Below are 375,249 nucleotides of genomic sequence, written 5' to 3' on the forward strand. Positions count from 1 at the left end.
TGATGGAACGGGAGCTGAAAAAGGTTCTGAAAAGAAAACTTGTGACAAATGTCATGGAACCGGTCAAATAAGAGTTGAGAGCAATTCAGCTTTTGGAAGATTTGTTAGAGTTGTAGAATGTGATAAGTGTCATGGAACTGGAGAAGTAATAGAAAAGCCTTGTAAACACTGTCATGGAACTGGAAAAGAAGTAATAACTAAGAAAGTAAAAGTTAAAATTCCTGCAGGAGTTGACAACAATACTGTAGTTTCAATGAAAGGGCAAGGACATGTCGGAGAAAACGGCGGACCAAATGGGGATTTATTTGTATATATCACAGTTAGGGAAGACTCTGTTTTCAAAAGAAATGGATTTGATTTACATTTAAACATTCCAATAACATACATGGACGCAGTGTTAGGTGCTGAAATAAAGGTTCCTACATTAACTGAATTAGCAGATTATAAAATACCATCAGGGACTGCAGGAGGAACGACTTTTAAGTTAAAGGGCAGAGGAGTTCCTTATGTAAGACGTGAGGGTAGAGGGGATTTATATTTTACAGTAAATATAATTGTTCCTAAAAAAGTTACAGGAGAACAAAAAGAATTACTTGAACAATTGAGAGAGAAGAGTAAGGATACAGTTCAAGAAAACAAGTCATTGTTTGATAAACTTAAAGAGTTTTTTGAATAGGCAAGATCTTAGATTTTGTCTATTTTTTTACAGGAGGTAATTATGAAATATATAGAATTAATCCTAAAAGCAAAAGATGAAAATCGCGACAACATTTTAAACACATTATATGATAACGAAATTTATATTTTTGAAGAAGAAGGAAAAGAAATAATAGAAGAACTTGATAAAATTGAAAAAGACTGGGATTTTGTTGATGAGAGAATTCTAAATTTAGAGCCTGGAATGAGAACTTTTAAAGTTTATTTTCAAGAATCTGAATCAGAGGTTGTTGAAAAATTAAAAACTGACTTGGGAACTTTTGGAGAACTTGAAATAAATGAAATAGATGATGAAGATTGGGCTAATAATTGGAAAAAATATTATGAACCTGTAGAAGTTGGTGATAGTTTGGTAATAATACCATCTTGGCTTGAATACAACGGTTCTCACACTAATAAGATATATATAGAACCAGGAATGGCATTTGGAACTGGAACTCATGAAACAACATATATGTGTTTAGAGGCACTTGAAGATTATGTTATTGAAGATGATGTTGTGTTTGACATAGGATGCGGCTCTGGAATTTTAGGAGTTGCAGCTACAAATTTGGGAGCTAAAAAAATTGTTGCAGTTGATATCGATTCAAAATGTACACAAGTAAGTAAAGAAAATGCAATACTAAATAATGTAGAAGATAAAATAGAAATTCATACAGCAAATTTACTTGATGTAGTAAGTGGCAAGGCTGACATTATAGTTTCCAATATAATTGCAGAAATTATAGCTGAAATGGTACCTGATTTGAAAGCACATTTAGAAGATGATGGGCTGTTTATTTCCTCAGGCATAATTGTAGAGAAAATCTATATGGTTGAAAATGCATTGATTGAAAATGGATTTGAAATAATAGAAAAAAGAGAAAAGAACGGATGGGCTTTATTAGTAGGTAGGATATGTACAGATTCTTCGGAAAATTGATAGAAAGTGATAAGAAAATAATTTTAGATAAGCAAAATTCACATCATTTTATGAGAGTGCTTAGGATATCAGGAAATGAAGAAGTTGAAGCTGTAACTGAAAGTGGAATTTTTAAAGCGATTTTTGAGAACTTTGATTCAGAAAATGTAGTTTTACAAATTTTAAATAAAGTAGAAAGTGAGCATGAAAGTGAAGTACAGTTGACTTTGGTGCAAGCTATTTTAAAAAGTGACAAAATGGAAGCTGCAATAAAAGGTGCTGTTGAAGTTGGAGTAGCATTTATAAATCCACTTATAGCAAAGAGAAATGTAAGTGATATAGATAGAAAGACAGATAAAAAAATAGATAGATGGCAAAAAATTTCAGAAGTGGCAGCAAAACAATCTAAACGAGATTATATACCACAGGTTTCATATCCGATAAAAATTGAGGATTTGGAAAAATTTGATGGAGAATTGATAGTATGCTACGAAAATGAAGAAGACTTAAGATTTTTAGATTTAGATATTAAATCTAAAAATATAGCGCTAGTAATAGGACCTGAAGGTGGATTTGAAGAGTCTGAAATAGATAAGTTGAAGAGTTATGGAGCTCATATAATATCTCTTGGCAAGAGAATATTAAGAGCTGAAACAGCGGCAATCACTGCCAGCTATCATATCATCAATTGTTTGGAAGGAGAAAAATGAAAAGAACATTTTCTATAACTACTCTTGGTTGTAAGGTAAATCAATATGAATCTGAGGCGATGAGCGAGTTATTTGAAGAAAAAGGTTATATGAAAGTTGATCAAGAAACTGAAGTTGCAGATATATATATAATAAATACTTGTACCGTTACAAACTTATCTGATAGAAAATCCAGACAAGTAATAAGAAAAGCAAAAAGAGAAAATCCTGAATCTATTGTTGCGGTTGTTGGGTGTTATTCTCAAGTATCTCCAGAAGAAGTTGCTTCAATTGAAGGTGTGGATATAGTTCTTGGAACTACTGAAAGATCAGATATTGTAAATATGGTTGAAAATTTCCAAAATAATGGAGAATTTATTAACGCAGTTAGAAGTTTGGACGGAGATTATGAATTTCAACCAATAAATATATCAAAAGAATCAGATATGACCAGGGCATATATGAAGGTTCAAGATGGATGTAATAGATTTTGTACCTATTGCATAATACCTTATGCAAGGGGAAGAATAAGGTCGAGAAGCATTTCTGATTCTGTGAAAGAGGCGAAAAGATTAGCTGAAGCAGGATATAAAGAAGTTGTATTGACAGGAATACACATAGGATCTTATGGAAAAGAGTCAGGCAAAAGTTTAATAGAACTAATTGAAAGCATAGCTGACGTTGAAGGCATAGAAAGAATTAGAATGTCTTCTGTAGAACCTATGACAATTACAGAGGAATTTTTACAAAGAGCAATAGCAACGGGAAAATTTTGTGACCATTTCCACTTATCTTTACAAAGCGGGTGTGATAAGGTCTTAAAAGAAATGAACAGAAGATATACTACTAAGGAATACAAAGAAGTAGTTGATTTAATTAGAAAATATATGCCGAAGGCAGGTATAACTACAGATATAATAGTAGGTTTTCCTGGAGAAACTGATGAAGAATTTGAAATAACACGTAGATTTGTTGAAGAAATTGAGTTTTCAAGAATACACGTATTTAAATATTCTATTAGAGATGGAACTCCAGCTGCTGAAAGAACAGATCAAATTCATGGGGAAGTAAAACATAGTAGGTCTCAAAAACTTATTGAATTAAATGAAAAATTAATGAAGAAATTTGCTTCGGAGCAAGAAGAATTAGAAGTGTTATTTGAAGAAAAAATAGAAGATAAATATGTAGGATATTCAACCAATTATTTAAGATGTGCTATCAAAAGTGCAGATGACTTAAAAAATATAACCAAAAGTGTTAGAATAGTATCAGAAGAAAACGAACCTTTCGAAGTAGTTTTAAGTTAGGGGGATATAGTGGATTGTTTATTTTGTAAAATAATTACAGGGGAAATTCCATCTGATAAAATTTATGAAGATGAGTTAATATATGCTTTTAATGACATTGAGCCACAAGCGCCTCAACATTTTTTGGTTGTTCCAAAAGAACATATAACTTCTCTTTATGAAATCGAAGAAAAAGATAAAGCTTTACTAGGACATATAATGTTAAAGATAAGTGAAATTGCAAAAGAAAAAAATTTAAAAGATGGATATCGTGTTGTTATCAATACTAGAGAAGATGGAGGGCAGACTGTTGGGCACCTACACTTCCACGTATTAGGTGGGAGAAGTATGAAATGGCCACCAGGTTGAAAAAGATATTGAAATTTAAAGCTTTAGAGTGTATAATTAATAAGAATTAGCTAAGAAAAGCTACCTTTCTATGAGGGGAGGGGAAACAATGTCAGAAATTAGAGTTGGAGAAAATGAATCTCTTGACAATGCTCTTAAGAGATTTAAGAGACAATGTGCCACTAGTGGAGTTCTAAAAGAAGCTAGAAAAAGAGAACATTATGAAAAACCAAGCGTAAAAAGAAAGAAAAAATCTGAAGAAGCGCGTAGAAAGAAGCGTTCAAGACACTAAGAGGTGTAGTATGTCATTAAAAGACAAGCTCATGGAAGATTTAAAATCTGCAATGAGAGACAAAGATAAGTTGGCTAAAGATACTATCACACTTGTACGTGCCAGCATCAAACAAAAAGAAGTAGATGAGAGAATAGAACTCAATGATTCCGATATACTAAACATAATTTCTAAGCAAGTTAAAGAAAGAAGATCGGCAATTGATGAATTCAAGCGTGGTAATAGAGACGATTTAGTTGAAAAAACCAATGCTGAAATTGAAATACTACTTAAATATTTGCCAAAGCAATTAGATGAAGAAGAACTAACTGAAATCATCAAACAAGTTATGAGCGAACATGAAATCAACTCACCTGCTGATATGGGTAAACTTATGAAGAATGTTATGCCTAAAGTCAGTGGAAGAGCAGATGGTAAGCTTGTAAGCGCAGTTGCTGGAAAATTACTAAAAGCCTAGGGAAATCCTTAGGCTTTTTTTGTAAAGAGGTGTAATATGAAAAAAATTATTTTGGGTATTTTTTTGGCTTTAGTACTATTTACAAAGGTTGATGCTAAAGTTTTGGTTGTACCTATTCAAGGGGAAATCAATTCGGCAAAGACAAATTTTATAGATAGTTCCATAAAAAATTTAAGAAATGAAGATACTGTTATTTTTAAAATTGACACATATGGTGGTTCAATAGCTTCTGCTGAAGAAATAAAAAATTCTATAATGAGGTCTAAAGCTAAGACTATTTCTGTAGTAGATAATAAGGCTGAATCAGCAGGAGTGTTGTTGACTATTGCAAGTGATGAAGTTTATATGGTTGAGGGTTCAACAATTGGGTCTGCAGAGCCGATTCCTAATACAGAGAAGACTTTATCTTATTGGAGATCTATACTTTCAGATACTGCGAGTAGACGTGGGAGAAATATAGACGTTATAGTGGCGATGACAGATTCTGATGTAGTTATAGAAAATGTAGTTGAAAAGGGAAAACTTTTAAATTTAAATGCGGAGAAAAGTAAAGATTTAGGAATATCTGATTATACGTATAAAGATTTTGATGAATTTTTGTCAGAAAGGAATATAAAAGATTATGAGTTAGCAAATATGAATGCTGGCATGAAATTTTTAGATTTTATTTCATCTCAATCTGTTTCATCTCTACTACTTATAATAGGTATGGCAGCTCTTGTTGTTGAATTATTTATGCCTGGTTTTGGAGTAGGTGGAGTTTTAAGCATAATAGCTTTTGGGCTTTTCTTTATAGGCAATATATTTGCGGGAAATGCAAGTTGGTATGCTATAGCAATATTTGTTCTGGGGTTAATATTGATATTTATTGAAATAATGATGCCAGGATTTGGAATTGCTGGAATAGGTGGAATAATATCGTTAGTATTAGGTGTAGTGTTTGCAATGGGTAGTTTAGAAGTTGCTATTAAATCACTATCTTTAGCTATAATTGTTACATTTGCTATAGGAATGTTTATGGTGAAAAAAGGAATGAAAACTAATTTATTTAATAGTCTAAAGCTAAATAATTCCCTTTCTTCTGAAGAAGGGTTTTTAAGTGTAGATACAGCAAATTTAAATGTTGGGGATATTTGCTTAACCAAAACTGTCATGAAACCTACAGGTTTTATTGAATATATGGATGTAAAATATGAAGCGATTTCTGTAGATGGATACATAGATAAAAATGTTGAAGTTGAAGTTTCAAAGGTTGAAAAATCTAAAATTTATGTAAGGAGGATAATTTGATGATGTTTAACAGTGGTGCGATTTTAGGTAGCGGTGTAATAATTTTATTTATACTTGTTTTGATATTTTTCTTTTCTTTTGTTCCAGTAGGACTATGGATAACAGCTTTCTTCTCAGGGGTTAAAGTGAAAATTTCAACTCTTATTGGTATGAAACTTAGAAGAGTTAGGCCAGGGAGAATTGTAAATCCAATGATAAAAGCCACAAAAGCTGGATTAAATTTGAGGATTGAAGATTTAGAAGGACATTATCTTGCTGGAGGAAATGTAAATACATTGGTAGATGCGTTGATAGCTGCAGAGAGGGCTAATATACCACTGCCTTTTGAAAGAGGAGCTGCAATAGACCTTGCTGGCAGAAATGTATTAGAAGCTGTTCAAGTATCTGTAAACCCAAAAGTAATAGAAACTCCAAATATTTCAGCCGTTGCCCAAGATGGTATTGAAGTAATGGTAAAAGCTAAAGTAACTGTTCGTGCTAACATAGATAGGTTAGTCGGAGGGGCTGGAGAAGAGACAATAATTGCAAGAGTTGGAGAAGGTATTGTAACTACTGTTGGTTCTTCTATGACATACAAAGCCGTTTTAGAAAATCCGGATTCGATTTCTAAGATGGTTCTTGAAAAGGGATTGGATTCAGGGACTGCATTTGAAATACTTTCTATAGATATAGCTGATGTTGATGTTGCTAGAAATATTGGGGCAAGACTTCAAACAGACCAAGCTGAAGCAGATAAGAGAATTGCTGAAGCAAAAGCATCTGAAAGAAGAGCTATGGCACTTGCTCGTGAACAAGAAATGAAAGCAGAAGTAGAAGCTATGAGAGCTAAAGTTGTAGAAGCTCAATCTCAAGTTCCACTTGCAATGGCAGAAGCTCTTAAAAAAGGCAACATAGGGGCTATGGATTATTATAAAATTCAAAATATAAATTCTGACACAGATATGAGAAAATCTATATCTAACGCTACAGATGGCAAGGTAGATGATAAATAATGGGAAAAATATTAATTCCAATTGTATTTATTTTAATCAATATTCTTATAGACAAGAAAAAGGTCGATTCTAAAAAAAAATCTGATGAAAAATTAAAATCAGATAGTTTATCGGATAATGCGATGGGCGATAAACACAAAAAGAATATTAAGCCAAAAAAGAAAGAAAGGCAAAGTTCAGTAGAAAATCTAATAGGAAATTTGATTGAGTCTATAAAACCTCATCTTTCTCCAGAAGACCAGAAAAAATATTCTAAGAAGATTGAGAATAAAAAAGAAACTCAAGAGCTTCTTGAGAAGATAAAAGCTGAAAGAGAAAGTATCAAAAATGATAAGTATGAGTTTGTAGAGCCTGAAGTTCAAGATGAAAAAGTAGAGATAAATATGAAAAAAGAATTTACTAGAGATGAACTTGTAAAAGCTATAGTAATGAAAGAAATTTTGGATAAACCAGTATCACTTAGGGAGAGTTAATCTCCCTTTTTCTGTGTCTGTGTAGAATACAGGATTTATTTATGATATAATTTTAGGTTACAGGAGGTATTAATGGCAGAATTAAAAGTTGATATTTCAAAATTAAATAGTGATTTAAAACCAGTCTTATTTGGAAAATTAGATGAATATTTAATAACAATAGAGAAAAATTTTGATGTAAATATAAAAGCTTCAGATCATTTTTTGAATATAAAGGGAGAAAGAGCTGAGTTCGCTAAAATTCTATTAGAAAATTTAATAGAGTTGATACTAAGACAAAAGTCATTAGAAAAAAGTGAATTTGATTATGCACTGAGCTTAGTTAAAGATGGGCATACGGAATCAATTGCTGAATTATTAAATGAAACGATAGTTTATACAGCTATGGGAAAGCCAATAAGGGCTAAGACATTAGGTCAAAAGAAGTATTTAGATGCAATTAAAAAGAATGATGTATGTTTTGGTATTGGCCCCGCTGGTACTGGTAAAACATATTTGGCAATGGCGTATGCTGTAAAAGCTTTTAAAAACCAAGAAGTTTCAAGAATAATTTTAACTAGACCTGCTGTTGAGGCTGGAGAAAGTTTGGGATTTTTACCCGGAGACTTACAAATGAAAGTAGACCCATATTTAAGGCCTTTATATGATGCACTTTTTGAAATGTTGGGCGTAGATAATTACAACAAGTATGTCGAAAAAGGCATGATAGAAGTTGCTCCTCTTGCTTATATGAGAGGGAGAACGTTGGATTCTGCATTTGTAATCTTAGACGAAGCTCAAAACACAACTAATGAGCAAATGAAGATGTTTTTAACAAGACTTGGATATGGTTCTAAGGCAATAATAACTGGAGATATAACTCAAACAGACTTACCAAAATCAAAAACTTCAGGACTAAAGTTGGTATTAAATATCTTAAAGAATGTAAAGGGAGTTGGAATTACTTATTTAACTTCAAAAGATATTGTAAGACATCCATTAGTGCAAAGAATTATAGAGGCTTATGACAAATTTGAAAAGAGAAAATAATGGAAATACTTTTTGATGATAGGCAAGATGATGTATATCTTGATGAAGAAGGAATAGAACTAATAAAAAAAGCTGTTGGAGAAACTTTGAACCATCTTAATATGGATAAAGATGTTATAGTAAGTATTTCATTGGTCAATGAAGACGAAATACAAACTTTGAACAGAGATTTTAGGGGGGTTGATAAAGTTACAGACGTATTGTCTTTTCCTCTTGATGACGAGTTTCAAATACATCCTACAATGCTAGGTGATGTGGTAATTAATACTAAAAGGGTTCTTGAACAAGCTGAAGAATTTGGACATTCTAATGAAAGAGAAATAGCATATTTAACAGTGCATTCAACTTTACATTTATTGGGATATGACCATATGGAAGATGATGAGAAAAAAGAAATGAGAGAAATAGAAGAAGCTGTTATGGAGCGAATGGGAACTTTGAGGTGATAGATTGAAAAAAGGTGGATTTATTGCTTCGTTTAACAACGCAGTTCAGGGGATTATATCTGCATTAAAAACTGAAAGAAATTTAAAGTTTCATTATATAGCAGCATTGGGCACTATTTTTATATCTCTATTTATGGATTTTACAAAAACAGAATTTTTAATACTACTATTATCTATAATATTTGTAGTTGTTGCAGAGATGATAAATACAGCTATAGAGAGAACTGTAGATTTGATTGTGCAAGAATATAATCCAATTGCAAAGTATGTAAAAGACGTTTCAGCAGGAGCGGTTATGTTAAGTGCTATAAATGCATTTATAGTTGGATATTTGTTGTTTTACAATAAATTTGCAATGTATACTGAATTTGGTTTGAGAAAAATTGCAAATTCAAATGAGCATTTAGCCTTTGTAACTATTTTATTAGTTTTAATTTTGACTGTTGGAGGAAAATATTTAAGGGCTAAAATAAATGGTGGAACTTATTTTCAAGGGGGAGCAGTTTCAGGACATTCAGCTTTGGCTTTTTGTGCTGCAACAATTATTTCTCTCTTAACTATTAATGCATTAATTACATTTTCAGTATTCGGAATAGCATTGCTAGTTGCAGAAAGTAGAGTAGAAGGTAAAATTCACACTATAAGCGAAGTGATTTCAGGAGCTATATTGGGAATATGTGTTGCTATTATAATATTTAAGGTAGTGGGATAATGGAAAATAAAAAGTTAATAGAGATGGCTATTGAAGCAAGAGACAACTCTTCTTATACGCCATATTCAAATTTTAAAGTTGGAGCTGCAGTGGAAATGGAAGATGGTTCCGTTTATTCTGGAGGGAATATAGAAATATCTTCATATTCACCAACTAATTGTGCAGAAAGAACTGCAATATTTAAAGCTGTCAGTGAAGGACATAGAGAGATAAAAAAAATAGCAATTGTATCTAGTGGAGGAGAAACATTTCCGTGTGGAGTATGTAGGCAAGTTATTAGAGAATTTGGGAAAGATGTTCAAATAATAATAGCGACTACACCTGAGGATTATAAAGTTTTTACACTAGAAGAATTGTTGCCACATAGTTTTGGTCCGGAAGATCTAGGGGTGAAAAATGTTTAAATCAGGTTTTATAACCATAATAGGAAGACCAAATGTTGGAAAGAGTACATTACTTAACCAAGTAGTTGGTCAAAAAATTTCGGCTATTTCAAATAAGCCACAAACTACGAGAAATAAGATTACTTTTATATATACAGAAGAAGATTTTCAAGCTGTGTTTTTAGATACACCGGGAATACAATCTCCAAAAAATAAATTGGGTGATTATATGTTAAAAACTTCAGAATCTACACTTAATGAAGTTGATGTAATAACATATATAGTAGATTGTTCTACGACAATTGGTAAGTTGGATTCATATATCATAAAGACTTTAAAGGAAATCAATATAAAAACTCCTATAGTATTGTTGATAAACAAAATAGATGAAATTCAAAAGGGAAATTTGTTTGAGTTAATAGAAATGTATTCAAACTTAAATCTTTTCAAGGAAATAATTCCAATTTCTGCACTAAAGAATGATGGAGTTAAGGATTATATTGAAGTTTTGAGAAAGTATTTACCAGAAGGACCTCAATATTATCCGGAAGACTTGGTAACAGACCAACCTGAAAAATTTATTGTGGCCGAATTAATTAGGGAAAAAGCGCTTAGAAATTTATCTGAAGAAGTTCCACACGGGATAGCAGTTTCTATAGAAAAGATGAAGTATAGAGAAAATAAAGAAATCTGTGATATAGAGGCAAATATATATATTGAGCGTGAGTCACATAAAAAGATAGTCATTGGTAAAAATGGGGATATGATAAAGAAAATAGGGACTCAAGCTAGAATAGAGATTGAAAATTTACTAGATTATAGAGTAAATCTAAAGCTTTGGGTTAAAGTTGAAAAAAATTGGAGAGAAAAAGAAATTAAGTTAAAGAATTTCGGATATCAATGAAAAATTCAATAACAACTGAGGCTATTATACTATCTGAAACTAGATACAGTGAGTCTAGTAAAATTCTTAGGGCATATACTAAAGAAATAGGTAAAGTGAGTATTATGGCAAAAGGAGCGCTTAGACCTAAGTCTAAACTTGTAACTTTTAGTCAACCACATTGTCATTTTCTATGTAATTTATCGCAAGGAAAAAACTTTTATTATATAGAGCCTATAAAAATAATAGATTCAAATTTCTTTTTGAGAAGAGACTATACTACAATTGTATTGGCTGGATATATTTCAGAAATGGTAGAAAAGAGTTTTTTAGAAGGGGAAACTAATGAAACTGTATTTGATTTGATAGTTAAGACACTTAGACTTATGAACGGAAATAAAAATGTTGAAGCATTAGTTTTGGCATTTAGTTTAAAATATATAAGTTATATGGGATATAGACCAAATTTAAAAGAAGTAGAGAATCCATTTTTTTCAAACTATGATGGTGGAGTTACCAATAAAGGTGGAACCATTTTGAGAATAGAAGATATTTACTACCTAAAAAAATTGTTGTATACTTCATTAGATGAATTAGTATTTGATTACGATTTAAGTAGAACGATATTTCTTTTAAATTTAATAGCAGATTATATTAAATATAATTTAGAAATTCACGAATTCAATTCTTTAAAAATTTTATAAGAATTGTAAAAGGAGGAGCAAATGTACTTTCAGGAATTGATACAAACATTACAAAATTATTGGCAAGAAAAGGGATGTATACTAATGCAACCTTACGACATAGAAAAAGGTGCTGGGACTATGAATCCACAAACTTTTCTAAAGGCATTAGGACCAGAAGAATGGAAGGTGTGCTATGTAGAACCTTCAAGAAGACCAGCTGATGGAAGATACGGAGAAAATCCAAACAGATTATATCAACATCACCAATTGCAAGTAATTTTAAAACCATCACCAGAAGATGTTCAAGACTTATATTTAAATTCTTTAAAGGAAATAGGTATTGATCCATTAAAACACGATATAAGATTTATAGAAGATAACTGGGAATCTCCAACTCTTGGAGCTTGGGGGTTAGGTTGGGAAGTATGGTTAGACGGTATGGAAGTAACTCAATTTACATATTTTCAGCAAGTAGGTGGAATAAATTGTGAATTGGAATCTGCAGAATTGACTTACGGTCTTGAAAGAATAGCAATGTATCTACAAGACGTATCCAATGTATATGATATTCAATGGAATGAAAATATTAAATACGGAGATGTATTCAAAGTAGCTGAATATGAACAGTCAAAATATGCTTTTGAAGTTTCAAATACTGAAATGTTAGTTGAACTATTCAACACTTATGAAAATGAATGTGAAAGAATTATAAAAGAAAAATTAGCTCTTCCTGCATATGATTACTGCTTGAAATGTTCTCATACATTTAACTTACTAGATGCAAGAGGTGCTCTTTCTGTGTCTGAAAGAACCGGGTATATACACAGAGTTAGAAATTTAGCTAGACAAGTTGCTAGTTTATATTTAGAGCAAAGAGAAGAAATGGGTTATCCATTAAAGAGAGGTGCTGAAGTTGAATAAATATTTATTAGAGATAGGGGTTGAGGAGTTACCTTCAAGATTCTGTCAAATGGCGATTGACCAATTAGAAGCGAAAGCAAATAAATTGATGAAGGAATATTCTCTAGGATATGAATCAATAAAGGTAAATGCTACTCCTCGTAGACTTACACTTTTTATAAATGGATTAGATGAAAGACAACCTGATGTAGATTTAGAAGTTAAAGGGCCAGCTGCAAAAATAGCCTTTGATGAAGCTGGAAATCCAACTAAGCCACTACAAGGGTTTATGAAATCACAAGGTATTACTGAAAATGAAATATTTAAAAAAGATTTAAAAGGCACAGAATATATTTATGCCAATATTCATAAAAAAGGGGCAAGTTTCCAAGAAATAATATCTCAAAATATGTCAGATTTAATAAAGTCTATAAACTTCCCTAAAAATATGAAATGGGGAGGTAAAGCTATAAAATTTGCTAGGCCTATTAGATGGATTGTTTCTATTTTAAATGACGAAGTAGCTTCATTTGAATTTGAAGGAATTAAAGTATCTAATGTGACATATGGACATAGATTCTTGGGAAAGGGAGAAATAGTTGTAGATAAAGTAGATAATTACGAAACTCTTTTAGAAGAAAACTATGTAATTTTGGATCAAGATAGAAGAAGAGATATTATAAAATATGGTTCAATGAAATTAGCTAAGTCAGTAAATGGAGAAATAGTTCCTGATGAAGATTTAACAGAAGAATTGACATTTATAGTTGAATATCCAACTCCTATTATGGGCGAAATTCAAGAAAGATATTTAGAGTTACCAAAAGAAGTTATAACAACTCCAATGAGAGATCATTTGAGATTTATACCAATTTATAACTCAAATGGAGGATTGCTACCATACTTTATAACTATTAGAAACGGCAATGAAGATTATAAAGATATAGTAATCAGTGGCAATCAAAAAGTTTTAGAAGCACGTTTAGAAGATGCTGTTTTTTTCTATAAAGATGATATTTCTAAACCATTAGAAGAATATAAAGCTAATTTAAAAGGACTAATGTTCCACGAAAAATTAGGAAATATGTTAGATAAAACTTACAGAGATACTAAATTGGCAATCAAAATTGGAGAAGACTTGCAATTAGGAGAAACAACTAAAGAAGATTTAGAAAGAGCAGCAGAACTTTCTAAAGCTGACTTGACTACTAAATTAGTACAAGAATTTACAGAATTACAAGGTGTTATGGGTTCTATATATGCTGAAAATTCAGGAGAAGCTGAAATTGTAGCAAAGGCTATAAATGAACAATATATGCCAAGATTTTCTGGAGATAAATTACCTGAATCAACAGTAGGTTCTGTACTAGCAATTGCTGATAAGTTAGATAGCATTTGTGGTATGTTTGCAGTGGGACTTATACCAACAGGCTCACAAGATCCATTTGCGCTTAGAAGACAAGCTATAGGTATTATAAATATTATTTTAAATAAGAAATGGGATGTGTCACTTAGTGATTTAATTGACTCTTCATTATTCTTATATACAGATGGCTTACAAATAACATTTGATTACGATGTAGTTAAAAAAGAAATTATTGAGTTCTTTAAGGGAAGAGCACAGACAATACTACAAGCTCAAGAAATTAGATATGATGTAATAGATTCTGTTCTAGGAAGCAATGACAATATATTGACCATATTCACAAAATCAGAAGATTTAAACAACTTCTTTAAGGAAGATAGAAAAGATATATTTGATAGTTTTGTAAGACTTGAAAATATGTTGGATAAAGCTGAAAAAATAGAAAGAATCAATGAATCATTATTAACTGAAAAAGAGGAAATTGAACTTTATAAAAATTCAAAAGAAGTATTACCTGAAGTAGAAAGATTAATTGCTGTAGGAGAATATCAAGAAGCAATTTTAAAAATGTCTGAACTTTCACCTTCAATCCAAAACTTCTTTGAAAATATATTTGTATTAAGCGATAATGAAAATTTAAAAAATAATAGAATGAGTTTACTACATTCAATAGATGTTGTGATCAAGGAGATATTGGATATTAAGAAACTTGTCATAAATTGAGGTGAGTTTTGGAACTAACAAGTAGGCAAAACGAAATAGTTGCCATTGTCAAAGAAAGAGGTCCTATAACCGGTGATGAAATAGCTAGAGAATTGAATATATCAAGGTCTACTATACGAAGTGATTTAACTATACTGACAATGATAGAAATTCTTGGAGCAAGACCAAAAGTTGGATATTACTATTCAATGGAAAATAAAGATAATGGGCTTAAAAAGAAAATAGATACTATTCTTGTCAAAGACACTATGAGCGTACCTGTGGTTATGGATGAGAACACTAGTGTATATGACGTTATAGTTGGGTTATTTTTAGAAAATGTGAGTTCGATATTTATATCGCAAAATGGAGTTTTATCAGGAGTTGTTTCAAGAAAAGATTTGTTGAGAACAACTCTTGGTAAAATGGATTTAAGTGTAACTCCTGTAGGTCTTATCATGACGAGAATGCCTAATATAATCTATGTAAAAGAAGATGATAATATATTAGATGCGGCAATAAAAATTTTTGAACATAAGATAGATTCTCTACCTGTAGTAAGAAAAAGTAAGTCGGGATTAAAATGTGTTGGCAGGTTTACCAAGACCAACATCACTAGGATTTTTGTTGATTTGGTTAGAGAGGATTTTTAGGAGGACTAATGACAGATAATACACTTGTAATCTATGTAATTTCAGATTCTGTTGGAGAAACTGGAGAGCTAATTGCCAAAGCCAGTGTAAGACAGTTTGAGACAAACAATTATGAAGTTAAGAGATATCCATATCATAATAGCATAGAACAAATTGAACCAATTCTTTATGAAGCAGCTAAAGAACAAAAATCTCTTATAATTTATACAAATGTAGTTCAAGAAACTAGAGATTTTATAAATGAAAAAGCTGAAGAATTAAATTTAAAAGTTGTTGATGTAATGGGTGAGCCATTAAATAAACTTGAAGATGTATTAGGGTATAAACCTTTAAGAGAACCTGGGCTTATTAGAAGACTTGATGAGAATTACTTTAAAAAAGTTGAAGCTGTTGAATTTGCAGTTAAATATGATGATGGGAAGGACCCAAGAGGCGCTAAAAAAGCAGATATTTGTCTTGTCGGCATATCACGTACATCAAAAACACCATTATCAATGTATTTGGCTAACAAACATTATAAGGTTGCAAATATACCTTTAGTTCCGGAAGTTCCAGTGCCTAAAGAAGTATATGATAAGGATATTAGAAGAGTTATAGGACTTACTTGTAATCCGGAAAAATTAATATCAATAAGAACTGAACGTTTAAAAGCGTTAGGTTTGTCATCATCTGCTAAGTATGCAAATATTGAAAGAGTAAAAGAAGAACTTGATTATTCGAAAAAGATAATGGAAGAATTAGGATGTGTAGTTTTTGATGTTACAAACAGCGCCATAGAAGAAACTGCAGAGCTCATAATTGAACACATGAAGAAAGTCTTTTAAATTTATTTTTAAAATTTTCGACAGTATTCTATATTTAGAATTTCAAAGGGTGGTGGTAATATGAATCCAAGAGAAAATAGAGAAAAACTTGAGCACATGATTTTATACAAGACAGCAACTTTTTCTGATATGTCAAAAGGAAGAGTGAGGATTGAAGAAGATTGTGATATGAGAACGTGTTTTCAGAGAGATAGAGATAGAATTCTACATTCTAAGGCATTTAGAAGATTAAAGCATAAAACTCAAGTTTTTATATCCCCAGAAGGAGACCATTTCAGAACAAGATTAACTCATACCCTCGAAGTTTCCCAAATAGCGAGGACAATAGGTAGGTTGCTTGAATTAAATGAAGATTTGATAGAAGCTATGTCTTTGGGGCATGATTTAGGACACACACCATTTGGACACAGTGGAGAAACTATTTTAAATAAATTGCATCCAAAAGGATTTAAACACAATGAGCAATCTATAAGAGTTGTAGAATTTCTATCAAAAACAGAAAATAGAGTCGGTTTAAATTTGACATATGAAGTTAAAGACGGTATTTTAAATCATTCTGGAAAAGGTAAGGCTGAATCTTTGGAAGGAAAGATAATAAAATATGCTGATAGAATAGCTTATATAAATCATGATATTGATGATGCAATGAGAGCTGGAATAATCAAAGAAACGGATTTACCAGATGATTTAATAAAAATTCTAGGCAATAGTCATTCAAAGAGAATTAATACTATGATAACTTCTATTTACAAGAACTCTTACCACAAAGAATTTGTTAAGATGGAACCAGATATAGAAACTGCAACTTTAGCTTTAAGACAGTATATGTTTAAGAATGTATACTATGATAAAACAGTAAAGTCAGAAAATGAAAAGATATATCACATGATAGAGTCTTTATTTAATTATTACATGAAAGATTTAAATAGAATACCAAGAGAACACTTGAATTTATATGAAAATATAGAACACACAGATGAAGATATTGTAAGTGATTATATAGCTGGAATGACTGATATATATGTAGTCGAGATATATAAAAAATTGTTTATTCCGAAAGGGTGGGCAAATGAGTTATATAGTAGATGATGAAGTATTAGAAAAAATAAGGTCTCAAGTAGATATAGTTGATTTGATATCCGATTATATACCTCTTAAAAAAAGTGGATCTAATTATATGGGACTGTGTCCATTTCATAATGAAAAGACACCGTCTTTTTCCGTTTCTCCAACTAAAGGAATTTTTAAATGCTTTGGTTGTGGGGCAGGTGGTGATCATATAAGTTTTATAATGAAAAAAGAAAATCTTTCTTTTAGAGAAGCAGTAAAATTTTTAGCAGATAAATATAATATAGAGTTGAAGGAATATGACATGCATGAATCTCAACATAGTAAAAAGTTGAGGGAAAAATTATATGAAGCAAACAGAGATGCTGCTATATTTTATATGAATTGTTTGACTAAAAGTTATATGGCTTTAAATTATTTAAAAAGTAGAGAAATTGATAGAGATACAATATTAAAGTTTGGCATAGGATATTCTCCTGATGGTTGGACTAATTTATATAGTTATTTAAAATCAAAGGGATATGATGATGAAACATTAGATAAAGCTAATTTGATAAGTAAATCTAAAAGGGGGACATACATAGATAGATTTAGAAATAGAATTATGTTTCCCATTTTAGACGTATCTAAAAGAGTAATTGCTTTTGGTGGGAGAAGCTTAGATACTTCAATTCCAAAGTATTTAAACTCTAGTGATACACTGATTTTCAATAAAGGAGATAACCTGTATAACGTAAATAAGATAAGAGAAGAAAATAAAAGTGGAAAAATTATCTTAGTTGAAGGGTATATGGATGTTATTTCACTATATAAAAGTGGTATAAATTATACCGTAGCAAGCCTTGGAACAGCATTTACTGAGAATCAGGCAAAACTTATTAAGAAATATTCTGATGAAGTGTATATTTGTTATGATTCAGACCAAGCTGGTATTAGGGCAACAGATAAGGCGATAGATATATTGCTGTCACAAAACATTAAACCTAAGATAATAAGATTGACAGAAGGTATGGACCCAGATGATTTTGTAAAAAAATACGGCAAGTTAGATTTTGAATTAGAAGTTTCTAAGGCAATAAGTTATTTGGATTACAAAATTTCAAAGGTGAAATCTAGATGGAATCTTGAATCTTCTGAGGGTGTTGTAGGATTTACAACTGAAGTTTCTGAAATATTAATTAGACTTAAAAATCCGATAGAAAGAGATGTTTATATTGATAAAATATCAAAACAGTTTGGGATTAAAGTTGAGTCTATAATATCTTATATTCAGTTGAAAAATAGAGATTTTAAAAGCAAAATAAAAAAAGAACAATTTATTAAAAAAAAGAATCTAGAAAAAAAAGAGCAAAGCTCGTTAAGTGTTAAAAAATCACGTGAACAAATTGAGAAGCAACTTATTGCACTTATGCTACATGATAGAAATCTGTTTAATTTAATTGACTCTAGTATAGAATCATATGAATTTACTGGAATAAAAGAACGGGATGCTTTTGAAATAATAAGAAATTTTTATATTGATACAGATTTAGAAAATATAGAGAAGCAAATTTTAGATAGTTGCTTAATAAGTAGAGATTACTTATCTGAACTAATGAGTGTGAATATAGATTTGAAAAATTCCATAGATATTATAAAAGAATTAATAAAGACAATTAGACATTATAATTTAGAAGATAGAAGAGATAAATTATTAGAAAAGATTAAATCTCTAGATAATCAAAATAGAAAATTTGATATGCAAGAATTAAATAGTTTGATAGATGAATTAAATGAGATAAATCTTAAACTAAATCTTCCTAGCTAGGGGGCTAAAAAATGGCAGAAAAACTTAATGGTATAAATAAACCTCATTCAAAAGAGAGTATTGTTGGGGGGTTGAGAAATATAGGCAAGGCTAAAGGTAATTTAACTTATGAAGAGATAGTTTCAGCTCTTGAAGAAATACCTTTAGAAAGTGAAGAAATAGATAAAATCTATCAAGATTTTGAAAGTGAAGGTATAGAACTTTTAGATGATGAAAAAATAGATTTGGAAATTTCGAGTCAACCAGATGACGATGAAGATATAAAGAAAGAAGATTTATCAGTTCCTAAGGGAGTTAGCGTAGATGATCCTGTTAGAATGTATCTTAAAGAAATAGGAAAGATACCTTTGCTTACTGGTGAAGAAGAAGTACTAATAGCTAAACGTATGGAAATAGGGGAAAATTTAGCTAAAAAAGAACTTGCAGAAGCTAATTTGAGATTGGTAGTTTCAATTGCTAAAAGATATGTAGGTAGAGGCATGAGTTTCTTAGATTTAATTCAAGAAGGAAACCTTGGGCTTATGAAAGCTGTTGAAAAATTTGATTACACAAAAGGATTTAAATTTTCGACATATGCAACTTGGTGGATAAGACAAGCGATAACTCGAGCTATAGCTGACCAAGCCAGGACTATAAGAATACCAGTTCACATGGTAGAAACTATAAACAAGTTGGTAAGAGTTCAGAGACAATTAGTTCAAGAACTTGGTAGAGATCCATCACCTGAGGAAATTGCTCAAGAAATGAGCTTAGATGTTGAAAAAGTAAGAGAAATTCAAAAGATTGCTCAAGAACCAGTTTCATTGGAAACACCAATAGGTGAAGAAGAAGATTCGCATTTAGGAGATTTTATACCTGATGAAGAAATCTTATCTCCTTCTGATGCCGCAACATTTACTCTTTTAAAAGAACAGTTAGAAACTGTTTTAGAGACTCTTACAGAACGAGAAAAGAAAGTTTTAACTTTAAGATTTGGTTTAGAAGATGGAAGAGCAAGAACTTTGGAAGAAGTTGGAAAAGAATTTGATGTAACTAGAGAGAGAATAAGACAAATAGAGGCCAAGGCACTTAGGAAGTTACGTCATCCAAGCAGAAGTAAAAAATTAAAGGATTTTTTGGAATGAGATTATCTGATAGATTAAAAACAATTGCAATGATGGTTACAAAAAATTCAAAAATAGCTGATATAGGCACGGATCATGGTCAAGTGCCTATTTTTCTATCTGAAAATAAAATATCTGATTATATAGTTTGCTCAGATATAAGTGAACCATCATTATTAAAGAGTAAGGAAATAGTAAAAAATTTTACTAACATATACCCAAGATTAGGTGACGGATTAAATGTCTTATTTGAAAATGAAGTGGATGAAATAATAATAGCTGGAATGGGTGGGCATTTAATCGTAAAGATTTTGGAAGAAAATTTAAATATAGTGAAAAATTTAAAGTCTATTATATTACAACCTATGCAGGCATCTGAATATTTGAGGGAGTATTTATATAGTAAGTATAAATTTTTAGATGAAAAAGTTGTTTATGAAGATTCAAAGTATTTTGAAATAATACAAGTTGTATATAGTGGAGAAGAAACAGTGGTAGATGAAATATTTTACGAAATTCCAAAATTATCTTATGAGAGAAAAGATATAGCTTGTTTAGATTTTATAGAACATAAGATTCAAAAAAATAAAGAAATAATAAGGAATGTAAAAAAATCAAATAGTGATAGCAACAAAGTAGAGACTTTAGAGTCTAAAAATTTCAATTTAGAGAGGCTTTTATGAGTTACAGAGCTGTAGATATAGTAGAATATATAGAGAAACTTGCAGACCCAAAATATCAAGAATCATGGGATAATAGTGGTTGGCAGATAAAAAGTGATGTTGATGTAAATAAGGTATTAATATGTATGGATCTTACCTTAGAAAGAATTGAATATGCATTGAAAAATGAATTTCAATTGATAATAACACACCATCCAATGTTCTTTTCAGGTATAAAATCAATACAAGATGATTATAAATCTAAGATGATTAAGAAACTTGTTATGAATAATATTTGCGTTTATTCTGCGCATACATCTTTTGATGTTTCAAATAGTGGGGTTAATAAAGTACTATTTGATTTTCTAATGTTAGAAGAGCCAAAAGATTTGATAATTACAGATAGTGGGAAAGGTCTTGGATTAATAGGTGTAAATAAAAACTTTAAGAGTATAAATGAGTTATTAAAATTTCTAGAGAGCAACTTATTAGTTGATAGTTATAAAGTATATGGTAGAAGTATCAAAGATATAAATAAAATAGCTTTGATAGGTGGCTCAGGAGCTAGTGAAATACAATCGGCAATAGACAATGGTGCTGATGTATATTTGACTTCTGATGTAAAGCACCACGATGCTCAAATCGCTTATGAAAATGATTTGATTTTAATAGATATAAGCCATAACGATAGTGAAAAATTAGCCTTGAAATGGATGAGTGAATATATAAAAGAAAAATTTGATATAGAAATTGAGACTATGTTAGATAATGCTTTTACACTAAAACTTGATTAAGGTATTTAATTTTGCTAAAATTGTTAAAGAGTAAGTTATCCAATCGCATCAATCATTTGATGAGGAAAGTCTGCGCTCCATAGAGCAGGATGCCAGTTAACGACTGGTAGGGGCGACCCTAAGGCTAGTGCAACAGAGATATACCGCCTTAAAAAGGTAAGGGTGGAAAGGCGAGGTAAGAGCTCACCAGGTTTTCAGTGATGAAAATGCTATGTAAACCCCATTCGGAGCAAGACCAAAATAGGACAAAACAGATGTTGCTCGCATCTGCCGGTAGGTAGGTCGCTTGAGTTATTTGGTGACAAATAATCTAGATAGATGATTGGACTAGACAGAACGCAGCTTATAAACTTACTCTTTTTTTATTTTAGATAAAAGATTACAAAACATTAAACCTTTTTTAACTTTTTTGTAATCTTTTATTGCTTTTTTGTTACCACTTTGTTATACTTTAAAAAAGATAAGAAGTCTATAAAGTATAAGGAGTGTTTTTATTGTTTAATATAAGTAAGAGGGTGCCTCTAGGAGTTGCAGCTCTAGCAGTTGTTTCCCTATTAGGGCTAAAGGATACCGGAATTTTTATAAGCGACCATGTACAAACTACTTATAGCGGAAATCAAGTTTATTTTGAAGCTGGTGAGAAAGCCGAAATTATAGAAACTTCTGTAAGAGGTTATGTAGTTACAAAAGGCGCAGCTAAAGTAACAATACCGATGTCAAAAATTGCTGTAACAGAAGTTACAACATCAACATATAAAGTCATACAATCAGTAGCAATTAAAAATGATGAAAATCAAATTTTGAGAAATTTATTTTTAGGAGAAATTGTTACTTTAAATTCTAAAAAAGATGGAATATTTAATGTTACTACAGCAGATGGTATAACAGGAAATGTAGCTGTGGAAGCACTCGAATTTAATTCTTCTATTGTTAAATCGATGAATAAGGAAGAAGCAATTGTTAAGGCTAAAACTTTTGGTGAAAATGAAATAAAGATGACTGTAAATAAGAGCAGGGCTAGTGTAGCTAATGTATCAGCAGTTGTGTCATATTCAGCCGAAGCTGTTAGTTCAACAGCTCAAGCAGTTGTATATTCAGCTTCAAATAAACTAGGCGCTCCATATATCTATGGTTCAACTGGATCAACTGGATATGATTGTTCAGGGTTAGTTTATGCAGTATATAAAAATGAATTGGGAGTAAATCTTCCAAGAACATCTATGGAACAATCTAAATATGGAAAGCAAGTATCTAGAAATGAATTACAACCTGGAGATTTAGTATTTTTTAACACTAGAGGAAGCGGTGTTTCTCATGTCGGTATATATAAGGGAAATGGATATTTCATTCATGCTTCAACTAGTCAAGGGAAGGTAATAACTTCGAATTTAAGTGAAGATTATTATAATGAAAGATACGTAAATGCAACAAGGGTATTATAATTTAATATTTATTTAATCCAAGGGTAACCTTGGATTTTTTAATTCTTGGATAAAACGGTTGTTAATGTGATAAAAACTTATGTTATAATAAGAAGTAATATGGAGGTATGGAATTGAAAAAGATCAAATTTACGGCTATAGTATTGGGAGCTGTTACACTATTTAGCAGTTCAGTTTATGCTAAGTCTTTTAGAGATGTAAAACAAAATGGTCAATTTAAATGGATTTATTCTGAATTAAATACACTTTCTGATAGAGGTATATTTGGAGGGTATCCAGAAGGAGATTTTAGACCTAATAATCCAGTTTCTTTTTTAGAAATCATACAAGTTATAAAAAATATTAAACAGCCCTCTATTTCAGAATTAGAAGAAGCAAGGGCTAATTATTTAGAAACAATTAAAAAATATAATATACCTCATTGGGCTTATGATTCAGTAGCATATGCTTTAAATAATAATACAATAACTGAAAAGACTATAGAAGTGGCTGAAAAGAGAGGATTTTTTAGAGATAAGAATCCAACTTATCCTAATAGAAATTCTGTTACAGTTTATTTTGGAAGAGCATTTGGATTTTCAGGAATAGGTAATACTCAAATTTTAAAGCATTCTGATTTGCAAAATGTTCCGCAAGTTACGTTGGGATATTTATCAGAATTAGTTAAAAATGGAATATTTTCTGAAACGGGTAGTGAAGGAAAATTTAATGGCTCAAATTATATAAGAAGAGCGGAAGTTGTATCTATTGCAGCTAAGTCTTTAAAATTCTTAGAAAAAAATAATATTAAAACAGACAATTTAATTGATTATACGTTGATAAATAAAAAAGAAGAGACTGACAATGTTAATTCAAGTACATTGGAAGAGGTTTCTGGAGTTATAGAATCTGTAGACGTTAGTAAGAATATAATCAAAATATCATCTAAAGACTATATTGTTTTTTCGTCAACAAATGTAAGTGGTGTAGAAGGATATAATTTTGAAAATATAAATAAATTAAATGGTGCGAGAGTTACTTTAAAACATATTAATGGTGTTGTGAAAGAAATTAAAGTACATTCACATTTAGAAACTGAAAAATATAATGCTAAATTTGTTGGAAGAGTTACTGGAAAAACAATAGAAAATGATACAAATAAATTAAGTGTTAATATTTTAGTGTCAAATAATACTGAAATAGTTTCTGGAAGTAATGTTGAAATTAAAACAGTAAATAATTTTAGTATAGGAGATATCATAACTTTTGATGCAAGAATTGAAAATGGATATATTGTAGAGGTGAATATAAAGAGGTGAAGGTTTGGCCTTCACCTTTATAGGTTATGAGTTTTTTACAACGTTCAGAGATGATAATCGGAAAAGAAAATATAGGGAAATTAAAGAATTCAAAGGTTTTAGTTTTCGGAGTAGGAGGAGTAGGCGGAAGCTTAGTTGAAAGTCTTACAAGAGCTGGGATAGGACAAATTGATATAGTTGATAGAGATGTATTTGACATAACCAACTTAAATAGACAAGTTATGGCTACTTTAGATTCTGTTGGGAATTCAAAGGTTGAAGAGACTAAGAAGAGACTTTTAAGTATTAATTCTGATTTGATATGTAATTCTTTTTTTAAAGAGCTAAATGAAAATACTATAGATGAATTTGATTTAGAAAGTTATACATATATTGCAGATGCTATAGACTCTGTTAGTTCAAAAGTTCTTCTTGCAAAAACTTGTGAAGATAGAAAAATAAAGCTTATTTCTTCAATGGGGGCAGGAAATAGGTTAGATCCAACAAAATTTATGATATCTGATATATCAAAAACTCACAGTGACCCTTTGGCAAAGGTTATGAGAAAAAAGTTGAAGGAAGCTGGTGTAAAAAAACTTAAATGTGTTTTCTCTACAGAGCTGCCAACAAAACCTATATATAATGTGGAAAAGAGTTCAACACCAGGTTCAATGTCCTTTGTACCACCGGTGTGTGGTATGGTTATGGCGTCGCAAATTGTTAGAGAAATTATAGGGGAATAAAATGAATTATAAAGATTTAAACGATAGACAAAGTGAAGCGCTTTATCAAACGGATGGAGCTGTTTTAATATTAGCTGGAGCCGGTTCAGGAAAGACAAAAGTAGTTACAAATAAGATAGCTTACTTGATAGAAGAAAAAAATATATTTCCAAGTTCTATTTTGGCAATAACATTTACAAATAAAGCGGCTAAGGAAATGTTAGAAAGAGTGGATAAACTCATTGATGAAGAGGCAAGTTCAATGTGGATAGGAACTTTCCACTCAATTTGTATGAGAATTTTGAGAAAGAATATTGAAAGAATAGGATATACATCTAATTTTACAATATACGATTCGGGTGACCAAAATACTCTTGTATCAGACTGTATAAAAGAGCTGAATTTAAGTAAGTATGTTTATAAGAGCAGGGGAATACTAGCTACTATTTCTCATTTGAAAAATGAAGATATAGATCCTGATTCATATATAAAAGAACATTATGTAGATTTTTATGCAAGAAATGTTGGAGAAATATATTCGTTATATCAGTCCAAACTTAAGAGTAATAATGCTCTTGATTTTGATGATTTAATAATAAAGACAGTTGAATTGTTAGAAGAGAATGAAGATATTAGAAAATTCTATAATTTAAAGTTTAAGTATATATTTGTAGATGAGTATCAAGACACTAATAATATGCAGTATAGATTTATCAGACTTATAAGTGGAGAAAATCCAAACCTGACAGTTGTTGGGGACAATGACCAATCTATTTATGCGTGGAGAGGTGCTGATATATCTAATATTTTAAATTTTGAAAGAGATTTTAAAGATGCAAAAGTAATTTTACTTGAGCAAAATTATAGGTCTACAACAAATATATTAAACATTGCAAATAATGTCATAAGTTACAATCCAAATAGAAGGGATAAAAATTTATGGAGTTCTAAAGGCGCTGGAGAGAAAGTAAAATATAGACAATTTAGACATTCTTCAGAAGAAGAACATGGTGTAGTTCAAAGAATACAACAGTTAAATTATAAGGGCTATAATTATTCTGATATGGCCATTTTATATAGAACTAATGCTCAATCAAGAGGGTTTGAAGAAGCTTTAGTAAGAGAAACAATACCTTATAGAATGATAGGTGGCCTTAAGTTTTATGACAGAAAAGAAGTCAAAGATATAATGGCTTATTTAAAACTTATACAAAATACAAGTGATGATGTAGCTCTATTGAGAATAATAAATGTTCCAAAGAGAGGAATAGGAGATAGTACAACGGCTAAAATTGCCGAGTATGCTGCACCAAGAGGGATGAGTTTGTACGATGTTATATCAAGTAACGAATGTATGGATGAATTACAACTAAGAGCTCAAAAGAAACTTAAAGAATTTAGAGATTTAATAGAGTTACTTAGAAATCATATTGATGATTTAGGACTATCTGAATTTATAGAGAGAGTTATCTATGAATCAGGTTATGTGAGAGAATTGGAGGCGGAAAATACTGTAGAAGCTAGAACAAGAATAGAAAATATAAGAGAGCTTTTATCAACAGCTGTTGAAAGCGAAAGAAGAGATGAAACAGTAACATTAGAAGATTTCTTGGCAGGAGTTTCACTGTTATCAGATGTGGATAAATCAAGTGATGACAAGGGTGTAAATCTTATGACCATACATGCGTCAAAAGGTTTGGAATTTAAAGTTGTATTTTTAGTGGGACTTGAAGAAAAGTTATTCCCATCAGCTAGGTCTATCGAAGAAGATGAGGATGTTGAAGAAGAGAGAAGACTTTGCTATGTTGCTGTGACAAGAGCGGAAGAGGAGCTTTATATAAGTTCAGCTGAAACGAGAACTATGTATGGTAGAACAACACCAAGTTTAGAGTCTAGATTTATCAACGAAATGGGAGAAGATTTAGAGAAGACAAAACCAGAAGTTGAATATAAGTCCAGAACCCATTTAGTAGAAGTAAAAGATTTCACACAGTATAAACCTAAAAAGGAAGAGAAAAAACAAGTTGATAAAGCTGTATTGGAGCTTTCAGTAGGTGATAAAGTATTCCATAAAAAGTGGAAAACGGGTATGATAGTATCTAAGACAGAAAAGGGCGACGATTATGAAATAGTGGTTTCTTTTGATGGTAAAGGACTTAAAAAACTTATGCTTTCAATGGCACCACTAACATTGGTGGAATAATGGATAGAATAAAGGAATTAGTTAAGTTATTAAACGAACATAATTATAGATATTATACTTTGGATAATCCATCTATATCTGACAAAGAGTATGATAGATTATACGACGAATTAAAAGAATTGGAAAGTTCTACAGGTATAATTTTAGCTGATTCTCCAACAAACAGAATTGGTGGAGAAGTATTAGATAAGTTTGAAAAGCATGAACACATTAGACAGCTTTATTCAATGGATAAGGCTCAGAGTATAGAGCAATTAGTTTCGTGGCATGAGAGAAATTTTAGAACTGCTCAGTTACTCGGGTTTGAATTAGATTATGTTGTGGAATTAAAATTTGATGGGTTAACTATAAACTTAACATATAAAGATGGTAATCTTTTTACTGCCTCTACAAGAGGAAATGGAAGTGTTGGAGAAAAGATTTTAGAACAGATAAAGACAATATACTCTATTCCTTTGACAATTGATTTTAAAGGAATTATGGAAGTTCAGGGAGAGGGTTTGATGCCACTTCATGAACTTGAAAGATATAATAAGACTCATGAAGAAAAATTAAAAAATGCTAGAAATGCAGCAGCCGGTGCACTTAGAAATTTAGACCCAAAAGTTACAGCACAGAGAAATTTAACTGCTAATTTTTATAACATAGGATATATAGAGGGAAAAGATTTTGAATCTGACCTTGATATGAAAGAGTTTTTGAGAGAAAATAGATTTAAAGTTGACTCTCACTACTACCATTGCAAGAAGATAGATGAAGTTATAGAAATCATAAATAAAATATCTGAAATTAGAAGTACCTTAGACATATTAATTGACGGTGTTACTGTAAAAGTAAATAATTTCAAATTAAGAAATGAGTTAGGGTATACAAACAAATTTCCAAGATGGGCAATAGCTTATAAATTTGAAGCAGAGGAAGTAGTTACAAAACTATTAGATGTGATTTGGAATGTTGGTAGAACGGCAAAGGTAACTCCTTCAGCGGTTCTTGAACCTGTAGATATAGGCGGGGTTACAATTCAAAGAGCAACACTTAACAATTATGATGATATTTTAAGAAAGAACGTGGAAATAGGCGGTAATGTAATTATAAGACGTTCAAATGATGTTATACCTGAAATACTTGGTTCTGTACCTACGGATGAGCCAACTAAAAAAATTGAAAAACCTGTAAATTGTCCTTATTGTGGAAGTGAGCTCTATCAAGATGGAGTTCACATATTTTGCCCAAATACAATGAGTTGTGTACCACAATTGGTCTCAAGACTAACTCATTTTGCATCAAGAGATGCTATGAATATAGAAGGCTTGAGTGAAAAAACAATAATGCAGTTATTGAGTGAGCTAAACATAAGAGAAATTCCTGACTTATATAGATTGAAAAAAGAGGATTTATTAGAGTTAAGGGGATTTAAAGACAAGAAAGTAAATAATTTATTGCAAGCTATAGAATTATCTAAACATGTGAACTTGAATAATTTTATATACGCACTTGGAATAAGAAATGTTGGCATTAAAAGTGCTACAGACTTGGCTAAAAATTATAAAAGTTTTGAAAATTTTAGAACTGCAAAGTATGATGAGTTAGTGCAAATGGAAGATGTAGGACCGATTACAGCTAAGGATATAGTTGAATTTTTAAATGATGATAAAATTTCAAACTCAATAGATGAATTATTAGAGCTTGGAGTAGAGCCTATTTATGAAGAAATTGTTCAAGAAGATTCAAAATTTACGGATAAAAAAGTTGTAATAACAGGTAAATTATCAATGCCTAGAAAAGATTTAGAGTCCATCTTAGAGTCTAAAGGTGCTAAGATAGTATCAGCAGTTAGTAAAAATACAGACTATGTAATAGCAGGAGAAGATGCTGGCTCAAAATATCAAAAAGCGATAGATTTAAATATAAAAGTTATAGATGAACAAGAATTAAATGAAATGTTAGGAGGAAGCTATGAATCTTGAGGAAATTAAACATATAGCGGATATAGCTATGATAGAGTTTAGTGAAGAGGAGTTAAAAGGATTCCAAGATAATTTCAATGAAACTTTTGCATTAGTAGATGAGATTAAAAATTTAAACTTAGATGATTTAGAGATGACTTTTCATGTAAATGACACAACTAATAATCTGAGACCAGATGAAATTAAAAATAGTTTGAAAGTTGAAGAAGCTACCAAGAATACAGCTGAAGAAAAATACGGATATTTTAAGATAATTAAGTTTGTAGAGTAGGAGGCAAAATGGATTTAACCAAATTAAAAGGTCATGAGCTTATAAAAGGATATGAAAATAGAGATTTCAGTTGTAGAGAAGTCACTGAAGCCTATTTAAAAAATATAAAAGAAAAAGATGAAGAAATTAATGCTTATATAACTATAACAGAAGAATTAGCACTTGAGAATGCAAGTAAGGTAGATCAAAAATATGAAAATAGAGAGCACTTAGGTATACTTGCGGGAATTCCAACGGCAATAAAGGACAATGTTGCCGTAAAAGATGTGAGAATGACTTGTGCTTCTAAGATGTTAGAGAATTTTATATCTCCTTATAATTCAAATGTATCTGAAAAGATATTAGAATGTGATGGCGTTATTCTTGGAAAAGTAAATATGGATGAATTTGCAATGGGAGCGACTACAAGAACATCATATTTTGGAAATACAAAGAACCCATTAGACACAAATCTTGTTCCGGGAGGGTCAAGCGGAGGCTCTGCAGCAGCTGTAGCAAGTCATGAGGCAGCTATAGCAATAGGAACTGATACTGGAGGGTCAACAAGACAACCTGCAGGTTTCTGCGGGATTGTAGGGTTTAAACCTACGTATGGAACTGTGTCAAGATATGGCGTGTCAAGCATGGCAAATACATTTGATACTGTTGGTACAATGGGAAGAGATGTAGAAGATGCTCATTTGTTGATGAAATCTATTGCAGGAAGAGACTTAAGAGATGCCACTTCTGTAAAAAATGATTCTATTTTTGATGAAATAAACTATGAAAATTCAAATTATTTAAAGGAAATGAAAATAGCAGTGCCTAAAGAATATTTAGCTATGGATTTAAATTCTACTGTTATGAATAATTATAGAGAAACTATAGAAATTTTAAAAAGAGAAGGAGCTAAAGTTGAAGAAGTTTCATTAAAATCTCTTGAGTACACTATACAAACTTATCATATATTGGTAAATGGAGAAATAGCTTCTAATTTAGCAAGATTTGATTCTCTAAGATATGGACATAGAACTAACAGTGAATATTATTCTTACGAGGAAATGTTTAAGAAAAGTAGAGCTGAAGGTTTTGGAGAGGAAGTTAAAAAAAGAATTATGGTGGGAACTCATATATTGAGTTTAGACTTAGCAAATGAATATTATTATAAAGCATTGAAAGTAAGAACAATGATAAAGAATGAATATGAAGATATATTTAAAAATTTTGATTTGATATTAAGTCCAACTGCACCAGTGTTACCTTTTGAATTGAATTCAGATATGAAACCAGTTGAAATATATCAAGCTGATTTATTTACTATTCCTGCTAATATGTCAGGCTGTCCTTCTATATGTGTACCATTTAAGAATTCAGATTTTCCAACAGGAATAATGTTTACAGCAAGTAGATTTAAAGACAGTAAATGTATTAAAGCTGGAGTTGGATTTGAAAGGAGTGTGAAATAATGAGCTATAAAACAATTGTTGGGCTTGAAATTCATGTTGAACTTTCTACCAAGACAAAAGCTTTTTGTAGTTGTGAAAATACTTTTGGGGGTGAACCTAATTCAAGAGTTTGTCCTGTTTGCTTAGCTCTTCCAGGGGCAACTCCTGTTCTAAATGAACAAGTTGTCAAATATACTGTAATGTCAGGTTTGGCATTAAATTGTACAATCAACCACAATTCTAAGTTCGACAGAAAAAATTATTTCTATCCTGATTTGACTAAAGGATTCCAAATAACTCAAAATTATATGCCTCTTTGTACAGAAGGGTATCTAGAAATAGATGGTGACGAAGGACTGAAAAAAGTAGGAATTTTCCAAATTCAAATGGAAGAAGATACTGGTAAGTCTTTACATTCAGATGATGAAACATTACTTGACTATAATAGATGTGGCGTTCCTCTTATTGAGATAGTTTCAAAACCTGATATGAATTCAGGAAGAGAAGGAAGAGAATTTTTAGAAAAGCTAAAAAACACTCTAAAATATATAGGTGTGTCTGATGTAAAAATGGAAGAGGGTTCTTTGAGATGTGATGTAAATGTCAACATCAAAGATGAAGAAACTGGCAAGAAAACGGCTATTACAGAGGTTAAGAACTTAAATTCATTTAGAGCTGTTGAAAAAGCTATAGATTATGAAGTGCAAAGACATATTAAAATACTTGAAAGTGGAGAAGATGAACCAAAGACAACTAGACGTTGGGATGATGTAAACAATGAAACAGTATTGATGAGAGTTAAATATACTGCGGCGGATTACAGATTTGCTCCAGAAGGTGACTTGGTTTCTGTAGTTATAGATGATGAATATATAGAACAAGTTAGAAAAGAACTTCCTGAACTACCAGAGGCTAAGAAGGAAAGATTTATGAATGAATATGGTCTTTCAGAATATGATGCCAAAATTCTAACTTCAACTAAGCAACTTTCAAATTATTTTGATGATGTAGCTAAGAATTTTAATGACTATAATATGGTTAGTAACTGGATAATGACAGAAGTTCTAAGACGTGTAGATGATTTAGAAAATGGATTTAGTTTGCCGTTTGAAGAAGAAGATTTTATTGAGCTATTAACTTTAATAAAATCAGGTAAAATTAACAATAATGCTGGTAAAAAAGTTCTTAGAGAGATGTTTGAAACTTCAAAAAAGCCTATGGAAATAATCGAAGAAAAAGGACTTATACAAGTTTCTGATGACTCACAAATAGAAATATGGGTTGATGAAGTGTTGGGTGAAAATCCTCAATCTATAGAAGATATTAAAAATGGTAAGGATAGAGCTTTCGGTTTCTTGGTTGGACAAGTTATGAAGAAGTCTAAAGGTAAAGCTAATCCTGGAGTAGTTAATGAAATTTTAAAGAGTAGAGTACAATGAAAGAAAATAAATATACAGTTTTTTTAGTTTATTTTATTGGACTAGCTGCTATTTTAATATTGAATTTATTGCTTGGTTGGATAACTATGAATTATAAGAATGAAAATGGTTTTGTTACGTTTTTGATATTTTTAATACCACTTATTGAAGGTATAATAATTGGTGGTTTATCAATTTTAGTGTATAAGTTACAAATTATTTTCAACAATAGATATTTTATATTTTTGACAGTTGTATTTTTTGGTTTAGTAGTAACTTTACCAACACCTATATCAGGTTTTATAAAGTTATATTTAGGCGTAATGGCTTTGGCAACTTTGATTGGAAATAGTAAAAGAGATAAGTTGATAAGTGATATGCAAAATAAAAAATCAAAAAAGAGAAAAAAGAAATAATATTCCTAAATAAAAAGATGATGTTGCAGAATAGATGACTCTACTCTGCGACATCATTTGAGACTGTAAAATAGTTTGTGTATGACGAATCCTCCTGATAAGATAATACTAATCAGGAGGATTTTAATATGTCAAGGAAAAGACCGGAAACCAGACTAAATAAAATATCAAAGATGCTAATCGAAGAATACCAACCGGAAACTGTACAAGATCTGCAAGATGCATTAAAAGACATTTTAGGGGACACTACGGAGCAAATGTTAAAAGCAGAACTAGATGAGCATTTAGAATATGAATATGTTGAAAAATCATTATCACTAAACACTAGGAATGGTTCAAGTAAGAAAACCGTCAAACCATCTTATGGGAGATATAGATCTAGCTATACCAAGAGATAGAGAAGGCTCCTTTGAACCACAAGTTCTTAAAAAATATGAAAAAGACATATCAAACATAGAAAATCAAATAATATCTATGTATGCCAAAGGAATGACAACAAGAGACATATCAAGTAATGTCAAAGAAGTATATGGATTTGGAGTATCAGAAGGTATGGTAAGTAAAATAACCAATAAAATACTTCCAACAATAGAAGAGTGGCAAAATAGACCTTTAGAAAAAATCTACCCTATGCTGTTTTTAGACACAATCCATTACTATGTAAGAGAAAATGGTATAATAGTAAAAAAAGCAGTATATATAGCCTTAAGATACAATTTAGAGGGCTTTAAAGAGATATTAGGTATGTGGGTTGGAGAAAATGAATCAAGCATACTGGCTCTTAGTATTAAATCAGCTAAAAGAAAGAGGATTAGAAGATGTATTCATAGTTTCAACAGATAACTTAACAGGATTTAGTGAAGCTATAGAATCAGTATATCCAAAGGCAGAAATACAAAAATGTATAATCCATCAAATAAGAAAATCAACAAAATTTGTATCATATAAAGATATAAAAGAACTAATGAAAGACTTAAAATCAGTATATAAAGCACCTACAGAAGAACTTGCCTCAATAAATTTAGATATTTTCGAAGATAAGTGGGGTAAAAAGTATCCAATGTGTGTTAACTCTTGGAGAAATAATTGGGCTGAACTATCCACCTATTTCAAATATCCGGAAGGAATAAGAAAACTAATATATACAACAAATGCCATGGAAAGCTTTAACAGGCAACTCAGAAAAGTAACGAAAAACAAGACAATATTTCCTAACGACTATTCCCTACAAAAGAGCTTGTACCTTTCAATGGTAGATGCATCTAGCAAGTGGGCCACTAGAATAAGGGGCTGGGATAAGATATTGTCGCAATTAACAATATTTTTTGAAGGCAGAATATAATTTTTTGCCTTCAACATAATAAAAAAACAATTAGGCAAAAAAAGGTGGATTTTTAGTATAAATCTTGACCTTTTAATTTAGTTGTGCCAAAATTAGTTTACAAAGATTCTAAAATTGAATTTTTGAATATATTAAATTTTAAGATATTTTTTAGAAAAATATTATCCACATCCTATCAGGAGGGACTGATACACAAAACTTTTCACAGACCCGATTTACGGGATTTTCTATCATATGATGAATAGACTTTTTTAGTTTTGATAAGTTCATTCTCTCAATTATATTTTTTACAAGTTTTAATTTTACATCATCTTTTATATATATTTCTGTATTAAAGTTTATTTTTAATTGTATTGTATCATTAACTGTGTAAAATTAGTTAATAACAGTGTGTCTTTTTGTTTTTTCATGATTACATTGTATCAAAAAAGACGAGGGGTTTTTAGTTTCCTCGTCTTTTTTATTTAGGACTTTTGCAATAGCTCCAAATTTTTGTTATTTTCTATCTAGTAGAGTAAATAGTAATCCAAGTACTACTGCTGGGATAATCCAATAAAAAGATTGTAATGATGCTGGTAAAGTTACAACTAAGTTATCTACTAAACCATGTCCTACTACAGCAGAGAATATTGAATTTATAGCTGGGATACAAGCTCCTAAAACAGCTCCTATATAAGTGCTTGATTTTTTGAATACACTGGGGAACAAGTTTAAGAATATAAGTACCATTGATACAGGGTAAAGTCCAATCAAAATTGGAGCAGCTACGCTTACAATTTGGTCAACTCCCATTATAGAGAAGTATCCGCTTACAAGTGTACTTAATATTGCCCATACTGAGAATTTTATTTTATGATTACTTGATCTTTCAAAGAAATTAGCAACAGTTGAAGTAAGACCAATAGAAGTAGTTAGACAAGCTAAAGACATAGCTAAAGATATAAATATCTTACCAGCGTTTCCAAGTAAGCTTTCAGCAATATACAAAAGTAAGTCTACACGAGAATAATCTTGTAAGTTTAATCCTGAAACAGTTGCACCAGCTCTAGCCAGTCCAAAGTAAACAAGTGCAAGAGCAAAAGTAGCTATGACACCAGATTTTAAAGTTAGAGAAGCTATCTCATCTTTATCAGATATATTGTGTTTTTTGAAGCCATCTATTAGCAATACTGTAAATGCTAAAGCGGCAATCATATCCATCGTTTGGTATCCTTCTTGGAAACCATAGCTGAAAGAATTTTCAAATCCAGTAGGTACAATTTTTCCAATCGGAGTTAATATACTTTTAATTATAATAATTGCAAGTGTGATGAGTAAGGCTGGAGTTAAAAATTTTCCTATGGAGTCAATTATTCCGTTTGGACTAAATGTAAAAAATAAAGTTAAACCAAAAAATATAGCTGATACAAGAACAGGATTTAAATTAGGTAGCAGAGAACCTCTGATAACTTCAAATGTTGTAGCAGCAGTTCTTGGAATTGCAATTCCAGGTCCTATTGACAATAATATTAAAGTTCCAAATAGTTTAGCAGCTGGAGTCCCAAGTTTTTTTGCAACTGAGTCAATTGTTCCACCAGCTTTAATAGTAGATACAATACCGAGTAATACTAAACCAACACCAGTTATTACGAACCCTAAAAATGCAGTTATGAACTGATCTCCAACTAGCATACCAAGTGTTGGAGGAAAAATTAGATTTCCAGCACCAAATAGCATGGAAAAAAGTGCCATCGCGGAAATTAAAATAATATTACGTTTCATATTTTCTCCTTTTTAAATTAATTTCACTATATCATATCAATTATTTTGTATTGGGTAAAGAGATTTTTTATTTGTTAGGGAATAATAGTGTTAGATAATAATAAATATGTGACAAAAAATAAAAGAATAGTAAGCCATCTGATAATATAAATTTAAGCAAAAACAAAACATTAGAAAGAAGGCTTCCTATGAAAACCAGTATAACAGAAGAAATAAGATTTCGTCAAAAAGTAGTAGAATATGCAATAAAACATAAAAATAACGCAAAAGCAGCTAGAAGATACAACACTAGCAGACAACAAGTGCAAAGATGGCTAAAAAATATGATGGGAGCGTAGAATTATTAGCAAATAAATCAAGACGTCCAGATAGTCATCCTAACGAGCATACGAAAGAAGAATTAGAACTACTTAGAAAAAATACCAATGCCATAAACACAAAGGAATGGGTCAAGTATATAGAAAATGCCTTTATGCAGGATATAAACGAAGCTACAACTCAATGTGTAAACAAATAAAAAAGCTTAAAAACTATGAAAAACCAAGGGAAATAAGCTATCCAAAAAGCAAATATAAACCATTAAAAGGAATTTATCCGGGAGAATTTGCAGAAATAGATGTAAAATACGTACCGCTAGAATGCATAGGATTTAAAAGTAACTACGAAAGATACTATCAAATAACAGCAATATACTTATACAGCAGAAAAAGGATTAACCTTTTAGGGACAGAGAAAATAATAAAAACTTAGAAAGGAGGTAATTCTCATGTCAAATACGAAAAGAACAGGACAAACAGCCCTTTATGAGCGTTTAAGCCGTGATGACGAAATGCAAGGAGAAAGCAATTCAATCACCAATCAGAAGCAGCTGCTTGAAAGCTATGCCAAAAGAAATGGCTTTGTAAATATCTATCACTATACCGATGACGGAGTAAGCGGAACAACCTTTGATAGAGAGGGATTTCAAAAGATGATAAAAGCAGTAGAAGAAAACAAAGTATCTACTGTGATAGTAAAAGATATGAGTAGGTTTGGCAGAGATTATCTCAAAGTAGGCTTTTACACCGAAATACTTTTCAAAGAAAAGGGAGTAAGGTTTATCGCCATCAATAACGGAATAGATAGTGAGAAACAAGCAGAAAGCGACTTTACCCCATTTCTAAACATTATGAACGAATGGTATGCAAGAGATACATCAAGAAAAATACAATCTATCTTCAGAGCAAGAATGGAAGAAGGTAAAAGAGTATCACCAAGCGTTCCATACGGCTATTTTAGAAACCCAAAGAACAAACAGGAGTTACTTGTCGATAAAGAGAGTGCAAAGGTCGTAAAACGCATTTACCATCTTGTTATAGAGGGATATGGAGTAACACAGATAGCGGATATATTAACCAAAGATAAAGTCCTTATCCCATCAGCCTATGCCCAAATACATTATCCTGAAAATAACCACAGTTCCAAGAAAAGAGGAATAGAAGACCCGTATTTTTGGACACCAACCACAGTAAGCTATATCTTAGAAAAGCAAGAATATATGGGACATACTGTACTTGGTAAAACAATATGCCTTGATTACAAAACCAAGAAGCGAAGAAAGGCAAAAGAAGATGAACTCATTATCTTCAAAAACACCCATGAAGCAATCATTGATGAAGAAACATGGAATAATGCTCAAAGGCTAAGAAAAACAGTGAGAAGAAGTCCAAAGTATGGTACAACCTCACACCCATTTACAGGACTTTTAATCTGTGCAGATTGTGGAGGAAAGTTAAGTTACAGAGAGCCGGCAGAACATAAAGCAAAGAAATACGATTGTGATTATTGTTTTGTATGTCAACATTACAGACACAGAAAAGGCTCTTGCAGTATGCACTACATCAAAGTAAAAACAGTGAATGAAATTCTCTTAAAATCAATCAAAGAAATCACAGACTTTGCAAAAGAAGAAAAACAAGAATTTCTAAAAGTGATGAACAAATTATCCGATGAAAAAAGAGAAGAAAAATATCAAGGATATAAAGAGAAATTAGAAAAACTGTCCTCAAGGAATGAAGAACTGACAACCCTCATTACAAAGCTGTATGAAGACCACGCACTTGGGAAAATTCCTGTAAAACACTTTGACAGATTATTTAATACCTATGATACAGAGCAACAAGACTTAGAAAAACAAATACAGTATTTTGAAAATGAAATAGAAAGCTACCATCAGAGAAAAGTTGACACCGATAAATTCCTAAAAATGATAGAGAAGTATACCGATATTGAAGAACTGACAGTACCAATGATAAATGAGTATATAGAAAAAGTAGTAGTCCATGAAGCAACAGGAGGAAGAAAAGGAAAAGATAGAAAACAACAAGTTGATGTTTACTTTAACTTTATAGGCAATTGTCAAGTACCACTAAAGAAAGAGATAAAAGAAGCGAGAGTATAATTATAGGTATATGAAAAAGTTGAAAGAGAAAATGAACCAATCTATGATTAATTTCCTTAAAATTTGACTGCTATAAAATATAGTGATATAACTTATAGTAGTTTTTATTTTGGAGGGATAATATGTCAACAATAGATTTAATAGTTTTGGGAATGATTAAAGAAAAAGAACAAAGTGCTTATGACTTACAAAAGAATGTTGAGTATAGAAATATTTCTAAATGGGTTAAAGTTAGCACTCCATCAATTTATAAAAAAGTAATTCAGTTAGAAGAAAAAGGATATATAACAGGCAATTTGTCAAGAGAAGGGAATATGCCGGAAAAGTCTATTTATCGTATTACAGAAGATGGAGAAAAGTATTTTCTCGAACTGATGAAGAAAATATCCGTTCAAATGGTTAATGTATTTTTAGATTTTAATGCAGTTGTTATCAATATGGGAATGCTTTCTAATTCTGAGGAAAAAGAAATTGTAGATAATATTGAAACAGAAATTGAGAAGTATAAAAATGCAGTAAGCAAGTTAGAAATGGAAAGGAAAGAAATTCCTGTATGTGCAAAATCTATTTTAAAGCAACAAGTATTGTTATCTGAGGCATTAAATGATTGGATAAATGACTTTAAAAAAGTATATTTTGAGAGGTAATGCGAAATGAAAAACATAGAAGATGATAAGGAGATACTAAAAGAATTAAGAAAGATAACAAAGAACAAAGAAAATTGGGACATAGTTATTGATCAAGTTGCAACAAAATTAAATGGAAAGTATTCTGTTGATGTAAAGGCAAAGGTGTTATGGTTCATTGGTGAAATGGGACTAAATCATCCTGTGAAAATTAAAAAATATGTTGAAGATATTGCAGCTTACTTAAAGAATGATTCACCTAAATTAAGAGAGCGTTCCGTAAATGCATTAGGAAGAATAGGTAGAGCTGATAAAAATCTGATTATTCCTTTTTTAGATAAAATAATGGAAATGAAAGAAGACGAGGTAGAAAAAGTTAGACTTTCTTTTGTATGGGCTTGCGAAAATATTGCGACTAATGCTCCTGAACTATTTTACGACAAATTGGATACATTTTATAAAATGATATCAGATCAGGGTGAACGAGTTCGTATAGAAGCACCTGAAATATTTAGAGTAATAGGGAAAAGGAAACCATATTATGTCAAACCGTACTTAGAAAAATTACAATGGTATGCAGATAATGATTCACACCCTGTTGTTCGTATTCATAGCTTAGGTGCAATTAGGATTACTAAAAAAGCCTTAGAGGAGTGTGAGATAAATGCCACAAATGACTAAAGGTGGGAAATATATTTTTGGTTGGTCGAAGATAAAAAAAGATGGGAAGTTAAGTTTGCCGACTATGGTAATAAAGGAGTACAAATTAGAAAAAGAAAAGTATATCTATATTGTTTCAGGAAGCAAGCAAACAGGAGGATTCTGTGTTATGCCAGAATCATTACTTTCCGATTCAAAATTAAATAGCATATTAGTTAGAAATAAATGTTTGGCAGAGAGAAGTTTAAAAGAAGGAGAACTTATTTTATATAAGGGAAGAATGTACGGATGGCTATCTTTGAATGGAACAAATGTAAATATTCCTCAGTCTTTAATGGATTCTTTGGGTGTTAACATAGGAGATAAACTTTTGGCAATTAGAAGTAGTAACATTGCTTTTACAATGGGATTCAGAGGTTCGTTGATAGATAAAGCGAACAATTTTACGGGAAAAATCGAAACTTTCTGATGTGAGTATGCTGTTTTGACGATTTTTGAAAAAGATGATAAAATACTACTATATAGCTGAAAGGGGATTGTTATGAGAATTTACTTAAGAAATCATCCTAAGAACAAACTTAACTCTGTACAAATGAAACCGATGAAACATTGTACAGAGTATAGCAAATAGATTGCATTTAAGATTTCATCGGGAAATACAAGAAATCAGGTCATTTAGTTGGCTTTGTTTTTGTACACATTTCTCGATATGTAATTAAAATGTAAAGGGCTATAGGCAATGTTTTGTCTGTAGCCTTTTGTTTTATAAATTATTAAGCAAAAGGCAGATACTATTTTGTATTTATGCCTTTTTTTGTTGCATAAATACTGGAAGTTATAAATTGAGAAAAGGATGATGATTAAATGAATGAAAATAGAATAAAAATTTTAAAGGAAGAAAATATTGATAAAGCACTTTTTAAATTAGGTATTCCTATGGTTATCAGTTTATTGGTAGCCGCTTTATACAATGTCGTTGATACCTATTTTGTGTCCGGTCTTGGGAAAGAGGCAGTAGCTGCCGTTTCAGTTGCATTTCCGATTCAACTTATCTTTTTAGGAATAGGATTAACATTTGGTGCGGGAGCAGGCTCTTATATATCAAGGCTACTTGGAGGAAATAATAAAAAAGAAGCAAGTATTGTAGCAACAATTGCTCTTATATCAAGTGCAATTTTAGGGATAATTACAGCTATTGTATTGTTTTGCTATTTAGAGGGCGTTTTGAAATTTATGGGAGCCATTCCATCTATTATGGAAATTTCTAAGTCTTATACAGGAATATTCATAGTAGGCGGTATTTTGGGATCAATCAATGTAACACTTGGTAACTTAGTCGTTGCACAAGGAGCTGCCAAAATTTCATTAAAAGCTATGCTTTTAGGTTCTATATCAAATATGGTTTTGGATCCGATATTCATATTTGGACTTAATTTAGGAGTGAGAGGTGCAGCTATTGCGACACTTATAGCCAGAGTGATAACGAGTCTAATGTATCTCATTTACTTTATAGGAGATAAAAATTTAATTGAGATAAAAATACCTCACTTCAAACCTACATTTGCAATTTATAAAGAGGTATTGAAGATAGGAATTTCTATGTTAATACTTCAGATTCTACAAACTATATCTATAAGCAAAATATCCTATGCAGCATCCTTTTATGGAGAAGAAGCAATAGCTGCAATGGGTATTGTTCTTAGGATTATAACATTAGGAACAAATGTTGTGTTTGGATATATGAAAGGATTACAACCATTAGCCGGATTTAATTACGGAGCTAAGAATTATGAAAGAGTCAGAGGTTCTATAAAGGCAAGTATTAAATGGACAAATGTATTTTGCATAGTGTGGACTCTGATAATTTATATATTTTCACCAAGTATATTATCTTTATTTGGGACCGATGAAAATGTATTAAATATAGCAGTGCCGGCATTACGAGCAGGTGTCATTATGTTTATAACATTTGGATTTCAGTTTACCTACTCTACCTTATATTTGTCTATGGGAAAGGCATTAGGGGGAGTATTTTTAAACTCATTGCGACAAGGAATTGTATTTATCCCTATCATTTTATTGTTGCCTAAATTTATGGGATTAAATGGTGTTATATATGCTCAAACAATTTCAGATTTGATAACAACGATCATCGCAATTCCTTTTGCTATTAACATTCATAAAAAATTGGGATTAGAAATAAAAAACAGTTAAATAATCTAATAACAGCAAGACTTAATTTTATTGTTATTTTCGGAGGACTTTTTACGCCAAAGTGTAGAAGTCCTCCTTTTTTATTCTCAAAAAAACAAAACAGAAAAATAAAAAGGGAGGAACGCACAATGGAAAAGAAAGAATATTACTTTTATGTAAAAGGCAAAGCTGTACCAGTAAACAAAGAAGTCTATAAAGCCTACTGGAAAATAACGGAGCATGAAAAGTATCTTTATAAGAAAGATAGAGAACACAGCGTATTACCTTTTTCGTCTTTTGATTATGACGGACACTTTGTAGATAACATCATAGATGAAAGAATAGACTTAGAAAAAATTGTAGAAGTAAAAATGAAAATTGAAGAAATAAACAAGGCATTAGCTACACTGACAAAAGAAGAAAGAGAGTTAATGGAAGCCATCTTCTACAAAAGTGTAAATGTCAAGAATGCGATTATATGAAGCAAATAGAGGAGATTTAGAACAATACTATCTAGAAAAAAGAAGAGAAAAACACAAAGAAGAAACAATAATAGAATTAGATGAAAAAGTAAACAAAATAAAGCCATCAACATATAACAACAATTTAGGTGGAATAGAATTAGAAATAATACAGAGAAGTAAAGGAAACTGGTTGAAACAATGGTTAAACGTAGCTATATAAAAAACTGATAAAATATGGGAATTTGTTTTCCAAGAAAAATTTGACACTCTCGCAGATAATTAAAAAATTGAATACATAGTGTATATTTGATATAATTAAGTTTACTAAAGCATGGAGGTGCGAAATGTCTGAAAAGTATTTAGCAAATACAGATATATCTGGAGATGTAAAAATATCAGAAGATGTTATTGCTACAATTTCAGTTCTTGCTGCTGAATCTGTTGATGGGGTAGTAAAGATGCAAGCTAGTTTAAAATCTTCTGTTACTGATATATTGGGCGTTAAAAATATTGGTCGTGGAGTTAAAGTGTCCGTTGGAGAACAAGAAGCGGTTATAGATACTTATGTAACTGTTGAATATGGCAGAAATATAGTTGAAATTGCAAAAGTAGTACAAGAAAAAGTTAAAGAAGCCGTTGAAAATATGACAGGTTTAGAGGTTGTAGAAATCAATGTTCATGTAAGTGGAATTGCGATATCGGAAAAAGAGAAAGTAAGAAGTTAATGAGTAGGAAAAAAGCAAGAATAGGTCAAATGCAGTTGTTATATCAAATGGATTTAACTAATAAATTTGATATAAAAGAAGTTGAATTATTTTTAGATAACTTTTCTTTTAGTGACGATGAAATTGAATATATAAATGTAGCTATTCCGCAACTTATAGATAATATAGAAGAAATAGATTCTGTTATAGAGAAAAATCTTGAAAAATGGTCTTTTAAAAGATTAGCTAAGGTCGATAGAGCTATTTTGAGAATTGCGGTTTTTGAAATGCTCTATAGAGAAGATATCCCAGAAGAAGTATCTATAAACGAAGCTATAGAAATAGCTAAAGTTTATGGAAGTTTAGAATCTCAGAAGTTTATTAATGGAATTTTAGGTAGTATTTATAGAAGTATAAATTAACCGAGGGGTATCTCTCGGTTTTTGTTGTACAAAATAATATAAATAAAATTAGTTTTTCTTTTTAATTTGTGGTGAGTATGAAAGCTATAAAGGTCAGAGAATTAAATAAATATATAAAAAAATATGTGGCTATGGACTATCTCCTCTCTAATATAGATGTAGAAGGTGAAGTGTCTAATCTAACTAAGCACTCAAATGGCAACTACTATTTAACTTTAAAAGATGAAACTTCATCTATTAGAGCTGTTGTATATTATACAGATGTTGAAAACTTGGAGTATGAGCCTTTTGAAGGTGATTCTGTTATAGCTGGTGGTGCAGTTGCAATATTTGAGAAGGATGCCTCTGTAACTTTTTTTATAAGAAAACTTCGCTCAAAAGGTAGTGGAAATATAAAAGAGGCTTATGAAAGGCTTAAAGAAAAGCTAGAAGCGGAAGGATTATTTGTAAAATCGGACAAAAGGTTAAAGGCTTTTCCTCAAAAGGTGGGGGTTGTAACTTCCAAGACAGGAGCTGCAATACAAGATATAATAAATGTAATTAAAAGAAGAAACTCAGCGATTGATATTATATTATTTCCAACATTGGTACAAGGTGATGGAGCTGTTCAAAACATCATGGAAGGATTAAAATATTTTGAACATTCTGATGTAGATGTGGTAATAGTTGGTAGAGGCGGAGGTTCTTATGAGGATTTAGTTGCTTTTAATGATGAGGGAATAGCTAGGTATATACATTCAATGAGTAAAATTGTAATATCAGCAGTAGGACATGAAATAGACTATGTAATAAGTGATTTTGTAGCTGATTTTAGAGCTCCAACACCATCTTCAGCAGCTGAAATAATATCTTTGTCTAAGGATGAATTGAAGCAACATTTAGATTTAAGTTTTAATATTATAAAAAATAATATTTTAGAAAAGATAGAACAGAATAAATCTAATTTATTGCAAGAAAAAATTTATTTATTTGGGAAATGTAATGAAAGATGCAATTTTGAAAGAAGAGAAGTAAACTTCATCAAAAGAATATTAAATTCTAACATTCCAAATATTAATAAAACTAAAGATGAATTGAATGAAAGTTTAATTTCTTTAAATAAAAAATTAGATAAAGTTTATTTTGATAAAAAAAGAGAGTGGCTATCTTTAAGTAGTATTTTAAAATTAGATATATTTAAAGCTAGAAAAAATGAATTAAAATTAATAAATAGATATTTTTCAAATCATAGAATAAAAACTTGTATCTATGATGAACAATATAAGTTAAATTATTTAAAATCTAGAATAGATAGTATAATTTATTCGAAACTTAGATATGAGAGAAAAAATATACTTAATTTAGATTTAATAAATAAGAAAAAATTTTTGTTAAGTAGTATTGAATATAACAAGAAATTTTTAGATAAGTCTAAAGATCAAGTAAATTTGAGAATTGAAGCTAAATTAAATAAGATTAAAAATGAAGTTTTAAAAAATGGAGAAAATTTAAGAAGTACTAAATTTTCGAATATTTATGTATTAGACAACAAAGGTAAGATAATAACTAGTATAAAACAGGTTAAAAATAATCAGATTATGAGTATAAACTTTAAAGATGGAACGGTTAAATCTAAGATATTTAACATAGAGGAGAAATAGTATGAATGAAAGTTATGAAAGTGCATTTCAAAAGCTACAAACTATAATATCAGAGTTGGAATCCAGAGATATCACATTGGAAGATTCTATAAATAAATATGAGGAAGGATTAAAGCTTTATAAATTCTGTTTGAGCAAATTAGATGAATATGAAGGCAGAGTAAAAGTTTTAATGCAAGAAGGAAATGATATAGTGGAGAAGGATTTTGAGAGGCAATAATGACAGCAAGAGATTACAGTGAAGATATAAAAATAATAGAAAATCATATATTTAAGTATTTTACTTCTATTGACGAATATCAAAAAAAGGTTTATGAGTCAATGCTATATTCACTTTCATCAGGCGGTAAAAGGATAAGGCCTTTAATGTCTGTGATGGTTTATAGGGCTATAGTTGGCGAAGATTATACAAAAATTTTACCATTTGCAACTGCAATTGAAATGATTCACACATATTCTTTAATACATGATGATTTACCTTCAATGGATGATGATGATATTAGAAGGGGAAAGCCTACTAACCACAAAGTATTTACAGAAGCAATAGCTATTTTGGCTGGAGATGGTTTACTAAATATGGCTATTGAAGTTCTAACAAGAGAATTAGAGAGTATTGAAGATTTAAGTGAATTAAAACGTGCTTTAAGAGCAATGAGGTATATGTTTACGGCTTCTGGCGTTCATGGAATGGTGGGTGGACAGGTAATAGATTTAGGATTTTCTGAGGTCTGTAATCTAGAAGTATGTGAAACTATGTATAAGTTAAAGACGGCTGCTCTTATAAGAGCAGCGGTAGTTTCTAGCGCAATACTTGCAGGAGCTAGTGATGATGAAATAGCAGAATTTGAAGAATTTGCAAATTGCTTAGGTATGGCGTATCAGATGAGAGATGACTTATTAGATGCAAAAGATGATATTGAAAAAGAAAATAGTACTATATTAAATTACATTAGTGATAAAGATCTTGAAGAAAGAGTAGATGAGTATAGTAAAAAGGCAATGTTAGCTCTTGAAAAGTTAAAATATAACACTGAAGAATTAGAAGAACTAACTAAAAGTTTAATAAAAAGGAATTACTAATGGCTAAAGTAAGAGCTGATATTCTACTTTACGAAACTGGTGGGGCAGAATCGAGAGAAAAAGCTAAAAGATTAATAATGAGCGGAGAGGTTTTTATAAAGACTCAGAGAGTTGAAAAACCTGGTCAATTAGTTGATGAAGACTCTGAAATATATGTCAAGTCCAAAGGAATAAAATATGTTAGCAGAGGTGGGTTTAAATTAGAAAAGGCTATAGAGCTATATGATATTGACCTTAAAGACTCCATTTGTGCAGATATAGGTGCTTCTACTGGCGGATTTACTCATTGTATGCTTTTAAATGGAGCAAAAAAAGTCTATGCGATAGATGTTGGCACTAACCAACTGGACTACAAATTAAGAGTAGATGAACGAGTTGTCAGTATGGAAAAAACTAACTTTAGAACTTTTGATGTCAATTCTATTGAAAAAGTTGATTTTGTAAGTATTGACGTCAGTTTTATTTCACTAGATTTAATACTACCAAATGTCTATAAAGTTTTGAAAGATGTTGGAGAAGTAGTTGCACTTATAAAGCCTCAATTTGAAGCTGGAAAAGATAAGGTTGGGAAAAAAGGTATAGTAAAAGATATCAAAGTACATAAAGAAGTAATTGAGAAAGTCATAGAAATTACTAAAACTTTAAATTTTAGAATAAAGGGTATAACTGCTTCGCCAATTAGGGGTACTACTGGGAATAAAGAGTTTCTAATTTATTTAGAAAAATCATCCGAGCAAAGTATTTCGTTTAGTGTTGACGATGTTGTTAAAGAGGTTGAATGATATGTTACTTGAGCTGAGTATTAAAAATTTTGCAATAATAGAAGATATTAGAATAGAGTTTGGAAAAGGCTTGAATGTACTTACAGGCGAAACTGGTTCAGGTAAGTCAATTATAATAGATGCTCTATCCATGGTGCTTGGTCAGAGAACAAATAAGGAGGTAATAAAAAAGGGTAAAGATTATGCTTATGTTGAAGCGATCTTTACCTGTTATGAGCCATTAGATGAAATAGAAGAACTTGATTTTGAATCAGGAGAACTCATAATTATTTCTAAAGAAATAAAATTAGACAGACCTGCGATTTCAAAAATAAATGGAAGAACTGTAAATAACAATACCGTTATAAAATTGACATCAAAGTTAATAGATATATTTGCACAACATGAAAGTATGTCTTTAATGGTGAATGAAAACCAAAGAGAGCTCTTAGATATCTTTGGAGGGAAAAAACAAGAAAAACTGATAGAAGAATTCGGCGTAGAATTTGAAAATTTGAAACGTCTACAAAAAGAATTAAAAGAAAAGTTATCATTAGAAAACAACAGAGAAAGAGAAATTGATCTTTTAAATTATCAATTTCAAGAGATAGAAGATGCAAATTTAACAGAATATGATGATGAAGAATTAGAAGAAGAATTTAAAAAATTAGACAATTCAACTGATATAATAAATGAACTTTCTAAAGCTAGTTTAATTTTAAAAAACTATGATGAAGTATCTATACAAAAATTAATTGATGAAGTAGTATCTTCTTTATCTCATGTGTACAAATTTGATAATTCTATTGAAAGTGATTACAGAGAGAGTGAAGATTTAAGATATAGAATTAGAGATTTGGCTGACAGATTAGATATTTATGTGCAAAGAATTGATTTAGACCCTGAGAAATTTGCCTATTTAGAAAATAGATTAGACTTAGTGAATAGTTTAAAAAAGAAATATGGCAGAACTGTAGCTGAAATAAAAAAATTCCACAATGATGTAAAAGATAGAATGGAATTTTTAGAAAATTTTGAAGCAAACTTAAGAAGAATAGAATCTGAAATAATGGAAACAGAAAAAAAAGCTACCGAGTTAGCTGTTTTAATTTCTGAAAACAGAAAAAAATCTGCAAAAATTTTAGAATCTCGAGTTAAAGATGAATTGATAGAATTATCGATAAATAATGCTGAATTCAGAGTTGATTTTACTACAAGAGAGTTGTCCAAAGATGGAATAGATAGACTTGAATTTATGATAAAGACAAACATTGGAGAGGATTTTAAACCTTTGTCAAAAACTGCATCAGGTGGAGAAATGAGCAGAATTATGTTAGGTTTTAAATCAATACTTGCTCAAAGAGATAATATACGAACTTTGATATTTGATGAAATAGATACGGGTATAAGTGGTAAGACGGCTATGTTAGTGGGTAAGAAAATAAAAAAATTATCTAAAGATAGACAAATTATAGCTATATCACATTTACAACAGATAGTGGCTTTAGCTGACAATCATTATTTGATAGAGAAGACATCAAACAAAACAAATACAATTTCAACTGTAAGAATACTAAATGATGAAGAGAGAATTTATGAGTTAGCACGTCTTATAGGTGGAATGGAAATAACAGATATAGCACTCAAGGCTGCTCGTGAACTTATTTCAAAAGGAGAAATAGATGGATAATACTGAGATTACGATAAAGACGGATAAAATTTACGATGGTAAAATATTGAGTTTAAAGGTTGATACAGTTGAATTACCAAATAAAAAATATTCTAAAAGGGAAATTGTTGAACATTCAGCAGCTGTTAGCATAGTTGCGATAACAGAAGATGACGAAGTTTTGATAATTAAACAATATAGAAAGGCGATAGAAAAGGAAATATACGAGGTTCCTGCAGGCCTTATAGAAATAGGAGAATTGCCAAAAGATGCAGCTATGCGTGAACTTACAGAAGAAACAGGATACACTGCATCAGATATTCAATATTTAAGTGAATTTTATACAAGTCCAGGATTTTGTACAGAAAAAATACATGTATTTTTAGCTACAGGTTTAAAATTAGGTGAGCAAAATTTAGATTTGTATGAATTTATAGATGTTGAAAAAATAAAATTTGAAGATGTTTTAAAAATGTTAGACAGATGTGAAATAAATGATGCAAAAACAATAGCATCTATATTATATTATAAAGAATTTAGGAGAAAGGATAATGAATAAATCAATAGAGTACATTAAAAGTGTAACTAATATTGAACCTGAAATAGGAGTTATATTAGGTTCAGGACTTGGAGATTTTGGTGAGACAATTGAAGAAAAAATGGTTATTCCATATAAGGATATACCTGAGTTCCCTAAGTCAACAGTAGTAGGTCATGAAGGCAGTTTGATATTTGGAAAAGTAAAGGGTAAAAATGTTGTAGCTATGCAAGGTAGAATTCATTTTTATGAAGGCCAGGGTATGGATAATGTTGTATACCCTATAAAGGTTATGAGTGAATTAGGTATAAAAACTCTAATAGTTACAAACGCTTGTGGTGGTATAAATACAAATTTTAAACCTGGAGATTTAATGCTTATAAGAGACCATATTAATTTCTCAGGTCAAAATCCACTTATAGGACCAAATGACGATAAAGGGCCAAGATTTTTAGATATGACATATACTTATTCAAAAAGGCTTATGGAATTATCTAAAAAAGTAGCTAAAGAAATGAATATAAAACTACAAGAAGGTGTTTATATGTACTTTACTGGGCCAACTTATGAGACACCAGCTGAAATTATATTTGCCAGAACAATAGGAGCTGATACAGCTGGTATGAGTACTGTACCTGAAGTTATCGTTGCAAGACATAGGGGTATAGAAGTTTTAGGTATATCTTGTATTACTAATATGGCTGCTGGAATTTTAGACCGACCATTAGACCACAAAGAGGTTATAGAAGTTTCAAATACAATTAAGGAAGATTTTAAAAAATTAGTTCAAGAAATTATAAGGGTGATGTAATGAATACTTATGAAATTATAGAAAAGAAAAAAAATGGATTAAAACTTACTCCTGAAGAAATTAAATATATTGTAGATGGATACACTAATGGAAGTATTCCGGACTATCAAGTTTCAGCTCTTTTGATGGCAATTTGCTTGAAGGGAATGGACGTTGATGAAACGTTTAATTTGACTAAATCAATGATAGAATCAGGCGACACTATAGATTTGACTAAAATAGAAGGTAAGAAAGTTGATAAACACTCAACAGGAGGTGTTGGAGATACAACTACTTTAGTGTTAGGACCTCTAGTTGCAAGTTGTGGAATTCCATTTGCAAAGATGAGTGGAAGAGGACTTGGTCATACAGGTGGAACTTTAGATAAATTAGAGTCTATTCCAGGATTAAGCATAGATTTGGGAATAGAAGAGTTCATAGACAACACAAATAAAATAAAATTAGCAATATGTGGGCAGACAACAGATGTAACTCCAGCTGATAAGAAAATTTATGCTCTTAGAGATACTACTGCTACAGTAAATAATGTGAGTCTAATTTCAAGTTCCATAATGAGTAAAAAAATAGCTGTTGGAGCTGACTGCCTAGTTTTAGATGTAAAAGTTGGGTCAGGAGCTTTTATGAAAACTGTAGAAGACGCAGTGGAATTATCTGAAATGATGGTAAGCTTAGGAGAAAAAGCTGGTAAAAATACACAAGCTGTAATTACTAATATGAATCAACCTTTGGGTAGAGCTGTTGGAAATAGCTTGGAAGTAATAGAAGCTATAAATACATTAAAAGGACAAGGCCCAGAAGATCTTTATGAATTATCTATGGAACTTGCAGAAAAGCTTTTATTAGTTTCGGGTCATTCACAAACTGAAGAAGAGGCAAGAAAAGTTTTAGAAGAAAAAATATCATCAGGAAAAGCTTATGAAAAATTTAAAGAATTTGTAGCACTTCAAGGTGGAGACGTTAGTTACGTTGAAAATGTAGATAAATTTGACCTATCTCCAATGTTTGAATTATTCTCTGAAGTAGATGGTTATGTTCAAGGTATAGATGCTCTTGGAATAGGTGAAGCTTCTAAAAATTTAGGGGCTGGAAGAGAGACAAAAGAAAGTGAATTAGATTTAGGAGCTGGAATTTTATTAAATAAAAAAATAGGAGATAAAGTTTCTAAAGGAGAATTAATAGCTACTCTATACACTAAGAAAGATAATGTTGAAGAAATTAAAGAACAAATTTTAAAAGCATTTAAATTTAGTGATAATAAAGTTGAAAAAGATCAACTAATTTTGAAAGTGATAAAACATGAACAATAATATTGTATTTGTGTATTTAGTAAGAATTGTTGCATTACTTGTTGCAATAATTCCACATGAATTTGCACATGGTCTTGCAGCCCTTGCTTTTGGAGATGATACAGCCAAAAGAAACGGAAGACTATCTTTTAATCCCATAAATCATATCGATCCTATGGGATTATTATTTATGGTATTGTTTAGAGTCGGTTGGGCTAAAGCAGTTCCGATAAATGTAAGAGAATTTAGAAACAGAAGATTGGGTCTATTTGTTGTTTCGATAGCCGGAGTTGTAACAAATTTTATAATAGGTTTAATTGCAGCTGTTGTATTCGTTAAATTTGCATATACAAATGAAACGGTAGCAATATTTTTTAGGGAGATAATGTGGTACAACGTCATGTTGGGAGTATTTAATTTAGTTCCGCTACCACCGCTTGACGGTTCTAAAATAATTATGTCTTTTTTTCCTGATGATATTCAAGATTTTATATTAGCTAATGAACGATACATTTATATTTTATTAATTATAGGAATTTTCTCGGGATTTATAAATTCAATTATATTTCCTGTTATACAGCTGATATTAGATAAATTTATTACTTTTGGGTTGATGATATGAACTATAATATAGAGCTTGAAGTATATAATGGACCGTATGATTTAATTTTAGACTTGGTAAAAAAGAATGAGTTAGATATATACGATATAGAAATAAACCTTATTACGTCTCAATTTTTAGAGTATATAAAAGCTGTTGAAGAATTGAACTTAGAATTAACGAGTGATTTCATTGTAATGGCGAGTACTTTATTGGAAATAAAATCAAAGATGCTTCTTCCTAAACAAACACAAAAAGAGGATGAAGAAAATGAAGAGGACCCAAGAGATGAATTGGTTCAAAAACTTTTAGAATATGAGCGTTTTAAAAAAGTTACTGAGATATTAATGGAGCAAGAAAAATATGAAATGAAATCTTTTTTTAAACTTAAAGAGGATTTTTCATATTTAGATGACCTAAGTTTTTTAAAAGAAGTTGATGCAAATAAGTTGGCAATAACATTTAACAATATATTAAAAAGATATGGTAAAGATGAGGATATTCGTATAATACCAATGGAAAGATTTTCAGTAAAAAAATGTATGGATGTTATAAATAAAAAATTAAAGTTAAATTTAGAATTTTATTTTTCTGAATTGCTCACTGAATTTGCTATGAGAGAAGAGATAGTTTCATATTTTTTAGCTCTGCTTGAAATGTGTAAGTTGCAAATTTTAACGTTGAGTCAAAATGAAGATTTAACAGATATAAAAGTATTACTTAAGTCTGAAGAAAGTGAACTGAATTATGGAAATTGAAAGTTTAAGTGGGATTATAGAAAGTATTTTATTTGCTTGGGCAGAGCCAGTGTCTATTAAAGAACTAGCTCAAGCTGTTAAAACATCAGACACTAATATATTAGCTGCAATAAATTTTTTAAAAGATAAGTATACAGATAAGAATAGTGGTTTGAGATTAACGGATATCAACGGAGCATATACATTGTCTACAAAACCTGAAAACTATGATTATGTTAATGAATTTGTAACTAAAAAGAACATAAAAAGCTTATCGGGAGCGTCGTTAGAAGTACTTTCAATAGTTGCATACAAACAGCCTATTACAAAAATTGAAATAGAAGAAATCCGTGGAGTAAAATGTGATACAAGTTTAAAGAATTTGGTAGATTTGAATTTGATCGCAATAACTGGTCAGCTTCAAAAAATAGGCAAACCTAATATATATGAAACAACAGATGATTTTTTATTGAAATTTGGATTAAAGAGTTTGGAAGATTTACCAATTATTGATAATGAATCATATGAGACTAATTTTTTGGAGGAACGAGATTGAGATTACAAAAATTTATGGCGCATAGTGGTGTGGCATCTAGAAGAAAATGCGAAGAATTAATTGCTCAAGGAAGAGTAAAAGTGAATGATGAAGTAGTAACTGAAATGGGCAAAATAGTGACTGCTAAAGATAGAGTATATCTTGACTCAAAAAGACTAAAAATTATAAAAGAGCATTCTTATTATATTTTAAATAAACCTATGGGGGTAGTTTCAACTGTTTCAGATGAAAAAAAACGTATTACAGTTGTAGATTTAATTGAATCTAGCGAGAGATTATATCCGGTAGGTAGGCTTGATATTGATACAACGGGGTTACTTATATTGACTGACGATGGAGAATTGACTAATAAACTAATGCACCCATCAAATGTAGTCGAAAAAACATATATTGCTACTGTAGAAGGAACTCCAAACAAAACTGAATTAGATATGTTAAGAGTTGGAATAAAAGTTGGAAAAGAAAAATTTTCTCCAGCAAAAGTAAAAGTTTTAAAGCGATTTGAAAGTGATAGTATATTAGAAATTAAAATACATGAAGGCAAAAATCACGAAGTAAAAATAATGTGTGAAAAAATAGGACATCCAGTTAAAAAGTTAAAGAGAATAAAAATAGGCAATTTGGAATTGGGTGATTTGAGAATAGGAAATTACAGAAGATTAGAAGAAGATGAAGTTAAGTGTCTAAAAGAGTTGATGAAATGTTAGTAAATTCAAAATTTTCAGACGTAGTTGATGATATCTTAAAAGAAATAAATTTAGATGGAAAATTTGCACTTGATGCTACTTGCGGAAGAGGGAATGACTCATTAAAATTAATCCAAAATTTAGGCAGTAATGGATTTTTATATGCTTGTGATATTCAAGAAGAAGCTATAAATTCAACGGAAAATTTATTGTGTTCTAAAGGATATCAAAATTATAGATTATATAAAATTTCTCATGAATATGTTTTTGAGAGAATAGAAGAAAAGTTAGACTTTATAATATATAATTTGGGATATTTACCTAAATCAGATAAGTCAATTTTCACAAAAGCTGAAAGTACAATTATTTCTTTGAGAGAAGCAATTAATAAGATTTCTAAAGAGGGAATTATTGTTGTAGTTTCATATCTAGGGCATCAAGGCTCAACTGAAGAGAGAGAAAAGTTAAGTAAATTTTTAAAAAATCTAGACCAAAAAAAGTATAAAGTGGAAAAAATAGAATTCTTTAATCAAGTAAATAATCCACCTATAGTTTATAAAATAGGAGTTATTTAATGAGAGTTGCAGTGATAGGAGCTGGAGCTGCGGGTATGATGGCAGCTTCTGTTTGTGAATGTGAAGTTGTTTTGTTTGAAAAAAATGAAAAACTTGGCAAAAAATTATTTATAACTGGAAAGGGAAGATGTAATTTAACAAATGCAAAAGATATCTCTGAATTTTTTGATAGCATAAACAGAAATCCTAAATTTTTATACTCTGCTCTTTATACTTTTAGTAATGAAAGTGTAATTAAAAAATTTGAATCATATGGGCTTAAACTCAAGGTTGAAAGAGGAGATAGAGTTTTTCCAGAATCAGATAAATCTTCTGATGTTATTAAAACATACGAAAAGATGTTAAAAGATAATAATGTGGAAATACGACTTAATACAGAAGTACACAAGATAAATAAAATAGATGAGAAATTTGAAGTTGATGGGGAAACATTTGATAAAGTTATAGTAGCTTGTGGAGGTGTTTCATATAGGACAACTGGTTCGACTGGAGATGGATATAAATTTGCTAAAAGCTTTGGGCATAAAATAGTGGACTTGAAACCAGCGCTAGCTCCTATATTATTAAATATAGATTGTAGTGATTTATCTGGTCTAGGCTTAAAAAATGTAGAGTTGAATGCCTTTTCAGGTAATAAAAAAATAAGTTCTGAATTTGGAGAAATGTTGTTTACGCACAACGGAATTTCAGGGCCTATTGTTCTGAGAATGTCGAGCTTAATAAATCGAAAAAATAATATTAAATTATTTTTGGACTTAAAACCTGCACTAGACACGCAAACTTTAGATAAAAGAATTTTAAAAGATTTTGAGGAATTTAAAAATAAAGACATTGCCAATGCTTTAAAAAATTTATTGCCTAAAAAGTTGATAGACTTAATTTTAAAATATGCAAACATACCTTATTACAAAAAGGTGAATGAGATATCAAAACAAGATAGACATAATCTTGTGAAAACAATTAAAAATCTAAATTTAGAATATAAATCAATTATGGATATAAATGCTTCCATAGTGACAAGTGGAGGAGTTGATACTAGAGAAATCGATTCATCCACAATGGAGTCAAAGTTAGTAAAAAGCTTGTACTTTGCGGGAGAAACTATAGATATAGATGCTATGACTGGTGGATATAATTTGCAACTTGCAAATTCAACAGGTTATCTTGCAGGAATTAATGCTTCTAAAATATAGACAACTCATGATAAAATGTATTGTTTAATTTAAACTTTTAAGTTATAATGAAATAATACGAAGTGTATCTTGAGAGCTATAACTGTGTTGAAAAGAATAAGTTTTTAGATCGCTGCGTAAGCAGTGATTTTTTTATGGAGGAAATATGTATTCAGTTGCAATTGATGGACCTAGTGGAAGTGGTAAAAGTACAATAGCAAAATTATTGGCTGATAAACTCGATATAACTTATGTTGACACAGGCGCTATGTATAGAGCTATAGCATTATATTCAAAAAAAACTGGTTGTGAACCAGATGGATTTTTATATGATATAGAGATAGATTATCGTGATAATAAAGTATTTTTAAATGGAGAAGATGTATCTGATAAAATTCGTTCGGAGGAAATTTCTAAGCTTGCATCGAATATATCTAAGGATTTAAAAGTTAGAGAATTTTTAGTACAAAAACAAAGAGAAATATCTCAAAAACGTTCTGTAGTGATGGAAGGAAGAGATATAGGTACAGTTGTGTTACCTAATGCAAATTACAAATTCTACTTAGATGCAGGAGTTGATATAAGAGCTAAAAGAAGATATAAGCAACTCTTGGAAAAGGGTGAAGATGTTGAGTTTGATAAAGTTTTAAGTGATTTAAGAGATAGAGATTTTAACGATATGAATAGAGAAAATTCACCTTTAGTTATGGCTGAAGGAGCAATATTTATAGATAGTGCAGATTTAACTTTGGAAGAAACTCTTGAAAAAATGTTTAACATTGTAAGAGGTTAAAATGCTATACAGAATTGTCAGAAGAATATTATGGCTATATTTTAAATTAGTTTATAGATTTGAAATTCTAAATATAGAGAATTTACCTAGTAAAGGGCCTTATATGATATGTTCTAATCACAGATCAAATTGGGACCCAATATTTATATCGGGAGTTATAAAAGAACCTATACATTGGATGGCCAAAAAAGAATTGTTTAAAAACCGTATTGTTGGTAATGTTATTTCAAAGTTTTATGCTTTTCCTGTAGACAGAGGTGCATCTGATATAGCTGCTGTAAAAACAGCTTTAAGAGTTTTAAAGAACAAAGAAGTTCTTGGAGTTTTCCCTGAGGGCACTAGAGTTAAAGAAGTGGATTTGAACATGGGTAAATCAGGTGTTACTGTAATAGCACATAAATCTAAGTCATTGATAGTTCCGGTCTATGTAGAAGGCTCTTATATTCCTTTTACTAAAATGAAGCTACACATTAGAAAACCTATTGATCTTTCTTATTTATCTAAGCCGACACAATTGGAGTACAAAGAATATACAGTAGATTTACTAAAATCTATTTATTATGGAGTTGATATTTATAGAGATAATAGTGGCGAATAATGCCGGATTTTGTGGAGGAGTAAAGAGAGCTGTAGATTTAGCCTTTAAAAATGCAGAAAATGGCGTTTATAGTTACGGTGAACTTGTCCATAATCAAGTTGTGACTAAAGAACTTTCAGATAAGGGTGTTGTAAATATAAATTGTACCAATGTAAGAGATTCTAAAGTAATTATAAGAAGCCATGGAGTAAAGAAAAGAATTTTAGATGAGTTGAGGGAAAATGGAAATGAAATTATAGATTGTGTTTGCCCGAAAGTCACTAACATATATTCTATAGTAAGAGAGCATTATGAATCAGGATATCAAATTGTTATATTTGGAGATGAAACGCATCCAGAGGTCATAGGTATAAATTCCTATACGAATGATAGTGCAATAATAATAGGTCGAGATTTATCTTTAGATAAAGTGAAAGATAAAAAAACTATTTTAGTTTCTCAAACAACAAATATTCCTGAAAAATTTGAAATATTATCAAATTCTTTAAAAAATATTTTAAATCATGAGATTATAGTTTATAATACTATATGTAATGCTACGCGCTTAAGGCAGAATAGCACAGAAGAGTTGGCAAAAAAGGTAGATGCCATGATTGTATTGGGTGGAAAGAATAGCTCAAATACTAAAAAACTGTATGAAGTTGCGAAGAAGCATTGTAAAAACGTATATTTATTAGAGTCGATCAAGGACCTAAAATATAATATAAAAAATTTTGTAAAAATAGGTATTACCGCGGGTGCATCCACACCTCGTTCGGTAATCGAGGAGGCTGTTAGTAGTATGGAAAATTTTGACAACAATGAAATGATGGAGGCTATTGAAAACTCTTTTAAGAAAATAAAAAGAGGAGAAGTTGTAGAAGGGGAAGTTCTATTCGTTAATGACACTGAGGTAATGGTAAACATTGGTTACAGATCAGACGGAATTATTTCAAGAGATGAACTTTCAAATAACCCTGATGTAAAACCATCAGATTTATTTAAACCTGGTGACATGATTAATGTATTCATCATGAAAATGGATGATGGAGATGGCAATGTAGTACTTTCTTATAAGAGAGTAGAAAGCCTAAAAGTGTGGGATGAAGTTGAAGAATTATTCAATTCACACGAAAGAGTTACAGTAACAGTTAAATCTGTAGTTAAAGGTGGACTAACAGCTGACCTTAATGGATTAAATGCTTTTATTCCAGCTTCACATGCATCAGTTAGATTCCAAAGAGATCTTTCTAAATATGTTGGAAAAGAAATGACTTGTGAAATTATAGACTTTGACAAGTTTAAGAGAAAAATAGTTCTTTCTAGAAAAAATGTAGAATCTGAGGAACTTGAAAAAAATAAACAAGAAGTTTATTCAGCTCTTAAAGTAGGAGATGTTGTAGAAGGTACAGTTCAAAGACTTACTAACTTCGGAGCTTTTGTAGATGTTGGAGGAGTAGATGGACTTATCCATATTTCCGAACTTTCTTGGAACAGAGTTAAACATCCATCAGATGTAGTTGAACCAGGACAAAAAGTTGAAGTTGAAGTATTAAACTTAGATGAAGATAAAAATAGAATTGCTCTTGGATTAAAACAAACAACTAAAAAACCTTGGGATGTATTCACTGAATCTGTAAAAGTGGGAGATGTAGTAGAAGGTAAAGTAGTAAATATTCTTGAATTCGGAGCTTTTGTAAGATTAGAATCAGGAGTAGATGGACTTCTTCACGTTTCTCAAATTTCTAAAGAACACATTGAAAAACCATCTGATAAACTTTCTATTGGTGAATCAGTAACTGCAAAAGTTACTGATATAGATGAAGAAAACAAAAAAATATCTTTATCTATGAAAGCTTTAATTGAAGATGAAGAGCCAGAAGTTGTTGAAGAAGTGAAAGAAGAAGTAGAAGTTGAGCCTAAGGAAGAAGTTGTTAAAGAAAAACCTAAGGCTAAAGCTCCAAAACAACCTAAGGCATCAAAAGAAGTAAAAGAATATGAAGAACAATCAAATGATTCAAATATAAATACAGCACTAGGAGATCTTCTTGGTGGTCTTAAATTTGAAGACTAATAAAAGATAATTCCTTACAAATAAAAGGGGCTGTTGCAAAAGTCCTAAAATAAAGGCTCTAAAATATCTGTTGGGGAGTAAATCTCTAACAGATATTTTTGTAGTATGACGGGCATGCCGTCAGTCTGTGGTGAAAGTCCACAAGAGGCGTAGTTGCCGACGAACTCCATAGTGATTCCCAAGGTTTGCATCGAGAGATGTAGGCGAGAAGAAGAGATAGCAAAATCGTAGCCTGACGAACAGAAACCTAATAATAAGGCTTGCATAGCGGGTAAGCGAGCCACGAGTCGTGAAGCCCTAAAGGCGAACGTAACCTATGCAAGTAGATGTAAATGTCAATATAAGAATGTACATTTTTGCTCAAATAATAATGTACATTTTCTTATTCCTCCTTTTCAAAAATATGGTCTTTTAATCTATATGATGCTCCTGTTATTGAGATGACTGTTGAATGATGTAATAGTCTATCTACTATTGCTTGGGCTATTTTTTCATCATAAAATAGTTCTCCCCATTCTGAAAAGTTTAAGTTACTTGTTATAATTGTACTTTTTGTTTCATACCTTTTATCTATTAGTTGAAATAGCATTCTTTCGTCTCCGTGGTTTAGGGGAAGGTACCCTAGTTCGTCTATTATCAGTAGCTTATATTTTGTGTAATGTTTGATTCTATTGTCTAATCTATTTTCTAGTTTGGCTCTTTTTAGATTGTCTATTAAGTCGTTACATTTGATGAAGTAGGTGCTTATTCTTTTTCTTGCGGCTTCTATTCCTATGGATGTTGCTAAATGAGTTTTACCTACTCCGCTATTTCCTAATATTATTATGTTTTCATTTTTTTCTATGAAACTTAATCCACATAGCATTTTTATTTGATTTTCGTTTATGTTTTCATTGAAGCTAAAATCAAAGTTTTTTAGGGTTTTTATGCTTGGAAAGTTTGCTACTTTTACCATTTGATTTGCTGCTACTATTTTCTTGTTATCTACTTCATAATCTGTTAATCTTAAAAGTCCATCTATTAGTGATATATTTGGATCTTTAAGTTCATTTTCTAAATGTATTATTACCTGCTTTAAATTTAGATATTTTAGGTTGGTTATTAGTCTTTCATAGTTTGTGCTATATTCCATATATTTCTCCAATCTTTTTTAAATTTTCTTTTGCAATTTCTTTTATTGCTACTGAATCTTTGTTTTTTAATGTATTGGATAATATTTCTTCGTAGTCTTCTAAATGATAATTTAATTTTTTATGGCTTATTTTATGAATTGTTACTAATTTTGTGTTATCATAGACGTACAATTTATTATCTAATACTTGTAAGTTTAATGGCTTATTTTCATATTCAGTTGGGACTGAGTATTGATTCTTCTTGTATGTTATCATAGAGGATTTGTTTACTCTTACTTGTGTTAGCTTTATTTTGTAGAGATTTCTTATTTGCTTACTTGGTAGTGGCTTTAAGAAGTCTTTTTCTTTTTCTAAAAGTTTAATTGGTATTTGACCTGTTCCTTGATGAATATCTAAGTTTACTCGGTTATTAATTTTTGGGCTCGATAATATCTGTTGGGGAGTAAATCTCTAACAGATATTTTTGTAAAAAAAATTGCACTTATATGCATTTAGTCCTAAACTTTAATTAGCAAAACCAAAGATTGGAGGTACATATAAGTGCAAAATAATATCATGAATTTGTTTGGTTTTAAAGATGTAGTTTTTGATAGTTTTAATGAGGATAATGAATTTGTCCATGTTCATCTTTTTGTTTCTAAGATGTCTGTCTGTCCTCATTGTGGTTCTAAAAGGATTTGGGTTCATGGTCATAGGACTCAAAGGATTAAAAGATACTCATATTCGTGGTAAGAAGTCTTTAATTCATTTAAGGAAAACTAGGTATGATTGTAAGTCTTGTGGGTGTCGTTTTGAAAGGAATCTTGATTTTTTGCTAATGGTCATACTATGACTAAGAGGCTTGTTTTTGCTATTGTTCATGAGTTTGATGTGGTTTATTCTATTTCTTCTATTGCTAATAGGTATAATGTTTCTTCGAATACTGTTCTTCGTATTTTAAATTGTTTAAGTGTTCCTAGGGGTAAGTTTTCTGAGGTTTTGTGTATTGATTAGTTTAAGGGTGATAGTGGCAATAACAAGTATCAGACTTCTCTTCTTAATGGTGATATTCATAGTGTTATTGATATTTTACTTTCTAGGAGTAAGGATTGTTTGTTTGAGTATTTTAAAAGGATTTCTAATATAGAGAGGATGAGTGTTAAGTTTTTGGTAAGTGATATGTCTAATTTTTTTAAGTCTGTTAGGGATAGGTTCTTTAGAAGTTCGATTCATATTATTGATAGGTATTATTTCATAAGACAGGTTTCTTGGGCTTTGGAGAATGTTAGAAAGAGGATTCAAAGGGATGTTTCTTCTAAGCTTAGGGTGTTTTTAAGAGAAGCAAGGGTTTAGTTACAAAGCCTTCTTCTATGCTTAGTTCTATGCAGGCTAGTGAGGTTTCTTTAATGCTTGGGTTAAGTGAGGATTTAAGGTTAGCTTATCAATTAAAGGAGTTGTTCTACCAATATGTTCTTACTCAGCCTAATAAAAAGATGGCTAGTATATGTTTGAGTGAGTGGATAAGAAGGGCTAAGGAGTCCGGTTTAAAGGAATTTAGTTCTTGTATTACTGCTTTTAATGATTGGTTTGATGAGATATGTAATTCTTTTGATTATCCTTGGTCTAATGGTCCTCTTGAGGGTACGCATACTAAGATAAAGACTTTAAAGAGAAATTGTTTTGGTATGAGGAATTTTGATTTATTTAGAAAACGAATTATGTTTTCGTGTAAGTAGTTGGCAAAAGAGTATTAAATTTTCTGAAAACTCCTAGGAGTTTTGTTTGCTATGCCTATTTTTAGTGGTTTTTGTTTTATTTTAGTTTTGGACTTATTTTAGCTGCTATGTGTTGATTTTTATATAAAATGAGAGGCTCGATTTTATGAGCCTCCCAATGTTTGACATAAAGTCTAAAAAATGATGTCGCAGAGTAGAATCATTTATTCTACAACATCACCTTCTTTGTTGATAAAAAGAAATTATTTTAAAAATTGAAGAAGACACTACAACTCCAGCAGCAAGTGAACCTGCTAAAAATAAGGTTTCTATTGCCTTATTTTGAAAAGAATCATATTGTTGTTGTATTAAATAATACATTGTATAATACATTCCCGCTCCAGGAACAAGAGGAACCAATCCAGGAATTAAAAATATTGTAGCTGGCATTTTTAATTTTCTAGCAAAAAATTCACTAAATATACCAATTATAAATGCCGATATAACTCCTGAAAGAATATAAGATATTTGTAAATTGCGCATAATACTATAGACAACCCAAGAAGTTCCACCTAATAAGGAAGTATAAAAAAGAGACTTCTTAGGGCAATTAAAGTAGTATGCAAATGCCAAAGTGGCAAAAAAAGACATTAAAAATTCAAAAATATAATTCATTACAACCTCAAAAAGCTAAGTGTTAATCCTACTCCTATTGCAATTCCTAAAGCTATAAAAATAGCCTTGGTTAACCCTATGAGACCACTTAGAAAATCACTGTTCATTATATCTCTAACTGCATTTGTAGCTACTAACCCAGGAACTAGAATCATTATGGAACCTATAATAACTTCGTCTACTGATTGTGGTAAATTTAAAAGATACAGTAAAAATGTAAATATAGAAATTAAAAATGCACCTATAAAGTTAGTTACTACAAAATTTAATTTAAAAGGTTCTATTTTTCTTAAGATTAGAGAGGTAGTAAATGTGACTATGTATGCACATATAAACTCTCTAAGTTGTCCGCCAAATAGTACTGAAAAAAATGCTCCACAAAATCCTGCGTAAATATCAAACTTAAAATGTTCTGTGTCATTTTCATCTTCTATATTATTTAAAATTTTAAATGCTGTTTCCATTGACATTGTACTTATAACAAAGTTTCTTGAAAAAGTATTTATTTTATCTATTTTTGACATATTTGTAGTAGATGCACCAACACTTTTAAATACAGTTATTATCTCATCTTCAAATTCTAAAGAGACGAATATGCCGGAAGGGAGAACATGAGCATCAATTTTGCTTACATTTTGGGCAGACTTGCATATTCTAAGAACTGTGTCTTCTGCTCTATAGATTTCTGCTCCATTTTTTATTTGTAGTCTACCTGCGTGAATGGCAAGTTTTATTAGTTGTTTTGCATCAGCTAAGTCATTTAAATTTCTCATAATGTCTCCATAAAATTTTGGGTCTATATATTAATTAAATTATACACTTTTAAATGATTATCATCAATTACCTAAAAATAGCATAATTGAAACAAATACACCACAATGGTATAATGTTAGGGATATTAAAGAAGAGGTGAGAGTATGGAAAAGCCGATTGTTTCCATCATTGGAACTCCCAATGTTGGCAAGTCCACACTTTTTAATAAAATAGTAGGTCGTAAGATTTCAATTACTGAAGATACACCAGGTGTAACTAGAGATAGAATATATTCTGATGCCGAATGGTTAGGGGCAAAATTTCTATTAGTAGATACTGGTGGACTGGATTTAAAAGATGAAGATATTTTTATGTCTAGTATTAAAGCTCAAGTAGATTTAGCTTTAGATATGAGTGAAGTAATTATTTTATTAACAGATGGTGTAAGAGGAGTTACTTCAAGCGATAGAGAAATTTCTAATTATTTGAGGAAGTCTAATAAAAAGGTTATACTAGCAGTAAATAAATTTGACTCAAAAATAGCTAAAAGTAATTTATATGATTTTTATGAATTAGGTTTAGGTGAACCAGTTACTGTAAGTTCCGAACAGGGAATGGGAGTTGGAGATCTGCTAGACCAAGTTATAGAAGGTTTTGATAAAAATTTAGAAGATAGTTTTGAAGATGAAATTCGTGTAACTTTTATAGGTAAGCCAAATGTTGGAAAATCTTCTTTGCTAAATCATATAACTGGAGAAGAAAGGTCAATTGTAACAAATATTCCAGGTACTACAAGAGATTCTATAGACTCTAAATTTAAGTATAAAGATGAAGAGTTTATTTTAGTAGATACAGCAGGTTTACGTAAAAAGAAAAAAATATATGAAAATATTGAAAGATATTCTGTTATTAGAACTTTAACTGCTATTGAAAGGTCATCAGTTTGTGTTCTTTTGATTGATGCAGTTGAAGGAGTCAGCGAACAAGATGCTAAAATAGTAGGTTATGCACATGACAACAACAAAGCTATAATTGTTGCTGTAAATAAATGGGATGCTGTTAAAAAAGACAATGGTTCTGTTAAAGAATATGAAGCTACTATTAGAAAGAGATTACCTTTCATTAATTATGCTCCAATAGTTTTTATTTCAGCCCTGACGGGACAAAGAGTTGAAAAATTATTGGACATGATTTTAATTGTAAACAATAACTATAATCACAGAATAAAGACAGGAGTATTAAATGATATACTTAATAGAGCTGTCTTGATTAATCAACCACCTTCTGATAAAGGTAAGAGAGGTAAGCTGTATTACGGTTCACAAGTTGCTGTAAGACCTCCTAAATTTCAATTATCTGTAAATGATAAAGATCTGTTCCATTTTTCTTATATCAGATATATAGAAAATCAAATAAGAGAAGCATATTCATTTGATGGAGTGCCTATAATTATAAGTTTGAAAAACAGAGGAGAAAAATAATGACTTGGTTGCTGCTATCATATTTAGCAGGGTCTATTTCAGGTTCATATATTTTAGGAAAACTTTTATTGAAAAAAGACGTTAGAAAATATGGATCTGGAAATGCAGGAACTACTAATGCAATAAGGGCTTTTGGAAAGAAAATAGGTATTTTAACTTTTTTAATTGATTTTTTAAAAGGGCTGATACTTATGTATTTTTTAAAAAATAAATTAAATGTAAGTGTTAATCTATTATATGGATGTGCACTTTCATTGATTATCGGCCACGACTACCCTTTTTATATGAATTTTAAAGGAGGTAAAGGTGTAGCAACAACTATAGGTATATACGCAATTCTGGGGTTTAATTTAGATTTAATCTCCGTAATTGCATGGATATTATTTGTTGAAATAACAAAAATGATTTCTTTAGCATCTATACTATATTTTTGTTTAGTCTCAGTTTTATTTATATTTTTTAATGATTTGTCGCAAGTTCAAACTATGATAGTAGTATTTATAGGTGCATTAGGTATATATAGACATAAGGACAATATTAAAAGAATTATAAATGGTTCTGAAAATAAAATTGGAAAGAATAGATTGAGAGGTTGAAGTTATGAAGATATCTGTAATTGGTGGCGGAAGTTGGGGAACTGCAATAGCTCGTCTTTTACACAAAAAGGGACATATAGTGAATTTTTATGTTCGGAATAAAGATGATAGAGATAATATAAATTTTTTAGGTATAAATGAAAAATATCTATCGCAAATTGACCTTTTAGGGTTAAAGGCACAAGATGATATTGGTAAATGTGTAAACTCTTGTGAGATGATAGTTATGGCTGTTCCAACACAAAAATTTAGAAAAGTGGCTCAAAGTATAAAAGATATAGCTGATGGTAAATTAATTGTCAATCTATCTAAAGGATTAGAGCTTAATACTCTTTATAGAGTAAGTGAAATAAGTAAAGAAGTATTGCCAAATTCAAACTTTGTTTCGTTATCGGGTCCATCGCATGCAGAAGAAGTTGGAAGAGAAATACCTACTGCTATAGTTGCTGCTTCAAATGATTATGATTCAAGTAAAGTAGTTCAAGAAGCATTTGCAACAGATACATTTAGAATTTATACGAATAATGATTTAGTGGGTGTTGAAATCGGTGGAGCTCTAAAGAATATAATTGCTCTAGCCGCTGGAATGAGTGATGGGTTAGGTTATGGGGATAATACTACTGCTGCTTTAGCGACTAGAGGAATTTATGAAATGAGTAAACTCGGTATGAAATTAGGTGCCAACCCTCAAACATTTAATGGCCTTTCAGGGATAGGAGATTTAATTGTAACATGTACTTCAATGCATTCTCGTAATAGGAGAGCTGGTATTCTCATAGGGCAAGGTCTATCGTCTGAAGAAGCATCTCAAAAAGTTGGACAAGTAGTTGAAGGTATTAAAACTACAAAATCAGCTTATGACTTAGCTAGCAAGTATGGTGTTAATATGCCTATTACGGAAAAGCTTTATGAAGTCATATATAATAATAAAAACCCTAGAGAAGCAGTAGTAGAGTTAATGACTAGAGGCTATAAACAAGAAATAGAGGAAATATTTTTTGAATAGCGAGAAGGGGTATTTTGAAAGTTAAGTTTTTAAAAAAGAAAAAATATTTTATTAGAAGATTAATAGGCAGCATATTCATTTTGATTTTCTTTATTCTAACATTTCGAGCTATAAATGGGAGAGTGTATAAAGATTATAAAACAGATTTTGCTACTTTAAAAACATATGAAAAGAAAGTTCATGCTATAGGATTTAATATTTTAAATGAGAAAGTATATACAGCCAAAAACAGTGGCATATGTGTATACAATACAAGTGAAGGGGAAAAAGTACCTGTAGGTCATGAAATAGCAAGTTTAAATATGATGGATGATACTTCAGATTTAAATGATGAACTTATAAAAGTAAATTCTGCACTAAGCTATAAGTCTAAAAATCATGTAGAATATAGTTCTGAAAAATCAATTCCTTCTATAGAAAAAATACAAAACTTTTTAAAAGATGAAAATTTTATTGAGGCGATACATTCAGTAGATGGATTGGACTTATATTCAAATAATAATCTGAATATAAGTGAGCTTTCAGAGCTTATAAACTTATCAGTTGATGAGTTGAAAGATAAAAAAGAAAAACTTCAAAATAAAATTTCTGAAAGTAATTATACTTACTCAGCGGATTTTTCTGCTATAGTGTCTTTTAAAATTGATGGTTTGGAAAAGTATTATACTATCGAAGATTTAAGCGATTATACTTATGGATATTTGAATTCACACAAAAATACTGGTAGATTTAAAACTAAAGTTGAAGTGAATAAAGGCGATAATTTATACAAGCTTATAAATAATTTGAACTATAAAATAGCTTTACAAATAGATGATATAAAAAAACTTGATTCTAAAGAAATTGGAGATAATTTGAAATTTAGAAATGAGGATGTTTTATTAGAAGGTAAAATATCTAAGATAAACAAATCTAAAAATGGAGCAGTTGTAATAGTTGATATGACTCAAAATTTTTACAATGTTTATCAAGATAGAATAAAACCATATGATATTATTCTTCAAAATGAAGATTGTTTGGAAATACCAAAGTCGGCGATAATTAAAAGAAAAGGTGAGTTTGGTGTATTTGTACAAGAGATTCATGGTTTAGTTAAGTTTGTTCCTATAAAAGTTGTAGTTCCATTTGAAGATTATTCTTATATTTCTACGGGTGATAAAAATTCAGTTATAAAACTTAAAGATAAATCAGTTAAAACTGTCACTTTAAATGATAAAATAGTATTAAATCCAAAACAGGTTGAAGAATCTAAGATTTTAAATTAAGGAAGTGTTGAGATGTCTATAAAATCAAACATGGAAAGTTTAATTGAAGAAATTAAAATTTTAGAAAAGAATTCTATAAGTGGCGAAAAAGTAAATTTAATAGCCGTTTCTAAAACACGCAATTTAGATGAGATTTTAGAAGCTATTAGTGGAGGCGCTATAGAGTTTGGTGAAAATAAAGTACAAGAATTAAGAGAAAAAATTGAAGTTTTACCTGAACAAAATTTCCATATGATTGGCAATTTACAAACAAATAAGGTAAAATATATCTATGATAAAGTTAGGTTGATACAGTCTCTTGATAGAGTAAACTTGTTGGAAGAAATTGATAAGAGAGCAAAGACTTCAGATATTATTGTAAACTGCCTTATAGAAGTTAATATAGCTGGAGAAACACAAAAAGGTGGGGTAGCTTATGATGAAGTTAGAAGTTTTTTGGAGACGTGCTTAGACTATAAAAATGTTAGCATTCAAGGTTTAATGACGGTTGCTCCAGATACTGATGATGAAGAATTACTTAGAAATTGTTTTAAGAGAATGTTTAAGCTAAGAGAAGAAATAAAAAATAGTTATTCCGAAGTTAGAATGGATATTTTATCTATGGGAATGAGCCAAGATTATAGATTAGCCATAGAAGAAGGTTCGAATATGGTTAGAGTTGGCAGTAAAATTTTTGGAAAAAGAATTTGGAGGTAATGTATGTCAGAAATTATGGATAAAATGAAAAAAGTTTTTGGATTTTCAGAAGAATATGATTATGAAGATTATGAGGAAAATTTTCCCGAAGAAAGAAATATAGAAGATGTTCCTATTAGAACTACTAAAAGGAAATCAGACAGTGGAGTGTTGAGTTTAAATGCTTCTAATATGATAATTTCAGTACATGAACCTCTATCTTACGACGAGTCTCCTAATATTGTTGATGATTTAAGAGCCGATAAATCAGTAGTTCTTAATTTTGAGCAATTGGATTTAGAAGTTAAGAGAAAAATATTTGATTTTGTAAGTGGAGCTCTGTATGCAATGGACGGGAAAATACAAAAAGTAAATAAAGATATTTTTGTATTAGCTCCAAAAAATGTTGAGATTGATGGCTTAAAAGAAGAACTTAAAAATAGTGGAATGTTTCCTTGGTAAAAATAAATAAAGATAAATTATTTTTACACATTCCTGATGATAAATTAATAGTAGTAAAGAAAGTAGTAGATAAGATTGAGATTGTTTTAAATAAGCACGAAATTTTATCTACTGATTTTTTGAGCCCTTATGAAGTTGAATTATCAAAATCTATTTTACACAGATATGATGTAAGTTATCTAATAGATGGTGGATACACTCAAGCTGAGAGAAATATTATATATATTTTTCCAAAGTATTTATATGAAATAGATAAAGATAAAATTTTGTATATTTCGCTAAACAAAGTAGAAGATATACAACACAAAGATGTATTGGGTTCGATTTTAGGTTTAGGAATTGATAGAAGTAAAGTTGGAGATATTATTATTGCTAGTAATAATATCTTTATATTTGTTAAAGCTGAACAATACAACTTTTTAAGATTTAATCTAAAAAAAATAGGCAAACATACCATATTTTTTAGTGATGATGAATTTGAATATCAAGAAACAACTTATGTAGAAAATAAGTTTATAGTTTCTTCTCTTAGATTAGATACTATATTGAGTTCAGTTTTAAAAATTTCAAGATCTAAGGTTGAAATGTTAATAAAGTCAGGTAGAGTTCAAGTTAACTTTAAAACTGAGATAAAAACTTCTATTCAATTAAAAGAAGGGGATATTTTATCGGTTCGTGGACGTGGAAGAATAGTTTTTGAAAAAATAGAAAATACTACTAAAAAGAATAATTTTATAATACGTATTAAGTTTCCTAAGTGAGGTAAAAATGGCAGTTATTTTATTTTCAATGCTACTTATAGTAATTGATCAGTTAAGTAAATATTTGGTTGTTTTAAATTTAAAAGATAAACCCCCTATGATAATAATAGATAAATATTTAAACTTTTATTATCTGGAAAATAGAGGTGCAGCTTTTGGGATGCTACAAAACAAAAGTTGGCTATTTACTATAGTTACTGTAGTTGTGCTTATTGTTCTTTTAAATGTTTTGTTTAAAGATTATAAGAAAAACACTAATATGTTGAATTTATCAATAGGCCTTATATTAGGTGGTAGTATAGGTAATTTTATAGATAGAATTCGTTTAGGATACGTCGTAGATTTTATTTCCACTAACATTTTTGGATACGAGTTTGCAGTATTTAATTTGGCTGATTCATTTATTGTTGTTGGAACTATAATTCTTCTAATTATGGTCATATTGTTTGATAACCCAGGGAAAAAGAGAAATGTATAAGAATAAATTTATTTCAAATTCAGAAAATAAAAGATTAGATTTATTTTTAAATGAAAATCTTGAATTATCTAGAAGCCAAATAAAAAAACTGATAGATGATGGAAGTATATTGGTTAATTCTAAACGAGAAAAAGCAGGCTATAAATTAAGAATAAATGATGTAATAGATGTAGAGTACAATAATGAAATCGAATTAGTTCCGCAAGATATTGACTTTAAAGTTTTATACGAAGATAAAGATATAGCTATTATATGCAAACCACAAGGATTGGTTGTGCATCCAGGGGCTGGAAATTATGACAATACGTTAGTTAACGGATTGTTGTATAAATTTGATTGTTTAGCTGATACAGGAGATTCTTTAAGGCCAGGAATTGTACACAGATTAGATAAAGATACCAGTGGCCTTATGATAATAGCCAAAAGTCAATTGTCTTATTCTAATTTAATTACTATGTTTCAAAATAGAAAAATAAATAAAATGTATTGGGCTATTGTAGAGGGGAAAATACTTGAAGATGGCATTATAGATGAACCACTAGGAAGAGATGTAAAAAATAGAATTAAGTTTTCTGTTACTGAACACAATTCAAAAGATGCATTAACTTACTATAAGCCAATTAAAATTTTTGAAAATCATACATTTTTAAATGTTAAGATAGCAACAGGAAGAACGCATCAAATTAGGGTACATATGAATTATATAAATCATCCTGTTTTAGGCGACCCTCTATATGGTCGAAAAAATAAATATAAAATTGAAAAACAAATGTTACATGCTTATAAATTAGAATTTATGCATCCTGTTTCAAATAAAAGTATGTTATTTGAAGATAGTATTCCAATAAGATTTGAAAAGTTTATGAAGAGGGCTGGTATATGAAAAATATTATTCTAGACGAGATTGCAATAAAACGTGCTATTTCAAGAATTTCAAATGAAATATTAGAGAGAAGTGAAGAACCTTATAATTTAATATTGTTGGGCATAGTCAGCAGAGGAGAAGATATAGCCAAAAGGATATCTTTAAAAATTAAAGAAATTGAAGATATAAATGTTCCCGTTTATGCTATAAATCCAATTAATTTTAGAGACGATAGAGAAAATTCTAGAGAATTGGATTTAAGTATTGAAATTGGCGGAAAGACAGTTATTTTAATAGACGATGTAATTTACACAGGAAGAACTGTAAGAGCTGCTTTAGATGCAATTTTATCAATAGGAAGGCCTAAAGCTATAAAATTGGTTGTATTAGTTGATAGAGGGCATAGAGAATTGCCTATAAGACCTGACTTCGTAGGGAAAAATCTACCTACTGCTAGAAGAGAGAAGGTAATTGTTGAAATATCAGAGGTTGATGGTCAGGATAGAGTTTATATTGAATCTTAACTTGGAAATATTTATTATATGAAATTTTAGTCTGCATATAATAAATTTATTATATAAAATAATACTTTTGGAGGTATGAATGAGAGAAGTTGATGTTGTAATAGTAGGTTCAGGTGCAAGTGGAGTGTTTGCAGCATATGAGTTTACAAAGGTAGACACTGATTTAAAAGTTATCATGATAGATAAAGGTAACCCTATACAAAGAAGAAACTGTCCTATAAAGACTGGAAAAGTTGAAAATTGTATTGGCTGTGAACCATGTAATATAATGAATGGATATGGCGGAGCAGGAACTCTATCTGATGGAAAATATAACATTACCACAAATTTTGGTGGAGATATGCACAAGTTTGTCGGTAGGGAAAAAGCTATAGAACTCATGGAATATGTTGACAGTGTACTTTGCGAATTTGATGGAGCAGATTCTAAACTATATTCAACAGCATCTTCTGACTTAAAAACAACGGCATTAAGACATGATCTACATTTATTAGATGCTAGAGTTAGGCATTTTGGAACAGATAGAAATGTTAAAATTCTAGAGAAAATGTATAACTATTCTAAAGATAAAGTAGAAATGCTATTCAATACCACTGCTTTAGATGTTGAGTACATTGAAACTGAGAAAAAGTATATAGTTACAACAAATAAAAATGAAAGTTTTAAATGTAAAAATTTAGTTTTAGCATCTGGAAGATCTGGCTCTAAATGGGTTTCTCAAATTTGTGGTAAATTTGGTATAACTTGCGAATCTAACCAAGTAGATATAGGAGTTAGAGTTGAACTTCCAGCAGAAGTTTTCAAACATATAACAGATGATGTATATGAGAGTAAGATTGTGTATCAAGCAAAGGCATACAATGAGTTAGTTAGAACTTTTTGTATGAATCCATATGGTCAGGTTGTAGCCGAAAACACAAGTGGTATCATAACTGTTAATGGTCATGCTTATGCAGATCCTAAACTACAAAGCCAAAATACTAACTTTGCATTATTAGTTGCAAATAAATTTACAGAACCTTTCAAAGAATCCAATGAATATGGTGAATCAATTGCAAAACTGTCTAATATGCTAGGTGGTGGTGTATTATTGCAAAGATTTGGAGATTTAGTTAAAGGAAGAAGATCGAATAAAGAAAGAATGGAAAAGTGTTTTACTGTACCGACTTTAAAAGCTACTCCAGGAGATTTATCTTTAGTTATTCCTAAAAGACAACTTGATTCTATAATAGAAATGATATATGCATTAGATAAAATTGCACCAGGTACAGCAAATGATGATACATTACTTTATGGGGTTGAAGTTAAATTTTATAATTCAAAAATAAATGTAGATTCAAATTTCCAAACTATAAAAGAAGGATTGTATGTAGTTGGGGATGGGGGCGGAGCTACACATTCTCTATCTCAAGCATCTGCTTGTGGTGTTTATGTAGCAAGACACTTAAACAATATAATTTAATAGCTATTCAAAAGAATAGCTTAATTTAAATGACATCGATTTCAAATAAGAGGTGAAATATTTTGAAAAAAGATAAAATCCTAAATAGTGAACTATCTTATGCTATCGCTATGTTAGGGCATACACAAACTATTGTAATCGGAGACTGTGGTCTACCAATTCCAGAAAATGTTAAGCGAATAGATTTAGCTGTAGTTGCTAAAATCCCAAGCTTTGAACAGGTACTTGATGCAATATTAAGCGAAATGTGTGTAGAAAAATTCATACTTGCTGAAGAAATAAAAGAAAATAATACAGAAATAAATGATTATGTCTTTTCAAAACTTGGAGATTTAGAAATGGACTATGTAAGTCATGAAAAATTTAAAGAACTTACAAAAGATGCTATATGCATAGTTAGAACAGGAGATATACGACCATATTCTAACATAATATTGCAGAGTGGAGTGTTTTTCTAATGAATAAGATAATATTAAAACTAGAAAATATATCTAAAAGCTTTCCAGGCGTTAAAGCGCTAGATAAAGTTAATTTAAATATTTATGAAAATGAAGCAATGGCACTTTTAGGAGAAAATGGTGCTGGAAAATCTACTTTAATAAAAATCCTATCCGGAATATATAAAAAAGATGAGGGAAATATTTATCTAGACGATGAGATAGTTGATATAAATAGTGTAAATGATTCACAAAAATATAATATAGCAGTAATACATCAGGAATTAAATTTAATACCTAATTTAACAGTTGCAGAAAATATCTTTTTGGGTAGAGAACCTAAAAATGGAATTTTTATTGATAAGAAAAAAATGTACTCTGAAGCTAAAGAAATTTTAAACAAGTTAGGAGTTAATATTTCAGAAAGAGAATATATCTCAAATCTATCAATTGCTTCCCAACAAATGGTTGAAATAGCTAAAGCTCTTTCTGTTAATGCTAGAATTATAATTATGGATGAACCTACTGATGCATTAACGGATAAAGAAGTTGATGTTTTATTCAATGTAATATCAGAATTAAAAAAACAAAATAAATCTATCATATACATTTCTCATCGTTTGCCAGAAATTTTTGAAGTTTGTGAAAAGATAACTGTTTTAAGAGATGGAAAATTTATTTCAGAAGAAAATATAGATAATTTGAATGAAAATAAAATTATAAATCTCATGGTAGGTAGAGAGATTAAAGAACAATTTCCTTATATTCCAATTCAAGGTGAAAAGGAAGTGTTAAAAGTAGAAAACTTGACCAATGAATATATTAAAGATATTTCTTTCAATCTAAAAGGTGGAGAAGTTTTAGGGATAGCAGGTTTAGTTGGTGCTGGGAGAAGTGAATTGGCAAAAACTCTATATGGTTTTTATGGTATAGAAAAAGGAAATGTATCAGTAGAGAATAAAATTTTACATTTGAAAAATACAAGTGATGCTATAAAACAAGGTATTACTTATGTATCTGAAGATAGAAAAAAAGATGGACTTATTCTTCCTATGAATATTTCTGAAAACATCACTATAAGTTCTTTAGAAAAAATTAGTTCTCTGTTTAAAATTTCTAAGAAAAAAGAAATTGATGTTTCAAATGAATTTGTCAAAAAAATGAATATAAAAACTCCATCATTAAATCAAAAAATTAAAAATTTATCTGGTGGAAATCAGCAAAAAGTTTCTATTGCGAAAGGTCTTATGAATAAGACAAAAGTTCTAATCTTAGATGAACCTACTAGAGGAGTAGACGTTGGAGCTAAAACAGAAATTTATGAAATAATAAATTCATTAAAAAAAGAAAAAGTTGGAATCATAATGATATCTTCAGAAATGCCGGAGTTGTTAGGTATGAGTGATAGAATTATGGTAATGCATGATGGCATTAAAAAGGGTGAGTTAAAAAGAGAAGATGCAAACCAAGAAGCTATCATGAGTATGATTTTATCATAGGGGGTAAAGATGAATAAGACAAAAGATTTTTTAAGTAAATTTAGACCTATTATACTTTTAATTTTATTTTCGGTAATTATTACTACATTAAGGCCTAATTTTATATCTCCAAATAATTTACTGAATGTATTAAGACAAACTTCTATAAATGCAATAATTGCAGCGGGTATGACTTTTGTAATTTTAACTGGTGGAATTGACTTGTCTGTTGGTTCGATTCTAGCTTTTAGTTCAGCTATTGGAGCATACATTTTAGTCAGTGGTTATGGTGTAGTGGCGGCAGTTTTGGTTTGTTTATTTATAGGTATTTTAGCTGGTGGGCTAAATGGTGTAATTATAACTAAAGGAAAAGCCCAACCATTTATAGCTACTTTGGCAACTATGACGTTATTAAAAGGAGCTACTCTTGTATTTACTCAAGGAAAGCCAATATCTGTTTTAAAAGTGGAAAATTTAAATGGTTTCAGAATGATAGGTGCTGGCTCAATATTTGGTATCCCAACACCAGTTTATATAATGGGAATAGTGTTTATTGTATGTTATTTTATATTGAACAATACAAAGACAGGTAGATATATTTATGCAATTGGTGGAAATGAAGAAGCTTCAAAGTTATCAGGATTAAATACAGATATTGTTAAAATCAAATCATATATAATCAATGGACTATTCGCCGCTATGGCGGGATTAATTTTAACTTCAAGACTTGTTTCAGCTCAACCTAATGCAGGTGATGGATATGAATTAGATGCTATCGCTGCAGTTGTACTTGGAGGTACTTCACTTGCTGGTGGACAAGGTAGTATACTCGGAACTATATTTGGTGCACTAATCATAGGTATACTAAATAATTCGCTTAATCTGATGAATGTATCATCTTATTATCAGATGGTTGTACGTGCTATTGTAATACTCTTAGCAGTATTATTAGATAGAAAAAACAAATAAGTAGGAGGTAATGTATGAACAAAAAAATCATTGCAATGCTAATGAGCGCTTTAATAGTTGCAACATTATTAGCAGGATGTAATGGAGGCAAAAATGCTTCTGACAAAAAAGATGAAGCAGCAAAAGACAGCAAGACTATAGGTGTAGTTGTATCTACACTACAAAACCCATTCTTCGTAGATTTAAAAACTGGTGCTGAAGAAAAAGCTAAAGAATTAGGTGTAGAAATAATAGCTTTAGACTCTCAAGATGACCCGGCAAAAGAACTTTCAAATGTAGAAGATTTAATTACTAAGAACGTAGATGTACTTTTGATTAACCCTACAGATTCTGATGCTGTTGCAGCAGCTGTTATGAAAGCTAATGAAGCTGGTATTCCAGTTATAACATTAGATAGAGCTTCTAATGGTGGAGAAGTTGTAAGTCACATAGCTTCTGACAATATAGCTGGTGGTAAAATGGCAGGAGAGCACATAATTAAACTTCTTGAAGGAAAAGGTAATGTTGTAGAATTAGAAGGTATTCCAGGGTCTAGTTCAGCTAGAGAAAGAGGCCAAGGATTTAACGAAGCCATTGAAGGTTCAGAATTGACAGTAGTCGCAAAGCAAACTGCAAACTATGATAGAACTGAAGGGCTTTCTGTAATGGAAAATATTCTACAAGCTAACTCTGATATACAAGCGGTATTTGCTCACAATGATGAAATGGCTTTAGGAGCTCTTGAAGCAATTAAAACAAGTGGAAAAGATATCAAAGTAGTTGGTTTTGATGCTACTGATGATGCTGTTAAATCTGTTGAAGCTGGAGAATTAGCAGCTACAATTGCTCAACAACCTAAAGAAATAGGTTCTCTTGGAATAGAAACAGCTGTTAAAGTTGTCAACGGAGAAACTGTTGAAAAATCTATCCCTGTAGAATTAAAATTAGTAGTAAAATAATAAAAAAATAAGAGGAGTGGCTTAACCATTCCTCTTTTTAAGTAGGTGATAATTTGAAAGAAAAAGTAATGGTATTTGGTAGTTTTGTTGTTGATTTAATGTCAAGAGCAACTCATCTTCCAAAACCTGGTGAAACCGTAAGAGGCAATGAATTTAATATTGGACCTGGCGGAAAGGGATTTAACCAAGCTGTGGCATCACATAAATCAGGAGCTGACATTATAACTGTCACAAAAATTGGTAATGATACATTTGGCAAAATAGCACTTCATATTGCAAATGACATCGGAATGAATTCTAAAGGCTTTATAATTTCTGAAAAAGATTCAACTGGTTCAGCATTAATATGCGTAGATGAAATAACAGCCGAAAACCAAATATTAATAGTGCCTGGAGCTTGTAATACTATTCAAAAAGAAGAAATAGATTCTTTAGACGAATTATTAGATGACGTATCATATTTATTGATTCAATACGAAGTTAACCAAGACGCAAATGAATACATCATAAAGAAAGCTATTGAAAAGGGAGCAAAAATTATTTTAAATCCAGCTCCTTATCAAAAAGTAAATGATGAATTTTTAGCCAATGTAAATACAATAACTCCTAACGAAACTGAAGTTAAAGGATTAACTGGTGTTGAAGTAATAGATTTAGAAACTGCAAGACAGGCAAAAGATGTTCTACTCTCAAAAGGCATTAAAAATGTAGTTATAACTCTTGGAGTAAATGGCTCTTATATATATTCTGATGGTAAAGATTTAATTATACCTTCTTATAAAGTTACGGCAGTCGATACAACAGGAGCAGGAGATGCATTTAATGGAGGCCTTTTAACATCCTTATCTGAAGGAAATAATTTATTTGATGCGGCTAAATTTGCAACAGCTGTTTCAGCCTTATCAGTACAGAAAAAAGGAACGGCAATTTCTATGCCTACAAGAGAAGAAATTGATTTGTTCATAGAAAAAAATAATTAATTTTTAAAAATGGTTTAATGAAAAATATTTCATCAAGCCATTTTTTATTTGCGTTCTATTGAATATATATAAAATTAATTTAAATTCTAAGAAATATTAATTATACCTTGCCATAAGTATAGATATTATGTATTATAAAATTAAGTAAATAATAGTTATATAAACATAGGTAGGTGTCTATATTGTTTAGGGGAATGGAATATATATACGAGGTATACAGAGAAAAAAGTTTTTCCAGAGCTGCAAAAAATCTTTTTATATCTCAGCCATCATTAAGTGCAGCAGTAAAAAAAGTAGAAGTTAGTTTAGGATATGAAATTTTTGATAGAAGTACAAAACCAATAGGTTTAACTGAATTTGGATTAGAATATATAAAGTCTGTTGAAAAAATATTAGAAATAGAAGATAATTTTGAGAACTATCTAAATGACTTAGGTGATTTAAAAGCTGGTAAGGTTTCAATTGGTGGAACATCTCTATTCATATCGCATGTTTTACCATTTATTATTTCCGAATTTTCAAAAAAATATCCAAAAGTTGAACTTAATATAGTAGAAGATAATACAGTTGAATTAGAAAATTCTTTAGCTTCAGGGGAGTTAGATATAGTTATAGATAATTATCAATTTGACCCTGAAATTTATGATAGACAAATTCTGATGAAAGACCACATAATTTTAGTCGTGCCTTCATCTTATAAATCAAATAAAAATTTATCTGAATACAAACTAAATTATGATAGCATAATTTCTAAGGAATATCTTAATGATAAATTTAAGTCTGTAAAATTAGATAATTTCAAAGATGAGCCTTTTATATTTTTAAAGGAAGGCAATGATACTAGAATAAAAGCTGACAGTATCTGTCAAAGTGAAAATTTTAACCCCAACATTATATTTGAGTTAGACCAACAAATTACTAGTTATAATTTAAGTATAAATGGAGTTGGAATTTCTTTTATATCTGATATTTTAATAAAGAGTATTGGTAAAACTGCTGAAGTTTGTTACTATAAGCTTCCAAAAGAATTTACATCAAGAGAAATTTACTTTTTCTATAAACACAATAGATATTTGAAGCAAGCTACTCGTGAATTCTTAAAAATGGCGAGAGCTGATATTCAAAACTAATAAACTTAAGTATGGTATAATTATAGCTTGAAAAGAGGTAAAGATGAACGAAAATTACTCATTAGTACATGATTTAAATTATAATATTGACTCATATATAAATAGAGTTAGAAGTGAGATAAGCCCTAATAAAAAAGCTTGTGTCATAACTCATGGTTGTCAAATGAATGAACATGATTCAGAAAAAATAAATTGGATTTTAGAAAAAATGGGATTTCAACTTTGTGACAATTTTGAAGATAGCGATTTAGTTTTAGTTAATACATGTTCTGTAAGACATTCAGCAGAAGATAAGGTATACGGACAACTTGGAGTTCTAAAACATCTTAAGGAAGCAAAACCCGATTTAAAGTGTGGCGTTTGTGGATGTATGATGCAAAGAAAAGAATCAAGAGAATATGTAAAAGAAAAATTTGAAAATGTAGATTTGATTTTTGGAACTAATAATATTTGGAAGTTGCCTGAACTATTATTAGATTCATATGACACTGGCAAACTTCAAATAGATATTAGAGAAAAAACAAAGCAACTCAATGATGATTTAGGTGCTAATAGATTGTATTCATATAAATCATATGTGAATATAATGTACGGTTGCAATAATTTTTGCACTTATTGTATAGTTCCTTATACAAGAGGTCGAGAAACTAGCAGAAAGCCTGAAGATATAATTTCAGAAATAAAAAATTTAGCTAAAAATGGAACACTTGAGGTAACTCTTTTAGGTCAAAATGTAAATAGCTACGGCAAAACATTAGAGGATAAGATTAGATTTTCTGATTTACTATATAAAATATCTGATATTAAGGGAATTGAAAGAATAAGATTTATGACATCACACCCTAAAGATATATCTGATGATTTAATTTATGCATTTAGAGACTTAAAAAATCTTTCTAATTTCTTGCATTTACCAGTACAAGCTGGTTCTTCAAGAGTTTTAAAATTAATGAATAGAAATTATACAAAAGAAGATTATCTACGCAAAATTGATAAAATTAAAAGCATCAATCCTGATATAGCTTTGTGCACTGATTTAATGGTAGGATTTCCGGGAGAAACAGAAGAAGATTTCCTTGAAACATTAGACCTTGTTAAAAAAGTTGAATTTGATACATCATTTACTTTTATATATTCAAGAAGAGAAGGGACTAAAGCTTATAATGCGGTTGATCAAGTTCCTGATAAAGTAAAACATGATAGATTTCAAAGACTTATAGACATTTTATATCCTATACAAAATAAAAAGAATAAAGCTTTTATCGGTAGAGATGTAGATGTTTTAGTTGAAGATGTAAGTAAAAAAGATGCAAATAAATTAAGTGGTAGAACTGAAGAGTTTAAATTAATAAATTTTGAAGGTAATAAAGATTTAATAGGCAAAATAGTAAAGGTACACGTAACAGATGCAAATTCATTTAATTTAAAAGGTGAGTTATGTCAAATTCGTTAACACCAATGATGGAACAATATGTCAAAATTAAAAATCAGTATCCTAATGAAATTTTATTTTACAGGCTAGGTGATTTTTATGAGATGTTTTTTGACGACGCTTTAAAAGCTTCAAAAGCATTAGGCCTTACTTTGACTAGAAGAAGTAATAAAACTCAAGATATACCTATGTGTGGTGTACCGTATCATGTAAGTGAAACATATATATCAAAGCTTATTGAACAAGGTTTTAAAGTAGCTATTTGCGACCAAGTAGAAGACCCCAAATTAGCTAAAAATTTAGTTAAAAGAGAAGTTACAAGAATAGTTACTCCTGGAACATTTACAGACTTAAATTATTTAAATTCTAATGAAAACAATTATTTAATGTCTATTATATACAGTGGCTATAATGTCAGTATATCGTATTCAGATTATAGTACTGGAGAGTTGTTTACAACTAAAAAAACTTTCTTATCAAAAGAAGATTTATTATCTTTTATAATCGATGAAATAGATAAAGTCAATCCTTCAGAAATATTGTTATTATCTAAAAACAGTAAAGAATTGAAAAAATCAATTAGAAATAAAGATATATTTATCTCTGAAGTTGAAGAGAGTTATTTAAAAATTAATAGTGATATTTTAATAACTTTATCTGACGATATGAATGTACAACTTAAAAAATATACTGATGATTATTCATCTCTTAATCTTTTGCTAAACTATCTTGGAATAACTCAAAAATCTAGTCTTGTCCATCTAAAAGATATAATAGTTTATACGGTTGAAGAGTATATGGGCCTTGATGAACATACAAAGAGAAATCTAGAATTAACTCATGGTATAACAACTGGGACTAAAAAAGGTTCTTTATTCCAAGTTTTGGATAGTACTAAAACGTCTATGGGTTCTAGAGAACTAAAAAAATGGATAGAAAAACCTCTACTTGATAAGGGAAAAATTGCAGATAGACTAAATTTAGTTGAAGAATTAAAAGAGAATTTAATATTAATAGATAAAATTAATGGTCAATTAAACCAAATCAATGACATTGAAAGACTGAGTTTTAAAATTTCGAATTCTCAAATTTCGCCTAAAGAAATTAAAGCATTGGCGAACTCTTTCTCAAAAATTAAGGGAATTCAAAAAGAAATTTTAAATTCAAACTGTATTCATTTAAAAGATTATGTAAAAAATATTTGTACTATTGATTCCCTAATAGATGAAATTAATACTACATTAGTATCAGACCCGCCACATATAATTGATGATAAAAGATTTATTCGAATAGGATTTGATACAGAACTTGATGAGTTATTTAATGCTAGTGAAAATGGACAAAGACTTATCTTGGATTTAGAGAATAGAGAAAAAGCAAGAACATCAATAAAAAATTTAAAGATTAAGTACAATAAAATCTTAGGATATTTCATTGATGTAACTAAATCTTTTGTAGACAAAGTTCCTGACGATTATATTAGAAAACAGACTTTGGTAGGCTCAGAAAGATATTACACAGTTGAATTAAAAGAATTAGAGTTAAAAATAAGTGGCTCCAAGGAGTTAGCTTTAAAAAAACAACAAGAAATTTTAAAAACTTTGCGAGATAAAATATTTTTTAATTTAAGAACTATACAATCAACTGCTCAAAAGATAGCTAAGGTAGATGTGCTTACTTCATTAGCTAATGTTGCCAATGAAAATAACTACGTTAGGCCAAAGTTAATAGATGGTTCAAGTCTTGAAATAAAATCAGGTAGACATCCAATAGTTGAAGCGCTTAATAAAGAGGTCATGTTTGTGCCAAATGACACTACTTTAAACGAAGAGAAATTCTTTAATTTGATAACTGGCCCAAATATGGCAGGTAAGTCAACTTATATGCGTCAAGTTGCAATTATTGTAATAATGGCCCACATAGGTTCTTTTGTTCCCGCAGATGAAGCTAAAATATCTATAATGGATAGAGTTTTTACTAGAATAGGAGCTTCTGATAACTTAGCTGGTGGAGATTCTACTTTTATGGTTGAGATGAAAGAAGTTTCTAATATCCTAAAGCACGCAAAACCTAATTCATTAGTAATTTTAGATGAGGTAGGAAGAGGAACTAGCACTTTTGATGGTCTTTCAATCGCTTGGGCAATAAGTGAGTATATAATTAAAAAGATTAAATCTAGGACATTATTCGCTACTCACTATCATGAATTAACAGATCTTTCTAATATATATGATGAAGTTGAAAATCTTACAATAGCAGTTGATAAACAAGGGGAAGATATTGTCTTTTTAAGAAAGATTATAAATGGATTTAGTTCTAAAAGTTATGGTATTGAAGTGGCAAAGCTAGCAGGAATAAACGAACCTATAGTTGAAAGAGCTAAAGAAATATTAGAACTACATGAATCAAAAGAAAATGTGCAAATTAAAATGGAGTCGTTTAATGAAGCTGTAAATCCTAATTACGACGGCTTTGTTAAAGAAATTAGTAAAATTGATATAAATACAATTTCACCTTTAGAGGCTTTGAATTTGTTGGGTAAAATTGTAGAAAAGGCAAGTGATATAAATGACAATTAATATATTAGATGATTTAACCATATCTAAAATTGCAGCAGGGGAGATAATTGAAAACCCTGCTTCAATAGTTAAAGAGCTTGTAGAAAATTCAATAGATGCTGAAGCAAAAAATATAGTTGTTGAGGTCAAAGGAGCGCCTTGGGAATATATTAAAGTTTCTGATGATGGAATGGGCATTTTATCAGATGAAATAGAAAAAGCATTTTACAGACACGCCACTTCTAAATTAAGTAATTTTAAAGATTTGACAGAAATTACTTCACTTGGTTTTAGGGGAGAGGCATTGGCAAGTATCGCAAGTGTTTCCAAAATAGAAGTCCTAACTAAAACTAAAAATGATTTAGCAGGTACAAGAGCCAAATTAGAAGATGGTAAGATTTGGGATAAAAAAAATATAGGAGTTCCAGTTGGCACAACATTTTATATAACTGATGTATTTCACAATACTCCTGTAAGAAAAAAATTTTTAAAAAAAGAGAGCTCAGAATTTAATCTAATTCAAGATGTGGTTAAAAAAATATCTCTTGGAACACCCGAAGTTTCTTTTAAATTGATAAGGGACTCAAGAGTTATTTTAAGTAAATCTGCCACTACAAATATGAATGACCATATATTTAGTATATTAGGCAGGGATATAAGTAATAATCTAATCAACAAAAAATTTGAAAATGAAAGATATAAAATAAATGCTTTCTTTTCAAACAATGCATTATATAGAACGTCTAGGTCAGAACAATATATCTATATTAATGGAAGATTTATCAGAAACTTAGAGATTTCTAAAAGTATAGAAAGAGCTTACTATTCTCAAATACCTCTTGGCAGATATCCAGTTTTTATAATTTATTTAGAAATAGACCCTTCTATCGTAGATGTAAATGTTCATCCTAAAAAACATGAAGTTAAATTTTCAAATGATGAAGTTATTGTTCAATTGTTAAAAGATTTAGCTGAAGAAACATTAAAACCTAATAGAGATTTTATTAAACCAATTGAAGATGAACCTAAAACAGAAAATGTAAATATATTTGAATTGTTTACAACAGAGTCATCGGACAATGATCAAGTAGTCGAATTAGACTATACTAGTAATTTTATAAATTCTAAAAAAGAGTCTATAGAAGAACCTTACAAAGAATTCTTATCTGATAATAACCATGATATGGATAAAAAAGAACCTACTATCGTTTCTTATGGCGAATATAATCAGAATTTAGAAATTGAAACTATAGATGATTCAATAGCTATGGAAAATATAGAACCATTTAAAAAAGAAGTGAATTTAATAGACTCAAGATACGTTGGTTCACTTTTTAATACTTATCTAATATTAGAATCAAGAGATAATAGATGGTTCCTAATCGACCAACATGCAGCACATGAAAGGGTTAAATATGAAGAATTTTTAAATCAATTTAATTACAGACAAGTTGATTCTCAAATGCTATTAAAACCAGAGATATTTGATGTATCAAATGTTGAATTGGATAAGTTTGACGAATTCACAGAAACATTAAATAAAATTGGATTTGAAATTGAAAAATTTTCAGATAATTCTTTGATTGTTAGAGCTATTCCTTCTATAGTTGGATGTAATTTCGAAGACTTTTTAAGACAATCACTTCAGGAAGTGAATGAAAACTTAACTTCTGCATATCAAGTTAACCCATACGCTCTTATGAAAAAAGCTTGTAAAGCTGCTGTTAAAGCCAATGAAAAACTAAGTTCTATTGAAGTTAAACAACTTGTAAAAGATTTAGTAAATTGTGAGGACCCTTATACATGTCCTCATGGTCGTCCAACTGTTTTAGAGCTTACTAAAAGAGATCTAGAAAAAATGTTTTTGAGAGGATAAATGAATTTAATTATTTTAACAGGACCTACAGGTGTAGGCAAGACAGAATTATCTTTAAAAATTGCAAAAGAATATAATGGTGAGATTATTTCCGCAGATTCAATGCAAATATATAAAGAATTTAATATTGGAACAGCAAAAATAGATACTAGTCAAACTGATATCGTGCATCACATGATTGATATAGTTGATGCCAATACGGAATTTTCAGTTTATGATTTTCAACAACAAGTAAAAAAATTAATAGAAGAAATAAATCTTCGAGGTAAGATGCCTATTTTAGTTGGAGGCACAGGACTTTATATAAATTCAATAGTTTATAATTTAACTTTTCAAGAACAGTCAAAAGATATAGCTTACAGAGAGTACCTAAACTTAGTATTGCAAGAAAAGGGATTGGGATACCTATATGAATTATTGCTTGAAGTCGATCCGGAATCTGCAAATCAAATAGATAGAAATAACTCTCATAGAATTATTAGGGCTTTGGAGATATCTAAAAGTGGTAAAAAAGATAATTCAAATTTTAATTCTAAAAATAATGAATACAATTTACTTTACTTAGGGTTAAATATGGAGAGAAGTAAGCTGTATGAAAATATAAATATCAGAGTAGAACAAATGATAAATCAAGGTTTAATCAAAGAAGTTTCTGAGCTTGTAGAAAAATATTCTGAAAATTCTCAAGCTTTTAAAGCAATAGGTTACAAAGAAGTTATATCATATTTTAAAAATGATATTTCATTGGAAGAAATGGTAGAATTAATTAAAAAAAATTCACGACACTATGCTAAACGTCAAATTACTTGGTTTAAACGTGATGATAGAATCATTTGGTTAGATAAAGAAGACAAAAATATTTTTAAAACATTAAAAAAATTAGTAGGAGATAAATTTGGAAAATAATTTTTTTGATTCGTTCAAGATTAATAAAGAAATATTTGATTTTGTATGTAATTGTGAAAATGAACTTAAAGAGTCCTTTTTAGAATTTGAACCAATTTCATTTTATAATCAAATGAAAATATTGAAAGCAATGCAAGATAATAATTTAAAATCAACAGATTTTAATTGGACCACTGGTTATGGTTATGGAGATGAGGGGAGAGATAAGGTTGAAAAAATATATGCCAATATCTTTAACACAGAAGATGCCCTTGTAAGGCCTAATATTGTAAGTGGAACACATGCTATAAGCCTAGCATTAAAGTCTATATTAGCTAAAGGAGACGAATTAATATATATAAGTGGAGCTCCTTATGACACACTTAGAAAAGTTATAGGTATAGATGGAAATGAACCAGGTAACTTTATTGAAAGTGGCATTCACTACTCTCAAGTTGATTTAATTGATGGGAAAATAGATATAGAAAAAATCATTGAAATGATTTCAGAGAATACAAAAGTTATCGCAATTCAAAGGTCTACAGGTTATTCAAATAGAAAAGCGTTCACAACTGATGAATTAAAAATTGTAATTAAATCTATAAAGGAAAAATATCCTAAAGTTATAATTTTTGTAGATAATTGTTATGGTGAATTTACAGATTATGAAGAACCTACAGATTTTGGAGCTGACTATATGGCAGGCTCCTTAATAAAAAATCCAGGAGGTGGATTAGCTTACTCAGGTGGTTATATAGTAGGAAAGCAAGACTTAATAGATAGAATATCTAATAATCTTACAGCCCCAGGAATAGGTAAGGAATGTGGCCTTAGCTTTGGGATGACAAGGCAAATTTTACAAGGACTATTTATGGCTCCCAAAGTTGTAGAAGATGCAATAAAGGTAGCTAGATTATTTAGTCTCGCATTTGAAAAATTAGGATATGAAACCCTACCTAAAAGTTCTGATAAGAGGTCAGATATAATAACAAGCATTGAATTAAACGATCCTAAACTATTAGAAGTATTCTGTGAAGCAATACAAAGTGCATCTCCTGTAGACCATCAATTTACTCCTCAAGCATGGGATATGCCAGGATATGAAAATAAAGTTATAATGGCAGCAGGAGGCTTTATAGAAGGCTCTTCAATAGAATTGTCTGCTGATGGTCCTATGAGAGCGCCATATTATGCTTATTTCCAAGGTGGCTTATCTTATTATCATGGTAAATACGCCTTAATAAATGTATTAAATAATTTTAAAGAACAAATTTATAACTTAAAAAATAAGATGTAAGGGATATCCCTTACATCTTTCTATATAAACCAACAACTACACCCAAAATTTTAAGGTCTTTTACATAAATGGGATCCATAAAATCATTTTCAGGTTGTAACCTAAATCCATCTTTTTCTTTATAAAAAGTCTTAACTGTAGAATCTTCTCCAATTAAAGCTAAAACTTTATCTCCATTTTTAGCAAAATCACGTTTTTCTATTATTACAAAATCTCCGTCCAATATCCCTGCATTTATCATGCTTTCTCCAACAATTTTTAAAATAAATAAATTTCTGTCTTGAGCAAATTCAATTGGAAGAGGATATGTATCTTCTATATTTTCAAAAGCTAGTATAGGCGCTCCAGCCGAAACTTGACCAACAATTGGTATATCAACAGTTTTTTTCTTATTTAAAAATACATCTTCATTATTGCTAAGTATCTCTATAGCTCTAGGTTTTGTAGGGTCTTTTCTTATATATCCCTTTATTTCAAGTTTTTCTAAACTTCCATGAACAGTTGATGTACTTTTTATATTTAGTTGTTGGCAAATTTCTCTAACTGTAGGGGGATATCCTTTTAATTGTAACTGTTGTATTAAATAAAATAATATATCTTTTTCTCTTTGACTCAAATCTTCGTACATACTTATACCTCCTATATACAAAGTATAACAGATGAGAACGTATATTTCAAACAAACGTTTAAAAATACTTGACAAAAAACAAATGTTCAAATACAATTAATTTAGAACAAACATTCAGAACATATATTTGATGAGGTGGATTATGAAAAGTAATTTAAAATTAAAAAAGAATAGGGTATTTATATTTATTATTATGATGTTTTTATTCACAACTGGATTAAAAATAGAAAACTTAGATGGTTTTGAAACTAGACAACCTGAACCTAAATTGATTTATCATTATGTCAATTCAAATGAAACTATTTGGAATATAGCTGATAAATATAACTACAATATGGATAAACGAGATTATGTAGATAAAATTATCAAATTAAATAATAATTCATCCAAAATAACACAAGGTGAAATTATTTCCATACCAATTTATAGATGAAAACTTCCCAAATAATAAGTGTAGGGTAGAGTGTGTAAATATTTAAATTTTTAATTATGAGCATAAAAATAGTCACAAAATAATAATTTTGTGACTATTTTTATGCTCATTTAAAATATTTATCATTATTTTCAGCACTATCATCAACTTCAGTGTAATTTATATTTGACAAAGGATTACTTTCAATAGTGTCTTTTAAAGCTTTATTATTTACATGAGTGTAGATTTGCGTAGTACTAACTGATTCATGACCAAGTATTTCTTGTAGACTTCTTATATCAGCTGAACCATATTGATACATAAGAGTTGCTGCTGTGTGTCTTAATTTGTGTACAGTATATTTATTTGTATCTAATCCTGAATTCTTTATATATTTTTCTACCATATGTTGAATGGATCTATTATTCATTCTATTATTACGCATACTTAAAAATAATGCATCTTCATTATCGATGTCAGGTCTAACTTTTAAATAATCATCTAGAGCTTTTCTACAGGCATTATTAAGGAATATTTCACGTTGTTTACGACCTTTTCCAGTAACACGCAGTATATTAGTCTTAATATCATTTAAATTTAAACTGGAGAGCTCTGATAGCCTCATTCCACAATTTAAAAATAAAGTTACTATAGCATAGTCCCTAAATTTAAATTTAGGTTGTTTTTCTGAATTAGATATCTCTTTCAATATTAACATAGCTTCATCTAAATCTAAATAAATGGGTAATGAACGCTCAATTTTAGGACTATCTATGTCTTCAGCAGGATTATACTCAATCAAATCAACTTTAGTACTTAAATATTTAAAAAATGTTCTAATAGAAGATAATTTTCTATTTTTAGTTCTATTAGAATTTTTTAATTTTCTATCTAAAAAAGAAGTAAACGCGTATATATCTTCTTTTCTTATACTTTTTATAATATCTAGTGTAATTAAATCTATATCAATATTCTTGAATTCTATATCTTTTACAATTTCTCTTCTAATGAGAATGAATCTAATAAAAGTTCTTAAATCATAATAATATTCTTTAACTGTATTCTCTGAAGCTCCTTTAGAGCTAGATAAAAAACCAAGAAAGTCATCTATTAAATTATTAATCATTTTATTCTCCTAAAAATTTTATATTATATATAATAACAAAAAAACCCGCCTTATGGCAGGTTTTATTAACTTATTTAGAATTTATTTAGCATATTCAATGGCTTTAGTTTCTCGTATGACATTTACTTTAATTTGTCCTGGGAAGTCTAATTGTGATTCAATTTCTTTAACAATTTTTCTTGCTAATAAAGTAACTTCAGATTCACTTACAGCTTCTGGCTTAACTATTATTCTAACTTCTCTTCCTGCTTGAATTGCATAAGATTTCTCTATACCTTCAAATGAAGTTGCTATTTCTTCAAGTTTTTCAAGACGTTTTATATATGACTCTACAGTTTCGCGTCTTGCTCCAGGTCTAGCAGCTGAAATAGCATCAGCAGCAGTTACTAAAATTGCTTCAACATATTTGAATTCAACATCTCCATGATGAGATTGTATACAGTTTATAACTATATCATTTTCTTTGTACTTACGAGCAATTTCAATACCTAAATCAACATGAGGAGCTTCAACATCGTGGTCTATACTCTTTCCGATATCATGAAGTAATCCACCTCTTTTAGCAAGCTTTACATCAGCTCCAATTTCTTGTGCCAATATACCAGCTAAGTTTGAAACTTCAACAGCATGCTTTAACATATTTTGGCCATAACTTGTTCTAAATTTAAGCCTTCCAAGATACTTTATGATTTCGGGATGTAATCCATGAACTCCTGCATCATAAGCAGCTTGTTCTCCGGACTCTTTAATCATAATATCAACTTCATTTTTAGCTTTTTCTACACTCTCTTCAATTTTAGTAGGATGAATTCTTCCATCTTGCACTAACTTTTCAAGAGCTATTCTAGCTATTTCACGTCTTACAGGATCAAAACATGATAGAACCACCGCTTCAGGAGTATCATCGATAATTAAATCAACGCCAGTCAAAGACTCTATACTTCTTATATTACGTCCTTCACGTCCGATAATTCTACCTTTCATTTCATCATTGGGTAACTGAACTACAGAAACGGTTGCCTCTGCAACTTGATCTGCAGCTATTCTTTGAATTGCTTGGGCTATTACATTTTGTGCGTATTTATTGCTTTCCTCTTTAATTCTTAGTTCATTTTCCTTAATTATAAGTGCAGATTCTTGGGTTATTTCTCGTTCTAACTGATTTAATAATATGGATTTACCTTCTTCAGCTGTCAAACCAGCAACTTTCTGTAATTCTTCTTCTCTTTTTAGAACTAATTCTTCAGCTTTTTCAACTTTCATTTTAGCATCTTCAAGTCTAGAGTTAAGCTTATCTTCTTTTTTCTCTAAAGACTGAGCTCTTTTCTCGACAGCTTCTTCTCTATTCAAAATTCTATTTTCTAAAGTTTGAAGCTCATTTCTACGAGTTTTATATTCATGCTCATTATCAGATCTAAGCTTGTGTATCTCATCTTTTGCTTCTAGAAGAAGTTCACGTTTTTTGGCTTCAGCATTATGTTCGGCTTCTGTGACTATTTTTATAGCAAGTTCTTCAGCTGTTTTAGTTTTTCCTTCAGCAATATATTTTCGAATACCGTAGCCTATTCCACAACCAAAAATTAGAGATATTATAATAAAAATAATATTTTCTAGCATTACACACCTCCTTATTAAATTTTCAAGTTCCAAATTTTAAATTCATTTCTAAATAAATACTTGCGTACTATACAATTTTATCTCTAAATTGAGCAATAGTCAAGATAAGCTATTTTTCAATTTCTAAATTAGTTACCTTAGATACTGAATTTCTTTGCTCTACTAGGAAAGATTTATCACAAATTTCTGATAAATATTTATTGTGTGTAACCATAATAATCTGTCTATGAAACATAGTTGAAGATTTTCTTAAAAATTCTCCTAAATTAAATATATATTCCTCACTTACGTGTTTACCAGGTTCATCTAAAATCAAAGGGCCTTCGATTTTAGGGTTATAAATTTCTATCATAGCAATTCTAAGTGCCAATGATATAATATCTACAATTCCACCCCCTCTGGAATTCTCAGGTTGAGTTTTAACGGTGTAGCCATCATAATTTGACACTACATAAAAATCTGCTCCAGTAATTTTACCATCTGTAAGCTCTATTACAAATTCAATATCTGTTTCCAAAATAAAGCTCAAGCAACTACTTACCAAACTCTCAACTTGTGTTTTTGCTTGTTCTCTGCCGTACTCACTTGCCATATTTAATAGTATCTCAACTTGTGATAATACAGAGTAATCATTTTTTAAAGTATTAATTTTATCTAATTTAGAATTTAAATTTTTCTCTACTATATCTCGTCTACCCTTTTGAATGTTTAAATTAGTTTCTAATTTTTCTATTTTTTCATTTATAGTATTTATATCCATCATCAAATCTCCGGCATATTGTCGGCAATTTCAGAAAATAGGCTGTCTATTTTAGTTTGTAGTTCATTTATAGTATTATCTAAATCTTCAGGGTTTATATTTAATGCTTCCAACTCCTTATTTAATGCTTCTTGTTGAATTTTTAAAGTCTCCAAACGGCCTTCTGCTTTATTCTTTAATTCTTTTCTGCGGTCTATTTCTTTCTTTAGATAAGAAAGTTTGTCTTCATAATTCATATTTCACCTCTTAAATGCTCTTTTATACTTGAACTATCTATTTTACTGTGACACAAAGGACAATAGCCCAGCTCTATAAAAATCCTTTCATATTCTTCACTTAAATTTAAAATATTTTTATAAATATCATCTATTTCTGCGTTTAAAGAAGTAATCTTTGAATTGATATTATTTAGATTTTCTTTTACGATTAAGAGTTGTGAATATAAATTCAAATTATTTTCTAATTCTAATGTCAAAGAAATATTAAATTCGATATTTTTAAATATCTTTAAATATTCAATTCCTCTACCAATACGAACTTCATTATCTTTTAGAGATTGATTCAATGAACTCAAATTGTTAAAATTAGCAACAATATTTGTTAAATTGAGTAGTTTATCATATATACCATCTATATGTTTTAGTTTTAAAACTTGTTCTTCAGTTGTAAGTATATCATTTCTATTACTCTTTAGATTGTTTGATAACTTAGAATAATACTTTAGCATTTCAATATTACGAGACAATCTTTCAAATTTTTGTTCTAATTCAGATATATTTTCATATTCTTTAAGGTTTTTCTCTAAATATATAATTTCTTCTTTTATATTTAGCTTTGAAGAAGATAACTGTTTCAACTTATCTAGTTGAACAGTATAATTTAAAATCGCATCTCTACATTTTTTTATAAAGTTTAATTTTTTTTCTTCATCTTTTAAATAATCAAAGCTTTCTAAATCTTTTTCTAATATTTCCTTCTCTAATTCAGCTTCTTTTATTTTCTTCGAATTATTTTTATTATCCTTTATAACATCTCTTAAAGCATCATCTATAAAATTTACGCCTATTAGTCTGCCTATTGCACTAGCTCTAGTTGATGAAGACTCCGTGAGAAGAAAAGGTCCATCCAATTGTTCTGCAATGTTGATTCCATTCTTAACAGTTGAGCCTAATTCTACTTTTTGAATATTGATTTCTTGAATTATTTCAAAAGGTACAGCTCTATTAAATTTTTCAAGAACAATTTTTTCTCCATTAGATTTTACAAGAATATACTTATTTTCTTTACTATTCCACAACCTTGTTACAATAGCTCCCGTGTTAAATTCAATTCTAACACTCATTTCCTTAGCGCCATTTCGTATTAGGTTTCCTGGAGGTGGGTCATTATAAAAAACCCATTTTATCGCTCTTAAAATAGCTGTCTTACCACTATCAGATCTGCCAACTATAACATTTAATCCTCTATGCAAATCTAATTTTGTATTCTCATGAGACTGAAAATTTTTAATTTCTATAGAAGTTATATAAATCAATTGTAATCAGCTCCTTCAATTTGCTTTAACTCAACTCTTTTAATTGCCTCATCTCTTACTTCCTTAGAAATATTATTGTTTTTGGCAATCTCAACTAATATATCAAATACATCGAAACTTTTTAAATTAGATGATGACTCGATTGTAGATTTAAAATCATTAAATTGTTGTGTTTTAAATTTATGATGCTCAATTTCGCTTCTGTCTAATACTTCTTCGGCTGGAAGAGCAGTTTTCAAATTTATTTCTCTTATATCTATTTTATTTGTGAGTTCAAGTATAACTACTTTAGGCTTTCTTTTAAATTCACTAAGTGCATTAGATATCCTTACAATTGAACCTGGATTTATAAAATATTTGCCATCTATTTCAATTGTTTTAAAACCATAGTGAATATGTCCTCCAAATGTTACATCTGCAACTGTATCCGATATATCAGAAATTAGAGTATGAGGTATAGTATCAGGAGGTTTTTTATCTGTTAAGAATCCATGAGTGAGGTGTATTGCATAATCAACATCATCCTTTTCTCGTACAATATATCCTTCTCTACTCTTAGGGCTATCCATATCTATACTATAAGGGAAAGACGTCAGTTGAACAGTGACGTCTTTCTTTAAAATTACCTTATTATTTACCATTCTTATAATCCCAAAACTATCTAAAAGACCAAACATAGTTCTATGAACAGTTATTGGATTATGCCCGAATATATCATGATTTCCACTAACTATATATATTGGTGCTTTAAATTTCTGAAAAATTTCTGAAAAATCTGATACTAATGAAATTGGAGTATCGGGTCTATCAAATAAGTCACCTCCATGTAAAATATAATCTACATTTTCATTTAAACTTATTTGAAGAATTTCATTCATTTTATTTTTTAATGTTTCATAAAAATTATCGATTCTATTTTTAGGATTTGTTACCCTTAAATGAGAATCTGTAAAATATAAAAATTTCATCTTATTCTGAATCCATTTCAGTCGAATTATTTTGGATAGATGGTTCTAAATCATCTGCCGGCAAATTTAATGCCTTACGAATTTTTTGGTCTATTTCAAATGTTAACTCAGGATTTTGCTCTAAAAACTCTTTTGAATTTTCTCTTCCTTGCCCCAATTTTTGGTCTTCATAGCTATACCATGCACCACTCCTTATAATTACATCAGAAAGTACCCCCATATCTATAGTAGTACCAGATTTTGAAATTCCCTTTCCATACATAATATCAAACTCAGCTACCTTATGTGGTGGAGCAACTTTATTTTTAACAACTTTTACTTTTACACGATTACCTATCATTTCATCGCCTTTTTTCAAAGTATCAGTTCTTCTTATATCCATTCTTATAGAAGCATAAAATTTAAGGGCTCTCCCTCCTGTAGTAGTTTCAGGATTACCAAACATAACTCCTATTTTTTCTCTAAGTTGATTTATGAATACAACCGATGATTTTGACTTATTTATTGCTCCAGTTAACTTTCTAAGAGCTTGAGACATAAGTCTTGCCTGCAATCCCATGTGGGAATCTCCCATTTCACCTTCAATTTCAGCCTTTGGAACAAGGGCTGCTACTGAGTCTACAACAATTAAATCAACAGCATTTGAACGAACTAGAGCTTCAGTAATTTCTAAAGCTTGTTCTCCTGTGTCAGGTTGTGAAATTATTAAATTTTCAATATCTACACCTAAATTTTTTGCATATACAGGGTCTAGTGCATGTTCTGCATCTATAAAAGCAGCTATCCCATCCATTTTTTGTGCTTCAGCTAACATATGCAGTGCTAATGTAGTTTTACCTGATGATTCGGGTCCATAAATTTCTATAATTCTTCCTCTTGGAATTCCACCTACTCCTAATGCATAATCTAAAGTTAGTGATCCTGTTGGTATAGCTTCTATTTCTAGCTTATTATCAGCACCTAATTTCATTATAGAGCCCTTTCCATAAGCCTTTTCTATTCTAGAGATTGTATTTTCTAGAGATAGTTTTCTTTGATCGTCCATAATTACCCCCTTAACATTAAAATAAGATCTAATATTGCTGTATCACAAACTCTTTTTTGTATTTCATTTCTAGTACCTTTAAATTTATGCTCTACAACTTTATATTTATTTTCATCAAAATAATAACATATATAATTTAAGCCTACTTCTTTTTCACTAGGGTTTGGCCCAGCTTCGCCAGTTGTAGATATGCATATATCTGATTTAGTTAAAGCCCTTAACCCTTTAGCCATTTCATAAGCAACTTCTTTACTAACAACACCATAATTATTTAATGTATTTTCTTTTACTCCAAGAATCTTAATTTTAACATCGTTTGAATACGTGATGTAAGATTCGCTTAATACACTACTCGCTCCAGATATACTAGTTATTTGGCTAGCTAAAAGCCCCCCTGTAATAGACTCTGCAAAACTTATCTTAAGTTCTTTTTCTTTAAGTAATTTTACAAGAGATTCATTTAAAGTTATTTTTCCTTCCGAATATATATTTGTTCCAAAAGTATCATATAGTTTAGAGACTATTAAATCAACTTTTTCAATTAATGAATTTCTATCTCTTCCTTCAGCTATTATTTTAATTTCAGTATCATAAAATTTTGCAAATGTATTTATACTTATATTTTTAGTTTCTAAGTTTAATTTTCTAATTTTATCTTCAACTACAGATTCTCCAAGTCCCGCAACATTTAAAGATCTAATTACTACTTCATTGTTATCTGTTATGTAGTATTTTAGATACTCATCTACCATAGGTCTCAATTCTTTCGGTGGTCCAGGCAATAAAAATATCTTTTTGTCACCATATTCAATAATTTCTCCTGGTGCTATTCCCCACTTATTGTCTAATATAGTTGAATTTTCGATAATCATTGCTTGTTTTAAATTATTTTCAGTCATTTTAAATTTAGATTCTCTAAATCTTTTTAATAATTTTTTATGTTGTATTTCATCTAATATAATACTACGTCCAATAACATTTGAAACAGCTTCTTTTGTCATATCATCAGCAGTTGGTCCTAATCCTCCACACAAAAATATGAGGTCTACTTTTTCTAGTTGTCCCTTAAGAATATTTTCTATTTGTTCTAAATTATCTCTAACAGATATATGATAATCCACATGAACTCCTAAATCATTTAATATGTTGGAAATATATTCAGCATGTGTATTTAAAATTGAACCCACTAATATTTCTGTTCCTACAGTTATTATTGATGCTCTCATTCTTACCTCTTATATATTTTTTAAGTCTAATACTTTCTTGTTTTTGATAAAATAATCTACTCCTGAAATTATAGTAAATAATATAGCTATATAAAAAGATACGATGCCTATTTTGTATATCATAGTTATATTAGTTAGTAAAATAATTAAAGATACTAGTTGACTTACTGTTTTTATCTTTCCTAAAGGACTTGCAGCTATAGTGATATTTTCAGAAGCTGCTATAATTCTAAACCCTGTTACTGCAAATTCTCTAGCAATTATTATTATAACTCCCCAAGCTGGAACATCTCCTAACTCAGTAAGACATATTAAAGCAGCAGCTACTAATATCTTATCAGCTAGAGGGTCTGCAAACTTTCCAAAATTTGTAACTAAATTATTTTTTCTGGCTATATATCCATCTAAAAAGTCTGTAAATGAAGCTATTACAAAAATTATAGTAGCTATAATTCTAGAATTTTCGATATTAAGATACATAAACAACACAAAAATGGGGACCATTAAAATTCTTAACATTGTCAATTTATTTGCGGTATTCATATTACTTCACCTTCTAAATCAAACTCCAATGAGTTTAAAATTTTAACTTTGTAAAAAGAACCCAATTCAAGGTTGTTTTCACTTGCAACGTAAATATTTCCATCAATTTCAGGAGCATCTAAATATGAACGTCCTGAATACATTTCACCACTTATTTTTTCTTCAATTAATACTTCTAATACTGAACCTATTTTTTTGCTCATTATCTCAGAAGAAATCTCTTGTTGAATATCCATCACAGCGGATAATCTTTCATTCTTTAAATCTTCATCGATTTGATTATCCATTGAATACGCAACTGTATCCTCTTCCCTAGAGTATGCAAAAGCACCAACTCTATCTAATTTATATTCTTCTAAAAATGAACTCAGTTCTTCAAAATCTTCTTCAGTTTCTCCAGGGAATCCAACTATAAATGTTGTACGTATTGCAATTTCAGGGATATTGCTTCTAAGTTGATTAATCAACTTTTCAATTTGGTTTTTAGATGTTCTTCTGTTCATTCTCTTTAAGACATTATCTGAAATATGTTGCATCGGAATATCAACATACTTCAAGAGTTTAGAATTTGTTTTAAATTCATTTATAAGTCCATCAGTAAAATTATCAGGATATAAATAAAGTATTCTAATCCATTTTAACAAATGAATCTTAGAAAGCTCTTTTATTAAATCTTGTAGTTTGTACTCTTTATATAAATCTATCCCATAATCTGTTGAATTTTGCGCAATTAAAATTATTTCACGAGTACCATTGCCAGTAAGATATTCAACTTCTTTAACTATATCTTCAATAGGTCGTGATTTATTTCTTCCCCTTAATTTAGGAATAATACAATAGCTGCAATTATTATTACAACCTTCAGCTATTCTAACATATTCTGTAACTTGTACATCTGACTTATAGTTTATATCTTGAGTATATTCATTAAAATCTTCAAGTAAAACTTTCCTATCCCCATCGAAAGCTGAGTTAATTACTGAATTAATATCTTTAAAGCTACCTGTACCAATAATTCCATCAACTTCAGGTATTTCTTCCATTAATTCTTTTGAATAACGTTGGGCTAAACAACCAGCTAATACCAACTTCTTTAAATTACCATTTTCTTTTAGCTTTGCAGCCTCAAGTATGGTATTTATAGACTCTTCTTTTGCAGCTTCTATAAATCCACATGTATTTACAACTATGACATTGGCGTCGTTTGGATTAGGCGTAATTTCATAGCTTTCACTGTTTAAATTAGACTTCATTGTTGTTGTATCTATATCATTCTTAGAACAACCTAATGTTATAAAATGTACTTTATTCAAATTCTTCTCCCAGCATTTCTTTAATTTCTTCTTCTGTTAATAATACTTTCCTAGGTTTTGAGCCTTCATGAGGACCAATTATGCCAGATTCTTCAAGTTGGTCTACAATTCTAGCAGCTCTTGAATATCCTATCTTCAATTTTCTCTGTAAATAAGAAATTGATGCCTGTTCATCAGTCAATATATACTTAACCGCTTCATTAAATAACTCATCTCTATCTCTAGTAATTTCTTTTTTTTCTTGAATTTCTTTAACGATTTTTTCTTCAAGTGCTTTATTCGAAGAACTATTAGCTTTAATAAATTCGACAACTCTCTCAACTTCATCATCATGTATAAATGCACCTTGAACTCTAACTGGTTTAGAATAGAACCCTGGATAGAATAACATATCTCCTTTTCCAAGCAATCTTTCTGCTCCGGGCATATCCAATATAGTTCTAGAATCAATCTGAGATGAAACTGAAAATGCTATTCTAGATGGAATATTAGCCTTTATCGTTCCGGTAATTACATCAACAGATGGTCTTTGTGTAGCCAGTATTAAATATATACCCGCAGCACGTGCTTTTTGAGCAAGTCTTGCTATATATTCTTCAACTTCTTTTTGAGCCACCATCATTAAGTCTGCTAATTCATCTACGATTATTACAATTTTTGGTAAAATAGGTTCTTTTAAAATAGCTGCTTTACTATTAAAAGAATTTAAATCCCTAACTCCTAATTCAGCGAATAAAGAATATCTTCTCTCCATTTCTCCTACCGCCCAGTTTAAGGCAAAAGAAGCTTTTTTAGGTTCAGTAACTACCGGAATCAAAAGATGTGGAATATCATTATATATACTAAGTTCAACTATTTTAGGGTCTATAAGTAAAAGCTTAACATCTTCAGGAGAGCTTTTGTATAAAATACTAGTTATAATAGTATTTATACATACTGATTTTCCAGAGCCTGTTGCACCAGCTATTAATAAATGTGGCATTTTTTCAATAGATGATACTATAATTTCCCCAGCTACATTTTTCCCTAAAGTCAATGGTATATCAGATTTTAAATTTTTAAATTCTAAACTTCCTATCATATCTCGTATGGATACAGAGTCTTTGAACTTATTTGGGACTTCTATTCCAACCACAGCTTTACCTGGGATTGGCGCTTCTATTCTTATATCTGAACTAGCTAAAGCCATTGCCAAATTATCACTCAATGCAACTATCTTATTTAACTTTACTCCTGGAGCAGGCTCTAATTCATAAAGAGTTATAACAGGGCCTTTATTAATTGCCACAATTTTACAATCAATTCCAAAGGTATGCATAGTTTCTTCTATTATTTTAGCGTTCTTTTTAACTAGTTCTCTTGAATCTCCAATATTATTTTGATTTAGTTCTAGTAATTCTTCAGGAGGTTTAATATACTCATTAACTTCTAAATCAGTATTTAAATCTAAATTTAATTTTTCATTTTCTATTTGAATGGTATCATTTATTGAAATTATCTCTCCATTTTCAATTGAATTTTCTTTTTGTTCAGCAACATTAACTATATTTTCTGTTTTTTCATCAGATAATACCCCTCTAATAACTACATCTTCTTCAATAGAATTTTCATTTACTTTATTGTCAATATTAGATCTATCTTGCTTTTTATTTTGTTTTTCTTTATTTTTTAAAATTTTTTCTAACTTCTTTTTTTCTAGTCCATCTGATACATTTTCTTTAATTGCCGACAACTTGACTCCTAATGAACTACCATAATCTGAAAAATTAGAGCTTATATTTTTTAATGTTTCAAAGTTTATTTTAAAAATTAAAAATACACAAACCAATACAATTGTTGCTAATATCATATAAGTTCCAATAGCACCAAAAAATTTATACATAAAAAATCCAAAAATAGAACCTATAACACCACCAGAAGTTGCAATGTCCAAATATTCTATTGACATTGATATTCTATCTACTAATGTCAAATCTATATTCTTTGTACCGTCTAAATATACTAAAATACAAAGACAAATAAGTGAAAATAATGTTATATATTTGAAAATATCTTCTTTATACTTAGGTAATATTATTAAAATCCCACATATTATCATAATACATGGAATTAAGAAGTTACCACTTCCTGACAAAAGAGTAAAAATTTTATATATAAATACGCCAAACAATCCTATTTTATCGCTATACAAGCTTATAAAACTTATAAGACCGAATAAAATTAAAGCTACTCCAAGTAAGGTTTTTTGTTCTGTATTACGTTGTTTTTTCTTAACTTTTTTATTCTTTTTCACCCTTACACCTCTAGTTTATTATAACATAAGGTATTTTTATCTACCACTTAAGAAAGGCCTGTATGCCCAAATCCACCTGTGCTTCTAACAGTTTCTGATAAATCATTCACTTCTACAAAATCAACTTTTTCATATTTTGCAATTACTAATTGAGCTATTCTATCTCCATTATTAATTTCAAAATTTTCTGTGCCTAAATTTATTAAAAGAACTTTTAATTCTCCTCTATAATCAGAATCTATTGTTCCTATTCCATTTGTCAATGATATTCCGTACTTAAATGCCAACCCACTGCGAGCTCTTACTTGAGCTTCATATCCTTCCGGTATTTCAATAAATAATCCAGTTGGTATTGCAGCCCTACACATTGGCTTTAAAATAAACTTTTCATCTAAATTTGCTCTTATATCCATACCTGCAGAACCATTGGTTTCATACTCAGGTGTTGGGTTATTGCTTTTATTAATTAATTTTATATTCATAGTTCTCCTTAAAAAAACAGGATACCAAAGTACCCTGATTTAAAATTTTATTTAGATTCTTCCCTTGAGTTTATATTCTCTGTAGTTTCTTTTTCAGGTTTAGGTAATAATACTTTTCTTGATAGAGAAAGTTTTTTAGTTTCCTCATCAATACCTATAACTTTTACATCAATCTTGTCTCCAACTTTAAAAAGATCTTCAACTTTATTCGTTCTCTCATGTGCAATTTCAGAAATGTGTAAAAGACCTTCTACACCCTTTTTCAATTCAACAAATGCGCCAAATTTCATTATTTTCTTAATCTTACCACTAAATATATCTCCAACTTCAATTTCTTTAACTATTGATTGAATTATTTCTATAGCTTTTTTAGCCTTTGTTGAATCATCTGATAAAATTGAAACCTTACCATCATCGTCAATTTCTATTTTAACTCCTGTTTTTTCTATAATCTTGTTAATAGTCTTTCCACCACTGCCTATTACATCTCCTATTTTTTCAGGATTTATTTCAATCATATGAATTATAGGCGCAAACTTAGAAAGTTCTTCTCTTGGTTTTTGAATAGTTGTGTATAAATGGTCTAATATATATAATCTAGCAACTTTTGCTCTCTCAAGAGCCTCTTCTAAAATTTCTCTGCTGATACCTTCGACTTTAATATCCATTTGTATTGCAGTAATACCTTCTCTTGTACCGGCAACTTTAAAGTCCATATCTCCAAAATGATCTTCTAACCCTTGGATGTCAGTTAAAATTTTAGTTTGTCCATTTCCTTCTATAAGTCCCATAGCAATACCTGCAACCGGAGCTTTTATAGGTACACCTGCATCCATTAATGAAAGAGTTGAACCACATATAGAAGCTTGAGATGATGAACCATTAGATGATAGTACCTCAGATACCACTCTTATAGCATAAGGAAACTCTTCTTCTGAAGGTAGAACTGGTATTAATGCTCTTTCAGCAAGTGCACCATGACCTATTTCACGTCTACCTGGCCCTCTCATAGGTTTTGTATCACCTACAGAGAAAGGAGGGAAATTATAGTGATGTATATAACGCTTAGGCTTATCATCACCTAATCCATCTATTACTTGCACTTCAGATAGTCCCGCTAAAGTAGTAATTGATAAAACTTGAGTTTGACCTCTTGTAAATAAACCTGAACCATGAGTTCTTGGAAGTAAGCCTACTTCTGATGATAGTTTTCTAATTTCTTCAAGAGCTCTGCCATCCGGTCTTAAATTATCTTCTAAAATTTGTCTTCTTACTTCATTTACTTCTATTTCTTCAAGTATAGATTCTATATCTCTAGAGAATTCTTCCATTTCTAATTCGAAATGTTTACGAACTTCTTCTTTTGCTTTTTCTACTTTTTCAATTCTTAAAAGTTTATCTGCTTCATTAACGGAATTTACTATTATTTCTTTACCAAATTCTACAACTCTTTGTTTTAATTCTTCATTTGGTACGAAAACTTCATAATCCATTTTTTCTTTTCCAATTTCATTTTTGATTTCATCAACAAAAGAACATATCTTTTTGATTTCATCATGTGCTGTAAGAATAGCACCTAACATTTCATCTTCTGTAACAATATTAGCTCCAGCTTCAACCATCATTATGGCAGTTTTAGTGCCTGAAACTACCAAAAAAATATCTGAATTATTACGTTCTTCTTCGTTAGGATTTATTATATATTTGCCATCAATCATTCCAACCATTACAGATCCTGTTGGACCATCAAATGGTATATCAGAAGTGTGTAATGCTATTGAGGAACCAATCATCGCTAATATATCAGGTTGGTGGTCTTGGTCCACAGAAAGCACTGTAGCGACAACTTGTACATCATTTCTAAATCCTTCAGGAAATAAAGGTCTTATAGGTCTATCTATTAGTCTTGCTGAAAGAATTGCTTTTTCAGTAGGACGACCTTCTCTTTTAACAAATCCTCCAGGCATTTTACCCACAGAATACATTTTTTCTTCAAAATCTACAGATAATGGGAAAAAATCTATACCTTCTCTAGCTTTACTCGATGCAGTTACAGTAACTAAGACTACAGTATCGCCATATCTAAGCAAGCACTCTCCATTAGCTTGTTCTGCAACTTTACCTATAGTAACTTCTAATGGTTCACCTGCAAGGTCAAAAGTAAAAACTTTTTGCATATAATCCTCCTCTTAAAAAATAAAGAGCGGTTCCCCGCTCTATTAACCTCTTATACCTAATTTTTCAATAAGTTCACGATATCTGTCAATATCTTTATTTTTTAGGTATCTAAGAAGATTTCTTCTCTTACCTACCATTTTTAAAAGACCTCTTCTTGAGTGATGATCTTTTTTATGTTCTTTAAGGTGAACATTAAGCTCATTTATTCTATTAGTAAGAATCGCGATTTGCACTTCTGCAGAACCAGTATCCTTATCATGTAATTTGTAATCTTCAATAATTTGTGTTTTTGCTTCTTTGTTTAACATTTTATTTCCTCCTAAATTTATATTAGCCTAGACAAAAGTAAGCGTCGAGGAACGACAAACCTGTGTCTGGTAGTACTAAATAATGATAACATAACTAAATATTTTTGGCAATAGAATTATTTCTTATTAGCTCAACATCTTTGCTCATTTGTGAAAAAAGGTCTTCTACTGTATCAAATTTTAATTCATCCCTGACAAATTTATGAAGTACTAACTCAATTTTTTTATCGTAAATATCTTCATTAAAGTCTATTATATGAGACTCTATCCTAAGTCCAGAATTTTCAACAGACGGATTTTTCCCAACGTTTGTTGCAGCTTTATGTTCTACACCATCAATAATTATAGTTGTATCATACACTCCAAATTTTGGAATTACATAGTTTGTATCTATAGCAATATTTGCCGTAGGAATTCCCATTTTAGTTCCTAATTTTTTCCCGTGAATTATTTTTCCACTTATTTTGAAATCAGAACCTAAATAGTCTTTAACATCTTCTACATTACCGTCTTCAATTAATTTCCTAATTAATGTTGAAGATACTATATTTTCATTTATTATTACTTCATCTATTATAACCAAAGAAATCCCTAACTCATCACATATTTCTCTTAAAAGATGTATATCTCCGCTAGCCTTGTGCCCAAATCTATAGTCAAAACCTACTACTATTCCTCGAACATTAAGATTTTTATATAGTAACTCTTCTATAAAATCTCTTGCTGACATCTTCATTAAATCTTCATTAAAAATTATTTCATAGCAAATATTTATACCAATTTCTTCTAATTTAGAATATTTTTGATCATTAGAAGTCAAAAGTCTTTGAGGACTTTTATTGATAATATTCTTAGTATGATTTTTAAATGCAAGTATAGCACTTTTAGAATTACTTTTTTTAGAAGATTTTACTAAATTATTTAAAAGCTTTCTATGTGCCAAATGTACACCATCAAAATTCCCCAGAGCTATAAAACATTCAGCATCTGATTTATAATTTGTTGTTATTTCAATTATTTTCAATAATATTCCACCTAACTAGTTATTTATTAACTTTTTTATTATCTTGATACCCCATACATTGTTATAATACATATATTTTCCAATACCAATGTAATTATTTTTACAATATATATTGTATTCTGAATTAACATCATAAACGTGGTTTACTTTACAGATTACGCCGTTTGTAATCTTAGTGTACATTTCAACTGGGAGTTCTATCTTTTCAAGTTCTAGTGCTTTATCTATTGGTATTAGTTTATTTTCTAAAATATCTAAACTACAATTTTCTAATTGTTCTTTATTTACAGATATATCCAAATTAAATTTACCAGTAGATACTCTTCGAAGCTCCGTCATAGTAGCAAAAGATTTCAATTTTAATCCTATGTCTCTAATTAATGACCTTACATAAGTTCCTGATGAACAGTTAATATATATTATAAATCTATTTTCACTGCTATCTAATAGTTTCATACTATATATAGTACACTGTCTTTTTGGTATTTCAATCTCTTCACCAGCTCTAGCATACTCATATAACTTTTTTCCTTTTATTTTTATAGCGGAATATATGGGTGGTTCTTGAAGAATATCTCCTGTAAAATTTTCTAATTCTTTTCTTAGTGAATCCTCAGAAGGAATCATAGCACTTGCGTGAGTCACATTCCCAGTTATATCTAATGAATCTGTTTGAATTCCAAATTTAAATTCTGCAATATATTCTTTATTAGAAGCTGTAAGTCTATCAGATAATTTTGTTGCTTTGCCTATTAATATAGGCAATACACCTGTAGCTATAGGGTCTAAAGTACCTGTATGTCCTACTTTTTTTATACCTAGTTTTCTTCTAACCATATATACTACGTCATGGCTAGTAACTCCTTTTGGCTTATCAATTACTAGAACTCCATCCATTTAGCTCACCCTCAACAATTTTTACAATATCATTAATTCTATCACTTAATGGTAGTGGTAAAGTTGCTCCTGCTGCTCTAATATGTCCGCCACCACCAAAAGAAGATACTATATTTATTGCATTAATATATTCTTTTGTACGTACAGAAAGTCTAATGTCTTCTTTTTTCTCTTTTAATAAAATAGCTACTTCTACCCCACTAATATCTCTTATAAATTCAACAATACCTTCTGAATCACTTTTGTTAGCTCCACATGATTCTATCATATTATCATCAACATAAGCTATAGCTAACTTTGAATCAAAATAGTATTTAATTGAATTCATAGCCATAATGAGTAGAGAAGTTTTTTCTTTAGAGCGATTTTGATATAAATTAACTCCTATTTTATTTATATCTATCTTTTTATTAATTAATATCCCTGCTGCATTAAATGTAGATTTTTTTACACTGTCATATTTAAAACTTCCTGTATCTGTAGAGATTCCGGTATATAGACAAGTTGCAGCATCAGTATTTATTTCATAACCTAAATCATTAAACAAATAAAATACCAGTTCGCAAGTTGCAGGAGAATTTGAATCTACTAAATTTATATCTCCAAAGTTAGTATTTGTACTGTGATGATCTATGTTTATCTTCTTCTTTGCAGAAAGGTATAAATTTTTTAAATTTCCTATTCTATCTAAATCCGCACAATCCACTGTAATAAATAAATCTGGAGCGTCTAATCCTTCATCGGTAACTATTTCTGAAAGTCTAGGTAAAAATTTTAAATTTTCAGGTATTTCATCTATCACAACAGCTTTAACATCTTTCCCTAATTCTTTTAAAATTATATAAGTTCCCATTAGAGATCCCACATTGTCTCCATCTGGATTCATGTGGGATGCTACATAAATGGTATTAGCAGAACTAATGGCTTTAGCTATCTCTTCTATTACCATGGTTTACCTCATTTATTAATCTATTCATTTCCAAGCCTCTTTCAATAGAATCATCATGAATAAATATAAGTTCAGGCATAGCTCTTAACTTAATCATTCTAGAAAGTTCTTTTTTTATAAAACCTTTAGATGAGTTAATTCCTTGCATAGCCTCTTCTACTTCATTCGTAAAAAATGATATATACACTTTTGCAAATGATAAGTCATTAGTCACATCTACTCTTGATACGCTAACTATATCAGGAACTCTTGGATCTTTTAATTTATTTTGTATTACATCAGATATAGCTCTTCTAACTTCTTCTGATATTTGTTGTGTACGTTTTGAATTCATATTAATCTCTCTTAACTTCTTTCATAATATAACATTCTATAAGGTCTCCATCTTTAACATCGTTAAATCCTTCTATTCCAAGACCACCTTCAAAGCTAGTATTTAATTCTTTTACATCATCTTTAAATCTCTTAAGAGATGCTACTTCACCTTCATGAATAACTACATCTTCTCTTAAAACCCTTATTTTAGCATTACGAACTATCTTACCTGATAGTACATAAATACCAGCTACTATTATATTCCCAGGGAGCTTAAATGTTTGTCTAACTTCACATCTTCCCATGACCTCTTCAACGATATCAGGATCAAGCATACCTTTTACAGCTTTTTCTACATCATCTATAATGTCATATATAACTCTATATGTTCTTACGTCTACTTCTTCATTCTTAGAAAGTTCAATAGCATTAATATTAGGTCTTACATTAAATCCTACGACAATAGCATTTGAAGCAGAAGCTAAAGTTACATCACTTTCATTAATTCCACCAACGCCTGAGTGGATTACATTTATCTTAACTTCTTCATTAGATAGTTTAAGAAGTGATTGAATTAATGCTTCAACAGAGCCCTTAACATCGGCTTTAACAACGATATTTAGGTCTTTCATTTCCCCTTCTTTTATTCTGTCAAATAAATTATCTAACGAAACTTTGCTTCCTGAATTTATTCTATTTTCTCTTAATTCTTCTCTATTAGAGTCGGCTATAGTTCTTGCTGTCTTTTCATCTTCTACAGCATAGATAAGTTCCCCGGCATTTGGCACATCAGATAAACCTAAAATTACTGCTGGCATAGATGGACCTGCTTTTTTAATATTTCTATTCTTATCATCTGTCATAGCTCTAATTCTTCCGCTTGCTACCCCAGATACCACAGTATCACCAAAGTTAAGTGTACCTTTTTGAACTAAAACAGTAGCCATAGGGCCCTTACCCTTATCTAATTTTGCTTCTATAACAGTACCAACTGCCATTCTATTAGGATTTGCTTTTAATTCTTGCATTTCTGCAACTAGATTTATCATTTCTAATAAATCGTCAATACCTTCTTTAGTTTTCGCAGAGACAGGAACCATTATAGTATCTCCACCCCAGTCTTCACTCATTAATCCGTTTTCAAGAAGTTCTTGTTTTACACGGTCAATATTAGAACTAGGTTTATCAATTTTGTTAATAGCTACTATGATAGGTACATTTGCAGACTTTGCATGAGATATTGCTTCTATTGTTTGAGGCATTACACCATCGTCTGCTGCAACTACTAATATAGCTATATCTGTTATTAAAGCTCCTCTTAATCTCATAGATGTAAATGCTTCATGACCTGGAGTATCCAAGAAAGTTATCTTCTTTTTGTTTACTGTTACAGTGTAAGCCCCTATATGTTGAGTTATACCACCTGCTTCAGATTCTTGAACGTGAGATTTTTTAATAACGTCTAGAATAGAAGTCTTGCCGTGGTCTACATGGCCCATAACAGTTACAACCGGAGGACGGGTTTTTAAGTCTTTTTCGCTATCTTCGTAATCAAGTCCTAACTTTTCTTCTATGGAAATTTCTTGTTCTGGTTCTTCTATAACTATTTCTACGCCTAGTTCATCCGCTACTAATATACAAGTGTCTTCATCTATTTCCTGATTTTGACTTGCCATTATCCCTAAAACAATCAATTTAGAAATTATTTGTGTCACTGGCAAAAATAATTTTTCTGCAAATTCCTTTACAGTTATAGGCGCTTTTATTTTTATAGGAGAATCATCACTTTTTATAGCATCAATTTTATCTTGTTTTTTTTGAGCCTTAGATCTTTTTTTAACAGGAGTTTTTTTAGTTAAATCTCTTTGTTTTCTCCTGTTTCCAGATTCATTTAACTCTCCCATATCAATTTTATTGTGTTGATGTTTCTTCTTTTTATTTTTACCTATGCTTATTTCCTCAGATTTAAAATTTTCTTTTGTATTATGTTTTTTACTAAAATTTTTATCTGATTTAAATTCTTTATTCTTTTCAGTGTCTTTGTTTTTTTTATTATCGAAATTTTTATTCAATTGTTGTTGACCACTCTTACCTTTACTATCTTTATTATTTTTTATATGTTTATTCTTCGTATCTGAATTATTAACTTCATCATTTACAACAGAATTTTTATTTTGTGTGTTTTTTTGCTCTTCAGATTTAGTATGATAAGCATTTCTTATCTTTTTTTCATCTTCAGGCTCTAATGTTGACATATGATTTTTTACATCAATATTTAATTCTGCCATTTTTTGTAGCAAATCCTTACTACTTAGGTTTAATTCTTTCGCCAATGCATGTACTCTAATTTTTGACATACGGCCACCTCCTAATTAAGGCATATCTTTAATGGATCTTTTTAATTCTTCAATAGTTTCATCATCTATCTCCATTTCAAATGCTCTGTTTAAAGCTTTAGACTTTATTGCTTTGTCCAAACAATTTTCATCATAGCACAGATATGCACCTCTGCCATTTTTTCTACCACTAACGTCTAGGAAAACTTCGCCTTCTTTATTTTTTACAACTCTTATAAGTTCTGATTTAGGTTTATTTTCTCCACAACCCAAACATTTTCTCATAGGTACTTTTTTTGGTTTTGTCATAAATTCTCCAACGCCTTTAAATATATAATCTAATTTTCATCTTTTTCAATTTCATCTGAAGCATCTACTGAATCTTCAGAATTTTCTATTGCTTCTTCTGAAAAATCAGATTTACAACCATATCTTTCGTATAAATCTTCTTCAGTTATGTTTTCAGTTTCTAAATACTCTTCATACTGAGTTGTACTCTTTATATCAATTTTCCAACCAGTAAGTTTAGCCGCTAATCTAGCGTTTTGCCCTTCTTTTCCTATTGCCAAAGACAATTGATAGTCTGGAACTACTACTAGAGCTGACTTTTCTTTTTCATTTGCAAAAACTTTTTCTACTTTAGATGGGCTTAATGCATTTGCTATAAAAGTATCTATATCTTTGCTATAAATTACAATATCAACTTTTTCATCATGCAACTCATCTACTATAGCTTTAACTCTTGCCCCTTTATATCCAACGCAAGCTCCCAATGGATCTACTTCTTCGTCTTTTGAAAATACAGCTATCTTAGTTCTAGAACCAGCTTCTCTTGCTATTGAATAAACTTCAACTATTCCCTCAGCTATTTCTGGAACTTCTAATTCAAATAGTCTTTTCACTAAGTTAGGATGGGACCTTGATAATATTATTTGAGGTCCTTTAGTTGTTTTCTTTACTTCAACTAACAGTAACTTAAATCTATCACCTTGTTTATACGTCTCACCTTTTATTTGCTCTGAAGGTAACAATATAGCCTCTGTTTTTCCAAGGTCAAAGAATACATTCCCATATGAGACTCTTTGAACTTGACCTGTTATTATCTCATTTTCTCTATCTGTAAAATCGTCGAATATTATATCTCTTTCAGCATCCTTTATTCTTTGAATTACTACTTGTTTAGCTGTTTGAGCTGCTATTCTTCCAAATTTTGCAGGATCTACCATTTTAGAGAAGACATCTCCTACTTCGTATTTAGGGTCTAGTTTCTTTGCTTGACTTATTGAAAGTTGGGTTTTATCGTCTATTAAATCTTCATCTGCAACTATATCTTGTAATGCATAAATGTCAATTTTACCTGTTTCTCTATCTATATTTACTTCTACATTTTGGCTTGTCCCAAAATTCTTTTTATAACTTGAAACCATAGCTGCTTCAAGTGCGGAAAATACAACTTCTTTTGAAATTCCCTTTTCTTTTTCTAGCTCATCTAAGGCCTCTATGAATTCTTGATTCATACTTCCTCCTAAAATTTAATGGTTTGCACCATGTTTGCAATTGCTTTGATTGGAATACTGATGGTATCAGATTCAGATTCGATTTCAACATTTTCTTTATCATAATTAAGTAATGAACCTTCTATCTGTTTTTTACCATCAATTGGTGCATATAGCTTGATTGTTACATCTTTACCAATGTTTCTTCTATAATCATCTTGTGTCTTTAATGGTCTGTCTAATCCTGGAGAAGATACTTCTAGATAATAAGGATTTTCTATTATATCTAAGTTTTCAATATCTTCATCTATAGCCCTACTCATTTTAGAACAATCATCTAAATCTATCCCGTCTTCTCTGTAGATAAAAATAGATAATGAATCATGTTTATTGCCAATCTTATATTCAATATCTACCAATTCATATCCAAGTATTTCAGCATGCTTTAGTGCAACTTCTTTAATTTTGGCAACTATCTCTTTCTTGCTCATTATACACCCCCATTTACAAAAACAAGAGTGGGAAAACCCACTCTTTAGTAACTTTCTATTTATTAATTCAATTATATCACATATAAAAATTATTTCAAGCAACTAAAAATTAAACAAGCTTATTTGGTTAGTTTCTTGAAAATCATCTAATAAATGATTTTGTTTTAATATTTCAGTTGTACTTTTTCCAGTACCTGTTCTCTTTTTAAAGTCTTCAACTGAAATAAAAGGTCCGTTTTCTCTTTCCAAAACTATTTGCTTAGCGACAGAGTCTCCAACTCCTATAAAAGCCCTTAGCGGTAGTAAAACTTTATTATTTTTTATAGAAAATCTACTTGCCTTAGATTCGTATATATCAGCATTTTCAAACTCGTATCCTCTAGCAAACATCTCAAGAACCACCTCTAATATAGTAATTTGTCCTTTTTCCTTAGTTGTTAGAGTATCCGCTTTTTTTAATTCCTCAACTCTATTTTTAACAGCTTCATATCCTTGAAGCACAAGTTCCCCATCAAAATCATTAAGCTTTATAGTAAAAAAGGTGGCATAGAAAGCCAAAGGATAATTTAATTTAAAATAAGCTATTCTAAAAGACTGCGTTACATATGCAACAGCATGTGCTTTTGGAAACATATATTTGATTTTTTCACAAGACTCAATGTACCATTCAGGAAGAGCTAGATTTTTCATTATACTTTTTTGTTCTTCTGTAAGACCTTTCCCCTTACGTACTTTTTCCATAGTATCAAATGCCATTTTATTTTCGGCACCCGCACGAATTAAATATGTCATAATATCTTCTCTAGTACATATAACATCTGATAATTCTGCTCTCCCATCATTTACTAAACTTTGAGCATTATTTGTCCACACATCAGTTCCATGAGATAACCCAGATATTCTGACTAAATCAGCAAAATTTCTAGGCTCAGTTTCTATTAACATTTGTTTTACAAATCCTGTACCAAATTCTGGAATTCCTAGTGTTCCAGTCTTTGTTTCAAAAATGTCTTCATTTAAACATAGAGCTTCTGCATTTCTAAAAAGACTTAAAGTTTCAGGGTCATTTAAAGGTATTTTGCTTGAATTTATACCTGTAAAATCTTCTAACATCTTTATTATTGTAGGACCGTCATGCCCTAGTATATCAAGCTTAAGAATTTTACCATGAATGAAGTTGTAATCAAAATGTGTAGTTATTACAGTTGAATTTATGTCATCAGCTGGATGTTGGATTGGAGTAAAATCGAAAACTTCTTTACTTTTTGGTACAATCATTACTCCTCCAGGATGTTGTCCAGAAGTTCTTTTAATACCTACTAAATTATTAACTAGCCTATCTATTTCAGCTGAATGAACCGATTGGTTTTCAAAATATTTTCGGACATATCCATAGGCTGTTTTATCTGCTACTGTACCTATTGTACCCGCACGAAATACATAGCCTTCACCAAATAACTCTTCTGTATATTTATGTGCATTTGGTTGATATTCTCCAGCAAAATTCAAATCGATATCAGGTTCTTTGTCTCCATTAAATCCTAAGAATACTTCAAAAGGTATATCATGCCCATCTTTTTTCATCTTTGTTCCACATACAGGACAATTTTTATCTTCAAGGTCTACACCCGAGCCAACTTCTCCATTAGTGAAAAATTCTGAATGTTTACAATTAGGGCATACATAGTGTGGCACAAGAGGGTTTACTTCAGTTATAGATGCCATAGTAGCTGCAAATGATGAGCCTACAGAACCTCTAGATCCTACCAAATATCCATCCCCATTTGATTTAGCAACAAGCTTCTGTGCAATTATATACAACACAGCATAACCATTGTCTATAATACTTTTTAATTCTATTTCAAGTCTATCTTCAACTATCTTAGGTAAAGTTTCACCATATATTTCATGTGCTTTGCTATAGCAGATATTGCGTAAATCATCTTCAGCTCCATCAATAGATGGTGGATAAGTGCCATCTGGTATTGGATTTAATTTTTCAATAGAATCTGCTATTTTATTTGTGTTTTCAACAACTACTTCATAGGATTCTCTTTCTCCTAAATAGCTAAAACTTATAAGCATTTCATCTGTAGTTCTAAAAAAGAAAGTTCTCGGAATATTTGCCCCTCTTACTGGCGGTGTTTGGCTCGATAGTATAATCCTTCTAGTTAAATCATCTTCAGGCTCTAAGTAAAATACATCTCCAGTAGCAACTACCGGAATATTTAAATCCCTTCCCAAATTATAAAGATAAGTATTTATTTCCTCTAAATCTTTCTTATCTTTTACCATTCCATTTTGTATAAGCTCTATATTATCTTCAATAGGTTGCAACTCTATATAGTCAAAAAACTTTGCTATTTCTCTTATCTTACTTTCATCTTCCATATTTAGAACAGCTTCAAACAAAGGTGATTTAGAAGTTCCACTTCCAATTAACAAACCTTCGCGATATTTTTCTATTAAAGATTTAGGAACTTTTGCAACTCGATTAACATATTTTAAATGAGATGCTGAAACTAATTTATATAAATTTTTAAGCCCTATATTATTTTTAACTAAAATAGAAACTGGCGACTCAAAGAGTATTGCCGGATTTATATTGCTAGATAAAATATTTAAATTTGAAATTGCATCTTTATCCTTTGCTAATTCAAGTAATTTTATAAAAACTAAAGCCGTAGCTTGTGCGTCATTTACCGCTCTATGGGCATTGACAAGTGATACTCCAAACTTTTTAGAAAGAGCTCCTAAATTAAATCTTTTCATATCAGGTACTAAAGCCCTAGCTAGATATAAAGTATCAACTACATCGAAATTAAATTTCAAATTATATTTAGTCATATCTCTGCGTATAAATCTTGTATCAAATGCCGCATTATGTGCAACTAGTACAGTATCTTTACAGAAATCATAGAAGTCAAATATAACTTTATCAATCATCGGTTCTTCACTAATTAGAGCCGGTGTAATTCCCGTTAATTTTTGGACCTCTTCTGGTATTGGTCTATTAGGGTTTATTAGTTGAGAAAAATGGTCTATTATAACTCCATCTTTTACTTTTACTGCACCTATTTCTGTAATTTCATCAGTTCTTGGAGAAAAACCTGTGGTTTCAATATCAAAAACTACAAACGTTCTGTTTTCTAAAGATGAGTCATTTGTACACATAAGTATTTTAGGGTCATCATCTATATAATTAGCATCCAATCCGTATAAAACCTTCAAGTCATAATTTTTACTCGCCTCCATCGCCTCAGGAAACCCTTGAACATCAGCGACATCTGTAATAGCAATTGAATTCATGCCAAGAACTTTGGCTCTTTTAGCAAAATCTTTAAATGGATTAATTCCATTCATAGTGCTCATTCTTGTGTGCAATCTCAATTCAACACGCTTGATTTCTTGTTGGTCCACCGGGACTTCTTCCGGAACAATTTCTAAATACCTTATAAATAAAGCTTGGTCTCTTAGGAAATTATCATATTGAGGATTACCAGTAACTAGAATTGTAGTACCTACACTTAAATTAGCATCAAATTCTGCTTTTTTATCTTCCGATAAAAATACTTTCGCATAATAAGAACCTGAATGGTCATTTAATGAAATTGTATATATAAATTTTGAATCCTTTATTTCCTTGATGTCAATTTTGAATATCTTGCCTATTATAGTTACCTTAGGTTGATTTAAATTTACATTAGCTATTTGAGAAATCTCACAAATGTCTTTTTTGCCGTACTTAAATTCTTGTTCTACCACAACCTCTTGTTTAGCCACTTCCCTATAGATTTCTGTATTTTGAATTAAATTCTTTTCAAATTCTTGAATTTCATCTAATTTCTTTTCAAGTTCTTCTTCACTACATATAAAATTTTCTTTTGGCTTTATAAATTCTATTTTATATTCCTTAAATGAAAGTAATTTTTCTCTTAACTTTTCACTTAACCCATTTGATGTCAAAGAGTAATATAACTCCTCTTTAGGAGGAGCTATACTTATACTGCTTTCATTTGTTACGATTTCAATGTCTTGTATACAACTTCTAATAGATGGGCTATATTCTATTAATGTATTAATTACTACGTCTTCAACGGATATAAAGTTAGAAATTTCAAAACTGCAATTAACGTTTAAACCAGATAAATACTTTTGTAACTCAGACTCTAGTAAAGATTTATTTTCGCCAGTTAATTCATCATTACAAAGAAATTCAAATTTAACGCTTAAATTATTTTTATCTAATATACACTTTTTGAATTGAACTTCAGTTTTAGGAAAATTATTTTCTAAATTTAATTCTTTTAATAATTTTTTAAATTCCATAATATACCTACATATTTTCGATTTCTTTTACTAACTCATCTAACAAATTTTCTTCAGAAATTTTTTTGAGTATTACACCTTTTTTAAATAAGATAGCCTCTCCTATACCTCCAGCAATTCCTATATCTGCTTCTCTTGCTTCTCCAGGACCGTTAACGGCACATCCCATAAGTGCTATTTTCAAATTTTTCTTTATAGGAGAAAGTTTCTTTTCAGCTTTTCCCACTAAACTTAACAAATCAATATTTGTTCTTGCACAAGTAGGACATGAAATTATCTCAATACCATCTGTCAAAAGATTTAAAGACTTCAAAATTTCTCTTCCCACCTTTATTTCTTCAACAGGGTCAGATGTTAAAGAAACTCTTATAGTATCTCCTATTCCCTCTCTTAGAAGATATCCTATTCCAACAGCAGACTTAACAGCACCTTGAAATGCTGGACCCGCTTCAGTTATTCCTAAATGTAATGGATAATCGCATATTTTTGAAAACTCACTATAAGAATCTATTGATAAATTAACATTTGAAGCTTTCAGAGAAACTTTAATATCAAAAAAGTTTAAATCTTCTAAAACTTCTATTTCTCTCATAGCTGATTGTACAATAGAATTTGCATTTACCCCTCCCATTTCAGAGAGCAAATCTTTGTGAATTGAACCTGAATTAACACCAATTCTAATAGGGAGTCCATAGTGTTTACAAACTTCAACCACTTCTTTAACTTTATTTTTTTCTCCGATATTTCCGGGGTTTATTCTAATACAATCCGCACCCATCTCAGCACTCATAATTGCTAATCTATGGTCAAACTGTATATCTACTACTACAGGAATATGAATAGATTTTTTTATTTTTTGTATAGCTTCTGCGTCATCCCTATCATTTACAGCAAATCTAATAATGTCGCACCCTGCATTTTCTAATTGTAAAATTTGAGCTACTGTAGACTGTACATCTTTAGTTTTGGTATTTGTCATAGATTGAACTGTAATAGGTGCGTCTCCACCAACAGGAATATTTCCAATCATAATCTGTTTTGTTTGCCTTCTATTAATCATAAAATCACCCATTTATTATTCTGTTTAGATCCCCAAAAATCGTTACATATATCATAATTCCAAATAAAAATGATAAACCTATTAAACTAAGAGAATTTTCAACTTTTTCACTTAATTTTTTACCTGTTATAGACTCAATAAGTAAAAATAAAAATTTTCCGCCATCAAGAGCTGGTATTGGCAATAAATTGATTATAGCTAAATTGGCACTTATTATTCCTAAAATATTTAAAAGATTTAAATATCCTTTAGCTGTTTCTTTACCTATTAAATTTATTACTCCTACTGGCCCTGCTAACATAGATACTTTTGCATCTCCATTAAAAAGCATTTTTATTGTTTTAAATACATCTTTTATAACGGATAGAGTATGCTTAAAAGCAGCTGTAAAAGAACTTAAAAATTTTTTTTGAACTTTAGGAGTAATTCCTATTACATATCTTCCGTCTTTTAACTCTGGTTTAACATTAAATGAAATTTCCTTACCGTCTCTATTAACAACTATTGAAACTTTATCTGTTTTACTTGAAATATTGCTTACTAAATTATCCCAATCTATAATCTCGACATTTTCTATTCTTACAACCCTATCCCCTGTTATCATACCTGCCATTTTTGCTGGTGAATTGTCAATTACATCTTCAACTACATTAGTTCTAACGCCTAAAATTGAAAAAACAATCAAGAATGCTACAACGGCTAATATAAAATTCATAACTACGCCTGCTATAACAACAGCCATTCTTTTAAAAACACTGACATTATTAAAAGCTCTTGGGTCATTGGAATTTTCTTCTTCACCTTCCATAGCAACATATCCACCTACTGGCAACAGTCTTAAACTATATGAAGTTTCTCCTTTTGTAGCACTTACTAGTTTTGGTCCCATACCAATTGAAAATTCATTAACTTTTATATTGCAAAGTTTAGCAACTGTAAAATGACCTAACTCATGTAAGGTTATTACTAACATAAATACTATTATCGATCCAATTAATGTGCTCATATTCCCTCCCAAACTATAAATTATTGACTATATTTAATAGAGAATATATAAGTGGAATTATAAATATAATAGAATCTATCCTATCCATAATTCCTCCATGTCCTGGCAATAAATTGCTATAGTCTTTAATCCCCGTAAGTCTTTTTATCTTTGATGCAAATAAGTCACCGATCTGACACATAACAGATGCCAAGACAATAAATATTACACTCAATATACTCAAATTTAGATTAAAATAGATTAAATAAAATATTGAACAAATAAGACATCCGAGAATTCCACCAATAAAACCTTCTACAGACTTTTTAGGGCTCACACTTTCTAATAATTTTATCCTTCCAAATTTAGAACCTGTAAGATATGCAAATGTATCAGTAGAAAAAGCTATGATAAATACCAAGTATAAAAATGGAGTCTTATCTAAGCTTATTAATAGACTTAAATTTAATGGAATATAATAAAATATTAGTATCGTCATTCCACTATCTACTAAGGATATCTTATTCGAGAAAAGATAAGTAATAGCTAAAACAAAAAAAACTACAATTAAACTACTAAAAATATTTAAATTTAAATTCTGCAAGCCTATTATACCAATTAAACCTACCATAATAGCTATAATATTTAGTTTTATATTTATTAAATTAAGAGCTCTGCTCATTTCATAAATAGCTAAAATAATGACTAATAGAATAGCACCTTTAAGTATAACTCCTCCTATAAATAAAACTATAGAAATAAAAATTAATCCTATTAATGCTGTTATAGCTCTAGTACGTATATCACTCATCAATTCCCCCATAACGCCTACTTCTTTTTTGAAAATCACTTATAGCACTTAGCAAAACTTCTTCTGTAAAATCAGGCCATAATACATCTGAAAACCAAAATTCACTATATGCCAATTGATACAACATAAAATTACTTACTCTTAATTCTCCGGAAGGCCTTATCAAAAGGTCTAATTCATCTTGACCGGAAGTATATAAATAATTCTCAAATATATCTGAAGTAATATCTTCAAGTTTCATATTTCCATTTGAAACTTCTTCTGCAACTAACTTGGTAGCTCTTAAAATTTCATCCCTTCCACCATAATTTAGTCCGATATTTAATATCATTTTATCATTATGCTTTGTTTCATTCAATGCACGCTCAACAGATAATTTTACTTTGGTTGGTAATTGAGAAATATCACCTAAGACATTAATTTTAATATTGTTTTTCTTTATTTTTTCAAGTTGATTTTCTATATAATAAATCAATAAATCCATTAGCTTAGATATTTCTGATTCAGGCCTTTTCCAATTTTCTGTAGAAAAAGCATACAGAGAAAGAGATTTTATTTCTAATTTATAACAAGCTTCTACTATTTCAATAACTCTCTTTGTACCTTCTCTGTGGCCAAAAGTTCTATGAAGCCCTCTTTTTTTTGCCCATCTTCCATTTCCATCCATTATTATACCAATGTGTTTTGGAAGATTACTCATATCAATGCTCATTATTCCTCCATATAAAATTAGGACCCTTTTGGGCCCTAATCTCAAATTTCTAACAATTCACTTTCTTTATCTTTAGTAATCTTGTCAACTTCTTCAATATATTTATCTGTTATTTTTTGAATTTCATCTTCAGCTCTTTTTCTATCGTCTTCAGTTATTTCATTAGATTTTTCTAATTTTTTAATCTCTTCCATAGAATCACGTCTGATGTTTCTAAGAGCGACTTTAGCATTTTCGCTGTTCTTTTTTACAACTTTAATAAGATCTTTACGTCTTTCTTCAGTTAATTGAGGAATTACAAGTCTTACTATTTTCCCATCATTAGATGGTGTTATTCCTAAATCCGATTTTAAAATAGCCTTTTCAATTTCAGGAATAGTATTTGCATCCCAAGGTTGGATTGCAAGTAATCTTGGTTCAGGAGCTGAAATTCCGGCAATTTGGTTAAGCGGTGTTGTTTGTCCATAATAATCAATTGCAATTTTATCTAACAACGTTGGATTTGCCCTACCAGCACGAATACTTTGAAGATCTTCTTTGTAAACTGAAATAGACTTAGACATTTTCTGTTCAGAATCTTTTTTTATATCAGATATCATAATTCTCTCCTTAACGCACTTTTGTGCCCATATTTTTACCTTCAACAACATTTAATATGGAATTTTCTTCATCAATTCCAAAAACTACTAGTGGAATTTGATTATCCATACATAATGAGGTTGCGGTGGTATCCATAATTTTTAACTCTCTATTTAAAATTTCAAGGTATGATAATTCTTTAAACTTTTTAGCATTTGAATTTAATTTAGGGTCACTGTCATAAATTCCATCAACACCTTTTTTAGCTATAAGTATAACTTCAGCATCAATTTCTGCAGCTCTTAAAGCTGCAGTAGTATCAGTAGAAAAATACGGACTACCTGTTCCTGCTGCAAAAATTACTACTCTCCCTTTTTCAAGGTGTCTTATAGCTCTTCTTCTTATATATGGCTCAGCCACATCTTTCATTTCTATAGCAGTTTGAACCCTTGTCATTACCCCCAAATTTTCAAGAGAATCTTGAAAAGCAAGAGCATTCATAACAGTTCCTAACATACCCATATAGTCAGAAGTAGCTCTATCCATATCAGCTGAATCTCTGCCTCTCCAGAAATTTCCGCCGCCTACTACAACACTAGTTTCAACACCCAAGGCATGAATTGCTTTAATTTGCTCAGAAATTTTTTTAACGGTCGGAATATCAATTCCAACTCCTCTATCGCCTGCCAAAGCTTCTCCTGATAACTTTAAAACAACTCTTTTATATTTAGGCTCCATGTCGGCTCCTTATTGTCCTATTTGCTTTGCAACTTCTTCTGCAAAATCTTCTTCTCTCTTTTCAAGTCCTTCGCCAACTTCATATCTAACAAATCTTCTTACACTAATTTTTTCTCCAATTTTAGCAGAGATATTGTTTAATAAATCTTGAACTTTAACATCAGGGTCTTTTATGAATTTTTGGTCTAAAAGTACGATCTCTTCATAAAATTTTTCAAGTCTTCCAGCAACCATCTTTTCAACTATCTTTTCAGGTTTTCCTTCATTTAAAGCTTGTTCTGTAAGAACTTTCTTTTCATGTTCAAGAGCATCTTGAGGAACTTCTTCACGAGTTACATATTTAGGGTTTACAGCTGCAATTTGCATAGCTATATCTTTTACAAAACTCTTAAATTCATCATTTTTAGCTACGAAATCAGTCTCAGTGTTTACTTCTACTAAAACTCCAATTCTTCCACCGTGAATGTAAGATTCTACAATACCTTCACTTGCAATTCTTCCTGATTTTTTAGCAACAGAAGACAACCCTTTTTCTCTTAAAAGGTCTACGGCTTTGTTTATATCGCCATTTGCCTCTTGTAATGCTTTCTTACAATCCATCATACCTGCTGATGTCTTGTCTCTTAATTCTTTGATTAATGCTGCTGTTATTTCCATAATTTACCTCCTAAAAAAGAGAGTTCAAAGACAAGCTTTAGAACTCTCAAAATTAATTACGCTTCTATATTTTCTACAGTATCCTCTGCTTGAGATTCTTCATTTTTAACTTCTTCAGATTCTTCTTTAACTGCATCTTCAGAAAAATCTACATTTTGAGTACCTTGTTTACCTTCTAATACTGCGTTTGCCATTGTTTCAGTTATTAGCTTTACAGCCCTAATAGCATCGTCATTTCCTGGAATTGGAAAATCAATTTCATCAGGATCACAGTTAGTATCAATAATTCCTATTACAGGAATTCCTAAAATATGAGCTTCTTTTACAGCTATTCTCTCTTTACGTGGGTCAACTACAAATATAGCGTCTGGAATTCTACCCATATCTTTAATTCCACCAAGGAACTTTTCTAATTTTTCTCCTTCGTGTCTTATTTGTATAACTTCTTTTTTAGGAAGAGCTTCAAAAGTTCCATCCTCTTCCATTTCTTCTATTCTATGAAGTCTATCTATTCTTTTTCTTATTGTTTGATAGTTAGTTAAAAGACCCCCTAACCATCTTTGATTGATAAATGGCATTTCACATCTCTTAGCTTCTTTTTCTATAGCATCTTGAGCTTGTTTTTTAGTACCTACAAAAAGAATAGTACCGCCATCAGCTGAAATCTCTCTAATAAATTCATAAGCTTCATTTATTTTCTTTACTGTTTTTTGAAGGTCTATTATATAAATACCGTTTCTTTGAGTAAATATAAATCTAGCCATCTTAGGATTCCATCTTCTTGTTTGATGCCCAAAGTGAACACCTGCTTCTAATAAGTTTTTCATTGCTACTACTGACAAAAAAAATTCCCCCTTTGTTTATATCCTCCACCTTAATCATCTGTAATTGAGGACATTTCTGCAACTCTCAATACATCAAAAGGTGTGTGTAGTAAATCATCGGTTACAAGTATAGCATATAAGTTAGTATTCATCAAGAAAAAAATCCTGTTAAAAACAGGATTAATAATCTAATTCTTTTGAATTGTAAATAATATACGAAAGTAATACAAATATAATTAAAATCACTAAATTTATTCCTATTCCTGCAATATCAAACTCTTCTTTTACAAAAAATACTGGGTTAAAAATTTCCAAAGTGAATTTTTCCACAACCACTTTAAAAGTAGCGCCGTATACTTTTCCAAAAACTGTTATTAATAATGTAAGTAATACAAATAAAATTGATGTGCCTTCAGTGAAATTAGTGGATTTAGACATAGAACTGAAAAATAATCCTACGCTCATAAACACTAACCCTCCAATAAACATTCCACCAAATATTTTTGCTATTGCAAATATTGCCATTTGCATGTTCACTTCTACTTCCATGTGTATGACATATACTATTCCAAAAGTTACAAGAGCTAATGAGAACAACATAATAAAATATGTTAACATATTTGCTAAAAACTTTTGAGTTACTATTTCACTTCTGGAAATAGGATTTGAGTATATATAACCTATTGAGCCTTGTGCTTGTTCTTTAGCTAGAGAATTTGCACCTAGTTGCATTGCAAACATTACAATAAATACAAATACATATTGAAATATAAATCCTAAATAGTCTGAAATATCTGTATAGTCTATACCCTTTTTAAATCCTAATATATTTTTTAAATTCTCAGAAAGAGATGAAAGAAAGCTATCAAAAATACTTTTCATATTTACATCTAACATCAGTATATAAATAGACATTAACAACCCCGTCAGAATTGAAATAACTAATAACCAAGCAAAAAGTTTTGAAAGATTAGATTTTACTTCTCTAGAAAAAATCATTTTTGCACCCCTTCCTCAGATACATCCTCGGGTTCCTTAATAACCTCTCCATCCTTTAAAATTGTTCCTTTAGGAGCTATTTGGATAGCATCATCATTGATATTTTCTGAAACAATATTAACATCATTTTCTCGATTTTCAGGAACATTTATATTTACTTCAACTTCTGTTTCTGTTTCAATTGCACTTTCTATATTTTCATTTTTGGTCGAAAGGTTTCTATGATAATTAACTTCTATTTCATATGCATTTTCAGTATCATAATAAGCTGCAATTTTATCTCTAAGAGATGAATTTTCAATTGTATAATCATCTATCATATGTCTGTTAATTACATTTGATAATAAATTCATATCTTTATCATAATAAAATATTTTTTCATACGGAGAATTTTTTAATAGAATAGCTCCTATTTCAGTAAATGGAGTTAAATCCGAAATGTTTGTATGAATTCTTATTAATTTATCATTTGAAATCTTATCCTTTAAATATTCTATATCTCTTACCTTTCCATCATACAAATAAGCTGCTCTATCACAATATCTTTGAGCTTCCATTAAACTATCTGTAATCATAAAGACAGTTAGTCCTTCACTTTCTTTTAAATAATTCAAATGATCAAAAAGAATAGAAACCTGGTCACTGGATAATCCTTTAGATGGTTCATCCATTACTATTAACCTTGGTTTTATAATAAGAGAATTTATAACAGCAAAAAGTTTTTTTTCTGATTCTGTCATTTCAGAAAATCTTAATCTTTGGTTAAAATTAAAAAGTTCCAATAATTTATCCAACTCTTCTGTATTTTGTAAATTATGAGCAGATAAAGTTTTCTTAAATAAATATGATGCTCTAACATTTTCATTAAATACAACTTCTTCTGGAATATATGAAACACTTTCCTTTATATATTTAGAATCTTTAGTACAATCCATATCATAAACCATCGCTTGTCCTTTTGCAGGTTTAAGATAATTAAATATTATTCTAGCTATTGTAGTCTTTCCAGCCCCTTCGAGTCCTAAAAGTGCAAAAAATTCACCCTCCAAAACTTCTAAGTCGAGGTTTTGAAATACCTTTTTTTTGCCCATTCTCTTCGTCAAATCACTTATGACTATAGCACTCATTACATTCACCTCTTTTAAATTTATTAATTTTATTATAATATATTTCTTAGATAAAACCAATTAAATTGTAAATTTAAATAAACTAATGAAAGAGGATAAAAATGAAACTAGGAATTGTAGGATTACCTAATGTTGGTAAATCAACACTTTTTAATGCTTTAACAAAAGCTGGAGCTGAAGCTGCAAATTATCCATTTGCCACTATTGAACCAAACGTTGGAGTTGTAAGTGTTCCAGATGAAAGACTTAATGTTCTTTCTAAAATGAGCAACTCAGCTAAAATCATACCTGCACATATAGAATTTTTTGATATAGCTGGACTTGTTAAAGGTGCGAGCAAAGGCGAAGGATTGGGCAATCAATTTTTAGCAAATATTAGAGAAGTTGATGCTATAGTACATGTAGTAAGATGTTTTGACAATGACAATGTTATTCACGTTGATGGTTCAGTTGACCCATTAAGAGATATAGAAAATATAAATTTAGAACTTATTTTTTCTGACTTAGAGCAAATTGAAAAAAGACTACAAAAAACAGAAAAACAATTAAAAGGAGATAGAACTTTAGCCCCTGAAGTTGAATTACTAAAAAAACTAAAAGATATTTTAGAATCTGGTTCACCCGCTAGAAACTTAGATATATCTGATGAGGAGAAAAAAATTCTTAAAAATTATCAATTACTTAGTGATAAAAGTGTTATATATGTTGCAAACATATCCGAAGATGAAGTTAGCAGTGACGAAGAAAATGAATTAGTAAAAAAAGTTAGAGAGTTTGCTAAAAAACAAAACGATGAAGTTGTTGCTATCAGTTGTGAAATAGAATCTCAAATCCAATCTTTAGATGATGATGAAAAAGAAATGTTTATGGAAGAACTAGGCCTTGAAAGTGCAGGTTTAGATAAATTAATTAAATCAAGTTATAAACTTTTAGGTCTTATCTCTTACCTAACTACTGGAGAAATGGAAACACGTGCTTGGACTATAGTAGATGGCACTAAAGCTCCTGGTGCTGCTGGTAAAATTCATACTGATTTTGAAAGAGGTTTTATAAAAGCAGACATAATATCATATGAAGACCTTGTAAAATCTGGTTCTATGACTGAAGCAAGAGAAAAAGGGCTTATCAGAAGTGAAGGAAAAGAATATGTAATGAAAGATGGAGATGTGGTAAATTTTAAATTTAATGTTTAACTTTTTTGAAACACTGTAATTTACTAGGATTGTGATGTCTACTTGATTTGACATCACTTTTCTTTTTCGAAATTTATCGAAATTTGTCGAAATTTTGCGAAATTTTCGAACCCGTTGCACAACGGTTGCACAACATTCTGAAAATAAAAAATAGCCAAAGGATTATTCCTCGGTTTAAATAATTATATTTAATATTCTTAATATTATTAACATATTAATCACCTTAATCTTAATTTAAATTTTCTTTATATCATATATTTATACTTTCTTTTAAAAAACCATCCAAAATAGTTGCACTAATTTTAATTATACTCTCTACTTTGGATGGGTTATATCACTTTGTATTATTTTGCATATTTATATAATTTTACTGAACGTTCTAGAATCCCTGGTGTTTTATTAAAATCTATTGTCTCTATTCCATCATAAAAATTTACAACTTTATAAACTTTTCCCGAAGTATCATAATAATAATTCATAATTTGATTTGATTTTAATTCAGATATTAAGTGTATCCTTCCTCTAAAATCCTGCATAATTTTTATGTTTCCATTATCTATCTTTTTTTCTTTAATATTTACATATTCTGAGTAAGAGTTCACAATGCAGTGAACATCTGTTCCGAACAATAGTTTGCTGTAGTATGCCTCTGTAAATTTTTGAGGAATTGAATAACTAAATAAATTTGAATTATTAATTTGTTTTCTTATGTTTTGTAAATCTATTTCCTTTTGGTCCAATATATTAACAAAAGCCAAATGATCCAACATTTCAAGACCTAGATTTTTTAAAACTATCATATTTTGATACAAGCTCATAAGTCTATCTTTTGATTCTATTTGTACTTTACTTTTCAAAAAATAATTTGTTGTAGTGTTGTAGTATTTTAAAATCCCATTATATTTATATGCTTCAAAATTACTTCTAAGAAGATTATAATTCACTTCTCTTATAAGATAGTCATTTTGTAATATACTAGAAATTAGTAAGTCTGACTTTGCACTTTCTAAATCTCTAACTTTATCATTAAAATAAAAAGAATTTATTATATTATCTTTATCCTGAGCTCCCAGTTTTTTTATGTTTAATACATTAAAATCTAAAGCCATAGGATAGGATATATAATCATCATATTTATTAGCTTCATAGTCATACTCTGGAACTAAATTTTCCATAGTCTTTCTTCTATTGCTAATTTTATTCAATTTTTCCTCCAAGTTAGATAAATTGTCTTTAAATTTATTATTTTCTTTTTTTACCTTTAAAATGTCAGTTTTGTACTTAGCATTTTCTACTGATATATTTGTGTTTACAAATTTAAAATTTTCTTTTGCAAAAAATAATAATACACATCCCGACAATATAAATAAAATACTAAATATTTTTTTAGAAGTACTACTCAGACTTTTCATAAGTTTCACCCGTCAATTTTTCAATTACTGCTTGATTTTCGTAATATTTTTTAACTAATTCTTCTGTTTTATATACAAGCTCATTCAAATTTGTACTAGTCAAAGTTCCTGTATTAAAACTAAAGTCTTCTAAAGTCTTGTATAATTGATATGTTGTTAAAACATTGTTATATAAAGAGTTTAAATTATCTGGCATATCAGTTAAGTCATGAGAAATTTCATACAAATTATCTGAATACATTGTCGTCAAAAAAAGTAGTATGTTATTAAATTTAGATTCATTATTTAAAGAATTTAAATATGATATTGTTCCACTCTTCTTTGCCTCTTTTATAAAATTGTCAATATCTAAACTAGAATATAAATCAGGTTTTAATTGTTCGCTAATTTCTCTACTATCTAATGACAACACTTGAGCAACTAAACCTGTGTAATCTTCTGCCTCATAATATGACCCATCAAAATAATGGATATATTTTTTAAGTTCCTCTCTTAAGTCATTTTTTATCTTGTTATTTTCATCAACTAATCTTTTTACTTCTTCTTGGACTAATTCATCATCTTCTTTTAGATAATCAAAACCATAAATAGTTAAGAATTCTATTGATTTATCATTTAATTCTTTTTCCTTTTCTTTTTTTAATTCTGAATTTAGCTTTACTTCGTCTTCTATACTTTGTAGTTCTTTTTTTAAAGACTCCAAATTATTTAATTCTGACAAATAACTACTGTATTTCATTTTAGAATAAGCAAAAATAACACTAGTAGTTATTAAAAATATTATGGAGAAATTCAATAGAGTCTGAAATGATTTTTTTTTACTCATAACTAATCTTCCTTATTTTTATCTCAGAATTAGTGTTTTTTAAATTTCCATCTATTTTTCTTATTACAGAATAACTAATAGCTATAGATATTAAACCTATTAAAAAACACCAAATTTGCTTTGATTCCCCCAGAATTACAAAGGATGTAATCACACTAATTATAAATGTAATGAGAGGAACTCCATATACTAAACTAATATATCCTAAAACTTTAGACGAATTGATTTCTAATTCTACTCTATCTCCAATTTCAGCTTCAATTGTATTTAATAATCTTAGAGTTTCAGCCTTTGATCCACAATGTGCGCCACAGCTTTCACAACTTCCACCACAAGCACTTTCTCTAATGCTTACTATATCTAAGTAATCTCCATCAACATTTATAACAATGCCTGAATTTTTCAATTCCAACACCTCCTAAAATGTCAGTCTATTACCTTTACATGAACCTCTTTAAGTTGTTTTTCAGATACAGTTGCCGGTGCTCCTGTCAATAAATCTGTAGCTGATTGAGTCTTTGGAAAAGCTATTACATCTCTGATATTTGATGAATCTGTGAATAACATAATTAATCTGTCAAGCCCATAAGCTATTCCTCCATGAGGTGGAGCGCCATACTTAAACGCATCAATTAAGAATCCAAATTTTTCTTCAGCCTCTTCACTTGTAAAACCTAAAGCATTAAACATTTTTTCTTGGATTTGTGGGTCATTTATTCTAATACTCCCACCACCCATTTCATCTCCATTTATTACGATATCATATGCTTTAGCTCTGCAATTTTTAGGGTCTGATTCTAATTTTTCTATATCTTCGTCCATTGGTGCAGTGAAAGGATGGTGTTTAGCTACATATCTCTCTTCTTCTTTATCATATTCGAAAAGAGGGAATTCAGTAATCCATAGTAGTTCGTATGAATCAGGTTTTATTAAATCCATATCTCTTGCAACCTTGTTACGAAGATTACCCAAACTATCGAATACAACTTCTTCTTCATCGGCTACAAAAACTAATAAATCTCCATCTTCTCCTTTAAGTTTTTCTATTAAAGAATTTAATGTATCTTCACTTATAAATTTTACAATGGGAGAAGATACTTCCCCATTTTCAAGTTTTATCCACGCTAATCCTTTAGCTCCATAAGTTTTAACGAACTCTTCAAGCTTCGAAATTTGTTTTCTTGAATACTGATCAGCTCCACCTTTAATGTTAATACCTCTGATAGAACCAGTTTCAACTTGAGAATCAAACACTTTAAATCCTGAATTTCTAACTTGTTCTTTAACATCCACAAGTTCTAGACCAAATCTTAAATCGGGTTTATCTACTCCAAATCGATCCATTGATTCTCTATAACTTATTCTTTTAAGCGGTAAAGTTATATCTACTCCAACCATTTCCTTAAAAGCATACTTTAAAAATCTTTCATTAATTTCCATTACGTCTTCTATGTCAACAAAACTCATTTCAGTATCTATTTGAGTAAACTCAGGTTGTCTATTAGCTCTTAAGTCTTCATCTCTAAAACACTTAGTTATTTGAAAATATCTATCAAATCCAGAGCACATCAAAAGTTGTTTCATCAACTGTGGTGATTGTGGAAGAGCATAAAATTGTCCTTCGTTAATTCTTGAAGGCACTAAATAATCTCTAGCTCCCTCAGGTGTTGGTTTAGTAAGCATAGGAGTTTCAACTTCAATAAATCCTTCTGCTGAATAGAAATCTCTTGTTACCTTATAGAATTTAGACCTTGCAAACAATTTTTTTTGCATTGAAGGTTTTCTCAAATCTAATGACCTATATTTTAGTCTCATATTTTCTGAAACATTGTCATCATCTTTTATATATATAGGTGGAACTTCAGATTTATTTAAAATTCTTAATTCATTTGCTAAAATTTCAACTTTTCCAGTAGGAATTTTAGCATTTATTGAAGATCTTTCTCTTACCGTTCCTTTAACAGCTACTACAAATTCAGATCTCAATCCTGTAGCTTTTGCAAACAATTCTTTATCTACTGTATCATCAAAAACTACTTGAACTATTCCCTCTCTATCTCTTACATCTGTAAATACTATTGAACCTAAATTTCTCTCTTTTGAAATCCAGCCCATTATAACTACTTCATTTCCGATTAGATTCTCTCTAACTTCGCCACAATAATGGGACCTCTTTAAACCAGTTAACTTATCAGCCATTTATTCCTCCATATTAAAAACTCGTCCCTTGGGACGAGTGGTCTTTTATTTCTTAGTAAGCCCTCTTGACCCCTGACGTAGTCAGGTAGGTACTAAACAATTCAATTATATTATTTTATATTCTGCATGTCAATTTTAGCATATTCTATTTTCTACTTTATCTTTAAGTACTTCCAAATCAGTTTTATTCATTTTTGAAAGTTCATCAAATAAAAATCCAGCTCCCTTATCCATTCCTTGACAACCTGCAAGTAATAAAACATCACCATCATTTACATCATCTAAAGTTACTCTTATAGCTTCTGATAAAGTATCTATTATTTCAAAATTCATATCATGTTCAGACATAGTATTTTTAAATACTTCTAATTCTTCATCTAATACAATATCTTTTTTACCCACAACATCTTTACTCAAAGTTGCAATTACTTTATCAAGCCCTAAATCTTTAAACCATTGGACCATTCTCTCTGATGTTTCTCTGTTTAATTCGACCCCTCTACTACCTCTTATTGCATATAAAACATGTAAATTTTTATATTTCATTTGTTTTAAAGTATCTAAGGTTACATCTATATTTCTAACATTGGCAAAATGGTCATCTAGAACTTTAAAAGAACCGTCATAAATCATTTCACATCTTCTCTCAACACCAGAGAATAACTTTAGAGCTTTTATTATAATTTCCTTATCTATTCCCTCTAACAATGCCACTATTATAGCAGCAACAGCATTCATAACTGATGAGTATCCAGAAGCTGACAATTCAATATCGAATTTTTCAGGCTTAATTTTTATTCCGTTAAATTCTATTTCTTTTAAAACTTCAAACGTAAACTTCCCAAATCCGGTACTTAAATCTAAATCTTTTATAGTACAATCATAAGCCGAATTTTTTAGAGAATACGCTACAACTTGTCCCTTAGTTTCATCTTTTAATTTTGCAATTTCATCAAAATCCATATTTAAAACACAAGCTGTCTTATCTTTAGCCTCTCTTATCAATTTAGATTTAAATTTATAGTAATTTTCAAAACTTCCATGTTGGTCAATATGTTCTCTTGAAAAATTGTTAAAAGTAACAATGTTAAAATCTATATTTTTATTTCTATATAACTCTTGAGCTGAAGAAGAAACTTCCATAGTAACTTTTTTTATCTTATTCTCAACCATATCTGATAGATATCTTTGTAAATCATAAGATTCAGGTGTAGTTAATATTGATGGGACCATTACGTCAGCATATTTTGTATAAACAGTTCCTATTATTCCTGTTTTATAACCAGCTAACCTGTATATAGTATCCAACATAAAAGATGTAGTAGTCTTTCCATTAGTAGCAGTTATCCCAACCATATTTAACTTTTCTGACGGACTATTAAAATATCTATTAGATAAATCTGCTAATGCAATTCTTGAATTTTCAACTTTAATTTGTGGAATATCAACGTCTACATAATCTTCCACAACAGCAACTACTGCACCTTTTTCATATGCATTCTTAACATATTTATGTCCATCAGTTACATATCCCTTAGTAGCAACAAATAAATCTCCAGATTCTACATCATTAGAATTATATCTAATGTTTTTTATATCTAAATTTTCAATTCCTAGTTTACTAAAATCATCTATTAATTGATTTAATCTCATTTCCCACTCCTATATCTATCAAATAGAACTTTTAATTTTTTAGCAGAAACTTCTTTGTTTCTCAATAAATATTCTCGCATACTTCTAAAATTTGATATCTGTTCAAATTTTTTACTATTTATATGAAGTTTAGAAGTTGCTCCCATTCCAAACCCCCATATATCATGTAATTCCTGTATCATCATAATATTATAAACACATTCATGCCTTTTTATAGAATAACCTATATTTTCATTACCACCAATAATACGTTTTTGTCTGTATAAATAATATGGATTATACCTATTTTCTTTTAACCTATTTATAATTTTATTATTAAAGTTTAAATCAAAACTTGATACATTTTGATTATTTAAATAATCTGTTCCATTTTTTAATGCTAACGAATGAACAGTTATATTGGTTGGATTTAATTTTATCACACTCTCTAGTGAATTTATGAAGTCCTCTTCTGTTTCATCTTCTAACCCGATAATCAAATCCATATTTATATCTTTAAATTTTGGCTTGGCTTTATTATAACACTCTATAAGCTCTTCTATGGAGTTTATTCTATTTATCGACTTAACTGTCTTTAAATTCATAGATTGAGGATTTATACTTATTCTATTAACTTCATTATTTGATAGCATTTCAATCATTTCATCAGTGAGTGTTTCAACCCTTCCAGCCTCTACTGTAAATTCTTTTGTATCTCCAAAGCTATCCTTTAGAATTTCTATAATATTATTTAAGTTGTTAACACCTATTGAAGTAGGTGTTCCTCCACCTATATAAATACTACTTGGATTTTTATTCAAATATTTAGATTCGAATTCTATTTCTTCGATAAGTTTATTTACATAATCTTCAACCATACTAGATTTACTATTTAATGTATGATATGAACAATAAGTGCATTTACTAGGACAAAATGGTATGTGAACATACACACTATAATTATCTATATTTTCACTTATTATATCCTTTTGAATATTTAAAATTTCATAAGCTAAATTAATTTTTTCATCTGCTACAGAATATTCTTTCTTCAAATAATTTCTAACACCTTCTTCATCTCTATCCTTAAGAAGATTATAGATTAATTTTAAAGGACGTATTCCATGAAGAACTCCCCATTTCGGAACTTCTAATTGATTTTCTTTCAGTTGATTAATTAACTCCAACTTTAAATATCTTTGTAAATTTGTTGATTTTTTTATAGGAATTATAAAGTTATACTCATCACTATTTATCTTTAATAACTCATCTTCTATTTTTACACACATAAAATTTCCCCTCTCATATGAGGGAAATATTATTCTTAAAAATTCATAAATTTCATGTGCTAAACCTTGGTTTTCTATTTCTATTTTTATCATAGTCTTTGCAAAAATGGATTGTAGATTTTTTCAAAACCTATTTGAGTTTCTTGTCCATGACCTGGTAAAACTAAAATATTGTCATTTAAATTAGTTAGTTTTTTCAATGAGCTCATTAACGTATCGTAATCTCCTCCAGGTAAATCAGTTCTACCTATTGAACCATAGAACAATGTATCCCCTGAAATTAATATATCATCTATTAATAGACAAACTCCACCAGGAGTATGCCCAGGAGTTTCCAAAACTCTTATATCTCCTCCAGAAAAATTGATAATATCTCCTTCAGAATAATAATGTTCAGCTTTTAAATAAGAATTTATTCCTAGCATTCTATTTAATTCCTTAGATCTTCTTTCTAACATTTCTTCATCATTTTTAGAAATGTAAGCCTCTAGTCCAAAATGGTTTCTAACTTCGTCTAAAGCTCCAAAATGGTCTGGATGTGCATGAGTTAAAAGTATTTTTATTGGCTTTAAATTATTGTCTTCTATAGCTTTAATTATCTTTTCAGCCTCTGCTGCTGGGTCAATTATTATAGCTTCTTTGTTTGAAAAAAGAATATAACAATTCGTTGCATATGACCCAAGCGTAAGTCTTAGTATTTTAAACTTTCTCTCCATATATTAAAATTCCTTTCTACTATCTAACAAAATAGTAACTGGGCCATGGTTTAGAAATTCAACATCCATATCTGCACCATATTTTCCACTCTCTACCTTTATAGAATCTTCCTTAAGCTTTTCTATGAATTTATTGTAGAAATTTATTCCTGAGTCAAATTTTGCCGCTCTTACATATGATGGTCTATTCCCTTTTCTTACATCACCATATAAAGTAAATTGACTAACTACTAAAATTTCACCATTAATATCTTTTATACTTAAATTCATTACTCCATTTTCATCATCAAATATTCTCAAATTGGTAGTTTTTTTATAAATATATTCAAAATCTTCATCAGTATCTTCTGCCTCAATACCTAATAAAATTAATAAGCCATATCCTATTTTGCCTATAGTATTTTCTTCAACTTCTACTGACGCTCTTTTTACTCTTTGTATAACTGCCCTCATAATTATGCCTTCATTCTATATACGTCTAATACGTGTTCTATTCGCTTTATCTTTTCAATAAGTCTTGATAATTCTTCTATTGATTTTATTTCAACAGTTATTGTAACAAATAAATCTCCATCTTTAGTTCTGGCATTTAAAGCCGTCATACTCAATTTAGAATCATTTATTCTATTTGCTACATCTCCTATTACATGGGCCTTATCAAGTGCTCTAACTTCAAATTGAGCACTATAACTATCTCCTTCTTTAGTATCCCACTTAACCTCTATAAATCTTGGGTCATTTTCTATATCAGAAACATTTGTACAATCTCTTCTGTGGACAGAAATTCCTCTACCAAAAGTGATGTATCCCACAATATCATCACCAGGAACAGGATTGCAACACTTAGCAAATCTAACTTTTAAATTATCTACACCTTCAACAACAACCCCGCCTTTGGCAATTCTATTAGGCTCAGTTTTTAAAGGTATATCTTCTAACTTATCATTTTTATGCTCAACATTATAGAAATCTTTAATTCTAGTCATTACTTGAGCGACTGTAACTGTTCCGAAGCCTATTGCCGCGTATAAATCTTCAACTGAAAGTAAATTAATTTTCTTTCTAATTTCTTCTAGCCATTCTTCCTTTAAAACTTCAGGAGGTCTATACCCTAATTTTTTTACTTCTCTTTCTAAAGATTCTTTTCCTCTTTCAATATTCTTTTCTCTATCTTTAATTTTAAAATATTGATTTATCTTTTTCTTGGCCTGTGGACTTTTTACAATCTTTAACCAGTCATGCGAAGGTCCTGAATTAGGATTTGTGATAACTTCTATTATATCGCCGCTCTTTAACTTATAATCTAAAGATACAATTCTCCCATTAATTTTTGCACCTGTACAAGTATTTCCTACTTGAGAGTGTATTCTATAAGCAAAATCCAAAGGTGTAGAACCCTCAGGTAAATTTATTACATCTCCTTGAGGTGTAAATACAAATACTTCATCAGCAAAGAAATCCACTTTTAAAGTTTCCATAAAATCATTAGGGTCACTTAAATCTTTTTGCCATTCTAAAAGTTGTCTTAGCCATGTTAAATTTTCATCAAAACTTGTACTCTTTGAAACACCTGCCTTATATTTCCAATGTGCAGCAATACCATATTCAGCTGTTTGATGCATTTCATAAGTTCTTATTTGTACTTCAAAAGTCTCTCCATGATTGTCAATTACTGTTGTATGCAATGACTGATATTTATTAGGCTTTGGCATTGCTATATAGTCTTTAAACCTACCCGGGATAGGTTTCCAAAGAGTATGAACAACACCTAAAACTCCATAACAATCCTTAATATCCTCTACAAGAACTCTAACTGCCGATAAATCATATATTTCTTCAAAATTTTTGCCTTTATACTCCATTTTTTTATAAATAGAATAAAAGTTCTTAGGTCTACCATTTATATCCGCAACTATCCCTAATTTTGTTAAATTTTGTTTTAATTCCGCTATAATCCTATTTATTAAGTCTTCTCTTTCCTGTCTTCTCTTGTTTACCATGTCTACTAATTTATAGTATTTGTCCGGATCAATATATCTTAAAGATAAATCTTCCAATTCCCATTTTATCTTGCTCATACCAAGTCTATCAGCAATAGGAGCATAAATTTCTATAGTTTCAAGAGCTTTTTCATGTTTTTTAGTGTCAGTCATATACTCTAAAGTTCTCATATTATGAAGCCTATCAGCTAGCTTAACAATGATGACTCTAATATCTTTCGCCATAGCCAATACCATTTTTCTAATGTTCTCGGCTTGCTTTTCCTGCTTATTTTTATAATTTAATTTTTTTAATTTAGTTACTCCATCAACTAAGTAAGCTATCTCAATACCAAAATTTTTTTCCACATCTTCAAAAGTTACTTCAGTATCTTCAATAGTATCATGTAACAAACCAGCTATTATAGTTGGAGTATCCATATTCATTTCAGCTAAAATCATAGCAACATTCAAAGGATGTATTATGTAGTCTTCCCCTGAATTTCTCTTTTGTCCTTCATGATTTTTTTTCGCTATTTCAAATGCCAATCTTATTTGTTCAAAATTTGCATTTGGATTGTAAAATTTAATTTTTTCTATTAGTTTATCAATCATACTATCACCAATCTATAACTTCTTTTTGCTAACTCTCATACTAGAAATACGAAGTTCTATATTTTTTACACCTCTAAATTCATTTATAACAGGATTGTATACTAAATCAACTAAAATACTGTTATTTTTATTGTCCACTAGCTTATAAACTTCATCTATTAATCCTAATTCATTACCAAGTTCAAATATAAATTCTTCAACGGTTTTAAAATAGAGTCCCTTCCTGACATTTTTGCCATCAGATACATCAAATTTTAAGACATTTTTATTTTTACCCAGAACAGAAAAATTGAAAATTTTTAAATTTAAACTTGCAAATATAGGTTTAGGATTGCCATTTCCATAAGGCTTTAATATCTCTAAATCAGAAATCATATTAAAATTTACATCCTCTAATGGAACTATACTATCTATATATATTTTTTTTACTAAATCTTCTTTTGATAAATTAGAATCATTATTCACATCTACAATAAAATCTTTTAGTCTATCCTCATCAATACTAAGTCCACAAGCCATTTTATGTCCGCCAAAAGCCCTGAACCTGTCCTTGTATTTTTCCAAGTTTTCAAACATATTATATTCTTCTATGCTTCTTCCTGACGCTTTAAGAAAGTTTCTGCTCTTTGTAAACACCAGTGTGGGTCTATTGTATTTTTCTTTTATTCTACCAGCTATAATTCCTATTATAGATTCATCAATTGAAGTTTCTTTTACCATTAAAATCCTAAGTTTTTTATCTAACTCATATTTTTCTATTAATTCATCTACTTTTAAATATCCTTCTTCAGTAAGTTTTTGTCTTTTCTGATTTAATTCTCTGAGCTCTTTTGCCATTACTATGGCTTGAGAATAATTACTCTCTAAAAACAATTCCAAAGATAACTCTGCACTTTCTAGCCTTCCGCTAGAATTTATAGTCGGTCCAATTATAAATCCAATATGATAAACATCTAAATTTCCTTCTATTTGACAAACTTCTATCATAGCTTTTAATCCAATATTTGATGTTTCATTAAGCTTTTTAATTCCTTCAGCGACTATATTTCTGTTTTCATCAACTAAACTCATTACATCGCAAACTGTTCCTATAGTTGCAAAAGGTAAAAATTCATTCATAAATTCTTCTTCATCTTTACCGTTTATAACATATAGTTGTTGAATTAACTTAAATGCAACAACAGCACCACATATACCATTAAAAGGGTATTTAGAAGAACTTCTCTTCGGATTAATTATCGCTATAGCAGTTGGCAACTGTTCAACACCATCTACATATTGAACTTCATGATGGTCTGTAATTATAACATTAATTCCTAAATCATTAGCATGATCTAAAGCTTTCATAGCCGCTATCCCGTTATCACAAGTTATTATTAAATCAATTCCATCATTTTTAGCATAATCTATTATATTTTCATTAATTCCATATCCATCTTCCACTCGATGAGGAATCTTATAATCGACATTTGCCCCAATATTTCTAAGACCTTTACACAATATAAATGTAGATGTAACTCCATCCACATCATAATCTCCCACAATTCTTATTCTTTTCTCTTCTCTTATATTTTGCATTATTAAATTCGTTGCCTTTATCAAATCAGGCAACAAAATAGGAGAGTGCAGATTTGAAATATCAGGATTCAAAAAAGACTGCACATTTTCTGCAGTACCCAATTCTCTATTTGATAATATTTTCTTCATATAATTTGATAAATTTAAATTATCAAAACTTATATCAGATTTTCCACTTTTTATAAACCATTTTTCCATAATATCACCATTTTCATGTCTTAAAGTATAACATATCTACAATTTAAAATCACTATTTGTGTCAGATAAAACAATTTCAGGTTTATATTTCAAATATTTTAATTAAATATTTGAAATTTTACAATGAAATAAAGGTCCTATAATAAATTATAGAACCTCTAGCTTATTCATTTTCATTTGCAAGAACTGAAATTGCACATTCAATTCTCTTTTTTTCCATTTCACAACCTATTTTATAAGGTTTTTTCAAATTATTGTTTGCATAATGTGAATTGGCATGGCATCCACCACTACAATAATATCTAGCCCAGCAAGTTGGACAATCATCTTTAGTAAATACATTAGAACATTTAAATTCATCTCTTACCTTTATATTATCTATTCCTGTATTTACATTACCTAACTTAAATTCCTCTTCTCCTACAAATTGGTGGCATGGGAATATATCTCCTTCTGGTGTCACAGCTATATATTCACTACCTGCACCACAGCCAACTGTTCTCTTTATAACACATGGCCCCCCTGATAAATCTATCATAAAGTGGAAGAACTTAAAGTCCGGGTCATCTTTTCTAATTTCTAGATAATCCCTACTCATTTTTTCATATTCATCAAGAATTTTTTGAAGATGTTCTTCTCTTATCGCATAAGGTTGACTTTCTTCTGTTACTACAGGCTCAATAGAAGTAGATTTAAATCCTAATTTATAAAATTCTCTTAAATCTTCTGAAAAATCTAAATTTTCGCTAGTAAAAGTTCCTCTTATATAATAATCTTTATCTCCTCTAGCTTCTATTAATTTTTTAAATTTAGGAATGATTACATCATATGAACCTTTGCCAGATATTGTAGGACGCATATGGTCATTTATTGACTTCCTTCCATCTAAAGATAGAACTACATTTGACATATTCTCATTTATAAAGTCAATCTTATCATCATCTAACAATACTCCATTAGTAGTTAAAGTAAATCTAAAATTCTTATTATATTTTTTTTCTTCTTCTCTTCCATATTTTACTAAAGCTTTCACTAAATCAAAATTCATAAGTGGTTCCCCACCAAAGAAATCAACTTCTAAGTTTGTTCTATTTCCTGAATTTTGTAATAAAAAGTCTAAAGCTTTTTTGCCAGTTTCTTCATCCATTAAAAGTCGTTCGCCCTTAAAATCTCCTTGAGATGCAAAACAGTATCTACATCTTAAGTTACAATCATGGGCAACGTGTAAACACATAGCTTTTACTATATTTTGTGGATTGTAAACTGGTGTCTTTATATTTAAATCCTCTGCGAATAACATTTCATTTTCTATCAAATAATCTATTTCAGAAATAGCTTCTTCAATTTTTTCATCTGTGTATTCATTAGAGAATTGTTTTCTTATTCTTTCATATGAGTTGTCTAAATCTTGTGTTTCTACAAAATCTATTGCATTATATACTAACTCATCTACAATGTGTACGGAGCCACTAGCTACATCCAGTACAATATACTTTCCATTTAAATAAAATTTATGAATATCTCTCATTTTTTCCTCCAAAGTTAAATAGGGTTGTTTCCAACCCTATTTTGCTTCGTTTTCACACTTTTGATTACCAACTGTACAAGAAGTCTTGCAAGCTGATTGACATGATGTTTGACATTCGCCACATCCGCCTTTTTCATAAGTATCTTTAAGTCTCTTGTTTGTAAGAGTTTTTACGTGTTTCATAAGTACCTCCTATTATTCTGCTTTATTAGAAGCTAACGAACCAATTCCCCACTTCATAATATCAAGTCTTGTCTTTGTAGATGAAGTTTCAATTACTACGTAGTCTTCTTTGACTAGCAATACTTTTCCCATAATGCCGCCAATTGTGATGACATCGTCTCCGATTTTTATGTTATTTCTCATACTTTGGATCTCATTTTGTTTTTTCTTTTGAGGTCTTATCAATAAGAAATAAAATACTATCATCATAAGTATAAGAGGTCCAAATGTTACTAACATTGTACTAGAATCTTGCATGTTTCTCTCCTCTCTTATTTATTATATCCATATTTTCTATAAAAGTCATCCTTAAATTCTAAGAAATAATCTCCCCTTATAGATTCTCTAATATCTTCCATTAATTTTATTAAGAATCTCAAATTGTGAATTGTGGCAAGTCTTAAGCCTAATATTTCATCAACATTAAAGAGATGTCTTATATAAGCTCTTGAATAATTTCTACAAGTATAACAATCACATTCCGGGTCAAGTGGTGAAAAATCTTCTTTGTATTTTGCATTTTTTATTACCAACTTACCATTTGAAGTCATTACAGTTCCATTTCTTGCAATACGAGTAGGTAATACACAATCTGCCATATCTATACCTCTCTCAACTGCTTCAAATAGATAGTCAGGAGTGCCAACTCCCATCAAATATCTTGGTTTGTCTTGAGGCATGAATTCAGTAGTATGGTCTAATATCTCATTCATCAACTCAAGAGGCTCTCCTACACTTAACCCTCCTACTGCATATCCTGGAAAATCCATAGCAACTAAATCTTTAGCAGAAATTTCTCTTAAATCTTTATACATTCCACCTTGAATTATACCAAATAAAGCTTGGTCCTCTCTCTTATGGTGTGCCTTACACCTTTCAGCCCAACGCGTAGTTCTCATCATTGAGTCATAGATATATTCATAGCTTGAAGGATAAGGTGCACATTCATCAAAAGCCATTATTATGTCTGAACCCAAAGTATTTTGTATATCTATAGAAACCTCTGGTGAGATGAATTTTTTAGAGCCATCAATATGCGACCTAAATTCGACACCTTCTTCACTAATCTTTCTATTTCCACTCAAACTAAATACTTGAAATCCACCACTATCTGTCAATATAGGTTTGTCCCAATTCATGAATTTATGAAGCCCACCAGCTTTTTCTATTATATCCATTCCCGGCTTTAAAAATAAGTGGTATGTATTAGACAATATTATTTGAGCCCCTAAGTCTTTAACTTCTTCTGGAGTCATAGTTTTTACAGTTGCTCTTGTACCAACTGGCATAAATATAGGTGTTTCTATTTCTCCGTGTGGAGTTATTATTTTCCCAAGCCTAGCTTTAGAGCCCTTAGATGTTTTTTCTAATTCAAATTTAAACATATATCTCCTATCTTATAAACATTGCATCTCCAAAGCTAAAAAATCTATATTTTTCTTTTACAGCTTCTTTATATGCATTTAATATTATTTCTTTTGATGTAAAAGCAGCAACCAACATTATCAAAGTTGATTCCGGTAAATGAAAATTAGTTATCAGTGCATCCACAATTTTAAATTCATATCCTGGATAGATAAATATATCTGTATCTCCAGAACCAGAAACTAACATTTCTCCATCGCAAGCACTTTCCAACGTTCTTATAGATGTTGTTCCAACCGCTATAATTCTTCTACCTTCTTTTTTCGCATTATTTATTTTTTCTGCCGCTTCCTTAGTTACTACATAATGTTCTGAATGCATTTTATGCTCATCTACATTATCTACTTTGACTGGTCTAAATGTCCCAAGTCCAACATGTAAAGTAACTTCTACTATTTCTATACCTTTTTCTTTTAACTTTTCTAAAAGTTTTTTTGTAAAATGTAGTCCAGCTGTCGGAGCAGCACTAGAACCATTATATTTTGAATAGACTGTTTGATATCTATCTTTATCTTCAAGTCTTTCTGTAATATATGGTGGCAGGGGCATTTCTCCAAGTTTATCTAGAATATTTTCAAATATACCCTCATATTCTAATTTTATAAATCTATTGCCATCTTCCGAAATATTTACAATTTCACCTTTTAGTTTATCGCTAAAAATTATTTCAGTGCCTATTTTAGCTTTTTTACCTGGTTTAACTAAACATTCCCAAGTATCATTTTTATGATTTAATAAAAGAAATTCAATAAGTTCTTCTTTGTCTTTTCTGTGACCATATATTCTAGCAGGGATTACTCTTGTATTGTTAATTACAAGCACATCACCACTATTTAGCTCATCTATTATGTTATAAAAATGGTCATGCTCTATATTCCCATTTTCTCTATTTAATTTTAATAATCTCGAATTAGTTCTATCTTCCAATGGATGTTGAGCTATTAACTCCTTTGGAAGATAGTAGTTAAAATCTGAAGTTTTCATTTCTCTCTTTTCTATTTTACTAATGTAGTTCCAGGGAAATAAAATTGAAGAATTTCTTCATATCCTTTCCCTTCTTTTGCCATATTTACTGCGCCATACTGACTTAATCCAACTCCATGACCATAACCTTTGCCGTTAAAAACTATATCATTTTCAGTTTGGACTGCATATAATGTACTCTTCATCTTTGCTGCTCCTAAAAAACTTCTAAGTTCACTAGCCTTTATATTGTAGGTTTTATCCCCTAAAATTTCCAACTGTTTTACTCTACCGGAGCTGTCAATTTCTAAAATATTTATACTATATATATCTGTTAATGGATACTTACTCTTTATCTTGTTTATAAATTCCTCTTTAGAAAATTTTAAACTCCATTTATAATCATCAGAATAAGGGTCTTCTTTTCTCTTCAAATATGAATAATCTCCGCCCCACACTTCTTTCGCATCAGCTATTACTCCTCCAGAAGATGCTCCAAAAATAGCAGATATCGGTTTTGAATTTATAGCTAAATACATCCCTTTAGTTTCATCTACTGCTTTTGTAGTTTTTTCATGTTCTGAACTTTGACCTCTATATACTTGAGAAGATGTTGTATCAGTTAGGTTATAACCTTTTTTGATATACTTATTTTTGTTTGACATCGCAAAAGTTCTTGATGTTATAGCTTGAGTCTTTAAGGATTCCATAGGATGAGAATAGTCTAATTCATTATTAACTACTCCCTTTAAATAATCCTCTAATTCTATATAATTGATTGCATTTAATTTATTGTTTTCTACTTCAAAATGAAAATACCCTCTGTACTTATTTTTAAGTTTTATATAGCTTTCACTTGATAGTTTAAATTCACCCTTTGCAGGAAAATTTTCTGATAAAACTTTATCTCCTGACTTTAAAATAATTTTACCATCTACAAATTCTGCACTTATATTTTTTACACCTAAATCATGAATTTCATTTAAATCCTTATCCACTAAGTGAAAATTTTTATCTGATGACAGTTCAAACTTATTCGCTGAATTTCCTATTTTTATTTCGAAATAATTATCTTCAGCATACGCCTTCGCCGGCAAAATAAAAATTAAAGCTAAAATTAAAAACAATCTTTTCATATAAAACTCTCCTGTTCTTTATAATCCAACCCAAAGTGGTCGTAAGCTAATTTAGTTACCACTCTTCCCCTTGGCGTTCTATTTATAAATCCTATTTGTAGTAAATATGGTTCATATACGTCTTCTATGGTTATTCTCTCTTCATTTACTGAAGCTGCTATGGCATCAATCCCCACTGGTCTACCTTGAAAATTACTTATCATGGTCATTATGATTTTTCTATCAAGACCATCCAATCCATAACTGTCAATTCCCAAGAGATTAAGTCCTTTTTGAGCAACATTTTCTGTTATTACTCCACTTTCTCTTACTTCAGCATAATCTCTTACTCTCTTTAACAATCTGTTTGCTATTCTTGGAGTTCCACGAGACCTCTTTGCTATTTCTATTGCACCTTTTTCATCTATCCCTATGTTTAGAATTCTTGCAGAACGCATTATTATTTCCTTTAGAGAATCTAAATCATACATTTCAAGATTTAATATTACCCCAAATCGATCTCGAAGAGGAGAAGTTAACTGTCCGGCTCTTGTTGTAGCACCAATCAAAGTGAACTTTGGTAAATCAAGCCTTATAGATCTGGCAGACGGTCCCTTCCCAACTATGATATCTAAAGCATAATCTTCCATAGCTGGATACAATATTTCTTCTACTGTTCTATAAATCCTATGAATTTCATCTATAAAGATTACATCATTTTCCTCAAGATTTGTTAAAATACTTGCTAAGTCTCCCGCTTTTTCTATCGCCGGTCCACTAGTAACTTTTATATTTACTCCCATTTCATTAGCAATTATATTACTAAGTGTTGTCTTCCCAAGCCCGGGAGGACCACTTAACAACACATGGTCTAATGGCTCATGTCTATTCCTCGCTGCCTCTATAAAAATATTTAGTTTTTCAATTACTTTATATTGACCTATGTATTCATCTAATTTTTTAGGTCTTAAACTATTTTCTACAATAGCATCTTCGTTCCCAAATCCTGGTTCCACTAACCTATTGTTCTCCATAAATTCATCCTTACTTGCCTAAATTCTTCAAGGCATACTTTATTTGTTCAGATATACTTATCGATTTATCCACTCTTGACAGAGCCATTTTCGCCTCATAACTGTTATATCCTAAAGAAACTAAGGCATCTATAGCCCCATCATTATCAACAACTGATGATACACTTTCTATTTTCATATTGAAATTATATTTTGCTATTTTATCTTTCAATTCCAAGACTATTCTTTGTGCAGTTTTTTTGCCTACACCAGGAGCCTCTGTTAAAATATTTGAATCTTCAGCACTAATTGAATATACTATATTATCCAACGATATAGCTGATAAAATTCCAAGTGCAACCTTTGGCCCCACAGATGAAACAGATGTCAATAAATCAAACAGTATTCTACTTTCTCTTGTCAAAAATCCATATAGTGTCAAACTATCTTCTCTTACTATCAAACGTAAAAAAATCTTATACTGCTTATGACTTAGTTCTGTAATTTCTTTTTCTGACATGTACAAAACATATCCAAAATCATTCGTTTCTAATATACAGTGATTTTCGTTTATCTCAACTACTTCACCTTTTATAAAATCAAACATTATTCCATCCTAAATAATTCTTTAAATTTAACTGAAGACGAGTGCGTTATTGCAACAGCCAAAGCGTCTGCCACATCATCTGGCTTAGGGATTTTACTTAAACCAAGTATCATCTTTACCATTTCTTGCACTTGTCTTTTTTCTGCTCTACCATATCCAACAATTGCATCTTTTATTTGTAAAGGCGTATATTCATAAATTTCATCAACGTGTAACTTAACTGCTAAAATTTCCACTCCTCTTGCTTCTGCAACTTGTATGGCTGTTTTCGTATTTTTATTAAAAAATAATTCTTCAAATGCTATATCATTCGGTTTGTATTTTTCTATTAAATATGTTAACTCTACATAGATTTTCTCAAGTCTTTTTGGAAATGTCAAATCTTTATCAGTTGTAATAGTTCCATAAGTAACAGGCTTTAAACTATTCCCAATTACATCTATGATACCATATCCGACAATTGCATAACCTGGGTCTATTCCTAATATTCTCATAATTTATCCTATAAAAAAAACTAAGATCACTCTTAGTTTTTTATTCATTAAATACTCTACAAATTCTATAGATACAAATTTTTATTTATATCTCTTTATAACTTGATCATTAATGCCTTCCCAATAAGCATTTTCAAAAATTCTTATTCCATCTAAGTATAGGAATCTGACGATTTTTTTATTCAATCCCTTTAATTCTCTTCTTGTCAAATTAGAATTGGTTTCTTTAAATTTTTTACCACCGTCTAAGTTAAATACTAACTGCTTATCAACATGAGCATTTAAATTATAAACTTTTCTCTTTAAAACTTTTAAATTGAATTTAAAAACTAAATCATATATTTGCTTCTTTACGTTTGAATCATTTTTAAAATCATTAAGAACTTTAGCTTTTAATTCAAGAATCTCAGGTTTTAAAATTTCTTTATTAAATAACTTTTTCATATTGTATAATTCTTCAATTGTAAAATATTTACAAGTCATTATTTCAAGAAGATTTACAGATTTTTTAGCGTTTATTCCAGATCTATATCCCTCAAGATATACATATAATTCAAATCTATTTACATCATCATGTATAAGACTACTTAAATTATTAGCTATTAAATCTATACCTTCTTTATCCTTCAAAAACTTTAATATATCTTTTTTTAAATGCTTTAAAGATATATATGTCGGGCATATGTTATTAACAGATTCCTCAATTTGATAAATATTGAGAAGTATGTTTAGAGATTCAGAGTCATTATCGTATAAAAACTTTTCAATCAAAAATCTCTTGACATCTTTTAAACAAAATTTATAATTCAATTGTTCTCCATTGATATAAAGTTGCTCCATTAGTTTCCTCCAGATAATATCATTATACAATATTTATCATCTGTTGTGTTGTCAAATTTAAAATAACCTACAATTTTATAAAAGAATTATTCCATTCTTTTTACACTCTTCAATAGTATCCAAATCCCATACAGAAGCTTGTACTTCACCTATGTGTTTCTTCTCAAGAAAATACATACATAATCTAGATTGTCCAATTCCTCCGCCAATTGTAAGAGGCAAAGTATTTTCAAGCACTCCCTTATGATATTCAAGTTCTTTTAAATGCTCTCTTCCTGCTAATTTAAGTTGATTATCTAAAGATTCTTTATTTACACGAATTCCCATTGACGATACTTCCATAGCACTATTTATTACAGGATCCCAAAATAAAATATCTCCATTAAGTGACCAATCATCATAATCTGCACTTCTTGAATCATGTGGTTCTCCATTTGAAAGCTTCCCACCTATTCCTATTATAAATACTGCTTTTTTTTCTTTTACTATCGCATTTTCTCTTTCTTTAGAAGTCATATTAGGATATTTATTCAAAAGTTCCTCAGAAGTAATAAAGAAAATTTCTTCCGGTAGTTTTTTTGAAAGAACATATGGATATACTTGATTTATATATTCTTCAGCTCTTTTAAATACTTCAAAAATCTGTCTAACAGTAGATTTTAAAAATTCTATATTTCTATCTCCTGCTTTTATTATTTTTTCCCAATCCCATTGGTCAACATAAACTGAATGAATAGAGTCAAGTTCTTCATCAGGTCGTAAAGCATTCATATCAGCATACAATCCTTCATAATATTTAAATCCATATTCTTTTAGAGCATATCTTTTCCATTTCGCCAATGACTGTACAATTTCAACTCCAATTCCATATTTTCTGAAATCAAAGCCTACAGCTTTTTCAACTCCACTTAAATTATCATTCATACCTGTTTCAGGTCTTACCATAATTGGAGCTGAAATTCTTGCTAAATTTAATGTATTAGCTAAATCTCTTTGGAAGTAATCTTTTAAAGATTTAATTGCCATTTGTGTTTCTTTTAAGTCTAATTTTTTTACTTCTGAATTATTCCTCATTTTTTCCCCCAAAAAATTCTCCCATCGTCAAGATAGGAGAATTTAACAACAAATCTATTTTATATAAACTGATAACTCATTTCTTCATTATAAGAATGAATTGCTTCAATTATAAATGATGTTATTTTATAAGCTAGCAAAAACCCAAAATTTAAATCGTTCGAAAAACTAGGCTCACTATACATATATTCTGAAACTATTTTCTCAATGTATTCTTCAACAATACTTGTTAAATTTGAATCATTCGATACTTTTAACATTTCAAATTCCAATTTTTCAAACTCATGTGTCGCAGAATATCTATTTAATTCAGACTCATATAGCATATGCTCTCTCATATTCCCCATATATGTCTTCCTATATGCATGAGGATAACAAGTGTAGTCACATAAATAATGAGATATTATCCCTATTTTTCTTGAAAAATAATTATTTTGAATTTTGGTTAAGTCTTCAAGTTTAGAATACCTAAATAAATGTATTAAAAGAACTATTTCTTTTGAAATATACTTTATACTTTCATCTTTGTAATGTCTTATCATTCTATAATAAGGCAATACATCTGGAGCTACAGAGCCCCATGTAAGTTTATCTATATTTAAATTTATTTCGTATTCTTTTTTTATTTCTTCATTAACTCTTCGGACAACTCTTCTGTGTGTTTCAGCTAAAATAATAACACGCTCCTTATCAAGTTATAAAAGTATTTTATATCTCATTAAAGCTTTTGTCAAACAATGAGCTAAACATTTTGAATATCATTTAAAACATTTTTTATTGTTTGCCAAATATCTCCGGTCTCAAATCCTTTTCTCCAACTTGCTACTCCACCTAGTCCATATTTTCCAACTAAAGATGTCTTCCACTTTATTGACTCAGAATTTTCTACCCAAATTTTATAATGTTTTGAATTGAATGTGTATTCGGCATAGTCCTGTTTTGCTTTTTTATCCCAATCTATTTTTGCATTTTTTTCTTGAAGTATTTTATTTACTTGCCCCATTGACAGCGCATCACTCTTTAAAGTTTTATCATCTTCACTCCAAAGTCTAGAATAAAACGGAACACATAATATCAATTTTTCTTGTGGTATTTGATTAATAACTAAGTTTATATTTCCTTCAACCCAATTATACTCTGCAACAGAACCTGCTTTATCTGATGTTGACCAATGTTGATCATATGCCATTAACATGACATAGTCAGCAATCTTACCAAGCTCTCTTCTATCATAAGGTTCCTTCTTAACATTAGATGAAATTTGAGGTGTCACATCTACACTTACAAGTAAATTTTGTGAATGAAATACACCAGCTAATTCTCTTACAAATTGCGTTATTCCATCTCTATCCTCTATCTTTGTATTTTCAAAATCTATATTTATTCCCTTAAGTCCATATTGTTTGGTTAGCGAAAGAACTTTTTCTATAGCTTTTTCTCTTGAAGAACTTTTACTTAAAAATTCAGTAGTTAAATCAGCTTTAAAAGAATTATCTAAATAACCCCAGACATCAATTCCTAAGTCGTTATACTTTTTTACATAATCTTGTCTTCCTCTATCTATTATATTTCCTGAGCTATCAGCTACAGAAAACCATGTAGGACAAATTACATTTACACCTTGAAGTTCTTTAATTCCACTCACAGTATCATCTGATTGCTTAGCATAAGTATAGTCCCATGTTAAATTGAGAGGGGCCTTAGCCTCTCTCTTCTTATTTTCTTTTTCAATTTTAAATCTATTTTTAGGTAGCTTTACTTCAAGTTTAGATTTAGATATATAACCTGCATATCCTTCAACTTCTCTAACTTTGTAAAAATCTCCTTCTTCTCCATAAACATAAACTTTATCATCTTTTTTCAAGATAGATACTATAGGAGATTTTGTGCTATCAGACTCTCTCATATTAAGTCCATCTCCTGGAGAAATGCCTACTGCGTACTCTACATTGTCATAATCCATAACTAATAAATTCTTATTTTCAATGAATTTTAAAGTCACAGGATAATCATATACAAATGCTTCTATCGGAACATAAATTTTTGAATCTTTTTCTATTATAGGATCCCTAAGACCTATTTTTTGTGAATTTAATACACCTTCTTTTGCTCCTACTTTAATTCTTTTAGTTCCTTGTTCATTTACAAAAATAACAGTCTTTTCATTTTCATCATATTTCACACTATTATCTATATATTCTTTTATAAAGTCTAATGATAAATAGTATTGTCCGTCTATTTTGTCAAATTCACCTTTTTTTATCTTATCTCCTTCAACAACAAAGTTAAAACCTTGATAAGCTTTAGAAGTTTCTCCAGAACCTCTTCGGCTCAACATAAATAAACTTCCTCCAATACCTGCAACTATTAACAATAGTAGTATAATAAAAAATTTCTTCATATTCTAACTCCTTTAATGATTATATTATAACTATAATCATTAAAAATTAAAAGCTAAATAAATTCTGAGTATTTTCCAACTTATAAGACATAATCGAGTAGGGACTAACTCGTAGCCCCTCTCACACCACCGTACGTGCCGTTCGGCATACGGCGGTTCAATTCAAGTAATAATCCAAGCAACTTAGAAGTCCTCGCTTTGCGAGGATTTCTTTGCCATCCACTCTGGTGTAAATGTCAATATAAGAATGTACATTTTTGCTCAAATAATAATGTACATTTTCTTATTCCTCCTTTTCAAAAATATGGTCTTTTAATCTATATGATGCTCCTGTTATTGAGATGACTGTTGAATGATGTAATAGTCTATCTACTATTGCTTGGGCTATTTTTTCATCATAAAATAGTTCTCCCCATTCTGAAAAGTTTAAGTTACTTGTTATAATTGTACTTTTTGTTTCATACCTTTTATCTATTAGTTGAAATAGCATTCTTTCGTCTCCGTGGTTTAGGGGAAGGTACCCTAGTTCGTCTATTATCAGTAGCTTATATTTTGTGTAATGTTTGATTCTATTGTCTAATCTATTTTCTAGTTTGGCTCTTTTTAGATTGTCTATTAAGTCGTTACATTTGATAAAGTAGGTGCTTATTCTTTTTCTTGCGGCTTCTATTCCTATGGATGTTGCTAAATGAGTTTTACCTACTCCGCTATTTCCTAATATTATTATGTTTTCATTTTTTTCTATGAAACTTAATCCACATAGCATTTTTATTTGATTTTCGTTTATGTTTTCATTGAAGTTAAAATCAAAGTTTTTTAGGGTTTTTATGCTTGGAAAGTTTGCTACTTTTACCATTTGATTTGCTGCTACTATTTTCTTGTTATCTACTTCATAATCTGTTAATCTTAAAAGCCCATCTATTAGTGATATATTTGGATCTTTAAGTTCATTTTCTAAATGTATTATTACCTGCTTTAAATTTAGATATTTTAGGTTGGTTATTAGTCTTTCATAGTTTGTGCTATATTCCATATATTTCTCCAATCTTTTTTAAATTTTCTTTTGCAATTTCTTTTATTGCTACTGAATCTTTGTTTTTTAATGTATTGGATAATATTTCTTCGTAGTCTTCTAAATGATAATTTAATTTTTTATGGCTTATTTTATGAATTGTTACTAATTTTGTGTTATCATAGACGTACAATTTATTATCTAATACTTGTAAGTTTAATGGCTTATTTTCATATTCAGTTGGGACTGAGTATTGATTCTTCTTGTATGTTATCATAGAGGATTTGTTTACTCTTACTTGTGTTAGCTTTATTTTGTAGAGATTTCTTATTTGCTTACTTGGTAGTGGCTTTAAGAAGTCTTTTTCTTTTTCTAAAAGTTTAATTGGTATTTGACCTGTTCCTTGATGAATATCTAAGTTTACTCGGTTATTAATTTTTGAAACTAAGTCTAAAAGTTCTTGATATGTTAATTTCCCTTGTTAGGCGTTAATTTCTTCTAATAGTTTCATGCTAGATTCTACTTTTCCTTTAGTCTGTGGTCTTTTGGCTGTACATGGTTTTAGATCAAAACCATAATCTTTCATAAATTGATAAAACTTATTGTTAACTTTTCCTTCTTTTCTACCGGTTCTTGGCTCATCCATAATTGTTTTCATATTATCAGTTACTAAGCTTTGAGGAACTCCACTAATTTGTTCAAAGCTAGAATTTAAAAAGTCAAATAGAGTACTTTGTTTTTTGTCTAGTGATACACTAAAAATCCTATATCTTGAATATGAAAGTATGAAAACAAAAATATTTAAATTAATTACCTCTCCATCAGAAGTTATGAACTCTATATTTTCTTTCCAATCAATTTGAGCTTGCTCTGATGGAGATGATTCAAATCTTATTTTAGCTTTGTTTTTTCCTTTATTTTTATCAAAATATTCTTTGAAAACTTCATTATTGTTAATGTATTTATTGAAATTAGAAAGGCTTGTATCTAGAGCATGATTATCTTTTAGATATCTCCAAAGAATTGTTTTAGAGTAGAATTTTTGAACAGAGTTAACATCAAGCAACTCTTTAATTACATCCTTAAACTTGTCTATTTTAGAAGATTTGTTTCTAGAAAAGGGTTTTATCATAATCATGATAATATTTTTTAATAGTACGTCTATCCACACCAAGTTCTTTAGATAAAGCAGAATAGTTTGGTTTTAAATCATTTGAATCCATAATTATTTTTAATTTTGATAAATCTTTTAACTTTTGTATTTTAATTTTCAAGTTATTTATTAATGAATATTCCATTATTTCCTCCAAAATGTTATATTCATTATTTTATCAAATTGTACATTCCTATTTAATCATTTTTGTACATTCTTATTTTACCGTTTACAAAAAGTATCACCAATAGGGATTGGTTATATATTTTGCTATTCCTTCTTCTCGCCTACATCTCACGATGCAAACCTTGGGAATCACTATGGAGTTTGTCGGCAACTACGCCTCTTGTGGACTTTCACCACAGACTGACAGCATGCCCGTCATACTACAAAAAACTCAGAATCTTCCGATCCTGAGTTTTAATTAATAGTTATTCTTTTCTTTAACTTTAGCTGCTTTACCTTGTCTATCTCTTAAGTAATAAAGTTTAGAACGTCTAACTTTACCTCTACGAACTACAACTAATTTTGCAATTCTTGGAGTATTCATAAGGAAAGTTCTTTCAACTCCTATACCATAAGAAATTCTTCTAACAGTAAAAGTTTTTCTTGAACTTTTTCCTTGAATCTTTATAACAGTTCCTTCGAAAGCTTGAACTCTTTCTCTTGAACCTTCAATTATTCTATAGTGAACTTGAACTGTATCTCCAACGTTAAAAGATGGAAGATCATCTCTTAATTGTTCAGCTTCTATTGCTCTTATAATGTCCATATTGCCCTCCTCTCGTCATATGTCCTTTTTTAAATCATTTAATATATCCAATTCTTCTGAAGTTAATATTTCTTCTTTTAAAAGATCTGGTCGCTTCAAAAGAGTGTTTTTTAGAGCTTCTCTTCGTCTATAGTCTTCAATTAGTTTATGATTTCCACTTAATAAAACCTCTGGTACTTCAAAACCTTCAAAATTTTGAGGTCTTGTATATTGTGGATACTCTAAAATACCTCGATAATGTGATTCATCACTGTAGCTTTCACTACTTGATAAAACTCCTGGAAGTAATCTAGTTATACCATCAATCAACACCATAGATGCCATTTCTCCACCCGTTAAAACATAATCTCCTATGGAAATTTCTTCATCTACATAATTTTCAATGACACGATTGTCAATTCCCTCATAATGTCCATTTAATAAAATTAAATGTTCTTCTTTAGAAAGGTCTACCAATTTTTTTTGGTTTAGTACACTTCCTTGGGCTGACAAATATATCACCTTACTATTAGACGTCTTAACCGAATTAATAGCTTTTTTAATTGGAGGAACTTGCATTAACATGCCCGGACCGCCACCATATGGATAATCATCAACTTTATGATGTTTATTTTCAGAAAAATCTCTGATATTTACTGTTTTAAGATCAATTTGTTTTTCTTTGATAGCCCTTGAAATTATACTATAGTTTTCTAAAATTTCAAAAAACTCAGGAAATAAAGTTAAAATACTAAATTTCACTCTAACATTCCTTCAATAGGTTCTATTATAATTTTTTTAGATTTAACATCTATATCTTTTACAAATTCAGAAACTTGTGGGATTAAATATTCTTTATCTCCATTGACAACATATACGTCATTTGCAGGATTTTCAATAAGGTCTACAACCTCACCGACCAATTGTCCGTCAGTTTTATAAACCTCACACCCAATGATATCAGATATAAAATATTCGCCTTCTTCAAGTTCAATTTTATCTTCATCACTTACATATATATAACAAGTTTTAAATTTTTCGACATCGTTAATATTATTTAACCCATCGAAAAATAAATACACAAATCTTTCTGTAACTTGTACTTTTCTTATTTTTTGATGCATTAAATCATCACCAATATAGACATTTTCAAGATTATTAAATCTTTCATTTCTACTTGTCAAAGGCAAAACTTTAAGTTCGCCTTTAATCCCTCTGGTGTTAATTATTTGCCCTATTACCGTATAATTATTCAAGTTCTTCAATTTCTAAATTGACCCTCTTATTTTCTTTTAGTGATACTGCTTTTAAGACACCTCTTATTGCCTTAGCGATCTTACCTTGTCTTCCTATAACTTTGCCCATATCACTTTGCAAAACGTACAGAGATATATCAATTTGTTCATCATTTTCTTTTGATTCCAACTTGATACTATCTGGATTATCAACTAAAGACTTAGCAATGTATTCAACTAATTCAACCATTTGAACCTCCATCAGAGATTACTCTGCATCTACTTTTGCTTCTTCTGAAACATTCTTTTTTTCTGCGTAAATGCTGTTTTCTCTAAATAGTCTGTCCACTGTATCAGTAGGCTTCGCACCATTTGCTATCCAGCTGTTTACTCTTTCTGCATCAACAACTACTTTTTTAGGTTCAGTTAAAGGATTGTAATAACCAATTTCCTCTATGAACTTACCATCTCTCGGACTACGAGAATCAGCTACAACTATTCTATAAAAAGGAGATTTTTTAGCTCCCATTCTTCTTAGTCTTATTTTAACTGCCATAATTCACCTCCATAATCAAATTAAATTTATATAAATAAATTTTTAACACTAAAACGGAAAAGGCATTCTAAATTTTTTCTTCTTCATCGCCTTGCCTAAATTTCCAAATTGCTTCATCATTTTTTTAATTTCTTTAAACTGTTTTAAAAGCCTATTTACCTCTACAGCATCAGTCCCACTGCCTGCAGCTATTCTCTTTCTTCTTGAAGAATCGATTATTTCAGGTTTTGTTCGTTCCTCTTTTGTCATAGATTTTATAATAGCTTCAACTCTTGAAAATTCTTTTCCGTCAAAATTAATACCTTTTAAAGCTCTACTATTTACTCCCGGTATCATTCCTAGCAAATCTTCGAGAGGTCCCATATTTTTCATTTGTTCCATTTGGTCTAAGAAATCATCTAATGTAAAAGTTTGTGTCCTCAACTTTTCTTCAAGTTCCTTAGCCTTCTTCTCATCTACATTAGCTTGGGCTTTTTCTATAAGAGATAAAACATCTCCCATTCCAAGTATTCTAGAAGCCATTCTATCTGGGTGGAACACTTCAAGTTGGTCAAGTTTTTCCCCCATCGCAATATACTTTATAGGTACATCTGTAACCGCTCTTATTGATAAAGCAGCCCCACCTCTAGTATCACCATCTAACTTAGTGAGAACAACACCTGTAAGCTTTAATAGTTTGTCAAAAGACTCAGCTACATTTACTGCATCTTGTCCTGTCATAGAATCTAATACAAGTAAAATTTCAGAAGGATTAGTCCCTTTATCAATTTCCTTTAATTCTTCCATCAAGTCTTCATCAATATGAAGTCTACCGGCTGTATCTATTATAACGACGTCATTTTGATTTCTCTTCGCATGCTCCAATGCAGCTTTCGCTATATCTACAGGGCTTATTTTATCCCCCATTGTATATACAGGAACATCCACACTTTCTCCAACAACCTGTAACTGTTTTATTGCCGCAGGTCTATATACATCACATGCTACCAATAAAGGTCTATTGCCTGATTTTTTAATCAACTTAGCAAGTTTTGCTGAAGTTGTAGTTTTACCAGCACCTTGAAGACCACACATCATAATTACTGTAGGCTTTTTAGATAAATCTAACTTAGACTCTCCAGTTCCCATCATGTTTTTTAGTTCTTCATTTACTATCTTTATTACTTGTTGTCCTGGAGTTAAACTTTCAAGAACATCTTGTCCTAAAGAACGTTCTTTAACTTTTTTGATGAAGTCCTTAACTACTTTGAAATTTACATCTGCTTCCAAAAGTGCAAGCTTTACTTCACGCATGGCAGCATCTATGTCTTTCTCAGTTAGTCTACCCTTTCCTGTCAATTTAGACAATGTATTTTGTAACTTTTCGGAAAGTGATTCAAATACCATTTTGAACCTCCTCATCATTTATTAAGGAAATAATTTCATTGAACATTTCTAAATTTAAATCACTAGATGAATTCTTTAAGTTTTCAAGTAAATTTAACAACTTTTCTTTTCTACTTATAGACTTATTGTAATTTTCTACAAGACCTAAAATCTTTTCATAATGCTCTAAATTTTGTACAGCTCTTTTAATGTTGTCAGAAACAGCTTGTTTTGTAATATTCAATGTTTCAGCTATTTCATTCAGCGAAAAATCATCTTCATAATACATAGATATAGCTTTCTCTTGCTTTTCAGTTAGGAGCTTAGAATAAAAATCCAACAGCATATTTATTTCTAACACATTTTCAATTTCAATCATATTATCACCTTTGGGTCAAGTTTTCTTATTGACCTTGTTTAGTATACACTCTTAGCTATATAGTGTCAAGTTATTTTTTTGACCCTATTAAAATTAATTCAATCCTAAATTGCAATATTTCAAAATCTTAAATTTGGATAAATATTTATTTTTAATACTTAAAACTCAACAATTCTAAAGATTTTTATTAACAAAATATAATTCAAATTATACTTATAATATTAATTGAAAAAATATATATTTTTTTATAGAAAATTGATATAAAATAAACAATAAAAAACTCCTTTTATTTTCATTCTAACGAGCTTAATTAAAAGGAGTTAATCATTTAATTTAATATTTCATCTGTAGATTTTATTATATTTCCATCTTTAGTATATACTCTGCAAAGTCTAGGACTCAAATGTGTTAAAAATGGTGTATTACATTCTTCTGCAGCTTCTGAATATTCATTTAACCAAATTTTTTCAGAACCTTGCTCTCCAACCAATACTACCTCATCGCCAACTTCACATTCTATTCCAGTTACATCGACCATCAATTGATCCATACATATAACTCCTATTTGGCGACATCTTTTCCCTTTAATAAGCACTTCTATCTTACCTGACATAGCTCTTAAAAGTCCATCTGAATAACCTATTGGTATAGTAGCTACCTTAGTTGGCTTTTCAGCTTTAAATACTAAGCCATAACTAACACCCTCACCTTTTTGAATCGTTTTTACATGAGCAACTTCAGATTTTATACTGGCGATAAATTCTAATCCAAAATTTAATGCTTCTTCTATATTCCCATCATGAGTTCCATATATGGCTATACCAGGTCTAACGGCATCTAATGAATATTCTGGATACGAAAATACCCCACCTGTATTATTTATATGTTTCATACCAAGCTCAATACCTTTAGCTTCTAATCTCTCTGTAAAATCAATAAATTTTGAAAACTGGTTCTTTGTAAATTCCAGATTCTCTTCTGCATCAGCAAAATGAGAAAAAATACCAGTTATATTTGTATTAGGTAGTTTTGAAATATTTTCTATTTCAGCTAAACTTGCATCTGTTGGTTTGAATCCTAAACGATTCATCCCTGTGTCTATCTTTATATGAATATTAGTAGTCATTCCAATTTTTTTGGATACTTCATTTATCTTTTTAGCTGTATCATAGCTATACACTGTGAAAGTCAAATTATTTCTTATTGAACTTTCGTATAGATATTCTGGTGTATATCCTAATACTAATATTTCTACATTTTTAAATTCCCGTCTTATTCTAATTCCCTCTGACATAGCCGCTACTGCAAAATTATAAACACCAATTTCTATTAAATGCCTTACTATTTCGACATCTCCCATGCTATAAGCGTTACTTTTGACTATAGCTATAATCTTAGTTGATTCAGGTATATGACTTCTTATAGCTTCTATATTTCTTTCAAGTTTATCTAAATCTATTTCAATTCTAGATGGTCTACTGAACATATTGCGCCTCACTCTAAAATGGCATCAATAAATGAACCCATTTCAAACTTTTGTAAATCTTCTATTTTTTCTCCGACACCTACTAACTTTATAGGTATGCCCAACTCACTTTGTAGTGCTATTACTACTCCACCTTTTGCTGTACCATCAAGTTTAGTTAAAACAATCCCAGTTATATCTGCAACTTCTTTAAATAACTTAGCTTGGCTAAGTGCATTTTGCCCTGTAGTCGCATCTAGTACTAAAAGTGTTTCCCTTTTTGCATTTGAAAAATCTCTAGAGATAATTTTATTTATTTTTTCTAATTCTTTCATTAAGTTAGCTTTGTTATGAAGTCTACCAGCAGTATCACAAATCAATACATCTATATTTCTTGATTTTGCAGCACTTATTCCATCATATATTACAGCTGCCGGGTCAGCACCTTCTGAATGACTTATTACATCTACATTAGCCCTATCTCCCCAAGTTTTTAATTGATCTATTGCTGCCGCTCTAAAAGTATCTGCCGCTGCAATGAGAACACTCTTGCCTTCGCTTTTCAATTTTGAAGATAACTTACCTATTGTAGTAGTTTTACCAACTCCATTTACCCCTATAACTAATATAACAGTTTGGTTAGACGTTTCTATTGTAGAATCTAAGTCAGGATTCATAATTTTTTTAATTTCTTCTTTTAATAGAGGAATGACTTTACTAGGGTCATTTATTTTTTCTTGAATTATAGTTTCTCTAAGATTGTCAATTAATTTCATCGTAGTTTCCATACCTATATCAGCCGAAATTAATATATCTTCCAAATCTTCTAATAATTCATCATCTATTTTTACATAGGCTCCCAAAATAGTGTTTATCTTTACAGTCATCTCTTGTCTTGTTTTAGAAAGACCATCTTTTAATTTTTTGAATAAATTAAATTTAGGTTTTTCTTCTACTTCTTCTAAAACTTCATTTAAATCATCTACCGAGGTTGGTTCTTCTATCTCTTCTTTATAATCTTCAATTGCAATAAAATTAGAAGTTTCATCTACAGAATCTATACCTACTTCTTCTGTATTTTCTTCAATAGACTCATCAATATTTTCAACTATATCTTCTTTTAAATCTATTTCTTCAATATTTTCAGCTTTATTCCCCTTAAATTTATCTTTTATCCATTTAAACATAGTTCCCCCCTAATCGAGTTTAACAGAAATTATTTTGCTAATACCTTTTTCCTCCATAGTAACACCATATAAAACATTTGCTATTTCCATGGTTAATTTTCTATGTGTAATAATTATAAATTGAATATCTTCCAATGTCATTAAATAATCAGCATATTTTTTTATATTTGCATCATCTAATGCTGCATCTATCTCATCTAGTATACAAAACGGAGCTGGTCTAACTTTTAACAATGCAAATAAAAGTGCCACAGCAGTAAGAGCTCTCTCTCCCCCCGATAACAAAGATAGTGATTGCAATTTTTTCCCAGGCGGCTCAGCTTTTATTTCTATCCCACCTTCTAATGCAGTATCTTCCAATTCAATTTTAGCTCTTCCTCCATTAAACAATATCTTGAAAATTTCTTCAAAATATTTGGAGACCTTATTAAAAGTATTAGAAAATAAAACTTTCATTTCTGACTCTAGTTTAGATATTATCTGCTCTATTTCTTTTTGCGATTCAAGCATATCATCAATTTGTTCTTTAGTAAATCCCAGTCTTTCAACAAGTAGCTGGTATTCTTCAACTGCTCCAAGATTTACATTTCCCAAACTTTCAATTTCTCGTTTTAGTTCATTAATTTTTGACTTAGAAACTTTAGAATCTTCTGGTACATCATCAAATTCAACTATCCCATAAGTTTCAAAAATATGCTCTTTTATTATAGAAATTCTATCCTTAACTCTATCTATTTTGGAACCAATTTTAGCTATTTCTGATTCTAGGACAATACGCTTTTCTTGATAATTTTCCAACTCTTGTCTGTTAGCTTTTAATTCTAAATTATTTTTCTTTCTTTTTTCTTCAACTAAAAAAACTCTATTTTCAATTTCAGATTTTGAATTATTTATTGCCTCAATATCTATATTTGAAGTCGATATTTTTTGATTAAGTCTTTCTATTTCTAAATTAGCATTAATAATACTATTTTTTATATTATCTCGATTTATCTGAGCATTATGTTCTGAAGTTTTTATAAATTCTATTTCACTCTTAATTGAAGTTATCTTTGAAACAAAATCATTTATGGTAAGTGTTAATTGAAATTTTTTCTCTTTTAATTTTTCTAAATCTTCTTTTAAATTCTCAAACTTTTCATCACTTATATCAGAATTTGTCTCATTAATTTTTTGGTTAAGTCTTTCCTTATTATTTGATAATTCTTCAAATGTAAGTTTATCTTCTTCTATCTGTTTTGTAAGTTCAGCTTCTTCACTTTTATATTTTTCAATATAAATTTGGTTTGATTTAACAGAATTTGTCAATCCAGATAAATTATTTTCAACTTTTATTATCTCTTGGCTTAAAGCCAATTCTTCTTTTAGATCTGAATTAATCTCTTCATCAATACTTTTTAAATTCTGTTTAGATTTATCATATTGACTCTCAAGCTGCTTTTCAGAATTTGATAAATTCGAAATTTGTTTTTGTAAGTCATCTAATTCATTTTTTCTAGATATTATTTCAGAACTAAATTTATTTAAGCTTCCTCCAGTTACAGAGCCACCTATATTAAAACTGTCCCCTCTTAAAGTTACAACTCTATACCGAGCCCCAAACTGTTTAGCAATAGTTGTCCCTGAAACAAAATCTTTAACAACCAAAGTTCTTCCCAATAGATTTTTAAATATATTTTCAAATTCAGGTTTAAATTCTATAAGCTCGTAACCTAATCCCAATATATTACTATCTTTTGGAACGTCACCAGATGATTTAAACTTCATACTATCAATAGGTAAAAAAGTTACTCTACCCATCTTTTTAGTGTTTAAGTATTCTATTATTTTTTTAGCAGAGTTTAATTTATCTACAATTATATTCTGTAAAGCTCCACCCAATGCAACAGATATGGCTGTTTCATATTCTTTTTTTACTTTAAAATTCTCTGCAACAGGTCCTACTATCTCTTGCTCAAAATCACCTCGTTTGGTGATATTCATAAGGCTTTTTACACTTTTGTTGTAACCTTCAAAAGAATTATTTAAATTTTTAAGGGCTGTATATTGTGCTTCTGTATGAGAAATCTTCTTTTGCAACTCTTGCAAACTATTATAATTAGAAATTACTTCGCTGTTCGCCTTTTCTCTTTCTCTTTTACTTACTTCCGATTTTTTTCTAAGAGCATCCAAATTTTCTTTAATAGAGTTATATTTTTTCTCAGCACTTTCTCTTAATTCTTCAATTTCTTCATTGTTAGAATATAAAGTTTTTAAATTTTCTTTAATATTGTCAAGCCTACTATTTTTTTCAGACTTCATAACATTCAAAATACTTAATTTTGAATTTATTGCTGACAATTCATTTTCTATATTTTTTATTCCAACATTATATGAATTTATTTCTTCTTCTTTGTTTTTAAGCTCAACTGATAAATCATATATTTTTTTGACAAAATCATTTTGTTCAGTTTTTAATTCTTCAATTTTAAACTCATATTCTGATTTATCTTTTTCTAACTCTAAAATTCTAGAATCAGCTTTTACTGAAGAATCTTCTAATTCTTTTAACAAGTTTTTATCATTTTCTAAATTTTTAGTATAGTTTTCCAACTTCACTAATACAACATCAAGTTCAGACTTTTCTCTTTGAATATTTAATTCAAATTCCTTTAGTTCATTTCTGACAAGTTCTGCTTCTTCTTCAGTTTTTTCACTCTCTAAAGAAATATTTTCTATTTTTGCTTTAAACTCTTCTATATTTTTGATAACATAAGATAAATTTTGTTCATTCTCTGTTAATTCCTGCTCAGCTTCGCCAACTTTTTTATCTAAGTCTACAAGTTCATAGGCTGCTAAATTTATTTCCAATCTTTTAAGTTCTTTACTTTTTTCTAAATAAATAGTTGCATCTTCAGAAGCTTTTTTTAAATCTTTTTCTCTTGATTCAAGCTCAGATAAAATATCATTTAGTCTAAGTATATTTTCCTTAGTCCTCTTTAATTTTAATTCACTTTCGTGTTTTCTTAATTTAAACTTTGAAACACCAGCTGCTTCTTCAAATATCTGTCTTCTCTCATCAGGTTTATTGCTTAAAATTCTATCTATCTGACCTTGACTGATAAGTGAATATCCATCTTTTCCTATACCAGTATCTAGAAATAGTTCTCTTATATCTTTTAATCTACATTTAGTGCCATTTATTAAGAAATCAGACTCTAAAGATCGATACATTCTTCTTGTTATCTGTACTTCTCTAAAATCAAGAGGAATACTTCCATCTGAATTGTCAAAAACTATACTAACTTCTGCAAATCCTGTAGCTTTTCGTTTGTCAGTTCCAGAGAAAATTACATCCTCCATCTTACTTCCTCTAAGATTCTTAATAGAAGTTTCTCCTAAAACCCAAATAATTGCATCAGTTATATTACTTTTCCCGCTTCCATTTGGTCCAACTATAGCTGTTATTGAATTATTAAAATCAATTTTAGTTTTATTTAAAAAAGATTTAAATCCTTGTATGTATATGGATTTTAAAATCATTTACTCACCAGCCTTAAAAGATATAATATTTTCATTAAAAGATATTTGAATCATATCATTTAAATTATTATCTATCTTCATTTCTACATTTTCTAAATTTAGAGCTTCTATTAAATGTTTTTTGCCTACACCTTTATTTCCAGCTATCAACGAAATATTTCTTCCTGAGGCAACAACTTTTATACTATTGACATTTTCAAGTTCTAATAACTTTATTATCTGTTCAGTTATCAATTCGCTTTCAACTAATTGTCTTATAGCCGGATGGAAAGGCCCTGCCACAACATCTTTCCCTAATTGGATGTTGTCAGTAGGTTGTAACCCCACTCGTATAACTTCTATGCCAGCTTTAGTGTACATAGGCAATAATTTCTTTATCCAACTTACAGCTTCTTCAACACTTTGTGGAGTATAAAGCCCAGAGTTATATAACATCTCTAATTCTGTATCTTTTATTACAAGTGTAGGATATATTCGCACAAATTTAGGATTTATTTTAATAAATTCTTCTGCTGTATATATACTTTTTTCAAGTTCATCCCCATATAGGCCTAACATCTGTTGTAAACCAAGTTCAAATCCAAACTTTTTTATAAGCTCAGCCGACTTATAAACTGACGCTACACTATGACCACGTTTTGAAAGTCGAAGTACATCTTTATCTAAACTCTGTACGCCTAATTCTATCGTTTTAACATTATATTTTTTTAATAAATTCAATCTTTTTTCATCTATTGCATCAGGTCTTGTAGACAATCTAATTGAATCAAATCTATTCGGTTCAATATATTTATTTATTAACTTTAAAATCCACTCTTGTGTGTCTATGTCAATTGCAGTAAAAGACCCTCCGTAGAGGGCAATTTCAAATTTATTATCATTTTTAAAATATGATGAATATGTTTCGATAGTATCTCTAATATCTTTTTCAGTTATAGACGTAGAAATACCAGTAATCTTTCTCTGATTACAAAAAACACAATCATTTGGACAGCCTTCATGAGGTACAAAAATTGGTATTATATTTTTTTTACTCATATATCTCTCCTAATTTTATTAAACACTCTTTAGCTGCCATTTGTTGAGCTTTCTTTTTAGACGAGCCCTCTCCTTTAGCTAATAGTTCGCCATTTAAAAACAAGTCATAAAAAAATGTCTTATTATTGTCAGGTCCCTTTTCTTCTCTTAAAACATATTCTACTTCTTTTTTCGAATCTCTTTGAGAAAACTCTTGAAGTAGTGTTTTATAATCAATATTTATTTTATTAGAAAGAGCAGCTCTTATATTTTCATCACATAGACTTAAGACCACTTTTTTAGCGCTAGAAAGCCCACCATCTAAATACACAGCTCCTATCAAGGCCTCTAACGCATCCGCCATTATAGAAGCTCGATAATTCCCATCGGCTTTGTACTCTCCTCTACCAAATTTAATAAACATCCCTAAATTTATATCTTTAGCAATTTTATACAGAGCTTGTTCACTTACAATTTTACTTCTAAGCTGAGATAACTTTCCCTCTCTCATATTCAAATTATTTAAAAATAATTCTTCGGTTATAACAAGTTCTAAAACAGCATCTCCTAAAAATTCAAGTCTCTGATTATTTTTTTGATAAGATTCATTTTCATTTAAATACGACGAATGCACAAGTGCAGTTTCTAAATATAAATCATTATTAAAATTATAATCTATTATAGAACATAATTTTTTTATATCCTTATTATTCACCTTCAATGTTCAATTCTTTTGCGTATTCAATAACATCAGAAATTGTTGATAATTCTTTTAAGTGGTCTTCTTCAAGTTCTATTGAGAACTCATCTTCAATACTCATTACAAGTTCAACTATATCTATAGAATCTGCACCTAAATCATCAACAAATGTCATATCTTCTTCTAATTCATCTACATCTCTTCCAAATTGATCTGCTATTAATTGTAAAATTCTCTCTCTCATTTCCTCACCTATTAAAAATTAATCCTATTTTTTCAACTATTTTTGTTTCATATGCCTGTAAAGCTTGTTTTGTTGCATTCCTAATAGCCTTGCTATCAGAACTTCCATGCGCTTTTATTACTATTTCTTTTATTCCAAGTAACAATGCCCCTCCAATTTCGCTGTAGTCTAAAGATTTTTTAGCTTTAATCATTAAACTTCCTACTTCTTTCAGCATTTCTGATGATAAATTGGCTTTTCCAACCAAACTTTCAAGCATTTTAGAAACAAAATAAGCTGTACCTTCTGTAGTCTTTAAAAGTACATTTCCTATAAAACCATCACAAACTACTAAATCACAAACTCCCAAAGATAAATCTCTCGCCTCTACATTTCCAATAAAGTTTAATCCTGAATCTTTAAGTAGAGGATATACAGCCTTTGTTAAAGTATTCCCTTTGTGTTCTTCAACACCAACATTCAAAAGTCCTACTCTAGGATTTTCGATTCCATTTATTTTTAAATATTGGTCGCCCATCTTTGCAAATTGTAATAATAAATCTTCACTACAATCCATATTCGCACCAGAATCTATAACCAATGTAGAACCTTTTAAATTAGGTATAGAAGTTGGTAACACAGCTCTTTTTACATTATCTATTCTTCCAATTATAAATAGACCACCAGCAAGTAATGCACCTGTACTTCCTGCCGATACAAAAGCATCATATTTTTTTTCTTTTAAAAGACTAAGTCCAACTACTGTAGAAGAGTCTTTCTTTTTCCTAAGAGCAAAAGCAGGTTCTTCATTGTTTTCAATATTCTCGCTTGCATTTACTATTTCAGCTTTTTCATTTAATTTATTAAGCGAACTTCTTATAGAATCTTCATTTCCTACAAAAGCTATTTCAACTCCAAGTTCGTTTCTTGCATCTATAGCTCCTTTCACTATTTCAAAAGGTGCATTATCTCCTCCATTGGCATCGAATAATATCTTCAAGCTACCCCTCCATTCTAAAATAATATATAGTAAATATTATAAAAAATCAATTTCATTTTATAGATTAACCGCACTTATATTAAATATTTTTTAAGTTCCACCATAAATTCAGTTTACATTATAAATGCTAACATTAGCAATAAAAAACCGCTATTCACTAAAAATTAGTAAATAACGGTTGAATTTATGGCAGGGGTAGCAGGACTCGAACCCACGGCACTTGGTTTTGGAGACCAATGTTCTACCAACTGAACTATACCCCTACAACAAAAAATATTTTATCAAAAATTTAATAATCTTTCAAGTATAAATTTTCCAGTTAATATCTTTATATGACAAATTAGAAAATCTATACTTGAACCACTTTACTTACTTAATTCATCTTCTATAAATTGTCTAAACTTTTTCAATGCATTTGACCTATGACTTATTTTATTTTTTTCTTCATTTCCAAGTTCTGCAAAAGTTTTATCATATCCTTTTGGAACAAATATACTGTCATATCCAAATCCTGCATCACCTTTTTCTGATTTAATTATATCACCCTTGCATACTCCTTCAAAAAATATTTCTTCATTATTTTCGCCAATATAAGCTATTACTGTTTTAAATTTAGCTTTTCTATTACTAGATTTTTCTAAATTCTTAAGAAGTAGTTTTCTATTTTCTGTATCATTATGGTCAAATTTTTCATTATACCTAGCTGATTTTACACCGGGTTCTCCATTTAACTCATCTACAAAAAGTCCTGTATCATCTGCTATAACTGCATAATTTGTATATTTTTTCATCTCTACAGCTTTTAAATGTGCATTACCTTGCAATGTATCAGAGTTTTCTTCAACTTCTAAATTTGATTTTAAAATTTCAGATTTAGTTAATATCTGAACATCTAATCCTTCTAGAATTTTGTTTATCTCTTCAACTTTATGTGCATTGTCTGTTGATAAAACTATTTTTTTTGCTTTCTTAGTTGCTTTTTCTTGAATCTCAAATATTTTATTGAAAGATTCCTTTGATAAATCCAATAATTGATTTAATCTATCTAAAGAAAAAGGTCTACCTTCTGCTGTACCTTGAATTTCAATAAATTCAAATTTATCATTTATTACTAAGTTTAAATCTACATCAGCTTTCGAATCTTCTTTATAGCACAGGTCTACTAGATTTTCTCCATTGACTACCCCTACAGACAAAGCTGCAATTTTACTTATAATTGGATCTTCATTAAAAATTCCCTTTTCAATATATTTATCCACTGCTAATTTTAATGCAACATATGCTCCATTTATACTAGTTGTTCTAGTTCCCCCATCAGCAGATATTACATCACAATCAATCCATATTGTTCTCTCACCAATTTTTGAAAGATCTATAGCCTGTCTTAAACTTCTCCCGATTAATCTTTGTATTTCTTGACTTCTTCCGTCAATTTTACCTCTTGAAGAATCTCTAACTTTTCTTGTATCTGTTGAGCCAGGTAGCATAGAATATTCACTTGATAGCCATCCAGTATTTTTCCCCTTTAAAAAGAAAGGTACTTTATCTTCTATCATCGCTGTACATATAATTTTTGTATTTCCACATTCTATCAAAACAGAGCCATCTGGATGATTTAAATAATTGTTTTGTATTTTTATATTTCTCATTTCATTATTATTTCTATCTTTTCTCATATTCCCTCCAAAAAGAAAAGAGGTCGATGACCTCTCTTAATAGAATTTTAAGTTCTTGGTCTAACCATGATTTTATGTTGGTTAAAAACCTCTTTATTCCACATACTTATCTACATAGTTATTTATTCCCTGATAAACACCTTCAACTAATTTGTCTATATATTCATCATCTTTAATTTTATCTAACTCTTCTAAATTAGATAAAAATCCAAGTTCAACAAGAGCCGCTACTGTGTTGGTCTTATTTAATACTAAATAACTGGAACCATCTTTAACACCTCTGCTCTTTGCTCCTGTAGCTGATATTACAGCTCTTTGTATTTCTTGGGCAAAAGGTTTTTGCTCAACAGATTTTATACCAACAGTCTTTTCACTGGCATAAAAAGTTTCTACTCCACTAGCTTCTGTATTTACAGAACAATTGAAATGAATTGATAAAAATAATTCTGCTTCCGAATCATTTGAAATCCCTGCTCTATCCAAAAGTTCAATATATACATCACTATCTCTAGTCATTATTACTTCATAGCCCTTATCTTTTAATTTTTCAGATAATCTTTTAGCAACTTTTAAAGTAGGTACTTTTTCCATATACCCATCTTTACTAAGTCCACCACTATCCTTACCGCCATGACCTGCATCTAAAACTATTGTAACTTTACCTTTTTTCTTAAGAGTCTTTGAAATATTTCTCTTTTTTTGAGGTTCTACAAGTTGTTCTGCCTTATCAAGTTCTTTCATTTGTTTGAGTTCATTTTCTGACCTAAAACCATCTGTCTTTTTAGGTTTAACTATTATACCATTTTTTGTATCATTTATAGTCAATGCAGCAGCTTTTTTTTCAGAATTTTCCTTATCACTTGTTTTAGAATCAACTTTAATCTCTGTTTTAGTATTATTTTTAGATTCAGATGTCTCTTGACTTATAGGTTTAGCTTCTTTAGTAGTATTTACTATTGCAGTCTGAGATTCTTGATCCCAAGAAACTGAATATCCAAAAGTCTCTGATAAAAATCTTAGTGGTACCATTGTCTTTGTCTCGTATTTAGGAGTTGAGTACGTTGCAAATTTAGGTATAGAATCTTTTGAAATTGTATTTTTAACACTATTTATATAAATCACATCAGAGTCAATCTTCATCTTTATAGACTGCTTTTTATTTTCTATAGTAGCACTATTTGTTTTATTATCCCAAAATACTTTTGCTCCTAAGCTTTCCGTAAGCTCTCTTATAGGTACAAAAGTTCTACCACCTATAGTATAAGCCGTATAATCAACTTTTAAAATTTCTCCATTAACTTTTACATTAACTTTATTTACTTGCGCATTTTTATTATCAATTTTTATATTAAGTACGTTGTTAGCATAAATATTTGTCGGTATAAAAATAGAAATAATAAACACCAATAATATAATTCGTTTATATTCCATAATTCCCCCTTACTCTATAATTTATACCACTTATCAAAAACTTTTTCAAATATTACTTAAAGTATCTTGTATAGCTCATCCACTGTTGTATTTTCTATTAACTCATTCACTTCAGATATTACTTCTATTCCACTTCCCTCAGCAACATATCCTATGTTAGTTACTTTTATATTTTCATACTCACATTTTGACTTGAAATTTTCAAAATCCTTTTCACCAAAAACCATAATTAATGAACCACTTGAGATAAGCCTGTATGGATCTAAAGAAAGTTCACTACAAATTTTTTTACTCACTTTTTTTAAAGGAATTCTTTCTTTCTCAATAATAAATTTTTTCTTTAAGAACTCACTGCTTTCCCAAAGAGCACCATATACACCACCCTCTGTTATGTCATGCATAAATTTAACATTATTTTCTTTTGCTAGCATTGCCTCTTTCACGATAGAAATACTTTCTCCCATCTCATCTATTTCTTTAATTTCCGTTTCAGTTAAATTTAATAAACCCTTCTTTTCGTTTGTCACTATATATGTGCCTTCCATTGCTATATACTTAGATACACAAACTATATCTCCATTTTTAACTAATTTTTTATTTAGCACAGAATTTCTATTTAACTTTCCAACCACAACCGATGTCACTATTATCTTATTCACAGCATCAGTTATTTCTGTATGTCCGCCTATTATGTCAATATTCATTTTTTTACATTCATCGCTAGCTTCTATCATTACTTCTTCTAAATCTTTTAATTCACAGCTTGGTGGAGCTAAAACACTGAGTAATATTCCAACCGGAGTAGCTCCTTCTGTTGCAACATCATTACAAGATATATTTACAGATAGTTTACCTATTCCACAATTAGTCCCGGTAATTGGGTCTACTGATAGAACCACTAAATCATCCTTTAAATCCAAAACTGCTGTATCTATTCCTATATCTGATTTTTTCAAAACTTCTTTTCTACAATTTGAAATGTGTTTAAATATATGCTCTTTTAATTCATCATCTGTTAACTTACCTATCTTCATCTAAATCCCTCAATCCAACTTCAATTTCAAAATACAAGTATCCATTTCTTACAGAACTTGAAATCAGCTTTATATTTTTTTGTTTTTTTAGCAAATCTTCTAAAACTGCTGTAGAATTTGCAGCTCCTTTTATTGTAACTCTATTTTCTAAAAATTTATATTCCTCAAAAAATATATCAGTATTACTTATATTTTCAAAATTCTCAACTAATGATTCAAACTTTTTATTGTATCCTTCAATCCCTTTTTCATCTTTTTCTCTGTCATCTTTTAATGTAGTGTTTTTATCTTTTTCTAAAGCTATTTCTTTTAAAGAATTTGAAAACTCCGTTTTTAATTTATTTTCTCTATTATTTAATAAAATAAATATGCATAGATTTAATAAAATTAATGCTCCAATTATTAAAAATATATTCACGCTATTTTTATTTTTACTCTTTATAAAATTATTTTTTAAATTTATATCATCAATCTCTAAATTTTTAAAAACATATTTTTTTGATAAACTCTCTATTGGCAAGTCTCCAAAGTATACGTATTGTTTTTCACTTGCAAATCTATCAAGCCAATTAATTCTTTCATATTTGAGATTTTGTAATAACTCATCAAGTTTTTCTACTATATCACTATCTATTCCAACAAACTTTTTCAGATATAAATTTGAAATATCTTCACCACTTAAATCATACATTTCAAATTTTTTTGCCAATTCATTTGAGAATATTTCCTTTTTTAAACCATTTTGAATAACTTTTATTCTATTTAACGAATAATTTATATAATTATTTTGAATTAAAACATCATCTATGTAGAATACTCCTTCTAATTTTAAGTTTAAATTTTTTGCTAAATCTTTATATTTATCCAAAAAAGATTTAGCTACCAACCTTACGTTTACTAAATTTTCATCATATTCATATGTAAAATCATATTCACTCATATCTGTAGGCACTAATTTTTGTAGCTCATAATATATATACGACTCATACTCATCTTTTTTTATATTAGATACATCTATATCAAATTTTAAAAACTTAGATGAATTTACTAAAAATAAAACTTTATTTTTTATGTTTAAAGTTTCAATTTTTTTCTTCATCAAATAATATACATAGTTAGTATCTAATATTTCTCCATTTTCTATCAATTGAGGATACAAAACTATCTCATTCCTAAAATTGTTTAATATAAATATTTTTAAATCTTCAAATAAAAAAATTGTGCGTTTATTCATAATATCACCGTAAAAATTGCCATAGAAATAAATGGACAAAATGCGAATTCAAATTTTCTATCTTTTTTGTAAATAAAAATTAGTATTAAAGCATATATTGCAGCAAGTATAAAACTATTTCTAAAAATTAGAAATCCATCCATATATGTTTTTGCATAAAAACCACTTATAAATCCCAATATGACATCAGCTTCTCCCATAACCGAAAATCTAGTAAATATATAAAATATTCCTCCTATTACACAAGAAACTAAAATTGAAACAATTGCTTCTCCTTCAAACAAATTTAATAAACTAATTCCAAATAAAATGCATAAATCTACAGAATATACTTCTTTCATTTTGAAATCAGTAAATGAAATACTTAATAAAAGTAATATTTGCGATAATAATATTATAAAATTATAGCTTAAACCATATTTAATATATGCCAATATAAAACAAATTGGTGTTATAATTTCATATAAAAAATTTATAAAATCAATTTTTTCATTGCAATTTGAGCACTTTCCTTTTAATAAAATAAATGAAGCTATAGGTATATTTTCAAAAGGCTTTATTTTTGTATGACAACTTTCACATTCAGATTTTCCAAATATAAAAGATTTTATGTCATTCCTTCTATAATTGAAACAAGCTAGAGCCGATCCTGCTATAGCTCCTAATATAAATATTATAACTATCATTTTTCTACTGAGACTAATTGGTCTCCTTCTATTTTTACTTCTCCGGGAGTAACTGTAACATTACCATTTTTATCTATAGAAACACTAAATGAGTCTTTCTTAAGTGCTTTAACTGGTTTAGGAAACTTGCCTTCAAAATAAGGCGTCAAATTTTCTTGAGTTATTGCTCCAGTCGATTCCGGATTTTCAATCGAATACATTACTGCAGCATTTTTTAATTCTTTTACGTTTAAATTGTGTGCTGCTGCTTGTGCAGATAGATTTGATTTAGTAAATCTAGGAATAGCTATTGCCACTAAAATCAAAAGTATGGCTATTACAACTACTAATTCAACCAATGTAAACCCCTTTTTCTTTTTTAAATTCTTCATAACTACCTCCTAACCAATATAGTTGACAACATCGAACATAGGAATTGCTATAGACAATACAACAAATCCAACAAAAATAGATAAAATAAGAATGATGATCGGCTCTATTAATGACAAAAACTTCTTTGAATCCATTTCTAATTTCTTTTCATAATAATCTTTCAGAGATTTAATAACTTTATCTACCGACGAAGCTCGCTCTCCTACTTTTAATATAGATAATGATATATTATCAAAAAATACAGATTCTTCTAATGACTTAGATAAATCAATCCCACTGTACAGTCTCTCTATAGATTTTTCTATTTCTTTTTTCATATGTAGATTGCTAATAGAGTCTCTTGTAATTTCTAATGCACTAGACATAATTACTTTTGAATTCAATAAAAAACTCATCATAGAAATAAAATTATGCTCTTGAATTACTCTATACAACTTAAATTTTATTAAAAATTTTTCAAATTTAAACTTTCCCGCTTCCGTTCTGAAATAAGTAAATAATGTTATTCCAACTAAAATTAATAGAGAACTTGTAATGAAAAAATTTGTTCTAAAAAAGTTTGAAAAACCTATTAATATTTTAGTTATTATCGGCAATTCTACCCCTGAGCTATAAAATATTTCAGTAAATGTAGGAAATATATATAAAACTAAAAAATTACTAATTATAATTGTTGATATAAATAAAATAATTGGATATGTAAATGCCGAATAAATTTTCTTTTTAAATATCTCTTTTTCAAAATAGTAGTTAGAAAGCTCTTCCAATATTAAACTTAAACTAGAAGATTCCTCACCTATCTTTATCATATTTTCAGCAAACTGTGGACAAACATTTTCATTGCCTAGAGATTCTGCTAAAGTAAAACCTCCAAGAATATTCTTGTACACATTCTTCAAATGTTTGGCTTTTTGTTTTTCATAGCTATTAGATAAAGTCAAAACCGCATCAGGCACATTTAATTTCGAATTTATCAAAATATGAAGTTGATAAAACATTATATACAAATCTTCATTTTTAAATTTTTTTGAAAATAAATCATCTAAATTTAGTTTAGATACAGGCTCTACTTTTATAATTCTCAAACCCATTGAAAGTAATTTTTCTTCACATTCCGATAAGCTAGCAGCCTCAATTTGGTTAATTAATCTTTTATCTCCATCTAAAGCCGTATATTTGTAAATCATAAATCACCTACTGATTCAACATTTTTATACACTTCATCTAAAGAAGTCAAACCACAATCTACCATTATTTCCAAACTATCTTTTAAAGAAACCATATTTTTAGAGCATAACTCTCTAAATTCTCTTAATGATACTTCTTTTACTATTGCTTCTTTCACCTCATCTGTTAATATTAAGATTTCAAAAACTGCAGTTCTTCCAACATATCCATTTCTACACTTTGAGCAACCTTTTGGTTTATAATGAGTCATTTCTTTAGAAAAAATATCAACATACTCTTCAATTGGTTCAGCACATTCACATAATTTTCTGACTAATCTCTGCGAAATAATTCCTATAAGTCCAGCTGATATTAAATAATTTTCTATTCCCATGTCTTTTAATCTATAGATTGCTGAAGGAGAATCATTTGTATGGATTGAGGACAGCACTAAATGTCCAGTTATGGCAGCTCTAAGAGCCGTCTGTGCTGTTTCTCTGTCTCTTATTTCCCCTACCATTATCTTATCAGGGTCAAGCCTAAGTATACTCTTTAATCCGTCATTAAAACTTCTGCCAAGTTCTTTATTTATTTCAATTTGATTTATTCCATCTATCTTATACTCAACTGGGTCTTCAACAGTTATAATATTTAATTCTCTTGAATATAAGTGATTTAAAATTGTATATAGAGTTGAAGATTTCCCGCTTCCTGTAGGCCCTGATACAAGAAGTAATCCATTTGGTTGCCTTATCAGTTTTTTAACTTTTTCAGCATCTTCTCCAAACAATCCTATTCCATTCATAGTAAAATCTACAGATGTTTTATCTAAAATTCTAAGTACAATTTTTTCTTGTAGTGTAGTTGGAATAATTGCGACTCTTATATCAACAGATCTATCTTCAGTTTTAAAAGAAAATCTCCCATCAAGTGGTTTATTTCTTATCGTATAATCTAAATTTGATATTACTTTTATCCTTGTAGATAACAAATTATAACTTGCTTTAGATATTTTACTAACATCCTGTAAAATTCCATCTATTCTAAGCCTAACAACAACTTCGTTTATTTTAGAATCAAAGTGTATATCAGAAGCTCCTTTTTCAAGTGCGTATTTAATTATATTGTTAAGAGCTATTGCCGCTTCTGAATCACTTTCAAATTCAAGCGAATTTAGATTATAGTTTGAATTTAAAGAAAAATTTAAGATGAGTTTATCTTCATCTAAACTATAAAATTCATTTCTCTTTAAATTTAATAACTTAGAATCAACAACTTCAAATACTATATTTTTATCGAATATAATTTTTAAAGCACTTTCAACATTTCCGTTTAACTCTTCTGTAAAAAAAGTAATACTATCTCTGTCTTCGTTTTTAAATACTACATTATATTTTTCAGAAATTGTCTTTGGAAATTTGACTATAAACTCATCTCTATTCATTTTTATTCCTCTGTTGTTTCCCTATAATCACAATTTTGATTGCTGCACTTTATTCGTTTTTTACCCTTACCTTCCATTTCTGTCAAAATAGAATCACATTTAGGGCACATTTTATCTATTGGTTTATTCCAAGTTACAAAATCACACTCAGGATAATTATCACAACCATAGAACTTTCTACCCTTTTTACTCCTCTTAACTACTATTTCTCCTCCACATTTAGGACATTTTACACCTATTTTTTCAACTAAAGGTTTTGTATTTCTACATTCTGGAAATCCCGGACAAGCTAAAAACTTTCCATATCTTCCCATTTTTATAACCATATTTCTGCCACATTTTTCACATATTACATCAGTTTCTTGTTCTTTTATTTCAACTTTTTCAATATTTTCTTCAGCTTTATCCAAGTCTTCTTTTAGCTTTGAGTAAAAAGAAGATATAACTTCTTTCCATGGTCTTTCTCCATCGGCTATCTCATCAAGGCTTGTTTCCATATTCGCAGTAAAATCTTTATTTATTAAATCAGAAAAATTTTCTGTCAAAATTTCATTTACTGTAACTCCAAGCTCTGTTGGAACAAGTTTCTTTTCATCAATCACTACATAATATCTTGAAAGTAGAGTAGAAATTATAGGTGAATAAGTAGAAGGTCTACCTATCCCATATTCCTCCAAATATTTAATCAGACTGGCCTCATTATACCTTGCTGGCGGCTGAGTAAAATGTTGGTTAGGAATAACTTCTTTAGCTTTTAATATATCTTCTTCGTTTAATTCGGGTAGTATATTATCCTTTTCATTTGAATAATTATATACCCTTAAAAAACCATCAAACTTTATTTGAGAACCTGAAGCTTTAAATATATTATCATTAGATAAAATTTCTAAATTCATTGTTGCATATTGAGCAGGCTTCATTTGAGAACTCACTGTCCTCTTCCAAATCAACTCATATAATTTAAATTGGTCTTTAGTTAAAGAATCTTTTATTAAATAAGGTGTTTTAAATACATCTGTAGGTCTTATACATTCATGAGCATCTTGTACATTAGAGCTCTTATTTTTACTCTTATGAAACTCAAGATATTCTTTACCTATTTCTCCATTTATATAAGCTTCTATTGTTTTCAAAGCTTCATCACTTATTCTAGTTGAGTCAGTTCTCATATATGTTATCAAACCAACTGAACCAACTTTAGGTAAAGTTACCCCTTCATATAAGCTCTGTGCAACCATCATGGTCTTTTTTGTTGTGAACCCAAGTTTTTTAGAAGCTTCTTGCTGCATAGTAGAAGTTGTAAAAGGATTGTAAGGATTCTTCGACCTTGTCCCTTCTTTTATAGAATGTACTATAAAATTTTCCTCATCTATTGTTCTTAAAATTTCCTTAGTTTCTTCTTCATTCGCTAATTCAACTTTTAAACTTTTACCATTTTTAAATTTACCATAAAATTTGGTTTCAAAAGATTTTCTACCTTTTTTTAATATTGCTTCTATAGACCAATACTCTTCTGCTATAAATTCTTCAATTTCTCTTTCTCGGTCACATATAAGTTTTAAAACCACAGACTGAACTCTACCAGCTGATAAACCACTTTTAACTTTTTTCCAAAGTAATGGAGATATTTTATACCCTGCTAATCTATCCAAAACTCTTCTAGCTTGTTGGGCATCTACTAAACTTATGTCAATACTTCTCGGTTTTTTAATATTTTCTTTGACAGTATCTTTTGTTATTTCATTAAAAGTTACTCTTATCGGCTTATCTGGGTCTAGTCCTAAAATATAACTTAAATGCCAAGATATAGCTTCTCCCTCTCTATCGGGGTCAGTTGCCAAGTATATATTGTCACTGTCTTTAGCTTCTTTCTTTAATTCCTTTATTAGAGGACCTTTGCCTCTTATGTTTATATATTCAGGATCAAAATTACCTTCAACGTCAATTCCCAGTCTACTTTTAGGCAAATCTCTTATATGTCCAACTGATGCCATGACTTTATAATTCTTACCTAACATTTTCTTTATTGTCTTCGCCTTTGTTGGCGACTCTACAACGACTAAATTCTTAGTCAAATCAACACTTCCCTTTAAGTATTTTCTTAATCTTTTTATTCATCATATCAAACTACATAAATTCATACAACTTAATTTTAAATATAAGTTGTTAATTGTAAAATGAAATTGAACTAAAAAAATCCCATAGTAAATCACATTTGGTATAATTGATTCACCAAAAACAAAAAAAGGCTCTATAATATCTGTTGGGGAGTAAATCTCTAACAGATATTTTTGTATAAAAAAGCTCCTACGTTTGTAGAAGCTTTGACTGTTAATTCCTTTTATTTAATTATATTATATTATTTTCTTTTCTTTCACCATAAATTCCTTAATTAAATCTATATTTTCTTCCTTAATCTAAAGGAATACTTTATAATACTAATATCCGTTAAACAATAGATACAATTGTGTGATTTAATGTAGTATAATAATATTATGAAAGATATACAAAAACAAATTCAAGAATTAGAAGTAGACCTCAAAAAAACTAATAACAAAAGAGAATATATAAGGATTAAAGCCATAATACTAAAACTTAAAGGCAACAGTGCCAAATCCATATCTGAAAAATTAGATGTTGGAAAATCTACAGTATTCGCATGGTTAAAAGCATACAGAGAAGATTCTGTAAACGCATTAAAAAATAAAAAAAGACAAGGCAATCATAGAAATCTCTGCTTTGAAGAAGAAAAAGAATTCCTAAAGCAATTTGAAGAAAAAGCAGAAAGTGGACAAATAGTAACAGCCAAAGAAATAGAAAAAGCATATGTAAAGCTTGTAGGACATTCCATAGGAACGGGTCAAATATATAGAGTACTAAAAAGACACGGATTTAGAAAAATAATGCCAAGAAGTAAACATCCTAAGAAAGCAAGTAAAGAGGTCATAGAGACCTCAAAAAAATTAACAGCAGATCAAAAGAACTTAGAAACGTTAACCCGGATAAAAAAGTAAGAATAATGTTCCAAGATGAAGTAGGATTCGGTCGCATAAATAAGCCGAAATACTGTTGGGGTAACCATAAAATAAGACCATCAGTACCTTGTCATCATTTAAGAGAATACAGATATACTTATGGAGCAGTAGAACCAACAACAGGAGAAAACTTCTTTTTAATATTGCCGTATTGTAATACAGCCTGTACGAACATATTTTTAAAAGAACTCTCCAAAACCTATAAGAATGATATGATACTACTAGTATGTGATGGAGCAATATGGCATAAATCCAAAGGATTAAGAATACCGGAAAACATAGAAATAATGCATATACCACCATATACACCAGAAATGAACCCCATAGAACAGATTTGGAAACAAATTAGGACTATGGGATTTAAAAATGAATTTTTCCACACATTATCAGACGTAGTGGATATGTTGTGTGAAACGATAAATAAATTAACAAAAGAGATGGTTAAAAGTATCACCAATAGGGATTGGTTATATATATATAGATTTAATAGGATAATAGTATTAGGAACAGAAGCATGAACATGGACAAATTCATTATCCTCATTAAAACTATCAAAAACTACATCTTTAAAACCAAACAAATTCATGATATTATTATTTTGCACTTATATGTACCTCCAATCTTTGGTTTTGCTAATTAAAGTTTAGGACTAAATGCATATAAGTGCAATTTTTTTTACAAAAATATCTGTTAGAGATTTACTCCCCCAGATATTTTAGAGCCTAAAAAAGGGCCTTTCGGCCCAATTAAATTTATTCTTCTACTTCTAAATCTGAATCTTCAAATTCATCGTAGAATAAATCATCATAATCTTCATCGTATAGATCGAAGTCATCATCTTCGTCTTCGTCATATACATAATCTTCAAGATCTGATAAATCTTCATCTAGTAGATCAAGATATTCGTCCATATCTTCTTGTTGGCTTTGAATCTCTTCAACTAAATCTCCAAGTACATCAATAAGTTCAACTAAAATACGTCCTTCTTTTGAAGTTTCATCAATCTCGCATCCATCTGCTAGACCTTCTAGATAAGCAATTCTTGCTTTTAAGTTTTCCATAGTTTCCTCCTAATTCTCTAGATTATACTCTAGACATGTACTCCCCTGTTCTTGTATCAATTCTGATAACATCGCCTGTATTTACAAAGAGTGGAACATTTAGGGTAAATCCTGTTTCAACTGTAGCAGGTTTATTTCCACCTGATGAAGTGTCTCCTTTTACTCCCGGCTCAGTTTGTGTTACTTCTAATTCAACAAAGTTTGCAGGTGCAACTCTAAATGGTTTACCTTTATAAAAATTAATAACAGCTACATCATTCTCTCTCATAAAATTAAGAGCATCTTCTACTACATCTTTTTCCAATGGAATTTGTTCATATGTTTCATTATCCATGAAATAATAAAGTTCTCCATCACTATAAAGATATTGCATTTCTTTAGTTTCTATAACTGCCTTTTCAAATTTTTCTGAAGGGTTAAAAGTTGTTTCTCTAGCTCCACCAGTAAGTACTGATTTAATTTTTACTCTAACAAAAGCAGCTCCTTTTCCAGGCTTAACGTGTTGGAAGTCTATAATTTCATAAACATCTCCATCCATTACAAACGTAACGCCTTTTCTTAAATCACCTGCTGATATCATAAATTTACCTCCTAAATTTTCTCTTCATTTCATTATAACACATTACAAATATCTATTTAAATACTTTTTACTTCTTTTCTTTAGATGTATACTTAACTGTAGGTTTAATAAAATCTTTAAGATTTTTATAAAACATATGCAAATTATCATACTTATAATTTGCAACTATGTAATTTTCAGATACTTGGTCATAATTCAGTGTTAATCCATCAACTTCTATATTATAATGCCCCAACGATTGAATGTCACTTTTTAAATTCAAAATTCCGTTTATTTTTATGTTTGCTCCTAAAATTATATTTTCAACATTAAATAAACTCATAACTTTAATATCACTTAATACAATTAAATTTCCACCTTTTTGTTCTAAATAAAATCTATCAAAAGAAGATACACTATCTACCTTTTCTTTAAATTCACTATCTCTAAAAAATGCTATTGAGCTCCCCTCTTTATGCAAATATATATCTTCGGCAGGTAGAATTATATTTTTAGTATTCCCAATGCCTATATTACTTTTCATTTTTTGAAGTTCATCTATACTAACTTTTCCATTCACATTACAAGTTCTAGGACTTACAACACTTTCCCCTGTTGTATATATCTCATTTACTATATTCCCATAAGCATACCAATTGGACGTTATATTTTTATTAGATGTTTCAGCTTTTATCTCAAATTTTGGAGGTCTATTTCCAATCATAATACCTTTTATATCAACCTCACTGCCAAATATCTCCACTTTATCTGTATATTCTCTTTTTACATATAAATCATTAATTGCATTTTCAAAATTTCCAGCTGACGTAACCATTTCAATTGCAGATTCTGCATTATAGTCGGCTTGTATAGAATCAATAGAATTTTTTTGTACCAAAGCACTTTTAAAAACAGAATTCAAAAGAAAGCTAATTGAAATAAGACCTAAACTCATTATTAATACTGTAACTATAATTGCATATCCTCTTTTCATAATCTATTCCCTATTTCTTATCGCAACTAATATTTCTCTCTTCTTACCATTAATCATTTCCATATCTATTTTTATATAATCATCTGTACACTTAACATCAAAAACTTCAACCTTTGATATCAATGAGTTATTCCCTTTTTCCCCACTAACTACTCTGAGTATATTTTTATTCCTTAACTCAAAGTGTATAGTCTTTTGAACAATTTTTTTATTAACTCTCTCAGTATTTATTATTTTAAATCCAGTTGACACGTCTTGTTTTATTTTCTGAGCACTTAATATTTCATCTCTTATGTAATTTTCAAAAAAATATAATTCACTTGCAACATCTTCTTCAAGGCTAACCTTCTTAGTGACCCCCAATAAATGGCTTACCATTGTAGTTAATAAAGAAAATAAAATCAATGATATTCCTACAACTATAACTAATTCAATCAGAGTAAACCCCTTTTTTGACCAACTTTTTAAGCTCATACTTTTCTCCAAAACTTACTCTCACTTCAAATAAATCATCTGAAACTTTTTCTAACTCTACATTTACATCTTCATATTCTACATTTGAGTTGCTATTTTTTATGCTAACGATTGCATTTTCCATTGCATTTTGCAATTTATTACTCACGTCTTGAATTTCATAAATTGACACTCTTGATCTATTTAGATTTATATATGCTGAGACAATTGAAGTTCCAAGTATTAAAACTATTCCTATTGCTATTACTAACTCTATTAGAGTATATCCTTTCTTATTTTCCACTTCTCAATCTCACCTTTCCACTTACCGGTGATATAGTTACTGTATAAGTTTTTCTTTCAGTTTTAAAATTTATAGTTCTTCCAGCTTCTCTTGACGAAACTCCTTTTCTTGTAAAAACTATATCCTTGTATTCTTTAGTTTCAGGTTCTAAAATAAGCCCTTCCGGTAATTTTTGAAAAATAAAATCATCATTAATTTCATAGCTATAAGAATCTTCTGAAATTTTGACTGAAACTCTTTTATTGTTTGCGACAGCATATCCTCTAGCTGAATTTAAATCTGAGATAAAATTTTTAACTGCTAATTTTTGTCTATATGTTCTAACTCCATTAATGCTTTGTATGGATATTCCCATCAATATAACTAATATCCCTAAAATCACTACTATTTCAATTAAAGTGAATCCTTTTTTCATAATTCACCCTCGATTACAAAAGACAATAAGTTTTCTTCATCACTAGTTAATTTTAAGCTTATCTTATCTATGCTAGCTTCATTTAATTCAATTTCATTTTTCCCTCTAGAGATAATATATTCTTCACCTTTAATCTCCAATAATGCTTTTGTCTCTAAATATGAAGAAACCAAAATTTTTATTTTTTTTAAATGCTCTACTTTATTCAACACAATATCTAAAGTAGACTCTCCTTTAGACTTATAATATAAATTAAATCCATTCTCCATAGCACTTATCATAGCTTCTGATGAATCATCATTTTTTAATAAACTACAATCTTCAGCATTTACATTGAAATTACTGTGTACTTTTTCATTTTCCAAAACTTCAATATTTTCTCTTATTTCTTGTTTTGTTATACTTTCAATTTTATTTTTTTGTTTTGAAGTTGGTAATACAGTTTCTTTTCTCTCTACTTCCTTACTTTCTGATTTATTTACTTTTACACTTTTAGAGTCATTAACTGTAGATACAATTTTATTATTTTTATTTTTCTCATATAATTTTTCTTTAAAAATTTTACTCTTTATATCTCCCTCAGATGCCACTATTTGAGGCAATATAGAAGAACTATTGCTCTTAAAAGTGAAATTTAACCTATATCCTTCAAGATCTTGAGTTAAAGTTGCATTATCATAACTATAATAATCAGATAAATTTAATAACTTAAAAAGTTCTTCTTTCTTTAATGATATGTCTATTATTTTATTTTCTTCGACAGTACTTATTACAGCTTGTGGAAATTCTTTTATAAATCCCTCATTATTCTCTCTTTTTATTACCGTATTTTCTTTGTCAAAGTATTTAACTTCACTATTTAATTTGATGTTTTTTAAATCTAATTTAGTATTTTCTATTTTATATTTATATTCTTCAATATTTTTTACTTTTTCAGAAAACACTATTGAATATACTGACATTTCAAAAATCATAATCATCAAAATAATTAATAAAACCTTTTCCCTATTGTTAAGCTTATTTATAAAATCCATAGTTCACCTCTAAAAATTCTAAAAATACTTTTTTCATATCTTCATGTGTTTTTTCATTAGGATGAATTCCGTCAAAAAGTTCTACCTCTTTCAATAAATAATAAAAATTTAGAATTTTAAAATTATTAAAATTCAATTTTATATATTCATCATATAGTTTTTCTAGTTTTCTATTTATTCCCTCAGGGTTAAAAATAAATCTCAACTCTTTTGTATTCACCATTTGTGGTATGCATAATAAAACTTTTGATTTTGATTTTTGCAAGATTTTTTCAGTATTTTCAACCACGTAATCTACTGACATACCATTAAGAAAATCATTAAGCCCATAAAATAGCACCAATAAATCACAGTCTAATAAACTATCAATTCTATATAATACATTTGATGACATCTCTCCATTTACACCAAAATTATTAAATAATATTTTATCAGACTCTATCTTAGAAAAAGAATTTCCATTAACTATAGAGTCTCCAACAATATTTACTACTATCTTACCCATATATTACTTAATTCTTCTCCTCTATTTTTTCTAGACATTTCCAACAATCCCATTCTAGTAAATCCATACACGGTAGTGTTTTTACCGTCTTGCTTTAACTCTTTCTTCAACAAATTTATAATTTCTTTCTTAATTTGTTCATCTGAGTCTATATAATCTATGATTATAGCTCCAGAAATGTTTCTAAGTAAAATTTGCCTCACAATTTCTTTAGTTGCATCTAAATTTATCTTTCTCACAACTTCATGACTGCTTCTAGCATTATAACCTTTTGAATTTACATCTATTACAGTAAAGGCCAATGTCTTTTCAATAGTTATATTACCTCCATTAGGTAAGGCAACTTCTCTCTCTGTTAAAACATTTAGGTCTTTTACTAATTCAGATATGTATTTAATTCTAAACCCAGCATCTAATTTTGAATTTTTTAGATTTTTATAATGCTTAAAAAGTTCTAAGTCATTAAATAATATTTCTTCATTTTCCTTTAAATTTATTCTATTAGCTATTGTCTCTTTATATAGTAACTTGGGAGTTGGTAATCTGTCTTTTTCCGATTCTAGTAAATTCAATTTTTCTTTTAAATTGGTGTATTCTTCTTTTAGAAATTCAAAAGTAGTATTTTGAGAATCAGTTCTAAATAATACTCCCTTAAAAGAGTTCTCTTGGGCAAAATTTAATAATCTATTTCTCATCTCAGTGTTGATTTTTGATGATACTTTTATAAAATCATCATCAAATAAAATAATAGCATTGCCTGTTACAGAAAGTTTAGTACTTACTTTTAATGCTTTTTCTTTTTCACTTGGAACTTTTATTACTTTAACTATTACACTTTCCCCTTCACTCTGAGATATTTTTTCTTGAGTGTATCCCATATAATCTCCCAAATCTATAAAAACTCCAATTCCCTTTACCTTTTTTTGAACACTACCTCTATAAATATTATTTATTGGGTCATCTAATCTTATAATTTTTTCTATTTTATTGTCATATCCTATGATTAAATTTTCATGTGAATCCACATAATACTTCATATTAATCCATTCTCCAAAAAACTGTAGTAAACTCTATTGCCTATTATTATATGGTCCACAAGTTCAATCCCAACTATATTCCCAACCTCTTTTAATCTCTTTGTTAAAGCTATGTCTTCTTTTGATGGCGTTATATCACCTGAAGGATGATTATGTATTGCTATAATTGTATGCGCAGAGTAATCTATTGCAGTTTTAAAAACCTCTCTTGGGTGTACAACTGTCATATCTATTGAACCAGTTGATATATTTTTTATCACTTCTAATTCTTTTTTTGTATTTAATATTGCAATTTTAAACTCTTCCACTTTCAAACTGCACATATCTTCCATTACATAATCAGCTATTTTAGAAGGTGAATTCACCTTTGTCTTTTTAAATACGGATTCTTGACTCATTCTCTTTGCCAAAGTAACTGCTGCAAGTATCATACAAGCTTTACTCTTTCCTATTCCATTTATAGCAATCAAGTCAGATAACCTTACATTTTTTAATGCACTTATTCCCCTATGCTCGACCCCATATTCATCCTTATAACTAAATTTATTTAATATTTCTTGAGATAATTCCACAGATGTCTTAGATTTGTTCCCTGTTCTTATTATAAGTGCAAGTAATTCAGCATTAGAGAGGGCTTCCGTCCCTAATTTCAAACATTTTTCCTCAGGTCTATCTTCTTCAGGCATTTCTTTAATACTAAAATTCTCTTGCATAATCTACCTCTTTAAAAAATCTACACCAAAATCAGCATCCAATACATAATACAATCTCGAGATTGGAAGCCCTACAACGTTGAAGAAATCACCTTTTACAGATTCTATTAATAAGCTTCCATATCCTTGAATACCATAAGCTCCTGCTTTATCTATATATTCCAAAGTATCTAAATACTTTTCTATCTGTATTTCACTCAATTTTTTAAATTTAACCTGTGTTCTCTCGTAAAATATTTTTTTGTAATTTTCTCCTATGCAAATTATTGCACAACCTGTCAATACATCATGTATAGTATCAGAAAGATTTAACAACATTTTCTTTGCATCTTCTCTATCCTTAGGTTTGCCTAACGGTCCATCTTTATAAACTAAAGTATCCGCTGCAACTACAATGGCATTTTCATTTTCTTTAGCTACTTCATACGCTTTATTAAAAGCTATAGACATAACATTTACATGTTCAGGTTTGCTTTCATCATATACTTCATCTATCACTTTGCTGATAACTTCAAAATCTATAAATTCTGCAAGCATTTCTTTTCGCCGAGGCGAATTCGATGCAAGAACTATTCTTCTATTCATTAATATTCCCCTTAAAAGTAACATTCAAATTCTTAACTGAGTATTCACTGGCTACTCCAACAAAATATCCTGTAAAGATTCCAAGTACTAATAACAACGGTAAATACGAAACGATACTAAGTGTATTAAGCACTATGCATGCAGCTAAAACTTGTCCTATATTGTGAAACGCCGAACCTATCAAGCTAATCCCAACTGTAGATATATATTTTTTTAAGAAGCTGTTTGCCAAAGACATACTTACAGTGCTCAACATAGCTCCCGTAAAAGAAAAGATAAAGCTTGTTACAGAGCCTGTTACTACAACTAATAAAATTGATTTCAAAGCTGCAACTACAATGCCTTCTCTATTACCTAAAAATAAAATAGTTATTAAAACTACCATATTTGAAAGACCTAATTTAGCCCCAGGTATTGCAACGGGTGTTGGCAACATCATTTCAAACAATCCAATGACTAATCCCAAAGAAACAAGTAGTGATAAAAAAATCATCTTTTTAATTCTCAATGTAGCACCACATCCACTTCTTTTGTGTCTTTAACGTCATTGTCTGCATTTGCATTCACTAATGAAATTATCAATCTATTCGGTAAACATATAATAGATTCTCCCGCTCTAGTTATATGCCCCATGTGAATACAAATTTGGTCCTTACAGTCAGATTCTACCATATGTACTCCATCACTAGTTATTGCAAAAGTATTTTTACCATATTTATTATCTATTGTATAAAGTTTTTCTTTATCACTGAGTGTATATCTTCCCTCAACCTTACCATCAACACTTACTACAACTTCTTTTTCGGCAGCTTCTACTACATAATTTTTAGAAACTAAAAAAATTCCTGTTGATAACAATAAAATTAAGGCAACGATAATGTAATCTCCTTTTTTCATATATGCACCTCAATAAAATTATATCACACTAAAAAAATTATTTATATTACTAATAATGTTTTTTAATTTCTATTCAAATAAATAAGAAGTCATTGACATTGAACCCAAATTTCTTATATTATTAGGAATTGTTACTCTTCTACCTGTGCTTGCTCCTAATACATATAGTAATGGATAAAAATATTCTCTAATCGTAACTGCATAGTTATAATTTTTCTTTTGCTTTACTCCATTCATTATTTCACTATAGTTACCATTTAAAATATTCTTCTTCACTTCTTCATCAAATTCATCAGCATATTCACTTCCAAATTCATTATCCCATTCAACCATTGCCAAATTATGAACAACATTCCCACTGTCAATAATTATATATCCTTCATCGCTTAAATTTTTATTAACACTTAATTGAACAACGGGTATATCAACTTTTGGAAACATATGAATTAATACAGACCAAGTTCCGTGCTAAATCCCCAAATAATTATTTACAGATATATCATCACCTAAAATTCCTAAAACTTTTTTAGTTATATTCCAAATTACCTTTAACCTCATACTTAACTTCATACAGTTCTTTCGAAAATTCATACATATCAAAAATTTGCTTAAGTTTTTCTACACTCTGTATTAAATTTCCATCAGTAAACCAATGTGCTGACACCATTAAAATCGCCTTTGTTTTATCGTATTTATCAATTATTTTATCTCCAATATTTTTAAATTTTCTAATTATATCATTATCTTGAATAGCAATCATCAGACTACCATTCCCAACAAATAATGTAGACTTTTTCATCTGTATCTCTTCTTTTTTAAGATTTTATACCATAATTTCAAATATGAAAAAAGGGTGAACTATGTCCACCCTACAAATTTTATTTAATTCCTATTTAACTAAAGCATCTTCTTCAGCTTGTTTTTTTTCTAAAGCTTCTTGCTTTTTCTTTTCTTGGTCTGCTTTACGTTTAGCTTTTATCTTTTCTACTCTTTCAGGATATTCGCAGAAAATTGCACCTGTTGGACAATATGATACACATATTCCACAGTTGATACATTTTTCATAATCTATGCTAGCTAAATTATTTGTTACATGGATTGCATCTTTAGGACAATTCTTTTCGCATAGTCCACAAGAAATACATCCAATTCTACATTTAACTCTTACATCTTTTCCTGCATCATTTGAATGACATTCAACCACCGTCTTTGCTTTATATGGTATTAAGTCTATTAAATTTTTAGGACATATTTCCACACATTTCTTACAAGCTACACAGTTTTCTTTATCAACCTTTGCAATGCCATCTACTATATGTATTGCATCGAATTCACATACGCCAACGCATGATCCTCCTCCAACACAACCATAGTTACAAGCTTTAGATCCCTTTTGGAAATCTGATATAAGTCTACAGTCAGCTAAACCTTCATATCTGTATTTATCTTTGGCAACTCCACAAGTTCCTTGGCAAAGTACATTAGCTACCATCCTATCTACATCTCCGGCATTTACTCCCATAACTTCTGCAACTGCATCAGCTGTATCTTTACCACCTATTACGCATCCTGTTACAGGAGCTTTTCCCTTTGCTATTGCGTCAGCTAATCCATCACATCCTGGAAATCCACAAGCCCCACAGTTTGCTCCTGGAAGTGCATTTCTTACAGCAACCATTCTAGCATCTTGCTCAACTGCAAAAACCTTAGATGCTATTGAAAGTAAAATCCCAAAAATAGCACCTGTTATACCTAAACAAATAATAGGCAAAATTATTTCATTCATTTTTAACCCCCTATACAAGTCCTGAAAAGCCTGAAAATGCTAATGCCATAAGACCAGCACTTATAAGAGCTATAGGAACACCTTGTAATGCTTTAGGAACTTTTGCATATACAAGTCTTTCTCTTAATGCTGCTATAAGTACAAGAGCTATTGTAAATCCTATTGAAGCACCAAGTCCACTTATCACAGTTTCAATTAAGTTATATCCATTTTGTACATTAAGTACTGTAACTCCAAGAACCATACAGTTAGTTGTTATCAAAGGAAGAAAAACCCCCATTGCAGTATAAAGTGATGGAGATAATTTTTTAATTACCATTTCTACGAATTGTACAAGAGATGCTATTACTAATATAAACATTATTGTTTGTAAATATCCCAAACCAAATTTATCTAGTATAAAAGTTTGTAAGCACCATGTAATTGCAGATGCTATAACAACTACGAAAGTTACTGCTATGCCCATACCTGTTGCAGTTTCAACTTTTGAAGAAACTCCAAGGAAAGGACAAATTCCCAAGAATTGAGCAAATATGTAGTTATTAACTAATATTGTAGAAACTAAAATAGTTATAATTGAGCCTAACATCTTTATTCACCCCTTCTTGAAAGTAAAAGTTTAAAACCTGCTATATAGAAACCTAAAAGTATAAATGCCCCTGCTGGTGCACCCATAAGTCCTATACCAGGATAAGATTCTGGTAAAACTTGTAATCCAAGTAAAGTTCCATATCCAAATAACTCTCTTATAAATCCCATAGCTACAACTGCCATAGTATATCCTATACCAGTTCCCAAACCATCTACTAATGAAGGAATCAACTTATTTTTATAAGCAAACCCTTCCGCTTCACCTAATATACAGCAGTTAACTACTATCAATGGTAAGAATATACCAAGAGCTTCATATATTGGTGGGAAGAAAGCTTGTAGCACCATTTGAACTATAGTTACAAAAGTTGCTATAACTACTATAAAACAAGGAATTCTTATCTTTTCAGGTATAACTCCTCTTAAAAGAGATACAACCCCATTACTCATTATAAGTACAAATGTTACAGCTATACCCATAGCAATCGCACTCATAAGTGAATTTGTTATCGCTAATACCGAACACAACCCTATCATTTGTATGAATACGGGGTTATTTCTAAAAATGGCATTAATTAATACTTTAGACAATTTCATTTTTATCCCCCTATTCTGCCTTCAATATATTGTTATACACTTCAGCAACGATCTTATCACCTTCAAAAACTCCCTTGGAACTTACTGTAGCTCCTGAAATTTGCATTATCTCGTTTAGAGCCTTAGGATCTTTTGATAGAACTAATTCTTCTGAAACACTCTTTCCCTTGTATGATGATATATAAGGTTCTTCAGTGATTTGTGTACCAAAACCTTTTGTTTCTTGATGAGTTATGTTTCTATATCCTAAAATTTCATCGCCTTCGATTTTAATTCCAAGAGCATTTGTCATAGCTCCACCAAAACCATTAGTTGTAACATTAACTCCAAATCCTACTTTTTGACCTGCTTTTTCAGCTACAAAAATAGCTTCTATCTCAGGATATTTTTCTTGAATTTTTTCTAATTTACTTTGGTCATATTCTTCAAAGTCATCGGCTTCATCGCCAAAAATCGTCTTATATGAGTTAAGTGTTTGTTCAAGTTGCGCTTGAGCTATTACATCAACAGTCATGCTATTTACAAAAGCTAAAAGACCTGCACTAATAGCGCAAAATAAAAGTAAAATTGCTCCGAATTTAACTGGTTCACTCATTATTTCGCCTCCCCATATGCTTCTGTTCTTGTGATTCTATCAATCAAAGGTGTTGCAACATTCATTAATGCTATTGCATAAGAAACTCCTTCTGGTAAAGAAGCTTTCGCACGAATTACAGCAGTTATAATACCACAACCTATTGCAAATATTATCTTTCCTTTTGTATTCATTGGTGTAGATGAATAATCAGTAGCCATAAAGAAAGCTCCAAGTATTAATCCACCGCCAAGTAATTGATAAGGTATATATTCGAATGAAACTCCGAATAACATAAGTACTACAGCAGTTGTCGCTATAAAGATTACCGGAATAAGTGGAGATATAACTTTTCTAACAATTAGATAAAGAGCTCCTATTAATAGAAGTACTGCTGAAGTCTCCCCTATTACACCACCTATGTTCCCTATAGCCATATCCATCAAGCTAGGTAATTGCTCAAATGTTCCCGCTTTCATCAATGTCAAAGGTGTCGCATAACTTGTAGCATCTACAGTAGCGCTACTTGCTACAACTTCAGAAGTCCACTTAGCCACTTCCGGACTTACATAATTAGTCATTAACTTAGCCCAAGAAGCCATTACTACAATTCTAGCTCCGATAGCAGGATTCATAAAGTTTGAACCTATACCACCAAAACATTCTTTTATAACTATTATGGCAAAAATAGAACCGAATGCCGCCATCCACCAAGGTGATGTAGCCGGCAAATTGAACGCTATTAAAATACCTGTTACAACAGCAGATAAATCAGAAATTCTCATTTCCTTATGCATTAATTTTTGAAAAATAGCTTCAGAGCCAACACATGATATTATACAAACAGCTAAAAGTATTGCCGCTTTACTTCCAAAGAAATAAATACTACCTATCATTGCTGGCACGAGGGCAATTATTACATCCCTCATTATTTTTTGAGTTGTATCATTACTCCTTACATGAGGGGCCAATGATACAAACCTTTCATTATGTGAAGATTGATTTAACTTTGTATTTTCCACAGTACCCTCCTATTTAATAGCTTTAAGTTTAATTTCACGTTTAGCTAATTTAACAGATGGCGCAAGATTTCTCTTTGCAGGACAAACAAATGAACATATTCCACATTCCATACATTGATCAGCATGCAATTCATTACAAAAATCTACATCATTGATTAATATAGCTGCATTTATATCAGTTGGATTTATATTAGCTGGACAATGATCTACACATCTTGAGCATCTTATACATGGAGATTCTTCTGCATAGTTCATTTCTTCATCAGTCAATGCCAATAATCCTGAAGTTGTTTTTGTTATAGGACTTCTTAAATCAAAAACACTCTTACCTGTCATAGGTCCACCACAAACTATTTCTATGGCTTCATCTTTAAGCCCACCACAATAATTTATTATATCTTCAACAGGTGTACCTATTTTAACTAACAAATTTTTAGGTTGTTTAATTCCTTTTCCACTAACTGTAATAACTCTCTCATATGAAGGTCTTCCTTCTACAACAGCTTCATAAAAAGCCAGAGTAGTTCCCACATTAGTTAAGAACACTCCAACATCATTAGTTACACCATTTTGTGGGACAATTCTTCCTAAAACAGCTTCTGATAATCTCTTTGAATCCCCTTGAGGATACTTTGTTTGACAACTTACAACTTTTAAATTAGAAAATCTACTGTTTGAATCTATAATTTCTTTCATTTTCTTAATGGCATCAGGTTTGTTTTCTTCGATAGCCATATATGAAACTTGTTTATTATAAAAGTTAGAAAAAATCTTTAACCCTTCAAGTATTTCAGTTGTCTTTTCTAACATTATTCTATGGTCGCAAGTTAAAAACGGTTCACATTCTGCTCCATTAATTATACATTCATCCAATGGAGGATTTTCTCCCTTTAACTTTGCATGAAGTGGAAATCCTGCTCCACCCATTCCAACAAGCCCCATCTTCTTTGCATATGGAACAAACTCTTCAACTTTCAACTCATCATAGTTTTCTATAGGTTGAAAATCAATAGAAGTATTTAAACCATCATTTTCAATTACCACACACTCGCAGAACCTTCCATCAGCCGTATACATATTTTCTACCTTTGTAACTACTCCAGATACTGAAGAATGAATGTCAGCTGATATAAATGCCTCACTAGTTCCAATAGTTTGGCCAACTTTTACTTCATCCCCTTTTTGTACTGTAGGCTTACAAGGTGCTCCTATGTGTTGACTCATAGGTATGTAAACAATTTTGGGCTCCGGCAATCTCTCGATAGAGATCGCTTCGCTAAGTTCTTTGTGTTCATTCATATGTACACCGCCCACTTTAAAAGTGAGATTTGTAGAACTCATTTAATTCACCTCTTATTAAAAAATTTGATAATAACATAACACACTACTATGATTATAACATCTAAAATATTTATTGTATATTGAGATTGTGAAAAAATAAACTCTTTTTGTTAATCAACTACTCAAATTTATATTTAACCATAATAAACTACCTTTTCATAAAGATAAATTAGTTTTATATAGTGGGTTATATGATTAATTATTGGCATAAAAAAAGAAATAGTTGGCTATTTCACAGACTGTTGACAAAGTAGGTGCAAATACACCTACTTTTTAAATTGAGATGATACAAACATAAAATTTTATGTAAATATAATAATAAGGAGGTTGCAAATGTTACACAAACAAGAAGAAAATAAAACAACGCAAGTTCAAATAGTATCAGTAGAAGAATTAGTTCCTAAAAATCACCTGCTCAGAAAAATAGATAAATACATAGATTTTAACTTCATATACGACATAGTAAAAGATAAATATTGTTTAGATAATGGAAGACCAAGCATAGACCCCGTTGTTTTAATGAAGATAGTATTCATACAATACCTTTTTAATGTCAAAAGCATGAGACAAACAATAAAAGAAATAGAAGTAAACATTGCATATAGATGGTTTTTAGGATTTGGATTTAACGATACAATACCCCATTTCACAACATTTAGCCAAAACTATAGAAGACGATTTAAATACACAGACATCTTTAATGAAATCTTTAATAACATATTAATGCAAGCATCAAAAAAGAAACTTATAGACTCATCAATCCTTTTTGTAGATTCTACACATGTCAAAACACATGCAAATAGACACAAAAACAAGAAGATAGAAATTGAACAAAGCATTAAATCATATCAAAAAGAACTAAATAAAGAGATAGATAAAGATAGAAAAGAGCATAATAAAAAATCATTAAATTTAAAAGAAGAAAAAAAGGAGACTAAGAAGATTATAAAGTCAACCACAGACCCTGAAAGTGGTTTGTTTCATAAAGGCGAACATAAAGAAGTATTTGCATACTGCGTTCAAACCGCATGCGATAAAAACGGTTGGCTACTAGGATATGAAGCATTCCCCGGGAATCTACATGATAGCAAAACCTTTATGCCTTTTTATCAAAATGAAATAAAAAAACTAAACCCAACAAAAATAGTTATGGATGCAGGATATAAGACAGCGGCTATAGCAAGAATGTTAATAAAAGATGGGATATTACCGGTATTACCATATACTGCCCCAAGAAAAAAACCAAATGTTGAAAGTCCGCTATATAAAAGAGACTTTGTTTATGATGAATACTACAATTGCTACATATGTCCAAAAGAAGAAATACTAAAATATTCAACAACAGATAGAAATGGATACAAACTGTATAAAAGCGATCCTAAAAAATGCGAACACTGTCAATACTTACCAATATGCACTCATAGTAAGAACCATCAAAAAGTGGTAAGTAGGCATATTTGGCAAGATTATCTTGATATATCAGAAGAATACAGGTATACAAAAGTAGGAAAAGAAGAGTATAAAAGAAGAAAAGAAACTATTGAACGTCAATTTGGAAGTGCAAAAGAATTTCATGGATTTAGATATACCAACATGAAAGGTATACAAAAAATGAGAATGAAAGCAGCACTTACATTTGCGTGTCTACATATGAAAAAATTAGCAAAAATACTTTGGAAGATAGACCTAAATGGAGGTCTTTTACTGGAAAAATTATCAAGATTTTATACGAATCTAAAAAAATACTTTAAAAAGCTAATAATTACAAAACAAACCCAGGAAAAACCTGGGTTTGTCTTCATGCTGAGAAATAGTTGCCTATTTCAATTTATTTTATGTCTTAAATTAATATTTACAAAATCCAACTTTAATTAAAAAAATAAAATATGGTGCGGAAGGCGGGACTTGAACCCGCACGCGATTACTCGCACATGCCCCTCAAACATGCCTGTCTGCCTATTCCAGCACTCCCGCAAGCTTATAATTTTAGAATATAATTATACAATTTAGTGTTATTTTTGTAAAGTTTAAATATGATTGTGTTGTTAATCTGTGATAATTTTACCCTATAACTATTCAATTAATATTTCATCCCTTATTTATATATTCATTGATAAAATTGAAAGGATGATTTGGAAAGGGAAAATAAAATTCGACCAAATATAGTTCTTTACTAATCTGTAGATGTTTTGAAAACTCTTTTCTCTATCTGAAATTATACTATCTAAAAGACCAGCTATTAAATGTCAATAGATATTTTTAGGTTTATCGCATTTGGATACCAGATGTAAAAAAAGAGGAAGCTTTCACTTCCTCAACATCTGTATATCACAAGTAGACGCTCAGGTTGCTCCCCAGCATAGCCCTATCCTCTTACTTACAAGTAAATAATAAACCAAAAACTTAAATATGTAAATAAGGCTCTATAATATCTGTTGGGGAGTAAATCTCTAACAGATATTATAGAGCCTTTTATTTTAGGATTTTTGCAACAATCCCTTTTTATTTTATTATTTATTTTTGTTCTCCAGAAGATTTTCCCAAAATTGTTTCAGATTTTTGCATATTTAGATAATTGTTATATCTTTCTTTAGCATTTTCTTCTGCAATTTCAAATAATTGTTCAGCACGTTCAGGGAATTGACGAGCTAATGAAGTATATCTAACTTCTCCTTGTAAGAACTCTCTGTATGAGCCTTTTGGTTCTTTAGAATCTAAAATAAATGGATTTTTTCCTTCTTTCTTAAGGTCTGGATTATATCTGTATAGATGCCAATAACCTGCTTCAACTGCAAGTTTTTCTTCTTCTATAGAACATCCCATACCCTTCTTGATTCCGTGAGATATACATGGAGCATAGCATATTATTAGTGATGGACCATCATATGCTTCAGCTTCTTTAATAGCTTTTAGAGCATGATTCTTATCAGCACCTAGAGCTATTTGAGTTACATAAACATATCCGTAAGTTGCAGCCATTAACCCTAAATCTTTCTTTCTTGTAACCTTACCAGCTGCAGCGAATTGAGCAGTAGCACCTGTTGGAGTAGCCTTAGAAGCTTGTCCACCAGTGTTAGAATAGATTTCAGTATCTACTACAATTACATTTATATTTTCTCCTGATGCAAGAACGTGGTCAAGCCCACCGAATCCAATGTCATATGCCCATCCATCTCCACCTATTATCCATTGAGATTTCTTAATTAAGAAGTTTTCAAGGCTCTTTAATTCAACTAATATTTCATTAGCCTCTTCATTATCATATTTCTTTTCAAGAGCTAAAAGAACATTAGCAGCTGCTGCTTTTGAAGTCTTATAGTCAGCCATATTTGTTATCCATTCATTAAATACAGCATTAGTTTCAGAATCAACGTTTAATTCAATAAATTTTTCCATTAATATCTTGATTCTGTCTCTTGTAACAGTTTGGCTGATTGCCATACCGTATCCATACTCAGCATTATCTTCGAATAAAGAATTTGCCCAAGATGGACCATGTCCGTCATCATTTGTACAATATGGCATTGATGGAGCTGAACCACCCCAAATTGAAGTACATCCTGTTGCATTAGCAATGCTCATTCTATCTCCAAATAATTGAGTAACTAATTTGATATATGGAGTTTCTCCACAACCTGCACAAGCTCCTGAGAATTCAAGATGTGGTTGGAAGAATTGAGAATTTTTAACATTGTTTGGTTCGAAATCAGCTTGTTTAGATTTAACTTGATTTGAAGCATATTCCCAATTTATAGCTTGGTCAGCATAAACATCTTCGAATGGTGTCATTACCAAAGCTTTTGTTGGAGCTGGACAAACTTGAGCACAGTTTCCACAACCAGTACAGTCAAGTGATGAAACTTGAATTCTATATTCATAGCTATCTGCGCCTTTACCTTTACCTTTTACAGTTTCAAAAGTGCTTGGAGCGCCTTCTTTTTCTGATTCGTTTAATAAAAATGGTCTTATTGCAGCATGAGGACAAACTAATGAACATTGGTTACATTGTATACAGTTTTCAATTTTCCAATCAGGTATATTAACAGCGATTCCTCTCTTTTCATACTTAGAAGTACCATTAGGGAAAGATCCATCTTCCATTCCTACAAATGTAGAAACTGGTAAGTCATTACCTTCTTGACGATTTACAGGGACTAGAATGTTATTTACAAATTCTGAAGCGCCTTTGATGCTATAATCTGCTACATCATCAGCTGATTTCCATTCTTCTGGCACTTCAATTTTTTGTAGAGCATCTATCCCTTGGTCTACTGCTTTATAGTTCATAGCAACTATTTCATCGCCCTTAGAACCATAATCTTTTACAATTGCCTTCTTAAGAAGTTCTGTAGCTTGTTCTATTGGAAGTACTTTTGATAGTTTAAAGAATGCAGATTGCATTACCATGTTAGTTCTTCCCCCAAGACCAATTTCCGCAGCTATCTTAGTAGCATTTATTGTATAAAACTCTATTTCATTTTCAGCTATATATTTTTTCATAGCTCCTGGTAATTCATTAGCAAGAGTTTCTTCATCCCAAACTGTGTTAAGTAAGAATGTTCCACCTTTTCTAAGTCCTCTCAAAAGGTCATATTGGTGTACATATGATTGTTTTGAGCAAGAGATGAAATCAGATTCAGCTAATAGATAAGTTGATGTGATTTTTTCTTTACCAAATCTTAAGTGAGACATAGTTACCCCACCTGATTTTTTAGAGTCATAGTCAAAATAACCTTGAGCATACATATCTGTATTATCTCCGATTATCTTTATAGCACTCTTGTTTGCACCTACTGTACCATCAGAACCAAATCCCCAGAATTTACATCTAATTGTTCCCTTTGGCTCAGTTGTGATTTTTTCTTCAATTGGTAGAGAAAGGTTAGTAACATCGTCTTCTATACCAACAGTGAAGTTATGTCTTGGACTTTCAGCGTCTAAATGTTTGTATACAGCCAACATTTGTGAAGGATTTGTATCCTTTGAACCTAGACCATATCTACCACCAACAATCTTAGGTGCATTTTCTTGTCCATAATAAATGTCTCTAACATCTAAGAATAATGGTTCACCAGTAGCTCCTTTTTCTTTAGTTCTATCTAAAACAGCAATCTTCTTAACTGTTTTAGGCATAGTTGCTAAGAAATGTTCTTTTGAGAAAGGTCTGTATAAATGTACTTTTAACAAACCAACTTTTTCGCCTTTATCAGTTAGATAATCTACAACTTCTTCTATAGTTTCTGTTACGGAACCCATTGCTACTATTACTTTTTCAGCATTTTCATCTCCGTAATAGTTAAATAATCCATATTTTCTGCCTGTTAAATCAGAAATTTTATTTATATAATCTTCAGTAATTCCAATTACATCTGTGTAGAAGTTGTTTGATGCTTCAACTTCTTGGAAATAAATATCTGGGTTCTGAGCCGTACCTCTTACTTTTGGTGAAGCAGGATGTAAAGCCCTTGCCTTAAATTCTCTAACAGCTTCTTTGTCAACTAATTTAGCTAAATCATCATAATCCAAAACTTCAATTTTTTGAACTTCATGTGATGTTCTAAATCCGTCAAAGAAATGAGTAAAAGGAACTCTTCCTTTTATAGCTGCTAAATGAGCCACTGCTGCCATATCCATAGCTTCTTGCACAGAGCCTGATGCTAACATAGCAAATCCTGTAGCACGAGAAGCCATTACATCTTGATGGTCACCAAAAATAGAAAGTGCATGTGATGCTAGTGCACGTGCTGCTACGTGGAATACTCCTGGAAGTAATTCACCTGCAATTTTATACATATTTGGTACCATAAGTAAAAGACCTTGTGATGCTGTATAAGTAGAAGTTAAAGAACCTGCTTGAAGAGCACCATGTACTGCTCCAGCTGCTCCAGCTTCAGATTGAAGTTCTTTAACAAGAACCTCTTGTCCAAATATATTTTTTCTTCCTTGCGCCGCCCATGCGTCTACGTGTTCAGCCATAGGTGAAGAAGGTGTTATCGGAAATATACATGCCACCTCTGAAAACGCATATGCGACATGCGCTGCTGCTTCATTACCATCCATCGTTTTAAAATGTTTAGCCATTTTAACCCCCTAGTTAGTTTTAAAATTTTTTTCTCTAATAGTCATTATAAATCTAATAATTTATAATTGCAATGAGTTTGAGTATAATAAACGTCAAAAATGTGTATTTTACTTGTTCAGAACCATTTCCAAATTGTGGAATTAATCTAATTTATGCCCTAATATCCTTTTATTTAACTCTTCTGCAGGATTATAGCCTTGCTCTTTTTGTTTAAAATTCTTTGTCGCAATTTCTATGATTAATGCTGAATTTCTTCCAGGTTTAACTGGAATATCAAATTTAACTACCTTTTTATCCAAAATAGTTTCATATTCATTGTCTATTCCCAACCTATCATATTCAACTTCATGGTCCCAAGGTTCTAAATTTATAACCATCTCAACCTCTTTAGAATCCATTACAAAACCTATTCCAAAAATCTTTTCAACATCTATTATTCCAACTCCTCTAATTTCCATGAAATGTTTAGTTATTATTGGAGATTTTCCTATCAATCTATCATCTATTCTTTTTATGATTACTGAATCATCTGAAATTAATTTAGAACCCTTGGATATTAAATCAAGTGCAGTTTCGCTTTTCCCCACACCGCTATTGCCTTTTATAAGAACACCTACTCCATAAACATCAAGTAATACTCCATGCATTCTTATAGTGGGAGCTAACTCTATTTCCATATAATTTTGGAATTTAATAGAAAATTTAGAAAAAGTTTCCTCAGTTCTTAATAATGTAATATCCATTTCTTTTGCAAGTTCAATTATTTCATCATGAATCCATCTATCTCTCATAAATATTATGGCTGGAATTTTACATGAAAAAAGTTTTTTAACAGCTTCATATCTCTCTTCGGAGCTCATTTCATTTAAGAAATACCATTCTTGCTCTCCAATTATTTGCACTCTTTTATCATCAAAAGAATCAAAATGTCCATTTAATTGCAGTCCTGGTCTATTTATGTCCAAAGTTTCTAAATATATTTGATTAAAATTATTAGATTTATATAAAATTTTTAAATTTAAATCATTAATTACTTTGTTTAATGCTATTTTATCCATTTATCCCTCCATGGAAGTGTTCATAGATACTTTCTGCAGCACTTCTATTCATACTTTCAACTATTTCTAAGTCTTCAATTGTAGCTTCCTTTATTTTTTTAATAGATTTAAAATGTTTCATTAAATTTTGTTTTCTAGTTTTCCCTATATTTTTTATATTGTCCAACTCTGATATAAAAATATCTTTTTCTCGTAATGAACGATGATAGTTTATTGCAAATCTATGAGCTTCTTCTTGAATTTTATATACCATTCTATATATGTTGCTATTTATTTTTAAAGAAAATTCCTTATTCTCATATATAATTCCTCTAGTTGTATGAAAATCATCTTTTACCAATCCACAAACAGGAATTTTAATATTCAATTCTTGTAAAACTTTCAAAGCTATATTAACTTGTCCTTTGCCGCCGTCCATCATTATTAAATCTGGAAATTTTGAAAAGGAAGACTTTTTATTTGTATTTTTTTCCTCAATACCTCTAACAAATCTTCTATATAGAACTTCTTTCATAGAAGCATAATCATTAGGCCCTTCAACGGTGCGAATTTTAAATTTTCTATAATCACTCTTTTTAGCAACTCCTTCTTCAAACACAACCATAGATCCAACAGATTCTATCCCATATGTGTTAGATATATCGTAAGCTTCAACTCTATGAGGAATTCTATCTAAGCTTAACAAAGTCCTTACCTCTTCTAAAGTTCTCATGTTGTCTTCTATTTTTCTCTTATATTTGTCAGCATATTTGTTAATCATTTCTAAAGCATTTTGTTTTACAAGTTTTACTAACTTTAATTTATTCCCTCTTTGTGGGATTACTATATCCACATGATATCCTCTTTTTACAGAAAGAAATTCTTCGAGTACTTTTTTATCTTCTGGTTCTGATTCCACAATCAATTCTTTAGGAATAAAACTAACTCCTGCATAAAATTGTTTAATAAACGCACTCATTATTTCACTATTCTTATTTTCAAAATAGTCTTTCATAAAATAATGCTCTCGTCCTATTATTTTTCCCTCTCTAACAAAAAATACTTGAATTAAAACTTCATCAATTCCTCTTGCCAATCCTATAATATCTTGGTTTTCTGAGATATTTGTGTTTGAAATAATTTGTTTTTCTTTTAAAATTTCAAGTGATTGAATATCATCTCTATACAGTGCAGCTTTTTCAAATTCAAGTTTACTTGATGCTTCCATCATTTTCTCTTTTAATGATAGAAGCATCTTTTCATCTTTCCCTTCTAAAAAATTAAATATTTCGTTAACCATGTCATTGTATTTTGATTCGTCTACGTCGCCTTTACACGGAGCAAGGCATTTTCCTATAAAATAATTTAAACAAGGTCTGTATTTACCAATATCTTTTTTTAAATTTAAACTACACGTTCTCAATGGATATGTTCTATTTATTAAATCTATTGTATCATTCACAGCAGTAATTGCCGGATACGGCCCGAAATACTTAGCATGGTCTTTTAGTATTTTTCTAGTTTTTAAAACTCTCGGGTATTTCTCATTAGTTATTTTTATATAAGGGTACTGTTTATCATCTCTTAGCAATATATTATATTTAGGAAGATTGTCTTTAATTAAGTTACTTTCCAAAATTAAAGATTCAATTTCATTTTCGACTATTATATATTCAAAGTCTGCAATATGTGAAACCATAGCTTTTACTTTAGCATGGTTTCTTCCATAACTGCCAAAGTACTGACTTACCCTCTTTTTTAAATTTTTAGCTTTTCCAACGTATATAATTTCGTCTTGAGCATTTTTCATTATATATACACCTGGTAAATCTGGGAGTTTTTTTAGTCTTCCTTCTATATCGTCCAATATATCACCTTTATATTTCTCTAGTATATTTCTTTAACCATTCTTTTTCTTCTTCAGTCATAAATTTATTTAATTTCTCATATACTTCCTTATGATAATTATTTAAACACACTTTTTCTTCATCTGTTAATAAATTAGAATTTACAGCATCTAAATCTATAGGAGCATAGGAAATAGTTTTAAATTTTAAATATTGGCCATACTCATTGTATTCATGTTCAACAACTTCTAATATATTTTCTATTCTAATTCCGTGTTTACCATCCTTATATATTCCCGGCTCATTTGAAATTATCATTCCTGGTTCTAATTTTTTTTCAGCATTCGGATTGAATTGTGGCGGACTTTCGTGAACGCCTAAAACATATCCTACCCCGTGTCCTGTTCCACATCTATAATCTTCATTTATCGCCCAAACTTCTTTTCTAGCAATTGCATCTAGTGCTAAAGACTTAGTCTTGGCAGGGAAAATAGTGTTCATAAGTTGTAGATGAGATTTTAAAACATATGTGAAATGTCTTTTTTCTTCCTCTGTTAACTCTCCAACTGCAAAAGTTCTTGTAATATCTGTTGTTCCATCTAAATACTGTCCACCTGAATCAACTAATAAAAATCCTCTTTTTTCTATCTTAGCTGCACTCTCTTCACTAGCAGAATAATGCATCATACTTGCATTAGCTCCATAAGCGGATATAGTACCAAAACTTAAATCTAAGTATCTATCATCTGTCGCTCTTAATCCGTCGATTTTATTAGCACAAGTCCACTCGGTTTCATTACTTAAATCTGAATTTTTAAGCCAATGCATAAATTTGGTTACATATACACCATCTCTTATGTGAGATTCTCTTATATTCTCGAGTTCACCTTTACTCTTAATGCTTTTCAAATAACCTACAATGTCATCTTTTTCAATTACATTGTTTTTCCCCTCTATAAGTTTATATAATTTTGTATTTGTCTGCGGGCTCAAAATAAATTTTTCATTTTCTACATTTGATAAAATTTCAAAAACATCTTCATATTCATAGATTTCAAAACTTTCTTTTAGTTCATCAATAAAAGATTCTATTTTTTTAGTATCTATAAATAGTTTAGCTTTATTTAAAGTTACTAAAGCATATGCAAAAGTTACCGGTACATTTTCAATGTCTGCACCTCTTGTATTAGATATCCAAGCAACTCCTTCTAAACTAGTCACCAATGTAGCAGTAGCATTTTTCCCCTTAAGATTATCTCTTACAATGGATAATTTTTCCTTTGAAGTTCTATCACTCCACTCACTGTGAGAAAAAGATTTTGTTTCTCTAAATTCTCTATCTGTCCAAATTTGCCTATATAAATCAATATCTACTAATTCAGCATTGACTTCAGATTTTAATGTTTCGTATTGTGAAATTGGCATATATAAAGCATTATATCCAATTCTTTCACAACCATTATCTCTTAAAAATTCATTAACAGTAGGAACTCCATCAACACCTATTTTCATAAGTTCAAATCCAGTTCCTTGTATTTGACGTTCAGCTTGCTCAAAATATCTTCCATCAGCCCATAATAATGCTTCATTTTTTGTTACTACTACAGTTCCTTGAGAACCACTAAAATTAGTTAAATGTTGTCTTTCCTTATAATAATCTGCTAAATATTCACTATTATGTGGATCCGATGTCAAAACTAAATATGCATCGATATTATTTTCATTCATCAGTTTTCTTAACATATCCAAACTCATATTACCTCTCCTTTTTATAATATTAACTTTCATTTAACTGTATATCTAATATACTTATATATTTATTTTACTATTAGTTATATAAAAAAAATAGAGCTTTTCAGCTCTACTTTATTCAGCTATTTTTCAAAGCTATCATTTGATGCTAAATCATATTCTTTGAAAATAGCCTCTTCAAGTTCTTTTCTTGTTTCAGCATTTATAGGATGCGCAATATCTTTAAACTCTCCATTAGGAAGCTTTCTTGAAGGCATAGCTATGAATAAAGATTCTACCCCCTCAATAATTTTGATATCATGAATTACAATTTGATTGTCAAAAGTTACAGAAGCAACAGCCTTTAATTTGCTGTCTTCTGGTAATTTTCTGATTCTTACATCTGTTATCATCATGTTCTTATCACCTCTTCTATAAATTTATTATACATAATAAATTAATAAATTACAAACTTTCAATTAATCATTATTGTATTTAATATTTTAAATTATGACTTTAATTATGTTATAATATTGTTATTATAAGGGGGATTAAATGGATAACTTTAAAATAGATGAACACAAATATAGTCATATACATTTTATTGGAATAGGTGGCATTTCAATGAGTGCTATTGCTCAAATTTTAATTAATTATGATTATTTTGTATCAGGTTCAGATAGAAAATCTTCTTCTATAACTGATAAACTTGAATCTTTGGGAGCTAAAATATATTTCGAGCACAATCAAGAAAATATAAAAGGTGCAGATTTAATTATTTATACAGATGCAATTAACCTTGATAACAAAGAGTTAGAAGCTGCTATTAAATCAAAAGTTGATATTATTGATAGAGCATCTTTCTTAGGGCAACTTATGAAAAACTATAAAACATCTATTGCTGTAAGTGGAACACATGGGAAAACTTCTACTACGTCAATGCTTACAGAAATTTTATTAAATACAAATTATAATCCTACTATTTTATTGGGTGGAAATTTAAATGAAATTGGAGGAAATGTAAAAATAGGTGCTAAAAACTTACTTTTAACAGAAGCTTGTGAGTACAGAGCTAATATACTAAAATATTTTCCAACCACTTCAGTTATTCTAAATATAGATGAAGACCATTTAGATTTTTTTGACAATATAGAACATATAATTTCAACATTTGTGGGACTTGTAAACAATTTAAAAGAAACTGACATATTAGTGCTTAATATTGATGATGAAAAAGTTAAAAACTTAAAAAAAGAAGCTGTATGTAAAGTTATAACTTGTTCAACTATTGCTGAGACCTCAGATTATTTTGCTAAGAATATAAATCTTTCAAATGAGTATCCTACTTACGATTTATATTATCAGGGTAAATTTATGGGTAATGTAAAATTATCAGTGCTTGGAGAACACAATATATATAATTCATTATGTGCCATAGCAGCTGCACATGAAAATAATATAGACTTTTATACTATAATTGAAAACTTAGAGAAGTATAATGGCGTTCACAGAAGACTCGAATTTAAAGGGACTTATAACGGAGCTACTGTTGTAGATGATTACGCGCATCACCCAACTGAAATAAAAGCATCTCTAAAAGCTTTAAAGATTCAATGCAAGGCTAGATTGTTTTGTATATTTCAACCGCATACATTTACCAGAACTAAACTTTTATTAGACTCTTTTTCACAATCTTTTGATGATACTGACTTGACTATAATCACTGATATATATGCAGCAAGAGAAAAAGATTATGGTGATATCCACTCTAAAACACTTGTCAATGCAATTAATAATTATGAAGACTGCGCTGTTTATATGAGTGATTTTCATGAAATAGTTACCTATTTAAAAAATGAATTGCAATCTGGTGATATAGTAGTTACTATGGGTGCTGGAGATGTATATAAAATAGGTGACGAGTTATTAAATTTTAATTTAAATAAAAAGGCTCTATAATATCTGTTGGGGAGTAAATCTCTAACAGATATTTTTGTAAAAAAAATTGCACTTATATGCATTTAGTCCTAAACTTTAATTAGCAAAACCAAAGATTGGAGGTACATATAAGTGCAAAATAATATCATGAATTTGTTTGGTTTTAAAGATGTAGTTTTTGATAGTTTTAATGAGGATAATGAATTTGTCCATGTTCATCTTTTTGTTTCTAAGATGTCTGTCTGTCCTCATTGTGGTTCTAAAAGGATTTGGGTTCATGGTCATAGGACTCAAAGGATTAAAAGATACTCATATTCGTGGTAAGAAGTCTTTAATTCATTTAAGGAAAACTAGGTATGATTGTAAGTCTTGTGGGTGTCGTTTTGAAAGGAATCTTGATTTTTTGCTAATGGTCATACTATGACTAAGAGGCTTGTTTTTGCTATTGTTCATGAGTTTGATGTGGTTTATTCTATTTCTTCTATTGCTAATAGGTATAATGTTTCTTCGAATACTGTTCTTCGTATTTTAAATTGTTTAAGTGTTCCTAGGGGTAAGTTTTCTGAGGTTTTGTGTATTGATTAGTTTAAGGGTGATAGTGGCAATAACAAGTATCAGACTTCTCTTCTTAATGGTGATATTCATAGTGTTATTGATATTTTACTTTCTAGGAGTAAGGATTGTTTGTTTGAGTATTTTAAAAGGATTTCTAATATAGAGAGGATGAGTGTTAAGTTTTTGGTAAGTGATATGTCTAATTTTTTTAAGTCTGTTAGGGATAGGTTCTTTAGAAGTTCGATTCATATTATTGATAGGTATTATTTCATAAGACAGGTTTCTTGGGCTTTGGAGAATGTTAGAAAGAGGATTCAAAGGGATGTTTCTTCTAAGCTTAGGGTGTTTTTAAGAGAAGCAAGGGTTTAGTTACAAAGCCTTCTTCTATGCTTAGTTCTATGCAGGCTAGTGAGGTTTCTTTAATGCTTGGGTTAAGTGAGGATTTAAGGTTAGCTTATCAATTAAAGGAGTTGTTCTACCAATATGTTCTTACTCAGCCTAATAAAAAGATGGCTAGTATATGTTTGAGTGAGTGGATAAGAAGGGCTAAGGAGTCCGGTTTAAAGGAATTTAGTTCTTGTATTACTGCTTTTAATGATTGGTTTGATGAGATATGTAATTCTTTTGATTATCCTTGGTCTAATGGTCCTCTTGAGGGTACGCATACTAAGATAAAGACTTTAAAGAGAAATTGTTTTGGTATGAGGAATTTTGATTTATTTAGAAAACGAATTATGTTTTCGTGTAAGTAGTTGGCAAAAGAGTATTAAATTTTCTGAAAACTCCTAGGAGTTTTGTTTGCTATGCCTATTTTTAGTGGTTTTTGTTTTATTTTAGTTTTGGACTTATTTTAGCTGCTATGTGTTGATTTTTATATAAAATGAGAGGCTCGATTTTATGAGCCTCCCCAATGTTTGACATAGAGCCTTAAAAAATACTAGCTGATTTTTCAACTAGTATTTTTCGTTTATATATTCTTCTATAAGAGAAGATTTTTCTATATCTTCAAACACTCTTTCACTTTTCAATATTTCTAAAAGCCACATAGCTTTAGAATGAAAAATAGCCTCTTTTTTATCTTCCAAAACTATTTCATATAGAACATGATTTAATTTTTTAGATTCACATTTAATGTAATAAGATGAAACATTTTCAAAATTTTGTAATTTTAAAATTTTGAAAGCTGTCTCGTCTTTTTCGTGATAAAACTTATTCCCTAAATTTAAGTAATAGTTATAGTATCTCGAATGTTTTTTAGTGTTCTTAACTTCTCTAGCTAACATCTTATAATATTTTGCCATACCATTGTAATATTGATAATTGTACATTCCCTTTTCATAAGAATCTATCTTGATAAAAGGTCTGGCATTTTCACCTGCAAAATATTCATAATTATATTGTAAAAACTCTCTTTTACTTATATCGCCATTGTCATACTGCATAATCAAAAAAGATCTTCGTTCAAAAAAATCTTCAAACTTATCTTTTTTCCTAAGTGGTGTCACTTTTGCCTCAAATCTAATTAAATAATCCAGTAAATACTGGTAATATCATTAAAAGTACCAATATTATGGCAATTATTTTTACAGCATTCTTATTCAATTATTTCTCCTTACCAAGTTCTACTATGTTTTCTTTTAATTCATCTGTAATTTCAGAAACTTCTGTATCTATATTGATAAAAATTTCCTTACTTTCTATATCTTTTATTTTATCCAATTTCTTCTTTAAAAATTCTAAATCTTCTATATTCAAATTCAAAATCTTATAAATTCCATCTATATATATCTTTTCAAGGTCATAATCCATAGCTAATAAACCACATATAAAGCCATAGAATGATTCTTTATCATTAAGTCTATAATCAGTTGCATTTATTAATCTTACATTATAATCAAGACTAAAAATATGATCATCATCAACTTCTACAAATGCAATATTTCCATTTCCGCTTTTAAGATCTTCATTAGCGTTTTCAATTAACCATCTAGTTTTTCCAGATCCTTTTGGGCCTAAAATATACTTAACCATAATTACCAATCCTTTCCTTTACATTGCCCTTGATGAAATCCTTTTTCTTTCATCTCTGCCACTATCTCATCTCTTATTTTCCACCAGGATGTGTTCCAATTACAGAATAAAGAATTTTTCTCAGGAGCTCTACCTATTATTCTCTGAACGACTATAGACGAATCTAAATGTCGTAAAAACAAAATAGTTCTTCTTTTATATTCCTCTAATGAGATTATATCAATTTTACCCTCTTGATACAATTGTCCCATTAAAGTTCCCTTTAAAATATATAATGCATGAATCTTTACTTCTTCCACATTTAAAGCATTTAATAGATGAGCTGTTTCAATATTATCCAACTCGTCATCATAAGGTAAATTTAAGATTACATGTGCACAAACTCTCAAATTCCTCTTATGTAATCTTATTGTGGCATCTACAAATTCAGCTACTCCATGTCCCCTATTTATTTTTTTTAGAGTTCTATAATTTGCTGTTTGCAACCCTAACTCAACAGTTACAAAATATTTTTTATTTACTTCCTCTAAAAAGTCTAATATTTCATCACTTAAGCAATCTGGTCTAGTTGAAATAGATACCCCTACAACTCCATCTATTAGCGAATCATTTATATTCTGCACAAACTGCTCATAGTCTAAATAAGTATTTGTAAAATTTTGAAAATATGAAATATACTTATTAGCTTTATACTTTTTCTTAACAATATTCATATTACTAATAAGTTGATTTTCTATAGAACCACAACTATTTTCGAAACTTCCCCCTTCTTCTCCACAAAAAGTACAGCCACCTGCGCCAAGTTTACCATCTCTATTTGGGCAGGTCAAATCTAACTTGATAGGCAATTTATAAACTTTTTCTCCAAATTTATTATACAGGAAATCTGAATAATTGTTATATACCATATTACATCTCACATTCTAAAATTTTATAATTCTTAGGGGTTTTAACAACCCCTTAAAAATTTCTATTCTTCATCGTGTAATTTACTGAAAGTTTCAGATACTTTAGCAAATTCTTCATCGTCTTCTATTTCAGTAAGTTCAACTTCTTCTTCTGAGAGTTCTTGATATTTAAAAAGTATAAGTTCTCCATCTTCAATCTCATCTTCCGGAATTAAAGCTATATAATTTTCTCCTTCTACATCAAAGATATCTATTACTATACAGTTTAATTCTGTTCCATCTTCCAATGGAATACCTATTACATCGTATTCAAATTCTTCTTCGTGATTGTGTTCATTTTGCATAATTTATGCCTCCTAATTTTATTTCAAGTTTTTCAAGATTTGTTTTACAAATTCATAAACTCTTTCAGTAGATGCTATTTCTAAATTTTCACCTGGTGCATGTGGACCTCTTATGTTAGGCCCAATAGATAACATATCTATATCTCCTATTGTGTCTTTAAAAATTCCACACTCAAGTCCTGCATGTATAGCTTCTAATTCAAGATCTTTTTTATTTAATTCTCTATATACTTTTATAGCCACTTCTCTTAATGGAGAATTAGCCTTGTATTCCCAAGCTGGATAATCATTCTTAATTTCATAAGTTGCTCCAACTAATTTAGCTATTTCAAGATTTCTTATTCCAATTTCATTTTTTAATGAAGTAAGAGCAGATCTTATATTAGTTAAAATTCTAATTTCGTCATCATCTGACTCTATTACACCAACGTTTATAGAAGAGCCTACCAAACCTTCTATATCGTTACTCATTGATTGTACTCCATTAGGAAGTATCAATAATGCCTGTACAATTCTTTCTGCTAACTCATCTTTTAAAGCTTTATCATAAATTGAAGTTGCTTCAAAATTCAATCTAACATCAGGGTCAGTATTTCCAAATTCTTTTACATAATCCCTATTTAATATAATGACTTTCTTTTGAATCTCAACTAGCTCATTTTCATCGACTGCTATAATAGCTTTTGCATATCTAGGAATTGCGTTTGGTTTCGCTCCTCCAGAAATATCTACTAAGTCTATATTATCCCTTAATTCATAAAGAGCTCTTGCCAAAAGTTTATTAGAATTTCCAAGACCTTTTTGGATTTCTTGTCCTGAGTGTCCTCCCTTTAAACCAGAAATAGATAATTCATAAAATGCTCTTCCTTTTGAAATTTCTTTAAAATCTTTTTTAAATGTTAATACGTCTCTTCTACCACCAGCACACGCTATACAAGCAACTCCTTCAGTTTCAGAGTCTAAATTTAATAACATTTTACCCTGTAGAATGCTTCCGTCTAAATTAGACGCACCTGTCATTCCACTCTCTTCATTTGAAGTTATTAATACTTCAAGAGGTGGATGCTCAATATCATCAGATTCTAAAATAGCAAGTGCCATTGCAACTGCAATACCATTGTCTGCTCCAAGTGTTGTTTCATGAGCTATTATTTTTCCATCTTCAACTGTAAATTCAATAGGGTCAGTATCAAAGTTTATGTTTGATATTTCACTTTTTTCACAAACCATATCCATATGCCCTTGAATAATTAAAGTTGGAGATAACTCATATCCTTCAGTTCCTGGTTTTCTTATAATTACATTATCGTGGGAATCTCTTGTATAATCTAACCTATGCTCTTTTGCAAAATCCACTAACCATGTAGCTATCTTATCTTCATTAAATGAAGCTCTAGGGATTTTAGTAATTTCTTCAAAGTAATAAAAAACTCTCTTTGGATTATAATTTTCTAATTTATTCAAAATAGTCCTCCTATTTACTTTATTATATCCTAATACAGATAAATGTTCCAAATATTTTTATGAATGATATTTTACTAAATAATTTCTCACTGAATAAGCCTATTTTTAAAATCTTCTAGTATCAAATCGTAGCTAACTTTATTAATAGTTTTCAATATATTAAATTCATCTTCTAATTTTTCAAAACTTTCTTTTACAATTCCATAGGCAGAATATCCATCTTTAAAATTTTCAACTATTATATTTAACAAAGTTTTTTCTAAATTTACAGATTCTTCATAACTCAATTCAAAATTTTCTGATATATTTAAAAATAACATTGAATATTTGTACCTTAGATAACTTAGAAAATCTTCTAAATTTTCCTCATAAGATCCACCTTCTATCCTGTGAATTATCTTTATCAATAAATTCCAATAAAAATCTTTCTGTATTATCTTTTCTATTTCAGTTCCTATATTATTTGTGAATTCATCAGAAAAACTAAGTTTTCTATTGAATATAATTTGCTCCTGTAAATTCATATCAAGAGTTGAAATGTTATTTATTTTATCAATTAATTGAACAAAACTTTCCCCGTATGAAAGTTCTCGTTCTTTAGAAGCTTTCTCTTGTAAATATTCAACTATAATATCTGTTGTTTTTTTAAAGTTGAATACAAACCCTAATTCATCTTGTATTTTAGAGCTAAACACATCATGTATAATCTTTGAAAGTAGATAGTTCAATTGATTGCTTGCAGATGAAACTGCACTTGCATCAAATCTTTGTACATGATCAAATAAAATTTGTAATTGTTTATCTACCATATATAATGAATCTTTTATGGAAGCCATCATTTCTTTTATAAAATTTTCACTCATCATATAATTATAATTTTTATATAATATTCTATGGTCTATTTCGCCCCAAAAAACATTAACCATGGATTTAATTTGTAATTCAAAATTAAATTTATTTTTCCCATATTCGTAAATTCCATCTATCTTATATATTTCGAAACCATTTTTTTGTATTTGAGGCTGCTTATCTGAAAGTTTTAAAGAAATAGATGAATTCTCATCAACTTTACAGTACCCATTTCCTAAATCATATTTAAACATATCTTGAATACTTTCAAATAGATTTCCTTCTTCTTTTAAAAATCTACACTCAATTCTAACTCCTATTAAATCAGATATATTCATCAACATCTGTTCAGGGTCTTCTGTATGTAAAAAATAATTATTTTTTACAATTTTCTCTCTTAAACTTGATTCTGATTTTGTTCTAAATGTTATATTAGTAATTACACTATTATCCAAACTATCCCAAAGATAGTCTACAATATTTTCCGAAATTTCTTCTAATATATTTCTATAATAATTTAAAAGTTCTGCACTCTTATCTATATAGTCAAAAAGTTGAAGTTTCATATTATCACCCTATCTAAGTATACATTAGAATAAAAAAAATCCCAAGGCTTTACCTTAGGATTCTTGAATATTTATAACTTCAACTTTATGTTTTACTGAAAGTTCTTTAATTTTATTCACATAAGTTTCTTGTTCTTTTCTTCCTTTAAGTTCCGATTCTACACTTCCCTTAATTTTATCAAAATCAAGTTCTTCATGTTTATCATCTAATTTAATAATATGATATCCAAATTGAGTTTTGACAGGTTCAGAAATTTCTCCTACATTCATTGAAAATACTTTTTCATCAAACTCAGGAACCATTTGACCCTGTGAAAATTCACCTAAGTTTCCACCATTGGCACTTGAAGGACAACTTGATTTTTCTTTAGCTATCTCAGCAAAATTATCTACATTTACCTCTTTAAAAATACTATTTGCCTCTTCTTCTGTTTCTACTAATATGTGAGAAGCACTAACAGTAGGTCCTTGGTTAAAGTGTTCTTTATTTTCTTCATAATACTTCTTTATTTCATCTTCACTTACTTCAATATTTTCTAAAGTTTTCCCAAGAGCATATGTCATAAGCAATGAATCTTCTGTAGCTTTTAAAACTTCAATAAAATCTTCATTTTTATCATATCCCTTTTCTCTAGCATCTATTACTAAAAGTTGTTGACTAATTAATTCATCTAAGATTTCCTTTGAAAATCCTTTTTTATTATAATAGTCTCTTAATTGTGGATTTAATTGTCTTAAAAAATTTTCATAATGAGCTGTAGTGATTTCTACACCATCAATTTTTGCAATTATATGTTTTTCCATAAATTTTCCTCCTCATAAAAAAAAGCAGCCTAGGCTGCTCAATAATTTATAATTCTACGATATTTTCAGCTTGAGGTCCTTTTTCGCTTTCAACTACGTCAAACTCAACCGCTTGACCTTCATTTAAAGTTTTGAAACCTTCTTTTTGAATTTGTGAGAAATGGCAGAATACATCTTTTCCATCTTCTCCTGTTATAAATCCAAATCCCTTTTCACCGTTAAACCATTTTACTGTACCTTTCAAAATTTACCTCCTTGTTACTCTAATCATTTGTAAATGTATAGACTTTGAGGTTTACTCTAAAAGATTCAATCATTTTCAAATTCATAAAGTTGTATTACTTGACTAAGTATATCATTTTTAACCCTATTAATCAACTAAAATAAAATTATATTACCCTTAGCGTGTAAATCATCGCCATATATTTCAAAATAATCCCTAGTTTCACTACAATTTATATCAATTTTGATATTACTATTTATTTCTTTTGAATACACTATTTCTAAAAACTTTATATGTCTTTTCATTTCTAAATATATAGCCTCTTCTATCCATCTTATATAAACAGAATTATTTATATGTTTATTTTGGTCAAAATCTGAACCAGATATACTAACAGACACTAGTTTATTAACATCACTTCGACTTATCCTAGTAGATTTAAAAAGCTCTTTTTTATATATTTCAAAATAATTTAAAAGTTCTTTTGGCGCAACAATTGCCTTTCTGCTTTTAAGCTCTATAATTAAAAATTCAGCTCTACATTCCCCAATTACATTACCTTCAATTTCAATCACAAATTCTCTACTAATTCTTAATTTTGATATATTTGAAACCCAAGTAGCAACCTTTATATCTTCTCCAATTTTTATATTTCTACTGAGTTTAAAGGTCCAGCTGTAAATCATCCATATCAAATTATTCTCTTCCATAAACTTATCAGCAACATTGGACTCTAAATTTGAAACTTCTAGTAAAATTTTGGAAAGTTGTTCTATTTTTAAAACTCCATCTATAGTTCCAATATTATCTATTTTAAAATTTAACTTTTTCATAAACTCACCTTCTGTAAAATAGTCTATCACATTTGTTTAGATTTTACATACATTCTTAGATATGTTATAATTTCTCAAAGACAAAAATTAGTTAAGCGCCAGATCCACACAGGGATGACGAGGAACGGAGTTATCGAAATTTCGGCGGATGCTCCGAAGGTATCACAGCCTAAGTGTTCTACAAAAATCAAAAGAAATTTTGATTACAAACAGAACAAAGTGAGTCTTAAAATATATTTGGAGGTAAAAATTTAATGTGCGGAATCGTAGGTTACTGTGGCGACAATAGCGCTACAAAAATTATTTTAAATGGATTAGAAAAATTAGAATACAGAGGATATGACTCTGCTGGTATTTCTGTAATAGGTATTGAAGAAATAAAGACTTTAAAGAGAGCTGGAAAATTAGAAAACTTAGTTAAATCAGTTGAAGAATCACCATTTGATGGAAAAGTTGGTATAGGGCACACTCGTTGGGCAACTCATGGGATTCCAACAGAAACAAATGCCCATCCACATTTGAATAAAGAAGGTTCAATTTCAGTTGTTCACAATGGAATAATTGAAAACTTTGTTGAATTAAAAGAAAAGTTAACAAATGAAGGATATATATTTAAATCTGACACTGATACCGAAGTAATTGCTCATTTAATTGATAAATTTTATGAGGGAAATTTATTAAATGCTCTAATAAGAACTCTAAAGGAACTTGAAGGTTCTTATGCTATTTGTGCAATAGCAAATGATAATCCAAGTGAATTAGTAGCTGCTAGGAATAAATCTCCACTATTACTTGGAGTAACTCCTACAGGCAATATAGTTGCTTCTGATGCTGCTTCAATAGTAGAACACACACAACAAGTTGTCTATTTAGATGATATGGAAGTAGTACATTTAAAAATAGGAAAAGCTCCTACTATATATAATTTAAATTTAGATATTCTTGAAAAACCAATTTCAAAAATAGATTGGGATGTTGAAGCTGCTTCTAAAGAAGGCTTCGACCACTATATGATTAAAGAAATTTTTGAGCAAGAAAAAACTTTATCTAGTACTCTAGACCGTTTATTGAAAAACAATAAAATTGATTTGGGTGAAAATACATTCACAAAAGAAGAGTTTGAAAGTTTCGAAAATATATATATCACATCTTGTGGTACAGCACTTCACGCTGGACAAGTTGGAAAATTTTTAATTGAAAAATTGATACGCAAACAAGTTAGAGACGAAATAGCATCTGAGTTTGCATATAGCGACCCTTTTGTAACAGATAAAACACTAGTTATCGTTGTTAGCCAGTCTGGAGAAACTGCTGATACTTTAAATGCAATAAGACTAGCTAAAAAACGCGGTGCTACTGTCTATGCTATAACTAATGTTGTTGGTTCTACAATAGCTAGAGAGGCTGATAAAGTTCTCTATTGCCATGCAGGGCCTGAAATTTCAGTAGCTTCTACTAAAGCTTATACTTCTCAAGTTGTCAATCTATATTTGTTCACACTTGACTGGGCTCTTAAAGTTGGTAAAATTACAAGTGAAGAATTAGAACATGCTATAAATGAAATTAAAAAGACACCAGCTATAATAAAAGATTTATTAAAAAAATCAGATATTTATAAGACAGTTTCTCAACATATTATAGATGCTGAATCCGTGTACTTTATAGGTAGAGGTGTTGACTATATTACTTCAAAGGAAGGTTCTTTAAAACTTAAAGAAATTTCTTATATACACTCTGAATCATTTCCAGCTGGAGAGTTAAAGCATGGTACTATAGCTCTTATTGAAGAAGGTACAAAAGTTTTTGCTTTGGCTACTCAAAGGAATTTAATTGATAAAATGGTTTCTAATATACAAGAAATTTCAGCAAGAGGTGCTGAAGTATTTGCAATAGGTTTCTACAATGAAGGACTTAAAAAGCATACTTATCAACTAATAGAAATACCTGAAATAGATGATTTGGTTGCACCACTTATAAGTATAGTTCCTTTACAAATAATTGCATATTATGCATCAGTTTTAAAAGGAAATGACGTAGATAAACCTCGTAACCTTGCTAAATCAGTTACAGTAGAATAAAAAATTAGGACGTACTAAATTAGTGCGTCCTTTCTTTCTGCTTCTTTAATTTTAAATATTAAAAACTTTGTTACGGGATAAAATACTATCTCATAAACAGTTTCAATTATTGTCATAGTAATTGACATATAAATTATTTGACTAATCGGTATTATACCTAAAAATGCTATGTTACTAAATATTATATTATCTACAAATTGACCTAATATCGTAGACACTATTGCTCTATATAGTAAACTGTTATCACCTTTCATTTTCAAGTAATACATTACCTTTACATTTAATACTCCACCAATCAAATATGCTATTAAACTAGCTAGCAAAATTCTCGGAACATTACCCAATACAATTTCAAATGAATTTTGAATTTCAATTGTACTGACATTTGGAAGTAGAATTGCAAGTTGTGAGCAAGCAGCTACAATTATATTTAATAAAAACCCCCAAAATATCATTGTTTTAGCACTACTATAGCCTCGAGTTTCTGTTTCTACATCTTGTGCTATAAAAGTTACAGGTTCAAAAATATAGCCAGCAGGAGCTTGTATAATTCCAATTCTCCATCTCTTAGTTGCAAAAATATTTTTCATTATTACTGCAACTGCATATAAGCTCCATAACATAAGCCTATATAAATCTGCTTTTTTATCTTTATTATAAGAATCAATCTTCTGCATAATGTCCTTCCCTATCAAGTCCATTTGCTAAAAATGCTTTTTCTCTATCTATACAAGTTCCGCATTTACCACAAGGAGGATTAGTTCCATTATAACAAGAATAAGTCAAATGATATGGCACTCCTATGCTTTTCCCATAAGCTACAAGTTCAGTTTTAGTCTTGTTTAAAAATGGAACTTGTAAACTTACTTTGCCTCTTGAACCAACGTTTATAGCCTCTCCCATAGCTTTTACAAACTCAGGACTACAATCAGGATAAATTACTCCGGAGTCATCTTTATGTGCTCCAAAGTAAATTTCATCCACCTTATATTGCATTGCTAATGAAGCTAACACAGATATAAATATTCCATTTCTAAACTCAACCTCTGTATTGGCATTTTCTTGTTCTGCATAATCTCCTTCACTGACTTCTAAACTCAAATCTGTAAGTGATGAATTACCGTGTTTAAAAATATCTTTTAAGTCAATATTTATCTGTTCAACATCATAATACTTAGCTACCTTTTTTGCAGCTTCAAGCTCTTGTTCATTATGTCTTTGTCCATAATCAAAAGACACTGTCATTACAGAATCACCTGTTTCCTTAGCCATTGCAAGACAAGTTGAACTGTCTACTCCTCCACTAAATAAAACCATTTTCATAATTTACACCTACCTGTTGTCGATATTTTCAGGATATAAATCATGATTGCTAAGTCTATTCCAAGCTACCTCTTCCCATTTTGTTCCAGCTTTTCCATAGTTGCAGTATGGATCTATTGAAATCCCACCTCTTGGTGTAAATTTACCCCATACTTCTATATACTTTGGATCCATTAATTTTATAAGGTCTTTCATAATTATATTCATGCAATCTTCGTGAAAATCTCCTCTATTTCTAAAGCTGAATAAATATAATTTTAAAGATTTACTTTCAACCATTTTCACATTTGGAACGTATGATATATAGATAGTTGCAAAATCAGGTTGTCCTGTTATAGGGCATAATGAAGTAAACTCAGGACAATTAAATTTTACAAAGTAGTCATTGTCTGTATGTTTGTTGTCAAATGCCTCCAAAACTTCTGGTGCATAATCTCCAGGCATTTTAGTTCCTTGGTTGCCTAAGAGCGTTATATTTTTCATTTCTTCTCTTTCTCTCATAATTCTCCTCTTTGAAACAAATAAAAAAAGGTGTCGTAACACACCTCGGTAAAAAATAAATTAATCTAATTTTTATTTATTTCTATCCCTAGTTTTATTTTAAGACAGGATGGTTACGAACTGTCTACAGCAATTATAATGTATAATTTAAAATCTTTCAAATAAAAAACTATTTAAATAGGATTCTAAAATTTTTCCCTATTTAAATAGTTCTTTTAAAAGTTTAAAATTCTATTTTAGACTTGAATAAATCTCCGTCAATTTCAATTTCAAAAGTACCTTTTTGAACATTTACTAAACTCTTAGCTATAGATAGGCCTAATCCACTACCTTCGGTATTCCTTGAAGCATCTCCTCTTGTAAACCTCTCCATTAATTCATCTTCTGAAATATTTAAAGGATATTTTGAAATATTTTTTATAATTAATTGTACTTTTTCATTCTTATATAATCTTACATAAACTCTAGTCCCTTCCAAAGCATATTTATATATATTAGAAAATAAGTTATCCAAAATTCTTGAGGTTTTAACTCCATCTAAGTTTAACATTACTCTTTCTGGAGTGTATTCTTCTACAATAGTTATATTTTTTTCTTCAAGCTTATCTTCCCATTCCCCTATAATTTGTTTTATCAGCTGTTTAAAATCAATTTCTTCTATCTCTAAATCAATATTTTCACTACTAACTTTTGCCGCTTCAAAAAGATCTTCTATTAGTGTCTTTAATTTTAAAGACTTCTCATTTATAACTTGAGCATATTTCTTAATATTTTCTACATTTTCTTCTTCAACTACTAATTCTGAATAATTTATAATTGAAGTCAATGGTGTTTTTAAATCATGTGATACATTTGCTATTAAGTCAGTTTTCATTTTTTCTGATTTAATAGCATTAGATATAGCACCATCTAAATTCAAAGTTATCGCATTCAAATTATGTGCTAATCCTTTAAAATGCGAGTTGTTTTCCTCTATTTTTATGTCGTAATGTCCTTCAGATATTATTTTTGCTGTTTTTTCTATATCCTCAAGTTCAGTAATATATTTTTGAACTCTTACAAATATAACACCTATTAAGCAAACCCAAATTAATAACACGATTAGTTGTAAAGAAGATACCACAACTATATTGGATGCAACTACACCAAGAATTAATAAAGCTAAAAAAAATAGCATTAAGTTTCTTCTCTTTCCCGGATCAAAGTCTTTTAAATATTCCGTAGATACATTCTTTGATTTCATAAATAATCCAATTGATTTCTGACCAAAAAAGTTAAATACTTTAGACACAATTGAATTATTTACAACTTTAGATGAAAACCCATTATAAAATACATCTTTTAAACAATATAACAAGTACAATTCTGCAACACCTATAGTGCTTATAGCTAATATCTGTAATAAATAAAATGGAGATAACAGACTCTTAATTAAATCAGTATTTATACTAAAAAAATCAGCTGCCATCATTGCACACATAAACCAAAGAGGTATTGCTCCAAATACAACTATTTCAAAAGGTACTTTTAAAATGCTTTTATAAAAATTACTTTCTTCCATTTTTTCAAAGTTAGAAAATAAACCTAATAGTAATATTAAAACTGCTCCAGTTACAACTCCTAGCGCAGAATTTGGCAATAAATTTTCTTCATAATTCATTGATGACTCATACTGTTTAAAAGCCATTGAGTTTGTATCAATTAAATACGTAAAATTTAATTTTTGTATCCCACTATTCTTTATTGATGCATAAACCTCTCTAATAGCTTGTTTTAAATTTGTTGCATACTTTCTATTCTCATTTTTTACTTGGTCTATATCTTTTGTAAATTTAAGAACTCCATCTTCCCATACACCACTTAATATAATGTTATTTGGGCTTTCACTTAATTTACTATCAGCTATATATTGTGGATCAAACTCATCGACACTATTATCATTAGTCAAATAATACGTTCTGTATAATGGTTCTTCAGTTACATTAATATTTATCTTAGGATCGTTTATTCCTCTTGCTTTAGCAGCATCTATTGCTGCACCATAGCTACTGTATTGTTCAAACCCCCCATCATACTCATTTAAATCTAAAATAACTTTATTAGAATGCCTTTTAAATTCTTCTGTAAAAGGATAGTTGGCAATTTTATAACTTCTGACATAAAATTTAATAAATTGATCTCCATAAATATTATCTATATATTTAAAATTTGAATTTCCAGCACCATCTTTATATAGAGAATTATCCACTTGATTATAATAGTCATAATATGATTCTCTATTGGATTTATATGAATTAAATAAATTATTTTTAGAGCCATAAATCCCAAGTAACACTCCTACAATTGATATTACCAAAAATGCTATTAATAATCCTTTTGTAGAATATCTTATATCAACATCTTTCATAACTCCTCCTATTTTGTAACGAACTTATATCCTAATCCCCAAGCAACCTTTAAGTAAATAGGCTTTTTAGGATCAATTTCAATTTTTTCACGTATTCTACGTATGTGTACCGTTACAGTTTTAACATCAAATGCTGGCTCATCCCAAACTTTTTCATAAATTTCATCAACTGAAAAAACTCTATTAGGATTTTTCATCAATAATTCTAAAATTTGATATTCAATTGATGTGAGATGTGCCTTTTCATCTCTCACATAAACCGATTTTTCAGGTATTACAAGTTTTATATCTCCATACTCTAAAATATCGGAATTCTTATTGGGTTGATACTCATAAAATCTTCTTATGTTGGAACTAACTCTTGCCATAAGTTCTAAAGGATTAAAAGGTTTAGTTATATAATCATCAGCGCCTATATTCAACCCTATTATCTTGTCATAGTCTTCACCTTTAGCAGACAAAATAATTATCGGAACGTAAGTAATTTCTCTTAACTCTAAAATAGCTTCCTCTCCACTTAAATTAGGCATCATAAGATCCATAATAATTAAGTCTATCTTTTCAGACTTAAACTTATGTATCGCTTCTTCACCATCTTTGGCTTCAATAACATCATAATTTGCATTTCTCAAATATATTCCTATAGAATCTCTTATGGCGTTATCGTCTTCTGCTACCAATATCTTATACTTCATATCCAACCTCCATATATATATTACATCACATTTATTAAGATATTACTTTAAAACTCTTACAAAAATCTTAAATTTATTATAACAAATCTATGCAAATATTAATTATTTTTGAACTTATGTCTTGATTATAAAGCCATTCCAATTTGATAATTTGGTTAATAATATTATTTAATCCAATGTAAAAAAGTAACTGATTAGATTCCTTTTAAAAATACTACAAATAAAAATAGCTCAAGATTTCTCTCAAGCTATTTTCTATAGTTTTTAATCTAAAATATCATGTGTGCGAATAACACAATTATCGGAAGTGTTATTAATGTTCTTTCAAGGAATAATATGAATAAATCAAGCAAAGTTACTGGCAAATTAGTTCCAAGAATAACCGCACCTGTTTCAGACATATATATAAGTTGAGTTACAGAAACTGCTGCAACTATAAATTTTGTCATTGGGTTAGCTATTTCAGCTGCCAATATAGATGGAACAACCATGTCAGCAAATCCAACTACCATAGTTCCACTTGCTGCTTCAGCTTCAGGAACTTGAAGTAATTTAAGTATTGGTAAGAATGGTTTACCCATTATATCGAAGAATGGTGTTGCAACTGATACTACTAATGCTAAAGTACCTGCTGCCATAATAATTGGTATAACACCTAACCATAATCCTAAAACTGTTCTAGCTCCACTCTTTAAGTATTGTCCAACTCCAACATTTTCTTCAGCTTTTTTAACTGCAAGTTGAAGTCCCCATTCTGATTTTGTAAATCCTGCAGGTATTGCTTCCGGTATAGCTTTTCTAACTCCATTGTTATACTCATCTTTCTTAGATGATAGAGGATAAATCCTTGGTAAAATCAAAGCTGCTATTACACCAGAAAGTGCAACTATAAAATAAAATTGTCCAAAGTAATCTGTCATAGATACATTTTCAAGAACTACTAAGCAGAATGTTATGGATACAGCTGAGAAAGTAGTTGCGATAACAGCCGCTTCCCTTGCAGTATAATAACCATCTTCATATTGTTTGTTAGTTAGAGCAACCCCTATTGTTCCATCTCCTATCCAAGAAGCAACACAGTCTATTGCTGAACGACCTGGCAAATTAAACACCGGTCTCATAAATGTTGTTAAGAATACTCCTAAAAATTCTAACAAACCAAATTCTGTTAAGAACGGTAATATAAATCCAGCTACTAAGAAAATAGTAAATAGACCACATATAAGGTCATATAATATAAGCCCACCTGTATCTCCGCTATAAATTATTTCAGGACCAACTTCAAAAGCTGTCATAAATCCAATGCAAAGTCCCACTAATCTAGCAAAAAGCCAGAAGTTTGAAATGTCAGATATTTCTTTTAATAATTCATTATTTTCAATCCAAGCCGGTTTGGCTAATTTGTAAATAATTGCTAAAGCACATGATATAACGATACATATTAAAACTAATACATAAATAGGAACTACTGATTCTATTCCCTTGTTGATACCCTTAGATATTACAGATACCATTATTGTTGAGGCACCATCTTTTTTAAATGGCACCATTAAAAGTAGAACACCTATGATTGAAGGAATTAAGAATTTCATAATCCTTCCAGTGGTCATTTTTTCTTTTTTAACATTTTCCATATAAATACCCTCCCTTTTTTAGTAACTTATATTTAAATGTCTTCTCTCCATAGAGGCATGGACATACATCTTGGGCCACCTCTACCTCTTGAAAGTTCACTTGAAGGCATAATATGAAGTTTTATTCCGTATTCTTCTAAAAGCTTATTAGTAACCTTATTTCTTGAATATACTACAACTTCTCCTGGAGCGATTGCCAAAGTATTAGCTCCATCATTCCATTGTTCTCTAGCTCCCGCTATTGGATCATCTCCACCACAACGAATTAAAGTTACACTTTCAAGACCTAAAGCTTCTGCCAAGACTTTATCAAGCTCTTTATTCTCTTTTTCTATATTGATTCTGCCATCTTCTCCTTTAGTTAAAGAATATACAGATAGTGGTCCTTCAATTTCAGGATGTATAGTAAACTTATCGTAATCAACCATTGTAAATACAGTATCAAGATGCATAAAAGCTCTCTTGTTTGGAATGTAAAGAGCTAAAATCTTTTTGAAAGATTCATTCTTTTCAAAAATTCTTTCAGCTAATTTTTCTATAGAAGCTGCATCTGTTCTTTCGGAAATCCCCACTGCCAAAACTTCTTTTGATAAAACTAATTCATCTCCGCCTTCAATAGCAGTTGAATCCGTTCTATCATACCACAATTCCAAATCAGCATCTTTAAATCTTGGGTGATATTTTAAAATATATTTTGCAAATATCGTTTCCCGTTGTCTAGTTAAGTTTCTCATCTTATTTAAAGAAACTCCATATCCTATATTTGCCGCTGGGTCCCTTGTGAAATATAAGTTAGGCATTGAGTCAACTATAAATGGATATTCAGAGTCAACCATATCAGTTAAGCCCAATTTCTTAAAATCAGGTAGTTCGTCCTTTTTTATACCTTCCATCATCTTAAGAACCATTTCAAAGTTACTTTCAAAACTCATCAACAAGTCTTTTACAAGCTTCTTCTTAGTCTTGCCTTCGATGTTAGCTTCAGAAATAAATTCATCCACAAATTCATTCTTGATTTCTTCTGAAGTAATAGCTTCCGCTACTAATTCTTCCAAATAAAGAACTTCTACTCCATTCTCTCTTAAAATATTTGCAAAAGCATCATGTTCTTGCACTGCTACTTCTAAAAATGGAATATCATCAAATAAAAGTCTGTCTAATAAATCTGGAGTTAAATTTTCGATTTCTTTTCCAGGTCTATGTAGCAGTACAGTTTTTAATTTTCCAATTTCACTGTAAACGTGTATCGCTTTCTCTCTACTCACCTTCTAAGTCTCCTTAAAAATATATATTTAGATTTAAAGTAAATCTATAAACTACTAATTTTTAACAAGCTATTTAACTTGTCTTGGATAAATAATTTCAAAATATAAATTCGATTCCATTTGATATTAACATTATTTTACCATAATTTTTATGTGTTATGTAATTAATAAAGAAAACCTTTTCAAGATATATACATTATATCTTTATTCAGCTATGCTTTTGAATTCCTTTACCATTATTTTATCATAGTACCATTATAAATAGTATATAATAATTATTTTATTTTATTAATTTTATCTATTTTTCTCCCTTTATATAAGGATTTTACTATACTTGAAAAGTTTATAATTAATTTGTTAAATTAATTTAACAAATTCAAATCAAAAATATACTATTTTAAAAATTTTTCCATTCTGTAGTTTTGTTCCACTTCATTAAGTCTACTATCATTGTTTTTAAATCGATATCCCATCTCTTTATAAAATCCAACGGCTGTAATGGATGATGCCACTTCTATTCTATTGCCCCTTAATGCGTATTCATCTTTTTCTAAAGTCTCAACTATGTTTCTACCAATACCCTTTCCAATATATTCAGGTAAAACAAAAACACTCATTATATAAGCCTCATCTTCTTTACCACAATATGAACCTATGCCACCTATCCCAACTATCTTTTCATTTTCTTCACATATGTAATAATTATTTTTTTCAGCTCTTTCTATCAAATCATTTTCTGAAAGTTGTATAGAACTGTCTTCTAAAAATCTATCTTCATAATCCTTAGAATTGACTTCATATAAAGTTCTTTTTATCAGCGCTGAGCCTTCTTTAGCATCTTCAACTTTAAATCTTCTAATCATAATATCCTCCATCAACTCATAAATAGTTTTGTTAAAATAATTATTTATAATTTTATTATAACAAATTACATAGTTATATATATGGTATAATTTACTTTGAGGTGAAATATGGCTTACGATGGAATTGTTTTGAAAGCAATCACTAAAGAATTAAAAGACAACTGTTTAAATACAAAAATAGAAAAAATATATCAACCAACAAAAGACTCAATAATTTTTCAAATGAAAGTTAATGGCGAAAAAAAGAAATTACTTTTAGATGTATCTAGTCAAGCTCCTAGAATTCATTTTACCGATGAGGAGTTTGAAAATCCTAAAACTCCGCCTAACTTTTGTATGCTCTTAAGAAAGCATCTTGAAGGCTTTAAAATTTTAGACTTCAAACAATATGAGATGGATAGGATTTTAAAAATAGATGTGCTAAGTAGAGATGACTTAGCATTTGAAATTAAAAAGAGTTTAATAATTGAGATTATGGGAAAGTACTCAAACATTATACTTATAGAAACGGAAACAAATAGAATTATAGATTCTATTAGACGTGTAAATCACAATATGTCTTCTGTTAGAGAAATATTGCCAGGTTTAACTTATAACACCGACTTAATTTCAAATAGACTAAATCCTTTAAAAGAAAATTCATTTGATAACATCGAAATAAATAATCTTACAATTAAAAACAGCTTTATAAAAACATTTATGGGACTTAGCCCTATAGTAATAAGAGAGATATGTTACAGAGCTAATCTTGATGAAGACAGACCTTTAAACAGTCTTTCAGATACAGATATACAAGTACTAAAAGAAAGTTTTTATGAGATAATGAATTGTGTAAAAAACATTGAATTCACTCCAACCTTAGTTAAGGATTTAGACCAAATAATTGATTTTTCTGTAATTGATTTACGAATGTATACAAAAGAACAAAAAATAAAATTTGAAAATACATCAAACCTTATCGATACATTTTATTTAGAAAAATTAAAAAATCAAATAGTATCTGATAAGTCTAGTGAACTCAAAAAGAAAATCAAAAACTTAATAAATAGAGAAACTAACAAATTACAAAAACAATTAAAAGAATTTGAACAATCAAAAGATAGAGATAAATATAAAATATATGCAGATTTAATATCATCTAATCTTTATCGAATAGAACCCGGTGTAAAATCTATAGAAATTGAAAACTTTTATGATGAAATGAAACCTATAACAATTTCTATGGACAATAAAATTTCTCCACAAGCAAATGCAAATAAGTATTATAAAAAATTTGCAAAACTTAAAAATGCAAATTTAAAACTTAAAGATGAAATTGAACGAACTGAATCTTCAATTGAATATCTAAAATCTGTTTTATTTAGTTTGGAACTTAGTGAATCTTCTGATGATATAGATGAAATTCGTGAAGAACTATATGAAATGAACTATTTAAAAAAACGTAATTCAAAAAATAAAAAAGGTAAATTAAAAATCTCACAACTAACCAATGAAAATGGAGATACTATTTACTGTGGTAAAAACAATAAACAAAATGAATATTTAACTTTAAAATTCGCAGGACAAAATGATATATGGTTCCATGTTCAAAATGCACCTGGTTCACATGTTATTTTAAGAAATAATTCTGGTGATTTTCCTGAATCATCAATACTTCAAGCAGCTAAACTGGCAGCTACTAATTCATCATTAAAATCATCTAATAATATTCCTGTAGATTATACTCTAAAAAAATATGTAAAAAGACACCCTTCAAAAATACCAGGTCTTGTAACTTATACTAATTTTAAAACAATTATCATAAAAATAGATTAAAACACCCCTAAAAAGAGGTGTTTTAATTTTGTTTTTAAATTAATCTTCTTTATCTAAAAAATTTAGTTTTTCAAGAACTACTTTGTAGCCATCAGATCCATAATTTAAGCTTCTATTAATTCTTGAAATTGTTGCTGTACTTGCTCCTGTTTCAGATTCTATCTCATGATATGTTTTATTTTTTATCAATAGTTTTACTACTTGTAGTCTTTGTGCTATTGCTTGAACCTCTTTAACAGTACAAATGTCCTCAAAAAATCTATAACATTCTTCAGGCGTTTCTAAAGTTAAAATTGCTTCAAATAAGCCATCTGTCTGCTCACTTTTGATCTTTGAATTATACATATGTGACCTCCTAAGCTTTATCGCTTTTCAATTATTCTTTCGGTATTATAGTAACAATTTCACATATTAAAGTCAAGGCAAATTATACTAATATAAAGCTATATTATATATAAGTTTTTATATGTAGTATATTAAATTTAAATAAAATAATTTAAGGAAAATAAATTAGTACCTCAATTTAAAAAGGCTCTATGTCAAACATTAGGGATGCTCGTTAATTTCGAGTCTCTCTTTAGTACCATAAATAGTGTAAGAAATAGTAAACTCTTACTTGCACTATTTTTTTATATAATGAAAAGGTAGTATGACGAGTCGCTTTTTGGATTTGTTAATGTCAACATAAAAATGTACAAATTTGATTATATAAGAATGTACACTTATTCCTCCTTTATATACTCTTTAAGTCTGTATGAATTTCCAGTAATAGATAGACTGTTGCGTGGTGTAACAGTCTATCTATAATTGCTGCAGCTACTTTTTCATCATAAAATAACTTTGACCATTCATTGAAGTTTAAATTTGTAGTTATTATTGTACTTTTCTTTTCGTATCTTTTATCAATAAGTTGAAATATCAATCTTTCATCGCCATCATTTAGTGGTAAATAGCCCATTTAGTCAATTATTAATAATTTATATCCTATGTAATGTTTTATTCGTTGTTCTAACTTATTTTCTACCTTTGCTCTTTTTAAGTTTTCTATTAAATTATGACATTTAATGAAATATGTGCTTATTCGTTTTTTAGCACTTTCTATTCCTATCGATGTTGCTAAATGAGTTTTTCCAACTCCGCTATTTCCAAGAAATATTATATTTTCATTATTTTCTAAAAACTTTAATGAACAAAGCATTTTTATTTGATTTTCATTTATTTCTTGCTTAAATTGTCAAATCAAGTGCAACTCTGTTGAATGATATACTTCATAAAGAGTTTTCCAATTCAAGCATTTGCGAGGTAGTAAGTTAATTTATTGCACCTTAGATTCAACGTACTCATCTGTTTGATCGATATCTTTTATTTTAGGAAAATATTCTCTTAATAAACCATTGGTGTTTACATTAGTTCCTCTTTGCCAAGGATGATGTGGAAAGGGGAAATAAAATTTGACCAAATGTAGTTCTTTATTAATCTGTAGATGTTTTGAAAACTCTTTTCCTCTATCTGGAGTTATATTTTCTACGGAGTGATCTTTTAGTAGTTCAATCATCGCATTCTTCACTTCTGTAGATTTTTTCTCTGAAATCTTCTTGCAAAGCAAGTATCTACTTTTTCTATCTGTTAGGGTAACTAAACATGCTTTTCCTACTTGTCCTAATACAGTATCAGCTTCCCAATCTCTTAGACGTCCTCTGTTATTAGTTATCTGAGGTCTATATGTAATTAAATTACTAATGACAATTTTACCTCTTCTCTCTTCATAATTTTTTGTATGGCGACTTTTTCCTCTGTGCCTAAGTTTACGTATAGCTCCTCTATTTGTCCCGATTCATCAAATAAACCATTATAGATTCCTCTATAAATTGTGTTATAGCTGATTGTGTATGAAAAACCTTCCATTTTTAATCGTGCAGAAATTTGTTTAGGAGACCACTGATGGTTTAGAAAAAGATTTTTCACGCATGTTAATAGAACAGGATTATCTAACTTTTTCTTAGGCTTGCAGCTATGTTTTCTATGGTGATAAAGAGAATGGGCATCACAAGGAAAATATTCTCCATTAAAACTATTTCTTTTTAGCTCTCTAGAAATTGAAGATTTATTTCGTCGTAATAGTACCGCTATTTCAGACTGATTTTTTCCAATATCCAAATAATGTTTTATAATTTCTCGTTCTTTTAGTGTAAAATGATTATAGTGATTCATAGTTTCTCCTGATTTTTTATTTCTGTTTTCAAATACTATTTTATCAGATAACTATGAATCATTTTTTGTTGCACTTAGATTATAAATTCAAGACAAAAATATCTGTTAGAGATTTACTCCCCAACAGATATTTTAGAGCTTTTAAAAAAGAGTGTAGAACTTCTATACTCAAACCCTTAGTTAATATTAATTAATATTCTACGAAAATAGAACCTTTTGCTCCACAAAGAGGGCACTTTTCTACATTTTCAAATCCGATGTATCCACAAACTGGGCAAAGTAATACTTTTTCTACATCAAGATCTTTTCCAACTTCAACAGCTTCAATTGCTGTTTGATATCTTTCTGCGTGTATTTTTTCAGCTTCAATTGCGAATCTCATTGCTTTAACTGCTTCTTTTTCTTCTTGCATTTCAGCAACAGCTATATACGCTGGATACATTTGAGTATATTCAAATACTTCTCCACCTTTAGCCCCTTCAAGGTTTTCTTTAAGTGTACCAATTCCAAATCCAGCCATAGAAGTTACAGGAAAATCTCCAGCTACATCTCTAAGAGCATTGAAATGCAATGTAGCATGTACTTGTTCAGCATCAGAAGTAGCTTCAAAAAGTCTAGCTATGTTTTCAAAACCCTCTTTTTTAGCTAAGTTACCCCAGATTCTATATCTCATGTGGGCTTGGCTTTCTCCACCAAAAGCTGATCTTAAATTATCACTTGTCATATGATTCATAATTTTACCTCCTATTTACAGTTGTTCATTCATACACATTTATTATATATTCAAATAGTCTAAAATTCTACATTTTTATTATAACTTAGAGTTTATTTAAAATTTTCTATCTATAGAAAAAAGATGTCTTAATTATAAAACATCTTTTTAAATTAAAATATGTTTATATAGATTGCTATATTGAGCTAAATTATGCTTTATTTATATTTGCAGCTTGTTCGGCACTTGTTAAAGCATCTATTATCTCGTCAATATCACCATCTACTATCTGGTCTATCTTATGCAATGTTAAAGAAATTCTATGGTCTGTTACTCTACCTTGAGGATAATTATATGTTCTGATTCTTTCGGATCTATCACCTGTTCCTATTTGAGCACTTCTTTGATCTGACAATTCACCTTGTTGTTCTCTCATTTTTAAATCATATAATTTTGTTTTTAAAACCTTTAGTGCTTTTTCTTTATTCTTTAACTGACTCTTTTCATCTTGACAACTGATTACTAAACCCGTTGGAATATGAGTAAGTCTAACTGCAGAGTCTGTAGTGTTTACACATTGTCCTCCATTACCTGAAGCTCTAAACACATCAAATTTTATTTCTGTTGGATCTATTTCAACTTCTACATCCTCAACTTCTGGAAGTACCGCAACAGTAGCTGTAGAAGTGTGAATTCTTCCGGATGATTCTGTTTCAGGAACTCTTTGAACCCTATGAACTCCTGATTCATATTTTAACCTTGAATATGCTCCCTTACCTATTATCATAAAGACAACTTCTTTATATCCACCAATACCTATTTCATTAGTATTCATGATATCTGTTTTCCAACCTTGTCTTTCTGCATATCTGACATATTGTCTATAGAGTACTCCTGCAAATAAAGCTGCTTCATCACCTCCTGCTCCGGCCCTAATTTCCATGATTACATTTTTGTTATCATTAGGGTCCTTTGGTATCAATAATATACGAAGTTCTTCTTCAACTCCCTCAAGCTTATCTTCTGCATCTTTTAACTCTTCTTTTACTAAATCTCTAAGTTCATCTTCTATGTTATCACGTAACATATCTTTATTGTCTTTTATAGTTTTAACTAGAGTTTTATATTCTCTATATTTATTTACAATTGGTTCAATTTCTGCATGTTCAATGGCTGTTTTTTGATACTTTTTAGAATCACTTATTATGTTAACATCCATTAAATCTTGCTCTAAACTTTTAAATTTTTCCTCAAAAGCTTCTAAATTTTCGTACATCTATATCTCCCTTTGTAGCTATTACAACTCTATCATGTCCGGACAAATCTTTTAAAACCAGTGTATTATAATCTCCTAATAAATTTGTAATGTCCTTTGCTTGCTCATAACCAATCTCTAAAATTAAAAAACCTTGTTTTGTTAAGTATTTATCCAAATCTTTAATTATTCTTCTATAAATACTTAATCCATCGCAACCACCATCTAATGCCAATATAGGTTCACGTTGAACTTCTATTTGTAATTTTTCTATTTCCCTTGTTGGTATATATGGAGGATTAGAATAAATAATATCATATTTATCAGTTACATTTTGATAAATATCACTTTTAAACACTTTTATATTTTCACAATTATATTTTCGTACATTTTTTAAAGTATTTTCAATTGCATAGTCAGAAATATCTATACTATCTATTTTAACATAATTACGTTCCAAAGCTATACTTATAGAAACACAACCTGTTCCACATCCAATTTCTAAGACTCTATCATTTTTCTTTATAGCTTTTAAAATTGTTTCAACACTAATTTCAGTATCGTATCTTGGAATTAAAACATTTTTATCAACTACAAAATCATGTTTATAGAAAAACTGATGTCCTAATATATACTGTAGAGGTTCTCCATTTTTTCTTCTATTTAAAATTTCAAAAATCTTTTTTTCATCGTCTGAGTTTACTTCAATATCATCATGTACAGTAATGTATGATTCTTCAAGGTTTAACACTTCAGAAATAATCATTTTTATTTCTCTATTTACATCAGCATATTGACTATCTAGATAATATTCTTTTCCTAATTTAAAAATTTCACTTATTTCCATAAATCACTTTCTCCATCTGTTGGAAGAACTGCTTTTAAACTAGTTACAGCAACTTCTATCATATCCTCTGAAGGTTCTCTAACTGTTGCTATTTGTTGAATCTTTAACCCAGGTATCCTTATTATTTTGCAAATTCCAGAATCACTTTTCCCTATGTATCTATTAACCTCATATGCTATACCAGCTATAAGTGGCATCGCTAAAATTCTTGTCAATATTCTCACAATAGGATTAGGCCATCCAAAGAAAGACAAAACTATTATGCTTATAATCATAACCATAAATAAAAAACTGGTTCCACATCTTGGATGTTCTATGGGATATTTTTTAACATTTTCTACAGTAAGTTCTTCTCCAGATTCATAACAATGAATTGATTTATGCTCACTTCCATGATATTCAAATACCCTTTTTATATCATCTAATTTGGAAATATATTTAATATAAATAAAAAATATGAGTAATCTCAATATTCCTTCAAATAGATTTAAAGCAATTGAAGACTTAAAAAAATCTTTTAGAAATCCAGCCGCTACTGATGGAATCACCATAAATATCCCCACAGCTAATAACATAGAAACTGCAACTGTTGTAAATACCTCTAAATTATTATTCTTATTATTTTCTTCTTCATCCCAAAAAGATGCAGAAAACATTAAGGCGTTAACACCTACTATCATTGCATCTATCAATTTATAAGCGCCTCTTAAGATAGGTAATTTTAATATTTTATATTTTTCTGAGAGATCTTTAGCCTTTTCTACTTTAAGTTCTATATCTCCCGTAGGTTTTCTAACTGCTACAGCTATTTTAGACGGACCTCTCATCATAACTCCCTCTATAAGAGCCTGCCCACCTATGGTTGTCTTAAATGCTGTTTTAGTGTTCATATTTATCTCCTATTTATAAAAAATGGTTAGCTTTTGCTAACCATTTTTTATTTTTGTCTATATTTTTTGTTGAATTTTTCTATACGTCCACCGTGTTCAGCAGTTTTTTGCTTACCTGTGAAGAATGGGTGACATGCAGAACAAATTTCAACTTTTAAATCTTCTTTTACAGAACCTGTTTTGAATGTGTTTCCACAAGCACAAGTAACTGTCACTTCTTTGTATTCCGGTTGAATGTCTTTTTGCATTTTTACTTCTCCTTACTTATTTTTCATATTTAATATATATTCTTTAATATTAATCTCTTCCTTATCAGCTGTAACAATTTTAAAATCATAATCAGCTATAAGTCCTGAGCCCATCCCTATAAATGTAGCAATTGGAGCTAAAATTGCTCCTAATGATGCTGCAGTAAGAGAAATATTAATCACTGTTTCGCCATCTTTTTCAACTAAAATTTTTGTTGCATTTGTAGTGTTCCAAATATCTTTTATAGCTCTTTTAATGTCTTCAAATTTAATATCCTCAAATTTAAAGAATTCATCTTTTTCTTTTTCATTATATTTGTAATTACTTACAGAAGCTCTTATGATTTCAACTGCTTTTTCAACATCTCCATCTGAATCAAGTAAAGCATTTTTAACTACTTGATACTCAGCTCCAGTAACATTCATTACATAGTCTACTTTTTCTATAGTTATCATGAAATTTACCTCCTTATTTAGGAAACTACTTTAATTATACACTTAGTTTCAAGCTAAGACTTTTTCTCAACCATCTTTATATCTTCATCTTTACCCACAATGATTAAAATATCATCATTTTTAAGAACTGTATCTGGTGCTGGGTTTACTTCAACTTCACCATTTTTTTCAATTCCCAATATTGTAATTTTGAATTTATTTCTAATCTCCAAATCTTCAATAGTTTTATCCCACCACGATGGCAGTGCTCTAATTTCAGCTATTGATAATTCTTGTGAAATTTGTATATAATCAAGCAAATTTTTTGAGGTTAAATTATATGCAACTCTAGACCCCATGTCTTTTTCAGGATAAACAACTTCATCTACCCCAACCTTTAGTAAAATTGTGCCTTGTCTTACAGTATTAGCTTTAGCTATTATCAAAGGTATTCCAGCCTCTTGAGCTACAATTGATGACATTATTGCCGCTTCAAAATTTTCACCTATTGCAATAACAGCTCCATCAAAATTTTTTAATCCCAAATTTTCAGTTGCATTTTCATCCATCATATCTACTTGCATAGCTGTGGTAACTTTATCTGCAACAGATTGTACTCTGTCAAAATTTGAATCTACAGCCAAAACATCATATCCTAACTCAGAAAGAGTTATTGCTACCGTAGATCCAAATCTACCTAAACCAAAAATTACATATGATTTCATAAATCCTCCTAGCCAACAACTATATCACCTTCTGCATATTTATAAAGTATAGTTTTTCTACTTTTCATAATTGCAACAGCTAAAGTTGCAGGACCTACTCTACCTAAATACATTGAAACTGTAATAATAATTTTTGATGCCGTAGATAGTTCTGGAGTTATACCCCTTGAAATGCCAACTGTTGCAAAAGCCGAAATGCTCTCAAATAGTACATCTAATAAATTAAATTTATCTATTTCTACTATTGTTATTAGTAGCGTAGTTATTATTACTGCTCCTAAATAAATTACAGTTATTGCTATTGCTTTTGAGACTGTATCTCTTGGTATAGTTCTCTTTAAGAAAACTACATCTCTTTCTCCCTTACAAACAGATATTGTAGTAGCTAAAATAACTCCAAAAGTCGTTGTTTTTAATCCACCTGCTGTAGAAGCTGGTGAACCTCCTATAAACATCAAAATCATTAATATAACTGCTGTAGAATAGTGAACTGAAGCCATATCTACAGAGTTAAAACCAGCCGTTCTAGATATTGTCGATTGAAAAAACGATATAAGCCATTTTTCAGTTCCAACATAATTGGCTAATGTACCTTTATTTTCAATTAAATAAAACAATATTGTACCTATTACCAAAAGTATTGAGGTTACAATCAAAACCATTTTTGTATGAAGACTAGTATGTTTAATACTCTTTTTTCTTAATATATCTCTAAAAACTGTAAATCCTAACCCTCCTAATATAATTAAGATTGATATGGTAAGATTTAATATCAAATCGGTTGGATAACTCATAAGAGAACTACCTATTATATCAAATCCAGCATTACAAAAAGCAGATATTGAATGAAATACGGAAAAGGCAATGCCTTTTTCCATACCATAAATAGGTATAAATCTTATGGATAAAACAATAGCTCCAACTAATTCTATAAATAAACTTATCTTTATTACAGATTTAGTAAGTTTTACTAGTCCTGTTAATGTATCTTGATTCAACTGCTCTTTAATTAAAATTCTCTCTTTCAAGCCAATTTTAAAATTAAATAACATTGCTATTAGTGAAAATAACACCATTGTACCCATTCCACCAATTTGTATTAGGACTAATATTACAACCTTACCCATAACTGAAAAATACGATGCTGTGTTAACAACAATAAGTCCTGTTACACAAGTTGCTGAGCTGGCTGTAAAAAGAGCATTTACAAATCCAATTCGCTCTCCCGATATACTTGCCTCAGGCATGTTTAAAAGCACTGCACCAAATAATATTACAAATAAGAAACTTAATCCTATAATCATTGGTGGATTATGAAATAACCTATACATTAAAGAATGGAACTTTGAATTTAAAATATTCACTTCAAGACACGCTTTTCTTTAATTATTCACCTTTTGCAACTTTTACAAGTTCTGCAAAGCCATTTGGATCATTAATCGCCATTTCTGATAGCATTTTTCTGTTTACTTCTATATTTGCATTCTTAAGTCCTGAAATAAATTTAGAATAGCTCATTCCATTTAATCTTGCAGCAGCATTTATTCTAGCAATCCATAATTTTCTGAAATCTCTTTTTCTTTGCTTTCTACCAGCAAACGCATAGTTAAGTGATTTCATAACTGCTTGATTAGCAGGTCTGAATAACTTTGATTTTGCTCCGAAATATCCTTTAGCTTGTTTTAAAATCTTTTTATGCTTTTTTTTAGCGTTAACCGCTCTCTTAATTCTAGCCATCTATATTTACCTCCTATGGAATCATGTGATCAATTCTTCTTTGATCACCTTTGCTAACTGTTTGTGATTTTCTAAGACTTCTAACTCTTTTAGCTGTTTTCTTTCCAGTTAAATGCCCTTTGTATGCTGTGTATCTTTTTATCTTTCCTGAGCCGGTTCTCTTGAATCTCTTTGCTGATGCTCTATGAGTTTTCATTTTTCCCATAAGTATAATCCTCCTAATTTTCTTCTTTATTTGGAGCTAAAAACATGATCATGTTTCTACCTTCCAATTTAGGTTTTTTATCCACAGTTCCACTTTCTGAAACCATTTCAACAAATCTGTCTAAAACTTCTTTTCCAATTTCAGTATGTCCCATTTCTCTTCCTCTGAATCGAACTGCGACTTTTACTCTATCCCCATTTGATAGAAATTTTTTAGCATGCTTTACTTTAGTCTCTAAATCATGTTTTTCAATATTTGGAGTTAATCTAACTTCTTTTATATTTATTACACGTTGTTTCTTTTTAGAGTCTCTTTCTTTCTTTATCATTTCATACTTATATTTTCCGTAATCCATGATACGGCATACTGGTGGTTTAGAGTTAGGCGAGACATTGACTAAGTCAAGTTTCTTTTCAAAAGCCATATCTAAAGCCCTACTTCTAGGAACGACTCCAACTTGATTACCTTCGTCATCAACTAATCTAACTTCCTTATCTCTAATCTCTTCATTAATTTGAAGTTCTTTAATACTAGCACCTCCATGCAAAAATTTACAATAAAAAAGCGGGCATAGAAACCCGCAAGAATACAAAATCAATTCTTAAACAACCTCAAAACTTTAAGTCGTAAGGTGAGAAGCGGACTTCTACTTAAACAATACTGATATTATACTTTATATTCAATAACTTGTCAAATTAAATTATTCTTCATCTAAGAATTTTTTATTTTAGAGTATATAAGATCTATTGCAACTTTATTGTATCCACCTTCAGGGATTATTATATCAGCGTATCTCTTAGATGGCTCTACAAACTGAAGATGTGCAGACCTTACTGTTGACATATACTGTAATATTACAGAATCTAAACTTCTACCTCTCTCTTTCATATCTCTTAAAATTCTTCTTATAATTCTAACATCACTATCTGTATCAACAAAAACTTTTATATCCAATAAATCTCTTATTTCTTTTTCACTTAAAATAAGTATTCCCTCTAAAATTATTACCTCTTTAGGCACAACTTTTTCAGTTATCTTTTTTCTATTGTGAACTTCATAGTCGTAAATTGGCTTTTCTATACTCTTTTTGTTTTTTAACTTAGTTAAATGTTCAATTAAAAGATCATGGTCAAAAGCAAAAGGATGGTCATAATTAGTCTTGACTCTTTGTTCAAATGGCAAATTTGATTGATCTTTATAATAACTATCTTCTTCTATTACAGTTACTCTTTCAGTATCAAGCATTGACACTAATTCATTTGTTACAGTGCTCTTTCCAGAACCTGAGCCACCTGCTATACCTATAATAATTGGTTCTCTCATATCTCTTTCCTCAATAAATACCCTGGCTTAACATCTTTGTCAAGCTTTAAATAAAAAATCTGTTTAGCTTTATTTGCCACTTCTATTTCATTTCCCTTTTCATCTGTCATATATTCTAATTTTTGAGTAAAGTGTTTAACAGATGGTCCGAATATTTCTACAGATTCTCCTTTAAAGATTCTATTTCTTTGTTCTATCTTTGCAAGTTTAGTATCTTTATCATATTCTAAAACTATTCCAACAAAATCATACCCTCTAATATATGAATTATCGGTATAGACTTGAGAATCTTCATTTGCCTTCCCATAAAAAAATCCAGTAGTAAAATCCCTATGGCTTACTTTCTTAATCTCATCTAACAGCGAAGAATCAAATTTATAATTTTCAGGGTCTTCATAATAAGCATCTATAGCCATTCTATAACTTCTTATTACTGTTGCTAAATAATATTCACTCTTTACTCTACCTTCAATTTTTAAGCTAGCTACTCCAGATTCTATTAAATCATCTATGTGTTCTATCATAGATAAATCCTTTGAATTTAGAATAAATGAACCTTCTTCATGCTCTTCTATAGGGAAATATTCTCCCGGTCTTTTTTCTTCAACTAAATAATATTTGTACCTACAAGCTTGAGAACAATCACCTTGGTTTGCATCTCTACCAGTCATATAATTAGAAAGCAAACACCTCCCAGAATAAGACATACACATCGCACCATGAGCAAAAGTTTCTATTTCTATCTTATTTCCTACTTCATTTACAATTTTTCTAACTTCTTTCAAAGATAATTCCCTAGCCAATACAACTCTTTCAGCGCCCATTTTAGCCCAAAAATTAACTGTAGATGAATTAGTTACAGAACCTTGTGTAGATATGTGAATAGGTAAATTTGTTGCTTCTTTTATTCTCATAAACATACCTGGATCAGAAACTATAACTGCATCTACTCCTATTTTTTCCAGTTGTTTCGCATATTCTTCCACCCCAACTATATCATCTTCATGAGGTATTATATTCATAGTTACATGAACTTTTTTTCCTCTTTCATGAGCATATTCAACACCCTTTTTTATATTTTCTATAGAGAAATTCTTCGAAGCTTTTCTAAGCCCAAAGCTTTCTCCACCTAAATAAACAGCATCCGCACCATAATCTATTGCAGTATAAAGTTTATTTAAATCTCCTGCCGGTGCCAGTAATTCTATTTTTTCCAAACTTTTCTCCTAACTAATAATAATCCATCTCCTATTGGAAGGATACTTGATATAAAACGTTCGTCATTTTTTATATAGCTAATAAATTCATTTAATCTTTTAATTATAGTCTTCTTTCTTCTAACAGCTAACTCTTTTTTCGTAACCATTCCTCTAAATAAAATATTATCACAAATAATTATTCCTTCATCACTCAAAAGTTTTTCGCATTCATCAAAATATTTTTTATATTGTCCTTTCGCTGCATCTATAAATATTATATCATACACATCCTGTAAAGTTTTTACTACTTCATAAGCATCTCCATTTATTACTTCTATAACATTATCAACATTATATTTTTTAATATTCTCTCTTGCTATTTCTGTGAAATCTTCTCTCAATTCAACAGTTGTATATGATTCAATGCCAGAATTTAAAGTAAAAGAAATTGCTGAATACCCTATAGCAGTACCTAATTCCAAAACCTTTTTTGGTGTAGTTGTGTTCAATAAAAATTTTATAAAGCTTTCTGTTTCCCTCTCTAATATAGGTACATGATTTTCTTCAGCATAATCTCTCATATCTTTTAAATATCCTGGATCATTAAATGAATTTATATAATCTATTACATGATCGTAAACTACTTCTCTATAAACTTCGCTTTTCATATAATCCTCATAAAAAAAGGAAATCTTGCGATTTCCTTAAATTTCCATAATTATTGGAAGTATCATTGGGTTACGCTTAGTTTGACTAAATAAGAATGACTTTAGGTCATCTCTTATTGATGTTTTAACCGATGCCCAGTCCCCTAACTTCTTGTTTTCAAGTTCTTTCAATGTGTTCTTAATAACATTTCTAGAATCTTCTATTAAATCACCAGATTCTCTTACATATACAAACCCTCTAGATATAATGTCCGGTCCTGAAATAACTTTTCCATCTTTTTTAGAAATTGTAACTACAACAACGATTAAACCATCTTCTGCTAAGTGTTTTCTATCTCTTAATACAATATTTCCAACATCGCCAATTCCAAGTCCATCTACTAAAATATCTCCTGATGGAACATCTGCAACTAACTTAGCACCATCTTCTGATATTTCTAACACATTCCCGTTTTCCATAATATAGATATTTTCTCTAGGGACACCCATACTTTCTGCCACTTCAGCATGTCTTAAAAGATGTCTATATTCTCCATGATTTGGAATGACATATTTTGGCTTAACTAATGATTGAAGCAATCTATGCTCTTCTTCGCAAGCATGACCTGAAACGTGTATTTCTCCTAGAGACTCATAAATAACTTTTGCACCTGATTCTAACAATTTGTTTATTACACTTGAAACATCTTTTTCATTGCCAGGTATTGGTGTAGCAGACAATATTACAACATCATTTGATGTCAATTGTATTTTTCTGTGTTCATTGTATGCGATTCTAGTTAATGCACTCATAGGCTCTCCTTGAGAACCTGTAGTTATTAAAACCAACTCATTATCATCATACTTGCCCATCTCTTTGACATCAATTATAGTGCCCTTCTTGACATTCATATATCCTAATCTAATTGCAGTATCTGTTACATTCAACATAGATCTACCTGAAAGAACAACTTTTCTCCCAAATTTTTCAGCTGCATTTATGATTTGTTGAACTCTATGCACATTTGAAGCAAATGTTGCAATGATTATTCTGGCATCTGGCGTACTCGCAAATATTCTATTAAAAGTTTCCCCAACAGAGCTTTCACTCATTGTATATCCTTCACGTAGAATGTTAGTAGACTCTGTAATCATAGCCAACACTCCAGCATCTCCTATCTGAGCAATTCTATTTAAGTCTATAATTTTACCTGAAATAGGTGTGAAATCTACTTTGAAGTCTCCTGAATGGAATACATATCCAAGTGGAGTCTTTATAGCTAAGCAACACGCTCCTGGAATTGAGTGATTAACATGAATCCATTCAACTTCCATTTTACCAATCTTAACATTGTCTCCGTCATTTACTACATGTAAATCTACTTTCCCAATATTATGCTCTTTTAATTTATTTTCAAGTAATCCTATTGTAAGTGCAGTACCGTATATAGGCATTTTTATTTTTCTCAAAACATAAGGTATGGCTCCTATATGGTCTTCATGCCCATGTGTTAAAATCATAGCCTTAATTCTGTCTTTATTTTTAATTAAATATGTTACATCAGGGATTACTGCATCAATTCCTAGCAACTCATGCCCTGGAAATGTCATCCCACAATCAACAATCAAAATTTCATCTTTATACTCTACTAGAGTTAGATTTTTACCAATTTCAAGCATCCCTCCAAGAGGAATTATCCTAACTCTTCCATTATTTTTCATCTATTCTCCTTTTAACTTTTGATAGCAGTCTTTGCAATGTCCATAAAATTTAAGGCTGTGGTCAATTATTTTGAAATTTTCCTCTTCTTCTATTTCTTTTTCTAAATTATCTAATAAATCTATTTTTACCTCAGTAACTTTTCCGCAATCTACACAAATTAAATGATGGTGTCTATGTTCTTCTCCAGACTCGTGCTTTAATTCGTACCTAGTTACACCGTCATCAAAACTTATCTTATCTAAAATTCCTACTTCTTCAAATAAAAGCATTGTTCTATATACAGTTGCTATACCAATATTTTTATTTTTTTCAGAAACTTCTTTATAAACTTCTTCAGTAGACAAATGAGCACCTTGATTGTCTGCAAAAACTTTATATATTTCTACTCTTTGTCTAGTAAACTTATGTCCATGTTCCTTTAATATATCTTTTACATTTTCAACACTATTATCCATTTAAAGCACCTCACTGAAGTGTATCATTTTTTACTTTTTCATATGCCTTAAAGGCGTCATATAACTCTGAACGTTCCGGCATTGTAATACTCTCACTACCATATGGGTCAATATCTATCTTGTATATATAAGTTTTTGAACCCGGGTCATCAACAGGAGCTATAGCAACATATCTATTTTCATCAATGTTAAACTCAGCTTTTACTATGAAAGCAACTACATTGTCATATTCATCAATAAAGAGTTGCCTCTGCATTATTCCTCCTCAAAATATCAAGATGAGTCTGCAAAATATATGTAGCTGCTATCTTATCTACATATTTTTTACGATTTTCACGCCTGACATTTCCTTCTATTAATACTCGTTCTGCAGAAAGAGTCGTCATTCTCTCATCAATATAAATAATTTCAACTTTATATTTATTTTTTAACTTTTCAGAAAATTTTAATACTTTTTCAGCTTGAGGTCCAACTGTATTATTCATATTTTTTGGCAATCCTACAACAACTGTTTCTATTTTATTTTCTAAAACTATCTCATAAATTTTTTCGTATGTTTTTTTATTCGAAACTCTCTCTATAGTAACTAACGGTTGAGCTGTCATAAGTAACTCATCACTTATCGCAACACCAATCCATTTATCTCCTACATCAAGTCCAAGTATTTTCCCCATAACCACAACCTCAAAGGTACATATTGGCTATTAAACTTCAATATGTAAATGAGATGGAAATCCATCTCATTATATTTAACAGCTTATTATTTTTTAGTGAATTACTTAAGATATAATCTTAATAATTCACCTAAAAGTTCATCTCTTTCAATTTCTTGAATGATGGATCTTGCATTATTATGACTAGTTATATATGTTGGATCTCCGGATAAAATATATCCTATTATTTGGTCTATTGGATTATACCCTTTTTCTTCCAAAGCTACATAAACTGTCTTTAAAATATTTTTAAATATTTCTGATTCTAAAGCTTGCTTTTCGAAAATCTGTGTTTGATTTTTATCGTTCATATATTCCTCCTGTAATTATAACATAGAAATACTTACATTAAATCAATTCCTCTAATTTTGACAATGCTTCTTGCACTTTACTAACATCTTTAGCTCCTGCAGTTGCCATATTTGGTCTACCGCCACCGCCACCTTGAGCTATTTTAGCAACTTCTTTTACGATATTCCCAGCAGAATATCCCTTAGAAATTAACTCTTTAGAAACAGCGCATACAAAATTAACTTTTCCATCTACAACCGTAGAAAGTAATACTATAATATTACCCATTTTTTCTCTAACATCATCTGCTATATTTCTAAGAGTATTAACATCTACTCCTTCAAAACTATAAGTTACATATGATACTTCATTCTTAATCTTTACATTCTCTATTATACCAGATAATTCATCTTTTGCTGATTTAAGTTTAAGGCCTTCTATTTCCTTTTCATATTCTTTTACAGAATTAACTAGTGCTGAAATTTTTGATATAACTTCTGTCTTAGTTGTCTTTAAAATTTGAGCTGATTCATCTCTTAAGTTTTCTAATGAATTTAAATATACATAAACAGCCGGTCCAGTTATAGCTTCTATTCTTCTAACCCCAGATGATATACCACTTTCTGAAACTATTTTAAACATTCCTATTTCAGAAGTATTTCTTACATGTGTTCCACCACAAAGTTCCATTGAGTAACTTCCCATGCTCAATACTCTAACTTCATCAGAATATTTTTCTTCAAAAAGTCCTATAGCTCCCATTTCGTATGCACCTTTAGGGTCTGTTATAGTAGTCTTAACTTCTAATGAGTCAAATATTTTGCTGTTTACAATTTCTTCTATTTTATTTAAAATTTCAGCATTTACTGGTTCAAAATGAGTAAAATCAAATCTCATCCTATCAGGGCCAACTTCTGAGCCTGCTTGATTTACGTGATCTCCTAAAGTATCTTTTAAAGCTTGATGTAATAAATGAGTAACCGAATGATTACGTCTTATATCTTGTCTTCTTTTTAGATCTATTTTGGCAACTACATTTTCTAACTGACAAAGACCTTCTTCAACTTCTACTAAGTGAATATTCACTCCATTTTTTGCCTTCTTAGTGTCTAACACTTTAAGTTTAAAGTTATCAGAACTGATAATTCCTGTATCTCCAATCTGTCCTCCAGATTGTGCATAGAAAGGAGTTTTATCTAGAATTACAGCACCCTTTTCACCTTCATTTAATTCAGAAACTTCTTTTCCTGATGATAAAATATGAGTTATTTCTGTTTCAACTTCATTTAAATCATATCCGACAAATTCATTTTCAAAACCATCATAAATTCCTTCAGATTCGTTACTTGACCATCCCACTTCATCAGAATCATCTCTAGCAGCTCTAGCTCTGTTTCTTTGTTCTTCCATCAATGCAAAGAAACCGTCTCTATCTAACTTTAACCCGTTATCATTTATAATTTCCTCAGTTAAATCTATAGGGAATCCATAAGTATCATATAATTTAAATGCTGTATCTCCATTTAAAGTGTCTAATCCATTTTCTTTTAGATTCTTTATCTCTTCATCTAACATAAGAGTTCCCTTATCAATAGTTTGAGCAAATTTTTCTTCTTCAAGTTTTATAACTTGTTTAATTTTTTCTTTATTTGTTTCAAGGTCTTGATAGTGCTTACCCCATGAATCTATTACTTCATCTGTCAATTGATGTAAGAAACTTCCATTTATCCCTAAATTCTTGCCATGTTTAGCTGCTCTTCTTATAAGTCTTCTAAGAACATAGCCTCTTCCTTCATTTGAAGGTCTTATAGAATCTGATATCATAAAAGTCATAGCTCTTATGTGGTCAGTTATAACTCTCATAGACTCGTCTTTTTTAGCATTTTCTAGATAAGTAATTCCAGATATATTTGAAATTGCTTTTATTATATTTTGTAGCGCGTCTATTTCAAATATATTATTTGTTCCTTGAAGAACTGTAGAAATTCTCTCCAATCCCATTCCTGTATCTATATTTGGATGAGATAATGGATGATAAATTCCTTCTTCGTCTTTATCAAATTGAGTGAATACAAGATTCCAAACTTCTATAAATCTTTCGCAATCACAACCCGGTTTACAGTTAGGGTCGTCACAGCCATATTTTTCGCCTCTGTCTACATATATTTCAGAACAAGGTCCTGATGGTCCAACTTCAAGTTCCCAAAAATTATCTTCTTTTCCAAGTCTTACTATTTTCCCCTCAGGAATACCTATTTTATCTCTCCATATAGCAAAAGCTTCATCATCTTCTTCATAAACAGTAACCCATAGCTTTTCTTCTTCTATCTCAAGTCTTTCAGTTAAAAATTCCCAAGCCCAAGTTATTGCTTCAGTTTTAAAATAATCTCCAAAAGAAAAATTACCTAACATTTCAAAGAAAGTTGCGTGTCTATCAGTTTTCCCTACATTATCTATGTCGCCTGTTCTTATGCATTTTTGACAAGTTGTAACTCTACTATGTGGGGGTGTCAATTCTTTAGTAAAGTATTTTTTCATTGGCGCCATACCTGCCCCAATTAGTAAAAGTGATTTATCCCCTTTTGGAATTAAAGAAAAACTATCTAATACAAGATGTTCTTTACTTTTAAAAAATTCTAAAAATTCACTTCTAATTTCTTGGAGTTTTAAATTCTTCATCCTTTTTTTACACCTCAATTATAAAAATCCTCCCTAAATAGGGAGGTTATTAAACTATATCTCTATTTCTTTCATTGTACTTTATTTTTAAGTAGTCAACAAGTATTAAGATTATAGAAAATACAGGAACAGATAAAATCATTCCCAATACTCCAAAAATCCCTCCTCCTATTATAATGGAAATCAAAACTAAAATTGGATTCAATCCTGTTTTGTCTCCTATTAACTTTGGCGCAAGAATATTATTTTCAGCCCATTGTAACAGCACAAATAATATCGCTACCCAAAGAGCTTTAAACGGAGATACTATAAAAGCAAATAATACTGCTGGTACAAATCCCATAAATGGTCCTATATAAGGAATTATATCAGCTATCATAGTTATAATTCCTATTACAACAGCAAAGTCGACCCTTAAAATTAAAAGATAAATCATTGTGAAAAAACCTACAAAAAATGCTAATAACAATCTTCCTTTAACAAAATTAAGTAATGCTTGATTTATCCTCATAGAAAGATACAGTATGTCTTCTTTGTATTTTCTAGGTAAAATTTTTACTATTCCATTTTTGAATTTATCCTTATCTACAGTAAAATAAAATGCAAAAATAAACATTAAAACAATTCTAAGTAGCTTTGAGAATATTGCTCCAACACCACTACCTACATTTTTCAAACTGTCTACAAATGAACCTTGCAAATTATTTACAAGTTTCATTACAGAATCTCTAAATCCATCTCCTATTTTTTTTAAATCGAAAGACTGATAAATTGTAGATGTATTATTCTTGCTTAAATTCTCCATTATTTTAGAAAAATCAGTACCTAATTTTTCTAAAATAACTGGTGTTCTAAGCAATAAATTTGTAATTTCTTGAACAGTTTTTGGTATTACAATTACCATTAATAGTCCAAGTATTAATATAATACTAACGTATACAATCAATACTCCTACTTTTCTGTTTACATTTTTTGTTTCCAAAAAAGTTACAATCGGATTAATAACAAATGCAATTACTGCACCAAAAAATATGGCCCATAAAGTATCTGCCACTATTCCGTATTTTTGTAAAATTATTCTAAATATGTACAAAACTATTATTGCAAATAACACATTTATAATAACTTTTAAATCAACTCTTATTCTTTTATCAGATTCTATATATACGTTCCCTATATTTATAAGATAGTATATCGTTAAAAATAATAATAGTAGGAAAAGAGTTGCTGTACCGATTACTAAAAACTCAGGTGTCAAATTCACCACACCCATATTTTGTAATTTTGTCGCTTGCATATCACACCTCTATCTAAGAGAATTTATACTATCTATTATTATAGCAGAAGCTCTGTCTATCTGCTCTTCTGAATTTTCTTCATTTAATGTAAGCCTTAAACTATTTTTAGATAACTCATCATTTCTACCAATAGCTTTTAAAACGTATGATGGATTAATTGAGCCTGAATTGCATGCACTTCCAATTGATGCCATAATACCTTCCATATCTAATTTCATCAGTAAAATGCTTGAATCAACATTTTCCATAGATATGTTTATATTTCCTTTTAATCTATTTTCAAGGTCTCCATTTAAATAAACTCCTTCTAAACTCAAAAGATTTTTTAAGAGTTTATCTCTCAATTTTTCTATTTTTGAATTTCTTACATACACATTTTTTTGAGCTATTTCAACAGCTTTTGCAAACCCAACTATTCCAGCAACATTCTCTGTTCCAGCTCGTTTATTCCGCTCTTGTGAACCACCATTTATCATAGAGTTTATTTTTGTGCCCTCTTTAATATAAAGAGCTCCTACTCCCTTTGGTCCATGTATTTTATGCGCCGAAAAGCTCATCATATCTACATTTAATTCACTTAAATTAATTTCAATAGAACCTAAAGCCTGAACTGCATCTACATGAAACAATGTATTTTTATCTTTTAAAAATTCTCCTATTTCTTTTATAGGTTGTATAGTGCCTATCTCATTATTCGCATACATGACTGAAATAAGAGCTGTGTCATCTCTTAACTTACTTTTTAAAGAATCAATTTCAACTATTCCATTACTATTTACATCTAAATATTCTATTTCATAGCCTAAATCTTTCATATATTCTAAGCTTTGTAAAACAGCTTCATGCTCTATTGGCGTAGAAAGTATGTGTTTAGATTTTAAAAGACTACCTTTTATAGCCCAATTGTCAGCTTCAGAACCACCTGATGTAAAAAATATTTCTTTACTCTTACATCGCAATGCCTTTGCTATTAAATCTCTAGCCTCTATTATAGCTTCCTTAGATTTTTTCCCTATTGAATAAACACTTGAAGCGTTACCATAAAATTCTTTTAAATATGGCAACATTGCTCCAAATACTTCATCACTAATTTTTGTTGTAGCAGCATTATCTAAATAAATTTCCATACCTACTCCATATCGGCTAAAGTGAGTGAATCTAAAACTCCATCAAGTTTTTCTTGTAACGTGTCCAAAATATTTTTTGTTGCACAAGAACTTCCTTCACAAGCATTGTATCCCCTACAATCAGAGCTATTTAAATTTTTACAAGATATAGATATATTTCCTTCAAGAGAGTTTAAAATTTCTCCAATTTTTATTTCATTAGGAGCTTTTTTTAATTGATAGCCGCCTTTAGCTCCTCTTGAACTCTTCACTAAATCACTTTTTTTCAATAATGTAAAAAGTTGTTCTAAATAGGCTTCTGACAGATTTTCTTCTTTAGCTATCTCGCTAATAGATATTGGACCTTTCCCATAATTTATAGAAAGCCTATGCATTGCCATAAGTCCATATCTACCCTTAGTAGAAAGTTTCATTTTTTCACCTACACACTAAAACTCTTTTTATCAATATCCGTCTCTATCATTTCTTTCAAAGTATACCAAGGTAGTACTGCGCATTTTACACGCGCCGGTAAATTTTGAATACTTTCAAATGCTATAGCATCTTCTAAATCTTCCAGATCAGCTTCATCTGAAATTTCTCCCTTTACCATAGCTATAAATTTATTGCTAAGTTCCAAAGCTTTTTGCGTGTCCAATCCTTTTATAGTGTCTATCATTATAGAAGTAGAAGCTTGAGAGATAGCACAACCTATTCCAGTATAAGAAGCATCTTCTATTTTTTCTTCTTTAACTCTTAGCTCTAGTGTTATTTCATCTCCACATGAAGGATTGTGTCCCAATTCAACATGAGTTGGATTTTCTAAATGTCTTCTATTTCTCTTATTTCGACTTTGTTCTAATATTAGTTCAGTGTATATATCATTAAGATTCAATTTGTAACATCCTCCTAACTTCTTCTAAATGCTCGATAAAATAATCTATCTCTTCAAAAGTATTGTAAAAAGCAAATGAAGCTCTACAAGAAAAGTTATTTCCTAATTTTCTGTGTAATGGTTGCGCACAATGATGTCCACTTCTTATTGCTATTCCATAATTATCCAAAATAGAAGCTACATCGTGTGGATGAGCATCTTTAAAATTAAAGCTTATTAAAGGACTTCTTTCTTTAACTGGTGTAGTATACACTTCTATAAATGGTAGTTTTTTCATTTTATCGTAACAGTAAGTTGTAAGTTCAGACTCATATTCATAGATATTATCCATACCTATTTTTTCAATATATTCTATGGCAGTTTTTAAAGATTTTGCTCCTCCTACATTTACTGTACCCGCTTCAAATCTTTGAGGAGATGGCATGTATGAGCTTTTATCTTCATACACATATTCAATCATCTCTCCACCATACATATATGGGTTCATAGAATTTAATATATCCTCTCTTCCATAAAGGACTCCTATCCCCATAGCAGAAACCATTTTATGTCCTGAAAAAACTAAAAAATCGCAATCTAAGTCCTGTACATCAACTTTGTGGTGTGGTGCATATTGAGCTGCATCAACTATACAAATTGCCCCAGAACTACTCTTAGCCTTCTTTATAAATTCTTTAACATTAGGCATAGTCCCAACTACATTGGAAGCTGCTGTTATACTAAATAGTTTTGTATTCTTATTTAGTTTACTTTCAAATTCTTCATCTGTTATTTGCATATTTTCATCTAAATATAAATATACAAGCTTTGCTCCTGTCTTATTAGCAACATATTGCCAAGTTACAAGGTTAGAATGATGCTCCATAATTGAGATTAAAATTTCATCTCCAGTAGATAAGTTTTCTAAAGCCCAACTATATGCTATCAAATTTAAAGCTTCTGTTGCATTTCTCACAAATACAATTTCATTTGATGACTTGGCATTTACAAATTCCCTAACTTTATCTCTAGCACCTTCGTAAACATCTGTAGCTTCCATAGCAAAATGATGGGCCCCTCTATGAGGGTTCCCATTTTCATAATTATAATATTCTTCAAGAGATTCTATTACTTGTCTTGGTTTTTGAGTAGTAGCTCCATTGTCAAAATAAATATATTTTTTATCTGATTTTAGATAAGAAAAATCTTCTCTAATTTTTTCAACTTGTTCCCTATTAAGCATATTATCTCCTAACTATTTCTTGAACTCTATCATTGATTAAGTCTTTTAACTCTTGATTTTCAATTGAATCAATTGCCTTAGCAAATCTTGATAAAATTATCAAAGATTCTGCTTGTTGTTGGTCGAGTCCTCTTGACATCAAGTAAAATAATAAATCGGTGTCTATTTTCCCTGCACTAGCAGCATGATTACCTTGTACATCATCTTCATGAGCCAGTAAAACCGGTACAGATAAAGCTATAACATCATCAGATAATAGAGTTGCATATTCTTCCTCTGAACCTATAGATCCACTAGAGCCTTCTTTGAAATCTAATGTTGATTTAAAGTTCTTATAGCTTTCATCTCTAAGAGCTCCATTTACCATGATATCTGAATTTGATTTTTTAGCATGGTGATATATGTCATAGAATAGATTCAATTCATTTTTTCCATACCCAAAATAAATACTATTTATATTTATATTTGAATCTTCACCAATTAAATTACCCTTTAAGTTAGTGTATAGTTCAACACTTCCTATTTCATATTGGAACAAGTTTAAAGTTGCGCTTTCATCAATATCTGTGATTATTGATTCAATAACTTTTTTGTTTTCTTCCATTTGAACTATAAATAAGTTCACTATTGAATTCTTTTCAAGCTTTAACCTTATAAGCGAACTTCTAAAATCAGATTTTGTATTTTCATCATATTTTAAAACTAAGTTAAGTTTTGCTCCATATTCAGCATAAATATCTGTCAGCTCAACTAGAGTTTCATTTGAGTCGTAAATGATTGTTTTATTTAAACTTTCACCATTTTCAACCTTTATTTTTTTATAATAATTATAATTATTTATATTTAATTCTTTTATTTCTTTAGAAAAACCGTAATCAGATTTAAATTCTCTTTCCTTCAGTTCTATCTTATCAACTAGATTAATCGGTAATTCCAACTCTACTTGATTAACATTTGAAGAATCAAATGTTCTAAAAGACAAGTTATTTCCGTATATCTTATTTCCCATTCTATCCTCCTAGCCTATAGAACCTTCAAGTTCTAAGTTTATCAAGTTATTCATTTCTACAGCATATTCCATAGGTAACTCTTTAGCTATTGGTTCTGCAAACCCTCTAACCACCATAGCCTTAGCTTCAGACTCTGGGATGCCTCTACTCATCAAATAGAAAATTACTTGGTCTGATATTCTACCAATTTTCGCTTCATGTCCTAAGTCAACATGCTTATTTTTTATATCTATTACTGGTATAGTATCTGACCTTGATTCACTATCAAGCATTAATGACTCACAAGATACAGAACTCTTAACATCATGTGCATTTGAAGAAACACTTACCAAACCTCTATATACTGCAACTCCTCCTGATTTGGAAATTGACTTTGAGTTTACCGTTGATTTTGTATGAGAAGCCGTATGGATTGCTTTAGCTCCTGTGTCTATATTTTGACCTGCTCCTGCAAATGAAATACCTGTGTATTCACTGCTTGCATATTCCCCTCTTAAAACAGAAGTTGGGTACAACATAGACACTTTAGAACCGAAAGAACCTGAAACCCATTCAATTTTACCATGCGCATCTACTATAGCCCTCTTAGTGTTTAAGTTGTACATATTTCTTGACCAGTTTTCTATTGTAGAATATCTAAGAGTTGCGTTTTTGCCAACAAACAACTCTACTCCACCAGCATGTAAATTCAATACATTGTACTTAGGAGCTGAACATCCTTCTATAAAATGACAATACGCATTGTCTTCAATGATTATAAGAGTGTGTTCAAATTGTCCTGCTCCAGGAGCATTAAGTCTGAAATAAGACTGTAATGGCACATCAACCTTTACACCTTCCGGCACATACACAAAACTACCGCCAGACCATACAGCATAGTGAAGAGCTGCATACTTGTGCAAAGTTGGAGTTATACATTTTTGGAAGTATTTTTTTACTATTTCAGGATATTCTCTAAGACCAGTTTCAAAATCAGTATAAACTACACCTTGGTCTAAAAGATATTTTTGAATGTTGTGATAAACAACCTCACTGTCATATTGTGCACCTACCCCTGAAAGTAGAGCTTCTTTTTCAGCTTCAGGAATACCTAATTTATCAAATGTATCTCTGATTTCATCCGGTACATTTTTCCAATCATCAGTTAGATCAGCATCCGGTCTGATGTAAGTTGTCACCTTTTGTATATCAACTTCAGATAAATCAGGTCCCCAAGTAGGATTTTCTTGTGAGTTGAATATTCCCAAAGCCTTTAATCTATACTCAAGCATCCATTCCGGTTCATTTTTTTCGCTTGATATTTGTCTTATAATTTCTTCAGATAAACCTTGTTCAGTTTTAGATCTATATGAAAAAGAATTTTTGATGTCATAGATCCCTCTATCCATTTCATCAATTTGAGTTTTCTTGGTAACCACTTACTTCACCTCTTCTCTTATCCAATTAAATCCTTTTTCTTCTATCTCATCTATTAAACTTGCATCTGATTCTTTAACAATTTCACCATTTATAATCACATGTACATAATCAGGAACTATACTCTTTATAAGCTCTCTATGGTGAGTTATTATAATTACAGCATTATCTTCAGAAGCAAATCTTGCTATTCCTTCAGACACAACTCTTGTAGCATCTACGTCAAGTCCAGAGTCAGTTTCATCCAAAATAGCTAACTTAGGATTTAATATTAACATTTGAAGAATTTCATTCTTCTTCATTTCCCCACCTGAAAATCCTTGATTTAAATATCTTAAAGCATAAGATTCATCAAAATCTAACTTGTCCATTTCATTTTTTAATTCTTTTTTAAATTTTAAAATAGATATATTTTCATCTTGGATAGTTGATTTAGCAGTTCTTATAAAATTCTCAACAGTTATTCCACTCACTTCCATTGGAGTTTGGAAAGACATAAACATACCCTTTTTAGCTCTCTTATCAGTTGTTTGTTCTGTTACATCTTCACCATCTAAAAATATCTTTCCAGAAGTTACACTATACTCTGGATTATTCATTAAAACATTGGCAAGTGTTGATTTACCAGAACCGTTTGGTCCCATAATTACATGCACTTCACCATAATTAACTTTCAAATTTATATTCCTAAGGATTTCTTTATCCTCTACACCTGCGCTTAAGTTTTCAATTCTTAAGAGTTCACGACTCATAATTTCCTCCTACAATATTTATTACAAACCCAATTCATAGTAAACCACTACGATTAATACTTTAAGATTATAACATAATTTTTTAAAAACTCATATAGAATTACTAGGATTTTAATATAAATCTGTAATTTTCTTATTTTGACAAAATAATTTACTAAAAGTATAATTACTTTGAGGTGTTATATGGCTCGGTATTATTTTGCAGCATTGTCTGTAATATTTTTATTTTTTTCATTTGAATATACTTTAATAGAAAATTCTTACTTAACTCTTTCGAGTTTTAAATTAAAAAGACTAGAAGAAGAAGATTCAATAAATTTTGAACTTGTTAAAAATTTGTATGAACATCCTAAACTGTACCATTCAATAATGTTCTGCGATTACGTTTCAAATATATTAGCTTCTGTTTCTCTTAGTTTATTCTTATATAATTTGTATGATTACATAGGTTTTATAGTATCAGCAGTACTATCTCCTATGTTGATAATCATAATTGGAGAAACTTGGCCAAAATCAATGGGTATTCAAAAATATGAAACAGTTATAGCTAAAAAATCTTCTTTCTTAAAAATTTCTATTTCAATAGCTAAACCATTTATATTTATAATAGGATTTCTTTCAAATGTACTTATTAAAATAACCGGTGGAGATAAAGACTATAAAGAACCATTAATTACAGAAGATGAACTATTTGATGCTGTGTCTTTGGGCTATGAAGAAGGAATTTTAGATAAAAGTGAATCTTTAATAATTGAAAATGTCATGGATTTTAGAGGAAGTATAGCTAAAGATACCATGACTCCAAGAACTGATATAGTTGGACTTAGTATAAACTCAACTTACGATGAAATAGTGAGAGTAGTTCAAGAAGAATCTTTTTCAAGAATGCCTGTTTTTGGTGATGATTTAGATGATGTATACGGAATACTTCACGTAAAAGATTTATTGAAGTTTGACTCAAACTTTATATTAAAGGATAATTTGGAAATTTTAAAATCTCCATTCTATACTTTTGAATACAAACCAATTGGTCCTCTTTTTAATGAAATGAGAGCTAAAAGGGTCTCCGTTGCAATCGTCACTGATGAGTATGGTGGTACTGAAGGCATGATAACTATTGAAGATTTAATAGAAAAAATTGTCGGCTCTATATCGGATGAATTTGATGAAGACGAAGATGAGGAAATAATAAAAATTGCTCCTAAAGAGTATCTTATAGATGGCTCTATGAATTTAGAAGAAGTTGACCGTTTACTAGGTCTCAATTTAAAAAGTGATGAAAATGATTCAATTGCTGGATTTTTAATTGAAAAGCTTGACCGTTTCCCAACTCAAGGAGAAGTTATTTCCGTTGATAATTTAAAATTTATAATTCACAAATGTTCTAAGAATAGAATAGAAAAGTTAATATTAAAAATATAGTAAAATTAATGCACCTAATTCCTTTATAGATTTAGGTGCATTTTAAATTGTATTTAATTTTATAATTACATATTTAGTTGAATTCTTTTTCCATTAACTGTCAACACTTCTTTAAGCTCTAAAATAGTTAAAAAACTACTTAGTTCTGAAACATTCATGAATAAATTTCTAGCCAAATCATCTATTTCATTGACACCTTTTTCTATACACTCTACAACTTTTATTTCATCTTCAGATAAATCCACTTCAAAAGTTTTCTTTTTCTCTACCTTTGGAAGTATTGCCAACAACTCATCAATAGAACTCAATATATTAGCCCCATCTCTTATTAATGCATTTGTGCCTTCTGAATAAAAACTATTTATATTTCCCGGAACTGAAAAAACTTCTTTACCTTGCTCAGCTGCAATCCTTGCAGTTATAAGACTGCCACTTTTATTCCTAGCCTCTACAACAATTATAGCCAAACTAAGACCTGAAATTATTCTATTTCTAAGAGGAAATCTATAAGGCTTTGGTGCGGTTCCAGGAGGATATTCTGAACACACAACTCCATTGTTTATTATTTCAGAATAGAGATGAGAGTTTGCTTTAGGGTATATCACATCTACCCCACTTCCAAGAACAGCTATTGTCCTCATATTGTTAAATATTGCCCTATTATGTGACAGTGCATCTATTCCATAAGCCATCCCTGAAATTATTGTTGCCCCTACTGGCTTTAAATTATCCACTATGTAGTTTACAACAACTTTTCCATAATCTGAGTGATTTCTAGAGCCAACTATACCTATGCTAAAAAAGTCATCTTTAGAAAATTTGCCTTTTGTATAAAGTACTCTCGGAGAATTTTCTATGTATCTAAGTCTATCTGGATAATCATCATCTATGTAAGTTAAGATATTTATATTTTCTTTAAAACAATATTCCTCTAAAAGTTTTAGTTTTTCCTCATCAAATTTTGATAGTCTATTTCTAACTGCTTTTGAAAAATTTTTTTGAATTGCTTCAGATGAAAATATTTCTGAAATATGTATATCATTTATAGATAGATAATCTTGAATTTTTTCTATTTCAATATTTTCAACTCCAATTAAATTTAAATATAATATATAGTCTCTGTATTCCATATTAACTCCAATATTTAACATCCATTGTCCTATATCTTATAGCTTCTAATATATCAGTATCTTCTATATCTTTATGATTTTCTAAATCTGCTATTGTTCTTGAAACCTTTAGTATTTTATTATAAGTTCTGGCGGAAAAAGAATATTTTTTAAATGCCATATCCATAATTTTTTTAGATTTTTCTTTTAAATTACAAAATTCTGCCATCATATTTTCTTTAATCTCAGAGTTGCATTGGAAATTGAAATCTCTATATCTATCTTTTTGTAATTCTCTTGCTCTTTCTACTCTCTCTTTTATAACTTTTGAACTCTCCGATTCAATTTTTTCATTTGATAATTTATCATATTTTACAGCAGAAACCTCAACATGAATGTCAATTCTATCCAAAAGAGGATGTGAAATTTTAGATAGATATCTATTTATATCAGCTGCACTACAATTGCACACATGGTCCTTAGAATTATGAAATCCACAAGGACAAGGATTCATGGCTGCAATCAAAATAATATCTGACGGATAAGTTAAACTTGCATTTGCCCTTGATATACTTATAGTTTTATCTTCTAAAGGTTGTCTCAGTACTTCTATAACAGTTTTTTGAAACTCGGGAAGTTCATCTAAAAAAAGTACACCATTGTGCGAGAGCGATATTTCCCCCGGTTTTGGGATTCTCCCCCCTCCAATTAAAGAGACTGCCGATGCAGTATGATGAGGTGCTCTAAAAGGAGGATTTGTAATTAATTTTGATTCTTTCAAAAGACCCGCTATTGAATATATTTTTGTAACTTCAATTGCTTCATCAAAATTCAAACTCGGTAGTATAGTTGGAAATCTTTTAGCTGCCATACTCTTGCCACTTCCCGGCTCACCAACCATAAGTAAATTATGCTTCCCAGCGGCAGATACCTCTAAAGCACGCTTTAAAAATTCTTGACCTTTCATATCTGAAAAATCTATATCAAAAGTCTTATCTTCAATATGATATTCTTCAGTATATCTAGCTACTTGTTCTTCGCCATTTAAAAAACTAACAACTTCTCTTAAAGTTTTAACTGGGTATATTTCAACGTCTAAAACTACTGAACATTCTTCACGATTTTCATAAGGAATTATAAACTTTCTAAATCCTTTTTCACGCATTGAAATTACCATTGCTAGACAACCGTTTATCTTATTTACAGAACCGTCTAATGACAATTCTCCAATGTATATATATTCTTCTTTAATATCAACAGATTGATTTGCAGATAGTATTGACATTGCTATTGCCAAGTCCATTTGCGAGCCATCTTTTCTCAAGCTTGCAGGTTGCAAATTTATAGTTATTCTACTCAAAGGAAACTCTAAACCTTCATTTTTTATCCCCGATCTAACTCTCTCTATAGACTCTTTTATAGCTGTGTCCGGCAATCCAACTATTGTAAATTTGGGTAAACTTCTCATTAAATCCGCTTCAACAGTTACTAAATCTCCTTCTAATCCTTGTAAAGAACAAGTCAAAACTTTAGAATACATAATTTCACCTCATACTACTTCAAATGCATTTTCTATGTGATTAATCTCTCCCGTTGAATAATACTCAACAACGTCAAACCTAACTTGCAAATGTGTATAATCATACTTAATTAAATAATTCATTGATGTTTTTATTATGTTTTTAATCTTTCTTTCATCCACAGCTTCAAAAGCATTCCCAAACTTTTTAGACCTTCTGCTCTTTACTTCTACAAATACAATTATATTTTTATCTAAACATATTATGTCTATCTCAGTCCCATTAGCTCGATAATTCCTATCTAAAATTTTACATCCTTTGCTCACCAAATAATCTGTTACTATCTGTTCACCGTAATCTCCAAACTCTTTGTTATTCATTTTTTAACCTATTAAATTTCTCAAAAAGGTAAGCCTATGCATAGGTGTATATCCTACTTCTTTTATTGCATTTCTGTGTTCAGTAGTCCCATAACCTTTATTTTTTTTTAGATTATATCCAGGATATAACTTCTCCCAATTATCGCAAAGACTATCTCTATATACTTTTGCAACTATTGAAGCACAAGCTATTGAATAGCACCTATCATCACCCTTTATTATGGAAACTTGTGCTATTTGAGTATCAATTTTTTCTGCATCTATCAACAATAAATCAGCATATACTTTTCGCCCTTTTTGATCCCTCATATTTTTAATTGCTTGTTCCATCGCCAAGTGTGTCGCATTTTTTATATTTATTTCATCAATTTTCTTAGAATCAATCCTTCCTATACCTACTGCTATACACTCATCAAGTATTTTTTCGTATAGAGACTCTCTTTTTTTTACAGATAATTTTTTAGAATCAGCTACTCCTTCTATTCTGCTATCCGGCATTATAATAGCACAAGCTAACACATCTCCAAAAAGAGAACCCCTGCCAACTTCATCTATTCCAACTATATTAGTGTAGCCAATTTTTTTGTACTCTTTTTCAAATTCTTCCATCAATAGTCTCCAATGTAATATTTCCTAAGACACCTTTCCTGAATTCATCAAGAACAATATTTGCAACTTTTGAGTAGTCAATTTCCCCACCTTTTACAATTGCGCCTCTTTTTCTTCCTATTCTTTCCATCACTTCAATAGGCTCTCCATCTACTTCAACATTATATCTATTTTTCAAAATATTTTCGTCTATACTAATCAATCTTTCAATCAATCTAAGCACCAATGTTTCAATATCCATTATTTCATCTTTTATAGCTCCAGTAAAAGCAAGATTCAAACCAACTTTTTCATCTTCAAACTTAGGCCAAAGAACTCCCGGAGTATCCAAAAGATGTAACTTAGGATTTAATTTAATCCATTGGTTAGTTTTAGTCACTCCCGGTCTATTGCCTACCTTAGCCGACTTTGTCTTTGAAATACCATTTATAAATGTAGATTTTCCAGAATTTGGAATGCCAACTATCATAGCCCTTAAAGGTCCCATATTTATACCTTTTTCTTCTTTTTTTGCTATTTCGTCTTTCATAAAATTAAGTGCTTCTCTTACTATAAGAGATGAATTAGGCTTTGCTGCACTATAGAGAACAGCTCTGTTATTATCATCTGATAATTTCTTTTTCCATAATTCATTCTGCTCAGAATTAGAAAGGTCTGTCTTATTTAAAATAAGTAATCCTTTTTTATTTTGTAATACCTTACTAAGTATAGGATTTCTACTAGCAATTGGAATTCTTGCATCTATTATTTCTATATAAAAGTCCACTAGTTTTGACTTTGCTTGTATATCTTCTATAGTTTTTTTCATATGTCCTGGATACCAATTTATGTTCAAAATATCACCTTCTCTTTAAAATATAATATCATAATTGGCAATATATTTATACATAATAAAAAACCTCCTGTAATACAAGAGGTTTGATAAGCTTAATTTAGTTATGTCTTTGGTATGGAATACCGTCTGCACTAGGTGCATTTGAACTCTTTACAAATAAAATCAAAGCAAGCAATGTTATTACATAAGGTAGCATTGATAAAAGATTTGTATCTAATTGAATTCCTAAATTTCCCAATATAACTGAAAATCCTTGTGCTGCACCAAATACTAAACAAGCAATAAATGCACCTTGAGGTCTCCAGTTACCAAATATTACGGCTGCAAGAGCTATAAAGCCTTGTCCTGAAATTAGAGTTTGTCTGTAGTTAGAAACTATTGCCAAACTCATACTTGCTCCACCAAGTCCCGCTAAAAAACCTGAAGCTAATACACAAAAATATTTTATTCTATATGCATTAACACCAAGTGTTTCTGCTGCTCTAGGATGTTCCCCGACAGCTCTTATCCTAAGACCTAATTTAGTTCTATATAGCACATACCACATAATAGCTACAAATGCAAAAGCTATATAAACTATAACATATTGTTGAAATAAAACCTTTAAATATCTCATCCACGGATATTGTGATATCAACTCTTTTGTAAATACATTAGAAAAAAGTTGAGGCAGTTTATTTTTAAATGGAATTGACTTAGACATTGCAGCTCCGTCAAAAAATATTCTACATAAAAATAATGAAAGTCCAGGTCCTATTAAGTTTATAGCTATACCACTTACAACGTGGTCTGCTTGGAAATTTATAGTGGCTATTGCGTGGAATAGAGCTAATGCCATTCCTCCTAAACCTCCACATAAAAATGCAAGCCAAGGATTCCCTGTATAAAAACCAACAGTTGCTCCCACTATAGCTCCTATCGTCATCATACCTTCAAGTCCTATGTTTACAACCCCACCATTTTCACTTATAACTCCACCAAGCGCTGTAAAAATAAGAGGAGCTGAATATAATAATGTAATGCTTATAATACCTAAAATTGTACTCATTATTTTGCCTCCTTCTTTTTATATAGAGAACTTATAAGTTCTAAAAGTCTTGGCATAGCAATGAAGAATATTATTATACCTATTACTATATCTACTACTTCAGAATAAGTATTTAGAGAAGAGTTTAATTTTCCTCCACCATATTTCAAACCTGCAAATAAAAGTCCTGAAGGTATACAAGCTAATGGATTGTTACCAGCTATTAGAGCAACTGCCATACCATCAAATCCATATCCTTGTTGCGATGCCATAAGCCCTATGTTTCCTGCAACACCTAGAACCATAATGGCTCCTGCAAGTCCTGATATAGCTCCTGAAATAGACATTGAAGTAACCTGATTTTTTTGTATGTTTATTCCACCGTACTCAGCAGCATCTAAATTGTATCCAACAGCTTTTAATTGATATCCTAAAGTTGTATTCTTTATAATATACCAAACTAAAATTGCAATAACTATAGCTATTACAATACCCCAATTCAATGGAGGTCTTAAAACTTGCTTCAATATGCTGTGGTTCATTAAGAAATCTATTCCAGCATCTGTTCTCTTCCAGTTTCCTAAAATTTCAATATTTGCAGTTACATTTATTGGGTAAGTTGTATCAGTTCCAACTTTTCTCAATGCTTTTAAACTCAACATATAATTACTTAAATAAAATGCAATCCAATTGAACATTATAGAAGAGATTACTTCGTTTATTTTGAACTTACTTTTTAATAAACCAACAATTCCTCCCCAAATAGCTCCAAAAAGAGTGCCAACTAAAAGAGCAAATATAGGGTGAATTACTGGTGGTAATTTCAATAAATAACCTATTAAGAATGCACCTATTGAACCAACTATATATTGTCCTTCACTACCTATGTTAAATAGTCCTGTTCTAAATGCGAAGGCAACTGAAATACCTGTCAAAATTATAGGGATTGCTTTAACTATAACCCATGAAATATATGATGGCTTTCCTAAAGCTCCTATTACAATTACTTTAAAAGCTTGTAAAGGATTGATGTCGTTAATTATTAAAATAATAGAACCAAACAAAAATCCAAATAGTATAGATACTACAGTATAAAATAATCTATTTTTACTTTTCATCTGCAGCACCTCCAGCCATTAACAATCCTATTTCAGTTTCATTAGTTTCGTCTTTTTTCATTACCTTTGATATCTTCCCATCATAAATAACAGCTATTCTATCAGATAGAGCTAGTATTTCATCAAGCTCAAACGAAATCAATAAAACAGCTTTAAAATTATTTCTTTGAGTTACTAAAAATCTGTGAACATACTCAATTGCCCCTACGTCCAATCCTCTCGTAGGTTGAGCCGCTATCAATACATCAGGATCATTAGTAATTTCTCTTGCAATAATTACCTTTTGTTGATTCCCCCCAGATAAAGCACTTGTCTTTTGATGTATATCTCTTGGACGTATATCAAATTTTTCAACTAATTCTTTAGCAAAATCTTCTATCTCTTTAGATTTTAAAATTCCCTTATTAGAAAATTTTTCTTTGTCGTAATTTTCTAGAATTAAATTTTCTGAAATATCAAAATCTAATACTAATCCTCTTTTTTGTCTATCTTCCGGGATATTATATAATCCAGCTTCATGAATATCTCTAGGTGTTTTATTGGTTATATCCTCACCATTTATTTTAACAAGGCCTGACTCTATTTTTCTAAGTCCTGTAATAGCTTCTAAAAGCTCTGATTGCCCATTTCCATCTACTCCTGCAAGTCCTAAGATTTCCCCTTTATATAAGGTTAAATCAAGTCCTTTTACCATATCAACATTTCGTTGATCTTTTACTACAAGATTTTGTATTTCAAGCACAGCTTCGCCATGTTCTTGGTCTTTTTTATCTACCTTTAGTCCGACGCTTCTTCCTACCATCATGTCTGCTAAATCAGATTCAGTAACTTCTTTTACATCTACAGTATCTATTTTTTCTCCACGTCTTATAATAGTACATCTGTCTGCCATTGCTTTAATTTCTTTTAACTTATGAGTTATTAAAATAATAGTTTTTCCTTGTTGTGACAGATTGTTTATTATATTAATAAAATCATCTATTTCTTGAGGAGTAAGTACTGCTGTTGGCTCATCAAAAATTAATATATCTGCACCTCTGTAAAGAGCTTTTAAAATTTCAACTCTTTGCTGCATACCAACAGATATATTCTCTATTTTTTCATCTGGATTAATTTCTAATCCGTATTTTTTAGACAGTTCGATTACACTTTCTCTAGCAAATTTAATATCCAGTGCCAAACCCTTAGTTGGCTCCATTCCTAGAATTATATTTTCAACTACAGTAAACGGTTTTATAAGCATAAAATGTTGATGCACCATTCCGAGTCCAACTTTGATAGCTTCATTAGCATCCTTAATATCTACTAAGTTCCCATTTATATAAATGCTGCCACTTGTTGGAGAATATAGTCCGTATAGTACATTCATAAGTGTACTCTTACCTGCTCCGTTTTCACCTAAAAGTGCATGTATTTCACCTTGTCTGACATCAAAGTTAATATTATTATTAGCTGTAAAATCTCCAAATTTTTTTACAATGTTTCTCATATCTACAGCTAATTTGTAATTATCCTGATTTTGCACTTCTTCACCACCCTTTTGTTAATTATACTATAAAAATCACATTTAGTAATTAAAAAAAGAGTTTGGATAAAACCAAACTCTTCAAATACTTAAATTACTTTGCTGCTTCGTAAGATTCTTTATCTTTAGGAACTGTTAATTCACCTTTTACAATTTTTTCTTCAATATCTTTTACAGCTTTAAGAACTTCTGGTTTAACATTCTTATCTGAAGTTGGAGCTATGCCTACTGCGCCTTCATCTTTAAGACCAAGCTCAATTGTAGTTCCACCTTCAAACTTATTATTTTCAACAAATTCTTTAATTACCTTATATATAGCTACATTAGCATTTTTCATCGCTGATGTTAATACATTTTCAGGAGCCGCTTCAGATTGGTCTCTATCTACACCGATAACCCATTTATCAGCTTCTTTAGCTGCTTCTATAACTCCGTCTCCTGCCCCTCCTGCTGCATGGAATATAACATCTGCACCTTGTTGATACATTTGAGTTGCAATTGCTTTACCTTTTTGAACATCACTGAATCCACCAACATATTGTACTGCAGTTTCGATTTCTTTGCCTAGTTCTTTTGCTGCATAATCAACACCAGCTCTAAAACCATATTCAAAATGCCCTATAAGTGTTCCTTCTTGTCCGCCTACAAAACCAACTTTGTTAGTTTCAGTAGTTTTACCAGCAATGTAACCTACTAAGAAAGATGGTTCTTCTTCTCTAAAAGTTATGCCTAGTAAGTTGTCTATAGGTTCAGAAGGACTATGGTCAATCATAGCATATTTGACATCCGGATTTTGTTTAGCAACTTGCTCAATAATATCCCCCATTTTAAATCCTGCACCTACAACCATGTTAGCATTTTCATCTAACATACTTTCAAAGTTTGGAATAAAGTCATTTGCATCAGATGATTCTTTGTAAACCCTCTTAATTCCCAGTTCAGATTCAGCTTGCCCAATACCTTCATAAACACCTTGATTAAATGAAGCATCGTTAATTCCACCTTCATCAGTTACAAATCCTACAATTAAATTACTAGCTTCTGTCGCTGTTTTTTCTGAATTTGCAGCAGCATCATTCTTTGGTTTATTACCACCACAAGCAACAAGTAGCATTGTTGTAGCTATTGCTAGAACAACAAGTAAATTTCTCTTTTTCATACTTACCTCCTATAATTTCTTAAGACCATTATATAATATTTAGATAACCTTTTCAAATAAATTGAAAATGTTTTCTAAGTTTTATTTTAAATTTTAATTTTTAATTAAAGCTTTCACATATATGCTATAAAAAAGACACTATAAAAAAAGCTTTTAAAGTGTCTTAGATATATCTATATTTAAAAGTTATATTTTCTCTCCAAAAAGTTTTTACCAACTTCTGGGAATAGTGCATAAGTTAAAACATCTTCTTGTGATTGTGCAACATCAGCTATCTCTTCAATTATTTTTGGAAGTCCATCTGATAAATGGTTTGCCGGTCTATCTGTTATCACTTCTGCATCTTGAATAATACTCTTCCTAAAAGTTTCATCCACTGGAACAGGAGTTTGACCATAAAGTCCCTTTAAATAGTCTTTTACTTCATTAGGAACCATCTTATATCTTTGTCCTGTTATTATATTGAAAGTAGCCTGAGTTCCAACCATTTGACTCATAGGAGTTACTAGTGGTGGAAACCCTAAATCCGCTCTAACACGTGGAACTTCTTTTAGAACTTCTTCGTACTTATCAAGTTTTTTAAGACCTGCAAGTTGGGTATACAAGTTTGAAAGCATTCCACCCGGAACTTGATAAATCAATCCCTTAGGATCAATAGATAACATTTTTGTAGGTAGAGTCCCTTCTTTCAAATACTTTTCCTTAACATTTTGGAAAAAGCTTGCCAATTCTTCTAATACCTTCATATTAAGTCTTGTATTATTGCCGCTCTCTCTTATCAAAACATCTAAAGTTTCTGTTGAAGGCTGTGATGTTCCTCCTGAAAATGGTGATATTGCAGTATCTATTATATCAATTCCAGCCTCAACTCCCTTTAAATAAGTCATTGAACCCATTCCTGTTGTCTCGTGTGTATGAAGTTCTAATGGAAGATTAGTATTTTTCTTTAGTTCAGTAACTAATTCATAAGCCTTATATGGTGTCAATATCCCTGCCATATCTTTGATAGCTATTGAATCCGCTCCCATCTCTGTAATTTTAGAAACAAGATTTGAAAAATATTCCACAGTGTGTACTTCAGAAGTTGTATAGCTTATTGCAACTTGAGCTTCTGCTCCATATTTCTTTGTAGCACTTATTGAAGTTTCAAGATTTCTTATATCGTTTAGTGCGTCAAAAATTCTTATTATATCTATACCATTGCTAATAGATAGTTCTATAAATTTTTCCACTACGTCATCAGGATAATTTTTATATCCTAATAAATTTTGACCTCTTAAAAGCATTTGAGTCTTAGTGTTTTTTAAATTTGATTTTATAAATCTCAATCTTTCCCATGGGTCTTCATCTAAAAATCTTATACAAGAGTCAAAAGTAGCTCCTCCCCAACACTCTAGAGCCCTATACCCAGCATTATCTAAAAGATTTAAAGCATCTTTAAAATCCTCAGTTCTCATTCGTGTTGCCATCAAACTTTGGTGAGCATCTCTGAGTACCGTTTCTGTAAATTCTATTGTTCTTCCCATTCTTCCTCCTAAAAATAACTTACTCTATAAATTTATAATTATAAAATTATTATTCCTATAAATATTTTCTTTATTAATGATATTACAATATATACCCTTTCTCAAGCGGCCAAAAAGCTTTTAATATTCAACTTACCTATGCACAATATAGATAAATTGATATAAAAAGCCTCTTTCTATAGAAAAAGGCTTAACATTGTTTTTTTATTGTTTTTTAATATCTTCCAATTGCTTTTTAGTTAGCTTAATTTGCTCCTTAACAGACTTAGCTGAAGGACCACCAAAAACTTTTCTTTCATTTAATATATAATCTAAATCTATAAACTTATAGTAATCTTCTTCAAATACTTCTGAAAATTCTTTATATTTTTCTAAAGGTATTTCGTTTAAGCTAAGGTTTTCGGAAATTCCATATTTAACAATACTGCCTGTTATATAGTATGCATCTCTAAAAGCAAGACCTTTTTTTACAAGGTAGTCTGCTGTATCCGTTGCATTTATATATCCCTTATGTGCCATTTCTCTCATTCTATTTGAATTGACTACCATAGTATCCAACATACCTTTTAAAACTTCTATAGATATTTCAAATGTTTCAACACTGTCAAATAAATATTCTTTATCTTCTTGCATATCTTTATTGTACGCAAGAGGTATTCCCTTTAGCATGGTCATTATTCCCATTAGATTTGAATATAGACACGCCGATTTTGCTCTTAAAAGTTCTGCCATATCAGGATTTTTCTTTTGAGGCATAATTGAAGAACCGCTTGAATACTCATCAGCTATAGTTATAAATTTAAATTCTTGTGATGAATATATTATAAGTTCTTCTGCCAATCTAGAAAAATGCATTCCAACATTAGCTAGACAATATAATAATTCAACAACATGGTCTCTATCTGATACAGAATCCATCGAATTTAGTGTTGGAGCTTTAAAGCCAAGCTCTAATGCCGTAAAATCTCTATCTATCTCATAAGTTGTTGTGGCTAAAGCACCTGCTCCAAGTGGACTAGTCATCATTCTATCTCTTGCATCAGATATTCTTGAAATATCTCTTAAAAACATTTGAGCATACGCCATTATATGGTGTGCAAATGTAACAGGTTGTGCAATTTGTAAATGTGTATAACCCGGCATTACAGAATCTAAATTTTCTTCAGCAACTTTAAATATTATTCTTTCTAATTCAACTAATAAATCTATAGCTCTTTTAGAAGCTTCTATTGTAAATAGTTTTACATCTACTGCGACTTGGTCATTTCTGGACCTTGCAGTGTGTAATTTCTTACCTGCATCTCCAATTCTATTTGTCAGCTCAGATTCTATAAACATATGAATATCTTCAGCATCTTTAGAAAATTCAAGGTTACCATTTTCAATATCTAAAAGTATTGAATCTAGTCCTGAATCAATTTTTGTAAACTCTTCATCAGATATTATACCACACTTATTCAACATTTTTGCATGTGCTTTTGAGCCCTTTATATCCACTCTATAGAGTTTATAATCCACTCCAATGGAGCTATTAAACTCATGAGCAATTGAAGCCGTTTTATTATTAAATCTTCCTTTATATAAATCCATTACCATTCATTCATTCTTTCTGCTTTGTATAGCTTCTATTTTTAAAGGTAGAGCAAATAAATTTACAAAACCTTGAGAGTCATATTGGTCATAAACTCCATCTTCTCCAAAAGTTGCAAACTCTTCTGAGAATAGAGAATATTTTGACTCAACTCCATTAGGAATTATATTTCCCTTGTATAATTTCAATTTTACTGTACCACTAACTCTTTTTTGTGTCTCATCTACAAATGCTTGAAGAGATTCTCTTAATTTTGAATACCAAAGTCCCTTGTAAACTTCATCAGCATACTTAAGAGATAACATTTGTTTAAACTTCAAAGTATCTCCGTCAAGTGTTAGAGACTCTAAAATTTCATGTGCTCTATATAATATTGAACCTGCTGGATTTTCATATATACCTCTTACCTTTATTCCTGTTATTCTGTTTTCTATAATATCATCTATTCCAATTGCATGTTCTCCACCAATTTTATTCAACTTCTTTATTAGTGAGACTCCATCCAACTTTTCTCCATTTAAAGAAACTGGAACTCCTTCTACAAATTCAAGTACAATTTCTTCAGTTTCATCTTTAGCATCTTCAAACTTTTTAGAAAGAGTTAAGAAATTATCATATTTAGGAGCATTAGCAGGATTTTCTATTTCCAAACCTTCGTGAGAAATATGCCATAAATTTCTATCTTCTGAATATGCTGAGCCATTATTTTTATTTATAGGAATATTTCTTTGTGCTGCATAAGCTTCTTCTTCTTCACGAGATTTTATTTCCCAAAATCTCCAAGGTGCAACTATTTTTATTTCAGGATCAAAATGTCTAATTGTAGTTTCAAATCTAACTTGGTCATTCCCCTTGCCTGTACAACCGTGCACAATAGCATCTGCACCTTCTTTATGCGCTATCTCTATCATACGTCTTGCTATAATAGGTCTTGCAAAAGCTGTTCCCAATAAATATTGATTCTCATATTTAGCTCCTGCCTTTAGAGTATTGAATACAAAGTCTTCTACAAATTCCTTTTGTATGTCTTCTATATATAACTTTGAAGCTCCTGAATTTAATGCTTTTTCTTCAAGACCATCAAGCTCTGATTCTTGACCTACATTTCCTGAAACAGCTATTACTTCACAACCAAAATTTTCTTTTAGCCATGTTATCATAACTGATGTATCCAATCCACCAGAATAAGCTAACACTACCTTTTTGAGTTCTAAATTTTTCATTGTATTGTATTCCATATTTTCCTCCCTATAATAAAAAACGTCCCTTTCTATCATCTAAAGATAGAAAGAGACGAATATCCGCGGTACCACTCCAATTGGGTTAAAATAAATAACCCCACTTATAGTTTAACGACAACTTTACGTGCAATGCTCGAGCTCTCACATTGCCATCTCCATGGCCCTACTGCTTACTCTCACTTCAATTTTCTGACTCACACTCTACTCAGATCGCTTTTAATCTATATGAGAAGCACCCATTTCATAGACTTTTTTATATTTTGTATATATTAAACTCTATATCTTTTTCTGTCAAGTGTTTAATTTAAATCATTTATATATACTAAATTGCAATATCAAATTGAACTATATTACCCAAGTGATCAATTAATCATAAATTATTAAGTTTCTAACAAAACCCTCTAAAGGAGTTTTATAATTTAGGATTTTTCTAGGTAGTTTATTCATTCAGTTCATTATCTTAAGATAATGATTTTTCCCATAGTATGTTAAAGATTTTCCCTGTTTTCTTTTATTTAGTCTAGTTTTACTCGATTTTGTCTTCCTGTGTAGCTTTATCGGCAAATCAATAGATTTAACACAAATCAGACTTAAGTTTACATAGTTATATAATGTTTTGTAAATACTCTTTTTTCATCAATATTGATTAAATTGAATTTCTTCTGTTATACTAAATTTCATAAGAAGCCTTTCTTTCTGATAATTTGTTTTTGCTTAAGCTTATATTACCAGATGGTTCCCTAATTTTTTATTTTTTGTCATATATCTATTTATTACCTAACAAATATGATTGCTTACTTATTTTTAGAAAATTTCTTTAAAATTTCACTTTCTTCTTCACCATATACTTGTCTAATATTCCAACTACTTATTTTTAAATTAACCAAGTAGTTTCCATTTTTTAATTTTGTAAATTTTAAATCTCTAACATCATCCCATCTGACAAATATAGAGATAAATAGTGAATTTGGAGTTACTATTACTCCACTTTTAGAAAATCCTTCTGCAAAAAATCCTGATACAAAAAATAGCCATCCAACTATTCCAACTATTAAATTTATTTTCTCTAATGTGCTGAATTTAAAAAATATAACTAAAATTGCCACCAATAAAAATCCTGATATTAACATCTTATGTAACATAATTTTAGCATGATGTTCATTTTTAAAATAACCATATCCGTTGTATACTATTCCTAAAACCATTGATATTAACAAAATATATGATACCATTTTTATCTCCTTATCCATTTTTCTTTTAACTTAATTTATAATTTTTAATTTAATAAGTCAAGTTTTGAATTTATATTTATTAAAAGTTGAGGTAAATTTTTAAATGCCGTATAATATATTAAAATTCAATTTAGAAATATTAGGTGATTTAATGGCAAAAGTTATATCGATAAATAAATCAGATACAAAGGGAGTAGTAAAAATACCTCAAGATTCAGGAGAATTTATAGAAAATTTTGGTCTTAAGGATGATGCCCACGCAGGCAACTGGCACAGACAAGTTAGTTTATTAGGTGTTGAAAGTTTTAATAAAATGGAAGGCTTAAATCTTAAGTATGGAGATTTCGCAGAAAATTTGACTACTGAAGGAATCGTCTTATATGAACTTCCTATAGGAACTTTATTGAAAATAGGAGAAACTATTCAAGAAGTTACTCAAATAGGAAAAGAATGTCACAAAGGTTGTGCAATTAAGCAAACTGTAGGTAAATGTGTTATGCCACTTGAGGGTATTTTCACAAAAGTTATTAAAGGAGGTTTAATCTCTGTGGGTGATTTTATCGAAATTATGGACTCTAAATGAGTCCTTTTTTCTTTAATAAAAGCTTGATTTAATAGCTTTTATGTATTAGATTTATAATGTATAAACTATATTTGAGGAGGAAAAAGTTTATGGTATTATTTTTAATCGGCGTTTTGATTTTAATAGTATGTGGATTTGCTTATGGAAAATATTGCGAAAATGTATTTGATCCAGATGATCGTGTCACACCTGCTATTGCTAAAGCTGATGGTGTAGATTATGTAGGAATGAAAAAATGGAAAAATCAACTTATTGAACTTTTAAACATTGCTGGTACAGGACCTATCTTAGGACCTATACAAGGTATCCTTTTTGGACCTATTGCATTTTTAACAATACCTATAGGCTGTGTTTTTGCAGGTTCTCTACATGATTACTTTGTTGGTATGATTTCTATGAGAAATGATGGGGCCCAAGTTCCAACGCTTATAAAAAAATATGTTGGTACAGGAACTAATAAAATTTACAATATAATTATTTGGATACTAATGCTTTTAACTGGTGTTGTTTTTATTTACACTCCTGGAGATTTAATTGTAAATAATATCCTTCGCATGGACATAAACTCAAATGTAATATGGATAGTGTATGCTTGTATTTTACTTTACTATATCATAGCTACACTTTTCCCTATTGACGCCATTATAGGACGTGTATATCCAATCTTCGGAGCATTCCTTGGAATTTCTGCAATTGGTGTTTTCATTGGAGTTCTTTTAACTGGTGGAGCCGATCTTCATCCTATCACTTCAGGAGCTTTAATTTCTGAACACCCTACTGCTCAATCATTCATACCTGTTTTCTTTATAACAGTAGCTTGTGGTATAATGTCAGGTTTCCACGGTTCACAAGCAACTCTAATCTCTAGAACTGTTAAGAGCGAAAAAGAAGGTCGTCAAACTTTCTATAACATGATGCTTGCTGAAGGTTTTATTGCTATGTGTTGGGCTGCAGGTGCTATGGTTTTATTTAACACTACTGCCCCTGTTGATACTACTGCAACTTTAATGGTTGGTGAAATTTCTAAAAGATTTATGGGTAGCATAGGTGGTCTTCTTGCTATAATCGGAGTAATAGTGCTTCCAATAACAAGTGGAGATACTGCTTTTAGAGCTCTAAGACTTATGATTGCAGAACAATTTAATATTGACCAATCAGTTGCTATAAAGAGAGTAATCCTTTCTATAATAATCTTTATTCCTGCAGTTTTAATTTTATTCTTTGCTAAAACAAATGCAGGTGGATTCAATATGCTTTGGAGATACTTTGGTTTTACTAACCAATTAGTAGCTGTATTTGCATTATTAATGATATCTATCTACTTGAAAGCTCATAACAAAAACTACTATATTTCTTTAATACCCGGTATATTCTATACTTTCATAGTAACAAGTTATATATTCCACGCTGACCTTGGATTCTCTTTGGATACAAGATTAGGTATTGAAGGATACACAGCTAGCTATATTGTTGGGGCTATAGTATCAGTTCTTTTCGTATGGTTTGTAATTAGTAAATCAAATTCAAGAAAAGAATATATTCAAAAATTAGATAACTAATTTCATATTAATTTATATTTTGATGTAAATTTATAATTTAAAGCGGATTGCCTCTATGTATTTAGAGAACTATCTGCTTTATTTTTTATTTGTGTCGCTTTCAATTTTAAAATTATCATAAAAACTCAATCGAATATTTTTGACAAATAACTCGTTTGAATTTATAATAAATTTATATTAAAAATTTAAGTAATGAGAATTTTATTTAGGTGAAAAATGAAAACAAATCTTATGATAAGTTTAAAAAGTGGAGTGGGAAAAAGTACTTCTCTTCTTCAATATCTATTTGAAAACAGAGAAAAATATAATAGTATTTCCGGATACACAACAAGAAGAGTCTACAGAAATAATAAAGTCTATGGATACATACTAATCGAAATAAATAAAGCACTTGATTTGTACTCTTGTAACCATTCTTCAGATAGTATTTTAAAATGCGATTATAATGAAATCGTTATAGATGAGGTTTTCTTAACAACTCTTGATAGTAAATATGTATTTAATCAAGATATTTTTGAAAAATACTTTTTTGAGTATATAGACCTAAATTCTGATCTAATTGTAATAGATGAAATCGGAGGAAAGGAGCTATTGAATCCAAAAATTTTTGATACTCTTTTAGAAATTTTTAATTCTAATAAAAATTCAATTGTTGTATATAAACTTCAAGAGCAATTTAACAATATGTTGAAATCTTCAAATAAATTAGCTGATGAAATTCTTTCTAAAAGAAAAATTTTAGAGGAAAATCTTTCAAGTTTTAATTCTATTACTCCAATTAATGTAAATAAACCTTACTTAACTTTTGAAATTTTAGAAAAATATTTAAATCATGGAGAAACAAATGAATAAACAAAATTTAAAAAAATATCATTGGATGTTTATTATACTTTTAGTTATTTTAATTTTTGTTATATCTTTTTCATTTTGCATTGGAAGATATAATGTTTCTCTTAAAGATTTATCAAAAAGTATTTTAAATACTCTGTTCGGATTTAATTTTAATTTAGAACCAAATATACATACAGTTCTTTATAATATTAGACTTCCCCGAATTTTAGTTGGAATTTTAGTTGGAGTTGGACTTTCTATATCTGGAGCTACACTACAAGCAGTCTTTCACAATCCTATGGTGTCCCCTGATGTTTTAGGAGCTTCAAGCAGTACCGGATTTGGTGCGGCACTTGGTATTTTATTAGGGTTTAATAGATTCTCAACAACTTTAATTTCTTTTGCTATGGGTACTTTGTCCATCTTAATTGTTATATTCGTTTCAAAAAAGATAAAGAAAAACAGAGACGTTGGACTTGTACTCACTGGAATGATGGTAAGTTCTATCTTCTCATCTGCTCTATCATTGTTAAAGTTAATAGCAGACCCTACAAGCGAACTACCTGCCATAACATATTGGTTAATGGGTTCTTTAAACTCATCAAAATTAGACGACTTCTTTTTTTGTCTACCCATAATATCAGTTGGTGTGTTAATTCTTTTGTTAATTAGATGGAGATTAAACCTACTTACGTTTGGAGATGAAGAAGCTCATTCTCTTGGCGTTAACCCAGAAAAGTTACGAATTATAGCAATTCTATCAACTACATTAATAACAGCTGTGTGTGTTTCTGTAAGCGGTGTAATTGGTTGGATAGGACTTGTTATTCCCCATATAGCAAAAATATTTTTTGGTAGCGATATGAGAAGAGTTCTTCCTGCTTCCATGCTCATTGGCAGTTCATTTTTGTTAATAGTTGATAATTTTTCAAGAATACTTTCAACTAGTGAAATACCGATAGGAATTTTGACATCATTTATTGGCGCTCCATTTTTTATATACCTAATGAGTCGGGAGGTGAATTAATGAACCTTAAAGTTGAAAATATCTCTTTTAAATACAGAACTAATGAAGTTTTACAAGATGTTTCTTTTGAAGCCAATTCAAATAGCTTGGTAGCTATACTCGGTAAAAACGGCGTTGGCAAAAGCACTTTATTCAAAATAATATTGGGAATTATTAAAAATTATCTAGGAACTATTTCAGTTGATGGTGTAAATATAAAAAAACTATCCGCAAAAGAATTAGCTAAAACTGTATCTTATATCCCACAAAGTCAAAATAAAATCTTCACTTTTACTGTAGAAGAAATGGTGCTTATGGGAACTAACTCATCTCTTAATACTTTTGAGATGCCCAATAAAAAATCATATGAATTAGTTGACTTTGCCATCAATTCATTAAATTTAAACTATCTTAGATATAGAAAATTTAATGAATTATCCGGAGGAGAAAGACAGTTAGTCTTAATAGCAAGAGCTATTGCCCAACAATCAAAAATCATAATTATGGACGAACCTTGCTCGAGCTTAGATTATGGTAACCAAATAAAAGTGATGGAATATATATCAAATCTTTCTAAACAAGGATATTTGATTTTATTTTCTACTCACAACCCCGAACACGCTCAAATATTTGCTGATAAGGTTTTAATTTTAAACCGCGGCTCTACAATAGCATATGGTAACACCAACGATATTCTAACTGAATCTTTATTATCAAATATATATCAAATACCAATACTTATACGAAACGTAGAAGATACAAATCAAAAAGTTATTCTGCCTGATTTGAAAACTTATAGACAATATTAAATTTTCATTAAAACGATTTATCGTTTTAAAATATATTTTAAAGGAGTTATAAGATGAATAAAAAATTATTATTAAAATTGTTAACTATCACTTTACTTTTTAGTTTTATAGTTACCGGATGTCAAAAGAAAGAATCCGCTAATAATTCTAAAGAGCCTGAAAAAGCTACCGAAGTTGCTTCTGAAACAAGAAAAATAACCGACTCAGTTGGCAGAGAAGTTGAAATTCCAAGCAAGATAAACACTATTGCCCCATCTGGTCCACTTGCACAAATAGTTCTATACACTTCAAACTCTGATAAATTAGCTGGATTGGCTAAACCTTTATCAGACAAGCAAAAAGAATACATAGACGATAAAATGGATACCCTGCCTGTTTTTGGACAATTCTACGGTAAAAATTCTGATTTAAATATGGAAGAACTTGTTAAAAATTCACCTGATGTAGTTATGGACATTGGAGAAGCTAAAAAATCAATTGTTGAAGATATGAATAACTTACAAAGTCAAATAAATATACCTGTAGTTTTCGTTGAAGCAAAACTTGAAACAATGTCAGATGCATACAATAAAATCGGAGAAATCATAGGAGATACTTCTAAAACTAAAAAGCTATCTGAATATTGTAAAAATGTTATCGATAACTCAAAGAAAACTCAAATTCCAGAAAATGAACAAGTTTCTGTATACTGGGCTATGGGAGATGCCGGACTTAATACTAATGCTAAAGAATCTTTCCATGCAGAAGTCTTAAATTTAGTAGGAGCTAAAAACATTGCAGAAGTAGAAGCTCAATCAAAAGGTGGCGGAAGCGAGATATCTATGGAACAACTTATAGGTTGGAATCCTCAAGTAATTCTTGCAGATAACCAAAATCTTTACGACATGATAACTACAGACCCAGCTTGGAGCAATCTTGATGCTGTTAAAAACGGTAAAATCTATAGAGTTCCATCCGAACCATATGGTTTCTTAGCAGACCCTCCATCAGTAAACAGAATAATTGGAATAACATGGCTTGGAAATCTTCTATACCCTCAAAAATACAATGTTAATATAAAAGATGAAGTAAAAGATTTTTATAAATTATTCTATAGCTGTGAATTAAAAAATGAACAAATAGATAAAATTTTGGAAAACAGTATATCTAAATAAACTTAAAACCAGGAGCTTTTAATCTCACTCCTGGTATTTTTTATCTTGTGAAACTGTCTTAATTAAGACAATATGCCTTCCATTAAAAATATTCTAAAATCAATTTCACGATTCTTACCTTCCCATAATATTTCATAATTTAATGGCTCAAATTTTGCATTTCTAAAATACGTTTCCATCTCTTCCCTAGAAAATCCATCGTGCCCGTCAAAATCCGGTAAATTTTTATGAAAAGAAGCTGGCACAGTATCTAAATCCATCAATATAAACTTACCATTTGGTTTTAAATGACTCTTTACTAAATTGAGTTCAGACTCTATATCCACTATATGATGAAAAGCTGTCAAAGAATATATAAAGTCATATTTTTTTGATGTTGTCTCTAAATAATTTTCATCATATACCTTTACATTTTCTATTTCTAATTGCTCCAACCTCTTGTCAGTCTGTTCTCTCATCATTTCAGAACTGTCTATGCAATCAATTTCTTTAAGTTCTTTAGACAAAAGACTTGCCAATAATCCATCTCCTGAACCAATTTCAAGAGCATTCTTTTCACTACCATCTTCAAATATATTTATAATTTTCTTATAGATTGAGAAAGTTCTATTTTCCCTCTCTTTTGTATTCCAAACTTTAGCTACTTTATCAAAATAATTATTAGTCATATATTCTCCTATTATGTTTATATTTTATAAATACTACACAAACTAATTACTTACATTTAATATACTACCCCTTTTAAGCGTAATTAAATAAAAAACAGTAAACCATTTGATTTACTGTCTCCAGTTTAAATTTTAACTCTAAAAATTATAGTTTTTAATAGATTTTCTTTTACCGTTCTATTTGAACGCATTCTAAAATCTACTAGATAAAATGCATAAAACCCTCCTTCCATTAAAATCATATCAATTTATAAAAATATTAACACGACATAAAGCGAGAACTGTATTATTATTCATCAGGACATACATAAACTTTTCAGTTCGTATTGTTATGCTCTCTTCAGAAATAGACTCTACAAAACTAAACATATAAGTATCCCCTCCAAAATAACTTCTCCTATCTACATAGGCAGTACATTTTCCAAGTTCAATACTATTATGTTCGATATTGATTTGTCCTGTTTAGCATATCTGTAAATGCATGATTTCTTCTTCCGCCATTAAAATTTTTTCTTCTATATTTTACATTTTCTTTTTTTCCTCTCTCTGTTTTTGAGCAAAGAAAAAAATAAACCTAACTTGATTTACTGTTTCTGTGTTAGTTTTCATTAAATTGTCAACTAGTTAAAAATGGATTAACCAGTTTTATCCACTCTAACGGTAAATACGCTGATAAATATCCATGATTATAACCTTTAGCTTCATAGAGAATACAATCAGGATGCATTTTTTTAAATAGTTTAGCTGATTCCTTAACACAACGCATTTCTTTCTCGCCATAAATATATAAAACCTGTGCTTTGCTTTCTGTAATACTTTCTTTCAATCTATACTTTCCCATATATGTTTTATACATTTTCACTAATGTTTTCATTGGTAATATTGGCATATCTTCCATATAATAATTTTCTATCTCTTCCGGATAAGCCATATTAGGATAAATTTTTTTCATCAAACTTAATTGAATTTTGCTGGCTGATTTACTAAACATAAGTTTTCCAAATATTTTTACAACAATCGTACTAATTCGTGATAAATTTGGCTGAGGAATACAAATGCTACCATCTATTATTGCTTTCTGAGCTATATCACTATCTAATGATAATAACTCAATTGCAATTTGACCACCTAAAGAAACACCGCCTATAGCAAACAATTTCCCATTACAATTGTTTTTTATATAATTCATGATTTGTTGAGCAGAATTTTCAGTTGAAATATAATCTCTTTGATATTCTTCTCCATGACCATCAAGTGTTGGTAAAATCACATGGAATTTATCTGATAATATACGAGCTTGTCGAAGATAATTCCACCAAGAATTACCTCCACCATGTATCAGTAATATATGCGGAAAATTTTTATCTCCAAATTCATGAAACCTCATCTTTCATTACCTCTAAATTTAAACTTTTTTTGTTTATATTACTTAATATTATACCATTTTTAAGCCGTTTTTTGTATATCGGCTTTGTGGTCTTGACAGTTGCATATAAAGTTAAAGTAAACATAAATTTGTTGTTTTCTTTCTTTTCATTTTCTTCCTCCTGTTGTTTCACGGACAACAACTTATCAGATAAATAAAACAGTAAACCTTTTTTGATTTACTGTTCTTTGAATGACTTTTTTATTATTTTTAATCAGAAAGTTTACTTAATACTCCCTCCATGATAATAACACTCATAAATAACTTGCCCATTATATTCAATTGTTTCATATCCTTGAAACCAATTAAAATTTCCATTTTCAAAAGATTTATATGTGTAACCTGAACTTTCATAGGTATGTGGACCTCTAAACGGTCTTTCTTGAGTAACATTCATTAATGCTTCTTTCAAAAAATTATATTCAAATTTGTCATCAAGCTTCCTCCCAATATAATTCATGCTCCATATAACATTACTATCAATCAATATAATTTCTTCTCCGATAAATGGATTTGTTCCAAAATATGAATCATAATACATAAATTTACCCTGTGAATAACTCAAATCAATTGAACAAGGTCTTGATGACTTAATAGGATTTCCATCGCTCGCATAAGTCGACTTCTTCGCTTTTATTAAAAAATTTATAATTTCTTGATTATCCACTTAATCACCCCTCACAATCTTATTTTGTTTAATATCATACCATTTTTAAGCTATTTTTTGTATATCGGCTTTGTGGTCTTGACAGTCGCCTATAAAGTTAAAGTACACATCAACTTGTTGTTTTCTGTCTTTACCTTGTCTTACCCCTGTGGCTTCATAGACTACAACTTTTTCTATATACTCATTTATCATCGGTACTGTCAGTTCTTCAATATCGATATATTTTTTATCATTTTTAGGAATTTATCGGTGTCAACTTTTCTCTAATAATAGCTTTATATTTCTTGTTCAAAATACTGTATTTGTTTTTCTAATCCTTGTTGCTCCGTATCATAGGTATTAAATAATCTATCAAAATCTTTTACGGGAATTTTTCCAAGTGCATGGTCTTCAGATAGTTTTGTTATAACTAAGCACCTCTTCAACCTCTAAATAATAGTATTCAAAAAACCAAGACCCAGATTACAAATTCAAGACAATAAAAAAATAAGAATATTATGTCTGTAATAACCATGTCCAACCAATTACATATTATCCGTAAAATCTTTTTCGGTTAAATCACATCTAATTTTTTTTGAAAAAGAAGAAAAGTAATTTTTGTTTTAAATAAAGCCTACTCCTGCCCATAACAACAAGTGCAACCTTATCATGATAATTGAAAACAATAATGTAATAATCATAATATTCCCCTAAAAATTTATATATTTTTGTAAAAGTTCTATGTAATTAACTTCAACATTATTCCTTTCCATAATTTCTAAAAGTTCTCCAATGTCTTTATTATAATAATAAAGATAACATGGATCAACCCAATTGACATTTAAAGCAACAAAAACAAAATATTCATTTTCATCTTCCATAATTTTACATTTTATAATATTGTGCTCAATATCTTCAGCGACTTTCTTTATAATTGCATTCAATATATCGTTATCTTTTACTCTTTCTCCATTTTCATTTGTTATAACAATATCTTTTAAAATATTTTTTACCTTATTGTCTACAATCTCAGGCAAAAAACTTTCTACAGTATCTAAATTATATATCTTTGAATTATCCGCTTTAAATTCATTTATTTTTCTATTCTTACCATATTTATCAACTTCTAAATATTGATCTGCACCATTTTTATCACTAATGCTAACTTTAACGAAGGGATTAAAACTTTTGCCACATCTCAAGAATATAAAGCATAAAGCAGTAATTAAAATTGCTGTCCTTTTCATTATATTTTCTCCTTATTAAAAATATTATATTATTTTCCATTTTTATATCATATCTCTAAATCTAACTAAAAAATGGTATAAAAAAAGCACCTGCTCAGGTGCTTATCCTCTTAACTCTTGTCTATTTTCATTTAGCATTTTGATTATTTCTGAAAGATTAACTTGAGTGTTTTCAAGTAACTCATCTGCATAATCTCTAGCGCCTTCTCTTATTTGACTAGATTCTTCATTTGCACTTCTTAAAATTTCATCTGCTCTTGCATTTGCTTGCATAACTAATTCATCATGTGAGATTATATCTTCTGCATGGGCTTTTGCTCCAGATATAATTCTGTTAGCTTCTGCCTGTGCATTTTCAATTATAAAATCTTTTTCTGAGCTAATTTGCTTAGCTTCCCTTACTTCTGTAGGGATTTGAGCTTTCATTTCGTTGATTACTTCAAGAAGTTCTTCTCTGTCCAACATTAATTTACCTGTTAGTGGTATTTGGCTTGAAGTTTCAATTAAATCTTCAAGTTCTTCAACTAATTCCATTAAATTCATTGTTTGCCTCCTAATTTTTCTTTCATAGCTTTACCCACTATATCGGGTACAAAAAGCGACAAATCTCCATCAAATACGGCTACTTCTTTCGCTAAAGTTGAGCTTACAAATAAGTGTGTATTTGACCCAAGTAGAAATACAGTTTCTACTCCATCTTTATAGTGCATATTTGCCATTGCCAAACTATATTCATTTAAATAGTCGCCTGCTGATCTAAGTCCTCTTACAATTGTAGTACAATTTTTAGATCTTGCATAGTCTACTAATAATCCTTCAAAAGAATCTATTTCTATATTATCTTCATCTTTTAGGACTTCTCTCAATAAATCGAGCCTTTCCTCTACCGTAAATAGAGAATTTTTCTTTGTATTTTTTAAAACAGCTACTATAACTTCCCCAAAAATATCTTTAGCTCTCTTTATTATATCTAAATGCCCATTAGTTACAGGGTCAAAACTCCCCGCATATATGACTTTCATCTCTTTCTCCAAAGTTCAATAGTTGTCGAGCCGTACTTTTTATTTCTTATAAGTTCAAAATATTCACTGAAATCATGCTGCGCTTCAGTCCTCTCCTCAACAACTAAAATTCCATCTTCTTCCAATAAATCTAATTTGTATATTGATTCAGCAACCTCATCATACAACTCACTGTCATCATAAGGTGGGTCCATATATATATAATCAAACTTATTACCAACACCATTTAGAGCAAGTAAAGCATCTTTTTCAAGAATTTCCGCTTTAAAAGAAGCTTTATTCAAATTTTCTTTTAAAACTTTAAGTACTTTTTTATCTTTTTCTACAAATATTACACTCTTAGCTCCTCGAGATAAAAATTCAATCCCAATTTGCCCAGTACCTGAAAATAAATCCATCACTTTCGCATCATAAAACATCTGTCCCAAAATATTAAATATATTTTCTTTGACTCTGTCCTCTGTTGGTCTTGTTCCATATCCAATAGGAGTTTGAAGTTTTAACCCTCTTTTACTTCCTGAAATAACTCTCATAGCTCCTCCAAACAAACATATTTTATCATAATTAAATGTGTATAACAATTATTAATTAAGCATTTTAAAGGATTTAGAGTACTTTTCAATTTCTTTTTTTAGCATTAAATTCTCTTTTAATTTCAATTCAGGGTCCATTCCCAAAATCTCTTTAGCATCGTTTGTAGCAACTTTTAATATTTTATAGTCTCTCATAATATCCGCAAATTTAAAATTCATAAGTCCTGATTGTCTAGTACCAAATAAGTCTCCTCCACCTCTTAAGCGAAGATCCTCATTTGCTATATAAAAGCCATCTGTTGAATCAGTCATTACTTTCATTCTCTCCCAAGAAATTTCAGACTGTGAGGAATTAAATAAAATACAATAACTCTTATGCTCTCCTCTTCCAACTCTTCCTCTTAGCTGATGTAATTGCGCCAATCCAAATCTCTCTGCATTGTACACCAACATTACTGTTGCATTAGGAACATTTACACCAACCTCTATTACAGTAGTCGAAACTAATATATCAAGTTTTCTCTCTTTAAACTCCAACATTATATTTTCTTTTTCGACCGGTGCCATTCTACCATGTAAAAGCCCCACTCTAACGTCTTTAAAGTGTTCTTTTATATCATTGTATACATCCGTTGCTGAGTTCAAATTGAGCGCCCCCTCTTCGATTAGAGGACATACTATATAAGCTTGCCTACCTTTATTAATTTCAGACCTTATAAAATCTAGAGCTCTCTCAAGCATCCCAACACCAATTGCAGTAGTTTCTATCTGCTTTCTATTTGGAGGCAATGTATTTATAGTTGAAATATCCAAGTCAGAATACAATACTAGAGCCAATGTTCGTGGAATAGGCGTCGCAGTCATAACTAAAACATGGTTTGTATCTGATTTTGTATTTAGTTTTTCTCTTTGTCTTACTCCAAATCTATGTTGCTCGTCGGTTATATTAAGCCCCAAATTATAAAACTCAACATTATCTTCAATAAGCGCATGAGTTCCTATTAAAATATCTATCTCTCCATTTGCTATTCCCGATAAAATTCTATTTCTGTTTTTAGTAGAAGTACTTCCTACTAACAACTCAACCTTTATTCCCAATGGGTCAAATAAACTTCTAAAAGATTCTAAATGCTGTTTGGCCAATATTTCAGTAGGGGCCATAATTGTTGATTGATAGCCATTAATACACGCGACATACATGCTTATAATAGCAACTATAGTTTTACCGGAGCCAACGTCACCTTGAAGTAATCTATTCATCTTTTTACCGGATTTAAAATCGTTAAATATTTCATCTAAGGCTTCTTTCTGACCATCTGTAAGTTTAAATGAAAGTGAATTTATAAAATCCGTAACCCTCTCATCAATCTTGTAAGGTTCTATTTCTATTTCTTCGCTGTATATTTTTTGTGAAAGTATTTTTAATTGAAAAGATAAAAACTCTTCATACGATAATCGTTGCCTTGCAGCTACTAACTTAGTCAAATTTTCAGGAAAATGTATTTGTTTTATAGCCGCATTTTTATTCATTAACCCGTATTTCTCAATTAACCTACTTGGAATTATTTCATTAAACAAATTCAAATCAACTATTTTATTTACATTGTTTAAAATATCCTGATTGCTAATCCCTTTCGTTAAATTGTAAATAGGTATTATACTCCTAATAGTATTAGCTGTTCGTTTAAGTTCCATCTTAGGAGAGCTTATTTGTACTGTATTTTTGAAAAAACCAACTTTTCCATACACTAAATATTCTTCGCCTATTCTTATACTCTTTTTTAAAAATGGTGAATTAAAAAAAGTTATTTTCGCTTCCCCTGAACTATCTTCAACGACAAAGGTCAACATATGCATTTTTCTTTTTACATATCTATCATCTACAATTGCCTTTACAGTTACTATAAAAGTAGCCTTTTCACCGTCATTAGCTGCTCTAAGTTTTTTGAAATTAGCTCGATTTTCGTAATCTCTTGGAGAATTTTCAAGTAAATCTTCTAAAGTTTTTATTCCCAACTGTTCAAACAGTTTTTGTTTTTTTGGTCCTATACCTTTTAATTCTATAAGTTTAGTATTTAAATTCATAATTATCCTAAAAAAGCCCCACTAATGGGGGCTAATTACTCAAGTGATATTAAATAATAATAAATAGGTTGTTCCCCTCTTACTAATTCAACTTCACATTCTTCATATATTTCTTCTAGTTTGTCTCTTAATTCTTCTGCTTTTTCTTCTGTAATATCTGCTCCGGCATAAAGAGTTATAATTGAATGTTCATCATCAATAAGCTCAGATATTAAATCTTTTGTAACAGCTTCAATTTCTTTTCCGCTAGCTACTATATTCTTTCCACTAAGTCCAATTATATCTCCTACTTTTATATCCTTGCCATTCATATTTGTATCTCTAACGGCATAAGTAACTTGCGCAGATATAACATCAGACATAGCATTTGTCATAATTTCATTATTTTCTTCTGGACTCAAGTCTTCTCTAAAGGATAAAATTGCGCTTATTCCTTGAGGAATTGTCTTTGAAGGTATTACAATTATATTCTTTTCACTAATTTTAGCTGCTTGTTCAGCCGCAAGAATTATATTCGAATTATTTGGAACTATTATTACATTTCTGCCTGCTACATCATTTGCCGCATTTACAAAATCTTCTGTACTAGGATTCATGGTTTGTCCACCCTCAACAATTTTGTCCACGCCAATTGATTCAAATAGTTCAGAAAGTCCACTTCCCATTGAGACAGATACAATTGAATATTCTTTTTCTTCAACTACTTCAGTCTCTTTTTTAGTAGAAGCAACCTCTTCTTTTGAAAATAAAACTTCTTCATGTTGGAATCTCATATTATCTATTTTTATATCTTGTAAATCTCCAAGTTCAATCCCGTATTGAAGAGCTTTACCAGGGTTATTGGTATGAACGTGCACTTTTATAAGGCCTGTGCCACTTCCGCCAACTACCAATAGGCAATCTCCCAATGGAGATAATTTAGATTTAAAAGCTTCTAAATCTTCATACTCAGTATTTATTATAAATTCAGTACAATATCCAAACTCAATATTTTCATCAGCTTTTCCCAAGTGTACTTCTTTTTGTTTTTTCTTGTTTAGTACGTCATCATCTTCAGAAACTATTTCTTCGCCTAATAACGCCTTATATGCACCTTCCATGAGAACGCAAAGCCCTTTTCCTCCGGCATCAACAACTCCGGCTTCCTTTAAAACTTGAAGCTTTTCAGGAGTCTTAGAAAGTGATACATTTGCCGCCTCTATAATATCTTTTAAAAATTCTAAAATATCATCATACTTTCTGTAATTTTTTATTGCAAAATCAGAAAGTTCTCTACCAACTGTTAAAATAGTACCTTCTGTAGGTTTCATTACAGCATTATAAGTTGTTTCAGATGCTTTTTTCAGAGCTTGTGCTAACTCTTGAATATCTAAAGTTTCTTTTCCTTCACAGCCTTCTGAAAAACCTCTTAAAAATTGAGAAAGTATTACTCCAGAATTGCCTCTAGCTCCCATAAGCGAGCCTCTCGCAGCTGCCTTTGAAACATTGTAGGCAGTTAAGTCTTCAACAGATTGGACTTGTTTTAACGCCGATTTTGAAGTAAGAGACATATTAGTGCCTGTATCTCCGTCAGGAACTGGGAACACATTTAAGGAATTTACTTCTTCCTTATTTATAATAAGATAATTGACTGCCCCATTTATTGCACGAGACATCAATTCCCCATTTAAATTTTCAATCTTCACTACACTGTTCCCCCTACTCTGTCCTTATTCCTTCAACTAAGACTTCTATTTTATCAACTGTAAGTCCTGTTAAATTTTCAACATTAAATTTTACTCTATCTATAATATTATTTCCAACCGTAGAAATTCTCACACCATATTCTAAAACAACATGTAGTGTAATATTAATCATTCCATTTTCTGAATTAACCTGAATACCTTTAGATAAATTATCAAGTTTTAAAATTTGTAATAACCCATCTGCCGCATTTTTAGACGCCATACCAACTATCCCGTATGATTCCATAGCAGATATACCCGCTATATGCGCTATAACATTATTTTCTATCACAATATTACCTAAATCAGTATTTATATTTGCAGACATAGAGCACCTCCTATGACACTTTAATTGTCTAATTATCTTTATAATTATACCATTAATTGAAACTTTCTAAAACTCTTAATAGAATATATCTGTAATTTATTAATATTTGTTAACTAATCTTGAATATAAATTTCAATTATTTATTTTTGTAAATTTATAGATGATATAATAGCAAAAGCAAAAAAATAAATATCACATATGTTAATATATTATTGGGAGATAGCCACAATAATATATTTCTTTTTTCAACAGGACTAATCTAATTTAAAATCTGCACTTTAAGCCTATTAGATCTATACAATTATCTTTTCATTTGAAGATTTAGATCATAGTAACTATAGAAATATAAATATTTATAAAATCTTTCATTATAATTCTTATAATTTCTTTCGACTTTTCCATTATTTCTTGGTGTCCTAGATCTTATTATTTGAAATTTTATACCTAATTCACTACATAGCATATTAAATGAATTTATTCTTTTTGCTTCCTTAAAATGAGTAAATTCAAATCCGTTATCTGTTTGTATTATTTCAGGATAATATCCAAAATAACTAATAGCAATTTTTACAAATTCTACAGTTTAATATGAAGACGACTCCTTAATTGGATATATGAATTTTTCACAACTTATATCATCTATTATCATATCTTGGTAAATTTATCAGCAATTCCATCAACATAACATTTTTAGGAAAATATTTAACATCTAATTACCACTTTTTACCAAGCTGTTTAGATGTGTAGGAATATAAGGTTTTTTAGGTGTGTCACAATGCTTAAGGATATATTTTTTCATTATCTTTAAAACATCCAAGCTTTCTTAATCCCCTAAACAAAGAACAAGGATTTCTTTTATATCCTTTCTTAAGCTTTTCATACAGTTTTATCATAGAAATATTAGGATTTCTTTTAGTAAAAAGACCTTATCTATAATATCAATAAAATTTCCTAATAATTATGAACATTAGTATCTTACTTAAGGGTCTATTGGACTTATCTTTAAGAGATTTTTTTCTTCCATCAAGTTTTTTATTCCATCTCATTTAAAGATGTTTAAAACTTTATGTATTCTTAATGCAAAACATAGAGCATATCCACTCCTATAAGATTTAACAACATAATATCTTGTATCTACAGTATGCAGCAAATATCTTTATTTTTTGTATAATTGTATTCATAGGAAGTATACTTTTCTTTAATTTTAGTTAATTTAATTATATAGGATATCTCTCTATTTTTATTTTATTTGGTCTCACATCTATTGTAATAGTATATATTTTTATAGGTTTTTAGCTATATTGATTGTTATTTAAAATTCTAAGAAGTATAATATAATAGTCTAATTTTTAAAAGAGGTGTTTTATGTATAAAATAATGCGAAAAGAGCTTTTAGCTCCTAACATTTACTTAATGGATGTATATGCTCCAAGAGTTGCCGCATCAGCTCAACCTGGACAGTTTATAATAGTCATCACAGATCAATACTCAGAAAGAATTCCACTAACAATATCTGATTACGATATGCAACGTGGAAGTGTTCAAATTGTAGTTCAAGCTTCAGGACCATCTACTCAAAAACTTTGTGCCCTTGAAGAAGGTGCTGTCCTAAAAGATTTCGTTGGACCATTAGGTGTTCCTTCAGAATTTTTAAAAGAAGATTTAGAAGAACTTAAATCTAAAAAATATCTTATGGTAGCTGGTGGTGTTGGTACTGCTCCAGTTTATCCTCAAGCAAAATGGCTACATGAGCATGGTGTTCCAGTTGATGTAATCATAGGTGCTAAGAATGAAGAATTTGTAATTCTTGAAAAAGAACTTGATTCTGTATGTGACAATCTATACATATGTACTGATGATGGTAGCTACGGATTCAAAGGTCTAGTAACAGATAAAATTGTAGACTTAATTGAAAATGAAAATAAAAAGTATGACCAATGTGTTTCTATCGGACCAATGATAATGATGAAATTCGTATGCCTTACAACTAAAAAATATGAACTTCCTACTATTGTTTCATTAAACCCTATTATGGTTGATGGTACAGGTATGTGCGGAGCTTGTAGAGTTGCTGTTGATGGAGTTATGAAATTCGCATGTGTTGAAGGCCCTGAATTTGACGGTCACTTAGTTGATTTCGACTCTGCTATTGCAAGACAAAGACAATTCGCAGATAACACTGAAAACTACCTAGACTTAAAGAAAAAAGACCACGACTGTAATATTGATATAGCTATTGCTAAACAACACAAAGAAATTCTTCACGATTTAGAGAAAAGCTTAAATGGTGAAGGCAATAAATCAATTGATGAAATTGCAAAAAATGAAAAATTTGATAGATTTACAAGAACTCCTATCTCAAATCAAGACCCTGAAATCAGAAGTAAAAACTTTGAAGAAGTTTGTCTTGGATATACAGAAGAAGAAGCTGTAATTGAAGCTAAGAGATGTTTAAACTGTAAAAAACCTCTATGCGTTGGCGGATGTCCTGTATCAATTGATATTCCAGGTTTTATAAAAGAAATTGCAAACCAAAACTTTGAACAATCAGCAAAAGTATTGTCACTTTATACAGCACTACCTGCAGTATGTGGTAGAGTTTGTCCACAAGAAACTCAATGCGAGCAAAGATGTATCCTTACAAATAAAGGTGATGCCGTTGCAATTGGAAAGCTTGAAAGATTTGCAGCTGACTACGCAAGAAATAACAACGTAACTCTTTCTGAAAAGCCAAGATCAAATGGACATAAAGTTGCAATAATTGGTTGTGGCCCTGCTGGTATCTCTTGTGCAGGAGAACTTGCTAAGATGGGATACGACGTAACTATATTCGAAGCCTTGCACCAAAGCGGTGGAGTTCTAGTATATGGCATTCCTGAATTTAGACTTCCTGATGAAATAGTAAAACACGAAGTTGAAAATTTAATCAAAATTGGCGTTAAAATTGAAAACGACATCGTCGTTGGAAGAACTGTGACAATCGATTCATTAATCGATGAAGAAGGTTTTGAGGCAATATTTATAGGCTCAGGAGCCGGACTTCCAAGATTTATGAATATTCCTGGTGAAAATTTAAATGGTGTTTATTCTGCAAATGAATTCTTGACTAGAAATAATCTTATGAGATCTTTTGAAAGTGAATATGATACTCCAGTTGTACTTGGTAAAAAAGTTGCCGTTATAGGTGGCGGTAATGTTGCAATGGATGCTGCAAGAGTTGCAAGAAGACTTGGTGCAGAAGTTGACATTGTATACAGAAGAACTGAAGAAGAACTCCCAGCAAGAGTTGAAGAAGTTCATCACGCAAAAGAAGAAGGAATAAACTTTAAAATGCTAACTGCTCCAGTTGAAATACTTGGAACAGAAAATGGTTGGGTTCGTGGCCTTGTAAATGTTCAAAATGAACTTGGTGAACCAGATGAATCAGGTAGAAGAAAACCTGTAACTATTAAAGGTTCAGAATACGAAACTGAATACCAAACAGTTATCATGGCACTTGGTACAAATCCAAATCCTCTAATAGCTTCTACTACAGATAACTTAGAAACTAGCAAATGGGGCGGAATTGTAGCTAACGAAGATGGTCAAACTTCAAGACCAGAAATTTTTGCCGGTGGAGACGCTGTAACTGGTTCGGCTACAGTTATCCTTGCAATGGGAGCTGGAAAAGATGCTGCAGCGGCAATTGATAAATATATAAGAAATAAAAATAACTAAAGGCTGATCTTACAAAATAGATAATTTTATTCTGCTCATCACTTTTGAGAATACTAAAAAATTTGTTTTAAAAACTATTCCTGATAGGATAACATTAAAAACTAGAGTAATCCCAAAAAGTTGTACCAGAGAGATGAATACAATACAATTTTTATAGATCCTATGTCAAACATTGGGGAGGCTCAATAATTCGAGCCTCTCATCTCATCAAACCAATTATTAAAAGCAGTAATACAAGAACTAAATTCCTTTAAACCGGACTCCTTAGCCCTTCTTATCCACTCACTCAAACATTTACTTGCCATCTTTTTATTAGGCTGAATAAGAACATATTGGTAGAACAACTCTTTTAATTGATAAGCTAACCTTAAATCCTCACTTAACCCAAGCATTAAAGAAACCTCACTAGCCTGCATAGAACTAAGCATAGAAGAAGGCTTTGTAACTAAACTCTTGCTTCTCTTAAAAACACCCTAAGCTTAGAAGAAACATCCCTTTGAATCCTCTTTCTAACATTCTCCAAAGCCCAAGAAACAATGATACCTATCAATAATATGAATCGAACTTCTAAAGAACCTATCCCTAACAGATTTAAAAATATTAGACATATCACTTACAAAAAACTTAACACTCATCCTCTCTATATTAGAAATCCTTTTAATACTAATATCCGTTAAACAATAGATACAATTGTGTGATTTAATGTAGTATAATAATATTATGAAAGATATACAAAAACAAATTCAAGAATTAGAAGTAGAACTCAAAAAAACTAATAACAAAAGAGAATATATAAGGAGGAATAAGAAAATGTACATTATTATTTGAGCAAAAATGTACATTCTTATATTGACATTTACAAAGTTCGGTATAGTTTCTTCCAAACCTCGATAGGTCTTTTACAACAATGCAGTTGACTTTCCCCATTCGTACTTCATCCATCAAGTTTTCAAAGTCCGGTCGTTCAAAGTCCGTTCCCGTCTTTGCAATATCTTTATAGATTCCTGCTAAACTGAAATCCTCACTTTTTTGAATGAAGCTCTCGCAAAGAGCAATTTGATTTTCAATGGAGTCGCTTGGTTTCTCTTTCTTATCCCTTGAGGTTCTTGCATAGATTGCCGTTTGAAAGCTGTTTATACTTTCTTTGTTTATCAGTTGTTCTTCCGACTTCATTCTTCTATTTGCTGTTCTTGCCATCTATACCACCTCCCTGATTTCAGGAGTTTGAGCGGTATAGCTGCTTAACTTATCCAGAATCTCGATCGTTTCATCATAGTTAAACTGAATTTCTATCTTCTTATCTTCCGAAACATAGATTTTATCGACGAGTCGAACGAGAAGTCCTCTTTCTAACGTACCGATGTTTTGATACTTTTTAATGTCTGCAATGAAATTCTGATTACCCAAACTCTTTTTGTAGAGCCTTGCAATTTCTTTGCTCTGCTTTTCTAAAATCAACTCACTTTCTACGATACGATTCGTGTAAAACTCTCTCATATCATAAAATTCTTCTTCCGCAATAATGCCTTCCTTCAGGTCTTGATAAAGGGAAGATTTTAAAAGCTCAAATTTCGCCTTGCTTTTCTTGGTATATTCCTGTCTTTTATCTATTTTTTGAAACAGTTCATAGGATACTTCCATCTCTTTGATTTTCTCTGAAACACTTTCGTATTCCCCAAGATACTGAATATAATGACGAATCATTTCAAGCACTGTCCTTTGCAATTCTTCTTGCTTTATGGAGTGCCTGCTGCAATCCTGCCCCTTATTGTATGAGGAGCAAATATAATATACCGTCGGTGTTTTCCCTCGTTTATCGACTTTCTTTGTCATCTGAGCGTTGCAGTCTTTGCAAAAGAGAAGTCCGGAAAACAAATCCGCTTTTTCTCCGACCGTTTTCGCCTTAATGTCGCATTTCAGAAGTTTTTGAACGATTTCAAAATCATGGGAATCAATAATCGCTTCATGGTTATCTTCAATTTCAATCCAATCGCTTTTATCTTTGGAAACCACTTTATCCAGCTTATAATTGATTTTTTCTCGTTTTCCCTGTTGAAGTGTTCCAATATAGACCTCATTGGTTAAAATGCGATTGACCACAGGCGTATCCCACTTGGCAAACGCCTTTGTGCTGAAGCCTGTCTTATACCTTATTCCCTTTGCCTTTTTATGCTCCATCGGTGAGGGGATTCCATTATCGTCTAAGTGTTTGGCAATCGAGTAGGAACTATATCCTTCCAGTTTCATGGAGAAGATTTTTCGCACCACATCTTCCACTTCTTTATCAATTACTATTTTGTGCTTATCTTCTTCATCTTTCTCATAACCGTAAGGAGCATAGTTTGATATAAACTGTCCTTGTTTTCTCTTTACTTTACAAACACTTCTGACCTTTGCGGAGGTATCCCTGCAATAGTTGTCGTTGATGAAATTCTTGAAAGGAATCACCAGATTCTTTTCCGTTTCACTGGCTGTGAAGCTGTCATAATTGTCATTTAAGGCAATAAACCTGATGTCAAGAGAGGGGAACACTCTTTGCAAATATCTTCCGCTGTCAATATAATCTCTGCCAAAACGGGATAAGTCTTTTACCACAATGCAGTTGATACTGCCTGTGATTACATCCTCCATCATTTCTTTAAATGCCGGTCGTTCAAAATTGATTCCTGAATATCCGTCATCCACATATTCGCCTGCAAGCTCCATCTCCTCGTTTTTATCAATGTAATCTTGGATCTGAAGTTTTTGATTGAAAATACTGTTGCTTTCCGCCTTGAAATCTTTATCGTATTTTTCATCATCCTGAGATAGCCGAAGATACATGGCTACCCGATAGGTATCTGAAATTCTTTTAGACATAACAAAACCTCCAAACTTTCATATTCTTTTTCAAGAGAAATATGATAACTTGGAGTCTTTTCAAGCACTTATTTAAGTTGTATCCCTATTTGATTCGTATTATACCATAAATTCGAAAAAAGTCTTCCTCTTTTATCATATTTTTAATCAAGCAGCATCGCTTTCTTTTCTAAATAGGACAAAAAGCAATCCGCTAAACTTCTTCCGTTTCCTGCATAACTGCATTTGACGATAACATTTCCGACTTTCATAAAATACATGGAAAGCGGATCCATATTCTTCTTGTTCTTTATATCTTCAATGTCCGGAACGAGTCTTTGATCAATCTCATCCACCGACACATTTTTGTATCTTGTCAATTCTTCTGTGTCCATAAAAAACTCCTTTCTTCATTTTAAGTTTTATGACATTGGTAGGTGTCTTGGCTGACAACATAGGAATCTCACCTCCGCCTCTTCTTCCAGACGAGCCGGCATAAACTATTGAAGTATCATTATCACTACTTATTTCAACGAACAGATTGCCACCTCTGTTTTTTATGTATTCTTATTTCTCGCTCGCTTTTTTATATCCTCATATACAATGGTATTCATCCAAACCGAAACGAACTGCGATAAATACTTGTGAAAACATCTCGCTTCAGCAAAAAGGTCATGGCGTAAGTCATAATCCTCCATAAGTAGATAAAGTCCTACCTTGGTCTATTCAGTTGTCAAAGTACAAATACCAGAAAGGGAACTTTCTTTTTATCTTCCAATTCGCCTTAACCGGCATTCTCTTCTTCAAGAAAGTAAAAGAGGTCAAACTCCCCTTCACTTTATATAAGGAAAATTTGACCCCTTTGGTTACCGAAATTCTAAATTTCTTCGATAAATTTCTTCAGCTTCGCTAAGATTTTGTTTCTTTTCTTAATCAAAGCCGGGTGTGTGATACTTTTTAGCCTTGCTACCGAGCGAACGGTTTCATCCTGAAAGTACAACCGCTCTATGATGTCCCTTTCTTCTGCATTGAGCTTTGATATAGCGTTTCTGACGGTTTCAATCATCATCTGTGTTTCCACAATCTTTTCGACATCAACGCTTTCATCAATGATATTCTCTGCAAAATGTCCATCCTGATCTAAGGACGAAAAAAAGAGCAAGTGGTTTTTTCTGTCCACCTGCTCTAAATACTTTTCATGTTCTCTTTCCCGCCAGTAGACTTTGTAAATATCCTCACTGACTTTGACCTTTTGTCCGCCTACATATAGATAATATTCTTTTTTCATTTTGAAGTCCTCCGTTTCTTTTGACTGACTGTTTTTCAGGCAAAAAAAAGGAGGACTTCTACACTTAGGCATACGAAGTCCTCTAAAACAGAAAATTAAAAGTATTTTACTAACTGCACTTGATTGTTTCAGTTTGCATATGAAACAATAATCTGCTATAAAGATTATAAAAAAGGGAAGTTTTTTGTTTTTTTGGTATTTTTAACACTATATGCTTAGATTTCTCCATGTTTATTTCCTCCGTTTCTTTTGACTGACTGTTTTTCAGGCAAAAAAAGGAAGACTTCTACACTTAGGCATACGAAGTCCTCTAAAACAGAAAATTAAAAGTATTTTACTAACTGCACTTGATTGTTTCAGTTTGCATATGAAACAATAATCTGCTATAAAGATTATAAAAAAGGGAAGTTTTTTGTTTTTTTGGTATTTTTAACACTATATGCTTAGATTTCTCCATGTTTATTTCCTCCGTTTTATCTATAATCTAAATAGCCAAAATCTCTATCTCCTTCTTGCATAATTGATTTTTTTAAGTGTCTATTCTATCAAATAATTTGACAATCTCAGCATTCGAAAATCCTAACTCATACAGTTTTTCCAAAAACATTTTTGTTAGCGTGTTCAAATCCTGATTTCTTAACTCAATTATTTTCTGTTCACTTTCAATAACAAAATATCCTTTACTTCCTCGACTAACAATAAAACCCTGCTTCTCAAGAACTTTTAACGCTTTTTGAACTGTTGCAGGATTACATCCCTCCCTCTGTGCTAAAGCTCTTATAGGCGGCATCCGTTGTCCCGGAGCATAATCTCCTCTTAAAATAGTCGCTCTTAACACTGATGCAATTTGTAAATATGGATATATTTTCATTCGTTTTTATTTTTCCTTCCTCGTACAAATTTCCAATATGCAGAGTATGGAATAACTGTAGCGAATAGAAGATAATATTTATTAGCAAACATATCAGGGGTTCCTTTTGCATTGAAATGAACAGGAATTTTCTCTGGAAGAAATATGCAAATAATAAATATTACAAACATCATTCCTATCAGCACTAATACATCTTTCAAAAATCTTTTTTTCATGGCAAATCTCCTTTCTATTTGTCAATAGCTTTCTATTTTCCTAAAATTTATCTAACCACCTTATAACTTCTACAAATGTATCCCTATTAATTGAATAATAGATATAATTTTTATATCTACTGTCGGTAATTAATTTACTCTTTTTTAATAAAGATAGATGATAAGATATAGTTGCTTTTTCTAATTTAAAATGACTTGCTATTTCTCCAGCAGTTAAATTTTTATTAGAAATAATTAATAAAATATCCATTCTAATGGGATTTGATAGGGAATCAAATATTCTAACTAAATCTATCATCTTTTATTCCTGAAATATTGCAAATAAACTTAATATTGAAATAAACACCATTATATCTTTTAATAATTTTTTTCATAGAACATCTCCTCCTTAAACTAAAAATTTAATCTACAAGTTTTTATATAAACGCCACCCGCAATAACGAGCAAAATAAGTGCTACTCCCAATAATGTAGGTACTATAGAAAAATGCAAAAACCAATGGAAAAGAATTGGTATAACTAATGCAGCCATTCCAATAATTGCAGATACAATAACAGGCATACTCTGTTTTACTATCATCATCTCACTTTCCCATTCAAAGTTAGGGAATTTTTTATTCAAAGAAATTCCAATCACTGTTATAAAAATGGAATAACAAATAGGAACAATTATTAAGCTGATAGTTTGAATAATATCCATATCAAGCTTTACCAAAAATATAAACACAGAAATAATATATCCAATTAAATGAAGCGTAAGATTTACTGCAATCTTAGAATTCAAAATCGTTTTTACCCGAATAGGAGAACTTTGCAAAATCCAAACATTTTTACCTTCTAAAGATATGGAAAACGCTGCCGGACAACTAAGTAAAAACATTGAAGCAATACACATTGGAGCAAAATTCGAAAGATATTCATTAATATTTTCGATTCCCGAATATTCTCCTATTTGTTGTAAAGAATTAAAAAGAAGAAATATACTAAAAACACATAAAAGTATTACACCAAGACCTGCATTCAACACTGCCATATATGAGTTTAGAAACCGTCCCATTTCTTTTTTATATAGGGCAAAAAATACTGATTTTCTATTATTCGAATTTTTGTTGTCGGAATATCTTTTTGTTGTTTTAGCAAGAGTATTAAGCAATCCATACTTCAATGAAACCATTTTGGCAAATATATAAAAAAATACTATTGAGAGAACAATAAATAATCCTACTCCAATGTACATTGGAAAATTATAGTATTCCATAAATAGCTTAGATAGTGGGTACAATCCGGTAATTTGCTTAGAAAGCATAATCCCAATACTATTTTCATTACCTGATTTCATAGCTGACACTGCAATATATCCAATTATCCCTATCATTGCAAATGAAAAAATTAAAGCAATAACATTTTTTCTCTTAAAGAAAGATGAAGCAACAACAATAACGATTCCCATACATGCTGCTATACACATAGGTATCAACGGAACAAAAATTATGGAAGTAAAATACAATATAATCTGTAATACATTTAAACTTCCGTTTAACACCCAAACAATTCCTCCCGGAAGCATAAACATCAATCCCATTAAAAAATTCAATAAATACATAAACATAAACTTGCTGCTTATAATATCCGAACTTTTTACAGGCAACGACAAAAGATTTTCCATATCACGACTGCCAAATAAAATCCCATTCGAATAAAATATTGTCAAAAATAATATTGCAAGGCTTGATACCGACACCATATATGCCGGTATCAATTCCTGCTGTCCCACTTGTACCAATGTTTTAGCTGTTATGATGTTATAAAAAAAGAAAAATATGGCAAGAGTTATTATTCCAAAACTTGCAATAACAATTGAACTTTGTTTTTTATTTCCCGGCTCTCTCATTTCGTTGATTGGAAAGAAATTCATTAATTGTGCTTTAATTAGTATCCAAATTTTGCTCATTATCCTGCACCTCCATGAAAAAAGTCTCCAAAGATTTATTCCCTTTGACTTCTTCTGTATTTCCGCTCGCTATTAACTTTCCATTTTTTATAATTGCAATTTTGTTACATAATTTTTCTGCAACATCCAATACATGTGTTGAAAAGAAAATAGCTCCTCCATCTGATACGCATTCGTGCATTATTTTCTTTAGTAGAAAAGTTGCTTTCGGATCAAGTCCAACAAAAGGTTCATCTAAAATTAGTAACTTTGGAGAATGCACCAATGCAGAAATAATCGCCGTTCTTTGCTTCATGCCATGTGAATACGAAGATATCATCCCCGAAAAATGTTTCGTCATTTCAAATAAATCGCCGTATCTCTGAATTCTTTCTCTGCGTATCTCAGTAGAAACTTCAAATAAATCAGCAATAAAATTGATGTACTGAAATCCTGTCAGATGTTCATATAAATCTGGATTATCCGGAATGTATGCCATCATTTTTTTACAAATAACAGGCTCCTCTTTAATGGAATGCCCGTCAATCGTTATACTTCCATTCTCAAAATCATGAATCCCAACTACCGCTTTTATCGTTGTAGTTTTTCCGGCTCCATTTGCACCAATGAATCCATAAATATCTCCAGACTGTACTGAAATGGATAAGTTTTCAACAGCCTTTTTGTTTCCATAGAATTTACTAAGATTCTTTATCTCTAACATAATTTCCGCCTCCATTGACATTTTGTCAGTTATTCTTTGAAATAAAACCGATAACTTGTGTATCAGTAGCTATCGGCAAATTATTCTCCTTGCAAACATTCTATTCTTTTTTTAATTACTAAAGAGCTTTTTCGTATTTAAGCTTTGTTCAAGCATTATCTTAAATGCATTTAAGTAGTTATCAACAGGTTCTTCCTTTAAATATCTTATACTTATGTTATTTGAAACAAAAACATAAGCTGTCATAAGCAACTCTGCTGCTTCTAATGGATATTTTACAGAAAAAACTCTTTCCATTATTCCTTGATTTATAATCTTTTCAAAATATATTGTCAGTTTTTCAACAAGCTTATGGGATAACTTATCTATCATATATTGATTTTCTTTAAGGTCAATTGTTTTTTGTAGCACTGTACCCTCTGCTGAAATATTTTCTGAAGATATAATTGTAACATCTATAAATGATCTGATTTTTTCTATGGCAGTTTTATCTTCATCATAAGCAATAATATAAATATCTTTCAGTAGTCTATCTGAATATTGTTCTACAAGACAATATAAGATATCCTCTTTATTCTTAAAGTGATAATATAACAACCCTCTTGATATATTTACTTTATCAACTATATCCTGAGTTGTTGTATTAGTATATCCTTTCTCCATAAAGAGTATCATTGCAGCATCCATAATCTCTGCACGTCGTATTTCAGGTTCTTTTACATCTCTCATTTTATACCTCCTATTTAAAGGGTATTACACAACTGACAATTTGTCAATTATTTTTTCTCCTTTCTCTTGAATTTTATGGTATAATATATTTACAATTTTAGAGAAATGCTTAATGCTTGCTTGACTTTTGTAGCAATTTTAGAGAAATGCTTAATGCTTGCTTGACTTTTGTAGCAAGCACAGTAAGTGTACGGACACTTACGAAAAAATTGATGAAGCAGCCCTCTGGGAACTGCTTCTTTTTTTATCAATTTTTAGCTTGTTAGGGAGAACCCTAAGACCCCGAAATACATTCAAAGGAGGAACTACCTATGGCAAATAGAATACGAAATGAAAGACTTGAAATTAAACTAACAGAAGAAGAAAAGGCTCTTTTTGAGGAGAAAAGAAAACTTGCAAAGTGTAGAAACATGAGCCATTTTATCCGTAAATGCGTTTTAGAAAAGGAAATTTATCAAGTGGATTTAGAGCCTTTCCGAGATTTACAAGGCTTGCTTTCAAATGCAACAAACAACATCAATCAGATTGCAAAGCGAGTAAATTCGACAGGTGTAATCTATAAGGATGATATAAATGATATGAAAAAACAAATTAAACATTTCTCAAAAGAGCTATGGCAAATTCATTCACTGCTGCTTAACAGGACTTCCGGAGGTGATTAGTTTTTATGGCTATTACAAAAATACATCCAATAAAATCGACTCTTAATCTTGCAATCGAGTACATTGTAAATGGAGATAAGACAGACGAGCGGCTTTTAGTAAGCACTCATAAATGCCACGAAGCAACTGCTCACACTCAGTTTTTAAGGACACGAAATGACGCAGGAACAAAAGGAACCGTTCTTGCAAGACATCTCATTCAATCCTTTTTACCGGGAGAAACAAGTCCTGAAATGGCTCACCATATTGGTATGGAGCTATGTAAAAAGATACTCAAAGACGAGTACGAATTTGTCTTATCTACTCACATAGATAAGGGGCATATTCACAATCACATCATTTGTGCGTCCATAAGGTACGAAGTAAATCCATTTTAGCAAAATGGTAGAATAGTAGTTTTAATATCTAAGGTCAATAACTCACTTAGAGGAGAAATCCAAAGAGGACAATAGCACGTTATTAAAGTCATAAGTTGGATAGATATCATTCCACGACTGAATGGCGAGACCTAAAGCTGATATGAGGATAAAATCTAAACTGATTGAATGCCAGTCCGAGGAACATTTGTGGTGGTCATAACGAAAGATATCTATATACGTTATGTTGAGTGTACCTATGTAGTGAAAATGAATGCATTAGGCAAAACTTTAAACTCAATCCGCTTGTATAAGCATGAAAGGACGAAAAGCATATCCGACAATCAACATTGCTTTTTACTTCGATACTAAATGGAGATTACCTAAGTCAGAAAGCAACAAAATGCTATGGTTTTTAAGAACCTGAATATCTGATATGGTAACGGAGCCTTCGTAGTAATCCGAGAGAGATAACGACTCTTACATGGTAAAGGAAGGCAGTTTATTCATTCAATTCAGAGGAAAGGAAGGTGCGAGAGGCACTATGAGAAATCCCAACAATGTATTGATTAGTTTGAGAAAACATTCAAAAGAAGAAAACTACACTTACAAAAGATTGTATCATAACCTTTACAATACAGACCTGTTCTTGCAAGCATACCAAAATATTTATGCTAACACAGGAAATATGACTAAAGGTGTAGATAATCAAACAATAAGTGCAATGAACTTAGAAAGAATTAACAAAATCATTGATTCACTAAAAGATGAAAGTTACTCACCCACACCAACAAAAAGAGTATATATTCCAAAGAAAAACGGAAAATTAAGACCATTAGGCATACCAAGCATTGACGATAAATTAGTACAGGAAGTATGTAGAATGTTATTAAATTCTATCTATGATGAAAGCTTTGAGGACACATCTCATGGCTTTAGAGATAATAGAAGTTGTCATACCGCTTTAAGACAAATTCAAAATAGATTTGTAAGATGTAAATGGTTCGTTGAAGGAGACATTAAAGGTTTCTTTGACAATATAGACCATAACATTATGATAGACATTCTATCCAAGCGTATTGAAGATGAAAGATTCCTAAGATTAATAAGAAAGTTTCTTAAAGCCGGATACATGGAACAAAACCAATATCACAACACTTACAGTGGAATGCCACAAGGGTCAATAATAAGTCCCATACTTTCAAATATTTACTTGGATAAATTTGACAAGTATATGAAAAGTTACAAGGAAAGCTTTGATAAAGGCAATAAAAGAAAGCAAAACAGGGAATATAAAGCTCTCTATGATAGAAGAAAAAGACTTGAAAATAAGTTAAGCAAGAAAACCAATAAAATTGAAATAGATGATATTAAATCAGAAATTGAAGAAATAAACAAAAGATATTTCAATATACCTTGCTTAAATCCTATGGATGAAAACTTCAAGAGAATACAATATGTTAGATATGCTGATGATTTCATTATTGGCATTATCGGTTCTAAGGCAGATGCTGAAAAGGTAAAACAAGAAATTGGTCAATTTATCAAATCAGAATTAAACCTCGAACTATCTGATGAAAAAACGCTAGTAACAAAATCAACAGATAGAGCCAAGTTCCTAGGTTTTGATATCAGAGTAACTCCTGGAAGTAATCATACAAAAAGGACAAAAACAGGTATAAAAGCAAGAAATTTTGGTGGTCATGTAAGACTTGAATTATCAACTTCAACAATACAAAATAAACTAACAGAGCTTGGAGCATTAAGAATTAAAAATCTAAATGGAAAAGAAGTATGGTTTCCTAAAGAAAGAACAGAGCTAACATCAAGAACAGACTTAAGTATATTAGACCAATATAACGGAGAAATTAGAGGATTCTGTAACTACTACAGACTCGCAAATAATTCTTCAAAGCTCCATAAATTTAGATATATTATGGAATACAGTCTGTATAAAACATTGGCTTGCAAATATAGGACAAAGGTAACGGATATTATAACTAGATACCGCAATGATAAAGATTTTGGTATAAGTTATACAGATAAAAATGGTAACAACAAAACTCGTTTACTTTGGAAAGACAGCTTGGCTAGAAAAGAATTTCCCCAAGATGATAATGCTGATGTGATTCATAAGCAAAAGTTCTATCTTAAGAAACCAACGCTAGGTTTAAGATTAAAAAATAATAAGTGTGAATGGTGTGGGAAAGAAACTAATAATCTAAAAGTGTATCAAGTAAAAAAGCTTAAAGACTTAACTGATGAATATGCTTGGCATGTTTTTATGAAAAGCATTAATAGAAAAACGCTAGTAGTTTGTAATGAATGTTTTGAAAAAATTAACAACTCAAATGAAGAATAAATGGAAAGCCGTATACATCGAGAGGTGTACGTACGGTTTGGGGGCGAGTATCTAAAAACCTACATTAGAAATAATGCAAGGCGTTGGATACTTAGCCTACTTAATAATGTTAATTACAAGACTGGCAAATGCTACCAATCTAATAAAAAATCTTATCATAAAATCAGGTTTCAAAGTGACGAATTATGTAAAGAAAATAAGCTTTCAGTCATTGATGAATATTATGAAGCTTACAAAAGAAAATATAAAACTGCTGGTAAATCTTGGTACGAATATGACCAAAAAAAGAAAGGAAATTCTTGGAAGTCTAAACTGCAATTTGATATAGACAGAATGATTAATAAGTCTAAATCGTGGGAAGAGTTTTTAGAAAATATGAAGAATCTTGATTATGAAATTAAGTTTGGTAAACATATTGCTTTTCGTCATAAAGATAAGCAAAGATTTACAAGATCGAAGACTATAGGAGAAGATTATACTGAAGATAAAATTAAAGAAAGAATAGATTTAGCTATTATGAACAAAGCTAATCCTATTAAAAAAAGAGTAGGAAATGTCATTGATATATCTACTAATACAAAGGCTAAGTCCTCTAAAGGTTATGAAGTTTGGGCAAGAAAACACAATATCAAAACAATGGCTGATTCAATAATAAAGTTAAGAGAGCAAGGCATTAATTCAATTACCCAACTCGATGATCTAATCAAAAAATCTGCTGATGATAGACAAGACTTGTTAGATAAAATAAAGAAAATTGAAACTGAGATGAAAAGTTTATCCCAAGATATGGAAAATATAAATACTATAAATAAATATCGTGAAATCTATAAATACCACAAGAAAAATCCTGATGATAAACAATTTGCAGAGGAGTATTATAGTGAACTTTCTGTCTATAAAATAGCAGCTAAAGAAATTTTAGAAAATTATAAAAAGCTACCCAATACAAAAGAAATACTATCAAGCCTCGATAAATTGCAAGAAAAAAAGAACACCCTTATTCAAGAGTATTCTTTGAATAAAGAACAATTTTCTGACCTTGTTCAGTATAGGAAAAACTATGAAAATTATTATGGAAAGGAAGTAGAGAGGTAAAAAGCTATAAGCAGATAAACTTATAGCTTTGGTCCACAATAATTCCCCTATATTAGTAATCCTATTGCACGAGTGCTGTTACTTTCGGTATTATATTCTGCTTAGTTAGAACTTACTGATTCTAACAATAAACCTTGAACAATAACTACTAAACTTTCCTGATTATTTTTTGCTTTTTGATAATCAAAATATAATCTATCATTATCTACAATATTTTCTATGGCATTTCTTTTATTTATGAAATAAAGATCTCTATATTAAATAAACTATAAAAAATGGTGCTTTAAGTAAAATATATATTAATGGCTGAGAGATAATTTGCCTTCTTTTAAAATATAAACATTTTTTACATATTTAGTAAATTCAATATTATGTGTAACTATAACTATTGTTTTTCCAAAATTATCATTTAAATATTTTAGCATTCTAATTATCTGTTCTGTATTTGCACTATCTAAATTACCAGTAGGCTCATCAGCAAAAATGATGTCTGGATCATTCATTAATGATCTAATTATAGCTACTCTTTGTAGTTCTCCACCGGAAATTTCATAAGAGTATTTATTATAAATATTATATAACCCAAATTCTTCTAAATATTTTAAAGCTTTCTTTTTAGATTCCTCTGGAGATTTCTTAGCTATAAGGCTTGGTAGTATGATATTATCCAATATGGTAATTGACGGTAATATTTTAAAATCCTGAAAAACATATCCTATTTTATTTTTTCTAAGTTTTGCAACTTCAGAAAAAGTTATTTTTCTGATACTTTTTCCGAAAAATAATACTTCTCCTGAATCTATATTATTATCAATTAGCCCAATTATCTTTAGAAGAGTGCTTTTCCCGCTACCTGATGGTCCCATAATAGCTATAAAGTCTTTGTCATATATGTCTAGGTTTAAATTATCTAATACCTTTTGACAATAAATTCCCTTTTCTCCTTGACCATATGATTTACATAAATTTTCAACTTTAATAATTTCATTCATTTAATCATTCACCTCAATACGCTTTAACTTCAATTTTTTTGTAAGATTTTTTGAAATTTTCAAATAGACAATTATTTCAAATGATATAAACAACATTAATATAATTCCAAAACCACAAACTCCAAACTTTGTAAGTTCTAAGAAACTTGCAAGTGATTTTTCCGTTTCAATATCAATGTAAAAAGGAAAAATAGCAATCAATGGAACTACTAAATAAGTAATTATTGCCGGTTTGAAATATATTAAAAATATTTCTTTGCGTAACAACCTATATCGACTACCACCCATTCCAAGTAAATCTAATAATTGATATTTTTCTAAAATAAAATTAAAATCGTTTCTAATTTTTATCTTATATAAATATAAAATAAATCCTTTTATTGCAATTACTATTAAAGCAACTGTGATAACCATTAACTTTTGAGAACTTTTCAATAAATTTACTATTACATCTTTATAATATACAGATATTTTATCATTTTTCTTGGCTATGTCATTTATTTCATTGTTTAATGTTCTCCCATAATTGGCATTATATCTAATCAATTCTGAATAATGAATGTCATCTACATTTTCTGGAGTCAATTCTTTGAAGTCTTCATCTGACAATATTACCCAATCGTTCCATTCAACTAATCCTCTAAACACATATCTACCATCTAAGGAATTTATTAATATGTCTTTATTTTTTTCGCCACTACTTATATGAAAATTCTGTTTTTCTCCCTCATAAACAATCCAATTGTCATTATTTAATGTTGTTTCAATCAATTTCCCATGTCCATTATTTAAATGTAATTTTTCATCAAGTATCTTATTATAAAAAGATTCAGAGGTTACATTATATTCAGTAATACCTAGTTGTACTGTGTAAGATGGAAATATTACTGATTTTTCTACTTTATTTGCGTCTATATTCAAATCTTTTAAATCTTCTATCTTATCACCAACAACTAAAGCGTCATAAATATATGGTTTTTCTATATCTTTATCTAAAACACTGCCCCAGTAGGAAAGTAAAAATATGCTAAATACATACATCAGTATAAAGGCACTTATGGTATTTGAATTTACTACAATCTTATTTAATTTTCTATGTCTATTAAAACTACTATCTAAGGCGATACTTTCTATAACTTTATTATTTTTACGAAGTTTCACCGGATAACTAAATATGGCTGTATTCATTAAAATTGTATAGCCTAAAATGAAAGAAAATAAATAAAACACAATTCCTATACTAAAAGGAATCACTCTTAGAGAATATAAGGTTGCAAAAATAAAGCTGATTATTATCAGTAAAATAGCAAATATTTTATCTTTTTTATAATTTTTATTATAATCTTTCTTATCTACTTTACTCTCTACATAAAGTCTATCTCCTTCATTTAAAAGTATATAAGCGCTATTATATATAGATAAAAGTAAAATAATAACTCCCAATATTATAATAGTGCTTATATATATTGAAAAATCTATCTTGATTGGAAAGGAATTTATATCAAACATTGAATTTATTGCTATATAAAGTATTTTAGTAGAAAAATAAAGAAATAATGTACCTAACAGAACACTTAAAATATAAACAATGATTCCAAATGTTAAATTTAAGGCTATTATTTCTGATCTATCTGCTCCAAAAAGTTTATAAAGATAAAATAAATCTCCTCTACTCTTCACAAAATTAAAATATGTATATAAAAAATATCCTATAAATATAATTTTTATAAACTTTATTATTGTCTTATAAGTATAATATTCCATCAGAAATGCACCATATTTATTGAAAGAGTAAAATATTGATTGCAAAACCATCGGTAAAATATTAAAGATCATTACTGTTAAAGCTCCTATAAATAGGACTGATATACAATCTTTTTTCTTTATGTTTGTTCGTAAAAATAATTTTGTTAAATACATATAAACCTCTATTAAATTAATACTTAGATTTTCCACTACATGAACTGCTACATGTATACATACAATCAGATTTACAGGACCATGAACATTCTTCTGAGCAATGTCCAATACAATTGTATCTACATCCATCTTTACAAGTTAATCCGCAAGTAAAAATTGAGAAATTCTCATTGTTTTTATACTTAAATAAATTATCACTTTATCGCCTTTAAAAGTCAAGTCCATAATATTATAGACATATTAAGATTTAATTTCAGCTAACTTTTGTGTATTAACATCTATGATAATGATATAATGTAATTATACAGTCTATGAAAATATAGCAAAAAAATAAAGGCAGTCCGAAGACTGCCGATATTTATCTCTCTGTACCTTTGCTATGGTCTTTCTTATTTGCCTTAGCTTTATCATCTGTCTTAAAGCTTTTTATTTGCCCTAATATGGACTTTTTATCTTTATCTTGACTCTTTACTTGTTCTTTTGCTTTTAAGAGCTTAGAAGACAAAATACGGACATTCTTATATTCCTTCCCGTTGTTATCGATACTTGTTTTTACTTGTCCGAAGATTTTAATAAAATCCCCTTGTTTAAGATTTTCTAAATCTTTTGTCTAATCTCCATAGGCTGAACAATTGGTATAAATTTTATTCCCATCGTCATCCTTTAAAACGATTGAAAAATTACTAACTTTAAACTTTTCTATAGTATACTATTTTACTTCAACGTTGATTCAATTTTAAATATCTTCTTTGTTTAATTTAAAATGTATATAAAAGGATAATTTCTTATACCTCTTCTATATAAAAATCTTCTAGTAATTCATATTTTGATTTTCTTACTTCACTCTTTTTATACACATATTTTGCTATGTTATCAGGATCGTTAAATAATTTTTTTCTATTTATACCTAATAAATCTAAATCTTTTACAATTTCTTTTTTATTTTCAATTTCTATAGAAATATCAGGAATTATTTTCTGTATATAGTCTCTCTTTTCTTGTCTATTCAAAATATTAAGTGGTGAATATAAAATATTTTGATAAATAAATCTACCAGATTGTAATGTCATTCTATCAAAATTAATATTAGGGTAATATAATATCATTGGAAAATCAGGTACTTCATAAATATTATTACTATACTTTTGAATTAACAAATATATAAAAGTTGTTAGATATATCATTACATAATCTTCTAATTTCTGTACTTTTAGTTCAAATGAATAATTTGTTAATTTTGATAATTGAATAAAAATATCCCTCCACATATTCAGCTCTTCATTTTTATCATTAAGAAATACTTGAAGTAGCCTTTGATTTAATTCATTTGGTCTATCCATAATGTATCCTTCTTTAATCCCCTTATCATACCAATCTACAGATTTTATTATTTCAGACGTATATACATTGTGTTTACTTTTTTTTAATAAAACTTTGATCATATTTAAATTATTAGATAATGAAATTATGAATCCTTTTCTATTATTCTTATAAAATTCTAATAATTTATTATAAAACATAACTTTTGATTCATTTTGTTCGATTAAATCATTATAAAAGTATTGTATTTTTCTTCCTGAAATTTCATCACTAAATTTTATAAAATTATTTTTCTTAAATATATGAATATATCCTGTGTTTTCAAAGTTATCACAACACGAAAAGTATAACGCAACTAAAGCTGACCTTGTAATATCTATTAAATTTGTAAGCAACCCATGGTGTTGCGAATAAGATATGAAATTTGACTTTTCAATATCACTTAATTGCGCACTAACTTCATAGAAATATTCATCTATCATCTCATCAATTATAAATCTATCTGAATCGTTAAAATTATCTCTATAACATGATGCCGCAATATTTATATACTTCCTCGATTCCCCCTAAAATATGCATCCAATAAATTTTTTTCTTTAAGAATTTTAATATAATCATATAAACTGCGAGCTCTTAATACTTCCATACTACCTCCTTATTGTTAAAAATTTTTTATCTACATAGGCTGAACAATTAACATACAATTTTTTACTTTTAAATACTATAATCAAAAAGTAAAAAAGAAATAAAATAATTTCACTTCTCTAATACTTAATATTTTCTTGTCTACAATTTGCCAGACAGCGTCCGTTAAATTACATCTCATTAATTCTATTTGAAATAATTCTCACTACACCAAGAACCTTATCAAACTTCAGATCTCCAATGTACTTATTTTCACTGAGATATACTTCCCACAAGGATCTTAGGTATGAATCTTCTTTTATGTCCTCGATTATTTCCTCATAGTCTTGCATTATCTCATGACTTCCTCTTTTGTCGGAAGTTCTTTCTATTGCTTCTTTTAAAATTTTATAATTTATCTCATCTTTTTTTAGTTTGTAGAGGGTGTATAGATCGTAAAAGTCTCTCATTCGTGTTGTTGTTATATTTCTTCTGATTATGGTTTCGTATTTTTCAGCTACAATTGTTTCTACCGGATATGCCATTATTTTTATAGATTCTTTGCTAAAAATACATGGATAGGTGTATTCTATTTCTCTTGGTGTTATTGCATCTCCTGTTGTTAGGTCTAGTTTCATAGGGTTTTTGGTTTTTCCAACATTTGCTATTAATGAAATTCTAAAGTTCTCGTACTCATCCTCTTCTCTAATATAGGAGATGTTTTTTATTTCAAATTTTATTCCATCATCGACATCTATATTTGTAATTTCTTCTACGATTTCTTTTATTTTCTCTTCTTTTAGAGCTATGCCTTTTATGGTTGTGTCCATGTCCATAGTTGTTCTATTTTCAATCCCGATTAAAGATGATATAAGGAATCCTCCCTTTATTACAAAATTATTTTTGTACTTTGATTTAGATAGCCTTTCTAAAAATCTTTCAAAAAAATATATTTGCAGAACTTCTTGCGACTTTAGATTTTTCTTCTCTGCTAGACTTCTTATCTTGCCCTTTATACTCTCGATATTAATCACTATAATACCTCCATGTATTTTCTAATTTCATCTTCTATTTTAAATAATCTACCGTATTTTATTAATCGTCTTAGGTTTTTATTTTGTGATTTAAAGTATCTTTTTATTGCTTCTGTGAAAATTTGCTTATCTATTCTTTCTCTGTCGATTATGATATCGCATATTGTTCTTTCAATATCGTAAACTGGGATAAGATTGCCTTGTGGTGATTTTATTTCTGTCTTTCCTATTTTGTATAGGTCTTTTTTTACATAGTGAACTTGTAGATCTTCATATCGCTTTTTTATATGGCTTGCATTGTATCCTTGGGGTACAGATATATGAAATACATTTGGAGTCCTATCGGATAGGTCGTGGAGGTAGAGGGCTGTTTGATGGGAAAATATAATTCGATTACTATTAGATGATATTAGAATAAAATCATCTATTACTTTTCCTTTTAATTGATATAGTCCTGGTCTTAATCTTTCTAATTGTCCGCTTTTTGTTAATTCTGATAAATTATGCCTAGTATATCCAAGTTCTTCTGCTTCTTTGTTGGTGATTACTAAATTTTCTTGGATATATTCTTTAAGTGTATTCATAGTCCGCCTCCTCTCGTTTACGCTTTTATTATATGTTATAAAAGCGAATATGTAAAGTTGGCTTGTAAGTTTTCTATTTTTGAAAAAGGATGTAACGAATCCTTACTCCCTTTCTAAAATTATTCTTTCTTAACTCAATATTACTAATATTATTATAGTTACTCTCCGATTTTCGGATTTCTAGAAATCTGTTATTCGGAGTTCTTGAATTCCGATTTTCGGAAGTCTGGACTTCTGATTTTAGAGATCAGATTTTGTATTATTAGTTATATTTAAAATTTATATACACTCACTTCTTAGAAAAAAAGAGCAGCCTTTTAAGCTACTCTTATAGAAAGTACAAAATGAGTTAATTATATTTTTTGTGTTTCCTCATACCAGTTGTAAAACTACTCTTACATCCATGTAGTTTTTTTGAGTCTTTTTTACATATCCTTCTTCATCTTTATCGAAGACAAAATGCTTATAAAACTGCTTAAAATGCAGGATTTCTAAATTTATATCTTTTGTATCAACGCTATAGTCTCCACATGAACGCTGTTGCAGAACATATCAACTGGCTGGATTTTTTCAATTTTATATCCTTTAAAAAGTTTTAAATCTCTTGCTTGTGTTGATGGGTTGCAAGATATATATACTATTCTCTCTGGCATGACTTCATTTATTTTTTCTATAACTGTTTCGTCCACTCCTGCTCGTGGAGGGTCTAACATTATTTTATTAAATTTTGTTCCTTCTTTTATTAAGGAGTCTATAATGTCTTCAACTCTTCCGGCAATAAATCTAGTGTTGTGTTTATTGTTTAATTCTGAATTTTGTCTTGCATTTTCAACTGCCGCTTCAACAACTTCAACTCCAACAACTTCTTTGGCGTCTGTCATCAATAAACTTATAGAACCTATCCCACTGTATAAATCCATAATCACATCATCTGGTTTTATCCCCATATATTCTATTGCCGTATTGTAAAGTTTTTCAGTCTGTATCCTGTTCACTTGGAAAAATGATTCTGGCGATAGTCTAAACTTAAGACCAAAAAGTTCGTCTTCTATATAATCTTCGCCATAAATTTTCTTAAACTCTCTACCAAATCTAAATCTTTCATTTTTTCTATAATTTACGAACAGACTTCTTAAATTCAAATCTAAAAGCTCACTCAAAAGACCATTTACTTTTTTCACTTCATTTTTGGTTATCAAAACAATCATTAGCTCAGCTTTTTTATTCTGTCTTATGACTATTTCATCTACGCTTCTAAGTCCTTTCCAATTTTTCAAGACTTCAATTGCTCTATTTATTTCTTTTTCGGCTATTATACATCTTTTTACTTCGACCAAAGTCTTGCTATTCTTTGAAAAGTAACCGAGTTTTCCATCTACTACTTTAAGTTGAATATGATTTCTATAGTAAAAAGGATTTTCCATACCAATAGTGTTTTCTACTTTTGTATCTATTCCGCCTATTTTATTCATAGTGTCTGAAACATTATCTCGCTTCCATTTTTTTTGCATTGAATATTTGTATTCTAAAAAATCACATCCACCACATTTTTTAGAGTATGGACATTTTGAAACAACTCTATCTTCAGATTCTTTTACAATATCTAAAATTTTTGCTACATCAAATTTCTTTTTAGACTCCACAACTTCAAAAGAGACGGTGTCTCCTATTACGCCACCGTCTAAAAAAACTGATTTACCATCGTATCTTCCAAAGCCTCTGCCTTTATGGTCAAAATCTATAATCTTAATTTCCATTTTTCAACTCTATCTTGTTAGGATATAAATCCACCTTTCTCTGTCTATAAAGGTTCCCTTCTGCTCTTTTAAATGCTGATTTTGAAAGCCCTGTAACTTCTTTTATTATCTCAGGGTCAGTCTTATCACCAATGTTTAAAACTCCGCCGTTGTCTTCTATCATCTCAAGTAGCATATCTGCATCTGAGTGCATTTGTTTATATGCTTTTTCTCTCAAAGTTAAAGTAATTCTGTCGTCTTTTAAAATTCTCTGGATTCTAGCTTCAACTACATCCCCAACTTTATATATTCCTTTTACTTCTTCTTTTAGTACAAGTCCGTCATATTTTCCATCTATTGCAACGTGTGCTCCTCTTGAATCTAAAAGATAAATTGTTCCCTTTACAATATCATTTACTTTAAACTTGTCATTTCTCTTAAGTTTTTCTTTTATATCCATACTCACGCAATATCTATCAGATTTATCTATATAAAGCGTCATTAAGTAGCTTTCTCCAACGTCTATTCTGCCTGCCCTCTCTTGGTATGGCAAAAAGATATCTTTATCCAAACCTATATCTACAAAGTATCCAACGCCTGCCTTGCCGACAACTTTTAGTTCTTTAACTTGACCTACTTCTATATATGGTTTTTCTAATGTTGCAACTCTTCTGTCTTTTGAAGTGTCATATATAAATGCACTGACCACCTCTCCAACTTCAAGATTTCTCTTTTCTTTTAATTCTATTTCTTCTCTACCATCTGTTAATATAACTTTTGGTCTTGATTTCTTCACTGTTAAATTATGTCTACCTAATCTCATAGTCCCTCTTTCTGTCTATACTATCTCTTATCACCGGAAAAATTCTAACGTTTTTTAAAATTTTTATTCCTAAATCATAAAACTCATCTAATACGGCTAAATCTGCAACAATCTTAAATGCTGCCGGAACATTGTCGAGTATATATAATTGAGTTAGCAACATCCCAAATTTTATACACTCAATGCTGTTCGTATCTCTCATAAGTAAAATTGACAATCCAACTAATCTATCTTCTTTAAATTCTTCTAATGAAAATAGCCTTGCGCTGAATTCGTCCCATATATTTTCTGCTATATGATATCTAAAATACTCTGTAAACTCTGCTATTGATTCTTTATCTCTCTCATAGTAATCCATTACAGCTTTTAACAACTCTTCCGTCCCTGTTCTGTCTTCCTTCGCTCTATACTCTGTAATGTCTCCTATTTTATTCTCAATGAGCCTTTGATATATCGAATCTTTTCTACTCATCTAACTTCAATCCTTTTAAAAGATTTCCCAATGTGTTATTTATGCTCGTGTCTTCTTGTTTATTTAAAAACTTTTTAACTTCACCCTTTTTAGGTTGATTTGCCTTTTCTTTAAATTTCTTTTCCATGGCTTCTTTTGAAGTTCTATACCCACAAGTTTCACATACATATTGTCCACTTCCCATTAATAATTTTAATCTCTTGTGACAATTTGGACATCTAGATTTTGTCATAACTGAAATAACTTTTCTGCCGCTGCAGTTTGGGTCCTGACAAACCAACATCTCTTTTTCTTTTCTATTAACTCTCAACATGGATTTTCCACACACATCACATTTTGTAGAGGTTAAGTTTTGATGTCGATATTGTTTGTCTGAGGTAAGTATTTCTCCAACGCTCTCTTTAGAATAATTTTTGATTTCTTTTAAAAACTCTTCTGCCTTGAGCTCGCCCTTTTCTATACTTAAAAGTTTTTGTTCCCAATCAGCTGTCATCTTAGGACTTTTAAGTTTATCAGGCACTATTTCTAAAAGTTGTCTACCTTTTGAAGTTATCTTTATTTTTCCGTCCACATTTTCTATTAAATCAGCACTATAGAGTTTCTCTATTATATCACCCCTTGTGGCAACTGTCCCTATTCCACCGGTAGATTTTAAAATTTTTGTCTCTTTTCCCGATAAATCTTTGATGTGTGAAGTTGGGTTTTCCATTGCAAGTAAAAGAGTACCTTCATTATAATATTCAGGTTGTCTGTTGTGATGTGTGTTGACTTTTAGTTCGTCTATGATAATTTTTTTATCACTAATTTTATATTCATCAACTTTTGCTCTAAGTTCAATATCTCCTGCTTTAGCTGTTACTGTAGTTTCATAGTATTCTTCCGGCGGGAGTAGATTTTCTATAAATCTCTTTGCTACTAAATCAAATATTTTAAACTCTTTGTCGGAGAGCTCTTCAATTCTCAACGGCTCTTCTGTCGGAATTATTGCGTGGTGGTCAGAAACTTTTTTATCATCCACAAATCTGTTAGATGCCTTTATTCCATTTTTTCTTATCTCTCTTATATCTTCTCTATAATTTTTTATATTTATTGCACTCAACCTGTCTTCAAGTGTTGGCACTATATCTTCAGTTAAATATCTTGAATCGGTTCTTGGATAAGTCAACACTTTGTGTCTTTCGTATAGAGTTTGCATTAAATTAAGTGTTTCCTTAGCTGAGTATCCAAACTTTGCATTCGCATCTTTTTGTAAATTTGTTAAGTCATATAGTTGCGACGGGTATTTCTTTTTCACTTTTGTATCTGTGTCTATAACTTCTATGCTTCTATCAAATTTATTTTTTAAATCTTCTATTTCACTTTTATCTTTATAATTTACGTTTTTAACAGGTTTAAATTCAACTCCACCTGCCATTATACTTAAACTATAGTATTCTTCTTGTTTAAAATTATTTATTTCATCTTCTCTTAACTTTATTAAATTTAAAGTTGGAGTTTGCACCCTACCACATGACAGGCTCGCATTGTGCTTAACTGTTAAAGCTCGGCTGGCATTTATCCCAACAATCCAATCAGCTTGGCTTCTAGCGTCTGCTGAGCTATATAAATTTAAATAGTCATCGCCTGATTTTAGATTTTTAAATCCTTCTTTGATAGCTTTATCCGTAACCGATGAAATCCACAATCTCTTCAAAGGTTTTCTATTTCCACTCATCTTCAAAATCAGCCTTGCAACTAATTCGCCCTCTCTTCCGGCATCAGTTGCAATAACTATTTCAGAAACATCTTTTCTATTTATAAGTTCTTTTACAATATTAAATTGAGCTTTAGAAGATTGTATTACCTTTAATTTCATATGTTCAGGAATTATTGGCAAGTCTTCTGCTCTCCATTTTTCGTAAGTCTTGTTGTATTCCTCAGGTGTAGCTAAAGTTACAAGATGCCCAAGAGCCCAAGTTACAATTCTTTCGTCAGATTCTAAATATCCCTTTCTATTCCCCTTCACATTTAATACTCTTGCAATATCTCTTGCCACTGAAGGTTTTTCAGCTAAAATTAAACTTTTTCCCATGACATCCTCCTAATCTCTACTAATTTTACCATATTAAACATCTTCTTTAAAAATTTTTTATATTATGTTAAATTTAAAGTGAAAGGAAAAATAAAAATGATAAAAATTTTTGCAACTACTGATATACACGGGAAGTTATATCCCTATGATTACAGGACTATGTCCGAATCAAATTCTTCAATATGCCATGTCAAAACTCTTATAGATTCTCTTTCAGATGAAAATTCTATAATTGTTGATAATGGAGATTTAATACAAGGGAATTTTGTAGAAAATTTTGTAGATAAATATAATCCTGCAATCATGTCTATAAATGAAATTGGCTATGATATATGGAACATGGGCAACCATGAATTTAATTTCGGCGAAAAAAATCTTCTTAAAAATGTAGCTGCTTTTAAAAATTCTGCGCTAATAGCTAACATAGACCATCCGATTATGAATAGCTATAAAATTATAGAAGTAAACGGAATTAAGATTGCCTTTATAGGAATAGATACGCTAATGGTAAATTCTTTTGGAAATGATTTGTTAAACCATCCTCCAATAGTAGACCCTGTGGAAACTTTAAACGAACTAATGCCAAAAATAAAACCTATTTCAGATGTAATAGTCGGGCTTTTTCACGTTGGTATGAAAGATGAAAATTCAACGCTTCACACCGGAGTTGAGTCCATTTTAAAAGATTTAAAAATTCCATTTGATGTGATTATAGCAGGCCATACACACGAAGAAATAGAAAAAAAATATATTGGAGAAACTTTGATAACTCAGCCGGGAGCTTATGCTAAATCCGTCTCTCTTGTTGAACTTGAATTTTTAAATAAATCTTTAATAAATAAAAACTCTAAGCTTATACAATCAAAGAATTTTTATCCTGATATTGATTTACTTGAAAAACTTCTACCGTTCCACCGTAACATATATGACAATATTTGTCGAACTATAGGTTATTTGGAAAATGTTGAGGGAGATTATGACTACGACTTAGAAGATGGACCGCTTATTCATCTGTTTACAAATGCCATATCTTCTTACTATCCATGTGATGTGATGGCTTTTCAATTCGATTTTAAAAATCCAGTTTTAAAAAACGGACCTTTGACACTTAGCGAGCTTTCAAAAATATATTCTTATACCGGTGGAGAAGTCACTGTTTATAAAATCACTGGTGAACAACTTAGAAAATATATAAATTGGAGTTACAGATACTTTTCTTTAATTAATGGACATGTTGAAGTTTCAAAAAGACGTGCTCGTTTTAAATATAAAACATTAGATATTTTTGGAAATATTCAATATACTATTGATTTGGATAAAGAAGATGTTGTCTACGATTTAAAATATGCTTCAGGTCAACCAATTTTAGATTCAGACTTTTTGACAATAGGTATGAACCAATATCGAATGAACTACCTAACTTGTGATAGAGGCCCTTTAAAAAATACATTTGCTCAAAAAATAATTTCATCAACAGAAACTAAAAACAATGGCAAATTTGGAACTATCAGAGAACTTGTGGAGCAATATTTAAAAAGCTTACCTAACGAAACTTTTGTATACAATGGAACTAAATTATTTAAAGTTCTTCAGAAAAAAAAGACAATGGAAATTTAATTCTCCACTGTCTTTTTATTCTTACTCTTTTCTTTACTTGCAACCATTTCTTTTGCACTATCTTTTTCTTTAGTGCCAACTAAAATAACCTTATCTTTAGGCAAGTAATATGAGTTTGAAATTTTTTCAGTTGTCTCTGTTTCACCTTTTTTTAACTTTTTATAAGTTGCATAAGAATAACCTTTTGCTCCAGAAGATTCAACTTCTTCTTCATTTTCATATAATTTATATGTGAATTTTTTTACAGTCTTTGGGCTTTCAACTCCCAATAATTTCGTAAATATTTCAACATCATATATCTTATCTGCTTTATTCCCAAAAACTTGGAATGTTAGTTTCTTTCCATCAGCCTCTGACTTTAAATAAATTCTGTGCGGCAAATTATTAGTAAATTTTAAATCCTTATATCCTTCAACAACGGCTGCGTCAGTTCCTATATCTACATAAGCTATCGGTCTTGTGTGGTTGTGTCTTTCATCTATTTGTAAGTTTGATAATAAAAGTGCATTGTATAGAGTTGTAGACACTTGACAAATTCCGCCGCCAACTCCTTGTTCAAGTTCCCCATTTACTAAAACTCCTGCCTTTTGAAATCCATTTTTTACAGAAATTTCACCAACAGTTCCGTTAAAAGAAATATTTTGTGATGGTTCTACTACCAGCCCATTAAAAAATTGTGCTCCAATTGCCACATTTGCTTTTCTTCCAGCTGCTGAAGTAGAATAGTCAGTTGTAAATTCACTTAAAATTGCATCTATCCCCTCAAATTTTTCTTCTGTAACTTTTGGATATGAAATATTTACTTTTAGAGGGATAACTTCGTTTTTACTTATGTTTGACAATATACTATCTCTTGTTGTGTTCACATCTAAATATCTTCCGGTTTCAGATTTTAAAACTTTAAACTCTTTTTCTTTTGTAGTTACAACATCTGCATTTACAGGTTCTTTAAATACTTTGTCTGTCAAATATGCCAAAGACTTATCTAAACTACTAACTTCAAATCCTTCATTTAATGTTATATTTTTTTGATAAAACGGTGTAACTATATTTATATAATCTATAAACACATTCCCAGTTCTACCAACGTCATAAGCCCTTTCAACTGCCGTCTTTATATCTGCATTATATCCCAGTTGTTCATAAGGAATTTCTATAGTTTTATCTTCTAACAAGAAAGACATATTTTTATTTTTTAAATCTTCCGTCTTTTGTTTTGATAATTTTTCATAAGCCTCTTGTTTTGATAACTTAGAAAGGTCTATATCGCCTACCCTAACTCCTCCGTATATGTTAGTGCTTTTACTTACATTTCCATAATAAAGAAGTGAAATTAAAAATATAACACCCACACACATAGCAGCTACAACTCTCTTGTCCTTCATCTTTTCTGAAATTTTATTACCCATTATTTCCTCCCAAATAATGTCTACAGTAATCAATTATATTGCAATTCTCACATAGTGGTTTTCTTGCTTTACAAACTCTTCTCCCATGAAAGATTAAAGTATGATGCGCTAAAGTCCACCTACTCTTATCTATCTTCTTTTGAAGTGCTAACTCCGTCTTTTCAACGTCCTTTTCATTTACAAAACCAATCCTATTTGACAATCTAAATACATGAGTATCTACAGCAATTGCCGGCACTCCAAAACAATTAGATGCAACGACATTTGCAGTTTTTCTACCCACACCAGGCAATTGCATCAATTCTTCAATTATATTTGGAACTTCCGAATTGTACTCGCTTATCAAAACTTCAGACGCACTCAAAATATTTTTGGCTTTATTATTATAAAATCCACATGGTTTTATCCATCTCTTTATCTCTTCAAGCCCCATCTCCACAAATTGCTCAGGAGTGTTGGCAACTTTAAAAAGTTCTTCAGTAACTGCATTAACTCTAACATCAGTACACTGAGCCGACAATATGGTGGCTATTAACAATTCAAACGGAGTTCTATGCTCCAATTCACATCTCGCATCCGGATGTAATTCTTCTAATAAATCTAAAACTTCATCAGCTTCTTTTTTAGTTAAAATCTTTCTCATCAATACATCTCTATATCCATTTCCACAATCTCTACATCTCCAAACACATCTATATAATCCACACACTTATTTATTATTTTATCAGCGTGCTTTGAATCATTAGATACTACCGCAATCCCTATAACAGCACTTTGCCAAAGGTCATTATCTCCAACTTCGGCTATTGAAATATTTTTAAATTTGCTTTGCATTTTTTGAATTAGAGATTTTAAAATTCTTCTTTTCTCTTTTAAACTGTTTGTCGAAAATATTCTAAGTTTCACCTTACACCCTACTATAACCATAAATTTATTATATCACAAACGTAAATTTTATAATTATAAAATTAATGATTGACACCAGTTATAACTGTTATTATAATTTAATCAATAACAATAACAGTTATAACTGAGAGGTGATTTTATGGACAAATTAAATAACGAAAAATTACCTATATACATGCAGATAGTTGAAAAATTTAAACATGATATTTTAACGGGACGTTTGAAAAGTGATGAACCTCTTCCATCTATGCGCAGCCTTTCAAAAACTATGAATGTTTCGCTGGTAACAGCTAAGAAAGCTTATGACACTATGGAAGAATTAGGACTTTCATATACGATTCCCGGCAAAGGTACTTTTGTAAATTATCAAAATTTAGAAACTATCAAAGAGTATAAGATGATGGAATTAGAAGAAAAATTATCAGAAATGCTAATTGATGCAAAAAATCATGGTATTTCTAAAAACCAAATTATCGAATTATTAAATTTATTGTGAGGTGTATGTACTATGTTAGAACTTTTAAATGTATCAAAAGATTATTATGATTTCGAATTTGAGCTTAAAAATGTAAGTTTTTCTCTTGATGAAGGATATGTAATGGGTCTTATAGGTCCAAATGGCTCTGGTAAAACTACCATAATCAATTTAATTATGAATATAATTTTTCCTACGGGAGGAGAAATAAAAATATTTGGCTTAGATAACATTCCTGCAAATAATGTAGAAATTAAAGACAAAATTGGATTTGTATTTGACCAAAATATACTCCCTACGAATTTTAATCTTTCAAAAATGGAAGCAATTCATAAAGTAGTGTTTTCAAATTTCGACCAAGAATATTTTAATGAGTTAGTAAAACGTTTGAATATAAGTAAAGAAAAGAGCTTTAAAGATTTATCTAAAGGACAAAATATGAAAGTTCAAATCGCACTTGCTCTGAGCCACAATGCCAAATTAATAATTATGGATGAGCCCACTGCCGGACTAGATCCTATCGTAAGACGTGAAACTTTAAAAATATTGCGTGAGTACAGAGACAGAACAAATTGCTCAATTCTATACTCAACACATTTGACAGAAGATTTAGAAACTTTTGCCGATTATCTAACTTTTATAAATAAAGGAAGATTGGTCTTCTCTCAAGATATTGAATCTATTAGAGAAAACTATAAAATAATTAAAACTTATCTTTCTGAAGCAAAGGTATTTAACAAAGACTTATTCTTAGGTTATGAAGAAGATGAATCTTTCTTTGTTGGGCTTGTTTCAAAAGAAAATTTACCTGAAGGGGTTCCTTTTAGCGACGCAACAATTCAAGACATAATGTACTACGGAGGACGAAAATAATGTCTGACTTTAAAAAAATGTATAAAATAATTCTTATAAATTCTGAATATGTCTTTAAAGTATTTTTTTCTATATATACATTTTTTTTAGCTATTAAATTTTTTCAGTGGGTTGGAAATCCAGAACAGCTATTTAATTTCTTCACTGTAGAATTTATTCTTATACTGTGTATACTTGGGCAAGTATCTCTACCTGCTATTTTAAATTATGATTTAAAAGTGCTAAAAACACTTCCTTTTTATAATTTAAACTTGTATCCACTTGCAAGCTTTCTAGGATTGTTGACAACGGTAATGCCTTATATAGTAATATACATAGCTTTTCAGAAATTATTAGGACTTACAGTTAACTATAACTTTATGTTACTATTAATAAATTCTGTGCTATTTTTATTCATTTACCAAATATTTGGCAAACTTAAATCTGAATTTTTATTTATAAATACCTTAGCTATCTATATTGTAGTTTCAATCTTTTTTATATTGTCATTAATACATCCTTTTAGTAGTGATATTTATAATGTTATATTTTATGTACAAATTGGTTTAATTATATTGGCAGTAGCGAGTTTTATATACGCTGGTGCACTAATTAATCCTTGGAAAGATAATTATAAAAAAATATCTAAAATAGAAAATTATAAATCCAAGAAAGAATTAAATAAACTTAATGCCGATGTCCTAAAGATTGAAAATATGAAATTGACAAAACTCATAGCCTATTTGAAATGGACTTCACATTCAAATATTCTATTTGTTTATTTACTATTTATGGGAATTGCTGTTGCTATAACTATATTTAATAAATCTTCTATAACCAGTGGAAATAACTTTTATCTTATGTATACTATATTACTCTTTCTCTTCATCTATGAAAACGGGAGTAGTATGTTGTCGCTAATTGGACTACCTATAACTCCAAGACAAATATACATAACCACTCTTAAAATGAGAATATTAATTATAGTGTTAACTTCAATCCTGTATATATACGTGGAATATTTGCTCATTGGCAAAATATTTTTAAGTGCATATTTAGTTCAATATATGATACTGCTACTATTTTTAATGCTACTTGAACTTACTTATATACCAGTCAGAGCAAATTATGAAATCTTTTTTAGAATTTTTATAATACTTGCTCCTACATTTGCTCGTATCCCTATTGTAAATGCCAATACTAAAATTTTTCTTAGATTAGATTTTGTGGTCTTGCTTATTTTGATAAGCTTAATTATATATAAAATTAAGACTATAAACAAAAATTGTGCCGATTTAAATTTGAAAAAAGAAAAGACAGGAGATAAAAAATGAAAGATTTAAAAAAATTATTAAAAATTTGTTTTTATCCTTCTCTATATTATGCAAAAATAATTTTCTTAATGTATTTAGGATATTTAGCTTTAAATATTTTTGGATATATAATTAACCCTGAACTGAATAAAGAATCAGATTTGTTAAAAATTGTGTTGCATATAGCTTTGATAGGTCAAATGTTATTTATAACAACTCTGCCTTATAAAAAAACTATATTAGCAACCATGCCAATTGAAAAAATCTATCTTTATCCAATAGCAACTACAATTGTATATTTATTCATTAATCTTTTATATATAGTTCCTTTTTGGATTTATGAAGCTTATCTTGGATTACAAATCTCATGGTATCTAATCATAAGATTTCTAAATATTTCTATTATAATAGAATTTTTTAAGCTGATGAATATGAGGTTTGAAAAATCTCCATTCATAGACAACAGTTCATTTGGTATATACTTAATGTATCTTATAATAAATCCAATACTTATATTTATTACAAGATACACAAATAGCTCCATTATATTAATGTTTCCGTTAACTATGTTTGGTATCTTAGTAGCTTATATCATTTTAAATTGGGGTTGGATAAAAGAAAAGAAATCTAAACGCAAAAAATATAATGTAATGGAAATTTTTAAATTAAATTTTGATAATAACAACATAAGTTCTTTAATTAGCAAATTAAAATGGACATCAATAGACCCTATACCATTACTGCTTATGGTAATTTATATACCTTTTAAAGGTTTTGATTATTTGACATCAGGAGCTAACTACAATCTTCTATTTTTTAGTATTGCCATTATAGGATTTTATGAAAATGGCAACAATATACTATCTATAGTTGGACTTCCAGTAACTCCAAGAGAAATTTATTTGGTAAATTTAAAAACCAAAATAAAAATTATATTCTCTGTATTAGTAGTATCTATGCTTTTTGATATATTTTTCAACGGTGTAATAATCCCTGAAACTTACCTATTAAATTTCGTATGGATATTTGGAATAATCTTAGCTAATGAATTATTTTACTCTATCTATAGAGTAATCAATACTTCCTACGCAGTTATAAGCGTAGCAATTCTTCTATTCGCAAAAAGCTCTACTATGAATACTAATGTATTTTTATTAATATTTTTAAATTTAGCATTTCTTATTGGTATTTATCCAATTGTTAAATTTAACCTTAAAAATATAAATACATTAAGGGATGATTTGACAGACGTATTAAAATTAAAATCCAACTAGGAGGCTTGATATGAAAAATTTAAAAAATATGTATTTAATGAACTTAAAAGCTTCTACTTTTAACGTTAGAGTTATATTTTCTATATTCTTTGTATTTATGCTTATTAATGCAATCAATGTATATAATGGAAATAGTTCATCTAGTGAATTGAACACAATCTACCTGCTTGGTGTAATTTTTCAGTTTATATCACTTAGAAGATTGCCCTATGACAGAAAAATATTGTCAACTATTCCATTAGAGAAAATAAATCTCTATCCTATAGCTTATACATTATTTACAGTAACTTTATTTTTAATTTACACTGCTGTATTCGCTATATGTGGATACATTACTGCTGAGACAATAGAAATTAATTTAATTTTAATTTTGGCTATATTAGTATTAATCTACTCAATATTCAAGCTTTTTAAGAAATTTAATATATTTTCTATGTCAATTGGAATAGTGATATTCTATTATTTAAAAAACACAAATTTTATTTTAAATGAGAAATATTTGGTTATGGGAATTTGTTTGATTTTAATTTTTATAATTTTGTTATGTTTTATAGATATTAATTATTTAAATGTCAAAAATAAAAAATCAAAATTTAAAAATAATTTTAAATTTTCTATATTTAAAAACAGTGAAACTAAGGTTAAAAATATAAATGATGCTATTAATTTAAACTCTTATACTTCAGAACTAAAATATATACTTATTTGTTCAGTGCTGTGTATTTTTATTAAGCCTAGACTATTTACATTTATAGTGTCTATGGTAATTATGCTTGATAATCCTATTAACTCAATGGCATTGTTAGGGCTGCCTATTACAAAACAAAAAATTTACATTACTAAACTAGTTAATAGAATGTATTTTGTCGTATCAATCTTAGCTATTGGATTTGTATTGAGTTATTTTAATCTGTTTAATATAGATATCAAATATATGATTCTAACATTAACCGGCACACTATACTTTATGATGTTTTATGAAAGGTCTTATACTGTTTTTAGATTAAAACGTCCTTTTTGGTTAGTACCGTTAATAATAATTATATATTATTTTTTACTTATGTTGCTAATAAACATAAATATAGATAGACTTTTAATTATAAATGGTGGTAATTTGCTTTTATTGACAATTATAATATTTTTTAAATATAAGCTTTTAAAAAAAGAAATGGTCGATATGAATCTATATTCTAATTAGGAATTAAAAATTCATCACAAATAAAAATTTTTAAAACTTTCACAAGACCTCATAAGATATTAAACTCATAGAATTTTGATCATAAATAATACTAACTGAGCGATTAAACTCAGTTAGTTAAGTAGGCTAATATAAATTTTCAATTAAATCTATTAATTTTTCTTTTTACTAATAATATCTAAAATAGAATTTGATTCCATAAAATTAATAGTATTAATTAAATTATCAACATTTATTTTATCTACATCGTCAATATAAATATATTTAACGGTTATATCTGTTATAAGATTGGAATATAGAGTAGATAGAGTACTTATGTTAAGTAGTGGATAAGATTCATTATGGTCAAATCCTATGCTATTTAATAAGTAGTGGATAATCTTTTTTACTGATTTTGTAAAAGAATTTTTAAAAGAATTTAACCCTTCTACTTTGAAAGCTCTTCTATACAACTTTATATCGCTAAATATAAACATAAACACTAATTTCATAGCTTCATTGTACATATAGACATCAATCAAAGATATAGCATTAGAAACTAACTCAGTTTCTAGAATATATTCAAAAACTTCATCTTTATCCCTAAAATGATTATAAAAAGTTGGTCTTATAAATCCCGCACCATCTGTTATCATTTTTATGGTGATTTTTTCATAATCAGTAGTTTTAACTAACTCCTTAAAACTATCCACAATCAAGTCTTTTGCAGAATTTCTATTCATTTTCATCACCATTTTTATTATATCAAATAGGGTTGCACTATCAATAATATAATATAAATTGCTAATTTATTTATCAGACTTGTACTGTGGACTATGTACTTTATTTATATAGTATTTATTCCATAAATTATTAGCAGTTTCCTTCCAGTTTTTAGCATAGGGAATAGTTTTAGCTTGAAGTTCTTCTGGTGTTTCTTTACTTTCGAAATCCGTTGAGTTTGCACTTGTCTTTGACAATATTTTCTTTAATTCATAAGGATTTTCCAACATAGGACATGGCATCAAATGATTTTTATTAAATGGTTGACCTTCTCTATAGGTACTAAACAAAGGCGCCTTTAAAATATCAATTAAATCCATATTTTTTATATTTGAGTCTGAGTAATGAATAAATACACAAGGTTCTGCATCTCCATTTGAATTGATGTGAAAATAATTTCTTCCACCAGCTATGCAACCATCCATAGTTGGTCCATCATTTTGAAAATCCATTGTGAAAATAGGTTTACCAGAATTAAATGCTCTTATTTCTTTAATTCTCCAAAAAACATATTCTCTCTGTTCAGGAGTTAGAAGCAATTCAGTGTTAGCTCCCTTTCCAACTGGCATATAATGGAAATACCAAGCAAAAACCGAACCCTTGCTTACTAAAAAATCCAAGAACTCATCGGATGTTATGGTTCTATAGTTTTTAGAAGTATATACTAGAGAACTTCCATATGGAATTCCATATGATTTTAACAGATCCATTGCATGACTAACTTCAACAAAAGAACCCTTTCCGCGTCTAAAGTCATTATCCGATTCAAATCCCTCTACAGAAAGAGAAAATGTAATATTACCAACTCTCTGTAATTCAGAACAAAGCTTCTCATCAATCAATGAACCATTAGAGAAAATATTAAAATAACATTCAGAATGTTCTTCTGCAAGTCTAATTATATCGTCTTTCCTAATGAGAGGCTCCCCTCCTGTCATCATATAGAAATATATTCCAAGTTCTTTTCCTTGAGTTACTATCTTATTCATTATGTCATAAGTTAAATTTAATTTATGTCCGTATTTAGCAGCCCAACATCCTATACATTTTTTATTACAATCTGAAGTTGGATCAAACAGTATTGTCCATGGAATTTGAGTACCAAATTCCAACTTCTTATTTGGTAAATCTTTATTTTCAATAATCATAGATTGAAAGCCTAAATTCATAATTATCTGCTTTCTGACATTTGGATGTGTATTTTTTAGTGTACTAATTATGAGTTTTGTCCATTTATTTTCCGGATTCTTTAACATCTCTCTTGCTGAATCAAAAGCTTTTTCCGAACCCTCAAACTTATCTCCTATATTCCTTTGAGTAAAATCTATTATCTTTAAAATAGTCGATGTGTCAAGTTCATCTCTATCTACTTGACTAAGAAACTTATCAATCAATAGACCAAATGCTTGCCTTTCTACAGTTGTTTTAATTTTCATAATATCCCCCTTAGTTAAAATCGACTAAACAATATATAAATTGCTACGAAAATTGAAATTAATAAGCCTATAAATGAAAAGTGTTTTTGAAAGTATAGCCCATATCTAAAACCAACTATATTTCCAACAGTTGCAATTAAAATTGAGATTAAAAGAAATATATAAAATACTTTATTCGTAATAAACACATCCAAAAAAGCCATGGATAATCCCAAAATAAAAGCAATTGAAATTGTTATTATACCTGTTATCACCAAAGATTTTATAGGTAGCTTATCTATTCTGCTCTCATACCTATTTTTTAGCTTAAAATGCCTATATAGAATATATAATCCTACAACAATGAATAAAACGCTTGAAACTATATGTAATAAATTTGTCAAAGAAACCTCTCCAGTGAAAAAAGTTCTCGACAAAATATTATTACCGAAGTGCAGAGAATTTGTCTGCCCAATTGCAAATATAAAACCTACAACAACTAACTTCCATAAATCTTTTTCTACAAACTGAGATGCAGCTGCCATTGTTGATATTATAAGATCAATTGAGAGTATAACACTAACTATTACTATATATAAAAAACTATTCATTATATCACTTCCTCTTATATTTTATATTTATTATAGTTTTAAATTTTCTTAGGTCAAATATTCAAATTTCATAATTTATTGCCTTATATACTACAAAAAGTTAAATATGTAGTTTTATAAAAACAAATACAAAAACTTGTATTATAAAACAAACAATAACAGACTAATGAGCCTCCTCAATATTTGACATAGAGCCACAAACGCAAAAATCCCTTCAATAATTATATTTCATATTATCAAAAGGATTTTTTAATTAATTTTTTATTAACTATATACTTTTTAAATTTGTTTAATCTAAAACTTTGGCTGGTAACCCAACTGCTGTCTTTCCAGCTGGAACATCTATCAGAACTATTGCTCCTGCTCCTATCTTAGCACCATCCCCAATTGTAACCGGACCTAAAACTGTGGCGCCGGTTCCTATAGTTACGTTGTTCCCCACTGTAGGATGTCTCTTTTCTTCTTTTTCATTCCCAGTTCCACCTAAAGTGATGTTGTGGTAAAAGTGGCAATTATCTCCTACAACCGCTGTCTCTCCTATTACTACTGCCATTGCATGGTCTATAAATAAATTTTTGCCTATCTTAGCTCCAGGATGTATCTCTATTCCAGTTTTCTTTCTACTCCTTTGAGAAATCCATCTTGCTATTAAAGTATTTCCATTATTATAAAAGCGATGTGCAATTCTATGGTATACCATAGCTTTTACTATTGGATACATAAATATCGCTTCAAATCTACTTTTACAAGCAGGGTCTTCTTTTAATATGAAGTCCCCATGTTCTATTAATGTTTTAAAAAATTTACTCATATTCAAATAACTCTGTAGATATATATCTTTCTCCAGTATCAGGTAGTACTGTGACAATAGGCCCCTCTAATTTTTCTAACATTTTCAAAGCACCTACAACATTTGCACCTGATGAAATGCCTACTAAAAGTCCCTCTTCTTTTGCCAATTTCCTTGCCATTTCCATTGCTTCAGAGCCTTTTACAGTAACTACGTCATCTAAGATTTCTCTATCCAAAACTTTTGGCACAAAGTTTGCCCCAATTCCTTGAATCTTATGAATTCCTGCAACATTTTTAGTCAACAATGGAGATTCTTCCGGTTCAAGTCCCCAAATTTTGATATTTTCATCTTTAGATTTTAAATATCTTCCTACTCCTGTTACAGTCCCTCCAGTCCCTATACCTGCAATAAAACCTTTGACTTCTGGTATTTCAGAATATATCTCAGGACCTGTTGTCTTTTCGTGAGCAACTGCATTGTATTTATTTTCAAATTGATTAGGCATAAAATACTCTCCTGTAGTTTCAAGCTCTTTCGCTCTATCTACAGCAGCTTGCATTCCACCTTCACCAGTTAAAATTAGTTCCGCTCCATATGATGCCATGAGCTTTCTTCTTTCGATTGACATAGAAGCCGGCATTACTATTGTAACGTCATACCCTAAGTTCTTACCTATCATTGCGATTGCTATTCCAGTATTTCCACTTGTAGGTTCTACAATTTTCATACCTTGTTTTAAATTTCCATCTGCAATTGCTCCCTTTATCATTTCATAAGCTGGCCTATCTTTAATTGAGCCTGCAGGATTTTGTTTTTCAACTTTTACATATATATTTCCGTTACCTATATTATTTAGCCTTATTAAATTCGTGTTTCCTATTGTATCTAAAATATTTTTCATCTCAATACCTCCACAAGTTACTATAGTCTTAGAACTATGTTATCTTCATATACCCGAATTTTTTTATAAATAACTATTCATCTTTTTTATATATTTGATGATTTTGTTTTTTTGATGTATTAAAAAGGCTCTATAATATCCGTTGGGGAGTAAATCTCTAACAGATATTTTTGTATAAAAAATTTGCACTTATACGCATTTAGTCCTAAACTTAAAATAAGTAAAACCAAATTTAGGAGGTGCATATAAGTGCAAAATAATAATATCATGAATTTGTTTGGTTTTAAAGATGTAGTTTTTGATAGTTTTAATGAGGATAATGAATTTGTCCATGTTCATGCTCATGTTTCTAAGATGTCTATCTGTCCTCATTGTGGTTCTAAAAGGATTTGGGTTCATGATCATAGAGTTCAAATGATTAGGGATACTCATATTTGTGGTAAGAAGTCTTTGATTCATTTAAAGAAAACTAGATATGATTGTAAGTCTTGTGGTTGTCGTTTTGAAAGGAAGCTTGATTTTATCGCTAAAGGTCATACTATGACTAAGAGGCTTGTTTGTTCTATTATTTCTGAATTTGATGAAGTTTATTCTATTTCTTCTATTGCTAATAGGTATAATGTTTCTTCTAATACTGTTCTTCGCATTTTAAATTGTTTAAGTGTTTCTAGGGATAATTTGTCTGAGGTTTTATGTATTGATGAATTTAAGGGTGATAGTGGTAATAACAAGTATCAGACTTCTCTTCTTAATGGGGATACTCATAATATTATTGATGTTTTGCCTTCTAGGAGTAAAGTTTCTTTGTTTGAGTATTTTAAAAAGATTCCTTCTAAAGAGATGATGAATGTTAGATTTTTTGTAAGTGATATGTCTAATATTTTTAAATCTGTTAAGGAAAGATTCTTTAAGTTGTCTGTACATATTATTGATAGATATCATTTTATACGACAGGTTTTATGGGCTTTGGAGAATGTTAGAAAGAGAATTCAAAAGGATGTTTCTTCTAAGTTTAGAAGGTATTTTAAGAGGAGTAGAAGTCTAATTACAAAGCCTTCTTCTAGGCTTACTTCTGATGAGGCTAATGAGGTTTGTCTAATGCTTGAGTTAAGTAGGGATTTAAAATTGGCGTATGGGTTAAAAGAGTTGTTCTATCAATATGTTCTTATTCAGCCTACTAAACCTGCTAACAAAAGTCAAGCCTACTCCGAAATTAATTTCAGAGTAGGCTTGTAATATTTAGTATTGAATTTAAGCATAGCAAATAAGCCGGTTGATATCGGCTTGTTTTAACTATTCTATTCCTAGCTCTAAGCTACTTTTAACGCCTCCTTTTCTTGTTTTGATGCCATAACTTTTGCATAGTAGATTCTTAAGAACTTATTTAAGCCTGCAAATTTACATACTTTTTTTGCTTTTCCATCTTTTTCTTTTTTTAGCATATATAGATATATTTCATTTTCTGGATTTTTAACACTCATCATACATTTCATAGATTGGTATCCTATTTTTCTAAGTATTGCATTACCTCTTTTGGTTATTTTTCTCTGATCTGCTTTGAAATTCCCCGATTCATATGGAGGTGAGTCTATTCCTACAAAGGATATTAGGCATTTTTTATTTTTAAATTTTGATAAGTCTCCAAATTCTGCTGTTATTTGTACTGCTAATTTGTCTGATATTCCTGAGAATTTTTTGGCTTCTTGATATTCTTCTAGAGGCTCGGCAATTTCTATCATTTGTGATAAAATATTATATAGAATTTGATTTATATGTTTGATCAATTCTATCCCTTCTTGTAGGTTCATCTTTATGTATGAGCTATTGGAAGGTTGAGTTGAGATACTTTCCTCTGCAAGCTTGTAAATGGATTTAGCTTTATCAGCATTAGGATGGTATCTCTTTTCTTTTGCCCAGTTCTTAAAGTCTTCTATGAATTTTTCTTCTGTTTTTTCTAAAACTAGGTCTTTGTGCCACCATGTTTCTAAGAAATCTAATAGTTTGTCTTTTGAGAAGTCTTTAGATCCATGAGATATTAATTTTTTTATTCCTGGAAATGTTTGACTGATTGTTTGGTCTATGAAGTTCATTTGATTGATTCTTAGGTCCATGTAATGCTGATAAGATCTGTTTAATTCTTTTAGAGTTCTAAAATTTTCTGTATCTACTTTGTGTTCTTGTAATTCTTTCCAATACATCAACCCATATTCTGCTATTTGTGTGGCATCTATATTATCATTTTTTGCTTTTCTGAAGTTTAACACTCGGCAGAACTGTTTCATTTTTAATGGATTAATTACTGCTACAAAGTATCCTTGTTTTTTTAATTCATAAAGAATTGGCAAATGATATTTTCCTGTTGCTTCCATGACTATTTTGATTTCTTGATTTAAATCTTTTAGTTTATTTAAGAATCCTTCTACTTCTGGTTTGTTAAGATTTACATCAAAGGGCTTCCAAATAATTTTGCTACCTTGTTCTAAGGCACAGGCTGTAAATTTTTCTTTTGCTATATCTATTCCTATAGATATCATTTTCTTACCTTCTTTCTTTTAAATTTGTAGTTCCTACCTGCACCATTACACTCATTTTAGCTCGTGACACGGACGTTTTGCCCAACCTGCTTAACCGAATATGAATAATGAAGAGGTAGATGACAGTTTTTATTGCGGATGTTTTAACCCTAAAAGACGATCGTCATACTACTTCTTCATTATACAAAAATAGTGCAAGATAGAAATCACTTTCTTTCTTACACTATTTATGGTACTAAAAAGAAGATGTTAATTTAGAAGAGCGATACATGGTTGGTGGTTCTAAAACAACTGCAGGTATCAATCGAATTGTTCCTATCCACCACAAGATATTACCAATAATAACTGCTCTTTATGCAAAAAATAAAGTATACTTGATAGAAAATAAATTAGGTAAACAAATGAAATATTCTAATTTCAGAAGAGAAAAATGGGATAAAATTATGAGCGATTTAGAGATGAAACATCTCCCTCATGAATGTAGGCACACAACCGCAACTCTACTTGATAGATTTGAAGCTAACAGTAATTCTATCAAAAAAATTCTCGGCCACTCTTCTACAAATATAACAGATAAAACCTATATCCATAAAGACTTAAGCCAGTTAATTACAGCGATTGAGAAGATAGAGATATAATACATTTTGTATATTGCACGTATATTTCGTGTATATTACGAGCTGATTTTTAATGATTTCTAGTGATATTTATTGATACGATAAAAAAAGAGAACCCTTGGAAGTTGGTGTTTCCAAAGGTTCTGATTTTTTGTATGAAAAATATTTTTATCTCTTTGAGAATTGTGGAGCACGTCTTGCTTTCTTTAAACCATATTTCTTTCTTTCTTTCATTCTTGGATCTCTAGTTAAGAATCCAGCTTTTTTAAGAATAGATCTGTGTTCTGGGTCCACTTCAAGAAGAGCTCTAGCAATACCATGTCTGATAGCTCCTGCTTGACCAGTGTATCCACCGCCTTGTACTTTAACAATTACATCAAATTGAGCAACTGTTTCAGTAAGTTCAAGAGGCGCCTTAGCAACTGTTATAAGCGTTGCATAATCAAAATAATCTTCAATATCTCTATTGTTTACAGTAAATTTACCGTTTCCTGGTAGAAGTCTGACTTGAGCTATAGATTTTTTTCTTCTTCCAGTTCCTCTATATTGAGTTCTTTCCATTTCCTACCTCCTCAGTTGATTTCCAATACTTCAGGTTTTTGAGCTTCGTGAGGATGTTCCGCACCAGCATATACCTTTAGCTTAGTAAACATCTGTCTTCCAAGTCTTGACTTAGGAAGCATACCCTTTACAGCATATTCTACCATTCTTTCAGGGTGTTTTTCTCTGAGTTGTTTGTAGGCAATTTCACGTCTTCCACCTGGATATCCAGTATGATAAGCGTGGATTTTTTGTTCCCACTTATTTCCTGTAAGTTTTACCTTATCAGCATTGATTACAATAACATAATCACCTGTATCCACATGAGGTGTATATATTACCTTATTCTTTCCTCTTAGGATAGACGCTATTTCAGAACTAAGTCTTCCTAGCACCTTATCAGTTGCATCTACTACATACCATTTTCTATCTACTTCATTGGCTTTAGCCATATAAGTTTTCATAGATTTCCTCCTGTTTTAAAATTTTTCCGGGGCTTTTAAAACACTCCTGTTATTTTAATACATAAACATCCAAAGGTCAAGTATTTTAGGGAATTTAATTTACAAATTTACAATTAAATTAATTATAAATTTAATTACTTATTATTTTCCTATCTTTTCATTTTCAAGCGGAGAATATATATCAGATTCTTTCATAAACTTTTGAACATCTTTTTTAACTCTTGTTACAGATGCCATAGTACCCACACCTGCTATACATCCACCAGGGCAAGCCATTCCCTCTAATAAATAGCCATTGTATTTTCCAGCTTTGGCTATTTTAACCATTTTTACACACTCTTGTAGTGTATTAGCTCCTAATATATTAATTTCTCTATCAGGTTCTAATTCCAATGCAACTTGTTTTACAGCTTCTGCAACTCCACCAGCAATTGGATATCCTCTTCCCAATGCTGATGCATCTTTGACATCATTTTCAATAACTATTTCTGAAGGCTCTATTCCTTTAGCTACAAACATACCCATAAGCTCTTCAAATGTTATTACAAAGTCAACATGTGATTTAACTTTAGTATCTAAAGCTTCTAACTTCTTAGATGTACAAGGACCAATAAAACAAATTATTCCTTCAGGGTCTTTTTCATGTATATATTCAGCAGTATATCTCATAGGGGAACCTGAATCTGAAATTTGCCCAGAAAGTTCTGGGAATTTATTTTTTACCATTAAAGCCCAAGAAAAACAGCATGATGTTCCCATAAATGGAATATCATTTGGTACTCTATGTATATACTCTTTAGCTTCATTCATAGTTGTAACGTCAGCTCCAAGAGAAACTTCTACTACATCTTCAAACCCCAATTGTCTGATACCTTCAACTATTTGTGCTGGAGATGAGTTAGCACCAAATTGTCCAACAAATGAAGGCGCAACTGCAGCATAAATTCTCTTTCCTGATTTTATAGCTTTTATAAGTTGATATATTTGAGTTTTATCAGCTATCGCTCCAAACGGACAACTTGCTATACATCTTCCACAAGCTACGCAGTTATCGTGATTTATTTCTGCTCTACCATATTCATCAGAGCTTATACAATCTACCCCACAAACGGCTGCGCAGGGTCTTTCATACATAACAATTGCATTGTATGGACATGCTTCTTTACATCTTCCACAATTTATACATTTTTCTTTGTCTATATGAGCTCTTGATCTTCCAACAGACACTGCATTTACAGGGCATACATTTGTACATGGATGCGCCATACATTTTCTACAGTTGTCTGTAACCACATGAGCTTTTGTAGGACATGCTTCACAAGCAAACTTTATTACATTAATCAATGGTTTTTCATAGGCATTAGTATCTATATCTACTTTATCAAAACCATCTGTGAGCTTTTTATAAACAGATATTTCTCTGGCATCCATTCCCATTGCAAGCCTTAATCTCTCGTCTGCAACAGCTCTTTCTCTAAAGATATCTTCCCTATACTTTGCGACTTCACCGGGTACAATTCTATAAGAAGAATCTTCAAGTTCTGAAATATCTACATCATAATAAGCAATTCTAGCTACTTCAGCAAATACCTTTCTTCTAATGTCCACAATACTTTGATATGTCTCTTTCATTCTTACCTCAGCTTCTTAATTTGTTTATAATTTTTTCACTTACTTCTTGTGGAGTAGCTCTAAAAATAATTTCATCATCTATTATCACAACCGGAGCATTAGTTGATTCCTCTTCAGGATTGCAATACTCACCATTCAAACATTGTCCCAATTCTATCTCTAGATTTTCAGCTGAACAATAATCTGACTCCGGTCCACAAATATCATTTTGTAGTAATTCTACTGCGTCATATATCGTGCTTGCCCCCATAAGTGTACATCTAGATCCCATACAAATAGTAACTTTCATCTACATTCCTCCTATTTTTGACGTGTATGTGCTATTCTTGCAGCTGCTGCAGCAGCTATAGCTGCTATTAAATCATCTGCAAATGTCTCTACATTCTTAAGTGAATCTGATTTTTTCTTTCTCTTATCTAATTCATCAATAATACCTATTTTCTTTTTATCTAAGTATCCAAAATTAGTAAGCCCTATAGTTCCATATAAATTTACAATTCCAAGTGGCAAAACTTCATCTATACCATACAATTTTTCGTCTTTTGCAATAATTGTTTGTATAGGTTCTGGTAATAGTTGTTTTTGTGCCATTTCATCTATAGCAAGTCCTGTTAATACAGCATGAACCACTTCTCTTTTCTTTAGTACCGCTTCTATGTTTTCTAAACATTCATCTAATGTTAAATCTTCAACATATTCTTTTTGTAATAAAAGTACTATTTCAGCAATATCTTTAAGTTTAACTCCTATTTCTTCTAACTTTGCTACAGTTGTATCATATAGCATTTGTTGGTCATAATTATAATTCATAAAACCTCCTTCATTCTAATGCATTACCTCTTGTAGTGCCTTCAATTGAATATTCCCACATTCCATTCTTTTCTTTTATAGCTTTCTTTTGTATATTATTAAATATTTTTTGATATTTATCATTTGGCTTAAAGGTGTATACCCTAGCAAGACCATATCTTAAAGCTATACCAGAATAATTTAAATTTTCTATAGTATCCCTATTTAATTCATTTGGTATTTCTAACCATATATATCCAAGTATTCTACCATATTTATCTCTTGTTTCTACATCTTTTTCTATAAAAACTTTTTTATTGAGCATTATCTTTTCAGCTAAATCTTTAGCCTCTAAAGATAGATATTCTTTTTTAGAAATTTCTGGAGCATTTATACCTATTATTCTTATTTTTTCTCCATCACTTGTTATTACTGTATCTCCATCTACTACTTTTGTCACAATAATTTCATTATAATTATCTACTATTAATTCATTACTGCTTTGTAAATATATGTAGATTATAATTAAAATTATTAGAAATATAAAAGATAGATACCTGTTATCTCTCATTTTTTCTTTTTCTCATTTCCATCATTTTTCTACGTCTATTAATTTTGACTCTCTCTCTTTTTATAGATATACCAAATACTATAGTTGGAATCAATGAACTAATGAAAAGAACTAAATAATTTGAATCTATTCCCAATACTTCCATAGGGTATACAAAAGGAAACATAAATAAATCCATTGGTAATCTCCAAAGATTACCTGCAACTTCAAATCCATCTTTTGAATGTGTTCCTATTAGTGAAATTATAGCTAATATTAAAAACAATAAAACTATAACATTTCCAGAAAAGAAATCCAACTTAGAGTTAGCTTTTTTAGAAAGACCCTTTCCAAAATTGTAGTATAATATTAAAGGAATGATTGAAATTATAATTTTAAATATTAAATTGCCATAAAATATTTTTAACAAAGTTTGATTTAGATTTATCAGTGTTGCAATTCCAAACATAAACCCTACAATAATTAGATGTATAAATAGTCCTCTAGTATTATTTCTCATTCTTCACCTTCTAACATATGCCCAGTTTCTTTTAACTCACCAGAAAGTGTATTCCATATAACTTCAACATCTTGTTCTTCACTAATCTTTTTTATTTCATCTTCTGTGCTGAGAAATAGTGTTGTTGATAGGTAGTCGCTTAGTCCTGAGTCTTTTGTGATTATGCTTATTGAGTTGTATTCTCCTTCCGGGTATAGTGTCTTAGGGTCTATTATGTGGTGATATTTTCTTCCGTTGTATTCGAAGTATCTTTGATAGTCTCCGCTTGTTACTACTGATGTGTCGTTTAGGTTTAGTACGGCTAGGAATGTGCTGTTGTCTCCTTTGTCGTTTGGGTTTTGTATGGCTACTGTGTATGTTTCTTTTATTGGGTGCTTTCCTATCAGTTTTACGTTCCCTCCTGCTGATATTAGTCCGCTTTTTACTCCTATTTGTTTTGCGTATTCTCCTATTTTTTCTGTTGCGTATCCTTTTGCTACTGCTCCCAGGTCCAATTTCATTCCTTTTTCTATATAGATTGTTTTGGTTTTTTTGTCTGTTTTTATTTTTGTTGTGTCTGTTAGGTTTCTTAATGCTTCTAGTTCTTCTCTTTCCGGTAATGGGTGTCCGAATTGTTTTATTGCTTCTGCTTCTCCTCCGTCTAGATGGGCTTCTCTGTATTTGGCCCATATGTCTATTATTGGTCCCATTGCTATGTTCACTTTGTTTGATATTGTTTTTTCTCGCTCTAGTGTTGTTTCTATTAGGTTGTATAGGTCGTCTGATACTTCTACCGGTTGTACTCCTGCATTGTCGTTTATTATTTTTAGGTTGTTTAGGTTTTCGTAGTTGTTGTATCTGTCGAATTCTCTGTGTAGTCTAAAGTATTCGTTTCTCATTTTTTCCAGTTTTTCGTTTGCTGTTTTTTCGTCTGTGTCGTATATTTGAAATGTTGTTACTGTGTCGAATGCCTCGAAAAATTGTATTTCGTATTTTTGCATTTTTGTGTTATTTTCTTCTATTTCATTTGGTTTATTGCCTCCGCATGCTGTTAGTATGAGTAAACAAATTATAATAAATATTTTTTTCATTTTATCACCACATATATCTTACCAAATAAGACTATCAATTAAAAGATAATTAAACTCTCTATTCTTAGCCATTTTCATCTTTTTTTGTAGATTTTTTTAAATCTCTAATGTATAATAGTACAAGGTTTTAGATAGGAGGTCAAAATGACTAAGAAAGGCACTGTTGTACTCGGAATGAGTGGAGGTGTTGATTCATCCGTCTCTCTCCTATTACTTCTTGAACAAGGCTATGATGTCACTGCGGTCTTTATGAAGAATTGGGATGACACTGATGATGACTATTGTACACAAGCTGATGATTATCTTGATGTACAAAGAGTGTGTTCAGCTTTAGGCGTAAAATACTACACTGTAAATTTTGAAAAAGAGTATAGGGATAGAGTTTTCTCTTATTTTTTAGAAGAATATAAAAAAGGCAGAACACCTAATCCTGACATTATGTGTAATACTGAAATTAAGTTTAAAGCTTTTTTAGAATTTGCACTTAAATTTAATTCCGATTATATAGCAATGGGACATTACGCACGAACAAGAATCAGTAACGGTCGAACTTATTTACTAAGAGGTTTAGATCAGAACAAAGATCAATCCTATTTCCTCTCTAGAGTTCCTGAAGCAGCTCTTTCAAAAACAATATTCCCTGTTGGTGAACTTGAAAAATCTGAGGTTAGGAGAATAGCCGAAGAAAATGGACTCGCTACAGCGCATAAAAAAGATTCTACTGGAATTTGTTTTATTGGTGAAAGAGACTTCAATAAATTTTTAGATCAATTTCTTTTTACTAAAGAAGGCGACATATATTCTTATGAAGGTGAACTTCTTGGAAGACACTCTGGACTTATGCACTATACTATAGGCCAAAGAAAAGGCATTGGTTTAGGTGGTATGGGAAATGGAGAACCATTTTTTGTTCAAGATAAAGATTTGAAAAATAATCGTCTTATAGTAGCACAAGGATTAAAACATCCTTCTCTATACAAAAAAAATACGATTGTCGAAAAACCTTTCTGGATTACTGAAACTCCGAACTTACCATTTGAGTGTTCAGTAAAAATAAGGTATAGGGCTAAAGATGAAAAAGCATTAGTCGAAGAAATAGGCTTTGACAAATTAAAAGTTACGTTTGAAAATCCCCTAAAGGGAGTTACTCCAGGCCAAGCTCTTGTATTTTATCAAGATGAAATATGTCTAGGTTCTGGTATAATAGAATAAGGAGGCATTATGTCAATGATATTAAATTTAAAAAACAGAAGTGAAAAAGGAAAAAATCAAGTAGATAAACTAAGAGCAGAACAAATTGTTCCAGGAGTTATTTACTCAAAAGGAAATGAAGCTAAAACAGTTTCAGCTGTAGAAAAAGATTTACTAAAAGCTTACCAAGAAAATGGTACTTCAAGTATTTTCAAAATTGATTTTGAAGGAACATCTCAACAAGTTCTAATTAAAGAACTTCAAATGCACCCATTCAAAAACCAAATTCTACATTTTGATCTATACTTAATAGACATGAGTGAAAAAATTAAGGTTAATATACCAGTTGTATTAGAAGGAAGAGATGAAATTAAAGTACAACCTTCTGTATTATTACAAGTAGTTAACGAAATTGAAGTTGAATGTCTACCAGCTGATCTTCCTGCTGAAACTGTTGTTAATGTAGTAGATATGCAAATTGGAGATTCTATACTTGTTAAAGATCTTGATGTAGCTAACAACAGCAAAATTGAAATTTTTGTTGATCTTGAAGAAACTATAGCTACTCTACAAGAGCCACAAGAAGAAGTTCTTCCTGAAGAAGGTTCTGAAGAAAAATCAGCAGAAGTTCCTACTGTATCTGAAACAGAAGCTGAATAGTTTTAAACGAGAAGGCAAGCTAATCGCTTGTCTTTTTTTATTTACATTACTTATGGGTATAATTAAATAAAAATTAAAGGAGAAAACAATGGCTGTTATAAAAAACTTATCTTTAGATTCAACCTATGAAATATTAGATGAAAGTGAATATGGTGTTTTAAGCGTTTTTGATTTTTCTATACACTCTGTTCCTTTTTCTTTTGTAAGATGTGATGACAAAATATATTTTTCCTCGTCTAAAAAAGGAACTAAAGTAGATATTTTTGAAAGAGAAAAAATGATTAAATTGGTATTCGTATCAAGAACTAATGTTGCTGATGAATATTCCTTAGATGAAATTCAAAAAGAAGTTGACTCAGGCAATATATCTTTCTTAAATAAAAATGTTTTTACTAATGAATATGAATCTGCTATTGCCGATGGTAGGCTTGAAAGGATAAATGAAGATTCGGAAAGAGAATATGCTATTAGATTGCTCTACGGAAAATACTATTCTGATAAGATGCAATGGTTTGATTTAATTAAAGATGATGTTTTAAAAAATTCAAATATTTATAAAGTGTATCTTACTAATGTTACTGGAAAAGAAAAATATATTGAAATTTAAAATAGAAAAATACTGAAACAGAATCATTAAATATTCTTCACTACTTTTTTATATTTTTAAACTTCAATATAAAAGGGCTCTATAATATCTGTTTGGGAGTAAATCTCTAACGGATATTTTTGTAAAAAAAATTGCACTTATATGCATTTAGTCCTAAACTTTAATTAGCAAAACCAAAGATTGGAGGTACATATAAGTGCAAAATAATATCATGAATTTGTTTGGTTTTAAAGATGTAGTTTTTGATAGTTTTAATGAGGATAATGAATTTGTCCATGTTCATCTTTTTGTTTCTAAGATGTCTGTCTGTCCTCATTGTGGTTCTAAAAGGATTTGGGTTCATGGTCATAGGACTCAAAGGATTAAAAGATACTCATATTCGTGGTAAGAAGTCTTTAATTCATTTAAGGAAAACTAGGTATGATTGTAAGTCTTGTGGGTGTCGTTTTGAAAGGAATCTTGATTTTTTGCTAATGGTCATACTATGACTAAGAGGCTTGTTTTTGCTATTGTTCATGAGTTTGATGTGGTTTATTCTATTTCTTCTATTGCTAATAGGTATAATGTTTCTTCGAATACTGTTCTTCGTATTTTAAATTGTTTAAGTGTTCCTAGGGGTAAGTTTTCTGAGGTTTTGTGTATTGATTAGTTTAAGGGTGATAGTGGCAATAACAAGTATCAGACTTCTCTTCTTAATGGTGATATTCATAGTGTTATTGATATTTTACTTTCTAGGAGTAAGGATTGTTTGTTTGAGTATTTTAAAAGGATTTCTAATATAGAGAGGATGAGTGTTAAGTTTTTGGTAAGTGATATGTCTAATTTTTTTAAGTCTGTTAGGGATAGGTTCTTTAGAAGTTCGATTCATATTATTGATAGGTATTATTTCATAAGACAGGTTTCTTGGGCTTTGGAGAATGTTAGAAAGAGGATTCAAAGGGATGTTTCTTCTAAGCTTAGGGTGTTTTTAAGAGAAGCAAGGGTTTAGTTACAAAGCCTTCTTCTATGCTTAGTTCTATGCAGGCTAATTAGGTTTCTTTAATGCTTGGGTTAAGTGAGGATTTAAGGTTAGCTTATCAATTAAAAGAGTTGTTCTACCAATATGTTCTTACTCAGCCTAATAAAAAGATGGCTAGTATATGTTTGAGTGAGTGGATAAGAAGGGCTAAGGAGTCCGGTTTAAAGGAATTTAGTTCTTGTATTACTGCTTTTAATGATTGGTTTGATGAGATATGTAATTCTTTTGATTATCCTTGGTCTAATGGTCCTCTTGAGGGTACGCATACTAAGATAAAGACTTTAAAGAGAAATTGTTTTGGTATGAGGAATTTTGATTTATTTAGAAAACGAATTATGTTTTCGTGTAAGTAGTTGGCAAAAGAGTATTAAATTTTCTGAAAACTCCTAGGAGTTTTGTTTGCTATGCCTATTTTTAGTGGTTTTTGTTTTATTTTAGTTTTGGACTTATTTTAGCTGCTATGTGTTGATTTTTATATAAAATGAGAGGCTCGATTTTATGAGCCTCCCCAATGTTTGACATAGAGCCTATAAAGAGTCTGTTAGAACTTATTCATTCTAACAGACTTTAAACTTCCTAAAAACTATATTCTAAATAAATGACTAATTTTTTTATAAATAAACATTGTAACAATTGAAACTAAAAATCCCTTTATTAAATTAAATGGTACGAGAGAATAAATCATCATATCCCATAAGCTATTAATGTTTGAATTAACAGCTTTTCCTGCATTTATAATTGCTTCCATAGGCATAAAGTTTGCATATAGTGGAAAAATTACAAAATAATTTGAAATTGTTGCCACTATTGTCATTAATACAGTACCAATTAACATACCAACGATTGCGCCTTTAAAGGTATTATCTCTCTTATAGATTATACCTGCTGTTCCTGTTAAGACAGAGGCGATTATAAAATTAGACAATTCTCCTACTCCCCCAGTAGAAGTCCCCTTTAGCGCTATGTGAAGTACATTTTTAACCGCACTTATTATAATTCCAGCCACCGGACCCATTGTAAATGCTCCAACCATTGCCGGTAAATCAGAAATATCAAGTTTAATAAATGATGGTGCAATAAATGTCAATGGAAATTCAAAAAACATAAGTAAAAATGCAACTGCACTCAACATTCCGATTCTACTCATCACTTTAGTATTACTCTTACTGTTAACTTTATTCATAAATAACCCTCCCAAAAATTTGGGCTCAAAAAAAGCCCCAAAACTTCGGGGCATTCAATCACAACTTTAATTGCAATTTCTTCTTTCATCCAGACTTTACTGTCGGTACTTGAATTTCACAAGTTCAATCCTATTTAAAAGGATTCGCGGACTTTACCGCCGGTCAGGAATTTCACCTTGCCCTGAAGATACTTACTGTAATTAGTATACTATACTTTTTCATACTTTACAATAGTTTCATTCTAATAATCCCTATTATAATTAAGTGTAATGGATAAAATGCGTAGAATAAATATTTTAAATTCAAACCTCTTTTCCCATTATAAAAATAAACTAATGGGATTGACAGAAATACTGCCGGCATATGAATTTCAAAAGCAAAGGCTGGCAATATGGATATAGCTCTTGTCTCCCTACTCTTACTAAATGAATACATAATAATAGCTGCCACTATACCATACATTCCATAGTCTGCCTCAATAACTTCAGACACTACTGCAAATGTAAACACAGTTATTATACCCAACAATATACCTTTAAACCTACTAAACTTTTCTTCTGAAATTTTTATACAATATAACATTGCTAAAATCAAAGATAGTTCTACATATACATTTTGACTATGAGCACTATAATATCCTCCATTTAAAGCCATATCAAATGGAACTTCAGATATAATAGCAAAAATTACCATTCTAAAAAAATATTTTTTTATATTTTTAGTTTTATTAAAACCCTCGATAAGTAAAAATAGAAATATAGGAAATGCAATTCTTCCTATACTCCTCATGGCATAATATAATTCATTTACATTTAACCCTAATAAAGATATATTATTTACATTATTTATAATGCCTGCTGCAGTATGGTCTATAGCCATACATAACATAGCTATTATTTTTAATGTGCTGGAACTCAACAAATCCTTTTTCATATTATCTCCTAACTTACCATTTGAGTATTTGAATCATAGACTACAACTGGCATATTATAAAAAGAATTTGAAAATAAAGTAGGCATTATTGAAGGCGGTGTATTTACACAACCATGTGAACCATTATGTCTGTATATGCTCCCTCCATATGTGCTTCTCCATACTGAATCGTGTAATCCACATCCAGTCCAATCAAAAGGCATCCAATAGTCTACATGTGATTCCCATGTTGCTCCCTTTAATATCCTGTCTCTTTCCTTGGCCCATACTTTTTGAGTACCTGTTGGAGTTGAATTTCCCTTTGTAGGGTCTCCTGACACAATTGGAGTTTCTAAAACTTTCTGTCCATCTTTATACATCCACATATGTTGTCTTCCAAGGTCTATTTCAATATAAGAATTTCCTATATCATTAGTCTCTCTTCTATATCCTTCTAGTCTATATACTGGTTTTATAGTTACAGTCTTAGTGTTTTCTAAAGCCTTAACTAATTCATCTGTGCTTGATTTTACATCTGTCATCCAACCATATATTCCTCCGCTGACTCTTGCAATTCCAAGCCCTGTAGTTTGAAAATCTCTTGTTGCCTTGAATGTATCGTATTTACCAGCTATATACTTTATATATTGCTCAACTTTTTCTACATCTGGCACCAATAAATTTTTTTCATTTGGAGAATAAAGGTTTATAAGCGAATCATTCTTCAATACTTCTTTTCTATCTGCAAAGTCATAAGTTATTTCAAATTTATTCAAATTATTTTTTTGTTCAAGTTGTGAAAGTAATTTTTCATCATCTTTTTTTATTTTTGGATTATGGTAAATTCCCTCTTTTTCTAAATCCAATACTTCATCTCTATTTTGAACAGCTTCCAAAACTTTTTTCGCAAACAATTCACTATTTATTTTATTTCCATAAACTTCCGGTTTTACTACAAATTTATCCCCTTCAAAAACCACTTTTGCATCTTGTGGTTCAATTCTTGGCGCTGTATTTATCTTTAAACTTTCCAAAACTTGATTAAACTTCTCGAAGTCATACTTAGCTGTATTTTTTAATTTATATTCTTTTTTTATTAAAATATATGCTGGCCAATAGAGAGAATTTTGCTCAACACTCTGCCCTTTATTCAAAGTATCTGAATAATCAAAACTTTTTGAATACAGAGTTTCTTCTGAATCTCTTTCAACAATTTTTAACTTATATTCTCCATATTTAGAATTATAATTTTCATACAGTTTCGACTTATTGGTTAAACTAAAATCTTTCCCATTTATAAATGTGTTAGGCATAAAATTATCTTTAAATATATTCACTCCAACCACATATATTGTCAGTACAACTGACAAGATTAAAAAAATTGTCACTTTAAATAATTTCTTCATCTATTTTCTTCACCTATAACTACTTTTGTATATCCTTGCTTATATCCATAAGCTTATGAAATAGCTCGCTGATTTTTTCTTTATACTCTTTATTTACCAATGCTTCTATAGCTTTTTCTATTACTTTTTCTTCTCTTTTAGAGTCAAAAATTTCTATCTTATTAGATTTTTTCCACTCCCCTATCTTAACTGCAATATTTATTCTCTCTTCAAAAAGCTCTACTATTTTTTTATCAACTTCATCTATTTCTCTTCTTAAATTTTCTAAATTATTCATGTCTACACCACCAAATTACAATATGTAAACTAATTTAATCTATTTTTACTAATACCATTAAATACATATATTTTATTTCATAATATAAAGTAAAATTAATTTATACTTTCATTAGATAATGATACCACAGAGCAATTTATTTTTTATTACAAATTAAATACAATTTAGCAACAATATTTTAATTTTTATAATCTTAAAAAAAATAGAAGTTTCGCAACTTCTACTTCTCATTCTATAGTCTTGACTTTTACAAAGAAATAATAACAATGTGCCAAAAATACAACTACTAAGCATATTCTTCCATGAATATTGCTCATTACTAAAAAAGAAATTCCTAAAAATAAAGTTATCATGCCCATTATTTTCAACTTCTTTTTAATAGTCATACCTTCTTTCTTTTTTAAAGGTTCTATATTATTTTTATAAATTTCTGTCTGCAAAAACCAACAATTAAATTTTTCTGAACCATTTGCAAAGCAAGCTGTTGCCAATAATAAAAATGGTGTAGTTGGAAGTACCGGTATATATATCCCGAAAATACCTAATCCCAGCAATATAAAACCTAATAATATATATAATGTCTTCAAAATTTACTCCTTTTCTATTTTAAAATTTCGGCAATACTATTAACCTATTCTTAAATTTTTCTATACTCAATTTTGTATCATAAATCCTACTTATAGATTCTTCTGTCAATTCAACTTTAGGATCTCCTTTGAATTCAACTTTACCATTATACATTCCAACCACTTCATCTGAATACTGTAGCGCTTGATTTATATCGTGAAGTACCATTATTATGGTTGTTGATAATTCTTTATTTAATTTTTTTACCAATTCTAAAATTTCAATTTGATATTTTATGTCTAGATATGTTGTAGGTTCGTCCAAAAATAATATCTCTGTCTTTTGTGCAATTGACATTGCTATCCAAACTCTTTGCAATTGCCCTCCAGATAATTGACTAATAAACTTTTTTCTAATATCTTCTAATCCACATAATCTTATTGCAGTTTCTATTTCATAATTATCTTTTTCATCAAGTCCTTCCATAAATGATAGATATGGATTTCTACCATAACTAACCAAACTTTCAACATCTATATCTCCCACAAACTTATTCTGTTGATGTACTATAGCAACCTTTTTTGCAAAATCTTTTCGATTTATATCATCTATATTTTTGTCATTGAGTTTAATAATTCCGTGTCTTATTGGGAGTTCTTTAGTACATAGTTTAAAAAGTGTACTTTTCCCACACCCATTACTTCCAAGCAAAGTAGTTATTTTACCATTATCAAAAGTTAAAGATAAATCTTTTATCACGTGTTTACTTCCATAGTAAAAATTTAATTTTTTAATTTCCATATTTTTTACCTCTTACTTTTAATAGAACTATAAAAAATGGTCCACATATTGTAGTCATAATTATAGACGGAGATATTTCATATGGGTAAACTATAATTCTTCCCAGAGTATCTGCTCCAAGTAAAATAAAGCCACCTAATAAAGCTGAAAAAGGTATTAGGTATCTATGATTACTACCCACCACTATTCTTGCTATATGAGCTACTAATAGACCTAAAAAACCTATTACTCCAACTATAGCCGTTGCGACAGACGCTAACGCAACCGCTATTATTGAAATTATAAATCTATCTCTATTTACATTTACTCCTATAGCTTTCGCCGTCTTATCTTCTAAGCATAATAAATCACAACTTCTACCCAAAAACATTGATGCTACTAATCCAATTCCACCATATATTTCCATAATTTTTACGTCTTGCCAAGTCTTTTGAGCTACATTACCTTCTACTATCGCTTGAACTGTATTTAAATTCCCGCCTGAAATTGCGCTAATCGCTTGAGATATCCCCGAAAATGTCATACTCAAAGCTACCCCAACAAGTATTAATCTGATTGGATTTGTTCCTCTGTCCCATGCTAAGCTATATAGAATTAAGTACGCTAATATCCCTCCCATAATTGAAAATATAGGAGCTATAAAAAATAATGTTGGTGTAATTAATATAACTATTTTAGAGGCCAAGGAAGCTGCTGCGGAAATTCCTATTATTCCTGGGTCAGTAAGTGGATTTTGCATAACCGCTTGCAATAAAACTCCGGATACTGAAAGAGATGCTCCAGCTATAATGGCTATTATAATCCTTGGAAATCTCAAATCATAAACCGCAGCAACATCAGGATCAAATTCAACAAATAATCCTTTCGCAATTTGTGTAAAACTTAAATCTATACTACCTGTTTTACACGAATAAATAACTAATAACACTAACCCAAAGATTAAGATTAAATACTTAAAAAGTTTACCAACATTATTTTTCATAGAATATCTCTCCTAAATCATCTAAAGCCTCAGGATAATTAAACTTTGCACTCATTCCAAATTTAGAATGCTCTAAATCGTAAACTTTTTTATTTTTCACAGCTCCAAAATGTTTCCATATATCATTTGTTTCAAAATCTTTCTTAAACATTTCCTTAACTTGTTTAGGCATTGCATGAGATGTTCTCAAGATAATATCGGGTTCTTTATTTAGTATATCTTCTGTATTTATCGTCAAAAATTGTTTATTAGAACCTGAATACACATTTTCACCACCGGCTAATTTTACAAGACTCCCAACGTAAGAGTTTTCTGTAGCCACCACATAAGAACCCGGCAAACCCATTAAAATTAAAACCTTTGGAGATTTTTCTTTATTATATTTCTCATTAAAATCATCCACATTCTTTTTATATTCAGCTATTAATTTAGATGCCTGTTCCTTTCTTCCCAATAAATCGCCTATATCCGCTATACTTTTGTACATACCATCTAAATTATTTAAATTTAGAAATCCATAATTTAAGTTAGCAGCTTCATATTTAGGCAACAAATCAGAAATCAAACTCACAGGACTAAAAATATAATCAGGTTGCATCGATTTTATCTTCTCCATATCAGGAGTCATTGCAACGCCTATCTTCGGCAGATTTTCATATCTCTTTGGACATTTATCAATCTTACTATCCGCAACGGCTATAAGCTCTACTTCAAGCTTATCCATTATATATGCTGTTGCCATTGATGTTACAATAACTCTTGGTTTTTCCGGCGAAGCTAAATTATTCAAGTTTCTATTTTCTCTTTTTTGGTCAACACATCCTAATAATAGGAAAATACTTAAAAATATAGTAAAAATTTTAGTCTTCATCTTCTTCCACCATTCTATAGTTTTCTAACTTCAATCTTTTTAAATATAACATAGATGCTAATGCTGCACATGCTAAGAAAACTGTAATCAACGAAATTACACCTAAAATCATTCCTATAAATGCTTTTGTAATAAAACCCAATGGCCTTTTATCTAAATCTTTTTTTTCTCTTAAATCATCCTCTTCTCCAAGTAATTTTTTTAATTCTGGAGAATCTTTCATCAATAATCCGTGACTATAACCAAGTTCTTCAGATGATAAATTAGAATTTACAGATTTAGTTTCTATTTTTTCTCCAATTGAGTTTGAAGTTCTCTCAAAATTCCCCGTTGATTCAACTTTTAAATTTTCTATTTCACTCTCTCCATGAATTTCATTATTCAAACTCTCTTCCTCTAAAAGATTATTTTCATCCATTGCTATAAAATCTGTATTACCTTCAACAAAATTATCTACATCAAAATAAAAAATTATATCCCTTCCCATCGGTTCAACAAAAAAACTAGACCTTATAATCACATTTTTTGAAGGAATTTCAAATCTGTAGTCTCTTGTATCTCCATTAGTTTGAACTACTTCAGCTATAGCTGAGTAAAAATCAGAATCTCCTTTAACTTGAACTGCAAAAGTTTCATTTTTTATGTTAGACGCTAAATTAAATCTAACAGTCAAATAATATACTCCATCAACTTCTTCCAAAAAAGCTTGTTTATGTAATACATTTTCAGTCATTCCCTGACCAATCTCTGGATTATTCCCAGCATCCTCTATAATCCCTGTAATCGGATGAGAATAATAAGGCGTAGCTCTTCCAACTTCACTTCCGTAAGCAAAAATTTTTGAATTAAAAGTCACTAAAAAAACAAATAACAAACATATAAAAATTTTTTTCATCTTATTTCTTCCTCGCTCTTAATCTGCTATTTTCTTGAAATTCTTCAAGTATTATTTTGTAATTCCTGCTTAAAATAATTATTGAAACAACATTTATAAAAATTACTAAAACTCCTATTAAAAATATAACTAATCCATTTTCTCTTGCTTCTTGGTTATTTATATTTCTAAAAGATACTGCATCTACACTTGAAACCTTTTCTTGTACATTATTTATTTTTGAAGAAGTATTAATTGGAATATTTTTTGAGCTACTATTTTCATTTTTAAATTCACTTCTCTTTTTAGTTTTTTTTATTGGCATACTTTTACTAGATTTTTTCTTTATTTCATTTTTTTTAAAGTCACCAATTTTATTCAATTTATCTACTTTCTCTTCTTTAACTACTACAAATTCACCTAAACTATCACTTTCTATAAAAAAGCATCCATCTTTTATTGAATAATTTAAATTTACTTTAATACCATCTTTAATTTGATAAATATTAGGATTATCTTCCGGTTTTATACTCTTTACAGGTATCCCGATATTCATAATACCTTTAGGTAAGATATTTTTTCTCAAACTTTGAATATCTTCTCTCCCATAAGGTATTTCTTCTAAATTCCCTAATGTTTCTAATTTATAAATTTCAACTATATCTAAAGGACTGAAAAGTTTATTTATTTCTTCTGACCTATCTGAAGTCAGTTTATTTGCATAAAAATTAAAGTCTTCATCAAATGTATTTTCTCTAAATTCTAAAATAAATGATTTATCTATCTTTTTCCCAGCTAAATTACTATTAAACAAAGGCTTTTTAATGCCTGTGTTAAATTTTTCTATAATTTCAGACTCTTTTAAATCTATCTTTTTAATTTTATCTAAATCTATATGTAGTCTAGCTTTTATCGGTTTATCTCCCATAGGTTCAACTTTAGGATCTACAAGCACTTCTAAATCATACGAATATTTTTTTATCGAAATCTTAAATACACTCGGTCGTCTTTCTAAACTCTCATCAACTTGAATAGAATAGTCATTTGCTTCAGCAGATATATAATTTTTTTCGTCCAAATAATATAAATTAACAAGTCCTGCTGTAATATTTTGTATCTGTATCTTATTCACATTAATGAATAAATAAGCTTGACCATTTTCAACCAATAACTCTCCAGTCTGATTTAATGCTACATTTCCCATAGATAGTTTATCTTCAACTGCATGCATTAATTTAATAGGAACTTTATAAATTCCATTTTCTAACTTTATAAATTCTTTTTCACTACTTTTTTCATTTAACTCCGATTGAAATTCAATTTTCTCATCACATTCTTCTGATAAACTTTTAGCTTGTATGAAATTTAAATTAACAATTATAAATATAAAAGAAATTAAAAAACATACATTTTTTTTAATCATATATCCCTCCCATATTTAATTTTGATTCTATCTACCCTTTTGATAATAAATATCATTCATTTACTTTTAAAGAATAAACTTCCTGCTCAAACTTTTAAATACTTTCCCATAAAAAAGAAAGTTAACTTACATTAACTTTCTTTAAATTTTTATGCTCTTATTTTTAATCTAACTTTTACAAAGCCTAAATTATAGTTGTTTTTAATTTAAAATCGTCCTTATTTCTTTGTTAATAAGAGTTAACATAAACTATATTAATTTAATTCTAAATTTAATAGATCAATTATTATTATAAAATTAGCTTTTTCTTTATGAATTTTGCTAATTCCTATTTTTGAATTTAAATTTAAATTTATAGATGACTTTAAAATATGACCTCCCATTAAATGCCATTCTTTAAATATATTGATTGGTATGTAAAATTTTTTGTTTTTATACTCAATTATATGTTCTTCACCTTTAAGCGTATAATATAGTTCAGTCGCGATCCCAGTTTTGGTATATCCTTGTATAGGTCTTTTTATTGATTTAGGTTTTAACGTAATAAATGATTCATGTGACACTATTATTGTTGCTTCATCTTCAAATCCCATCATAGCCATTGATAGAGGATTAAAAGATTCTCTTTCATCTAATTTATATTTCTGTATGGAGAGCATAGCCCTATACTCTCCACTTGGAAATACATTGATTAAATCTTTATAATCTACATTACCATTTTTCTTAAATCCATTTAATATACTAGCTTTATTTACTATCTTCTTATTAAAGCTCTCTAATGAGCTTGCAAGTAGTGCATATGAAATTTTCTCGCTCTCTTCTAAAGAAAATTGAAGTCCTCTATTTAAAAACAATTCTATAGCAAATCTATTTTCGTCTAGTTCTTGCGCAATACTTTCTCCAATTTTTGTAAGCTTGTATTTGTTTACTTCTCTATATAAAAGACCCTCTTTAATCATATTATCTAATATATTTTTTGAATTAGGTTTAGTACAAGAAAAGGCTCTAGCTACAGAAGTAATGTTATTTTCTTTTTCATTATTTTTTAAATGTAAAAGATATAATTTTTGTATGTTTGTAATCTCTAAATTTCCCATATCAACCTCTAAAATTTAATCTCTTGCCATTTTCTGTATTCTATTCGCAATTCTAAGAGTAGACAATTTATGACTTACTATTATAACTGCTTTATCCTTTGTCTCTTCCCAAAGGGATTTTAAAATTATCCCTTCATTCAAACTGTCTATATTTGAAGTTGGTTCATCTAACAACATCAATTTCCCGCCATGTAAAAATCCTCTTGCTATTGAAATTCTCTGTTTCTCTCCTGTTGAAAGAGAGCTTCCTAAAACCTCAACTTCTGTATCATAACCATTTGGTAAATCTTTTATAAAATCATGTACAGAAGCTTTTTTACACGCTTCTAAAATTTCATCGTCAGTCGCATCCTGCTTTGCTATTCTCAAGTTATCAGCTATAGTACCTTTAAATAAGTGTGTACTTTGAGTTATATACGTATGATTTTTTCTCAAACTTTCAGTATTAATATCCTTTATGTCTATCCCATTTTCTAGTATCTTTCCAAATTTAGAATCATAAAATCTCATTATCAACTTTAATACCGTAGATTTACCGCATCCACTTTTACCTGAAAGCCCTAATATATCACCTTTTTTTAATTCTAAATTAAAATTATCTAAAACTTTCTCATCTTTATAAGAAAAAGATATGCCTTCAACTGATAAATCATTAAATTCTATATTTTTGCCTCGGCTGTTCGATTCAACCATAGGCTCTTCTTCTAATAAATTTATAACTCTCTTACCGCAGGCAAAAGTAGTAAGTAAATTATTTGCCAAATTAGATAATGCCGATACAGGCCCAAATGAGCTCATAAATATTATCATCGGAACTACCATTGCTACTAAATCAACATTTTTATTTTTATATAAATAAAGTGCTGTAACCATAAAAATAATATTTCCAAACATAATAACCGAGCTTGATAATCCTAAATTCTCACCATATATTTTACTCAACTCTTTTGAAGCTCTATTTAACTTTTTTGTCTTCAATATCATCTCATCTCTTCTATTAGAACCTGTGAAATATTGAGTTGATTCTCCTATTCCATAAAAAGTATCCATTATTGATGAATTCAAATCACTTACTGCTTTTCTCTGAACATCTCCAATATTCCTAGCTCTATTAGATGTTATTATCGGAATTAATATAGCCATTATAATGTGAAAAATTAATAATATAAAAGAATATATAATATTAAATTTCGATAAAACTATTGTATAAAATATAGTGTGAATAAAAGCTATTAAAACTGGAGATATAGTGTGTGCATAAAATACTTCTAGTAATTCTATATCAGAGGTGATTATAGATACCATTTCTCCGCTATCTATGCCTTCCATTTTTGCAGGTGCTAATTTTCTAAGTGCTTTAAAAATTTTATCTCTTATAATTTCTAAAACTTTAAATGCAACATAATGATTACATAGTTGTTCAAAATACCTCAACAAAGACCTTAAAATAGCAAAAGTAAATAAAATTATTACCAAGTTTTTTATTCCAAATTCCATTTCCTTTACTTTTATAATTCCATAGCCGCCAACAAATGGAATTGCTGTTGCAATTATATGCCCTAAACTTCCGAATAAAATTGCAAGTACCATTACTCCTGTTAATGGCTTTACAAGCACAATTAACTTTTTCACTAATATCAAATACTCTTGTAATTTTTTCATTTAATCCTCCAATTTTCAAGCGCCACTTGAGAATTATAGAGTTTTGAAAAATTACCATTCAACTCAATTAATTCTTTGAAAGTGCCTTTTTCTTTAACCTCAGAATTTTCCATATAATAAATACAATCTGCACTAACAGAATGTTTTAAACGATGGGATATTATAATTATCAACTTATTTTTCTTCAACTCTTCAATAAATTGCATAATTATATCCTCGCTCTCAGCATCTATGTTTGAAGTCGCTTCATCGAAAATATAAATTGGAGAATTTTTTAGTATAGCTCTTGCTATAGCTATTCTTTGTCTTTGACCTCCCGAAAAATTATTTCCTTGTTCCGATATCAAAGTATCTAGACCATTTTCAGAAATAAAGTAATCTTTAAGACTTAACTTTTCCAATATACTCCACATTTCAGATTCTTTAATATCTTCATTTCCCATTTGCAAATTGTATCTTAATGTACCTTTAAATAGATATGGGTTATTCGTAACCAATGTAGCATTTTTTAAAATTTCTTCTTCCTTTAAATTTGTTTTACCACCATAACTTATTTCTCCAGTATTTGGAATTATTGAGTTCATAAGTAATGCTGCTACTGTCGACTTACCACAACCAGATTTTCCGACCAAATAATTTAATGTTCCAAATTTAAAATCCATATTTATATTATTTAGAACTTGTCTAATACCATCGTATGAAAAGCCGATATTATTCATCACTATACTCGGTGTTTTAGTATCTATATACTCATTTCCTTTAAGTTCTTCTTTAGTTTCCATAACTCTAAATAGATGGTCCACTGCCCCCATTCCATTCATAGCTATATGAAAGAAAGAACCTAATAATCTAAGTGGTAAGAAAAATTCAGAAGAAATTAAAATAACTACTAAAACTTGCTGAATATTTATTTCCCCTAAATCATAGTAATAAGCACTAAATAATATACCTAGAACAGCTCCTGAATAGGCTATTATATCCAGAACTGTTATGTTATTAAGTTGCATACTCAATACTTTCATAGTTTTTATTCTAAATTCTTCAGCATATTTATTTAATTTTTTGTTTTGTGCTTCATCTGCATTAAATATTATAAGTGTCGTAAGACCTTCTAAAAAATCTACAAACACCTCAGATAAGTCAACATAACTTCCCCAATATTGTGAATTTATTTTCTTAGCTAATTTTTGAACAAGTATAATTGCCATTGGAATTAACGGAACTAATACAATTAAAACTATAGCTATTACCTTATTTATATTTAATAAAAAACAAAACAATATTATCGGAGATACTATTGAATACACCAGTTGAGGAATGAATGAACTAAAATAAACTTCTAAATTTTCAATCCCATTCACTGACAATTGAGAAATTTCAGCTATATTAAAATTCTTTGAATATCTCATTCCATAGCTGTAAACCTTGTCAAATAATTTAATTCTTATTTTTTCTTTTACCTTACATGATAATTCATTAGAAATAGCACTAATTAGCCTAATTACACCTATTTGGAGTAATAAAATCACCCCTAATACAGCTATTAATTTATACTCAATGATATTTAAATTAATCACACTAGTAACTGAATTTGCTATACAATATATCATTCCAACATTCAATAATAGCGCAACAATTTTTAGCATAATTAAATAAAGTATATATACTTTCTCTTTTTCCATAAGCTTCAGTAACTTTTTATTAATCATCAGCTACCTCCGTCTTTAACTCCGAAATTAGATTGTATCTTATACTTTCTTCATAAAAAATATTTGGTGCAAAAATTTTAATTCGACACCAAAATTTTCTTTCATTTTTTAAAAGAAGTGTTCCACTTAAAAAAATAGGTTTCAATTTTTTTCTCCTCTCTGTCGGGTAGACAGAACCTATTTTTCACATAACCTAATTATAACAAAAAATATTTAATCAGCAAGTAATTTTGATACTAAATATCGTTTAATCTTTAAATTTATAATCTAACTAAAAAAAGAACTAACTACTTGAGTCAGTTCTTTATCTTAAATATCAAATTTATTTAGCTTCTTTTTTAGCTTTTGCTTCAGCTATAACTTTTTCTGCAATGTTAGAAGGAACTTCTTCATATCTTGTAAATTCCATAGTGAATATACCTCTACCTTGTGTCAACGCTCTAAGATCGATTGAATATTCAAACATTTCAGCTTGTGGTGCTTCTGCAATTAACAGTTGTGTACCATCACTTTGTTGGTCCATTCCAAGTATTCTACCACGTCTCTTGTTCATGTCTCCCATTACATCTCCAAGATATGTGTCAGGAACAACAACTTCAACTTTTACAATTGGCTCTAATAAAACCGGTTTTGCTTCTTCCATACCTTTTTTAAATGCTATGTTAGCTGCCAACTTAAATGAAACTTCATTTGAGTCTACATCGTGATATGAACCATCATATAAGACAGCTTTAAAGTTTGTCACAGGATATCCTGCAAGCACACCATGTTCTTTAGATTCTATAATTCCCTTTTCAACTGCTGGGAAGTAATTCTTAGGAACTGCTCCACCAAATACTTCTTCATCAAATATAAAATCTTCATCAGAAGGTTCAAATCTAATCCAAACATCTCCATATTGTCCTGCACCACCGGATTGTTTCTTATGTTTACCTTGAACTGATGCAGTTCCCTTTATTGTTTCTCTATATGGTATTATGAACGGAATTATATTTACTTCAACTCCAAATGTATTCTTTAATTTTTCAAGTATTACATCTAATTGAACTTTACCTTGACCACCAATTGTCAATTGTTTAGTTTCAGGATTTCTTTCAATAACTATTGATGGATCCTCTTCTTTTAATTTTCTCAAAGAAGTTGAAAGTTTTTCTTCATCACCTTTTGTCTTAGCTTCTATTGCATAGTAAAGAACAGGTTGCGGGAATTTAGTAGACTTAAATTTTACAATATGATTTTTATCGCAAAGAGTGTCTCCTGTCTCTGTATGAGCAAGTTTAGTAGTAGCCCCTATGTCCCCTGCATAAACTTCTGATATTTCACTTTGAGTCTTTCCTCTTACCAAATACAATCCACCCAATTTTTCATTTTGTTCTCTTGTTGAATTATACAATAAAGTATCTTTTGTTAACTTTCCTGAAATAACCTTAAATATTGTTATCTTTCCAACAAATGGATCAGTTATAGTTTTTATTACACCTGCTGAGAAAGGTTCTTTATCTGATACGGTTCTTTCTTCCCCTTCAACGTGTCTAAATCCTAGATGAGCTCTTTCATCATCTGGAGCAGGCATATAATTTATTATAGTATTTAAAAGAATGTCTATTCCTATTCCCTTTTCTCCAGAACCAACTAATAGCGGAACTGCATCCCCTTCTAATAGCGCAGTTGTAACACCTCTTAATAAATCATCTCTACTGAATTTTTCTCCAGAGAAATACTTTTCCATTAAAACTTCATCAGAACTTGCAACTACTTCTGCTATTTCTTCATACATTCTTTCAGTAGCTTTTACTTGGTCATGAGTGAGTTCTATTTCTTCAGGAGCTCCATTTTTATACTTGAATCCTTTTTGATAGATAACGTCTGTAACTCCTATAAAGTTTTCACCTTCTCCTATAGGTACTGAGAAAGGAATTACTTTTTTCCCAAATCTGTCTTCAAGCTCTTCCATAATCCTTCTGAAATTTACGTTTTCCCCATCTATTTTATTAATGAATATTATTCTTGGAAGCCCTATTTTTTCAGTATATTTCCACATTCTCTCTGTTCCAACTTCAATTCCAGAAGTTGCATCTATAACCATAAGAGCTGCTTCTGAAGCTCTTAACGCCCCATAAGCTTCTCCTATAAAGTCAAGATATCCGGGAGTGTCAATGATATTTACTTTTGTATTTCTCCATTCAACAGGTATTATTGATGTTCCTATTGAAGTGCCTCTTTCCATTTCTTCTTTAGAAAAATCACTTACTGTGTTTTTTTCTGAAACACTTCCTAATTTTTTAGTAGCACCACTTTGAAATAACATAGCTTCTGTCAAATTTGTCTTACCGCTTCCACTATGCCCAACTAATGCTAAATTTCTAACCTGTTCAGTTTTATATACTTTCATATCTATCCTCCTATATTTGAAATCGTTTTACCATGACATTATATCATAAATTTATGATTTTTTATATGTTTTTAATTCATTCAGATATCATATAACAGTAAAAATATTTTATCTATTTCATATTTATTCTTCCTCTAACTCAAATCTATATTTTTGTTCAACATTTGGATACTTTTCTCTGTCTACTTCTGAAATAAACATCTCATAAGGTCTTGCATATATACCGTAATCTCCATACAATGCTTGATATACTACTAATTTTTCTCTAGTTTCACTATGTATTGCTATGTTTAAAACTTTATACATTTTACCTTTAAAGTGTCTGTATTTTTTATTTACTATAAGTTCTCTCACTTTTATTCTCCCTGACTTATGTATAAAAATTAGGCCGAGATTTCGACCTAATTTTAATGCAAATTAAATTATTTTGCTTCTGTTTTTGTCTCTATTTTTTCTTCAGCTTTTGGTTCAGCTTTAATTTCTTTTTTAGCTTCTTCTTTCGCTTCAGGTTTTACTTCTTTTTTAGCTTCTTCTTTCGCTTCAGGTTTTACTTCTTTTTTTGCTTCAGCCTTTTCTTCCTTCATTTCAGGTTTCATTTCTTTTTTAGCTTCTTCCTTCATTTCAGGTTTCATTTCTTTTTTAGCTTCTTCAGTTGAAATTAATACTTTATTTTCAGCTTCATTATATTCTACCTTTACCATATTAAGAGCTTTAGCTACATCTCTTAAACGATAGTAGTTGTTTCCTTTTATTTTATAAGCTTTTACTTCTAAAAGTTTTTCTTCAGCTTTTGGTTCAGTTTTAATTTCTTTTTTAGTTTCTTCTTTTGTTTCAGGCTTTACTTCTTTTTTTGCTTCAGCCTTTTCTTCCTTCATTTCAGTCTTTGCTTCTTTTTTAGCTTCTTCTTTCGCTTCAGGTTTTATTTCTTTTTTAGCTTCTTCCTTCATTTCAGGCTTTGCTTCTTTTTTAACTTCTTCTTTCGCTTCAGGTTTTACTTCTTCTTTTGCTACTACATAAACTTTATCATTAGTTATTTCAGCTGTAACATTTTCTTCTAAATCTTCTACTTCTTTTCCGTCATTTTTATATTCTTGACCTAATGTTAAAAGAACTTTACCTTCACTGTATTCAACTGAGAATTTTGAAGATGTTTGATTTAAAACCATTGCTAAATCACTTAATTTGAAATAATTTTCTCCATCAATATTATAACCTGCGATAGAAACATCTTTTCCATTTAAGCTAACTTTTTGTGGTGACACTACAACTTTAGACATAGTCATCATAGGTTGTTTTTCTGCATCTTTATTAAGTTGCTCAACAACAGCCTTAACATCTTTTACTTCCTTAACTTCTTTAGCCATAACTGGCATAGCAGAACTTGCTAATACTACTGTTGCCAATGCTACTGGTAATAATTTTTTCATTATAATCCTCCTAAAATTTTCTTATTTCCATATATCATCTAACAATATTAACTTTATGTCAAGTTATAGCTACTTAATTTAAATATTTTTGATTTTACTTAAATTAATATTTGTTATATCTTTGATTTATAGTTCTAAAATCTACATAGCAAAAATTAATTAATGACTCAAATAAAAAAATGTCGTAGCTACATAACCAAGCTACGACATTTTTTTATCTATTTCATTCCTACAATAAAACTAATTAATTCCCATTTCTTCCAGGTACTTTTTTAAATATACCTGTTACCATAAGCGCAATAGCTCCATCTCCAGTTACATTACATGCAGTACCGAAAGAATCTTGTAATGCAAATATAGATAACATAAGAGCTGTTCCGGCATCATTAAATCCTAAAACTGAAGTAATTAGCCCCAAAGAAGCAACGACAGTTCCTCCTGGAACTCCAGGAGCAGCAATGGCAAATATTCCTAAAAGGAAACAGAATAAAATCATACTTGAAATTTCCGGCATTTTCCCATATAAAATTTGTGATACCGTCATTACAAAAAAAGTTTCAGTTAAAACTGAACCACATAAATGAGTATTTGAACAAATCGGTATTACAAAATCTCTAATTTCCGGGTCTAATGTTTTAGATTTTCCAGCTGATTTTAGTGCAACAGATAGTGTCGCTGCTGAAGACATAGTACCAAGTGCCGTTAAATAAGCTGGCAGATAATGTTTAAATACTTCTTTTGGATTAGTCTTTGAAATTAAACCGCCTATAGTATAAAGCAATGAAAGCCATATAAAGTGTCCAACTATTACAATCAATATAATTTTTAAGAATACTGGCAACTCTTTAATTATAACGCCTTCATAAGAAAGTTCAGCAAAAGTTGTTCCAATATAAACCGGAAGTATGTTAATTACAACTTTATCAACTATTTTTAAAACCATTGCATTAAAATCTACTAAAAGTTCTTCCCAAACTTTTGATTTGGTCCATATTACTGCAAGACCTATTAATACAGCTGTTACAAGTGCCGTCATTACAGGCATTATAGGGCTAAAACTAAGAGCAAAAACTGACTCCGGTATAGCCTTTCCTGTTCCAACATTACTTGCTATGTCTAAATTTGGAATTATAATTCTCCCAGTAACTAAACTAAAAAGTGCAGCTCCAACTGAAGATACATAGCAGATAATAAGTGTTGTACTTAGTATTTTCCCAGCATTGTCTTTTAAAGATACTATAGCCGGCGTTATAAATCCAAGTATTATCATCGGCACTATGTAACTAATAAGATTGCTTAAAATAGATTTAATTGCATCTATTACTACTATCGCTTCAGCAGACGCAATACTACCTACTAATATCCCAGCCACTAATCCAACTATTAGTTTGAAAACTAATGTGTTAAAAAAAGACTTCTTTTTCATATTTCCCCCTCATAAAATAAAGTTATTAGATAATAATATAATTTTCTAATAATATTTACAACTTAATTTATAATATATATAATTTTACTGTGAATATTATTTCTTTAGCATCTCATTTAAGATCACTTCATCAGTAGTTTTCATACCATATCTTGCAATATGCCCTACAGTTTCTATTGTTTTATCCAAAGTTTCTTTTACTATTCCATCACCCGGATTAAAAGAATTATTTGTCTTAGCTTGCTCATAAGCTAAGAAAGCATTTCTTAAACTCGAAGCTATTTTCATTGCACAGCTAGGTTTTGCACCATCACATATAATTCCTGAGTTTACAGCTAATGAATTTGATAAAGTTTCTTTTAAAACATCTATATTTTCATTATTTAAATAACCAATTCCACAAACTGAAGCTGAAGCCGCTGAGACAACTCCGCAATAAGCAGATAATTTTCCTATTCCTTGTTTCAAATATAGGCCTATTAAATTTGCAAATACAAGAGCTCTGTAAAGCTCATCTTCCGAAACTCCTTTGTCTTTTGCGTACAAAATAATAGGCACAGAAACTGTTATCCCTTGATTTCCACTCCCCGAATTAATTACAACCGGTTTTTCAGACCCAGACATTCTAGCATCCGAACCCGCTGCAGCATAAGCTACTAATTTTTCATTGTAATTATCAGAATAATTTTTTAAAATTATCTTTCCAATATTTGAACCCCAATCATTTTCAATTCCATCTTTTGCAATTTCGGTATTATATGATATTTCTAAATCTAAAATATCCTTTACTTCGGAGTAATCACATTTTTTTGCAAATTCATAAATTTTTTCAAATGAAAAGTCAACTTCGCAATCATCCTGACTCTCTAAAGTTTTTTCATAAATCACTTCATCGTTCTTTTCTTTTAAAATTATATTTGTATGAGCGCCTTGTAAGACTACTCTTGAAGATTGATCTTTCGCAAGTAATTTTATATCTATGTATAAATTAGAAACATCCGGTTTTAATTTAATTTCAATTATTTCATTTTCAATTTTTTCATCACATTCATCTAATTTACTCTTATCCACATCAGATAAAACTTCCAATTTTTTAGAGGCGTCACCTAAAAAAGCTCCCGCAACAATAGAAATTTCCAAGCCCTTTCTTCCATCAGTTCCCGGAACTGTTACAGAGTTGGCATTTTTTATTATGTTTCCAGAGACATTAACTAATATCTTCTCAGGTTCTATCCCAAGTATTTCTCGTGCAACAGCTGAAGCGTACGCCAAAGCTATCGGCTCAGTACACCCAAACGCCGGCACCAATTCTTTCTTCATATAACTTATATAATCCATATCATAACCCCTTTCACTAATATTATTAGCAAATTCCATGCCAACTATATTTGCAAAAAAACACAATAAATACAATTTTTATTTACTCATTTTGCAAATTTGAGAAATTTATTTGCATTTACGCAAATTTATAGATACTATTTATAAAGGTGATAAAATGTTTGAAATTGACCAAATAAAAAATTCTGTTCAAGATATTGCAGATGCGATATCATCCATACTTAAAATCGAAGTTACAATAGTGAATAAAGACTTGCGCCGTATAGCAGCTACCGGAAACTATAAAGATTTAATCGGCGAACAATTGCCAAAGGGCTGTTCTTATGAGCACATTTTAAATAGTAAATCATTTGAAAGTATAATTGAAAGAGATATAAGTGATAGATGTAAAAATTGCACATCATCGGAAAATTGTGAAGAGATGGCTTCAATCGGCTACCCTATTTTAAATGATAATCAAGAAGTTTTGGGAGTTATAGGTCTGATTGCATTCACTCAACAACAACGTAACTCTATTTATCAAAACTATGACAGCATAACAAAATTTTTATCAAAACTTAGCATATTGATGTCTCGAAATTTACAATATGAACAAACTATAAATGATATATCTTTGAAAAATCAGGAAATATCAAATATAGTAAATTCATTAGATAGCGCCATATTATTTACTGACAAAAATATGATAATTCAAAATTATAACTACAAAGTGTATGATTTTTTAAAAATTGAGCCTAAAAAAATACTAAATAAAAATATGACTGAAGTTTTTGACAATTTCAATAGCTCTTCTACAACTCAAAAACTTTCGTTGAAAAACACTAAAAATACCAATGAATACTTAGTAAAAACAATTGAAAACTATGTGAATGGAAATATAGAAAGCTATATTTTTCAAATTTCTAAATACGGAAATGTCGTAAAAAATGCTTACAACTTAATAGAAAGCAATTCATCTCTTAATTTTGATGCCATACTCGGAGATAGCATTGCAATAAACAATACCATAACATTAGCTAAGCAAATTTCTAAAGGTAACTCTTCCGTTATGATACGAGGAGAAAGCGGCACTGGAAAAGAACTTTTTGCAAGAGCAATTCACAACGCTTCAGATAGAAAAAATAATCCTTTTATCGTAATCAATTGTGCTTCTATACCTGATAATCTATTAGAAAGTGAACTATTCGGCTATGAAAAAGGAGCTTTTACCGGAGCAAATTCATCTGGAAAAATCGGTCGTTTTGAACTTGCAAATGGTGGAACTTTATTTTTAGATGAAATCGGAGACCTACCAATACATCTTCAACCAAAACTACTTCGTGTTTTACAAGACGGAAAATTTGTAAGACTTGGTGGTAAAAAAACTATTGAAGTTAATTTCAGACTCATAACTGCAACTAATCGAAACTTAGAAAAAATGGTTAAAACCAATGAATTTAGAGATGATTTATATTTTAGATTGAGCGTAATCCCAATAAATATTCCTCCATTACGAGAAAGAAAAAGTGACATCCCGTTAATAGCAAACTGTAAACTAAGTGAATATTGCACTAAGTTAAATAAACCTAAAAAAAGTTTTTCAGATTCAATACTTAACGTATTTCAAAATATACCTTGGGAAGGAAATATACGACAATTAGAAAATATAATTGAGTTTTTGGTTAACATATCAGAAGATGATGTAATAGATGAAACCTTATTACCAAATCATTTACTATCTAAACAACAAACAACAAGTTTTGAAATCAATCAAAATATTTCTACATCACCTTTACAAGAGCAACTCGATGAATATGAAAAAATCATTCTAAAAAATATGGTAGAAAAATATGGTTCGTCAACTAAATCAAAACAAATGATAGCTGACATTTTAAAAATTAATTTATCAACTCTCTACAGAAAACTCTATAGATATAATTTATAGACAAACTCCTAATAAATTTTTTAATCTATTAGGAGTTTTCAAATTAATTATTTAATTACTAAAATTTTTGAGATTGTAAGTCCGATTGCTTTTTCTCTAAAAACATAATTATTATAGAAATAAACATAGTCATTAAGAAAAATAAAACTGCTTTTGGCAATCTAATTCCTATAAATGTCGGTAGCTCAGTTAAATATCCATAATTGCTATGCACTAACATATTTGCCGACATCAAAATTGTGTTCATTATAAATGTTAAAGCTAAAGTATCTTTTGGACTAAGATACACATTATTTTTACTTAGTATAATTACACCGCTAATCATCAGTAAAATATGACTTCCAACAAAAGTTACATTGGTAACATGAGGCCAAACATATGGCGAAGGGTCCGGAAAAGTAAATGCAATTATCGCCCCTATAACACCTAACCAAGAAAAATACTTTAGAATTTTTTGACTATTTGTATAATATCCGAAAAACATCATAATAGCTGATAATCTACAATGAAATAAAGGCAATCCTTCTTTTAAAAACAACTCTGCATTTCCAAGATACCAATATAACATCAAAAGCTGTATTCCCGTTCCCAAATTTAAAGATGCTTTTAACAATGTTTCACTATTTCTAAAACGATACGCAAATATTATTGAAACTATTAAAGCCAATCTTATTAATGTAATATTTATACTCGCACTACCATCAACATTGTAGCGAAAGAAATTTTCCATACTATTTCTCCATTCTAAATATCTACTATGTATAATAACACAATATATATTTTATAAGAAATATGTCAAATATAAAACAATTAATTTAAAATATTAGTTTTTTAGCTTGTAGCCTTACAATAGATGTTAGATTTATAAAAAGAAAAAAGAGAGATAATAGACGATAGCTCCATTAATCGATTAACTTATTGGATATTTTATCTTTTTAGGTCTCACATCATTTACAAGTGTATAATTATTAAACTTATTATCTCAATGCTAAAAAGGAATGTAGTGCTCTGCAAAACTTTATATATCTCTAATCTATATTTTAATATTCTACATCCCGCCCCCCAAAAAATTAAACTCATACAAAATTTTAATTAGCTCATGGATAATTTTGATTCCATTATAATTCTTTCCGGTATATCTTGTTCCATTTCCCAAACAATTTCTATTGGTTGAGAACCTTTATAGCTATACATTTTTGCTTTTCCTATAAATGTGTATGGTTTCGTTGAGCCGTATTCTTTTTTATTATCTCTCACAAAGAGTAAAACTTTATGACTTGTATCTCTCGATATATATCTTTGTCCTGTCGGACTGCTTATTGATGTTGTACTTTGAGATTCCCAATTAAAATACTTAGAACTTATTGCGTAGTCGTTATACATTGTAGTTGGTAAATAATCATCTTCATTTTTATTTATCGTTATAAAGAACAAATCTGTATTTGAATCTTTTACATATAAAGTTCCTTCTCTTAAAGGATGCCTGTGCTTTTCATCTGATTTACCTACAGCTGCTGTTATCTGATCTAAAAAATAATCTCCATATAATTCTAAAGGAATGCCGTCTTCATTATACTCAATTTCTTTTCTATCAATTTTTTCTAATTTGTAGTCCAATATTTCTATAAATTCTTTTACCAGTAATGGCTCTTTATTTTTTAATTCAGAAATACTTTTTTCATAAGAAACTTCCGGTTCTTTATTGAAAAGTGTGTAATAAAACATTCCCATTCTTCTCTTTTTAATTTCACTGCCTAACTCAAAATCGTAATCACTACTCAAAACTTTTTTTGAAAATTTTATTAACTCCTTAGAGTTCATATTAGATAGCCTTTTCAATGAAATATCATACTGTTTTTTGTGGTCATAATTATCTATATAACCAGCAGAACACATAAGTTCATTAAAAGAAGTTTTTGTGTAAAATTGCTTTATGTCTATTCCGTATGAATTAATAAAATTCTTTAAATTTAATTCCAAATCAAAATTATTTTTGAAATTTATTAACATCCTTTTTAAATTTGTGTTATTTAAAATGGTAGATTGAATATTGTCGAGTACATACTTCATAGCTTGTTTTTCAAATTTTATATGACAGCCTGCTGGTAAGTTTGGAAACTCCTTTTTAATTTCTTTTTCAATACTACCCTTGCTCTTTCCTATCAATGCTCTTAATTTAAAAGAGAAATCATAATTTTTATTAGCCTGTCCTACATAATCTAAAACTGTTAGCACATCTTTATTTTCAGATAGTCTCAACCCTCTACCAAGTTGTTGGATAAAAACAGTTAGTGACTCGGTTGGTCTCAAAAACAAAACTGTATCAATTTCCGGGATATCTACTCCTTCGTTAAATAAATCAACTGTAAATATACATCTTATTTTACCTTCTTTTAATGAATTTATAGCACTATTTCTCTCATCCTTACTACTTTTAGAGTGTAACGCTATAGATTTAATCCCTGCTATGTTAAAAGAATTCGCCATATATTCTGCATGGTCTATACTTACACAAAAACCTATTGCTTTAAAATCTTCTATATCTTTTAAATATCTTTTTAGCGAATCAATTATAACTTGAACTCTTTGTTTTGACTTAGTGAAAACATTAGTTAACTCAGCTACATCATATTTCCCCTGTTTCCACTTCATATGACTTAAATCAACCGGGTCAGTTACTCCAAAATAGTGAAATGGTGTTAAAAGTTTTTGACTTATTGCATCGTATGACAAAAATGACAATCAAAAGCTGACAAAATTGTAACTCCAAGTTCAAACAAATTCAGATCTTCCCTTACATACAATACCCTATAAAATCTTTTTGGAGCATCCACACTACTCACTTTAATTTTTTTATAATTCATAGTTCCTCCTAATTATTTGTTACTATACAATATACAATTAAATATCTAATTGTATTATGTCTAACATTTTTGATAATTGCGAATCAGATTTTTCAAACTAATAATATATTTCTTCACACAGTTTCCTCTCGCTATTTTCAAGCTTTCTATCCTTTACAAATTGAAAATTGTTTATTATGATACTCATCTATTTTGTATATATATTAATTCAGAAGTTGTTTAAAAAACTTTTCATTCTTTGATTCCCTAACTTTTTTCCAAAGGATAGCTGAAACTTTCAACTTATTAGAATAATTATTACTGCATTCATCCGTACAAAATTCTTTTAGAAATTGATTCCATTGACAATCCAAATTATCATATTTGGCGTAATCTGACTCTCCATAATATATTTTAATCATATCTTGGATCGTAAATTTTATATCGTTATCCTTCTTTATTTTTCTCTCATCAGTTACCATATCGGCATTAAGTTTAAACGGGCTAATGCCTGTTACAGATGAAAAATAATTTCTAAATTTTTGGTATTTTATTTACTTAGTTTGCGCAACCCTTGTCATCAAAACAACAGACTCACGGTGCGTTGTCTTTTGCTTGGGAACATAATTTTTTATCCTCGTCATTCTTGTAGGAGCACAATTTATTAATGTCATTGTCTTTAGCATTTTTTCTTTTATCTTTAAAGTTATTAGAATCTTGATTATCTTTAATTCCTGTTTTGAAGTAGAATGTCAGGTCATATGGGTGGACTGTTCCGTCTTTGTCAATTCTTCCAACCACGACTTTATCAACTATGCTTTCAAATACTGTTCTGTTAAATTCTTCTATAATTCCTTTGTTTTCTAAGACCTTTTTAAATTACTTTAGTCTTTCTTTAATAAAGTTTTCATCTTTTATTGTTAGCTCTAGGGTTTTCTTTTCATCGAGTAATTCTTCTTTTTGTTTTATCAGTTTTTTATATTTTTTAGCATAAACTTCTTCGTCTATACTGTCTTCTAAATGAAGATCAACTAACTTTCTTTCTTGGCTAATGATTCTATTTAATTGGTTTTCTATCTTTTTCAAATCTCTGACTAAAGTATTATCATTTATTTCTTCTTCAACAATTTTTAAAAAGTCATCTATTACTGTTGAATCTGCATGGCATAATTGCCTATAGCTTTCAACAAATGTTTTTTCTATTGCTGCTTCTTGTATTCCTTTTGAATGAGGGCAATATTTTTTACCTTTTTTAGTTGACCTTACACATTGCCAGTTAATTTTTTTATAAATTGAACTAGTGTGCCATGTTCTTCTTGAAAGTATTTCACCACAAAATCCACATTCCAGCATACTTGAAAAAGCGTATTGTCTTGATAGTTTTTCTCTTTTTCTATCCTTGTTAGCAATAGTGTTTCTGTTTTGTGCTCTCCTGAGTCTAATCTCCTGTGCCTTTTCAAAGTCTTCTCTTGATATAATTGGCTCATGATGATTTTCAATATGATATTTATCAGATTCACCAAAGTTTGCTAGTCTTCTTTTTGTTATGGGATCAACTGTGAAGGTCTTTCCCATTAGTATATCTCCAATATACTTTTCATTTTTAATTATTCCTAACACTGTAGTGTCAGACCATTTTGTTTTACCTCTAGGGGTGAGATATCCTTGCTCTTCTAGTTCCCTGCCAATGACTGAGCCGCCATTGCCCTCTAAATATCTTTTAAAGATGTATCTAACAATCTTAGCTTCTTCTTCATTTATAGAGATGCTTTTTGTTGTAGGATCATAGTCGTATCCAAGGCAACCTTGAAAACCAATAAGCTCCCCCTTTTCCATTTTCATTTTTAGTCCTTTTTTTACATGGGCTGAGGTATTTTCTACTTCTTGTTGAGCTACTGAACTTAATATTGTTAGTAATAGCTCTCCATCCATTGTCAAAGTATCTAATGTATTTCTAACAAATCTTGATATAGATTTAGTGATTATCATGTATATATCTCCATTTTGACAATCGCTTATTAGTCTCATGAAATCTGCTCTTTTAGTAGCAGTTGTTCCTGTTGTTGCTTCATCTGCGTATATACCAGCCAAAGTCCAGTTTTTATTATTTTTTATTAGATTCGTATAATAATCAACTTGCGATTTATATGATTCAAGTTGGTCTTTACTATCTGTACTTACTCGACAATATGCTGCAACTCGTTTTAAATCTATATCTAGTGCATTTCTATTTCTAGCTCCTGTATTTGAAGCTTTAATTAATTTTACTTTAGTATTCATTTTACCTCCTTCCCATTTTGTATCTTTCTACAGTGTTATTATATCGCAAGATTAATTACTTTCTATTCATCTTCTTATAATCATTTTCTAACCTGTTCTTAATTTTTGTATATTCCTTCTCATTAATTAATCTAAGATCATAAAGCCTACATAACATAGCAACTCTCATACTATAAATCTTTATTGCTTGCATTTTAACCTCCTATATAAGTTAATTTTTTACCTTGATAAGTGAATTAAATTTGAAATATGCTAATCTCACATAATCAATTTCAAGAGTATTCACACTTCAAAGTATTTTGATTTTTATAGAAAGATGACAAAATACCCCTCACTTTATAAAGTGAAATTTGCCCTCTTTGGTAACCAGATTTTTTGTTTTTCTATAGTATTTTTGAGTTTTAATGATTAATTTGAACATAAAAAGAGGACTCATGCTATTAGGCATAAATCCTCTTTTCTAAATTTTACTGTTTAAAGACTTTAATATTTCTTTATATCAATTATTTAATTTCCATGATTCTGCCTTAGCTTTTGCATTGATAAGGTCAGAATAAAGTCCATTATTTTTGATCAGTTCTTCATGATTACCACGTTCTACTATTTCTCTATCTTTTAAGACTAAAATCTGGTCAGCATTTCTAATTGTCTTTAGTCTATGAGCAATCATTATTACTGTCTTATTTTTTGTTAATGATTCTATTGCTTCTTTAAGCTTATCTTCATTTTCCGGGTCTATATTTGCTGTTGCTTCATCAAAGATTATGATGTTCGCGTCTTTTAGCATGGCTCTGGCTATGGAGATTCTTTGTTTTTCTCCACCAGATAGGCTTGCTCCACCTTCCCCAATGATAGTGTCATATCCTTCTGGTAAAGCTTCTATAAATTCATGGCACCTTGCCTTCTTTGCAGCTTCTACAACTTCTTCATGGCTTGCATTTTGTTTTCCAAATTTTATATTGTTTTCAATTGTATCTTCAAAGAGATAGACGTCTTGAAATACCATGGAAATAGAATTCATTAAGTTTTCTATCTTATAGTCCTTAATATTCTTTCCACCTATGAAAATTTCTCCAGAGTTTATATCCCAAAATCTTGCAATAAGATTACAAAATGTAGTCTTGCCAGATCCAGATGGTCCTACAATAGCAGTCATGGTATTTTCTTTTATCTCAGCTGATACGTTTTTTAAAATTTGTCTATCATCATAGGAAAAAGAAATATTTTTAAAGGCTATATTGTGATTTTTTATAGGCTCTGAAACCTCTCCTTCTTCCATATCTTCCATATCATTTACATAGGAATAAGAATCTATTGCATTCTCAACCATTCTTAGCATTGCCATAGCAGATCCAGATGTAATAAGCCCGTCAAATATTACAAAACTTGCTATAAGTATCATAATAGTATTGACTATTTGACCATTTTCAACAAAATATAATTTTATTGAAATAAACAACATCAAACAAATTGTTATAGCTATTATGATTTTAGCTAATAAACTATATGGCATTATAGTTTTTTCTAAATCAAAAGAATATTCACTAGCACCATCAAAGCTCTTGTCAAGTTTTTTATTATTACTTCCTCGTAGATTATATGATTTTATAATTTGCATTCCTTGTAATGTTGATAAGACTTCTTTGGTAAGTGATACCTGAATCTCATGAATCTTATCTGCATTTTTACTTGACCTTTTTTGCATACGAGCAATGATCATTAAAAATACAATAGAACCAACTATTGCTACAATACCTACCTTATAAGAAAACAAAAATAAGGATAAGATAAAAACAATAGCATTAAGCATGCCACCGAAAACCATAATACACAAAGTTGGAACCCAAGTCTCTACATTATCTAAGTTAGTAGTCGCAATAGTTGTTAAATTTCCTAAACTTAAACTTGAGAAGAATCCCATGGGAACTTTTTTTATTTTTTCACCTAATTCAATTCTCTTGTGTCCAGCCATAAAATATCCGGCATGTGTTTGTTTGAGCATAGAGGAATTTTTTGAAATAATTACTCCGGCTATACTAATTAATAAAAATAAACTTGATATTCCTATTGTTTTGAAGCTTATATCCTTGTTTACTATCCCAAAAATCGCATAATAAATGGCTGCAAATTGTAGAGCATTAAAAATAGAACCGAAAAAATTAGCAAAGATTGATTTTTTTATATACACTTGTTCTTCAATAGAAAAATTCCATATTTTTTTAAAAACACTAAGCATTTTCTTCTCCTTTCAAGGCAGTTTCCCAAAGATCGTGATAATCTTTTGATTCCTTCAAAAGCTCTTCATGACTTCCTTTACATGCAAGTTCTCCATTTTTAATTACAAATATATTATCTACATCTGTTATTGTCTTTAAACGATGGGCAATTATAATTAGAGTTTTCCCTTTGACCAATTCTGATATTGCATCTTGAATCAAGGCTTCATTTTCAGGATCGATATAAGAGGTAGCCTCGTCTAAAATAACTATTGGAGCATTCTTTATCATAGCTCTTGCAATTGATATTCTTTGCCTTTCTCCTCCAGATAAATGTTTGCCAGCTTCTCCTACCCTTGTATCATATCCATCTGACAAGTTCATTATAAAATCATGGCAGGCTGCTTTCTTACATACCTCAATTATTTCCTCATCACTGGCATTTTCATTTCCTATCCTGATGTTATCTTTAATTGACATATCAAAAAGAAAATTATCTTGTGCTACATAGGAAATAATAGTAGATAGCTTTTCAAGGGACATATCTTTAATATTTACATTTCCTATACTTATAGAACCACTATCTACGTCCCAAAATCCTGAAATTAGTTTTGCAATAGTCGACTTACCTGAACCCGATTCACCTACTAAAGCATTCACACTTCCTTCTTCTATGTTTAAATTTATATTGCTTAGGACTTGCTTGTCTTTTTCATAAGAAAAATCTACGTTTTTCATCTCTATATTATGATTTTTTATATCTAAATTTGCATTTTTATGAGATAGTTCTCTCGCATAAAGTATATTTTTAATCTCCTCGAAAATAGTTGACATTCTTCCAATATCATCTTCAAAAGTCATTACTCTCATAATATTTTGGATAGTCCCAAAAGAAAGAATTATCAATGTTAAAAATACACCACCATCTAGTGAACCATTCATACAGAAATATAAACCAAATGGTATAATTGTCAAAATACCAACTGGAGCAATAGACATACTTATCGCATAGTCTCTTGTATTTTCTCCCATCCAATTATAATAGTAATTTGCCTTTTTATACACATTGTCCCTGTATTTTCTATAAGATTTTTCGCCTTGATTAAATGTTTTAATAACCTCTATTCCATTTATATATTCAACCACGGAATTATTCATATCTTGGCCAATTTTAACTGCTTGTGGAAACTTTACCTTCATTCTTTTCATCGGCCCTGCCATAAAAAATCCACCAATAACTAATGGAATTAAAGATATTAAACTTAGTCTATAATCTAAAATTAACATGTAAACAAATAATATTATAGGTCCGACTAAATTAGCTGTCATCTCAGGAATCATATGAGCCAATGTTGTTTCAGTATTATCAACTTGATTTACAATTATGTCTTTTAACTTACCGGTAGACTCATTCAATATGTCTCCTAGTGGCATATTAAATAATTTTTCCATAAGACTTTTTCTTATATCTCGTATTATTTGATAGGCTGTTTTATGAGAAATCATTGTTGACAAAAACATAAACACTTCTTTGATTATAAGACATGAAAGTATCAAGAAAATTTTATTTATATAGTAATGAAAATCTTGGCTACCATCAATTAATGATATAATCATCTTACTTAGAATAATATATACAAAAAGATTTGAAATTACTCCAAGTATTGCAAATAACACAGAAATAAAATATGGTGTTTTATTTCTCTTAATGTATTTTTTTAATAGATCCATAAATTTAACTCCTTTCGTCATCTTTTTTCATAACATTTGTAAAATAAGTCTCTATAATTTCAGTTAGATATTTCTTATTTTTTACAAAATTCTCACGTGCATTCAAAATTTCGCAAGCCATCAATCCAGAATTCATAATATTAATCATAAATTCAAATATTTCATCAGAAGGTAACTCGTTAAACAAAGTAGAAAACAATTCTTTAAATACTTGTATGGACTCTTTTTTTATTTTCACATATAGTTCTTTCAGATCATCATTTTCTTTTAACTCACATAAAAACATAACATAAAGCTTTACATAATCACTATCTGCAAGTATCTTGTCTATAATCATTCTCGAAAACAACTGTGGACTTAATATTAATCCTTCGTCATAACTTGATTTTTGAACAATATCTTTTCTATTTAAATTACCTTCCATCATAATGTCGTATAAGATTTCATGCGTAGAACCATAATGATGATACAAGCCACCTCTAGAAAGCCCAGTAGCTTCCATAATGTCATTCATAACTGTATTTCTAAATCCCTTATCCAAAAAGACTTTAATAGCTGCTTGTCTAATCTGCTTTTTTCTTTCATCAGCTTCCATTTTCATTTCAAAAATAACCTCCAAGCCGACACTCTTGTCGGTATTATTGTATCAACTCTGATAATCATTGTCAATAGCTTCGCTTATACTTCTTTATTAATTTTTTTAAATGCGGTATAATTAATAAAACCTAATAAACGCTTAACGCTTATAACTTTAATAGCTTTAATAGCAAGCACAGTAAGTGTACGGACACTTACGAAAAAATTGATGAAGCAGCCCTCTGGGAACTGCTTCTTTTTTTATCAATTTTTAGCTTGTTAGGGAGAACCCTAAGACCCCGAAATACATTCAAAGGAGGAACTACCTATGGCAAATAGAATACGAAATGAAAGACTTGAAATTAAACTAACAGAAGAAGAAAAGGCTCTTTTTGAGGAGAAAAGAAAACTTGCAAAGTGTAGAAACATGAGCCATTTTATCCGTAAATGCGTTTTAGAAAAGGAAATTTATCAAGTGGATTTAGAGCCTTTCCGAGATTTACAAGGCTTGCTTTCAAATGCAACAAACAACATCAATCAGATTGCAAAGCGAGTAAATTCGACAGGTGTAATCTATAAGGATGATATAAATGATATGAAAAAACAAATTAAACATTTCTCAAAAGAGCTATGGCAAATTCATTCACTGCTGCTTAACAGGACTTCCGGAGGTGATTAGTTTTTATGGCTATTACAAAAATACATCCAATAAAATCGACTCTTAATCTTGCAATCGAGTACATTGTAAATGGAGATAAGACAGACGAGCGGCTTTTAGTAAGCACTCATAAATGCCACGAAGCAACTGCTCACACTCAGTTTTTAAGGACACGAAATGACGCAGGAACAAAAGGAACCGTTCTTGCAAGACATCTCATTCAATCCTTTTTACCGGGAGAAACAAGTCCTGAAATGGCTCACCATATTGGTATGGAGCTATGTAAAAAGATACTCAAAGACGAGTACGAATTTGTCTTATCTACTCACATAGATAAGGGGCATATTCACAATCACATCATTTGTGCGTCCATAAGGTACGAAGTAAATCCATTTTAGCAAAATGGTAGAATAGTAGTTTTAATATCTAAGGTCAATAACTCACTTAGAGGAGAAATCCAAAGAGGACAATAGCACGTTATTAAAGTCATAAGTTGGATAGATATCATTCCACGACTGAATGGCGAGACCTAAAGCTGATATGAGGATAAAATCTAAACTGATTGAATGCCAGTCCGAGGAACATTTGTGGTGGTCATAACGAAAGATATCTATATACGTTATGTTGAGTGTACCTATGTAGTGAAAATGAATGCATTAGGCAAAACTTTAAACTCAATCCGCTTGTATAAGCATGAAAGGACGAAAAGCATATCCGACAATCAACATTGCTTTTTACTTCGATACTAAATGGAGATTACCTAAGTCAGAAAGCAACAAAATGCTATGGTTTTTAAGAACCTGAATATCTGATATGGTAACGGAGCCTTCGTAGTAATCCGAGAGAGATAACGACTCTTACATGGTAAAGGAAGGCAGTTTATTCATTCAATTCAGAGGAAAGGAAGGTGCGAGAGGCACTATGAGAAATCCCAACAATGTATTGATTAGTTTGAGAAAACATTCAAAAGAAGAAAACTACACTTACAAAAGATTGTATCATAACCTTTACAATACAGACCTGTTCTTGCAAGCATACCAAAATATTTATGCTAACACAGGAAATATGACTAAAGGTGTAGATAATCAAACAATAAGTGCAATGAACTTAGAAAGAATTAACAAAATCATTGATTCACTAAAAGATGAAAGTTACTCACCCACACCAACAAAAAGAGTATATATTCCAAAGAAAAACGGAAAATTAAGACCATTAGGCATACCAAGCATTGACGATAAATTAGTACAGGAAGTATGTAGAATGTTATTAAATTCTATCTATGATGAAAGCTTTGAGGACACATCTCATGGCTTTAGAGATAATAGAAGTTGTCATACCGCTTTAAGACAAATTCAAAATAGATTTGTAAGATGTAAATGGTTCGTTGAAGGAGACATTAAAGGTTTCTTTGACAATATAGACCATAACATTATGATAGACATTCTATCCAAGCGTATTGAAGATGAAAGATTCCTAAGATTAATAAGAAAGTTTCTTAAAGCCGGATACATGGAACAAAACCAATATCACAACACTTACAGTGGAATGCCACAAGGGTCAATAATAAGTCCCATACTTTCAAATATTTACTTGGATAAATTTGACAAGTATATGAAAAGTTACAAGGAAAGCTTTGATAAAGGCAATAAAAGAAAGCAAAACAGGGAATATAAAGCTCTCTATGATAGAAGAAAAAGACTTGAAAATAAGTTAAGCAAGAAAACCAATAAAATTGAAATAGATGATATTAAATCAGAAATTGAAGAAATAAACAAAAGATATTTCAATATACCTTGCTTAAATCCTATGGATGAAAACTTCAAGAGAATACAATATGTTAGATATGCTGATGATTTCATTATTGGCATTATCGGTTCTAAGGCAGATGCTGAAAAGGTAAAACAAGAAATTGGTCAATTTATCAAATCAGAATTAAACCTCGAACTATCTGATGAAAAAACGCTAGTAACAAAATCAACAGATAGAGCCAAGTTCCTAGGTTTTGATATCAGAGTAACTCCTGGAAGTAATCATACAAAAAGGACAAAAACAGGTATAAAAGCAAGAAATTTTGGTGGTCATGTAAGACTTGAATTATCAACTTCAACAATACAAAATAAACTAACAGAGCTTGGAGCATTAAGAATTAAAAATCTAAATGGAAAAGAAGTATGGTTTCCTAAAGAAAGAACAGAGCTAACATCAAGAACAGACTTAAGTATATTAGACCAATATAACGGAGAAATTAGAGGATTCTGTAACTACTACAGACTCGCAAATAATTCTTCAAAGCTCCATAAATTTAGATATATTATGGAATACAGTCTGTATAAAACATTGGCTTGCAAATATAGGACAAAGGTAACGGATATTATAACTAGATACCGCAATGATAAAGATTTTGGTATAAGTTATACAGATAAAAATGGTAACAACAAAACTCGTTTACTTTGGAAAGACAGCTTGGCTAGAAAAGAATTTCCCCAAGATGATAATGCTGATGTGATTCATAAGCAAAAGTTCTATCTTAAGAAACCAACGCTAGGTTTAAGATTAAAAAATAATAAGTGTGAATGGTGTGGGAAAGAAACTAATAATCTAAAAGTGTATCAAGTAAAAAAGCTTAAAGACTTAACTGATGAATATGCTTGGCATGTTTTTATGAAAAGCATTAATAGAAAAACGCTAGTAGTTTGTAATGAATGTTTTGAAAAAATTAACAACTCAAATGAAGAATAAATGGAAAGCCGTATACATCGAGAGGTGTACGTACGGTTTGGGGGCGAGTATCTAAAAACCTACATTAGAAATAATGCAAGGCGTTGGATACTTAGCCTACTTAATAATGTTAATTACAAGACTGGCAAATGCTACCAATCTAATAAAAAATCTTATCATAAAATCAGGTTTCAAAGTGACGAATTATGTAAAGAAAATAAGCTTTCAGTCATTGATGAATATTATGAAGCTTACAAAAGAAAATATAAAACTGCTGGTAAATCTTGGTACGAATATGACCAAAAAAAGAAAGGAAATTCTTGGAAGTCTAAACTGCAATTTGATATAGACAGAATGATTAATAAGTCTAAATCGTGGGAAGAGTTTTTAGAAAATATGAAGAATCTTGATTATGAAATTAAGTTTGGTAAACATATTGCTTTTCGTCATAAAGATAAGCAAAGATTTACAAGATCGAAGACTATAGGAGAAGATTATACTGAAGATAAAATTAAAGAAAGAATAGATTTAGCTATTATGAACAAAGCTAATCCTATTAAAAAAAGAGTAGGAAATGTCATTGATATATCTACTAATACAAAGGCTAAGTCCTCTAAAGGTTATGAAGTTTGGGCAAGAAAACACAATATCAAAACAATGGCTGATTCAATAATAAAGTTAAGAGAGCAAGGCATTAATTCAATTACCCAACTCGATGATCTAATCAAAAAATCTGCTGATGATAGACAAGACTTGTTAGATAAAATAAAGAAAATTGAAACTGAGATGAAAAGTTTATCCCAAGATATGGAAAATATAAATACTATAAATAAATATCGTGAAATCTATAAATACCACAAGAAAAATCCTGATGATAAACAATTTGCAGAGGAGTATTATAGTGAACTTTCTGTCTATAAAATAGCAGCTAAAGAAATTTTAGAAAATTATAAAAAGCTACCCAATACAAAAGAAATACTATCAAGCCTCGATAAATTGCAAGAAAAAAAGAACACCCTTATTCAAGAGTATTCTTTGAATAAAGAACAATTTTCTGACCTTGTTCAGTATAGGAAAAACTATGAAAATTATTATGGAAAGGAAGTAGAGAGGTAAAAAGCTATAAGCAGATAAACTTATAGCTTTGGTCCACAATAATTCCCCTATATTAGTAATCCTATTGCACGAGTGCTGTTACTTTCGGTATTATATTCTGCTTAGTTAGAACTTACTGATTCTAACAATAAACCTTGAACAATAACTACTAAACTTTCCTGATTATTTTTTGCTTTTTGATAATCAAAATATAATCTATCATTATCTACAATATTTTCTATGGCATTTCTTTTATTTATGAAATAAAGATCTCTATATTAAATAAACTATAAAAAATGGTGCTTTAAGTAAAATATATATTAATGGCTGAGAGATAATTTGCCTTCTTTTAAAATATAAACATTTTTTACATATTTAGTAAATTCAATATTATGTGTAACTATAACTATTGTTTTTCCAAAATTATCATTTAAATATTTTAGCATTCTAATTATCTGTTCTGTATTTGCACTATCTAAATTACCAGTAGGCTCATCAGCAAAAATGATGTCTGGATCATTCATTAATGATCTAATTATAGCTACTCTTTGTAGTTCTCCACCGGAAATTTCATAAGAGTATTTATTATAAATATTATATAACCCAAATTCTTCTAAATATTTTAAAGCTTTCTTTTTAGATTCCTCTGGAGATTTCTTAGCTATAAGGCTTGGTAGTATGATATTATCCAATATGGTAATTGACGGTAATATTTTAAAATCCTGAAAAACATATCCTATTTTATTTTTTCTAAGTTTTGCAACTTCAGAAAAAGTTATTTTTCTGATACTTTTTCCGAAAAATAATACTTCTCCTGAATCTATATTATTATCAATTAGCCCAATTATCTTTAGAAGAGTGCTTTTCCCGCTACCTGATGGTCCCATAATAGCTATAAAGTCTTTGTCATATATGTCTAGGTTTAAATTATCTAATACCTTTTGACAATAAATTCCCTTTTCTCCTTGACCATATGATTTACATAAATTTTCAACTTTAATAATTTCATTCATTTAATCATTCACCTCAATACGCTTTAACTTCAATTTTTTTGTAAGATTTTTTGAAATTTTCAAATAGACAATTATTTCAAATGATATAAACAACATTAATATAATTCCAAAACCACAAACTCCAAACTTTGTAAGTTCTAAGAAACTTGCAAGTGATTTTTCCGTTTCAATATCAATGTAAAAAGGAAAAATAGCAATCAATGGAACTACTAAATAAGTAATTATTGCCGGTTTGAAATATATTAAAAATATTTCTTTGCGTAACAACCTATATCGACTACCACCCATTCCAAGTAAATCTAATAATTGATATTTTTCTAAAATAAAATTAAAATCGTTTCTAATTTTTATCTTATATAAATATAAAATAAATCCTTTTATTCAATTACTATTAAAGCAACTGTGATAACCATTAACTTTTGAGAACTTTTCAATAAATTTACTATTACATCTTTATAATATACAGATATTTTATCATTTTTCTTGGCTATGTCATTTATTTCATTGTTTAATGTTCTCCCATAATTGGCATTATATCTAATCAATTCTGAATAATGAATGTCATCTACATTTTCTGGAGTCAATTCTTTGAAGTCTTCATCTGACAATATTACCCAATCGTTCCATTCAACTAATCCTCTAAACACATATCTACCATCTAAGGAATTTATTAATATGTCTTTATTTTTTTCGCCACTACTTATATGAAAATTCTGTTTTTCTCCCTCATAAACAATCCAATTGTCATTATTTAATGTTGTTTCAATCAATTTCCCATGTCCATTATTTAAATGTAATTTTTCATCAAGTATCTTATTATAAAAGATTCAGAGGTTACATTATATTCAGTAATACCTAGTTGTACTGTGTAAGATGGAAATATTACTGATTTTTCTACTTTATTTGCGTCTATATTCAAATCTTTTAAATCTTCTATCTTATCACCAACAACTAAAGCGTCATAAATATATGGTTTTTCTATATCTTTATCTAAAACACTGCCCAGTAGGAAAGTAAAAATATGCTAAATACATACATCAGTATAAAGCACTTATGGTATTTGAATTTACTACAATCTTATTTAATTTTCTATGTCTATTAAAACTACTATCTAAGGCGATACTTTCTATAACTTTATTATTTTTACGAAGTTTCACCGGATAACTAAATATGGCTGTATTCATTAAAATTGTATAGCCTAAAATGAAAGAAAATAAATAAACACAATTCCTATACTAAAAGGAATCACTCTTAGAGAATATAAGGTTGCAAAAAAAGCTGATTATTATCA

The 375,249-nt window shown here is 29.9% G+C and carries 369 protein-coding genes, 2 tRNA genes, 1 other RNA gene, 17 pseudogenes and 1 riboswitch (1 of these 390 cut by a window edge); of the genes and pseudogenes, 130 read left to right on the forward strand and 259 right to left on the reverse strand.

All coding sequences use genetic code 11. The annotated features are described in order from the left end of the window. The 36 genes and pseudogenes from dnaJ to DYE58_RS09025 all read left to right on the forward strand — a co-directional run. On the forward strand, positions 1–676 hold the 3' portion of the coding sequence (gene dnaJ, locus DYE58_RS08850; RefSeq protein WP_004821830.1) for a molecular chaperone DnaJ. 440 nt of this gene lie to the left of the window's left edge; only the last 676 of its 1,116 coding nucleotides appear in the window; the start codon falls outside the window, past its left edge; it ends in the stop codon at positions 674–676. Positions 677–718: 42 nt separating this feature from the next. Further along, a complete protein-coding gene (gene prmA / locus DYE58_RS08855) occupies positions 719–1,639 on the forward strand; it encodes a 50S ribosomal protein L11 methyltransferase (protein WP_004821832.1) in 921 nt (306 codons plus the stop codon). Continuing rightward, a complete protein-coding gene (locus DYE58_RS08860) occupies positions 1,615–2,328 on the forward strand; it encodes an RsmE family RNA methyltransferase (protein ID WP_004821834.1) in 714 nt (237 codons plus the stop codon). The genes prmA and DYE58_RS08860 overlap by 25 nt, the downstream gene beginning before the upstream one ends. Further along, positions 2,325–3,614 (forward strand): tRNA (N(6)-L-threonylcarbamoyladenosine(37)-C(2))-methylthiotransferase MtaB, encoded by a 1,290-nt coding sequence (mtaB, locus tag DYE58_RS08865; protein ID WP_004821837.1) that lies wholly within the window; start codon positions 2,325–2,327, stop codon positions 3,612–3,614. The genes DYE58_RS08860 and mtaB overlap by 4 nt, the downstream gene beginning before the upstream one ends. A 9-nt stretch (positions 3,615–3,623) precedes the next feature. Further along, entirely contained in the window at positions 3,624–3,962 is a 339-nt protein-coding gene (locus DYE58_RS08870; protein WP_004821839.1) for a histidine triad nucleotide-binding protein, read from the forward strand. 88 nt (positions 3,963–4,050) lie between these two features. Continuing rightward, entirely contained in the window at positions 4,051–4,233 is a 183-nt protein-coding gene (rpsU, locus tag DYE58_RS08875; RefSeq protein ID WP_040552761.1) for a 30S ribosomal protein S21, read from the forward strand. 10 nt (positions 4,234–4,243) lie between these two features. After that, positions 4,244–4,690 (forward strand): GatB/YqeY domain-containing protein, encoded by a 447-nt coding sequence (locus DYE58_RS08880; protein WP_004821843.1) that lies wholly within the window; start codon positions 4,244–4,246, stop codon positions 4,688–4,690. 36 nt (positions 4,691–4,726) lie between these two features. After that, a complete protein-coding gene (locus DYE58_RS08885) occupies positions 4,727–5,980 on the forward strand; it encodes an NfeD family protein (RefSeq protein ID WP_004821844.1) in 1,254 nt (417 codons plus the stop codon). Between the two features lie 2 nt (positions 5,981–5,982). Further along, positions 5,983–6,972 carry a flotillin-like protein FloA gene (floA, locus tag DYE58_RS08890; protein WP_115312355.1) on the forward strand — a complete coding sequence of 330 codons (990 nt, stop codon included), beginning with the start codon at positions 5,983–5,985 and terminating at the stop codon, positions 6,970–6,972. After that, positions 6,972–7,445 carry a hypothetical protein gene (locus tag DYE58_RS08895; RefSeq protein ID WP_115312224.1) on the forward strand — a complete coding sequence of 158 codons (474 nt, stop codon included), beginning with the start codon at positions 6,972–6,974 and terminating at the stop codon, positions 7,443–7,445. The genes floA and DYE58_RS08895 overlap by 1 nt, the downstream gene beginning before the upstream one ends. Before the next feature lie 72 nt (positions 7,446–7,517). Continuing rightward, a complete protein-coding gene (locus DYE58_RS08900; RefSeq protein WP_004821853.1) occupies positions 7,518–8,474 on the forward strand; it encodes a PhoH family protein in 957 nt (318 codons plus the stop codon). Beyond that, entirely contained in the window at positions 8,474–8,920 is a 447-nt protein-coding gene (ybeY, locus tag DYE58_RS08905) for an rRNA maturation RNase YbeY (RefSeq protein ID WP_004821854.1), read from the forward strand. The genes DYE58_RS08900 and ybeY overlap by 1 nt, the downstream gene beginning before the upstream one ends. A gap of 4 nt (positions 8,921–8,924) precedes the next feature. After that, positions 8,925–9,632 carry a diacylglycerol kinase gene (locus DYE58_RS08910; RefSeq protein WP_004821856.1) on the forward strand — a complete coding sequence of 236 codons (708 nt, stop codon included), beginning with the start codon at positions 8,925–8,927 and terminating at the stop codon, positions 9,630–9,632. Further along, entirely contained in the window at positions 9,632–10,036 is a 405-nt protein-coding gene (gene cdd, locus DYE58_RS08915; protein WP_004821859.1) for a cytidine deaminase, read from the forward strand. The genes DYE58_RS08910 and cdd overlap by 1 nt, the downstream gene beginning before the upstream one ends. Beyond that, on the forward strand, positions 10,029–10,919 hold the full coding sequence (gene era / locus DYE58_RS08920; protein WP_004821861.1) for a GTPase Era: 891 nt from the start codon (positions 10,029–10,031) through the stop codon (positions 10,917–10,919). Before cdd ends, era begins: the two co-directional genes overlap by 8 nt. Next, positions 10,916–11,602, forward strand: a complete 687-nt coding sequence (recO, locus tag DYE58_RS08925; protein ID WP_115312225.1) for a DNA repair protein RecO — start codon at positions 10,916–10,918, stop codon at positions 11,600–11,602. Before era ends, recO begins: the two co-directional genes overlap by 4 nt. Positions 11,603–11,623: 21 nt before the next feature. After that, positions 11,624–12,505, forward strand: a complete 882-nt coding sequence (locus tag DYE58_RS08930; RefSeq protein WP_004821866.1) for a glycine--tRNA ligase subunit alpha — start codon at positions 11,624–11,626, stop codon at positions 12,503–12,505. Then, positions 12,489–14,573, forward strand: a complete 2,085-nt coding sequence (gene glyS / locus DYE58_RS08935) for a glycine--tRNA ligase subunit beta (RefSeq protein WP_306424721.1) — start codon at positions 12,489–12,491, stop codon at positions 14,571–14,573. The genes DYE58_RS08930 and glyS overlap by 17 nt, the downstream gene beginning before the upstream one ends. An 8-nt stretch (positions 14,574–14,581) precedes the next feature. After that, complete coding sequence (ccpN, locus tag DYE58_RS08940) at positions 14,582–15,205, forward strand: transcriptional regulator CcpN (protein WP_004821869.1); 624 nt, start codon at positions 14,582–14,584, stop codon at positions 15,203–15,205. An 8-nt stretch (positions 15,206–15,213) separates the two neighbouring features. Next, a complete protein-coding gene (locus tag DYE58_RS08945) occupies positions 15,214–16,029 on the forward strand; it encodes a pyruvate, water dikinase regulatory protein (protein WP_004821872.1) in 816 nt (271 codons plus the stop codon). Between the two features lie 60 nt (positions 16,030–16,089). After that, complete coding sequence (locus DYE58_RS08950; RefSeq protein WP_004821875.1) at positions 16,090–17,118, forward strand: deoxyguanosinetriphosphate triphosphohydrolase; 1,029 nt, start codon at positions 16,090–16,092, stop codon at positions 17,116–17,118. After that, on the forward strand, positions 17,099–18,904 hold the full coding sequence (gene dnaG / locus DYE58_RS08955) for a DNA primase (protein WP_115312226.1): 1,806 nt from the start codon (positions 17,099–17,101) through the stop codon (positions 18,902–18,904). The genes DYE58_RS08950 and dnaG overlap by 20 nt, the downstream gene beginning before the upstream one ends. 11 nt (positions 18,905–18,915) lie before the next feature. After that, positions 18,916–20,028, forward strand: a complete 1,113-nt coding sequence (gene rpoD, locus DYE58_RS08960) for an RNA polymerase sigma factor RpoD (RefSeq protein ID WP_004821880.1) — start codon at positions 18,916–18,918, stop codon at positions 20,026–20,028. Further along, a complete protein-coding gene (locus DYE58_RS08965; RefSeq protein ID WP_004821883.1) occupies positions 20,025–20,690 on the forward strand; it encodes a tRNA (adenine(22)-N(1))-methyltransferase in 666 nt (221 codons plus the stop codon). The genes rpoD and DYE58_RS08965 overlap by 4 nt, the downstream gene beginning before the upstream one ends. Further along, the gene (locus DYE58_RS08970) at positions 20,687–21,463 is read left to right on the forward strand and encodes a Nif3-like dinuclear metal center hexameric protein (RefSeq protein WP_004821886.1); all 777 of its coding nucleotides are present in this window, start codon (positions 20,687–20,689) and stop codon (positions 21,461–21,463) included. The genes DYE58_RS08965 and DYE58_RS08970 overlap by 4 nt, the downstream gene beginning before the upstream one ends. 27 nt (positions 21,464–21,490) lie before the next feature. Continuing rightward, an RNA gene (gene rnpB, locus DYE58_RS08975) (RNase P RNA component class A) lies at positions 21,491–21,825 on the forward strand. 132 nt (positions 21,826–21,957) lie between these two features. After that, complete coding sequence (locus DYE58_RS11580; RefSeq protein ID WP_040552767.1) at positions 21,958–22,905, forward strand: C40 family peptidase; 948 nt, start codon at positions 21,958–21,960, stop codon at positions 22,903–22,905. Positions 22,906–23,018: 113 nt separating this feature from the next. Beyond that, positions 23,019–24,203, forward strand: coding sequence for an S-layer homology domain-containing protein (locus tag DYE58_RS08985; protein WP_050794632.1), 1,185 nt, complete (start codon positions 23,019–23,021; stop codon positions 24,201–24,203). Positions 24,204–24,229: 26 nt separating this feature from the next. Next, on the forward strand, positions 24,230–24,925 hold the full coding sequence (locus tag DYE58_RS08990) for a tRNA threonylcarbamoyladenosine dehydratase (protein WP_115312227.1): 696 nt from the start codon (positions 24,230–24,232) through the stop codon (positions 24,923–24,925). Between the two features lies 1 nt (position 24,926). After that, a complete protein-coding gene (locus tag DYE58_RS08995; protein WP_004821894.1) occupies positions 24,927–27,107 on the forward strand; it encodes an ATP-dependent helicase in 2,181 nt (726 codons plus the stop codon). After that, complete coding sequence (gene ligA, locus DYE58_RS09000) at positions 27,107–29,074, forward strand: NAD-dependent DNA ligase LigA (protein WP_004821897.1); 1,968 nt, start codon at positions 27,107–27,109, stop codon at positions 29,072–29,074. Before DYE58_RS08995 ends, ligA begins: the two co-directional genes overlap by 1 nt. Then, a complete protein-coding gene (gatC, locus tag DYE58_RS09005) occupies positions 29,064–29,345 on the forward strand; it encodes an Asp-tRNA(Asn)/Glu-tRNA(Gln) amidotransferase subunit GatC (RefSeq protein ID WP_004821898.1) in 282 nt (93 codons plus the stop codon). The genes ligA and gatC overlap by 11 nt, the downstream gene beginning before the upstream one ends. A gap of 8 nt (positions 29,346–29,353) precedes the next feature. Continuing rightward, positions 29,354–30,790, forward strand: coding sequence for an Asp-tRNA(Asn)/Glu-tRNA(Gln) amidotransferase subunit GatA (gene gatA / locus DYE58_RS09010; RefSeq protein ID WP_004821899.1), 1,437 nt, complete (start codon positions 29,354–29,356; stop codon positions 30,788–30,790). Next, positions 30,790–32,208, forward strand: coding sequence for an Asp-tRNA(Asn)/Glu-tRNA(Gln) amidotransferase subunit GatB (gatB, locus tag DYE58_RS09015; RefSeq protein ID WP_004821901.1), 1,419 nt, complete (start codon positions 30,790–30,792; stop codon positions 32,206–32,208). Before gatA ends, gatB begins: the two co-directional genes overlap by 1 nt. Continuing rightward, a complete protein-coding gene (locus DYE58_RS09020) occupies positions 32,205–32,603 on the forward strand; it encodes a hypothetical protein (RefSeq protein WP_004821902.1) in 399 nt (132 codons plus the stop codon). Before gatB ends, DYE58_RS09020 begins: the two co-directional genes overlap by 4 nt. 173 nt (positions 32,604–32,776) lie before the next feature. Then, positions 32,777–33,945, forward strand: a pseudogene (locus DYE58_RS09025) (IS256 family transposase). A gap of 495 nt (positions 33,946–34,440) precedes the next feature. On the opposite strand, the gene brnQ reads toward DYE58_RS09025, so the two are convergent. Beyond that, positions 34,441–35,706, reverse strand: a complete 1,266-nt coding sequence (gene brnQ / locus DYE58_RS09035; protein ID WP_004823007.1) for a branched-chain amino acid transport system II carrier protein — start codon at positions 35,704–35,706, stop codon at positions 34,441–34,443. Positions 35,707–35,894: 188 nt separating this feature from the next. Here brnQ and DYE58_RS09040 point away from each other — a divergent pair, with 188 nt between their 5' ends. The 29 genes from DYE58_RS09040 (at position 35,895) to DYE58_RS09180 (ending at position 58,771) form a co-directional block, all read left to right on the forward strand. Beyond that, positions 35,895–36,044 carry a helix-turn-helix domain-containing protein gene (locus DYE58_RS09040; RefSeq protein WP_004823010.1) on the forward strand — a complete coding sequence of 50 codons (150 nt, stop codon included), beginning with the start codon at positions 35,895–35,897 and terminating at the stop codon, positions 36,042–36,044. Beyond that, positions 36,017–36,223: a hypothetical protein gene (locus DYE58_RS09045; protein ID WP_004823012.1), complete on the forward strand. Its 207-nt coding sequence runs from the start codon at positions 36,017–36,019 to the stop codon at positions 36,221–36,223. Before DYE58_RS09040 ends, DYE58_RS09045 begins: the two co-directional genes overlap by 28 nt. Further along, positions 36,208–36,456, forward strand: coding sequence for a hypothetical protein (locus tag DYE58_RS09050; RefSeq protein WP_004823015.1), 249 nt, complete (start codon positions 36,208–36,210; stop codon positions 36,454–36,456). Before DYE58_RS09045 ends, DYE58_RS09050 begins: the two co-directional genes overlap by 16 nt. Positions 36,457–36,472: 16 nt before the next feature. Next, positions 36,473–38,146, forward strand: coding sequence for a recombinase family protein (locus tag DYE58_RS09055; protein ID WP_004823017.1), 1,674 nt, complete (start codon positions 36,473–36,475; stop codon positions 38,144–38,146). A 122-nt stretch (positions 38,147–38,268) separates the two neighbouring features. Continuing rightward, complete coding sequence (locus DYE58_RS09060; RefSeq protein ID WP_004823019.1) at positions 38,269–38,793, forward strand: PadR family transcriptional regulator; 525 nt, start codon at positions 38,269–38,271, stop codon at positions 38,791–38,793. Positions 38,794–38,799: 6 nt separating this feature from the next. Then, on the forward strand, positions 38,800–39,453 hold the full coding sequence (locus DYE58_RS09065; protein ID WP_004823021.1) for a HEAT repeat domain-containing protein: 654 nt from the start codon (positions 38,800–38,802) through the stop codon (positions 39,451–39,453). Beyond that, entirely contained in the window at positions 39,437–39,901 is a 465-nt protein-coding gene (locus tag DYE58_RS09070) for a hypothetical protein (protein ID WP_004823022.1), read from the forward strand. Before DYE58_RS09065 ends, DYE58_RS09070 begins: the two co-directional genes overlap by 17 nt. Before the next feature lie 395 nt (positions 39,902–40,296). Then, positions 40,297–41,646, forward strand: a complete 1,350-nt coding sequence (locus DYE58_RS09075; RefSeq protein WP_004823024.1) for an MATE family efflux transporter — start codon at positions 40,297–40,299, stop codon at positions 41,644–41,646. 128 nt (positions 41,647–41,774) lie between these two features. Continuing rightward, positions 41,775–42,107, forward strand: coding sequence for a hypothetical protein (locus DYE58_RS09080; RefSeq protein ID WP_004823026.1), 333 nt, complete (start codon positions 41,775–41,777; stop codon positions 42,105–42,107). After that, positions 42,085–42,309, forward strand: a complete 225-nt coding sequence (locus DYE58_RS09085; protein ID WP_040553094.1) for a hypothetical protein — start codon at positions 42,085–42,087, stop codon at positions 42,307–42,309. The genes DYE58_RS09080 and DYE58_RS09085 overlap by 23 nt, the downstream gene beginning before the upstream one ends. Positions 42,310–42,433: 124 nt before the next feature. Beyond that, positions 42,434–42,814: an Asp23/Gls24 family envelope stress response protein gene (locus DYE58_RS09090; RefSeq protein WP_004823029.1), complete on the forward strand. Its 381-nt coding sequence runs from the start codon at positions 42,434–42,436 to the stop codon at positions 42,812–42,814. Next, positions 42,814–43,215, forward strand: a complete 402-nt coding sequence (gene nusB, locus DYE58_RS09095) for a transcription antitermination factor NusB (protein ID WP_004823031.1) — start codon at positions 42,814–42,816, stop codon at positions 43,213–43,215. Before DYE58_RS09090 ends, nusB begins: the two co-directional genes overlap by 1 nt. A gap of 77 nt (positions 43,216–43,292) precedes the next feature. Next, a complete protein-coding gene (gene xseA, locus DYE58_RS09100; protein ID WP_115312228.1) occupies positions 43,293–44,855 on the forward strand; it encodes an exodeoxyribonuclease VII large subunit in 1,563 nt (520 codons plus the stop codon). A 1-nt stretch (position 44,856) separates the two neighbouring features. Beyond that, positions 44,857–45,075 carry an exodeoxyribonuclease VII small subunit gene (xseB, locus tag DYE58_RS09105; RefSeq protein WP_004823035.1) on the forward strand — a complete coding sequence of 73 codons (219 nt, stop codon included), beginning with the start codon at positions 44,857–44,859 and terminating at the stop codon, positions 45,073–45,075. Beyond that, the gene (locus DYE58_RS09110) at positions 45,075–45,935 is read left to right on the forward strand and encodes a polyprenyl synthetase family protein (protein ID WP_004823037.1); all 861 of its coding nucleotides are present in this window, start codon (positions 45,075–45,077) and stop codon (positions 45,933–45,935) included. Before xseB ends, DYE58_RS09110 begins: the two co-directional genes overlap by 1 nt. Next, positions 45,935–46,717, forward strand: coding sequence for a TlyA family RNA methyltransferase (locus tag DYE58_RS09115; protein WP_004823039.1), 783 nt, complete (start codon positions 45,935–45,937; stop codon positions 46,715–46,717). Before DYE58_RS09110 ends, DYE58_RS09115 begins: the two co-directional genes overlap by 1 nt. A 1-nt stretch (position 46,718) precedes the next feature. Beyond that, positions 46,719–48,386 carry a DNA repair protein RecN gene (gene recN / locus DYE58_RS09120; protein ID WP_040553096.1) on the forward strand — a complete coding sequence of 556 codons (1,668 nt, stop codon included), beginning with the start codon at positions 46,719–46,721 and terminating at the stop codon, positions 48,384–48,386. Continuing rightward, positions 48,379–48,924 carry an NUDIX hydrolase gene (locus DYE58_RS09125; protein WP_004823042.1) on the forward strand — a complete coding sequence of 182 codons (546 nt, stop codon included), beginning with the start codon at positions 48,379–48,381 and terminating at the stop codon, positions 48,922–48,924. Before recN ends, DYE58_RS09125 begins: the two co-directional genes overlap by 8 nt. Next, on the forward strand, positions 48,917–49,714 hold the full coding sequence (locus tag DYE58_RS09130) for a purine-nucleoside phosphorylase (RefSeq protein WP_004823044.1): 798 nt from the start codon (positions 48,917–48,919) through the stop codon (positions 49,712–49,714). The genes DYE58_RS09125 and DYE58_RS09130 overlap by 8 nt, the downstream gene beginning before the upstream one ends. Further along, positions 49,714–51,021 (forward strand): pyrimidine-nucleoside phosphorylase, encoded by a 1,308-nt coding sequence (locus DYE58_RS09135; protein WP_004823045.1) that lies wholly within the window; start codon positions 49,714–49,716, stop codon positions 51,019–51,021. The genes DYE58_RS09130 and DYE58_RS09135 overlap by 1 nt, the downstream gene beginning before the upstream one ends. Beyond that, complete coding sequence (locus DYE58_RS09140) at positions 51,011–51,622, forward strand: site-2 protease family protein (RefSeq protein ID WP_004823047.1); 612 nt, start codon at positions 51,011–51,013, stop codon at positions 51,620–51,622. The genes DYE58_RS09135 and DYE58_RS09140 overlap by 11 nt, the downstream gene beginning before the upstream one ends. After that, the gene (locus tag DYE58_RS09145; protein WP_115312229.1) at positions 51,619–52,359 is read left to right on the forward strand and encodes a segregation and condensation protein A; all 741 of its coding nucleotides are present in this window, start codon (positions 51,619–51,621) and stop codon (positions 52,357–52,359) included. Before DYE58_RS09140 ends, DYE58_RS09145 begins: the two co-directional genes overlap by 4 nt. Then, positions 52,349–52,894, forward strand: a complete 546-nt coding sequence (scpB, locus tag DYE58_RS09150; RefSeq protein WP_004823054.1) for an SMC-Scp complex subunit ScpB — start codon at positions 52,349–52,351, stop codon at positions 52,892–52,894. Before DYE58_RS09145 ends, scpB begins: the two co-directional genes overlap by 11 nt. After that, complete coding sequence (locus tag DYE58_RS09155; RefSeq protein WP_115312230.1) at positions 52,891–53,601, forward strand: pseudouridine synthase; 711 nt, start codon at positions 52,891–52,893, stop codon at positions 53,599–53,601. Before scpB ends, DYE58_RS09155 begins: the two co-directional genes overlap by 4 nt. Continuing rightward, positions 53,574–54,155, forward strand: a complete 582-nt coding sequence (mnmM, locus tag DYE58_RS09160; RefSeq protein ID WP_306424732.1) for a tRNA 5-(aminomethyl)-2-thiouridylate-methyltransferase MnmM — start codon at positions 53,574–53,576, stop codon at positions 54,153–54,155. The genes DYE58_RS09155 and mnmM overlap by 28 nt, the downstream gene beginning before the upstream one ends. Continuing rightward, positions 54,155–55,348, forward strand: coding sequence for a BaiN/RdsA family NAD(P)/FAD-dependent oxidoreductase (locus tag DYE58_RS09165; RefSeq protein WP_004823062.1), 1,194 nt, complete (start codon positions 54,155–54,157; stop codon positions 55,346–55,348). Before mnmM ends, DYE58_RS09165 begins: the two co-directional genes overlap by 1 nt. Positions 55,349–55,493: 145 nt before the next feature. Beyond that, the gene (gene cmk, locus DYE58_RS09170; protein WP_004823064.1) at positions 55,494–56,120 is read left to right on the forward strand and encodes a (d)CMP kinase; all 627 of its coding nucleotides are present in this window, start codon (positions 55,494–55,496) and stop codon (positions 56,118–56,120) included. A gap of 1 nt (position 56,121) precedes the next feature. Then, positions 56,122–56,718: a lysophospholipid acyltransferase family protein gene (locus tag DYE58_RS09175; RefSeq protein WP_004823067.1), complete on the forward strand. Its 597-nt coding sequence runs from the start codon at positions 56,122–56,124 to the stop codon at positions 56,716–56,718. After that, entirely contained in the window at positions 56,681–58,771 is a 2,091-nt protein-coding gene (locus DYE58_RS09180) for a bifunctional 4-hydroxy-3-methylbut-2-enyl diphosphate reductase/30S ribosomal protein S1 (RefSeq protein WP_004823069.1), read from the forward strand. Before DYE58_RS09175 ends, DYE58_RS09180 begins: the two co-directional genes overlap by 38 nt. A gap of 382 nt (positions 58,772–59,153) precedes the next feature. On the opposite strand, the gene istB (DYE58_RS09185) is transcribed toward DYE58_RS09180, so the two are convergent. After that, the gene (gene istB / locus DYE58_RS09185) at positions 59,154–59,903 is read right to left on the reverse strand and encodes an IS21-like element helper ATPase IstB (RefSeq protein ID WP_115312231.1); all 750 of its coding nucleotides are present in this window, start codon (positions 59,901–59,903) and stop codon (positions 59,154–59,156) included. Beyond that, positions 59,893–60,336, reverse strand: coding sequence for a Mu transposase domain-containing protein (locus DYE58_RS11700; RefSeq protein ID WP_425452009.1), 444 nt, complete (start codon positions 60,334–60,336; stop codon positions 59,893–59,895). The genes istB (DYE58_RS09185) and DYE58_RS11700 overlap by 11 nt, the downstream gene beginning before the upstream one ends. Positions 60,337–60,444: 108 nt before the next feature. Here DYE58_RS11700 and DYE58_RS09195 point away from each other — a divergent pair, with 108 nt between their 5' ends. Continuing rightward, positions 60,445–60,636, forward strand: a complete 192-nt coding sequence (locus DYE58_RS09195; RefSeq protein WP_083827215.1) for a hypothetical protein — start codon at positions 60,445–60,447, stop codon at positions 60,634–60,636. Between the two features lie 333 nt (positions 60,637–60,969). Then, positions 60,970–61,619: pseudogene (locus tag DYE58_RS11400) on the forward strand (transposase). A 216-nt stretch (positions 61,620–61,835) separates the two neighbouring features. Here DYE58_RS11400 and DYE58_RS09210 read toward each other — a convergent pair. Together DYE58_RS09210 and DYE58_RS09215 are read right to left on the reverse strand one after the other, a co-directional pair. Next, positions 61,836–62,273 (reverse strand): threonine/serine exporter family protein, encoded by a 438-nt coding sequence (locus DYE58_RS09210; RefSeq protein WP_004823071.1) that lies wholly within the window; start codon positions 62,271–62,273, stop codon positions 61,836–61,838. Then, entirely contained in the window at positions 62,273–63,046 is a 774-nt protein-coding gene (locus DYE58_RS09215; protein WP_245946081.1) for a threonine/serine exporter family protein, read from the reverse strand. The genes DYE58_RS09210 and DYE58_RS09215 overlap by 1 nt, the downstream gene beginning before the upstream one ends. A gap of 144 nt (positions 63,047–63,190) precedes the next feature. Here DYE58_RS09215 and der point away from each other — a divergent pair, with 144 nt between their 5' ends. The 22 genes from der to DYE58_RS09325 all read left to right on the forward strand — a co-directional run bounded on the left by der (position 63,191) and on the right by DYE58_RS09325 (position 86,581). Next, positions 63,191–64,507, forward strand: coding sequence for a ribosome biogenesis GTPase Der (gene der / locus DYE58_RS09220; RefSeq protein WP_115312234.1), 1,317 nt, complete (start codon positions 63,191–63,193; stop codon positions 64,505–64,507). Beyond that, a complete protein-coding gene (gene plsY / locus DYE58_RS09225; protein WP_004823079.1) occupies positions 64,507–65,103 on the forward strand; it encodes a glycerol-3-phosphate 1-O-acyltransferase PlsY in 597 nt (198 codons plus the stop codon). The genes der and plsY overlap by 1 nt, the downstream gene beginning before the upstream one ends. Positions 65,104–65,107: 4 nt before the next feature. Continuing rightward, the gene (locus DYE58_RS09230; protein ID WP_004823082.1) at positions 65,108–66,109 is read left to right on the forward strand and encodes an NAD(P)H-dependent glycerol-3-phosphate dehydrogenase; all 1,002 of its coding nucleotides are present in this window, start codon (positions 65,108–65,110) and stop codon (positions 66,107–66,109) included. A 14-nt stretch (positions 66,110–66,123) separates the two neighbouring features. Next, positions 66,124–67,374 carry a biotin/lipoyl attachment domain-containing protein gene (locus DYE58_RS09235; RefSeq protein WP_004823084.1) on the forward strand — a complete coding sequence of 417 codons (1,251 nt, stop codon included), beginning with the start codon at positions 66,124–66,126 and terminating at the stop codon, positions 67,372–67,374. A 12-nt stretch (positions 67,375–67,386) separates the two neighbouring features. Next, on the forward strand, positions 67,387–68,070 hold the full coding sequence (locus tag DYE58_RS09240) for a YggS family pyridoxal phosphate-dependent enzyme (RefSeq protein WP_004823086.1): 684 nt from the start codon (positions 67,387–67,389) through the stop codon (positions 68,068–68,070). A 3-nt stretch (positions 68,071–68,073) separates the two neighbouring features. Then, the gene (locus DYE58_RS09245) at positions 68,074–68,511 is read left to right on the forward strand and encodes a cell division protein SepF (protein WP_004823088.1); all 438 of its coding nucleotides are present in this window, start codon (positions 68,074–68,076) and stop codon (positions 68,509–68,511) included. Continuing rightward, positions 68,505–69,272: a YlmH family RNA-binding protein gene (locus DYE58_RS09250; RefSeq protein ID WP_115312236.1), complete on the forward strand. Its 768-nt coding sequence runs from the start codon at positions 68,505–68,507 to the stop codon at positions 69,270–69,272. The genes DYE58_RS09245 and DYE58_RS09250 overlap by 7 nt, the downstream gene beginning before the upstream one ends. Positions 69,273–69,279: 7 nt before the next feature. Then, a complete protein-coding gene (gene lspA / locus DYE58_RS09255) occupies positions 69,280–69,750 on the forward strand; it encodes a signal peptidase II (protein ID WP_004823095.1) in 471 nt (156 codons plus the stop codon). Beyond that, a complete protein-coding gene (locus DYE58_RS09260) occupies positions 69,743–70,633 on the forward strand; it encodes an RluA family pseudouridine synthase (protein ID WP_004823097.1) in 891 nt (296 codons plus the stop codon). The genes lspA and DYE58_RS09260 overlap by 8 nt, the downstream gene beginning before the upstream one ends. Next, on the forward strand, positions 70,630–71,139 hold the full coding sequence (gene pyrR / locus DYE58_RS09265; protein WP_004823099.1) for a bifunctional pyr operon transcriptional regulator/uracil phosphoribosyltransferase PyrR: 510 nt from the start codon (positions 70,630–70,632) through the stop codon (positions 71,137–71,139). Before DYE58_RS09260 ends, pyrR begins: the two co-directional genes overlap by 4 nt. A gap of 79 nt (positions 71,140–71,218) precedes the next feature. Next, positions 71,219–72,601, forward strand: coding sequence for an NAD(P)/FAD-dependent oxidoreductase (locus DYE58_RS09270; RefSeq protein ID WP_004823102.1), 1,383 nt, complete (start codon positions 71,219–71,221; stop codon positions 72,599–72,601). Between the two features lie 62 nt (positions 72,602–72,663). Beyond that, entirely contained in the window at positions 72,664–73,059 is a 396-nt protein-coding gene (gene rbsD, locus DYE58_RS09275) for a D-ribose pyranase (RefSeq protein WP_004823104.1), read from the forward strand. Continuing rightward, positions 73,059–74,537: a sugar ABC transporter ATP-binding protein gene (locus DYE58_RS09280; RefSeq protein ID WP_115312237.1), complete on the forward strand. Its 1,479-nt coding sequence runs from the start codon at positions 73,059–73,061 to the stop codon at positions 74,535–74,537. Before rbsD ends, DYE58_RS09280 begins: the two co-directional genes overlap by 1 nt. 9 nt (positions 74,538–74,546) lie before the next feature. Continuing rightward, positions 74,547–75,485, forward strand: coding sequence for a ribose ABC transporter permease (gene rbsC, locus DYE58_RS09285; RefSeq protein WP_004823268.1), 939 nt, complete (start codon positions 74,547–74,549; stop codon positions 75,483–75,485). A 14-nt stretch (positions 75,486–75,499) separates the two neighbouring features. Then, on the forward strand, positions 75,500–76,423 hold the full coding sequence (gene rbsB, locus DYE58_RS09290) for a ribose ABC transporter substrate-binding protein RbsB (RefSeq protein WP_004823267.1): 924 nt from the start codon (positions 75,500–75,502) through the stop codon (positions 76,421–76,423). Positions 76,424–76,476: 53 nt separating this feature from the next. Continuing rightward, positions 76,477–77,403, forward strand: coding sequence for a ribokinase (gene rbsK, locus DYE58_RS09295; RefSeq protein WP_004823265.1), 927 nt, complete (start codon positions 76,477–76,479; stop codon positions 77,401–77,403). A gap of 194 nt (positions 77,404–77,597) precedes the next feature. Then, positions 77,598–78,533: a LysR family transcriptional regulator gene (locus DYE58_RS09300; protein WP_115312356.1), complete on the forward strand. Its 936-nt coding sequence runs from the start codon at positions 77,598–77,600 to the stop codon at positions 78,531–78,533. A gap of 43 nt (positions 78,534–78,576) precedes the next feature. Further along, on the forward strand, positions 78,577–79,986 hold the full coding sequence (gene miaB / locus DYE58_RS09305; RefSeq protein WP_004821513.1) for a tRNA (N6-isopentenyl adenosine(37)-C2)-methylthiotransferase MiaB: 1,410 nt from the start codon (positions 78,577–78,579) through the stop codon (positions 79,984–79,986). Next, a complete protein-coding gene (gene mutS / locus DYE58_RS09310; protein WP_245946084.1) occupies positions 79,971–82,544 on the forward strand; it encodes a DNA mismatch repair protein MutS in 2,574 nt (857 codons plus the stop codon). Before miaB ends, mutS begins: the two co-directional genes overlap by 16 nt. Beyond that, positions 82,534–84,399, forward strand: coding sequence for a DNA mismatch repair endonuclease MutL (gene mutL, locus DYE58_RS09315; protein WP_004821519.1), 1,866 nt, complete (start codon positions 82,534–82,536; stop codon positions 84,397–84,399). The genes mutS and mutL overlap by 11 nt, the downstream gene beginning before the upstream one ends. Further along, positions 84,400–85,305, forward strand: a complete 906-nt coding sequence (miaA, locus tag DYE58_RS09320) for a tRNA (adenosine(37)-N6)-dimethylallyltransferase MiaA (protein WP_004821521.1) — start codon at positions 84,400–84,402, stop codon at positions 85,303–85,305. Beyond that, positions 85,295–86,581, forward strand: coding sequence for a methionine gamma-lyase family protein (locus tag DYE58_RS09325; protein WP_004821523.1), 1,287 nt, complete (start codon positions 85,295–85,297; stop codon positions 86,579–86,581). Before miaA ends, DYE58_RS09325 begins: the two co-directional genes overlap by 11 nt. 10 nt (positions 86,582–86,591) lie before the next feature. On the opposite strand, the gene lexA is transcribed toward DYE58_RS09325, so the two are convergent. Beyond that, complete coding sequence (gene lexA / locus DYE58_RS09330) at positions 86,592–87,209, reverse strand: transcriptional repressor LexA (RefSeq protein WP_004821525.1); 618 nt, start codon at positions 87,207–87,209, stop codon at positions 86,592–86,594. Positions 87,210–87,351: 142 nt separating this feature from the next. Here lexA and DYE58_RS09335 point away from each other — a divergent pair, with 142 nt between their 5' ends. Further along, positions 87,352–87,642 carry a hypothetical protein gene (locus tag DYE58_RS09335; RefSeq protein ID WP_040552651.1) on the forward strand — a complete coding sequence of 97 codons (291 nt, stop codon included), beginning with the start codon at positions 87,352–87,354 and terminating at the stop codon, positions 87,640–87,642. A gap of 106 nt (positions 87,643–87,748) precedes the next feature. Here DYE58_RS09335 and DYE58_RS09340 read toward each other — a convergent pair whose 3' ends face one another. The 33 genes from DYE58_RS09340 to DYE58_RS09500 all read right to left on the reverse strand — a co-directional run bounded on the left by DYE58_RS09340 (position 87,749) and on the right by DYE58_RS09500 (position 123,343). Further along, complete coding sequence (locus tag DYE58_RS09340) at positions 87,749–88,747, reverse strand: tyrosine recombinase XerC (protein ID WP_115312238.1); 999 nt, start codon at positions 88,745–88,747, stop codon at positions 87,749–87,751. A gap of 81 nt (positions 88,748–88,828) precedes the next feature. Further along, complete coding sequence (gene rny / locus DYE58_RS09345; RefSeq protein WP_004821532.1) at positions 88,829–90,364, reverse strand: ribonuclease Y; 1,536 nt, start codon at positions 90,362–90,364, stop codon at positions 88,829–88,831. 109 nt (positions 90,365–90,473) lie between these two features. After that, on the reverse strand, positions 90,474–91,127 hold the full coding sequence (locus DYE58_RS09350) for an AAA family ATPase (protein WP_004821534.1): 654 nt from the start codon (positions 91,125–91,127) through the stop codon (positions 90,474–90,476). After that, positions 91,127–91,360 carry a hypothetical protein gene (locus tag DYE58_RS09355; protein WP_004821536.1) on the reverse strand — a complete coding sequence of 78 codons (234 nt, stop codon included), beginning with the start codon at positions 91,358–91,360 and terminating at the stop codon, positions 91,127–91,129. The genes DYE58_RS09350 and DYE58_RS09355 overlap by 1 nt, the downstream gene beginning before the upstream one ends. Further along, positions 91,357–92,658 carry an AAA family ATPase gene (locus tag DYE58_RS09360; RefSeq protein WP_115312239.1) on the reverse strand — a complete coding sequence of 434 codons (1,302 nt, stop codon included), beginning with the start codon at positions 92,656–92,658 and terminating at the stop codon, positions 91,357–91,359. Before DYE58_RS09360 ends, DYE58_RS09355 begins: the two co-directional genes overlap by 4 nt. Further along, positions 92,655–93,626: a metallophosphoesterase family protein gene (locus tag DYE58_RS09365; protein WP_004821541.1), complete on the reverse strand. Its 972-nt coding sequence runs from the start codon at positions 93,624–93,626 to the stop codon at positions 92,655–92,657. The genes DYE58_RS09360 and DYE58_RS09365 overlap by 4 nt, the downstream gene beginning before the upstream one ends. Before the next feature lies 1 nt (position 93,627). Continuing rightward, on the reverse strand, positions 93,628–94,671 hold the full coding sequence (gene recA, locus DYE58_RS09370; protein WP_004821543.1) for a recombinase RecA: 1,044 nt from the start codon (positions 94,669–94,671) through the stop codon (positions 93,628–93,630). Positions 94,672–94,673: 2 nt separating this feature from the next. Continuing rightward, positions 94,674–95,897 carry a competence/damage-inducible protein A gene (locus DYE58_RS09375; RefSeq protein ID WP_004821544.1) on the reverse strand — a complete coding sequence of 408 codons (1,224 nt, stop codon included), beginning with the start codon at positions 95,895–95,897 and terminating at the stop codon, positions 94,674–94,676. Positions 95,898–95,906: 9 nt separating this feature from the next. Next, positions 95,907–96,440 carry a CDP-diacylglycerol--glycerol-3-phosphate 3-phosphatidyltransferase gene (gene pgsA, locus DYE58_RS09380; RefSeq protein WP_004821546.1) on the reverse strand — a complete coding sequence of 178 codons (534 nt, stop codon included), beginning with the start codon at positions 96,438–96,440 and terminating at the stop codon, positions 95,907–95,909. Then, on the reverse strand, positions 96,437–97,753 hold the full coding sequence (gene rimO / locus DYE58_RS09385) for a 30S ribosomal protein S12 methylthiotransferase RimO (protein ID WP_004821547.1): 1,317 nt from the start codon (positions 97,751–97,753) through the stop codon (positions 96,437–96,439). Before rimO ends, pgsA begins: the two co-directional genes overlap by 4 nt. Then, positions 97,746–100,046, reverse strand: a complete 2,301-nt coding sequence (locus DYE58_RS09390; protein WP_115312240.1) for a DNA translocase FtsK — start codon at positions 100,044–100,046, stop codon at positions 97,746–97,748. Before DYE58_RS09390 ends, rimO begins: the two co-directional genes overlap by 8 nt. A gap of 47 nt (positions 100,047–100,093) precedes the next feature. Then, on the reverse strand, positions 100,094–100,528 hold the full coding sequence (gene dut / locus DYE58_RS09395; RefSeq protein ID WP_004821551.1) for a dUTP diphosphatase: 435 nt from the start codon (positions 100,526–100,528) through the stop codon (positions 100,094–100,096). A gap of 47 nt (positions 100,529–100,575) precedes the next feature. Further along, a complete protein-coding gene (locus DYE58_RS09400; RefSeq protein ID WP_004821553.1) occupies positions 100,576–102,705 on the reverse strand; it encodes a polyribonucleotide nucleotidyltransferase in 2,130 nt (709 codons plus the stop codon). 42 nt (positions 102,706–102,747) lie between these two features. Beyond that, complete coding sequence (gene rpsO / locus DYE58_RS09405; protein WP_004821554.1) at positions 102,748–103,014, reverse strand: 30S ribosomal protein S15; 267 nt, start codon at positions 103,012–103,014, stop codon at positions 102,748–102,750. A gap of 94 nt (positions 103,015–103,108) precedes the next feature. Then, complete coding sequence (locus DYE58_RS09410; RefSeq protein WP_115312241.1) at positions 103,109–104,038, reverse strand: bifunctional riboflavin kinase/FAD synthetase; 930 nt, start codon at positions 104,036–104,038, stop codon at positions 103,109–103,111. A 15-nt stretch (positions 104,039–104,053) separates the two neighbouring features. Continuing rightward, positions 104,054–104,935, reverse strand: a complete 882-nt coding sequence (truB, locus tag DYE58_RS09415) for a tRNA pseudouridine(55) synthase TruB (RefSeq protein ID WP_115312242.1) — start codon at positions 104,933–104,935, stop codon at positions 104,054–104,056. Continuing rightward, positions 104,913–105,884: a DHH family phosphoesterase gene (locus DYE58_RS09420; protein ID WP_115312243.1), complete on the reverse strand. Its 972-nt coding sequence runs from the start codon at positions 105,882–105,884 to the stop codon at positions 104,913–104,915. Before DYE58_RS09420 ends, truB begins: the two co-directional genes overlap by 23 nt. Continuing rightward, a complete protein-coding gene (gene rbfA / locus DYE58_RS09425) occupies positions 105,862–106,218 on the reverse strand; it encodes a 30S ribosome-binding factor RbfA (protein ID WP_004821565.1) in 357 nt (118 codons plus the stop codon). Before rbfA ends, DYE58_RS09420 begins: the two co-directional genes overlap by 23 nt. Before the next feature lies 1 nt (position 106,219). After that, a complete protein-coding gene (gene infB / locus DYE58_RS09430) occupies positions 106,220–108,556 on the reverse strand; it encodes a translation initiation factor IF-2 (protein WP_115312244.1) in 2,337 nt (778 codons plus the stop codon). Positions 108,557–108,571: 15 nt separating this feature from the next. Then, the gene (gene rnpM, locus DYE58_RS09435; protein WP_004821570.1) at positions 108,572–108,844 is read right to left on the reverse strand and encodes an RNase P modulator RnpM; all 273 of its coding nucleotides are present in this window, start codon (positions 108,842–108,844) and stop codon (positions 108,572–108,574) included. A gap of 29 nt (positions 108,845–108,873) precedes the next feature. Continuing rightward, positions 108,874–110,052 carry a transcription termination factor NusA gene (gene nusA, locus DYE58_RS09440; RefSeq protein WP_004821573.1) on the reverse strand — a complete coding sequence of 393 codons (1,179 nt, stop codon included), beginning with the start codon at positions 110,050–110,052 and terminating at the stop codon, positions 108,874–108,876. Positions 110,053–110,060: 8 nt separating this feature from the next. Next, entirely contained in the window at positions 110,061–110,522 is a 462-nt protein-coding gene (locus DYE58_RS09445; protein WP_040552658.1) for a ribosome maturation factor RimP, read from the reverse strand. 102 nt (positions 110,523–110,624) lie between these two features. Further along, a complete protein-coding gene (locus tag DYE58_RS09450; RefSeq protein WP_004821577.1) occupies positions 110,625–114,851 on the reverse strand; it encodes a PolC-type DNA polymerase III in 4,227 nt (1,408 codons plus the stop codon). 7 nt (positions 114,852–114,858) lie between these two features. Continuing rightward, complete coding sequence (ispG, locus tag DYE58_RS09455) at positions 114,859–115,911, reverse strand: flavodoxin-dependent (E)-4-hydroxy-3-methylbut-2-enyl-diphosphate synthase (RefSeq protein ID WP_040552661.1); 1,053 nt, start codon at positions 115,909–115,911, stop codon at positions 114,859–114,861. 4 nt (positions 115,912–115,915) lie between these two features. After that, positions 115,916–116,917 (reverse strand): RIP metalloprotease RseP, encoded by a 1,002-nt coding sequence (rseP, locus tag DYE58_RS09460; RefSeq protein WP_115312245.1) that lies wholly within the window; start codon positions 116,915–116,917, stop codon positions 115,916–115,918. 13 nt (positions 116,918–116,930) lie between these two features. Beyond that, complete coding sequence (locus tag DYE58_RS09465) at positions 116,931–117,707, reverse strand: phosphatidate cytidylyltransferase (protein WP_172463330.1); 777 nt, start codon at positions 117,705–117,707, stop codon at positions 116,931–116,933. Next, on the reverse strand, positions 117,700–118,419 hold the full coding sequence (locus DYE58_RS09470) for an undecaprenyl pyrophosphate synthase (protein WP_040552664.1): 720 nt from the start codon (positions 118,417–118,419) through the stop codon (positions 117,700–117,702). The genes DYE58_RS09465 and DYE58_RS09470 overlap by 8 nt, the downstream gene beginning before the upstream one ends. Before the next feature lie 41 nt (positions 118,420–118,460). Then, positions 118,461–119,018: a ribosome recycling factor gene (gene frr, locus DYE58_RS09475; RefSeq protein WP_040552666.1), complete on the reverse strand. Its 558-nt coding sequence runs from the start codon at positions 119,016–119,018 to the stop codon at positions 118,461–118,463. 10 nt (positions 119,019–119,028) lie between these two features. Continuing rightward, complete coding sequence (gene pyrH, locus DYE58_RS09480) at positions 119,029–119,736, reverse strand: UMP kinase (protein WP_004821593.1); 708 nt, start codon at positions 119,734–119,736, stop codon at positions 119,029–119,031. 9 nt (positions 119,737–119,745) lie between these two features. Next, on the reverse strand, positions 119,746–120,393 hold the full coding sequence (tsf, locus tag DYE58_RS09485; protein WP_004821594.1) for a translation elongation factor Ts: 648 nt from the start codon (positions 120,391–120,393) through the stop codon (positions 119,746–119,748). Between the two features lie 56 nt (positions 120,394–120,449). Next, a complete protein-coding gene (gene rpsB / locus DYE58_RS09490; RefSeq protein ID WP_040552669.1) occupies positions 120,450–121,235 on the reverse strand; it encodes a 30S ribosomal protein S2 in 786 nt (261 codons plus the stop codon). A gap of 162 nt (positions 121,236–121,397) precedes the next feature. After that, positions 121,398–122,216: an ABC transporter permease subunit gene (locus DYE58_RS09495; RefSeq protein ID WP_115312247.1), complete on the reverse strand. Its 819-nt coding sequence runs from the start codon at positions 122,214–122,216 to the stop codon at positions 121,398–121,400. After that, positions 122,213–123,343, reverse strand: coding sequence for an ATP-binding cassette domain-containing protein (locus tag DYE58_RS09500; RefSeq protein WP_115312248.1), 1,131 nt, complete (start codon positions 123,341–123,343; stop codon positions 122,213–122,215). Before DYE58_RS09500 ends, DYE58_RS09495 begins: the two co-directional genes overlap by 4 nt. A 101-nt stretch (positions 123,344–123,444) precedes the next feature. Here DYE58_RS09500 and ychF point away from each other — a divergent pair, with 101 nt between their 5' ends. Then, positions 123,445–124,536 (forward strand): redox-regulated ATPase YchF, encoded by a 1,092-nt coding sequence (ychF, locus tag DYE58_RS09505; RefSeq protein WP_115312249.1) that lies wholly within the window; start codon positions 123,445–123,447, stop codon positions 124,534–124,536. Between the two features lie 344 nt (positions 124,537–124,880). Here the strand turns inward: ychF and DYE58_RS09510 are convergent, their stop codons facing one another. The 49 genes and pseudogenes from DYE58_RS09510 to topA all read right to left on the reverse strand — a co-directional run bounded on the left by DYE58_RS09510 (position 124,881) and on the right by topA (position 175,346). After that, a complete protein-coding gene (locus tag DYE58_RS09510; protein WP_115312250.1) occupies positions 124,881–125,948 on the reverse strand; it encodes a hypothetical protein in 1,068 nt (355 codons plus the stop codon). Beyond that, a complete protein-coding gene (locus DYE58_RS09515) occupies positions 125,932–126,687 on the reverse strand; it encodes a hypothetical protein (RefSeq protein WP_147285880.1) in 756 nt (251 codons plus the stop codon). Before DYE58_RS09515 ends, DYE58_RS09510 begins: the two co-directional genes overlap by 17 nt. A 79-nt stretch (positions 126,688–126,766) precedes the next feature. Continuing rightward, positions 126,767–127,180: a SoxR reducing system RseC family protein gene (locus DYE58_RS09520; protein WP_040552682.1), complete on the reverse strand. Its 414-nt coding sequence runs from the start codon at positions 127,178–127,180 to the stop codon at positions 126,767–126,769. Between the two features lie 20 nt (positions 127,181–127,200). Continuing rightward, positions 127,201–128,973: an aspartate--tRNA ligase gene (gene aspS / locus DYE58_RS09525; RefSeq protein WP_004821618.1), complete on the reverse strand. Its 1,773-nt coding sequence runs from the start codon at positions 128,971–128,973 to the stop codon at positions 127,201–127,203. Between the two features lie 135 nt (positions 128,974–129,108). Beyond that, the gene (locus DYE58_RS09530; RefSeq protein ID WP_004821621.1) at positions 129,109–130,626 is read right to left on the reverse strand and encodes a Mur ligase family protein; all 1,518 of its coding nucleotides are present in this window, start codon (positions 130,624–130,626) and stop codon (positions 129,109–129,111) included. Beyond that, the gene (gene hemZ, locus DYE58_RS09535; RefSeq protein ID WP_172463331.1) at positions 130,623–131,894 is read right to left on the reverse strand and encodes a coproporphyrinogen dehydrogenase HemZ; all 1,272 of its coding nucleotides are present in this window, start codon (positions 131,892–131,894) and stop codon (positions 130,623–130,625) included. Before hemZ ends, DYE58_RS09530 begins: the two co-directional genes overlap by 4 nt. 89 nt (positions 131,895–131,983) lie before the next feature. Further along, positions 131,984–132,610, reverse strand: a complete 627-nt coding sequence (locus DYE58_RS09540; protein WP_004821626.1) for an MBL fold metallo-hydrolase — start codon at positions 132,608–132,610, stop codon at positions 131,984–131,986. Positions 132,611–132,613: 3 nt separating this feature from the next. Then, positions 132,614–133,063 (reverse strand): D-aminoacyl-tRNA deacylase, encoded by a 450-nt coding sequence (dtd, locus tag DYE58_RS09545; protein ID WP_004821627.1) that lies wholly within the window; start codon positions 133,061–133,063, stop codon positions 132,614–132,616. Between the two features lie 2 nt (positions 133,064–133,065). Continuing rightward, positions 133,066–135,204, reverse strand: coding sequence for a RelA/SpoT family protein (locus DYE58_RS09550; protein WP_115312253.1), 2,139 nt, complete (start codon positions 135,202–135,204; stop codon positions 133,066–133,068). Positions 135,205–135,216: 12 nt separating this feature from the next. Next, on the reverse strand, positions 135,217–136,980 hold the full coding sequence (recJ, locus tag DYE58_RS09555; protein WP_115312254.1) for a single-stranded-DNA-specific exonuclease RecJ: 1,764 nt from the start codon (positions 136,978–136,980) through the stop codon (positions 135,217–135,219). A gap of 163 nt (positions 136,981–137,143) precedes the next feature. After that, positions 137,144–138,508 (reverse strand): thioether cross-link-forming SCIFF peptide maturase, encoded by a 1,365-nt coding sequence (gene scfB / locus DYE58_RS09560; protein ID WP_004821636.1) that lies wholly within the window; start codon positions 138,506–138,508, stop codon positions 137,144–137,146. A gap of 36 nt (positions 138,509–138,544) precedes the next feature. Next, positions 138,545–138,691: a six-cysteine ranthipeptide SCIFF gene (gene scfA / locus DYE58_RS09565; protein WP_004821637.1), complete on the reverse strand. Its 147-nt coding sequence runs from the start codon at positions 138,689–138,691 to the stop codon at positions 138,545–138,547. 12 nt (positions 138,692–138,703) lie between these two features. Beyond that, complete coding sequence (gene yajC, locus DYE58_RS09570; RefSeq protein ID WP_115312255.1) at positions 138,704–138,988, reverse strand: preprotein translocase subunit YajC; 285 nt, start codon at positions 138,986–138,988, stop codon at positions 138,704–138,706. A 14-nt stretch (positions 138,989–139,002) separates the two neighbouring features. Next, complete coding sequence (gene tgt / locus DYE58_RS09575) at positions 139,003–140,115, reverse strand: tRNA guanosine(34) transglycosylase Tgt (RefSeq protein WP_004821641.1); 1,113 nt, start codon at positions 140,113–140,115, stop codon at positions 139,003–139,005. Positions 140,116–140,122: 7 nt separating this feature from the next. Continuing rightward, on the reverse strand, positions 140,123–141,139 hold the full coding sequence (gene queA, locus DYE58_RS09580) for a tRNA preQ1(34) S-adenosylmethionine ribosyltransferase-isomerase QueA (protein ID WP_004821643.1): 1,017 nt from the start codon (positions 141,137–141,139) through the stop codon (positions 140,123–140,125). Positions 141,140–141,150: 11 nt separating this feature from the next. Then, on the reverse strand, positions 141,151–142,254 hold the full coding sequence (locus DYE58_RS09585; protein ID WP_115312256.1) for a SpoIID/LytB domain-containing protein: 1,104 nt from the start codon (positions 142,252–142,254) through the stop codon (positions 141,151–141,153). Further along, the gene (gene ruvB / locus DYE58_RS09590; RefSeq protein ID WP_004821649.1) at positions 142,251–143,267 is read right to left on the reverse strand and encodes a Holliday junction branch migration DNA helicase RuvB; all 1,017 of its coding nucleotides are present in this window, start codon (positions 143,265–143,267) and stop codon (positions 142,251–142,253) included. Before ruvB ends, DYE58_RS09585 begins: the two co-directional genes overlap by 4 nt. Before the next feature lie 10 nt (positions 143,268–143,277). After that, complete coding sequence (gene ruvA, locus DYE58_RS09595; RefSeq protein WP_004821651.1) at positions 143,278–143,853, reverse strand: Holliday junction branch migration protein RuvA; 576 nt, start codon at positions 143,851–143,853, stop codon at positions 143,278–143,280. Beyond that, a complete protein-coding gene (gene ruvC / locus DYE58_RS09600) occupies positions 143,853–144,347 on the reverse strand; it encodes a crossover junction endodeoxyribonuclease RuvC (protein ID WP_004821652.1) in 495 nt (164 codons plus the stop codon). Before ruvC ends, ruvA begins: the two co-directional genes overlap by 1 nt. Before the next feature lie 81 nt (positions 144,348–144,428). After that, positions 144,429–145,187: a hypothetical protein gene (locus DYE58_RS09605; protein ID WP_004821654.1), complete on the reverse strand. Its 759-nt coding sequence runs from the start codon at positions 145,185–145,187 to the stop codon at positions 144,429–144,431. A 75-nt stretch (positions 145,188–145,262) separates the two neighbouring features. Then, positions 145,263–146,261 carry an aspartate--ammonia ligase gene (gene asnA, locus DYE58_RS09610; RefSeq protein ID WP_004821655.1) on the reverse strand — a complete coding sequence of 333 codons (999 nt, stop codon included), beginning with the start codon at positions 146,259–146,261 and terminating at the stop codon, positions 145,263–145,265. A gap of 59 nt (positions 146,262–146,320) precedes the next feature. Next, positions 146,321–146,938, reverse strand: coding sequence for a zinc dependent phospholipase C family protein (locus DYE58_RS09615; RefSeq protein ID WP_040552690.1), 618 nt, complete (start codon positions 146,936–146,938; stop codon positions 146,321–146,323). 65 nt (positions 146,939–147,003) lie between these two features. Then, the gene (locus DYE58_RS09620) at positions 147,004–148,662 is read right to left on the reverse strand and encodes a glycosyl hydrolase family 18 protein (RefSeq protein WP_004821659.1); all 1,659 of its coding nucleotides are present in this window, start codon (positions 148,660–148,662) and stop codon (positions 147,004–147,006) included. A gap of 283 nt (positions 148,663–148,945) precedes the next feature. Further along, a complete protein-coding gene (gene istB / locus DYE58_RS09625) occupies positions 148,946–149,695 on the reverse strand; it encodes an IS21-like element helper ATPase IstB (RefSeq protein WP_004823537.1) in 750 nt (249 codons plus the stop codon). After that, positions 149,685–150,972, reverse strand: a pseudogene (istA, locus tag DYE58_RS09630) (IS21 family transposase). The gene istB (DYE58_RS09625) and the pseudogene istA overlap by 11 nt, the downstream one beginning before the upstream one ends. A gap of 279 nt (positions 150,973–151,251) precedes the next feature. Further along, positions 151,252–151,599 carry a 50S ribosomal protein L19 gene (gene rplS / locus DYE58_RS09635; protein WP_004821663.1) on the reverse strand — a complete coding sequence of 116 codons (348 nt, stop codon included), beginning with the start codon at positions 151,597–151,599 and terminating at the stop codon, positions 151,252–151,254. 15 nt (positions 151,600–151,614) lie between these two features. Further along, positions 151,615–152,340 carry a tRNA (guanosine(37)-N1)-methyltransferase TrmD gene (gene trmD, locus DYE58_RS09640; protein WP_004821664.1) on the reverse strand — a complete coding sequence of 242 codons (726 nt, stop codon included), beginning with the start codon at positions 152,338–152,340 and terminating at the stop codon, positions 151,615–151,617. Beyond that, a complete protein-coding gene (gene rimM / locus DYE58_RS09645; protein WP_040552694.1) occupies positions 152,337–152,843 on the reverse strand; it encodes a ribosome maturation factor RimM in 507 nt (168 codons plus the stop codon). The genes trmD and rimM overlap by 4 nt, the downstream gene beginning before the upstream one ends. Beyond that, positions 152,827–153,063, reverse strand: a complete 237-nt coding sequence (locus DYE58_RS09650; RefSeq protein WP_040552696.1) for a KH domain-containing protein — start codon at positions 153,061–153,063, stop codon at positions 152,827–152,829. Before DYE58_RS09650 ends, rimM begins: the two co-directional genes overlap by 17 nt. Positions 153,064–153,081: 18 nt before the next feature. Further along, positions 153,082–153,369 carry a 30S ribosomal protein S16 gene (rpsP, locus tag DYE58_RS09655; RefSeq protein WP_004821669.1) on the reverse strand — a complete coding sequence of 96 codons (288 nt, stop codon included), beginning with the start codon at positions 153,367–153,369 and terminating at the stop codon, positions 153,082–153,084. A 48-nt stretch (positions 153,370–153,417) separates the two neighbouring features. Beyond that, positions 153,418–154,755 carry a signal recognition particle protein gene (gene ffh / locus DYE58_RS09660; RefSeq protein WP_004821671.1) on the reverse strand — a complete coding sequence of 446 codons (1,338 nt, stop codon included), beginning with the start codon at positions 154,753–154,755 and terminating at the stop codon, positions 153,418–153,420. Then, positions 154,745–155,113, reverse strand: coding sequence for a YlxM family DNA-binding protein (gene ylxM / locus DYE58_RS09665; protein ID WP_004821673.1), 369 nt, complete (start codon positions 155,111–155,113; stop codon positions 154,745–154,747). The genes ffh and ylxM overlap by 11 nt, the downstream gene beginning before the upstream one ends. A 328-nt stretch (positions 155,114–155,441) precedes the next feature. Then, entirely contained in the window at positions 155,442–156,599 is a 1,158-nt protein-coding gene (gene alr / locus DYE58_RS09670) for an alanine racemase (RefSeq protein WP_004821675.1), read from the reverse strand. 8 nt (positions 156,600–156,607) lie between these two features. Further along, positions 156,608–157,765 (reverse strand): signal recognition particle-docking protein FtsY, encoded by a 1,158-nt coding sequence (gene ftsY / locus DYE58_RS09675; protein WP_115312257.1) that lies wholly within the window; start codon positions 157,763–157,765, stop codon positions 156,608–156,610. A 9-nt stretch (positions 157,766–157,774) separates the two neighbouring features. Beyond that, positions 157,775–161,287 carry a chromosome segregation protein SMC gene (gene smc / locus DYE58_RS09680; RefSeq protein WP_115312258.1) on the reverse strand — a complete coding sequence of 1,171 codons (3,513 nt, stop codon included), beginning with the start codon at positions 161,285–161,287 and terminating at the stop codon, positions 157,775–157,777. Continuing rightward, complete coding sequence (locus DYE58_RS09685; RefSeq protein ID WP_115312259.1) at positions 161,288–162,325, reverse strand: elongator complex protein 3; 1,038 nt, start codon at positions 162,323–162,325, stop codon at positions 161,288–161,290. Next, positions 162,318–163,019 (reverse strand): ribonuclease III, encoded by a 702-nt coding sequence (gene rnc / locus DYE58_RS09690; protein WP_172463332.1) that lies wholly within the window; start codon positions 163,017–163,019, stop codon positions 162,318–162,320. The genes DYE58_RS09685 and rnc overlap by 8 nt, the downstream gene beginning before the upstream one ends. Continuing rightward, entirely contained in the window at positions 163,012–163,248 is a 237-nt protein-coding gene (gene acpP, locus DYE58_RS09695; RefSeq protein WP_004821689.1) for an acyl carrier protein, read from the reverse strand. The genes rnc and acpP overlap by 8 nt, the downstream gene beginning before the upstream one ends. A 4-nt stretch (positions 163,249–163,252) precedes the next feature. Continuing rightward, the gene (plsX, locus tag DYE58_RS09700) at positions 163,253–164,227 is read right to left on the reverse strand and encodes a phosphate acyltransferase PlsX (RefSeq protein ID WP_115312261.1); all 975 of its coding nucleotides are present in this window, start codon (positions 164,225–164,227) and stop codon (positions 163,253–163,255) included. A 187-nt stretch (positions 164,228–164,414) separates the two neighbouring features. Then, positions 164,415–164,490 (reverse strand) — tRNA-Trp (locus tag DYE58_RS09705). A gap of 102 nt (positions 164,491–164,592) precedes the next feature. Next, entirely contained in the window at positions 164,593–165,903 is a 1,311-nt protein-coding gene (rph, locus tag DYE58_RS11705) for a ribonuclease PH (protein WP_115312262.1), read from the reverse strand. 93 nt (positions 165,904–165,996) lie between these two features. Next, positions 165,997–167,334 (reverse strand): N-acetylmuramoyl-L-alanine amidase, encoded by a 1,338-nt coding sequence (locus DYE58_RS09715; RefSeq protein WP_115312263.1) that lies wholly within the window; start codon positions 167,332–167,334, stop codon positions 165,997–165,999. Positions 167,335–167,390: 56 nt separating this feature from the next. Then, the gene (locus tag DYE58_RS09720) at positions 167,391–168,368 is read right to left on the reverse strand and encodes an AIR synthase related protein (RefSeq protein WP_004821702.1); all 978 of its coding nucleotides are present in this window, start codon (positions 168,366–168,368) and stop codon (positions 167,391–167,393) included. Further along, positions 168,355–169,602, reverse strand: a complete 1,248-nt coding sequence (locus DYE58_RS09725; protein WP_115312264.1) for a type IV pilus biogenesis protein PilM — start codon at positions 169,600–169,602, stop codon at positions 168,355–168,357. Before DYE58_RS09725 ends, DYE58_RS09720 begins: the two co-directional genes overlap by 14 nt. Continuing rightward, positions 169,599–170,288: a prepilin peptidase gene (locus DYE58_RS09730; protein ID WP_115312265.1), complete on the reverse strand. Its 690-nt coding sequence runs from the start codon at positions 170,286–170,288 to the stop codon at positions 169,599–169,601. The genes DYE58_RS09725 and DYE58_RS09730 overlap by 4 nt, the downstream gene beginning before the upstream one ends. After that, entirely contained in the window at positions 170,285–170,659 is a 375-nt protein-coding gene (locus DYE58_RS09735; protein WP_004823560.1) for a type II secretion system protein, read from the reverse strand. Before DYE58_RS09735 ends, DYE58_RS09730 begins: the two co-directional genes overlap by 4 nt. Before the next feature lie 9 nt (positions 170,660–170,668). Further along, complete coding sequence (locus DYE58_RS09740; protein WP_115312266.1) at positions 170,669–171,847, reverse strand: type II secretion system F family protein; 1,179 nt, start codon at positions 171,845–171,847, stop codon at positions 170,669–170,671. Further along, entirely contained in the window at positions 171,844–173,271 is a 1,428-nt protein-coding gene (locus DYE58_RS09745) for a GspE/PulE family protein (protein ID WP_004821707.1), read from the reverse strand. The genes DYE58_RS09740 and DYE58_RS09745 overlap by 4 nt, the downstream gene beginning before the upstream one ends. 2 nt (positions 173,272–173,273) lie before the next feature. Then, positions 173,274–175,346: a type I DNA topoisomerase gene (gene topA / locus DYE58_RS09750; RefSeq protein ID WP_004821709.1), complete on the reverse strand. Its 2,073-nt coding sequence runs from the start codon at positions 175,344–175,346 to the stop codon at positions 173,274–173,276. Positions 175,347–175,766: 420 nt separating this feature from the next. Here topA and DYE58_RS09755 point away from each other — a divergent pair, with 420 nt between their 5' ends. Both DYE58_RS09755 and DYE58_RS09760 read left to right on the forward strand, forming a co-directional pair. Further along, entirely contained in the window at positions 175,767–176,285 is a 519-nt protein-coding gene (locus DYE58_RS09755) for a helix-turn-helix domain-containing protein (RefSeq protein WP_115312267.1), read from the forward strand. A gap of 5 nt (positions 176,286–176,290) precedes the next feature. Then, positions 176,291–176,824, forward strand: coding sequence for an IS630 family transposase (locus tag DYE58_RS09760; protein WP_115312268.1), 534 nt, complete (start codon positions 176,291–176,293; stop codon positions 176,822–176,824). A gap of 234 nt (positions 176,825–177,058) precedes the next feature. Here the strand turns inward: DYE58_RS09760 and DYE58_RS09765 are convergent, their stop codons facing one another. The 21 genes from DYE58_RS09765 to rsxC form a co-directional block, all read right to left on the reverse strand. Then, complete coding sequence (locus DYE58_RS09765; RefSeq protein WP_004821711.1) at positions 177,059–177,367, reverse strand: CD1247 N-terminal domain-containing protein; 309 nt, start codon at positions 177,365–177,367, stop codon at positions 177,059–177,061. Positions 177,368–177,389: 22 nt separating this feature from the next. Beyond that, positions 177,390–177,947, reverse strand: coding sequence for an elongation factor P (efp, locus tag DYE58_RS09770; RefSeq protein WP_004821712.1), 558 nt, complete (start codon positions 177,945–177,947; stop codon positions 177,390–177,392). 67 nt (positions 177,948–178,014) lie between these two features. Continuing rightward, positions 178,015–178,920, reverse strand: coding sequence for a hypothetical protein (locus DYE58_RS09775; RefSeq protein ID WP_115312269.1), 906 nt, complete (start codon positions 178,918–178,920; stop codon positions 178,015–178,017). Between the two features lie 3 nt (positions 178,921–178,923). Then, a complete protein-coding gene (locus tag DYE58_RS09780) occupies positions 178,924–179,394 on the reverse strand; it encodes a type II secretion system protein (protein WP_040553178.1) in 471 nt (156 codons plus the stop codon). Beyond that, on the reverse strand, positions 179,351–179,677 hold the full coding sequence (locus tag DYE58_RS09785; RefSeq protein WP_004823314.1) for a PulJ/GspJ family protein: 327 nt from the start codon (positions 179,675–179,677) through the stop codon (positions 179,351–179,353). Before DYE58_RS09785 ends, DYE58_RS09780 begins: the two co-directional genes overlap by 44 nt. Further along, a complete protein-coding gene (locus DYE58_RS09790; RefSeq protein WP_004823312.1) occupies positions 179,667–180,092 on the reverse strand; it encodes a prepilin-type N-terminal cleavage/methylation domain-containing protein in 426 nt (141 codons plus the stop codon). The genes DYE58_RS09785 and DYE58_RS09790 overlap by 11 nt, the downstream gene beginning before the upstream one ends. Continuing rightward, positions 180,089–181,126: a hypothetical protein gene (locus DYE58_RS09795; RefSeq protein ID WP_115312270.1), complete on the reverse strand. Its 1,038-nt coding sequence runs from the start codon at positions 181,124–181,126 to the stop codon at positions 180,089–180,091. Before DYE58_RS09795 ends, DYE58_RS09790 begins: the two co-directional genes overlap by 4 nt. Beyond that, positions 181,110–181,631 carry an SGNH/GDSL hydrolase family protein gene (locus DYE58_RS09800; RefSeq protein WP_004821715.1) on the reverse strand — a complete coding sequence of 174 codons (522 nt, stop codon included), beginning with the start codon at positions 181,629–181,631 and terminating at the stop codon, positions 181,110–181,112. The genes DYE58_RS09795 and DYE58_RS09800 overlap by 17 nt, the downstream gene beginning before the upstream one ends. Further along, positions 181,619–182,668, reverse strand: coding sequence for a ribonuclease E/G (locus DYE58_RS09805; protein WP_115312271.1), 1,050 nt, complete (start codon positions 182,666–182,668; stop codon positions 181,619–181,621). The genes DYE58_RS09800 and DYE58_RS09805 overlap by 13 nt, the downstream gene beginning before the upstream one ends. Beyond that, complete coding sequence (radC, locus tag DYE58_RS09810; protein ID WP_004821719.1) at positions 182,665–183,381, reverse strand: RadC family protein; 717 nt, start codon at positions 183,379–183,381, stop codon at positions 182,665–182,667. Before radC ends, DYE58_RS09805 begins: the two co-directional genes overlap by 4 nt. A 3-nt stretch (positions 183,382–183,384) precedes the next feature. Continuing rightward, complete coding sequence (locus DYE58_RS09815) at positions 183,385–183,966, reverse strand: Maf family protein (protein WP_040552704.1); 582 nt, start codon at positions 183,964–183,966, stop codon at positions 183,385–183,387. Continuing rightward, positions 183,959–184,474, reverse strand: a complete 516-nt coding sequence (locus DYE58_RS09820; RefSeq protein WP_004821722.1) for a Gx transporter family protein — start codon at positions 184,472–184,474, stop codon at positions 183,959–183,961. Before DYE58_RS09820 ends, DYE58_RS09815 begins: the two co-directional genes overlap by 8 nt. Then, positions 184,471–184,863 carry a NusG domain II-containing protein gene (locus DYE58_RS09825; RefSeq protein ID WP_004821725.1) on the reverse strand — a complete coding sequence of 131 codons (393 nt, stop codon included), beginning with the start codon at positions 184,861–184,863 and terminating at the stop codon, positions 184,471–184,473. The genes DYE58_RS09820 and DYE58_RS09825 overlap by 4 nt, the downstream gene beginning before the upstream one ends. Positions 184,864–184,932: 69 nt before the next feature. Next, on the reverse strand, positions 184,933–185,304 hold the full coding sequence (locus tag DYE58_RS11220) for a DODA-type extradiol aromatic ring-opening family dioxygenase (RefSeq protein WP_004821727.1): 372 nt from the start codon (positions 185,302–185,304) through the stop codon (positions 184,933–184,935). 85 nt (positions 185,305–185,389) lie between these two features. Next, entirely contained in the window at positions 185,390–185,662 is a 273-nt protein-coding gene (locus tag DYE58_RS11225; RefSeq protein WP_218563705.1) for a class III extradiol ring-cleavage dioxygenase family protein, read from the reverse strand. Positions 185,663–185,752: 90 nt separating this feature from the next. Continuing rightward, positions 185,753–186,649, reverse strand: a complete 897-nt coding sequence (locus tag DYE58_RS09835; protein ID WP_040552707.1) for an RnfABCDGE type electron transport complex subunit B — start codon at positions 186,647–186,649, stop codon at positions 185,753–185,755. 10 nt (positions 186,650–186,659) lie between these two features. Further along, complete coding sequence (rsxA, locus tag DYE58_RS09840; protein ID WP_004821734.1) at positions 186,660–187,238, reverse strand: electron transport complex subunit RsxA; 579 nt, start codon at positions 187,236–187,238, stop codon at positions 186,660–186,662. Positions 187,239–187,240: 2 nt separating this feature from the next. Next, positions 187,241–187,837, reverse strand: coding sequence for an electron transport complex subunit RsxE (rsxE, locus tag DYE58_RS09845; RefSeq protein ID WP_004821737.1), 597 nt, complete (start codon positions 187,835–187,837; stop codon positions 187,241–187,243). Between the two features lie 10 nt (positions 187,838–187,847). Then, the gene (locus DYE58_RS09850) at positions 187,848–188,432 is read right to left on the reverse strand and encodes an RnfABCDGE type electron transport complex subunit G (protein ID WP_004821740.1); all 585 of its coding nucleotides are present in this window, start codon (positions 188,430–188,432) and stop codon (positions 187,848–187,850) included. After that, a complete protein-coding gene (locus DYE58_RS09855) occupies positions 188,432–189,433 on the reverse strand; it encodes an RnfABCDGE type electron transport complex subunit D (RefSeq protein ID WP_004821742.1) in 1,002 nt (333 codons plus the stop codon). The genes DYE58_RS09850 and DYE58_RS09855 overlap by 1 nt, the downstream gene beginning before the upstream one ends. A 9-nt stretch (positions 189,434–189,442) precedes the next feature. After that, the gene (gene rsxC, locus DYE58_RS09860; protein ID WP_004821743.1) at positions 189,443–190,774 is read right to left on the reverse strand and encodes an electron transport complex subunit RsxC; all 1,332 of its coding nucleotides are present in this window, start codon (positions 190,772–190,774) and stop codon (positions 189,443–189,445) included. Between the two features lie 333 nt (positions 190,775–191,107). On the opposite strand from rsxC, the pseudogene DYE58_RS09865 reads away from it, so the two are divergent. Beyond that, positions 191,108–192,588 (forward strand): annotated as a pseudogene (locus DYE58_RS09865) (IS1182 family transposase). Between the two features lie 73 nt (positions 192,589–192,661). Here DYE58_RS09865 and DYE58_RS09870 read toward each other — a convergent pair. From DYE58_RS09870 to spoVG, 6 genes are all read right to left on the reverse strand, one after another. Continuing rightward, positions 192,662–192,748: transfer RNA gene (locus tag DYE58_RS09870), tRNA-Leu, on the reverse strand. A gap of 540 nt (positions 192,749–193,288) precedes the next feature. Then, entirely contained in the window at positions 193,289–196,855 is a 3,567-nt protein-coding gene (nifJ, locus tag DYE58_RS09875; protein WP_004821744.1) for a pyruvate:ferredoxin (flavodoxin) oxidoreductase, read from the reverse strand. 141 nt (positions 196,856–196,996) lie between these two features. After that, a complete protein-coding gene (gene hprK, locus DYE58_RS09880) occupies positions 196,997–197,914 on the reverse strand; it encodes an HPr(Ser) kinase/phosphatase (RefSeq protein WP_004821746.1) in 918 nt (305 codons plus the stop codon). Beyond that, a complete protein-coding gene (gene uvrC / locus DYE58_RS09885; RefSeq protein WP_115312273.1) occupies positions 197,907–199,760 on the reverse strand; it encodes an excinuclease ABC subunit UvrC in 1,854 nt (617 codons plus the stop codon). The genes hprK and uvrC overlap by 8 nt, the downstream gene beginning before the upstream one ends. A gap of 10 nt (positions 199,761–199,770) precedes the next feature. After that, complete coding sequence (locus DYE58_RS09890) at positions 199,771–201,495, reverse strand: aminopeptidase P family protein (RefSeq protein ID WP_040552711.1); 1,725 nt, start codon at positions 201,493–201,495, stop codon at positions 199,771–199,773. Positions 201,496–201,614: 119 nt separating this feature from the next. After that, positions 201,615–201,887 (reverse strand): septation regulator SpoVG, encoded by a 273-nt coding sequence (gene spoVG, locus DYE58_RS09895; protein WP_004821755.1) that lies wholly within the window; start codon positions 201,885–201,887, stop codon positions 201,615–201,617. 139 nt (positions 201,888–202,026) lie between these two features. Here spoVG and murC point away from each other — a divergent pair, with 139 nt between their 5' ends. The 3 genes and pseudogenes from murC (at position 202,027) to DYE58_RS11415 (ending at position 204,716) form a co-directional block, all read left to right on the forward strand. Continuing rightward, positions 202,027–203,430 carry a UDP-N-acetylmuramate--L-alanine ligase gene (murC, locus tag DYE58_RS09900; protein ID WP_004821757.1) on the forward strand — a complete coding sequence of 468 codons (1,404 nt, stop codon included), beginning with the start codon at positions 202,027–202,029 and terminating at the stop codon, positions 203,428–203,430. Between the two features lie 111 nt (positions 203,431–203,541). Further along, a complete protein-coding gene (locus DYE58_RS09905; RefSeq protein WP_083827215.1) occupies positions 203,542–203,733 on the forward strand; it encodes a hypothetical protein in 192 nt (63 codons plus the stop codon). A gap of 333 nt (positions 203,734–204,066) precedes the next feature. Beyond that, positions 204,067–204,716, forward strand: a pseudogene (locus tag DYE58_RS11415) (transposase). A 201-nt stretch (positions 204,717–204,917) separates the two neighbouring features. Here the strand turns inward: DYE58_RS11415 and DYE58_RS09920 are convergent. The 9 genes from DYE58_RS09920 to DYE58_RS09960 all read right to left on the reverse strand — a co-directional run bounded on the left by DYE58_RS09920 (position 204,918) and on the right by DYE58_RS09960 (position 211,986). Then, on the reverse strand, positions 204,918–205,469 hold the full coding sequence (locus DYE58_RS09920) for a DUF6648 family protein (RefSeq protein WP_004821759.1): 552 nt from the start codon (positions 205,467–205,469) through the stop codon (positions 204,918–204,920). A gap of 97 nt (positions 205,470–205,566) precedes the next feature. Beyond that, positions 205,567–205,995, reverse strand: a complete 429-nt coding sequence (locus tag DYE58_RS09925) for a hypothetical protein (RefSeq protein WP_004821761.1) — start codon at positions 205,993–205,995, stop codon at positions 205,567–205,569. 2 nt (positions 205,996–205,997) lie between these two features. Next, positions 205,998–206,903, reverse strand: a complete 906-nt coding sequence (gene mnmL / locus DYE58_RS09930; RefSeq protein WP_004821762.1) for a tRNA modification radical SAM protein MnmL/YtqA — start codon at positions 206,901–206,903, stop codon at positions 205,998–206,000. 62 nt (positions 206,904–206,965) lie between these two features. Beyond that, on the reverse strand, positions 206,966–207,247 hold the full coding sequence (locus tag DYE58_RS09935; protein ID WP_004821765.1) for a DUF1292 domain-containing protein: 282 nt from the start codon (positions 207,245–207,247) through the stop codon (positions 206,966–206,968). 18 nt (positions 207,248–207,265) lie between these two features. Continuing rightward, entirely contained in the window at positions 207,266–208,711 is a 1,446-nt protein-coding gene (locus DYE58_RS09940) for an aminoacyl-histidine dipeptidase (RefSeq protein WP_040552714.1), read from the reverse strand. 86 nt (positions 208,712–208,797) lie between these two features. Next, positions 208,798–210,126, reverse strand: coding sequence for a GTP pyrophosphokinase (locus DYE58_RS09945; RefSeq protein WP_115312275.1), 1,329 nt, complete (start codon positions 210,124–210,126; stop codon positions 208,798–208,800). A gap of 54 nt (positions 210,127–210,180) precedes the next feature. Beyond that, on the reverse strand, positions 210,181–210,930 hold the full coding sequence (locus DYE58_RS09950; protein ID WP_004823494.1) for a peptidylprolyl isomerase: 750 nt from the start codon (positions 210,928–210,930) through the stop codon (positions 210,181–210,183). A 46-nt stretch (positions 210,931–210,976) separates the two neighbouring features. After that, on the reverse strand, positions 210,977–211,174 hold the full coding sequence (locus DYE58_RS09955) for a cold-shock protein (RefSeq protein WP_004823496.1): 198 nt from the start codon (positions 211,172–211,174) through the stop codon (positions 210,977–210,979). Between the two features lie 134 nt (positions 211,175–211,308). Next, complete coding sequence (locus DYE58_RS09960; protein ID WP_115312276.1) at positions 211,309–211,986, reverse strand: acyl-ACP thioesterase domain-containing protein; 678 nt, start codon at positions 211,984–211,986, stop codon at positions 211,309–211,311. Positions 211,987–212,240: 254 nt separating this feature from the next. On the opposite strand from DYE58_RS09960, the gene glmS reads away from it, so the two are divergent. Beyond that, a complete protein-coding gene (gene glmS, locus DYE58_RS09965) occupies positions 212,241–214,064 on the forward strand; it encodes a glutamine--fructose-6-phosphate transaminase (isomerizing) (RefSeq protein ID WP_004821772.1) in 1,824 nt (607 codons plus the stop codon). A gap of 14 nt (positions 214,065–214,078) precedes the next feature. Here the strand turns inward: glmS and DYE58_RS09970 are convergent, their stop codons facing one another. The 8 genes from DYE58_RS09970 to DYE58_RS10005 form a co-directional block, all read right to left on the reverse strand. Continuing rightward, the gene (locus tag DYE58_RS09970) at positions 214,079–214,741 is read right to left on the reverse strand and encodes a queuosine precursor transporter (RefSeq protein ID WP_004821774.1); all 663 of its coding nucleotides are present in this window, start codon (positions 214,739–214,741) and stop codon (positions 214,079–214,081) included. Next, complete coding sequence (gene queC, locus DYE58_RS09975) at positions 214,728–215,387, reverse strand: 7-cyano-7-deazaguanine synthase QueC (protein WP_004821776.1); 660 nt, start codon at positions 215,385–215,387, stop codon at positions 214,728–214,730. The genes DYE58_RS09970 and queC overlap by 14 nt, the downstream gene beginning before the upstream one ends. Positions 215,388–215,396: 9 nt before the next feature. Beyond that, positions 215,397–215,888: a preQ(1) synthase gene (gene queF / locus DYE58_RS09980; protein ID WP_004821779.1), complete on the reverse strand. Its 492-nt coding sequence runs from the start codon at positions 215,886–215,888 to the stop codon at positions 215,397–215,399. Positions 215,889–216,111: 223 nt separating this feature from the next. Continuing rightward, positions 216,112–218,295, reverse strand: coding sequence for a sensor histidine kinase (locus tag DYE58_RS09985; RefSeq protein ID WP_115312277.1), 2,184 nt, complete (start codon positions 218,293–218,295; stop codon positions 216,112–216,114). Positions 218,296–218,303: 8 nt separating this feature from the next. Beyond that, complete coding sequence (locus DYE58_RS09990) at positions 218,304–218,990, reverse strand: response regulator transcription factor (protein ID WP_004823324.1); 687 nt, start codon at positions 218,988–218,990, stop codon at positions 218,304–218,306. A 269-nt stretch (positions 218,991–219,259) separates the two neighbouring features. Further along, entirely contained in the window at positions 219,260–220,624 is a 1,365-nt protein-coding gene (locus DYE58_RS09995) for a YjiH family protein (protein ID WP_115312278.1), read from the reverse strand. Positions 220,625–220,656: 32 nt separating this feature from the next. Next, a complete protein-coding gene (arcA, locus tag DYE58_RS10000; RefSeq protein WP_004823213.1) occupies positions 220,657–221,889 on the reverse strand; it encodes an arginine deiminase in 1,233 nt (410 codons plus the stop codon). A 392-nt stretch (positions 221,890–222,281) separates the two neighbouring features. Beyond that, complete coding sequence (locus DYE58_RS10005; protein WP_169311347.1) at positions 222,282–222,752, reverse strand: GNAT family N-acetyltransferase; 471 nt, start codon at positions 222,750–222,752, stop codon at positions 222,282–222,284. Between the two features lie 108 nt (positions 222,753–222,860). On the opposite strand from DYE58_RS10005, the gene DYE58_RS10010 reads away from it, so the two are divergent. After that, a complete protein-coding gene (locus DYE58_RS10010) occupies positions 222,861–224,567 on the forward strand; it encodes an Rqc2 family fibronectin-binding protein (protein ID WP_115312279.1) in 1,707 nt (568 codons plus the stop codon). A 39-nt stretch (positions 224,568–224,606) separates the two neighbouring features. Here DYE58_RS10010 and DYE58_RS10015 read toward each other — a convergent pair whose 3' ends face one another. From DYE58_RS10015 to sufC, 31 genes and pseudogenes are all read right to left on the reverse strand, one after another. Further along, complete coding sequence (locus tag DYE58_RS10015; RefSeq protein WP_004823531.1) at positions 224,607–224,912, reverse strand: YerC/YecD family TrpR-related protein; 306 nt, start codon at positions 224,910–224,912, stop codon at positions 224,607–224,609. A gap of 388 nt (positions 224,913–225,300) precedes the next feature. Further along, positions 225,301–225,765, reverse strand: a pseudogene (locus DYE58_RS10020) (ATP-binding protein). A 36-nt stretch (positions 225,766–225,801) separates the two neighbouring features. Further along, a pseudogene (locus DYE58_RS11710) lies at positions 225,802–226,778 on the reverse strand (IS30 family transposase). 190 nt (positions 226,779–226,968) lie between these two features. Further along, positions 226,969–227,511, reverse strand: coding sequence for a rubrerythrin family protein (locus DYE58_RS10030; RefSeq protein ID WP_004822752.1), 543 nt, complete (start codon positions 227,509–227,511; stop codon positions 226,969–226,971). 190 nt (positions 227,512–227,701) lie between these two features. Beyond that, the gene (prfA, locus tag DYE58_RS10035) at positions 227,702–228,766 is read right to left on the reverse strand and encodes a peptide chain release factor 1 (RefSeq protein WP_004822753.1); all 1,065 of its coding nucleotides are present in this window, start codon (positions 228,764–228,766) and stop codon (positions 227,702–227,704) included. Further along, positions 228,741–229,592 carry a peptide chain release factor N(5)-glutamine methyltransferase gene (gene prmC, locus DYE58_RS10040; protein WP_004822755.1) on the reverse strand — a complete coding sequence of 284 codons (852 nt, stop codon included), beginning with the start codon at positions 229,590–229,592 and terminating at the stop codon, positions 228,741–228,743. Before prmC ends, prfA begins: the two co-directional genes overlap by 26 nt. Beyond that, positions 229,583–230,482 carry a DUF1385 domain-containing protein gene (locus tag DYE58_RS10045; protein ID WP_115312280.1) on the reverse strand — a complete coding sequence of 300 codons (900 nt, stop codon included), beginning with the start codon at positions 230,480–230,482 and terminating at the stop codon, positions 229,583–229,585. Before DYE58_RS10045 ends, prmC begins: the two co-directional genes overlap by 10 nt. 47 nt (positions 230,483–230,529) lie before the next feature. Next, complete coding sequence (gene rpmE / locus DYE58_RS10050; protein WP_004822760.1) at positions 230,530–230,730, reverse strand: 50S ribosomal protein L31; 201 nt, start codon at positions 230,728–230,730, stop codon at positions 230,530–230,532. Between the two features lie 12 nt (positions 230,731–230,742). After that, entirely contained in the window at positions 230,743–231,186 is a 444-nt protein-coding gene (locus DYE58_RS10055; RefSeq protein ID WP_004822761.1) for a DUF4342 domain-containing protein, read from the reverse strand. 53 nt (positions 231,187–231,239) lie between these two features. After that, a complete protein-coding gene (locus DYE58_RS10060; RefSeq protein ID WP_004822763.1) occupies positions 231,240–231,890 on the reverse strand; it encodes a potassium channel family protein in 651 nt (216 codons plus the stop codon). Positions 231,891–231,898: 8 nt separating this feature from the next. Next, a complete protein-coding gene (locus DYE58_RS10065; RefSeq protein ID WP_050794642.1) occupies positions 231,899–233,221 on the reverse strand; it encodes a TrkH family potassium uptake protein in 1,323 nt (440 codons plus the stop codon). Positions 233,222–233,276: 55 nt separating this feature from the next. Then, a complete protein-coding gene (gene rplT / locus DYE58_RS10070; protein ID WP_004822765.1) occupies positions 233,277–233,627 on the reverse strand; it encodes a 50S ribosomal protein L20 in 351 nt (116 codons plus the stop codon). A 13-nt stretch (positions 233,628–233,640) separates the two neighbouring features. Next, complete coding sequence (gene rpmI / locus DYE58_RS10075) at positions 233,641–233,832, reverse strand: 50S ribosomal protein L35 (RefSeq protein WP_004822767.1); 192 nt, start codon at positions 233,830–233,832, stop codon at positions 233,641–233,643. Positions 233,833–233,845: 13 nt separating this feature from the next. Further along, complete coding sequence (infC, locus tag DYE58_RS10080; protein WP_004822770.1) at positions 233,846–234,379, reverse strand: translation initiation factor IF-3; 534 nt, start codon at positions 234,377–234,379, stop codon at positions 233,846–233,848. A gap of 164 nt (positions 234,380–234,543) precedes the next feature. Next, entirely contained in the window at positions 234,544–235,155 is a 612-nt protein-coding gene (gene udk / locus DYE58_RS10085; RefSeq protein WP_004822772.1) for a uridine kinase, read from the reverse strand. Beyond that, a complete protein-coding gene (locus DYE58_RS10090; protein ID WP_040553014.1) occupies positions 235,152–236,372 on the reverse strand; it encodes a peptidase U32 family protein in 1,221 nt (406 codons plus the stop codon). The genes udk and DYE58_RS10090 overlap by 4 nt, the downstream gene beginning before the upstream one ends. Further along, the gene (locus DYE58_RS10095; RefSeq protein WP_004822776.1) at positions 236,360–237,022 is read right to left on the reverse strand and encodes an O-methyltransferase; all 663 of its coding nucleotides are present in this window, start codon (positions 237,020–237,022) and stop codon (positions 236,360–236,362) included. The genes DYE58_RS10090 and DYE58_RS10095 overlap by 13 nt, the downstream gene beginning before the upstream one ends. 36 nt (positions 237,023–237,058) lie before the next feature. After that, on the reverse strand, positions 237,059–238,723 hold the full coding sequence (locus DYE58_RS10100; protein WP_004822778.1) for a ribonuclease J: 1,665 nt from the start codon (positions 238,721–238,723) through the stop codon (positions 237,059–237,061). After that, positions 238,724–239,179, reverse strand: coding sequence for a Fur family transcriptional regulator (locus tag DYE58_RS10105; protein ID WP_004822779.1), 456 nt, complete (start codon positions 239,177–239,179; stop codon positions 238,724–238,726). A gap of 10 nt (positions 239,180–239,189) precedes the next feature. Then, positions 239,190–239,435, reverse strand: coding sequence for a DUF1292 domain-containing protein (locus DYE58_RS10110; RefSeq protein WP_004822781.1), 246 nt, complete (start codon positions 239,433–239,435; stop codon positions 239,190–239,192). Further along, entirely contained in the window at positions 239,413–239,853 is a 441-nt protein-coding gene (ruvX, locus tag DYE58_RS10115) for a Holliday junction resolvase RuvX (protein ID WP_115312281.1), read from the reverse strand. Before ruvX ends, DYE58_RS10110 begins: the two co-directional genes overlap by 23 nt. A gap of 101 nt (positions 239,854–239,954) precedes the next feature. Then, positions 239,955–240,203, reverse strand: a complete 249-nt coding sequence (locus DYE58_RS10120) for an IreB family regulatory phosphoprotein (RefSeq protein ID WP_004822788.1) — start codon at positions 240,201–240,203, stop codon at positions 239,955–239,957. Between the two features lie 37 nt (positions 240,204–240,240). Then, positions 240,241–242,862: an alanine--tRNA ligase gene (gene alaS, locus DYE58_RS10125; RefSeq protein ID WP_004822791.1), complete on the reverse strand. Its 2,622-nt coding sequence runs from the start codon at positions 242,860–242,862 to the stop codon at positions 240,241–240,243. A 49-nt stretch (positions 242,863–242,911) separates the two neighbouring features. Then, positions 242,912–244,159 carry an AI-2E family transporter gene (locus DYE58_RS10130; protein WP_245946086.1) on the reverse strand — a complete coding sequence of 416 codons (1,248 nt, stop codon included), beginning with the start codon at positions 244,157–244,159 and terminating at the stop codon, positions 242,912–242,914. A 9-nt stretch (positions 244,160–244,168) separates the two neighbouring features. Next, positions 244,169–245,287 (reverse strand): cysteine desulfurase family protein, encoded by a 1,119-nt coding sequence (locus DYE58_RS10135; protein WP_004822796.1) that lies wholly within the window; start codon positions 245,285–245,287, stop codon positions 244,169–244,171. A 2-nt stretch (positions 245,288–245,289) separates the two neighbouring features. After that, complete coding sequence (locus DYE58_RS10140; RefSeq protein WP_004822798.1) at positions 245,290–245,700, reverse strand: RrF2 family transcriptional regulator; 411 nt, start codon at positions 245,698–245,700, stop codon at positions 245,290–245,292. Between the two features lie 8 nt (positions 245,701–245,708). After that, on the reverse strand, positions 245,709–246,161 hold the full coding sequence (gene sufU / locus DYE58_RS10145; RefSeq protein ID WP_004822801.1) for a Fe-S cluster assembly sulfur transfer protein SufU: 453 nt from the start codon (positions 246,159–246,161) through the stop codon (positions 245,709–245,711). Next, complete coding sequence (locus tag DYE58_RS10150) at positions 246,151–247,383, reverse strand: aminotransferase class V-fold PLP-dependent enzyme (RefSeq protein WP_004822802.1); 1,233 nt, start codon at positions 247,381–247,383, stop codon at positions 246,151–246,153. The genes sufU and DYE58_RS10150 overlap by 11 nt, the downstream gene beginning before the upstream one ends. 1 nt (position 247,384) lies before the next feature. After that, positions 247,385–248,392, reverse strand: coding sequence for a SufB/SufD family protein (locus tag DYE58_RS10155; RefSeq protein WP_115312282.1), 1,008 nt, complete (start codon positions 248,390–248,392; stop codon positions 247,385–247,387). 9 nt (positions 248,393–248,401) lie between these two features. Further along, positions 248,402–249,781 (reverse strand): Fe-S cluster assembly protein SufB, encoded by a 1,380-nt coding sequence (gene sufB, locus DYE58_RS10160; protein ID WP_040553039.1) that lies wholly within the window; start codon positions 249,779–249,781, stop codon positions 248,402–248,404. 30 nt (positions 249,782–249,811) lie between these two features. Further along, positions 249,812–250,561, reverse strand: coding sequence for a Fe-S cluster assembly ATPase SufC (gene sufC / locus DYE58_RS10165; protein WP_115312283.1), 750 nt, complete (start codon positions 250,559–250,561; stop codon positions 249,812–249,814). Positions 250,562–250,744: 183 nt separating this feature from the next. Here sufC and DYE58_RS10170 point away from each other — a divergent pair, with 183 nt between their 5' ends. Further along, the gene (locus tag DYE58_RS10170) at positions 250,745–251,983 is read left to right on the forward strand and encodes a hemolysin family protein (RefSeq protein ID WP_115312284.1); all 1,239 of its coding nucleotides are present in this window, start codon (positions 250,745–250,747) and stop codon (positions 251,981–251,983) included. A gap of 65 nt (positions 251,984–252,048) precedes the next feature. Here the strand turns inward: DYE58_RS10170 and dprA are convergent, their stop codons facing one another. From dprA to DYE58_RS10235, 13 genes are all read right to left on the reverse strand, one after another. Further along, a complete protein-coding gene (gene dprA / locus DYE58_RS10175; protein ID WP_245946088.1) occupies positions 252,049–253,113 on the reverse strand; it encodes a DNA-processing protein DprA in 1,065 nt (354 codons plus the stop codon). Between the two features lies 1 nt (position 253,114). Beyond that, complete coding sequence (locus DYE58_RS10180) at positions 253,115–254,632, reverse strand: YifB family Mg chelatase-like AAA ATPase (protein ID WP_115312286.1); 1,518 nt, start codon at positions 254,630–254,632, stop codon at positions 253,115–253,117. 9 nt (positions 254,633–254,641) lie between these two features. After that, complete coding sequence (locus tag DYE58_RS10185; protein WP_004822822.1) at positions 254,642–254,992, reverse strand: YraN family protein; 351 nt, start codon at positions 254,990–254,992, stop codon at positions 254,642–254,644. Positions 254,993–254,995: 3 nt separating this feature from the next. After that, on the reverse strand, positions 254,996–255,601 hold the full coding sequence (locus DYE58_RS10190; protein ID WP_004822824.1) for a ribonuclease HII: 606 nt from the start codon (positions 255,599–255,601) through the stop codon (positions 254,996–254,998). Next, positions 255,588–256,436: a ribosome biogenesis GTPase YlqF gene (gene ylqF / locus DYE58_RS10195; protein WP_004822827.1), complete on the reverse strand. Its 849-nt coding sequence runs from the start codon at positions 256,434–256,436 to the stop codon at positions 255,588–255,590. Before ylqF ends, DYE58_RS10190 begins: the two co-directional genes overlap by 14 nt. 97 nt (positions 256,437–256,533) lie before the next feature. Beyond that, on the reverse strand, positions 256,534–257,484 hold the full coding sequence (locus tag DYE58_RS10200) for an ABC transporter permease (protein ID WP_004822829.1): 951 nt from the start codon (positions 257,482–257,484) through the stop codon (positions 256,534–256,536). Continuing rightward, positions 257,484–258,581 carry an ABC transporter permease gene (locus DYE58_RS10205; protein WP_004822831.1) on the reverse strand — a complete coding sequence of 366 codons (1,098 nt, stop codon included), beginning with the start codon at positions 258,579–258,581 and terminating at the stop codon, positions 257,484–257,486. The genes DYE58_RS10200 and DYE58_RS10205 overlap by 1 nt, the downstream gene beginning before the upstream one ends. Further along, the gene (locus DYE58_RS10210; protein WP_040553041.1) at positions 258,571–260,070 is read right to left on the reverse strand and encodes an ABC transporter ATP-binding protein; all 1,500 of its coding nucleotides are present in this window, start codon (positions 260,068–260,070) and stop codon (positions 258,571–258,573) included. Before DYE58_RS10210 ends, DYE58_RS10205 begins: the two co-directional genes overlap by 11 nt. A gap of 130 nt (positions 260,071–260,200) precedes the next feature. Continuing rightward, positions 260,201–261,265 (reverse strand): BMP family lipoprotein, encoded by a 1,065-nt coding sequence (locus DYE58_RS10215; protein ID WP_004822834.1) that lies wholly within the window; start codon positions 261,263–261,265, stop codon positions 260,201–260,203. Between the two features lie 179 nt (positions 261,266–261,444). Continuing rightward, positions 261,445–262,791, reverse strand: coding sequence for an oxaloacetate decarboxylase subunit alpha (locus DYE58_RS10220; RefSeq protein WP_004822836.1), 1,347 nt, complete (start codon positions 262,789–262,791; stop codon positions 261,445–261,447). Positions 262,792–262,995: 204 nt separating this feature from the next. Beyond that, positions 262,996–264,381 (reverse strand): argininosuccinate lyase, encoded by a 1,386-nt coding sequence (gene argH, locus DYE58_RS10225; RefSeq protein WP_115312359.1) that lies wholly within the window; start codon positions 264,379–264,381, stop codon positions 262,996–262,998. A gap of 6 nt (positions 264,382–264,387) precedes the next feature. Next, positions 264,388–265,620: an argininosuccinate synthase gene (locus DYE58_RS10230; RefSeq protein ID WP_245946091.1), complete on the reverse strand. Its 1,233-nt coding sequence runs from the start codon at positions 265,618–265,620 to the stop codon at positions 264,388–264,390. A 797-nt stretch (positions 265,621–266,417) separates the two neighbouring features. Next, positions 266,418–266,855 carry a hypothetical protein gene (locus DYE58_RS10235; RefSeq protein ID WP_040553022.1) on the reverse strand — a complete coding sequence of 146 codons (438 nt, stop codon included), beginning with the start codon at positions 266,853–266,855 and terminating at the stop codon, positions 266,418–266,420. Between the two features lie 151 nt (positions 266,856–267,006). Between DYE58_RS10235 and DYE58_RS10240 the strand changes: the two genes are divergently transcribed. The 6 genes from DYE58_RS10240 (at position 267,007) to DYE58_RS10265 (ending at position 272,797) form a co-directional block, all read left to right on the forward strand. Continuing rightward, entirely contained in the window at positions 267,007–267,438 is a 432-nt protein-coding gene (locus DYE58_RS10240) for an MOSC domain-containing protein (RefSeq protein WP_040553048.1), read from the forward strand. Positions 267,439–267,527: 89 nt separating this feature from the next. Next, positions 267,528–268,997, forward strand: coding sequence for a carbon starvation CstA family protein (locus DYE58_RS10245; RefSeq protein ID WP_115312287.1), 1,470 nt, complete (start codon positions 267,528–267,530; stop codon positions 268,995–268,997). Positions 268,998–269,213: 216 nt separating this feature from the next. Beyond that, positions 269,214–269,849, forward strand: coding sequence for a nucleoside-triphosphatase (locus tag DYE58_RS10250; protein ID WP_115312288.1), 636 nt, complete (start codon positions 269,214–269,216; stop codon positions 269,847–269,849). Further along, the gene (locus DYE58_RS10255; RefSeq protein WP_115312289.1) at positions 269,842–270,855 is read left to right on the forward strand and encodes a FecCD family ABC transporter permease; all 1,014 of its coding nucleotides are present in this window, start codon (positions 269,842–269,844) and stop codon (positions 270,853–270,855) included. The genes DYE58_RS10250 and DYE58_RS10255 overlap by 8 nt, the downstream gene beginning before the upstream one ends. Next, on the forward strand, positions 270,855–271,643 hold the full coding sequence (locus DYE58_RS10260) for an ABC transporter ATP-binding protein (protein WP_004822847.1): 789 nt from the start codon (positions 270,855–270,857) through the stop codon (positions 271,641–271,643). Before DYE58_RS10255 ends, DYE58_RS10260 begins: the two co-directional genes overlap by 1 nt. Before the next feature lie 53 nt (positions 271,644–271,696). Further along, positions 271,697–272,797 (forward strand): ABC transporter substrate-binding protein, encoded by a 1,101-nt coding sequence (locus DYE58_RS10265; protein WP_004822848.1) that lies wholly within the window; start codon positions 271,697–271,699, stop codon positions 272,795–272,797. Between the two features lie 62 nt (positions 272,798–272,859). Here DYE58_RS10265 and DYE58_RS10270 read toward each other — a convergent pair whose 3' ends face one another. The 12 genes and pseudogenes from DYE58_RS10270 to DYE58_RS10320 all read right to left on the reverse strand — a co-directional run bounded on the left by DYE58_RS10270 (position 272,860) and on the right by DYE58_RS10320 (position 282,476). Continuing rightward, positions 272,860–273,465 carry a class I SAM-dependent DNA methyltransferase gene (locus tag DYE58_RS10270; RefSeq protein ID WP_004822849.1) on the reverse strand — a complete coding sequence of 202 codons (606 nt, stop codon included), beginning with the start codon at positions 273,463–273,465 and terminating at the stop codon, positions 272,860–272,862. 616 nt (positions 273,466–274,081) lie between these two features. Then, positions 274,082–274,852 carry an alpha/beta hydrolase gene (locus DYE58_RS10275; RefSeq protein ID WP_004822851.1) on the reverse strand — a complete coding sequence of 257 codons (771 nt, stop codon included), beginning with the start codon at positions 274,850–274,852 and terminating at the stop codon, positions 274,082–274,084. Then, a complete protein-coding gene (locus tag DYE58_RS11080) occupies positions 274,839–275,024 on the reverse strand; it encodes a hypothetical protein (protein WP_004822855.1) in 186 nt (61 codons plus the stop codon). The genes DYE58_RS10275 and DYE58_RS11080 overlap by 14 nt, the downstream gene beginning before the upstream one ends. A 90-nt stretch (positions 275,025–275,114) precedes the next feature. Then, positions 275,115–275,558 carry a DUF5680 domain-containing protein gene (locus DYE58_RS10280; protein WP_004822857.1) on the reverse strand — a complete coding sequence of 148 codons (444 nt, stop codon included), beginning with the start codon at positions 275,556–275,558 and terminating at the stop codon, positions 275,115–275,117. Positions 275,559–275,603: 45 nt separating this feature from the next. Then, positions 275,604–275,968: pseudogene (locus DYE58_RS10285) on the reverse strand (DUF4368 domain-containing protein); the annotation flags it as partial. Positions 275,969–276,247: 279 nt separating this feature from the next. Next, positions 276,248–276,784 (reverse strand): hypothetical protein, encoded by a 537-nt coding sequence (locus tag DYE58_RS10290; protein WP_004822863.1) that lies wholly within the window; start codon positions 276,782–276,784, stop codon positions 276,248–276,250. 102 nt (positions 276,785–276,886) lie between these two features. Then, entirely contained in the window at positions 276,887–277,327 is a 441-nt protein-coding gene (locus DYE58_RS10295) for a hypothetical protein (RefSeq protein WP_004822866.1), read from the reverse strand. Beyond that, entirely contained in the window at positions 277,324–277,806 is a 483-nt protein-coding gene (gene coaD, locus DYE58_RS10300) for a pantetheine-phosphate adenylyltransferase (protein WP_004822867.1), read from the reverse strand. The genes DYE58_RS10295 and coaD overlap by 4 nt, the downstream gene beginning before the upstream one ends. Then, positions 277,803–278,339: a 16S rRNA (guanine(966)-N(2))-methyltransferase RsmD gene (gene rsmD / locus DYE58_RS10305; RefSeq protein ID WP_040553028.1), complete on the reverse strand. Its 537-nt coding sequence runs from the start codon at positions 278,337–278,339 to the stop codon at positions 277,803–277,805. The genes coaD and rsmD overlap by 4 nt, the downstream gene beginning before the upstream one ends. A gap of 51 nt (positions 278,340–278,390) precedes the next feature. Further along, on the reverse strand, positions 278,391–280,424 hold the full coding sequence (gene recG / locus DYE58_RS10310; RefSeq protein ID WP_004822871.1) for an ATP-dependent DNA helicase RecG: 2,034 nt from the start codon (positions 280,422–280,424) through the stop codon (positions 278,391–278,393). Positions 280,425–280,459: 35 nt separating this feature from the next. After that, a complete protein-coding gene (locus tag DYE58_RS10315) occupies positions 280,460–282,109 on the reverse strand; it encodes a DAK2 domain-containing protein (RefSeq protein ID WP_004822872.1) in 1,650 nt (549 codons plus the stop codon). A gap of 13 nt (positions 282,110–282,122) precedes the next feature. Beyond that, on the reverse strand, positions 282,123–282,476 hold the full coding sequence (locus DYE58_RS10320) for an Asp23/Gls24 family envelope stress response protein (RefSeq protein WP_004822875.1): 354 nt from the start codon (positions 282,474–282,476) through the stop codon (positions 282,123–282,125). A 1,365-nt stretch (positions 282,477–283,841) separates the two neighbouring features. Here DYE58_RS10320 and DYE58_RS10330 point away from each other — a divergent pair. After that, a complete protein-coding gene (locus DYE58_RS10330; protein ID WP_004822881.1) occupies positions 283,842–286,193 on the forward strand; it encodes a bifunctional dihydroorotate dehydrogenase B NAD binding subunit/NADPH-dependent glutamate synthase in 2,352 nt (783 codons plus the stop codon). A 182-nt stretch (positions 286,194–286,375) separates the two neighbouring features. Here the strand turns inward: DYE58_RS10330 and DYE58_RS10335 are convergent, their stop codons facing one another. From DYE58_RS10335 to DYE58_RS10385, 12 genes are all read right to left on the reverse strand, one after another. Beyond that, positions 286,376–286,609, reverse strand: a complete 234-nt coding sequence (locus DYE58_RS10335) for a transposase (RefSeq protein ID WP_156792645.1) — start codon at positions 286,607–286,609, stop codon at positions 286,376–286,378. Between the two features lie 29 nt (positions 286,610–286,638). Continuing rightward, complete coding sequence (locus tag DYE58_RS11085; protein WP_172463333.1) at positions 286,639–286,806, reverse strand: hypothetical protein; 168 nt, start codon at positions 286,804–286,806, stop codon at positions 286,639–286,641. A gap of 137 nt (positions 286,807–286,943) precedes the next feature. Then, complete coding sequence (locus tag DYE58_RS10340; protein WP_245946093.1) at positions 286,944–287,390, reverse strand: recombinase family protein; 447 nt, start codon at positions 287,388–287,390, stop codon at positions 286,944–286,946. Further along, positions 287,391–289,052: a recombinase family protein gene (locus tag DYE58_RS10345; protein WP_004822888.1), complete on the reverse strand. Its 1,662-nt coding sequence runs from the start codon at positions 289,050–289,052 to the stop codon at positions 287,391–287,393. Positions 289,053–289,195: 143 nt separating this feature from the next. Continuing rightward, the gene (locus tag DYE58_RS10350) at positions 289,196–289,426 is read right to left on the reverse strand and encodes a DUF6870 family protein (RefSeq protein WP_004822890.1); all 231 of its coding nucleotides are present in this window, start codon (positions 289,424–289,426) and stop codon (positions 289,196–289,198) included. Between the two features lie 482 nt (positions 289,427–289,908). After that, positions 289,909–290,319, reverse strand: a complete 411-nt coding sequence (locus tag DYE58_RS10355) for an RNA polymerase sigma factor (protein ID WP_040553060.1) — start codon at positions 290,317–290,319, stop codon at positions 289,909–289,911. Positions 290,320–290,848: 529 nt separating this feature from the next. Then, positions 290,849–291,190, reverse strand: a complete 342-nt coding sequence (locus DYE58_RS10360; RefSeq protein WP_004822894.1) for a GntR family transcriptional regulator — start codon at positions 291,188–291,190, stop codon at positions 290,849–290,851. Next, positions 291,187–291,405 (reverse strand): DUF1648 domain-containing protein, encoded by a 219-nt coding sequence (locus DYE58_RS10365; protein ID WP_002838519.1) that lies wholly within the window; start codon positions 291,403–291,405, stop codon positions 291,187–291,189. The genes DYE58_RS10360 and DYE58_RS10365 overlap by 4 nt, the downstream gene beginning before the upstream one ends. A gap of 40 nt (positions 291,406–291,445) precedes the next feature. Continuing rightward, positions 291,446–291,703 carry a metalloregulator ArsR/SmtB family transcription factor gene (locus DYE58_RS10370; RefSeq protein ID WP_023056444.1) on the reverse strand — a complete coding sequence of 86 codons (258 nt, stop codon included), beginning with the start codon at positions 291,701–291,703 and terminating at the stop codon, positions 291,446–291,448. A gap of 95 nt (positions 291,704–291,798) precedes the next feature. Further along, a complete protein-coding gene (locus DYE58_RS10375) occupies positions 291,799–293,355 on the reverse strand; it encodes a hypothetical protein (RefSeq protein ID WP_004823281.1) in 1,557 nt (518 codons plus the stop codon). Further along, positions 293,330–294,058, reverse strand: coding sequence for an ABC transporter ATP-binding protein (locus DYE58_RS10380; protein ID WP_023056447.1), 729 nt, complete (start codon positions 294,056–294,058; stop codon positions 293,330–293,332). The genes DYE58_RS10375 and DYE58_RS10380 overlap by 26 nt, the downstream gene beginning before the upstream one ends. 111 nt (positions 294,059–294,169) lie before the next feature. Beyond that, complete coding sequence (locus DYE58_RS10385) at positions 294,170–294,787, reverse strand: TetR/AcrR family transcriptional regulator (RefSeq protein ID WP_004823277.1); 618 nt, start codon at positions 294,785–294,787, stop codon at positions 294,170–294,172. Between the two features lie 311 nt (positions 294,788–295,098). Here DYE58_RS10385 and DYE58_RS10390 point away from each other — a divergent pair, with 311 nt between their 5' ends. The 4 genes and pseudogenes from DYE58_RS10390 to DYE58_RS10405 all read left to right on the forward strand — a co-directional run. Beyond that, positions 295,099–295,449: a plasmid mobilization protein gene (locus tag DYE58_RS10390; protein WP_115312290.1), complete on the forward strand. Its 351-nt coding sequence runs from the start codon at positions 295,099–295,101 to the stop codon at positions 295,447–295,449. Between the two features lie 5 nt (positions 295,450–295,454). After that, positions 295,455–295,811, forward strand: a pseudogene (locus tag DYE58_RS10395) (relaxase/mobilization nuclease domain-containing protein); the annotation flags it as partial. A gap of 478 nt (positions 295,812–296,289) precedes the next feature. Next, positions 296,290–298,167 (forward strand): group II intron reverse transcriptase/maturase, encoded by a 1,878-nt coding sequence (ltrA, locus tag DYE58_RS10400; RefSeq protein ID WP_115312291.1) that lies wholly within the window; start codon positions 296,290–296,292, stop codon positions 298,165–298,167. A 96-nt stretch (positions 298,168–298,263) separates the two neighbouring features. Then, positions 298,264–299,262, forward strand: a pseudogene (locus tag DYE58_RS10405) (relaxase family protein); the annotation flags it as partial. Between the two features lie 299 nt (positions 299,263–299,561). Here DYE58_RS10405 and DYE58_RS10410 read toward each other — a convergent pair. From DYE58_RS10410 to DYE58_RS10465, 10 genes and pseudogenes are all read right to left on the reverse strand, one after another. Next, positions 299,562–300,254: an ABC transporter ATP-binding protein gene (locus DYE58_RS10410; protein ID WP_115312293.1), complete on the reverse strand. Its 693-nt coding sequence runs from the start codon at positions 300,252–300,254 to the stop codon at positions 299,562–299,564. Beyond that, positions 300,255–302,303, reverse strand: a complete 2,049-nt coding sequence (locus DYE58_RS10415; RefSeq protein ID WP_147285881.1) for an FtsX-like permease family protein — start codon at positions 302,301–302,303, stop codon at positions 300,255–300,257. A gap of 229 nt (positions 302,304–302,532) precedes the next feature. After that, positions 302,533–302,874: pseudogene (locus DYE58_RS10420) on the reverse strand (hypothetical protein); the annotation flags it as partial. An 85-nt stretch (positions 302,875–302,959) separates the two neighbouring features. Further along, a complete protein-coding gene (locus DYE58_RS11435) occupies positions 302,960–304,042 on the reverse strand; it encodes an FRG domain-containing protein (protein WP_342769546.1) in 1,083 nt (360 codons plus the stop codon). Positions 304,043–304,309: 267 nt separating this feature from the next. After that, a complete protein-coding gene (locus DYE58_RS10435) occupies positions 304,310–305,152 on the reverse strand; it encodes a nucleotidyl transferase AbiEii/AbiGii toxin family protein (protein WP_004822255.1) in 843 nt (280 codons plus the stop codon). Beyond that, the gene (locus DYE58_RS10440) at positions 305,152–305,736 is read right to left on the reverse strand and encodes a type IV toxin-antitoxin system AbiEi family antitoxin domain-containing protein (protein WP_004822258.1); all 585 of its coding nucleotides are present in this window, start codon (positions 305,734–305,736) and stop codon (positions 305,152–305,154) included. Before DYE58_RS10440 ends, DYE58_RS10435 begins: the two co-directional genes overlap by 1 nt. Positions 305,737–306,233: 497 nt before the next feature. After that, a complete protein-coding gene (rlmD, locus tag DYE58_RS10450) occupies positions 306,234–307,493 on the reverse strand; it encodes a 23S rRNA (uracil(1939)-C(5))-methyltransferase RlmD (RefSeq protein ID WP_004822260.1) in 1,260 nt (419 codons plus the stop codon). Next, the gene (locus tag DYE58_RS10455; protein ID WP_004822262.1) at positions 307,483–308,295 is read right to left on the reverse strand and encodes a CvfB family protein; all 813 of its coding nucleotides are present in this window, start codon (positions 308,293–308,295) and stop codon (positions 307,483–307,485) included. Before DYE58_RS10455 ends, rlmD begins: the two co-directional genes overlap by 11 nt. After that, complete coding sequence (locus DYE58_RS10460; protein ID WP_004822264.1) at positions 308,282–308,767, reverse strand: hypothetical protein; 486 nt, start codon at positions 308,765–308,767, stop codon at positions 308,282–308,284. Before DYE58_RS10460 ends, DYE58_RS10455 begins: the two co-directional genes overlap by 14 nt. Beyond that, positions 308,760–310,838 (reverse strand): DNA topoisomerase, encoded by a 2,079-nt coding sequence (locus tag DYE58_RS10465; RefSeq protein WP_004822267.1) that lies wholly within the window; start codon positions 310,836–310,838, stop codon positions 308,760–308,762. The genes DYE58_RS10460 and DYE58_RS10465 overlap by 8 nt, the downstream gene beginning before the upstream one ends. Positions 310,839–310,934: 96 nt before the next feature. Between DYE58_RS10465 and DYE58_RS10470 the strand changes: the two genes are divergently transcribed. Continuing rightward, positions 310,935–312,455, forward strand: a complete 1,521-nt coding sequence (locus DYE58_RS10470) for a bifunctional metallophosphatase/5'-nucleotidase (RefSeq protein WP_115312296.1) — start codon at positions 310,935–310,937, stop codon at positions 312,453–312,455. Here the strand turns inward: DYE58_RS10470 and DYE58_RS10475 are convergent. The 3 genes from DYE58_RS10475 to DYE58_RS10485 are packed head-to-tail and all read right to left on the reverse strand — an operon-like array spanning position 312,452 to position 314,770. Continuing rightward, entirely contained in the window at positions 312,452–313,864 is a 1,413-nt protein-coding gene (locus DYE58_RS10475) for a VanW family protein (RefSeq protein ID WP_004822271.1), read from the reverse strand. The genes DYE58_RS10470 and DYE58_RS10475 overlap by 4 nt on opposite strands. Further along, entirely contained in the window at positions 313,857–314,507 is a 651-nt protein-coding gene (gene nth, locus DYE58_RS10480) for an endonuclease III (protein WP_004822272.1), read from the reverse strand. Before nth ends, DYE58_RS10475 begins: the two co-directional genes overlap by 8 nt. Then, entirely contained in the window at positions 314,507–314,770 is a 264-nt protein-coding gene (locus DYE58_RS10485; RefSeq protein ID WP_245946096.1) for a DUF503 domain-containing protein, read from the reverse strand. The genes nth and DYE58_RS10485 overlap by 1 nt, the downstream gene beginning before the upstream one ends. Positions 314,771–314,909: 139 nt before the next feature. On the opposite strand from DYE58_RS10485, the gene DYE58_RS10490 reads away from it, so the two are divergent. The 5 genes from DYE58_RS10490 to DYE58_RS10510 are packed head-to-tail and all read left to right on the forward strand — an operon-like array spanning position 314,910 to position 319,882. Then, positions 314,910–315,266, forward strand: coding sequence for a GntR family transcriptional regulator (locus DYE58_RS10490; protein WP_004822276.1), 357 nt, complete (start codon positions 314,910–314,912; stop codon positions 315,264–315,266). Between the two features lie 12 nt (positions 315,267–315,278). Then, positions 315,279–316,118, forward strand: coding sequence for an ABC transporter ATP-binding protein (locus tag DYE58_RS10495; protein WP_004822278.1), 840 nt, complete (start codon positions 315,279–315,281; stop codon positions 316,116–316,118). Then, positions 316,118–317,431, forward strand: coding sequence for a hypothetical protein (locus tag DYE58_RS10500; RefSeq protein WP_004822279.1), 1,314 nt, complete (start codon positions 316,118–316,120; stop codon positions 317,429–317,431). Before DYE58_RS10495 ends, DYE58_RS10500 begins: the two co-directional genes overlap by 1 nt. Continuing rightward, positions 317,428–318,684, forward strand: a complete 1,257-nt coding sequence (locus tag DYE58_RS10505) for a hypothetical protein (RefSeq protein WP_004822282.1) — start codon at positions 317,428–317,430, stop codon at positions 318,682–318,684. Before DYE58_RS10500 ends, DYE58_RS10505 begins: the two co-directional genes overlap by 4 nt. Before the next feature lie 10 nt (positions 318,685–318,694). Then, entirely contained in the window at positions 318,695–319,882 is a 1,188-nt protein-coding gene (locus tag DYE58_RS10510; protein WP_115312297.1) for a hypothetical protein, read from the forward strand. A 152-nt stretch (positions 319,883–320,034) separates the two neighbouring features. Here DYE58_RS10510 and DYE58_RS10515 read toward each other — a convergent pair whose 3' ends face one another. The 5 genes from DYE58_RS10515 to cysK form a co-directional block, all read right to left on the reverse strand. After that, a complete protein-coding gene (locus DYE58_RS10515; protein WP_172463335.1) occupies positions 320,035–320,604 on the reverse strand; it encodes a TetR family transcriptional regulator in 570 nt (189 codons plus the stop codon). Positions 320,605–320,670: 66 nt separating this feature from the next. Then, the gene (locus tag DYE58_RS10520; RefSeq protein ID WP_004822290.1) at positions 320,671–322,080 is read right to left on the reverse strand and encodes a radical SAM/SPASM domain-containing protein; all 1,410 of its coding nucleotides are present in this window, start codon (positions 322,078–322,080) and stop codon (positions 320,671–320,673) included. A gap of 14 nt (positions 322,081–322,094) precedes the next feature. Then, positions 322,095–322,670, reverse strand: a complete 576-nt coding sequence (locus DYE58_RS10525; RefSeq protein WP_004822292.1) for a manganese efflux pump — start codon at positions 322,668–322,670, stop codon at positions 322,095–322,097. A gap of 289 nt (positions 322,671–322,959) precedes the next feature. Continuing rightward, positions 322,960–323,481, reverse strand: a complete 522-nt coding sequence (epsC, locus tag DYE58_RS10530) for a serine O-acetyltransferase EpsC (RefSeq protein ID WP_004822294.1) — start codon at positions 323,479–323,481, stop codon at positions 322,960–322,962. After that, entirely contained in the window at positions 323,474–324,364 is an 891-nt protein-coding gene (cysK, locus tag DYE58_RS10535; protein ID WP_004822296.1) for a cysteine synthase A, read from the reverse strand. The genes epsC and cysK overlap by 8 nt, the downstream gene beginning before the upstream one ends. A 249-nt stretch (positions 324,365–324,613) precedes the next feature. Here cysK and DYE58_RS10540 point away from each other — a divergent pair, with 249 nt between their 5' ends. Further along, the gene (locus tag DYE58_RS10540) at positions 324,614–325,600 is read left to right on the forward strand and encodes an ISL3 family transposase (protein ID WP_115312299.1); all 987 of its coding nucleotides are present in this window, start codon (positions 324,614–324,616) and stop codon (positions 325,598–325,600) included. Between the two features lie 74 nt (positions 325,601–325,674). Here DYE58_RS10540 and DYE58_RS10545 read toward each other — a convergent pair whose 3' ends face one another. After that, a complete protein-coding gene (locus DYE58_RS10545) occupies positions 325,675–326,898 on the reverse strand; it encodes an IS110 family RNA-guided transposase (RefSeq protein WP_004823452.1) in 1,224 nt (407 codons plus the stop codon). Between the two features lie 254 nt (positions 326,899–327,152). Between DYE58_RS10545 and DYE58_RS10550 the strand changes: the two are divergent. Continuing rightward, positions 327,153–327,536: pseudogene (locus DYE58_RS10550) on the forward strand (tyrosine-type recombinase/integrase); the annotation flags it as partial. 147 nt (positions 327,537–327,683) lie between these two features. Here the strand turns inward: DYE58_RS10550 and rpsI are convergent. The 8 genes from rpsI to DYE58_RS10590 form a co-directional block, all read right to left on the reverse strand. After that, the gene (gene rpsI / locus DYE58_RS10555; protein ID WP_004823127.1) at positions 327,684–328,076 is read right to left on the reverse strand and encodes a 30S ribosomal protein S9; all 393 of its coding nucleotides are present in this window, start codon (positions 328,074–328,076) and stop codon (positions 327,684–327,686) included. Between the two features lie 11 nt (positions 328,077–328,087). Next, entirely contained in the window at positions 328,088–328,519 is a 432-nt protein-coding gene (gene rplM, locus DYE58_RS10560; RefSeq protein WP_004823126.1) for a 50S ribosomal protein L13, read from the reverse strand. Positions 328,520–328,660: 141 nt separating this feature from the next. Beyond that, positions 328,661–330,151 carry a 4Fe-4S dicluster domain-containing protein gene (locus tag DYE58_RS10565; RefSeq protein WP_004823125.1) on the reverse strand — a complete coding sequence of 497 codons (1,491 nt, stop codon included), beginning with the start codon at positions 330,149–330,151 and terminating at the stop codon, positions 328,661–328,663. 7 nt (positions 330,152–330,158) lie between these two features. After that, positions 330,159–330,440 (reverse strand): NADH-quinone oxidoreductase subunit NuoE family protein, encoded by a 282-nt coding sequence (locus DYE58_RS10570; RefSeq protein WP_004823123.1) that lies wholly within the window; start codon positions 330,438–330,440, stop codon positions 330,159–330,161. Positions 330,441–330,451: 11 nt separating this feature from the next. Next, positions 330,452–330,961, reverse strand: a complete 510-nt coding sequence (locus tag DYE58_RS10575) for a phosphatidylglycerophosphatase A family protein (RefSeq protein ID WP_004823122.1) — start codon at positions 330,959–330,961, stop codon at positions 330,452–330,454. A 10-nt stretch (positions 330,962–330,971) separates the two neighbouring features. Further along, positions 330,972–331,511, reverse strand: coding sequence for a thermonuclease family protein (locus DYE58_RS10580; RefSeq protein WP_004823120.1), 540 nt, complete (start codon positions 331,509–331,511; stop codon positions 330,972–330,974). Beyond that, complete coding sequence (locus DYE58_RS10585; protein WP_115312300.1) at positions 331,501–332,010, reverse strand: hypothetical protein; 510 nt, start codon at positions 332,008–332,010, stop codon at positions 331,501–331,503. Before DYE58_RS10585 ends, DYE58_RS10580 begins: the two co-directional genes overlap by 11 nt. Then, complete coding sequence (locus DYE58_RS10590) at positions 332,007–332,990, reverse strand: FAD:protein FMN transferase (RefSeq protein ID WP_172463336.1); 984 nt, start codon at positions 332,988–332,990, stop codon at positions 332,007–332,009. The genes DYE58_RS10585 and DYE58_RS10590 overlap by 4 nt, the downstream gene beginning before the upstream one ends. Positions 332,991–333,224: 234 nt before the next feature. Between DYE58_RS10590 and mnmA the strand changes: the two genes are divergently transcribed. The 6 genes and pseudogenes from mnmA (at position 333,225) to DYE58_RS11590 (ending at position 336,909) form a co-directional block, all read left to right on the forward strand. Beyond that, positions 333,225–334,292, forward strand: a complete 1,068-nt coding sequence (mnmA, locus tag DYE58_RS10595; RefSeq protein WP_004823335.1) for a tRNA 2-thiouridine(34) synthase MnmA — start codon at positions 333,225–333,227, stop codon at positions 334,290–334,292. Between the two features lie 15 nt (positions 334,293–334,307). After that, positions 334,308–334,931: a 50S ribosomal protein L25 gene (locus DYE58_RS10600; protein ID WP_004823332.1), complete on the forward strand. Its 624-nt coding sequence runs from the start codon at positions 334,308–334,310 to the stop codon at positions 334,929–334,931. 88 nt (positions 334,932–335,019) lie between these two features. Further along, positions 335,020–335,538, forward strand: coding sequence for a pyridoxamine 5'-phosphate oxidase family protein (locus DYE58_RS10605; protein ID WP_115312303.1), 519 nt, complete (start codon positions 335,020–335,022; stop codon positions 335,536–335,538). Positions 335,539–335,734: 196 nt separating this feature from the next. Then, positions 335,735–335,926 (forward strand): hypothetical protein, encoded by a 192-nt coding sequence (locus DYE58_RS10610; protein ID WP_083827215.1) that lies wholly within the window; start codon positions 335,735–335,737, stop codon positions 335,924–335,926. Positions 335,927–336,220: 294 nt separating this feature from the next. Continuing rightward, a pseudogene (locus DYE58_RS11585) lies at positions 336,221–336,526 on the forward strand (transposase); the annotation flags it as partial. Positions 336,527–336,579: 53 nt separating this feature from the next. Then, entirely contained in the window at positions 336,580–336,909 is a 330-nt protein-coding gene (locus tag DYE58_RS11590) for a transposase (protein WP_115312304.1), read from the forward strand. Positions 336,910–337,139: 230 nt separating this feature from the next. Here DYE58_RS11590 and DYE58_RS10625 read toward each other — a convergent pair whose 3' ends face one another. The 19 genes from DYE58_RS10625 to DYE58_RS10715 form a co-directional block, all read right to left on the reverse strand. Next, positions 337,140–337,739 carry an ECF transporter S component gene (locus DYE58_RS10625; RefSeq protein WP_040553254.1) on the reverse strand — a complete coding sequence of 200 codons (600 nt, stop codon included), beginning with the start codon at positions 337,737–337,739 and terminating at the stop codon, positions 337,140–337,142. 73 nt (positions 337,740–337,812) lie between these two features. After that, positions 337,813–337,933: riboswitch (FMN riboswitch) on the reverse strand. A 32-nt stretch (positions 337,934–337,965) separates the two neighbouring features. Next, entirely contained in the window at positions 337,966–338,673 is a 708-nt protein-coding gene (locus DYE58_RS10630) for a TraX family protein (RefSeq protein WP_115312305.1), read from the reverse strand. Between the two features lie 8 nt (positions 338,674–338,681). Then, the gene (locus DYE58_RS10635; protein ID WP_115312306.1) at positions 338,682–340,058 is read right to left on the reverse strand and encodes a L,D-transpeptidase family protein; all 1,377 of its coding nucleotides are present in this window, start codon (positions 340,056–340,058) and stop codon (positions 338,682–338,684) included. A 19-nt stretch (positions 340,059–340,077) separates the two neighbouring features. Continuing rightward, positions 340,078–340,335 carry a chorismate mutase gene (locus DYE58_RS10640; RefSeq protein ID WP_040553202.1) on the reverse strand — a complete coding sequence of 86 codons (258 nt, stop codon included), beginning with the start codon at positions 340,333–340,335 and terminating at the stop codon, positions 340,078–340,080. A gap of 227 nt (positions 340,336–340,562) precedes the next feature. Continuing rightward, a complete protein-coding gene (locus DYE58_RS10645) occupies positions 340,563–340,922 on the reverse strand; it encodes a YbaN family protein (protein WP_004822195.1) in 360 nt (119 codons plus the stop codon). Positions 340,923–340,941: 19 nt separating this feature from the next. Next, on the reverse strand, positions 340,942–341,703 hold the full coding sequence (locus DYE58_RS10650; protein ID WP_004822196.1) for an ABC transporter ATP-binding protein: 762 nt from the start codon (positions 341,701–341,703) through the stop codon (positions 340,942–340,944). Then, entirely contained in the window at positions 341,693–342,685 is a 993-nt protein-coding gene (locus DYE58_RS10655; RefSeq protein WP_004822199.1) for a FecCD family ABC transporter permease, read from the reverse strand. The genes DYE58_RS10650 and DYE58_RS10655 overlap by 11 nt, the downstream gene beginning before the upstream one ends. Beyond that, positions 342,675–343,556, reverse strand: coding sequence for a heme ABC transporter substrate-binding protein IsdE (gene isdE / locus DYE58_RS10660; protein ID WP_004822200.1), 882 nt, complete (start codon positions 343,554–343,556; stop codon positions 342,675–342,677). Before isdE ends, DYE58_RS10655 begins: the two co-directional genes overlap by 11 nt. Continuing rightward, on the reverse strand, positions 343,546–344,451 hold the full coding sequence (locus DYE58_RS10665; protein WP_004822202.1) for a heme-binding Shp domain-containing protein: 906 nt from the start codon (positions 344,449–344,451) through the stop codon (positions 343,546–343,548). The genes isdE and DYE58_RS10665 overlap by 11 nt, the downstream gene beginning before the upstream one ends. A gap of 1 nt (position 344,452) precedes the next feature. Continuing rightward, positions 344,453–345,853, reverse strand: a complete 1,401-nt coding sequence (locus tag DYE58_RS10670) for an NEAT domain-containing protein (RefSeq protein WP_115312307.1) — start codon at positions 345,851–345,853, stop codon at positions 344,453–344,455. A gap of 254 nt (positions 345,854–346,107) precedes the next feature. Continuing rightward, on the reverse strand, positions 346,108–346,950 hold the full coding sequence (locus DYE58_RS10675; RefSeq protein ID WP_004822207.1) for a MarR family transcriptional regulator: 843 nt from the start codon (positions 346,948–346,950) through the stop codon (positions 346,108–346,110). Between the two features lie 15 nt (positions 346,951–346,965). Next, complete coding sequence (locus DYE58_RS10680) at positions 346,966–348,612, reverse strand: ABC transporter ATP-binding protein (protein WP_004822210.1); 1,647 nt, start codon at positions 348,610–348,612, stop codon at positions 346,966–346,968. Beyond that, positions 348,609–350,321, reverse strand: a complete 1,713-nt coding sequence (locus DYE58_RS10685) for an ABC transporter ATP-binding protein/permease (RefSeq protein WP_115312308.1) — start codon at positions 350,319–350,321, stop codon at positions 348,609–348,611. The genes DYE58_RS10680 and DYE58_RS10685 overlap by 4 nt, the downstream gene beginning before the upstream one ends. Beyond that, on the reverse strand, positions 350,314–350,466 hold the full coding sequence (locus DYE58_RS11090) for a hypothetical protein (protein WP_004822217.1): 153 nt from the start codon (positions 350,464–350,466) through the stop codon (positions 350,314–350,316). Before DYE58_RS11090 ends, DYE58_RS10685 begins: the two co-directional genes overlap by 8 nt. Positions 350,467–350,643: 177 nt before the next feature. Continuing rightward, complete coding sequence (fusA, locus tag DYE58_RS10690) at positions 350,644–352,713, reverse strand: elongation factor G (RefSeq protein WP_115312309.1); 2,070 nt, start codon at positions 352,711–352,713, stop codon at positions 350,644–350,646. Between the two features lie 123 nt (positions 352,714–352,836). Further along, positions 352,837–353,067: a DUF1653 domain-containing protein gene (locus tag DYE58_RS10695; protein WP_004823486.1), complete on the reverse strand. Its 231-nt coding sequence runs from the start codon at positions 353,065–353,067 to the stop codon at positions 352,837–352,839. A 68-nt stretch (positions 353,068–353,135) separates the two neighbouring features. Further along, positions 353,136–354,140: a hypothetical protein gene (locus DYE58_RS10970; RefSeq protein ID WP_004823488.1), complete on the reverse strand. Its 1,005-nt coding sequence runs from the start codon at positions 354,138–354,140 to the stop codon at positions 353,136–353,138. A 244-nt stretch (positions 354,141–354,384) separates the two neighbouring features. Further along, entirely contained in the window at positions 354,385–355,566 is a 1,182-nt protein-coding gene (locus tag DYE58_RS10710) for a dicarboxylate/amino acid:cation symporter (protein WP_004822221.1), read from the reverse strand. 96 nt (positions 355,567–355,662) lie between these two features. Further along, a complete protein-coding gene (locus DYE58_RS10715) occupies positions 355,663–356,904 on the reverse strand; it encodes an L-cysteine desulfidase family protein (protein WP_040552844.1) in 1,242 nt (413 codons plus the stop codon). Positions 356,905–357,061: 157 nt separating this feature from the next. On the opposite strand from DYE58_RS10715, the gene DYE58_RS10720 reads away from it, so the two are divergent. Continuing rightward, positions 357,062–358,828: a sigma-54 interaction domain-containing protein gene (locus DYE58_RS10720; RefSeq protein ID WP_115312310.1), complete on the forward strand. Its 1,767-nt coding sequence runs from the start codon at positions 357,062–357,064 to the stop codon at positions 358,826–358,828. A 58-nt stretch (positions 358,829–358,886) separates the two neighbouring features. Here DYE58_RS10720 and DYE58_RS10725 read toward each other — a convergent pair whose 3' ends face one another. The 9 genes and pseudogenes from DYE58_RS10725 to DYE58_RS10755 all read right to left on the reverse strand — a co-directional run bounded on the left by DYE58_RS10725 (position 358,887) and on the right by DYE58_RS10755 (position 368,499). Continuing rightward, a complete protein-coding gene (locus tag DYE58_RS10725) occupies positions 358,887–359,558 on the reverse strand; it encodes a TMEM164 family acyltransferase (protein WP_004823158.1) in 672 nt (223 codons plus the stop codon). Positions 359,559–359,920: 362 nt separating this feature from the next. Continuing rightward, entirely contained in the window at positions 359,921–361,561 is a 1,641-nt protein-coding gene (locus DYE58_RS10730; RefSeq protein ID WP_004822229.1) for a DUF3427 domain-containing protein, read from the reverse strand. Further along, positions 361,543–361,692 (reverse strand): hypothetical protein, encoded by a 150-nt coding sequence (locus tag DYE58_RS11095; protein WP_004822232.1) that lies wholly within the window; start codon positions 361,690–361,692, stop codon positions 361,543–361,545. Before DYE58_RS11095 ends, DYE58_RS10730 begins: the two co-directional genes overlap by 19 nt. A 203-nt stretch (positions 361,693–361,895) precedes the next feature. Further along, positions 361,896–362,210: pseudogene (locus DYE58_RS10735) on the reverse strand (hypothetical protein); the annotation flags it as partial. A gap of 55 nt (positions 362,211–362,265) precedes the next feature. Further along, positions 362,266–363,951: pseudogene (locus DYE58_RS10740) on the reverse strand (recombinase family protein). 55 nt (positions 363,952–364,006) lie between these two features. Beyond that, entirely contained in the window at positions 364,007–364,144 is a 138-nt protein-coding gene (locus DYE58_RS11100; protein WP_004822239.1) for a hypothetical protein, read from the reverse strand. Between the two features lie 306 nt (positions 364,145–364,450). Continuing rightward, complete coding sequence (locus DYE58_RS10745; RefSeq protein WP_004822241.1) at positions 364,451–366,187, reverse strand: ABC transporter ATP-binding protein; 1,737 nt, start codon at positions 366,185–366,187, stop codon at positions 364,451–364,453. After that, positions 366,180–367,898: an ABC transporter ATP-binding protein gene (locus tag DYE58_RS10750; protein WP_115312311.1), complete on the reverse strand. Its 1,719-nt coding sequence runs from the start codon at positions 367,896–367,898 to the stop codon at positions 366,180–366,182. The genes DYE58_RS10745 and DYE58_RS10750 overlap by 8 nt, the downstream gene beginning before the upstream one ends. Positions 367,899–367,902: 4 nt before the next feature. Continuing rightward, positions 367,903–368,499 (reverse strand): TetR/AcrR family transcriptional regulator, encoded by a 597-nt coding sequence (locus DYE58_RS10755; protein WP_115312312.1) that lies wholly within the window; start codon positions 368,497–368,499, stop codon positions 367,903–367,905. 303 nt (positions 368,500–368,802) lie between these two features. On the opposite strand from DYE58_RS10755, the gene DYE58_RS10760 reads away from it, so the two are divergent. The 4 genes and pseudogenes from DYE58_RS10760 to DYE58_RS10775 form a co-directional block, all read left to right on the forward strand. Further along, positions 368,803–369,153 (forward strand): plasmid mobilization protein, encoded by a 351-nt coding sequence (locus DYE58_RS10760; RefSeq protein WP_115312290.1) that lies wholly within the window; start codon positions 368,803–368,805, stop codon positions 369,151–369,153. A 5-nt stretch (positions 369,154–369,158) separates the two neighbouring features. After that, positions 369,159–369,515: pseudogene (locus tag DYE58_RS10765) on the forward strand (relaxase/mobilization nuclease domain-containing protein); the annotation flags it as partial. Positions 369,516–369,993: 478 nt separating this feature from the next. After that, positions 369,994–371,871, forward strand: coding sequence for a group II intron reverse transcriptase/maturase (gene ltrA / locus DYE58_RS10770; protein ID WP_115312291.1), 1,878 nt, complete (start codon positions 369,994–369,996; stop codon positions 371,869–371,871). A gap of 96 nt (positions 371,872–371,967) precedes the next feature. Then, a pseudogene (locus DYE58_RS10775) lies at positions 371,968–372,966 on the forward strand (relaxase family protein); the annotation flags it as partial. A gap of 299 nt (positions 372,967–373,265) precedes the next feature. Here DYE58_RS10775 and DYE58_RS10780 read toward each other — a convergent pair. The 4 genes from DYE58_RS10780 to DYE58_RS11595 form a co-directional block, all read right to left on the reverse strand. Then, complete coding sequence (locus tag DYE58_RS10780) at positions 373,266–373,958, reverse strand: ABC transporter ATP-binding protein (protein WP_115312293.1); 693 nt, start codon at positions 373,956–373,958, stop codon at positions 373,266–373,268. Further along, entirely contained in the window at positions 373,959–374,225 is a 267-nt protein-coding gene (locus tag DYE58_RS10785; RefSeq protein ID WP_115312313.1) for a hypothetical protein, read from the reverse strand. It abuts the gene before it with no gap. A gap of 110 nt (positions 374,226–374,335) precedes the next feature. Further along, positions 374,336–374,728: a hypothetical protein gene (locus DYE58_RS10790; protein ID WP_115312314.1), complete on the reverse strand. Its 393-nt coding sequence runs from the start codon at positions 374,726–374,728 to the stop codon at positions 374,336–374,338. 17 nt (positions 374,729–374,745) lie between these two features. After that, positions 374,746–374,877: a hypothetical protein gene (locus DYE58_RS11595; RefSeq protein ID WP_281269838.1), complete on the reverse strand. Its 132-nt coding sequence runs from the start codon at positions 374,875–374,877 to the stop codon at positions 374,746–374,748. Positions 374,878–375,249 lie beyond the last annotated feature (372 nt).

Origin of the sequence: Peptoniphilus indolicus (assembly GCF_900454665.1) — a bacterium.
GTDB classification, from domain to species: Bacteria; Bacillota; Clostridia; order Tissierellales; family Peptoniphilaceae; genus Peptoniphilus; species Peptoniphilus indolicus.

Bases quoted from the DNA above. Each gene is read 5' to 3' on its own strand.
- DYE58_RS10680 (WP_004822210.1), bottom strand. From the start codon at position 348,612: ATGAAAAAATTACAAGAGTATTTGATATTAGTGAAAAAGTTAATTGTG.
- DYE58_RS08945 (WP_004821872.1), top strand. From the start codon at position 15,214: ATGACAGATAATACACTTGTAATCTATGTAATTTCAGATTCTGTTGGA.
- sufB (WP_040553039.1), bottom strand. From the start codon at position 249,781: ATGGATAGAGGGATCTATGACATCAAAAATTCTTTTTCATATAGATCT.
- DYE58_RS10215 (WP_004822834.1), bottom strand. From the start codon at position 261,265: ATGAAAAAGAGAAATTTACTTGTTGTTCTAGCAATAGCTACAACAATG.
- DYE58_RS10170 (WP_115312284.1), top strand. From the start codon at position 250,745: ATGGCTCGGTATTATTTTGCAGCATTGTCTGTAATATTTTTATTTTTT.
- DYE58_RS10665 (WP_004822202.1), bottom strand. From the start codon at position 344,451: ATGAAAAAAATTTTTATATGTTTGTTATTTGTTTTTTTAGTGACTTTT.
- DYE58_RS10640 (WP_040553202.1), bottom strand. From the start codon at position 340,335: ATGAATAATTTAGAAAATTTAAGAAGAGAAATAGATGAAGTTGATAAA.
- frr (WP_040552666.1), bottom strand. From the start codon at position 119,018: ATGATATCTGATATAAAAAAAGATTCTGAACAGAAAATGTCTAAGTCT.
- coaD (WP_004822867.1), bottom strand. From the start codon at position 277,806: ATGAAAGTCATATATGCGGGGAGTTTTGACCCTGTAACTAATGGGCAT.
- glmS (WP_004821772.1), top strand. From the start codon at position 212,241: ATGTGCGGAATCGTAGGTTACTGTGGCGACAATAGCGCTACAAAAATT.
- DYE58_RS10635 (WP_115312306.1), bottom strand. From the start codon at position 340,058: ATGAAGAAATTATTTAAAGTGACAATTTTTTTAATCTTGTCAGTTGTA.
- DYE58_RS09340 (WP_115312238.1), bottom strand. From the start codon at position 88,747: ATGATTAATAATTTAATAGATGACTTTCTTGGTTTTTTATCTAGCTCT.
- DYE58_RS10780 (WP_115312293.1), bottom strand. From the start codon at position 373,958: ATGAATGAAATTATTAAAGTTGAAAATTTATGTAAATCATATGGTCAA.
- DYE58_RS10655 (WP_004822199.1), bottom strand. From the start codon at position 342,685: ATGAAAAATAATGTTGGTAAACTTTTTAAGTATTTAATCTTAATCTTT.
- DYE58_RS09060 (WP_004823019.1), top strand. From the start codon at position 38,269: ATGTCAACAATAGATTTAATAGTTTTGGGAATGATTAAAGAAAAAGAA.
- DYE58_RS09540 (WP_004821626.1), bottom strand. From the start codon at position 132,610: ATGGAGAGAAAGTTTAAAATACTAAGACTTACGCTTGGGTCATATGCA.
- DYE58_RS10185 (WP_004822822.1), bottom strand. From the start codon at position 254,992: ATGAATAACAAAGAGTTTGGAGATTACGGTGAACAGATAGTAACAGAT.
- DYE58_RS10500 (WP_004822279.1), top strand. From the start codon at position 316,118: ATGTCTGACTTTAAAAAAATGTATAAAATAATTCTTATAAATTCTGAA.
- brnQ (WP_004823007.1), bottom strand. From the start codon at position 35,706: ATGAAACGTAATATTATTTTAATTTCCGCGATGGCACTTTTTTCCATG.
- DYE58_RS09530 (WP_004821621.1), bottom strand. From the start codon at position 130,626: ATGAGATTAAATCAATTAATAGATGATTTTAGTAAACTAGGAATTGAA.
- DYE58_RS10575 (WP_004823122.1), bottom strand. From the start codon at position 330,961: ATGAATTATAATTATGACCAACAAATGCTATATGATACAACTGTAGCA.
- DYE58_RS09935 (WP_004821765.1), bottom strand. From the start codon at position 207,247: ATGCAAAATGAACACAATCACGAAGAAGAATTTGAATACGATGTAATA.
- DYE58_RS08995 (WP_004821894.1), top strand. From the start codon at position 24,927: ATGAATTATAAAGATTTAAACGATAGACAAAGTGAAGCGCTTTATCAA.
- lspA (WP_004823095.1), top strand. From the start codon at position 69,280: ATGGCAGTTATTTTATTTTCAATGCTACTTATAGTAATTGATCAGTTA.
- DYE58_RS10625 (WP_040553254.1), bottom strand. From the start codon at position 337,739: ATGAATAAAGTTAACAGTAAGAGTAATACTAAAGTGATGAGTAGAATC.
- DYE58_RS09115 (WP_004823039.1), top strand. From the start codon at position 45,935: ATGGCTAAAGTAAGAGCTGATATTCTACTTTACGAAACTGGTGGGGCA.
- DYE58_RS10460 (WP_004822264.1), bottom strand. From the start codon at position 308,767: ATGAGTAGAAAAGATTCGATATATCAAAGGCTCATTGAGAATAAAATA.
- DYE58_RS09050 (WP_004823015.1), top strand. From the start codon at position 36,208: ATGTGTAAACAAATAAAAAAGCTTAAAAACTATGAAAAACCAAGGGAA.
- DYE58_RS09995 (WP_115312278.1), bottom strand. From the start codon at position 220,624: ATGGAAAATGTTAAAAAAGAAAAAATGACCACTGGAAGGATTATGAAA.
- DYE58_RS10350 (WP_004822890.1), bottom strand. From the start codon at position 289,426: ATGGACACAGAAGAATTGACAAGATACAAAAATGTGTCGGTGGATGAG.
- DYE58_RS09165 (WP_004823062.1), top strand. From the start codon at position 54,155: ATGAGAGTTGCAGTGATAGGAGCTGGAGCTGCGGGTATGATGGCAGCT.
- tsf (WP_004821594.1), bottom strand. From the start codon at position 120,393: ATGGAAATAACAGCAGCATTAATCAAAGAATTAAGAGACAAGACATCA.
- DYE58_RS10725 (WP_004823158.1), bottom strand. From the start codon at position 359,558: ATGGAAAATTTCTTTCGCTACAATGTTGATGGTAGTGCGAGTATAAAT.
- DYE58_RS10650 (WP_004822196.1), bottom strand. From the start codon at position 341,703: ATGGAAATTAAAAAATTAAATTTTTACTATGGAAGTAAACACGTGATA.
- efp (WP_004821712.1), bottom strand. From the start codon at position 177,947: ATGATATCAGCAGGTGATTTAAGAAAAGGCGTTACGTTTGTAATGGAT.
- rpsU (WP_040552761.1), top strand. From the start codon at position 4,051: ATGTCAGAAATTAGAGTTGGAGAAAATGAATCTCTTGACAATGCTCTT.
- DYE58_RS09090 (WP_004823029.1), top strand. From the start codon at position 42,434: ATGTCTGAAAAGTATTTAGCAAATACAGATATATCTGGAGATGTAAAA.
- DYE58_RS09215 (WP_245946081.1), bottom strand. From the start codon at position 63,046: ATGAGAAATTTAAATGACTTAGCTGATGCAAAACAACTAATAAAACTT.
- DYE58_RS10290 (WP_004822863.1), bottom strand. From the start codon at position 276,784: ATGAAAAGGACAGCAATTTTAATTACTGCTTTATGCTTTATATTCTTG.
- rpsP (WP_004821669.1), bottom strand. From the start codon at position 153,369: ATGGCAGTTAAAATAAGACTAAGAAGAATGGGAGCTAAAAAATCTCCT.
- DYE58_RS09780 (WP_040553178.1), bottom strand. From the start codon at position 179,394: ATGAGCTTAAAAAGTTGGTCAAAAAAGGGGTTTACTCTGATTGAATTA.
- DYE58_RS09825 (WP_004821725.1), bottom strand. From the start codon at position 184,863: ATGAAAAAAGGAGATTACATTATCGTTGCCTTAATTTTATTGTTATCA.
- DYE58_RS09775 (WP_115312269.1), bottom strand. From the start codon at position 178,920: ATGAAAAGAGGATATGCAATTATAGTTACAGTATTAATAATGAGTTTA.
- rplS (WP_004821663.1), bottom strand. From the start codon at position 151,599: ATGGACATTATAAGAGCAATAGAAGCTGAACAATTAAGAGATGATCTT.
- recJ (WP_115312254.1), bottom strand. From the start codon at position 136,980: ATGGAAAAATGGTTTATAAAAAGTGGAAAATCTGATATAAGTTTTGAT.
- DYE58_RS10760 (WP_115312290.1), top strand. From the start codon at position 368,803: ATGGCAAATAGAATACGAAATGAAAGACTTGAAATTAAACTAACAGAA.
- DYE58_RS10190 (WP_004822824.1), bottom strand. From the start codon at position 255,601: ATGGAAGAATTTGAAAAAGAGTACAAAAAAATTGGCTACACTAATATA.
- murC (WP_004821757.1), top strand. From the start codon at position 202,027: ATGGATAACTTTAAAATAGATGAACACAAATATAGTCATATACATTTT.
- DYE58_RS10510 (WP_115312297.1), top strand. From the start codon at position 318,695: ATGAAAAATTTAAAAAATATGTATTTAATGAACTTAAAAGCTTCTACT.
- nifJ (WP_004821744.1), bottom strand. From the start codon at position 196,855: ATGGCTAAACATTTTAAAACGATGGATGGTAATGAAGCAGCAGCGCAT.
- dnaG (WP_115312226.1), top strand. From the start codon at position 17,099: ATGAGTTATATAGTAGATGATGAAGTATTAGAAAAAATAAGGTCTCAA.
- DYE58_RS09620 (WP_004821659.1), bottom strand. From the start codon at position 148,662: ATGAAGAAATTTTTTATTATACTACTATTGTTAATAGTTGCAGGTATT.
- tgt (WP_004821641.1), bottom strand. From the start codon at position 140,115: ATGTTTAAATTTGAATTAGAAAAAACATCTAAGGGCTCTAAAGCTAGG.
- floA (WP_115312355.1), top strand. From the start codon at position 5,983: ATGTTTAACAGTGGTGCGATTTTAGGTAGCGGTGTAATAATTTTATTT.
- DYE58_RS10585 (WP_115312300.1), bottom strand. From the start codon at position 332,010: ATGAGAAATAATACTAGAGGACTATTTATACATCTAATTATTGTAGGG.
- DYE58_RS10755 (WP_115312312.1), bottom strand. From the start codon at position 368,499: ATGAAAATGGAAGCTGATGAAAGAAAAAAGCAGATTAGACAAGCAGCT.
- DYE58_RS08965 (WP_004821883.1), top strand. From the start codon at position 20,025: ATGAGATTATCTGATAGATTAAAAACAATTGCAATGATGGTTACAAAA.
- xseA (WP_115312228.1), top strand. From the start codon at position 43,293: ATGAAAGCTATAAAGGTCAGAGAATTAAATAAATATATAAAAAAATAT.
- rpsI (WP_004823127.1), bottom strand. From the start codon at position 328,076: ATGGAAAGAACTCAATATAGAGGAACTGGAAGAAGAAAAAAATCTATA.
- DYE58_RS10055 (WP_004822761.1), bottom strand. From the start codon at position 231,186: ATGATAACTATAGAAAAAGTAGACTATGTAATGAATGTTACTGGAGCT.
- DYE58_RS10605 (WP_115312303.1), top strand. From the start codon at position 335,020: ATGGCTGTTATAAAAAACTTATCTTTAGATTCAACCTATGAAATATTA.
- DYE58_RS10295 (WP_004822866.1), bottom strand. From the start codon at position 277,327: ATGAATTTAATGGAATTAGTTGAAGAACTTGAAGATTTAATTGAAACT.
- ispG (WP_040552661.1), bottom strand. From the start codon at position 115,911: ATGATTAATAGAAGGCAAACAAAACAGATTATGATTGGAAATATTCCT.
- DYE58_RS09045 (WP_004823012.1), top strand. From the start codon at position 36,017: ATGGCTAAAAAATATGATGGGAGCGTAGAATTATTAGCAAATAAATCA.
- DYE58_RS10545 (WP_004823452.1), bottom strand. From the start codon at position 326,898: ATGATATCTATAGGAATAGATATAGCAAAAGAAAAATTTACAGCCTGT.
- hprK (WP_004821746.1), bottom strand. From the start codon at position 197,914: ATGGATAAAATAGCATTAAACAAAGTAATTAATGATTTAAATTTAAAA.
- DYE58_RS09550 (WP_115312253.1), bottom strand. From the start codon at position 135,204: ATGATTGATAAACTAATAGAAAAAATTAAATTTTACAATCCAAATGCA.
- DYE58_RS11095 (WP_004822232.1), bottom strand. From the start codon at position 361,692: ATGAATTATAAAAAAATTAAAGTGAGTAGTGTGGATGCTCCAAAAAGA.
- DYE58_RS10220 (WP_004822836.1), bottom strand. From the start codon at position 262,791: ATGGGAAGAACAATAGAATTTACAGAAACGGTACTCAGAGATGCTCAC.
- cdd (WP_004821859.1), top strand. From the start codon at position 9,632: ATGGAAAATAAAAAGTTAATAGAGATGGCTATTGAAGCAAGAGACAAC.
- DYE58_RS09375 (WP_004821544.1), bottom strand. From the start codon at position 95,897: ATGAGAGCATCAATAATAACTGTAGGAACAGAAATATTAGTGGGTTCA.
- DYE58_RS08970 (WP_004821886.1), top strand. From the start codon at position 20,687: ATGAGTTACAGAGCTGTAGATATAGTAGAATATATAGAGAAACTTGCA.
- recN (WP_040553096.1), top strand. From the start codon at position 46,719: ATGTTACTTGAGCTGAGTATTAAAAATTTTGCAATAATAGAAGATATT.
- rsxE (WP_004821737.1), bottom strand. From the start codon at position 187,837: ATGAAATTGTCTAAAGTATTAATTAATGCCATTTTTAGAAATAACCCC.
- argH (WP_115312359.1), bottom strand. From the start codon at position 264,381: ATGGATTTATATAAAGGAAGATTTAATAATAAAACGGCTTCAATTGCT.
- pgsA (WP_004821546.1), bottom strand. From the start codon at position 96,440: ATGAATACCGCAAATAAATTGACAATGTTAAGAATTTTAATGGTCCCC.
- DYE58_RS10260 (WP_004822847.1), top strand. From the start codon at position 270,855: ATGAACCTTAAAGTTGAAAATATCTCTTTTAAATACAGAACTAATGAA.
- DYE58_RS10210 (WP_040553041.1), bottom strand. From the start codon at position 260,070: ATGAGAAACATTGTAAAAAAATTTGGAGATTTTACAGCTAATAATAAT.
- DYE58_RS09420 (WP_115312243.1), bottom strand. From the start codon at position 105,884: ATGGTAATAGAAGAGATAGCTAAAGCCATTAGTTCTGCTAATACCATT.
- ltrA (WP_115312291.1), top strand. From the start codon at position 369,994: ATGGTAAAGGAAGGCAGTTTATTCATTCAATTCAGAGGAAAGGAAGGT.
- prmC (WP_004822755.1), bottom strand. From the start codon at position 229,592: ATGGAAATAAGTGAAATTTTTAAATTAGGAAAAGAATATTATCTAGAT.
- DYE58_RS09805 (WP_115312271.1), bottom strand. From the start codon at position 182,668: ATGAAGTATTATGTGGATTCACATGAAAATTTAATCATAGGATATGAC.
- dut (WP_004821551.1), bottom strand. From the start codon at position 100,528: ATGAATATAAAATTAATTAATAAAAGCAATAACCCAACACCTGAGTAT.
- DYE58_RS09365 (WP_004821541.1), bottom strand. From the start codon at position 93,626: ATGAAATTTTTATATTTTACAGATTCTCATTTAAGGGTAACAAATCCT.
- DYE58_RS09110 (WP_004823037.1), top strand. From the start codon at position 45,075: ATGACAGCAAGAGATTACAGTGAAGATATAAAAATAATAGAAAATCAT.
- DYE58_RS10095 (WP_004822776.1), bottom strand. From the start codon at position 237,022: ATGAAAAGCGAAGTTTATAGAGAAGTAGTTTACGATCATGTAATAGAT.
- DYE58_RS10205 (WP_004822831.1), bottom strand. From the start codon at position 258,581: ATGAAAAGTAAAAATAGATTATTTTATACTGTAGTATCTATACTATTT.
- DYE58_RS10375 (WP_004823281.1), bottom strand. From the start codon at position 293,355: ATGAGCAAAATTTGGATACTAATTAAAGCACAATTAATGAATTTCTTT.
- rpoD (WP_004821880.1), top strand. From the start codon at position 18,916: ATGGCAGAAAAACTTAATGGTATAAATAAACCTCATTCAAAAGAGAGT.
- DYE58_RS10110 (WP_004822781.1), bottom strand. From the start codon at position 239,435: ATGCAGAGGCAACTCTTTATTGATGAATATGACAATGTAGTTGCTTTC.
- DYE58_RS10600 (WP_004823332.1), top strand. From the start codon at position 334,308: ATGATATTAAATTTAAAAAACAGAAGTGAAAAAGGAAAAAATCAAGTA.
- DYE58_RS09245 (WP_004823088.1), top strand. From the start codon at position 68,074: ATGTCAGAAATTATGGATAAAATGAAAAAAGTTTTTGGATTTTCAGAA.
- DYE58_RS09280 (WP_115312237.1), top strand. From the start codon at position 73,059: ATGAATAAGATAATATTAAAACTAGAAAATATATCTAAAAGCTTTCCA.
- rplM (WP_004823126.1), bottom strand. From the start codon at position 328,519: ATGAAAACTTATATGGCTAAAGCCAATGAAGTAGATAGAAAATGGTAT.
- isdE (WP_004822200.1), bottom strand. From the start codon at position 343,556: ATGAAGACTAAAATTTTTACTATATTTTTAAGTATTTTCCTATTATTA.
- DYE58_RS10330 (WP_004822881.1), top strand. From the start codon at position 283,842: ATGTATAAAATAATGCGAAAAGAGCTTTTAGCTCCTAACATTTACTTA.
- dtd (WP_004821627.1), bottom strand. From the start codon at position 133,063: ATGAGGGCAGTTATACAAAGAGTAAAAAGAGCGTCAGTAGAAGTTGAA.
- DYE58_RS10465 (WP_004822267.1), bottom strand. From the start codon at position 310,838: ATGGGAAAAAGTTTAATTTTAGCTGAAAAACCTTCAGTGGCAAGAGAT.
- DYE58_RS09720 (WP_004821702.1), bottom strand. From the start codon at position 168,368: ATGAAGATAGGTAAGTTAACAGATGATGAATTAAAAGAGCATATATTT.
- rpmI (WP_004822767.1), bottom strand. From the start codon at position 233,832: ATGGGAAAAATGAAAACTCATAGAGCATCAGCAAAGAGATTCAAGAGA.
- DYE58_RS09755 (WP_115312267.1), top strand. From the start codon at position 175,767: ATGAAAGATATACAAAAACAAATTCAAGAATTAGAAGTAGACCTCAAA.
- DYE58_RS08900 (WP_004821853.1), top strand. From the start codon at position 7,518: ATGGCAGAATTAAAAGTTGATATTTCAAAATTAAATAGTGATTTAAAA.
- pyrH (WP_004821593.1), bottom strand. From the start codon at position 119,736: ATGGAGCCTAAATATAAAAGAGTTGTTTTAAAGTTATCAGGAGAAGCT.
- DYE58_RS10060 (WP_004822763.1), bottom strand. From the start codon at position 231,890: ATGAAATCATATGTAATTTTTGGTTTAGGTAGATTTGGATCTACGGTA.
- DYE58_RS10010 (WP_115312279.1), top strand. From the start codon at position 222,861: ATGGCTTACGATGGAATTGTTTTGAAAGCAATCACTAAAGAATTAAAA.
- DYE58_RS11225 (WP_218563705.1), bottom strand. From the start codon at position 185,662: ATGAAAAAGTCTACATTATTTGTTGGGAATGGTAGTCTGATGATTGCT.
- DYE58_RS10970 (WP_004823488.1), bottom strand. From the start codon at position 354,140: ATGAAAAAATTATTACCAGTAGCATTGGCAACAGTAGTATTAGCAAGT.
- udk (WP_004822772.1), bottom strand. From the start codon at position 235,155: ATGAGAGAACCAATTATTATAGGTATAGCAGGTGGCTCAGGTTCTGGA.
- rnpM (WP_004821570.1), bottom strand. From the start codon at position 108,844: ATGACAAAACCAAAAAAAGTACCTATGAGAAAATGTTTGGGTTGTGGA.
- DYE58_RS09175 (WP_004823067.1), top strand. From the start codon at position 56,122: ATGCTATACAGAATTGTCAGAAGAATATTATGGCTATATTTTAAATTA.
- DYE58_RS10100 (WP_004822778.1), bottom strand. From the start codon at position 238,723: ATGAAAAATAATGGAAGAGTTAGGATAATTCCTCTTGGAGGGATGCTT.
- DYE58_RS10270 (WP_004822849.1), bottom strand. From the start codon at position 273,465: ATGACTAATAATTATTTTGATAAAGTAGCTAAAGTTTGGAATACAAAA.
- DYE58_RS10410 (WP_115312293.1), bottom strand. From the start codon at position 300,254: ATGAATGAAATTATTAAAGTTGAAAATTTATGTAAATCATATGGTCAA.
- DYE58_RS09745 (WP_004821707.1), bottom strand. From the start codon at position 173,271: ATGAATAGAGATGAGTTTATAGTCAAATTTCCAAAGACAATTTCTGAA.
- recG (WP_004822871.1), bottom strand. From the start codon at position 280,424: ATGAATTTAAATACTAAACTTATAGAATTAAAAGGTATAGGACCAAAA.
- mutS (WP_245946084.1), top strand. From the start codon at position 79,971: ATGTCAAATTCGTTAACACCAATGATGGAACAATATGTCAAAATTAAA.
- yajC (WP_115312255.1), bottom strand. From the start codon at position 138,988: ATGCAAGATTCTAGTACAATGTTAGTAACATTTGGACCTCTTATACTT.
- DYE58_RS10525 (WP_004822292.1), bottom strand. From the start codon at position 322,670: ATGAATAGTTTTTTATATATAGTAATAGTTAGTGTTATACTCTCAATT.
- ruvB (WP_004821649.1), bottom strand. From the start codon at position 143,267: ATGGAGAACAATAGGTTAGTGGAACCAGGATTTGGGAACGAAGATGCT.
- ruvA (WP_004821651.1), bottom strand. From the start codon at position 143,853: ATGTTTGATTTTATAAAAGGTGAAGTAGTTGAGATAAACGAAAATCAC.
- DYE58_RS10140 (WP_004822798.1), bottom strand. From the start codon at position 245,700: ATGAAACTTTCTACTAAGGGTAGATATGGACTTATGGCAATGCATAGG.
- cysK (WP_004822296.1), bottom strand. From the start codon at position 324,364: ATGAAAAATATTTTAGATACAATAGGAAACACGAATTTAATAAGGCTA.
- DYE58_RS10045 (WP_115312280.1), bottom strand. From the start codon at position 230,482: ATGAACACTAAAACAGCATTTAAGACAACCATAGGTGGGCAGGCTCTT.
- DYE58_RS09335 (WP_040552651.1), top strand. From the start codon at position 87,352: ATGAAAAGTAATTTAAAATTAAAAAAGAATAGGGTATTTATATTTATT.
- spoVG (WP_004821755.1), bottom strand. From the start codon at position 201,887: ATGATGATAACAGATGTAAGAATCAGAAAATTACCAGAAGACAGCAAA.
- DYE58_RS10380 (WP_023056447.1), bottom strand. From the start codon at position 294,058: ATGTTAGAGATAAAGAATCTTAGTAAATTCTATGGAAACAAAAAGGCT.
- smc (WP_115312258.1), bottom strand. From the start codon at position 161,287: ATGATTTTAAAATCCATATACATACAAGGATTTAAATCTTTTTTAAAT.
- xseB (WP_004823035.1), top strand. From the start codon at position 44,857: ATGAATGAAAGTTATGAAAGTGCATTTCAAAAGCTACAAACTATAATA.
- pyrR (WP_004823099.1), top strand. From the start codon at position 70,630: ATGAAAAATATTATTCTAGACGAGATTGCAATAAAACGTGCTATTTCA.
- rplT (WP_004822765.1), bottom strand. From the start codon at position 233,627: ATGGCTAGAATTAAGAGAGCGGTTAACGCTAAAAAAAAGCATAAAAAG.
- DYE58_RS08950 (WP_004821875.1), top strand. From the start codon at position 16,090: ATGAATCCAAGAGAAAATAGAGAAAAACTTGAGCACATGATTTTATAC.
- DYE58_RS09510 (WP_115312250.1), bottom strand. From the start codon at position 125,948: ATGAAAAGTCTGAGTAGTACTTCTAAAAAAATATTTAGTATTTTATTT.
- DYE58_RS10360 (WP_004822894.1), bottom strand. From the start codon at position 291,190: ATGAAAATATATCCATATTTACAAATTGCATCAGTGTTAAGAGCGACT.
- ftsY (WP_115312257.1), bottom strand. From the start codon at position 157,765: ATGTTTAAATGGATAAAAGATAAATTTAAGGGGAATAAAGCTGAAAAT.
- DYE58_RS10120 (WP_004822788.1), bottom strand. From the start codon at position 240,203: ATGAACGATAAAAATCAAACACAGATTTTCGAAAAGCAAGCTTTAGAA.
- sufC (WP_115312283.1), bottom strand. From the start codon at position 250,561: ATGAGTCGTGAACTCTTAAGAATTGAAAACTTAAGCGCAGGTGTAGAG.
- recO (WP_115312225.1), top strand. From the start codon at position 10,916: ATGAAAAATTCAATAACAACTGAGGCTATTATACTATCTGAAACTAGA.
- DYE58_RS09960 (WP_115312276.1), bottom strand. From the start codon at position 211,986: ATGAAAAAGTTAAATTTTAAAATAGATAATATTGGAACTATAGATGGA.
- DYE58_RS09065 (WP_004823021.1), top strand. From the start codon at position 38,800: ATGAAAAACATAGAAGATGATAAGGAGATACTAAAAGAATTAAGAAAG.
- DYE58_RS10345 (WP_004822888.1), bottom strand. From the start codon at position 289,052: ATGTCTAAAAGAATTTCAGATACCTATCGGGTAGCCATGTATCTTCGG.
- ffh (WP_004821671.1), bottom strand. From the start codon at position 154,755: ATGGTATTTGAATCACTTTCCGAAAAGTTACAAAATACATTGTCTAAA.
- DYE58_RS10200 (WP_004822829.1), bottom strand. From the start codon at position 257,484: ATGAGTACAATTTTAGGTATTATAAGCATTACATTATTATATTCAGCT.
- DYE58_RS10495 (WP_004822278.1), top strand. From the start codon at position 315,279: ATGTTAGAACTTTTAAATGTATCAAAAGATTATTATGATTTCGAATTT.
- rsxA (WP_004821734.1), bottom strand. From the start codon at position 187,238: ATGTTAGGCTCAATTATAACTATTTTAGTTTCTACAATATTAGTTAAT.
- DYE58_RS09180 (WP_004823069.1), top strand. From the start codon at position 56,681: ATGGAGTTGATATTTATAGAGATAATAGTGGCGAATAATGCCGGATTT.
- DYE58_RS10250 (WP_115312288.1), top strand. From the start codon at position 269,214: ATGAAAACAAATCTTATGATAAGTTTAAAAAGTGGAGTGGGAAAAAGT.
- truB (WP_115312242.1), bottom strand. From the start codon at position 104,935: ATGGATGGAGTTCTAGTAATTGATAAGCCAAAAGGAGTTACTAGCCAT.
- epsC (WP_004822294.1), bottom strand. From the start codon at position 323,481: ATGAGTAAATTTTTTAAAACATTAATAGAACATGGGGACTTCATATTA.
- DYE58_RS09450 (WP_004821577.1), bottom strand. From the start codon at position 114,851: ATGGAATTTAAAAAATTATTAAAAGAATTAAATTTAGAAAATAATTTT.
- DYE58_RS10370 (WP_023056444.1), bottom strand. From the start codon at position 291,703: ATGATAGATTTAGTTAGAATATTTGATTCCCTATCAAATCCCATTAGA.
- DYE58_RS10130 (WP_245946086.1), bottom strand. From the start codon at position 244,159: ATGCAAGCGACAAAATTACAAAATATGGGTGTGGTGAATTTGACACCT.
- DYE58_RS10365 (WP_002838519.1), bottom strand. From the start codon at position 291,405: ATGAAAAAAAGATTTTTGAAAGATGTATTAGTGCTGATAGGAATGATG.
- DYE58_RS09500 (WP_115312248.1), bottom strand. From the start codon at position 123,343: ATGAGTGCTATAGTCATAAGTGATTTGACGAAGAGAATGGGCAAAAAA.
- rsxC (WP_004821743.1), bottom strand. From the start codon at position 190,774: ATGAGTTCTACAAATCTCACTTTTAAAGTGGGCGGTGTACATATGAAT.
- scpB (WP_004823054.1), top strand. From the start codon at position 52,349: ATGGAAATTGAAAGTTTAAGTGGGATTATAGAAAGTATTTTATTTGCT.
- scfB (WP_004821636.1), bottom strand. From the start codon at position 138,508: ATGAGAGATATTCATAAATTTTATTTAAATGGAAAGTATATTGTACTG.
- DYE58_RS09850 (WP_004821740.1), bottom strand. From the start codon at position 188,432: ATGAGTGAACCAGTTAAATTCGGAGCAATTTTACTTTTATTTTGCGCT.
- DYE58_RS09125 (WP_004823042.1), top strand. From the start codon at position 48,379: ATGGATAATACTGAGATTACGATAAAGACGGATAAAATTTACGATGGT.
- der (WP_115312234.1), top strand. From the start codon at position 63,191: ATGGAAAAGCCGATTGTTTCCATCATTGGAACTCCCAATGTTGGCAAG.
- DYE58_RS08885 (WP_004821844.1), top strand. From the start codon at position 4,727: ATGAAAAAAATTATTTTGGGTATTTTTTTGGCTTTAGTACTATTTACA.
- rlmD (WP_004822260.1), bottom strand. From the start codon at position 307,493: ATGGAAATTAAGATTATAGATTTTGACCATAAAGGCAGAGGCTTTGGA.
- DYE58_RS10275 (WP_004822851.1), bottom strand. From the start codon at position 274,852: ATGAGGTTTCATGAATTTGGAGATAAAAATTTTCCGCATATATTACTG.
- DYE58_RS09990 (WP_004823324.1), bottom strand. From the start codon at position 218,990: ATGAAGTATAAGATATTGGTAGCAGAAGACGATAACGCCATAAGAGAT.
- fusA (WP_115312309.1), bottom strand. From the start codon at position 352,713: ATGAAAGTATATAAAACTGAACAGGTTAGAAATTTAGCATTAGTTGGG.
- DYE58_RS10565 (WP_004823125.1), bottom strand. From the start codon at position 330,151: ATGAAAGAGACATATCAAAGTATTGTGGACATTAGAAGAAAGGTATTT.
- DYE58_RS10590 (WP_172463336.1), bottom strand. From the start codon at position 332,990: ATGCAAAAATACGAAATACAATTTTTCGAGGCATTCGACACAGTAACA.
- DYE58_RS10670 (WP_115312307.1), bottom strand. From the start codon at position 345,853: ATGATTAAAAAAAATGTATGTTTTTTAATTTCTTTTATATTTATAATT.
- DYE58_RS09605 (WP_004821654.1), bottom strand. From the start codon at position 145,187: ATGGAGCAACTTTATATCAATGGAGAACAATTGAATTATAAATTTTGT.
- DYE58_RS10750 (WP_115312311.1), bottom strand. From the start codon at position 367,898: ATGGATCTATTAAAAAAATACATTAAGAGAAATAAAACACCATATTTT.
- DYE58_RS09145 (WP_115312229.1), top strand. From the start codon at position 51,619: ATGAACTATAATATAGAGCTTGAAGTATATAATGGACCGTATGATTTA.
- rph (WP_115312262.1), bottom strand. From the start codon at position 165,903: ATGAGAAAAGATAGAAATAATAATGAAATGAGAAATATAAAAATACAA.
- DYE58_RS09230 (WP_004823082.1), top strand. From the start codon at position 65,108: ATGAAGATATCTGTAATTGGTGGCGGAAGTTGGGGAACTGCAATAGCT.
- scfA (WP_004821637.1), bottom strand. From the start codon at position 138,691: ATGAAACACGTAAAAACTCTTACAAACAAGAGACTTAAAGATACTTAT.
- DYE58_RS09585 (WP_115312256.1), bottom strand. From the start codon at position 142,254: ATGAAAAGATTGTTTTTAATTTTAGCTTTAATTTTTATTTTGCCGGCG.
- DYE58_RS10720 (WP_115312310.1), top strand. From the start codon at position 357,062: ATGTTTGAAATTGACCAAATAAAAAATTCTGTTCAAGATATTGCAGAT.
- DYE58_RS10135 (WP_004822796.1), bottom strand. From the start codon at position 245,287: ATGGAAATTTATTTAGATAATGCTGCTACAACAAAAATTAGTGATGAA.
- hemZ (WP_172463331.1), bottom strand. From the start codon at position 131,894: ATGTGTGTAAAAATAGAAGATGAGTTATTAAAGATAAATAGTGATGAG.
- rbsB (WP_004823267.1), top strand. From the start codon at position 75,500: ATGAACAAAAAAATCATTGCAATGCTAATGAGCGCTTTAATAGTTGCA.
- rbfA (WP_004821565.1), bottom strand. From the start codon at position 106,218: ATGAATTCAAAACGTACACAACAAATATCAGAAGAAGTTAGAAGAGCT.
- rpsO (WP_004821554.1), bottom strand. From the start codon at position 103,014: ATGTTAAACAAAGAAGCAAAAACACAAATTATTGAAGATTACAAATTA.
- queA (WP_004821643.1), bottom strand. From the start codon at position 141,139: ATGAAAACTTCAGATTTTAACTACTATCTTCCAAAGGAGTTAATAGCT.
- DYE58_RS10490 (WP_004822276.1), top strand. From the start codon at position 314,910: ATGGACAAATTAAATAACGAAAAATTACCTATATACATGCAGATAGTT.
- DYE58_RS10150 (WP_004822802.1), bottom strand. From the start codon at position 247,383: ATGCTTAATAGGGAACAAGTTGAAAAAATTAGAGAAGATTTTTCTTAT.
- plsY (WP_004823079.1), top strand. From the start codon at position 64,507: ATGACTTGGTTGCTGCTATCATATTTAGCAGGGTCTATTTCAGGTTCA.
- DYE58_RS10230 (WP_245946091.1), bottom strand. From the start codon at position 265,620: ATGGAATACAATACAATGAAAAATTTAGAACTCAAAAAGGTAGTGTTA.
- DYE58_RS08895 (WP_115312224.1), top strand. From the start codon at position 6,972: ATGGGAAAAATATTAATTCCAATTGTATTTATTTTAATCAATATTCTT.
- DYE58_RS09040 (WP_004823010.1), top strand. From the start codon at position 35,895: ATGAAAACCAGTATAACAGAAGAAATAAGATTTCGTCAAAAAGTAGTA.
- istB (WP_115312231.1), bottom strand. From the start codon at position 59,903: ATGGAATATAGCACAAACTATGAAAGACTAATAACCAACCTAAAATAT.
- acpP (WP_004821689.1), bottom strand. From the start codon at position 163,248: ATGAGAGAGAGAATTTTACAATTAATAGCAGATCAATTTGGAAGAGAT.
- mnmA (WP_004823335.1), top strand. From the start codon at position 333,225: ATGACTAAGAAAGGCACTGTTGTACTCGGAATGAGTGGAGGTGTTGAT.
- ruvC (WP_004821652.1), bottom strand. From the start codon at position 144,347: ATGAGAATATTAGGAATAGACCCAGGTTATGCAATTGTCGGATATGGT.
- DYE58_RS09130 (WP_004823044.1), top strand. From the start codon at position 48,917: ATGAATAAATCAATAGAGTACATTAAAAGTGTAACTAATATTGAACCT.
- mtaB (WP_004821837.1), top strand. From the start codon at position 2,325: ATGAAAAGAACATTTTCTATAACTACTCTTGGTTGTAAGGTAAATCAA.
- DYE58_RS10570 (WP_004823123.1), bottom strand. From the start codon at position 330,440: ATGAAAGTTACTATTTGTATGGGATCTAGATGTACACTTATGGGGGCA.
- rbsC (WP_004823268.1), top strand. From the start codon at position 74,547: ATGAATAAGACAAAAGATTTTTTAAGTAAATTTAGACCTATTATACTT.
- DYE58_RS09730 (WP_115312265.1), bottom strand. From the start codon at position 170,288: ATGATAGTTATAATATTTATATTAGGAGCTATAGCAGGATCGGCTCTA.
- DYE58_RS09085 (WP_040553094.1), top strand. From the start codon at position 42,085: ATGTCAAGAATGCGATTATATGAAGCAAATAGAGGAGATTTAGAACAA.
- DYE58_RS11590 (WP_115312304.1), top strand. From the start codon at position 336,580: ATGCTTGGGTTAAGTGAGGATTTAAGGTTAGCTTATCAATTAAAAGAG.
- DYE58_RS08880 (WP_004821843.1), top strand. From the start codon at position 4,244: ATGTCATTAAAAGACAAGCTCATGGAAGATTTAAAATCTGCAATGAGA.
- cmk (WP_004823064.1), top strand. From the start codon at position 55,494: ATGTATTCAGTTGCAATTGATGGACCTAGTGGAAGTGGTAAAAGTACA.
- DYE58_RS10340 (WP_245946093.1), bottom strand. From the start codon at position 287,390: ATGGCAAGAACAGCAAATAGAAGAATGAAGTCGGAAGAACAACTGATA.
- DYE58_RS09760 (WP_115312268.1), top strand. From the start codon at position 176,291: ATGTTCCAAGATGAAGTAGGATTCGGTCGCATAAATAAGCCGAAATAC.
- DYE58_RS10440 (WP_004822258.1), bottom strand. From the start codon at position 305,736: ATGAATACACTTAAAGAATATATCCAAGAAAATTTAGTAATCACCAAC.
- dprA (WP_245946088.1), bottom strand. From the start codon at position 253,113: ATGGAATACAGAGACTATATATTATATTTAAATTTAATTGGAGTTGAA.
- ybeY (WP_004821854.1), top strand. From the start codon at position 8,474: ATGGAAATACTTTTTGATGATAGGCAAGATGATGTATATCTTGATGAA.
- DYE58_RS09735 (WP_004823560.1), bottom strand. From the start codon at position 170,659: ATGAAGAATTTAAAAAAGAAAAAGGGGTTTACATTGGTTGAATTAGTA.
- DYE58_RS09970 (WP_004821774.1), bottom strand. From the start codon at position 214,741: ATGCAGAAGATTGATTCTTATAATAAAGATAAAAAAGCAGATTTATAT.
- rseP (WP_115312245.1), bottom strand. From the start codon at position 116,917: ATGAGCACATTAATTGGATCGATAATAGTATTTATGTTAGTAATAACC.
- DYE58_RS10245 (WP_115312287.1), top strand. From the start codon at position 267,528: ATGGTATTATTTTTAATCGGCGTTTTGATTTTAATAGTATGTGGATTT.
- nusA (WP_004821573.1), bottom strand. From the start codon at position 110,052: ATGAATCAAGAATTCATAGAGGCCTTAGATGAGCTAGAAAAAGAAAAG.
- DYE58_RS09950 (WP_004823494.1), bottom strand. From the start codon at position 210,930: ATGGAAAAACATATAATTGCAAAAATTGATGGTGTAGAAATCACTACA.
- DYE58_RS08990 (WP_115312227.1), top strand. From the start codon at position 24,230: ATGAGTTTTTTACAACGTTCAGAGATGATAATCGGAAAAGAAAATATA.
- DYE58_RS10710 (WP_004822221.1), bottom strand. From the start codon at position 355,566: ATGAAAAAGAAGTCTTTTTTTAACACATTAGTTTTCAAACTAATAGTT.
- DYE58_RS10515 (WP_172463335.1), bottom strand. From the start codon at position 320,604: ATGAATAGAAATTCTGCAAAAGACTTGATTGTGGATAGTTTTAAGGAG.
- nth (WP_004822272.1), bottom strand. From the start codon at position 314,507: ATGAGAAAGATTTTAACTAAAAAAGAAGCTGATGAAGTTTTAGATTTA.
- ltrA (WP_115312291.1), top strand. From the start codon at position 296,290: ATGGTAAAGGAAGGCAGTTTATTCATTCAATTCAGAGGAAAGGAAGGT.
- DYE58_RS09685 (WP_115312259.1), bottom strand. From the start codon at position 162,325: ATGAGTAAAAAAAATATAATACCAATTTTTGTACCTCATGAAGGCTGT.
- DYE58_RS10415 (WP_147285881.1), bottom strand. From the start codon at position 302,303: ATGGATGTAGATACAATTGTATTGGACATTGCTCAGAAGAATGTTCAT.
- DYE58_RS09890 (WP_040552711.1), bottom strand. From the start codon at position 201,495: ATGAGTTTGGATATGTTAAGAAAACTGATGAATGAAAATAATATCGAT.
- DYE58_RS09465 (WP_172463330.1), bottom strand. From the start codon at position 117,707: ATGAGTGATATACGTACTAGAGCTATAACAGCATTAATAGGATTAATT.
- DYE58_RS11100 (WP_004822239.1), bottom strand. From the start codon at position 364,144: ATGCAAGCAATAAAGATTTATAGTATGAGAGTTGCTATGTTATGTAGG.
- DYE58_RS09270 (WP_004823102.1), top strand. From the start codon at position 71,219: ATGAGAGAAGTTGATGTTGTAATAGTAGGTTCAGGTGCAAGTGGAGTG.
- alaS (WP_004822791.1), bottom strand. From the start codon at position 242,862: ATGAAGAATTTAAAACTCCAAGAAATTAGAAGTGAATTTTTAGAATTT.
- DYE58_RS09240 (WP_004823086.1), top strand. From the start codon at position 67,387: ATGTCTATAAAATCAAACATGGAAAGTTTAATTGAAGAAATTAAAATT.
- DYE58_RS10015 (WP_004823531.1), bottom strand. From the start codon at position 224,912: ATGTATAATTCAAAGATCAAAAGTGAGCAGACAGATGGCTTATTTGAA.
- gatA (WP_004821899.1), top strand. From the start codon at position 29,354: ATGGATTTAACCAAATTAAAAGGTCATGAGCTTATAAAAGGATATGAA.
- DYE58_RS09470 (WP_040552664.1), bottom strand. From the start codon at position 118,419: ATGAGCATTGATATGAGTAATCTTCCAAAACACATTGGTATAATAATG.
- DYE58_RS10390 (WP_115312290.1), top strand. From the start codon at position 295,099: ATGGCAAATAGAATACGAAATGAAAGACTTGAAATTAAACTAACAGAA.
- DYE58_RS09765 (WP_004821711.1), bottom strand. From the start codon at position 177,367: ATGGAAAACTTAAAAGCAAGAATTGCTTATCTAGAAGGTCTAGCAGAT.
- DYE58_RS09080 (WP_004823026.1), top strand. From the start codon at position 41,775: ATGGAAAAGAAAGAATATTACTTTTATGTAAAAGGCAAAGCTGTACCA.
- DYE58_RS10470 (WP_115312296.1), top strand. From the start codon at position 310,935: ATGATAAAAATTTTTGCAACTACTGATATACACGGGAAGTTATATCCC.
- recA (WP_004821543.1), bottom strand. From the start codon at position 94,671: ATGGACGATCAAAGAAAACTATCTCTAGAAAATACAATCTCTAGAATA.
- queF (WP_004821779.1), bottom strand. From the start codon at position 215,888: ATGAGAGAAAGAGAAGAAATGAAAAATATAACGCTCTTAGGCAACCAA.
- lexA (WP_004821525.1), bottom strand. From the start codon at position 87,209: ATGTACGAAGATTTGAGTCAAAGAGAAAAAGATATATTATTTTATTTA.
- prfA (WP_004822753.1), bottom strand. From the start codon at position 228,766: ATGTACGAAAATTTAGAAGCTTTTGAGGAAAAATTTAAAAGTTTAGAG.
- DYE58_RS10155 (WP_115312282.1), bottom strand. From the start codon at position 248,392: ATGGGAAATAAGATATACGGAAATAACTTGTCTTTTAGAACATTTGAT.
- DYE58_RS09925 (WP_004821761.1), bottom strand. From the start codon at position 205,995: ATGGTTAAGTATATTTTAGGCCCAAAAGGATCTGGAAAAACTAGATGG.
- DYE58_RS10715 (WP_040552844.1), bottom strand. From the start codon at position 356,904: ATGGATTATATAAGTTATATGAAGAAAGAATTGGTGCCGGCGTTTGGG.
- mnmL (WP_004821762.1), bottom strand. From the start codon at position 206,903: ATGGTATATAACAATTATTCAGATTTCCTGTATAATAAATTTGGAGAA.
- DYE58_RS09300 (WP_115312356.1), top strand. From the start codon at position 77,598: ATGGAATATATATACGAGGTATACAGAGAAAAAAGTTTTTCCAGAGCT.
- DYE58_RS09495 (WP_115312247.1), bottom strand. From the start codon at position 122,216: ATGATTTTTTCTAGAGAAGTAAAATCTAATCTTTCAAAACTTTTTGCT.
- rpmE (WP_004822760.1), bottom strand. From the start codon at position 230,730: ATGCAAAAAGACATTCAACCGGAATACAAAGAAGTGACAGTTACTTGT.
- ligA (WP_004821897.1), top strand. From the start codon at position 27,107: ATGGATAGAATAAAGGAATTAGTTAAGTTATTAAACGAACATAATTAT.
- DYE58_RS10355 (WP_040553060.1), bottom strand. From the start codon at position 290,319: ATGAAAAAAGAATATTATCTATATGTAGGCGGACAAAAGGTCAAAGTC.
- DYE58_RS10235 (WP_040553022.1), bottom strand. From the start codon at position 266,855: ATGGTATCATATATTTTGTTAATATCAATGGTTTTAGGAATAGTATAC.
- DYE58_RS09725 (WP_115312264.1), bottom strand. From the start codon at position 169,602: ATGAATAAACGCACAATTTTTTTATTTGAAGATTTAAAAATATTTATA.
- DYE58_RS10675 (WP_004822207.1), bottom strand. From the start codon at position 346,950: ATGGGAAATTTAGAGATTACAAACATACAAAAATTATATCTTTTACAT.
- DYE58_RS09020 (WP_004821902.1), top strand. From the start codon at position 32,205: ATGAAAGAAAATAAATATACAGTTTTTTTAGTTTATTTTATTGGACTA.
- DYE58_RS11220 (WP_004821727.1), bottom strand. From the start codon at position 185,304: ATGTTTCCAAAAGTTGATATACCCGTTGTTCAATTAAGTGTTAATAAA.
- DYE58_RS10320 (WP_004822875.1), bottom strand. From the start codon at position 282,476: ATGTCTGCAAATATAAATACTGATTTAGGTAATATTGTGATAGAAAAT.
- DYE58_RS09400 (WP_004821553.1), bottom strand. From the start codon at position 102,705: ATGCAAAAAGTTTTTACTTTTGACCTTGCAGGTGAACCATTAGAAGTT.
- DYE58_RS10255 (WP_115312289.1), top strand. From the start codon at position 269,842: ATGAATAAACAAAATTTAAAAAAATATCATTGGATGTTTATTATACTT.
- DYE58_RS09140 (WP_004823047.1), top strand. From the start codon at position 51,011: ATGAACAATAATATTGTATTTGTGTATTTAGTAAGAATTGTTGCATTA.
- DYE58_RS10105 (WP_004822779.1), bottom strand. From the start codon at position 239,179: ATGGATAATAGTGTTGAAAATGTAAAAGATATATTAAAGGAACATGGA.
- rny (WP_004821532.1), bottom strand. From the start codon at position 90,364: ATGCTAGAAAATATTATTTTTATTATAATATCTCTAATTTTTGGTTGT.
- DYE58_RS10520 (WP_004822290.1), bottom strand. From the start codon at position 322,080: ATGAAAATTAAAACAACTGTAGAAAGGCAAGCATTTGGTCTATTGATT.
- DYE58_RS09350 (WP_004821534.1), bottom strand. From the start codon at position 91,127: ATGATGGATATAAATACTATAAATGAAAAAATAGAAAAATTAGAAACT.
- DYE58_RS10745 (WP_004822241.1), bottom strand. From the start codon at position 366,187: ATGCTTAGTGTTTTTAAAAAAATATGGAATTTTTCTATTGAAGAACAA.
- DYE58_RS09800 (WP_004821715.1), bottom strand. From the start codon at position 181,631: ATGGGTAAGATAGTAGTAAATATTGTTGGAGACTCTATAGTTAATGGA.
- nusB (WP_004823031.1), top strand. From the start codon at position 42,814: ATGAGTAGGAAAAAAGCAAGAATAGGTCAAATGCAGTTGTTATATCAA.
- miaB (WP_004821513.1), top strand. From the start codon at position 78,577: ATGAACGAAAATTACTCATTAGTACATGATTTAAATTATAATATTGAC.
- gatB (WP_004821901.1), top strand. From the start codon at position 30,790: ATGAGCTATAAAACAATTGTTGGGCTTGAAATTCATGTTGAACTTTCT.
- DYE58_RS10580 (WP_004823120.1), bottom strand. From the start codon at position 331,511: ATGAGAGATAACAGGTATCTATCTTTTATATTTCTAATAATTTTAATT.
- DYE58_RS09790 (WP_004823312.1), bottom strand. From the start codon at position 180,092: ATGAAAAAAGGATTCACTTTAATTGAAATAGTAGTGATTTTAGGGATA.
- DYE58_RS09075 (WP_004823024.1), top strand. From the start codon at position 40,297: ATGAATGAAAATAGAATAAAAATTTTAAAGGAAGAAAATATTGATAAA.
- mutL (WP_004821519.1), top strand. From the start codon at position 82,534: ATGACAATTAATATATTAGATGATTTAACCATATCTAAAATTGCAGCA.
- DYE58_RS09055 (WP_004823017.1), top strand. From the start codon at position 36,473: ATGTCAAATACGAAAAGAACAGGACAAACAGCCCTTTATGAGCGTTTA.
- alr (WP_004821675.1), bottom strand. From the start codon at position 156,599: ATGTTCAGTAGACCATCTAGAATTGAAATAGATTTAGATAAACTTGAA.
- DYE58_RS09740 (WP_115312266.1), bottom strand. From the start codon at position 171,847: ATGATTTACAAATATACGGCTTTAGATGGAGATAAAAGATTAATTAAC.
- istB (WP_004823537.1), bottom strand. From the start codon at position 149,695: ATGGAATATAGCACAAACTATGAAAGACTAATAACCAACCTAAAATAT.
- ychF (WP_115312249.1), top strand. From the start codon at position 123,445: ATGAAACTAGGAATTGTAGGATTACCTAATGTTGGTAAATCAACACTT.
- DYE58_RS09515 (WP_147285880.1), bottom strand. From the start codon at position 126,687: ATGAAATACAGTAGTTATTTGTCAGAATTAAATAATTTGGAGTCTTTA.
- queC (WP_004821776.1), bottom strand. From the start codon at position 215,387: ATGAAAATGGTTTTATTTAGTGGAGGAGTAGACAGTTCAACTTGTCTT.
- DYE58_RS09945 (WP_115312275.1), bottom strand. From the start codon at position 210,126: ATGAAACTTCAACTTTTTGACTATATAGATAAGAGTGCAGAACTTTTA.
- asnA (WP_004821655.1), bottom strand. From the start codon at position 146,261: ATGAGGAATAATTCAGAAGTAAAAAAATTAGACTTAAAAGAAACACAA.
- DYE58_RS10030 (WP_004822752.1), bottom strand. From the start codon at position 227,511: ATGAATCATATGACAAGTGATAATTTAAGATCAGCTTTTGGTGGAGAA.
- DYE58_RS08860 (WP_004821834.1), top strand. From the start codon at position 1,615: ATGTACAGATTCTTCGGAAAATTGATAGAAAGTGATAAGAAAATAATT.
- miaA (WP_004821521.1), top strand. From the start codon at position 84,400: ATGAATTTAATTATTTTAACAGGACCTACAGGTGTAGGCAAGACAGAA.
- DYE58_RS09135 (WP_004823045.1), top strand. From the start codon at position 49,714: ATGAATACTTATGAAATTATAGAAAAGAAAAAAAATGGATTAAAACTT.
- DYE58_RS08930 (WP_004821866.1), top strand. From the start codon at position 11,624: ATGTACTTTCAGGAATTGATACAAACATTACAAAATTATTGGCAAGAA.
- DYE58_RS10475 (WP_004822271.1), bottom strand. From the start codon at position 313,864: ATGGGTAATAAAATTTCAGAAAAGATGAAGGACAAGAGAGTTGTAGCT.
- prmA (WP_004821832.1), top strand. From the start codon at position 719: ATGAAATATATAGAATTAATCCTAAAAGCAAAAGATGAAAATCGCGAC.
- DYE58_RS10005 (WP_169311347.1), bottom strand. From the start codon at position 222,752: ATGATTAGAAGATTTAAAGTTGAAGATGCTAAAGAAGGCTCAGCGCTG.
- DYE58_RS10455 (WP_004822262.1), bottom strand. From the start codon at position 308,295: ATGAGATTAGGTAGACATAATTTAACAGTGAAGAAATCAAGACCAAAA.
- DYE58_RS10630 (WP_115312305.1), bottom strand. From the start codon at position 338,673: ATGAAAAAGGATTTGTTGAGTTCCAGCACATTAAAAATAATAGCTATG.
- DYE58_RS09985 (WP_115312277.1), bottom strand. From the start codon at position 218,295: ATGAAAGATGTTGATATAAGATATTCTACAAAAGGATTATTAATAGCA.
- DYE58_RS10180 (WP_115312286.1), bottom strand. From the start codon at position 254,632: ATGTATTCTAAAGTTTTGACTTGTTCTTTACAAGGATTAGAAGGAGAT.
- DYE58_RS10265 (WP_004822848.1), top strand. From the start codon at position 271,697: ATGAATAAAAAATTATTATTAAAATTGTTAACTATCACTTTACTTTTT.
- ruvX (WP_115312281.1), bottom strand. From the start codon at position 239,853: ATGGGGAAAATACTTGGACTTGATGTAGGAGATAAATGGATTGGTGTT.
- gatC (WP_004821898.1), top strand. From the start codon at position 29,064: ATGAATCTTGAGGAAATTAAACATATAGCGGATATAGCTATGATAGAG.
- DYE58_RS10240 (WP_040553048.1), top strand. From the start codon at position 267,007: ATGGCAAAAGTTATATCGATAAATAAATCAGATACAAAGGGAGTAGTA.
- DYE58_RS09835 (WP_040552707.1), bottom strand. From the start codon at position 186,649: ATGAATGAAATAATTTTGCCTATTATTTGTTTAGGTATAACAGGTGCT.
- ylxM (WP_004821673.1), bottom strand. From the start codon at position 155,113: ATGATTGAAATTGAAAATGTGTTAGAAATAAATATGCTGTTGGATTTT.
- DYE58_RS09210 (WP_004823071.1), bottom strand. From the start codon at position 62,273: ATGAATTATATTTTTGAATTTTTAATGTCTTTTTTTGCCACTTTGGCA.
- DYE58_RS10335 (WP_156792645.1), bottom strand. From the start codon at position 286,609: ATGCAGGCTAGTGAGGTTTCTTTAATGCTTGGGTTAAGTGAGGATTTA.
- DYE58_RS09815 (WP_040552704.1), bottom strand. From the start codon at position 183,966: ATGAATAGAAGAATAGTTCTTGCATCGAATTCGCCTCGGCGAAAAGAA.
- DYE58_RS10385 (WP_004823277.1), bottom strand. From the start codon at position 294,787: ATGAGAGATGTAAAAGAACCTGAAATACGACGTGCAGAGATTATGGAT.
- infB (WP_115312244.1), bottom strand. From the start codon at position 108,556: ATGTCAAAAATTAGAGTACATGCATTGGCGAAAGAATTAAACCTAAGT.
- DYE58_RS10065 (WP_050794642.1), bottom strand. From the start codon at position 233,221: ATGTATAGGTTATTTCATAATCCACCAATGATTATAGGATTAAGTTTC.
- DYE58_RS09715 (WP_115312263.1), bottom strand. From the start codon at position 167,334: ATGGAATATAAACGAATTATATTATTGGTGTTTATTATTTCTATTTTT.
- DYE58_RS10685 (WP_115312308.1), bottom strand. From the start codon at position 350,321: ATGATTAATAAAAAGTTACTGAAGCTTATGGAAAAAGAGAAAGTATAT.
- era (WP_004821861.1), top strand. From the start codon at position 10,029: ATGTTTAAATCAGGTTTTATAACCATAATAGGAAGACCAAATGTTGGA.
- rsmD (WP_040553028.1), bottom strand. From the start codon at position 278,339: ATGAGAGTTATTTCAGGAAGTAAAAGAGGGTTAAAACTTCAAACTCCT.
- radC (WP_004821719.1), bottom strand. From the start codon at position 183,381: ATGCAAGAGAATTTTAGTATTAAAGAAATGCCTGAAGAAGATAGACCT.
- DYE58_RS09795 (WP_115312270.1), bottom strand. From the start codon at position 181,126: ATGGATTTTATAAATAAGCTTAACAATAGGGAAAAGGTTTTATTAATT.
- DYE58_RS09355 (WP_004821536.1), bottom strand. From the start codon at position 91,360: ATGAATTATGAAGACAAACTTTCTTATCTAAAGAAAGAAATAGACCGC.
- DYE58_RS09070 (WP_004823022.1), top strand. From the start codon at position 39,437: ATGCCACAAATGACTAAAGGTGGGAAATATATTTTTGGTTGGTCGAAG.
- DYE58_RS10505 (WP_004822282.1), top strand. From the start codon at position 317,428: ATGAAAGATTTAAAAAAATTATTAAAAATTTGTTTTTATCCTTCTCTA.
- DYE58_RS09445 (WP_040552658.1), bottom strand. From the start codon at position 110,522: ATGAGCAAGAAAGAGATAGTTGCCAAAATTAAAGAAGTTGCACTAAAG.
- DYE58_RS09260 (WP_004823097.1), top strand. From the start codon at position 69,743: ATGTATAAGAATAAATTTATTTCAAATTCAGAAAATAAAAGATTAGAT.
- DYE58_RS09650 (WP_040552696.1), bottom strand. From the start codon at position 153,063: ATGGTTGAATTAGTTGAATACATTGCTAAGTCTTTAGTTGATAATCCA.
- aspS (WP_004821618.1), bottom strand. From the start codon at position 128,973: ATGGCTGATAAGTTAACTGGTTTAAAGAGGTCCCATTATTGTGGCGAA.